Source organism: Roseibium sp. (assembly GCF_965216085.1).
GTDB lineage: Bacteria > Pseudomonadota > Alphaproteobacteria > Rhizobiales > Stappiaceae > Roseibium.
Genome location: NZ_OZ244138.1, coordinates 1,780,198 through 2,231,786 on the forward strand (window position 1 = coordinate 1,780,198; position 451,589 = coordinate 2,231,786).

Annotated in this window: 438 protein-coding genes, 6 tRNA genes, 1 other RNA gene, 2 pseudogenes and 1 riboswitch (1 of these 448 running past the window's edge); of the genes and pseudogenes, 254 read left to right on the top strand and 193 right to left on the bottom strand. The window is 54.7% G+C overall.

Features of this window, described 5'->3' with window-relative positions:
• Positions 1-679, top strand: the final stretch of a protein-coding gene (gene cckA / locus ACOOFE_RS08105) for a cell cycle histidine kinase CckA (protein ID WP_420414489.1). Its footprint begins 1,874 nt before the window's first position; the window shows 679 of its 2,553 coding nt (coding positions 1,875-2,553); its start codon lies off the left edge, out of view; it ends in the stop codon at positions 677-679.
• A gap of 22 nt (positions 680-701) precedes the next feature.
• Here the strand turns inward: cckA and ACOOFE_RS08110 are convergent, their stop codons facing one another.
• Positions 702-1,295 (bottom strand): TetR/AcrR family transcriptional regulator, encoded by a 594-nt coding sequence (locus ACOOFE_RS08110; RefSeq protein WP_420414490.1) that lies wholly within the window; start codon positions 1,293-1,295, stop codon positions 702-704.
• 106 nt (positions 1,296-1,401) lie between these two features.
• On the opposite strand from ACOOFE_RS08110, the gene ACOOFE_RS08115 reads away from it, so the two are divergent.
• The 4 genes from ACOOFE_RS08115 (at position 1,402) to ACOOFE_RS08130 (ending at position 4,040) form a co-directional block, all read left to right on the top strand.
• Positions 1,402-2,100, top strand: a complete 699-nt coding sequence (locus tag ACOOFE_RS08115) for a PspA/IM30 family protein (RefSeq protein ID WP_420414491.1) — start codon at positions 1,402-1,404, stop codon at positions 2,098-2,100.
• Between the two features lie 78 nt (positions 2,101-2,178).
• Positions 2,179-2,460, top strand: a complete 282-nt coding sequence (locus ACOOFE_RS08120) for a YiaA/YiaB family inner membrane protein (protein ID WP_141185967.1) — start codon at positions 2,179-2,181, stop codon at positions 2,458-2,460.
• Positions 2,461-2,580: 120 nt separating this feature from the next.
• Complete coding sequence (locus ACOOFE_RS08125) at positions 2,581-3,564, top strand: DUF4105 domain-containing protein (RefSeq protein ID WP_420414492.1); 984 nt, start codon at positions 2,581-2,583, stop codon at positions 3,562-3,564.
• A 137-nt stretch (positions 3,565-3,701) separates the two neighbouring features.
• Positions 3,702-4,040 carry a cupin domain-containing protein gene (locus ACOOFE_RS08130; RefSeq protein WP_141185968.1) on the top strand — a complete coding sequence of 113 codons (339 nt, stop codon included), beginning with the start codon at positions 3,702-3,704 and terminating at the stop codon, positions 4,038-4,040.
• A 586-nt stretch (positions 4,041-4,626) separates the two neighbouring features.
• Here the strand turns inward: ACOOFE_RS08130 and ACOOFE_RS08135 are convergent.
• From ACOOFE_RS08135 to ACOOFE_RS08155, 5 genes are all read right to left on the bottom strand, one after another.
• Positions 4,627-5,256, bottom strand: a complete 630-nt coding sequence (locus ACOOFE_RS08135; RefSeq protein WP_420414493.1) for a lysophospholipid acyltransferase family protein — start codon at positions 5,254-5,256, stop codon at positions 4,627-4,629.
• 9 nt (positions 5,257-5,265) lie between these two features.
• Positions 5,266-6,192 carry a phosphatidate cytidylyltransferase gene (locus tag ACOOFE_RS08140; RefSeq protein WP_420414494.1) on the bottom strand — a complete coding sequence of 309 codons (927 nt, stop codon included), beginning with the start codon at positions 6,190-6,192 and terminating at the stop codon, positions 5,266-5,268.
• Complete coding sequence (locus ACOOFE_RS08145) at positions 6,189-6,800, bottom strand: CDP-alcohol phosphatidyltransferase family protein (protein ID WP_420414495.1); 612 nt, start codon at positions 6,798-6,800, stop codon at positions 6,189-6,191. Before ACOOFE_RS08145 ends, ACOOFE_RS08140 begins: the two co-directional genes overlap by 4 nt.
• Positions 6,801-6,885: 85 nt before the next feature.
• Complete coding sequence (locus tag ACOOFE_RS08150) at positions 6,886-7,671, bottom strand: TSUP family transporter (RefSeq protein ID WP_420414496.1); 786 nt, start codon at positions 7,669-7,671, stop codon at positions 6,886-6,888.
• Positions 7,672-7,782: 111 nt separating this feature from the next.
• Entirely contained in the window at positions 7,783-8,379 is a 597-nt protein-coding gene (locus tag ACOOFE_RS08155; RefSeq protein WP_420414497.1) for a TetR/AcrR family transcriptional regulator, read from the bottom strand.
• 117 nt (positions 8,380-8,496) lie between these two features.
• Between ACOOFE_RS08155 and ACOOFE_RS08160 the strand changes: the two genes are divergently transcribed.
• Complete coding sequence (locus tag ACOOFE_RS08160) at positions 8,497-8,925, top strand: VOC family protein (RefSeq protein ID WP_420414498.1); 429 nt, start codon at positions 8,497-8,499, stop codon at positions 8,923-8,925.
• 14 nt (positions 8,926-8,939) lie between these two features.
• On the opposite strand, the gene ACOOFE_RS08165 is transcribed toward ACOOFE_RS08160, so the two are convergent.
• From ACOOFE_RS08165 to ACOOFE_RS08200, 8 genes are all read right to left on the bottom strand, one after another.
• Positions 8,940-9,677 (bottom strand): SDR family NAD(P)-dependent oxidoreductase, encoded by a 738-nt coding sequence (locus ACOOFE_RS08165; RefSeq protein WP_420414499.1) that lies wholly within the window; start codon positions 9,675-9,677, stop codon positions 8,940-8,942.
• Positions 9,678-9,840: 163 nt separating this feature from the next.
• Entirely contained in the window at positions 9,841-10,335 is a 495-nt protein-coding gene (locus ACOOFE_RS08170) for a hypothetical protein (RefSeq protein ID WP_420414500.1), read from the bottom strand.
• Positions 10,336-10,661: 326 nt separating this feature from the next.
• Positions 10,662-11,573, bottom strand: coding sequence for an alpha/beta hydrolase family protein (locus ACOOFE_RS08175; RefSeq protein WP_420414501.1), 912 nt, complete (start codon positions 11,571-11,573; stop codon positions 10,662-10,664).
• A gap of 205 nt (positions 11,574-11,778) precedes the next feature.
• Entirely contained in the window at positions 11,779-13,257 is a 1,479-nt protein-coding gene (locus ACOOFE_RS08180) for a hypothetical protein (RefSeq protein ID WP_420414502.1), read from the bottom strand.
• Positions 13,258-13,294: 37 nt separating this feature from the next.
• A complete protein-coding gene (locus tag ACOOFE_RS08185) occupies positions 13,295-14,221 on the bottom strand; it encodes a DUF6384 family protein (RefSeq protein WP_420414503.1) in 927 nt (308 codons plus the stop codon).
• 66 nt (positions 14,222-14,287) lie between these two features.
• Positions 14,288-15,493: a cell surface protein gene (locus tag ACOOFE_RS08190; RefSeq protein ID WP_141185979.1), complete on the bottom strand. Its 1,206-nt coding sequence runs from the start codon at positions 15,491-15,493 to the stop codon at positions 14,288-14,290.
• A gap of 240 nt (positions 15,494-15,733) precedes the next feature.
• Positions 15,734-16,666: a pseudouridine-5'-phosphate glycosidase gene (locus ACOOFE_RS08195; protein WP_420414504.1), complete on the bottom strand. Its 933-nt coding sequence runs from the start codon at positions 16,664-16,666 to the stop codon at positions 15,734-15,736.
• Between the two features lie 116 nt (positions 16,667-16,782).
• Positions 16,783-17,796, bottom strand: coding sequence for a PfkB family carbohydrate kinase (locus ACOOFE_RS08200; RefSeq protein WP_420414505.1), 1,014 nt, complete (start codon positions 17,794-17,796; stop codon positions 16,783-16,785).
• Positions 17,797-18,025: 229 nt separating this feature from the next.
• Between ACOOFE_RS08200 and recA the strand changes: the two genes are divergently transcribed.
• The gene (gene recA, locus ACOOFE_RS08205) at positions 18,026-19,093 is read left to right on the top strand and encodes a recombinase RecA (RefSeq protein WP_420414506.1); all 1,068 of its coding nucleotides are present in this window, start codon (positions 18,026-18,028) and stop codon (positions 19,091-19,093) included.
• 308 nt (positions 19,094-19,401) lie between these two features.
• The gene (alaS, locus tag ACOOFE_RS08210) at positions 19,402-22,059 is read left to right on the top strand and encodes an alanine--tRNA ligase (protein WP_420414507.1); all 2,658 of its coding nucleotides are present in this window, start codon (positions 19,402-19,404) and stop codon (positions 22,057-22,059) included.
• A gap of 104 nt (positions 22,060-22,163) precedes the next feature.
• Here alaS and ACOOFE_RS08215 read toward each other — a convergent pair whose 3' ends face one another.
• Entirely contained in the window at positions 22,164-22,955 is a 792-nt protein-coding gene (locus ACOOFE_RS08215; RefSeq protein WP_420414508.1) for a substrate-binding periplasmic protein, read from the bottom strand.
• A gap of 235 nt (positions 22,956-23,190) precedes the next feature.
• Between ACOOFE_RS08215 and ACOOFE_RS08220 the strand changes: the two genes are divergently transcribed.
• Positions 23,191-24,471, top strand: coding sequence for a cyclic nucleotide-gated ion channel (locus ACOOFE_RS08220; RefSeq protein WP_420414509.1), 1,281 nt, complete (start codon positions 23,191-23,193; stop codon positions 24,469-24,471).
• On the opposite strand, the gene ACOOFE_RS08225 is transcribed toward ACOOFE_RS08220, so the two are convergent.
• Positions 24,462-25,106, bottom strand: coding sequence for a glutathione S-transferase family protein (locus ACOOFE_RS08225; RefSeq protein WP_420414510.1), 645 nt, complete (start codon positions 25,104-25,106; stop codon positions 24,462-24,464). The two genes, ACOOFE_RS08220 and ACOOFE_RS08225, sit on opposite strands and share 10 nt — an antisense overlap.
• Before the next feature lie 40 nt (positions 25,107-25,146).
• A complete protein-coding gene (locus ACOOFE_RS08230; protein WP_420414511.1) occupies positions 25,147-25,554 on the bottom strand; it encodes a hypothetical protein in 408 nt (135 codons plus the stop codon).
• A gap of 112 nt (positions 25,555-25,666) precedes the next feature.
• Between ACOOFE_RS08230 and ACOOFE_RS08235 the strand changes: the two genes are divergently transcribed.
• Positions 25,667-26,359, top strand: a complete 693-nt coding sequence (locus tag ACOOFE_RS08235; protein WP_420414512.1) for an aspartate/glutamate racemase family protein — start codon at positions 25,667-25,669, stop codon at positions 26,357-26,359.
• A 75-nt stretch (positions 26,360-26,434) separates the two neighbouring features.
• Here ACOOFE_RS08235 and ACOOFE_RS08240 read toward each other — a convergent pair whose 3' ends face one another.
• Positions 26,435-27,220 (bottom strand): sulfotransferase domain-containing protein, encoded by a 786-nt coding sequence (locus ACOOFE_RS08240; RefSeq protein WP_420414513.1) that lies wholly within the window; start codon positions 27,218-27,220, stop codon positions 26,435-26,437.
• 317 nt (positions 27,221-27,537) lie between these two features.
• Here ACOOFE_RS08240 and ACOOFE_RS08245 point away from each other — a divergent pair, with 317 nt between their 5' ends.
• Positions 27,538-28,311, top strand: a complete 774-nt coding sequence (locus ACOOFE_RS08245) for an SDR family NAD(P)-dependent oxidoreductase (protein WP_420414514.1) — start codon at positions 27,538-27,540, stop codon at positions 28,309-28,311.
• Between the two features lie 62 nt (positions 28,312-28,373).
• Here the strand turns inward: ACOOFE_RS08245 and ACOOFE_RS08250 are convergent, their stop codons facing one another.
• The 4 genes from ACOOFE_RS08250 to ACOOFE_RS08265 all read right to left on the bottom strand — a co-directional run bounded on the left by ACOOFE_RS08250 (position 28,374) and on the right by ACOOFE_RS08265 (position 32,776).
• Positions 28,374-29,591, bottom strand: a complete 1,218-nt coding sequence (locus ACOOFE_RS08250; RefSeq protein ID WP_420414515.1) for an NADP-dependent isocitrate dehydrogenase — start codon at positions 29,589-29,591, stop codon at positions 28,374-28,376.
• A gap of 218 nt (positions 29,592-29,809) precedes the next feature.
• Positions 29,810-30,418: an imm11 family protein gene (locus tag ACOOFE_RS08255; RefSeq protein ID WP_420414516.1), complete on the bottom strand. Its 609-nt coding sequence runs from the start codon at positions 30,416-30,418 to the stop codon at positions 29,810-29,812.
• Positions 30,419-30,499: 81 nt separating this feature from the next.
• Entirely contained in the window at positions 30,500-32,149 is a 1,650-nt protein-coding gene (locus ACOOFE_RS08260; RefSeq protein WP_420414517.1) for a chloride channel protein, read from the bottom strand.
• 132 nt (positions 32,150-32,281) lie between these two features.
• Entirely contained in the window at positions 32,282-32,776 is a 495-nt protein-coding gene (locus ACOOFE_RS08265; RefSeq protein ID WP_420414518.1) for a thioesterase family protein, read from the bottom strand.
• Positions 32,777-32,904: 128 nt separating this feature from the next.
• On the opposite strand from ACOOFE_RS08265, the gene ACOOFE_RS08270 reads away from it, so the two are divergent.
• Positions 32,905-34,305 carry an FAD-binding oxidoreductase gene (locus tag ACOOFE_RS08270; RefSeq protein ID WP_420414519.1) on the top strand — a complete coding sequence of 467 codons (1,401 nt, stop codon included), beginning with the start codon at positions 32,905-32,907 and terminating at the stop codon, positions 34,303-34,305.
• 297 nt (positions 34,306-34,602) lie between these two features.
• The gene (locus ACOOFE_RS08275; RefSeq protein WP_420414520.1) at positions 34,603-38,424 is read left to right on the top strand and encodes an AsmA-like C-terminal region-containing protein; all 3,822 of its coding nucleotides are present in this window, start codon (positions 34,603-34,605) and stop codon (positions 38,422-38,424) included.
• Positions 38,425-38,521: 97 nt separating this feature from the next.
• Here the strand turns inward: ACOOFE_RS08275 and ACOOFE_RS08280 are convergent, their stop codons facing one another.
• The 4 genes from ACOOFE_RS08280 to ssrA form a co-directional block, all read right to left on the bottom strand.
• Positions 38,522-38,740, bottom strand: coding sequence for a ribbon-helix-helix domain-containing protein (locus tag ACOOFE_RS08280; RefSeq protein ID WP_420414521.1), 219 nt, complete (start codon positions 38,738-38,740; stop codon positions 38,522-38,524).
• A 7-nt stretch (positions 38,741-38,747) separates the two neighbouring features.
• On the bottom strand, positions 38,748-38,957 hold the full coding sequence (locus ACOOFE_RS08285; RefSeq protein WP_420414522.1) for a DUF4169 family protein: 210 nt from the start codon (positions 38,955-38,957) through the stop codon (positions 38,748-38,750).
• Between the two features lie 16 nt (positions 38,958-38,973).
• Positions 38,974-39,546: an SspB family protein gene (locus ACOOFE_RS08290; RefSeq protein WP_420414523.1), complete on the bottom strand. Its 573-nt coding sequence runs from the start codon at positions 39,544-39,546 to the stop codon at positions 38,974-38,976.
• Positions 39,547-39,706: 160 nt separating this feature from the next.
• Positions 39,707-40,076, bottom strand: a transfer-messenger RNA (tmRNA) gene (gene ssrA / locus ACOOFE_RS08295).
• A gap of 157 nt (positions 40,077-40,233) precedes the next feature.
• Between ssrA and ACOOFE_RS08300 the strand changes: the two genes are divergently transcribed.
• Positions 40,234-41,040, top strand: a complete 807-nt coding sequence (locus tag ACOOFE_RS08300; protein WP_420414524.1) for a thymidylate synthase — start codon at positions 40,234-40,236, stop codon at positions 41,038-41,040.
• Between the two features lie 61 nt (positions 41,041-41,101).
• On the opposite strand, the gene ACOOFE_RS08305 is transcribed toward ACOOFE_RS08300, so the two are convergent.
• Together ACOOFE_RS08305 and ACOOFE_RS08310 are read right to left on the bottom strand one after the other, a co-directional pair.
• A complete protein-coding gene (locus ACOOFE_RS08305) occupies positions 41,102-41,635 on the bottom strand; it encodes a luciferase family protein (protein WP_420414525.1) in 534 nt (177 codons plus the stop codon).
• A gap of 140 nt (positions 41,636-41,775) precedes the next feature.
• Positions 41,776-42,246, bottom strand: coding sequence for a c-type cytochrome (locus tag ACOOFE_RS08310; RefSeq protein ID WP_420414526.1), 471 nt, complete (start codon positions 42,244-42,246; stop codon positions 41,776-41,778).
• A gap of 96 nt (positions 42,247-42,342) precedes the next feature.
• On the opposite strand from ACOOFE_RS08310, the gene ACOOFE_RS08315 reads away from it, so the two are divergent.
• A complete protein-coding gene (locus ACOOFE_RS08315; protein ID WP_420414527.1) occupies positions 42,343-43,221 on the top strand; it encodes a LysR family transcriptional regulator in 879 nt (292 codons plus the stop codon).
• 43 nt (positions 43,222-43,264) lie between these two features.
• Here ACOOFE_RS08315 and ACOOFE_RS08320 read toward each other — a convergent pair whose 3' ends face one another.
• Entirely contained in the window at positions 43,265-44,650 is a 1,386-nt protein-coding gene (locus tag ACOOFE_RS08320; RefSeq protein ID WP_420414528.1) for a multicopper oxidase family protein, read from the bottom strand.
• Positions 44,651-44,877: 227 nt separating this feature from the next.
• Between ACOOFE_RS08320 and ACOOFE_RS08325 the strand changes: the two genes are divergently transcribed.
• A complete protein-coding gene (locus ACOOFE_RS08325) occupies positions 44,878-45,951 on the top strand; it encodes a serine hydrolase domain-containing protein (RefSeq protein WP_420414529.1) in 1,074 nt (357 codons plus the stop codon).
• 20 nt (positions 45,952-45,971) lie between these two features.
• On the opposite strand, the gene ACOOFE_RS08330 is transcribed toward ACOOFE_RS08325, so the two are convergent.
• Genes ACOOFE_RS08330 through ACOOFE_RS08340 form a run of 3 tightly spaced genes read right to left on the bottom strand, consistent with a single transcriptional unit; the run spans position 45,972 to position 48,442 of the window.
• The gene (locus ACOOFE_RS08330) at positions 45,972-47,330 is read right to left on the bottom strand and encodes a GH1 family beta-glucosidase (protein ID WP_420414530.1); all 1,359 of its coding nucleotides are present in this window, start codon (positions 47,328-47,330) and stop codon (positions 45,972-45,974) included.
• 60 nt (positions 47,331-47,390) lie between these two features.
• A complete protein-coding gene (locus ACOOFE_RS08335; RefSeq protein WP_420414531.1) occupies positions 47,391-48,077 on the bottom strand; it encodes a TIGR02453 family protein in 687 nt (228 codons plus the stop codon).
• Positions 48,074-48,442: a TfoX/Sxy family protein gene (locus ACOOFE_RS08340; protein ID WP_420414532.1), complete on the bottom strand. Its 369-nt coding sequence runs from the start codon at positions 48,440-48,442 to the stop codon at positions 48,074-48,076. Before ACOOFE_RS08340 ends, ACOOFE_RS08335 begins: the two co-directional genes overlap by 4 nt.
• A gap of 164 nt (positions 48,443-48,606) precedes the next feature.
• Here ACOOFE_RS08340 and ACOOFE_RS08345 point away from each other — a divergent pair, with 164 nt between their 5' ends.
• The 6 genes from ACOOFE_RS08345 to ACOOFE_RS08370 all read left to right on the top strand — a co-directional run bounded on the left by ACOOFE_RS08345 (position 48,607) and on the right by ACOOFE_RS08370 (position 53,750).
• A complete protein-coding gene (locus tag ACOOFE_RS08345; protein WP_420414533.1) occupies positions 48,607-49,101 on the top strand; it encodes a dihydrofolate reductase in 495 nt (164 codons plus the stop codon).
• Between the two features lie 33 nt (positions 49,102-49,134).
• Positions 49,135-49,602 carry a GNAT family N-acetyltransferase gene (locus tag ACOOFE_RS08350; protein ID WP_420414534.1) on the top strand — a complete coding sequence of 156 codons (468 nt, stop codon included), beginning with the start codon at positions 49,135-49,137 and terminating at the stop codon, positions 49,600-49,602.
• Between the two features lie 215 nt (positions 49,603-49,817).
• Complete coding sequence (hflK, locus tag ACOOFE_RS08355) at positions 49,818-51,005, top strand: FtsH protease activity modulator HflK (RefSeq protein WP_141186010.1); 1,188 nt, start codon at positions 49,818-49,820, stop codon at positions 51,003-51,005.
• Between the two features lie 2 nt (positions 51,006-51,007).
• A complete protein-coding gene (gene hflC, locus ACOOFE_RS08360) occupies positions 51,008-51,940 on the top strand; it encodes a protease modulator HflC (RefSeq protein ID WP_141186011.1) in 933 nt (310 codons plus the stop codon).
• Entirely contained in the window at positions 51,937-52,122 is a 186-nt protein-coding gene (locus ACOOFE_RS08365) for a DUF2065 domain-containing protein (protein ID WP_141186012.1), read from the top strand. Before hflC ends, ACOOFE_RS08365 begins: the two co-directional genes overlap by 4 nt.
• Positions 52,123-52,253: 131 nt before the next feature.
• Positions 52,254-53,750 (top strand): Do family serine endopeptidase, encoded by a 1,497-nt coding sequence (locus ACOOFE_RS08370; RefSeq protein WP_420414535.1) that lies wholly within the window; start codon positions 52,254-52,256, stop codon positions 53,748-53,750.
• A 71-nt stretch (positions 53,751-53,821) separates the two neighbouring features.
• Here the strand turns inward: ACOOFE_RS08370 and serB are convergent, their stop codons facing one another.
• Positions 53,822-54,712, bottom strand: a complete 891-nt coding sequence (gene serB, locus ACOOFE_RS08375; RefSeq protein ID WP_420414536.1) for a phosphoserine phosphatase SerB — start codon at positions 54,710-54,712, stop codon at positions 53,822-53,824.
• On the opposite strand from serB, the gene miaA reads away from it, so the two are divergent.
• Positions 54,711-55,673, top strand: coding sequence for a tRNA (adenosine(37)-N6)-dimethylallyltransferase MiaA (gene miaA, locus ACOOFE_RS08380; RefSeq protein ID WP_420414537.1), 963 nt, complete (start codon positions 54,711-54,713; stop codon positions 55,671-55,673). The two genes, serB and miaA, sit on opposite strands and share 2 nt — an antisense overlap.
• 199 nt (positions 55,674-55,872) lie before the next feature.
• A complete protein-coding gene (locus ACOOFE_RS08385) occupies positions 55,873-56,409 on the top strand; it encodes a GNAT family N-acetyltransferase (RefSeq protein ID WP_420414538.1) in 537 nt (178 codons plus the stop codon).
• Between the two features lie 82 nt (positions 56,410-56,491).
• Here the strand turns inward: ACOOFE_RS08385 and ACOOFE_RS08390 are convergent, their stop codons facing one another.
• Positions 56,492-58,048, bottom strand: a complete 1,557-nt coding sequence (locus tag ACOOFE_RS08390; RefSeq protein WP_420414539.1) for a 2-isopropylmalate synthase — start codon at positions 58,046-58,048, stop codon at positions 56,492-56,494.
• 518 nt (positions 58,049-58,566) lie between these two features.
• On the opposite strand from ACOOFE_RS08390, the gene ACOOFE_RS08395 reads away from it, so the two are divergent.
• Both ACOOFE_RS08395 and ACOOFE_RS08400 read left to right on the top strand, forming a co-directional pair.
• A complete protein-coding gene (locus tag ACOOFE_RS08395) occupies positions 58,567-58,899 on the top strand; it encodes a hypothetical protein (RefSeq protein ID WP_420414540.1) in 333 nt (110 codons plus the stop codon).
• 244 nt (positions 58,900-59,143) lie between these two features.
• Positions 59,144-60,094: a DUF3616 domain-containing protein gene (locus ACOOFE_RS08400; RefSeq protein ID WP_420414541.1), complete on the top strand. Its 951-nt coding sequence runs from the start codon at positions 59,144-59,146 to the stop codon at positions 60,092-60,094.
• Between the two features lie 24 nt (positions 60,095-60,118).
• Here the strand turns inward: ACOOFE_RS08400 and ACOOFE_RS08405 are convergent, their stop codons facing one another.
• From ACOOFE_RS08405 to ACOOFE_RS08430, 6 genes are all read right to left on the bottom strand, one after another.
• Positions 60,119-60,817 carry a DUF899 domain-containing protein gene (locus ACOOFE_RS08405; protein ID WP_420414542.1) on the bottom strand — a complete coding sequence of 233 codons (699 nt, stop codon included), beginning with the start codon at positions 60,815-60,817 and terminating at the stop codon, positions 60,119-60,121.
• A gap of 21 nt (positions 60,818-60,838) precedes the next feature.
• Positions 60,839-61,327 carry an SRPBCC family protein gene (locus ACOOFE_RS08410; protein WP_420414543.1) on the bottom strand — a complete coding sequence of 163 codons (489 nt, stop codon included), beginning with the start codon at positions 61,325-61,327 and terminating at the stop codon, positions 60,839-60,841.
• On the bottom strand, positions 61,324-61,647 hold the full coding sequence (locus ACOOFE_RS08415) for an ArsR/SmtB family transcription factor (protein WP_420414544.1): 324 nt from the start codon (positions 61,645-61,647) through the stop codon (positions 61,324-61,326). Before ACOOFE_RS08415 ends, ACOOFE_RS08410 begins: the two co-directional genes overlap by 4 nt.
• Positions 61,648-61,860: 213 nt before the next feature.
• Positions 61,861-62,772, bottom strand: a complete 912-nt coding sequence (locus ACOOFE_RS08420) for a PhzF family phenazine biosynthesis protein (RefSeq protein WP_420414545.1) — start codon at positions 62,770-62,772, stop codon at positions 61,861-61,863.
• A 140-nt stretch (positions 62,773-62,912) separates the two neighbouring features.
• Entirely contained in the window at positions 62,913-64,064 is a 1,152-nt protein-coding gene (locus tag ACOOFE_RS08425) for a GNAT family N-acetyltransferase (RefSeq protein ID WP_420414546.1), read from the bottom strand.
• A gap of 69 nt (positions 64,065-64,133) precedes the next feature.
• Positions 64,134-65,036, bottom strand: a complete 903-nt coding sequence (locus ACOOFE_RS08430) for a pirin family protein (RefSeq protein WP_420414547.1) — start codon at positions 65,034-65,036, stop codon at positions 64,134-64,136.
• Between the two features lie 252 nt (positions 65,037-65,288).
• Between ACOOFE_RS08430 and ACOOFE_RS08435 the strand changes: the two genes are divergently transcribed.
• From ACOOFE_RS08435 to ACOOFE_RS08450, 4 genes are all read left to right on the top strand, one after another.
• A complete protein-coding gene (locus ACOOFE_RS08435; RefSeq protein ID WP_420414548.1) occupies positions 65,289-66,215 on the top strand; it encodes an ABC transporter ATP-binding protein in 927 nt (308 codons plus the stop codon).
• A 3-nt stretch (positions 66,216-66,218) separates the two neighbouring features.
• On the top strand, positions 66,219-66,716 hold the full coding sequence (locus ACOOFE_RS08440; protein WP_420414549.1) for a GNAT family N-acetyltransferase: 498 nt from the start codon (positions 66,219-66,221) through the stop codon (positions 66,714-66,716).
• Positions 66,713-67,474 carry an ABC transporter permease gene (locus ACOOFE_RS08445; RefSeq protein ID WP_420414550.1) on the top strand — a complete coding sequence of 254 codons (762 nt, stop codon included), beginning with the start codon at positions 66,713-66,715 and terminating at the stop codon, positions 67,472-67,474. The genes ACOOFE_RS08440 and ACOOFE_RS08445 overlap by 4 nt, the downstream gene beginning before the upstream one ends.
• A gap of 83 nt (positions 67,475-67,557) precedes the next feature.
• Entirely contained in the window at positions 67,558-68,406 is an 849-nt protein-coding gene (locus ACOOFE_RS08450; RefSeq protein WP_420414551.1) for a D-alanyl-D-alanine carboxypeptidase family protein, read from the top strand.
• A gap of 36 nt (positions 68,407-68,442) precedes the next feature.
• Here the strand turns inward: ACOOFE_RS08450 and ACOOFE_RS08455 are convergent, their stop codons facing one another.
• The gene (locus ACOOFE_RS08455) at positions 68,443-69,624 is read right to left on the bottom strand and encodes a GGDEF domain-containing protein (RefSeq protein ID WP_420414552.1); all 1,182 of its coding nucleotides are present in this window, start codon (positions 69,622-69,624) and stop codon (positions 68,443-68,445) included.
• A 242-nt stretch (positions 69,625-69,866) separates the two neighbouring features.
• On the opposite strand from ACOOFE_RS08455, the gene ACOOFE_RS08460 reads away from it, so the two are divergent.
• The 5 genes from ACOOFE_RS08460 to ACOOFE_RS08480 all read left to right on the top strand — a co-directional run bounded on the left by ACOOFE_RS08460 (position 69,867) and on the right by ACOOFE_RS08480 (position 73,221).
• Positions 69,867-70,505: a GntR family transcriptional regulator gene (locus tag ACOOFE_RS08460; protein ID WP_420414553.1), complete on the top strand. Its 639-nt coding sequence runs from the start codon at positions 69,867-69,869 to the stop codon at positions 70,503-70,505.
• Positions 70,496-71,392, top strand: coding sequence for a dienelactone hydrolase family protein (locus tag ACOOFE_RS08465; RefSeq protein WP_420414554.1), 897 nt, complete (start codon positions 70,496-70,498; stop codon positions 71,390-71,392). The genes ACOOFE_RS08460 and ACOOFE_RS08465 overlap by 10 nt, the downstream gene beginning before the upstream one ends.
• Positions 71,393-71,524: 132 nt before the next feature.
• Complete coding sequence (locus ACOOFE_RS08470; protein ID WP_420414555.1) at positions 71,525-72,142, top strand: class I SAM-dependent methyltransferase; 618 nt, start codon at positions 71,525-71,527, stop codon at positions 72,140-72,142.
• Between the two features lie 3 nt (positions 72,143-72,145).
• Complete coding sequence (locus ACOOFE_RS08475; RefSeq protein WP_420414556.1) at positions 72,146-72,448, top strand: putative quinol monooxygenase; 303 nt, start codon at positions 72,146-72,148, stop codon at positions 72,446-72,448.
• Between the two features lie 14 nt (positions 72,449-72,462).
• Entirely contained in the window at positions 72,463-73,221 is a 759-nt protein-coding gene (locus ACOOFE_RS08480) for a helix-turn-helix domain-containing protein (RefSeq protein WP_420414557.1), read from the top strand.
• A gap of 161 nt (positions 73,222-73,382) precedes the next feature.
• Here ACOOFE_RS08480 and ilvC read toward each other — a convergent pair whose 3' ends face one another.
• Both ilvC and ACOOFE_RS08490 read right to left on the bottom strand, forming a co-directional pair.
• Positions 73,383-74,402 carry a ketol-acid reductoisomerase gene (gene ilvC, locus ACOOFE_RS08485; protein ID WP_420414558.1) on the bottom strand — a complete coding sequence of 340 codons (1,020 nt, stop codon included), beginning with the start codon at positions 74,400-74,402 and terminating at the stop codon, positions 73,383-73,385.
• 80 nt (positions 74,403-74,482) lie between these two features.
• Complete coding sequence (locus ACOOFE_RS08490) at positions 74,483-75,133, bottom strand: TetR/AcrR family transcriptional regulator (RefSeq protein ID WP_420414559.1); 651 nt, start codon at positions 75,131-75,133, stop codon at positions 74,483-74,485.
• Between the two features lie 607 nt (positions 75,134-75,740).
• Here ACOOFE_RS08490 and ACOOFE_RS08495 point away from each other — a divergent pair.
• Complete coding sequence (locus ACOOFE_RS08495; protein ID WP_420414560.1) at positions 75,741-77,840, top strand: putative bifunctional diguanylate cyclase/phosphodiesterase; 2,100 nt, start codon at positions 75,741-75,743, stop codon at positions 77,838-77,840.
• A 36-nt stretch (positions 77,841-77,876) separates the two neighbouring features.
• Here the strand turns inward: ACOOFE_RS08495 and ACOOFE_RS08500 are convergent, their stop codons facing one another.
• Complete coding sequence (locus ACOOFE_RS08500; RefSeq protein WP_420414561.1) at positions 77,877-78,593, bottom strand: HAD family hydrolase; 717 nt, start codon at positions 78,591-78,593, stop codon at positions 77,877-77,879.
• A gap of 218 nt (positions 78,594-78,811) precedes the next feature.
• On the opposite strand from ACOOFE_RS08500, the gene ACOOFE_RS08505 reads away from it, so the two are divergent.
• Positions 78,812-79,492, top strand: a complete 681-nt coding sequence (locus ACOOFE_RS08505) for a hypothetical protein (protein ID WP_420414562.1) — start codon at positions 78,812-78,814, stop codon at positions 79,490-79,492.
• Positions 79,493-79,568: 76 nt separating this feature from the next.
• Here ACOOFE_RS08505 and ACOOFE_RS08510 read toward each other — a convergent pair whose 3' ends face one another.
• The 3 genes from ACOOFE_RS08510 to ACOOFE_RS08520 all read right to left on the bottom strand — a co-directional run bounded on the left by ACOOFE_RS08510 (position 79,569) and on the right by ACOOFE_RS08520 (position 83,306).
• Positions 79,569-81,794 carry an NADP-dependent isocitrate dehydrogenase gene (locus ACOOFE_RS08510; protein WP_420414563.1) on the bottom strand — a complete coding sequence of 742 codons (2,226 nt, stop codon included), beginning with the start codon at positions 81,792-81,794 and terminating at the stop codon, positions 79,569-79,571.
• 178 nt (positions 81,795-81,972) lie between these two features.
• Positions 81,973-82,413: a DUF2267 domain-containing protein gene (locus tag ACOOFE_RS08515; protein ID WP_420414564.1), complete on the bottom strand. Its 441-nt coding sequence runs from the start codon at positions 82,411-82,413 to the stop codon at positions 81,973-81,975.
• Positions 82,414-82,514: 101 nt separating this feature from the next.
• A complete protein-coding gene (locus ACOOFE_RS08520) occupies positions 82,515-83,306 on the bottom strand; it encodes a substrate-binding periplasmic protein (RefSeq protein ID WP_420414565.1) in 792 nt (263 codons plus the stop codon).
• 342 nt (positions 83,307-83,648) lie between these two features.
• Here ACOOFE_RS08520 and ACOOFE_RS08525 point away from each other — a divergent pair, with 342 nt between their 5' ends.
• On the top strand, positions 83,649-84,461 hold the full coding sequence (locus ACOOFE_RS08525; protein WP_420414566.1) for an RNA methyltransferase: 813 nt from the start codon (positions 83,649-83,651) through the stop codon (positions 84,459-84,461).
• Positions 84,462-84,471: 10 nt separating this feature from the next.
• Positions 84,472-85,269, top strand: coding sequence for a glutamate racemase (murI, locus tag ACOOFE_RS08530; RefSeq protein WP_420414567.1), 798 nt, complete (start codon positions 84,472-84,474; stop codon positions 85,267-85,269).
• A gap of 14 nt (positions 85,270-85,283) precedes the next feature.
• On the opposite strand, the gene ACOOFE_RS08535 is transcribed toward murI, so the two are convergent.
• A complete protein-coding gene (locus ACOOFE_RS08535) occupies positions 85,284-87,080 on the bottom strand; it encodes an EAL domain-containing protein (RefSeq protein WP_420414568.1) in 1,797 nt (598 codons plus the stop codon).
• A 485-nt stretch (positions 87,081-87,565) separates the two neighbouring features.
• Between ACOOFE_RS08535 and rpsD the strand changes: the two genes are divergently transcribed.
• Positions 87,566-88,183 (top strand): 30S ribosomal protein S4, encoded by a 618-nt coding sequence (gene rpsD / locus ACOOFE_RS08540; RefSeq protein WP_420414569.1) that lies wholly within the window; start codon positions 87,566-87,568, stop codon positions 88,181-88,183.
• 177 nt (positions 88,184-88,360) lie between these two features.
• Here rpsD and ACOOFE_RS08545 read toward each other — a convergent pair whose 3' ends face one another.
• The 7 genes from ACOOFE_RS08545 to ACOOFE_RS08575 all read right to left on the bottom strand — a co-directional run bounded on the left by ACOOFE_RS08545 (position 88,361) and on the right by ACOOFE_RS08575 (position 94,136).
• Positions 88,361-89,509 carry a methyl-accepting chemotaxis protein gene (locus ACOOFE_RS08545; protein WP_420414570.1) on the bottom strand — a complete coding sequence of 383 codons (1,149 nt, stop codon included), beginning with the start codon at positions 89,507-89,509 and terminating at the stop codon, positions 88,361-88,363.
• Between the two features lie 58 nt (positions 89,510-89,567).
• On the bottom strand, positions 89,568-90,092 hold the full coding sequence (locus ACOOFE_RS08550; protein ID WP_420414571.1) for a PAS domain-containing protein: 525 nt from the start codon (positions 90,090-90,092) through the stop codon (positions 89,568-89,570).
• 439 nt (positions 90,093-90,531) lie between these two features.
• Complete coding sequence (locus ACOOFE_RS08555; protein ID WP_420414572.1) at positions 90,532-90,918, bottom strand: MAPEG family protein; 387 nt, start codon at positions 90,916-90,918, stop codon at positions 90,532-90,534.
• 4 nt (positions 90,919-90,922) lie between these two features.
• On the bottom strand, positions 90,923-91,528 hold the full coding sequence (locus ACOOFE_RS08560) for a glutathione S-transferase family protein (protein ID WP_420414573.1): 606 nt from the start codon (positions 91,526-91,528) through the stop codon (positions 90,923-90,925).
• A gap of 1 nt (position 91,529) precedes the next feature.
• Entirely contained in the window at positions 91,530-92,009 is a 480-nt protein-coding gene (locus tag ACOOFE_RS08565; RefSeq protein WP_420414574.1) for an SRPBCC family protein, read from the bottom strand.
• Positions 92,006-92,356 carry an ArsR/SmtB family transcription factor gene (locus ACOOFE_RS08570; RefSeq protein ID WP_420414575.1) on the bottom strand — a complete coding sequence of 117 codons (351 nt, stop codon included), beginning with the start codon at positions 92,354-92,356 and terminating at the stop codon, positions 92,006-92,008. The genes ACOOFE_RS08565 and ACOOFE_RS08570 overlap by 4 nt, the downstream gene beginning before the upstream one ends.
• Before the next feature lie 130 nt (positions 92,357-92,486).
• Positions 92,487-94,136, bottom strand: coding sequence for a diguanylate cyclase (locus ACOOFE_RS08575; protein WP_420414576.1), 1,650 nt, complete (start codon positions 94,134-94,136; stop codon positions 92,487-92,489).
• A gap of 310 nt (positions 94,137-94,446) precedes the next feature.
• Here ACOOFE_RS08575 and ttcA point away from each other — a divergent pair, with 310 nt between their 5' ends.
• Together ttcA and ACOOFE_RS08585 are read left to right on the top strand one after the other, a co-directional pair.
• The gene (gene ttcA, locus ACOOFE_RS08580) at positions 94,447-95,388 is read left to right on the top strand and encodes a tRNA 2-thiocytidine(32) synthetase TtcA (protein ID WP_420414577.1); all 942 of its coding nucleotides are present in this window, start codon (positions 94,447-94,449) and stop codon (positions 95,386-95,388) included.
• 84 nt (positions 95,389-95,472) lie between these two features.
• Positions 95,473-97,020: a DUF427 domain-containing protein gene (locus tag ACOOFE_RS08585; protein ID WP_420414578.1), complete on the top strand. Its 1,548-nt coding sequence runs from the start codon at positions 95,473-95,475 to the stop codon at positions 97,018-97,020.
• A 21-nt stretch (positions 97,021-97,041) separates the two neighbouring features.
• Here ACOOFE_RS08585 and ACOOFE_RS08590 read toward each other — a convergent pair whose 3' ends face one another.
• The 3 genes from ACOOFE_RS08590 to ACOOFE_RS08600 form a co-directional block, all read right to left on the bottom strand.
• Entirely contained in the window at positions 97,042-97,323 is a 282-nt protein-coding gene (locus tag ACOOFE_RS08590; RefSeq protein WP_420414579.1) for an antitermination protein, read from the bottom strand.
• Positions 97,324-97,596: 273 nt separating this feature from the next.
• The gene (locus tag ACOOFE_RS08595) at positions 97,597-99,984 is read right to left on the bottom strand and encodes a 1-deoxy-D-xylulose-5-phosphate synthase N-terminal domain-containing protein (RefSeq protein ID WP_420414580.1); all 2,388 of its coding nucleotides are present in this window, start codon (positions 99,982-99,984) and stop codon (positions 97,597-97,599) included.
• 23 nt (positions 99,985-100,007) lie between these two features.
• Positions 100,008-101,213 (bottom strand): methionine gamma-lyase, encoded by a 1,206-nt coding sequence (locus ACOOFE_RS08600; protein ID WP_420414581.1) that lies wholly within the window; start codon positions 101,211-101,213, stop codon positions 100,008-100,010.
• A gap of 113 nt (positions 101,214-101,326) precedes the next feature.
• Here ACOOFE_RS08600 and ACOOFE_RS08605 point away from each other — a divergent pair, with 113 nt between their 5' ends.
• Entirely contained in the window at positions 101,327-101,785 is a 459-nt protein-coding gene (locus ACOOFE_RS08605) for an Lrp/AsnC family transcriptional regulator (RefSeq protein ID WP_420414582.1), read from the top strand.
• Positions 101,786-102,139: 354 nt separating this feature from the next.
• Here the strand turns inward: ACOOFE_RS08605 and ACOOFE_RS08610 are convergent, their stop codons facing one another.
• Positions 102,140-103,360 (bottom strand): 6-phosphofructokinase, encoded by a 1,221-nt coding sequence (locus ACOOFE_RS08610; RefSeq protein WP_420414583.1) that lies wholly within the window; start codon positions 103,358-103,360, stop codon positions 102,140-102,142.
• A 432-nt stretch (positions 103,361-103,792) separates the two neighbouring features.
• Here ACOOFE_RS08610 and ACOOFE_RS08615 point away from each other — a divergent pair, with 432 nt between their 5' ends.
• Both ACOOFE_RS08615 and ACOOFE_RS08620 read left to right on the top strand, forming a co-directional pair.
• Entirely contained in the window at positions 103,793-105,487 is a 1,695-nt protein-coding gene (locus ACOOFE_RS08615) for a tetratricopeptide repeat protein (RefSeq protein WP_420414584.1), read from the top strand.
• 15 nt (positions 105,488-105,502) lie between these two features.
• A complete protein-coding gene (locus tag ACOOFE_RS08620; RefSeq protein WP_420414585.1) occupies positions 105,503-106,243 on the top strand; it encodes a phosphate/phosphite/phosphonate ABC transporter substrate-binding protein in 741 nt (246 codons plus the stop codon).
• Between the two features lie 310 nt (positions 106,244-106,553).
• Here ACOOFE_RS08620 and ACOOFE_RS08625 read toward each other — a convergent pair whose 3' ends face one another.
• The 5 genes from ACOOFE_RS08625 to ACOOFE_RS08645 form a co-directional block, all read right to left on the bottom strand.
• Positions 106,554-107,987 (bottom strand): glyceraldehyde-3-phosphate dehydrogenase, encoded by a 1,434-nt coding sequence (locus ACOOFE_RS08625; RefSeq protein ID WP_420414586.1) that lies wholly within the window; start codon positions 107,985-107,987, stop codon positions 106,554-106,556.
• 228 nt (positions 107,988-108,215) lie between these two features.
• Complete coding sequence (gene grxD / locus ACOOFE_RS08630; RefSeq protein ID WP_141186055.1) at positions 108,216-108,548, bottom strand: Grx4 family monothiol glutaredoxin; 333 nt, start codon at positions 108,546-108,548, stop codon at positions 108,216-108,218.
• A 154-nt stretch (positions 108,549-108,702) separates the two neighbouring features.
• Positions 108,703-108,936, bottom strand: a complete 234-nt coding sequence (locus ACOOFE_RS08635) for a BolA family protein (RefSeq protein ID WP_141186056.1) — start codon at positions 108,934-108,936, stop codon at positions 108,703-108,705.
• Positions 108,937-108,979: 43 nt separating this feature from the next.
• Positions 108,980-111,178 (bottom strand): phosphoribosylformylglycinamidine synthase subunit PurL, encoded by a 2,199-nt coding sequence (gene purL, locus ACOOFE_RS08640; protein ID WP_420414587.1) that lies wholly within the window; start codon positions 111,176-111,178, stop codon positions 108,980-108,982.
• Between the two features lie 164 nt (positions 111,179-111,342).
• A complete protein-coding gene (locus ACOOFE_RS08645) occupies positions 111,343-112,863 on the bottom strand; it encodes a PLP-dependent aminotransferase family protein (protein WP_420414588.1) in 1,521 nt (506 codons plus the stop codon).
• A gap of 102 nt (positions 112,864-112,965) precedes the next feature.
• Here ACOOFE_RS08645 and ACOOFE_RS08650 point away from each other — a divergent pair, with 102 nt between their 5' ends.
• Positions 112,966-113,193, top strand: a complete 228-nt coding sequence (locus ACOOFE_RS08650; RefSeq protein WP_141186059.1) for a DUF1127 domain-containing protein — start codon at positions 112,966-112,968, stop codon at positions 113,191-113,193.
• 157 nt (positions 113,194-113,350) lie between these two features.
• Here the strand turns inward: ACOOFE_RS08650 and ACOOFE_RS08655 are convergent, their stop codons facing one another.
• Complete coding sequence (locus tag ACOOFE_RS08655) at positions 113,351-113,887, bottom strand: peroxiredoxin-like family protein (RefSeq protein WP_420414589.1); 537 nt, start codon at positions 113,885-113,887, stop codon at positions 113,351-113,353.
• Positions 113,888-113,994: 107 nt separating this feature from the next.
• Here ACOOFE_RS08655 and ACOOFE_RS08660 point away from each other — a divergent pair, with 107 nt between their 5' ends.
• The 3 genes from ACOOFE_RS08660 (at position 113,995) to ACOOFE_RS08670 (ending at position 117,960) form a co-directional block, all read left to right on the top strand.
• Positions 113,995-114,795 (top strand): helix-turn-helix domain-containing protein, encoded by an 801-nt coding sequence (locus ACOOFE_RS08660; protein WP_420414590.1) that lies wholly within the window; start codon positions 113,995-113,997, stop codon positions 114,793-114,795.
• Between the two features lie 134 nt (positions 114,796-114,929).
• Complete coding sequence (locus tag ACOOFE_RS08665) at positions 114,930-115,505, top strand: hypothetical protein (RefSeq protein ID WP_420414591.1); 576 nt, start codon at positions 114,930-114,932, stop codon at positions 115,503-115,505.
• Between the two features lie 61 nt (positions 115,506-115,566).
• Positions 115,567-117,960 (top strand): methyl-accepting chemotaxis protein, encoded by a 2,394-nt coding sequence (locus ACOOFE_RS08670; protein WP_420414592.1) that lies wholly within the window; start codon positions 115,567-115,569, stop codon positions 117,958-117,960.
• A 112-nt stretch (positions 117,961-118,072) separates the two neighbouring features.
• On the opposite strand, the gene ACOOFE_RS08675 is transcribed toward ACOOFE_RS08670, so the two are convergent.
• The 6 genes from ACOOFE_RS08675 to purC all read right to left on the bottom strand — a co-directional run bounded on the left by ACOOFE_RS08675 (position 118,073) and on the right by purC (position 122,448).
• A complete protein-coding gene (locus tag ACOOFE_RS08675; protein ID WP_420414593.1) occupies positions 118,073-120,082 on the bottom strand; it encodes a methyl-accepting chemotaxis protein in 2,010 nt (669 codons plus the stop codon).
• 141 nt (positions 120,083-120,223) lie between these two features.
• Positions 120,224-120,478, bottom strand: a complete 255-nt coding sequence (locus tag ACOOFE_RS08680; RefSeq protein ID WP_420414594.1) for a DUF2164 domain-containing protein — start codon at positions 120,476-120,478, stop codon at positions 120,224-120,226.
• 20 nt (positions 120,479-120,498) lie between these two features.
• Positions 120,499-121,167, bottom strand: a complete 669-nt coding sequence (purQ, locus tag ACOOFE_RS08685) for a phosphoribosylformylglycinamidine synthase subunit PurQ (RefSeq protein ID WP_420414595.1) — start codon at positions 121,165-121,167, stop codon at positions 120,499-120,501.
• Between the two features lie 18 nt (positions 121,168-121,185).
• On the bottom strand, positions 121,186-121,293 hold the full coding sequence (locus ACOOFE_RS08690) for a phosphoribosylformylglycinamidine synthase-associated small membrane protein (protein ID WP_420414596.1): 108 nt from the start codon (positions 121,291-121,293) through the stop codon (positions 121,186-121,188).
• 13 nt (positions 121,294-121,306) lie between these two features.
• Entirely contained in the window at positions 121,307-121,546 is a 240-nt protein-coding gene (purS, locus tag ACOOFE_RS08695) for a phosphoribosylformylglycinamidine synthase subunit PurS (protein ID WP_141186068.1), read from the bottom strand.
• A 137-nt stretch (positions 121,547-121,683) separates the two neighbouring features.
• Positions 121,684-122,448: a phosphoribosylaminoimidazolesuccinocarboxamide synthase gene (gene purC / locus ACOOFE_RS08700; protein ID WP_420414597.1), complete on the bottom strand. Its 765-nt coding sequence runs from the start codon at positions 122,446-122,448 to the stop codon at positions 121,684-121,686.
• A 310-nt stretch (positions 122,449-122,758) separates the two neighbouring features.
• Between purC and ACOOFE_RS08705 the strand changes: the two genes are divergently transcribed.
• Positions 122,759-123,082, top strand: a complete 324-nt coding sequence (locus ACOOFE_RS08705) for a DUF1476 domain-containing protein (protein WP_420414598.1) — start codon at positions 122,759-122,761, stop codon at positions 123,080-123,082.
• 158 nt (positions 123,083-123,240) lie between these two features.
• On the top strand, positions 123,241-124,047 hold the full coding sequence (locus ACOOFE_RS08710) for an HpcH/HpaI aldolase family protein (protein ID WP_420414599.1): 807 nt from the start codon (positions 123,241-123,243) through the stop codon (positions 124,045-124,047).
• On the opposite strand, the gene ACOOFE_RS08715 is transcribed toward ACOOFE_RS08710, so the two are convergent.
• A complete protein-coding gene (locus ACOOFE_RS08715; RefSeq protein WP_420414600.1) occupies positions 124,041-124,973 on the bottom strand; it encodes a LysR family transcriptional regulator in 933 nt (310 codons plus the stop codon). The two genes, ACOOFE_RS08710 and ACOOFE_RS08715, sit on opposite strands and share 7 nt — an antisense overlap.
• A gap of 113 nt (positions 124,974-125,086) precedes the next feature.
• On the opposite strand from ACOOFE_RS08715, the gene ACOOFE_RS08720 reads away from it, so the two are divergent.
• Positions 125,087-126,040, top strand: a complete 954-nt coding sequence (locus tag ACOOFE_RS08720; RefSeq protein WP_420414601.1) for a DMT family transporter — start codon at positions 125,087-125,089, stop codon at positions 126,038-126,040.
• A 35-nt stretch (positions 126,041-126,075) separates the two neighbouring features.
• Here the strand turns inward: ACOOFE_RS08720 and ACOOFE_RS08725 are convergent, their stop codons facing one another.
• A complete protein-coding gene (locus ACOOFE_RS08725) occupies positions 126,076-126,630 on the bottom strand; it encodes an RBBP9/YdeN family alpha/beta hydrolase (protein ID WP_420414602.1) in 555 nt (184 codons plus the stop codon).
• A gap of 262 nt (positions 126,631-126,892) precedes the next feature.
• Between ACOOFE_RS08725 and ACOOFE_RS08730 the strand changes: the two genes are divergently transcribed.
• Positions 126,893-127,867 carry an NAD-dependent epimerase/dehydratase family protein gene (locus ACOOFE_RS08730; RefSeq protein WP_420414603.1) on the top strand — a complete coding sequence of 325 codons (975 nt, stop codon included), beginning with the start codon at positions 126,893-126,895 and terminating at the stop codon, positions 127,865-127,867.
• A gap of 137 nt (positions 127,868-128,004) precedes the next feature.
• Here ACOOFE_RS08730 and ACOOFE_RS08735 read toward each other — a convergent pair whose 3' ends face one another.
• Complete coding sequence (locus ACOOFE_RS08735) at positions 128,005-128,706, bottom strand: helix-turn-helix domain-containing protein (RefSeq protein WP_141186075.1); 702 nt, start codon at positions 128,704-128,706, stop codon at positions 128,005-128,007.
• Between the two features lie 539 nt (positions 128,707-129,245).
• Between ACOOFE_RS08735 and ACOOFE_RS08740 the strand changes: the two genes are divergently transcribed.
• Both ACOOFE_RS08740 and scpA read left to right on the top strand, forming a co-directional pair.
• Positions 129,246-131,081, top strand: a complete 1,836-nt coding sequence (locus tag ACOOFE_RS08740; protein ID WP_420414604.1) for a methylmalonyl-CoA mutase family protein — start codon at positions 129,246-129,248, stop codon at positions 131,079-131,081.
• Positions 131,078-133,243: a methylmalonyl-CoA mutase gene (scpA, locus tag ACOOFE_RS08745; protein ID WP_420414605.1), complete on the top strand. Its 2,166-nt coding sequence runs from the start codon at positions 131,078-131,080 to the stop codon at positions 133,241-133,243. Before ACOOFE_RS08740 ends, scpA begins: the two co-directional genes overlap by 4 nt.
• Before the next feature lie 59 nt (positions 133,244-133,302).
• On the opposite strand, the gene ACOOFE_RS08750 is transcribed toward scpA, so the two are convergent.
• The 3 genes from ACOOFE_RS08750 to ACOOFE_RS08760 form a co-directional block, all read right to left on the bottom strand.
• Positions 133,303-133,617, bottom strand: a complete 315-nt coding sequence (locus ACOOFE_RS08750; RefSeq protein ID WP_420414606.1) for a hypothetical protein — start codon at positions 133,615-133,617, stop codon at positions 133,303-133,305.
• Positions 133,618-133,741: 124 nt separating this feature from the next.
• Positions 133,742-133,963: a helix-turn-helix domain-containing protein gene (locus tag ACOOFE_RS08755; protein WP_420414607.1), complete on the bottom strand. Its 222-nt coding sequence runs from the start codon at positions 133,961-133,963 to the stop codon at positions 133,742-133,744.
• A 26-nt stretch (positions 133,964-133,989) separates the two neighbouring features.
• Positions 133,990-134,616 carry a DUF2975 domain-containing protein gene (locus tag ACOOFE_RS08760; protein WP_420414608.1) on the bottom strand — a complete coding sequence of 209 codons (627 nt, stop codon included), beginning with the start codon at positions 134,614-134,616 and terminating at the stop codon, positions 133,990-133,992.
• A 183-nt stretch (positions 134,617-134,799) separates the two neighbouring features.
• Between ACOOFE_RS08760 and ACOOFE_RS08765 the strand changes: the two genes are divergently transcribed.
• Complete coding sequence (locus ACOOFE_RS08765) at positions 134,800-135,561, top strand: outer membrane protein (RefSeq protein ID WP_420414609.1); 762 nt, start codon at positions 134,800-134,802, stop codon at positions 135,559-135,561.
• Positions 135,562-135,640: 79 nt separating this feature from the next.
• Here ACOOFE_RS08765 and ACOOFE_RS08770 read toward each other — a convergent pair whose 3' ends face one another.
• The 5 genes from ACOOFE_RS08770 to ACOOFE_RS08790 form a co-directional block, all read right to left on the bottom strand.
• The gene (locus ACOOFE_RS08770; protein WP_420414610.1) at positions 135,641-136,996 is read right to left on the bottom strand and encodes a TRAP transporter large permease; all 1,356 of its coding nucleotides are present in this window, start codon (positions 136,994-136,996) and stop codon (positions 135,641-135,643) included.
• 3 nt (positions 136,997-136,999) lie between these two features.
• The gene (locus ACOOFE_RS08775) at positions 137,000-138,322 is read right to left on the bottom strand and encodes a TRAP transporter small permease subunit (protein ID WP_420414611.1); all 1,323 of its coding nucleotides are present in this window, start codon (positions 138,320-138,322) and stop codon (positions 137,000-137,002) included.
• Positions 138,323-138,417: 95 nt separating this feature from the next.
• On the bottom strand, positions 138,418-139,524 hold the full coding sequence (dctP, locus tag ACOOFE_RS08780; RefSeq protein WP_420414612.1) for a TRAP transporter substrate-binding protein DctP: 1,107 nt from the start codon (positions 139,522-139,524) through the stop codon (positions 138,418-138,420).
• Between the two features lie 353 nt (positions 139,525-139,877).
• Positions 139,878-140,540 carry a haloacid dehalogenase type II gene (locus ACOOFE_RS08785; RefSeq protein WP_141186083.1) on the bottom strand — a complete coding sequence of 221 codons (663 nt, stop codon included), beginning with the start codon at positions 140,538-140,540 and terminating at the stop codon, positions 139,878-139,880.
• A gap of 121 nt (positions 140,541-140,661) precedes the next feature.
• Complete coding sequence (locus tag ACOOFE_RS08790; RefSeq protein WP_420414613.1) at positions 140,662-141,093, bottom strand: VOC family protein; 432 nt, start codon at positions 141,091-141,093, stop codon at positions 140,662-140,664.
• A 357-nt stretch (positions 141,094-141,450) separates the two neighbouring features.
• On the opposite strand from ACOOFE_RS08790, the gene ACOOFE_RS08795 reads away from it, so the two are divergent.
• The gene (locus ACOOFE_RS08795) at positions 141,451-142,308 is read left to right on the top strand and encodes a branched-chain amino acid aminotransferase (protein WP_420414614.1); all 858 of its coding nucleotides are present in this window, start codon (positions 141,451-141,453) and stop codon (positions 142,306-142,308) included.
• Between the two features lie 21 nt (positions 142,309-142,329).
• Here the strand turns inward: ACOOFE_RS08795 and ACOOFE_RS08800 are convergent, their stop codons facing one another.
• Complete coding sequence (locus ACOOFE_RS08800) at positions 142,330-143,505, bottom strand: YbfB/YjiJ family MFS transporter (RefSeq protein ID WP_420414615.1); 1,176 nt, start codon at positions 143,503-143,505, stop codon at positions 142,330-142,332.
• Between the two features lie 288 nt (positions 143,506-143,793).
• On the opposite strand from ACOOFE_RS08800, the gene ACOOFE_RS08805 reads away from it, so the two are divergent.
• Both ACOOFE_RS08805 and ACOOFE_RS08810 read left to right on the top strand, forming a co-directional pair.
• Entirely contained in the window at positions 143,794-144,498 is a 705-nt protein-coding gene (locus tag ACOOFE_RS08805) for a substrate-binding periplasmic protein (RefSeq protein WP_420414616.1), read from the top strand.
• A 56-nt stretch (positions 144,499-144,554) separates the two neighbouring features.
• Positions 144,555-145,319 (top strand): substrate-binding periplasmic protein, encoded by a 765-nt coding sequence (locus ACOOFE_RS08810; RefSeq protein ID WP_420414617.1) that lies wholly within the window; start codon positions 144,555-144,557, stop codon positions 145,317-145,319.
• 30 nt (positions 145,320-145,349) lie between these two features.
• Here the strand turns inward: ACOOFE_RS08810 and ACOOFE_RS08815 are convergent, their stop codons facing one another.
• Complete coding sequence (locus ACOOFE_RS08815; protein ID WP_420414618.1) at positions 145,350-146,030, bottom strand: thermonuclease family protein; 681 nt, start codon at positions 146,028-146,030, stop codon at positions 145,350-145,352.
• Positions 146,031-146,237: 207 nt separating this feature from the next.
• Here ACOOFE_RS08815 and ACOOFE_RS08820 point away from each other — a divergent pair, with 207 nt between their 5' ends.
• The 5 genes from ACOOFE_RS08820 to ACOOFE_RS08840 all read left to right on the top strand — a co-directional run bounded on the left by ACOOFE_RS08820 (position 146,238) and on the right by ACOOFE_RS08840 (position 150,011).
• Entirely contained in the window at positions 146,238-147,101 is an 864-nt protein-coding gene (locus tag ACOOFE_RS08820; protein WP_209010663.1) for a DUF6159 family protein, read from the top strand.
• Between the two features lie 133 nt (positions 147,102-147,234).
• The gene (locus tag ACOOFE_RS08825; protein ID WP_141186090.1) at positions 147,235-147,837 is read left to right on the top strand and encodes a superoxide dismutase; all 603 of its coding nucleotides are present in this window, start codon (positions 147,235-147,237) and stop codon (positions 147,835-147,837) included.
• 233 nt (positions 147,838-148,070) lie between these two features.
• A complete protein-coding gene (locus tag ACOOFE_RS08830) occupies positions 148,071-148,529 on the top strand; it encodes a c-type cytochrome (RefSeq protein WP_420414619.1) in 459 nt (152 codons plus the stop codon).
• A 43-nt stretch (positions 148,530-148,572) separates the two neighbouring features.
• Positions 148,573-149,505 (top strand): c-type cytochrome, encoded by a 933-nt coding sequence (locus ACOOFE_RS08835; RefSeq protein ID WP_420414620.1) that lies wholly within the window; start codon positions 148,573-148,575, stop codon positions 149,503-149,505.
• Positions 149,506-149,534: 29 nt separating this feature from the next.
• Positions 149,535-150,011 (top strand): GNAT family N-acetyltransferase, encoded by a 477-nt coding sequence (locus ACOOFE_RS08840; RefSeq protein WP_420414621.1) that lies wholly within the window; start codon positions 149,535-149,537, stop codon positions 150,009-150,011.
• Between the two features lie 62 nt (positions 150,012-150,073).
• Here ACOOFE_RS08840 and ACOOFE_RS08845 read toward each other — a convergent pair whose 3' ends face one another.
• From ACOOFE_RS08845 to ACOOFE_RS08855, 3 genes are read right to left on the bottom strand one after another with little or no spacing between them, the layout of a single operon-like run.
• A complete protein-coding gene (locus ACOOFE_RS08845) occupies positions 150,074-150,472 on the bottom strand; it encodes a RidA family protein (protein WP_420414622.1) in 399 nt (132 codons plus the stop codon).
• A 26-nt stretch (positions 150,473-150,498) separates the two neighbouring features.
• Complete coding sequence (locus ACOOFE_RS08850; RefSeq protein ID WP_420414623.1) at positions 150,499-150,720, bottom strand: DUF2798 domain-containing protein; 222 nt, start codon at positions 150,718-150,720, stop codon at positions 150,499-150,501.
• Complete coding sequence (locus tag ACOOFE_RS08855) at positions 150,717-151,040, bottom strand: putative quinol monooxygenase (protein WP_420414624.1); 324 nt, start codon at positions 151,038-151,040, stop codon at positions 150,717-150,719. The genes ACOOFE_RS08850 and ACOOFE_RS08855 overlap by 4 nt, the downstream gene beginning before the upstream one ends.
• A gap of 102 nt (positions 151,041-151,142) precedes the next feature.
• On the opposite strand from ACOOFE_RS08855, the gene ACOOFE_RS08860 reads away from it, so the two are divergent.
• Entirely contained in the window at positions 151,143-152,054 is a 912-nt protein-coding gene (locus ACOOFE_RS08860; protein ID WP_420414625.1) for a LysR family transcriptional regulator, read from the top strand.
• Positions 152,055-152,105: 51 nt separating this feature from the next.
• Here ACOOFE_RS08860 and ACOOFE_RS08865 read toward each other — a convergent pair whose 3' ends face one another.
• From ACOOFE_RS08865 to ACOOFE_RS08900, 8 genes are all read right to left on the bottom strand, one after another.
• Positions 152,106-152,462 carry a hypothetical protein gene (locus ACOOFE_RS08865; RefSeq protein ID WP_420414626.1) on the bottom strand — a complete coding sequence of 119 codons (357 nt, stop codon included), beginning with the start codon at positions 152,460-152,462 and terminating at the stop codon, positions 152,106-152,108.
• 279 nt (positions 152,463-152,741) lie between these two features.
• Positions 152,742-153,806 (bottom strand): hypothetical protein, encoded by a 1,065-nt coding sequence (locus ACOOFE_RS08870; protein ID WP_420414627.1) that lies wholly within the window; start codon positions 153,804-153,806, stop codon positions 152,742-152,744.
• A gap of 264 nt (positions 153,807-154,070) precedes the next feature.
• A complete protein-coding gene (locus ACOOFE_RS08875; protein ID WP_420414628.1) occupies positions 154,071-155,663 on the bottom strand; it encodes an ABC transporter substrate-binding protein in 1,593 nt (530 codons plus the stop codon).
• Between the two features lie 129 nt (positions 155,664-155,792).
• Entirely contained in the window at positions 155,793-157,877 is a 2,085-nt protein-coding gene (locus ACOOFE_RS08880) for a S9 family peptidase (RefSeq protein WP_420414629.1), read from the bottom strand.
• Between the two features lie 88 nt (positions 157,878-157,965).
• Entirely contained in the window at positions 157,966-158,835 is an 870-nt protein-coding gene (locus tag ACOOFE_RS08885) for an ABC transporter substrate binding protein (RefSeq protein WP_420414630.1), read from the bottom strand.
• Positions 158,836-159,093: 258 nt separating this feature from the next.
• Entirely contained in the window at positions 159,094-160,332 is a 1,239-nt protein-coding gene (locus ACOOFE_RS08890; protein WP_420414631.1) for an MFS transporter, read from the bottom strand.
• Between the two features lie 130 nt (positions 160,333-160,462).
• Positions 160,463-161,323, bottom strand: coding sequence for a hypothetical protein (locus ACOOFE_RS08895; RefSeq protein ID WP_420414632.1), 861 nt, complete (start codon positions 161,321-161,323; stop codon positions 160,463-160,465).
• A gap of 30 nt (positions 161,324-161,353) precedes the next feature.
• Complete coding sequence (locus tag ACOOFE_RS08900) at positions 161,354-162,160, bottom strand: helix-turn-helix domain-containing protein (RefSeq protein ID WP_420414633.1); 807 nt, start codon at positions 162,158-162,160, stop codon at positions 161,354-161,356.
• A 117-nt stretch (positions 162,161-162,277) separates the two neighbouring features.
• On the opposite strand from ACOOFE_RS08900, the gene ACOOFE_RS08905 reads away from it, so the two are divergent.
• Positions 162,278-162,661, top strand: coding sequence for an MAPEG family protein (locus ACOOFE_RS08905; protein ID WP_420414634.1), 384 nt, complete (start codon positions 162,278-162,280; stop codon positions 162,659-162,661).
• A 44-nt stretch (positions 162,662-162,705) separates the two neighbouring features.
• Here ACOOFE_RS08905 and ACOOFE_RS08910 read toward each other — a convergent pair whose 3' ends face one another.
• The 3 genes from ACOOFE_RS08910 to ACOOFE_RS08920 all read right to left on the bottom strand — a co-directional run bounded on the left by ACOOFE_RS08910 (position 162,706) and on the right by ACOOFE_RS08920 (position 165,072).
• Positions 162,706-163,440, bottom strand: a complete 735-nt coding sequence (locus tag ACOOFE_RS08910; RefSeq protein WP_420414635.1) for a substrate-binding periplasmic protein — start codon at positions 163,438-163,440, stop codon at positions 162,706-162,708.
• Positions 163,441-163,603: 163 nt separating this feature from the next.
• Positions 163,604-164,020 (bottom strand): peptide-methionine (R)-S-oxide reductase MsrB, encoded by a 417-nt coding sequence (gene msrB, locus ACOOFE_RS08915; protein ID WP_420414636.1) that lies wholly within the window; start codon positions 164,018-164,020, stop codon positions 163,604-163,606.
• A 74-nt stretch (positions 164,021-164,094) separates the two neighbouring features.
• Entirely contained in the window at positions 164,095-165,072 is a 978-nt protein-coding gene (locus ACOOFE_RS08920) for a GGDEF domain-containing protein (protein WP_420414637.1), read from the bottom strand.
• Between the two features lie 416 nt (positions 165,073-165,488).
• Between ACOOFE_RS08920 and ACOOFE_RS08925 the strand changes: the two genes are divergently transcribed.
• From ACOOFE_RS08925 to ACOOFE_RS08970, 10 genes are all read left to right on the top strand, one after another.
• Complete coding sequence (locus tag ACOOFE_RS08925) at positions 165,489-167,861, top strand: putative monovalent cation/H+ antiporter subunit A (protein WP_420414638.1); 2,373 nt, start codon at positions 165,489-165,491, stop codon at positions 167,859-167,861.
• On the top strand, positions 167,861-168,280 hold the full coding sequence (locus tag ACOOFE_RS08930) for a Na+/H+ antiporter subunit B (protein ID WP_141186110.1): 420 nt from the start codon (positions 167,861-167,863) through the stop codon (positions 168,278-168,280). Before ACOOFE_RS08925 ends, ACOOFE_RS08930 begins: the two co-directional genes overlap by 1 nt.
• Positions 168,280-168,657 carry a Na+/H+ antiporter subunit C gene (locus ACOOFE_RS08935; RefSeq protein WP_420414639.1) on the top strand — a complete coding sequence of 126 codons (378 nt, stop codon included), beginning with the start codon at positions 168,280-168,282 and terminating at the stop codon, positions 168,655-168,657. The genes ACOOFE_RS08930 and ACOOFE_RS08935 overlap by 1 nt, the downstream gene beginning before the upstream one ends.
• Positions 168,658-168,662: 5 nt before the next feature.
• Positions 168,663-170,255, top strand: coding sequence for a Na+/H+ antiporter subunit D (locus ACOOFE_RS08940; RefSeq protein WP_420414640.1), 1,593 nt, complete (start codon positions 168,663-168,665; stop codon positions 170,253-170,255).
• Positions 170,255-170,731, top strand: a complete 477-nt coding sequence (locus ACOOFE_RS08945) for a Na+/H+ antiporter subunit E (RefSeq protein ID WP_141186113.1) — start codon at positions 170,255-170,257, stop codon at positions 170,729-170,731. The genes ACOOFE_RS08940 and ACOOFE_RS08945 overlap by 1 nt, the downstream gene beginning before the upstream one ends.
• Positions 170,728-171,084: a cation:proton antiporter gene (locus ACOOFE_RS08950; RefSeq protein ID WP_141186114.1), complete on the top strand. Its 357-nt coding sequence runs from the start codon at positions 170,728-170,730 to the stop codon at positions 171,082-171,084. Before ACOOFE_RS08945 ends, ACOOFE_RS08950 begins: the two co-directional genes overlap by 4 nt.
• Positions 171,081-171,428 carry a monovalent cation/H(+) antiporter subunit G gene (gene mnhG / locus ACOOFE_RS08955; RefSeq protein ID WP_141186115.1) on the top strand — a complete coding sequence of 116 codons (348 nt, stop codon included), beginning with the start codon at positions 171,081-171,083 and terminating at the stop codon, positions 171,426-171,428. The genes ACOOFE_RS08950 and mnhG overlap by 4 nt, the downstream gene beginning before the upstream one ends.
• A 318-nt stretch (positions 171,429-171,746) precedes the next feature.
• Positions 171,747-172,163 (top strand): MucR family transcriptional regulator, encoded by a 417-nt coding sequence (locus ACOOFE_RS08960; protein ID WP_141186116.1) that lies wholly within the window; start codon positions 171,747-171,749, stop codon positions 172,161-172,163.
• A gap of 327 nt (positions 172,164-172,490) precedes the next feature.
• A complete protein-coding gene (locus ACOOFE_RS08965; protein ID WP_420414641.1) occupies positions 172,491-172,904 on the top strand; it encodes a helix-turn-helix domain-containing protein in 414 nt (137 codons plus the stop codon).
• The gene (locus ACOOFE_RS08970; RefSeq protein WP_420414642.1) at positions 172,901-173,728 is read left to right on the top strand and encodes a DUF6456 domain-containing protein; all 828 of its coding nucleotides are present in this window, start codon (positions 172,901-172,903) and stop codon (positions 173,726-173,728) included. Before ACOOFE_RS08965 ends, ACOOFE_RS08970 begins: the two co-directional genes overlap by 4 nt.
• A 23-nt stretch (positions 173,729-173,751) precedes the next feature.
• Here the strand turns inward: ACOOFE_RS08970 and ACOOFE_RS08975 are convergent, their stop codons facing one another.
• Both ACOOFE_RS08975 and ACOOFE_RS08980 read right to left on the bottom strand, forming a co-directional pair.
• Positions 173,752-174,183 carry a SufE family protein gene (locus ACOOFE_RS08975; RefSeq protein ID WP_420414643.1) on the bottom strand — a complete coding sequence of 144 codons (432 nt, stop codon included), beginning with the start codon at positions 174,181-174,183 and terminating at the stop codon, positions 173,752-173,754.
• Between the two features lie 277 nt (positions 174,184-174,460).
• A complete protein-coding gene (locus ACOOFE_RS08980; protein ID WP_420414644.1) occupies positions 174,461-174,904 on the bottom strand; it encodes a DUF5330 domain-containing protein in 444 nt (147 codons plus the stop codon).
• 391 nt (positions 174,905-175,295) lie between these two features.
• Between ACOOFE_RS08980 and ACOOFE_RS08985 the strand changes: the two genes are divergently transcribed.
• From ACOOFE_RS08985 to ACOOFE_RS08995, 3 genes are read left to right on the top strand one after another with little or no spacing between them, the layout of a single operon-like run.
• Entirely contained in the window at positions 175,296-176,348 is a 1,053-nt protein-coding gene (locus ACOOFE_RS08985) for a hypothetical protein (protein WP_420414645.1), read from the top strand.
• A gap of 7 nt (positions 176,349-176,355) precedes the next feature.
• Positions 176,356-177,108, top strand: a complete 753-nt coding sequence (locus ACOOFE_RS08990; RefSeq protein ID WP_420414646.1) for a peptidoglycan-binding domain-containing protein — start codon at positions 176,356-176,358, stop codon at positions 177,106-177,108.
• A gap of 47 nt (positions 177,109-177,155) precedes the next feature.
• Positions 177,156-177,533, top strand: a complete 378-nt coding sequence (locus ACOOFE_RS08995; protein ID WP_420414647.1) for a DUF1491 family protein — start codon at positions 177,156-177,158, stop codon at positions 177,531-177,533.
• An 11-nt stretch (positions 177,534-177,544) separates the two neighbouring features.
• On the opposite strand, the gene ACOOFE_RS09000 is transcribed toward ACOOFE_RS08995, so the two are convergent.
• Positions 177,545-178,492 carry a DUF2336 domain-containing protein gene (locus tag ACOOFE_RS09000; RefSeq protein ID WP_420414648.1) on the bottom strand — a complete coding sequence of 316 codons (948 nt, stop codon included), beginning with the start codon at positions 178,490-178,492 and terminating at the stop codon, positions 177,545-177,547.
• 407 nt (positions 178,493-178,899) lie between these two features.
• On the opposite strand from ACOOFE_RS09000, the gene ACOOFE_RS09005 reads away from it, so the two are divergent.
• Both ACOOFE_RS09005 and ACOOFE_RS09010 read left to right on the top strand, forming a co-directional pair.
• Complete coding sequence (locus ACOOFE_RS09005; RefSeq protein WP_420414649.1) at positions 178,900-179,109, top strand: hypothetical protein; 210 nt, start codon at positions 178,900-178,902, stop codon at positions 179,107-179,109.
• Positions 179,110-179,169: 60 nt separating this feature from the next.
• Complete coding sequence (locus ACOOFE_RS09010) at positions 179,170-180,039, top strand: hypothetical protein (protein WP_420414650.1); 870 nt, start codon at positions 179,170-179,172, stop codon at positions 180,037-180,039.
• 26 nt (positions 180,040-180,065) lie between these two features.
• Here the strand turns inward: ACOOFE_RS09010 and ACOOFE_RS09015 are convergent, their stop codons facing one another.
• The 3 genes from ACOOFE_RS09015 to ACOOFE_RS09025 are packed head-to-tail and all read right to left on the bottom strand — an operon-like array spanning position 180,066 to position 183,498.
• A complete protein-coding gene (locus ACOOFE_RS09015; RefSeq protein WP_420414651.1) occupies positions 180,066-180,626 on the bottom strand; it encodes a hypothetical protein in 561 nt (186 codons plus the stop codon).
• Entirely contained in the window at positions 180,623-181,309 is a 687-nt protein-coding gene (locus ACOOFE_RS09020) for a DUF1214 domain-containing protein (protein ID WP_420414652.1), read from the bottom strand. Before ACOOFE_RS09020 ends, ACOOFE_RS09015 begins: the two co-directional genes overlap by 4 nt.
• Positions 181,306-183,498, bottom strand: coding sequence for a transglycosylase domain-containing protein (locus ACOOFE_RS09025; RefSeq protein ID WP_420414653.1), 2,193 nt, complete (start codon positions 183,496-183,498; stop codon positions 181,306-181,308). The genes ACOOFE_RS09020 and ACOOFE_RS09025 overlap by 4 nt, the downstream gene beginning before the upstream one ends.
• 217 nt (positions 183,499-183,715) lie before the next feature.
• Between ACOOFE_RS09025 and ACOOFE_RS09030 the strand changes: the two genes are divergently transcribed.
• Positions 183,716-184,201 (top strand): YcgN family cysteine cluster protein, encoded by a 486-nt coding sequence (locus ACOOFE_RS09030; RefSeq protein WP_420414654.1) that lies wholly within the window; start codon positions 183,716-183,718, stop codon positions 184,199-184,201.
• A 10-nt stretch (positions 184,202-184,211) separates the two neighbouring features.
• Here ACOOFE_RS09030 and ACOOFE_RS09035 read toward each other — a convergent pair whose 3' ends face one another.
• On the bottom strand, positions 184,212-184,856 hold the full coding sequence (locus ACOOFE_RS09035) for a TetR/AcrR family transcriptional regulator (RefSeq protein ID WP_420414655.1): 645 nt from the start codon (positions 184,854-184,856) through the stop codon (positions 184,212-184,214).
• A gap of 135 nt (positions 184,857-184,991) precedes the next feature.
• Between ACOOFE_RS09035 and ACOOFE_RS09040 the strand changes: the two genes are divergently transcribed.
• Entirely contained in the window at positions 184,992-185,573 is a 582-nt protein-coding gene (locus ACOOFE_RS09040; RefSeq protein ID WP_420414656.1) for an NAD(P)H-dependent oxidoreductase, read from the top strand.
• A gap of 104 nt (positions 185,574-185,677) precedes the next feature.
• Here the strand turns inward: ACOOFE_RS09040 and ACOOFE_RS09045 are convergent, their stop codons facing one another.
• The 3 genes from ACOOFE_RS09045 to ACOOFE_RS09055 form a co-directional block, all read right to left on the bottom strand.
• Complete coding sequence (locus tag ACOOFE_RS09045; protein WP_420414657.1) at positions 185,678-187,048, bottom strand: transglycosylase SLT domain-containing protein; 1,371 nt, start codon at positions 187,046-187,048, stop codon at positions 185,678-185,680.
• A 307-nt stretch (positions 187,049-187,355) separates the two neighbouring features.
• Positions 187,356-188,360, bottom strand: coding sequence for a P1 family peptidase (locus tag ACOOFE_RS09050; protein ID WP_420414658.1), 1,005 nt, complete (start codon positions 188,358-188,360; stop codon positions 187,356-187,358).
• Between the two features lie 58 nt (positions 188,361-188,418).
• Entirely contained in the window at positions 188,419-188,946 is a 528-nt protein-coding gene (locus ACOOFE_RS09055; protein WP_420414659.1) for a flavin reductase, read from the bottom strand.
• A 168-nt stretch (positions 188,947-189,114) separates the two neighbouring features.
• Here ACOOFE_RS09055 and ACOOFE_RS09060 point away from each other — a divergent pair, with 168 nt between their 5' ends.
• Entirely contained in the window at positions 189,115-190,218 is a 1,104-nt protein-coding gene (locus ACOOFE_RS09060; RefSeq protein WP_420414660.1) for a branched-chain amino acid ABC transporter substrate-binding protein, read from the top strand.
• 98 nt (positions 190,219-190,316) lie between these two features.
• On the opposite strand, the gene ACOOFE_RS09065 is transcribed toward ACOOFE_RS09060, so the two are convergent.
• Positions 190,317-190,949, bottom strand: coding sequence for a YceI family protein (locus ACOOFE_RS09065; RefSeq protein WP_420414661.1), 633 nt, complete (start codon positions 190,947-190,949; stop codon positions 190,317-190,319).
• A gap of 163 nt (positions 190,950-191,112) precedes the next feature.
• Between ACOOFE_RS09065 and ACOOFE_RS09070 the strand changes: the two genes are divergently transcribed.
• Positions 191,113-191,625, top strand: coding sequence for a L,D-transpeptidase (locus ACOOFE_RS09070; RefSeq protein WP_420414662.1), 513 nt, complete (start codon positions 191,113-191,115; stop codon positions 191,623-191,625).
• A gap of 151 nt (positions 191,626-191,776) precedes the next feature.
• Here ACOOFE_RS09070 and ACOOFE_RS09075 read toward each other — a convergent pair whose 3' ends face one another.
• The 3 genes from ACOOFE_RS09075 to ftrA are packed head-to-tail and all read right to left on the bottom strand — an operon-like array spanning position 191,777 to position 195,009.
• Positions 191,777-192,982 (bottom strand): vWA domain-containing protein, encoded by a 1,206-nt coding sequence (locus ACOOFE_RS09075; RefSeq protein WP_420414663.1) that lies wholly within the window; start codon positions 192,980-192,982, stop codon positions 191,777-191,779.
• Positions 192,983-192,999: 17 nt separating this feature from the next.
• Positions 193,000-193,938 (bottom strand): AAA family ATPase, encoded by a 939-nt coding sequence (locus ACOOFE_RS09080; RefSeq protein ID WP_141186138.1) that lies wholly within the window; start codon positions 193,936-193,938, stop codon positions 193,000-193,002.
• 60 nt (positions 193,939-193,998) lie between these two features.
• Entirely contained in the window at positions 193,999-195,009 is a 1,011-nt protein-coding gene (ftrA, locus tag ACOOFE_RS09085) for a transcriptional regulator FtrA (protein ID WP_420415554.1), read from the bottom strand.
• 89 nt (positions 195,010-195,098) lie between these two features.
• Between ftrA and ACOOFE_RS09090 the strand changes: the two genes are divergently transcribed.
• The 3 genes from ACOOFE_RS09090 to ACOOFE_RS09100 all read left to right on the top strand — a co-directional run bounded on the left by ACOOFE_RS09090 (position 195,099) and on the right by ACOOFE_RS09100 (position 196,350).
• Positions 195,099-195,515: a rhodanese-like domain-containing protein gene (locus tag ACOOFE_RS09090; RefSeq protein ID WP_420414664.1), complete on the top strand. Its 417-nt coding sequence runs from the start codon at positions 195,099-195,101 to the stop codon at positions 195,513-195,515.
• Positions 195,516-195,590: 75 nt separating this feature from the next.
• Entirely contained in the window at positions 195,591-195,929 is a 339-nt protein-coding gene (locus tag ACOOFE_RS09095; protein ID WP_420415555.1) for a c-type cytochrome, read from the top strand.
• 148 nt (positions 195,930-196,077) lie between these two features.
• A complete protein-coding gene (locus ACOOFE_RS09100) occupies positions 196,078-196,350 on the top strand; it encodes an usg protein (protein ID WP_420414665.1) in 273 nt (90 codons plus the stop codon).
• Positions 196,351-196,359: 9 nt separating this feature from the next.
• Here ACOOFE_RS09100 and ACOOFE_RS09105 read toward each other — a convergent pair whose 3' ends face one another.
• Complete coding sequence (locus ACOOFE_RS09105; protein WP_420414666.1) at positions 196,360-197,175, bottom strand: tRNA1(Val) (adenine(37)-N6)-methyltransferase; 816 nt, start codon at positions 197,173-197,175, stop codon at positions 196,360-196,362.
• Position 197,176: 1 nt separating this feature from the next.
• Positions 197,177-197,413 (bottom strand): DUF2007 domain-containing protein, encoded by a 237-nt coding sequence (locus ACOOFE_RS09110; protein WP_420415556.1) that lies wholly within the window; start codon positions 197,411-197,413, stop codon positions 197,177-197,179.
• 178 nt (positions 197,414-197,591) lie between these two features.
• Between ACOOFE_RS09110 and ACOOFE_RS09115 the strand changes: the two genes are divergently transcribed.
• Positions 197,592-198,608, top strand: coding sequence for a polyprenyl synthetase family protein (locus ACOOFE_RS09115; protein ID WP_420414667.1), 1,017 nt, complete (start codon positions 197,592-197,594; stop codon positions 198,606-198,608).
• A gap of 70 nt (positions 198,609-198,678) precedes the next feature.
• Here ACOOFE_RS09115 and ACOOFE_RS09120 read toward each other — a convergent pair whose 3' ends face one another.
• Both ACOOFE_RS09120 and ACOOFE_RS09125 read right to left on the bottom strand, forming a co-directional pair.
• Positions 198,679-199,560 (bottom strand): 4-(cytidine 5'-diphospho)-2-C-methyl-D-erythritol kinase, encoded by an 882-nt coding sequence (locus ACOOFE_RS09120; RefSeq protein ID WP_420414668.1) that lies wholly within the window; start codon positions 199,558-199,560, stop codon positions 198,679-198,681.
• Positions 199,561-199,569: 9 nt separating this feature from the next.
• A complete protein-coding gene (locus ACOOFE_RS09125) occupies positions 199,570-201,363 on the bottom strand; it encodes a tetratricopeptide repeat protein (protein WP_420414669.1) in 1,794 nt (597 codons plus the stop codon).
• 281 nt (positions 201,364-201,644) lie between these two features.
• On the opposite strand from ACOOFE_RS09125, the gene ppdK reads away from it, so the two are divergent.
• The gene (gene ppdK, locus ACOOFE_RS09130; RefSeq protein ID WP_420414670.1) at positions 201,645-204,317 is read left to right on the top strand and encodes a pyruvate, phosphate dikinase; all 2,673 of its coding nucleotides are present in this window, start codon (positions 201,645-201,647) and stop codon (positions 204,315-204,317) included.
• Between the two features lie 40 nt (positions 204,318-204,357).
• On the top strand, positions 204,358-205,326 hold the full coding sequence (locus tag ACOOFE_RS09135; protein WP_420414671.1) for an ArgK/MeaB family GTPase: 969 nt from the start codon (positions 204,358-204,360) through the stop codon (positions 205,324-205,326).
• Here ACOOFE_RS09135 and ACOOFE_RS09140 read toward each other — a convergent pair.
• The 3 genes from ACOOFE_RS09140 to map form a co-directional block, all read right to left on the bottom strand.
• A complete protein-coding gene (locus ACOOFE_RS09140) occupies positions 205,307-207,586 on the bottom strand; it encodes a putative bifunctional diguanylate cyclase/phosphodiesterase (protein WP_420414672.1) in 2,280 nt (759 codons plus the stop codon). The genes ACOOFE_RS09135 and ACOOFE_RS09140 overlap by 20 nt on opposite strands.
• 153 nt (positions 207,587-207,739) lie before the next feature.
• On the bottom strand, positions 207,740-208,453 hold the full coding sequence (radC, locus tag ACOOFE_RS09145; protein ID WP_141186149.1) for a RadC family protein: 714 nt from the start codon (positions 208,451-208,453) through the stop codon (positions 207,740-207,742).
• Positions 208,454-208,460: 7 nt separating this feature from the next.
• Entirely contained in the window at positions 208,461-209,291 is an 831-nt protein-coding gene (gene map, locus ACOOFE_RS09150) for a type I methionyl aminopeptidase (protein WP_420414673.1), read from the bottom strand.
• 220 nt (positions 209,292-209,511) lie between these two features.
• Between map and ACOOFE_RS09155 the strand changes: the two genes are divergently transcribed.
• Together ACOOFE_RS09155 and ACOOFE_RS09160 are read left to right on the top strand one after the other, a co-directional pair.
• Positions 209,512-209,597 (top strand) — tRNA-Leu (locus tag ACOOFE_RS09155).
• A gap of 320 nt (positions 209,598-209,917) precedes the next feature.
• Positions 209,918-211,501: an ABC transporter substrate-binding protein gene (locus tag ACOOFE_RS09160; RefSeq protein ID WP_420414674.1), complete on the top strand. Its 1,584-nt coding sequence runs from the start codon at positions 209,918-209,920 to the stop codon at positions 211,499-211,501.
• 197 nt (positions 211,502-211,698) lie between these two features.
• Here the strand turns inward: ACOOFE_RS09160 and ACOOFE_RS09165 are convergent, their stop codons facing one another.
• On the bottom strand, positions 211,699-213,834 hold the full coding sequence (locus tag ACOOFE_RS09165) for an EAL domain-containing protein (RefSeq protein ID WP_420414675.1): 2,136 nt from the start codon (positions 213,832-213,834) through the stop codon (positions 211,699-211,701).
• A 358-nt stretch (positions 213,835-214,192) separates the two neighbouring features.
• Between ACOOFE_RS09165 and ACOOFE_RS09170 the strand changes: the two genes are divergently transcribed.
• Both ACOOFE_RS09170 and sfsA read left to right on the top strand, forming a co-directional pair.
• A complete protein-coding gene (locus tag ACOOFE_RS09170; protein ID WP_141188745.1) occupies positions 214,193-215,617 on the top strand; it encodes a TrkH family potassium uptake protein in 1,425 nt (474 codons plus the stop codon).
• Positions 215,618-215,657: 40 nt separating this feature from the next.
• Entirely contained in the window at positions 215,658-216,365 is a 708-nt protein-coding gene (gene sfsA / locus ACOOFE_RS09175) for a DNA/RNA nuclease SfsA (protein ID WP_420414676.1), read from the top strand.
• Positions 216,366-216,446: 81 nt separating this feature from the next.
• On the opposite strand, the gene gpt is transcribed toward sfsA, so the two are convergent.
• The 4 genes from gpt to ACOOFE_RS09195 form a co-directional block, all read right to left on the bottom strand.
• Positions 216,447-216,956 carry a xanthine phosphoribosyltransferase gene (gene gpt / locus ACOOFE_RS09180; RefSeq protein WP_141186153.1) on the bottom strand — a complete coding sequence of 170 codons (510 nt, stop codon included), beginning with the start codon at positions 216,954-216,956 and terminating at the stop codon, positions 216,447-216,449.
• Positions 216,957-216,971: 15 nt separating this feature from the next.
• On the bottom strand, positions 216,972-217,715 hold the full coding sequence (locus tag ACOOFE_RS09185) for a competence/damage-inducible protein A (RefSeq protein ID WP_420414677.1): 744 nt from the start codon (positions 217,713-217,715) through the stop codon (positions 216,972-216,974).
• Between the two features lie 87 nt (positions 217,716-217,802).
• Positions 217,803-219,002 carry an FAD-dependent monooxygenase gene (locus tag ACOOFE_RS09190; RefSeq protein WP_420414678.1) on the bottom strand — a complete coding sequence of 400 codons (1,200 nt, stop codon included), beginning with the start codon at positions 219,000-219,002 and terminating at the stop codon, positions 217,803-217,805.
• Between the two features lie 15 nt (positions 219,003-219,017).
• Entirely contained in the window at positions 219,018-219,263 is a 246-nt protein-coding gene (locus ACOOFE_RS09195) for a zinc-finger domain-containing protein (protein WP_420414679.1), read from the bottom strand.
• Positions 219,264-219,475: 212 nt separating this feature from the next.
• Between ACOOFE_RS09195 and ACOOFE_RS09200 the strand changes: the two genes are divergently transcribed.
• Entirely contained in the window at positions 219,476-220,231 is a 756-nt protein-coding gene (locus ACOOFE_RS09200; RefSeq protein ID WP_420414680.1) for an alpha/beta fold hydrolase, read from the top strand.
• A gap of 48 nt (positions 220,232-220,279) precedes the next feature.
• A complete protein-coding gene (locus ACOOFE_RS09205) occupies positions 220,280-221,164 on the top strand; it encodes an alpha/beta fold hydrolase (RefSeq protein ID WP_420414681.1) in 885 nt (294 codons plus the stop codon).
• A gap of 129 nt (positions 221,165-221,293) precedes the next feature.
• Here the strand turns inward: ACOOFE_RS09205 and ACOOFE_RS09210 are convergent, their stop codons facing one another.
• Positions 221,294-222,109 (bottom strand): enoyl-CoA hydratase, encoded by an 816-nt coding sequence (locus ACOOFE_RS09210; protein ID WP_420414682.1) that lies wholly within the window; start codon positions 222,107-222,109, stop codon positions 221,294-221,296.
• Between the two features lie 165 nt (positions 222,110-222,274).
• Here ACOOFE_RS09210 and cysE point away from each other — a divergent pair, with 165 nt between their 5' ends.
• Both cysE and ACOOFE_RS09220 read left to right on the top strand, forming a co-directional pair.
• Complete coding sequence (gene cysE, locus ACOOFE_RS09215) at positions 222,275-223,129, top strand: serine O-acetyltransferase (protein WP_420414683.1); 855 nt, start codon at positions 222,275-222,277, stop codon at positions 223,127-223,129.
• An 83-nt stretch (positions 223,130-223,212) separates the two neighbouring features.
• The gene (locus ACOOFE_RS09220) at positions 223,213-223,428 is read left to right on the top strand and encodes a DUF3126 family protein (RefSeq protein WP_141186161.1); all 216 of its coding nucleotides are present in this window, start codon (positions 223,213-223,215) and stop codon (positions 223,426-223,428) included.
• A 73-nt stretch (positions 223,429-223,501) separates the two neighbouring features.
• On the opposite strand, the gene ACOOFE_RS09225 is transcribed toward ACOOFE_RS09220, so the two are convergent.
• A complete protein-coding gene (locus ACOOFE_RS09225; RefSeq protein ID WP_420414684.1) occupies positions 223,502-224,212 on the bottom strand; it encodes a hypothetical protein in 711 nt (236 codons plus the stop codon).
• A 216-nt stretch (positions 224,213-224,428) separates the two neighbouring features.
• Here ACOOFE_RS09225 and ACOOFE_RS09230 point away from each other — a divergent pair, with 216 nt between their 5' ends.
• The gene (locus ACOOFE_RS09230) at positions 224,429-224,752 is read left to right on the top strand and encodes a DUF6949 family protein (RefSeq protein WP_420414685.1); all 324 of its coding nucleotides are present in this window, start codon (positions 224,429-224,431) and stop codon (positions 224,750-224,752) included.
• 6 nt (positions 224,753-224,758) lie between these two features.
• Positions 224,759-225,286: a gamma carbonic anhydrase family protein gene (locus ACOOFE_RS09235; protein WP_420414686.1), complete on the top strand. Its 528-nt coding sequence runs from the start codon at positions 224,759-224,761 to the stop codon at positions 225,284-225,286.
• Between the two features lie 182 nt (positions 225,287-225,468).
• Here the strand turns inward: ACOOFE_RS09235 and ACOOFE_RS09240 are convergent, their stop codons facing one another.
• From ACOOFE_RS09240 to ACOOFE_RS09250, 3 genes are all read right to left on the bottom strand, one after another.
• Positions 225,469-226,083: a transglutaminase-like cysteine peptidase gene (locus ACOOFE_RS09240; protein WP_420414687.1), complete on the bottom strand. Its 615-nt coding sequence runs from the start codon at positions 226,081-226,083 to the stop codon at positions 225,469-225,471.
• Positions 226,084-226,587: 504 nt separating this feature from the next.
• Positions 226,588-227,223 carry a PilZ domain-containing protein gene (locus ACOOFE_RS09245; RefSeq protein WP_141186166.1) on the bottom strand — a complete coding sequence of 212 codons (636 nt, stop codon included), beginning with the start codon at positions 227,221-227,223 and terminating at the stop codon, positions 226,588-226,590.
• A 161-nt stretch (positions 227,224-227,384) separates the two neighbouring features.
• Positions 227,385-228,041, bottom strand: a complete 657-nt coding sequence (locus ACOOFE_RS09250; protein WP_209010671.1) for a PAS domain-containing protein — start codon at positions 228,039-228,041, stop codon at positions 227,385-227,387.
• Between the two features lie 575 nt (positions 228,042-228,616).
• Here ACOOFE_RS09250 and ACOOFE_RS09255 point away from each other — a divergent pair.
• Both ACOOFE_RS09255 and ACOOFE_RS09260 read left to right on the top strand, forming a co-directional pair.
• Entirely contained in the window at positions 228,617-229,396 is a 780-nt protein-coding gene (locus tag ACOOFE_RS09255; protein WP_420414688.1) for a rhomboid family intramembrane serine protease, read from the top strand.
• Positions 229,397-229,535: 139 nt separating this feature from the next.
• On the top strand, positions 229,536-229,970 hold the full coding sequence (locus ACOOFE_RS09260) for a CBS domain-containing protein (RefSeq protein WP_420414689.1): 435 nt from the start codon (positions 229,536-229,538) through the stop codon (positions 229,968-229,970).
• A 46-nt stretch (positions 229,971-230,016) separates the two neighbouring features.
• Here ACOOFE_RS09260 and hisI read toward each other — a convergent pair whose 3' ends face one another.
• Complete coding sequence (hisI, locus tag ACOOFE_RS09265; RefSeq protein ID WP_420414690.1) at positions 230,017-230,472, bottom strand: phosphoribosyl-AMP cyclohydrolase; 456 nt, start codon at positions 230,470-230,472, stop codon at positions 230,017-230,019.
• Between the two features lie 56 nt (positions 230,473-230,528).
• On the bottom strand, positions 230,529-231,155 hold the full coding sequence (folE, locus tag ACOOFE_RS09270) for a GTP cyclohydrolase I FolE (RefSeq protein ID WP_141186170.1): 627 nt from the start codon (positions 231,153-231,155) through the stop codon (positions 230,529-230,531).
• A 288-nt stretch (positions 231,156-231,443) separates the two neighbouring features.
• On the opposite strand from folE, the gene ACOOFE_RS09275 reads away from it, so the two are divergent.
• The 3 genes from ACOOFE_RS09275 to ACOOFE_RS09285 all read left to right on the top strand — a co-directional run bounded on the left by ACOOFE_RS09275 (position 231,444) and on the right by ACOOFE_RS09285 (position 234,149).
• Entirely contained in the window at positions 231,444-231,890 is a 447-nt protein-coding gene (locus ACOOFE_RS09275) for an iron-sulfur cluster assembly scaffold protein (protein WP_420414691.1), read from the top strand.
• Positions 231,891-231,920: 30 nt separating this feature from the next.
• Positions 231,921-232,271, top strand: a complete 351-nt coding sequence (yidD, locus tag ACOOFE_RS09280) for a membrane protein insertion efficiency factor YidD (protein ID WP_420414692.1) — start codon at positions 231,921-231,923, stop codon at positions 232,269-232,271.
• 96 nt (positions 232,272-232,367) lie between these two features.
• Positions 232,368-234,149, top strand: a complete 1,782-nt coding sequence (locus ACOOFE_RS09285) for a B12-binding domain-containing radical SAM protein (RefSeq protein ID WP_420414693.1) — start codon at positions 232,368-232,370, stop codon at positions 234,147-234,149.
• Between the two features lie 95 nt (positions 234,150-234,244).
• On the opposite strand, the gene ACOOFE_RS09290 is transcribed toward ACOOFE_RS09285, so the two are convergent.
• Positions 234,245-235,150 carry a DMT family transporter gene (locus ACOOFE_RS09290; protein ID WP_420414694.1) on the bottom strand — a complete coding sequence of 302 codons (906 nt, stop codon included), beginning with the start codon at positions 235,148-235,150 and terminating at the stop codon, positions 234,245-234,247.
• A 164-nt stretch (positions 235,151-235,314) separates the two neighbouring features.
• On the opposite strand from ACOOFE_RS09290, the gene ACOOFE_RS09295 reads away from it, so the two are divergent.
• The 4 genes from ACOOFE_RS09295 to ACOOFE_RS09310 all read left to right on the top strand — a co-directional run bounded on the left by ACOOFE_RS09295 (position 235,315) and on the right by ACOOFE_RS09310 (position 239,961).
• Entirely contained in the window at positions 235,315-235,737 is a 423-nt protein-coding gene (locus tag ACOOFE_RS09295) for an Lrp/AsnC family transcriptional regulator (RefSeq protein ID WP_420415557.1), read from the top strand.
• Between the two features lie 345 nt (positions 235,738-236,082).
• A complete protein-coding gene (locus ACOOFE_RS09300) occupies positions 236,083-236,829 on the top strand; it encodes a substrate-binding periplasmic protein (protein WP_420414695.1) in 747 nt (248 codons plus the stop codon).
• A gap of 139 nt (positions 236,830-236,968) precedes the next feature.
• On the top strand, positions 236,969-238,951 hold the full coding sequence (gene thrS / locus ACOOFE_RS09305) for a threonine--tRNA ligase (RefSeq protein WP_420414696.1): 1,983 nt from the start codon (positions 236,969-236,971) through the stop codon (positions 238,949-238,951).
• A 164-nt stretch (positions 238,952-239,115) separates the two neighbouring features.
• Positions 239,116-239,961, top strand: a complete 846-nt coding sequence (locus ACOOFE_RS09310) for a lysophospholipid acyltransferase family protein (protein WP_420414697.1) — start codon at positions 239,116-239,118, stop codon at positions 239,959-239,961.
• 41 nt (positions 239,962-240,002) lie between these two features.
• Here ACOOFE_RS09310 and ACOOFE_RS09315 read toward each other — a convergent pair whose 3' ends face one another.
• Positions 240,003-241,097, bottom strand: a complete 1,095-nt coding sequence (locus ACOOFE_RS09315; protein ID WP_420414698.1) for a hypothetical protein — start codon at positions 241,095-241,097, stop codon at positions 240,003-240,005.
• Positions 241,098-241,532: 435 nt separating this feature from the next.
• Here ACOOFE_RS09315 and ACOOFE_RS09320 point away from each other — a divergent pair, with 435 nt between their 5' ends.
• The 4 genes from ACOOFE_RS09320 (at position 241,533) to ACOOFE_RS09335 (ending at position 245,755) form a co-directional block, all read left to right on the top strand.
• On the top strand, positions 241,533-242,129 hold the full coding sequence (locus tag ACOOFE_RS09320; RefSeq protein WP_420414699.1) for a nitroreductase family protein: 597 nt from the start codon (positions 241,533-241,535) through the stop codon (positions 242,127-242,129).
• 2 nt (positions 242,130-242,131) lie between these two features.
• Positions 242,132-242,734 (top strand): flavin reductase family protein, encoded by a 603-nt coding sequence (locus ACOOFE_RS09325; RefSeq protein ID WP_420414700.1) that lies wholly within the window; start codon positions 242,132-242,134, stop codon positions 242,732-242,734.
• Between the two features lie 320 nt (positions 242,735-243,054).
• Entirely contained in the window at positions 243,055-244,488 is a 1,434-nt protein-coding gene (locus ACOOFE_RS09330) for a transglycosylase SLT domain-containing protein (RefSeq protein WP_420414701.1), read from the top strand.
• A gap of 106 nt (positions 244,489-244,594) precedes the next feature.
• Positions 244,595-245,755 carry a DUF2336 domain-containing protein gene (locus tag ACOOFE_RS09335; protein WP_420414702.1) on the top strand — a complete coding sequence of 387 codons (1,161 nt, stop codon included), beginning with the start codon at positions 244,595-244,597 and terminating at the stop codon, positions 245,753-245,755.
• Positions 245,756-245,839: 84 nt separating this feature from the next.
• On the opposite strand, the gene ACOOFE_RS09340 is transcribed toward ACOOFE_RS09335, so the two are convergent.
• The 8 genes from ACOOFE_RS09340 to ACOOFE_RS09375 all read right to left on the bottom strand — a co-directional run bounded on the left by ACOOFE_RS09340 (position 245,840) and on the right by ACOOFE_RS09375 (position 253,807).
• Positions 245,840-246,370, bottom strand: coding sequence for an Hpt domain-containing protein (locus ACOOFE_RS09340; protein ID WP_420414703.1), 531 nt, complete (start codon positions 246,368-246,370; stop codon positions 245,840-245,842).
• A 182-nt stretch (positions 246,371-246,552) separates the two neighbouring features.
• Positions 246,553-247,359 carry an NAD kinase gene (locus tag ACOOFE_RS09345; protein WP_141186184.1) on the bottom strand — a complete coding sequence of 269 codons (807 nt, stop codon included), beginning with the start codon at positions 247,357-247,359 and terminating at the stop codon, positions 246,553-246,555.
• Between the two features lie 254 nt (positions 247,360-247,613).
• Positions 247,614-248,426, bottom strand: coding sequence for a trypsin-like serine peptidase (locus ACOOFE_RS09350; protein WP_420414704.1), 813 nt, complete (start codon positions 248,424-248,426; stop codon positions 247,614-247,616).
• Between the two features lie 81 nt (positions 248,427-248,507).
• The gene (locus ACOOFE_RS09355; RefSeq protein ID WP_420414705.1) at positions 248,508-250,010 is read right to left on the bottom strand and encodes a sulfatase-like hydrolase/transferase; all 1,503 of its coding nucleotides are present in this window, start codon (positions 250,008-250,010) and stop codon (positions 248,508-248,510) included.
• The gene (phnX, locus tag ACOOFE_RS09360; protein ID WP_420414706.1) at positions 250,007-250,789 is read right to left on the bottom strand and encodes a phosphonoacetaldehyde hydrolase; all 783 of its coding nucleotides are present in this window, start codon (positions 250,787-250,789) and stop codon (positions 250,007-250,009) included. Before phnX ends, ACOOFE_RS09355 begins: the two co-directional genes overlap by 4 nt.
• Before the next feature lie 24 nt (positions 250,790-250,813).
• Positions 250,814-252,001 carry a 2-aminoethylphosphonate--pyruvate transaminase gene (locus ACOOFE_RS09365; RefSeq protein WP_420414707.1) on the bottom strand — a complete coding sequence of 396 codons (1,188 nt, stop codon included), beginning with the start codon at positions 251,999-252,001 and terminating at the stop codon, positions 250,814-250,816.
• A gap of 148 nt (positions 252,002-252,149) precedes the next feature.
• Positions 252,150-252,989: a LysR family transcriptional regulator gene (locus ACOOFE_RS09370; RefSeq protein WP_420414708.1), complete on the bottom strand. Its 840-nt coding sequence runs from the start codon at positions 252,987-252,989 to the stop codon at positions 252,150-252,152.
• Between the two features lie 188 nt (positions 252,990-253,177).
• The gene (locus ACOOFE_RS09375; RefSeq protein WP_420414709.1) at positions 253,178-253,807 is read right to left on the bottom strand and encodes a glutathione S-transferase family protein; all 630 of its coding nucleotides are present in this window, start codon (positions 253,805-253,807) and stop codon (positions 253,178-253,180) included.
• A 277-nt stretch (positions 253,808-254,084) separates the two neighbouring features.
• On the opposite strand from ACOOFE_RS09375, the gene ACOOFE_RS09380 reads away from it, so the two are divergent.
• Complete coding sequence (locus ACOOFE_RS09380) at positions 254,085-254,747, top strand: L,D-transpeptidase (protein WP_420414710.1); 663 nt, start codon at positions 254,085-254,087, stop codon at positions 254,745-254,747.
• 36 nt (positions 254,748-254,783) lie between these two features.
• Here ACOOFE_RS09380 and ACOOFE_RS09385 read toward each other — a convergent pair whose 3' ends face one another.
• The 3 genes from ACOOFE_RS09385 to ACOOFE_RS09395 form a co-directional block, all read right to left on the bottom strand.
• A complete protein-coding gene (locus ACOOFE_RS09385) occupies positions 254,784-255,344 on the bottom strand; it encodes a class I SAM-dependent methyltransferase (RefSeq protein ID WP_420414711.1) in 561 nt (186 codons plus the stop codon).
• Positions 255,345-255,594: 250 nt separating this feature from the next.
• Positions 255,595-255,670: transfer RNA gene (locus tag ACOOFE_RS09390), tRNA-Thr, on the bottom strand.
• A 655-nt stretch (positions 255,671-256,325) separates the two neighbouring features.
• A complete protein-coding gene (locus tag ACOOFE_RS09395) occupies positions 256,326-256,616 on the bottom strand; it encodes a putative quinol monooxygenase (protein ID WP_420414712.1) in 291 nt (96 codons plus the stop codon).
• A gap of 172 nt (positions 256,617-256,788) precedes the next feature.
• Here ACOOFE_RS09395 and ACOOFE_RS09400 point away from each other — a divergent pair, with 172 nt between their 5' ends.
• Positions 256,789-257,688, top strand: coding sequence for a helix-turn-helix domain-containing protein (locus ACOOFE_RS09400; protein ID WP_420414713.1), 900 nt, complete (start codon positions 256,789-256,791; stop codon positions 257,686-257,688).
• Between the two features lie 24 nt (positions 257,689-257,712).
• On the opposite strand, the gene ACOOFE_RS09405 is transcribed toward ACOOFE_RS09400, so the two are convergent.
• Genes ACOOFE_RS09405 through ACOOFE_RS09415 form a run of 3 tightly spaced genes read right to left on the bottom strand, consistent with a single transcriptional unit; the run spans position 257,713 to position 259,653 of the window.
• Positions 257,713-258,540 carry a TrmH family RNA methyltransferase gene (locus tag ACOOFE_RS09405; protein WP_420414714.1) on the bottom strand — a complete coding sequence of 276 codons (828 nt, stop codon included), beginning with the start codon at positions 258,538-258,540 and terminating at the stop codon, positions 257,713-257,715.
• Between the two features lie 20 nt (positions 258,541-258,560).
• Positions 258,561-259,085: a PaaI family thioesterase gene (locus tag ACOOFE_RS09410; protein WP_420414715.1), complete on the bottom strand. Its 525-nt coding sequence runs from the start codon at positions 259,083-259,085 to the stop codon at positions 258,561-258,563.
• Positions 259,086-259,137: 52 nt separating this feature from the next.
• Positions 259,138-259,653, bottom strand: coding sequence for a MarR family winged helix-turn-helix transcriptional regulator (locus tag ACOOFE_RS09415; RefSeq protein WP_420414716.1), 516 nt, complete (start codon positions 259,651-259,653; stop codon positions 259,138-259,140).
• 188 nt (positions 259,654-259,841) lie between these two features.
• On the opposite strand from ACOOFE_RS09415, the gene ACOOFE_RS09420 reads away from it, so the two are divergent.
• From ACOOFE_RS09420 to ACOOFE_RS09670, 51 genes are all read left to right on the top strand, one after another.
• Complete coding sequence (locus ACOOFE_RS09420; protein ID WP_420414717.1) at positions 259,842-260,708, top strand: bile acid:sodium symporter family protein; 867 nt, start codon at positions 259,842-259,844, stop codon at positions 260,706-260,708.
• A gap of 461 nt (positions 260,709-261,169) precedes the next feature.
• A tRNA-Tyr gene (locus ACOOFE_RS09425) sits at positions 261,170-261,254 on the top strand.
• Positions 261,255-261,276: 22 nt separating this feature from the next.
• Positions 261,277-261,350, top strand: a tRNA-Gly gene (locus tag ACOOFE_RS09430).
• Between the two features lie 168 nt (positions 261,351-261,518).
• Positions 261,519-262,709 carry an elongation factor Tu gene (tuf, locus tag ACOOFE_RS09435; protein ID WP_141186199.1) on the top strand — a complete coding sequence of 397 codons (1,191 nt, stop codon included), beginning with the start codon at positions 261,519-261,521 and terminating at the stop codon, positions 262,707-262,709.
• A gap of 110 nt (positions 262,710-262,819) precedes the next feature.
• A tRNA-Trp gene (locus ACOOFE_RS09440) sits at positions 262,820-262,895 on the top strand.
• Positions 262,896-262,999: 104 nt separating this feature from the next.
• Positions 263,000-263,197 carry a preprotein translocase subunit SecE gene (gene secE, locus ACOOFE_RS09445; protein ID WP_141186200.1) on the top strand — a complete coding sequence of 66 codons (198 nt, stop codon included), beginning with the start codon at positions 263,000-263,002 and terminating at the stop codon, positions 263,195-263,197.
• Positions 263,198-263,248: 51 nt separating this feature from the next.
• Positions 263,249-263,779: a transcription termination/antitermination protein NusG gene (gene nusG, locus ACOOFE_RS09450; protein ID WP_141186201.1), complete on the top strand. Its 531-nt coding sequence runs from the start codon at positions 263,249-263,251 to the stop codon at positions 263,777-263,779.
• Between the two features lie 165 nt (positions 263,780-263,944).
• Complete coding sequence (rplK, locus tag ACOOFE_RS09455; protein WP_141186202.1) at positions 263,945-264,373, top strand: 50S ribosomal protein L11; 429 nt, start codon at positions 263,945-263,947, stop codon at positions 264,371-264,373.
• A gap of 4 nt (positions 264,374-264,377) precedes the next feature.
• Positions 264,378-265,076, top strand: a complete 699-nt coding sequence (gene rplA, locus ACOOFE_RS09460; protein WP_141186203.1) for a 50S ribosomal protein L1 — start codon at positions 264,378-264,380, stop codon at positions 265,074-265,076.
• Between the two features lie 321 nt (positions 265,077-265,397).
• Positions 265,398-265,916 carry a 50S ribosomal protein L10 gene (rplJ, locus tag ACOOFE_RS09465; protein WP_420414718.1) on the top strand — a complete coding sequence of 173 codons (519 nt, stop codon included), beginning with the start codon at positions 265,398-265,400 and terminating at the stop codon, positions 265,914-265,916.
• Positions 265,917-265,976: 60 nt separating this feature from the next.
• Positions 265,977-266,351, top strand: a complete 375-nt coding sequence (gene rplL, locus ACOOFE_RS09470) for a 50S ribosomal protein L7/L12 (protein WP_141186205.1) — start codon at positions 265,977-265,979, stop codon at positions 266,349-266,351.
• 276 nt (positions 266,352-266,627) lie between these two features.
• Positions 266,628-270,767: a DNA-directed RNA polymerase subunit beta gene (gene rpoB / locus ACOOFE_RS09475; RefSeq protein WP_141186206.1), complete on the top strand. Its 4,140-nt coding sequence runs from the start codon at positions 266,628-266,630 to the stop codon at positions 270,765-270,767.
• Between the two features lie 93 nt (positions 270,768-270,860).
• A complete protein-coding gene (gene rpoC / locus ACOOFE_RS09480; RefSeq protein WP_420414719.1) occupies positions 270,861-275,060 on the top strand; it encodes a DNA-directed RNA polymerase subunit beta' in 4,200 nt (1,399 codons plus the stop codon).
• An 82-nt stretch (positions 275,061-275,142) separates the two neighbouring features.
• Positions 275,143-275,436, top strand: coding sequence for a regulator (locus ACOOFE_RS09485; RefSeq protein ID WP_420414720.1), 294 nt, complete (start codon positions 275,143-275,145; stop codon positions 275,434-275,436).
• A gap of 705 nt (positions 275,437-276,141) precedes the next feature.
• Positions 276,142-276,513, top strand: coding sequence for a 30S ribosomal protein S12 (gene rpsL, locus ACOOFE_RS09490; RefSeq protein ID WP_006936459.1), 372 nt, complete (start codon positions 276,142-276,144; stop codon positions 276,511-276,513).
• Positions 276,514-276,525: 12 nt separating this feature from the next.
• Positions 276,526-276,996 (top strand): 30S ribosomal protein S7, encoded by a 471-nt coding sequence (gene rpsG / locus ACOOFE_RS09495; RefSeq protein WP_141186209.1) that lies wholly within the window; start codon positions 276,526-276,528, stop codon positions 276,994-276,996.
• 25 nt (positions 276,997-277,021) lie between these two features.
• Complete coding sequence (gene fusA, locus ACOOFE_RS09500) at positions 277,022-279,097, top strand: elongation factor G (protein WP_141186210.1); 2,076 nt, start codon at positions 277,022-277,024, stop codon at positions 279,095-279,097.
• A 47-nt stretch (positions 279,098-279,144) separates the two neighbouring features.
• Positions 279,145-280,335 (top strand): elongation factor Tu, encoded by a 1,191-nt coding sequence (gene tuf / locus ACOOFE_RS09505; RefSeq protein ID WP_141186199.1) that lies wholly within the window; start codon positions 279,145-279,147, stop codon positions 280,333-280,335.
• Between the two features lie 72 nt (positions 280,336-280,407).
• A complete protein-coding gene (gene rpsJ, locus ACOOFE_RS09510; protein ID WP_006936455.1) occupies positions 280,408-280,716 on the top strand; it encodes a 30S ribosomal protein S10 in 309 nt (102 codons plus the stop codon).
• Between the two features lie 23 nt (positions 280,717-280,739).
• Positions 280,740-281,450, top strand: coding sequence for a 50S ribosomal protein L3 (gene rplC / locus ACOOFE_RS09515; protein ID WP_141186211.1), 711 nt, complete (start codon positions 280,740-280,742; stop codon positions 281,448-281,450).
• Positions 281,450-282,070 (top strand): 50S ribosomal protein L4, encoded by a 621-nt coding sequence (rplD, locus tag ACOOFE_RS09520; protein WP_420414721.1) that lies wholly within the window; start codon positions 281,450-281,452, stop codon positions 282,068-282,070. Before rplC ends, rplD begins: the two co-directional genes overlap by 1 nt.
• Positions 282,067-282,360, top strand: coding sequence for a 50S ribosomal protein L23 (locus ACOOFE_RS09525; protein WP_008196252.1), 294 nt, complete (start codon positions 282,067-282,069; stop codon positions 282,358-282,360). Before rplD ends, ACOOFE_RS09525 begins: the two co-directional genes overlap by 4 nt.
• Positions 282,361-282,378: 18 nt before the next feature.
• Positions 282,379-283,212, top strand: a complete 834-nt coding sequence (rplB, locus tag ACOOFE_RS09530) for a 50S ribosomal protein L2 (RefSeq protein ID WP_141186213.1) — start codon at positions 282,379-282,381, stop codon at positions 283,210-283,212.
• An 11-nt stretch (positions 283,213-283,223) separates the two neighbouring features.
• Positions 283,224-283,502 carry a 30S ribosomal protein S19 gene (rpsS, locus tag ACOOFE_RS09535; protein ID WP_022998243.1) on the top strand — a complete coding sequence of 93 codons (279 nt, stop codon included), beginning with the start codon at positions 283,224-283,226 and terminating at the stop codon, positions 283,500-283,502.
• A gap of 2 nt (positions 283,503-283,504) precedes the next feature.
• On the top strand, positions 283,505-283,885 hold the full coding sequence (gene rplV / locus ACOOFE_RS09540) for a 50S ribosomal protein L22 (protein ID WP_141186214.1): 381 nt from the start codon (positions 283,505-283,507) through the stop codon (positions 283,883-283,885).
• Entirely contained in the window at positions 283,885-284,616 is a 732-nt protein-coding gene (gene rpsC, locus ACOOFE_RS09545; protein ID WP_141186215.1) for a 30S ribosomal protein S3, read from the top strand. Before rplV ends, rpsC begins: the two co-directional genes overlap by 1 nt.
• A 47-nt stretch (positions 284,617-284,663) precedes the next feature.
• Positions 284,664-285,077, top strand: coding sequence for a 50S ribosomal protein L16 (rplP, locus tag ACOOFE_RS09550; protein ID WP_141186216.1), 414 nt, complete (start codon positions 284,664-284,666; stop codon positions 285,075-285,077).
• A gap of 21 nt (positions 285,078-285,098) precedes the next feature.
• Positions 285,099-285,299, top strand: coding sequence for a 50S ribosomal protein L29 (rpmC, locus tag ACOOFE_RS09555; RefSeq protein ID WP_133946861.1), 201 nt, complete (start codon positions 285,099-285,101; stop codon positions 285,297-285,299).
• 12 nt (positions 285,300-285,311) lie between these two features.
• A complete protein-coding gene (rpsQ, locus tag ACOOFE_RS09560) occupies positions 285,312-285,542 on the top strand; it encodes a 30S ribosomal protein S17 (protein WP_141186217.1) in 231 nt (76 codons plus the stop codon).
• 68 nt (positions 285,543-285,610) lie between these two features.
• The gene (rplN, locus tag ACOOFE_RS09565) at positions 285,611-285,979 is read left to right on the top strand and encodes a 50S ribosomal protein L14 (protein WP_116699622.1); all 369 of its coding nucleotides are present in this window, start codon (positions 285,611-285,613) and stop codon (positions 285,977-285,979) included.
• A complete protein-coding gene (gene rplX, locus ACOOFE_RS09570; protein WP_420414722.1) occupies positions 285,979-286,296 on the top strand; it encodes a 50S ribosomal protein L24 in 318 nt (105 codons plus the stop codon). Before rplN ends, rplX begins: the two co-directional genes overlap by 1 nt.
• Positions 286,289-286,846 (top strand): 50S ribosomal protein L5, encoded by a 558-nt coding sequence (gene rplE / locus ACOOFE_RS09575; protein WP_141186219.1) that lies wholly within the window; start codon positions 286,289-286,291, stop codon positions 286,844-286,846. Before rplX ends, rplE begins: the two co-directional genes overlap by 8 nt.
• Positions 286,847-286,867: 21 nt before the next feature.
• Positions 286,868-287,173 carry a 30S ribosomal protein S14 gene (gene rpsN, locus ACOOFE_RS09580; RefSeq protein WP_141186220.1) on the top strand — a complete coding sequence of 102 codons (306 nt, stop codon included), beginning with the start codon at positions 286,868-286,870 and terminating at the stop codon, positions 287,171-287,173.
• Positions 287,174-287,185: 12 nt separating this feature from the next.
• Positions 287,186-287,584 (top strand): 30S ribosomal protein S8, encoded by a 399-nt coding sequence (gene rpsH / locus ACOOFE_RS09585; protein ID WP_006936438.1) that lies wholly within the window; start codon positions 287,186-287,188, stop codon positions 287,582-287,584.
• 41 nt (positions 287,585-287,625) lie between these two features.
• Complete coding sequence (gene rplF, locus ACOOFE_RS09590) at positions 287,626-288,159, top strand: 50S ribosomal protein L6 (protein WP_420414723.1); 534 nt, start codon at positions 287,626-287,628, stop codon at positions 288,157-288,159.
• 12 nt (positions 288,160-288,171) lie between these two features.
• On the top strand, positions 288,172-288,534 hold the full coding sequence (gene rplR / locus ACOOFE_RS09595) for a 50S ribosomal protein L18 (protein ID WP_420414724.1): 363 nt from the start codon (positions 288,172-288,174) through the stop codon (positions 288,532-288,534).
• Between the two features lie 41 nt (positions 288,535-288,575).
• Positions 288,576-289,142, top strand: a complete 567-nt coding sequence (rpsE, locus tag ACOOFE_RS09600; protein ID WP_420414725.1) for a 30S ribosomal protein S5 — start codon at positions 288,576-288,578, stop codon at positions 289,140-289,142.
• 41 nt (positions 289,143-289,183) lie between these two features.
• The gene (rpmD, locus tag ACOOFE_RS09605) at positions 289,184-289,381 is read left to right on the top strand and encodes a 50S ribosomal protein L30 (protein ID WP_006936433.1); all 198 of its coding nucleotides are present in this window, start codon (positions 289,184-289,186) and stop codon (positions 289,379-289,381) included.
• A gap of 19 nt (positions 289,382-289,400) precedes the next feature.
• Entirely contained in the window at positions 289,401-289,868 is a 468-nt protein-coding gene (gene rplO, locus ACOOFE_RS09610; protein WP_141186224.1) for a 50S ribosomal protein L15, read from the top strand.
• Positions 289,869-289,917: 49 nt separating this feature from the next.
• Entirely contained in the window at positions 289,918-291,249 is a 1,332-nt protein-coding gene (gene secY / locus ACOOFE_RS09615) for a preprotein translocase subunit SecY (protein ID WP_141186225.1), read from the top strand.
• Complete coding sequence (locus tag ACOOFE_RS09620; protein WP_420414726.1) at positions 291,246-291,842, top strand: adenylate kinase; 597 nt, start codon at positions 291,246-291,248, stop codon at positions 291,840-291,842. The genes secY and ACOOFE_RS09620 overlap by 4 nt, the downstream gene beginning before the upstream one ends.
• Positions 291,843-292,023: 181 nt before the next feature.
• On the top strand, positions 292,024-292,392 hold the full coding sequence (gene rpsM / locus ACOOFE_RS09625) for a 30S ribosomal protein S13 (RefSeq protein WP_141186227.1): 369 nt from the start codon (positions 292,024-292,026) through the stop codon (positions 292,390-292,392).
• Between the two features lie 69 nt (positions 292,393-292,461).
• Positions 292,462-292,851, top strand: a complete 390-nt coding sequence (gene rpsK, locus ACOOFE_RS09630; RefSeq protein WP_006936427.1) for a 30S ribosomal protein S11 — start codon at positions 292,462-292,464, stop codon at positions 292,849-292,851.
• Positions 292,852-292,943: 92 nt separating this feature from the next.
• A complete protein-coding gene (locus ACOOFE_RS09635; protein ID WP_141186228.1) occupies positions 292,944-293,966 on the top strand; it encodes a DNA-directed RNA polymerase subunit alpha in 1,023 nt (340 codons plus the stop codon).
• Positions 293,967-294,046: 80 nt separating this feature from the next.
• Positions 294,047-294,472 carry a 50S ribosomal protein L17 gene (gene rplQ, locus ACOOFE_RS09640; protein ID WP_141186229.1) on the top strand — a complete coding sequence of 142 codons (426 nt, stop codon included), beginning with the start codon at positions 294,047-294,049 and terminating at the stop codon, positions 294,470-294,472.
• Between the two features lie 168 nt (positions 294,473-294,640).
• Complete coding sequence (locus tag ACOOFE_RS09645) at positions 294,641-296,821, top strand: methyl-accepting chemotaxis protein (protein WP_420414727.1); 2,181 nt, start codon at positions 294,641-294,643, stop codon at positions 296,819-296,821.
• Between the two features lie 130 nt (positions 296,822-296,951).
• Positions 296,952-298,409 (top strand): DegQ family serine endoprotease, encoded by a 1,458-nt coding sequence (locus tag ACOOFE_RS09650; protein WP_420414728.1) that lies wholly within the window; start codon positions 296,952-296,954, stop codon positions 298,407-298,409.
• 13 nt (positions 298,410-298,422) lie between these two features.
• On the top strand, positions 298,423-299,730 hold the full coding sequence (locus ACOOFE_RS09655) for a replication-associated recombination protein A (RefSeq protein WP_420414729.1): 1,308 nt from the start codon (positions 298,423-298,425) through the stop codon (positions 299,728-299,730).
• A 217-nt stretch (positions 299,731-299,947) separates the two neighbouring features.
• Entirely contained in the window at positions 299,948-302,338 is a 2,391-nt protein-coding gene (locus tag ACOOFE_RS09660; protein ID WP_420414730.1) for a patatin-like protein, read from the top strand.
• A 118-nt stretch (positions 302,339-302,456) separates the two neighbouring features.
• A complete protein-coding gene (crcB, locus tag ACOOFE_RS09665; RefSeq protein WP_420414731.1) occupies positions 302,457-302,840 on the top strand; it encodes a fluoride efflux transporter CrcB in 384 nt (127 codons plus the stop codon).
• A 148-nt stretch (positions 302,841-302,988) separates the two neighbouring features.
• On the top strand, positions 302,989-304,011 hold the full coding sequence (locus ACOOFE_RS09670) for an RluA family pseudouridine synthase (RefSeq protein WP_420414732.1): 1,023 nt from the start codon (positions 302,989-302,991) through the stop codon (positions 304,009-304,011).
• A 46-nt stretch (positions 304,012-304,057) separates the two neighbouring features.
• Here the strand turns inward: ACOOFE_RS09670 and ACOOFE_RS09675 are convergent, their stop codons facing one another.
• On the bottom strand, positions 304,058-304,270 hold the full coding sequence (locus ACOOFE_RS09675; protein ID WP_420414733.1) for a hypothetical protein: 213 nt from the start codon (positions 304,268-304,270) through the stop codon (positions 304,058-304,060).
• Positions 304,271-304,299: 29 nt separating this feature from the next.
• Positions 304,300-306,399, bottom strand: a complete 2,100-nt coding sequence (locus ACOOFE_RS09680) for a tlde1 domain-containing protein (RefSeq protein ID WP_420414734.1) — start codon at positions 306,397-306,399, stop codon at positions 304,300-304,302.
• A gap of 389 nt (positions 306,400-306,788) precedes the next feature.
• On the opposite strand from ACOOFE_RS09680, the gene ACOOFE_RS09685 reads away from it, so the two are divergent.
• Entirely contained in the window at positions 306,789-307,469 is a 681-nt protein-coding gene (locus ACOOFE_RS09685) for an HAD-IA family hydrolase (protein ID WP_420414735.1), read from the top strand.
• A complete protein-coding gene (locus ACOOFE_RS09690; protein ID WP_420414736.1) occupies positions 307,469-308,242 on the top strand; it encodes an ATP12 family chaperone protein in 774 nt (257 codons plus the stop codon). Before ACOOFE_RS09685 ends, ACOOFE_RS09690 begins: the two co-directional genes overlap by 1 nt.
• Before the next feature lie 64 nt (positions 308,243-308,306).
• Here ACOOFE_RS09690 and ACOOFE_RS09695 read toward each other — a convergent pair whose 3' ends face one another.
• The 6 genes from ACOOFE_RS09695 to ACOOFE_RS09720 form a co-directional block, all read right to left on the bottom strand.
• Positions 308,307-308,609 (bottom strand): GIY-YIG nuclease family protein, encoded by a 303-nt coding sequence (locus ACOOFE_RS09695; protein WP_420414737.1) that lies wholly within the window; start codon positions 308,607-308,609, stop codon positions 308,307-308,309.
• A 160-nt stretch (positions 308,610-308,769) separates the two neighbouring features.
• On the bottom strand, positions 308,770-310,197 hold the full coding sequence (mgtE, locus tag ACOOFE_RS09700) for a magnesium transporter (protein WP_420414738.1): 1,428 nt from the start codon (positions 310,195-310,197) through the stop codon (positions 308,770-308,772).
• 93 nt (positions 310,198-310,290) lie between these two features.
• Positions 310,291-311,022: a proteasome-type protease gene (locus tag ACOOFE_RS09705; RefSeq protein ID WP_141186238.1), complete on the bottom strand. Its 732-nt coding sequence runs from the start codon at positions 311,020-311,022 to the stop codon at positions 310,291-310,293.
• Positions 311,023-311,105: 83 nt separating this feature from the next.
• Entirely contained in the window at positions 311,106-311,924 is an 819-nt protein-coding gene (locus tag ACOOFE_RS09710; protein WP_420414739.1) for a transglutaminase family protein, read from the bottom strand.
• Between the two features lie 27 nt (positions 311,925-311,951).
• The gene (locus ACOOFE_RS09715) at positions 311,952-312,902 is read right to left on the bottom strand and encodes an alpha-E domain-containing protein (protein ID WP_420414740.1); all 951 of its coding nucleotides are present in this window, start codon (positions 312,900-312,902) and stop codon (positions 311,952-311,954) included.
• 6 nt (positions 312,903-312,908) lie between these two features.
• On the bottom strand, positions 312,909-314,333 hold the full coding sequence (locus tag ACOOFE_RS09720; protein WP_141186241.1) for a circularly permuted type 2 ATP-grasp protein: 1,425 nt from the start codon (positions 314,331-314,333) through the stop codon (positions 312,909-312,911).
• A 269-nt stretch (positions 314,334-314,602) separates the two neighbouring features.
• On the opposite strand from ACOOFE_RS09720, the gene ACOOFE_RS09725 reads away from it, so the two are divergent.
• On the top strand, positions 314,603-316,135 hold the full coding sequence (locus ACOOFE_RS09725) for an acyl-CoA carboxylase subunit beta (RefSeq protein WP_420414741.1): 1,533 nt from the start codon (positions 314,603-314,605) through the stop codon (positions 316,133-316,135).
• A 104-nt stretch (positions 316,136-316,239) separates the two neighbouring features.
• On the opposite strand, the gene ACOOFE_RS09730 is transcribed toward ACOOFE_RS09725, so the two are convergent.
• From ACOOFE_RS09730 to ACOOFE_RS09740, 3 genes are all read right to left on the bottom strand, one after another.
• Positions 316,240-316,548, bottom strand: coding sequence for a hypothetical protein (locus ACOOFE_RS09730; RefSeq protein WP_420414742.1), 309 nt, complete (start codon positions 316,546-316,548; stop codon positions 316,240-316,242).
• 124 nt (positions 316,549-316,672) lie between these two features.
• Complete coding sequence (locus tag ACOOFE_RS09735; RefSeq protein WP_420414743.1) at positions 316,673-317,152, bottom strand: hypothetical protein; 480 nt, start codon at positions 317,150-317,152, stop codon at positions 316,673-316,675.
• Between the two features lie 111 nt (positions 317,153-317,263).
• On the bottom strand, positions 317,264-317,737 hold the full coding sequence (locus tag ACOOFE_RS09740; protein WP_420414744.1) for a hypothetical protein: 474 nt from the start codon (positions 317,735-317,737) through the stop codon (positions 317,264-317,266).
• Positions 317,738-317,961: 224 nt separating this feature from the next.
• Here ACOOFE_RS09740 and ACOOFE_RS09745 point away from each other — a divergent pair, with 224 nt between their 5' ends.
• A complete protein-coding gene (locus ACOOFE_RS09745; protein ID WP_420414745.1) occupies positions 317,962-319,974 on the top strand; it encodes an acetyl-CoA carboxylase biotin carboxylase subunit in 2,013 nt (670 codons plus the stop codon).
• A 70-nt stretch (positions 319,975-320,044) separates the two neighbouring features.
• On the opposite strand, the gene ACOOFE_RS09750 is transcribed toward ACOOFE_RS09745, so the two are convergent.
• A complete protein-coding gene (locus tag ACOOFE_RS09750) occupies positions 320,045-321,637 on the bottom strand; it encodes a putative bifunctional diguanylate cyclase/phosphodiesterase (protein ID WP_420414746.1) in 1,593 nt (530 codons plus the stop codon).
• Between the two features lie 297 nt (positions 321,638-321,934).
• Between ACOOFE_RS09750 and ACOOFE_RS09755 the strand changes: the two genes are divergently transcribed.
• From ACOOFE_RS09755 to ACOOFE_RS09770, 4 genes are all read left to right on the top strand, one after another.
• Complete coding sequence (locus tag ACOOFE_RS09755; RefSeq protein WP_420414747.1) at positions 321,935-322,591, top strand: HAD family hydrolase; 657 nt, start codon at positions 321,935-321,937, stop codon at positions 322,589-322,591.
• A gap of 128 nt (positions 322,592-322,719) precedes the next feature.
• Positions 322,720-322,868: riboswitch (FMN riboswitch) on the top strand.
• A gap of 81 nt (positions 322,869-322,949) precedes the next feature.
• Positions 322,950-323,855: a DMT family transporter gene (locus tag ACOOFE_RS09760; RefSeq protein ID WP_420414748.1), complete on the top strand. Its 906-nt coding sequence runs from the start codon at positions 322,950-322,952 to the stop codon at positions 323,853-323,855.
• A 92-nt stretch (positions 323,856-323,947) separates the two neighbouring features.
• Positions 323,948-324,487 (top strand): RNA polymerase sigma factor, encoded by a 540-nt coding sequence (locus ACOOFE_RS09765; RefSeq protein WP_420414749.1) that lies wholly within the window; start codon positions 323,948-323,950, stop codon positions 324,485-324,487.
• Positions 324,488-324,702: 215 nt separating this feature from the next.
• On the top strand, positions 324,703-326,568 hold the full coding sequence (locus tag ACOOFE_RS09770; RefSeq protein ID WP_420414750.1) for a vWA domain-containing protein: 1,866 nt from the start codon (positions 324,703-324,705) through the stop codon (positions 326,566-326,568).
• A 47-nt stretch (positions 326,569-326,615) separates the two neighbouring features.
• Here the strand turns inward: ACOOFE_RS09770 and ACOOFE_RS09775 are convergent, their stop codons facing one another.
• Positions 326,616-326,870 carry a hypothetical protein gene (locus ACOOFE_RS09775; protein ID WP_141186252.1) on the bottom strand — a complete coding sequence of 85 codons (255 nt, stop codon included), beginning with the start codon at positions 326,868-326,870 and terminating at the stop codon, positions 326,616-326,618.
• Positions 326,871-326,959: 89 nt separating this feature from the next.
• Here ACOOFE_RS09775 and ACOOFE_RS09780 point away from each other — a divergent pair, with 89 nt between their 5' ends.
• From ACOOFE_RS09780 to ACOOFE_RS09805, 6 genes are all read left to right on the top strand, one after another.
• The gene (locus ACOOFE_RS09780; RefSeq protein ID WP_420414751.1) at positions 326,960-327,247 is read left to right on the top strand and encodes an acylphosphatase; all 288 of its coding nucleotides are present in this window, start codon (positions 326,960-326,962) and stop codon (positions 327,245-327,247) included.
• A gap of 153 nt (positions 327,248-327,400) precedes the next feature.
• A complete protein-coding gene (locus tag ACOOFE_RS09785; protein ID WP_420414752.1) occupies positions 327,401-328,621 on the top strand; it encodes an NAD-dependent epimerase/dehydratase family protein in 1,221 nt (406 codons plus the stop codon).
• Between the two features lie 10 nt (positions 328,622-328,631).
• On the top strand, positions 328,632-329,483 hold the full coding sequence (locus ACOOFE_RS09790; protein ID WP_420414753.1) for a glycosyltransferase: 852 nt from the start codon (positions 328,632-328,634) through the stop codon (positions 329,481-329,483).
• A 12-nt stretch (positions 329,484-329,495) separates the two neighbouring features.
• Positions 329,496-330,413 carry an NAD-dependent epimerase/dehydratase family protein gene (locus ACOOFE_RS09795; RefSeq protein WP_420414754.1) on the top strand — a complete coding sequence of 306 codons (918 nt, stop codon included), beginning with the start codon at positions 329,496-329,498 and terminating at the stop codon, positions 330,411-330,413.
• 124 nt (positions 330,414-330,537) lie between these two features.
• The gene (locus ACOOFE_RS09800; protein ID WP_420414755.1) at positions 330,538-331,173 is read left to right on the top strand and encodes an HAD family hydrolase; all 636 of its coding nucleotides are present in this window, start codon (positions 330,538-330,540) and stop codon (positions 331,171-331,173) included.
• The gene (locus tag ACOOFE_RS09805) at positions 331,170-331,976 is read left to right on the top strand and encodes a metallophosphoesterase (RefSeq protein ID WP_420414756.1); all 807 of its coding nucleotides are present in this window, start codon (positions 331,170-331,172) and stop codon (positions 331,974-331,976) included. Before ACOOFE_RS09800 ends, ACOOFE_RS09805 begins: the two co-directional genes overlap by 4 nt.
• Before the next feature lie 55 nt (positions 331,977-332,031).
• Here ACOOFE_RS09805 and lipB read toward each other — a convergent pair whose 3' ends face one another.
• Entirely contained in the window at positions 332,032-332,739 is a 708-nt protein-coding gene (lipB, locus tag ACOOFE_RS09810) for a lipoyl(octanoyl) transferase LipB (RefSeq protein WP_420414757.1), read from the bottom strand.
• A gap of 97 nt (positions 332,740-332,836) precedes the next feature.
• Here lipB and ACOOFE_RS09815 point away from each other — a divergent pair, with 97 nt between their 5' ends.
• Together ACOOFE_RS09815 and ACOOFE_RS09820 are read left to right on the top strand one after the other, a co-directional pair.
• A complete protein-coding gene (locus ACOOFE_RS09815; protein ID WP_141186260.1) occupies positions 332,837-333,103 on the top strand; it encodes a FliM/FliN family flagellar motor switch protein in 267 nt (88 codons plus the stop codon).
• Positions 333,104-333,226: 123 nt separating this feature from the next.
• Positions 333,227-333,313 (top strand) — tRNA-Leu (locus tag ACOOFE_RS09820).
• Between the two features lie 104 nt (positions 333,314-333,417).
• On the opposite strand, the gene ACOOFE_RS09825 is transcribed toward ACOOFE_RS09820, so the two are convergent.
• Entirely contained in the window at positions 333,418-334,152 is a 735-nt protein-coding gene (locus tag ACOOFE_RS09825; RefSeq protein WP_420414758.1) for an MOSC domain-containing protein, read from the bottom strand.
• Positions 334,153-334,812: 660 nt separating this feature from the next.
• Between ACOOFE_RS09825 and ACOOFE_RS09830 the strand changes: the two genes are divergently transcribed.
• From ACOOFE_RS09830 to mgtE (ACOOFE_RS09860), 7 genes are all read left to right on the top strand, one after another.
• Entirely contained in the window at positions 334,813-336,996 is a 2,184-nt protein-coding gene (locus tag ACOOFE_RS09830; protein ID WP_420414759.1) for a LamG-like jellyroll fold domain-containing protein, read from the top strand.
• A 241-nt stretch (positions 336,997-337,237) separates the two neighbouring features.
• On the top strand, positions 337,238-338,887 hold the full coding sequence (locus ACOOFE_RS09835) for a U32 family peptidase (RefSeq protein ID WP_420414760.1): 1,650 nt from the start codon (positions 337,238-337,240) through the stop codon (positions 338,885-338,887).
• Between the two features lie 205 nt (positions 338,888-339,092).
• Positions 339,093-339,635: a VOC family protein gene (locus tag ACOOFE_RS09840; protein ID WP_420414761.1), complete on the top strand. Its 543-nt coding sequence runs from the start codon at positions 339,093-339,095 to the stop codon at positions 339,633-339,635.
• 74 nt (positions 339,636-339,709) lie between these two features.
• A complete protein-coding gene (locus ACOOFE_RS09845) occupies positions 339,710-341,320 on the top strand; it encodes an FAD-dependent oxidoreductase (protein ID WP_420414762.1) in 1,611 nt (536 codons plus the stop codon).
• A gap of 3 nt (positions 341,321-341,323) precedes the next feature.
• Positions 341,324-341,539, top strand: coding sequence for a DUF2783 domain-containing protein (locus ACOOFE_RS09850; protein ID WP_420414763.1), 216 nt, complete (start codon positions 341,324-341,326; stop codon positions 341,537-341,539).
• 186 nt (positions 341,540-341,725) lie between these two features.
• Positions 341,726-342,076, top strand: a complete 351-nt coding sequence (locus ACOOFE_RS09855; protein ID WP_420414764.1) for a hypothetical protein — start codon at positions 341,726-341,728, stop codon at positions 342,074-342,076.
• A gap of 138 nt (positions 342,077-342,214) precedes the next feature.
• Positions 342,215-343,630, top strand: a complete 1,416-nt coding sequence (gene mgtE, locus ACOOFE_RS09860) for a magnesium transporter (RefSeq protein WP_420414765.1) — start codon at positions 342,215-342,217, stop codon at positions 343,628-343,630.
• A gap of 17 nt (positions 343,631-343,647) precedes the next feature.
• On the opposite strand, the gene ACOOFE_RS09865 is transcribed toward mgtE (ACOOFE_RS09860), so the two are convergent.
• Entirely contained in the window at positions 343,648-344,439 is a 792-nt protein-coding gene (locus ACOOFE_RS09865; protein ID WP_420414766.1) for a MarR family winged helix-turn-helix transcriptional regulator, read from the bottom strand.
• Positions 344,440-344,591: 152 nt separating this feature from the next.
• Here ACOOFE_RS09865 and ACOOFE_RS09870 point away from each other — a divergent pair, with 152 nt between their 5' ends.
• The 12 genes from ACOOFE_RS09870 to ACOOFE_RS09925 all read left to right on the top strand — a co-directional run bounded on the left by ACOOFE_RS09870 (position 344,592) and on the right by ACOOFE_RS09925 (position 354,822).
• The gene (locus tag ACOOFE_RS09870) at positions 344,592-345,017 is read left to right on the top strand and encodes an organic hydroperoxide resistance protein (protein WP_420414767.1); all 426 of its coding nucleotides are present in this window, start codon (positions 344,592-344,594) and stop codon (positions 345,015-345,017) included.
• Between the two features lie 61 nt (positions 345,018-345,078).
• Positions 345,079-345,369, top strand: a complete 291-nt coding sequence (locus tag ACOOFE_RS09875; protein WP_420414768.1) for a YciI family protein — start codon at positions 345,079-345,081, stop codon at positions 345,367-345,369.
• 86 nt (positions 345,370-345,455) lie between these two features.
• Positions 345,456-345,884, top strand: coding sequence for a VOC family protein (locus ACOOFE_RS09880; protein ID WP_420414769.1), 429 nt, complete (start codon positions 345,456-345,458; stop codon positions 345,882-345,884).
• Positions 345,885-345,943: 59 nt separating this feature from the next.
• A complete protein-coding gene (locus ACOOFE_RS09885) occupies positions 345,944-346,654 on the top strand; it encodes a GH25 family lysozyme (protein ID WP_420414770.1) in 711 nt (236 codons plus the stop codon).
• Between the two features lie 80 nt (positions 346,655-346,734).
• On the top strand, positions 346,735-347,136 hold the full coding sequence (locus ACOOFE_RS09890; protein WP_420414771.1) for a MerR family transcriptional regulator: 402 nt from the start codon (positions 346,735-346,737) through the stop codon (positions 347,134-347,136).
• Complete coding sequence (locus ACOOFE_RS09895) at positions 347,136-347,579, top strand: PaaI family thioesterase (protein ID WP_420414772.1); 444 nt, start codon at positions 347,136-347,138, stop codon at positions 347,577-347,579. Before ACOOFE_RS09890 ends, ACOOFE_RS09895 begins: the two co-directional genes overlap by 1 nt.
• Positions 347,580-347,581: 2 nt before the next feature.
• Entirely contained in the window at positions 347,582-348,040 is a 459-nt protein-coding gene (locus ACOOFE_RS09900) for a GNAT family N-acetyltransferase (protein WP_420414773.1), read from the top strand.
• A complete protein-coding gene (locus ACOOFE_RS09905; RefSeq protein WP_420414774.1) occupies positions 348,037-349,209 on the top strand; it encodes an isovaleryl-CoA dehydrogenase in 1,173 nt (390 codons plus the stop codon). The genes ACOOFE_RS09900 and ACOOFE_RS09905 overlap by 4 nt, the downstream gene beginning before the upstream one ends.
• Before the next feature lie 174 nt (positions 349,210-349,383).
• Positions 349,384-351,201, top strand: a complete 1,818-nt coding sequence (locus tag ACOOFE_RS09910) for an SLC13 family permease (protein WP_420414775.1) — start codon at positions 349,384-349,386, stop codon at positions 351,199-351,201.
• 308 nt (positions 351,202-351,509) lie between these two features.
• Positions 351,510-352,574 (top strand): patatin-like phospholipase family protein, encoded by a 1,065-nt coding sequence (locus ACOOFE_RS09915; protein ID WP_420414776.1) that lies wholly within the window; start codon positions 351,510-351,512, stop codon positions 352,572-352,574.
• Complete coding sequence (locus ACOOFE_RS09920) at positions 352,574-354,037, top strand: GntP family permease (RefSeq protein WP_420414777.1); 1,464 nt, start codon at positions 352,574-352,576, stop codon at positions 354,035-354,037. Before ACOOFE_RS09915 ends, ACOOFE_RS09920 begins: the two co-directional genes overlap by 1 nt.
• Before the next feature lie 92 nt (positions 354,038-354,129).
• Complete coding sequence (locus tag ACOOFE_RS09925) at positions 354,130-354,822, top strand: SDR family NAD(P)-dependent oxidoreductase (protein ID WP_420414778.1); 693 nt, start codon at positions 354,130-354,132, stop codon at positions 354,820-354,822.
• Between the two features lie 110 nt (positions 354,823-354,932).
• Here the strand turns inward: ACOOFE_RS09925 and ACOOFE_RS09930 are convergent, their stop codons facing one another.
• Entirely contained in the window at positions 354,933-355,838 is a 906-nt protein-coding gene (locus ACOOFE_RS09930; RefSeq protein WP_420414779.1) for a hypothetical protein, read from the bottom strand.
• Positions 355,839-356,152: 314 nt separating this feature from the next.
• Positions 356,153-356,248, bottom strand: coding sequence for a hypothetical protein (locus tag ACOOFE_RS09935; protein WP_420414780.1), 96 nt, complete (start codon positions 356,246-356,248; stop codon positions 356,153-356,155).
• 254 nt (positions 356,249-356,502) lie between these two features.
• On the opposite strand from ACOOFE_RS09935, the gene speB reads away from it, so the two are divergent.
• From speB to ACOOFE_RS09975, 8 genes are all read left to right on the top strand, one after another.
• Positions 356,503-357,471: an agmatinase gene (gene speB / locus ACOOFE_RS09940; protein WP_420414781.1), complete on the top strand. Its 969-nt coding sequence runs from the start codon at positions 356,503-356,505 to the stop codon at positions 357,469-357,471.
• A 14-nt stretch (positions 357,472-357,485) separates the two neighbouring features.
• Positions 357,486-357,872, top strand: a complete 387-nt coding sequence (locus ACOOFE_RS09945; RefSeq protein ID WP_420414782.1) for a cupin domain-containing protein — start codon at positions 357,486-357,488, stop codon at positions 357,870-357,872.
• A gap of 200 nt (positions 357,873-358,072) precedes the next feature.
• Positions 358,073-359,029 (top strand): TAXI family TRAP transporter solute-binding subunit, encoded by a 957-nt coding sequence (locus ACOOFE_RS09950; protein ID WP_420414783.1) that lies wholly within the window; start codon positions 358,073-358,075, stop codon positions 359,027-359,029.
• 106 nt (positions 359,030-359,135) lie between these two features.
• Entirely contained in the window at positions 359,136-360,878 is a 1,743-nt protein-coding gene (locus tag ACOOFE_RS09955) for a TRAP transporter permease (RefSeq protein WP_420414784.1), read from the top strand.
• 76 nt (positions 360,879-360,954) lie between these two features.
• The gene (locus ACOOFE_RS09960) at positions 360,955-361,371 is read left to right on the top strand and encodes a hypothetical protein (protein ID WP_420414785.1); all 417 of its coding nucleotides are present in this window, start codon (positions 360,955-360,957) and stop codon (positions 361,369-361,371) included.
• A 39-nt stretch (positions 361,372-361,410) separates the two neighbouring features.
• Positions 361,411-361,815: an ACT domain-containing protein gene (locus ACOOFE_RS09965; RefSeq protein WP_420414786.1), complete on the top strand. Its 405-nt coding sequence runs from the start codon at positions 361,411-361,413 to the stop codon at positions 361,813-361,815.
• Positions 361,816-361,931: 116 nt separating this feature from the next.
• Entirely contained in the window at positions 361,932-362,789 is an 858-nt protein-coding gene (locus ACOOFE_RS09970; RefSeq protein ID WP_420414787.1) for an adenylate/guanylate cyclase domain-containing protein, read from the top strand.
• A gap of 189 nt (positions 362,790-362,978) precedes the next feature.
• Positions 362,979-363,593 (top strand): ATP-dependent Clp protease proteolytic subunit, encoded by a 615-nt coding sequence (locus ACOOFE_RS09975; RefSeq protein ID WP_420414788.1) that lies wholly within the window; start codon positions 362,979-362,981, stop codon positions 363,591-363,593.
• 78 nt (positions 363,594-363,671) lie between these two features.
• Here ACOOFE_RS09975 and ACOOFE_RS09980 read toward each other — a convergent pair whose 3' ends face one another.
• Positions 363,672-364,046, bottom strand: a complete 375-nt coding sequence (locus ACOOFE_RS09980; RefSeq protein WP_420414789.1) for a Clp protease ClpP — start codon at positions 364,044-364,046, stop codon at positions 363,672-363,674.
• A 138-nt stretch (positions 364,047-364,184) separates the two neighbouring features.
• On the opposite strand from ACOOFE_RS09980, the gene ACOOFE_RS09985 reads away from it, so the two are divergent.
• From ACOOFE_RS09985 to ACOOFE_RS09995, 3 genes are all read left to right on the top strand, one after another.
• Positions 364,185-365,012: an aldo/keto reductase gene (locus tag ACOOFE_RS09985; protein WP_420414790.1), complete on the top strand. Its 828-nt coding sequence runs from the start codon at positions 364,185-364,187 to the stop codon at positions 365,010-365,012.
• 106 nt (positions 365,013-365,118) lie between these two features.
• Complete coding sequence (locus ACOOFE_RS09990) at positions 365,119-365,928, top strand: YdcF family protein (RefSeq protein ID WP_420414791.1); 810 nt, start codon at positions 365,119-365,121, stop codon at positions 365,926-365,928.
• A gap of 101 nt (positions 365,929-366,029) precedes the next feature.
• Positions 366,030-367,277 carry an adenylate/guanylate cyclase domain-containing protein gene (locus ACOOFE_RS09995; RefSeq protein ID WP_420414792.1) on the top strand — a complete coding sequence of 416 codons (1,248 nt, stop codon included), beginning with the start codon at positions 366,030-366,032 and terminating at the stop codon, positions 367,275-367,277.
• On the opposite strand, the gene ACOOFE_RS10000 is transcribed toward ACOOFE_RS09995, so the two are convergent.
• On the bottom strand, positions 367,163-367,918 hold the full coding sequence (locus tag ACOOFE_RS10000; protein ID WP_420414793.1) for a DUF599 domain-containing protein: 756 nt from the start codon (positions 367,916-367,918) through the stop codon (positions 367,163-367,165). The genes ACOOFE_RS09995 and ACOOFE_RS10000 overlap by 115 nt on opposite strands.
• Before the next feature lie 436 nt (positions 367,919-368,354).
• Here ACOOFE_RS10000 and ACOOFE_RS10005 point away from each other — a divergent pair, with 436 nt between their 5' ends.
• A complete protein-coding gene (locus ACOOFE_RS10005) occupies positions 368,355-368,477 on the top strand; it encodes a hypothetical protein (protein WP_256370124.1) in 123 nt (40 codons plus the stop codon).
• A gap of 67 nt (positions 368,478-368,544) precedes the next feature.
• On the opposite strand, the gene ACOOFE_RS10010 is transcribed toward ACOOFE_RS10005, so the two are convergent.
• Together ACOOFE_RS10010 and ACOOFE_RS10015 are read right to left on the bottom strand one after the other, a co-directional pair.
• Positions 368,545-369,090 (bottom strand): hypothetical protein, encoded by a 546-nt coding sequence (locus tag ACOOFE_RS10010; protein WP_420414794.1) that lies wholly within the window; start codon positions 369,088-369,090, stop codon positions 368,545-368,547.
• Positions 369,091-369,163: 73 nt separating this feature from the next.
• Complete coding sequence (locus ACOOFE_RS10015; protein ID WP_420414795.1) at positions 369,164-370,051, bottom strand: SDR family oxidoreductase; 888 nt, start codon at positions 370,049-370,051, stop codon at positions 369,164-369,166.
• Positions 370,052-370,172: 121 nt separating this feature from the next.
• On the opposite strand from ACOOFE_RS10015, the gene ACOOFE_RS10020 reads away from it, so the two are divergent.
• On the top strand, positions 370,173-370,607 hold the full coding sequence (locus tag ACOOFE_RS10020) for a DUF1489 family protein (protein ID WP_420414796.1): 435 nt from the start codon (positions 370,173-370,175) through the stop codon (positions 370,605-370,607).
• A gap of 5 nt (positions 370,608-370,612) precedes the next feature.
• Here ACOOFE_RS10020 and ACOOFE_RS10025 read toward each other — a convergent pair whose 3' ends face one another.
• The gene (locus ACOOFE_RS10025) at positions 370,613-371,248 is read right to left on the bottom strand and encodes a TetR/AcrR family transcriptional regulator (RefSeq protein WP_420414797.1); all 636 of its coding nucleotides are present in this window, start codon (positions 371,246-371,248) and stop codon (positions 370,613-370,615) included.
• Positions 371,249-371,328: 80 nt separating this feature from the next.
• On the opposite strand from ACOOFE_RS10025, the gene ACOOFE_RS10030 reads away from it, so the two are divergent.
• The 3 genes from ACOOFE_RS10030 to ACOOFE_RS10040 all read left to right on the top strand — a co-directional run bounded on the left by ACOOFE_RS10030 (position 371,329) and on the right by ACOOFE_RS10040 (position 373,510).
• Positions 371,329-371,979, top strand: coding sequence for a DUF2306 domain-containing protein (locus ACOOFE_RS10030; RefSeq protein WP_420414798.1), 651 nt, complete (start codon positions 371,329-371,331; stop codon positions 371,977-371,979).
• Between the two features lie 92 nt (positions 371,980-372,071).
• Complete coding sequence (locus ACOOFE_RS10035) at positions 372,072-372,809, top strand: VWA domain-containing protein (RefSeq protein ID WP_420414799.1); 738 nt, start codon at positions 372,072-372,074, stop codon at positions 372,807-372,809.
• Positions 372,806-373,510: a DnaJ domain-containing protein gene (locus ACOOFE_RS10040; protein ID WP_420414800.1), complete on the top strand. Its 705-nt coding sequence runs from the start codon at positions 372,806-372,808 to the stop codon at positions 373,508-373,510. Before ACOOFE_RS10035 ends, ACOOFE_RS10040 begins: the two co-directional genes overlap by 4 nt.
• 17 nt (positions 373,511-373,527) lie before the next feature.
• Here ACOOFE_RS10040 and ACOOFE_RS10045 read toward each other — a convergent pair whose 3' ends face one another.
• Positions 373,528-375,216: a serine hydrolase gene (locus tag ACOOFE_RS10045; protein ID WP_420414801.1), complete on the bottom strand. Its 1,689-nt coding sequence runs from the start codon at positions 375,214-375,216 to the stop codon at positions 373,528-373,530.
• Positions 375,217-375,996: 780 nt separating this feature from the next.
• Here ACOOFE_RS10045 and ACOOFE_RS10050 point away from each other — a divergent pair.
• From ACOOFE_RS10050 to ACOOFE_RS10070, 5 genes are all read left to right on the top strand, one after another.
• Entirely contained in the window at positions 375,997-376,329 is a 333-nt protein-coding gene (locus tag ACOOFE_RS10050) for a phasin family protein (protein ID WP_420414802.1), read from the top strand.
• Between the two features lie 403 nt (positions 376,330-376,732).
• Positions 376,733-377,065: an ATP-dependent Clp protease adapter ClpS gene (gene clpS / locus ACOOFE_RS10055; protein ID WP_420414803.1), complete on the top strand. Its 333-nt coding sequence runs from the start codon at positions 376,733-376,735 to the stop codon at positions 377,063-377,065.
• A gap of 12 nt (positions 377,066-377,077) precedes the next feature.
• A complete protein-coding gene (clpA, locus tag ACOOFE_RS10060) occupies positions 377,078-379,522 on the top strand; it encodes an ATP-dependent Clp protease ATP-binding subunit ClpA (RefSeq protein ID WP_420414804.1) in 2,445 nt (814 codons plus the stop codon).
• A 455-nt stretch (positions 379,523-379,977) separates the two neighbouring features.
• Positions 379,978-382,014, top strand: coding sequence for a putative bifunctional diguanylate cyclase/phosphodiesterase (locus ACOOFE_RS10065; protein WP_420415558.1), 2,037 nt, complete (start codon positions 379,978-379,980; stop codon positions 382,012-382,014).
• Positions 382,015-382,733: 719 nt separating this feature from the next.
• Positions 382,734-383,663 carry a LysR family transcriptional regulator gene (locus tag ACOOFE_RS10070; protein ID WP_420414805.1) on the top strand — a complete coding sequence of 310 codons (930 nt, stop codon included), beginning with the start codon at positions 382,734-382,736 and terminating at the stop codon, positions 383,661-383,663.
• 18 nt (positions 383,664-383,681) lie between these two features.
• On the opposite strand, the gene ACOOFE_RS10075 is transcribed toward ACOOFE_RS10070, so the two are convergent.
• Positions 383,682-384,554 (bottom strand): LysR substrate-binding domain-containing protein, encoded by an 873-nt coding sequence (locus ACOOFE_RS10075; RefSeq protein WP_420414806.1) that lies wholly within the window; start codon positions 384,552-384,554, stop codon positions 383,682-383,684.
• 113 nt (positions 384,555-384,667) lie between these two features.
• Between ACOOFE_RS10075 and ACOOFE_RS10080 the strand changes: the two genes are divergently transcribed.
• The 3 genes from ACOOFE_RS10080 (at position 384,668) to ACOOFE_RS10090 (ending at position 386,648) form a co-directional block, all read left to right on the top strand.
• A complete protein-coding gene (locus ACOOFE_RS10080; protein ID WP_420414807.1) occupies positions 384,668-385,372 on the top strand; it encodes an SDR family oxidoreductase in 705 nt (234 codons plus the stop codon).
• 155 nt (positions 385,373-385,527) lie between these two features.
• The gene (locus ACOOFE_RS10085; protein WP_420414808.1) at positions 385,528-386,289 is read left to right on the top strand and encodes an AzlC family ABC transporter permease; all 762 of its coding nucleotides are present in this window, start codon (positions 385,528-385,530) and stop codon (positions 386,287-386,289) included.
• The gene (locus ACOOFE_RS10090) at positions 386,286-386,648 is read left to right on the top strand and encodes an AzlD domain-containing protein (protein ID WP_420414809.1); all 363 of its coding nucleotides are present in this window, start codon (positions 386,286-386,288) and stop codon (positions 386,646-386,648) included. The genes ACOOFE_RS10085 and ACOOFE_RS10090 overlap by 4 nt, the downstream gene beginning before the upstream one ends.
• Before the next feature lie 75 nt (positions 386,649-386,723).
• Here ACOOFE_RS10090 and bktB read toward each other — a convergent pair whose 3' ends face one another.
• Positions 386,724-387,905, bottom strand: coding sequence for a beta-ketothiolase BktB (gene bktB / locus ACOOFE_RS10095; RefSeq protein ID WP_420414810.1), 1,182 nt, complete (start codon positions 387,903-387,905; stop codon positions 386,724-386,726).
• Between the two features lie 162 nt (positions 387,906-388,067).
• On the opposite strand from bktB, the gene ACOOFE_RS10100 reads away from it, so the two are divergent.
• Positions 388,068-388,454: a VOC family protein gene (locus ACOOFE_RS10100; RefSeq protein WP_420414811.1), complete on the top strand. Its 387-nt coding sequence runs from the start codon at positions 388,068-388,070 to the stop codon at positions 388,452-388,454.
• Between the two features lie 46 nt (positions 388,455-388,500).
• Here the strand turns inward: ACOOFE_RS10100 and ACOOFE_RS10105 are convergent, their stop codons facing one another.
• Positions 388,501-389,613, bottom strand: a complete 1,113-nt coding sequence (locus tag ACOOFE_RS10105; RefSeq protein WP_420414812.1) for a tRNA-dihydrouridine synthase — start codon at positions 389,611-389,613, stop codon at positions 388,501-388,503.
• Positions 389,614-389,722: 109 nt separating this feature from the next.
• Between ACOOFE_RS10105 and ACOOFE_RS10110 the strand changes: the two genes are divergently transcribed.
• Positions 389,723-390,064 (top strand): winged helix-turn-helix transcriptional regulator, encoded by a 342-nt coding sequence (locus ACOOFE_RS10110; protein ID WP_420414813.1) that lies wholly within the window; start codon positions 389,723-389,725, stop codon positions 390,062-390,064.
• Between the two features lie 16 nt (positions 390,065-390,080).
• Here the strand turns inward: ACOOFE_RS10110 and ACOOFE_RS10115 are convergent, their stop codons facing one another.
• Positions 390,081-391,178: a D-alanyl-D-alanine carboxypeptidase family protein gene (locus tag ACOOFE_RS10115; protein ID WP_420414814.1), complete on the bottom strand. Its 1,098-nt coding sequence runs from the start codon at positions 391,176-391,178 to the stop codon at positions 390,081-390,083.
• Positions 391,179-391,430: 252 nt separating this feature from the next.
• Here ACOOFE_RS10115 and ACOOFE_RS10120 point away from each other — a divergent pair, with 252 nt between their 5' ends.
• The gene (locus ACOOFE_RS10120; RefSeq protein WP_420414815.1) at positions 391,431-392,234 is read left to right on the top strand and encodes a hypothetical protein; all 804 of its coding nucleotides are present in this window, start codon (positions 391,431-391,433) and stop codon (positions 392,232-392,234) included.
• 112 nt (positions 392,235-392,346) lie between these two features.
• Here ACOOFE_RS10120 and ACOOFE_RS10125 read toward each other — a convergent pair whose 3' ends face one another.
• On the bottom strand, positions 392,347-393,204 hold the full coding sequence (locus ACOOFE_RS10125; protein ID WP_420414816.1) for a hypothetical protein: 858 nt from the start codon (positions 393,202-393,204) through the stop codon (positions 392,347-392,349).
• 796 nt (positions 393,205-394,000) lie between these two features.
• Between ACOOFE_RS10125 and aspS the strand changes: the two genes are divergently transcribed.
• A complete protein-coding gene (gene aspS / locus ACOOFE_RS10130; RefSeq protein WP_141186315.1) occupies positions 394,001-395,785 on the top strand; it encodes an aspartate--tRNA ligase in 1,785 nt (594 codons plus the stop codon).
• 207 nt (positions 395,786-395,992) lie between these two features.
• Entirely contained in the window at positions 395,993-397,780 is a 1,788-nt protein-coding gene (locus ACOOFE_RS10135) for an ABC transporter ATP-binding protein (protein ID WP_420414817.1), read from the top strand.
• A gap of 104 nt (positions 397,781-397,884) precedes the next feature.
• On the opposite strand, the gene ACOOFE_RS10140 is transcribed toward ACOOFE_RS10135, so the two are convergent.
• Together ACOOFE_RS10140 and ACOOFE_RS10145 are read right to left on the bottom strand one after the other, a co-directional pair.
• Positions 397,885-398,154 carry an alanine:cation symporter family protein gene (locus tag ACOOFE_RS10140; protein ID WP_420415559.1) on the bottom strand — a complete coding sequence of 90 codons (270 nt, stop codon included), beginning with the start codon at positions 398,152-398,154 and terminating at the stop codon, positions 397,885-397,887.
• An 81-nt stretch (positions 398,155-398,235) separates the two neighbouring features.
• Positions 398,236-399,408, bottom strand: coding sequence for a hypothetical protein (locus ACOOFE_RS10145; RefSeq protein WP_420414818.1), 1,173 nt, complete (start codon positions 399,406-399,408; stop codon positions 398,236-398,238).
• A 426-nt stretch (positions 399,409-399,834) separates the two neighbouring features.
• On the opposite strand from ACOOFE_RS10145, the gene ACOOFE_RS10150 reads away from it, so the two are divergent.
• Positions 399,835-401,478, top strand: coding sequence for an EAL domain-containing protein (locus tag ACOOFE_RS10150; RefSeq protein ID WP_420414819.1), 1,644 nt, complete (start codon positions 399,835-399,837; stop codon positions 401,476-401,478).
• 117 nt (positions 401,479-401,595) lie between these two features.
• On the opposite strand, the gene ACOOFE_RS10155 is transcribed toward ACOOFE_RS10150, so the two are convergent.
• Positions 401,596-402,369: a substrate-binding periplasmic protein gene (locus ACOOFE_RS10155; protein WP_420414820.1), complete on the bottom strand. Its 774-nt coding sequence runs from the start codon at positions 402,367-402,369 to the stop codon at positions 401,596-401,598.
• 267 nt (positions 402,370-402,636) lie between these two features.
• Between ACOOFE_RS10155 and ACOOFE_RS10160 the strand changes: the two genes are divergently transcribed.
• The 3 genes from ACOOFE_RS10160 to ACOOFE_RS10170 are packed head-to-tail and all read left to right on the top strand — an operon-like array spanning position 402,637 to position 407,434.
• The gene (locus tag ACOOFE_RS10160; protein ID WP_420414821.1) at positions 402,637-403,188 is read left to right on the top strand and encodes a TetR/AcrR family transcriptional regulator; all 552 of its coding nucleotides are present in this window, start codon (positions 402,637-402,639) and stop codon (positions 403,186-403,188) included.
• Positions 403,189-403,199: 11 nt separating this feature from the next.
• Positions 403,200-404,294, top strand: coding sequence for an efflux RND transporter periplasmic adaptor subunit (locus ACOOFE_RS10165; protein WP_420414822.1), 1,095 nt, complete (start codon positions 403,200-403,202; stop codon positions 404,292-404,294).
• Positions 404,295-404,326: 32 nt separating this feature from the next.
• Positions 404,327-407,434, top strand: coding sequence for an efflux RND transporter permease subunit (locus ACOOFE_RS10170; protein ID WP_420414823.1), 3,108 nt, complete (start codon positions 404,327-404,329; stop codon positions 407,432-407,434).
• A gap of 126 nt (positions 407,435-407,560) precedes the next feature.
• On the opposite strand, the gene ACOOFE_RS10175 is transcribed toward ACOOFE_RS10170, so the two are convergent.
• Positions 407,561-407,764 (bottom strand): hypothetical protein, encoded by a 204-nt coding sequence (locus ACOOFE_RS10175; RefSeq protein ID WP_141186322.1) that lies wholly within the window; start codon positions 407,762-407,764, stop codon positions 407,561-407,563.
• Positions 407,765-407,790: 26 nt separating this feature from the next.
• The gene (locus ACOOFE_RS10180; RefSeq protein ID WP_141186323.1) at positions 407,791-407,976 is read right to left on the bottom strand and encodes a YdcH family protein; all 186 of its coding nucleotides are present in this window, start codon (positions 407,974-407,976) and stop codon (positions 407,791-407,793) included.
• Positions 407,977-408,108: 132 nt separating this feature from the next.
• On the opposite strand from ACOOFE_RS10180, the pseudogene ACOOFE_RS10185 reads away from it, so the two are divergent.
• From ACOOFE_RS10185 to ACOOFE_RS10200, 4 genes and pseudogenes are all read left to right on the top strand, one after another.
• Positions 408,109-408,246 (top strand): annotated as a pseudogene (locus tag ACOOFE_RS10185) (LysR family transcriptional regulator); the annotation flags it as partial.
• A 108-nt stretch (positions 408,247-408,354) separates the two neighbouring features.
• The gene (locus ACOOFE_RS10190) at positions 408,355-409,047 is read left to right on the top strand and encodes a LysR substrate-binding domain-containing protein (protein WP_420415560.1); all 693 of its coding nucleotides are present in this window, start codon (positions 408,355-408,357) and stop codon (positions 409,045-409,047) included.
• Positions 409,048-409,121: 74 nt separating this feature from the next.
• Positions 409,122-409,442 carry an antibiotic biosynthesis monooxygenase family protein gene (locus ACOOFE_RS10195; protein ID WP_141186325.1) on the top strand — a complete coding sequence of 107 codons (321 nt, stop codon included), beginning with the start codon at positions 409,122-409,124 and terminating at the stop codon, positions 409,440-409,442.
• A 326-nt stretch (positions 409,443-409,768) separates the two neighbouring features.
• Positions 409,769-410,539, top strand: coding sequence for a substrate-binding periplasmic protein (locus ACOOFE_RS10200; RefSeq protein ID WP_420414824.1), 771 nt, complete (start codon positions 409,769-409,771; stop codon positions 410,537-410,539).
• A 184-nt stretch (positions 410,540-410,723) separates the two neighbouring features.
• Here the strand turns inward: ACOOFE_RS10200 and ACOOFE_RS10205 are convergent, their stop codons facing one another.
• Complete coding sequence (locus ACOOFE_RS10205) at positions 410,724-411,434, bottom strand: substrate-binding periplasmic protein (protein ID WP_420414825.1); 711 nt, start codon at positions 411,432-411,434, stop codon at positions 410,724-410,726.
• 234 nt (positions 411,435-411,668) lie between these two features.
• On the opposite strand from ACOOFE_RS10205, the gene ACOOFE_RS10210 reads away from it, so the two are divergent.
• A complete protein-coding gene (locus ACOOFE_RS10210) occupies positions 411,669-412,526 on the top strand; it encodes a GNAT family N-acetyltransferase (RefSeq protein WP_420414826.1) in 858 nt (285 codons plus the stop codon).
• Positions 412,527-412,550: 24 nt separating this feature from the next.
• Here ACOOFE_RS10210 and ACOOFE_RS10215 read toward each other — a convergent pair whose 3' ends face one another.
• Complete coding sequence (locus ACOOFE_RS10215) at positions 412,551-414,032, bottom strand: protein adenylyltransferase SelO (RefSeq protein WP_420414827.1); 1,482 nt, start codon at positions 414,030-414,032, stop codon at positions 412,551-412,553.
• Positions 414,033-414,343: 311 nt separating this feature from the next.
• Between ACOOFE_RS10215 and ACOOFE_RS10220 the strand changes: the two genes are divergently transcribed.
• The 5 genes from ACOOFE_RS10220 (at position 414,344) to ACOOFE_RS10240 (ending at position 421,623) form a co-directional block, all read left to right on the top strand.
• Positions 414,344-415,333 carry a fatty acid desaturase gene (locus ACOOFE_RS10220; RefSeq protein ID WP_420414828.1) on the top strand — a complete coding sequence of 330 codons (990 nt, stop codon included), beginning with the start codon at positions 414,344-414,346 and terminating at the stop codon, positions 415,331-415,333.
• Positions 415,334-415,736: 403 nt separating this feature from the next.
• Entirely contained in the window at positions 415,737-416,384 is a 648-nt protein-coding gene (locus ACOOFE_RS10225; protein ID WP_420414829.1) for a substrate-binding periplasmic protein, read from the top strand.
• A 460-nt stretch (positions 416,385-416,844) separates the two neighbouring features.
• Positions 416,845-418,779: a PrkA family serine protein kinase gene (locus tag ACOOFE_RS10230; RefSeq protein ID WP_420414830.1), complete on the top strand. Its 1,935-nt coding sequence runs from the start codon at positions 416,845-416,847 to the stop codon at positions 418,777-418,779.
• 23 nt (positions 418,780-418,802) lie between these two features.
• Positions 418,803-420,125, top strand: a complete 1,323-nt coding sequence (locus ACOOFE_RS10235; protein ID WP_420414831.1) for a YeaH/YhbH family protein — start codon at positions 418,803-418,805, stop codon at positions 420,123-420,125.
• A complete protein-coding gene (locus ACOOFE_RS10240; RefSeq protein ID WP_420414832.1) occupies positions 420,118-421,623 on the top strand; it encodes a SpoVR family protein in 1,506 nt (501 codons plus the stop codon). Before ACOOFE_RS10235 ends, ACOOFE_RS10240 begins: the two co-directional genes overlap by 8 nt.
• A gap of 188 nt (positions 421,624-421,811) precedes the next feature.
• Here the strand turns inward: ACOOFE_RS10240 and ACOOFE_RS10245 are convergent.
• From ACOOFE_RS10245 to ACOOFE_RS10255, 3 genes and pseudogenes are all read right to left on the bottom strand, one after another.
• Positions 421,812-423,635: pseudogene (locus ACOOFE_RS10245) on the bottom strand (amidohydrolase).
• A gap of 272 nt (positions 423,636-423,907) precedes the next feature.
• Positions 423,908-424,699: a substrate-binding periplasmic protein gene (locus tag ACOOFE_RS10250; protein WP_420414833.1), complete on the bottom strand. Its 792-nt coding sequence runs from the start codon at positions 424,697-424,699 to the stop codon at positions 423,908-423,910.
• Positions 424,700-425,368: 669 nt separating this feature from the next.
• Complete coding sequence (locus ACOOFE_RS10255) at positions 425,369-429,037, bottom strand: vitamin B12-dependent ribonucleotide reductase (protein ID WP_420414834.1); 3,669 nt, start codon at positions 429,035-429,037, stop codon at positions 425,369-425,371.
• A 644-nt stretch (positions 429,038-429,681) separates the two neighbouring features.
• Here ACOOFE_RS10255 and ACOOFE_RS10260 point away from each other — a divergent pair.
• The 3 genes from ACOOFE_RS10260 (at position 429,682) to ACOOFE_RS10270 (ending at position 432,856) form a co-directional block, all read left to right on the top strand.
• A complete protein-coding gene (locus ACOOFE_RS10260) occupies positions 429,682-430,371 on the top strand; it encodes a response regulator (protein ID WP_420414835.1) in 690 nt (229 codons plus the stop codon).
• Between the two features lie 244 nt (positions 430,372-430,615).
• Positions 430,616-431,002 (top strand): NADH:ubiquinone oxidoreductase subunit NDUFA12, encoded by a 387-nt coding sequence (locus tag ACOOFE_RS10265; protein WP_420414836.1) that lies wholly within the window; start codon positions 430,616-430,618, stop codon positions 431,000-431,002.
• A gap of 168 nt (positions 431,003-431,170) precedes the next feature.
• The gene (locus ACOOFE_RS10270; RefSeq protein WP_420414837.1) at positions 431,171-432,856 is read left to right on the top strand and encodes a hypothetical protein; all 1,686 of its coding nucleotides are present in this window, start codon (positions 431,171-431,173) and stop codon (positions 432,854-432,856) included.
• A 29-nt stretch (positions 432,857-432,885) separates the two neighbouring features.
• Here the strand turns inward: ACOOFE_RS10270 and aat are convergent, their stop codons facing one another.
• Positions 432,886-433,569, bottom strand: coding sequence for a leucyl/phenylalanyl-tRNA--protein transferase (gene aat / locus ACOOFE_RS10275; protein WP_420414838.1), 684 nt, complete (start codon positions 433,567-433,569; stop codon positions 432,886-432,888).
• Between the two features lie 305 nt (positions 433,570-433,874).
• Between aat and ACOOFE_RS10280 the strand changes: the two genes are divergently transcribed.
• Positions 433,875-435,119, top strand: coding sequence for a hypothetical protein (locus ACOOFE_RS10280; protein WP_420414839.1), 1,245 nt, complete (start codon positions 433,875-433,877; stop codon positions 435,117-435,119).
• A gap of 43 nt (positions 435,120-435,162) precedes the next feature.
• On the opposite strand, the gene accC is transcribed toward ACOOFE_RS10280, so the two are convergent.
• The 4 genes from accC to ACOOFE_RS10300 all read right to left on the bottom strand — a co-directional run bounded on the left by accC (position 435,163) and on the right by ACOOFE_RS10300 (position 439,595).
• Positions 435,163-436,509 carry an acetyl-CoA carboxylase biotin carboxylase subunit gene (accC, locus tag ACOOFE_RS10285; RefSeq protein ID WP_141186342.1) on the bottom strand — a complete coding sequence of 449 codons (1,347 nt, stop codon included), beginning with the start codon at positions 436,507-436,509 and terminating at the stop codon, positions 435,163-435,165.
• 15 nt (positions 436,510-436,524) lie between these two features.
• Complete coding sequence (gene accB, locus ACOOFE_RS10290; protein WP_420414840.1) at positions 436,525-437,010, bottom strand: acetyl-CoA carboxylase biotin carboxyl carrier protein; 486 nt, start codon at positions 437,008-437,010, stop codon at positions 436,525-436,527.
• A gap of 290 nt (positions 437,011-437,300) precedes the next feature.
• Positions 437,301-438,077: a DsbA family protein gene (locus ACOOFE_RS10295; protein ID WP_420414841.1), complete on the bottom strand. Its 777-nt coding sequence runs from the start codon at positions 438,075-438,077 to the stop codon at positions 437,301-437,303.
• A 57-nt stretch (positions 438,078-438,134) separates the two neighbouring features.
• Complete coding sequence (locus ACOOFE_RS10300) at positions 438,135-439,595, bottom strand: M48 family metalloprotease (RefSeq protein WP_420414842.1); 1,461 nt, start codon at positions 439,593-439,595, stop codon at positions 438,135-438,137.
• A 217-nt stretch (positions 439,596-439,812) separates the two neighbouring features.
• On the opposite strand from ACOOFE_RS10300, the gene ACOOFE_RS10305 reads away from it, so the two are divergent.
• Complete coding sequence (locus ACOOFE_RS10305) at positions 439,813-440,973, top strand: pyridoxal phosphate-dependent aminotransferase (RefSeq protein ID WP_420414843.1); 1,161 nt, start codon at positions 439,813-439,815, stop codon at positions 440,971-440,973.
• 62 nt (positions 440,974-441,035) lie between these two features.
• On the opposite strand, the gene ACOOFE_RS10310 is transcribed toward ACOOFE_RS10305, so the two are convergent.
• Positions 441,036-443,882: an Rne/Rng family ribonuclease gene (locus ACOOFE_RS10310; RefSeq protein ID WP_420414844.1), complete on the bottom strand. Its 2,847-nt coding sequence runs from the start codon at positions 443,880-443,882 to the stop codon at positions 441,036-441,038.
• Between the two features lie 735 nt (positions 443,883-444,617).
• Here ACOOFE_RS10310 and ACOOFE_RS10315 point away from each other — a divergent pair.
• From ACOOFE_RS10315 to ACOOFE_RS10330, 4 genes are all read left to right on the top strand, one after another.
• Positions 444,618-445,856 (top strand): N-acetylmuramoyl-L-alanine amidase, encoded by a 1,239-nt coding sequence (locus tag ACOOFE_RS10315; protein ID WP_420414845.1) that lies wholly within the window; start codon positions 444,618-444,620, stop codon positions 445,854-445,856.
• A gap of 191 nt (positions 445,857-446,047) precedes the next feature.
• Complete coding sequence (locus tag ACOOFE_RS10320; protein ID WP_420415561.1) at positions 446,048-448,492, top strand: penicillin-binding protein 1A; 2,445 nt, start codon at positions 446,048-446,050, stop codon at positions 448,490-448,492.
• 132 nt (positions 448,493-448,624) lie between these two features.
• Positions 448,625-449,756 (top strand): peptide chain release factor 2 gene (gene prfB / locus ACOOFE_RS10325; protein ID WP_141186349.1). Its coding sequence is split into 2 segments (ribosomal slippage): positions 448,625-448,693 and positions 448,695-449,756, totalling 1,131 coding nucleotides; the frame shifts between segments, so codons are not numbered across the junction.
• Positions 449,757-449,908: 152 nt separating this feature from the next.
• Entirely contained in the window at positions 449,909-450,214 is a 306-nt protein-coding gene (locus tag ACOOFE_RS10330) for a hypothetical protein (RefSeq protein WP_420414846.1), read from the top strand.
• A gap of 16 nt (positions 450,215-450,230) precedes the next feature.
• Here the strand turns inward: ACOOFE_RS10330 and ACOOFE_RS10335 are convergent, their stop codons facing one another.
• On the bottom strand, positions 450,231-451,496 hold the full coding sequence (locus ACOOFE_RS10335) for a M23 family metallopeptidase (RefSeq protein WP_420414847.1): 1,266 nt from the start codon (positions 451,494-451,496) through the stop codon (positions 450,231-450,233).
• Between the last annotated feature and the right edge of the window lie 93 nt (positions 451,497-451,589).

Here is a 451,589-nt window from a genome sequence, read left to right on the forward strand (position 1 = left end):
CCGCGGTATGCCGCCAGGCGAATATATGCTGGTTGAGGTTGAGGATACCGGTCACGGCATTCCGCCGGATGTTATGGAGAAGATTTTCGATCCGTTCTTCTCCACCAAAGAAGTGGGCAAGGGCACAGGGCTTGGCCTGTCGACCGTCTACGGCATCGTCAAACAGACCGGTGGTTTCATTTTCTGCACCTCTGAAGTAGGCGGTGGAACAACGTTCCGCCTGTTCCTGCCGCGCTACATTCCAGCCGTTGTTGAAGAGCCGCAGCCGGATCCAAAAGAGCCTGAGAAGGAGAAGGTCGCCGATCTGACCGGAACCGCCTCCATACTTTTGGTGGAAGACGAAGAAGCTGTGCGGGCCTTTGCCGCCAGGGCGCTAGCTTCGCGCGGCTATACCGTTCATGAAGCGGGAACCGGCGCTGAGGCGCTTGAGGTAATGGAAGAAGTTGACGGCGATGTCGATCTGGTGGTTTCCGATGTCGTCATGCCGGAAATGGACGGTCCGTCGCTCCTGGTGGAACTGCGCAAAACCCGGCCGGACCTTAAAATCATTTTCGTCTCCGGCTACGCCGAAGATGCCTTTGAGGAGAACCTGCCGGCAGAAGAAAAGTTCTTCTTCCTGCCAAAGCCCTTCACGCTGAAGCAGCTGGCCACAACGGTGAAGGACGTTTTAGACGGATAGGAGAGGTTGTTTAAATCTCTGCCTATTCCGGTCCTCTGGCCAGAATTCTGACGAGGGCGGAGACCTCTGACCTGAGGTTTTTCAAGGGAACGCCGACAAACTGCTTTTGCAACGATAAAAGCACAACACCATGAACGGCAGCAAAAGTCGTTCGGGCCCGCAATGCTATCTCCTCTTCCGAAAGCTCCGGCCATAATTCGGTGAGTGACGGAATAAGTGCATCGATCAGCACCGTTTGGCCGAGCCGGTATTTGTCCGGTTTCTCTTTCCCTTCTGGCAGGCGGTGCTCAAAAAGCGCCATCCATCGCCGTTGATGCTCAACCGCAAATTCAATGTAAGCCGCCGCGAGCGCCTGCAACACCGTATCTGTTGGTGCGTTATCAGGAATGGCGGCTGATAAGGCCTTGCCCAAATCCGCGAGCGTCCGCGAATTGAGTTCCAGAACCAACGTGTCCAGGTCGTCGACTGCATTATAAAGCGCGCCGAGCGCGCATCCCGCGCGGGTGGTGATGTCGCGGGCTTTCAGGCCGGATAGTCCTTTTTCAACGAGCTCTGCCTCAGCTGCGGTGATGATCCTGTCCCGGAGTTCAGCGCGTTTCGTTTCCCGTGTTGTCATGTCCAATTAACCATATGAGTGAACATTGTTCAGAAATTTCTTGAACGTTGTTCATGATGTTGCTAAAACCAATTCGTGAACAGCGTTCATAGCAATGGAGAGACAGATGTTCAAGATGATGAGTACGTTAATTCGAGGAAGAACGTTCGACGTCGCTGAAGCGTTTGCGGACACCAACACGATTTCCATTCTGCGCCAGCAGCTGCGCGATGCCGCCGATGGTTTGAGTTCCGCAAAGAGGTCTGTTGCAGTTGTCATGGCCTATGCAGCCCGCGAGAAGAAACTGGCTGAGAAACAAGCGGTCCAGTTGGCTGATCTGGAGGCAAGGGCGTTGGAGGCGATCCGGCTCGGTCATGATGCGCTGGCGAGCGATGCTGCTGCGGCAATCGCGGAGCTGGAAAAGGAACATGCTGCAACCACCAAAGCCCACACCCATTACACCGCCGAAATTGCGAAACTTCGGGATCAAGTGGCTTTGTCCGAACAGCGGCTGCGGACACTTCAGCGCGGCAAACAAATCGCCGATGCAGTTCAACACACCCACAAGCTTCGCGGATCGATCCCGAACGGTGTCCTGGCGAGCCTGAGGGATGCCGAAGCGACACTGGAGCGGCTGCGGGAGCGCCAGTCCCACGCAGAAGAGGTGGAGATCGCAATGGTGGAAATGACCGCAAGTTCTTCTGCGGAGCAGGTCGTTGAACGGCTGGCGGAAGCTGGATGCGGGGCGTCTGTGACCACGGATGCAGACAAGGTTTTGAAGCGCCTTCAGGCCAAAGCCGCAGGGGCTTCTGACTCGGTTTCCTAATTTCCTAGAGCAATACGGGCGGGGAATTCCCGCATCTTCCCATCATTCGCCGGACACCGGCAAACACGGAGAAATCGAATGTCCACCTACACCACAAAAGCATCCAACGCTTGGAACTTGTTCACCTATTTTAACTTCGGCGTTGCCGCCCTGATGATGGCCGGCGGGATCTGGTCACTGGAAGCAAGTTTCTCGGCCAAGGGCTACTACGCGATGGCCGCCTTGATGCTGGTCTATTCAACGGCTTCGATCACAAAGGCCGTCCGCGACCAGGAAGAAAACAACCGCATCTACAACAAGATCGAAGATGCCAAGACGGAACGGTTGCTGGCCGAAGTTTCGGCTCAGGATCCTGCCTGACCGGCTGATCTCTGACCGGCGGTCACCTACGAAATCAGGCAAATAGAGATTTCATCAATCAAGGGGCAGCTTTCTGAGGTTGCCCTTGCCGGACCACCGCTATGAGTTTTTGGGGAATGCATGATGTTTAGACCATTCAAAATACTCAAACATGCCGCATTTGGCGGGCTTGTGTTTGCGGGCGGTTTTTGGACTATGACCGCCTTCCGGTTTCATCTCGCCGAAGAGATATTGGCTGCCGGAGTTACCCTTACCGGTCTTCTATCGATCGGAATCCTTGCACTGCGGGCGCGCTCAAAACGCGCGGCCTGGGTGGCCCTTGTCATGTGTGGCCTTGCCGTTGCTGGTTGGTATCAGACGATCACACCGCAGGAAAACTTGAACTGGGCGGCCGATGTATCGCGAGGGGTCATAGCGCATGTGGATGGTGACCTTGTAGAGCTGAAAGATGTCCGGGACTTTCGCTGGCAGACCCCGGACCGTGCCGCACAGCGCTGGACCGACGGAACTTATGATCTGTCGAAGCTGATCGGCGTCGATGTCATCACGTCAGTTTGGGACAGCCCGGATTTTGCTCACCTTCTAGTCAGTTTTGGGTTTGAAGACCGCGAGAACATCGTATTTTCAGTTGAGATCCGCCGAGAGGCTGGTGAGGCATTTAACGAAGTTGGTGGTTTTTTCCGCCAGTTTGAATTGGTACTCATTGCAGCAACAGAGCAGGACATCATCAAGTTGCGAACAGATGTCCGCAAAGAAACGGTCAGTTTGTTTCCTGTGAACCTGACAATGGAACAGAAGCAGGACTTGTTTTTGTCCTATGTGGCGCTCGCACAGGATCTGGCTGCAAAGCCAGCCTTCTACAATACGCTGACAGCCAATTGCACCACCGTTGTCTTTCAGTTGGCCAACACTTTGTGGCCGAAGATGCCATTGGATTGGCGGCTGGTGCTGTCCGGACATGTGCCGGACTATCTGCAGCGCCTGGGGGTCTTGGTTGGCATTCAGTCGATGGAGGAACGCTGGCAATCGGCCTTGCTACCCGACACATCCGGGCTTCTGATGGCCGGACAGACCTTTTCGGAGATCATCCGAACCGGCAAGTGAGACCGATTTCCATCAACCCAGGGCATGATAGGGGCTGAGAGTTTTGGAAATCTGTGCCAAAATCGGCAGACTCAACAATAACTAAAGGCATTGGGGGCGGGGCTACTTATTATCCGAACCCTTAGGAGGATGTTTTTATGAAATTTCCTGAGTTCATCAAATCGTTTCCGGCGTTGGATATTCCATTTCCCGACGATGTTGTGACGACCCACGCGATCCGGTCGGACCGAGGCATGGTTGTTTTTTTCGAGTTTTTGAAAGACATGATCCTGCCGCCGCACTCGCATCTGGCGCAGTGGGGCACGGTTCTGGACGGAGAAATCGAGTTCACCATTGGCGGCGAAACCCGCAAGATGGGACCAGGCGCCATTTATGACATTCCGGCCGGCGTTGAGCATGGCGCGGTTATCAAGGCCGGCACCAAGGCAATCGATGTGTTTGAAGAACCGGACCGCTATCCGTTCAAGCCGGAATGATTGCTCACGCTCTATTCCCAAGGGGTAAAGGTTTTTCCTGGGAAGAGCGGCGAAGCTGTGACTTATTGCAAATGGGATTTTCTCTCAGTAATAGATCTCAAGCGAAATGAATAAAAATCTAGAAAATAGCGTAAGAGCAAATAGAGTAATCGGGGTCCGGAGGAGAGTATTATCGCCTTTATAAGTTGCAATATGAAATATAAGAAAAATGAAAAACCTGTAAGGTGAATGTCGCGTATCTAAAAATTTCAATCATATTATTCAATTTGAATGCTAATGCCTCACATTTATTATCAAAACTGCAGTTAATATAATTAATCCAAATATAGAATACATTATCCTTGTGGTGCGTTTGTTTGCTACTATCATTTCTTTTGGAGCAGCCGGGTTCCACGGATTGAAAGAGGAATGACCTTGCCAATTAACTCGGTGATATTTCCTCTCTGGATCTATTTTATCAAATAAGTGAGTCCGATATAACCTGGCGGCAAATCCGGAAAAAACGAGGGCAATAAACGTGATTACCAAGAAATTTTCTAATGAGTACATGAGGTCTGCTGCTTATTAGTTTTTGCTATTTAGTTCTCTATTCCCATGGTGCAAAGGTTTTTTCCGAGGAGAGCTTGCTAAACCTCTCTTGCAGCCCATTCATGAACTCTGCCCGGTCGCCCGCCCAAGTGATTGGCTCACCTACAAAAATATCGCAGAAAAACGGCACCAGAAGAAACGAGCCCTTTGGCAGAGCCTTGCCGAGGCCGTGCGTGAAGACTGGCACAACAGGGGCGGTGGGCGCCCGTTCGGCGAGGTAGGAAATCCCTTTTTTAAGATCCGTCATTTCCTCTGGTGTGCCGCGGGAGCCTTCGGGAAACAGGATTAGCACCTGGTTGTTTTCGAGCGCCTGGTAACAGCCCTCCAGCGGATCGGCAGTGCGGTCGGCGCCTTTGCGCTCCACTGGAATAATGCCGAGCACATGTTCGGATGCCCAAGCTTTCCAGGGCGAGGAAAAGAAATAGTCGGCTGCGGCGACCGGCTTGATGTCTTTCAGTTTTGACAGTGGCATCAGGGCCATCAACACCATGGTGTCGAGATGGCTGTTGTGGTTGGCAACAATGATCGCCGGACCGTCCGAGGGCAGCAATTCTTTCCGCCGGACGTTCAGCCCGAGTAGGAACAAGACCGCGATTTTGATGAAGATATAAAAGGCCTTTTGCAACATGGTCCCGGCCTAATAATAAAAATAACGGGTGAAGTGAAAGAACAGAGGGGCTGTAAACGTCAGGCTATCGATCCTGTCGAGAATACCGCCGTGGCCAGGAATGAGGCTGCCGGTGTCTTTGACGCCAAGGTCCCGCTTCAGCGCCGAAACAGTCACGTCACCGATAAATCCGGCGATCGGGATCAAAAGACCAGCGGCGGCGGCGTGAGTGATGCTGAAGGGGGTGACCAGCGGCGCGGTGGAAATCGCCAAAACAAAAGTGGTGCCGACCCCGCCCAAAAACCCTTCCCAGGTTTTATTTGGGCTGACACCTGGAATGATTTTCCGGCGGCCGAACATCTTGCCCCAGGTGTATTGGGCAACATCGTTGAACTGGGTCAGAAACACCAGGAACAGCAGCAATCCGGCTCCGCCGGCCGAACTGCCTTCAGTCGGCGGCAGGATTAAAAGGAAGGCTGCGTGGGAGATCGAAAAGACGCAGAGCATCAGCCCCCAGTTCAGCGTGCCGACAGACTTCAAAAAGCCGTCAGTCTGCTGGGAGAGCAGGCTGGCAAAGGGCAGGAACAAAAACATGTAAACGGGGATGAACACGGCAAACATGCCGTAGTAGCTGTCATAGACCCAGAAATACTGAACGGGGATCGACAGATAGGCCCAAAACAGCACTCGCCGGTCGGCCCGCCGGGTCGGGATCATCGAAAAATACTCTTTTAGCGCCAGGAAACTGATGAGTCCAAAGACAATAATCGAGATTGTGTTTGAGACCAGGAAGGCAAGGGTGAAGATCGCCACCATCACCCACCAGCTCTGGGTCCGCTGAACCAGTTCTGTCAGATCCTTATCCGAACGTTTGGAGAGGCCGTAGACGATCAGGCTGGCCGCGGCGAGAAGGCCCCAGATGCCGATCAAGGCCCAATGAATGGCTTGAAATGTCATTGGCTTTCCAGCTCCTTAAGAGCGTTTTTCGCCCGGTTCCAGATGGTGACGGCGGATAAGATCACCCCGATACCCATAAGGATGTTAAAGAAAACGTCTGCAGTCAGGCCAAAAGCGATTAGAACGCCGCAAATGCCAAAGAGGGCAGCCCGGTCGCTTTTGCCAAACGGCCCATCGTAGCGGCGGCTGGCGCCAATCTGAACGCCGATGACACCGGTCATCTCGCCGATGATGGCGAGTGTGACAAGTCCGACAACCAGCTCGCAAGACATGAACGGCAGGGCGGCAAAGGGCAGGTAAAGGGCGGCATCGGAAATGACGTCACCAAGCTCGTTCAAGATCGCGCCGAGATCAGATTTCTGATCGTGTTCGCGGGCCAGCATGCCGTCGATGGCATTGAGCCCCATCCGGACGAACAGCACAACCGGCAGCAGGATCAGAGGCAGAAACGCCCCGGGGAAGATCCAGAGTGCAGCGCCTTCCAGAAGGGACAGTCCGAGTGCTGACAAGGTGATTTGGTTTGCCGTCACTCCAACCTTCGCCAGTTTCTGGCACAACGGGCGCAGAAGGTCCTGAAAGCGGGATTTGAGCTGGTAAATCGTAGGCATGAAAATCTGCGCGTGTGACAAAAGATGACAGTACTATAACGGCTGATTTCGGCAGCGGTACCCCGTCGGCCCGGTGGAGCGACGATCAGAACGCCAGCATGATGCGCACAGGATGGGCTGGGTCGAGCAGCAGTTTGACGGCCATGGCAATGCAGGCGCAAACAAGCAGTGGTCGAATGATTGTTGCTCCGTTTTTCATGGCGAGCTTGGAACCAGCTTGTGCCCCGAGAAATTGGCCGAGCCCCATCAGCAAACCGATTTTCCAAAACACGACGCCACTTACCATGAAGACCAGAAATCCGGCCAGATTTGATGCAAAGTTCAAAACCTTGGTGTGGGCAGTGGCTTTCAAAAGACCTGCACCCATGAGCGCGACAAAGGCGAGCATGAAGAAAGATCCGGTGCCTGGACCGAAAATGCCATCGTAAAAGCCAATGATGGGGACGATCGTTGCGCCGAAAGCAAAGCTGGTCAGTCTCGGGACACTTTCGACCGCACCGGCATTGGGTTTCAGCGCGAAATAGATGGCAATCAGGATGAGGATGACCGGAAGGGCCGTCTGCAGAACATCTGTTGGTAAAACGGTTGCCACCAGAGCGCCGAAGATGGCCCCCGCAGCAGACATGCCTGCCATGGGCAGAATGATCTTATAGTCGACCAGGCCGCGGCGCGAATAGGCAAGGGTGGCGGACCCGGACCCGAACAAGGCCTGCAGTTTGGCTGTTCCAAGAGTTTCCAGCGGCGGAAGTCCGGCCATCAGCAAGGCAGGAATGGCAATCAGTCCGCCACCACCTGCAATGGAATCAATGAACCCGGCGACAAAGGCAGCTGCGAACAACAGCAGCAAAATATCAGAAATAAATTCCGCCAAGCCAAACTCTTTTGCCGGAAAACACTGCCAGAGCATCAGTGCCGAGACGGCAACCTGGCAGATTATGTGAGGACGGGCACCTCATAGTCCGGTTTGGGTTCGATTGCCACTTTAATCCGTCTTTAAAACGCCGGCCAAAAGCGCCTTGGTTGCCGTCTCGTAGCTGGAGCGGTCAGCGCCATTGGCGATTTCGAGGGCGGCCCGGTCGAAGGCGGCCGAGAGCAGATCTGCCAATGGTTCCAAGGGGATGTTTTGCACAAAGCCGTTTTGGGCGCTGTGCCTTAAACCCTCCAGAAGCGTTGCGCCGCCGGTTATTCGGTCAACTTCCGTCATTTCTTGAAGTCCAAGCACTGTTGGACCTTCTAAGAGAAGGATCTTGGCTCGGCCCGGTACAGAAAGGGCTGAGAAGTAAGCTTGCGCGCCGGCCATAAACGCCTCAAGCGGCGTTTGACTGGTGTTTGTGTCCGCATCGATGTCTGCGGCAACAGCTTCGGCTTCCTGGTGCACCAAGGCCCGCATCAGGTCGGTTTTATCTTCAAAATGATGATAGAGCGCCCCGCGGGTCACATTGGCTTGTTTGACGATCTCCGGTGTACCGGTTTCCGCATATCCCTTTTCAACAAAGAGTTCCCGAGCGGCCTTTATCAGCGCGCTTTTGGTTTCTGCCCGGCGTTCGGCTTGAGAGCGGCGCGGTTTTTCATCTTGCATACATGCAGCCTGTATGTTAGTTGATATTTACATACAGATAGTATGTTTGTTTTTGTGGCTTGAAAAGCCTCTAAGCCCAAAAACGTCAACCGATCACGAGACTGCAGGAGAAGTGCGATGAAATGCTCTCAATATTATCCCGTCCTTGTGACCAAGGACGTCGCCAAGTGTGCCCAGTTCTATCAGCAGCACTTTAAGTTTAAGGCTGTCTTTGAAGCCGATTGGTATGTGCATCTGCAGTCGGTCGAAGACGAGACAGTGAACCTTGCCATTCTCGATCAGGATCATGAAACCATTCCAGAAGTCCGCCGGGGGCAGGGGACGGGTTCCATGCTGCTGAACTTTGAAGTTGAAGATGTCGACCGGATCTATGGCGAAGCTGAGAAGGCTGGCCTGCCCATTCTTTTGGCCCTGAAAGACGAGCCCTTTGGCCAGCGGCATTTCATTACCGAAGACCCTAATGGAGTGATGATCGATGTGATCAAACCGATCCCGCCGAGCCCGGAGTTCTTGAAGCAATTTGCTCCGGAGGCAGTGCCTGCTTGACCTCTCTTCATAGGTTATCGAGGACCTGAATTACCCAGAACAAGCGTTTCAATCGTACAAATGCGGTCCTGTTGAAGGACAAACAGGATCGCCTCGACCACATGCCGCGCGGTCATTGTTGCACCGGTCCCGGGCGCAACATCTTTGAACCAGTCTGGGCTTTTGAATTCCAGATCGCTTTCGAAGTCGGGCGGAAATACGGACATTACCCGCATGTGGGGCTGAGTTTGCCGAAGCCGGTTCATAAAGGCGGTTTGGGCGCTCTTTGCTGCATGATACGCAGCATTCGGTGCGGCATCGCCTTGTAGTGCCAATCCGGATTGGGAGATCAGCGTCAGAATATCTGGATTGTCAGAGTTCTCCAGCAACGGCAGAAAATGCTTGGTGACAAGAATTGTTCCAGAGACAGTGGAATTGACCGTCGCAAGCAAATCTTCATCGACCGCTGTCTCAAACGCGCCGGATAACCAAGTCGCCGCGTTGTTGATCAGGATGTCGATTGTTCCGGTTTTTTCTCCGACGTTCGCTGCAAAGGCCCGGATGCTTTCCGGGTCTGCAATATCGCAGCCGTAAGGTGTTGCGGCCTGTCCGGTGATGTCTTGAATGAACCGGCACGTGTTTTCAGCAGCTGACAAATCTCTGGCCGACACATGAAGCTCGGCCCCCCGGTCTGCCAAGGCCGCGGCCAAGGCACGGCCCGTTGACCGTCCTGCGCCGGTAATGGCGACTTTCTTGCCCGCGAGACTGTTCATCCGTTCACATCCCCTATTTTGAATGCCGCTGCCGACCGAGCAACAGATCTCTTTTTAAGGTGGGGATACAAACTTATTTAGCAAGAAAATCTTGTTTTTTAGGGCGCGAATCTAATGTTTGCAGCCTGGTCAACGAGTGTGCCCAATCCGCATGAAAGGGGATTTAGGAAACAATCGGCGGACAGGAGCTGTTTTGCTCGGCGCGGTTTTTCAAGCCTTGCAGGCTCTGCAATGTGTTCGGGTTACCCGGCAGAACGAAGCTTTGCTCTAAAGCGGTGCGAACATTGTTGATCACAGCCAGATCCTGAACTACCAGCGTTTCGCACGGCGCCCCGGTGAAGCGAACGCGGATCCGGATGACGCGATTGCCATTGTCAGATGGGCCAAATTGTTTGTCCAAGGCCGGATTTTCGCCGGTCAACTGCCGTTCCATGACAACCATGTTCGGCTGATCCTGAATGACAATCGTTCCGCGTTCTGTGGCGCTGGCAACCAGAGCAGACCGGACGGTCATCGGATCGGCAGCAACACGTACGCTTTGCGCGCCTTCCGGCACGGACAGCTGCGGCTGATCGCCAAGAGAGGCCTGCTTCGATGATCCGGACTGACACGCTGCCAGGGTGAGCGCACAAAAACCTGCTAAAATGAGATGCCGCATCTGATCGCCTGATTCCAATAAACCGGGATAGTCAGACCGGTCTAAATCAGCTCTCCTGCAAGCGCAAGAAAACAGCCTGTGACAAGTGTCGTGTTTTCTGAGCCTGTTGCCAAATTGTACCGGAAACCCTTGCGTCAGTTTCCTCGATACCGACCGCACAGCACATCTGCTGTGTTTGAAGAGGCTCAGAGTTTCTTTGGCAAGACCCGTCAGGTGGCTGCGATTTTGACTAGCAAATTTATCGACACGTCAATGCTGTTTCAAAGTGAGGTACACGCTCAACGATAGCGTGAACGGGGCTGGCCAATGGTGGCCAGCCCAACTGATCAAAAGGCAGTTTCAAAAAAGTTCACCGAAATGTCTGCGGTGCTATCGGGAAAGTCGTGATTGCTTTCGATCCAAGTCACTTGTGTGTCGCTTCTCATTGCGGCCGCAAGAGAATCTATTCCTTCTCTGGTGTAGAGCTGATCCTCGGTTCCGGCGAGAAGCCCCATAACCCGGCCATCAAACCCTTCGGCATAAGCAAACGGGGAAGTAAATGAAGCGGCCTCTCCTTTTGTGACCGGAAGGAGCGGCAAGGCCATGAAGAAGCCCGCATCAATTCGGGTGTCTACCGCGGTTGCAAGGTACCCGATAAATGCGCCAAGTGAGAACCCGGTGACCCCTATGTTAGAGGTGTCAACACCATCAATATGATCGAGCGCGTTAATTGCACTGCGAACATCAATGGCGGTCTCAGCTGCGAATTTGCGGGCGGCATCGAAGTAACCATTTTGCAAATAGATCCCAGGGTCAGCAAAGTCAGCTGGACCCCGCCGGTCTCCATGTTTGCGAGCGTCGAAGGCGAAGACTGCAAAGCCTGCATCAACCAAAGCTTTGCGGTGCCGGGATGGAAAGGAATAGGGGCCTTTGTCGGTTCTCCACCACTGTGCGCGTGATTGCGTCAATCCGTGTAAAAGGATTATCACTGGTGGGTTCTCTGCATCTTGGAGAACTTCGAGCCGGGCCGGTACATTTTCATTGTCGTAGGCCGTAAACTTTAGCTCGACACTACGAACGCCCTCAGACGTTTCGTCTGACAAGACGTCAACCGATTGTGGCAAGTGTGCGTCTAATGTGTAAAGCGAACGCAGTGAATCAAAAGGTTCTCCGGCTATCGCGGGCAATGCCGATAAAGACAAGCCAACCGAACTCATCGTTGAAATCATTAGTTTTAGGAATTTCAGTCTTTTCATCATGATTTTCTCCGTAGGATCCATATTTGGGTCGGATAAATCAGTGACGATTGATGCTCCAATATTGTGACATTGGCGGGCAACAGAGTTGATGCCTCAATGCAGAATCTGAGTTATGGGGTCACTTAAGAAACGCTGGTGATTATTGTTTTCGGCGGCCGATAGAGCAATCAACCGCATGCCAGCCAACTCGCTTCTGATCGCAGATCTAGAATGTGTCTCCGGTTTTAAAACCGCCACCGCCGAAACCGCCGCCGGTTTTGAAATCACCACCGCCAAAACTGTCTCCGCCACCCGGCATGCCGCCAGGACCACCAAAACCGCCTGGGCTGTTCATGCCGCCAAAACCACCCATGGAGCGAGGCAGCCCGTTGCCTTTTGGAAAGGCCACCCGGCGCCCTTTGGGCCGCCGCCGTTTGTGGCTCCGCTCGGCCCGAGACCAATACTCCGCCCCGGTGATTGCACCCTTGACCAATTCGCCAAGCAGGACCGTGGTCAGCCGGTCATCGGAAAAGGTTGTTTCCCAGCTGCCGTAGCCCTTGGACCGGAAGCGTTTGACAACATCCGCCAATTCGGCCCGGCGGCGGCCGATATCGCGCTGGAGTTCCCGGTCCTGGCGGACTTCGCGGCCAACCTGTTCGATCCGCTCCCGGAAGTCTTCAATCCTCTGGACGATTTTTTCGTCCTCAGGAGACGGAGTCTCTAGAGCAGCGCGCCACAGATCGTTGAGCGCGTCTGTCTTCAGAGACGTTGCCAAATGTTCTTCGGCTTTTTGAAAATCATTGTCTTCGCCAATGGCAAACTCTGCCAGTGCACCGGACAATGTTTCAATTCGCCGGTCCAAATTGTCTAATTCGGTGTCGATCGTGTCGATCTCATCACTGAGAGCCTCGATGCTGCCAACCAGGTCACTCCCAGCTGCCTCGGTCATCGCAGTGCGGCTGAGCTCTGCGAGTTTCACCTGTTCTTCCTGAAGCAGTTCCGCACAGCGGGCGGCATGCTTGGCCATGCGCTCCGGAATGCCGGTCAACATGGCATAATTGGCCCGGGCATCGGTAAAACCAATCAGTCCTGCGACCCACCTGTCAAGCGAGCGGGTCAGGCCACGCTTGTCATAGGCCGGTGTGGCGAAATTCCGGTTCCAAAGGTAGAGGAACAAAGGATCGGCTTCATAAGCCTTCCCCTTCTCCACACGGTCTTTTTCAGAGGTTTGCGCTTTGGCTCCGGCTGCCGCCGCGGTCTGTTCCGCCTGTTCGACAGCGTCGCGTTGGCGCTGAAACCCGGTGTCCGTTTCAAGACGGCTGTCCACGGCTTCCAGAAGATCATCCATCTGGTTTTCGGCCGAGTCCCGGTCTGTATCCAGCTTCTGGCGGCGGCTGTTAAGTTCACTCCGCTCGCTTTCGCACTGGCGCAACTGGTCTGAGAGAACCTTGTAATCAGCAGTCCGTTTTTCCAAAAGACGGCGCGCCTCTCGGGCTGCGCTGTCAAGACGCGTGTTGAGTGCGCCAGCCGCATCCGTATCCAAATGAAAACGGGCGAGATCGCGATAGGCTTCACTCTGGCGTTCTTGTAGATCCGTCAATCCACGGGTCGCACGTTCGATACGTTTGCTCAGTTCCGCTTCTTCACGGCGCAAGTCGCCAAGGGCTTGTTCGATGGTGCCAAGGGTTTGCCTGCCTGTCAGCATTGGATTTCCCTTGAGCTAGAACAACGTTTCACCGGACTTACCATTCCGTGATCGCTCCTTCCTGGACGCCGCTGCGCCAGGTGATATCCAATTCGCCACGCAATTTTTGCCCCAACATGCCTTTCTGGACGATCCCGTCGTCGACCTTGTCGCGCCGCACTGCATTATAGATGGTGTCCGAAACGCGCTGGCCCCATTTGTCGACACGAACGGTTTTGCCGTTTTCTTCCGAAACAATGTCGCGCTCCAGAACATTCCCGTCCGGATCAATGGCTTCAACGACAATGTAATGGTTTTCCGCATCCTGATTGGCATCGGGGATGCGGGTGATCCCTGTTGGAACACCTTCCCGGGAAATGATCTGTACTTCGAACACTTCCGCCAGTTTTCCGGCTAGGTCACGCAATCCGTTTTCGGCTTTGAAAGCAGCTTCGTTCTTGCCATCCGTCAGGGCAATCTTGCCATCATCTGCCAGGCGCTGGGCTTCCGCCTCAATCTCAGTGTTTTCCGTCAAGGTATCAATGCGGTCCACCAGATCCGCATAGGTTTGTGGCAACGCTTCCAGACGGGCGGCTAAAGCAGCTTCCGCGCGCTGCTGTGGCAAGGCGACGAGCATGTACCAAGCCGTTATGGCAACCACCAGAACGGCTGCAAGGCCCGCGAGCCATTTGGACCAGGTCGACCGGGAGATGTAGATCATCGCCAGCGTACGCTGGAACCCGGCAGCTGGCGGTGCATAGACAAAGCGGTCGCGTTTCAGGTCTTCGACACCGGCCTTCAAGATGTGGTCCGGAACCTCGATGCCTTGTGCGGCATAGACCTTGCGCAGCCGCTCCACCATAGCAGCATCGCGCTCGTCGGCTTTGAGTTCGCGGGCAACTTGGCCTTCCTCATGGCGGAGTGTATCCACCACATCCATCGCCATCATCAGATCATCGAGCGGCGTGTCGGGCTGTGCAGCCATACGGTCGGGTCTTCCCAAACTGGCGGAGCCGGGTGGGCCCGGCTCCAAGATGTTTCTGAGGTGAAATTAGAGGCCTTGCCCCTCGGCCGTCAACTTGGCCAGGCGGCGTTTGCCGTCTTCAACCGCGTTGCGGATTTCTTCAGAGTTTTTCGTCGACATATCCCGCATTTCGGAAATGATTTCACGGGACTGGACCTGGAAGTTCACAACGGAATCAACCAGTTTCTTCACTGATGCTGCTGCCACTGTCGGGCCGTAACCGGCTTTCAGGGCTTCTTTTTGAACAGCATCACCGATCTCGGCAAGGGTCTCCAGGCTCTTGTTGATGCCATCCTTCATCGCATTCAGCGTTTCGGTGGATTCGTGAAGGCCCTGTAGACCTGTGAAGGACGCATTGAGCGCCGTCAGCACCGACTCGTTGGTGGAGAAGAAACTCACCGATTGAGCGTAAACCCGTTCCTTGGCATTGGTTGTCTGAACCAAACGGGCCATGATCACTTCAGAGGTGTTGTAACCGACCGTCAGATTGTCAGAGAGATCCTTGGCAATCTGATAGCGCTTTTCTTCGTCCTGCATTTCCCGCAAGCGTTCGTCACGGGCAAGCTCCAGCCGCGCCTTCTGCGCTGCGTCGTCACCGGCATAACTTTCCACTTCCGCGGATGCACCTTCCAGCGCAGCCTTAGCTGCATCCAGTTTGGAGGTGGCGACGTTCAGCAGCTCAAGCGCTGTGACTTCAGCCTGCTTCAACGCCCCACGAAAATCGCGATAGGCTTCCAGGATCGTCTGTTCCCGCTCGATCTGGTCTTTTGTGGCTCTGGCGACTTCCTTGTAGGTGCCGCGAATATCAGTGAACCGGTCGGAGATCGTCCCGCGGCGCATGTCACGCCATTTGTTGGAAAGGTTCTCGGTGAAAGAAATCTTGCCGTCCGCCAGCTGATCGACCAGGGTTTTGGCGTCATCGCGGATGGAATTGAACGCGTCGGTGATCTCCTCATACCGTTCGCCAATGTCCATTTGCTGGACCTGGTTTCGGACAACTTCATTGAAGTTGGAGGCTTGGCCGAGCGTGCGGGAGATAATCAGAACCTTGTCCGGGGACAGGTCTGAAATCTGTTCCAGAAGCGCGTTGATCGGAGCATCTTTTTCCGTTTCAGGCGTGATACCGATATCCCGCAAGGTGGATAATGCGCGGTCCAGGTATTGAAGCGGTGAAAAGCTGCCGGCCGGAGCAGGCGTTGTTCCCGGGGCTGCTGGTTCTGCCGCATCTGTCATCTGAGAGTACCTCCTGAAACCGTTCGGCATTCCCGGTCTTGTTGGTGGCCGGCTGCCGTATCAAAACATCCTTAAGTGCCGCAAGTAAGGTCAGGCTTACGTCGCATTGTCAACGGCTTAGGCAGGAGTTCCTGCCTTTGGCCGCTTGCGTTTTCGCCGGAGAAACTTGCACATCTTAAGAGATGTTGTCCTTAAGCTGAAATTACAACAAGGATATTGCAGAAGGAACCGCCCGGCGCTCTAGACCAGCGCTGCCGCAATTTTTGCAGCAAGACGGGCGTTGTTGCGCACCAGGGCAATGTTGGTATCGAGGCTTCGGCCGGACGTGAGCTCCAAAATGTTGCCGAGAACAAACGGCGTGACGTCCTTGCCGGTGACATTCTGATCTGATGCTGTTTTGATGGCTGCGTCGATATAGCCCGCCATTTCTTCGCGTGGAATTTCATCCGCTTCCGGCACCGGATTGGCGACCAGAACGCCACCATGATCGGCAAAGTTCTCGCGCATTTTCAAGAGCACACCAAATTCTGCTGGTGTGTTCAAGCGGTAAGGCGCCGGCAAACCGCTCTTTCGGGACCAGAATGCGGGCAGTTCATCGGTGTCATAGGCAATGACCGGCACACCTTTTGTTTCCAAAACTTCGAGCGTTTTGGGAATGTCGAGCAGTGCTTTGGCGCCGGCAGAAACAACGCAAACCGGTGTGCGCCCCAACTCATCAAGGTCTGCCGACACGTCGAAACTTTCCTCAGCCCCCTTATGGACGCCGCCAATACCGCCGGTTGCAAAAACTTTGATGCCCGCAGCATGCGCGGCCATCATGGTGGCAGCCACCGTGGTGGCGCCGAACCGGCCAGTCGCCAGAGCAAAAGTCAGATCCGCACGGGAGCATTTCATGACATCTTCAGCCTGCGCGAGTCGGTCGAGGTCTGCATCTGACAGCCCAATATGAATTTTGCCATCCATGATCGCGATGGTCGCAGGCACCGCACCGTTTTCCCGGATGTCGGCCTCGACCTGGCGGGCCGTTTCGACGTTTTTCGGAAACGGCATGCCATGGGTAATGATGGTTGATTCAAGCGTAACGAGCGGGCGGTTGGCGACAAGCGCGTCACGGACTTCATCGTTATAGACAATTATGTCCTTTAGGGCGGCTGCAGGGGCGTAAGATGTCACGGAGGGCCTTTCTTTTGAGGCATGCCGGCCGTAGCCGGAGGGGTTTTGCTTTTTATAAGCCTGTGAAGGACCATCGCCAAGACATGAATTTGTCCAGATGGTCAAAATTTGCTTATCTAAGCTTCAGCGCCTGAGGATTGGGACAGGGCAGTCCAGCTCATGTTTTCGGAAAGTGCGCCGGGGCTTTGCAACGTTAGGGCCGCCGCCTTCAATCCGAAGGGAACAGCGTCAACCAAAGCGATGCCGCGGCTGAGAGAGGCGATTATACCGGCTGTCAGAGCGTCACCTGCGCCGGTGACATCGACGATTTTCGTCGCAAGCGTTGGGTGCGATGTGATCCGTCCGCCCTCAAAGGCCAATACATCTGCTTTGCCGTTGGTCAGAACGATCCGTTGAGCTCCAAGCTTTTGAAGCCGGCTGATCAAGTCCTCATTGGACGTGTCCGGCGCTGCTCCGGTCAAAGAAAGGGCTTCTCCGCGGTTGAGCATCAGGCACGACAGCTTTGGTAAAACCGGTTTGAGACGCGCGGCCTTGGCATTGGAAACCGCATTTGCGATCAGGCCGTCTTTGGGAGCGCTGCACACCACGGCTTCCAAAAGGCCAGCTGGCAGATTGGCATCGATAAACCAAAGCCCGTTGATAAACGCCGGGTCTACAGCCTCCCAAAGTGTATCAAACAGATCAGCCGGGGCGGTACTCAAGACCCTGTCGTCAACACTGGCCGCAGCAAGTGATCCATCCGGATTGTGAAAGGCTATATATTGACCCGTCACAAAACCCGGACGTTTGCAGGTGAGAACTTGGAGGCCTTCTTGTGCCAAACGTTTGGTGAGAGCGTCTCCGGCATCATCTCGACCAATCGCGCCCAAGAGGGCCGTGGGTGTTGCAAGCCGGTTCAAGGACCGGGCTATGTTGGTGGCAACGCCGCCCGGCTTATGTGTCAACCTGGCCGGAGTGGAGGTTTCCGGCCGGTAGGTTTCAGCAGCGTGTGCCAACGTATCGGAATGGATCGCACCGATGCACAATACAGGTCGGGGAGAGGGAAGGATCACGCTGACATCAAACCTTGTTGCTGGGCTAGGGTCTGTTGAAGAAGAAGATTGGCGGGCTAACAGATTGCCAACAGGCATGCAACTCCAGAGCGGGAGTGATTCTGTTCTGACGCCTGATCTTGAAATGTTCCAAAACTAGCTGACCTAGCGTTAATTGCGGCCGCTTCTATGCGGAACATATTGGAAACAAATGATAAAAACTAATTAAATACCAATCGGTTTCGAGGACTTGAAAAAAGAGAACAAAATGAGTACAAAGGTCTAGATTGAAACAGCGCGTCCATCATGGAATAAGGAGCGTTCAGCCATGTCGCAAAGTACACTTCGTCTCGTAGAAAGCAGCCAGATGGACAAGACAAAAGCGCTCGATGCAGCGCTCAGCCAGATCGAACGGGCCTTTGGTAAGGGCTCCATCATGCGGATGGGCCAGGGTCAGGCCGTGGAGGTGCAAGCCGTCTCAACCGGATCTCTCGGACTTGATATCGCACTTGGAATTGGTGGCCTGCCGAAGGGCCGCATTGTCGAAATCTACGGACCGGAGTCCTCCGGTAAAACCACACTGGCGTTGCACACGGTGGCCGAAGCCCAGAAGACCGGCGGCATCTGTGCGTTTGTTGACGCCGAACATGCGTTGGACCCGATTTACGCCCGCAAGCTCGGTGTTGATATCGACAATCTTCTGATCTCCCAGCCCGATGCTGGGGAGCAGGCGCTTGAAATTGCCGACACGCTTGTCCGGTCCGGCGCGATCGATGTTCTGGTGATTGACTCCGTTGCTGCGCTGACGCCAAAAGCCGAGCTGGAAGGCGAAATGGGGGACAGCCTGCCGGGCATGCAGGCGCGTCTGATGAGCCAGGCCTTGCGCAAGCTGACAGCCTCGATTTCCAAGTCGAACTGCATGGTGATCTTCATCAACCAGATCCGCATGAAGATCGGAGTGATGTTCGGCTCACCGGAAACAACCACCGGCGGCAACGCACTGAAATTCTATGCCTCTGTCCGTCTCGACATTCGCCGTATTGGGGCGATCAAAGATCGGGACGAGGTGGTCGGCAACCAGACCCGCGTTAAAGTCGTTAAAAACAAACTCGCACCGCCGTTCCGTCAGGTCGAATTCGACATCATTTACGGGGAAGGTGTCTCGAAGATGGGCGAGCTCATCGATCTTGGTGTCAAAGGCGGCATTGTCGAGAAATCCGGCGCCTGGTTTTCCTATAACAGCCAGCGGCTTGGTCAGGGGCGTGAGAACGCAAAGCAGTTCCTGAAGGACAACCCGGAAGTGGCCGAAGAGATCGAATTGGCTGTCCGTCAGAACGCTGGCCTCATTGCCGATGCGATCATTGACCCTTCTGGCGGTGCTGAAGACGACGAATAAGGTATCAACATCGCCAGTCTGCCGGCATATTGCAGGCGGACCGGTGCTGACCTGATGCTATCCAGCTGCATAACAGTAACATGGCCCTTCCCGAGCATTTGGGGGAGGGCTTTTTGTTGTTCAGATAGAGTTTGGCCCGAAATTGTTAGCGCTTCGCTCAAAACCGCAGAAACAAGGGAAAGCAACCGCTGGACACACATGGCGGCGAAAGTTAAAAGGCTGTTCCGGTGCGCTGGGCTTGCCCAGTCCGCACTATTGTCAAAGTTTTAGGGCCTGGAAGACAGGGCCCGGATCTAAGCGAGACGTGAATGACCGGCGTAAACGAAATCCGCTCCGCCTTTCTGGATTATTTTAAGGCCAACGATCACGAGGTGGTTGATTCCGGCCCGCTGGTTCCACGCAACGATCCGACCTTGATGTTTGCCAATGCCGGTATGAACCAGTTCAAGAACGTTTTTACCGGTCTTGAAACTCGGCCTTACAACAAAGCGGTGACCTCGCAGAAATGCGTGCGCGCTGGCGGCAAGCACAACGACCTCGACAACGTTGGTTATACGGCCCGCCACCACACGTTCTTTGAGATGCTCGGCAACTTCTCCTTCGGCGACTATTTCAAGGACCGGGCGATCGAATTGGCTTGGAACCTGATCACCAAGGAATTCGGTCTGCCCAAGGATCGCCTGCTGGTTACCGTCTATGCCGAAGATGATGATGCAGCGACTTATTGGAAGAAGATCGCCGGTCTTTCCGACGACAAGATCATCCGTATCCCAACTTCGGATAATTTCTGGTCCATGGGCGATACTGGCCCGTGTGGTCCGTGTTCTGAGATTTTTTACGACCACGGCGAACACATCTGGGGCGGCCCTCCAGGAACGCCGGAAGAAGATGGCGATCGTTTTGTCGAGATCTGGAACCTCGTCTTCATGCAGTACGAGCAAACGGTCGAGGAGCGGCTAAATCTTCCGCGCCCGTCCATCGATACGGGCATGGGCATTGAGCGTCTTGCAACAGTTTTGCAGGGCGTTCACAACAACTACGACATTGATCTGTTCCGCGCATTGATCGCCGCATCCGAGCATGAGACCGGTGTCGATGCAGCGGACAAGGCTCTCTCCAGCCACCGGGTGATCGCCGATCACCTGCGCTCGTCCAGCTTCTTGATCGCTGATGGTGTTCTGCCGTCCAATGAAGGCCGGGGTTATGTTCTGCGCCGGATTATGCGCCGCGGCATGCGTCATGCGCATCTGCTCGGCGCGCGGGATCCGTTGATGCACAAGCTGGTGCCGTCGCTCATTCGCGAGATGGGCCGGGCTTATCCGGAATTGACCCGCGCTGAAGCCTTGATCACCGAAACGTTGAAGCTCGAAGAAACACGCTTCCGCAAGACGCTGGAGCGGGGTCTCGGTCTGCTCGACAGCGCCACCGGTGATTTGACTGCTGGCGGCCAGCTCGATGGCGAAACCGCCTTCAAGCTCTATGACACCTATGGTTTCCCGCTTGACCTGACCCAGGACGCACTGCGCGCCCGCGATATTTCGGTCGATACAGACGGGTTTGGGGCTGCAATGGAGCGGCAGAAGGCGGAAGCTCGAGCAGCTTGGTCCGGCTCTGGCGGGGCGGCGACCGAAGCTGTCTGGTTTGCGATGAAGGAAAAATATGGCGCGACCGATTTCCTTGGGTATGAGACCGAGGTCGCTGAAGGTGTTGTGGCCGGTCTTGCTGCCGACGAGGCAGAAACCAACGAGTTGAAAGCTGGTGACAGCGGGTTTGTGGTGCTCAACCAGACCCCATTCTATGGCGAAAGCGGAGGTCAGGTTGGCGATACCGGCGAAATGACTGCGCCGGGCGTCAAGATCAAGGTGACGGACACTCAGAAGAAGGCCGATGGTCTCTTTGTGCATGTCGTGACCGTTGAAGAAGGGTCTGTTACTCCAGGCTTGGCGCTTGAGCTGAAGGTCGATCATGACCGGCGCTCCGCTGTACGGTCCAACCACACGGCGACCCACCTCGTGCATGAAGCCTTGCGCGAAGTGCTGGGCACCCATGTTGCCCAGAAGGGATCGCTTGTTTCACCGGACCGGTTGCGCTTCGACTTTTCTCATCCCAAGCCAATGAGTGATGATGAGCTGGCGGTGGTGGAAACCTACGCAAATGAGATCGTCCTGCAAAACGCGCCGGTGGAAACACGCCTGATGGCGGTTGATGATGCGATTGAAGCTGGCGCCATGGCGCTCTTTGGCGAGAAATACGGTGAGGAAGTCCGTGTTGTCTCCATGGGAACGGCGTTGCATGGCGAGAAGGAAGGAAAACCTTATTCGCTGGAGCTTTGCGGCGGAACCCATGTTAACCGGACCGGCGATATTGGCCTGGTGACAGTTGTCTCTGAAGGCGCGGTAGCTGCGGGCGTGCGCCGGATCGAAGCACTGACCGGCTCGGAAGCCCGCGCCTATTTGGATGCTCAGGACAAGCGCATGCGCGAAGTCGCTGGCATCTTGAAAGTTGGTGCTGGCGATGTCCCAGCCCGCGTTACTCAGCTTGTCGAAGAGCGCCGAAAGCTGGAGAAAGAACTGGCGGACGCGCGTAAAAAACTCGCCATGGGTGGCGGTGCGGGCGGCGGCACGCCGGTCAAGGACGCTGGCGGTTTCAAATTGATGGCCCGCACGGTTGAAGGCATCAACCCTAAGGATTTGAAAGGCATGGCCGATGAGGCCAAGACCCAACTTGGGTCTGGTGTCGTGGTGCTGATCAATGTTGCCGATGATGGCAAAGCTGCGATCGTTACGGGCGTGACCAAGGATCTTACAGAAAAGGTCAGCGCGGTCGATCTGGTGCGGATTGGCTCAGAAGCCCTTGGCGGGCGTGGCGGCGGCGGACGCCCGGATATGGCCCAGGCTGGCGGTCCGGACGGCGCCAAAGCCGATGGCGCTATCTCGGCAATCGAGGCCCATTTGGCTGGCCTCTAAGCGGCAACTAGAACCGCAAAGATGGTGCTTCATACAGGCGTCCTAACGGGCGCCTGTTTGCGTAGTGGTGTCCGGTTCGTTCCTTTCCGAAGTGGTAGGAAGATTCAGTTTGAGAATATTTGGGAATAGCTTTCTGTTTTCAACTGTTTGCCGTGCATCAGCAGTTTCTCGTTGAGTTGATCCAGGATCGCCGTGCAGAGTGATTTTTTTGACATTGCCATGTATAGGGGAATCCGAACAACAGAGGGCTCCAAGACGCTGAAATCACTCCAGGCATAGTCTTCCGGCATCAACTTTTTGAACGTCAGTGGAGATGTAATTATGTAATCGGCCCGGCCAAGCCGCAGCATTTTGTAAAGAGACGGAATATCTGGAAGTTCGAGAAGATCATAATCTTCTGTTTGTGCCTTGCGTAACGGGGTCGGCAGGTTGATGCCGTGATACACAACGCCACGCCTGGTTTTCAGATCTTCAATGCGATTGTAGGGGAACTCCTTCCCCTTGTAGGTCACAACCGCGTAGTAATCGTCGAGCCAAGATTCGGTGAAAATAAATTTCTCGCGGCGGGATGGGGAACTCAGCAACGCAAAGACGATATCGATTTCGCCGTTTTCGAGGTCGGAGACGACCCTTGCCCAAGGTTTGGCGTCATCGATTTCACGAGGAATTCCAAGTTCGGAAAACACCCGGTCGACAAGTTCGATCGCAACGCCGCTTCGCTCACTGCCAATTTCTTCGCCATTAACGTAAGGCGGCCACACTGGAGGTCCTGATAAGCGGACCTTGGTGCATTCGGCTGCAACGCTTTGAGTTACTCCGATGAGCAAAAGGCATAGCCCGATGAAATGATACAAGGCTAGTCGCATCAGAGTGCCGGAATTAGGAGTATCAAGCATTTCGTAGCCTTCGGAACTTCGAACGATATAATCGTGCCGCGCCACACAGGTTTGTCTTGTACAAACCATAGGGGGGCTGGAAAACCATGTTGGGCAAATTATGCGACCTGAATTGCATCGGGTCTATTCTGCAATTTTGCCAATTCCCACTGGAGTATCGATGGTCAAGGTTTTGCCTTGAAGCAAAGTTCGGCTATTCCTTATTGTATTCAGCCCCTTGCGAACGGGACTAACAGTGCTCGGACACAACTTTAAACGTACGCTTTATGAAGTGTTGGAAGACACTGGCAAACGGCGCCTTGCCGCTCAGACACTGCGCAATGTTCTGATTATTCTTATTATTGCGAATGTTGTCTTTGCGGTTTTGGAAACGGTTCCTGAAATCCGGCGGACACTGGGACCACATTTGCGGTTCCTTCAGCTTGGCTCAGGTGTTGTGTTCGTCGTCGAATACATGTTGCGGCTTTATGTGGCCGATCTTCATCCGCCATTGCGCCGATATGGCCCGATTGGGGCGCGGCTGCGCTATGCGATTCACCCTGATGCTCTGGTAGATCTCATTGGTGCTTTGCCGCTGGTTCTTGTTTTGTTGCTGCCCAATCAGGCGGTCACCATGGTGGTGATTTTGAGATTGCTGCGCTTCTTGAAGCTTGCCCGGTATTCTCCAGCTCTACGCTCTTTGATCTCTGCTGTTGCGGCGGAGCGTCATGCCCTGCTTGGCTCCAGCATGATCATCTTTGGTGTGATCTTGATGGCTGCAACGGTCATGTACCTGATTGAGCACGACCAGCAGCCGGAAAAATTCCGCAGTATATTGCACGGCATCTATTGGGCGATCACCACAGTGACGACCGTTGGATATGGGGACGTTGTGCCGATCAGCAATCCAGGCAAGATGGTCGGGGCAGTGGTGATGTTGATGGGATACGGTCTGATAGCCTTACCTGTCGGGATTATTGCCTCTGCTTTTGCTCGTGAGATCCACAGCCGCGATTTTGTCGTGACCTGGTCCATGGTTGCGCGGGTTCCTCTGTTTGAGGATCTCAGCGCGACAGAAGTTGCTTCTGTCGCCAAACAGTTGCAGGCGTTCAATGTCCGCAAGGGTGTCACAATTGCCGAAGAAGGCGATATTGCCGACAGAATGTTCTTCATCAACGACGGTGAAGTGGAAATCCGGATGGAACACGGCACCGTCTATCTGGGAGAGGGCAATTTCTTCGGTGAGCTGGCTCTTCTCAATCAAACCCAGCGGACAACGACCGTTGTTGCCTATAGGGATTGCCAGCTGCTGGTGCTGGAGGCGAAAGCGCTTCACCAGTTGATGGACAGCGATGCCGCCTTGGCGAAAAAAATCATGGATGAGGCGCGGGAACGGGCCGAGGCTGGCAAGAAAATTCTTGGCGAACTTGCCGAAGAGGAGCTGGAACAGGCTGGCTATGTCGGAGCTGATGAGGACCAGGAAGCACAGCAGGAACTGTTTGAGAACGGTGATCCCGCGAAACAGGATCAAACCTGACGGGTTTGCGGGTGTGTCTCTAAAAAGCTGGTCCGGGCTGATACATCTCTCCACCAGGTTCGCAGCCGCGGGGCTGGCTCCACCAGAGCCAAAGCTTCGGGTGTTTTCAGAAAAAGATCGAACATCGGTGCAGCCAAACAGTCGGCCAACGTTATCTGCGAACCCAGCAGAAACGGGCCATCATTATCTGCCAGTTTTTCGAGCGCATTCAATATTGATTTTGCGGCAGGCAATGCGGCTGTGATTTTGGTTTCGTCTGTTTGCTTGCCATCCTCCGGCTTGGCGATGCGCTCGACATAGATGTCCCAAACCAGTGTTCGATATGCGTAGCTATTTAGGATAGATAGGATTTGCGTCATCCGTGCTCGTGGCCGCGGCAAAGATGGCTGCAGATCCGGACCGTCAAATGCTTCATCGATGTATTGCAGGATCGCTATGGTTTCAAAAAGCTCAAAATCAACATGACGCAATGCAGGGATTTTGCCGAATGGCTGCAAGTCTAAATAGCTGTCTGGCGTGGCGGCCTTGTTGAAAATATCAATCGGCGTTTGGTGATAAGGGACACCTTTTTCGGCAAGCGCGATCCGGACTGCACGGACGTAGACAGAATATTCCGCTCCATAGAGATGCAGCATGGCAGACGTCTATTCCTCGTATTTGATAGGCAAGTCGTGATTAGTGCGGAGTTAGGCCGGCAGGTATCTGGCTATAGAGCGGATCGCCTTGCCAGAAGACGTCGGTCGGACCAACAACAAAATCGATGATATTCCAGCGGTCATATTGATAGCGCAAAAGTGCATAGGTGTGGAGGCCGTCCATATAGTCGCCTTGTCCGGCATAGACAGTGTTTTGAAGGTTTATGCGACCACCGCCGGGGCGCTGAGGGTCCAATCCGGCAAAGGCCCAGTCGCCGCCTGACCGCATCCAGAAAACAACAAATTCGACCGGAGCACCGAGCCGGGCCTCCATCAACGGGCGGATTGTGTTGAGGATCGCCTTGCGCTCTATGGTTCCGCGGGCAGGTTCGTGAACCGGTTGGGCGCTGGTGGTTGCGGCGGAAACGGTCAGGAAGAAAACGCACAAGAAGACGCTGACAAGCCTTTGAAAGAAATCTAAAAAACGAACGGGTTGAGACTTTGATTCAAGTAGCTTCCGTTGAGTCGTTTTGGAAATGGCGCGGGAGGATTGGGAAAACATGAAAACCATTGGACTGCTCGGCGGTATGAGCTGGGAAAGTACAGTTACTTATTATCAGCTTTTGAACCGGATGACACGGGAGCGTTTGGGCGGTCTTCATTCCGCGAAATGCCTGCTCTGGTCTTTTGATTTTGACGACATCGCCAAGGCTCAAGCAGATGGAGATTGGCAGAAGGCGACCGACTTGATGATTGACGCTGCGCGCAATCTGGAGCGCGGCGGGGCCGAGTGTCTGGTGATCTGCACCAATACGATGCACAAGATGGCTGCAGATGTTCAAGCCGCGATTGGCATCCCGCTCATCCACATCGCCGACACGACCGCACCTGCGATCAAGGCCGCTGGAAGCAAGGCGCCGCTGTTGCTGGCCACGGCCTACACGATGGAACAGGATTTTTATAAGGGACACCTTTCCGATCACCATGGGATTGCTGTCCGGATTCCGGAGGCAGGAGACCGGAAAGAAGTGCACCGGATCATCTATGACGAACTGTGCCAAGGCGACATCAAAGAAAGCTCAAAAAAAGCCTATCTCGATGTTGTTGACCGGGCGGTAACAAGCGGTGCTGACGGGGTGATATTCGGCTGTACGGAAATCGGCCTTTTGGTGTCAGAGGCCGATTTCGAAATCCCATGTTTCAACACCACAGCGCTCCACGCCGAAGCGGCGTTGGATTTCGCGCTCAGCTGAATGCGTGATTGGTGGAAGGCGCTAGAGAGGTTTTAAGAAGGGCTGGGGCAGCATATTCTTTGTCCGGCCAAGTGCTCAAGATAGATATCCCAGGTCTACCATTGTCGGAGCGAGCGCCCGGGTCAGGCGCTGGATTTCCGCTTGCGACAGTTCATCCTTGTAGCTGCCGCGTTTCCCCTGGCGCATGTGGCGGATTTTGTCGTCCTCGCCGTTGGACACATAACGGGCCTTGGCGTTTGCAAAAGATTGGTTTTCGATGGCTGCAGAAACACGGGCAGGATCGAATGAAAGGCCTGCCTTGGTGAGCAGCTCAGTCACGGTTGCTTCTGGCGCCCACAGCAAATCCTCATAACGGGCGGTTGGGAAACCGGCGGCACGGAATTCGTCCACATAAGACGACCAGCTGCGATACTTCCAATAATGCCCTTTTTGATCTTCCATCATTGTCGCCAGCATTTGGCTCGACGCATCGATGTGGCCTTCAAAACAATAGTGCATGCCCGAGACCGCCACATCGCGGGGGTCGCGAACGACGCACAAGATTTTCAGGTTGGGGTGGGACAGACGGTCCAAGGTCGGCAAGACATGGTGCGATTTGAGAACGTATTGGCGGGATTTGCGCTCCTCACCCTCAATTGCGATCTCATTTGGATCGGGAAGCCCGGCATAACCACCAACAGGACAATCAAGAATTTCCGCAACGAGACGGCAAAGCCAGGTATTTCCGGATTTTGGATACCCGGCAACGACAATTGGATCTGTCCAGCCGTTGTCCCTCAAATCATTCATATGCTGCGTGATTTGCCGCGTTTTATTCCGAATTTTCCGGGCGGTTTGCAGCCGTGTGTAGAAGGTATGCATCAACCGAGTCCTCAATCGTTTGAGACTTCGTTTTGATCAGCAATACAGGCTGTAGTTCGGCGGTTTTGTTTCTGCATGATTGCCAAATTCGCGATTTTGTTTCTGATTGTTTCTCCTGAGGCTTCTTGAGGCCCGGACGTTTTCGTGACCTCGTGTGGGTCGTGAAACGTCTGTTTCTGAGTGGGATGAGATTGCGAAACAGACTGAGGCTAGGAGAAACTTGCGGCCTGACCCTTGAAAATGGCTTGTTGGGACCGCATTTGCGCAGAAGTAAACTGTTGAGTGTAGTTTTGTGCGGGTGCTGAAAGGAAAGAGATATGACTGCGACGGCTCTGATTACGGGTGCATCAGCTGGGATTGGTGCGGCTTTTGCCCGCTATCATGCGTCTAAGGGCGGTAACCTGGTTCTGGTTGCGCGGCGCAAGGAAGCCTTGGAGCAGCTTAAATCTGACCTTGAAGCTCAACACGGCATCAATGTGCATGTTTTTGCCCGCGATGTCGGCACAGGCGCAGCGGCTCAAGCGCTCTATGACGATGTAAAAGCCGCCGGGCTCGAGATCGGCATCCTGATCAACAACGCCGGGTTCGGTGGACGCGGCAATCACATTGAGCGAGATCTCGCCAGTGAACAGGCCATGATTGATCTCAATGTCATGTCCTTGATGACGCTGACCCGCTTGTTCGCGCATGATATGGCCGCTCGTGGTCAAGGCTATGTGTTGAATGTCGGCTCGACCGCCGGCTTCATGCCCGGTCCGTCACAGGCGGTCTATTTCGCAACCAAAGCCTTTGTGAATTCCTATTCCCAGGCGCTGAATGAGGAACTGCGGTCCAAAGGCGTGAAGGTAACGGTTCTGGCGCCGGGGTATGTCGAGACTGAATTTGCGAAAGTTGCCGATTTGGAAGGCACCAAACTAACACGTTCCGGTGCGACGGCGGAGAGCGTCGCTAAGATCGGCTATGATGCCATGCTTAAAGGCAAGCTGATTGCGATCAACGAAAAAGCACTCGATTTTGCGATGAATTGGGTGATACCGGCACTGCCGCGCCGGACGGTCTTGAAAATGATTTCAAAAATGCAGGCGAAATAGTCCTGCTCAATTTGAAGAGAGGACCCGGCAGGCTGAAGGAGCTGTGCCGGGCCCGGCGAAACTCAAAGATCCGCCATCGCTTTCTGCAGGTTCTCGTCAATCTTGTCGAGGAAGCCTGTGGTGGTCAGCCAGCCCTGGTCCGGGCCGACAAGCAGAGCCAGATCCTTGGTCATGTAGCCGCTCTCGACGGTCTTGATACAGACCGTTTCCAGTGTCTTGGCAAAGCGGGCCAGTTTGTCGTTGCCGTCAAGTTTCGCCCGGTGGGCCAAGCCGCGCGTCCAGGCAAAAATGGACGCAATCGAGTTGGTCGATGTGCTTTCGCCCTTCTGATGCTGGCGGTAGTGACGTGTCACCGTGCCGTGGGCTGCTTCCGCTTCCACTGTCTTGCCGTCCGGGCTCATCAGGACCGAGGTCATCAGGCCAAGAGAGCCGAAACCTTGGGCAACCGTGTCGGACTGCACATCGCCGTCATAGTTTTTACAGGCCCAGACGTAGCCACCGGACCATTTCAGCGCACTGGCAACCATGTCGTCGATCAGGCGGTGTTCGTACCAGATGCCGGCGTCGGCGAATTTTTCTTTGAATTCAGTCTCATAGATCTCCTCAAAGAGATCCTTGAAGCGGCCGTCGTAGGCTTTTAGGATGGTGTTCTTGGTCGACAGGTAACACGGCACCTTGCGGCCCAGCGCATAGTTCATCGAAGCGCGGGCAAAGTCGCGGATGGAATCGTCGAGATTGTACATGGCCATGGCAACACCGGAGGAGGGGGCGTCGAACACGTCCCGCTCGATCTCGGTGCCGTCTTCACCGACAAACTTGAGGGTCAGTTTGCCTTTGCCCGGGAAGGTGAAATCGGTGGCCCGGTATTGGTCACCAAAAGCATGCCGGCCAACGATGATCGGCTGGGTCCAGCCTGGCACCAGGCGCGGCACGTTCTGCATGATGATCGGCTCGCGGAAGATCACGCCACCGAGGATGTTGCGGATAGTGCCGTTCGGCGAGCGGTACATGCGCTTCAAGCCGAATTCTTCAACCCGGGCTTCATCCGGAGTGATCGTGGCGCATTTGATGCCGACACCGTGTTCCTTGATGGCGTTGGCGGCATCCACTGTGATCTGATCGTCGGTTTCATCGCGCTTTTGAACCGAGAGGTCATAATAGTGGAGGTCAATGTCGAGGTAGGGGTGGATCAGCTTGTCCTTGATAAAGGCCCAGATGATCCGGGTCATCTCATCGCCATCGAGTTCAACAACCGGATTGTCGACTTTGATCTTTGCCATGGAATGGTCCGCCTTACGATGGTTGGGTGGATAAAAAATTCGGATTTTCCTGGTGCTGTTGTACCGGAAAATTATTGTGTGCGCTCGTATACAATAATTTCGAAATAAGCAAGTGGGGGAAATGCGGAGAAAGATAGCTGGGGCATAACGGCTGCTCTAAAGTGAGCGTGGCTGAAGCCAAACTGAGCGGCAGGAAACAGCGGCGGTGCCCAAAAAAATCAATAAACGGGAAAGCTGTGAAAAGTGATGCCGCTCACCCTGGCTTTTTCCATTGCAGTTTTGGCGGCATCAGACAAAAACGTTCCATGGTGGACGTGCTTATCTCTCCAGGCGTGACGCGCGCCGATCGCGGCCTTGCTGAAGGCAAAATCACCGGTCTCAGGCTTCCAATATATTTGTTCAAATGTCGCCGTCGTGCTCTCCCGGTCCATTGTGTCCAGGCGGTTACAGATGTTGAAGAAATACATCTGCCGGGCAGGAGAGTCGTCCTTGTAGACGACCTCAATCGGAAAGAACTGATGCACTTCCGGCTCCAACCCTTCGATAATGTCCTTGAATGTGTCTGACACCACGATCAAACCTTGCAGAATAAACACATCATAAGGGGGATGTTTTTTGCTACACCATTCAATGCGCGTCGGCACGTGATCGGCTTTGACGGCCCGGCCGGAATACAAGCGCCCCGGCTTGAACTGGGGATTGTGCCCTTTCTCGGGCGTAGTATCGACATATTGTATTTTGCTTGAATCGCCATCCAAGATATGGCGCTCCACGATAAAACCCGCGACTTCTTTAAAGCCGAAGCTCCACACAACATCGTTTGTCATTGTCTTGTCCTCATGCTGTTTTGCCCCGGCTTGAGCCGGGCCTTTCAGCATCTCTGGCGCGATTTGGTTGGAGGCAGAGGCTCACACATGTTCTTCTTTGGTCGCCTTGATCAAAGCGGCGTTGAAATACCGCAAGCCCCGTACATGCCGGGCGGTGCCGATGATCTTTGTGGCATTGCCCTTGCGCACCACCGGCAGAGATGACTTTCCGCAGGCGTCAAAACTCTTTAATGCGCTTTCGAGACTATCAGTGTCGTGCAAATAGGGCCCGTCGGTGCCGGGATTGAATTTAAGCGCGTCCGGGTCTTCCTCTTCCGGCGGTGGATCCATGAAGTCGCGCACTTTGACGGTTTCGCTGAGGAGACGGTGTGCACCTTCATTGACGAAACACCCGCGCATGCCGAGCTGCCAATGGAAATAGGATTTACCGTGCACCGCCTGGGTCAGGCCAGTGGCGATTGATACTGCCAGCAGCAGGGCAATCGACAGCGCATACCCACCGGTCAACTCGAAGACGATCATTGTGGTTGAGACCGGCGCCCCAAGAACTGCGGCAGCCACGGCGCCCATCCCCAAAATGGCATATAAGCCGTGGCTAGAGGCCATTTCCGGAAAAACGGATGCTGCGATCAAGCCGAAGGCGCCGCCCGTCATCGCTCCGAGGTAAAGGGCTGGCGAGAATATTCCACCGCCAAATCTTGACGCCAGAGTGATCGCCGTTGCCGCCGTCTTGACCACCAGAAGCGAGAGAAGCGTAAAAAGCGGAAGTTCATGTTTGAGTGCCAGGTCTGTCGCTTCGTAGCCAACTCCAAGAATGCCCGGAAAGAAGATCCCAAGGGTGCCAACAGCCAGCCCGCCGAGGACCGGGCGCAACCACAAGGGCATGGTGATGTTGCGCGCAGTCCAGTCAGTGCCGATCAAGGCAAACTGGAAGATAATGGCCACGGCAGCACAGGTCAGCCCCAGAAGGGCGAAGGCCGGGATTTCCAAATAAGAGGTGATCTCATATTGCGGGATCACAAAGGCGGCCACATCGCCGAACCACCAGCGCACCAGCAGCGTGCCCATCACCGAGGCGAGCACGATTGGGACAAAGGCGGACACCGCATAGTGCCCAAGGATCACTTCATGCGCGAACAACACGCCGGCGATGGGGGCATTGAACGAGGCAGACACGGCGCTTGCAACCGCACACCCGAGCAGTACACGCCGGGCGGAGTCGGGAAGGGATAATTTTTCACAGACTGCGGCGCCCACAGTGGCCCCGAGATGCACAACGGGACCCTCACGGCCGGCACTTGCGCCGCAGCCAAGGGAAATCGTGGTGACAAGACCGGACCAAAGGCCAGCCCGAAGCGGCAAACCCCGGCCGCCATACGCGCGGGCCTCAATAACATCGGCGACACCGCCAGCCCGTTGATAGGGGTGAAACTTGTGCAGGATCCAGCCAACCGCCAGACCGCCCAAAGCCGGGGCCAACAGGATGACCCACCAGGGTTGGGCTGCCGCAGCCTGCATGGTCAGTTCCGTGGTTGTCCTGAGCCAAGGCCATTGGAACAGACCGATCATGGTCCGGAAGATGATGGCGGCAGCTGCAACCAAAACACCGATGATGATGGCGAGCAGCCAAACAATGTGAAGACGATTGGACCGGTACTGGCGCACGTTGGGCGTGATCCAGCTGATCAGGATGTCAGGCAGTTGCCAGGCGGTCTCAATGATTTTGCGCATTCGTTCGGCCCGCTGCGAAACGGCACGTTTCTTAGTTTCTGTGCCAGTTTCACCCGAGTCGCGCGCAATGAATAGGCCTTCTACGCCGGTAAATGGCCTAAATCACTGTAATTTGCGCTGAAATCTTGTTCGTTAGGCCTTCTTTTTGATCTCAATGTGCCGGCCCGCCCGTTCCGGACGGGGCAGGGAACTTTGAGCATCGGCAAGTGATTGAATGTTTGCCAGAATGTCTTCTGGCCATGGGGCGACTTTTCGGGCGCCCATATCCACATGAAGGCACAGCTGTTCGGACGTCGCCGACAGCCAGCCTTCCTCCGCGTGGTACAATTCTTCATAAAAATGGGCACGCTTTTCGTCAAAATCGACCAGCTGCAACCCGACTTTAACCGGCATTCCAGCGCTGAGCTCTCGCACGTAGCAAACATGCGCTTCGGCGGTAAAAAAGGACGCGTTGCGTTCTTTAACGTAGTTGGGACCTAAACCCAGCATTCCGAACACATGATCACATGCCTGATCCAAAAGGACATTGTAATAGGCCATATTGAGATGGCCGTTATAATCAATCCATTCGTCCTTGACGGTCATGATATCGCTCATAACCGGCTCCGGTTTCCACGAAATTGGCATGAAGTACTCCCGCAATTGCGCCCAATTCTCGGTATAAATACCGTTGGCCAATGATCATTATCTGTATACCACCGCTAACATAAGTGCAGATTGTGGGTGAGGAAAAGCTGCACAAAGGGGGGAATGCAATGGCTGAAGTGGCCCGAACAACTGAATCTAATAACAATGTGGACGCCGTTGTTGAGACGCTGAAAACGCGCTTCGGCGATCGATGCGCCACGTCCGCTGCACTGAGAGAGCAGCACGGCCACACGACCACTTGGATTAAAACCCAGCCGCCTGATGCCGTTGTGTTCGCACAGACCACCGAAGAAGTTTCTGAAATCGTCAAACTCTGCGCTGAAGCCAAAGTGCCGGTGATTGCCTATGGCACCGGAACCTCGCTGGAGGGCCATGTGAATGCGCCTGAGGGCGGTATCTCCATTGATGTCAGCGATATGAACCGGATTCTGGAAGTGCATCCGGAAGATCTTGATTGTGTTGTGGAAGCTGGTGTGACCCGCAAACAGCTCAACAGCTATATCCGTGACACCGGCCTGTTTTTCCCGATCGATCCGGGCGCTGATGCCAGCATTGGTGGCATGGTGGCCACCCGGGCGTCCGGCACCAATGCGGTCCGTTACGGCACCATGAAAGACGCCGTTGTCGCGCTGACCGTGGTGATGGCGGATGGATCCATCGTACGGACTGGCGGGCGGGCAAAAAAATCTTCGGCAGGCTATGACCTCACCCGGTTGATGGTCGGCTCAGAAGGCACGCTTGGCATCATCACAGAGATCACCTTGCGTCTGCATGGCCAGCCGGAAGCGATTTCCGGGGGTGTTTGTCCGTTCCCGGATGTTCAATCGGCCTGCAATGCGGTCATCACGACCATTCAGATGGGGCTTCCTGTTGCCCGGATCGAGCTGCTCGACAGCCTGCAGGTTCGCGCCTGCAACCAGTATTCCAAGCTGGACCTGCCCGAAACGCCGACCTTGTTCCTGGAGTTTCATGGCTCGGAGGCAGGTGTAAAAGAACAGTCGGAGATGTTTTCTGCGATCGCCGAAGAGCTCGGCGGTGGACAGTTTCAGTGGGCAACGGTTGCGGAAGACAGGACAAAACTCTGGGCCGCGCGGCATGATGCCTATTGGGCTGGAAAGTCGCTAAAGCCAGATGCTGATATCATGGTGACCGACGTCTGCGTGCCGATTTCAAGGTTGGCTGATTGCGTTCTTGCGACCGCGGAAGACATTGCGGCCGAAGGACTGCTGGCGCCGATCGTCGGTCATGTCGGTGATGGCAATTTCCATGTCCAAATCCTGGTGGATCTTGAAGACCCGGGACAAGTAAAGAAGGCGAAAGGTTTTATTGAACGATTGTCTTTGCGAGCGATTGATATGGGCGGCACATGCACTGGCGAACATGGCGTTGGGCAGGGCAAGCGGAAATACATGCAGCGGGAACACGGCAATGCGCTTGAACCGATGCGAGCCATCAAACGGGCCCTCGATCCGGACAACATCATGAATCCTGGTAAAATTCTTCCGTAAAATTTTGAAAATAATGAATTTTTCGATCTGAGCGGTATTCTGAAATTGTCCGGTAGTCGGTTTTTGGACTAAGACACCGGACAATTTGCCCGATTCTTACAGCGCCGGATGCGCATCAGTCATGATATTGTAGCGAATCGGATCAATAACCGCTGATGTCGCGCCGCTATTCAGCATTTGGTTTGCGTATCGCCTGCCATGCGTTAAATCAGGGGGAGATACATCTATTTCGGCTGAACCTTAAGGAGATACAGCCTGAACTCGGTTTACATTACTTTTGGGATTGCAGTGGTTCTGGTGCTGATCACAGCACTGGTCGGCCCATTTTTCATTGATTGGACCATTTACCGGTCGACCTTTGAAACATACGCAAGCCGGGTGCTGGGGCACCGCGTGACCGTGCTCGGAGAGGCGGATCTCCGGTTGCTGCCTGCGCCTTATATCCGGTTTTCCGATGTCCGGGTTGGCGAAGCGGAAGACCCTCTGCTGGTGGTCTCCCGTTTCGATATGCGGTTGGAGCTTCCACCTCTGTTGAAGGGCGAATTCCGGGTCATAGATATGGCGCTGGAGCGGCCTCATCTCACATTGTCTCTTGACGAGGCGGGGCGTCTTGATTGGCTGACAGCCGTTACGGCAGATGGCGCGCTTGCAAAACTGCCGCCGGAGGATGTTGCCCTTGAGAAGGTGACGATCCGTGATGGGGCGGTTTCCGTGATCGATGCCCGGACTGGAGAAACTCACCAACTCGATAACGGCAATCTGTCTGTCAGTGCGCGGTCTTTGGCCGGGCCGTTCCGGGCAGATGGCAGCCTGACATTGAACGACAAGGCCTACACGGTCAGTTTTGCTTCTGGCCGCATCCGCAATAATGAAAGCCTGCGTCTTAAGGGCGAAATCACGCCGACAGATTGGCCGGTCAACTTTAGCTTTGACGGTGCCCTCAGTGAAACCGATGCGGCGCCGAAATTCGAAGGCACATTTGATATCGCGTCAGTTCTTCTGGACGAGGCCAGTTTGAACACGTGGTCAGTCGAAGGAAGTTTTGCCGCAGACATTGCCGAAGTCTCTGTGCCTGAGTTCGAGTTCCGCTTTGGGCCGGAAGAAAAACGGCTCAGCATGGCCGGCAAGGCTGGCCTGATTTATTCCGGCGACAAACGGTTTGAAGTCCGGGCCAAATCCAAACAGATTGATCTCGACCGGCTGCTGGGCGGCGGGCCGCAAGCGCCGGTGGAAATCAACGATGCCGGCAAGCAGCTTGTGGCCGCACTGAAAGCAGTCCCCTTGCCTACCATTGAGGGGGCGTTGTCGTTTGATGTGCCAGCCTTGGTCGCCGGTGGTGGCATCGTTCAGAACGTGCGCCTGGATCTGGAAACCATGCTCGGCGGCTGGCGGATTGCCCGCCTTGCCGGACGGTTGCCCGGGCGCACCACAGTTGCGACACAAGGCGATCTGGGTCTTACGCCCGCGATGACCTACCGGGGCGCCGTCTCCGTCAAATCCGATCAACCGGCCTCTTTTTTTAGCTGGTGGCAGCGCCAAGAGACAGGGTCCTCCATTTTGGAACCGGTTTCGGTCGAAGGACGGTTGAACCTGGTTCCGGAAGGCGCGGCTCTCGACAACTTGAGGCTCACCGTGGCTGGGGCCGAAGCCCGCGGTGGACTGGCTTACCGGCGGCCGCGGACCGGAAATCCGGAGTTCTCCTTGTCGCTGGATGCAGACGTGCTCGATCTCGATCAGATTGACACCATGACCGCACTGGTCCGGCCTTTGACGGCGGGCAGATCTGCCAACAATGGCGGGGCCGAGGCGGGGCAGGATTTGAATGTTTCCGTCCGCTTGCAGGCCCGTGAAGTTCGTGGACGCGGTGTTGAAGGCGAAGGCCTTGCCTTTGAAGCGGAATACTCAGACGGCAATGTCCGGATTGACCGGCTCTTTGCGGCCGATCTGGCTGGCGCCCGTATTGATGTCAAAGGGGACGTGAAGGATCTGCTATCGGCGCCCAAGGGGGCAGTGTCCGGCACATTGGATGCGCGCGATCTCTCGGGCCTGGTGGCACTCACCAAAGGCGTGTTCCCAGAAGCTGGGTTCGCCGATAGGCTGGAGCGGGCTGCAGGTGTTTTGGTTCCCGCGAAATTTGATGCGTCCTTGCAGGCAGCCGAATTCGCTGACGGTACGGATCTGTCCATTGACCTGAAGGGCACCGCCGGCGGTACCGACGTTGTGACCATTGCCAGCCTGAAAGGCCGGGTGGATCAATGGCGGGATGCGAATGTGGGCCTGTCCATCTCTATGAACGGACCTGAGGGCGGGGCAGTTCTGCAGCAACTCGGCTTCGATGTTTTGCCGGTTGACGCCATCGGGACTGCCAGGATCACTGGCAAACTCGAGGGTGTTCCGAGTGAAGGCATGACGGTTTCGAGCTCCGTTGCCCTGGGCGAGACCTCTCTGCAAGCAAATGGAACTGTGACCCTCAAGAAGGGCGAAGAAGCCAGTTACGCATTGACCGGAGAATTGAAAACAGCCGATCTGACACCTCTTGCGTTGCTCACTGGACGGGTGTTGCCGGTAATGGCGGGCGATTTGCCGGCCACAATCAGTGGAACGCTTGAAGGGGTTGGAACCAGCTTGGCCGTGCCGTCATTGACAGGCACGTTCCGGAATGTGCGGTTTGATGGCCGTCTTGAAGGCGATTTGAAGCCTGTGCCAGGCGAACGGAACCGCCGCTTCTCTGGCGAGCTGCAGGTTAGTCAGCTGGACGTTCGGGCCTTGAGCGAATTGGTGCTCGGTCCCGATCAATGGTACTCCCTCGGCGATGGCAGCAGCATTTGGCCGGTGGCCTTTTTTGGTGCTCCGCTTCTGGATGATCTGGATCTGACGCTGGATCTGCGCGCAGGCGAAATGTTGGTCGATGACGATACCGCAATCCAATCGGCGCGTGCCGAACTGCGTCTCACACCCGTTCTCATGCGCCTTGATGGTCTCAATGGAACGTATTCCGGCGGTAATCTGGAGGGGAATCTCTCAATCCGCCGGTCAGATGCGGAAGGCGCGGCGTCTGGGCGGGTTAAGCTGACAGGCGCGGATTTGCGGCAGCTGGCCTGGCGTCCGGAGGGGCGTGCTGTTGTCTCAGGGACCGGAGATCTGTATCTGGAATTTGAAGGTATTGGCCGGTCGATTTCTGCGATTGTGTCTGGCCTCAATGGTGGCGGCACCTTCACCCTAAAAGAAGGTGATGTCCGCGGACTAAACCCTCAGGCCTTCATGCAAGTCACCCGGGCTGTTGATGCCGGACTTGATCTTCAAGACGACAAGATTGCTGAGGTTTTTGTCAACCACATGGCGGCTGGCAACCTGCCTTTCGAGAAGGTGGAGGGCACGCTGACGCTGGTGGGCGGACGATTAAGTGCACGCAATGTAGTGGTTGATGCAGAAAAGGCCGAGGTTTTCGGGTCTGCCCAGCTCGATCTCAACACCTATGATCTGGATGCCGATTTCTCTCTGAAGGTGGATCCCGGTGAAAATGCTGTCACGGGCGCGGAACCGCAGATCGGGCTCCTTTTCAAAGGACCTGTGGAAGCGCCGGAGCGCAGTGTCGATATCACACCGTTTACCGCTTACCTGACCCTGCGCGCATTTGAACAGGAAGTGGAGCGAGTGGAGCGTCTGCAGGCAGAAATCCTGGAGCGGGACCGGCTGACCCGGGAACTCAAACGCCAGGCTGACGCTAAAGCCCGGCGCGAACAGGAAGCGATTGAAGCAGCTGCCGCTGCGGAAGCTGCAGCCCAGGCAGCAGAAGAAGAACGCTTGCGCTTGGAGCAGGAACAGCTTGAGCGTCAGCAGCGGGAACAAACACAAAGCCAGGAGCGGACACGCGCCACCCCGGATGATGCACCTGTTGAAGAAGCCACCGTCAGTCCGGCCCGCGCGCCCGCCGAACCCCAGGTGCCGCTGACGGACCGGATCCGGGCGGTTCTGGATGCCTCAAACGGCGATTTGAATGTCTCGGGGAATGTGTCACCACCCGGCACCAAACCCGGATCAGACCTGCCGCCACTGGATGGGCCAATCACCATCGATGATCTTTTGAGTGGCCAGTTCAGCATTCCCGCCGGGCAGTGATTATTCTCGTCAGGCACAAGCCTATTTCGACAGGGACAGCTGCAGTGTATGAAGTGATGCCGAACCTTCTCAGGCTGCATCATAACTTCCAATTTTTTTAGTGATGAGATGATTGCGCTCGCTTTAACACCCATACCCGAATGGCAGACGACAGCGGCTCGTCCGGATCTCTGGTGTCGTCGATCTCGGCGATCAGGCTGGCGAGGGAGCGCTTTTCGGCGTTAACGGCACTGTCGATGACTTCCCAGAATTCCGGTTCCAGGGCCACGCTGGTGCGGTGGCCGTGCAGGGAGACGGATCTTTTGTGAAGCGCCATTTTTTAGTCAGTCGTCGCCGGGATCGCGGCTGGTTTCAGCCTTGTCTAGAAGATGACCGTCGACTTGCTTTTCCAACGTCTCCCGGCGCCGACGGGCGGCGTCCCGCTCGGCTTTGCTGCGGCCGTATTTCTGGCGGTTGTCAGCAGCAGTCTTTTCCTTGTCCTGCCGCTGTTTTTGTTTGCGCGCCTGGCGCAGATTGACGATCTCGGCGCTCATGTTGGCTTCCTGAAACTCAGGTCTTTTTGCGGAATGCGTCCAGGGAGACAACCTCGCCGCCGCCATCTCCGTCTTCGGAGCTGGTCTCTGACTTTTCTGATTTGTCCTCGGCAGCAGCAGCGTCGTCGTCCTGCTTGTTGTCTGCCTTGATGACTTTTTCCGCGGTTTCCTGCTCGGCCTTGGCAAGTTCTTCAACGGCTTCCAGAAGATCTTCCGGCAGCTCTTCCGCTGTTTTGCCCGGATCGAACTCCAGGGCGAACTGAACGGACGGGTCAAAGAAGCCTTTGATGGCGGAGAAGGGCACGAGAAGCTTTTCTGGAACACCGCCAAAGGACAGGCCGACTTCAAAGGCGTGTTCGCCAATGGCCAGATCCCAGAACTGGTGCTGCAGGACGATAGTCATCTCCTGCGGATAACGTTCTTTCAGCCGCTGCGAGATTTTCACGCCCGGGGCTGTGGTCTCAAAGGCGATGTAAAAATGGTGATCGCCGGGAAGCCCGGTGCGGCCGACCTCCGCAAGGATTTTCTTGACGGCACCACGCAGGGCGTCCTGGATCAGAATATCGTATCGCAACAGGTCTTCAGACATCGTGTTCAGTCGAATCTCGCTTGGAATCTCATCTCAGAAAAGCACATCAGCGGGTCAGGTTCAAAGCCGAAAGGCCCTTATCCAAGGATAGCGGATTTTGGCAGCCGCCGCGACGTTCTAACTTGGCTAACTTTCTGAGAAACGGCCGGAGGGTGAATTCAGTGAAGGCTTCTGTTGCCAGGTGCCTCCGAACCCCGCCTGAAGGGGCTAACCAACAGGACTTAGTGGACTACCGGAACCGCATTACGCAGCTACAGCGTTGTCCATAGCAGTGTTGTCATTTGCAACTACTGAATTAGCCCGATAACGGTGGTACAATGCCGAGCAAAAGCACAGTCTTTACGCCCTCGTCGATCCTATTTCGCCCCCGCCGAAACCCATGAGATTTCAAGAGCTAAGCCTCATGAGCTTGGGTGGAGGCGCCGGGTACCGCCCCCGGGTCCGATAGGTTTATTACACTGACAGTTTATTGCCATAGCTGGCGAACCAGCCCTGGAGATATAGGCACTTTTGGTCTGAATTGAAAGGGCTTTCAAAGTTCGAGGCGCCTTGGCGGGCTAAGATCATCCACAGGCGCATGGCCGGTTCTGTGGCCGGAGCTGGGGAAAGTCCGGGGGAGGGGATGCGTTTTTGCCAGAATCTGCCAAGTTAGAACAACGTGACTGACAGCGGAAAAGGGCGCACATCGTGCAGCAGTATCTGGATCTCTTGGCAAAAATCCTTGATGAGGGCGTTGACCGTGGCGACCGGACTGGAACCGGCACCCGCTCGATCTTCGGCCACCAGATGCGATTTGATCTATCCGAAGGCTTTCCGCTGGTCACCACCAAGAAACTGCATCTGCGCTCCATCATCCATGAGCTCTTGTGGTTTATCGCCGGCGACACGAACATCGCCTATTTGAAGGAAAACGGCGTCAAGATCTGGGATGACTGGGCGGATGAGAATGGCGATCTCGGCCCGGTCTACGGCTATCAATGGCGGTCCTGGCCTGCGCCCTCCAAAGACGGAAGCGGCGAGTCGATTGATCAGATCGCAAAAGTGCTGGAGATGATCCGCAATAGCCCTGAAAGCCGGCGGTTGATCGTCTCGGCGTGGAATCCGGCCTTGGTCGATGAAATGGCGTTGCCACCCTGCCACGCGCTGTTCCAGTTTTATGTCGCTGACGGCAAGCTCTCTTGCCAGCTCTACCAGCGCTCTGCCGATGTCTTTTTGGGTGTGCCTTTTAACATCGCGTCTTATGCGCTGCTCACCATGATGATCGCGCAGGTGACGAGCCTGAAGCCCGGCGATTTTGTGCATACGCTCGGCGACGCCCATCTTTATGCCAATCATTTCGACCAGGCCCGCGAGCAGCTGACCCGGACCCCGCGCGCTCTGCCGCAGATGAAGATGAACCCGGCCGTCACCGACCTCTTTGCCTTCAAATACGAAGATTTTGAGCTGACCGGTTATGATCCACACCCGCACATCTCTGCGCCGATTGCGGTTTAAATCGGGAAATCCATTGGAACCTGGTACCTGATAGCGTTTGATCGCCTCGGCTGAAGCAGACTTAGAGTTTTCTGCCGGTCACATATTCATAGCCATCGAAAATGAGTTGCAGCACCACATCGGCTTCCTCAGAAGAGCGCGGTGTATAGAGCAGGACAAATCCAGCCCATCCTGGACGGTGAGACCATGGGTGGAAATCGGCCCAACCTGCTTCGACCGCTTCTTTAGCCCGGTCCGGCGAAAGAGAAATATGCAAGCTTCCATCCGGATGTATGTGCGCAAATTCCCGGCCACCGACAATGGCTTCCGGATGCGCAAGTTCGATTTGCTCTGATATCCAAAACCCCTTTGCACCGGGAAGGGAAATCACTGTTTTGCGAATTTCCACCCCGGGGAGTGTGGCTGTTTGGCGCACAAGTTGGTCTGAGAGCTCCGGGACCAATTCTGCACCGATTTGAATATGTGGGACTTTGTTCGTTGTTCTGGCGCCGGGGCCATCGCGTTGGGGCAAGTCAGCTGCAAAAGCCCGGGTGGTGCTGGCGGCAATTGCCAGCGCCACCATGATACTTGCAATTCGTTGTCTTCGGATCGCCATGTGCCCTCAATCATGAGACTGGAATAAAACGTTCCGCCGATCAGCCTGCTGATTGAACTGCGACTGATCGACGGTAAAGCCACAAAGTTTCGAAGAGCACCTGCACGTAAGAGGTCGGATGGGGCCGTGTGCGGTTGTTGTTATTCGGTCTCGCGAAACTTCTTGTGGCAAGCGCTGCAGGCTCCACCGACTGCGCCGATGTTGGCGCGGACCTGATCCAAGCCAGACCCGGCAACGTCTGCCATCGTGGTCGCGGCAGTCACAAGGGATTTGTGAATGTTGGCGCTTTCAGGATACGTCGTCCAAGCTTCTGCCTTTGCCCTGGTGGCGCCAGGGAGCGCTGTGCTGTCAGAGCCTTGAGGCCAAGCCGAGCCGAGGTTTAAGGTCGCCAGGCTTAGGATGTTATCGGCCGCAGTTTTTGCAGCCTCCGGATTGTATTCGGCGTCTCCTTTTGCCATGGCACCGAGTTGCCCAAGGTTCCAGGCATATAAGGACATAAGTGCCTTGCGGGCCTTGATGGCGTTGTCGAATTTTCCGTCTGCGAATGCGGAGCCTAGTCCGATCACAGCCATGATCGCGAGAGAACATGTTAGCTTAAAAATGTATTTCATTGAGCACTCCAAGCTGTGCAGTATTGAACACCTGAAATCTGTCATGATTATATTTTCCGGTAAATTTGGAAAAATCGGCCAGGAGGCTGTGCGCTGATGCACAAGGTTCATTGGGATGATCTTCAGTATGTCCATGCAGTCATCGAGCATGGATCATTGTCAGCTGCCTCACGCGCGCTCGGCGTGAATCATGCAACTGTGTTACGGCGGATCGCTCTGCTGGAGGCTGCTTATGACATCAAACTTTTTGAGCGCAGAAATGACGGCTACCGACTGCTGCCGGAGGGCCGGGCGCTTCTGGCTTCACTCAAGTTAATGGACCAGGCATCTGCCCGGATAATGAGAAGTCTGGCGCTCACGTCCAAAGGCATTGAAGGGAGCTTTCGTCTGGCCACAACGGACTCCATCGCGTGTCTGCAAATTCCGGGTTATCTGGAGCAGCTCCGCGCCGTTCATTCCAGCATCAATATTGAAGTCGTGGTTTCAAACAATCCAATCGACATGTCCTTATCCGGCGCCGAAATATTGATCAGGCCAGGAGGAGAAATGCCGCCGGATCTCAGCGGCATCCGCGCCGGTTCCATTGAGTTCTGCGTTTATGGGGCGCCCGATTATCTGAAAGAGGCCGCAGGTCTTCCAGCTAGGGATTTGAAGTGGTTAGGGGTCGCGCCACATTTTGCCCGATCGACCGCTGGCGAATGGCTATTCGCAAATGCGCAGACGAGTTTTGAGTTTTCTGCCGACAGCTTTCTGGCGTTGGCCAGCATGGCGGCCCGGGGACTTGGGGTGACAATGCTCCCCGATTTTATCGGCCGGCAGACTGAAGGACTTGTCGCGGTGGACAGAATGCCAACCGGACCGGAAACCGGTCTTTGGGTGGCAACCCATAAGGATTTCAGACGGCAATCCAACATCGAAACGCTTCTGAACTTCTTTGCCGAGGCGATCAAGGCGGATGATCAATTGGGTAGCTAGAAGACCCTGGTTTCAAATCCGACGTTTTTCCTTATGGGAGTCTTCAATTCACTTCAAACCAGTCCATCATGCCGGAGGCTGCGTGGCCGAGCATGTGGCAGTGGAGGAGCCATTTGCCCGGATTGTCGGCGACAAAGGCGATTTTGACCGTTTCGCCGCGCTGGGTGGTGAACGTGTCGCGCCAGTCTGGATGTTGCAGCTTTTCGCCGTTGCGCTCCAGAACCCGGAAATGGTGGCCGTGCAGATGGATCGCATGCGGGAAGGCTGTGTCGTTGGTGCTTTCTAGGATGATGGTTTCACCGCGTTTGGCTGAAAAGAACGGTTTCTCGCCCATGCCCGCCTGGCCGTTGAAGGCCCAGAAATCTCCGGCCTGGGCCAGCTCGCGCATGGAGAGCTCCTGACCGTTTTTTGTCGCTGATTGCATGCGGCCCATGGCGCCACCTGCCATCACCAGCGGCAAACTGCGCGCTTTGTTGAGATCGGGTTCCGGCAAGGCGTTGGCATTGGGTAGGCGCAGCGGATCGTCGTTTTTAGGCTCATTAGAAATTGTGAAATTGGCGAAGGTGTAGGGCTGTCCGGTCATCGTTTCAAACGGGACCGGGCCATCCCCGTCTGGCCGCATGACGAGATCCATGCGCTGAGCCGGGGCGAGTTGAATGGTGCCATCCACCTCTCTTGGGGAATCAAAGATCTGCCCGTCAAGGCCGATCAGCTGAGCGCCAAACCGAGACGGTGCCAAATCCAAGATGCGGGACGCCGACATGTTGATTAGGCGCAGCCGGTGCCAGCGGCCTTTTTGTACCGGGATATCCGGCATGTTCTGGCCATTAATGGTGAGCCAGTTGCCGAGCCGGCCGGCATGGGAAAAATCATGCATAGCCCCGAAACTTGCCGTATCAAGCACGCCGTTGTCATCAAGACGCCAGTCCGACAGGGCAAGGGTGATGTCCGTATCCGGTTCGAAAGTTGGTTCGTCTTCTTCAACGATTAGAGGTCCGGCTAGGCCACGCGGAACCTGGTTCCAGCTCATATGATGGGCATGGTACCAATAGGTCCCGGCATCCGGCACGACGAATTCATAATCAAACGTTTCGCCGGGCTGAACGGCGGATTGCGTCAGCCCAGAAACACCATCCATGGCATTGTCGATGCGGATGCCGTGCCAATGAACGGAGGTTGGCTCCTCCAGGCTGTTTTTAAACCGGACCTTCACCCACTCGCCGCGTTTGACGCGGATTTCCGGACCGGGCAGCTGGCCATTGTAAAGCCAGAGATCAGAAAGCCCGCCTTCGTTGCCGTAGAGCCGGCCCTTGCCTTTGACCGCTTCCAGCTGGAAGGCACCGCCTCCAGTTTTTGCCATTGCAAATCGCGGCAAACTTGTGGAGGCTAAGCTGGCAACCGCTGTCTTGAGGAAATGTCTTCGGTTCATACAGTCTCCCGGTACTTAGGACGGCGATGTTCTACAGCAATGAAAACCATACATTCTGAGTGTATCAGATCATGGTCCACTTATCTGAGACAAGACACACACAACTTGAGCCTTCCGGCTGCTGGAAGGTCAAGACTGGTTTCCTCCCGGGTCATACATCTCTGCCTTCTGTTGGATGGTTTCTTGCTGTTCTATTGGCGCCCATAATCCTGATTGGTTCTTTGAATATGTCGTTTTCTCAATCTGCGGTATCGCTTTCACCGCACAGTTCTGCCGCCAAAAAACAAGGGTTTGATCCCAGAGTTGGTGAAAAACTTCAGGCCGGTGTCGAAGCTGGGCTGTTGCGGCATTTGCATGTGGTTCTTGCCGAGCGAGGTGGGGATGTCGTTCTGGAGAGCTATGGCGACGGCGAGGACGAAAACTGGGGCAGGCCGCTTGGAACAGTTTCCTTCAGCCCGGACACTTTGCACGATCTGAGATCGGTCACAAAAAGCATTGTCGGCCTTCTCTACGGGATCGCATTGGACAAGGAGCTGGTTCCATCGCTAGATACGCCAATCCTGGCGCAATTTCCCGAATACGAAGACCTTGCCGAAGACCCGGACCGGCAAAAACGCACGATAGAACATGCGTTGACCATGACGCTTGGCATGGAATGGGATGAAACGATTCCATACACCAGCACGAAAAACAGCGAATTGGCGATGGAATTTGCAGAAGACCGATTCCGTTTTGTCTTGGACCGGCCGCTCATCGAGGAGCCTGGAAAACGTTGGATTTACAGCGGCGGAGCTGTCGCTCTCATAGGTGAGATCCTTCAACGGGGGACAGGAAAAACCTTGCCTGAGTTTGCGCGCGACGTGTTGTTTGATCCCTTGGATATTGAAAAATTTGAATGGTCCGCTGGCCGGGACGGGGTTGCCTCCGCTGCGTCTGGTTTGCGGCTCAAGGCCTCTGATCTTTTGAAAATCGGCCGGTTGGTCCTCAACAAGGGGGAGTGGAACGGAACACGGATTGTCTCATCCAGTTGGATTGAGGCCTCGCTTTCCGTCAAGGCTGCAACCGATCAGGGCGTCAATTACGGATATCTGTGGTGGCTGGGCAAAGTGCCGGTTCAAACAATGAGCGGACCGGTTTCTTGGGCTGCCGGGTTCGGCAATGGGGGCCAGCGTTTGTTTGTCAGCCCGGAGGCCGATGTGACCGCGGTAATCTATTCGGGTCACTACAACAATTGGGACGCTTGGATCACACCGGCACGCGTTTGGAGCGAGATTATTTTGGCCAATCTCAAACTACGGTAAGGCCGCCGCGCTCGCATCTCTCATTTGGTTTTGTGGCTTTCGGCCAAGTCTCGGTACCAATGGGCGCTGTCTTTCAGAGTGCGGACCTGGCTGTCATAGTCGACATGAACGATCCCGAACCGCATGCGGTAGCCTTCAGCCCACTCGAAATTGTCCATCAGGCTCCACAAGAAGTAACCTTTGATCGGGATCCCATCGTTGATCGCGTTTGCTGTCGCCGATAGGTGCTTTTCCAGATAATCAATGCGCCGGTCATCTTTAACTTCACCGGCCACAGGTCCGTCGTTGTAACAGGCTCCGTTTTCCGTAATGTAGCAGGGCGGCAGAGCATAACGGCTGTAGAGATCTTTCAAAAGATCGGAAAGACCGTTCTCATCAACCTCCCAGCCGATATCGGTTTTTTCCGTGTTGCCATTGGGCGGGATTTGAATGGCCTGCGGGTAATCGGCCGACATGTCTGGATCGGCTGCGATCCGCCAGGGCGTGTAGTAATTCAGGCCCCACCAATCGAGCGGCTGGTTGATGATCTCAAGATCACCGTCTTCAATCGGCATCTTATCGCCAATCGCATCCAGAATGTCGGAGTGGTAGCGGCCGTTGAAGACTGGCGACATGTAAATGTCGTTGTGAAACAGGAACGCCCGTTCTGCGGCGGCGTTATCTTCGTCCGTCCCGGATGCTGGGTAGATGGAATAGGAATTGAGGACGAGCCCCATAGGTAAGTCCGGCCGCACAGACCGGGCGGCCTGCACCGCCTTGCCATGCGCCAGATTGAGCACATGCACGCTGGCGGCAAAGGCTTCCAGGCTTTTCTCGCCCGGGGCGTGAACGCCATACAGATGGCTCAAATGGCCGGCGCACCAAGGCTCGTTGATGGTTGCAAGCGCATCCATCCGGTCACCAAGCCGTTTGACGACGATCTCTGCATAGTCCGCTAAGGCATCTGCCGTGGACCGGGCCGTCCAGCCGCCATCGCCCATCAGCGCCAAAGGCAGATCCCAATGATAGAGTGTTGGATAGACCTTAAGGCCGCGTTTAATGAGACTATCAATCAGCCGGTCATAAAAATCGAGACCTTTTTCATTCACCAAACCGCGGCCTTCGGGCAAAATACGTGGCCAGGCGATTGAAAAGCGGTATGCATCAACGCCAAGGGATTTGATCAGATCCAGGTCGTCTTCCCAGCGGTGATAATGGTCGCAGGCGATATCACCAGATTGACCTTGGTAGACCCGGCCCGGCATTTTGGAAAACGCATCCCATATGCTGGGCTTGCGTCCTTCGTCACTGGCGGCACCTTCAATCTGATAGGCAGCCGTTGCCACACCAAATTGAAAATCCTTAGGAAAGCGCGCGGACAAAGCCTTGGGGGAGGTCATAAGGGTCTCGTTTTAAACCGGTGTGGAGTCCCTAGGCTATAGTATTCAAAGCGCTTTGAATCAAGGAATTCCGTGAATCTCTGATAATCGTATCCAAAGCGGTAATGCCGGTCTTATGCGGTCAGCGAGGCGGCCGGCAGCGCCGGTGCCGATGACAAGTCCGGTCTCAGAAATTGTTGTCCAGGCGGTAAGGCCTTTGTGCCGGGACAGGTCCGCATAATCGCTGTCTTTCGGAAATCCGCGTGGTGGTTTGACGAGATCCGGCCCGGGCACCTCAAACCCATCGCTTGAAAGTGCGGTGAGGATGCCGTTCAGTTCCTTGCCAAGGCCGGTGTCCAACTCTGACAGATACCGCTCAAGCACCGGCTTTGCGAACCGCATCGATCCGGCGCCAAGGCGGAGTTCTTTTGTTTCTATGGACAGGAAAAAACTGGGCGGCTGCGCCTGTTTACCTTCGAAGGCGGCATCCCTTGGCCAGAACGCCATACGCACATGGGTGTTATAGGGAATTTTGTCTTTCGAGAAGCGGAGATCCCGATTAATCCGGAACAGCTTTGAGCTGAACGTCTGGCCGGTTAGGTCAGTGAAGTGTTGCTCTAGGTCGTCTTGCAGAGCCAAGGATGGCCTTTTCAGGACGCTTTCATAGACCGTTTTGTTGCCGGCAAACCAATCCTTGGTGTTGTTTGCTTCGAGGTTTGCGAGAAAGTCGAAGCTCTCAGCAGAAAAGAACGCGGGTTCACGGTTCATGATGCGGTTGCCTTGCTCTTTTTGGCCTTAGCCACTTTAACTGGCAGAGTGCAGACGTAAGTACGGGCCATATCGATCCAGCCTTTAAGATCTTCATCCGATTGGACACCTTCAAAGGCAATTTCAATAAAACCGGGCATGGGCTGCCCAGTGGGCCGGCAAAGAGACGCGTAGGGTTTGGCGAGTGCGTCGGCTTCTTGGTCTTTTCCCACCCGGGCCATCAGTCCGTTTTTGGAAGCGCAGACCAGCATGTTGCCGTTGACCATAAAGCACGTGGCGCCGAACATGCGTTTGCGTTCCACATTCTGTTCCGGGATCAGATCTCCGATCCGTTCGATTAAAACTTCTTCCATCAACTCGGGCATAGTGCTGTTCCTTAAATTGAGTGTCCCGGTAAAGACGGAGCTGGGCGCACCGGTCCGACAGAAAGAAACCAAAAAATCTCACTCGTTTTTCTGGTCAGTCTCATGCTAGGAGCCGATGAGACAAAAGAAAATGGAACGGAGAGCCTGCATTGCCGGAAATCTTCATGATCGCCGCCGTTGCCAAAAACGGGATCATCGGTGCAGACAATGATATGCCCTGGCGCTTGTCATCCGACCTGAAGCGGTTCAAGGCTTTGACACTCGGCAAACCGGTTATCATGGGCCGCAAAACCTTCCTGTCCTTTGGTGGAAAACCGCTGCCTGGACGCCCGCATATCGTGATCTCGAGGGATCCGGAGTTTGCGCCGGAAGGCGCGGAGGCTGCACAATCTCTGGAAAGTGCGATAGAGCGCGCAAAGGAAATCGCGGCGGAAACATCTGCTGCGGAAATTGCCATCATTGGCGGCGGCCAGATTTATGCGCAGGCAATGCCGCTGGCCGACCGGCTGGAAATCACAGAAGTCGATGCAAATCCTTTGGGCGACACAAAATTTCCAGAAATTAACAGCGATATCTGGCAGGAAACGGAACGGGTTGCCGGTCAACAGACTGAAAAGGACACGGCTGGCTTTGCCTATGTCACGTATCGGCGGACATAAGCCTTGATGAGGCCAGACTTTATGGAGTGATGTGTGAGCAGCAAGCTTATTGGTGAGTGGAACAGTTTCGACGGCCTTAGCGCTCGGGACGTGCATGATCTGCTCAAACTGCGCCAGGATGTTTTTATGCTGGAGCAAGATTGCCTATTTCCAGAAATAGACGGCAAGGATCCCGAAACGGAGCATTTTTTCTTACGGGATACCGAGACCGGGGCACTCGCCGGTGCAATCCGTTTGTTTTCCGCGAGCGATAAAGAAATCCGCATCGGACGGGTCGTTGTGGCGCAAACTCATCGTGGTTTGGGTCTTGGCCGGGACCTGATGCTGGCAGGGATGGACCGGGCACGGCATTTGGCGCCGGCAGCAGATATTCATCTATCCGCACAGGCGCATTTGGAGAAATTCTATAAATCCTTGGGGTTCTCAACGATTTCTGAGGTTTACCTGGAAGACGACATTCCCCATATCGATATGGTCGCAACGCCTGGGGGGAGCCAATAGGTATGAGCGCAGATGCAGTTAAAGGCTGTGCTGAGCGAGGTTGACCTTTATACACATTGCGCCGCGGAAAAATGAATTAATCAAAGGGAGTGGAACCTTAGGCCGTGCGTTGAAAGCGGGCGGTAACCTCCCTATAACCTACAATGAGTCAGAACGGGCAAAAGCCCATATCCAGCCCCATTTGCCGGGACTGGAGTTCACAGAAGGAAAACTTGATGCCTTGGAGCAATCAGTCAGGTGGCGGTGGCCCCTGGAAGGGTGGCGGAAATAACGGCGGCGGTCCATGGGGCGGCGGCGGAGGAAACAACAACGGTCCTTGGGGCGGTGGCCCCAACAGGGGCGGTGGTGGCAATCCGCCTGACCTGGAAGAACTCCTGAAACGCACCCAAGACCGTATGAAAACCGTCCTGCCCGGCGGCGGCGGTGGCGGCCTTGGCATCCTCGGCATTTTGATTGTCATCGGCCTTGGTGTTCTGGGCTGGCTTGCAACCGGGGTCTACATCGTCGACGAAGGCCGCGGTGAAGTTGGCGTTGAGCTTGTTCTTGGTAAGGTCACCGACCAGACCGGTACCGGCTTTCATTACAATTGGCCGTATCCAATCGGCGAAGTTTACAAGCCGCAGGTCGAGCAACAGCGCGAAACCACTGTTGGGGTTGAAGAACTCTTCACCAACTCCGGTGCGGTGCGCTCACGAGATGTTCCTGAAGAAAGCCTGATGCTGACCGGCGATGAAAACATTGTCGATGTCGGTTTCAAGGTCCAGTGGCGGATCAAGAACACTAAAGAAGGTATCACCAATTACCTGTTCAACATCCAGAACCCGGAAGGCACAGTGAAAGCCGTTTCGGAAAGCGCCATGCGCGAGGTTGTCGGCGAATCCAACATCGATTCCATTCTGACGCAGAACCGTGTGACCATTCAGAATGATGTGGCAAGTCTGATGCAGACAACGCTAGATTCTTACCGGGCCGGGATTGAGATCACCGAAGTGCAGATGCAGAAGGTGGATCCGCCCGCGCAGGTCATCGACGCGTTCCGTGATGTTCAGGCTGCGCGCGCCGACCAGGTGCGTATCGAAAACGAAGCGCAAGCCTATGCCAACCGGATGGTTCCGGAAGCCCGCGGTGAAGCCGCCCGCATCTTGGAACGGGCAAACGCCTACCAGGAACAGGCGATTGCTGAAGCAACTGGTCAATCACAGCGTTTCACAAAAATCTATGAAGAGTACAAAAACGCACCGGACGTGACCCGCGAGCGTCTGTACCTGGAAACCCTGGAGAAAGTCTTGGGTGACAACAATAAAATTATCATCGACAGCGAATCTTCGGGCTCCGGCGTACTGCCGTTCCTGCCGCTCAATGACCTCAACGGACGCCAGTCCACACGGACGGGAGGAAACTGATCATGCGTAGCGGAATTTTGGGTTTCCTGATCGTTGCCTTGGCATTCCTGGCCTACACGTCGATCTACATTGTAAATCCGACCCAGCAAGCCCTGATCTTGCAGCTTGGCCGTGTCGACCGTGTCATTCAAGACCCGGGCCCTTATCTGAAGTATCCGTTCGTTCAGAATGTCGTTTATCTCGATAAGCGTATTTTGGATCTGAACATGAGCCCGCAGGAAATTATTGCGGCGGATAAGAAACGTCTCGTCGTGGACGCATTTGCCCGCTACCGGATTTCCAACCCGGTGCTGTTCTATCAGCGTGTGAACAACGTGCGTGTCGCCAACCAGCGTTTGTCCACGTTCTTGCAGTCGTCGCTCCGTTCTGAGCTTGCTAAGGCCTCCTTTGTGGCTGTTGTTCGCGATGACCGCTCCGGTCTGATGGAAAACATCCGCCGGGACGTCAGTGCCAATGCGGCTGAACTTGGCATTGAAGTGATCGACGTGAAGATCCGCCGTGCGGATTTGCCGGCGGCCAACTCGCAGGCGATTTATGCCCGTATGCAGACGGAACGTCAGCGTGAAGCAACGGAAATCCGGGCCCAGGGCGAGGAGCAATCCCGCAGGATTCGGTCCCGTGCCGACCGTGATGTGACGGTTCTGGTGGCGGAAGCCAACCGGGACGCGGAAATTATCCGCGGTGATGGTGATGCGGAGCGGAACAAGATCTTCGCCGAGGCATTTGGCGCCGATCCGGAGTTCTTTGCCTTCTACCGGTCGATGCAGGCCTACGAAGCTGGATTGCAAGCTGGTGACACGAGCCTGGTCTTGTCCCCTGATTCAAGCTTCTTCCGCTTCTTCAAGGATCCGATGGGTGTAAACGCTCCGGCAGGCGGAAACGGTGCTGGCGGATCCGGAGGTGCAACAGGGTCGCCTTCGCTCGCCGCACAATGAGTGAATTGCTGACGGCCCTTGGATTGGTCCTGGTGTTGGAAGGGGTGCTTTATGCAATTGCACCCGGTGGCATGAAAAATGTCATGCGCAGTGCCCTTGAAACACCAGACCAGATCTTACGGGCCGTTGGGCTCGGAGCGGCCGCATTAGGCGTATTTCTTGTGTGGATCATCCGCGGATAGCGAAAAGTTTAGGGGCGGGAGGCGCAAAAACCTCCCGCCCGTTCTATATTGTATGGCAAGCCCTGGGTTCCGCCCAGTCTAGTTTGCGCTCTCACGACAGTCGATACGACTGGTATGGAGGAGAAAGCCCTATGGCTCTGAAGTTATTTAGCCGAGGCATGCCAAGAATTGCGTCCGCCACAGCTGTTTTGATGCTGGGCGGCATGATTGCACTTCAGCCGGTGCAGCCTGGCTACGCCCACGATGGCAAAGGACCTGAAACCGTAGCAGATCTTGCTGAAGAGCTGGCTGATGCGGTGGTCAATATTTCGACCGCACAAACGGTTCAGGGGCAACGCTCAGTGCCGATGCCGCAAGTTCCGGAAGGCTCGCCATTTCAAGAGTTCTTCGAAGAATTCTTCAACCGGCAAAACCGGGATGACGATCAGCAACCACGCCGGGTGCAGTCCTTGGGGTCTGGTTTCGTCCTGGACGGCAAAGCCGGCATTATTGTTACCAACAACCACGTCATTGAAGGCGCAGATGAAGTCACTGCCAACTTCAACGATGGCACCAAATTGCGTGCGGAAGTGATTGGTACCGATGAGAAAACTGATATCGCCGTTCTCAAGGTGACACCGGAAACGCCCCTGCAGGATGTAAGTTTTGGCGATTCCGATGGCATTCGTGTTGGTGATTGGGTGATGGCGATCGGTAATCCGTTCGGGCTTGGCGGCACAGTCACCGTCGGGATCGTCTCAGCGCGCAACCGCGACATCAACGCAGGGCCATACGACAACTTCATTCAGACCGATGCGTCCATCAACCGCGGCAACTCCGGTGGCCCGCTGTTCGATATGGACGGCAATGTGATCGGGATCAACACTGCGATCATCTCACCGTCTGGTGGGTCGATCGGGATTGGTTTTGCAATTCCGGCGAAGACTGCAATCCGCGTGATCGATCAGTTGCGTGAATTTGGGGAAACCCGCCGCGGCTGGCTCGGTGTGCGCATTCAGGAGGTCACCGACGAAATCGCCGAGAGCCTCGGCATGGATGAGGCCCTTGGCGCACTTGTTGCCGGCGTGACAGAAGATGGTCCGGCCGCGAAAGGCGAGATCGAAGCGGGCGACGTTATCGTCAAATTCGACGGCAAAACGGTCGAAGCAATGCGCGAGCTGCCGCGCATGGTCGCCGAAACCGCCATCGGCAAGGAAGTCGATGTCGTTGTTTTGCGCAAGGGTAAGGAAGTTACCATCCGTGTGACCCTGGAGCGTCTGGAAGAAAAGCAGGTGACTGAAGCCAGTGCACCGGTCGAGAAAAAGGAAGACGAGCCGGCTGAAACCAGCAAAGTGCTTGGTATGACTTTGGCTGAACTCGATGATGAGCTGCGCAAGCAGTTCTCGATCGAGGACGATGTCACAGGTGTTGTTGTGACTGAGGTGGAAGCTGGTTCATCCGCTGAAGAAAAGCGGGTAACAGCCGGTGATGTCATCAAGGAAGTCGCCCAGGAAGCAGTATCGACCCCTGCGGATGTGGAAGCGGAAATCAAGAAGTTGAAAGAAGACGGCAGGCGGTCAGCGCTTCTGCTTCTGTCCAATCCGACGGGCGATGTCCGTTTTGTCCCGGTTCGGATCGAAGACAACTAGCTCCGATCTTCAACATACCTATAGAAAGGGCGCCTCGTGGCGCCCTTTTTTGTCTATCCAGAGTATGAAAATCAGCTCAATATGAAGTCTGTTTCTGCGTACCCTTGGAAATAGAGCAGGGCGGTGAGGTCGCCGTGGTCGATGCGGAAGTCAGCGGCTTCTGCAACAGCGGGTTTTGCCCGATAGGCCATCCCCGCACCGGAGCGCTCGATCATGGCAAGATCATTGGCGCCATCCCCAACGGCAATCGTTTCGTCGAACCCAAGGCCCTTTTCGGCGACCAGAGCCTCTAAACGCACGCGCTTGGCGTCTCGTCCCAAAATGGGTTCGGCAACCTTGCCGGAGAGTTTGCCGTCGTCTTCTAGAAGAATATTAGCCTGGTTTTCGTCAAAGCCAATCATGGCCGCGACCGTTCCGGTGAAATGGGTGAAGCCGCCCGAGACAAGAGCACAGTACGCACCATTTGCCTTCATGGTCTGTACCAAGGTGCGGCCGCCGGGCATCAGGGTAATGCGATTGCTCAAGACGCTGTCGATAGCTGACAGGGGAAGACCCTTCAATAGGCCAACACGCTCGCGCAAGGCGGGTTCGAAGTCGATTTCGCCCCGCATTGCCCGTTCCGTGATTTCCGAGATTTTATCCTTGAGCCCGAGTTCAGCCGCCAGTTCATCAATACATTCTTGCCGGATCATGGTGGAATCCATGTCGGCAATAAGAAGCTTTTTCCGCCGGTTTTCTTGAGACTGGACGAACACATCCACTGGGGCAGAGCCGATAAGCTCCCGCAGCTTTGTATCCGCGGCACTTGCATTTTCCCCCTGGAAGAGGATATCGGCAGCAATGCCGGGATTGAGTATTGTTGGCGGACTATCGGAGCCGAGGGCCTCTGCCGCCCGTTGAGCCAGATCCTCTCCAACGGCAGGGGCGGTCGGAGTAGATACTAGAGTAGCAACGAGGGACATGGGCATTTCCTTTGAAACAGGGCCGAACAGTGGTCACGGCAAACGCGCCATTCTGATAGCGGGCCCAACGGCAAGCGGCAAGTCGGCCTTGGCAATTGAATTGGCAAAACGGGTCGATGGTGTGGTCGTTAATGCCGATTCCATGCAGCTTTATGAAGATCTGCGCCTTGTCAGCGCCCGCCCGTCTATTGAGGACGAAGCCGAAGTACCACACCGGCTTTATGGTGTGCTGCCCTCATCAGAAGCCTTTTCGACGGGGGCATGGCTGCGCCGGATGTCGGCGGAGTTGGAAACGATCTGGTCTGCAGGTCAGGTGCCGGTGCTCGTTGGCGGAACGGGGCTTTATTTCAAAGCGCTAACCGAAGGGTTTGCGGAACTCCCTGAAATTCCAGAGATTGTCCGGGAAAAAGCCCGTTTGCTTGCTGAAACAGATGGCGTGCCCGCTTTGAAAAAAGCACTGGCTGCTGCAGGGGATGAACAGGCCGCAAAAACGCTGAATGATCCGCAGCGCCTTGCCCGTGCCCTGGAGGTCATTCTGGCGACCGGTCAGCCTTTGACTCATTGGCAGAAAGAGCAGCAGTCATCCCCGGTATTACAGGCTGCGGATTGCATGTGTTTGGTTCTCGCACCGCCGCGGAACTGGCTTCATGAACGGATTGCCAAACGGTCAAAACTGATGCTTAGTGAAGAAGGCATCCGGGAAGTTAAAGTATTACTCGCGCAAAAGTTGTCGTATAAACTTCCGGCAATGCGCGCGATAGGGGTTAAGGAAATCGGAGCCTTTTTAACAGGCAAACAGGATATTGTGGAAACCGAATACCGCTTAATTGTTGCAACGCGGCAGTATGCGAAGCGCCAGGAAACCTGGTTTCGTAATCAAATGCCAGACTGGCAACGAATTGACCCGTCACGGGAAATCGATGCGGATGCAGTCGCAGCGGATTTCTTGGCCGGAAGATGAAACCAGAAGTTTGTGCGATGCAATGAATGTTTCAAATTAACCTGTTGTAAATACGAATATTTTCAATGGTAATTTGTTATTATACTTTCGGCTGCCATCTCATTGGCACAATTCAGGGTTACAACGTCCGCAGCAGAACGAACGGAGCCCGAGAACCATTGTATTTGGATGTGAAGAGGCTGGCGTCGGGGAGGATAGAGTGCAGACGATATTTCTCGAAAACGATTCCGTGAGGCTGGTTCCCTTGTCCTTGTCAGACATCGGACCGGTGAGAACCCTTCATGCGGATGCTTATGGTAATCGCTGTTCGGATGGCGACTGCGCCTGTCAATCAGATGAAGCCGAGAAGCTCGTTCATACTGCACTTAAAAACCAGGAAGATCTTGGCGTATCCCGATGGAAAGTTGAGGCTGAAGACGGAAAGTTCTTAGGCTGGGCGGGATTTGCGCCGCTGGCGGAAACGTCTGAGATCAGCCTGAGCTATTGCCTTTCCAAGGCTGGAGGCGACAACGCTGATCTGCCACGGCGCCTTTGCAAAGCTCTAACGGAATGGTTCTTCAAAAAAACCTACTTTTCCCATTTGGTTGCGGCCGTCCGTGTCGATAACCGCGATATGCGGGAAGTCGTGCTGGAGACCGGGTTCTATCACCGGGAAAGCAAATTGATTGGCGGGATGCAGGCTGATGTGTTCCAGATGTTGAGCCCGTCGATGCAGACCTATTTGATGAGTGCCTGACCCACCCACCTTCAGGCGCATCAACGAAAAGAGCGGCACCCAAGGCGCCGCTCTTTTTGTCTGGTTGGAAACCGCTAGCGCTCTAAACCGCTTGCAAGGCTCCCGGGTTTGCCGCCTGGCGCCGCTGAGCCAGTTTGTTCATTGCCGACACATAAGCCCGTGCTGAGGCGACCAGCGTGTCTGTGTCTGCGCCCTTACCGGTAGCAATGCGGCCGTCGGCCTCCAAACGGACAGAGACTTCAGCTTGCGCGTCTGTGCCTTCGGTCACCGCATGGACTTGGTAGAGAGACAGGGTGGCTTCGTGCGGCACAATGCCCTTGATCGCATTGAAGGTCGCATCGACCGGGCCGTCGCCGGTCGCTTCCTTGGTAATATGCTGGCCGTCCACATCCATGGTCAGGATTGCTTTCTGCGGACCGCCGGTGCCGGCAATCACGGTCAAGGCAATGACCTTGGTGCTTTCACCCAGGATGTTGATTTCATCCTCGACCAAAGCTTCGATGTCTTCGTCATAAACATGCTTTTTGCGGTCAGCCAGATCCTTGAACCGGCGGAACGCATCCTGCAAGGCGTTGTCACCCAGTTCAAAGCCCAACTCGCGCAGCTTGTCGCGGAAGGCATGACGGCCAGAGTGCTTGCCCATTACCAGAGACGTTGCTTTGACGCCAACATCTTCCGGACGCATAATTTCGTAGGTTTCGGCGTTCTTCAGCATGCCGTCCTGGTGAATGCCGCTCTCATGGGCAAAGGCGTTCTTGCCGACGATGGCCTTGTTGTATTGAACGGCGAACCCTGAGGCGCCTGCCACCAGTTTGGATGCGCGCACCAAGTATTGCGGATCAATCTGCGTTTCATATGGCAGGATGTCGCCGCGGGTACGGATCGCCATGACAATCTCTTCCAGGGAGGCATTGCCGGCGCGTTCGCCCAGGCCATTGATGGTGCACTCAACCTGACGCGCGCCGCCAGCCACACCGGCCAGGGAGTTGGCAACCGCTAAGCCTAAGTCGTCGTGGCAGTGAACAGAGAAGATGGCCTGATCGGAGTTCGGCACACGCTCGATGATCTGCTCGAACATCGCCTTGTATTCATCCGGTGTCGCATAGCCGACGGTGTCCGGCAGGTTGATCGTGGTCGCTCCGCATTTGATGGCAGCTTCCACACAGCGGCACAGATAGTCGATCGGGGTGCGGGTGGCGTCCATTGCCGACCATTCCACATCATCAATCAGATTGCGGGAGCGGGTCACCGTATCGGTGATGATCTCCAGAACCTGTTCCTGGTTCTTGTTCATTTGAAACTGCAGGTGGATGGGAGACGTGGAGACAAATGTATGGATCCGGCCTTTGCCGGCGTATTTGACGGCTTCGCCGCAACGGTCGATGTCTGCGTGAATGGCGCGGGCCAGACCGGCGATGACCGAGTTTTTCGAACGCTTGGCGATTTCCTTGACGGCTTCGAAGTCACCATTGGAGGCGATCGGAAAGCCTGCCTCAATGATGTCGACGCCCATATCATCCAGGATCTCGGCGATCTGCAGTTTTTCTTCCAAGGTCATGGACGCGCCTGGAGATTGTTCGCCATCACGCAAGGTGGTGTCGAAGATCCGGATCTGGTCCTTCTCAGAGGTGGCAGTCATGATGTTTTGTCCCTTAACTGGATCGGGCCGTATTTAGGTCACTTGAGGCGCGCGCGATCCGATTGTTCTGATGCGGTTCTAAGAATTCTCCCCTAAGTGCCCGTTCGCTTCAAACATGCGAACAGCCGACGCTCAGGGGCATCTAAGAAGGAGGAGATCGCCAAGTAGGAGGAGGCCGCCGCGCTGCAGTGTCTGCGCGTCGATAGAAGAAACGGCAATGTCGCGATCCGCGATCATGGGTCTTCTTACGGCCTTTGGTCGTTCCAACACGGTGCGCCATAGTCTGCTAGCAAAGCGTGACCGAGGCGTTAACGGATGTCGTTCATAAGACAGGATTCTTTTTGATGCAACTGGCTTTTGTGGAGCTTGTGCGATTTGTTGGCTGTGTCAGTCAGTTGTCAGCTGCGTGCAAAAGGCCTCAAACGCTCAATCTGGTTTAGAGGTGTCAACCGGTTTGATTGGAAGGTTTCCGCTAATTTTGATAGTCTGACGATGCGGAATGTCTGAGGTGTTTTTCAATGACAATAAGTTACGCCCGACAGCAGACCCTTCAAGGTCTCGATTCCTCCGTTACCCCGAATTGGCAAATGGTGCCGGTTGGCGCACAGCGGACACTGGCAGTCTCGGGGCATGGTTCCCTGGTGCCACGCGTGAATCCCAGCAACATCGCAAATGTAGCTCTCAACAACTCGGGCGGCAGTGCACGGCCTGTGATTACCGACGTGCCGCCGGAAAAGGGCACATCGAGTGGGTGCCTAATCTGGACCATACCGGCACGGTTGCAGCGGCCAACAAGCTTGAAACATCAGTCAAAGCTGAACGGCGTATTCAGATCGCATGTCATTATGTAAAGGAGGATGCGGGGCATACTACGAATCGCAATCGATCGGATCTGAATACCTTGATTGGCGGGGTGAATGCGATTTTGACCACCCAGGCCAATGTGACAATGGTGCACAAGAGCGCCAGATATTGTTGTTAGAATGTATTTTTTAAACAATAGCTAAGGAGGGCGTGGCAATGCGCATGGCCTGGAACTGCCGAAATTTTCTAGAAAAATTTTTGGCCGGCATATTGGTGGCCGTATGCCTTCCGATGCTAAATCTGCCAGCAGCCGGGCAGGAGAACGGCAACGCCTGGCCGGTTCAGCCGAAATTTGATGGTAAAAAGAAACTGCGCAAAAGCATCAGCGGCGCCGCCTGTGCTCCGGTGTCTCCGCCTGTTTGCCTGGTAGCGCTGGATGAAAAACAGCACACACAGTTTTTTACGATCCAGGACAAAACTATCGTTCCCGGCGCGGTCATGCGGCTGTTGCCGAAGAAGATTGACGGCGAAAAGACCGGTGAGATTGATGCCGAAGGTGCAGCCTATGGCGACGGGTATTTCTATCTTAGCGGGTCGCACGGGCTCAGCCGGAAAAAAGCGAAGTACGACCCGTCAAGTTTTTTCTTGTTCCGGTTTCCGGTCGATCCAGAAACTGGATATCCGGCCTTTGAATTTTCAAAGAAATCCGTGGCGGGCGAAATTAAGCGCACCAACGCTTTGCAGGCGGTTTTGAAAGGAGCTCCGGATCCGATTGGTAAATATGCAGAACAGCCGCTCGGTGAAGGGGCAGGGGGCGTCAATATCGAAGGCCTTGCGTATCGGGACGGAAGGATCTTCATTGGCCTCCGAGGTCCATCCGTTGATGGCACTGCGTTTATCCGAAGTGTCAATGCCGGCGCGCTCTTTTCGGATAAGAAACCAGACCTTGAGACAATTGAGTTGGCACTTGGACCTGGCACAGGTGTGCGGGATCTTGCGACTGTATCAGATGGTCTTCTTGTACTGGCGGGGCCGGTGCAATCGAAGGGAGAGTATTCGATCCATCATCTGGCGCTTCCCAGCGGCGCGCTGAAGAAACTGGCTGATTTGGAGATGCCGGAGAAAGACCAGAAAGCCGAAACCGTTCTGGTCCTGAAGGAGGGGGCGGAAACCGTCAATATTTTGATCATGTATGACGGCGCCAAAGATGGTGGTCCGAGGGAGTATCTGCTGACCAAGTAAAACTTCCCTGGTCAGAAGATGTTTTTATTGACCGTACTGATCCCGCCGCCGGACCCAGGACATGGGGTAGGGCAAATCGTCTTCATGTCGTCCCATTGGGGTCAGGTCCAAGAGATTGTAGGCCATGTTGAGGATGTCCAGGCCTCGGCCATAAGTTGAGTAGCTATGGCCGATGCGGCCATCGTCCAATTTCAAGAACGCGCTGACGCCCGGCAATTCTTCCCCGAAAGTCGTTTCCTTGTAGTTGTAACCCTTCCCATTTGAGACTTCTTTACCTGGAAAGGTCACTCCGAAGTCCCGGCTGAAGGAGTTGCCGGCGGTGGAGGCCCAGGTGAAGGACCAGCCAAAGCGTTTTTGGTATTCCAGGAGCTTGTTATTGGGCGCGTTGGATGTGGAAATCAATGCCGTGTCGCGAGCGGCCAAGTGGACATCCAATCGCTCATAATTGTCCGCCCAGAAGGAGCAACTCGGGCAGCCTTCCTCCCAGGTTTCGCCAAACATGAAGTGGTAGACCAGCAATTGCGGGTGCGGTCCAAACAGCTCTGACAAGGTTTTCTTTCCATCAGCTGTCTCAAAGACATAGTCTTCAGTCACCTCGACCATCGGCAAGGCGCGCCGGGTTTCCGACAATTTGTCCCGTTCTTTGGTAAAAGCTTTTTCCTGTTCCAAAAGAGCCTTGCGGGCGTCCAGCCAGGTGGCCCGGTCGACGAAATTCACTTCCATGGCGCAATCCTCCTAATTCTATTATTTGGCAAGAAATCCGGTCATCCGGTGGAGGCAATCCGCCCAGCCGGTGCCGACACCAAGACGTGCGTCTTCAGTTTTGATGGCTTCGTGCCGCAGCCGCACTTGTGTGGCACTTCCAGCCGCTTTGAACGAAATGGATACGAAAGAGCGATCAGTCTCCTGCCGTGTGCCATCTGCCAGCTCGACAACGTGACGCCAACTGAATTTCAGGAGGTTTGGGACCGCAATCTCCAGATATTCACCTTCCAGACGCTCCTGCCTTTCGTGGTCATCTTGCAGGACAAACCGCCATGATCCGCCGACCTTGAGGTCGATCTCAACGTCAGCCAGGCGGCCTGCTGGCAGGAACCAGCCATTGATTTCTTCCGGCACCGTAAATGCCTGGAAAACCCGGGCAGGTGTTGCGCGGAAAAGGCCTTCAACCAGGATAGGCTCCTGTCCAGGCGCGGATTTTAGGAAGTCACTTTCAAGCGGTTGAGCTGTCATTTTTGAGTGTCCTCGTTGGCAAGGTGAAGGGCCAGAGCGTCAAATCGGTCAAGCCAGAAGGCTTCGTATTTACTGAGCCAGTCGACGGCTTCCTTGATCGGGGCGCCTTTCAGCCGGCAGTGTTTGGTCCTGCCGCGCTTTTCGATATCAACCAATCCAGCCTCTGAAAGAACGCGCATGTGTTTGGAAACTGCGGTCAAAGACATGTCGAAGGGGGCGGCCAAATCGGACAGGGTTGCTTCGCCATTCGCAAGCCGGGCGACAATGGCGCGGCGGGTGCCGTCGCTGAGTGCGGAGAAAGTGGCGTTAAGTTGCTGCATATCGCTCATGTGCTTTAGTGAACTTATTGGTTGAGTATCATGGCGATCAAATTTAGTCAACCAATTGGTTAAGTGTTTTCTCGAAAATTGGTTTTGCCCAGTTCGGCAGACCTTTTTTGTGAGAATTGGGTTATTCCGGCTGGCGCGCACCAATGCAGTGCCGGCGCCTGAGACAGGCGGTCGGCGTGTTTCTGGCGGACAGAATGTTAGCTGTTAGAGGAAGAGCTCACCGCGAGCGATCAGGGTCGCTTGGCCACCAATGCGGACGGCATGCATCTCGCCGTTCACCATATCGATCTCCAAATCGATCAGGGAGGGGCGGCCCATTTCAAAACCCTGTTCAATGCGAATGTGGTGAGTGCCCGCGGTTAGGCCATCATAATGTTTGATGACGCCAGCAAAAGCAGCGGCGGCCGAGCCTGTAGCCGGATCTTCGGTAATGCCCATATCGGGGGCAAACAAGCGGGCATGAAACGCGCTGTCATGGGAACGTGTTTCGCGGCAGTAGACATAAGCGTCGTTGTGCTCTTCGTTACCAAAACCCTTTTTCCACATGGCGGGCACTGGTTTGGCGCGCGCGAGCGCGTCCAGATCGCGGACCGGGACAAAAGTGAACGCAGGGCCCACTTTGAAGCGGGATGGAGCGTGATTTTCAAAGCCGATGTCGGACGGTTCCAAATCCAGAGCAGCAGCAATCAGTTCAAGGTTTTGAGTTGGGCCAGCTGATTCCGGCAATACGGGCACATCAAACTCGGCAAAGGCAGCGGCATTTTCCCGCAAGATCACCGCACAGCGCACCGTGCCGATCTTTTGTTTCAAAACAACCACAGCATCCTGTTCACCGGAGATGTCACCAAAACGCTCCACGGCCATCAGAATCGCGGTTCCAACAGTCGGATGGCCGGCAAAGGGAAGTTCCACTTTTGGGGTGAAGATCCGCATGGATGCGGATTGTCCAGGATTTTCCGGCGGAAACACAAACACGGTTTCGGATAGATTGAACTCGCCCGCGATCTTTTGCATTTGCTCGTCGCTCAGGCCGTCACTGTCCAGAACAACTGCGAGCGGATTGCCCGCAAGTGCTGTGTTGGTGAAGACGTCCAAAATCGCGTAGCGACGGCTCATGCGGTATTCTCCTTAGAGTTCGAACTCCTTAGCGGTTCGAATGTGAGCGGACTTTTGCATGTCTTCGCAAGTCCCGCCAGACCCTTGCGGCGTTTGTTGGTGAACAAACTCTTGCCGGGACGGAAATTCGGGCAGTTCTTTCATGCCAAAAGATAGTGACCGAGGTCCCTGGCATAGGGCACAATTGCCGGGTCTTTCAGATCATCAACGGTTCGAATGATCCTGACATCTGCCAATTCTTGTTCCGCTGACGCCTTTGAGTGAGCATTGATTGCCGCCCTCAGGTCTTCTGCCGGACGATCGCAATCAAAGACTTGTGAAACGCTGATGCGCGCACCGTCAAAAATGATCAGCAGCTCTTCGTGTTTCAATTGGCGAGTTGACAGGCCGGTTTCTTCTTCCAGCTCCCGCGCGATTGAGGCTTGCATATCTATCGATCCGCTGTCGTTAACATCAGACGGATCAAGATTGCCGCCCATCGGGTAGATCAGGCCAGCAGTAGCGGTGTGCGGAGACATGACCCCGTAGAGCAAAGCGCCTTCGGAAGACCTGAGGACAGCAGACCCGAACAGATTGAAGGTCGTAAGGTCCGGGGCACCCCAATCGCGCCAGGTCAGAAAAGCCGCATAAGAGCATTCAGTGCAGGTCCCGCTTAAAACGCCATCTTCAAACCTGTGGTCCGTCAGTTTTAACGTTCTACCGTTCCAAAGCTCCGGGATCTGCCGTTGCTTTTCCGCGAAATACTCTGAAATGGCGGCCTTGTTGGCAGCTTCAAAAGCCCAAGGTTGGCCGGAGATTCTTAAATCTATTTTTGAAATCGGATAAACGGCCGGCTGGAGATGCTTTTCCATGAGCGGCATGAAACGGCCGGGTGCCATCTGGCTCGGTTCCTGTCCGGTGGTTTCATAACCGCATCGTTCGTAAAAGCCGCCGGCGTTGACCTCGCTGCGAAGAGCAATCTTTGTGTAGCCTTGTTGCCGCGCGCGGTCTTCGCTGCGCATTAGGAGCAAGGCGCCGATACCGGATTTCTGTACTTCCGGGGTGACATACAGATAATCGAGATCGACCCTGCCATTAGTGTCGTGTTTGGCTCCAGAAAAGGCGACTAGGACCCCATTTTCTTCGGCGACGATCCCATCCAACTCCAGAAGGAGATCTGGTGTGATTTGCCAGTGCTCGCGCCATTCCCGCATAAGCTCTTCCGTGTACCCCCAGGAAGCTTTTGCGAGATGCATGATGGTGGTGAGGGCCGGGGCATCCTCTGGGCGGGCAGGGCGGAGTTTTAAAGACATGGCTGGCCAATCAGGAAAGGTTCGAAAGGCCTAGCCGTTGAATGTGAAAGTTGCAAGCCGGTTAGATGCCTACTTGATGAATGTGCCGTTCTGCAGTTCGGTGACCGCCTGAACCAGCTCTTCGCGGGTGTTCATCACAATGGGGCCATGCCAAGCGACGGGCTCTTTTATTGGCGCGCCAGAAACCAGTAGGAAACGGATGCCGTGTTCTCCGGCATGGACAACGATTTCATCGCCTGTACCGAAGATAACCAACGTTCTGTCTCCGGTCTCGTCTCGGATCTTTAGCTCTTCTCCGCCAAATTCCTTTTCGGTTAAAACCCCGAACGGATCGGAAGCTCCTTCAAATTTTCCTGACCCTTCAAAGATATAGGCGAAGGTTTGTTTGTAAGTGTCGACCTTGAAGCGTTTTTTGCGGCCAGCCGGCACATGAATGTCCAGATACTGCGGCTCCGCGGCGATACCGTCAACAGGGCCTCTTTTACCCCAGAATTCACCGCAGATGATCCGGGCGGATGTGCCGTCATCGTCTGTAACCACAGGAATGTCCCTGGCTTCGACATCCTGGTAGCGCGGGTCTGTCATTTTGTGCGCGGATGGTAAGTTCGCCCAAAGCTGGAAGCCGTGCATACGGCCTTGTGTGTCGCCCTTTGGCATTTCCTGGTGCATGATCCCGCGTCCAGCTGTCATCCATTGCACGTCTCCTGCGCCGAGATTGCCTTTGTTGCCCAGACTGTCGCCGTGTTCGACCGTACCGGCCAAAACATAGGTGATGGTTTCTATGCCGCGATGGGGATGCCAGGGAAAACCAGCCAGATAGTCTTCCGGCTGGTCATTGCGGAAATCGTCCAGCAGCAGGAACGGATCTACCAGCGCCGGATCTTGAAATCCGAACACGCGCTCCAGTTTGACACCGGCGCCTTCCAAGGCTGATTGGGTTGTGCCGATATGGGTTATAGGGCGGATTGACATGATCGTTTCCCTGAAATCTACAATTGTCTCGAAAATAGTGGGTTTGCATGCGAAACCCAGAGGCGGGCTGCTGGACGCAGTGTTTCGCTTTGAGAAACAATAGCCTCTGGTTTCAGCTGACAAGATGTGTCAGGAAACCTGAGACCTTGCATCTTGCGGACCGTTCAACCACATGCAACCTTGCGCGCCCTAACAGGTGCCTGCTCACGGCCGTCCGGTCTTATTCTAATATTCTCAAATGGTTGGAACTTTATGCCGCCGATCCTCTCCGTTGAAAATCTGGAAAAAACTTATGACGGCGGCTTTCAGGCGCTGAAATCCGTCTCGCTGGAAATTCAGAAGGGTGAGGTGTTTGCGCTTCTTGGACCGAACGGGGCGGGCAAGACCACTTTGATCAGCACCATTTGCGGCTTGGTGCGCCCGACAGCCGGTGCGATCACTGTTGGCGGCCACAATGCTTTGAAGGACTACCGGGCGGCGCGGCGGATGATTGGTCTGGTGCCGCAAGAAATGCCGACCGCACCGTTTGAGATTGTCGGCGATACGGTTGCGTTCAGCCGGGGGCTGTTTGGATTGAAGCCCAAGCCGGAACTCATTGAGAAAATCCTGAAAGATCTGACGCTTTGGGAAAAGCGGAAAAACCCGATCATGGCGCTGTCCGGCGGTATGAAGCGGCGTCTGCTGGTGGCCAAAGCACTGGCGCATGAGCCAGAAGTTCTGTTTTTGGATGAGCCAACAGCCGGGGTCGATGTGGAGCTGCGCCACGACATGTGGCGGATCGTCGGTGAGCTGAAAGACAAGGGTGTCACGATCATCCTGACGACCCATTACATCGAAGAAGCCGAGGAAATGGCCGACCGGGTCGGCGTGATCAACAAGGGCGAGATTATCCTTGTTGAAGACAAAAAAGAGCTGATGCAGAAGCTTGGCCGCAAGGTTTTGACGCTTTCGCTCAATGCCGCAATCCAAACGCTTCCACCAACTCTTGAGAAATACGATCTGATCCTGTCAGAGGACGGTGGCAGCCTGACCTACACCTATGACACCCAGAGGGAGCGAACAGGAATCACGGCGCTGCTGACGGACCTTTCGGAGGCGGGCGTTCATTTTCATGATTTGCAGACGGATCAATCCTCGCTGGAGGATATCTTTGTCGATCTGGTTAAGAACGGGGAGTAGGGCATGACGTCTGAGTTTGAATGCCGCAAGGCACGTCTTGACGAGATCGAGGCCCTGACGGACCTGTGTATGCGATCCAAACAGTCGAACGGTTATGGCGATGCGTTTATGGCCGCCTGTGAAGACGAGCTTCGGGTTCAGGAAAGCTGGATTTTGGAGAACGACTTCTGGGTGCTGGAAACTGCGGATGGCGTGTTGGCAGGCTGTATTAGGCTAGAAACGAACCAAATGGAGCGCACCGGCGAACTTGCCACCTGTTTTGTCGATCCGGACTTTCAGGGCAAAGGCGCAGGGCGGAAGCTTTTTGAGAGTTTCATTGCCAGAGCCAAAGACCTTGATCTGAAACATATCTGGTTGGACGCTGATCCAAGCGCGGAACCGTTTTATGCGCGGATGGGATTTTTCACCACCGGCCGTGCACCGTCCGGTTCCATTCCAGGCAGAACCTTGCCGCGGATGGAAATGAAATTAAAGACCGCTGATCTGGAGCAAACCTCATGAATTTCGAAGCGGTTAAAGCAATCTATCTGACGGAGATGGCACGGACACGGCGGACCATCATGCAGTCGATCATTTCTCCGGTGATTTCCACGGTGCTCTATTTCGTGGTTTTTGGGGCTGCCATTGGATCGCGGATCACGGAAGTTGATGGAGTGTCTTATGGCGCCTTCATCGTTCCGGGACTGATCATGCTGTCCCTGATGACCCAGAGCCTTTCCAATGCCTCGTTCGGGATTTATTTCCCGCAGTTTACCGGCTCGATTTACGAAATCCTGTCAGCACCGGTGTCGTTCCTAGAAATTACGGTCGCCTTTGTTGGGGCTGCGGCGACCAAATCGATCCTGGTCGGCCTGATTATCCTGATCACTGCTCATTTCTTCGTCGACATCGAAATCCAGCATCCGTTTTGGATGGCGGCGTTTTTCCTACTGACGGCGGTCACCTTTGCGCTGCTCGGCTTCATCATTGGCATTTGGGCCGATAACTTTGAAAAACTTCAGTTTGTTCCGCTGCTGATCGTCACCCCCTTGGCGTTTCTGGGGGGAAGTTTTTACTCCATCACCATGCTGCCGGAGATCTGGCAGAAAGTGACCCTGATCAATCCGGTGGTCTATTTGATATCCGGTTTCCGCTGGAGTTTTTATGGTCAGGCGGATGTGTCGCTTTGGCTTTCGCTTTTGATGACCATGGTTTTCTTAGGCGGATCTCTTGCAGTCGTGCACTGGATCTTTAAAACCGGGTACCGATTGAAGCCGTAGGGCGTCAAATCGGAACCTCGGGATCAATGGTGAGTGGCAAGATGGTGACCTCGCAGCTCCTCCGCAAACTAGCCGTGATTAGCATGGCTGCGTCTCTGGCAGCCTGTCAAACCGTTGCCGCACCATCGCCTAGTGGTGCTCCGGTCGCGCAAGGCACCGCCGCGCAGGCGACACCGGTTCCCACCATCGGCTATGCACCTGCAACCGCTCAGGAGCGGGGTTACTCGGCTTTGGTCCTGGATGCAGTGACCGGCGAAGAGCTTTATGCCGACAACGCCGATGCGCCGCGGTATCCTGCATCGCTTACCAAGATGATGACGCTCTATTTGCTGTTTGAAAGTGTCAGTTCTGGTAAAAACAGATTATCGACGCCCCTGAAAGTGTCCGGCACTGCAGCGTCTCAGCCGCCGGCCAAGATTGGCTTGAAGGCCGGCAGCACACTCACTGTGGAACAAGCGGCACGAGCGCTGGCAGTGAAATCCGCCAACGACGTTGGCGTCGCTGTTGCTGAAAATCTGGCTGGCAGCGAAGCAGCCTTTGCCCGCAAGATGACCCAGAAGGCCCGCGCGCTGGGCCTTAGCCGTACTCGGTTTGTCAATGCCACCGGTTTACCCGATCCGGCCCAAGTGACCACGGCGCGGGATATGGCCAAACTCGGCATCGCCTTGAAACGTCAATTTCCGCAGTATGCCAGCTACTACAGGGCGAAATCATTCACCTACAATGGCCGTACCTTCCGTGCGACGAACAATCTGCTTGGCAAGGTCCGGGGCGTTGATGGGCTTAAAACCGGCTATGTGCGCATGTCAGGTTACAATCTGGTGGCCACCGCCCGGCGAGGCGGCAAACAGCTGATTGTTGTTGTTATGGGCGGTACGTCAGAACAGGCGCGTGATAAGGAAGTTGCCCGGTTGATCGAAGCGCATTTCTGATAAGGCTGTATGCCTATGACACCGCCGGAGCGGTGATCAAAGAGGAACCTTGCGGTCGCGCCATCTTTGTTCCCTGGGCTCAAAGCAGATCCTGTTTCTGCCGCCATGTTTTGCTTTGTACAAAGCCTTGTCGGCCGTTCGCATGAGTTCCGCAAGTGTGCGTCCCGACGGCAATTCACAATACGTAAATCCAGTGGACACCGTCATTGAACAGGCCCCTTCAGGGAGCAGAAGCGGTGTTTTTGCGACGTCTGTCCGAATGTTGTCGAGCAACTGCGACACTTCCTGCTGCGACCGGTTCAAGAAAACCAGAACGAACTCTTCTCCGCCGATCCTGGCAAAAAGATCATTGGGGCCAGGATGTTGCTTCACCAGTTTTACAAAGTGAATCAAGGCCTGGTCGCCGCCATTGTGGCCAAAGGTGTCGTTGATGGATTTAAAATGATCCAGGTCCGCATGCGCGAGCGCCATTGAGTGATTGGTGTCATTGGTCAGCAATTGGTCGATCGCGCTTTCGAGCGCCCGCCGGTTCATCGTTCCGGTTAGATGATCGCGATGCGCAGCTTCCTGCTGTTCTTTCATGGTTTTTTCAAACGCAATGGCAAGACAAAGGGCTGCCGATGCACAGCTGCCAATCAATAGGGTCAATTGGTGTGTTGCCTGGGCTTCATCCAATGGAAGGCCGAACTCACCCAAGACCGGCGGTTCAAAAAGGCCAAGGAACGCCCGGTGAGTAAAAGCTAAGGTGACGATCCCGTAACAAGCAATCAAACTGTAGCGGGAAATGAGACCATCCTTGATGTCCCTTAGGTATTCCCAGGTCGCCAAAACACCGATGATCCCATAAGCGAAATAGGCCACCGTTGTCGCTGAGCTGTGATCGCCTTCCGCCAGGAACGGGGCTGCGACCAGACCGGTCAAAAGGCACGGGATGGCCAGCTGCAGATAAGATGCCGGTCTTCCGCCAAAGTCTCTGGCCGCCATATACCGCAGACACAGGCCCGACAAAAGAAACAGTGTGCTGCCGGTATAAAGGAGTGTTGGCGGGATCTTATCTGCATTGACGTAGTAGAGCCCGTTCGCCGCAAGAATGGCGGTGCTGATCCCCCACAGCAGGATGTACTTCAGATGACGAAGGTGGAAGTAGGTGATGAAATAAACCACGGCAAAAACGGCGTTGATCACGCCAACGGCCACTATAAGCGTATATAAGTCCATGCGCCTGCTGCACCTTTTGCCGGATAACCGCCAGACAATAAGACGGTGAAGAACGTAAAATCTGAATTAAGATTTTGGGCGTCGCTCAATTAACGTAAAGAAAGTTCTGCTGTTTCTAGACAGCTAGAGCGGTGGTGGAAGCTGAATTTCTCCCCTCACGTCATGGATATATTGAACCACACCTAAATCTATTGTATGCAAATTGCATGCAAAATAATTTCACATTGTCATGCAGGGAGCCAGTGTTTGAAAAGTTGCTGGCTGATCTGATTTCCTGTGCCATTGAACCCGGGTCTCAAATTCAGGAAGTGCAGGCGGCGGCCCGCTATGGCACCAGCCGAACCAAATTGCGGGAAGCTTTTGTTGATTTGGCCGCCCGCGATTTTGTTCACTTGCAGAAAAACAAAGGTGCCGTAGCCGCTCCAATGGATGCCGCGACGGTGTATTCTGTTTTCGAGGCTCGAATTGCAGCCGAAAAGGCAGCAGCTGCGCTGGCCGCGGTTCGTGTGACGGCAGAGGAAAAGGCGGCGTTGAAAGCCTTTGCCATGGAGCTTGAGCAGGCACGCAATGCGGATGATCTCGATGCTTTTTTTGCGATCGATCGGGCAATCCACGATGCACTTGCCACCTTTTCCCGAAACTCCTTGATTGCGGCGCAAGTTCAGCTGATGCGGGCACACACTGCCCGATGCTGGCATTTCTACAAGGACAGGGGCCTGCGGGAGAGCGCAGATTTCGCCGGTGTCACGGCGATTCTGGATGCTGTTTCCGGAGGGCAGCCCAAGGAGGCGGCTGAGGCAATGCACGCGCATCTGTCCACGTATCTCGCCGCTTTCAATGAGATGTTGACCAACCAGTTTGAGGCATTGAAATGGGTCTGAAGGTTTTGTTGGCGGCAGCCACGCTCACGTTTTCAAATACGGTCTTCGCCTGGGGTGTGGAGCTTTCAGAGAACAAGCTGGTTGCCTTTGAATTGCCGGTGGCGCCGGCCACCTCGCTTCAGCAACTGCGCCAGGACACGTCCGTAAGAAATCTGCCACAGGGGACACTGTCCGGCCGGTTGCGTGTGCCAGCGGCAGATCGAAAGTTGCCAGCAGTTGTCGTTGTGCATACATGCCACGGGGAAAAGGCGTATGAACCCTGGCTGGACCGGTTGAACACCTGGGGGTATGCAACGCTCAGCTTTTCAAGATGTCAGCCGCCGGATCACAGCCCTGATGATGCGCACTATCCTTCACTGGACTGGAAAAGGGGAGCCTTGGCTGCCTTAGGTGCGTTACGGCATCTTGCTGAGCGGGATGATATCGATGCGGCTTCGATCGCAATCATGGGATGGTCACGCCTTGGTATGATCCCGCTGAGTGTCCTCAATCCTGAAGGTTTTTATCAGTTCTTTCCGGAGAAATTCGCTGCGGCTGTCGCACTCTACCCGTTTTGTTCATTTGCGCGCGGACCGCATGCAGGTCCCATTCTCGTCATTTCTGCAGCACAGGATGATTATGTCGACGCGGCAGTTTGCGAAAGGATGGCAGGAGAAACCAGCCGGGATGATTTCCCCATTCGCTCAGCCCTTATCAGCAACGCTTATCATGGGTTTGACTTAGAACTATTTGGCGCTGTTCATGACGCAAGCCGGGATGAAATTAATCCGGATGGGTTTGCAGCCGGTGGCGGCTCGCTCGGATATGACGAAGCGGGACAGCAAACCGCAATTGCGCTTGTTCGGGCATTTCTTCAGGAACATGTTCCGTCCCAAAAGGCTGATTGAAAGGGACCACTAGCAGCCGTTTCGCTCATTCAGCTGCCCAAGCGATTGTCCATTCACAGCGCATCCTTGTCTTTCTGCCGGGAGTGTTCAGATCCGGCTTATGGCAGTTTCAGGCGTCTTCCGGAGGTCGCCATGTCCCTTGCTGCACAATATGACAAGTTCTCAAATACTTGGGCTTCGATGTTAGAGCGGCACGGCTTTTCCCGAGCTTACCTGGGACTGTTTGACCGGGTGAGGTTCAATGTGCGCAACAAATCCGTGTGTGACGTCGGAACTGGAAGCGGTGACTTCGCACTAGCTCTGGCAAACAGCCGGGGGCGGCTGCAGTCCTTGACGCTTGTTGATCCTTCCCTGTCCATGCTGGATGTCGCAGTCAACCGGCTGTCGCCAATGTGCGACGATCTATCGGCATATCCCTGCCGGTTGGAAGACTTGCCGGAGCATCAGACCTTCGATGTTGTGCTTGCCGCGCACGTTCTGGAGCATTGTCTTGATCCGCAGGACGGACTGGCCAGCCTGTTTCGATTGCTAAAACCCGGCGGCATCTTGGTGTTGTCGGTCAGCAAACCGCACATCTGCCAATGGTTGATTTGGTTGCGTTGGCGTCATCAATGGTTTGGTGATGCCCAAATGAAGGCCATGTTGTCCAGCGCAGGGTTCGCGGTTTCTTGCTGTTACGCCTATCCGGAAGGCATCCCCGAACGTGTCAGCCGCGCCTATGTGGTCCAGCGGCCAATTGAAAGCTTATAGTCCATGTTTGTTGTTCTCGTTGATTTCAATGTAGAGGCCTTGCACCAGCAACAGGCCTTAATTCGCCTTCTTCAAGATGCTGACGCAATTCGAGCCATGGCGGGGTGCCATACATTCCGTCCTTACTGCGATCCAGGAAACGACACGCATGTTGGAGTGGTTCATGAGTGGGACAGCGAAGCTGCCTTCAACACATATCTGGCGTCAAAGTCATTTGCTGAGCTCGGCTTGTCCCTTCGACCGCTGATGACGTCTGCGCCGTCCAGCCGCCGGTATGATGCAACTTTGCTGACTGCCGATGCGTGAGATAGGCTTTGCGGATGTCTGAGCCTCCAGCTTACTCTGTTGCCCAAGAGTTTGGGCCCGCACCAAAAAGCCAGTTTCAAACCGGCCGGCACTATCTTCTGTATGCATCTGAAGGAACCATGCGCCTGGAGGCAAAGGGACGGACCTGGACGCTGCCGCCAGCAAGAGCGGCACTGATCGCCGCTGGTGAGCCGATAGAAGTGACCCTTCCTGTCCGCATCACCTGCCGGTCCGTGCTCTATTCAGTCGATTTTGTCGATCCCCCGGAGCAGGTGTTGAGCGTGTTTGACGTATCGCCATTGGCCCGGGAACTGATCCTGGAAGTTGCCCCGTGGGGAGCCGATGATGCTTCCTTGTCTAATTATGCAAGGGAGCTTTTCAAGACACTGGCAGCTGTTGCCTGGCGGTTGTCACTATCACCCAGCAATCTCTTCATGCCAGCGGGCCGGAGCGATGCAGTGAAAAAGGTCCTGGCGCTCACAGAAGAGAGCCTTGGGAAAACCTTGGAGTTTGACCATCTGGCAGATGCCGTTGCCTTGTCTCCGCGGTCTCTTGCACGCCGGATTTCTTCAGAACTGGGCATGAACTGGCGCCAAGCGCTGCAAAGGTTGCGCGTGATCAAGGCGGTTGAAGCGCTCTCGTTGTCCGACCTGCCGGTTACAGAGATTGCGTTTGAGCAGGGGTACCAGAGTTTATCGGCCTTCAATTCCGCTTTCCGTGAACTGACCGGAAAGACGCCATCGGAATATCGAGCGAGTTTTCGGGTGCCGTAAGGCAAAAAAGCCCGGCATGAACCGGGCTTTTCAAACCAGATTTATTCTGGCCTTAGTTCTTGGTTTTGTCGACCAGTGCGTTGGACTTGATCCCCCGCGTTTCGCCATTGGCGAACGCTTAGGGTTATCCAGTCATGGACAAGTCCAACGCGGGCAAGGCCTTAGTTTTTGGTCTTGTCGACGAGTGCGTTGGACTTGATCCAGGGCATCATGCCACGCAGCTTTTCGCCAACTTCTTCGATCTGGTGTGCATCGTTCAGGCGGCGGGTTGCCTTGAATTTGGCAGCGCCGGCCCGGTATTCCTGCATCCAATCGGAGGTGAATTTGCCGTTCTGGATGTCTTCCAGAACACGCTTCATTTCAGCCTTGGTTTCGGACGTTACGATGCGCGGACCGGTAACATACTCGCCCCACTCAGCGGTGTTGGAGATGGAGTAGTTCATGTTGGCGATGCCGCCTTCGTAGATCAGGTCGACGATCAATTTCACTTCGTGCAAGCACTCGAAGTAGGCCATTTCCGGAGCATACCCGCCTTCAACGAGGGTCTCGAAGCCGGCACGGATCAGCTCAACCAGACCGCCGCAGAGAACGGCCTGTTCACCAAAGAGGTCAGTTTCGCACTCTTCCTTGAAGGTGGTTTCGATGATGCCAGAGCGGCCGCCGCCGACGCCACATGCGTAGGACAGGCCCAGGTCTTGTGCATTGCCAGTCGCGTCTTGGTGAACAGCGATCAGGCATGGTACGCCGCCACCCTTCATGTATTCGCCGCGAACCGTGTGGCCGGGGCCTTTCGGGGCAACCATCAGAACGTCGATGGTGTCTTTCGGCTCGATCAGGCCGAAATGAACGTTGAGGCCGTGAGCAAAAGCAATCGCAGCGCCATCACGGATGTTGCCTGCGATATGATCCTTGTAGATGTCGGCCTGCAGCTCATCCGGCGTGGCCATCATCATCAGGTCTGCCCAGGCAGCAGCTTCTGCAACAGTCATGACCTTGAAGCCATCCGCTTCGGCTTTCAGAGCGGTGGTGGAGCCTTCACGCAGAGCAACGGCGATGTCTTTCTGGCCACTGTCTTTCAAGTTCATGGCATGGGCGCGGCCCTGTGAACCGTAACCGATGATGGCAACTTTTTTGGATTTGATCAGATTGATATCTGCATCACGATCGTAATAGACACGCATGGGTTTTCCCTTTTTTCCAGTATATTAGAGGCGCGGCCAGCGGCCGGACCAATCTTCTGCAGCTTCCCCTGTCCGGAGCTTTAAGCGCCGAACAGCCGGTAAAACCGGTCAGTGGCCGATATGGCCTGGGTTTTCAGATCTTTCTCGGCAGGGCTTGATGCCTCACCCAGAAGAAGGCGGATATGAACGTCACGGATCGCCAGGCCGTAGAGCACCTGATAGGCATCTTCCGCATCGTCGAATTTCAAAAGACCGTGGCGGCGGCCCGTTTCCAGCATGTTTCGGGCGCGGGCCGAAATCATGTGTTTGCCACGGACCAGCAGAAGCTGACCCAAACGGTTGGAATTGGTGTTGGATTGGCCGATGGACAGCCGGTTCAGCGCCAGTGAACTTTCGGAAAACAAAACGCCGAGCAGCGCTTCGACGAAGGCGGCAACATGGGCGCGGAACGTGTCAGCATCGGCCGTTGCGCCGCTTTCGGATGGAAATTGCACCTGACTTGCCTGATAGGCAACAACGGCCGCTAACAACCCGTCACGATCTCCAAACCACTTATAAAGGCTTTCCTTGGAGCAGCTGGCGGTGCGGGCGAGCCCTGCCGTTGTCAAAGCCTTTTCGCCGCCCTCGACCAGAAGCGTCAGCGCGTGCTGCAAGACCACCTGCTGGCGCGGCGAAAACTCGGGCGCGGCGTCCGGGCGGGAAGTGGCGATGTCAAAACTTGCGGCTGGCATTTTTTTGGTTTCGGGTCTGAGAGTTGCAGCGGTGTTGTGAATTTTTGTGCGAACCGTACCGTACGGTTCGGGTGATGTTATGTCAAAACGAGCCGGGGAGGTCAAGGGGAAATTTTAGCTAATAATCGATACCTGTTGGCTTGCCTACCAACAGCCTGACCCATCAGGCAAATCAATGAGTGACACTATAGGTGCGCTGATTGACCAACTTTGTAAGGTCGTCACAATGATTGGTTCGTTGCACATATGTCTGCGTAGTTTTTGTCTGGGGTAGCCAAGGCTTGCAATTGATGTTTCCGCGTCAACGGCCCCAACGCCCGGTATAGACCTCCATGTCATGAGTGTCGTGTATTTGAAGGGAGGTCTTACCGAAAGATCTGCAGATTTTATTATTTATGGAGTGTTTATCCAACTAGATTATAGAAATAGCTGTCAATGTCAAAAATAATTAAGATGTAATATTTATTATTTTTATTTCTGCAGAATCGAGTTGTTTGCTGATTGTTCCGCTTTTTGTTTAGTTTTTATTGATTTGCCTCGGGGGACACTGGCGTTCTCTATGTGGCTGCGGCATGTGCGGGCTACAGGTGCGTACGGGAGCCCGTGAATGCTGACGAGTTTACGAGACACTGGCCGATGCCTTTGGAAGCGTGTCTTTGTCCGTGCAACGCTTTTTGCAGTCGGCGGGATCCTCGTTTTTTCCTTCGTGGTCATCGGCATCAAGTATCATATCCAAATCTCAGAGACCGAAGCGCGGCTGGAACGGGATGCACGCCAGAAAGCGCAGTTTGTCGCTAATATTTCCGCCCGTGAAATCGAAAACAAAAACTACGGTGAGATGGAACGGCTTCTAAATGCGGTGGCCGGAGACCGGTCTGTCATTGCCGCCAAGGCTTTCAGCCGGTTCGGTCAGGAGTTTGCCAGTGACTTCGCGTCAGCCAAACCCGTGAGCGAAACCTTGTTCAGTGAGACAGCCTTGAACGCTGCCCAAGAGGGCCAGGATTACACAATCGAAACGTCTGGAACGATCGAGTACATCCTTCCGGTGTTTCGAAATGGCACCGCCGTTGGCAGCGTGCTGGTGCGCATGTCTAAAGACGAGATGGCCGGAATTTTTCAAGAAGCGCTCTGGCAAGCGGCCCTGACCGTTGCGGTCCTGTTCCTAGCGTTTCTTCCGGTGATCGCATGGCTGATGTACCGGGCGACCGCCGGCATCAGTGAGGTGACGGAAGCGGCAAATGGCGCTGCAGAAGGGTTTTTGGACTGCGATTTGAAAACAGAGGCACCTGGTGAAGTTGGTGAACTTCAATCAGCGTTTTTGGAGATGATGCGTAAGCTGCGCTCAAACATTGTCGACATTGAACGGCTCGCCTACACCGACCGCATCACCGGACTGCCAAATCGGGCACAGCTTGATAAATTGGTTGTCAAAATGATCGATCAGAAGGCTGGATCAACTGGATCTGTTCTCCATATTGGGTTTGACCGTTTTAAGCTGAACAACGATATGCATGGCCACCAGACCGGTGACATATTGTTGCGCCAGTTGGCCGAGCGCCTGGTTCGGCTTGTTGACAAAGTTGCACATCCTCATACCGAGAGTACGCCAGCTGTTGCCCGGTTCGCCGGGGATGAGTTTGTATGTATCCTACCCGGGTTGGCGGATGTCACACAGCTGGAAGAGCTGTCCGAGACAATTCTAAAACTCTTGAGCAAACCTGTGAGGATTGGATCATTGTCTCTGTCCGTCCAAGCTAGTGCAGGCATCGTGGTCTTTCCAGAGCACGGCAATACAGCCGAAGAGGTGATGAAAAACGCAAACCTTGCCATGTATCAAGCCAAGGCTGCGCACCGTGGCAAAGCCGTTTCGTATAGTCAGGGCTTGAGGACGCAGATCAATGAACGTGAAACCATCGCCGAGCGTCTGAGGCTCGCAGTAGAAAACGAAAAACTTGACGTTTTTTACCAGCCCAAGGTCAATCCATCTACGGGTGTGATTGTAGGGTCGGAAGCATTGTTGCGCTGGAAGGATGAGGTTCTGGGCCAGGTTCGGCCTGATATATTCATTCCTGTGGCCGAAGAACGCGGGTTGATCTCTCCGATCGGCAAGTTTGTGCTGAAAAAAGCGCTGGAGGAAACCAAGCAACTGCATCTGGAAGACATGCCTATGTCGGTGGCGGTAAATGTATCTCCGGCCCAGTTGCAGGATCCGAGTTTTTCCGATCACACACTCGGTATTATCGGAGAAAGTGGTTTTGCGCCGGATAATTTGGAGCTGGAAATCACCGAATCAAGCTTGATGGACTATTCTGGAACAGTACTAGATCAGATTCTGCCAATTCGGTCTGAAGGGGTGAACTTTGCTATCGACGATTTTGGCACCGGTTATTCCTGTCTGAGCAGTTTGGCGAATATGCCGTTCGATACACTTAAGATCGACCGCTCTTTCATCATGGACATCGCCAATTGTGAGGACCGGCGGACGATTGTCGAACTGATCTTGATGATGGCCAATCAACTCAATCTGAATACCGTGGCTGAAGGCATTGAGACGCCCTTACAGAAAGATTACCTGAAACTATGGGGTGGCACGCTGGGGCAGGGGTATTTGTGGAGCCCTGCCGTGTCCTTTCCAGAGTATTCGGCAATGGTGCGGGCGCAAAATGGCAATAACTTTCAGTCAAGCAACATGGCAGTTTTGCATTGATAGTTTTGGGGCATGTTTTGCCGACAAAAAGCCTATTTAGCCGGTGAAGTGAATATCCACGTTAAGGTCGGCAGCACTTGCCAGAATGAGGTCGGCCAGCGGATCAAGGTCAGCTCGTGTTCCCGTACCGGAAAGTACGCCGATTTTCAGGCCTGCGCCAGCGGCTGCAGCCATCTCCAGATCATGGGTGTTGTCGCCGATGACGGCAATTTCATGTTCCGGTATTCCGGTTGCCTGGGCGAAGCCGTTGACCATGCCCGGTCCGGGTTTGTGGCCATAGCCGCTGTCATAGCCGGAAATGAAGGAGAAACAGTCTGAAACGCCGGTCGTTTTCAAGAACGCGGCAATGGATGCTTCACAGTCGCTGCTGGCCACACCTAGAACATACCCGGCACTCTTTAAGCGGGGCAGGGCTTCGGAAAGTCCGGGAAGAAGTGCGGCCACGTCCATGCCATCCAAAAAGATCCGGTCGAGTTTCTCTGTCAAAACTTCGATCGCGATCTGAGATCCATTCTCAACAAAACCTTCTGCAATCTCGAGGGCATTTCCGGCTGCAAAAAGACTTCCTGCCGCGGTTTTTCGCGTCACCGGATCCATGCCACCCGCGATAAGCAAACGTGTTGCTAAGGCCGTGTCGCCGCCAGCGGCAAACTCCGCCACCTTTTCTTGAGGTGTGGCCCAAGTGGAATCGAAATCCAGCAAGGTGCCGTCTTTATCGAAAAGCAGGGCTTTGATGGGGGCATGTGATTGCAAAGTAAGATGTCCTCGCTGGTCAGAGAAACAGATCAGTAAAAGCAGATGGGTCGGTCCGTCAATGCAATGTGGATGAACCAATGGCTGTTTGTCGGCAAAGTTTCGGCCAATATCAGGTCAATGATTCATGGGCGCCATTGAGCGCGAGCCTCGTTGACGTGCTGCAGGCCTCAGGTGCACTCTTTGAGTGTGCTTGTTTGGCGTTGGAGGAATGACACATGGGGCAAACTGTTGAACTGAAAAATCCAACTCCCGAAATCGATGATCCAGAGTATTTAAAGTCTGGCCGGAATTTCCCAACTCTCACATTTCTGGTAGCCGGACTGTTGTTTCTATTGGTTGCGATCTCTTTATTCGGCTTGGGAGGGTTTTCTCTTTATCAGCTGATAAACCGGGGTCCAATCATTGAAATTCAAGTTTCTGACGGTCTCTCGCCCGCAGTTACGAGCCATGGCGATGTCACTCAACTGCAAATATACAATTTCTATGGACGGATTATCGGCTTCTTTACCGGGCCTGTATTGCTGGTCTTATCAGGGATCTTGTGTTCGTTCATTGGGATCCGGCTGTTGAAATCGGCTGGAGCTATTACAGAGGAAGTCATTCCGGAGCGTGATTACAAACTGCTGGCGCCCGCCATTCGTGAGGGCGACCAAAAAGCAATTACCGAATACATCCGCTTGCGCAGCCTGTCCGGCGTCACCGGAGCCTTCACCAAAATCGGCCTGACCGGATTACCCTTGGCAACCATCTTTCTAACCATCGTACTGGCGGGAATTGGGATATTTCATGATAAGTTTTTTGATCTTGCTCAGCTGACCCTTGGTGCCTTCATTGGTTCCTATGTCCAAAAACAGGGAGAGATCAAAGGAACAGAAAAAGGCGATGGCAATCCCTAGTTATCCATTTTTTCAATAAAAAGAAGCTCTCAAGGTCAACCTTGAGAGCTTCTTCAACACTTGTCGATTAGTCCGCTTAGCCGATGATGCCGTTGAGTGTGGCACTCGGGCGCATCACCGTGTCGACCTTGGCTTGCGGGGCATGGTAGTAGCCGCCGGTGTCGGCCGCAGCGCCCTGAACGCCATTGAGTTCACCAACGATCTTGTCTTCGTTGGAAGACAGCGCTTCGGCGATCGGTGCAAACTGGGCTTTCAGATCCACATCGTCGTCCTGGGCGGCCAACGCCTTAGCCCAGTAAAGTGCGATGTAGAAGTGGCTGCCGCGGTTATCCAGGCCGCCGACCTTCCGGGCCGGGGACTTGTCGTTGTCCAAAAGACCTTCGATCGCCTTGTCCAGCGCATCAGCCAGAACTTGGGCCTTGGCGTTGCCCTTGACGTTGGCGAGGTGCTCAAGGGACGCGCCAAGTGCGCAGAACTCACCAAGGGAATCCCAGCGCAGGTAGTTTTCTTCCTGCAGCTGTTGAACGTGTTTTGGAGCCGAACCACCTGCGCCGGTCTCAAACAGGCCGCCGCCATTCATCAGCGGGACGATGGACAGCATCTTGGCAGATGTGCCGACTTCCAGGATCGGGTAGAGATCGGTCAGGTAGTCGCGCAGCACGTTGCCGGTGATGGAAATCGTGTCTTCACCCCGGGCAATACGTTCAGTGGAGTATTTCGCCGCCTCGGTCGGCGCCAGGATGCGGTAGTCCAGACCGGAGGTGTCGTGGTCCGGCAGATAGGCTTCCACCTTTCTGATGAGCTCCGCGTCATGAGCGCGCTCGGAATTCAGCCAGAAGACACCCGGCATGCCGGACAGGCGCATGCGGTTGACGCCGAGCTTGACCCAGTCGCGGATCGGCGCGTCTTTGGTCCGGCACGCGCGCCAGATGTCACCACCTTCAACCGCATGTTCGATCAAGGTTTCGCCTGATTCGCTAACCACCTTGATTGTGCCGTCGTTTGGTGCCTTGAAGGTTTGCGGGTGAGAGCCGTACTCCTCGGCCTTTTGGGCCATCAGGCCGACGTTCGGCACCGTGCCCATCTTGGCCGGGTCGAGAGCGCCGTTTTCTTTACAGAAATCGATAACGGCGGAATAGACGCCCGCGTAAGACGAGTCCGGGATGACGCATTTGGCGTCACCCTCGTTGCCGTCCGGGCCCCAGCCCTTGCCGCCTGCGCGGATCAGAGCCGGCATGGAGGCGTCGATGATGACGTCGGAAGAAACATGCAGATTAGTGATGCCCTTGTCGGAGTTCACCATGTACATGGCCGGACCGTTGTCGAGGGCAGCTTTGATGTCTGCCTGAACTTCAGCGGCCTTGTCTGCTGGCAAGGAAGCAACCTTGGCCTCCAGATCGCCGATACCGAGGTCCGGGTTGACGCCGAGCTCTGCGAAAGTGGCCGCATGCTTGTCAAAAACATCCTTCAGGAACGCTTTGACGCAGACACCAAAGATGATCGGGTCTGAGACCTTCATCATCGTGGCTTTCATGTGCAGCGAGAACAGGATGCCTTGATCCTTGGCGTCTTGGATTTCCTTTTCCAGGAATGCCGACAGTGCCTTGACGTTCATGTATGTGGCGTCGATGACGTCGCCATCTTCCAGCGGCCAGTCGCCCTTCAGAACGGTCTCGGAACCGTCTTTTCCGGCAAAAACGATCTTGGCAGTGCCAGCCTGAGCGGTAGAAACGGTGATCGACTTTTCATTGGAGCGGAAGTCGTTCTCGCCCATGGTGGCAACATGGGTCTTGGACGAAGACGCCCAAGCGCCCATCCGGTGCGGGTTCTTCTTGGCGTATTCCTTGACAGCCTTTGGTGCGCGGCGGTCGGAGTTGCCCTCGCGCAGCACCGGGTTCACGGCGGAACCTTTGATGGCGTCGTATTTCGCCTTGATGGATTTTTCTTCGTCGGTTTTTGCATCCGCCGGGTAGTCGGGCAGCTTGTAGCCCTGATCCTGCAATTCCTTGATCGCTGCGTTCAGCTGCGGCTGAGATGCAGAAATGTTCGGCAGCTTAATCACATTGGCATCCGGGGTTTTCACCATTTCTCCGAGAAGTGCCAGGTCATCGGACTGCTTTTGATCATCCGTAAGGTATTCCGGGAACGCCGCCAGGACACGGCCGGCCAGGGAAATGTCCTTGGTACCGATGGTGAGGCCCGCAGCCTTGGTGAAGGAGCGGATGATCGGAAGGAAGGACGCAGATGCCAGTTCCGGTGCTTCGTCGACCTTGGTGTAGATGATATCGGCCATATTGCTCACGTTTCCTGATGTTCCAACGGGATCGGACGGAGGCAGGGAGGTCGCCTCCGGACGGACTTTGAAAAGCGTATACAATTGTACGCAATCAAATGCCAGCCCTCATAAAGGCGAAGGCTGCAAAAGCCGTGGGAGTTCTAGCAAACGGGGCGGAAAAGGCAATTACGGGAGGGCCCTAATGTCAGGTACGGACAGTGTCTCCGGTATTCCAAAAATCCACCGCGCCTTGCGGCAAACCTGTAAGCACCCGGTCCAGTTCCGCTTCATCAATTGAAGAGCGCCTCAGCGCTGCCGCAACATCGTCAATGGCGTTTTCTGGCGCGAGATTGTGATCCTTGCGCACCGACTTCATCTCACGGATAAGCGTTGCCCGGTCCGGAAAGGGGGGAGGGGTGTCATTCGGTTTCCAGTCTTCGACAAAGATGGCCCGTGTGACGGCAGGAAGGATATTGGCAAATTGCAGGGCTTGTTCTGTTGTCAGGTGGGAGCGGAAGGTGTGCAGGACGGCTCTAAGCGTATGATACGCCTGATGATGGGTTTGCAATAAGCAGGTGTCGCGAACATCCTGAATGAACGCATCGAAATCGCGCGACGCAAGAAAATAGGTTTGTGGCATAGGCATTGTAACAGCCAGGACGCTGATTTTGGAAAGCTTTCTAACATTGCGGAATGTTTCAAGATCTGCAATTAAAATTCAAAATGAGATGTCACATAGAATTCGGATCAGTTGACCATGTCTTGCGAATTCCGGTAGCGGGCGGTTATCTGATCAAACTCACCATTTTCCTGCATCATCTGTAGTTCCCGGGAGAATGCGGCTACAAAATCTTCGCTGACGCTAATCTTGCTGAACATGATGTAATTCGACTCTGAAGCCACTATCACATTGGATGGTATAACTTTTCTCGACAGACCAAGCCTCTGGATGACTGATGAAACCACGTAAGTTTCGCCCAAAATTGCATCGACTCGCCCAAGGTCCAACTGTTTGAGATTGAGATCCTGGCTGTCGGTCTGTTCAATTTGGTCAGCATAGGTTTTTGCCAGTTCCGGGTAGACGCCGCCATAGGCATAGTCGCGGATGACACCAAGGCGTTTCCCTTGCTGGAAAAACTCGGCAAGGTCTTTGTAAGCGCTTTGGTCTTTCTTCCGGACAAACAGGATTTCATTGGCTTGGATGTAGGGAATGGAGAAGTGCGCAAACTCCTCCCGGTCCGGTGTGATCGTAACGGGTGTTGCGATGTCCACTGTTCCATTGCGCATAGCGTTCAGATGCCGTGTCCAGGGGAGCGGGATCTTCGTCAATTCGCAGTCCATTTTATTCAAGATCGTTTCAATGACCTCGAAGTCCATGCCTGTGACAGTATCACCTTCAACAATATTGTAAGGACGATAGTCGCCAGCCCCAGCAATCAGAGTACCGCCGCGCGGACAGTCTTGTGCCTGCGCTGCCAATGGCAAACTTCCTAAAATACCAGCGATAAGAAGAGCCGGCAGTTTTCCTGTTCGTGCCATGAAGGCTTGTCCACTTGCGGAAGATTTTCGCCGATATCTTAACTTGAAAACATAAGGGAATGTTTAGTGAAAGCAATAAACAGGCTCGTGTGTGTATTAAATCTAACTCAATCTTCAATGTGGGAGCATAAAAGTAGACTGTATTCAATTATTGCGCGATTTTGTGAACATGGTACATCTTTTAATTTGTAGGTATGTCGTGCACCTCTTTGCGGTCTGACAATTGTCGCCATAAAACCCAGTTCGAAGATCTTGTCCTTTATCTAAGGAATTTGGGATGGGCCTGCCAACATACGCGGCCAGGGCTTTTCAATTCCGCAGCCTTCCGCTAAATCCCGCGTCATGAGCAAAAATGCAAAAATCAGAGATGAGGCGCGGGCGATTACCGCACGGCCTCCGGCGGTGATCCTGTGTGAACCGCAGCTTGGCGAGAACATCGGCACAGCCGCCCGGGCCATGGCGAATTTTGGTCTTGTGGACCTGAGGATTGTCAATCCGCGGGATGGCTGGCCGAGCGAAAAGGCGCGCGCTGCTGCCAGCCGGGCAGATCATGTGATCGACAAGGTGCAGGTCTTTGACAGTGTTGAAGCGGCGATCGCGGATCTCAACTTCGTCTTTGCAACAACGGCCCGGTCCCGCGAAGTGCCGAAACCCGTCCGTGGGCCAGATGAAGCTGCCAAAAAAGCTGTCGAGCTTGGCGAAAAGGGGCATGGTGTCGGCTATCTATTCGGCCGTGAACGCTGGGGCCTCAACAACGAAGAAGTGGCACTGGCCGACGAAATCGTCACCTTGCCGGTTGATCCAGATTTTGCATCGCTGAACATTGCTCAGGCGGTTCTTGTGTGCGCCTACGAGTGGCGCAAGACGGCAAGTCAGGGGGAGTTGCCTTTCCTGCTGTCAGAAGAAGAACATCCCCCGGCGTCGAAAGAGGACATCTTGAGGATGTTTGAGCATTTGGAACGCTCGCTGGATGAGGTCAGCTTCTTCCGCCCGCCCGAGCGGCGTCCGCATATGGTGCGGAACTTGCGGAATATCTTCCAGAAGGCGGAACTCAGCGCGCAGGAAGTCCGTACTTTGCGCGGTGTGATCGCGGCCTTGGAAAAGCGCGAAACACGTCCCCGGAAAACCCGGGGTGAGGGGGAAAACGAAGAGTGAGGTTGAACTCGTGAGCGATGTCCGTCCGGTTCTCATATTTGATTCAGGTTTGGGCGGGCTTACGGTTCTGCGCGAGGCGCGCTATTTGCTGCCTTATGAAAGGCTGCACTATGTGGCCGATGATGCAGCTTTTCCGATTGGCCGGTGGCCGGAACAGGACCTTCATGACCGGCTTATGAAGTTGTTCGACGGGCTAATTCGAGAGCACGATCCCAAAGCTATTGTAATTGCCTGTAACACCGCGTTCACCCTTGCCGGTGAAGCCCTGCGTGACGCTAATCCGCTAGTCCCGTTTGTCGGTACGGTGCCAGCGATCAAACCGGCAGCCGAGCGCACGTCCTCCGGCTTGATTTCCGTCTTGGCCACACCTGGCACGGTTCGACGTGCCTATACCCGCTCACTGATCGAAAGCTTTGCTTCGAAATGCCATGTCCGCCTGGTCGGCTCCGACAATCTGGCGGAATTGGCGGAAATGCACTTACGCGGCGAAGAGGTGTCTGATGCCGCGCTTTCGACTGAAATCTCTGGCTGTTTCCTGGATCAGGATGGCAAGCGAACGGATATCGTTGTTCTTGCCTGTACCCATTATCCGTTTCTGACCAACCGTTTCCGCAAGATCGCGCCCTGGCCTGTCGACTGGCTGGACCCGGCTGAAGCGATTGCTCGGCAGCTCGTCCGCGTTCTCGAGCAATCGGCGGCTAGCGAGCCATCACTTGAACCGGACGAGGCATACTTTACATCGAGCCCGCAAAATCCATCCTTGAAACGGCTTCTAGCGGGCTTCGGTTTGACGCTTGTCACGCGATAGGGAAATACAGGACATCAAGCGGAATAGGTTTTCATCACCAATCCGTTGTCATTGGATTTGGCGGCCCCCTTCAAGAGCATCATTTCTTCGGTCACCAAATTTGAATTCGCGCTGACACCACGCGGGATTGTCAGGATAGAAACCGAGCACTGCAGAAGCGGAAATTCCCGCATGGTGCCAAACCGGTCCTGTGCTTTGATGAAGCCTTGAGTGCGGTGCTCAGGGTCATAGAAGCTCTCAACATCATTGCGGAAAGCCCGCTTGAGCGCATGCATGCGGGTTGCAACCTCGGCCTGGTCACCGGCCAAGAAACCTGCGAGGAAATCATCTCCGCCGATATGACCATGGAAGGTGTTAGCACCGGATACATGCCGCTGCAGCAACTCGCTGAACAAGATGATGGCACGGTCGCCCTGACGGTAACCGTAGGTGTCGTTGAACGGTTTGAAATTGTCGAAATCCATGTAGCAGATATGCCGGTCGCCAGACTTGTTGGCGACGGCTTCTGTAACAAAACGGTTGACGGCACCGTTTCCTGGCAGACCAGTCAGCGGGTTTTGATCCTGCGCCTCCTGCAAGCGTTTCTCATGGATGATTTTTAGCAGTGACGTGGCCGACAGGAACCCGGCATAGCGAAAATTCTGGGTAATGATGATGCCGTCGGAATTGATCGAAGAGGCAAAAGTCACCAAAAGCATGTCCGCATTGGAATCAATGTCGGCAATCGGACAGGCGCGAACGAAGGACCGTAGAGGGAAATTGAGCGCTGCTTTGGCGTCTTCATCGTCCGGGCCGCCCGCATAAAGATAGGCCTTCAAATCCCGCTCATGAATGATGCCGCGCGGTTCATGGTTGGCATCCAGAACCGGAATGATACTGGCATCCTGATTGTGCACGAACAGATCAAGAAGATCGCTCATGGACGAATCGTATTGGACAGTAGGCAGGTCCAGCAACTCGTTGCGGATACGCGACTGCTCTTCCTTGCGTTTCCCGCCTGGCGATTCTGCACGAATGTGATCGTAAAACAGCTTTGCCGTAGCCGAAGATGCAGACGGTTTGGCGACATAATAACCCTGGATCAAATCACAGCCTGCATCCCGACACGCTTTGAATTCCCTTTCCGTTTCAACGCATTCAGCGATGACACGAGCCCCCAGAACATGGGCAAGATTGGCGACGGTCGTCACAAACAGTTTCCGGCGCGGATCGCTGTCGATGCCGTTTAAGAAAAACCGGTCGATCCGCACATAATTGGGTGACATGTCATGTAGGAGCCGCAATTCGGAAGATCCACGGCCGAAATCATCCAGAGCGATCATGAAGCCGGATTGCCTCAAATCGTTCATTGCATGATGGGCCACATCATCATGTGCTTCATAATGACGGTCGGACAATTCCAAGCAAATCTGACTCTTCTGCAGACCGTATTCGACCAGAATGGCGCCCATATCCATCCGTGGGTCGTTTTCAGTGCCGAGGTCCCGCCCGTCGAGTTTGAAGAACAGTTTTGTGCCGTTAGCGGTTCGCAGCGCTTTGAATTTTGTTGCCGCTTTGCGAAGCAACGCAATTTCGAGCTCTGCCAGGAAACCTTCTGCGTAAGCCTGGTTTAACAAAGCGTCGGGCGTTTCCGCACCAGCCTGAGCGCAGTTTCGAATTTGCGCCTCATACCCATAAACAACACCCGTACCCACATCCACAATTGGCTGCAAGGCATAGTCGAGGCTTTTTAGGATGTATTTCAGCGGAGGCTGGCTGGAAACCGCCTGTGGGCTGTCATCCTCTTGGTCTAAGTTCGCGGGCGAGAACATTTTTACCTACTAACGTCTTGTAAAGGCGAAATAAATTCGATTTGATTCCAGGGTGCGAGGTTGCAAAATGCCCTCGCATTTATTCTTATGGTTGTGCGTTGATTGCATAGTGAAAAATTGCAATTAAAATTTCCTAAATGTATCCATTATTTTCAGCGGTAATCTTACGTATAGTCACAATTAACGGTGCCGGGGCGCGAGGCAGTGTTGTCTTCCCAGAGTTTGGTTCACTGCCAAGCAGGGCGAAATCCGGCAACAAAAGTCCGCAAAACAAGGCTGCAAGCATTGACATTTCGCAATCTGGCGGGTACTTCCGCGCGGTCTGGCCAGGTTTGACTTGGCCGGGTCTACGCACCCGTGGGTTTTCAGCCGGCGCCGTCTGTTGAAACCCTGTCGATCTGGAGCAGGTTTTAGAACCCGGCAAAGGAAGAAGGAGGGCGCGTTTCCTTGATAGAAAAACAACGCGAATTTTAAAGGAAACCGCGATGTCAAAGCGCCATAGCGTTAAATACAAAATCGACCGCCGGATGGGCGAAAACATCTGGGGCCGTCCGAAGAGCCCGGTTAACCGCCGCGAATATGGCCCAGGCCAGCATGGTCAGCGCCGCAAAGGCAAACTGTCCGACTTCGGTGTTCAGCTGCGCGCTAAGCAGAAGCTGAAAGGCTACTATGGAAACATCTCCGAGAAGCAGTTCCGCAAGGTTTATGCAGAAGCGTCCCGTCTGAAAGGCGATACCTCTGAAAACCTGATCGGTCTTCTGGAGCGCCGTCTCGACGCTGTCATCTACCGTGCCAAATTTGTACCGACCGTGTTTGCTGCTCGTCAGTTCATCAACCACGGCCACATCAAGGTCAACGGCAAGCGCGTCAACATTCCGAGCTACCAGCTGCGTCCGGGCGACGTTGTTGAAATTCGTGAAAAGTCCAAGCAGCTCGCAATCGTTCTGGAAGCTGTCCAGTCCGCTGAGCGTGATGTGCCGGACTACGTTGATGTTGATCACAGCAAGCTGACTGCGACTTACTCCCGCATTCCAGCGTTCTCTGATGTACCATACCCGGTACAGATGGAACCGAACCTGGTGGTCGAGTTCTATTCGCGCTAATTCAGCGCCGAATACACTTTTACAAGGGGCTGCCCATCGGGCGGCCCTTTTTTTGTTGTGAGGGGGAGGCGTCATTCGTACCAGTGTTGGCAAAAAAATCCCGCCATTTGGGCGGGATTTACTTTTATCTGCGAAAATTTGGTTCGGCGGCCAATATGTTGCGGTATCGCCCTGGGCCTAAACGATTTTGCGAACTTCATGCAGGAAAGACGCAACACCAGCACGTAAGGTTTCACCTTGTTGTGCCAGTTCGCCGGACGCCATCATGACATCGGTTGTCGCTGCTGCTGTTTCACCGGACAGTTCACTGATCTCAGTCACATGGGAGCTTACTTCGCCTGTGCCGGTTGATGCCAAGTTGATGTTCCGGGCAATCTCGGAAGTGGCGGCCCCTTGTTGTTCGACTGCGGCTGAAATTGCAGAAGTTATCTCGTTGATTTTGGAGATGGTCGACCCGATCGACTGAATGGAGTCGACAGCCTGAGTACTCGCGGTCTGAATTTCACCGATCTGGCTGCTGATTTCTTCAGTGGCCTTTGCGGTTTGCCCGGCCAGTTCCTTGACTTCGGAGGCCACAACGGCAAATCCCTTGCCCATTTCCCCCGCGCGGGCAGCCTCAATTGTGGCGTTGAGCGCCAAAAGATTGGTTTGACTGGCGATATCGCTGATCAGGGAGATAACTTCTCCTATCCTTTCAGAAGCCTGTGAGAGGCCAGAGATATCCTTGTTGGTTTTTTCTGCCTGGCGGACGGCTTCCGTTGTTACGGTTGCCGAGTTGTTTACTTGTCCGGTGATTTCATTGACAGATTGGCTGAGTTCTTCGGTTGCGGAGGCGACGGAAGACACGTTCACCGATGCTTCTTCGGCGGCACCTGCAACCGCTGCAGCACGCTCATTCGCAAGCTTCGATGATGCATTCATCGTCTGTGCCGAAGCATCTAGTTCCGTTGCCGCAGATGCAACGGATTCGACCACTTCTTCCATCGAGTTTTCAAAGCCGGAAACAACTTCCTGAAAGGATTGAACCCTTTCTTCCATGGTCTGCATGGCATTATTGATGCTTCTGCTGGCCTCTCCAAAGGAGCCGCACATTCCTCTTTCAGAAATCCGCCGGAAATACTTGTTTTTGGCGACATAGTCCAAGGACGCTTTTGTCTCACGGACATAGGCATCGGATCTGTCGATCAAGCGGTTAATGGCGTGTAATAGCCGGGCGGCGTCGCCTGTTTCTGTTATGTCAGTGATACGGGCTTCGAAATTTCCGTCTGCAACCGCTTCACAAACATTTATGGCTCTTTGTATTGTCGCCTTGTTATTGCTGAACATTCTGGTGGCTCCTCCAGCACGGGAAATTAATTGGGGCCTATTGGCCAAATAGGGGTGGTCAAAGTCTTGCTATGAATTCATCGTATTGAACGCTTGAATTGGCTAGCATGTCAGCGACCATGCCTTGTGAGGCAGCGAGTCCGTCTTTGCGGCTGCCAAAGCGCTGTTCTTCCGAAACAAGCTCTTTGTAGAGGGGGATGATCTTCTTCTCGAGAATGTCACGGTCTGGTGTCCGGCGATTGGAGTGATATCCTAGAACAGTCCCGCCGGGGCCGATGCTCGGAGTAACATGTGCATTGACCCAGTAATGGTCTCCGTTTTTGCACCGGTTGACCACATAGGCAAATATCTCCTCACCGCTTTGGATAGTTTCCCAAAGCAGAGCGAAAATACATCGCGGCATATCGGGGTGCCGGATCATTGAATGGGGTTGGCCAAGGCATTCCTTTTCCGAGTAGCCGGAGATCGCAGTGAAGACGTCATTTACGTAAGTTATACGTCCCTTGAGATCGGTCTTGCTGACGATCAATTCGTTGTCGTCGAATCGCTTTTCGACCCCGGTTACAAAGGTGTATTTCGCCATATCTATATCCTGAAATGCCCAACAGTTAGGGAGCTGTTGGGAGGGGTGGGTGTTTGAGATTTGAAAGTAAAATTTTGATTTTGATTTGATGAATTTGTACTCATATAAAAATTAACTATAACTTAAGCTCAAAATCTTCAGTGCCTGCATGAAAAGTTGCGATGATTTCATTTATAATTTTTAATTGTAGAGGTTTTTTGGAGTTTTATCTTAAAACACTAAGAAATATGCCGAAATCGCGCTCGTTGAATTCAAGTTGTTTTGCGCGTTTTGGTTTACTTGAAAGGCGCTTAGGTACTTAAGTACAAATGCCCATATAATTTTATTTTACTGCCGAGTGGAAATCAGATGTCTTAGCGGAAATCGATGTGAGGACTATCAATCTGACTTTGGTTCGATTTTGGATAGAGTTTCGGACCCGGCGCTTGTGTTTGTGAGGCTAAAAAAGAAAATGATCGAGCAGCCAGAAAGCCGCCCAGAGGCAAATCACGTGCTGCGAGATTATTGAAAAGAGGCCGATAAACGGATTGCCGATGTACATGCGGGCAGCATGGAGCAACCTGCCGGCCAGAAAAATGCCTGCAAAGCTCCAAAGGAGCGGGGAGGGCGCTCCGGCCAGCTCCATAAGGCCAAGGCCGATCAGGATCATCGGTGCGATCTCGATCAGATTGGCATGAGCCCGGATCCGTGCCCTGAGTGAAGCATCTTCCGCATCCCCAAACTGGATGCCGCCAAGCCGGGCACGGCGTTCGGTGACCAAAGCGCTCAAAGTGACCAGAAGAATGAGCAAGGCAGCGGTGAGGCAGGAAGTGACGAGGAGGGCCATCTTATCAAGCCTGCCAGCTCGGCCGGGTGCGCATGGCATTCGCCCACGCATGCACATGACGGCACGCCTCCGGAATGCCAAGGTCGAGGGCATCGGCTATCATCATAGTGGTCATGCCTTCGATGTCGGCAAAGCTGAAAGTCTTACCTGCGATAAACGGGCGCCCATCTGACATCTCGCTGTCCAGCCAGGTCCATTTTTCAGGGATCGCCTTGAGCATCGTGCGGGCGAACTCAGGCACTTGATCCACAACGCCATCAAACAGATCCAGCGTATGGCGGACATAAAGGCCGTAGGTCATGAACAAATGCCCGTGGATGCGGTCACTCCACATGGCAATCTTGCCTTCCTCTGCTGGGGTTCGTCCCATCAAAGGGTGTTCCGGAAACTGCCTTTCCAAATAGCGGCAAATCGCCCGGCTTTCCGTGATGACTTCTCCATCGTCGAGTTCTAGTGCGGGCACTTCGCCGAGGGAGTTGATTTTCCGGTATTCAGCCGTTCGCGTGTCGCGGCCAAGTTCCAGGTCGATCCGAGGAATGTCGATGTCTTTCTCGGCAAGAAATATCCGGACGCGTTTGGTGTTACCTGACATGGCGTTGTAAAACTTCATGCTAAGCATCCTCGTTTGAACCGGTTCGCTGGCTTTTTGGAAACAGAGCCGTTTCGAGATGATCGAAGGTTGCTTCCCATCCAGCGGCATGGCGATCGGCGATGGCTTCTGATGGAATTTGTGCGTGGGTTAAAACAATTTCCGTTGTTCCCTCCCGAGCCAGAAACTCGATAGAAACGATCGTTGGGATGTCCGCGTGTGGATCCGGTGCTTCCCAGGTCCAGGTAAAGGCCAGCTTCTGATGCGGTTTGATGCGTTCAAACCGTCCGCCTAGCACCGGCGTGCTGCCATCGCGCATGGAGTAGCGGAACCTGTAGGTGCCGCCTTCCCAGAACTGGAATTCCAAGACTTCAAGGGTGATTTCCGGATGGGGCGAGAACCACTTCTGCAGCGCTTCTGCTTTGCTGAAGGCTTCAAAAACAGTTTCCGGATCTGCCTTTATGATCCGCCGGACGGTTGTTGAATGTAGAACAGCAGTCATATGTCCTGCTCCGGGTTATCCAGGTCTTGGACAAAGGCATCGAGGCGGTCCAATGTTCCCATCCAGAAGGCTTTGTGCCGCTCGATCCAGCTGTTTGCCTCATCCAGCTGTTTCGTTTCCAGCCGGAAGCGATGAACGCGTCCATCGATTTCGCGGGAGATCAGGCCCGCTTGCTCTAGGACTTTGAGGTGCTTCGATATGGTGGGTTGGGCAACGTTGAACGGTGCCCGGAGTTCATTTGCCGAGCAAGTCCCTTGTTTTGCCAGGATCCCAAGTATTTGCCGCCGGGTGCCATCACCCAGGGCATGAAACGTCCGGTCAAGGGGTTCAAGATAAATAATAGCCATATGGCTATATTTCATGGTGTGGTGCGTTTGTCAATGGACGTGTTGTGTGCCGGGGTGCAACTATTCGGTTTGTTCGTTTTCGGGAGTCGGCTTGGCTGTCACCCGGGGGCTGAGTGGGTGCCCAAAAAAGCTACGCGGAAGCGGGGGAGTGCACAAACACTTGGTTGCGGCCGTTTTTCTTCGCGTTGTAGAGCGCCTTATCTGCGTTTTGAAGGAATTGTGTCTCGTTCTTACTGTCGCTGCTCAGATGCGCGACACCAAAACTGCAGGTGATCGTGAAGGAGCCGTCTTCGGTTTCAAAATCCATTTCCGCAATTTCCCCGCGGATCCGGTCTAGGATTTTCCCGATATCTTCTGGATCGCTTTCCGGAATAATGAGGCAGAATTCCTCTCCGCCGATACGGGCAACAATGTCGGAGTTTCGCATCCTATCGACCAGCAGCCGGCCGACCTCCTTAAGCACCACATCGCCTGCTGGATGACCGTAGGTGTCGTTGATCTGCTTGAAATAATCTAGGTCGGCGATCACAATTGAAAGCGCGTGTTTGTACCGTATTGCGCGCTGAAATTCTTCCGAAAAACGGATGTCGAAATACCGGCGGTTATACAGATTTGTTAGCGGGTCTCGAATCGAAATTTCCTGAAGTTTTTGATTGGCTTCTGCCAGTTCTTTCGTTCGCTGCTGAACAGTGTCGTTGAGGGTTTTATTCATATTTTTAAGAGCGCCGGCCATCGCGCTGAAGTGCAAGGTGAGCTCCTTTACTTCTTGCCAGCCGCGCGGGACCAAAGGATTTGAGAAATCTCCTTGGGCAATCTTTGAGGTTTGTGTTTTAAGCCGCTCCACCGGCCGTGCGATATATATCGACAGGCCAATGCCAATGGCAGTTGCGAGCCCAAGTAAAGCAATGCCGGAAGCTAAAATCAGATAGAGATTTTGAAAGGTGTACTGATTGACTTCACTTTCGTTGATTTTGGCAACCAGTCCCCAATCGAGTTCCGGAATGTAGCGGGTCGACGCAAAAACCAAATTGCCAGCATAATCAGTGGCGTGCCGTAAGACGACTTCCTCGCCCATGAGGGCTTTGGTGATTGGGACATCTTGCCGGGTTTTGGCAATGGTATGGGAAAAGGCAGCATCCGGATCATACTTTAGCGGAAACGCAAAAACAGCATCGCCATTTTCGTTTCTCAAACCTAAGAGCCATTCGCCGGTCTCTCCAAGCCCTGTTCTATCCTGGGACAGGTCATTGATGAAATCGGCAAAAAAAGTCAACTGCAGATAACCCACATGGTCACGACCGAGGTGTAAGGCTGTTTCGCTGGCGACGATGGTTTCGCCGTCCTGGAACTGCAGTGTGATTTTGATGGTTGAATCTGTTTTTGGCTGTAAGTGGCGAACCTCCACTGAGGGGAAAGTGGAAATCGTCAACTGACCGGTTGGATCAAACAGGTTGACACTTTTCAGGTTTGTAAGGCCGTCTTGTGCGTCTTCCAGAATGCGGAGAATTGTCATTCTGTGCAGGTCTTTGCCCGTTCTCGTCCATTCCTTCAGGCTTATGCGCATCTGCGTACGGCTGGCAATAAGAGCTGTGTTGTCTTCAATTCGTTCAATCGAGGCGAGGAGCCGCTCCTTGGCAATTTGCGACAATGCCATCAGGTTGGCTTCGACATCCAATGCGTGCTGGTCGGCCATGCGATGGTTTAAAAAGTGCAAGCCAATGAATTGCGGTACGGCCGCAACGAAAACAAAAGCAGAAATGAGAATGTGCTTGAGTTTCATGTCATTGGCACCTCAGTGCGCCTTCACTGGACCTCGTCTTTTTTACGTATCCAGTGAATTATAAATAATCTTCAAAATTAAAGAAGTTAAGAAATTGATAATCTTCTGTAATGGTTAAATTAACGGTTGCTGTGTCCTGATTTATAACTAAAGATATATTTGTAGATTGCTGAGTATGATGGTGGGTTCAATTATCTTTTTACAAGTGGGATGCGTGCCGGTTGGAAAGGCCCGCCTTTGCCCTTGGCCTTCTGGCGGCAATCCGGTATGTCAGCTCCCAATTCAACAACGCTGAAATTAAGCTCGAAATATGAACGACATTGCTGCCAGTTCGGACACAGATGTTCCTGCGCTTTTGAAAAACGCACCGTCGAGTGTCGAGTTCAAGAAATTGCGTAAACGGCTTTTGCGCCAGGCACGGGAAGCGATCAGCGACTTTGGAATGCTGCCGGAGGGCTCGTCTGAGACGAACCGTCCCAAATGGTTGGTTTGCCTGTCGGGCGGCAAGGACAGCTACACGCTGCTGGCCGTTTTGATCGAACTGAAATGGCGCGGTCTTCTCCCTGTGGATCTGGTCGCCTGTAATCTCGATCAGGCGCAGCCGGGCTTTCCACCAGAGATCTTGCCGAAGTTCTTTGACGACAACGGCATCGAGCACATCATTGTGCGCGAAGATACCTATTCGATTGTCACGGACAAAATCCCGGAAAACCGGACATATTGTTCGCTTTGCTCACGCCTGCGCCGGGGTATCCTTTACCGGGTGGCACGCGAGCAGGGGTGTGAAGCGATTGTACTTGGCCATCACCGCGACGATATCCTTGAAACCTTCTTCATGAACCTCTTTCACGGCGGTCGGCTGGCGTCCATGCCGCCAAAGTTGATCAATGATGAAGGCGATCTTCTGGTGCTGCGCCCGCTTGCTTATGCATCTGAGCGCGATATCCAGAAGTTCTCAGATGGCATGGAGTTTCCGATTATTCCGTGCAATCTCTGTGGCTCTCAGGACGGTCTTCAGCGCGAGGAAGTTAAACGCATGCTGCAGGGTTGGGAAAAGGAAACACCAGGCCGGCTTGGTGTGATGGCCCGTGCGCTCGGCCACGCCCGTCCATCCCATCTGCTCGACCGCAAGCTCTATGATTTTGTCAATTTGCGTCCGCAAGATGCCAATGCAGACGAAGAGGCCAGTGAAGCAGAAGAGCCCTGTGCTGCAAGCATGGCCATGACCGCAAAGCTTTTTGCGGCCGAATAGAGCCTCATAGAATAAAATACCTTTTGGTAATTAAGTCCGGCATGTCCGCTGGACAGGACTCATCCATGTGCCTATCTCTTGGGTATGATCACATCTGCGCAAACAACAGCCAATGACTACCAGATCGTGGTGGAGCCCCTGACTGGGGAGGTGACCGCCTGGCATGGGGATGTCCTGCTTGCCCGCTCAGAACGGGCGCGGGTGATGCATGAGACCCGGCTGCCGCCAACGGTTTATTTCCCGAAGGAAGATGTCGTCGCCGAGCTGGACGCCGAGCCGGATTTCAAGACCTTCTGTCCGTTCAAAGGGACAGCGTCATATAAGCATGTCTCAATCGGCGGTGAGATCTACAATCGGGGCGCGTGGAGTTATCCTTACGCTCTGCCTGAGGGCAAGGACGTGGAGGGCTATCTCGCGTTCCGCCAAGATGTTGCAACACGGGTTGAGCACAATGGCGGTCCAATCGAGCCCGTTATAAGCGGCAATATCTCAGGCCCTATGGTGGATTGGCTTTTGCGTGAAGCCTGGCTTGCCAAAACGCCGGAAGCTTTGATCGCCGCGCTCGGGCAAAAACTGGTCGAAGAGGGGATTGCCGTCTCCCGGATCAGCATTCTGATCTGGTCACTCCATCCGATGATTGCCGGGCGGTTGTTCGTCTGGAAACGGGACGGCAATGAGGTCAAAAGCCACGCGCCGTCTTATGACAATCTGGAAAGTCCGCAGTTCAAGAACAGCCCGTTCCAGCATGTAGCTGATGGGCTCGGCGGCATCCGGCAGAAGCTGGACACCAATCCGGACGAATTCAATTTTCCGATCATGGAAGATCTGAAGGAAGAAGGTGTAACCGATTATGTCGCCATGCCTTTGCCGTTCTCTGATGGCCGGATCAATGTGCTGACATTGGCTTCCGATCATCCAAATGGTTTTACAACGGCCAACCTCGGACTGGTGTTTGAATGTTCGGCCCTGATCAGCCGGTTGTTTGAAGTCTTTGCCCTGACCTCCAATGCCACATCGTTGTTGGAGACGTATCTGGGCAAACGCACAGGCGCCCGCGTGCTCGGCGGCAAGATCCGGCGCGGCGATGGTGATGTCATCGATGCCGCGATTCTCTTTTGTGATCTCAGGCATTCCACCCGCCTGGAAACAGAACTCGGTCGGGACGTTTATCTGGAAGAGCTGAACCGGTTCTTTGAGGTGACGACGGACATCATCAACGATCATGATGGTGAAGTGCTGAAGTTCATTGGGGACGCGGTCCTGGCGATCTTCCCGGCCAACAAGGGACGCCAAGAAGCTTGCCGGCAAGCGCTGGAAAGCGCCAAGGTGATTTCGGAAGAGCTGGCGAGCCGATCAACCGATCAGGTTGCGTTGGCGTGTGCGACAGGTATTGCTTATGGCGATGTCACCTACGGCAATGTGGGATCAAGGGAGCGTCTTGATTTCACTGTCATTGGCAGCGCGGCGAATATCGCGGCCCGGCTCGGCGATTATGGTAAGAAATCCGGCCACAGTGTTGTTGTTGCTGGAGATGTTGCGTCCGAAATGAATTTCCGGTTTGACGCGCTGGGCGCGCTGGAGCTTCACAATGTTAGTGAAACGGTAGAGGCTTACGGCATCGCCACATCTTGAGTGTCGATCCGTTTTGGCAGGTTACTGCAGCTTCGGATTGCCTTCAAAGCCCCCGACAGGCTGGTTGCGAACGAGGATAACGAGTCCTTCCTTGCTCGGAGCTGCGTTGTTTAAGGCGACACCACCATAGTTTTCGCAGAGCTCCTCGGCGCTCTTGCCACGCGAAGGGGTGAACATGGTTAAGGCCTGACATTCGACCCGGCGCAGCTCGCTATCCGTCGTTGACGGGCCTGACAGGGCAAAAGTCAGTCCAGCGCCAATCAATACGGCTGTCGATATGGTTGCAAAAGCAAACTTGGTCATGGTCCCCGTTTCCATCTCCTGGCCCGGAATCATTCCAAGCGCTGCGGTATGGACGGAGAATGGCGGAACGCACCTATACTCACCCTGAATCCGGCATTCACCTTCTGTTCAGATTAGATGATTCGGCAATTTTTGCCGAATTCCGGCAGCGTTTCAGGGGATATCTTGGACGCTAAACGTGGGATAAACGGGATTTTAAGAAGCAGAAACTGGCGGCAATCTGAAAACACTGTCTGGTTTTCAGGAAATGCCGCCAGGTCTAGTGCTTTCTATTTACTCTGCTGCCAATCCGAATGCGGGTGCAGGTTTTCCCTTGGTTAGACCGTGCACCTTTTCGACAATCGCGGCGGCATCCAGCCCATGGTGGTGGTAAAGATCGCCGATGGTTCCGGTCTGGCCAAAATGTTCAACGCCCAGCGGAATGGTCTGGTGTCCGCCAACAGACCCAATCCAGGACAAAGTCGCGGGATGGCCGTCGATGACGGTGATCACCTTGCAATGCCGGGGAAGGTCCGCCATCAGCGTTTCAATGTGCGAGACGGCTGCGCTGTTGCCACGCGAGCGGGCGCGCTGGGCCGCGGTCCAGCCGGCATTCAGCCTGTCTGCCGATGTCACTGCAAGTACACCGATATCGCGCCGGGCTTCACCAATCATGCCGGCGGCCTTGATGGCTTCCGGCGCGACAGCGCCCTGATAGGCGATGACGATGTCGCAGTTGGGGCCCGGTTTGCGAAGCCAATAGGCCCCATCAATGGCACCTTGCCGGAAATCTTCGTCGACGCGTTTGCCAGGCTGCTCGATCGGATTGGTAGTCAAGCGCAGATAGACCGAGCCACCGGTTTCATCACGCAGCCAGGTGCGTTCGTCCGGCTGGCCTTCACCGTCGCGCTGAACATATTCAAAGGCCCATTGCATGATCACGGCGAGTTCGTCGGCAAACGCCGGTTCAAAGGCTGCCAGCCCGTCCTGGCTCATCCCGATGAGCGGTGTGCCGACTGATTGGTGCGCGCCGCCTTCCGGCGCCAGCGTCACGCCGGACGGGGTGCCGACCAGGATGAAGCGGGCATCTTGATAACATGCGTAGTTCAGCGCATCGAGGCCACGGCTCACGAAGGGATCATAGACCGTGCCAATCGGAATGAGGCGTTTGCCGAACAGGGAATGCGACAGGCCGGCGGCGCCCAAGAGCAGCATCAGGTTCATTTCCGCAATGCCAAGCTCGATGTGCTGGCCGTCCGGTGTAAACTCCCATTTGGCGGTGGATGGAATGCGGTGCTCGATGAAGGCATCGGCCTGTTTGGTGCGGGCAAATAGTTTGCGCCGGTTGACCCAGGCGCCAAGGCTGGTGGTGCCGGTGACATCCGGTGATGTGGTAACGATCCGCTTTGCCAGCGCGCTGTCGCCTTTGGAAAGATCATCCAGGATCTTGCCGAAAGCAGCCTGGGTCGAGGTTGACTTGGCACTGTCCAACTCGATTGCAGGAACGCCCAGCTTTTCATCTGAATAGCGGCGCAGACCGCGTGCAAAGAAGGGAACCTCCTTCAGGAAGGCTGAAAGTTCGTCCGGATCACCGACCGTTGCCAACGGCTCCCATTCTTGTCCCTCGGCCACGCCCATATGCGCCTGCCAGTCGGCAAACTGGGTTTTGTTCATCAGGCCGCCGTGGTTGTCCTTGTGTCCGGCGATCGGTGTGCCCCAGCCCTTGACCGTATAAGCAAGGAAACACGTCGGCCGGTCGTGGGAGATGGCGTCGAACGTCTCGGCCATGGTCTCAACGCAGTTGCCGCCGAGGTTTTCCATGAGTGCGGCAAGGTCTTTGTCGCTGCGCCGCTCAATCAAGGCAGTGACATCACCTTGATCCCCCAAATCATCCAGCAAGCGAGTTCGCCAGACAGCGCCGCCCATGAAGGTGAGCGCTGAATACTCCTGGTTCGGACAAGCATCGATCCAGGCTTTCAATTTATCGCCGCCGGGCTCTTGGAACGCTGCTTTCTGAAGTGCGCCGTATTTCACCCGAACCACGTCCCAGCCGAAGGCATCAAAGATCTTCTCAATCCGTTCAAACAGACCTTCACGGACAATTCCGTCGAGCGACTGGCGATTGTAGTCGATCACCCACCAAGTGTTGCGCAAGTCGTTTTTCCAGCCTTCCTGAAGGGCTTCATAGACGTTGCCCTCATCCAATTCGGCATCGCCGACAAGCGCCACCATCCGGCCCATAGGAGCTGCGTCGCTCCAGTCCTTGGCCTTTATGTAGTCCTGAACGAGCGAAGCAAAGGAGGTGATGGCGACACCCAAACCAACGGAGCCGGTGGAGAAATCGACGTCATCAATGTCCTTGGTACGGGAGGGGTAACTTTGAACACCGCCGAACCCACGGAAATTCTCCATTTTGTCGCGGGTCTGGTTGCCCATCAGATACTGGATGGCATGAAAGACCGGAGACGCGTGCGGTTTGACCGCCACCCGGTCCTCCGGCTTCAGGGCAGAGAAATAGAGCGCGGTCATGATCGACACCATCGATGCGGACGAGGCCTGATGCCCGCCGATCTTGATACCATCGACCTTGGGCCGCAGGTGATTGGCATGATGGATCATCCAATGCGACAGCCACAGCAAACGCTGTTCGATGGTCTTCAGATGGGTCAGCTTGGCGGTCATGACCGGCTCCTTTCGGTATGGTCTTAAGCGGCGGCAGTCATTTCAGTTGCCGGCAAGGCTTGGTCAAGGTCGGCCAAGATGTCATCCAGGTCCTCCAGGCCAACCGACAGCCGGATCAGACCATCGGTGATGCCGTGCTCTGCCCGCTCTTCCGGTGTGTAGGTCGAGTGGGTCATGGTCGCCGGATGCTGGATCAAGGTTTCCGCATCTCCAAGGGAAACCGCACGGCCAATCATTTGCAAGCGGTTCATCATAGTCCGGCCAGCTTCAAGACCGCCTTTCAGCTCAAAGGCGATCATGGCGCCAGGTTTGGCCATCTGGCGCTTGGCAAGATCGTGCTGGGCGAAGCTTTCAAGCCCCGGGAAATAGACCTCGCCGACAGCAGGGTGCGCTTCCAGCCATTCGGCCACCGGCTGGGCAGAGGCGCAGTGCCGGTCCATGCGTAGCGCAAGTGTTTTCAGGCCGCGCAGGATCAGCATGGCGTTGAATGGTGCCATGACAGCGCCAGTCATGTCCTTCATGCCGACAAGGCGGATTTCCTGAACCATTTCCGCCGGGCCTGCAATCAGACCGGCAACCACATCGCCGTGCCCGCCGAGATATTTTGTCGCCGAATGCAGAACCAGATCCGCGCCATGTTCAATCGGACGGGTGAGGTAAGGCGTTGCATAGGTGTTGTCGACGACGACGGTGGCATCGGCGGTCTTTGCGATTTTGGAAACAGCCGCGATGTCCACCAGCCGCATGTTCGGATTGGCCGGGGTTTCGAAATAGACCACGCGGGTCTTTTCACTGATGGCTGCCGTCAGGTTCTCCGGTTCGGTGAGATCCACATGGGTGACGGTGATGCCGAACTTGGTCAGCCCATGGCGCATATAGGCGAAAGTGCAGCCATAAAGGGTCTCGTCGACAATGATCTCATCGCCAGGAGACAGCAGGGTCCACAGGGCTGCGGTGATTGCGCCCATGCCCGATGACATTGCCAGACCAGCCTCAGCGCCTTCCAGAAGAGCAATGCGGCGCTCCAGAAGGTCAAGGGTCGGATTGGAAATGCGCGAATAGATGTGGCCTTCACGTTCGCCGGCAAACATTTCACCGCCGGCCTCTGCCGTCTCAAAGGCAAAGGTAGAGGTCAAATGCAGGGGCGGGGTGAGGGCACCCTCGTTCTTCAACGGGTCATAGGCGTGGTGGATGGCGCGGGTCGCAAAGCCCTTCAGATGAGTGTCCATGTCGAACCTTTCTTTGAGTTGCGAACATGGTGCGCCTTTATGGCTGGCAATTGATTTCAAATAATGCCATTTAGTGTCCGGAATTTGGCATAATCTGCTAACTGAGGCGGCGAATGGACGAAAAAGACCGGCAAATCATTCGTGCACTGCAACAAAACGGCCGCATGACCAATCAGGAACTGGCCGCCAAGGTCAACCTGTCGCCGTCGCCCTGCCTGCGCCGGCTGAAAATGCTGGAAGCGAGTGGAGCGATCAGCGGCTACACCGCCGAGGTGGATGCCAAGGCCTACGGTCTGCCGGTCACGGTCTTTGTCCGCATCCGCCTGGAGCGGCACAATGAAGAAGACGTCCAGCGTTTTGAAAGCCGGGTGATGGCGATGGACGAAGTCTTGGAATGTGTGGTGATGACCGGGGCGACGGACTATCAGCTCCGGGTGGTCGTTTCCGGCCTAGATGCTTACGAGGATTTCATCCGCCAGCGGATCCATCCCATCGGCTGCATCGCCTCCATCGACACCAGTTTTGTCTATGGCTTTGTCAAAAAGACAGGCGTCTTCCCGCGGGTGGATTGAATACCACTGAATTGGGAAAAGGACCGTCTCTGCGCGACGGGTTCTTCGGAGATAAGTTTTACCCCGCCCTACGGCGGTCATCCCCGGCGCAGCGCAGCGAAGGCCGGGGAACCACTCGTTTGCAGAGCCTAAGCGGAAAGTTCTCTCTACCGTCCGCATGCGGAGAGCAAGAGTGGATCCCCGCACATTTCCGTTTCACGGGGCGGGGATGACCGCTGTGAAAAGGTCCGGTCACCGAAGTCCCTTTGACGTTCTCGGTCTGGGTACGCTGGTTCCTGGAATTGCCCCTCAATCTCCTGACGGAGACATCTCCCCCGCAAGGGGGGAGAGGAGTGAAAAGTGCTCAACCGGTTCCTAGGACCCGGCCGCCAAAATCTTCGGCACCTTGTTTGGGCGCAGGCGATGAGCGTCCGGCATACCGGAGCCCAGAAGCGGGCGCAGGTACATCCGGAATTCATCGGTGACATCGTTGCCGGAGGCGGAGATGAATGCATCGGGCATGGTCCGGGTTTTTCCGGCAACCACCTCCAGCGGCACCAGTTCGTAGTCGACCGAATAGTGGCCGGTGCGTTTGATTGTTACCGATCCGTCGCGGTCGCCGAACATGCCGTATTGCACCGCCTTTTCGCCGACTTCGCGGGCTTCATTCTGGTCAACATCGGAGACACAGCCAACAAAACTGCGCTGGATATAGCCGAGCGTATCGCCCCGGACCCGGGTGACATTCAGCGCCTCCTTGACCTTTTGGGTCAGCAAATCGGCCAGCGCGCCGCTTCCCGACAGTTGCACATTGCCATGGGCGTCCGTTTCGACCTCCTTGCTCAGTTTGGAGATGATCGGCTCGCCCGAGGCATCATGAATGCCTTCACTGACCGCAATAACGCACCGGCCAAGGCGGTTGTACACCTCGCGGACGTCCTTGATGAATTGATCAATGTCGAAGGTGCGTTCAGGCATGTAGATGAGATGCGGTCCGTCATCTGAAAACTTCTTGCCCAAGGCGGCAGCGGCAGTGAGAAAACCTGCATGGCGGCCCATGACAACCCCGATATAGATGCCAGGGAGCGCCGCATTGTCGAGATTGACGCCCATAAACGCTTGCGCCACATAGCGCGCCGCGGACGGGAAGCCGGGCGTATGGTCATTTTCAACCAGATCATTATCGATCGTTTTGGGAATGTGGATGCAGCGCAGATCATAATTGGCCTTGCGCGCCTCATCGTTGACAATGCGAACGGTGTCGGAGGAATCATTGCCGCCGGTATAAAAGAAATAGCCGATCTCATGGGCCCGGAGCACTTTGAAGATCTCCTGGCAGTATTTCAGGTCCGGCTTGTCACGTGTTGACCCAAGCGCGGAAGAGGGCGTGTTGGCGACCATCTCCAGATTGTGGGTGGTTTCCTGGGTCAGATCGTAAAAATCCTCGTCCAGAATCCCGCGCACGCCGTGGACTGCGCCGTAGATCAGCTCCACGCTGCGGAATTTACGGCTTTCCAAGACCGCCCCGACCATGGACTGATTGATAACCGCCGTCGGCCCGCCCCCTTGGGCGACCAATACCTTGCCGTGAAACATCGAGATTTCCTTTTTATATTTTGAGAGACCAAATTGGCACTGTTGGTGGGCGCTGGACAAGGGGTTTGTAGAGGGAGATCAGCTTGGGGGCGGTGTATTAGGAACAGCCGAGTGAGGGCATGCGATGGGGAGACGATTTGAAGGACCGTTTTGCATCTCCGTTTTGGACGCGCACTGCTGTTAAGTTTGGACCCAAAGCTGTCGTTTGTTGCTAAGAGGATGAATGCCTGAGATGCGGACTTTCGCCGCGAGTTCTCCAATGTTTGCTAATGAAAACCATACGATGCTGCACAACCCTTTGTTTTATTGAGATTTATACACTCAGACATTTACTTGTGCAGGCGCCAATCCGTTTGCTTGTCCAATTACTGCAATTCATCCACTGTGACGGGAAAACGAAAGAGTCTAAAACCGAGGCCCTAGAGAGGTTTAATGGATAGATTTGATCTTGGCGCCCACACAAAACAGATTTCCACTCAGAACGACGAGGCGCAGCGCTGGTTTAACATTGGATTGAACTGGTGTTACGGGTTTAATCACGAAGAAGGTGTGAAGTGCTTTCAAAAGGCGCTTGAACATGATCCGGACTGCGTCATGGCGCATTGGGGCGTGGCCTATGGATCGGGGCCGTTTTACAACAATGTCTGGCGCCAATTCAGCGAAACAGAAGCAAATGCTGCAACGCGGCTGTGTTGCGATCATATCCAGTTGGCACGCAAATCTGCCGACCGGGCGAGTGCCCTTGAAAATCAACTTGTGGAGGCATTGGCGCAGCGGTTCCAAAAACCGCATGCGGTATCGGGTGAAGAATTTGATCGCTGGGATGACGACTATGCCAGTGCGATGCGGCGGGTCTATTATGCCAATCGCGATGATCATGATGTCATGGCAATTTTTGCCGAAGCCCTCATAACCCGCACCCCCTGGCAATTGTGGAACGTGAAAAAGGGTATCCCAGCACAGAATGCGGACACACTGGAAGCAATGGATGTGATCGAGCGTTCCATCGCCATGCACGATGCCGCAGGAACGCCTCAGCATCCGGCCATTTTGCATCTACACATTCACGCAACTGAAATGTCGGATGAACCAGAACGCGCCATGCGGTCCGCGGATATTCTGGGCACACTTTGCCCGGATGCAGGCCATATGAATCACATGCCGGGGCACACTTATGTGCTGTGTGGTGAGTATGAGAAAGCAAAGATCGCCAGCGAAAAGGCGATCCGGGCCGACAACATGTATGTTGACTACGCAGGGCCGTTTAATTTCTACACCACGGCACGATGCCATGACCTGCATCTGATGATGTACACCTGCATGTATCTTGGCCAATTCAAACCCGCTATCGCCGCCGCTGAACAGATGTGCGCTACCTTGTCCAAAGAGGTTTTAAGCGCGCCGGATCGCCCGCAAATGGCGATCACGATGGAGGGATATTTCTCCATGAAGATGCATGTGCTGGTTCGCTTTGGCCGATGGCAGGATATCGTTGACGCCCCCATGCCAGACGACCAGGTGCTCTATTGTGTTTCAACCGCGATGCACCATTATGCCAAGGGTGTTGCACATGCCGCACTGAATAATTTTGAAGCCGCAGAGGAAGAGCAACGACAATTCTTTCAGGCTGTTGATCGTATCCCCCCGGATCGTAAGTTCTTTAACAATACCGCTCGTTCAACGTTGGCCGTGGGCGAAAAGATGCTTGAGGGAGAGCTCGAGTATCACAAGGGCAACTATGAAGTGGCCTTTGCAGCGTTGCGCGAAAGCGTGCAGCGTGATGACAACCTTGAATATACCGAGCCATGGGCCTGGATGCACCCGCCGCGCCACGCGCTTGCGGCGCTGTTGTCCGAACAGGGACACTTTGAAGAGGCCGAGCAGGTGTACCGGGCTGATCTGGGCCTGAACAATGAACTGCAACGATGCGCGCAACACCCGGACAATGTCTGGGCCTTGCATGGGTTCGTCGAATGTCTGCGTCAGCGTGGCGACATCGATGAATTGCCGGTCTTTGAAGAAAAGCTCGCCCAGGCATTGGCCAAAACCGACGTTCCAATCACATCCTCCTGCCTGTGCCGTAAACAGGTTGAAGATTTTTCAAAATCAAACTGTTGTTCCGGCTGAAGGGGCCTGCCTGAAATGATCGCAAATCTCATGATGTATCAGCGCCCTCAGTTGGTCGGTGCGCATAACCGGTTTTGGGCCTTGATCCGCACGGCCTTACGCGAACGTGGCATCGACAGCCCTGAAACCCTATCTCAGGACGCCGAAGAATTTTCTGTCTGGCGAGACCCGGAATTGGTGCTCAGCCAGACTTGCGGTATGCCGTTTCGGACATGGCTGCATGAAGATGTAGCGCTCGTAGGAACGCCGGACTACGGGCTTGAAGGATGTCCGCCGGGATATTACCGCAGCGCGCTGGTGGTCCGTGACGATGATCCCCGTGACACGTTGGATGCCTATCGAGATGCGTCCTTTGCTTACAATCAGCATTTCTCCCAATCCGGTTACGCAGCGCCTTATTGGCACCTGAAACCCCGTGGCTTCTGGTTTGAGAACAGACTGCACACCGAACAACACTTGAATTCCGCGCGCGCTGTGGCCGAGGGCCGGGCAGATATTGCGTCCCTGGATGCCCAGTCCTGGAGGTTGATGGAACGATATGAGCCGTTTGCGAAACAACTGCGTGTACTTGATTGGACCGAACCGACCCCCGGACTGCCCCTGATCACAGCATTAAAGGATCAGAGCGCGGCGATTTACGGAGCGGTTGAACAGGCGATAAAGTCATTGGGAGACGAAGATAGGTCACTGCTGGGTGTGAAAGGGATTGCGATGATTGCCAAGGAAAACTACCTGGCAATTCCAAACCCACCATAGAAATTAGCGGTCATCGAATACTCGCATTGCGACCCTTTGTGGCGAATGCAGCATTCGTTTCTTTGGGCTCAAAGCGGTGTTGCATTGCACCGAGTCCGAAAGTCAGCTTTTGACCGCGAGAAACAGTCGGCCTGATTTGTGCGAACGTCCGCTTTGTTAGAAGCCTGTTCCAAAAACAGCCGGTCGCCTCCCGGCTAAAAAAGGCTGCGTTTGGCCGACACCCTTTCTGCTGACCGACCAAACAAAACAAAAAGGGGCGGAAGACCGCCCCTTGAGCGTTCGTTTTGAAACCCTCCGGTAAAAGTACCCTTTACTCCGGGACGGACGGGTATTTCATGCCGGCGACTTCCTGCATCAGGCGGATGACCTGGGTGCAGTAGCCGGCTTCATTGTCGTACCAGACATAGAGAACAAGGCGGTCGCCGTCGACGATAGTCGCCTGGCTGTCGACCACACCGGCATGGGTGGAGCCGACCAGATCGGAGGACACCAGCTCGGTTGACGCGGTGTAGTCGATCTGGTCCTGCAACGGCGACTGGATGGAGATCTTGCGCAGGTAGTCGTTCATTTCCTCAGCCGTCGTCTCGCGCTTGAGATTGAGGTTGAGGATGGCCATGGAGACATTCGGGATCGGTACGCGGACCGCGTTGCCGGTCAGTTTGCCCTTCATTTCCGGCAGGCATTTTGCGACGGCACTTGCCGCGCCCGTGCTGGTCAATACCATGTTGAGCGGCGCGGAGCGGCCCCGGCGGTCGCCCTTGTGGTAGTTGTCGATCAGGTTCTGGTCGTTGGTGAAGGCGTGGATGGTTTCCACGTGGCCGTTCTCGACACCGAACTCGTCGTTGATCACCTTGAGGACCGGCGTGATCGCGTTGGTGGTGCAGGAGGCGGCGCTCAGGATGTCGTCGTCTGCGGTGATGTCGCCATTGTTCACGCCATAAACGACATTCTTGATGGAGCCTTTGCCCGGCGCGGTCAGAATGACCTTTGAGGCGCCCGGACATTTCAAGTGCTGGCCGAGGCCGTCTTCGTCACGCCAGATCCCGGTGTTGTCGACCACCAGCGCATTGTTGATGCCGTATTTGGTGTAATCCACCTCGGCCGGGGAGTTGGCGTAAATCACCTGAATGTAATTGCCGTTGGCGATGATGGCGTTCTGCTCTTCATCCACGGTGATCGATCCGCTGAACGCACCGTGGACGGAATCGCGGCGAAGCAAACTGGAGCGTTTTTTCAGATCGCCGTCCTTGCCGCCGCGAACGACAATGGCGCGTAGGCGCATTTTGTTGCCCGCACCCACACGTTCCACCAGCATGCGGGCCAGAAGGCGGCCAATGCGGCCAAAGCCATAAAGAACGACGTCCTGCGGTTCCTGCAGGATGGAAGTCTTGCCGGTGTTGATGCTGGCGAGCTGCTGCTCCAGGAAAGTCTTGGCATCGCCGCCTTCCGCCATGAAGCGGTGGCAGAGCTTGCCAAGATCAACGCGGGCCGCGGCAAGATCCATCTCCAGCATGGCCTTGACGATTTCAAGGCTTTTTGAGACGTCCAGCTCCTGACCGGTGATCTGCAGGGCGTAGCGGTGAGCCTTGATGATCTCGATGGCGGAGTTGTTGAGGAGGCGGCGTCCGAAAATCCGGATGTTGATGCCGTAGTCCCGGTAGAGGTGGCCAACCAGCGGGATCATCTGCTCAGCGGCGGATTGTTGTTCCTTCCAGTTATCGAAGTGATTATCCATAGCCGCCATGCCGACGAACTCCCTTTGGGTAATTAACGCACAATGATTGGCAGGTTTTCCCGCCTGCGCGCGGTTTAGCGCCAGTCCAAACGCAATGTCCAGACCCACTTTTTGTTTAATCGATTAGATGGAGTGGCAGCGTTGCCAGCAAAGCTTCGGCGCCCTTCGCAATGACAGAGGCGACAAAAAAAGGGGCGGAAAACCGCCCCTTGAATGCGTGATGCTGAAAGCTGCCGGTTAGGCGCTTTTGGCAACCTCGATGCCTTTTTGAGACATCAGGCCCTGAAGTTCCTGGTTCTGGAACATTTCGCGGATGATGTCGCAGCCGCCGACAAACTCACCCTTCACATAGAGCTGCGGGATGGTTGGCCAGTTGGTGTATTCCTTGATGCCTTGGCGCAGGTCATCGTCTTCCAGAACGTTGATGCCTTTATACGGGGCGCCGACATAGTCGAGGATCTGAACGACCTGACCGGAAAATCCGCACTGCGGAAAATTCGGTGTGCCTTTCATGAAAAGCACAACATCGTTGGTATCGACTTCGTTTTTAATCCAGTCCTGGATGCTCATTTCTGCACGTCCTTGCGTTTCGCCGGCGCGGTAAGCCTTTAGCCGGTGCGGTAAATCAATCTGGATACGGCTTTCCAAATCCGGACTTCCATGATCAGCAAGATCACAAGTACTGGGATGAGGAAAAGCCAAACCATTTTATTTCTCCATGGGTTTATTCCGGCGCTTGGGTCTGAAGGGCCAGGGCATGAAGTTCCCCTCCCATATTTCCTTTCAGCGCTTCATAAACCATCTGGTGCTGCTGTACGCGGCTTTTGCCCCGGAAGGCTTCCGAAATCACATTGGCCGCGTAGTGGTCACCATCACCAGCCAAATCCCGGATCTCGACCTGAGCATCGGGCAGGGCCTCCTTGATCAGGGTTTCGATCTCATTTGCGTTCATTGGCATAGTAGGTGCGTCCTTATTCCATAAATCCAAGCCGATAATTGACTTAAGCGATTGCCATGTATGTTGGGAACCAATCTTCGTGCGCTTTTTTCAAGTTTGCAACGGATATGGTGAGAACACCTTCAACTGTCAAATCACCGCCACCTGTGGTGCCGATTTTTTGAACTTCAATGCCGGCATCTATGATGTCTTCCAGCACCGCGTCGAGCTTGTCTTGCGCGACCGTGACCACATAACGGCCCTGGTCTTCGCCAAAAAGCGCCGCGTGGGCCGGGCCGTCGATCTCGACAGTCGCACCGATGCCGCCGGACATGGCCATTTCGGCAAGCGCGACCCCAAGACCACCTGAGGAAATGTCGTGCACGCCGGTGACCCGGGCCGCGCCGATCAGCTGACGGACGATGGTACCGCGGCGCTTTTCCGCGGCCAGATCGACCGGCGGCGGAGCGCCTTCCTCGCGGCCGAGAATGTCAGCCATATATTGGGTAGCACCCAGATGAGTGCCGAGGCCGCCAATCACGAGGATTGTGTCGCCGTCATTGGCAAAGCTTGCCGCTGCCCGCACGGTCACATCCGGCAGAAGACCAACACCGCCAATTGCCGGGGTCGGTAGAATCGCTTCGCCGTGGGTCTCGTTGTAGAGCGACACATTGCCGGAAACGATCGGGAAATCGAGTTCGCGGCAGGCTTCACCGATGCCTTTGATGCAGCCGACAAATTGCCCCATGATGTCCGGCTTTTCCGGATTGCCGAAGTTGAGGTTGTCGGTGGCAGCCAGAGGCTCGGAGCCAACGGCGGTCAGGTTGCGCCAGACCTCAGCGACGGCCTGCTTGCCGCCTTCATAAGGGTCGGCTTCGCAGTAGCGCGGAGTGACATCAACGGAGAACGACAGGCCTTTGCGGCCGCCATCAACGCGGATAACACCGGCATCGCCGCCCGGAGAGGCGGCTGTGTTGCCCTGGATCAGCGTGTCGTATTGCTCGTAGACCCAGCGGCGGGAGGCACCATTTGCGTTGCCAACGAGGGTTTTCAGTGCGTCCGCGTAGTCTTCCGGTTCGGCTACGTCGGAAGCTGCCAGAACGGGGCGTTTGGTTGGTTCAACCCACGGACGGTCGTATTCCGGAGCCTCGTCGCCGAGTTCCTTGATCGGCAGGTCGGCAACGACTTCGCCCTGATGTTTGACGACAAAACGCAGCGTGTCGGTGGTTTTGCCGACAATGGCAAAGTCCAGCCCCCATTTTTTGAAGATGGCTTCTGCTTCTGCTTCCTTTTCAGGGCGCAGAACCATGAGCATGCGCTCCTGGCTTTCCGAGAGCATCATTTCATAGGCACTCATACGCTCTTCGCGGACGGGCACCTGATCCAGGTTCAGTTCAATGCCGAGATCGCCAGAGGCGCCCATTTCAACTGCGGAACAGGTGAGGCCAGCCGCGCCCATGTCCTGAATCGCGATCACCGCGCCGGTCTCCATCAGTTCCAGGCAGGCTTCCAGCAGGCATTTTTCGGTGAATGGGTCGCCGACTTGAACAGTGGGGCGCTTTTCTTCGATGGTGTCGTCGAATTCCGCCGATGCCATGGTCGCACCGCCAACGCCGTCACGGCCGGTCTTGGCGCCGAGGTAAACCACCGGCAAGCCAACACCTTCAGCCTTTGCCAGGAAGATCTTGTCGCTGTCTGCAAGGCCGGCTGCAAAGGCATTGACCAGGCAGTTGCCGTTGTAGCGGGCATGGAACTCAACTTCGCCGCCGACGGTTGGAACGCCGAAGGAGTTGCCGTATCCGCCAACACCAGACACAACGCCCGACACCAGGTGTTTGGTGCGCGGATGGTCCGGCTCGCCGAATCTCAGCGCATTCATGGCCGCAACCGGCCGCGCTCCCATGGTGAAGACATCGCGCAAGATGCCGCCAACACCGGTCGCAGCGCCCTGATAAGGTTCGATGTAGGACGGGTGGTTGTGGCTTTCCATCTTGAAAACCACGGCCTGGCCGTCGCCGATATCGACAACTCCGGCGTTTTCACCTGGTCCCTGCAAGACCCGTGGACCTTCGGTCGGCAGGGTTTTCAGCCACTTCTTGGAAGACTTGTAGGAGCAGTGCTCGTTCCACATGGCTGAGAAAATGCCGAGTTCGGTGAAGGTCGGCTCGCGGCCGATCAATTCAAGAATGCGGTCATATTCATCTGGCTTGAGGCCGTGGGAAGCGATGAGTTCGGGCGTGATCTTGATGTCGTTCGGGATCATGTCGGTCCGGAAATCTGCGGCGTTGAGAGCGTTTCGCAAAACGCTTTAAAGCGCCTGGGCCAGTTTCGCGCCGGTTTAGCAGACAAAATCGCAGATGGGGAGAGGCCAGTTTCGATTCATTTGACTGTTAAGGCCTATTCGCAAGCTTTTCAGAAGATATCGGCCTATTCGAAGCTGTCGTAACAGGCGCAACTGTCTTGAAGCAGATCACCGACGGCTACCAGCCCGTCGATCGTGTCTTCCCGGGTGAGCGGATTGCTGAAGCCGATCCGAATGCTGTGATAGACCTTGCCCGTGCGCCCGGGTTTGAACTCGTCTTCATCGTCCACCAGCACATTGTTTGCTGCGGCGGCTGCCTTGAATGTTCCAGGATTCCAAGGTTCGGGAACTTTCAGCCAAAGGAACGGGCAGTCCGGTGCGGAACGGTACTCGAAGGAACCGAGATGCTGTTCGACAAGTGCGTGCCGGGCTGTAATTTCGGCGCGGACCTTTTCACGGAAGTTGTCCGCTGCACCGGACAGAACCAGACGCGTAGAAAGCTCAGACAAGAGAAAGGAAATGCCGCCGGTCAGCATTTTGTGGGCGGTATATATCCGTTGGGCATAGGCATGCGGGCTGGAAATCCACCCACCTCGGACACCGGCAGTTACCGATTTTGACAGAGATCCGACATGAAATGTCCGCTCCGGCGCCAAGGCAACAATCGGTGGGACGGATGTCTCCCGCAAGGAGCCGTAGACTTCATCCTCGATAATCCAGAGATTATGCTGGCGGGCAACGGCGACAATGTCCTGCCGCCGGGTTTCACTCATGAAGCCGAGAGTGGGATTGTGCATCGTCGGCATGAGGAACAAGATGCGCGGATGGGTTTGTGCGCAGACCCGCGAGAGATCCTCGGGCAGGGGGCCTTCCTCATCCCGTTCCACCACAACTGGCCGCCGACCGGATAACGCTGCCCCCCGGGCAATGGAGCTGTACGTCAAATCCTCAAAGGCGATCCGGTCTCCGGGTGCGGTCGTGGCCGCGATGATCGACATGATCGCCGCCTGCGCTCCGGTTGTTGGGACGATGCTGCCTTCGTCCGGTTCCCAGCCGCTTCTTGAGAGCCAGCGTTTGCCGGCCGTTCGCCAATCTGGCGGCACGGCGCGCGTGTAACTGGCAATCTCGTAAGGCCGGTCCCGGGTGATCTGTAACGTCAGATCCCCGATGACTTCGGCCTGACCAATTTCTGGAGCTGATGTGCTGTCAAAGCGGATCGCCGTGTCATGGGGAACGGGAATCCGTGTTCCAGCAAATGCGCGGTCTTTGGGTGGCTGCGTCGCATCTTGAACCCATGACCGGCCTTCCAGTGGTTCATTACGGACATTTGCATAAGCAGGCGGTCCGCGGTGTTCAGCGCTCAAAGATGGCTTTGTGTTTTCCTCAAGCGGCAAGGGGCCCTTGCTGCCCAGGACGTAGGTTCCTCGGCCCACCTCTCCGGTGACAAGCCCACGTTGGCGGATGGTCGCGTATGCCCGGCCAATTGTACCAACCGTTACGCCCAGATCATACGCAAGGTCGCGTTGCGGCGGTAGTTTGGTGCCAGCCGCAAGTGAACCAGAGGCAATGTCCGCGGAAATCTGATCCGCGAGGCGCAAGTAGATCGGGCCATGCCCGTCCGGGATATCAGGAAGCCAATTTGTCATGGTGACAATTTTGTATATTGCCACCGTGAAGGAGTCAATTCATATGATTGTCACCGCACAATTTTGATAATTGTGTTGATTGTGCCCTAAGGAGTTTTGAAAATGAGTGCAATAGAGTCAATCTCCGCCGTCCATTGCCCCGCACCTGCTGGCAAGGCCGCGCCGCGATCAACATTCGTGCAAAAGGTCTTGGGCTGGATGCTGACAGCGAGAAGCCGCGGACATCTGGCAGAGCTCACCGATGCGCAACTGAAGGACATTGGTCTGACGCCGGCTGAAGTTCGTAAAGAGGTGGAAAAGCCGTTCTGGCAAGGGCCGCGGTTTCGCTAGGAGAAATGCCCTTGTATCGGATGGAATGAAGCTCAGACCCGTCTTCGGAAGGTTTCCGGAAGTTTTCCTCATGCCAATTAGGTGTGGCAGCCTAAGTACCTGACTGGCACACTTCCGGATTGGCAGGCGCCCGTTTCCCCCGGGCGCCTGCAATCAGTCAGACTGCGCCGGTGTATTCACCGCGGGCCGGGTAATCGTTTTTCTTCACGAAATCCAACGCCCCGAGCATTTCCTGGAAATGCGGGCGGACGAACGGCATGGTCTGGACGGACGCAAAGTAGAGGCTTCCGTCCGACTTGATCAGGAACACACCTGGCTCGGAGAACAATTCCGGCTCCTCGATGCCGATGGACGTCTTACCGCGTCCTGTCGAAATATAGAGGCCCCAGTCCTTTGCCACGTTAAGCGGCAAATCATATCCAAAGCGAAGATCCTCATGACCGACCTTCTCGGCCATTTGTTGCGCGCGGTCTTCCGTGTCGGACGAAATCGCGATTGCCTCAACGCCCCGTTCCTTCAGTTGGGGCAGGAGACGGCCGAGTTCTTTCAGATACGTGGCGCAGATCGGGCAATGAAGGCCGCGGTAAAACACGACGAGTGTTGCAAATTCCGCGGTGCTTGCGGTCAAATCAAAGGTGCCGGAGGACAGCGTTTCAACCGTTAGTGCTGGGACTTTTTGTCTTGGAGTGAGCATGCCATTTCCTTTTTCAGCGCATCTGCGCAGTTCTTGACGAAAGATTTGGCTAGCATATCGAACGATATCGGCGTAAATGTACAAAAATAATAACATTGAGTACGGAAATGCAGAGCCCTTACCGCACGAATTTCAACGGCCGGCTGGATCGACTGTCTTCTCTGATTGACCGCTTGCGGGTCCATGTCAGCGACAACGGCTCAAGTGGTCCGGATGTAGAGTGCGCGACTTTATGGATTTGCAAGGACCCGGCTCAGGATCTCCGGCTGATTTTGAACCCAGCTAACAAGAGAGTTTCGAGTGGACTGGACAAGGTGCGGCCACGAGCCGACGAAAGTGTGCTGGTTTCCACCCAAATTGAAATCTCTGGTGTAGGCAAACGGCTTTTCACAGCCCTTCCTGTGTGCCTGTCTATCGATCTTGCCGAAGACCCGAGCCTGTCTTCTGTTGTCATGCCGCTGATCGAAGAAGTCATGCGACCGCGCTGTGGCGGGCAAGCAGTCTTTCAACGTCTCTGCGAAGTTGTGGTCATACGGCTGCTTCGCCATGCCCTCGAAGGCGAAAGAGTCGACACCGGATTGTTGAACGGACTGTCCGATTCGCGGGTTGCGCAGGCACTGGTCGCAATTCATGAGGCGCCGGGTGAAAATTGGACCTTGGAAAGGTTGGCAGAGGTTGCTGGGATGTCCAGGACCCAATTCGCGGTGACGTTCAAGGATCTGATCGGCTCTACGCCGATGATGTATTTGTCGAATTGGCGTTTAGACATTGCGCGGGACGAACTTGCGGCCGGCCGGCAGGTCAAATCTGTAGCCAATATGTGCGGATTTTCCAGTGCCGCGTCATTTTCTCGCGCCTTCGCAAAACGTTATGGTGCGCCGCCGAGGCGTGTCCGGCAAATCAGCTGAATTTTGCGTGTTATTTCAATGTGATTATTCTTCATAAGTATTAATTGCATTGTAATAAGTTATGCAATTACAGATTGTATTCATGTTAACGAATTTACTGCAACCTCCAGTCCGTCCTAACTGGAGAAGCAATCATGACGTTACGTAGTCTTGCAGTCGCTGGTGCAGTTTTTGTTGCGGCGGCGATCCCGGCATCCGCCAATCAATTTGAATCGGAGCTCAAAGCCCTGTCGGTTGGCAAAATAGCCGATATTTCTAGTTCTCAAGAAGTGATCGCTGCGATCAAAAGTCAAAATGAGCGCACTGCCACATATGATCAATCCAAAATCGATGAACTGGATAAAACCTGGCGTGCTGAGGCCGAATCCAACGACCAGCCCATGATCGATGATGTGCTTGGCAATGACTTGTCTGGATACCTGATGGATATCCAGGACGGCAGCGGCGGGTTGTTTACCGAGATCTTTGTGATGGATGCAAAGGGTCTCAATGTTGGTCAAAGCGATGTCACCTCGGACTATTGGCAAGGAGACGAAGCCAAATGGAAAGAGACCTTTGGCAAGGGTCCCAACTCCGTCCTAATCGGCGAGCTGGAACAAGATGACTCAACTCAACAGTTGCAAAGCCAAGTCAGTGTCACGGTCGCAGACCCCGACACCGGTGAACCGATTGGGGCAGTGACCTTCGGTGTCAACATCGAACAGCTCTAAGCCAGAACAGCGCTCAGACATTTAACACACACTTTGCCGACCGGAACAAAAGAGGCAAACCATGAAAATTTCCAAGACATTGCCGGCTATCATTGTTGGACTTGGGCTCATTTGCTCTGTTGCGGTCGGCTTTGCCAGTTTCTTATCAGGCAGCAGCCTTATCGGAACATTGACTGAAGACCGCCTGACTGCTCTTGCGCAAAGCCATCGGGCAGCGCTGCAAAGTCAGATTGAGACCTATGCAGGGTCCTTACGCTCCATGGTGGAAAGTCAGCTGGTTCGAGCATCTCTCGCCGATTTTCAATCGGGTTGGAAAAAGGCTGGCGATGGTGCCGCTGATAGGATGCGGAAAATTTATGTGACAGACAATCCGCACCCAGCGGATCAAAGGGACGAGCTGGTGCGCGCGGGCCGCAAACCTTATGATCGCTCGCACAAAAGCTTTCATCCGCTTCTGCGCCGCTATGCCAGCGAAAATGGGTATGGAGATCTTTTGCTGATTTCACCCGATGGCAAAGTGGTTTATTCGCTGAAGAAACGAGCTGATTTTGCAGCGGATCTCAAGTCGCCAAAGTGGTCGAGTACGGTTCTGGCCCGTGCCTTTGAAAAGGCTATGGCGGGAGAAGCAGGGTCGGTCCACATGCTGGATCTAGAAGCCTACGCGCCAAATGACGGCGAACCTGCCGGGATATTGGCCGTTCCCGTCTCAATTGGCCGGAAAACCATTGGCGTTCTGGCCGTACACGCGCCCACTGGGAAACTTTCAGATACGCTGGCGACCTATGCCGGATTGGGCAAAACGGGAAATGTCCACTGGGTGAATGCCGACGGTGTCAGTCAGAATGATAGTGCACGTACGCCGCAAAAAAGCGAACTCCTGGACACTTCTTTTAGCCGGTCCGATGTCACGCGGCATATGGCAGCCGATAGCAAGTATCTGGGATTAGATGATGTAAACGGTAGATCCGTTTCAGCCGCCATTGCGCCGTTTGAATCCCTTGGCAATGCCTATGCTGTGATCGTGACCCAGGACACAGATGAGGTTCAAGCGCCTCTGCGGGCTCTGCAACGAAACCTGGTTCTGATTGCTGCACTCATTGCATTGTTTGCCGGGCTTGTTGGATTCTTTTACTCCAAAAGCCTCACCCGCCGGATCAACCGCCTCGCGGATGCAATGCAGCGGCTCGCAGATGGCGCGATAGATGTTGTCCTGCCAAAGGATAATGGCAAGGATGAAATCGATGACATGACCCGCACGGTTGAGTACTTCCGTGAAAGTGTGAAGCGGCGCGAAGAGTTGGAGGAAGAAGAGGTTCAAGAGCGGTCCCGCGAGCGGATGCGCCAGAGCATCGTTGCAAAATCGATCACCGAATTCAGAGACCTGATCGAAGGCGTGGTGGCCAAAGTGACTATCAAAACGGACGCTATGATCAAAAGCGCCAGCAAGATGAACACAATTGCCGAAGGTGCCTTTGATCGTGCCAATGAAGCCAATCAGGCAACGGAACAATCGTCTCAGAGCGTCCAGACCGTCGCGTCGGCGGCCCAAGAGCTGACAGCGTCTATCAGCGAGATTCTTGAGCAAACAACGCGTGCTGGCGATGTGATCGGGGAAGCGACAGACGTTGCTACCCAAACAGATACACAAGTGACAGGCCTGGCGAGCGCTGCGGAAAAAATTGGGGCTGTCGTTGGAATGATCCGCGAAATTGCCGCGCAAACCAATCTCCTGGCCCTGAATGCCACAATTGAGGCTGCAAGGGCCGGAGAAGCCGGACGCGGGTTTGCGGTTGTGGCCTCTGAAGTCAAGGCGCTGTCTGAGCAGACAGCAAATGCAACTGAGGAGATTGAAGCGCAGATTTCCGGTGTTCAAAACCTGACCAACGATACACTGGAATCCATCCGCCAGATCGTTTCGTCGATTTCCAATGTGCAGACCATGGCCGACTCCATCACACAGTCGGTTGGTGACCAGCGCCAGGCGACCGAAGAAATCACCAAAAGCATCACTGTCGCTGCCAACGGAACACAGAAGGCAATGGAAAATGTCGAACTGACCTCCGGAGCGATTTCTTCCACAGTCGAAGAGGCTGGATCCGTGAATGCCACAAGTGGTGAGGTTAAAAACATCTCAAGCGATCTGTTCGAAGCTGTCGAAGATTTCCTTCAAGCCATGAACCAGGATGTTCGTGACAGGCGGACGGCCTTGCGGAAGAAGGTTGCCGGTGAGGCGATCGACCTCATTGCAAACGGGCAAACGTTCCAGGTGTCTTTACGGGACGAAACTGACGGCGGTTTGGGCGTCGAGTCGGTTGATGGCTTAGCTCAAGGAATGGAAGTGTTTGTTTGCCGCCGGGGTATGGCGGAAACACGCGGCCGGGTGGCATGGGTTTCTGAAAAGGGCGCCGGTATCGAATTGCTGGCAGCTGAGAAGAGTTTGCCCATCGCAAGTTGACAAACTCATAGGCCCCGACCGCTTGGTGGTCGGGACCGGTGAAGTAGTGCTTGGAAATCTAAAGCACAAAACAGCTATAAAGCCGCATAACGCTGTCCCATTGCAGCGAAATCTAAGCGGCGCTGACTTCGTTGAGAAAGGCGTCGATCCGGTCATTGACCTGCTTGTTGATCGTGCTGATTTCGCGGGACGCGTCTCGGATTTTTCCCGCTGATTGCATGGTGTCGGAGGCTGTTTCCCGCAAACTGGATACATTGGCCGCCATTTGCTGTGTCCGCTCTGCGGCGGACCCGACATTCTGGCTGATTTCATTGGTTGCGGCCGTTTGTTCCTCAATGGCCCCGACGATCGCAACGGTGCTTTCCTGAACGTCGGTGATTATGCCGGTAATCTGCGACATGGCTGCGACGGTTGTTTGGCTGGACGACTGAATGGCCTTGATCTGGCTGGAGATTTCGTCGGTCGCTTTTGCGGTCTGATTGGCGAGCGATTTGACCTCGCTGGCGACAACCGAGAAGCCGCGGCCATGTTCGCCGGCCCGGGCAGCTTCGATTGTTGCGTTAAGGGCGAGCAAATTAGTCTGCTCAGCGATCGCCTGGATCAGAACGATGATCTCGTCGATCTTGGTTGCCGCGTCAGCGAGCTGGTCGACATCTTCGTTTGTCGCACTGGCGCTGATGCTGACTTTTTCGATCTGAAGTGAGGTCTGGGTTACTTGCTCAGAGATTTCTCCAATAGCGCCACTCAGCTGCTGGGTCGCTCCAGCGACCGCTTGAACATTTTCCGATGCAAGCTCTGAAGCTTCGTTGGCATTACTGGCCTCATGTGAATTCCGTTCGCTGGTGTCGACCAGACCTCCGGCCAGCACATGAGCGTCGTCGATCGTTTTTTCAGCCGATGAAAGCATCGCTACGATATCGTGTTTGAAAGCTGCAATCGTCTGATCGATTTCGCTCTGGCGGGTGGCCTTGGCCTCGTTTTCCTTCTCTGCGTCGTTTTCCAAGCGCCGGCGATCCAGCGCATTGTCCCGGAATACAACGAGCGCACGTGCCAACTCACCAATTTCTGTATTGGTTTCGGTCTGCGGGATCTCATGGTCCAAATTGCCAGCCGCCAGCTGTCCTGTCGCACCGGTAATGTCAGAGAGGTTCCTGGACACGCTTAAAACAATCAGAAATCCGGCTCCGATTTGAGTCAACAATGTCAGGATGACTGCGCCAAAAATGAGAGTAGCTGCCGAGTCGCGAGTGTCATTAAGAGCAGCTTGAATATCTGTTGCCGATTTCTGGGTTGTCTTCAACTGGGCCAATAAAGCGTTGTCGAGACCGGAGTACGAGCTGTTCAATGTCTCCTGGGCTACCGCCAACTTACCTTCTGCCGTTCCCAGGTTATCCAGGCGGGTGGACAGCTCCTGGAGCAAGCTCGTCATACTGTCAGTGAAATCACTATCCAGATCCGGTTCTTCCAGAAGGGATTGGAGATCACCGATCCGTCTCTCTGCAACTTGAAGATGGCTGTTGTCTTCGCCGGAGATGATTTTGACGATATCCCGTTGAAGGGTTTCAAACGATAATGCGACCTGGAACACGGCAGGCTGATCGTCAAACTCCAGCTCTTCATAAATCCGCGCTGCGATCTTTGCAGAAGTGTTGCTGGCATCAACTGTATAGCCCGTTGGCGTATTGATTCCTTGCTGCCCACCTTCGGCAACGACAACAGATTGCCGGTCACGATATCCAAGAAGCGCGAGGGTTTCTCTGTATTGATCCAAGGCGCCGCTATAGCTGGCAAAAGATTGGGTCAGAACTGCATCGGTTTTTTGGCTTGAAAGAAAATCCGTGACTGCCGTAAGTGTTGCTTCTACTGCGGGAAGTGCAGCCGCTTTGCGTTCGGCCCGCAGGTTTTGTTCAGCTACCTTGAGAGCAAGGATTTTGCGATTAAGGACGGAGAGTTTCTCGTAGTCCTCTTGCGCAACTTCAAAGTCTTCAGATGCCTTTGTGATTGAACTGTCCGAAACATATTGGGCAACCCCAATGACGGACAAACCAAAGACGGCACTAAAAGCCAGAGCGGCGACCCGGTTGCGAAGGGAAATCCGGTCGAAGAAAGTCAGATTGCTCATGTTTCTGGCCTCAAAATACGAGGGAACTAGAGAATTCTGACAATATCTAAGCGGCGTTATCCTGAAGAAAGGCTTAACACATAGAAAAAATTATATATTTGCATGAATTCGAAAGTGTTTGAAATCAGCCGATTACATCACTTACTTGCGATCACCGAGCGTCTTTTCCAGCGCATAGAATTCGTCATTGATGTCATCGACTTTGCGCGCCAGAAGGGCCTGAGCGTCTTTCAAGCCGAGATTGTAAAAAGCCGCGCCGAGGTTTGTAGACAGATAATCGATCAGGAACTCAGTGTCCATATTGCCGATTTCAAGTTCCAGCTCATCATCGAAGTAACGTTGGATTTGCGCGACAAGGCGGGTCCGGGTTTCTTTGTCGAGAGATTGATCTGCCATACCCGCCTCCAATGTCCGGTTTAGGCCGCTTGATCCAAGAGACTCTCAAACAGCAGACGGCCATCCAGGCCACCGTGCAGCGGTTCAACCAGATTTTCCGGATGTGGCATCATACCGAGCACATTGCCCTTCGCGTTCATGACGCCGGCAATGTCGTTGATTGAACCGTTCGGATTGGTGCCCTCAGCATAGCGGAAGATCACCTGGCCATTATCTTCAACCGACTTCAGAGTTTCAGCGTCGGCGAAATAGTTTCCGTCGTGGTGGGCCACCGGGCAGCGCCAGACCTGACCTTTTTCAAACTTGCCCGAGAAGCGGGTCGCGCTGTTGACGGTTTCCAGCATGACTTCCTTGCAGACAAAATGCAGGTCGGCATTGCGCATCAATGCACCCGGCAAAAGGCCAGCTTCGGTCAGGATCTGAAATCCGTTGCACACGCCTAGAACGGACACGCCGCTCTCGGCCTTGGCGACCAGATCCTTCAGAATCGGTGAGCGGGCGGCAATCGCACCGGAGCGCAGATAGTCGCCGTAAGAAAAGCCGCCTGGAACCACAACAAGATCAGCATCTGGGAGCGTGGTTTCGGTGTGCCAAACGCCAACAGGGCGGGTGCCGGTGATGAGTTCCAGGGCATGGAACATGTCACGGTCGCGGTTGGAGCCTGGGAAAACGATGACGGCGGTTTTCATGGGGCAAAATCCGATGGTTCAGAGCAAGACAAAAACGGCAATGAGAGCGGCAAGGGCTGGAACAAGGATGAAGACCGCTACCTTGAGGCCCAGAAAGACAATAGCTTTCTTTGCGTCGTCATCCATGGGGTGTCCCGCTTCAGGCGATCTCGATTGCGTAGTTTTCGATGACGGTGTTGGCGAGCAGTTTTTCGCACATCTGCTCAAGTTCGGCTTTGGCCGCATCCGTGTCGGAGCCGGTCAATTCAACATCGAAGACCTTGCCCTGGCGGACCGAGTCAACGTCACCGAAACCGAGACCTCCAAGAGCGCCTTCAATGGCTTTTCCCTGAGGATCGAGAACACCGTTTTTCAAGGTGACGATCACACGCGCTTTCATGATTTTTGTTCTCCATCGGCATCTGGCAGGGGCTGTTGCGCGCTCCATACACCAGCTGAACCGGTTCGCAAAGGCAAAGACGGCATAAGACTAAGAAAAACCCCCGCCGATTTTCAAAGGGCAGGGGCGTTTCGTCTTTATTTTACCAAGGTGGGGCCGGATCCGACCGGCCGTTCGTTTTGGGTCATCAGACCTAGACGCTTGGCGACTTCCTGGTAAGCTTCCAGCATTCCGCCCATTTCACGGCGGAAGCGGTCTTTGTCCATTTTTTCGTTGGTTTCAATATCCCACAAACGGCAGCTGTCCGGGGAAATCTCGTCGGCAACAACGATGCGCATCAGGTCGCCTTCAAACAGACGGCCGCATTCGATCTTGAAGTCAACGAGGCGGATGCCGACGCCCAGGAACAGGCCGGACAAGAAGTCGTTGACGCGGATGGCCAGCGCCATCATGTCGTCAAGTTCCTGCGGTGTAGCCCAGCCAAAAGCGGTGATATGCTCTTCCGAAACCATCGGATCGTCGAGTTCGTCGTTCTTATAGTAGAACTCGATGATCGAGCGGGGCAGCTGCGTACCTTCTTCCAGGCCGAGCCGTTTGGCGATGGAACCTGCGGCCACATTGCGCACAACAACTTCCAGCGGAATGATTTCCACTTCCCGGATCAGCTGTTCCCGCATGTTCATCCGGCGGATGAAGTGAGTCGGGATCCCGATCGCGTTCAGATGGTTGAAGATGTATTCGGAAATACGGTTGTTGAGCACGCCCTTGCCGTCAACAATCTCGTGTTTCTTGTTGTTGAAGGCGGTCGCGTCGTCCTTGAAGTGCTGAACCAGAGTTCCCGGTTCAGGGCCTTCATAAAGAATCTTCGCTTTACCTTCATAAATGCGCCGGCGGCGGTTCATGGGCTTTTCCGTCTCGTTTTTGAGAGAAACCTTACGATGGAGACCTGCGCCTATATGTCTCGTTCTGCCAGGAAATTAAGCTTCGACCGGCAGTCGGTCAAAAGGCAGCAATTCCTCGATTGCGGCGCGGAACTTACCCGAACCAAGCCAAAAGCACAATCTTATGTTTTGCGTGTTTTTTAGGGGAATGTCATGCTTTTGGCCAATCGGTGACGCTAGTGCGTTGATTTGCGTCCCGCTGGGGGATATTGAAGGAGCCAAATGATCCCCATATAGGGGATGTGCAGCGCAGTTCAGGAGACGTAAAAGCATGAGCACATTCGACAAGCGCGAGCAGGGATTTGAAAGCAAATTCGCGCATGACGAGGAGCTGCGGTTCAAAGCGACCGCACGGCGCAACAAGCTGCTGGGGCTGTGGGCTGCAGAGCTGTTGGGACATGAAGGCGACAAGGCAGAAGAATATGCCAAGGAAGTTGTCCGTGCCGATTTCGAAGAGCCGGGCGACGAAGATGTCTTCCGCAAGATCCGTGAAGACTTCGATACCAACAACATTGATCAATCCGACCATCAGATTCGACGCACCATGGACGAATTGATGGCAACGGCCGTGGACCAGCTCCAGGAAGAAGGCTGATCCACAGTCAGCCTTATACGAGCGAACAAGCCAAGCGCCCGCCGGATCCGGCGGGCGTTTTTGTTTTATCGGCCTATGCGAACACATCTGCCGCAAATACGTCTTGCGGCCATAAGTGCGAGCCGCTTTGATGCCATCGGAATCGGAGGAGGTCGAACGTGACTGAAAATGCAGTGCTTGCCGACAAATTGCGGTCGGGAAAACCCGTCATCACGGGATGGTCCATGCTTGCGGCGCCGGTGATTGCGGAACTGATGGCCCGCAGCGGCTATGAAGCGGTGACACTCGATCTGCAGCACGGCATGCATGATTTTCAATCGGCGTGCGATGGCTTTTCGGCACTTGCGCTGGGTGGAGCTCATAGGATTGCCCGAATCCCGGTAGGTGACAACGCATTGGCGAGCCGGTTGGCAGATGTGGGCGCAGAATGTTTGATTGCGCCGATGATCAACTCCAGGAAAGATGCGGAAGCCTTTGTCGGAGCAGTCAAATATCCACCTGTTGGCGAACGTAGCTGGGCACCGTACCGGGCCATTGCTTTAAACAAGCAGACGACGGATGAGTATCTTACGACCGCAAACACCCGTACACTTGCGTTTGCGATGATCGAGACGCGAGAGGCTGTAGAGAACCTGGCAGAGATATTGTCGGTGCCAGGTTTGGATGGCGTTTTTGTGGGTCCGAGCGATTTGTCACTGGCCTTATCGAACGGAGCCAAGCTCGATCCCAATGGAGATGAGACCGCCCGAGTATGTGGTGGGATCGCCGCAAAAACCCGAGCCGCAGGCAAAATCGCAGGGATCTTTTGTCTTGGTGCTGCCAAGGTAGAAGAGGCCGTTGGTCAAGGGTACCGCCTGATGTCTCATGGAACGGATATCACATTGTTTGATCACGCGGCCCGATTGGCTTTGAGGGAAGTGTCACCGATTTCACAGAGGCCGTCGGGTCCAGCTGCAGGTTACTGACCGGAGTCGATAAAGTCCGTTGTTATCTCCCAATAAGGACGTCTGGGCCCATAAACCTCTGTAAAAAAGTCAATAAACACCCGCACTTTCTTGGGCGTTAGAGTCCGGCTGCCGTGGACCGCATAAACCGCTTTTTCCGGCATTTCATATCCTTTCAGGACTTGAACCAGTGTGCCATTGGCAAGGTAAGGCGCTGCCACGAAGGTGGCCACGCGGGCAACGCCGAGCCCAAGGGCGGCTGCCTCGCATATCGCTTCACCATTGTTGATCTGGTAGTTGCCAGAAACTCCAATTTCCTCGCTACCGAGCTCAGATTTAAAATACCATTTGTCCCGGTTGTCCGAATAGGAATAGAGCAGGCAGTTATGGTCCAGGAGATCGGCCGGTACCTTTATATTAGGATGATTTTTTAGATAGTCTGGTGCTGCGCAGATCATACCGGAAAGCGGTGCCAATTTACGGCAGATCAGGCTTGAATCCGGTAAATCCCCAGCTTGAAAAGCCAGGTCACAACCCAGATCGTGTGGATTAACCTTGCGGTCATCCAGGATGAGATCGATGGTCAGTTCTGGATAGAGCTTAAACAGGCCCGGCAAATGCTTTGCCACATGCAACCGGCCGAAGGCCATTGGCACCAGAACCTTCAAATGGCCGCGAACCACAGAGCTGTGGCGCTGGGCAAGTGTTTCGGCTTCTTGAAGCTCGGCAAGGGCAGGGATGATTTTGGCTAGGTAATTCTGGCCGGCCTCCGTTAATCGCAGGTGCCGGGTGGTGCGCTCTATGAGACGGACGGATAGGCGGGCTTCAAGACCGCTGATCCGGCGGCTGATTGCCGATTTTGAAAGCCCGAGTACAACAGCGGCCTTTGAGAAACTGCCAGCTTCCGCAACCGCAGCAAACACTTCGGCATCGATGTAGCGATCCATTTTTGTTGATCCAAATGCAACAATTAGTTTCTGGTAGCCGATATTGTTGCGCTTGTCTGCAGGAAATATGTGATGAGAGACACGCATTTCGTTTTCAATCGGGATACCTCTCCATGACAATCATCAGCGCCACACCATTGCCGCATCGGGCCAACCGCCGAGGGCTTGCCATGGCGCTCACGATCCTGGTTGGCGGGATCGTTGGCGGTAACTTCGCTCTCGCCAAATATGCGGTTCTTATGGGAGCTTCGCCATTTGCCCTGTTCTTTTGGCAGGTGTCCGGAGCCGCGGTGCTATTGCTTGGCGTGGTTCTGGTGCGCGGTCTGAACCAGTTCAATGGCCAGATGAGCCTTGCGCATTTGCGCTACTATTTTTTTGGTGGCCTGCTTGGGATCAGTATTCCCCAAGTGCTGGGATATATGGCGTTACGGGAAGTTCCGGCGGGACTGTTCACGATGGCCGTGACCGTGTCGCCGTTGTTCACATTTCTTGCCGCATCTGCCTATGAGCGCAGGTTTTTGCCACTTTACCGGGTCTGTGGTCTTCTGATCGGTTTGTCAGGTGTTCTCATTGCGACCTATTCAGGACTTGAAACCAATAGAATATCCGGCATGTCGCTGTTGCTGCTCGGGTTGGTCCCCGTGTTTTTGGCGCTGACGAACGTTTTCCGGGATAAAGCCTTTCCAGATGGCGGTGACCCTACGATTCTTGCAACGGGAACCCTTGTGTCGCAGGTGCTGTTGCTGTGGCCGTTTGCTCTTGGAATGGATGATTTTCGACAATCTATGCCAGTGATCGTGGAATTGTGGCCACATGTGATGGGACTGATGATGATCACGGCTCTTAGTTATATTCTGACATTTGAGCTCTACCGGCACACAGACGGCGTCGGTTTCAGCCAGGTTGGATACTTTGTAATCCTGTCAGGTGTGGCGGCCGGCGCATTGGTTTTTGGCGAAGAAATCTCAATCTTTTTTGCGATCTCAATCCTGTTGCTTTTTTTGGGTGTAGCAATCGGGAATGGTTCGCTCAGGACGACAAACAAAGTGAGAAAGTCCGCCGGTTGATTACCGGCGGACTTCAAATTCGCAAAAGAGCCGGATTATCCGAGTTTTTTCATAAAGTGGGCAAAGGACATCAGACCTTCCGGCCAGGGGCCATGTCCGCTCTCCAGATTAATATGGCCGGCTTCACCGGCGTCTTGGAAGGTTGTCCCCCAAGCTTTGGCGAAACCTTGAGCGCGCTCGTAATCACAGTAAGGATCGTTCCGGCTGGCGACCACATGGGCTGTGAACGGCAGCGGATGGGCCGGGATCGGCTTGAAGTCACCGCCATCAAACTCTTTCACGAGGCCTTCGCGGTCCCAATCGGACGGTGCGACCAAATAGGCTCCTTGGATTTTACCCTTTAGCGCATGTGCTGCGTGAGCAACCAGAATGCAGCCCAGGGAATGGGCAACGAGGACGACCGGACGTTTGCAAGCCTCGACGTCCTTGACCAGAGTTTCGAGCCATTCCTTTTTTGTGGGTTGGTGAAGCTCGTTTTGTTTGACCACGCGTGCTGTCGCCATTTTATCTTGCCAACGCAAAAGCCAATGTCCGGGTAACGTTTTGCCGTGACCCGGGATGAGCAGGATATCGGTTTCCGAGATTTTCAAAATAGGGTCCTCAAGCGCATGGCTGCCGTTTTTCGCTGCGTGTAATCATACTTCTGGCATAAGGTCCAGCCGAAACGCAGGCTGGCGTTCGGGTATGTAACGTTAGACTTCTTTACCTGTAGTCCAGTCGAGGAAACGAGGTATTCAGATCACATTCACTTGAGATTGCGGCATCTTTGTCGAGTTTGTTTTCCATTGTGAGTAATTTATTCAGCTCTTTCGTGCCTTTTTACCCTGTTGAATTTCGGGATGAGGAAAGACCATGACAGGGGCTGTCGTTTTCGGGGGGGCGGGATTTATCGGGTCTCACTTGCTTCGTACTCTGAAAGGGTCCGGCCAATATGATGAGCTGGTGTGTGTTGATCTGGTTTCGCCTGCAGATCCGATTGACGGAGTCGATTATAAGATTGCCGACGTCCGTCAGCCGCTGTCTGCGGATTTGTGCCAATCTCCCGATGAAATCTACAATTTGGCGGCTGTGCACCGTACACCGGGTCATGAGACACACGAGTATTATGAGACCAACATTGCCGGTGCCACGCATATTTGCGAATTTGCTCGGGCAAAACAGGCGAAGAAAATCATCTTCACCAGTTCGATAGCCGTTTACGGTCCGGACGAGGCACCTAAAGAAGAAACGACAGCGCCCGCGCCACAATCGGCCTACGGATGGTCAAAACTGCTTGCCGAACAAATCCAGCAGAGCTGGCAGCAGGAGGGCCCTGACCGAAAGCTGGTGATTGTCCGTCCAGCGGTCGTCTTCGGGGCAGGGGAGAAAGGCAATTTTACAAGGCTTGCGGGTGCCCTGAAAAAGGGCTTCTTCCTTTATCCTGGCCGCAAGGACACGATCAAGGCTTGCGGCTATGTCGGTGAATTGATCCGCACCATGAAATTCATGCTGGAGCAAGACGAGGGCCAGTCACTCTATAATTTTTGTTATGCCAAACCCTACACCATCGAAGAGATTTGCCAGAGCTTTGGGCGCGTTGGTGGCCTTTCCCAGCCAAAAGGCGTTGTTCCACTTCCGCTGATGAAGCTTGCCAGCCTGCCGTTTGAGGTTCTTAATGCGCTGGGCTTCAAGAATGGGATCAATCGAGCCCGGATCCAGAAGCTGGTCGTCTCCACCAATATTGTGCCGGCCAAGCTGGTCGCGTCCGGTTATGCCTATGAGACCGATCTGGACAGTGCTCTTGAGGATTGGAGTAAAACTTCATTGATTTCCGGCAGATTTGCCTGACCGGACTAATCATGCTCTCTGTCACGTCGGGTGGAGGAGCCTAATTAACTCAAAAAAGAACCCCGCCTCAAACGAGCGGGGTATTTAGAACGGCAAGGCGCCCTAGGCAGACACCTTGCGTAGACCGGTGCCTGTGGTCAGACGTTAATCTGACCGTACCGAAGAGCCTCGACTACCGTGTGAGTTTTGTTCGAGGCGTTCAGCTTGACGCTGGCATTCTGCAGGTGCGCGTGGACAGTCCTTTGGGAAATGTCCAAAACGTCTGCAATTTCACCAGCAGTTTTGCCATATGCAGTCAACTCTAGAACCTTGCGCTCGCGGGTCGACAAAGCCCCGGGGCGTTGCCCGGACACGACACCAAGTTCACGCAGGCGGGAGAATGCAGAGGCAGAAAGAGCTTCCAGATTGGCAAGATCATATTTGCTGACTTGAAGCGACGGGCCGCTTGCAAAGACAAAAGCCTGGAACGGATAAAGTTCAGTTACCGGCACCACAACTATCTGGCTGCCTTCGCCAGCAGATGCCATGAGATCGGAATGCTCCATGTCCCCAGCTGTGATTGTCCAGATCCGTGCTCGGTTTGATCCAAGGCCCAGCATCAATGCGCTGTCGTTTGCCGACAACGACGTGCTTTCAATTCCATCATTGCGTTGATCAGGCCACCGGAAGCGCTGGACCAAATTGTCGATCGGACGATTTGGCATCGGCAACCCGGTAATAAGAATATGCGTTGCTCCCATGCGGCGGAGATTGGATTCCAAAATATCCAATACATGGTGAGCGGCATTGGCCTCTGAGATTGCTCTCAGTTTGTTCTTCAATTCGGTTTGATCAAGCATTGTGCACATCCTTCACGGCATTTATGCCGTATTTTGGGACTGCCACAGACACACTGTAGGCAATCCTTGATGGGTTAACTCGCGTTTGGTGTGGGTATTCAGTCACCCCAGCCAAACCCGACTTGCTGCGCATTTATTTGCGGGATCGTTTGTTGTTCTTCCGTGGGCAGAACTTCCCATGCGTCAGCAACTTCAAGCTACAATACAATTGATGAACGTACCAATAGGTAAAATGCCCTTAGTTGACTTTTTGTGCCATTTTGTTTGCTTTTCCCCCAGGTAATCAGGTGTGTTTACGAAAAGGGGAGTAAGGTAAGGTTGTGTTTCTATTTTATATATATTGTTAAATTTAACAATAAACTGTCCAATTAACCTCTAATTAATAATGCCAGGGAATCGGCGTTTCTGTCGAACTTGATACTTGATGAAAATGACAGTGCCCGCGAATGGCAGGCGACCAAACGTTGGCTTACCCTTTGTGCTGAGTTGCTTTCGCCTTTCCGCGCGGACTAAAAGAGCGAGCAAGGGAGACTGTATCCATGGCACTTAGTTTTTCTGGACCTGAGAGTTTTTTTGCTGCTGACGAAGAGGCCTGGTGGTCTGCTGTCGACAAGGCTCTGAAAGGAGCAGCGCGCGAAAAACTCACGTCGAAAACAGACGACGGTCTGGCGATCGCCCCACTTTATTCAAATAGAACAGACGTTTCAGCCCGGTCCTTACGCCCGCAGCGCGGCGATTGGATTGTTTCGCAGCGCATCGATTTGGCTGACCTGGCCGAAGCGAATGCTCAAATTCTTGAAGACCTAAATGGTGGTGCCAGCGGCCTTGACCTTGTTTTGGATGGCACGGGTACCGCAGCTGGTCGCGGCATCCGGGTTAGCAGTGCAGATGACTTTGCCGCGCTTTACAAAGGTGTCCAGCCGGACTTGATCGAAACGCGGCTGGATGCAGGCGCGCAATCTTTTCAAGTTTTGAACTTGTTCTTCGATTACCTGAAAGCTCAGAAAGTCGATCCGGCAAACGTTCATGTAACCGTGTCGTTCGATCCGAATGTGGATAAAGACAATGGTGACGTTCTTATCGCTGTTAAGGAGATCGCCGCTCGATGTATTGCCGAAGGCAGTCCGGCCCGGTTCCTGCCTGCTGATGGGCCGATCTGGCACAATGCCGGTGCAAGCCAAGCTCAAGAGCTGGCGTTGGTTCTTGCCTCCGCTGTAGCCCATCTCCGTTCCCTGGAAACCACTGACCTGGATCCAGAATCCTGGACCGACCGGATTTCCCTGACCCTGGTTGCGGATGCCGATCAGTTCGGCACCATCGCTAAAGCGCGGGCGATGCGTAAGTTGTGGGCTTCCGTTCTCAAAGGGGCTGGTTTGCCGCAAAGGCCAGCGAACCTTCATATGACGACATCGCGGCGTATGCTGACCCGCCGGGATCCATGGGTGAACCTATTGCGCAACACGGTAGCGTCCTTTGCGGCCGGGATTGGTGGAGCAGATGGCGTCTGTGTTCTACCGCATACCTTTGCCGTTGGGGTGCCGGATGCCTTTGCCCGGCGACTTGCCCGCAACACTCAAGCGATGCTTTTGGAAGAAAGCAACTTGGCCAAAGTCATGGATCCTGCTGCCGGGTCCGGCGCCATTGAAGCACGAACAGAACAACTGTGCGCAGCGGCTTGGACGCTGTTTCAGGAAATCGAAGCCGTTGGAGGATTGCAGACAGCTTCGCAAAACGGTCTGATTGATCAGCGGATTTCCGAGACAAAAGCAAAGCTGGAAAAAGACATCGCCCGCCGCAAGCGTCCGGTGACCGGTGTAAGCGAGTTCCCCGATTTAGGCGAGAAACCGGTGTCGGTTCTTTCTGCTGCAGTGGATACGGATGGTGCATGGCGCTATGCGGAGTCCTTTGAAGCTCTTCGCAATGCTGCGGATGCCCATGAGAATGCGACAGGCGCTGCGCCGTCCATCTTCCTTGCAAGTCTCGGCTCTCTGGCCCAGTTCACTGCGCGGGCGACTTGGATTGCCAATGCTTTTGCTGCCGGCGGTTTGAAAGCCACAGACGCGGCTGTTTATGGTTCTGTTGAGGAGATGACCGCCGCGTTCAAGGACAGCGGCGCGGCATTGGCCTGTATCGTTTCATCAGATGCTGTCTATGAGGCAGAGGCCGAAGCTGTTGCAAAGGCGTTGACCGCTGCCGGAGCAAAACATCTCTATCTTGCCGGGAAACCGGGTGGCCAGGAAGAAGCCTACCGGGCGGCCGGCGTCGGCACATTCGTATATGCCGGCTGTGATATATTGGAGCTTCTGAGGGATGCGCACGGCCAACTGGGGCTGGCCAGCGTAGAGGCGGCAAGTGATCAGGAGGGCCGGGCATGAGCAAGGTTCCAAACTATTCAAACATTCCGTTTGACGATGCCCTCGAGGCCGCCAACGCGGGAGATGAAACCAAATGGACAACGCCGGAAGGCATTGATGTTGCCCCGGTTTATGGTGCGGACGATGTTGCTGACCTGAAGCACATTGGCACTTGGCCGGGCCTACCGCCGTTCATGCGCGGACCTTACCCGACCATGTATGTCCAGCAGCCCTGGACGGTCCGTCAATATGCGGGTTTCTCAACGGCTGAGGATTCCAATGCCTTTTACCGCCGTAACCTTGCAGCCGGTCAGAAAGGCCTTTCGGTCGCTTTCGACCTCGCCACGCACCGGGGCTATGACAGCGATCACCCGCGCGTTTCCGGTGACGTCGGCATGGCCGGTGTGGCCATCGATTCCATCTATGACATGCGCACGCTCTTTTCCGGCATTCCGCTGGACAAAATGAGTGTGTCCATGACCATGAACGGCGCGGTTTTGCCGGTGCTGGCGCTTTACATTGTGGCTGCGGAAGAGCAGGGCGTTGCGCAGAAGGATCTGTCTGGAACCATTCAGAATGACATTCTGAAGGAGTTCATGGTCCGCAACACCTACATCTACCCGCCGAAGTCGTCGATGAAGATCATCTCCGATATCTTCGCCTACACTTCGCAGAACATGCCGCGGTTTAACTCGATCTCGATTTCCGGCTATCACATGCAGGAAGCAGGTGCGACCGCAGACCTGGAACTGGCCTACACCATTGCCGACGGCATTGAATACGCGCGCGCTGGTGTCGCTGCGGGCATGGACATCGACCAATTCGCGCCGCGCCTGTCGTTCTTCTGGGCGATTGGCATGAACTTCTTCATGGAGGTCGCCAAGCTGCGGGCAGCGCGCCTGATTTGGGCGACTTTGATGGAAGAAAACTTCCAGCCGAAGAACCCGAAATCTTTGTCCCTCAGAACACACTCCCAGACTTCCGGCTGGTCCCTGACGGCGCAGGATGTTTTCAACAATGTGATCCGGACATGTGTTGAAGCCATGGCGGCAACGCAGGGCCATACACAGTCGCTGCACACCAACGCGCTCGATGAAGCGCTGGCGCTGCCGACGGACTTTTCCGCACGCATTGCCCGCAACACCCAGCTATTCCTGCAGCAGGAAAGCGGCACCACCCAAGTGATTGATCCTTGGGGAGGCTCTTACTACGTCGAGAAGCTCACCGCAGACCTTGCTGAGAAGGCCATGGCGCATATCCGTGAAGTGGAAGAGCTCGGCGGTATGGCCAAGGCCATTGAAAAGGGCATACCGAAACTTCGCATCGAAGAAGCGGCGGCAAAGACCCAGGCACGCATCGACAGCGGGGCGCAGACGGTGGTTGGCGTCAACAAGTATAAGCCGGAGAGCGAAAAGGCGATCGACGTTCTGAAGGTCGACAACGCGACGGTGCGCGCGGCTCAGATCGACAAATTGAAGCGCTTGCGCGAAGAGCGCAACGAAGCGGACACGCAGGCAGCCCTCGATGCGCTCACCAAATGCGCTGAAACCGGCGACGGCAATCTGCTCGATCTCTCCGTCAAGGCAGCGCGTGCCATGGCAACGGTCGGTGAAATCTCCTTTGCGATGGAAAAGGTCTTTGACCGCCACAAGGCGGAGATCAAGTCGATTTCCGGTGTTTACAAGCGGGAGGCTGGTACCATGTCCGGCACCATGGAAAAGGTTCAAGGTCTCGTTGAAGGCTTTGAAGACAATGACGGCCGCCGTCCACGGATCTTGGTGGCCAAGATGGGCCAGGATGGTCATGACCGCGGCCAGAAGGTGATTGCCTCCGCCTTTGCCGATCTTGGTTTTGACGTTGATATCGGCCCGCTGTTCCAGACACCGGAAGAGGCGGCCCGTCAGGCCGTGGAAAACGACGTTCATGTCGTTGGCGTGTCGTCGCTGGCAGCCGGCCATTTGACCTTGGTTCCAGCCCTCAAAAAAGCGCTTGCCGATGAGGGCCGGGAAGACATTATGATCGTGGTGGGCGGTGTCGTACCGCCGCAGGATTATGATGAGCTCTATAAGTCCGGTGCCGCTGCCATCTTCCCACCAGGAACCGTAATTGCGGAAGCAGCTGTCGGGTTGATTGAAAAGCTGAATACGCAGCTTGGCTACGGACCAGCCCAAGCGGCGGAATAAACAATAGAAATTCGATGAAATTGGTAGCCGGCTGCGGGAAACCGTTGCCGGTTTTTCTTTTATGGGCCTGCTTGCCGCAGACTTAAGCGGACCGGTTTTTCCAGATAAGCAATGCTCAGATTCGCACCAGACCGCCAGCGGACTTTGGCAAGGCTGACAGTTGCCTGTTTGGTGTCCGCAACATAGAGCGTTGCGGGCAAATCCGCGTCAGCGTCTGGGATGACGATACCCACACCGCCGTTTTTGAGGTCGTAGAGCGTGCAGTCGCAAATGTCGGTTTTATCGACGGATATCAGGCGGCCATGCCGGAGACGTGTGCGGGTGGCTGGCGCCAAACGGTCGGCGTCGTAGTCCAAGAATGATGCCGCATACATAATAAGGGGGCTCCAGAAAGACCTTTGCACAGGAATGCTGGAGCATGTGTATTGCGTAAAAATTACGATGGTATTTCACGCATATTTCAAAGTTTCGAATAAATTGATGAAAATTGATTCTTGGTCAGCCTTCATTGCTGTCAGATGGCTGATAAATCAGAATATCGCCTGGTTGGCAGTCCAGGACTTCACAGATCTTTTCGAGCGTTTCGAAGCGCACACCCTTCACCTTGCCTGATTTGAGCAAGGATACATTCTGTTCGGTAATTCCAATTCGTTCGGCCAACTCCTTTGACCGCATCTTCCGGCGGGCCAGCATGACATCGAGTTCAATGATTATTGGCATCTGGTTTCGCTTATGACGGTCTGACGTCAGACAAATTGTTTGTTTTCTTCGGCGATGTTGGCCGCCTCGCGCATGATCCATCCGAACAGAATCATGATCACTCCGAAGATAATAAAGAACAATTCGGCGCCTTCGATCTCAATTGCTATTTGTCGTTCACCTACCGGGTAATCGAGGGTCAAAAGAACAGAGCCAATCATGTCGCTGACGATGTCGTAGATCGCAAAGGCAACCAGCCACCAGCCGAGTGACAACATGCGCGACAGGGCGATCGGCGAAAAGAAGTCGGACTGAGAAAAGCTAACAAACAGCTGACGGATTTGCCAAAGCGCAACCATAAGCGTGGCGATGGCCACCGATATCATCACGGAAAGTCCAAGCCGCTGCCAGAACGGGATATCCGTAATTGGTCTCTCGACCTCTCCAAAGTCGACGGTTTCAGCGCCAATTTCCTGCATTGTCTGGCTGAATTCACTCCCGTCATTGTTCGTCATTCCGGCAAATTCCGGGGCAAAAAACATGCCTCCGACCAAGACAGCGATGATGACAAGCAGGCCGATAAGGACGGTAATAAACCATTTCATAACACCGGAAACCCGCCGGATACGGTTCAGTCTTTTCTGGCGTTCCATGTTGTCTGCACCGCTGTGCATATCAGCATCTCCGTCTCGTAGCTTGAGTGACGCTAGCTACATACGGGCTAACTTTCAAAAACACAAATCCAAAATAATGCTATTGACAAAATAATTATTGCAGGCATTTTTTAAATTATCGTATTACAATAATTTTTGATTGTTGTGATGTGGATTCAGTTTGATAATGAAGAGAGACCTCCGATGGTAAGTTCCTTTACCAATTGCGATTTTTCGATTGTGGCGGATGACGGCCCCAAAACGTTGTTGTTCCGCCGGTCCCGGACTTCAAGGGCTCTTAGTGGCCATTGGCTGCTCCGGCCATTTGTCTTGTGTGCGGTTCTTTTGTTCTTGATTGCAGGGGCACGGGCGGCCGATATGCCGTCAATGGATGACACAGGTTTTGTCCCGGTTTTAGAGACCGGGTCGCTGTGGGCCGGGCCTTATCTCGGCTTTGAAGCTGGTGGGTCACAAACCGTGACCGAGGTGAAAGCCGGCGGGCAAAAGAAAGACTATTCCCGTTTCGATGCCGCATTTGGCGTGTTTGGTGGCTACAACTGGGAAGTCTCACGTGTGATCTTGGGTGTTGAAGGCGCTGCCACCTACATCGGCGACCGGAAAAAGGGCCACCATCCGGTTCTTGGAACCATCGAGACGGGATCGAAATGGGCAGTTAGCACCAAGGCGCGGGTCGGTTTGCCGATCAACAACTTCATGCCGTATCTGAGCGTGGGATTGGCGGCCACAGATCATAGTTTGAAGGCCAATGGCCAGACGAAGAACTCAGTCAACATCGCTCCGGTCTTTGGTGCAGGCCTTGAGGTTGCATTGCGTGACAAGTGGCGGCTACGCGCTGACTATACGCTCAGTGGGATCACCGACAGCAAAGATCGGTATAACGGTGTGGAAGCCAGGCGAACCGCCGCCAACCACCGTTTGATGCTCGGCATTTCGCGGGGTTTTTAGATCCATTGATAGCGGTTTGAAAAGGACGGCACTCCTTGTCGAGTGCCGTCCTTTCTTTTGAGTTATGGGAGATAGCCTTCTATCCATATACCAGGTTCGGCAACCACGTGATGATGCCTGGAAACAGCATACATAGAACCAGGCCAACGATTTGCAGCGCTAGAAAAGGCAGCGCGGATTTGAAAATATCCGTCATCGGGATTTCGGGTGGGGCGACGCCGCGCAGATAAAAGAGCGCATAGCCAAAGGGCGGCGACAGAAAGCTCATCTGCATGTTGACCAGGTAAAGCACGCCGAACCACAGAACGAGATCGTCCGGGTTGTCGAGCCCAAAAGCGGCAGCGCCAAGTGCCTTGATGATCGGAACGAAGATCGGCACGCACAGCAGCAGGATTCCGACCCAGTCCAGGAACATGCCAAGGACCACTAGTACCACCTGCATGATGATCAAGATGCCCCACGGACCAAGCCCTGTTGCTTCCAATGCGCCTTGCACGAACTGTTGGCCGCCTTCCAGGACGTATAGCCCCACAAAAATCGTTGCGCCAAACATGATCCAGATGACCATGGCCGAGGCCTTGAGTGTGGTCAGGGAGGCTTCGCGCAGTGTTTGCCAATCCAGGTTCCGGTGAATAGCCGCCACGATGATGGCGCCGAAGGTGCCAATGCCGGCCGCTTCCACAGGGGTTGCGACACCGGTGAAGATCACGCCGAGGACGATCACGATCAGAGCAATCGGCGCGGACATGTTGGACAGAAGGCGTACCTTTTCCTGAAACGGAATGCGTTCGTCTTCGGGGATCGGAGGACCTTTCTGCGGGCTGACCGTGCAAGATACCACCACATAGAGAATATACATGCCGGACAGCAGCAGCCCCGGGATGACGGCGCCAATAAAGAGTTCCCCGACCGATTGTTCGGCAACAACAGCGTATATGATTGCCAGAATAGATGGCGGGATCAGGATGCCGAGTGTGCCCCCGGCCATGATCGAGCCCATGGCAATCTTCGGGTCGTAGTGGCGTTTCAGCATGGCAGGCAGGGCGATAATGCCCATGGTAACAACAGCTGCGCCAATGACGCCGACCATGGCTGCCAGCACTGTCGACGCAATAATCGTAGCTGCTGCCAATCCGCCGCGCACACCGCCGAGCACCTTGTAGATGACATCAAACATGTCGTTGATAATGCCGGCCCGTTCCAGCATTGACGCCATGAAGATGAACAGTGGAATGGCCGAGAGCTGGTAGTTGGTCATCAAGGGAAAGATGCGGGATGGCACAATGTTGAGCGCCCGCTCATCGCCAAGGACGAATAGAAAAACACAAGCCAGGCCACCCGTTACAAACGCGAGCGGCAAGCCGGCCATGAGAAGGACCAGCAAGGATCCGAACATAATGAGTGTGAGCCACTCGATACCGATTTCAAGTCCCATCGATCAAGCTCCACGCACCAGAACGCGGATATCCCGCGCGAATTTCGATATCCCCTGCAGCACCAGAAGCAGGCCGCCAATCACCATGACCCACTTCATCGGCCATAGAGGCACTTCCCACTCGTTGAAGCTGATTTCACCCCAGCGGATGTTTGTGTCCGTCCATTGCAGGAGATCCCAATTGGTCAGCATCTCGCCAGTTGTGATTTGACCGCGTGCCCAATCGGACAGGAGGCCGTTGCCAGAAGGCACCGCGATCGCATCAAAGGCAAAAATCCAGGAGGTGACCAGCAATGTGCCGGCAAAAATGAAGAAGAAAACGGAGGTCAGAAGGTCGACGAGTGCCTTGCGGCGCGGCGACAGCGGGGCATAAAAAATATCAACCCGGACATGGGATTCCGTCAGCATCGCATAGGAGCCGGCAATCAGATATTGCATGCCGAACATCAGGTACATGGCTTCGTGGGCCCAGTTGGTCGGGCTGCCGAAGACATAGCGGCTCATGACCTCGAAATAATAAACGATGACGGCAATCACGGCCCAATAGCTGACGAACTCGCCGCAAAAGAGTGATAGGCGGTCAATCCGGCCGGTCCAACCGCGCGATACATAACTGGAATCGTCCTTGCGTTCGGCGTCTTCCAATTCTTTCAGTTTTAGCTCGGTTTCGCTGAGCGGCCGTTCCGGTGGCAGGTTTGCGTTGGCCTTGCGCACCAGGCCGGGCAGTAGGACCGCGTCGACCGCCATCGCGGCAAGGATCAGCCAGAAGGCGTATTTGGCAAAGTTCCGCCAGAATGTCAGATCAGATTCGGCAGTTTCCATCGCCGGTCGGGCGGTTTGGAGGTCTGCTTTTGCCTCTTCGATGCGCTCACGGCCTTGTTCTATCCGTTTTTGGGCTCGTTTCACGTCCCGGTCGGCGCGGCGTTTGTCCAAGCTTCCCGCTTCCGCGTCTGCCTGTTTCTGGAGTAGGCCGGGAAGGTCAGCTTCGGCTGTTTCGACCCTTGGTGTTTCGCGATCCAATGTGCGTTCGGCCTGCCGGACTGCATTTGACATATCCGAAACCGCTGAACGGGCTGTCTGTCCTTCAGAATTCGCATAAAGAATGCAGATGAAAATTGGGATGTAGATCAGGCCAACCAAGCTTTTCAGATAGAGCCGATGCAGGCCCAAAATCCCACCAGTTATCAGGATGAAATAGCCAAGAAACAGCGAATAGGTGCGCTCTGTGGGTTTGGGCCGTTTGGCGAGTGCTGCGGCGACCAGCGGAAACAGGATCAAACCAAGCCAATAGGCCCAGTGCGGCAACGTAAAGTCTATTTGAGGCATGCCTCTACCTTCCCGTGGGCAGGTCGCCCAAGAACAATCGGCGCGGGCCCGCACAGAAACCTGGGCAGGCCCGGTCTATTTGCAGTGGCGAAGCTCTAAAGCTTGAGTTCCATGCCTTCGATGAGGTCGGGCGTGACATAACCAAGCGATCCGGACATCATGTAATCGAGCTGGATCTTAAAGATCCGGGCGCTGTCCTTGTCACGGTTGGCGTAGCTGAACCAGATCGGCACGGCGATCTCAGTCATCAATTCCACATCGTCCTGGCTGAGGCGGGTGATTTCGGTGCCATCGGCTTCGAATTTCGCCCATGCGTCCTGGTCAGCTTTCTGGATCGATGCATGGTGCAGGTCGGAATAGACGTGGGTTTCCATTTCGACAAACTGCTGCATTTGCGGGCTGAGTTTGTCCCAGGATTCCATGCCGACCGTGATGTCCATTAGGTCAACTGGCTGATACAGCGACATGAAGCCAGGAGGGCCCATGGAGATATAGTCAGTGACCTGGCTGAAGCCGAGGGCGTAATTGACGGCTGGTCCAACATAGTCGGCTACGTCGATGGTGCCTTTTTCCAAAGCCGGGAAGATTTCGGAGCCTGGGAGCACCGTTGTTTCCGCACCAATCTCTGTGAAGACTTCTGCGACCATGCCTCCAGGAAGGCGCATTTTCCGGCCACGGAAATCATCTATGGAGCGGATCGGAACCTTGGAGTGGATGATGTTTGGGCCATGGTGCACGGGACCGACGAATTTCATGCCCTGTGCCGCATAAAGCTCGCGGGCAATATCCAGGCCGCCAAGGGTGTAATAGAACACATCCCATTCATGCGGATTGCGAAGACCTAGCGGATAACTGGTCAGGAATGTTGCGGCGGGGATGATACCCTGCGCGTAAATGGTGAAGGGGTTCACCGCGTCCAGAACGCCGTTTTTCACGGCGTCATAGAGCTGGAAATCCCCAACAACGTCATTGGCGCCGAACGGCTGGAAGGCCAATTCTCCGCCTGTTTTTTCAACGATGGTACCGCACCAGTCCTTGAAGATCTGAAGGCCGGCACCGCCGGGCCAAGAAGTCTGGATCTTCCAGGTGGTGGTATTTCCCTGCGCGGTGGCAATGTGCGGAGCGGCAAGTGTCGCTGCTCCAGCAGCACCTGCGCCTGCGAGACCTTTCAGGGCCTGTCTGCGTGTTGTAAGCTGAGTCATCATTTCCTCCCAATCGCATCAGGAGACCTTTGACCGTGCCAAAACCAGACCCCAGTCTGGTGTACTTGCTTCTGCCGTCAACAGCGGAGTGTGTTTTTGTGTTTATTTGCCCGATACTTGAGGGTTGGAGAAGTGGTTGCGGTCCAATTCCGTCTCCCTGCGGACAAAATGATAATTCACTTTTTACCTATGGCAAAATTTCAGGGTATAGAAACATTTGTTCCGAAATGGAAAAAATATCGATAAATCTGGAGATCTCTTCAGATCTATCGATAGAAAGTCGGTGAAATCAGCAATCAGTGCGTGAGCTTCTTTTGTCGACTCACTGATAACGTGTTGAGTGTATCAATCTCCTAAACCAGCGCAGACAGGCCAGTCAGATCCGCAAGTACCGCTTTAGGAGAGAGATCTTTATACTCATCCGGCTGCCCGGTCCTGTTCATCCACACAGTCCGGAACCCGAACGCCGTTGCGCCGGCAACGTCCCAGCGGTTGGACGATTGAAACGAGACTTCTTCCGGGTAGATCCGGAAATGTGTGGTCACCATTTCATAGGTTTGCGGATCGGTCTTGAAAGTCCTAAGGCTATCAACCGAGAATATCTCGTCGAAGAGATCCGTCAGGCCTGACGCTTTGGCAGCCGCCTCCAGCATGTCCGGAGAGCCGTTGGAGAGAATTGCGATTTTGGCACCCGTGGCTTTCAGATCGGTCAGCACCTGCGGGACTTCCGGGTAACAATCCAGCGTCCAATAGGCATTTAACAAGTCGTCTTTCAGTGACTTGTCGGCTGACGGCACGAGTTCGAAAGCTGTGTCCAGACCTTGTTGTGTTAGTTCCCAAAAGTCCTTGTATTGACCCATCAAGGCCCGGACCCAGGAGTACTCCAGTTGTTTCTCGCGCCAAAGCGATGACAACCGCTGTGCATCAGGACCAAGTTTGGCGGCATGCTTGCGCACGGCTGCATGAACATCAAACAAGGTACCGTAAGCATCGAAGACATAAGCGGCATACGCCATGACGGATCTTTCTGCGTAGATTTATCAGGAACGGCGCAGAGAACCGCGAGTCCAGCAGAAGGTCAAGTCAAAGCAGCTGCGACATAAGTCCAACTGCTTACAAAATGTCATCACATCGAGGTCATGCTGCCGGCAGTGTCACCGAACCGTCATCTTCAATCGTCCAAAACGGATTGTGCGCAATTTCCAGAAGATGGCCGCCTGGAACCTCGACGTAGGAGGAATAACCGCCCCAAAAAGCCCGTTCCGGTTGTTTAACTGGTTTTGCCCCGGCCGCAACGGCCTGCGCAAACATCGTGTCGACCTCTTCTTTTTCACGCGCATTCCAAGCAAGTGTTGTGGCCCCGAAGGGTGTGTCACTCACCGGATGGGCAATTTCTTCTTCCAGCGCGTTGCGGTCATAGAGCGCAAACACACCGCCCGGAAGTTGAAAAAACACAACTGCTGGGGAGGGAGCAGCATTAACGGTCCAGCCAAGTCCAGTTTCGAAAAATGTCCGTGCGGCCGCAACATCCGGTACAATTAATGTGATCATAGAAATACGTTGTTCCATTTTTTTTCCTGCGAATTTCATTTGAACAAAACAAGAACATGTTAGCTGGTGTTCTCTAGTTTGACAAGGCCGGAGAGCGACGTGAACGGCTGGTTCCTGGAATGCAGGGCGGCTCATTACAAATTGGCGCGGGAGATGGAGCGTGCGCGGTTACGAGAAGGAACACGTACTGTGCCTGAGTGGAAAATAACTCCACATTCTTCCTGCAAGCGGAAAATTTCCGCCTACCTGTAGCAAAATATAGAATAATAAAACTCGTATTCCGGAATTTATTGGTATGCTATTGACCCGCGGTTGGAGGCGGTGTTCTGTCCGTGGGAAATACCTTCAAATAGTTACGGCCAAAAGGGGAAAAACATGAGCGGTTGGAGCGACACCTGGACCTGGATAGACGGGACTTGGCATGAGGGCAATCCACCGATCATGGGCCCGCGCACGCATGCTTCCTGGCTGGGATCAAGCGTGTTCGATGGCGCTCGCTTCTTCGATGGTGTCATGCCGGATATTGATCTGCATTGCCAACGTGTCAACGATTCCGCAGAAGCACTTGCGATGAAGCCAACCATGAAGGTTGGCGAGATGGTCGAACTCACGCGCGAAGGGTGTGCGAAGTTCGGCAGCGACCGGCAGATCTATGTGAAGCCGATGTATTGGACGGAAGGCGATGGCCCAGGCGTGATCGTGGGTGATCCCAACAGCACACGGTTTTGCCTGTGTCTGTTTGATGCCCCAATGTCTCCCAAAGACGCTGCCGCCAGCATCACCTTGTCGCCCTTCCGCCGTCCGACTATGGAATGTATGCCGGTGAATGCCAAGGCAGGTTGCCTTTATCCCAACAATGCCCGCGCCATGCTGGAGGCCAAGGGCAGGGGATTCGACAATGCAGTTGTCCGGGATATGCTTGGAAATGTTGCTGAACTGACGTCCGCCAATATCTTTATGGCCAAAGACGGCAAAGTTCACACGCCAGTGCCGAACGGAACATTTCTGAACGGCATCACACGCCAGCGGGTGATTCAGTTGCTTCGCTCTGCCGGTTATGACGTGTTTGAGCGCACTCTTGGGTATGACGAGTTCCTGGAAGCCGATGAGATTTTCTCGACCGGCAACTACAACAAGGTATCTCCGGTCAACCGCATTGAAGAACGCGACCTTCAGCCAGGGCCGATCGCTGCGCGCGCCCGCGAGCTTTACTGGGATTTCTCCCACGCATAAGCATGCCCCAGCCGGAAAGGCTCAAACGGATGCCAATGCGGCTGCAATTACGAGAGCGATAGCAGCCGCAATCGATGGAGCTTGAAACGAGCCAGTTATGCCATGAAGGTGCCCGGCGATCCACGGACCGGCAGCCTGCCCCAAACCAAAGCTGGCCGTTAGGATTGCCAGCATACGGCGCACCGCTTCTGATCCATCATCTACGCTTAGGCGCCGGCCTTCCGCCAGCCCGAGCGCGGTAATACCCATAAACGTTCCGCCCAGGAGGGCAGTGCCGGTGAGGAATATGACCGGTGCTGTGCTGAGTGCAGTCATGCCGACACCCGCTGCTTCGACCAGGCAGGCGATCGCAAAGACCCGTCGGACACCCAACACTGCTGCAAACCGGTTCCAAACATATATCGACGGAACCGCGAACAATCCCACAATAAGCCAGACAAAGGTTTCAACAGCGGCGAGCGCTGGGGTGGTGCGGGCTATAACTGACACGAAGGTTGCCGTAATCACGTACCCGAAACCAAACAGGCCATAGGCTGCAATGAGGCGAAACACCGGGGCTGAGAACCAGTTTGTGGATCTGATCTCCGGTTCTTCGCTCAGCGCAAATGCCCGCTCTTGGGTCTTAGGTGCAGCCGGGATCAAAACTGTGGCCACGGCCATAAGGCCGGCTGTGACCAGGGCGCTGCTCAGCCACAACGTCTGCCAATTCATGCCAATGTGGTTGAGAGAGGCGATCAACACGGCGGAAAGAGAGATCCCGGTACCAACGCCGGCGAAATGGACCGCAGAGAGGCTACCCCGGCCCGCGTTAGTCAAGCGGTCCAGAACCAGTGTTGTGGAGAAAACCAGGACAACGGCGCTCGCCATGCCGCTGACAAACCGGATGAACAAGAAAAGCCACAAATCGGTTGTCATAGCCATGGCAGCGCTGGTGAGTGCGCTTGTGACCAATCCTAGCAGGAACCATGTTCGGGCGCTTCCGCGTAGAAGACTTGTGGCTCCTGCCAGTGCACCTATCAGGTATCCAATGAAGTTGGCTGCTGCAATCAAACCGGCTTCGCTGGCGTCAAGGGGCAGGTTTTCTGCCATCGATGGAAGGATGGGCGTATAGACAAACCGGCCGATGCCCATGGCTGCTGCCAGAGCAAGCAGCCCTCCAATTGCCAACCGTAAGGAGTTATTCGGGGGCTGACTCATCAGTATTCTTCGGATTCAGATCAAGGAATCAAAGCTTCGCTAGCAGGAGGGGCTTTGTGCCACTGTCCTATCAACAAGTCACGCGTAATCGCAGTGTGCGCAAATGTGTCTTTTGAAGATTTGGATTAGATTAGTGTAAATGACAATGTTTTTAAGTATTCGCGACGTATAACATATGTAAAAGCGACATCTGTATAGGGTGGGAAATATCTTGTTTATTGTTCTTCCGTAGGTTCGCACTAGCGCCTTCCAGGCGTAATTTTTGTTGGACTTAGACAGGACGAACACATGCGTCTTCTTTTAGCTGCCGCGACTGCAGCATTTTCACTGATTCCGATGGTTTCGCAGGCTGAATCCGTCAAACTCACAACACTGGAGTGGCCACCCTACGTTATGGCTGATGGAAGCGGAACCAGCACCGATGCTGTCAAATCGGCTTTCTCGAAGGTTGGTGTCTCCGCCGAAGTTAAAGTGTTTCCCTGGCAACGAGCGATCAATCTGGCGCAAAAGAAACCTGAATGGATTGGCGTTTATCCGGAATATTACGCTGAAGGCAGCGATGCGGAAAAAGGCGGCGACCGCTGCTTGTTCTCCAAATCCTTTGGCGTCAGCCCCGTTGGTTTTGTTCAGCGCAAAGACTCCGATTTTTCCTGGTCCTCTCATGACGATCTGAAAAAACACAAAATCGGTGTTGTCCGCGGCTACAGCAACGAAGAACAGTTCGATGCGATGGTTGCGGCCGGTGACATCAAATCTGAAGAAGCAGATGACGACGCCCAAAACATCTTGAAAGTAGCTGGTGGCCGTGCAGCAGCCGGTGTTGTCGACAAACTTGTGTTTGAACACCTGACCAAGAACGATCCGGCTGTTGCCAAGGTTGCAGGCGATCTTGTGCTTAACGACAACCTGTTGGTTGAACACGGTTTGTTTGTCTGTTTCGAGAACTCCGATGCTGGCCGGGCTGCTCGCGAGAAGTTTAACTCGGCTCTTTAAGGGCTCGTTCCAGCCGGAGCAGCGCTTGGGGTGGGGCTCCGGTTGCGGAACTTGAAATGAAGAAGGGTGGTTGCCCGCTACACGTTATGCGCACAGAGATGCTGATCATTGCGATTGTTCTTTGGGCAACCAGTCCGCTGGCGGCAGCCGAGCGGTTGAAGCTGACCACTTTGCATTGGCCTCCTTATGTCGAGCAGACAGGTGAGGGGCCGAATACCGATACAGTTCGGTCCACGTTTGCAAAGGCCGGAATGGATGTTCAGGTTCAAGTCTTTCCATGGAACCGGGCAATCAAACTCGCTGCGGACGATCCTCAATGGGTCGGCGTCTATCCGGAGTATTACTCCGCCGAGATTGATGCGGAACGTGGCGGCGACCGGTGCCTTTTCTCCAAGTCATTTGGCAACAGTCCAGTCGGCTTTTTGACGCCTAAAGGTAGTTCCTTCGATTGGAAGACCCATGACGACTTGAAGTCTTTCGTGATTGGCGTTGTCCGTGGATATGTCAATGAGGCGAAGTTGGATGAGATGATCGCAAAAGGCGAGATTGTTGCGGAACTCGCCGAAGACGATACTCAGAACATCCTGAAAATCGCTGCTCGCCGGGCTGAGGCAATTGTTATCGACAAACACGTATTTGAGTATCTAAAAGCGAAAGATCCTGGCGTTGCCTTTGTCGCTGATAGTCTGAAATTTCACGAAAAACTGCTTGTTAATCACGGTCTGTACGTGTGCTTTGAGAACTCTGCAGCGGGCCGGTCTGCCAGAGACCTCTTCAATCAAAACCTTGCAGACACTTCGGAAGCGGTTGCGACGGATTAGCAGGGGACCGGTAACTTCTTGGCCGGCTAGCTAGCTGAGTGGCGGGCGCCAACCAGCAGCCTCGGCCTCGTCTTCTGAACAAAACCAGCGCTCGCCGGCGGCTTCATTGATCCTTGTCCGTGCATAATGCGGAGACCAGGGCGTGTGGTAAATCCGGCCGTTTGCAGAAATGTTTCCTTTGATCGGACAGCCTTCCGGGGCTCTGGTTCCTGCAATCTGCCATTTTTGCTGCCTGAAGTCCCAAGGGGCTACTGCAATGCCCGCCCAAAGGCCGTTGCCGTTCAATCGTGCCATTTCCTGCTCAGTCCGATAGGCATCGGAATATCTCAAGAATGCATACGCCTGACCGTCCGCGACCATAGCTTTGTTCAGGTTCTGTCCTGCTGAAAAACACGTGGCAAGCCTTCGGTCATAGGCGTCCGTTTCCGCTCCTGTACATGTGACTTCGCCGGCTCTGGTCAGGGCTTGTAGGTGCTCTTTTGCAGCCACGCCACACCGATAGGTATTGCCCGAAGACGTGAGGCAGGTTTGGGCCAGCTCAGGTGCATCAATCCCTTCAAGGCGTACCCGCTCTCCGTTCAAGACGAGCGTGTCTCCGTCAACAACCCGAACGTCAGCCGCCCGGACCTGTTGGGGGGGCGACGCAGCGATAATCGTAAAAGCAAACAGCCACAGGGCTGGCTTCAGCGTGCCATGAAAAACACTGCTCATCTTGGAAAAACTCAACGAATCAAATGGTGTAACAGTCGTAATCTTGCCTTGGTCACATCGCTAGAACAACAGACTCGACCGTCGGAGCGGCCTTTGCCTGTGGATGGACGAAGACTGATCTGAAGTGTGAAGGGCCTGTTTTCGGGCTTCCTTAACGGAAATTGTGGTTACGTACGTTGTCGGTTTGAACGGTGAACGGAACCACGCATGATTGAGAAACTGGAACGGGCCCTGGCACTTGGAGCGGCTTGCTGGAAAGTGCTGCTCCTGGATAAGGAGATGCTGTTGTTTCCGATCATGAGCGCTTTGGCACTTGCTCTTGTGATTGGCTCTGGAGGTTGGGTGATTTACACAACGCCCGAACTTCAGGCTTTCTTCCAAAGCATCTTCGACAACGAACAACCGGATCAGGATCCAAGGTTTTGGGCGCTGATTTTCGTTTTCCTTTTCGTCAACTACTTCATCATGATCTTTTTCAACGCGGCACTTCTTTGTTGTGCTTTGATCCGATTTGCCGGTGGCGATCCGACGGTCATGGATGGCCTCAGCCTGTCCGTACGCAGACTTCCACAGATCCTGCTCTGGGCGTTGGTGACCGCATTTGTCGGTTGGATTCTGCAGCTTCTTGAAAGCCGGTTGAAGGGCCTGATGCGCTTCTTCATTAAGCTGATCGGGGCCGGTTGGGCTGTTGCCACCTATTTCGCCGTTCCGATTTTGGTGGTGGACGGTGTCGGTCCGGTGACCGCAATAAAGCGGTCAGTCCAAGCCGTTCGAAAAACCTGGGGTGAGGCGCTGGTTGGGCACATTGGTCTGGGAGCTCTGAATTTACTGGTCTCCATTGTGGCGATACCTATCCTCATGATGGGGATATTTTCGTTTGAGCAAAACCCGGCCCTGGGTAGCGGGTTGGCCACCGTTGGCGTGACTTTGATCCTGGCCGGGGCTGTTGTCGTGACCACACTCAGTGCGATCTTGCGCGCTGCGCTTTACATCTACGCAGTCGAGGGGGAGATGCCGCTCAACTTTGATTCCCGTTTGATCCGGAATGCGTTCCAGCCGGACAAGAGATAAAACAAACAAAAATTTTCTTTATTTTCAAAACGTGCCTTGCCGAGCGCAGATGACGATCCTATTTTGCGGCTCAACACGGTAAGCGGCCATCTCGGTCTGCGCCGTTGTTCATAGAACACTTGAGGAGTTTGCTATGTCTTTCGAATTGCCCGATCTGCCGTACGCATATGACGCGCTGGCCCCGTATATGTCTTCTGAAACTCTCGAGTTTCACCATGACAAACACCACCAGGCTTATGTTACCAAAGGCAACGAACTGCTCGCCGGAAGTGGCTTGGAAGGCAAGTCTCTGGAAGACATCGTCAAAGAGAGCTACGGCAAGAACGCTCCGCTGTTCAACAACGCTGGCCAGCACTACAACCACATTCATTTTTGGAAATGGATGAAAAAAGACGGTGGCGGCACCGCCCTTCCGGGTGCGCTAGCATCTGCCATTGATAGCGATCTTGGCGGTTTTGATAAGTTCCGTGCGGACTTCATTGCAGCTGGCGTTGGCCAGTTCGGTTCTGGTTGGGCATGGCTCGCAGTCAAGGACGGCAAACTTGAAATCATGAAGACCCCGAACGGCGAAAACCCGCTGGTTCACGGCGCAAGCCCGATCCTGGGCTGTGACGTTTGGGAGCATTCCTACTACATCGACTACCGCAACGCGCGTCCGAAGTACCTGGAAGCCTTCATCGACAACATGATCAATTGGGACTACGTCCTGGAAATGTACGAAGCCGCAACCAAGTAATCTTGGATTTTGGTTGACGATTAGCCCCTGGCTTCCTCTGAAGCCAGGGGCTTTTTCGTTTTAAGGTCAGAGGCCCTACGCACCAATTCTTGATAAGAATTGTTACACTTGTGTGCTTGCAACAGGTGCAACTTTCCGTTCAGCTAGCTCCGCGGCACAGATCAGGTTTGGATTGACGCATCTAAACCCTATGCCGCTGAGGTGACCTGATATGTGTCAGTAGGGAGAGGACTATGCGGACCATTTCGAAGTGCTTGTCTGTTGTATCGATTGCAATCGTAGCTGGACTTGGCGTGGCGCAAGCCGCGGATGATCCGATCAAGACCCGGCAAGCGGTGATGTCCTCAGTGGGCGCAGCGGCAGGTCTTGGCGGCGGAATGATGAAAGGCGAACTGGATTACACACCAGCGGCCGGCAAGGCAGCGATTGCAACCATGAGAGCTGCTGCCATGACTTTCGGCAGCTACTTTCCGGATGGCTCCACCACCGGTGACACAGAGGCTGCACCGGCAATCTGGAGTGACCGTGCCGGATTTGACGCCGAATTGGCGAAGTTTGCCATGGCCACAGAAAAGGCTGTTGCCGCGTCCGGTAAAGCAGGACCGGCGGATATTGATGCGTTCAAAGCAGCTTTTGGTCCGGTTCTCGGCACCTGTAAGGCGTGCCATGAGGGCTACAGGGTCAAGAAATAGGCTCTGAACTTTCTGCTATTGCGGGGACCGGGAGAGAGGTGTCATGAAAAAGCTGATTGTTGCCGTGATCGGTCTTGGTCTGATCGCGGGGGCGGCTGGATGGTTTCTCTCTGCACCGACCCGTCTTAGCCAGATGGATATTGCGCAACTCAAGGGTGGCGATCCGGCTAAAGGCGAGTCCATATTCTGGGCTTCCGGCTGCGGCTCTTGCCATGCGGCCAAAGGCGCCAAGGGAGATGAAAAACTCAATCTTGGCGGCGGCCTGCGCCTCGAAACGCCATTTGGCGTCTTTGTCGCGCCGAATATCTCACAAGATCCTGAGGACGGGATCGGCAGCTGGTCATTGGCGGATCTTGCAAATGCCATGACACACGGAACATCGCCCGATGGCCGGAATTATTATCCGGCCTTTCCCTATGCCTCTTACGCAAGGATGGATCTTGCGGATATCAGCGATCTGTTTGCGTTTATGAAAACGCTGCCTGCGATCTCAGGTAAAGCCGGGCCGAATGAACTGGCTTTCCCGTTTAATGTCAGGCGCGGGGTTGGGCTCTGGAAACGGCTGTTTTTGGATCCGGCACCGGTGATTGCCAGTCCGGTTGGCGACGGGGACATCGATCGGGCGCTATGGGATCGTGGCCGCTATCTGGTTGAAGGGCCAGGGCATTGCGGCGAATGCCATACACCGAGGGATCTGGCCGGCGGTTTGAAGCTCGCGGATTGGCTCGGCGGAGCACCGGCTGCGACCGGCGATGGAAAGGTTCCAAATATCACACCGGTTGCGGGCGGCTTTGGATCCTGGAGCGCCAACGATATCGCCTATTATCTGGAAAGCGGTTTTACGCCGGATTATGATTCCGTCGGCGGTGAGATGGTGTCGGTTCAGGAAAATATGGCGCATTTATCTGCGGACGACCGGACAGCCATTGCCGCTTACCTGAAAGCCATTCCGACAGTTTCAGCGGCCTCAGAATAAAACTCCAAGAGAAAAAGAGCACAGCGGGAATGACCGGATACTCCATTTTCAGTGTTGATACCGATCAGGATCTTGAGGAGATAAAAGGTCTGTTCCGCGCCTATGTCGAATGGCTTGGCATTGATCTGTCTTATCAAGGGTTTGAAGAAGAACTCGCAAGCCTTCCGGGTAAATATGCGCCGCCGAACGGCGCATTGCTCCTGGCCAAAAACGATAAGGGAGAGAGCTTAGGCTGCGTGGGTTTGCGCCCGTTTGGTGAGGCTGGCAGCTGTGAGATGAAACGGCTTTATGTTGTGCCGGAAGCGAGAGGTCTTGGGGTTGGCGCTGGTCTCGTTCAACGCATCATGAAGCTTGCCGGAAACGCCGGGTACACAGATATGAAGCTCGATACGTTGCCGACCATGACAGGCGCCATCAAGCTCTACGAACAATCCGGTTTTGAAGAAATCCCAGCCTATTACGAGACGCCGATCAGAGAGACCGTGTTCTTTCAATGTGCCCTCTGATCAACGCTTTTGGTATGCGGTGCGGCGGAACCGCCGCACCTGACTTGATTTTGAGGGTGTTGTTAGGCCGTCGGATGTGAAGAGACTTCCAGCGCGAAAATCGCCTCAATCTCCAGTCGCAGATCTGGTGAAAACAATCCGCTGACCAAGACCAACGAACTGGCCGGAACGGCATCCCCATAGCGTTGTGTCAGTACATCCCGAACATCGGGAATGTCCGCGGGATCAACGGCAAACACGGTGACTTTCACCAAGTGTTTCATCGAAGAGCCGCAGCTTTCGGCCAGAACCGCCAGCTGGTCGAGAATGGCACTAGCCTGTGCGCCAGCGGCCTTGGCTTGGCTATCCGTACCAAAGGCGGTGAGGCCGGAAGTATAAAGTGTGTTTCCATGGACAACTGCGTGCGTATAAGGACCGATAACCGGTCCAAGTTCGGGGATATTATTGCGAAGAGGGATCATTGGTTCTTTAACCTTTTTTGAGGGCACTAACCTGGGAGGCGTCGCACGATGTAGTTGGTTGCGTTCTGAACCAGTGGAGCCATGAAAAAAGCGATGACCGCAGCTGCGGGCCACGCGAGCTGGAAGGCAGCCATCCATTGGCTGAAAAACACATCGCTCCAGCCCAAGTTGATAAACGTCACCCAGCACGACATCAGAAAAGACAGTCCGAATGACATGAAGAATGTTGCAATCAGCCTTTGGATCATGCGTGTTCCAATTGGCTTTTCGCAAACGTCAGGTCGCCGATTTCGCCAAGTTCCTCAATGTAACGAACTTCGGTGAGGTTCTTTGCCAGATAGGCTTTGGTGTGCTCAGCCTTAAAATGTGCAGCCAGCGCCTCTGGATTTGTCCAGCATTCCCAAAGTGTGAATTTTGTCCGGTCCTTCAGGTTCTGCCGGATTTCAAACAAGATACAACCGGGCTCTTCCTGGGTTTTGGTGACCAGGTCCCGCAATTCTTTTTCCGCCTGTTGAAGGTTTGCGCCCTGGCTCAACTCAATTCCGGCGCTGATAAAATACTGACCCATAAAAATCTCCTGCGTGGGGTTGCGTCACAGGAGGAGATATATAAATTCCGATAATTATGGTAAGTCCTGAATATCGATAGTATAAATTCCATAAATGAAATCATGTTAGACGATATTGCGCTCTTTGTTCATGTTGCCCAAGCCAAGAGCCTTGCGGGCGCTGGGGCGGTCCTTGATTTACCGGCCGCGACCGTGACGCGCCGGCTGAAGCGGTTGGAGGAACGCCTCGGGCTGCAGTTGATGCATCGGTCAGCCCGGAAATTTGCTCTGACAGCTGAAGGGGAGGCCTACTACCGGGCCTTTGCGGAGTTGGTGCAGCAAGCCGAACTTACAGCGCGCAACTTGAGTTCAGACCTTCATCAATTGAGCGGGCCTCTGGTCGTTGCTGCACCCACCAATATTTCAGTTGGTCCTATCCAACCGATGTGGTCGAATTTCATGCGCGCGTATCCTGGCATTCGGCTGGATTTACGCTTGAGCAATTTCAACATCGATCTGTGGGAACAACGGATCGATCTGGCCTTGCGGATCGGACCTCAAAACGACGAACGACTCTTTCAAAAGAAAATTGGAACAATTTCTACTCTGCTGATGGCCGCTCCGTCCTATCTTGAACGCCGAGGACAGCCATCTACGCCAGACGAACTCGACCAGCATGACATCATTGCAATCCGCACCATCCCATCCTGGCGTTTGAGTCATTTGCTATCCGGCGCAGCGGCAGAGTTGCATTTGGCCGGGGACGTCATTGTTGATGACATTAGTTTGGTACGGCAATTTGCCGAAGACGGGTTCGGCATTTGTTTGTTGGGTGTCACGGAGGCTGCCAAATCGCTGAAAGCTGGCCGTCTTGTCCCGGTCATGCCAGATTGGCGCGGCCAGCAACGGGATATTTATGCAGTCTGGCCAACCGGGCGTTTGTTAAATGCGCGCGCCAAGTGCCTGCGGGATTTCATGCAGCAGCACTTGCTTGAGCAGCCGATTTTTCAGGGTGAAATTCCTGAAGCTGAATAAAGCACAATCCATCAAAACTAAAAGATGACTTAATTTATCTCAGGCCAAACGTCATGCAGTGTGTGGATTGCAGCGCATATATTCTTGAAAGTAGAGGTAGCTGCTCATAAGCGCCAGGAAGGCCTGACACTCATCCAGAGTATGAAAACAACCTGCTACAGAAACCGACATTCCCTGGTCCAAATCGTTGGACCGGCCGCCGGCGATTCCTTTCCAGCCAGAACCCTGGAACGTCCGGCAGTCGTATTGGGTGCCGTAGGTGTTGGGGATATTTGCGCGGCTCGTGTCCCAAGTTGAGCCAAACAAGAGATCAGACGGCGATTGGATCTGACAAGCCGACAGGCCGAACGCCAGCGCGCAGACCGTAACCAGCCCAGATCTTTTTCCGGCTTTTTGTGTTTTGCTCATAAAATACGGCATTAAGACCTCAGGCAATCGTGGGCTTCATCTCTGTCAGCGAGATGAGTTTAAAAACGGAATCCCGTCGTACAAAGATCTGATCAAAACGTCAAAAGCTATTGTGCAGCCTCGATCTCGTTTGACTCAATAGGAAGTCATTTAACAAAAGAACGGACCGGTGCCAGAAACAGCGGTCCGAAAAAGGTAAGAATAAGTAAGGCGGACAGAGTCACTTGTTGTTTGAGAAAGCTGTTTAAAGACTTGTCCGAAGAATGTGGCGCCCGCCTTTTATGTCAGCCAGTCTGACGGTGGCACATTGAAGTCGAACGGGTTGTCCAATCCCTGATCGACATCGTCCCAGGATTGGTAATGCCCGTCTTCTTTCAACTGTAGGAAAATTGCTTCCAACTGAGCGTTCAGGATCTCCATCCCACCCCAAGCATCGCCCATGCCGGCAGCAAAGCGGTCTATCTCATTGTATAACCCGGCAGGAATCTGGTTGAAGTCGATTTGCTCCTGGTCGGAGAACATGAAAAACAGCTCGTCTGCAAATTCATAGATCCGCTCCGCGCCGTTCATGTAAGCGATCTCGCCTTCGAACACGACGGACAGGGTCATTTCGTACATGCCGAAGTCGTTCAGCTGCAGCTCGATACCGAGTTCGAAGATCATTTCGAAGTTTTGAATGCCGTAATCAATGGCTTCCCCGTAAACCTCGAGCATTTGTTCGTATCCGAATGCGGTCATGATCGGATTGCCACTTGCATCGAAGGCTTCTGCCTGGATTGCCATCCCGGTCTCGAAAGCCATCTCAACATAAAGCTCTCTAAACTGCTGGTCGTAGAAGCTGCCTCCAAATTCTTGGGCAATGCCGGATTGATACTCGACCGCGACCTCTTGGCCATTGAAATTGATGGTCTTGACCTCTGTTGTCCGCTCCTCGGCAAGCGTCAGTATGTCGATCTGTCCGTATTCCGTCCGGTAGGTGTAATTCTCCATCTCAAGGCCGAAATTCACCTGCTGCTCACCGTGCCCGTTCTGGACATCAACCTGCGCAGAAATACTCCCGTGAGGGCCTTTGGTAAGATCGCCCGTCGGCAGGTTGTCCTTGCCTTCGAGATTGTAAGGATCGAGGTTTAGGAACGGCAGATCATTGAATTCAATAGGGTTGGTCGAGACTTCTAGCCCCTCGGGCGCCGTCCAGCTGAACTCATCGAGGTCGGTCAGGAAGGGCGACGTGTTTCTATTTGCCCCTTGATCTCCCGGCGGCCCAGGCGGGACATAGAACTCCAGCGGCATAACAGGTGCAGTGTTTATTGCTAAGGGCAACGGGGTTGTTGGCTGATATGACAAGCTATTTCTCCTCCGCAAAATCCATCGGACTGGACGTCTTGGTCCGGTATTGACAGTTCTGACTTGGGGAGGAGGTCGAGCGAGTTCAAATTAAACTGTCGTAATGAAAAATTTGTAATCTTATTGTTTCTAAGAGTTCTTCGAAAACCATAAGTAGTCTTGAGATTAAATGAAATTTACCAAGGATGGGAAGGGGTCGTTCTACTTTAGGGAGAAGCCGGCGCAAGGTGCGCCGGTTCATGATTGTTTCGATTTCGGAAGCGTTTAGTTGACGGTAATCCATCGTAGCATCAGGAAATTGTCGGCCCGCTGGGTGAGGTCGATAGTGTTCTTTGACCCCCATAAAAGTGGTTGGACATGGAGAGGCACATAAACCACATCGTCGCGGACAGTGAGGGCGACTTCATCAAGCATCGATTGGCGTTTAGACGGGTCGATTTCCTTCTGGATCTGCGGCAGGAGTTCATCAACGCGCGCATTCGAATAGCCGCCGAAATTCCAGCTGCCGAGTTTCTTTTCTTTGTTTGGCGTGGTGACCAGGAACCGGATCGGGTGCTCGGCATCAAAAGTGCCTGGAGACCAGCCCAAAAGATACATATCGAAGTTGCCAGCTCTGAGCTCCGGCCAATAGTTGCGCACAGGCATGGCGTTCAGATCAGCCCGCATGCCAACCTGCGTCAGCATTGCGGCCATCGCCTTACACAGTGCTTCATCGTTGATGTAGCGGTCGTTCGGGCATTTGAGCCCAAAGGAAAATCCATCCGGATAACCTGCCTCGGCTAGAAGCGCCTTTGCCGCTTTCGGGTCATATCCGAAACGATCCGCCGCACTCTTGCTATAGCCTTTCATCTGTGGGCTAACCAGTTGGCTGGCCAGCTCTGCATTTCCGCGCATGATCTTTGAGACCAATGCCTCAGCGTTGATGGCCTTGTGTGCCGCCATGCGCACCCGGGCGTCCTGGAACGGATTTTGGCCGCTGGTTTCCTCTGAGTATTTTAAGGTGCTGTGGTTATGACCAAAACCGAGCATGATCACCCGGGCTTCAATGCCCTGATGGAGTTTCAGGTTTGAATCACCCGAAATCCGGTCAACGTCCTGAACCGGAACCGGATTAATCAAATCCACCTGGCCGGAGAGGAGGCCCGACACGGCTGTCGCAGGATTGGCGATCGGCAGGAAGGTTGCCTTGGTCAGATTATGCTCTTGGGTGTCCCACCAGCCGTCGAATGGTTCCAGAACCGTCTGAACACCTGGTTCCCGGCTTGTTATTTTAAATGGACCGGTGCCGTTGGTGTTCAAGGTCGCATAAGTTTCACTGTCCTTGGCTGGGCGGACGGTATTGTTGGCCTCGGCCCAGCCTTTGTCCAGGATCATGAAGTTGGCGATGGAATCTGGAAAAATGGGGTTCGGCGCGTGTGTCAGGATATCAACCGTATAGTCATCGACGACCTCGACACTTTTGACCGGAGAGAACCAGGAACTGGTGTCGGCTTCTTCTGAGGAGGCGCGCTGGTAGGAGAACAGCACATCCTCTGCAGTGAATTCCGCACCATCATGGAACTTGACGCCTTTGCGGAGTTTGAACCGCCAGCCGTCTGTTCCGATCGGTTCCCAGCTTTCGGCCAGAGATCCCTCGATCTCCATGGATTTGCCGCGTCGGACAAGGCCTTCATACACATTGTTCAAAAAACCAAGCACGGGCGCAGAGTTGACTGCATGCGGGTCCATGGTCTGCGGATCGGTCGGGGACGACCAGCGCAGCTCGGCACTATGAGCCGTGGATGCATAAGTGAGAAAGATGGATGTGAGTGTGAAGCTGGCCGCGCGCCGCAGCCTCCCGGACGATGTGTGTGTCATGACACCCCTGCATGATAGCCGTTATGTATTATATGCAACCAGCCTAAGCCACTTGCAGATAAAAGAAATACCGGATCTGTTTCCAGACCCGGCATTCGTTTCACAAGCGTGTGATGAACGGGAGTGCAGCTAGACTTTGCCGGCAATCTTCAAGGCAAACGCCTGCACAAGTGCCACTTCCTTCAATCGGTCGAAACGTCCTGAGGCGCCGCCGTGGCCGGCATCCATATTGGTCTTCAGCATCAAGAGGCTGTCACCGGTTTTGGTCGCCCGCAATTTTGCGATCCATTTGGCCGGTTCCCAGTAGGTGACGCGCGGATCTGTCAGGCCTGCCAGCGCCAGAATTGCCGGATACTCCTTGGCTTCCACGTTGTCGTAGGGCGAATAAGAGGCAATGTATTCATATGCTGTTTTGTCGGCGATCGGGTTGCCCCATTCCGGCCATTCCGGCGGAGTGAGCGGCAAGGTGTCATCCAGCATCGTTGCCAGCACATCGACAAATGGCACTTCGGCAATGATGCCGCCGAATTTTTCCGGTGCCAAATTGGCTATTGCCCCCATCAGCATGCCGCCAGCAGATCCGCCTTGCGCAATGATCTTGTCATAGCCTGTGAAGTTTTCGGCAACCAGATGATCGGCAGCTGCAATGAAATCGGTGAAGGTGTTCTTTTTGTTTTCACGCCGTCCAGCCTTGTACCAGCCGAATCCCTTTTCTTTGCCGCCGCGGATGTGAGCAATCGCATAGACAAATCCCCGGTCGACGAGGGAGAGGCAATTGGTGTTGAAGCTGGCTGGGATAGATATGCCATAAGAGCCATAGCCATAAAGCAGCAGCGGCGCCGAGCCATCCAGCGGTGTGTCTTTGCGGTACAAGATTGAAACCGGAACAGTTTCACCATCTGCCGCCGGTGCCATCACACGCCGGGTCACATAATCGCCTGCATCGTGGCCGGAGGGCACTTCCTGTTCCTTGCGCAGCATCCGCTTGCCCGTTTTGACATTGTAGTCAAAGGTTTGCGCCGGTGTCGTCATGGACGAATAGGAGAACCGGATCGTGTCGGTGTCGTATTCATATCCACCGGAGAGGCCGAGAGAATAGGCTTCCTCGTCAAAGGCAACGGAGTGTTCACTGCCGTCTTTCAGATTGCGGATGACAATCCGCGGCAGACCATCTTCCCGTTCCAAGCGGGTCATGAAGGACTTGTAGACGCAATGGGACAGGATCAGGCAGCCGGCATTGTGCGGCACCAGATCGTGCCAATTGTCCCGGCCCGGATTGGCTTTGGGGGCGGTGACAATCTTGAAGTCCTCAGCCTCATCCGCATTGGTGAGGATGTAGAGCTGATCACCATGATCATCGATGGAGTATTCGATGCCGGTCTGGCGCGGCGCAATCAGAACCGGATCAGCAGTCGGCTGATCTGACGGGATCATCCAGACTTCGGACGTTTCGTGATCATGAATGTCGATGACGAGCGTATCGCCGGATTGGGTTTTGCCGACGCCCATGAAGAACCCGGCGTCTTTTTCCTCATATACCAGAACATCGTTTGCGGGGTCTGTGCCGATTTCGTGACGAAACAATTTTGACGGCCGGTGATTGGCATCCAAGCGGACATAGAAGACGAATTTGCTGTCCGCGGAAAACACACCGCCGCTGCCGGTATCCTCAATCGAGTAGGCCAGATCCTTGCCGCTTTCTAGATCGCGGAATTGGAGCGAATAATACTCAGACCCCTTGTCGTCATAAGCCCAAGCAAGCAGCTTGTGATCAGGAGAATGGCTGGCTCCGGCGATTTTGAAATAGGCCTTGCCATCCGCTTCCTGATCGCCATTGACCATGATGGTCTCTTGCCCGCCATCGCGCGGGGTGCGGTAGAAAATCGGGTGCTGGCCGCCGGTTTCATATTTTAGGCTGTAGGCATAGGGGCCGTCGGGGGAGGGAACAGCACTGTCGTCTTCCTTGATGCGGCCACGCATCTCGGAAAACAGCGTTTCCTGAAGCGGCTTTGTCTCAGACATCTGCGCATCTTGATAAGCGTTTTCCGCTTCCAGATAGGCACGAATATCGCCGTCGAGGACAGTTGGGTCTTTCATGACCTCCTGCCAATTGTCGGCGCGCAGCCAGGCGTAATCGTCCTGGCGCGTGATTCCGTGGGTTTCAATTTGGGTGGCACGCGCTTGGGCGCGGGGAGGGCGCATATCGTTTTTCATAAAACCGGAGGTAAGGTGTTTGGATAGGCAAGGCAAGTATGGGATTGAGTGGGAGCTAAGGCTTGCAAACCCATTCTGCCAGCAGTTGCTATTTTTCTTGGATTTTGTTGGGCAGGTTTTTCAAATTCAGTTTTTCACCGGCTGGGGTGCTGCGATTGACGAAGATTGTCGCCTCATCGGGTGCGATCTCGTTTATTGGCACTTGGCTTGGAAGTTTGCCGTTGCGCAAAATCTTGGCTGCGACTTCTGCAGCCGCCTCGCCACGGTTCCAGTAGTTTTCTCCAAATGACAATGAAATACCGCGGTCGACCATAGCAGGAGACGAACCGACGCTCACAGCGTCGTTTGGTATGATCCGGCGCAACAGTTCGCCTTGGGTCATGAAAGACGAGGTTGACGCGACATAGACGACATCGACAATTTCGATCTGTGGCTTCAAAGCCGCGATCTGAGTTTCCAGATCTGCATTGTCCGGTATGAGGCGGAGCAGGGTTGCCTGTTTTTCCATAGCTTCCGCGGCCATCAAGACTTTGTCCGCTTCGTGCGTGGCGTTGACTTCGCGAGGATCAAAAAGGACTGCAATCGTCTTGAAGGGATAAATTTTTTCAACGAGTTGCAGGATCGCGTCTGCCGATAAGGAAAGTTTTGCGCCGGTAGCCCCGTTGGTCGGCGTCTCAATTGAGAAGGTGATCCCGTTGCCGACCGGATCCGTAACAATATTGAAGACCTGAGGGATATTCCCGATGTCGAAGTTCTGCACCGTGACTGTGGTTGTTGTCCCGAATGTGTAGATAAGGTCCTTCTGGGCAATTCTTTTTCGGTTCTCCCGCAAAAATCCGGCAAGATTGGTCACATCTCTCTCTGAGTCAAAGTGTTCGTATTCCACCTCAAATCCCAGTTCGGCCAATTTCGACTTGAAGCCTTGTTCTGCCGGGGTGATGCCGCGCCACGTAAGCATCAAAATGGATTTGGTCTCATCCGCCCAAGCGCTAGAGACCAGCAAAAATGAGAATACTGTCAAAATTCTGAATAGAATTTTCAAGTATGGACCTTCACGATATGTTGCTACTTCAGCGTGTTGTCAGTTTTTCCTCTTGTAAGATATATTATATAACTTAAGCCCTTCTTTCTTTGGAAGGGGCTCTTGAGTGTATTGTTGGCTTGAATATCGGTGATATTATCAAGGTTTTCAGCTTTTCTTGCTGCTCTTGTATTATTACAGCGCGCGAGGCAGGAGTGTTTTGGGACGTCCCTTGATCAAAATTGCAATTATGATGGCCATATTCAGGACGTTCCAGGCAATGCCATTGAGGAACGCAGCGTTATAGGAGCCGGTCAGATCATAGATCCATCCTGAGAGCCAGCCGCCAAGCGCCATGCCGAGAATCGTCGCCATGATGACAAGCCCGACCCGTTGTCCAGCTTCGCGTGCCGGTAGATATTCCCGTACAATCACCGCGTAGCTGGGCACAATCCCACCCTGGCTCAAGCCGAAGATCAACGAAATCAGGTATAGCGATGCCAGCCCATTGAATGGAATAAATAAAAACAAGGCAGCGCATTGCAAGACTGAACCTAGGAGCAATGTTTTTACACCGCCGATCTTGTCTGCGAGCACCCCGGAGACCAGACGGCTGATAACACCAGCAGCCGTCATGATGGCAATCATGTCTGCACCAGGCGCTACGCCATACCCAAGGTCGACACAATAAGCAACGATATGAACTTGGGGCATCGACATGGCAACGCAGCACCCAATTGCGGCAATCACCAGAAGCGCTTGCAGGGCTTGCGGTGACAGGCCAGTCGAGATTTGGCTAAAAGGCGTGGTTTCAGGAGCGGTGCTGAAGGCTGTTTCTGGCGGAGGGCGGCGCAAAAACAGAGCGAGCGGGATCATGCTGAGGAGGCAGATTACCGCGATCAGCAGATAGGTTTCACGCCAGTCATTGGTGGCAAGATTCCATTGGATCAGGGACGGCCAAACAACACCCGCGAGGTAATTGCCACAAGCCGCACAGGCGACCGCAAGGCCGCGGCGCTTGACAAACCAGTGGGAAACATCCGCGACCAGCGGGCCAAAGGTCGCTGAAGTCCCCAGACCAATCAGGACCCCTTGAGCAAGCGAAAAGCTCCAAATGTCCGTTGAGAGTGCAGCGAGCGCAAAGCCTGCGCTCAAGAAAAGAGCCGAGGCGATAACCGGGGGAACAATCCCGTACCGATCGACAAACCGGCCAAGCAGATAGTTGCCAAGGCCGAACCCAATCATCGTCAATGTGTAGGGAAGGGCGGCGCCGGCGCGGTCGATACCGAAATCAACCTGGACAGCAGGCATCACGATCACCACGGCCCACATGCCTGCACCGCCAAGCGTGCTCAACAGTATCGAGATGGCCAGCCTGAACCAGGCATAGGAACCATCGGGCATATAGGGATCAGTGGCGGTAGCGACGGACATTAGCGGTTCTCAAGGACAGGGACGTCAACCTGCCTATCAGGTCCGCTCACAAGCGGCCAATCAATATCTGTGCGGTGATCGACAAGCGTTGTGAATGAGAGGGAATCTGCCGGGAATGCCGATAGGCCTGTTACTGTGCTGATCCTGCATGACCACAGATGGTGACGAGCTCGCGGTTCTCCAGCTCAAAGACGGCGCAGTTTTTTCTGAGTTGCTTGCTATCTACGACGTGTCGGGCAACCGGCGAAGGGAGCTTTTTTCGGTCGAATTCCTTCAAGACGCCTTCGTCAAATCCTACTATCCGTAAAATCCTGCGGGTGTTTGAGGGGACGACGAGGTCCGGCAAATCATCGCTGTTGTAATTGATAATCGCGCTGAGATTTTGCTCCCGCGCGCCAATTTTGTGATTGGAAAAGCCGCCAAGCGAGGCTTTTAGCTTCAGCTCTGTGCCATGCCACTCAGCAAAATAGAGTGTTCCTCCGATATGCGGCGTTTCCACAAAAGCAATCTGGGATTGACCGGTTCCTGCAAAATCTCCAATTCCAGCTATGTTCAGCCACCGGTTTGTTTTGCCAATGGCACGAGAGCTCGCCAGTTCCGTCAAGACACCATCCCAAATGCCGTAAACAGCAACACTTCCGCCAGAATTTAGAAAAGAGCGAATTGTGATGACTTCGGGTTGGCGGTCGTTGTCTAAATCCGAAAGCCTGGGTGTTCGATCTTCAAAAACCTGATCCTCGGGTAAGAAAACTGAGTAGGTCTGATCGTTTGTTTTGAAGTGAAGAGATGCTGCCTCAACAGCATCGCCCAAAATTCCGTGCCGATAGCGGGTTGTTGGAGACCCGTACCAGGCAGAATAGGATTTGTTCTCCAAGTCGAGGCGCGTGATCTCGCCATCCGGTAACCGTTCGTCCGCCCAGCTCGGGCGCAAAAGAGAAAACGTCAAGAGCGACACTCTGAAGAGTACCGCCAAAATAGTTTGGATAGTCACGGTCGCAGTGTCTCTTGTTTGTCCAGGCATTTACTTTGCCGTCTGAATGTTTTCAGCTTGCTGCCCGGTCTTCAAAAGGCAAGCTTCTGTGGCTGTATCCATAGGCACCATCAACTCAACTGTCATACCTTCGATGACCGCATCCTGAACAGATGCGAGCTGGCCAAGAAGAGAGGTTAATCGAAGGGGAGTGCCATCGGGGCCGGAGAACTCGACAGGGACAAACACCGGAACTTCTGTCCAATCGTTATTCTCAAGGCCGTCAAGAAGTCCATCCAGGCGTGCTTTTTCCAACAACTCTGCCAACTCGGGGTCTACAGCTGCCTCCCTATAAAGACGGGCAGCAAAAATGGGAGCGGCCTCTTGCCAATTAAGAACCCGTTCGCGAAAGACCGGCGAGAGGAAAATCTGGAACAGATTTGGCGGTTTGTTCTGCGATTTAACAAACTCGGTCAAAAATAGCGTGCCAGGTAGGTTTGAGCGTAGAATTGTCCATCGTTTGTCGAGCACAAATGCAGGAAATGGCCAATTGGCGAGTAGGCGTTTCTCGATCAAATCGAGTGCGTCCAAAACATCCGGAGAATCTTCAGCGCGGCTTTTGTAAGGGCTCGTAAATCCTGCAGCTTCATAAAGCACATGGCCGCGTGCAACGGATAGAACCAATTCGCGTTCAATCCTCTTCACCATGAAGGGACTTGGGCGCGCGCGGCCAGTTTCAAGAAACGAGATGTGGCGCTGGGTTGAACCCAATTTGTCCGCCAGCACTGCTTGGCTCAATCCACGTTCGCGACGGAGCGATTTTAAGGTGCTGCCAAACGCGTTTGTTTGAGTGTTCATCAACTACGACCCGAGTCTTGCACGAATTTTCTATTCCCTGTGAAGGAATTGAATGCGGATACCGGAACCGTAAGCTCCGGTACAGCAGCCAACAATTCACTTTAGCTGGAGATATAGATGACCACTTGGATCTTTGCCGTTCTTGCCCTTCATCTGGCACAAATCTATTTAAGCGCGGCGATGTATCTGCCGACTGAAGGGCTGATGAGACATGCGGGCGGGCGGGATGAGATGCCCGAGAAGGGGTTGATCACCGGCCGGGCCGATCGAGCGCTGAACAATATGAAAGAGAACCTGCCGTTCTTCCTTGTTCCTGCACTTCTTTCCTATGTTGTTCCCAAAACAAACACCGAACTTGCCGTTCTCGGTGCGCAGGTTTTCTTTTGGGCACGACTGGTGTTTGTCCCTGCGTATCTCAGCGGCATTCCTGGCCCCAGGTCGATCGCATACTCAATTGCGCTGATCGGCAATCTTATGATGTTCTGGGCACTGATTGCCTGAGGACCCAGGATCGCAATTCGACAGGCCTGCTTACAGGGAGCCGTTCACTGTGCGTAGCTGTCGACAATTTGCCAGAAACGCGGGTCCCGCCAGACTTTTGAAACGGCTTCGGAAATCCGGCCTTTGAGCACGGGATGAATGTCCCGATTTGCCGCAAGCCATTGCACACCATGAGACATGGGGGCGCCGATGATCAATTGGTGCGGATCGCGGCCCCTCTTCTTAGCCATGTAACTGGCGCGCATGGACATCGTGTACCAGGCATCGATGCGGCCGGCATGCAGCATGTCTGACATTTGTTCCGCGCTTGCAATTTCAGTCAGGTTGGTGAGACCGTTTCTCTTCAGAATCTTCGCACGGTAGCTGCCGAGGTGGACGCCGATGGTTTTACCTTCTTCAACAGCCGTCTCGAAACTGTCGATCCGCTTGTCCAGGGTAACGAAGGCACTTTCGGTGTAGAGAAGTGGCGCGATATAGGCGAACTTTTCGCTGCGTTTTCTGGAATAGGCGAGGGAAAACAACAGAGAGCCCGGTGTGTTTTCCGCCAGAATTTGGGCCCGTTTCCAAGGAGCAAACCGGATATCAAGTTCAAGTCCCGCTTCTTCTGCCACAAGCTGCATAATTTCGACCGCAATTCCTTGTTCTTGCTTGTTTATGGAAAGCGGCGGGAGGTAGCCCGTATAGGCAATGATCTTGTTATGACTGTGAGCAAGCGCAGACCAGCTCAGAAACACACAAATTCCCGCCAGAACGGGACCTAGGATCCGAAGAATAGGCAAGTGAAATCCCCTGATTGTGCTCATTCCAATCAGGATATTTAACAGTGTCTCTGTAACGGAAACCTAAACAACTGGCCGAAAGTTCTAAGATTTACTAGAGCTTGGCGTTTGGTTGGTAAATCATGAGGTTGAGTAATTGTAAGATTTTCAACTAAAAGATGTGTTACGCTTTGCCGTCTGGCTCGAACTGCATCGCGTGACCATTCATGCAATAGCGCAATCCGGTCGGTGCGGGGCCATCAGGAAAAACATGGCCTAAATGCGCGTCGCACCGGTTGCAGCGGATCTCAGTGCGGATCATCCCGTGAGAATGATCTTCGATTTCCCGGATTGCATCAGGAGTTACGGCTTGGAAAAAGCTGGGCCAGCCACATCCGGCGTCAAATTTCGTGTCTGAGAGAAACAATGGCGCGTTACAGCACACGCAGTCGTACCGCCCGGTTTCGAAACTGTTCCAATAGGGACCGGTATAGGGACGCTCTGTGCCCGATTGCCGGGTGACGTAGAATTGCTCGGGCGACAGCTGAGCCATCCATTCTGCGGTTGGTTTCCTGACTTTATTGCCTTCGTCCTGGCTCATTTTTGTTTCCTCAGCAATAGTTTTGAAAGCACATAAGTAAATGGTTGTGTGCTGACAAGAGCGCAATTACTCGGCTATAGGCCAAGAACACTCATGGCTGATTTGACCCGGTTGCCGCCTTCCTGACGGGCTTGAAAGACACAAGTTTCAGCTGTCGCCAGAAGAAATTCGGAGCTTTCTGAAATGCCTTTATGATCGGCGACAGCACAAGCGGAGCCGACTGAAGCAGTTACTACGCCATCACCTGCAGCGTTGTCTGGGTTAGGGATACCTAAATCCTGCACAGCTACCTGGATATAGGCACTGATCGTTTCAGCGCCCAACTCATGCGTTCGCGGTAGAAGCAGGGCGAATTCGGACATCGCAGTCCGGGCGGCAACATCGGCGGGGCGCCGTGCGGTGTCTTTCAACATATTCGCGACTTTGGATAAGCAGTCTTCGGCAGCGCTTGGCCCGTATTGTTCGGAAAGCGCATCAAATTTATCGAGCGATACCTTAATCAGTGTCGTGTGGGTTTTTTCACGCAGGGCGACAGCCCATTCCCGTTTTAAGGAATCCTCAAAAGCCCTCCGGTTGAAAAGACCGGTCAGCGGATCAGTTTGTGTTGCCGCTTCTAAAAGCCCTTCCAGCTCCTTCCGCCGGGCAATATTTCGGAAAAAGACTGCAAATGCTGTCGGCTGTCCGGTGTCGTCTTCCAAAAGGTGTGCCGTCACCTCTGCCCAGACCAGTGTCCCAAAGGCTGAACGAAGTTGGATTTCTGCATGTGGAAGCTGGGTTTCAAAGTCTGCGCTTCCGGCCAAGATCTTATGAACAACATCAGCATCCGGATTGGGTGGACCAAGATACACAAGGTCACTTAGATGCTCTTGTAGCTTGTCTTTTCCCCAGCCGAATAGACGTTCTGCAGCCGGCGAAACGAACATGATTTCGCCTTCGAGTGTCAATTGAAGAACCGCTTCGCTGCTCAGGCTAATCAATCGTTCAAAATCAATGCCCGGTCGCTGAGAGGACGCTGCTCCGGATGTGTTGTCTCCGTTGTGGTCCAAAGCCATGCTTAGCCTCGCTCATATCCCGCTGACAACGCTACGACAGTAATGAAAGTGAACGTTATTCAAGGCGTTAAATCAAGAGGGCTTTGTGGTCCGATTGCTACTGGTCAATTCCTCTCCGAAGAACATATAGGGCTCTACAGCCAGTGCTTAACCGAGCTTTGGCGGCTTTTTCTGCCGTCGGAGACAAAGTGAGTCAAATTTTAAATACTTTTGTAGAATGGTCCGAAAACACTAGGGAAAACAGTTCTTTTGCACTTACTAAACATAGGAACAAAGGGGCAAAATGTCTTGAAGGGCACACTCAAAATACCTAAGACATGTGCGCATCTCTTTGGCTCGCTATTATCAATGGTATGGGTGTTGATTCGCCAATGTCCATTCTGGCTGTCCCATCGTAAAACTAACGAAAGACCAGCATGACGCCTGCAGTAACCGACGAGACCACGCTTCTGGCTGTGTTAGCGCCGTTCGCGGCCGCTGCCGTTGCTCCTATCCTGACCAAGTGGCTCAAGCACAATGCCGCCTGGCCTTTGGCTGTAATTCCTGCGCTGGTCTTTCTGCATTTTTGCGGATTTGTCGGGCCGGTGTCTAAAGGGGAAACCTTTGTCGCCGCCGTTGCCTGGGCGCCGAGCTATGGTGTGAACTTCTCCGTCTATGTGGATGGATTGTCGGCGCTTTTTGCGCTTCTGATATCGGGTATCGGAACCTTTATTATCCTTTATGCAGGCGGATATTTGAAAGGTCACCCGCAGCAAGGGCGGTTCTTCTCGTTTCTGTTCCTATTTATGGGCGCTATGCTTGGCCTGGTGCTCGGCAACAATCTGATCTCGCTGTTCATCTTCTGGGAGCTGACGTCCATAACGTCGTTCCTGCTGATTGGATTCGATCACTTGAGAGCGGCATCGCGCCGGGCGGCAATCCAGGCATTAGTGGTGACCGGCGGCGGCGGATTGCTGCTGCTGGCGGGCTTCATCTTTATCATCTCGGCGACCGGCGAGATCGAAATGTCGGTTCTTCTGTCGTCACCGGATATTGTCAAGGAGACAGGCCTTTATCTGCCGATCTTCCTTCTGGTGCTTGGTGGAGCATTCACAAAATCCGCACAGTTTCCGTTCCATTTCTGGCTGCCGAACGCGATGGAAGCGCCAACTCCGGTTTCAGCATTCTTGCACTCTGCCACCATGGTGAAGGCGGGTGTCTATTTGCTGATGCGCATGCATCCGCTGCTAGGAGACACAGCGCTTTGGACGACAGTTTTGCCGCTCTTTGGGGGAGTCACCTTGCTTGTCGGCACAATTCTGGCTGTTCGCCAGACAGACCTGAAGTTGATGCTCGCCTATACGACCGTTGCCTCGCTTGGCCTCTTGGTTATGCTGACCGGGACCAGCTACGAAAAGGCCCTGGAAGGGGCGGCTCTTTATTTGCTGGCGCACTCGCTCTTTAAAGGAGCGCTCTTTATGGTTGCCGGCACCATCGATCATGAAGCCGGCACAAGGGACATTACCAAATTGGGCGGATTGCGCTCAGCAATGCCTGTGACCTTTGCTGCCGCGTGCCTTGCTGGTTTGTCGATGGCCGGATTGCCACCATTCATTGGCTTCATTGCCAAGGAAGTCCTCTACTACGGTACTTGGGGCTGGCCGGAGTTCGGTCTTCTGATCACAATCACTGCGGTTCTGGGCAATGCCTTGATGCTGGTGATCGCTGCAGCCGTTGCGATCAAACCCTTCTTTGGACCGAAGATTGAAACACCAAAACATGCCCATGAAGGTCCCGTTCTGCTGTTCGCCGGTCCTGTTGTCCTGTCGGTCACAGGTCTTGTACTGGCTTTCATGGCTCACACGACCGGGATCTTGTTTGTCGGGCCGACCTTGTCGTCTCTTGTGGGAACATTCACGCAAGTTGATCTGCATTTGTGGCCGACCAAGATAAATGCACCGTTGATCCTGTCGTTGATCACGGTTGTCACCGGTGCTGTACTGTTTACTCAACTCGACAAACTGAGAGCGCTGGTCGCGGGTGTACTGACATCCATTGGCTGGGGCCCCGACAAGGGCTTTGACCAAGTCATCGCAAGCATCGTTTCCTTCTCGGGATGGCTGACCCGCCGTCTTCAGAACGGCAAAATGCAGACTTACATGTTCATGACATTTGTCTTTGCCGGTTTTGCAGTTTTGCTGCCTGGTTACCTGACAAACAGTTTCCCAGACATGCCCAAGATTCCGGACTACCGGTTCTATGAGTGGGGCATTTTTGCGATTGCCGTGATGGGCCTGATTGCGGTCTTGATTGCCAAAACACGTCTGACGGCGATCGTGTCGCTCGGAATTCAGGGGTTTGCGGTTGCCGTCATCTTCATGATGTTCGGTGCGCCGGACCTGTCGTTCACCCAGTTCATGGTGGAAACGCTCTCGGTGGTGATCCTTGCTCTTGTAATGACCCGGTTGAACCTTTCTCCCAAGGATCCGCGAACACGCCTATCTGCGCTGGTGACCGGCGTGATTGCCGCCTCGGTTGGCCTTGGTCTGACCCTGACATTGCTGGCCATCACCCAGCAGCCGTTCGACAGCCGTTTGTCTGACTTCTTTACTGAATACAGCCGTGCCATCGCCCATGGCCGGAACATCGTCAACGTGATCCTGGTTGACTTCCGCGGTTTCGATACGCTTGGCGAAATCGCAGTGGTTGCGCTTGCAGGTCTCTGTGTTCTGGCCTTGATCCGAGTGCGCACAAAGCCGGACAAGCCACAACAGGCAGCTGTCCAGCCTAATCCCGGGGAGGCTCGCTGATGCGTACGGTCATTTTCCGCACCTTTGCGCCGTATCTCGCTGCTTTGATGGTGTTGTTTTCCATTTTCGTTCTGTTGCGCGGGCACAATGAACCGGGGGGAGGGTTTATTGGCGGCCTCATTGCAGCTTCCGCTCTGGCGATTTTTGGTATCGCCTGCGGTGTAGCCTCCGTGAGGCGGGCGATTGTGTTTCACCCGATGAGCATTTCCGCTTTTGGCCTTTTCATTGGAGCGCTGGCCGGTCTGCCGTCGCTTGTGTTCGGCCAGGCCTATATGACCAGTCAGTGGCTCATCTTCCATCTGGCGGATGTCGAAATCGCCCTGTCGACACCGCTTGTCTTTGATATCGGCGTCTATCTTGTGGTGGTTGGAGCAATTGGGTCAATTGCCCTTTCCCTGGAAGAAAGGGAGGCGGATTGATGGAAACCATCGTTGTCTACCTGATCGGATTGTTCTTCGCTGTTGCTGTGTATTTGATGATGTCCCGGCAGATTGTCCGGATGCTGCTGGGCGTCGCGATCCTCGGCAATGCGGTCAATATGCTGATCTTCACCAATGGCCGGTTGATCCGTGAAGTTCCGCCTTTGATCCCGAGCCATCTTTACACACCCGAAGTTGCCACCGCGAACCCGTTGCCGCAGGCGTTGGTGCTGACGGCGATCGTGATTTCCTTTTCGTTCTTCGCGTTTCTTTTGGTTCTGGCTTTCCGCGCCTATCAGGAGCTAGGCACCGATGAGGTGGATGAAATGCGCCTGGCCGAACCCGAAAACGACCAATCCCCGCCGCAAGGATACTAAGCTTTATGGCCGGTTCATCCGTTTCCGTTGACTACGCTCTGGCAATGGCCACCGAACCTGTGGCCGCCGGTGATTTCTTTGTGGTCGCACCGTCTTTGATCACGCTCCTTGGCGGCTCTTTGTGTTTGATGCTGCGCAAGCACACCGACTGGCAGGCCCGGCTCGGTATTGGTTTTCTGGCGCTGCTTGTGCTGGCAAATGCCGGGTTGTTGATACGGGTGCTCGATCATGGAGTGATCACCATGGTCATGGGCAGCTGGTTGCCGCCCTTTGGCATTGCGTTTTCGGTCGATGCGCTGAGCGCGACCATGTCCTTTGTCGGGTCCGTCGTTGCATTTTGTGCCGGTCTCTACGGGGCTGCATCGGTCGACAGCACCGGTCGGCGCTATGGGTTTTATCCGTTCCTGTTGTTGCTGATGACAGGGGTCAGCGGCGCGTTTCTGACCGGGGACATATTCAACCTTTATGTCTGGTTCGAAGTGTTGCTGATCGCCTCTTATGGCCTGCTCATCCTGGGCAATGACCGGATGCAGTTGGACGGCGCGGTGAAATATGGCGTGCTCAATCTGATCGGTACCAACTTCTTCCTGATCGCGACCGGTCTTCTTTATGGGATCTTCGGTACCCTCAACATGGCCGATATTGCCATAAAGGTCGCCGCATTGAATGAACCGGCATCCGGGACATTGGCTACGGTCGCAGCTCTCTATTTCCTGGCATTTGCCATGAAAGCAGCGGCCTTTCCGGTCAATTTCTGGCTTCCGGCGTCCTATCATACGCCGAATATTGTCGTTTCAGCGGTTTTTGCAGGCCTTCTGACCAAGGTCGGCGTTTATGCGCTGATCCGTGTGTTCGTGATGATCCTGCCGGCTTCACGCGGGTACATGTCCGATCTGATTGCGCTTGTCGCCATTTTGACCCTGCTAACCGGGGCCTTTGGCGCTTTGGCGCAATCGGAACTCCGCCGGATGCTGGGATACCTTGTTATCGCTGGGATCGGGTCAATGCTGGCCGGAGTTGCTGTTGGCTCCACATTGTCCATTTCTGGCGCCATCTTCTACGCCGTTCATTCCATCATCGTCATGACGGCCCTCTATATGGCGTCCGGGATTATTAACTTGATGGGCGGATCCTATGATTTGCGCGCTCTTGGGGGGCTCTACCAAAAGAGTGCAGCATTTGCCGCGGTATTTTTGGTGCTCGGATTTGCAGTGTCCGGCTTGCCGCCATTTTCCGGATTCTGGCCCAAGGTGATCCTGGTCGACGCAGCTTTTTCCGATGGCCGGTCTTGGCTGGGAGCGGCGATTTTGTTCAGCGGTTTTCTAACCACCTTGGCTATGGGGCGGGTCTGGATCTTTGCCTTTTGGCGCGGCGGACCGGAAGGAACCGCGGACGGGCAGGCGGTCGCGGTGAGGGGGGCGCCGGATAGCGGAACCGCGCTGGCCAGCAGCGCGCTTTGGCTTCCCCTTGGAATTCTGACAGCACTAATCGTCTATTTTGGCCTGCAGCCGGAATGGATGCTTGAACTTTCAACACGCGGTGCCAGCGGGGTCGTTGAACCCTTCGGCTACTTGCGGTCGGTCTTTGGAGATCAGTGATGACAGGTCTCTTTCTCATCAACATTCTTCTCGCGCTTGCCTGGGCAGCCGTGACTGGCAGCTTTGCTGAGATCAACCTTGCCTTCGGCTTTTTGCTAGGCAGCGCTGCGCTTTACCTGATCCGGGAGCAGGTGGGAACGGATGCCTATTTCCGCCGGTTCACGAAATCGATTGGCCTAGCTTTCATGTTTGTGCGGGAACTGGTCAAATCCGCGTGGCGGGTGGCAGTCATCGTGCTGCGCCCTAAAATCGATTTGCAGCCTGGCATTATCGCTGTTCCGCTGACGGTTGATCGGGATTTTGAGATTGCCATGCTCGCGAACCTGATCACCCTGACCCCGGGCACGCTGTCGGTGGATGTGTCCGACGATCGTGGCACCCTTTATGTCCACTGCATCGATGTTCCAGATCCGCAGGAAACGATTGACGACATCAAGAACGGCTTTGAGCGCAAGATTCTGGAGGCGTTCCGATGACCCAGTATGAAGAGTTCTCTGCCAGCTTTCTCGATTGGTCGGTTAATGCCTCGCTTGCGATTCTGACCGTCGCATTTCTCATCATCGTCTATCGGACGGTAAAGGGTCCCAGTTTGCCGGATCGGGTTGTTGCGCTCGACATGCTGGTCGCCGTTGGGATCGGTTTTATCGCTGCGATTGGTGTCCTGACCGACTACCATCTTTATATCGACATAGCCATCACGCTTGGTCTTGTCGGCTTTCTGGCAACAGTTGCCTTTGCCCGTTTTATTTTGCACCGGGGGCTGGCAGGTGACGAAACCATCGCGCAGGAAGTCAAAGAAAGTATTGAACGCCGGGAGGCAGGCCAATGACCGCCCTGATTGAGATTCTAACCGGCATAATGCTTGTCATCGGAGCTTCATTTGCCCTGGTGGCTTCTATCGGCCTCATACGCTTAAAGGACGTCTATATGCGCATGCATGCGGCGTCAAAGGCGGGAACTTTGGGCTCAGGTCTGATGCTCATTGCGCTGGCTATTTATGCAACTGACCTTGCGATTGCTACGCGGGCTCTTGCAGGTGTAGTGTTTTTTCTGCTGACGGCTCCGATATCGGCGCATCTCTTGGCAAAAGCGTCCTATGCCGCAGGTTACCGGGCCTGCGCAGACACCAAAGAGGATGCGTTGGCAGAGGTCATACGGCCTAATGACACTTAAATGAGACGGAAAGTATGGTCTCGTAGGCATAGAATGACCTTGCGGTAATACTTTTTATCGAATGCGGATACAATGACTGGGAAATGATCATTATTTCCCATGTCTCATTTTTTATTGCATCCATTGTTGTTTTATTTGGAATTTGGGCTTGTCTGTACGCGTTACCATCTATATAAGGCTGTCACAGGCACCTGCAAAGTAGAGTCTTTGCCGATTCTCGCGCTCGTAAGTATCCTTATTCTTGTGTTCACTTACGGTGTTTGGAGTTGCAGGTAATCATCGCCACAGATTCGAATTTCAGTAGAGAACAGGTGTGAAATGACTGATAATCTGGTCGAAGCAAATTTGATTGACCTTACTGCCGACATTGTTTCCGCATATGTGAGCAACAATACCGTTGCGTCAACAGATCTTCCAGGTCTTATCAACGAAGTATATGGTGCTCTGCATAAAACGGCGGCCGCTTCGAATGAGCCGGAGCCGGAGCCGCTGAAACCAGCAGTGCCGGTCAAGAAGTCTGTCATGCCGGATTACATCATCTGCTTGGAAGACGGTAAGAAGTTCAAGTCGCTCAAGCGCCATCTGCGCACGCACTACAACATGACACCGGAAGAATACCGCGATAAGTGGGATCTGGCTGCCGATTATCCGATGGTTGCGCCTAACTATGCCGCTGCTCGGTCCGAGTTGGCAAAGAAAATGGGTCTGGGCCAGCAGCGTAAGCGCGCCAAGTAATCTGTCAATAGATTATAGTAAAACAAAAAAAGCCGCCCAAATTGGGCGGCTTTTTTCGTTTTTTGGTTCGTTTCTATCTTATTGCGAAAATAGCAATTCAATCCAATGTTTGTTCAAAACAGGCTCCCTATGCGCTTCTGAATATTAAGGTTGTGAAATAACTTATCCACCTCTATGAATTGCAGCGCTAGAATGTAGGAAAATAAGCCTAGCGGCCGTGGGTAGGGAGAACACCGGTTTCCATATTGAAGCTTCTATTGAGAGAAAGCCCGGAGCCGGAGTTCCAGATCTTTGACAGTCTTTGTGTTCACAACAGGGAGTGACAACATGATTGGGAACCGGGGAGGGAATTTTCTAATAGTGTCGGCGGATGTGGAGAAAGAGCCGCACCGCCTGCTTGCTGCGAATAGGCTGGCCGCCCATTTGCATTTGGCCGAAGGTTATGTCTCGCGCGCTTTCTGTATTAAACCGCACGACTTCTATATTGTTACCCGTGGCCCAAAGCATGTTGCAGAAGCGCGTCAATTGATCATGTATCTTGCGCATGTGGAGTTTGGGTTGCCTTTGGCTGTTGTCGGTCGAAAGTACCAGCGTGACCGCTCGACTGCGTCCTATGCCTGCAGAACCATAGAGCACAGGCGGGAAGATCCGTTTTTTGACCAGCTTGTCAGTGAGATCGAAGAACTGATCACGTTAAGAAAAGACCCTTTGTTTGGTTCGTTTGTGTGGAGGGCAAAGTGAGTTTTGTCGAAACCTCCACATCTGAAAGCCGGCAAAATCGGGTTCGCCTATTGCGTAACTTATCGGCGCCAGGCGCAAAACTAATGCGCAGGCAGATGAAGGACCAGATTTCATGGGTTCTCATCCGCTCTGGTGGCGGGGTTCGTACGGCTTGGTGTGACAACCTTATCAAGCAAGCGCTTGCCTCAGGTGTTGTTGATCTCAACACAAAGGAAGAATGCAGAATAACTAAGGCGGGACGGGCGGCGCTTCGAAGGGCTTTGAGCGGAGCTGAGGCTTATTCGGATCAGCATCGGACCATTAGCTACCAGCAGAAAACGGAAGATTCTGCTTCGAAACGCCGGCCTGCTCCAATACGTACCAAAACAAATCTCGATGAGAGTCCATTGGCCCGGCTTGCCGTGCGGAAAGGTAAGAATGGCAAAGCGCTGCTCGAACCCGAACAAGTCCGGGCCGGAGAACGTTTGCGCGCCGATTACACCTTTGCGGCCATGATGCCGGCGATTGGTCAGGGGTGGCGGACGGAACGGATCGATTCCGGTCCGGCGCGATCGGGGCTCAGGGACTTAAGCGATGATGTTCTGTCAGCGCGCCAGCGGGTTGAGCGGATTTTGGCTAGTATGGAACCAGTTCTAGCCGGTGTGCTTGTCGACGTTTGTTGCCACCTGAAAGGTCTTGAGAAAGTCGAAGAAGAGCGCGGCTGGCCGGCGCGCTGCGCCAAGATCGTCCTGCAGATTGGGCTGTCAGCACTCGTGGAGCGTTATGGCGAAAAAACCCAGGCTGCCGCCGGGCGGGGCCACATTCACACTTGGCAGGCAAAATAGGCTGAGATCAATTGACGGACAGCTTAGGCGGCTGCCAAAGCAGCCTCTGCATCTGCCCGGATTCGCCCAACCATTGAACGTAGGCCGTTGGAGCGTTGCGGGGTGAGGTGTTCTTGTAAGCCCAGCTTTTTAAAAATCGCTTCCACATCGATGCTCAATATGTCAGCGGCTGTCTTGCCGTTAAAGATCGCGGTCACAATAGCGACAAGACCTTGTACGATCAGAGCATCACTGTCGCCGCGGAATATGAGCACCGGCACACCGTCGGTGTTTTTTTCTATACTTGTGATCAACCACACTTGTGAGACGCAGCCACGAACCTTGTGGTCTTCACTGCGTTCCGCATCTGAAAGCGGGGGCAGCTCCTTGCCCAAGTCGATCAGATATTTGTAACGGTCTTCCCAGTCGTCCAGGAACTCGAAACTTTCCAGGATGTCATCAAGTGTTGTTTTCATGATCCGGGTCTTAAATGCTGTCTATGCGCTTCATATAGCCCGCTCATGACATCCTGCCTATCCTGGCAGCGACGATTTTCTCAGTGAAATGGCAAAAAATATCAGGCGAAAGACAAAGAAACGCCGCAGACGAAATGGGCAGCTGTCCGTCTGCGGCGTAGCGGAAAACGTCCGCTGAAGTGAAGCCGTCCTTTGCGATGCGGTTGCACCGCACGAGCGGGGCGCAATCAACCACTCGTAACGTTCTGGAGGTCGTCGGAACGCCTAGTGGTTTTACTCAGGTTTTTGGCCCTGAGCGGGGTTTGGGCCGCGGTGTTGGCCCAATTTCGGTAGTCTTGTCTTGAGCGTCCGCTGCCACAGTCTCAAATGCCGGATATTCAATCTGTACAGATTGATCCGATGTCGGCTGAACGTTTGTCGAGCCTGTGATCATCGTGTCGCGGGAGGTGTCCTCGGCAACCTGTGTGTCCAGATACTCGTATACAATCCGGGCACCATCGCGGGCGCGGCTGCCGATAGCGGTCAGCGCGTTTCCACCTGTCTCGCATGCCACGGGATTGCGATCACAAAATCCGCCGATGTCCGATACTGTCGCTTGCGCAGCAAGGTACGCTGAGACAGGGTTGACGGATTCAACGGGTGTACTCTCCTCTTCCGACCCAATCGGAATAAGGACCAGCACAAGTGTTAGCCAAAAGGCCGTTCTCAAAAGAAAGAACATTGCTGCTACCCATAGTTCTTTTCACATTAGGTGTGCCTTGTTGAGCTGTTGGCACACTCGTTATGAAACAGACACTAGCAGCGACATCAGAACGTCCGGTTGAACCGGAAATGCCAATTTTCATAAAATAAAACATGCATTTAAGACAAGTTTTCTGAGAATTTGATTCAAATTTGAATGAATTTCAGTCAAGCCCCTGAAAAAAATGAAAATAATGCAATTTTTGGACGAATGGGACTTATCCTTTATCGTTCCTTAAGCGGTGCGGGCGAAAATGCCGATAACAGTTTTGCGGGCCCGATTCCCGCGTGTGTATCGGTAGTATGTTTTGAGTAACTATCTGAAGTTTTTGGGAAATGCCTGGGAGGTCTGGGCGAGCCGGGTTGATGGAATGATTCACCCGGAGGCTGTGACGGATCCGTATTGCGGGCCGCTTCATAGATCCTTCCTTTTAGGATGTTTTTTTTCCGGTGCCATTGCACTTCTTGTTTTGCCGCTTCATTTGGCATTGGCCGGTGCGCCTCCAGCAGCCGCCGTGCTCATGATTACCTGGATGCTCAGCCAGTGGCCTTTGGCGCTGTATCTTTCCCGATCCGGCAACTTGGAGCGGGCGATTACACTGTCAGCCGGACTGTTTGCCGTGTTCACGGCTGCCATTTGTGCATTGACGGGCGGGGCCAGCTCCTTTGCTGTGATTTGGTTGTTGATTCCGTGTTTGGAAGCCGCGTTTGCGTCTCGGCGCAGGACTGCGATGGTGGTGACTGGTTTCTGTGGCGTTCTCTATCTGTCTTTGCTGGCGTTTTCCGGCAGCTTTTCTTCGATGATGGGTGTTCTATCCAGTGTTGAACCTGTCGCGGTTCTGGGCGCTTTGATCTATGCGGGGACACTTGTCGTTCGTTTGATCGGTGACCGGCAACGGAGCCGGATTTTGCACAGAGTGTCTCTGGATGACTTTCAAACATTGAACCAAACTTTGTCCGGGATTGTCTGCAAGGTTCAAACCTCGGGCGAGGTGCGGCTTCTTGCTGGTCCCGCGAGGCAGTTGTTTGGTGCTGCTTTTGCCTCAGCTGGGCCGGATTGGATCTTTGCGCGTTTGCATGTCACCGACCGTCCGCTTTATTTGACCCGGCTATCCGAAGCCCGCCACAAAGGGCTGGTATCCAATTTGGAAGTTTTAATCCGCACTTGTCCGGAAGACGGAGAAGAACCAAACGGTATTCAATATTCCAAAATGGCGGTCCGATTGGCGCCGCTTGGTGATCTTGGGAGGGGCTCCCAATGCAAAGCCGAAGGCAGGTCTGTGCTGATTGCTTTGGACCCGATCAAAGACGCGGATCAGATTCTGCCGACAAATGCGGCGGATGTTGCGCGTATTTCGGCTGGGAATGAGCTGCAGCCAGCAGAAGATGCCTGGCAGCCTGAAACACTTATGAAATCGGCATAGGTGGTTCATGGCGAAGCAGGGGAAACGATCGAAAAAGCAAGAGCCACCGGAAACCATGATGAGCCGGGCCGGCCATGTCGCCCGGGATAATCCAGTTGCGGCCGGCGGGACGGTTGTCATGGGGTTGACGGCGTGCCTGATCATAGCGAATGCGGTTGGCCTGCAGCCCGGGCGTCATCCGGCACCCTATTATTCCACACGCGCGTGGCCCGATACAGTTCAAGTGCCAGAACCCGATGGGCGCCGTGGCCTTGTACCCGTGCAGGAGATTTCCACCCTCGTTCTGGACCTTCAAATATCTTTGCGCAAGCTGGGTCTTTATGTTGGGCCGCTTGATGGCGTCAACGGCCCGGCGACGGAACGGGCGATCCGTGCATTTGAACGTAGAGCCGGGAGAGTTGAAACCGGTCAGGCGAACGAAGGCCTCCTGGCACTGGTGCTTTTGCATGGCGATGATCCGGTCGCCTTGGATGCACCGCCGGTTCCGCGTACAAAGCCGCGTGCGTCTGGAACAACGTCTGTCGCTGTTGATCAAGAGGTTGCTGGCAGTGTTGATGCAGATCCCAAGCTTAAAAAAATCCAATACGCGCTTTCCCAACTTGGGTACGGTCCTCTGATTGCCGATGGCGTGATGGGGGGCAACACATCTGCCGCGCTTCGGCGGTTTGAGCTGGACAGGGGATTGCCGGAGACAGGTGAACCCAACCCGGAAACGCTTGAACGGCTGGAAATGGTCAGCGGTCAGCGCTTTGACCGGTAATATGCAGGAGGGCGGGCGCCGGGACGCGTCGCAATCCGGAGGTGGTCATGCGGGTTATTTCTGAACTATTTGTCAGTGCACTGGTTCGTCAAACGTTTTCTGACAATGGCTTTGCCGCGGTTACCCGCAAAGGCGCAGCTGAAGCTGGCGCGATACTCGTGATCATTGATCTCCGAAACGGCCGGTACGATCTCTACGCGCCCGCTCCTCAAGCCTTTTTTGACGATGGCGATCAAGGTCGTCTGTTTGAACAAGTGCTATCTTCCGTTGAACGTGCCGACATTGAAACCCGCCTGGAGCGGGAGGCGCGGATGGATCCGGACTTCTGGGTCGTCGAGATCGAAGCGGCCGATGGCAAAGTGGATCTGCCTTTGGCGAAAGATCAAGATACCCCAAACCCGGCAGATGCCTTCTTCCGTCTATAAGTATTGGTGCGCTAGCCCGTGCTTTGCCGCGTGCGTGCAGAAGACTGCGTTCCTGTCCCCGAACGATGGGGTCTGGTGTCGCGGGCGAGCCGGTCCTGGTCTTGGTACTGAGCTGCATGCCGGGTTGTCTTTTTCTGGTCAGACGGCGGTTGTTCCCCAAGCAAGGTCCAGGAGGCAACCAGAGCTTCAGCCGCCGCCAAACTTAGGTTCCGGTGCAGGAAAAGCAGTTTTCGAATGTCCTGTATCGGGAGGCGCTCGCCAAGAAGACGGATCAAGACAGTCGCGGTATTAGCCCGGGACATGCCAAGTGCCTTTAGAGCAATCACCAAGGCCTCGCCTTGATCCTCTTGCGGCATCATATGGCTGATCGAACTGGGAAGACCGAGCCCTTGCCCGAGACAGTCGGCAAACCGGGTCCGTTTTTGAAGGTTAGCAGCCTTCAAAAGCGCACCGTGCAGACGTAAGCGAGCCGTGTCGATGGCAGGGATTTTTGCCTGCAAAGGTAATTGCGCCTGCTTGATCAGGCCCATGGTTTCGGCTGTTGCTATGGCCTTGGCCCGCAAAGAGGCAGGCAGGTAGAGAAACTGGCTCATCAAGCTTTCAGCGTTCAAAGCCTGGCGGCTGGACAATTCTTGTCCGAGGTCTGCGATAAGATCGCTGCGCCGGCCAAGCTGCTCCATATGACTCTGGTTCAGAGTGAGATCGTTCCGGTCCAAAAGAAAGCGAATGGTATCTGTACTGCCATGATCACAGAGTTTAACCAGAATCACTGGTTCCAATGCGTTGCGGCCAGCAATCGCCTTACGGGCCGTCTCCGGACCGGCTTTGACTATTTTTTTTAACAGATCCACAGAAAGCGAAGAACTGTGCCGAAGAACTGGATAAGCCGTGAGGGCGTCATCGTCACCGGCAAGCAACTCTAAGAGTTCTCCTGGTGTGTCCGGATGGGATGCCAGCATATTGGCAATCTGGCGCCGGTCCCTAAGAGAAGCCGTTGGCAGTAGGTTTTTCGAAAGTTCCAGAAAAACTTTTATTTCCTGCGTGTTATGGCCGTTTCGTCCCGCGAAAAGTTCTGCGGCAGAAAGCAGAATTCCATCGTCTGCTGACTGTGTGGAAGGCGTTTCGGGAGTTTGTATTGAGGTCTGCACAGTACGTTGGAACCGTTCTCTGGCGGCGTATGACACCTGAAAAAACACAAATTAACGGCGGATAAGTCCGTCTCCATTCCTTCAATTTGGACCAAAACCGTTAGCATGTTGTTAACCTGAACGGCAGCTTAATGAGGCCACAGGTAGTATCGCGTCACCCAATTGACCGTTTCCGCTGCCCATCGCTCCAGCGGAAGCTGGAACCGAAGGAGGAGACGATGGGCACATTGTTAGATTTTGCTTCAGCACCACGGCCGACGGCCAGAGTTGGTTGCCGTCCAGCAGGGCGCCGCGTACAGGACCGGGATGGTTTTGGACAAGTTATCCTCTTCCCAGGTGTCCGCTATGAGCACCATGACCTTGATCTTGGCGCACGAATCAACACCATCGGAAAGGCTGCTGGACCTGCTGCGTCCGACAAGGACTGACGTTCGAGCCTCTCTAGCTGCACTGAACAAGCACTCGCATGCGGTCTGGAGATACGCCCCATGGGCAATGTCAACGCGGTTGGAACACATTGTGCGCACAGTAAACTGCGCAGCCGCAATCCATCTTCGGCTTTTGTAGCCCCTGGATTGCTGATTTCCGTTCTTGCGTTGATCTTGGCCGGATGTGTCCGGCCCACAGGTGATTTCGACCGGGCAAAACCATCTGTGATGCATGATACGATCATGCCCGCAATCGGTGAAGCGTCAGCGCGGATGCGCGAAGACCCGGTATCAAAATTCAATTACACTGATGATGAGAAGCTCTTGCGCGACCGTGCTTGGGCGTTGATCCGGCCGCCTTGGACGAAGGACTGGATTGGTGGATCTATGGCTGAACTCGCCCGCACACGAATTCTTCCGGAAACTGAAGGCCGGATTCCGCCGGATCTTTATTACCAGTATCTCCGGTCTGATAAATTCAAATCCTCCAACGCCAGGTTCGATAGAATTGCCTCCGACGCAACAGGAGACGCAGGTCTTGTCATGCCTTTCTGTGAAGTCGCCGTGCGCGTCAGGAAGGCTGACGACGAGCGCCTCAGGGTCCTTCAGAACAAACAACTGACCACCGAAGAGATGTATACCGGGGCCAAGGCACGGGTGTGGGAAAACCGTGTTGCGATAAAATGGTCAGGGCAGGCTCTGCGCTTCCGCATAAAAGCCTATAAGGGCGCGCTAGACGCGCTGGAAATAGAAACTCCTAGCAGAGACCGGCAATGGAAGGTCAATACGGCAATCCGGGAGTTGGAGGGCCAGGTGCTGCTGGCCGAATCTGAGTGCCAGACGGAAAACCGGTATGGCGCGGATGCCCCGGTACGGCGGTCCCGCATTTACAAAGGCTGGGGCAACGAGCGTCCCCCAGTTCAGAAATAGAGCCTGATAATTTCCGGAACTTGGTTTTACCCAAGGATGTCGCAAGTTGCCTGGCTCATGGCTGCTTCGATGGCGTTAGCTCTTGTGGGATGCGGAATGTAGGCTCTGAGCAGGGCAATGCCGCTGGTTTCCTTGGTCTCAATGACGATCAGATCTTCCAGGTTCTCCGGCGGGTTCTCGCGTAAGATCGATAGTTGCTCGGGAGTGATCAGCAGCATGGAGAGACGATCCGCACCGGCAGTGCGGTTGTTCAGGCTGTAGACGGCCTCACCGGCTTCATTGAAGATCCCAATCGACCAGAATGGAACGGGAAGTTCTGCGTCGAAGAAAACCGTACCATTGGCGAGCTGAAACCTGCAGATAGCGTGTTTCATGGCTGGGTCGAGGCCGGGCAAGGGTTCGGCACCCGGTTTGACATCCGGCAACACGTTAAATTGGCGATCCGGCCCATAACGCTGGACCTCATCATACGCGCCATGCTGGACGTTGTGTGGAATGGTCAGCACAACAAGAATATGGATGATTGCGGCAAGACAGAAGACTGCAAGCGTGCCGGCAATAAAGCTGAAGCGGGCAGAGAGGGTCATGAGCAACCGGTCCTTTCGATCACCGGCACACTGACCCCGTCAAGCGCGGCACCTGTTGTGACGGGCGCATCATAAAGCCTGAGGACAAAGCGGAGGCCATCACTGGACTGGGCTTTCGGCGGCAGCGGCAGCCAGTTGCCTGCCTGAATGTGTTTGCTGACCAAGATCTCAAACGTGCCGTCTGGTTTGCGCAAAAGGCTTTGGCTTGAGATATGGCTGCGCCCTGGCAATGTCTCCACAAGACGGCCGTGCCCGTTTACCGATGTCAGGGTCCACAGACGGGCTGTCGGGGTGCGACCGCTGATCTTGTAGCTGCAGGCCGGATCAAGAAACTGGTCTGCGCTGTCAAAACGGGCCGTCAGTGCCAAGCCTTCACCGGAGGCCAGCGGAATGTAACCACCGCGGGTGTAAATTGCCACGGAATAGGGGTCGGCTTCCGTTGTTCCCGCCTTAGGGTAGGCTTTCCAAGGGCCGACAATAATTGCGTCGAGTGGTTCTTCGCGTTCGATGAGGAGATAGGCGGAACTGATCCCAAGTAGCGCGCCGAGACCGACGATCAGTGCCGCTAAACTTAGGGTCCGGACCGGGTGTGCTCTTGCGGGCCGTATTGCACGCGGCAGGGTTTCTTTTTGCCAGCCGGCTTCACTGTGGACGGGGTGGTTTCGCATGAAAGCATCGCTCATTGGGCCGCTGCGAGATCTGTACTGGTCGTGTCCGGCAAGTTGGCGGTGTCCTGTTGCCCAGAAAGCTCCCGCAGTTCTGCGCCAATCTCCAGAAGGAGCGCCTGCGTGCGCCGGTTTAAAACACGTGGTTGAATGGCGACCACATTAGTTGTTGCCAATGGTTGACGTGCCGGGCTCGCAAGGCGAGGCAGGTTCTCTGCGTCAACACCAGGCATAGACACCAACTCAATTCCATTGTGCGCATAGGCCATGAACCGTTGCCAGGCCATTGCAGGCAAACTGCCACCGGTAACGCGGCGTGTTGAGGTGAAGTCATCATTGCCGAACCAGACAGCGCCGGTGAAATTGCCGGTGTAGCCAACAAACCAGGCGTCGCGGTACGCGTTGGTTGTCCCAGTCTTTCCGCCTGCAACAACCCCGTCGATCCGGGCGCGCCGTCCGGTGCCGGCTTCCACCACGTTGACGAGAATGTCATTCATCTCAAAGACCTTGTCTTCTGGCAGGACGCGTTTTGCAGGCGGTTCGTCCTTTTCGCGTTGATAAAGGACTTCTCCGTTGCTGTTGACCACATCCAGGATCGCATAGGACTTGGCTTTGTATCCGCCGTTGGCAAACGTTGAATAAGACGAGGCCATATCGATGACTGAGACTTCTGAGGAACCAATCGGCAGAGATACAGAGTTTTCCAGCTCATGGGTCAATCCCATGGCATAGGCGGTTTCGATGATTTTTTCCCGGCCGAAAGCTTGGGCAAGGCGGACCGGGATCGTGTTGATGGATTTTGTCAGGGCGAGTTTTAATGTGACTGCCCCGCGGTAGCTGCGGGTGTAGTTGCGCGGGCACCAGTTGCCAAGGCAGAACGGCCGGTCAGGGACGATGCTGTCGGCCGAATAGCCGTTCATGAATGCGGTCATATAGACAAAAGGCTTGAACGAGGAACCCGGCTGGCGCAGGGCATTGACCGCGCGGTTGAACTGGCTTTCGCCGTAGTTGCTGCCCCCGACCATAGCGACCACCGCTCCATCTGGGATCATTGCGACCATGGCGGCGGAATTGGCGTCGCGCAGTTTACCGTTTTCGCGCAAAACGGAAGCGACTGCCTGATCTGCTTGACGCTGCAAGGCCGGGTCCAAGGTGGTGCGTACGGTGACGATCCGGTCGCGCGCCAGCGCAGGATTGCGGCGGGCGAGTTTCTTCACCTCATCCAGTGCCCAATCGAGGAAGTATTCAGGAAGCTGCTCCTGCGACCGGTCGACCGCAAGGGCGGGATTGCGCCGGGCGCCAATCACTTGGCCTTCTGTCAGGAGATCAGCTTGCACCATGTTGGTCAGAACCTCATTGGCCCGGGCACGGGCTGCTGGGAGGTTGATATGCGGCGCGTATTTGGTCGGGGCTTTGTAAAGCCCGGCAAGCATGGCGCTTTCGGCAAGGGTCAGCTCGCGGACGTTTTTGTTGAAATAGAACTCTGCGGCGGCTGTTACCCCAAAAACCCCGCCGCCCATATAGGCGCGGTCGAGGTAGAGTTTTAGGATTTCTTGTTTGGAGAGGTTGGCTTCCAGCCAGAGTGCCAGATAGGCCTCCTTGATCTTCCGGCTGAGGCTGCGTTCGTTGGTCAAGAACAGGTTCTTGGCAAGCTGCTGGGTCAGCGTGGAGCCGCCCTGAACCACACCGCCGGCACGGGCGTTTTCGACCATGGCGCGGAATGTGCCGACAAAATCAATGCCGAAATGCAGGAAGAACCGCCGGTCCTCGGTGGCGAGCGTTGCTTTGACCAGGGAATCGGGAATTTCTTCCAGCGGAACGCTGTCGTTTAGGACGATGCCCCGGCGGCCGATTTCCTTGCCGAACCGGTCGAGAAACGTCACGGCAAAGTCGTCCGTCGTTTTCCAATCGGCATAGCGGGTGGCTTCAAAGGCCGGTTGGGCGAAAGCGAGCACGATTACTATGCCTATGGCGCCATAGGTCAGAGCATCAGAGGACAGTTCGGCGAGTGCCCGCCAAATGCCTTTGGCTCGGAATCTGCGGAGAAATCCGTCATATATCTCCCAACTGCGGCGGATGACCGACCACGCACGCCAAAGGCCTGTATCGACTAAGGCGTCAATAGACAGGAAAAACCGGCGGATCCGGTAGCGCTGTTTGGGGCGCGGCTTTGCACCGTCTTCTTCTGAGTGTGGATCGCTTGCCACGTTTGCAGAATCTCCGCACACGATTGAGACTTTAAAACTAACCCGTTTTTACAAGAGTGGAAACCGCAGGCAATGCCAGAGGTGATACCGTAACGGAATTATTCAGCAATCATTGTCGTGGATGCTGACATGCAGAACCTGTCAGTATTGCCGGAGCGCTATAGCCATGGTAGGCGCTGCCGGTTCCAAAAACTGGCGCGCCAGGAGATCGCTTCACATGTCTTCCAGCAGTTCAAACACTTCAAGCGGGGGTCTTCCATTTTGGAAGACGAAATCCCTTGAGGAAATGACAACTGGGGAATGGGAATCCTTATGCGATGGGTGCGCCCGTTGCTGCCTCAATAAATTGGAGGATTGGGATACGGGCGAGATCGTCTGGACAGACGTCGGATGTACTCTTCTGGATGGCGCAAGTTGCCGCTGTAAGGATTATGACAACCGGGCTGCGACGGTACCGGACTGCATTCAGTTGACGCCCGCCGAAGTGCGGACCTTGACGTGGCTACCGCCGACCTGCGCCTATCGCCTGGTCCGCGAGGGAGCGGACCTTTATTGGTGGCACCCGCTGGTGTCGGGGGATCCTCATACGGTCCATCAAGCCGGTGTCTCCGTCAGCGGGCGGACTGTCACCGAGGACGGCATGGAGCTGGAAGACTATGAGAACCACGTCGTCACTTGGCCCGGAGAAATGCCGGAGGCCTGAGGCGGCCTGATCAGCTGATGGGCGCCGTCACCAAAAATGCTTCGGTGTGTTTGTAAAGCCGGTCATAAATGATGTTGAGGTCTTGGATTTGGTGAGACCGATAGAGAATTGCACTGTGGATTAGGAAGGCGATCAGGCCGTCGAGCAGCTCTTCCAATGATCGGTCATCCCGCAAAGCTGGACGGATGTCCGGCGAACCGCGCCACATTTCCATGAACGCCAGAAGCTTCTGATCAAGGACATCGAGCTGCTCGATAAACTCGGGTGCACAATGGCCTTTGGTTGCTCCGATATTTTCCAAAAACACCCGCAACATGGTCTGGCTTTCGGTGATCACCGCAATCAGCGCCATCATGCGTTTGACAAGCGCGCCAACAGGATCGGCCAGATCGTCCTTTGACGTCATGTCATCAAGGTCGGCCGCTTCGCGCAGTTGCCGTAAATGATCAAGCAACAGATAGGAAAGAAGCCCGTCCATATCGCCGAAATGGGCAAACAATGTGCCCTTTGCGACACCGGCTTCCTTGGCGATCGCCTCGGCGGTGATGTCTTCCAGGGCCTTTGTTCTGGAAAGGGTGGCCGCGGCCGTCAAGATACGCGCCCGGGTGAGGGCGGTTCGAGCCTGCGGCTTGCGTGTTTTGGTGTCACTTGGCATGGCAACTTCGATTAAAAATGACCGCGGTCAAAATAACTGTTGACCTCGTACCATAATTGCGTCAAAAAATGACCGTGGTCAATTATTGATCCTTTGTGCTGGGTCTGAGCCCCGCCACTCAACGGAGTTATAAACATGACGAAGAAGATACTTGTGCTGGATGGCCATCCGGCAAGGGAGAGCTTTTGCGGTGCGCTGGCAAGTGCTTACGCTGAGGCGGCAAAGAAAAAAGGCCATGATGTCCGAGTCCTGCGGCTGGCTGACCTGACCTTCGATCCTGATTTTGGGACCGGATCCTTTAAGTCCATCAAACCGCTTGAAGCGGATTTGGAAACTTTTTGGTCCGACCTGGAATGGTGCAATCATTTTGTCGTTGCCCATCCACTGTGGTGGGGCGGATTGCCGGCCAAACTGAAGGGTTTGATCGACCGGGTGCTGCTACCGGGCAAAGCCTTCAAATATGTGCCGGGGAAGGCGGTGCCGGCGAAGTTGATGACCGGCCGGACGTCGGAAGTCCTGGTCACGGCCGACACGCCGGGATGGATTTTCCGTTTCATCTACGGCCTGGCCATCAAAAAGCAGATGAAATTGCAAATCCTAGAATTCTGCGGACTTAAGATGAAGAACTATGCCTGGTTCGCGCCGATCCATCAGTCGACAGATACGGCCCGGGCCAAAATGCTCGGCAAAGCCGCCCGGCTAGGAGCGGCGGTTTAAGCGAACATTTGGGCTGGTTCTTTTGGCCCGAACACAAGATGAGACCGAGAGTGTTTTGAAACACGCCGGTCTCACTCTTCAAGCCACCGGGGCAATCCTTCAGCTCATTTACTATCTGTCGCTGCCCCGTTCTTTTGATCGTAGCGCTGCAGTTCCTTTGCGAAGACAACGTAGTACTTGTAAATGTTGCCGACATAGCGAACCGGTTCGCGGCTGATCCGCTTTGCAACGATCCATTCGACATTCCCAAACCATTTGTTCGGATCATACCCGCTTTTCTCCGCTTCTGCCCGGAGCTTTTTGAAGCGGCTGGGACCTGCGTTGTAGGCGGCTAGGGCGAAAAAAGTCTGATTGGGTCGGTCATGTTCCAGATCAGCGAAATACTGGTCGGCAAGATATCGCAGATACTTCACGCCAGCATGAACATTGTTGTCAGCATCTGCGGCTACGCCTTTGATATTGATCGGATTTCCGGCTGCAGTTGACGGTTTGATCTGCATGAGGCCGACCGCACCGGCATGGCTGCGTACCTCCTGCTTGAATTGGCTTTCCTGATAGGATTGAGCAGCGATCAGCAACCAGTCGATATTGTATTCCTGGCCATATTTTTTGAACAAGGCTTCAATCTTCAGGAGTTGTTCCTGCCGGTTGCCGTCATTCAATTTTTCCAGGAATTTTGTGTCCTGAAAATACCGTTTCAGAATGATGTTCCCGAGCAATGTACCTTTCTCAACTGTTTTAACGAAGCCGTTGATCTCTTTAAGTAAGTCGGGTGCATTCTTGCGGACCGCGATTGCGATATCACCATCGGTACGGACAGCGGCGTCCGGGTGCGTCTTAAGGCCGTCAATCACCTGCATCCAGAAGTCCGCCTTATGTTCATCGATGATGATCATGGGGATGCTGCCGGCCTTGACCAGTTCAATCAGATCTTCGTCTTCCAGGTTTTCATCCGCTGGCACAATGTCGACCAGTGGTTTGCCATCAGCTTCCAGTCTTTCGTTCAGGACGAGCAGGCTATTGAAATAGCTTGAAGATCGCCGGACATGGACACTTAGACCTGACAGCGCTTCCGGTGATGCGAGGTCTTTGGCGCCCTCTGCTGTCAGAGGCACTTCCTTTGCGCCTTTAAAGAGCGGCGTTGAAAAATCAACAAGCTGCAAGCGTTCCGGTGTAACGGTGAGATTTCCCAAGGCAATGTCGCCTTGCCCGTCTTCAAGATCGGAAAACAAATCTGCGCGCGGTGTTGGGATCATGACCAATTGGCCGTCGCGCACTTTCTTTCCGTGTTTCTTGTCAAGATATTTGCCCAGCTCTGTCATCAGATCGACGGCCGTACCGCGCTGGACACCGCCATCGATGAAATAGGCAGTTTTTGAAAACGGCACGAGCACCCGCAAAATGCCATCTTCTACAATCTGGTCAAAATCCCCTTTAAAAGGCTCTCGAAGCCGTTTTTCAAATTCGTCCGACAATCCGGGCTCCATAGTTTTGGCAGGAGCTGCGGAAAAAAGAAATGCGAGCAAAAATGTGGTGATTAGAAACCGGAAAGTTCTTGAAAATGAACAGTTGGGCATAACCATTCCCCCAAAACAATAACGTTGGGGAAGTCAAGCAAACTCAGGTGCGGCTTTCAAGCTGACAAAACAGGAAGATTGAAGTTCGTTTGATGACCGCAGTACGAAAAATCTGACCTCGGGACAGGTTTCCCAGCAAGGCCTTTGGATGTTGTTAAGGACCGCTTCTTGTAAGCGCTCTCCACTGTAACAGGTCTTTGGTATTTCACGCCCCGAACCGATCCTGCCACGTTTGCATGGTGTCTCCTGCGGCCGGCGTTGCATGATAAACGCCCCGGGCGATGGCACGGGCAAGACAGGACGCAGCAGCAGCGCCCATCTGCACCATATCTTCCAGGCCGTTTTCGAGCTTTCTCTGCCCGGTCGACAAGGCAAACACAAGGTCACCGTCGAGTGGCGTATGGGCTGGCCAGAGCGCACGAGCCAGCCCGTCATGGGCCATCACAGAAAGGCGTTTGGCTTCACCCTTGGTGAGAATCGCATCGGTCGCAACCGCAGCAATCGTGGTGTTTGCGCCAGGTTCCAGCGCATCCAGCTTGGTTCTGACAGTCGTGCAGTCTTCAGGCAGCGTTGGCGCCATGCCGCGGCCGCCGAATTCGGAGCCGATCTCAAAAGGCGCTGCCCAAAAATGCGGCGTCTCGCCCATGGTTGCCCGGCCAAGGGCATTCACGGCGACGATGGCGCCAATCGTGACACCGTTTTCCAAAACCACGGACGCCGACCCGAGCCCGCCTTTTAAGTTAGCGGTGGTTGCGCCCATGCCCGCACCGACGGAACCCAGGGCAAAGTCGTGCCCAATGGCATCGAGAGCAGCCCGGCCCAAATCCCGGTAGGGTGTCATTTGGCCCCAGCTCTTGTTGCCGCCGTTTAGAAGGTCAAACAGGATCGCGGTCGGGACAATCGGCACCCGAACCGGTCCAACCTGATAGCCGTAGCCGAGCTCGGCAAGACGGCCCTGCACACCGGCGCCGGCATCCAAGCCAAAGGCAGACCCACCCGCCAGAACGATGGCATCGATCTTTTCTACCGTCTGTTCCGGCTCCAGAAGCGCAATTTCCCGGGTGCCCGGGGCTCCGCCCTGAATTGCAACAGAAGCGACCGCTGGCTCATCGGGAACCAGCACTGTTGCCCCGGATTTCAAATCAGAATCGGACGCATTGCCGACTTTGAGGCCAGGAACGTCGGTGATCAGGTTTCTAGGACCGGTCATCAAAAAACTTTCAGTGGAATCGAGATGAGGAAAGGGCGCAAGTCTGCGCCGCTTCAACCTATGTGTCGAGGCTTTTGTAGCCCCTGCGGACGTAGATGAGAGATTTGCCCGGATCAGTCATGCGCAAATCGACGACGGTCCCTACGATGATCGAATGGGTGCCGACTTCCGACACGGAAAAGACTTCACAATCAACGCTCAATCGGGCTCTATCAAGGGCCGGACACCCGGTGGCCAAGTCCGTCCAGGACCCATGAGCGAAGCGGTCGCTCATGTCCGCACTCTCTTTGCCGGCGAACACTTCGGAGATTGCCTGATGATCATCTGCCAGTGTGTTGAGACAGAAGCATCGGTTTTTTAAAACGGCAGCATGGATTCGCGATTGCCGGTTAAGGCAGATGAGAATGCTTGCCGGGTCGTCGCTGACAGAACAGGCGGCAGACACCGTGCCGCCGGCCCGCCCGCCTGCGCCATCGGTAGAAACAATATGAACAGCGGCCGCAATGCGGCTCATGGCTTCCCGGAATGATTGGGAATCCAGCAGCAAGCTGTTTGAGGTGGGGCCGGTCTCGGAAGATGACGCCATACGTATTATACTCCCTGGCCCGGATCGCTCATCCGGTACAGCTATTAAGTTCGTTGTTGCCAGTGCCTATCAAACCCAAACAAGCCTTGCAATTTCTGTAACTTTCGATTGACTGCACCAGCGCAAGTTTTCTACGGGAATGCGCATGTGATGGATCTGGAGAGCGCGATGAGGTTTTACCGTGTTTTGGCAGGCATGCTGGCGGCAGGCTCTATTTTGCTGCCCCAGATTGCTTCTGCCGAAATCCATGTGGCGGTTGCAGGGCCGATGAAAGGCCAGTTTGCGGATATTGGAGATCAGATTCGTGCGGGCGCAGAACAAGCCGTCGTTGACATCAACATGGCGGGCGGCGTGCTCGGCGAACCTTTGGTTCTCGATGTGGTCGATGACGGTTGCGAAGAAGCCAAGGCAAAAGCGGTGGCCAATCAGCTGATCGGACGCGGTGTTTCCATCGTCATTGGGCATGTGTGTTTTGGGGCGTCAATTCCGGCGAGCGAGGTTTACTCCGAAGCCGGCATTATCCAGATTTCCCCGGCAACGACCTTGCCGAAATTCACCGATGACCGGCCCGGGCCAGGGATTTACCGGCTGGCGCCACGGGATGATGCGCAAGCCAAAGTTATTGGGAAGCTTTTGGCCCAAGAGTTTGCGGACAAGGATGTTGCATTCCTTCATGACAAGACCGCTTACGGCAAGGGCCTGACGGATGCAGTCCGGGCTGAGATGAACGCAAGCGGCAAAATCGAAACCCTCTATCAAGGCTTTGATGCGGGATTAAATGACTATCGGATCCTGGTTTCCCGCCTGGCTTTGGAAGGTGCGGACGTCATTTTCTTGGGCGGATATCATCCGGAAGCCGGACTGATCAAACTCGAGATGAAACGGCTCGGGCTTGAGGCTGTTCTGGTCGGTGGTGATGCTTTGATGGCGCAGGCCTACTGGGATGTTGCTGGCGAGGCAGGCGAGGGTACGGTGTTTGCCTATCCGATGGATCCGCATGCCCTTGAGACGGCAGCAAAGGTAATTGGGGACTTGGAAAGCCGGGAAGAAAGCGCCGAGCGGTATGCCTTGTCAGCTTATGCGGCAATAGAGGCCTGGGCAAAGGCGGTTGACGTGGCAGGAAAGACAGAGTCTGAAGCGGTCATCGCCGCCCTCAATCAAGAGACTTTTGCGACCATTCTTGGCGATGTTTCCTTTGACGAAAAAGGCGATGGCAGCGTGCCTGCATTTGTCTTGTATGAATGGCGAGGCGGCAAACCGGTCCTGCGTTAGAGCAAATCGCGCTTATTCGGGATCACTTTTCACTTTCTGAAATCAAAGATTTCAACGCCAAAAGTGATACTTCTCTTTTCAGGTAAAAGCGACACGCTCTAATACCGTTTGCCGGTTCCATTGATTTGCAGACGGACTTTGTCTGCATAGAGCGGCAAGCCAGCATCCATTCCATAAAGGCTGCGGAAAAATCCGCCCTCTGCCTGGATTGCGATGTTACGTGTATTCCCCGTATTTTGGAGATGGACGTCCAGCGATGTTCGCTGGCGCGCTCCCCGCATTGTCAAATAGCCCTCTACTTTTGCGGTTTTTTTGCCGGTAAGCCGGACCGAATAGCTTTCAAATCTCGCAGTCGGATACTTCGAAACATTGAACATGGCCGCGCTTTTCAAGAACCCAGTAACCCTGTCGTTGCCCGTTTCGACGCTTCGCAAATCGACGGTCACGTTGACACGGCTGGCTTCTGGTCTTTTCGCATTCAGAACCATCTCGCCGTTGACCTTCTCAAACCGTCCTTTGATCTGTTTGCCGCCGAGAACACCGACAGAAAACAGCGTTTCCAAGGCTTGGGCTGGCAAGACGTAGCGGCCGGATAAAACATCGGCCATTCCCCCGGTAGAGCTGGCAATAACGGAGGTTGCGAATACCAGTGCTCCTGTTACGGCTGGTCGAACCGTTCGTTTAGAGGCCGGATCCGGCACGGCAGGCGCCTTGCTCTCCATTTTGGTCATAATGCTCCTCCCACATGCACAGGTACATCGCAGTGTTGCGCGGGTTAGCAGATCCGGGCGCCTGAGGGGCGTATTCACCATTATTGTAACTTTTTGCTGCCGGGGCTTGCCGCCTCCACCCGCACGCCTACAATCTTAACACACGTTAAGGATTGTCTGTATCATGCGTCTTCATTCCTTTTGGGCGGCATCTGTTTTTGCCGTTTTCTGCCTGTTTGGGTCCGCAACAGCGCAAGCTGCGGAAGTGGTTGGGTTTTCCGGACATGGCTACAGGCCGGGCACAATTGTCATCAAAAACTCCGAGCGCCGTTTGTATCTGGTTTTGAACCGCCGCCAAGCGATCCGCTACAAGGTTGCGGTTGGAAAACGGCAAAAATCCTGGACTGGCCGGGCGCAGATAACGGCCAAATACGTCAAACCGGACTGGTCACCGTCTGCGGAAGTGCGCCGGGACTTCCCGCATCTGCCCCGGGTGATCAGGGGCGGAGCGCCAAACAATCCGATGGGGGTGGCAGCGATGACACTTTCAAACGGCAATTATGCCATTCACGGCACCAACCGTCCGGGATCGATCGGCCGGGCCGTGTCCTACGGCTGCATCCGAATGGCCAATCACGACATCACGGATCTTTTCCGCCGGGTTCAAGTACGCACGCCAGTAATCGCGCTTCCGTGAATACTCTTGGTCAAGCGGGAAAATGCGCCACCGGGACAGCTTGCCGCATTTATTTTCGAATATGTGAAAGTATTGTGCGTTCGGGATCGTAATGATCCTTCCAAGACGCCGCTGGCTTCGTGTGTCCCAACATGGAGCTGGCGGTTTTTGTCTATGCCTTGAGCCAGGCTCTTGGGTTGGACGCTGCCTGATCGGATTGTTTTCCGGACAGTGCGCTGACCAGATCGGCGACCGCATCCAGACTGTGCACGGCGCGAAACTCATCGACATGGGGCAACATGGCCCGGATCCCCTTGGCTTTTGCTTGAAACCCTTCGAAGCGGAGCAGGGGATTAAGCCAAATCAGACGCCGGCAGGAGCGGTGCAACCGGTCCATTTCCCGGGCGAGATCTTCATCAGAATCCCGCTCCAGACCGTCGGTGATCAAAAGAACGGTCGGTTTACCGGAGAGCACACGGCGGGACCAATGGCGGTTGAAGTCATGAAGGGCTGACGCGATCCGCGTGCCGCCGGACCAATCCTCAACACCTTCAGAACAAGCCTCCAGCGCTTCGTCCGGATCCTTCATGCGCAGCTGCCGGGTGACATTGCTGAGGCGTGTGCCGAACAGGAACGTGTGCACATCCCGGCGTTCTGCGGTCATCGCATGCAGAAAATGCAGCAAGAGCCGCGAATACTGGCTCATGGAGCCAGAGATATCGCAGACTGCGACCAATGGCGGACGCTTTTCGGCCGGTTGGCGGAACTTCAGATCAATGATGTCTCCACCGGCGCGCATGGAAGCACGTAAGGTGCGGCGCGGATCGACCTTGCCATTATGAGCCGGTACAAGTCGGCGGAGCCGGATCTTGTCCATCGAGAGCGCCATGCCAGCAAGCGCTTTTTTCGCTTCAACAATCTCTTCAGCCGTCATCTGGGCAAAATCTTTAGACTGCAGAAGTTCCTTGCCAGAGACCGTGAATTTGGCGTCGACTTCAATTTCCGGGCGGGTTTCTTCCGAGACCCGCTCCTTGTTGGCCTGAAACGCTTGTGCCACGCGCGTTTGGCCAGCCTTCGGTTTTTCTGGTGCGCCGCGCGGTGGGGCAACAGGGGACAGGATTGCCAGCATTTTTTCGATTAAGCCGCGGCTTTGCCAGTAGATCCGAAAGGCCTCGTCAAAAAGGATCCGGTGTTCGCGCTTGCGGACAAAAACCGCATGCAGCGTCCAGTAGAGGTCGTCCCGGTTTGTGATACCGGAGACTTCAACCGCTTGAACAGCATCAACGACAGAGGCCGGGCCAACCGGCACACCAGCCTTTCGCAGCGTGCGTGCGAAATAGACGATGTTGTCTGTGATGCGGGATCGGATCGCGGTCATGTCGGTAAGGCGCGCGGTCAGAGCGCTGGCATGGATTGCGGACGCGGCTCGTCCTTGCGAATCTCGTCGATCATCTGGCGCACCTTGGAGCCACGCACCCGTTCAATGTCGTCCTGATATTTCAACAGTACACCGAGCGTGTCGGACGCCATATCCGGATCGAGCGCGATTTCATTGAGCTCCGACAGAGCGGTGGCCCAGTCGAGGGTTTCGGCAACCCCTGGCTGCTTGAAGAGGTCTTCTTCCGCACGCAGCTTCTGGACGAAGTCCACCACTTCTCCGGCCAGCCGTTCAGAGGCGCCCGGCACTTTGCGGCGGACAATTTCAAGTTCGCGCTCCGCATCTGGATAGTCCACCCAGTGATAGAGACAACGGCGCTTCAGAGCATCGTGGATTTCGCGGGTGCGGTTGGTGGTGATGATGACGATCGGCGGTTCGTCCGCTTTCACTGTCCCCAGCTCTGGAATGGACACCTGATTGTCGGCCAAGACTTCCAGCAAAAACGCTTCAAAGGCTTCATCGGCCCGGTCGAGTTCATCGATCAGGAAAACTGGTGCGCCGCCTGCAGAAGATTCCAGGGCTTGCAGAACCGGCCGTTTGATCAGGAATTTCTCATCAAAGATCGATTTGGAGAGTTCGGAATGATCCGTGTCGCCGGATGCTTCCGCAACACGGATTTCCACCATCTGTGCCGGATAATTCCACTCGTAAACGGCGGAGGCGATGTCGAGGCCTTCGTAACACTGCAGACGGATCAGGTCTCGGCCCAAAGTGGACGACAAAACTTTTGCGATCTCGGTTTTGCCGACGCCGGCTTCGCCTTCCAGAAACAGAGGACGTTTCATTTTCAGTGCAAGATGCAGGACGGTGGCCAGCGAGCGGTCGGCCACATAGCCAGCCTCATCCATCAACTTGAGCGTCTCATCGATGGTCGCTGGAAGGGCGGTTTGTGGCATGGAGGGCTCCAAACATCAAAGAGGTTTTCAAAACATATATAAACGAACCAGTTCCTGAGCCTAGGCCTGAAAGCTGGTACTTTGGAACAGGCGCCGGTAAGTGGTGGGCGCTGTGCCCAGTATTTCGCGGAAATGGTGGCGGAGGGTGGCCGCTGTGCCGAAGCCGGTTTGTTCTGCGATCTGATCGATGGACAAAAGGCTTTCTTCCAAAAGATCCTTTGCCTTTTGTACCCGCAGACCTGTCAGCCAGCGGGCTGGCGTCGTGCCGGTGGCGCTTTCAAACCGGCGTAAAAAGGTGCGTTCGCTCATACCGGCTTTTGCGGCCAGAGATTTGATCGTGTGAGTGTCAGCCAGATTGGTTCGGATTTGCTCAAACAGCGGGCTGAGGCGGCTGGCCTCTGATGGTGGGGGCACGCTGTGATCAACAAATTGCGCTTGCCCGCCTTCCCGGTGGGGCGGCACCACGAGGCGTTTGGCGACGGAATTGGCAGCAGCAGGCCCAAAATCGCGGCGGATCAAATGCAGGCAAAGGTCAATTCCGGCCGCGCTGCCAGCAGACGTCAGGATCTGGCCATTGTCTGTGTAAAGCACATTTGGAACAGTTATTAGATCGGGATACTGGTCCGATAGGGCGTCGAAATAACGCCAGTGGGTGGTGACTTTGTGGCCGTTCAGCAATCCGCAAGCTGCCAGCACAAAGACGCCGGAGCAAATGGTCAAAAGGCGGGCGCCCTTTTCATGAGCGCGGCGGAGGACCTCGACGAGGTCTTCCGGTACTGGATCCGACACACCGGACCAACCCGGAATGAGAATCGTTCCGGCGTTCTCCAGAAGATCAATCCCTCCGTCGACAGCAACCGTCACGCCATTTGAGGCACGGTAAGGCCTTCCAGGTTCCAGGCAGGCGACAGCAAAGGAATACCAGTCGCCCCCCATCTCCGGACGTTTGAGGCCGAAAATCTCGCAACACACACCGAATTCGAACAAGCAAAGACCGTCATAGGCCAGCACTGCGACACTGCGGTTCTGAATTTGGTGAGCGGATGAATTGGCTGAAGATGCATTTGGCATGATTTTTACGATAAGTGTCAAGTACGCCAAACGCCAGAGGAAATTTCCGCGAGTATGGTCCGGTCAACCACTGAAACAGGAGACCGATCATGAGTTTTGTCACCGATATCCCGCCTGCGGTGTCTAATGCGGCTATTCAGCATTTTTCCGGCCGTCTTAGCTTCGAAACGGATTGTGCCGATGTTGCTGATGCCTTTGAGACTGGTGCCGCCGACTTTGTGCTGCTGCATGTGGTTGGCTCCGCACAAACCTTCGCGAAGCGCCATGTTCCTGGCGCCATTCACCTGCCGCACCGGGAGATCTCTGAAGAACGGATGCGGGAGTGGCCGAAGGAGACGGTGTTTGTCGCCTATTGCGCCGGCCCGCATTGCAATGGGGCAGATCGCGCGGCCTTAAAGCTGGCAAATCTAGGCCGTCCGGTGAAAATCATGATTGGCGGGATAACGGGCTGGGAAGATGAGGGCTTCGCGTTTGCTTGCAAGGCGGAAACTGTGGCTGCCGAGTAAAGCCCCTTATAGCGAAGAGCTGGTGAGCGTCGTATAAGAAGCGCGAAAAGGGTAGGGAGACTCGTTTTGCGCTTCATGGCACTCATCTTGGCCGGCGTGTGTGCGTCTGGCATCTGTACACCGGTTTTGGCGGCCGATGGCACTTATCCAAGTGATCCGGCCAGCCTGGCAAGCGGCCTGGAATTGGCCGAAATCCACTGTGCCACATGCCATGCCGTGACAAAGACAGACACTAGCGCAAAAGCCGATGCTCCTGCATTCCGGGACCTCTCAAGCCGTTATCCCCTGGAAAACCTGGAAGAGAGTCTGGCTGAAGGAATCGTGACAGCCCACGAAAATATGCCCGAAGTCGCGTTTGAACCGGGTGACATTGATGCGTTTTTGGGGTATCTCACCTCAATCCAAGCAAACTGACAGACTTTCTTGTTGAAATCTTGACGACTGTTAGCACTCAATTTTGAGAGCTGCCAGAATTCAAGAAATCGTGAGGTTGTCTACAATTCAAAGAATTGGTTAACCTGAGTGCTGCGACACTTTTCTTTTAAAGGAAGGAGTGGACAGCATGACAGTCAGTTCAGACTTTGAAAAGCGGTTGCTCGGCTATGGGCTACTTACTGCAGAAATACTCTACCGTTTGCCAGATCATCCGATCTTGCTACAGAGCTTTCTGTGGCAGACCGAAGACCTAGCGCCGAAATTTCCCGAACTCAACCGGTTCCTAACCTTCTGGGAACGGGAGATTGACGGGCAGATACATACGGTCCGTGTGGCTCATCAGAACCTGATTGAACCCGCCGAATTCCGCTATGCTGATGGTGAAATCGTAATGCACTGACAAAAGGTCTTACCGGCGGAGCCGGTGACCTAGCCCCTTACCGTCGCGCAACACAGACTTCGCCAGATTTGTGAAGTCATGACCCTCGTCTTCATGAAGGATGAGGCCAGGCAAGAGCTGCAACGGAGCCTTGCTGGCGCGCACGGCGCGGACCAGAATCCTTGTAGCAGCGGTATCCGGCCTCGGGTGAAGCGGGATCACATCGATTGCGCCGAAACGCCCTGAAAAAACACTGAGCAACTCATTCAAGCCATCGGCGCGGAAGATAATGGTCAGGGTGCCGCCGTCTCTGACGATGTCTGATGCGGTTTTTGCCCAGGGTTCAAGTCCCCGTTCATCAAGCATATGAGCGCCAGCTCTTGCAGCTTTTGGAGAGGCGCGGAACCGGTCCGCTTCATAATAGGGCGGGTTCATGATCACATGATCAGCAAAATTGGATGTCAGACCGGCGCTGTGGCGCACGCTGCCCTTGGCGGTGATGTCTGCTTCCAGAATAGTTACCCGGTTGGCAAAAGCGGCATTGGCCGGGTCTTTTAAGCCGTCGCGGGCAAGGTCGAGAACCGCGTGGTCCAGCTCCACCAACGTCACGGAAATGCCGGGAAGGCGGGCGGCGGCACAAAATCCGGCGGTGCCAACCCCGGCGCCAAGATCAACAACATGTCCATCAAGCCCATCCGGGAGGGCTGCTGCCAGATAGACCGCATCCAGTCCGGCCCGATGGCGCCCACGTTTGGGCTGGTGGACATAGACCTGACCGCCAATGAACGCATCGCGTGTGGGTTCGGGGTTGTTGCCGGCCAGGGGACGGGGGGAGGCTTCAGACATATCAGAATTGTCCGCCATCGAGGCGCAGTTCATGGGCAAGGCCAGCGTCGCGGACCAGCATGCGGGCTTTCTCGACTTGATCGCTGTCCACCAGCACACGGCGCGGAATCATAGCGAGCGACCCTTCCAAAATGCTCATATTGCCATCTGCGACAAAATGCTTGATGCCGGCGTCCTTCAACAGCGATTCCAGAAAGGAAATCAGGACCGGATCATTTGTTCTAACAAGTTCTTCCATCAGTTTCCTGTAGTTGGCGGATTTCATGGGAACCGCTGCCAGTTTTGCGGCATGTAGGAGACATTTACAGCAAATTTCGCTGTTTGGAGCATTTCAACAGTTTGTCAATCGTCTGGCGTCTTGCCTCGGAGACTTTCGCGCCATATTGTCCGCACCAATTGTAACAGGAGTGCCGTCAGTGGCCGTGGTCGCAACCTTGTCTGACAGTCAAACGCCTAGAGCGAGTATCCAGCCCCTTGTGGACCTGGTGGCGCCCGGTATGGCGGACGTGAATGAACTGATCCTTTCCAAGGCCGGATCCAATGTGGATCTTATTCCGGAAATTGCCAAACATCTTATTTCCTCTGGCGGCAAACGCTTGCGGCCGATGCTGACGCTCGCATGCGCCGATATGTTTGGCTACCAGGGCAAAGGCCATGTGATTCTGGCGGCCAGTGTGGAATTCATGCATACGGCAACGCTCCTTCATGACGATGTCGTTGATGAAAGCGACATGCGCCGGGGCAAACTGGCTGCCCGCAAGCTTTGGGGCAATCAGGCGAGCGTTTTGGTCGGTGACTATCTGCTCGGCCAAGCCTTCAAGATGATGGTTGATACCGGATCGCTCGAGGCGCTGCGTATCCTGTCGGAAGCGTCTGCGATCATTGCTGAAGGCGAAGTTTTGCAGCTCGGTGCTGCCAAGAATATTGAGACCAGCGAAGCAGATTACCTGCGGGTGATTGAGGCCAAGACGGCAGCGCTGTTTGCAGCAGCTGCCGAAGTTGGGCCGGAAATCGCCGGGCAGGGTGAGACCATGAAGAAGGCAGCAAGGACTTACGGTCTCGAACTCGGATATGCCTTCCAGATGGTGGATGACGCGCTCGATTACGGCGGATCGTCGGTGGATCTTGGCAAGGATGTTGGCGACGACTTCCGCGAAGGCAAGATCACTTTGCCGGTTGTTCTGGCAGTGTCGCGCGGTTCAGACGAAGACCGGGCCTTCTGGAAGCGCTGCATGGAAGGTGACGATGTCACCGACGGTGATCTCGCACAGGCCATCGAACTTCTGAAGAAATACGATGCGATTGCCGACACCGTTCAGCGGGCGCGGACTTATGGCGACAACGCTCTAAAGGCCTTGGAAGTCCTGCCGTCAGGAGCGCTCACAGACGCGCTGGCCGATGCGGTGGCTTTCTGTATCTCGCGTGTCAGCTGATCCACATTAGGTATTGTTTTCATTAAAATAAATACGGCGCCAAAGTGGCGCCGTGTTTGTTTTGGGGATTTTATCTCAAAGGGCCAGATGCAACCCACCAATTTGGATGTGCGGAGCGCAGATCCATCTCAATAGCGCGCGTGTCCGCATTTTCACAAAGCCCAAAACACGTTGCGCCTGAACCGGACATGCGGGCGAAGACCACACGGCTGTCTGCGTCCAAAGCGGTCAGAACATCCGCAATTTCTGGACACACGGACAAGGCTGGCACTTGCAGATCGTTCCGGCTGCTTACCAGATAACCGGTCAAAGCGGCTAGATCGTCGAATTCGGCAGGCGCTTTGGGCAATGGAGGGTTTTTCCGGTGTTCAAGCGCTTTAAACACTGCCGGCGTTTCGACGCCGATTTTGGGATTGACCAGAACAATGCCGCAGGCCGGAAGACCTGGCCCCGGTGAAAGATCTTCACCAATTCCGCGCATGAATTGCGGTTCGGGTTCCAAGCAGACCGGCACATCCGCCCCAAGTGATGTGGCCAGCTTGTGGAGTTCATCCTCGGCCAGATAGTGGCCGGTGATATCTTCCAGAAGACGCAGGGTCGTTGCGGCATCGCTCGAACCACCACCAATTCCGGAGGCGACCGGCAAGCGTTTTGTCAGCGTTATTTTCACCTTCGGGACGACGATGCCCGCTGATTCCGCAAATCCATTCAGGGATTTGAGGACCAAGTTGTTTTCGGTGCCGCCCTCAAGATCACGCGCGAAGGGGCCGTCGACGATGAGCTTCAATGTGTCAGAGGGCTCGATCGCAATGCGGTCGCCGATTTGGGGGAAAACCGCAAGCGAATCTAAGAGATGAAAACCATCACTTCTCTGCCCGGTGATATGGAGGGCGAGATTGACTTTGGCCCGGGCAAGTTCTGCCCGGACAGCTGATTGCGGTGTATACGCCATTGAGTGTGATTAACCGCCGTTTTGGTCGGTCGCGGCTTTGGCCGCATCCGTGCCGGACGGTTCCGTCAAACCATTGGCGATCTTGTCTAGAATCTTCGGAAGTTCTTTATCTTCCGGGCCTAAGTCGCGGGCGTGATTCCATTGGAACCGCGCTTCATTTTTACGGCCAACCATCCAGTACGCGTCGCCAAGGTGGTCGTTGATCACTGGGTCTGCGGGGCGCAGTTCAATGGCGCGTTCCAGTTCAACAACCGCCTCTTCATACCGTCCGAGCCGGTAATAGACCCAACCGAGACTGTCGACGATATAGCCGTCTGTTGGGCGTAATTCGACAGCGGTTTTGATCATGTTCAGCGCTTCGTCGAGTTTGAGCCCCTGATCTACCAGAGAATAGCCGAGGTAATTGAGCACCAGTGGCTGATCTTTTTCCAACTCCAGCGCTTTGCGGAAATCGGCCTCTGCCAGGTCCCATTTGTTCAGCCGCTCGCGGCTGATGCCGCGGAAATAGAGCAGCAGCCAGTGCTGTTGCTCCAGCTTATCGATCGTATCCAGTGAACTGGTGTAGATCTCTTCAGCGTCATCGTAGATCTCGTGGGCCCGCAAAATATTGCCGAGCGCGATCCCAGCTTCCAGGTCGGAAGGGTCGTCCTTGATGAGGGCGGAAAGGTGAGAACGCGCTTCATCCAGCTTGTCCAAGGCGTTGAAATTCAGTCCAACTTGAATTTCTGCTTCCCGTTTTAAGACACCGTCATCCGGTACCATCATCAAAGCTGAGATCGCGCGCTCGGGCTGTTCCATGCGTTCAAACACATTGCCGAGCGCGACGGCTGCAAATTCTGCCGTCGGGTCGAGGTATAGCGCGAGCTGCAGATAGGAGGTCGACAGTTCTTCACCGCCATCCCGGCCGATTACGGCCCCTAATCCGTAGAGAATTTCAGCCATGCCAACTGCCGGATCGCTGACCATCGGCGGAATGACTGCACCGCTTTCAATCACTTCGCGGGTCCGGTCCAGCTGTGGATGGCCGCGGAATTGATGATCAAATTGATCGATGGCTTTGATGGCATCTTTTTGGCGTCCATTTGCAGCCAGAAGCCGGGCATGGGCATCAACCACGCGGATCGCGCCTTGATCCATCTTGTAAGCTTCTTCGATTGCGGCGAGCGCTTCTTTGTTTTGACCGGCGGCAAACAGCAAATGTGCTTTATGGGTTTCTTTGAAAACGTCGAACCATTCCGGGCCTTTCAAGCCGTCGATGGCGGCCTTGGCTTCATCGATTTTGCCAGCCCCGTAAAAGGCCCAAGCGCGGGCAATTCCGACCGACAATTGTGCGAGCGGACCGTTTCTTGCCTCAGCCAGCAATGCGGCAGCGGCATCATAATTGCCATCACGGACTTCCTTGGCGCCTAGAACCAGTTGTGCCAGGAAATTCCGTTGAACCGCCTGATCCAGGTCGCTGGCATAGCGGATCGCATCTTCTACATCGCCGTTGGCCAGTTTTAGAAGGAATGTCCGTTCCAGCAACATGGCGTTTGAGGGATCAGCTGTGAGCGTTTCTTCATAAAAAGCAGCAGCTTGTGCGAAGTCTTTTTGAAATCCGGCGAGGCGGCCGGCCAAATAGCTTCCAGAGAGTGTGAACGGCAGATCTGGCGGGGTTCCAAAGGTCGCGGCAGTGCTGTCTTGTGCATTTGTCTCTGCAGAAACGGCAGCTGGTAGGAGCAAGGCGGCGCCCGCAAGAGCCAGAAGTTTCAATTTGAACGGCTTGCGGCCTGTTTTGGAAACGGCGCCGGTCAACTGTGTCATTGGTCCTCGCAGATCTGTTTGCCACCTGAACGGTAAGCACGTCTATATGGTCTTTGACAATGGCGCCAATAAGGCTGTCCGGCAAGGTGAGGGGGGAAACTTTCTGAGGGTTTAAATCCTTTCGTATTTGCCAGCCGTCGGATTTTTTAGACTAAGGACGTAAAATGGCCTGTTTCCGGTAAAAAAGGCTTGAAGCATTTATGACACCGTAGCAGGTATGTGCGGTGCAATATCAGGCGGGGGCCGATAGGCTCCCGGCACCATGTCGGAGGAATGAGAATATGGCCAAGTGGGTCTACGGGTTTGGCAACGGTTCTGCAGAAGGCGCAGCGGACATGCGAAATCTGCTCGGCGGAAAAGGCGCGAACCTTGCTGAAATGAGCAGCCTCGGCCTGCCGGTTCCTCCCGGCTTTACCATCACCACTGAAGTGTGCACCTGGTATTATGCTCACGAGAAATCCTATCCATCAGAATTGACCGCAGAAGTGGCAGCCGCCATGGATAAGGTCGGGGAGGCGACCGGCCGCAAATTCGGCGACCCGGAGCACCCGCTTCTTGTGTCTGTGCGCTCTGGCGCCCGCGCGTCGATGCCCGGCATGATGGATACCGTCCTTAATCTCGGTTTGAGCGACTCGACGGTTGAGGCGATTGCCCGCGAATCCGGCGATGCCCGCTTTGCCTACGACAGTTACCGCCGGTTCATTCAGATGTATTCCGATGTTGTCCTTGGCGTGGACAACCACGAGTTCGAGGACATTCTGGAAGAATACAAAGAGCGTAATGACCTGACGCTTGATACAGAAATTACCGCCGAAGCGTGGCGGGGAATTATCGAGAAATTCAAGGCGCTGGTGGAAGAAGAGCTCGGCAAGCCTTTCCCGCAAGATCCGCAGGAGCAATTGTGGGGCGCGATTGGTGCCGTGTTCAGTTCCTGGATGACGCCGCGCGCGGTCACCTACCGGCGCCTGCATGACTTGCCAGCTTCCTGGGGAACCGCTGTCAACGTTCAGGCCATGGTCTTCGGCAATATGGGCGAGAATTCCGCAACCGGTGTTGCATTTACCCGCAATCCATCAACCGGCGAAAACAGCCTTTATGGCGAGTTCCTGGTCAATGCGCAGGGTGAAGATGTTGTGGCGGGTATCCGTACACCGCAGGACATTACGGAAAAGGCCCGGATTGAGGCTGGATCCAGCAATCCATCCTTGGAAGCCTTGATGCCGGAAGCCTTCGCCGAGTTCCAGTCCTACTGCACGAAGCTTGAGCGCCACTACAAGGATATGCAGGATCTGGAGTTCACCATTGAGCAGGGTAAGCTCTGGATGCTTCAGACCCGAGCCGGAAAGCGCACCGCGAAAGCTGCTTTGAAAATTGCGGTCGATATGGTCGCTGAAGGCATGCTTGGGGAAGAAGAAGCGGTTCTGCGTGTCGAGCCTGCGGCACTCGATCAGCTGTTACATCCGACCATCGATCCGAAAGCCGAGCGCGATATCTTGTCAACGGGATTGCCCGCGTCACCCGGGGCAGCCTCAGGGGCGATCGTCTTCACATCGGATGCAGCTGAAGAAGCCAAAGGTGAAAACCGGAAGGTCATTCTAGTCCGGGTCGAAACCAGTCCGGAAGACATTCACGGTATGCATGCTGCGGAAGGGATTCTAACCAGCCGTGGCGGCATGACCAGTCATGCGGCCGTGGTTGCCCGCGGAATGGGCAAGCCCTGTGTTGCCGGTGCTGGCGGTTTGCGGATCGATTACCGCAACAAGATCATCAATGTCGGTGGACGCCAGCTCAAAGAAGGCGACATCATTACGATTGACGGCGCCACTGGGCAAATCCTATCCGGTGAAGTAGCTATGCTGCAGCCGACATTGTCCGGTGATTTCGGGGTGTTGATGGGCTGGGCCGATCGGGGGCGGCGGATGACCGTACGCACCAACGCGGAGACACCGCAGGACGCAAAAGTCGCCCGGGAGTTTGGTGCAGAGGGCATCGGACTGTGCCGGACAGAGCATATGTTCTTTGAAGGAGAGCGGATCCTGGCTGTCCGCGAAATGATCCTTGCAGACACCGAAGACGGCCGACGGTCGGCGCTTGCGAAGCTCCTGCCGATGCAAAGGCAAGATTTCACCGAGATTTTCGAAATCATGCATGGCCTGCCGGTTACCATTCGCTTGCTGGATCCGCCGCTCCACGAATTCCTGCCGAAAACCGATGAAGAGCTGAAGGACGTCGCCGAAGCAATGGGTGCCGATCCTGAGCGCCTGCGCGACCGGGCACTGTCGCTGGAAGAGTTCAACCCGATGCTCGGCCACCGGGGCTGCCGCTTGCTGGTGTCCTATCCGGAAATCGCCGAAATGCAGGCGCGGGCGATTTTTGAAGCGGCGGTTGCTGCTGCGAAGGCCACAGGCGCACCGGTCGTTCCGGAAGTCATGGTTCCGCTGGTTGGCCTCAAGGGCGAACTGGATCTGGTGCGTGCCCGCATTGAAGCCATGGCCAAGGCCGTGATGGAAGAAACCGGGTCGGAGCTGACTTATCAGGTTGGTACCATGGTGGAGCTGCCGCGGGCCGCCTTGAAAGCCGCGGAAATTGCTGAAACGGCAGAATTCTTCTCCTTTGGCACCAATGACCTTACGCAGACGACCTTCGGTATTTCTCGGGACGATGCGGCATCTTTCTTGGGTACTTATCAAACCAAAGGCATTTTGGAACAGGATCCATTTGTCTCCCTCGATCCTGATGGTGTCGGGGAATTGATCAAGATCGGCGTGGAGCGGGGTCGCTCGACACGCCCTGACATTAAACTGGGCATCTGCGGTGAACACGGCGGTGACCCGGCCTCAATCACCTTCTGTGAAGGCGTTGGACTCGATTACGTGTCGTGTTCTCCTTACCGTGTGCCGATTGCCCGATTGGCAGCTGCCCAGGCCGCCTTGCGCAAGCGCACGGCAGGTTAAATGCCGCAACTGGTTGAAGTGAGGGGAGCGGATCAGGCTGTTGGGTGACGCATTTCCCGATATTGCTGAACTGAAATCCGGGGGGAAACGCGTGCTCTCACGCGTTCTCACCCGGATCGAAACGCATGCCAATGATGCAGAAACGGCTGCGTTTCTTGATCAGGTTGCAGTTGAAGCAGGCGGGCATGTGCTTGGTTTGACCGGGCCTCCAGGTGTCGGCAAATCCACTCTCACAGATGCATTAATCCGAGCGTTTCGGGCCGACGGGGACAGCGTTGCGGTTCTAGCCGTCGATCCGTCATCCTCGATCACCGGTGGAGCCTTGCTGGGGGACCGGACACGTTTAAAAACCGATCCGACTGATGATCAGGTTTTTGTCCGCTCTATGGCAGCGCGGGATCGGCTGGGGGGATTGTCGGATCATGCGGTTGCAGCAATTGTTGTCCTTCGCGCTGCCTTTGATCATGTCATCGTGGAAACTGTTGGCATCGGGCAGTCCGAGGGTGACCTCAAACAAGCAGCGGACACGGTTCTTTTGTGTATCCAACCTGGATCTGGCGACAGTCTGCAATTCATGAAAGCCGGTATCATGGAATTGCCTGACATTGTTGCAGTCACAAAAGCGGATATGGGGGCGCCGGCCCGGCGCGCCGCAGCAGATGTCAAAGGGGCGTTGACCCTCTCGCCTTCCACAGCGGCTGGTTGGACAGTCCCGGTCGGTCTGGTGTCGTCCCAGACCGGTGATGGTCTGGAAGATCTGATCGCTGATGTCTACAAACACCGGGCGCATCTGTCGCAACACGACCGGTTGGGCCGGCTGCGCTCAGAACAGCATTGTGCTTGGTTTCGTGACCGGGTGCTATCGGAGTATGGCCAAGCCGGCCTGCGTATGTGCGCGAAGATGTGTGATACGCGAGAGGCGGCCGCGCGGACGGCGCCATTCTCAAGCTTCGCCAGATTTGCCGAGCAAATGGACGATCTTCTGAACCCTAGGCTTCCGCGGCTCTGAGCGTGTAGCTCAGGCCCGGACCAACGTTGCCAGCATTTTCCGCTTTGAAATCGTCGAGGAACCGCGCCAGTTCTTTTTCGCCGAGCGGTTTAGAGATGAAGTAGCCTTGCATTCTGTGACATCCATGGGCCTGCAAGAAGCGGATTTGTTCGATCGTCTCGATGCCCTCGGCAACAATGGTCATTCCCAATGCCTTGCCCAACTGGATGATCGAGACAACAATTGCTTCGGCTTCCGGATTGCCGTTCATGTCGGATAGAAAATCCCGATCGACCTTAAGCGTGTCAAACGGGAAGCGGCGCAGATAACTCAAACTCGAATAACCAGAGCCGAAATCGTCCAGGGCAACCTTGATACCAAGGTTCTTTAAGCGCCGTAAGGCTTTTAAGACTGTATCGTTGCGCCCGGCAAAGACGCTCTCGGTCACTTCAATTTCAAGCCGTTGCGGCGGCAAATTGTTGGCCGCAAGGATTGCCATTATCTTTTCCACGAACCGCGGGTGCTTGAACTGGTTCGGGGACACATTCACCGACATGATGATATCTGGCCAGTCATGGGCTTTGGCGCAGGCCTTGTTTAAAACCCAAAGGCCGATGTCGTTGATCAAGCCGGTTTCTTCTGCAACCGGAATGAATTGGGCCGGGGATACAACCGTTCCGTCTTCCTTGGTCCAGCGGGCAAGGGCTTCAACGGACACAATGCGTTGGGCCGCGGTATCGGACTGTGGCTGATAAGCAAGGCTTAATTCATCGTTTTTAAGCGCCAGGCGAAGCTCCCGCGACAGCTTGTCCTTCGACTGCACCTGGTCTTCCATATTGGGTTCGAAGAACGAACGGCGATTGCGACCGTTGGCCTTGGCATCATAAAGCGCAATATCAGCTTTGCGCAGCAAGTCGTCTGGATCGAGACCATCGCGCGGGGCGATGGCAGCGCCGATCGACAGAGTGGCATGAAGTTCGCGCGCGCCTATCTTGATCGGCTGGGCGATCTCGTCCTGGATCTGATCAAGGATGTAGTCGAGCCACTCGTCGCTCTTGCAGTTCGGTACCACCATGGCGAACTCATCGCCGCTGATCCGGGCGACGATGCCGTTGTCCATCAGAACGTGCTTTAACCGCTTGGCAATCGCAATGATAACCTGGTCGCCCGCGGAATGGCCGAGCGTGTCATTGATGTCTTTAAAATGATCAAGATCGATGTAGACGATAGCGGTGTTTGAGCCATCTTCTTTGCTTTTTTCAAGTTCATCGCTCAACAACCGATGAAAATGCGTTCTATTCGGAAGCTCTGATAGAGCGTCGTGCCGCGAAGTGTGAACAGCTCGCGATTCGCTGATCGCCAGCCGCTTGGTCATATGCCGCGTGGCAATTGCGACCACAATGACCACAGCTGCGATCATGAACGCCGCAACACTCAGGAACGGATTGATCCGCTTCAGCATCTGTGTGCCAGGACGGCCGACCGGCCAGGCAATGACGCCGACAGCCTTGCCGGTGGGGGCTCTCAAAAGGTACTGGCCGATGCCTTCCCGGCTGTTTTGATTGTTCGCGAGCACAAAGCCGTCCAGCCGGGTCATATGTGTAATTTCAGCCATCTTCTCACCACGCAGGGGAGTGAGGCTTATTAGAACTGCGGGTGGAACACGCAGAGCTATGACGGACTGGAGTTGGCGCGCGATTGCAGCTGCCGAGAACAGGTGCGGTTCGCCGTTCAGGGTTAAAATACCTGTCTCATAGATTGAGTATCGCTTATCCCGTTGGCTGGGTTCGAAGCTATAGAGACCGGAAGGCGTTTTTTTAAAGGATGTAATGTAGCGCGCTCGCGCTTTCGCGATCGCAGGCGTCAATTGAGCCAGAATGTCTGGGGTCAACCAACTGTTGTTTTGATCATGAGAGTAAACAGAGCGGATTTCATGATCAGTGCCGACAATCGCAGATTTGGTGAACCCGTGATTGGCATATAGCCAATGGGTAATGTTGTCGAACACCCATTCCTTATCCAAGTGTCTGGCATTTGCGATATAGAAAGCTGCATCCCATGTCACGACACCCGACTGCTGTTTGGCAATGTCGTCGGCAACCAGCTGCAGAGCGCCCGAAATCAACTGCAATTGCGATTGTTTGGCGCTGCCATCTGAAATGCGGGCAGACCAGTGCATTAGAACAAAGATGCTTACGACAGATAAGAAAACCAGCGTCACCAGAGGAATTATGATGACATTGGCGATCCGTCCGCCAGATTTATTCGGCTTAGTCTGCATAAAGTGGCCCTGTTTACCAGGCGCATTATTGATGCAGACAGTTAAGGATTGACCGACAATATTGGTAAAAAAACCATTTAGGCTAAATTTTGTTAGAACTGAATTCAATTGAAGGAGAAGGTATTGGAGCTTCTCGTTGTCCGTCCGCACGGCCTAGATCAGCTGTAATCCCTTAAAACTGACGTGGGACCTAAGACCAACAATAATATGGTCGTGAATTTCAATGCCGAGAGGCTTGGCGATGTCGACCAGCTGCCGGGTCATTTGAATATCTGCGCGCGACGGAGTTGGATCGCCTGAGGGATGATTGTGCACCAATATTACCGCTGTGGAGCCGTGATCCAGTGCTCTGCGTACGACTTCGCGGGGATAGACGGGTGTGTGGTCGACGGTGCCTGTCTGTTGAACCTCATCGGCGATCAGTCCGTTTTTCTTGTCGAGATAAAGGACGCGGAATTGTTCAATATCAGACCGTTCCATGGTGGCCTGAAGATAATCCATAACCTTGGACCAGGAATCGAGCAGCTTTCGTTCATCTACGGTTCCCAAGTGGAAGCGCCCAATCGCTGCATGCACAGCATGTAGCGTGTCAATGCTCACGTCCGAAATGCCTTTGATCTCCTTGAGCCGCACACGGGAGGCTGACAGCACCGCTGGGAAAGATCCAAAGCGTTTCAATAGTGCCTTGGCAATGGCTTTCGTGTCCTGACGGGGCAGGGCGGAGAATAAAAGAAATTCCAGAAGCTCATAGTCGGCGAGGCTTTGCGCGCCGTTTTTACGGAACCGTTCCCGCAATCTTTGGCGGTGACCTTTGGTGTCGGTATCTCCAGCTGGTTTGTCGGAGAAACCGGCGTCCGGTTCTTTCATGAGCCTCCTAGTTGTTTCGCAGTCCTGGTTTGTGGATCCCTTTGGGAGACGTGGTGAAACTCTGGCAGCCGTCCGGTGTGATGCCAATGGAATGTTCGAATTGGGCTGAAAGCGACCGGTCTCGGGTGACCGCGGTCCAGCCGTCGCTCAGAACTTTGACATGCGGGCGGCCCAGGTTGACCATCGGTTCGATGGTGAAAATCATTCCTGGTTTCAATTCAACGCCTTCCCCAGGCCTGCCATAATGCAGGATATTGGGTGTGTCATGAAACAGCCGGCCTAAACCATGGCCGCAGAAATCACGGACGACCGAGCAGCGCTGGGCTTCGACATAAGTTTGGATTGCCGCGCCGATGTCACCGGTGGTGTTGCCGGGTTTGGCCGCTTCAATACCGCGCATGAGCGATTCATACGTCACATCAATCAAGCGTTCTGCGGCGCGTTTGAGTTTTCCGACCGGATACATCCGGCTGGAATCGCCATGCCAGCCGTCCAGAATAAATGTCACATCGATGTTGACGATGTCGCCTTCGCGCAGGGCCTTGGAATTTGGAATGCCGTGGCACACAACATGATTGATCGACGTACAGGAAGATTTTGTATACCCGCGATAATTCAACGTTGCCGGAATCGCGTTGTGATCCATGCCGTATTGATAGACGAAGTCGTCGATTTCCTGGGTGGTTGTGCCCGGTTTGACCATGTCCGCCAATTCGTCGAGGCAAGCCGCCGTCAATTGGCCGGCCTTCATCATGCCGTCAAAATCTTCTGGTCCGTAAAGGCGCACCTGACCCGTGTTTTTCATCGGGGCATCGGCAGCATCGATGTAAGTGACCATAGATTTGCTATCTCGCTGTTGGGCTCGTTTGCAACGCCGGTGGCGCCGGCACCTTGAACCATAATGACCTGACCGATCACATACAGTCCAGATGTGTTAATTTCCAGTCCTTGTTAAATTTCAGCGGTTATGGGAGAGGCGTAGAGAAACAGATCTTGAAAACTGGTTGTACCGCTTGCCTAATTGCTTCAAAGCCTCTAGGGGATTGGCAATAGATATTGCGGGCGTGGTGGAACTGGTAGACACAAGGGACTTAAAATCCCTCGGCCCTAGGCTGTACGGGTTCGAGTCCCGTCGCCCGCACCAATTACCTGACTATTTGTCTCTGCTATCGTTTTCCCAATTTGCTCTGAGTGTTTCGCAAGCGGCTGGGACACCGAAATCTGCGATACATTTCGATCTTACCCATAAGCTGATTCAAGGCCGCAATTGGGCCAAGTGTAGCCTGCAAAAAATATCATCTTAGGTTGACATGACGCTGTCGACAGATGAGAAATAGCTTGTCTGAATTGAATAATTTGTAAGGTGCTGAAAATTGTTCGCACTTCGTCGGTGTTTCTATCGCCGATGTTTTAATACGTTGACCAGCTGTAGTTTTGCTGCGGCTCGACCGGAAATCGAAGCAAATGATAACTGTGAAAACGGCCCTGACAGGCGCCATATTGTCAATGGCATTGTCGAGTGCAACGCAAGCTGAAACCGTAAATGTCGCGTTTCAGGGGTCACTCAACTCGTTGGATCCTTACAGCCTCAACGAGACCTTCACTCTGGGTATGCTGGGGAACGTCTATGAAGGGCTCATCCGGCGGGATGAAACCTTGAAAATCGAGCCCGCGCTTGCTGAAAGTTGGGAGGTAATCTCTCCAAAACATTGGCGCTTTCATCTGCGGAAAAATGTGAAATTCCACAACGGAAACGATTTCACCGCTGAAGACGTCGTGTACTCCATGGACCGGGCAAGATCGGAGGGGTCAAATCTGGGGTATCGTATCCCCGAGGGAGCCGAAGTTGTTGCTGTTGACGACTATACAGTCGATTTCCTTTTGAAAGCACCCAGCCCGATCATGCACTCCGGTTGGGAAACACTCTACATAATGGATAAGGAGTGGACGGTCGAAAATGAGGCTGAAACCGTCGCGTCCGCTTCAGATAACACCGTCAACTACGCAACGCTGAATGCCAACGGAACTGGGCCGTTTCGAGTAGTTCTCCATGAACCTGACATTAGAACCTCCTTTGAGAATTTTGAGAATTGGTGGGACACGGCAAAACACAATTTGACCGCGGTCGAGTTCAAACCGATCAAATCCGATGCAACCCGCGTGGCTGCGTTGCTGACAGGTGAAATGGACCTTGTTTTTCCTGTTCCCGTGCAGGATCTGAAACGGATCAGAGAAACAAGGACAACGAAGGCGCTCACCGGATCGGAGCTAAGAACGGTTTTCTTGGGGTTGGATCAGAAACGTGACGAACTCTTGTATTCCGATGTCAAAGGCAAGAACCCTTTTAAGGATGTTCGGGTCCGTAAAGCCTTCAATCATGCCGTCAATATCGAGGCGATCCGCTTGAAAATCATGCGGGAACTCTCATCACCAACAGCGCTGATGATTTCTCCGCTCTTGTTTTCCAAATCAGATCAATTTGAGCGGCACCCTTACGATATTGAAGCCGCTAAGAAACTTATGAGCGAAGCGGGCTATCCAGATGGTTTTTCAGTGGTGTTGGACTGTCCGAACGACCGCTATGTAAATGATGAGGCGATCTGTCAGGCGGTCGCCGCTATGCTGGCGCGCATTGGCGTCAAGGTTGATCTGAACGCAATGCCCAAAGCACTATACTTTGCCAAAATTCTGTCTTCAGGCGGATTTGACACATCCTTCTATATGCTTGGCTGGACCCCGAGCACGTTGGAAAGCTCAGTTGTTCTAAAAAACCTGATGAATTGCCGCGACGATGAAGGGCAGGGGGCTTCTTACAATATCGGTGGCTGGTGCGATCCGGAAATTGATGCGCTCACCTCGAAACTCACCCTTGAACCGGACCTCACAAAGCGGGACGAATTGATCGAAAAGGCATTCCGCATCGCGCACGACAAAGCCTATTATCTGCCGCTGCATCAACAAGCTTTGGCCTGGGGGACGGCAAACAATATCGTGGTATCACAACGGGCAGATAATCAATTGCTTTTCAGATTCATGACAAAGAACTGAACTGAAACGCGGACATCCGTTCCCACCCTTGGGTTTTGGGCGAGGTTGAAAGATGAATTGGACGTTCAAGCGATGTCCATCCACCGTTACGCTGTCGTGCTCTTGAGGTGTCCAGTTTCTGCTTTGCCGAAGCCCAAACTGGCGAGACAGATGCTTGGATACTAATGTGACTGAAAAGCCAGAAATTTGGAGAGGCTTTATGCGCGCTTTCTGATCGATTGAACGTGATCAGAGGCCATGGTGCGGCTGATGGCCAGGCAACGGTCCATAATTTCAGCTGCAGGCAAGGGAGGTGAACAGAAATAGCCCTGTAGACCATCGCAGCCCAGTTTGACGGTCAACGAGTATTCGCCTTCGGTTTCCGCGCCTTCAGCAACCACACGCAGACCCAAGCTTTTGCCAAGGCCAACAATGGCCTCGTAGAGCTGTTTCTTTTGCGGATATTTGTCTGCGTCAGTCAAGAACGTGCGGTCGATCTTAAGTTCCTGGAAAGGTAGTTGGTGGAGATAACTCAGCGAGGAATACCCTGCACCAAAATCATCCAGTGACAGCAACACACCGATCGATTGCAGCTCAAACAGGATGTCCAAAACCATCTGTTCGCTGGTGTCGACAAAGACATTTTCCGTCACTTCCAGACACAACTTTTCGGGCGGTAACTGATACTTCTCTAAAACGTCTTTGACATTGCTGGCAAAAGTCGATTGCCGGAATTCGATCGGCGAAACATTCACCGAAATCTGGCCATAGTCGAATCCCTTCGCCAGCCACTCGGCAGCCTGCCGGCACGCTTCTTCGAGAACATAGTGGCCCAAATCAATTATCAGGCCGGTCTTTTCGGCCAAAGGAATGAACTCACTCGGCGGCACGGAGTTCTGGGAGCCGTTCGGCCAGCGGATCAAGGCTTCCAGGCCAATAAGGGTGCCGTCGGACGGACAAACTTGAGGCTGGTAAAAAAGGTGCATTTGCCGGGTGGCCAGCGCGGCCCGCAGCCGTGTTTCCAGCAACATTTCGCTCTGGATCCGTTCGTTCAGCGGCGCAGAAAAGAACATGTGCCGTTTATTTGAACTTTCCTTTGCAACCCTTAGAGCGAGTCCCGCGACCCGGTGTGCAGTTTCTACGTCGCCTGCATCTTGCGGCACCAAAGCAATGCCCAGGCGTGGATCTACCTGGATTTCACCCTCATCGAGCCGGAAGGGGACCGATAAGGCTTCAATGATCCGGGCTGCATATTTTTCTGCAATAGGCCCGCCTCCTTGAACTGGCACCAAAATGCAGAAATCATCTGCGGATATGCGGGAGATCCTGGCAGTATGCCCGAGGAGACAACTCAAGCGGGCGTAAGTTTGCATCAACACCCGGTTGCCAACATGCTGGCCAAAGGCATCGTTTATCTTAGAAAATCCAATGAAATCGAGATGGAACAGTGCCGACATCTTATTGTCAGCGGTCGCCGATTCCAGAGCGGCTTTCAGATCCGCAAAATAGCGTGTTCTGTTTCCTGCGGTTGTGACAGGGTCGACATAAGCAAGCTTCTGGAGTTTCTCCTGGAGGTCGGTTACCCGGGCCAGGCCATGGGCCAAATCTCCAATTTCGTCGGGCCGTTCTGCATAAGGTACACTGCCTTGAGGCACGCCGGATGCCAGACGGTGCGCGGCGGAAGCCAGCCGGCGTAATGGGGTGAGCTGGTTCTGCAGCAAAAGGCCGCCAGCGAGAACGATTACGGCAAGGATCAAAACTGCTGCTGTAAATACGCGGGACTGCAAACGCTGTTCAGCCAATGTCAAATCATCTGCCCAACCCACATCCACCGCTGCTGCGCCGAGGATACCTCCGGATGCATTCAGGATCGGCATCAAATAGGCGAGCCGCAATCGACCCTGCACTGGGACATTCCCGCTGAAGGGCTGGCCTGATGCCAGATTCTCATACGCCGGATGTCCCGGCCGGATGGCAAAAGCTGGCGGCATGCTGCCATCGGGCTTCCGGAAGGTGGTTGCTATGCGATCAAATTCGCCGGTTTCTTCAGAAAAACTAAAAATATTGGCCGCGCCCTGATTGGTGTTGCCGATCGCCAAAACAAGTTCATCAAACCGTGGATTGGCGCGAATAACCGGGGGCGCGCTTTGGGCGGAGGAGTAGCGCAAGGCTAGCGGACGCTTATCCTTTCCGATGACCGGTTCAATCGCGGTATCTGTGCCATAACAGAGGATGGCCGCTGCGGCCCTGGCAGCGCGATCAATTCGAATATTTGCGCTTTCTTCGGCTGATCTGGCAATTTCGATATAACTAATACCCGATACGAGACCGATGCCGAATAGAACGGCCACCACCAGAATTAGGCTGATACGGACGACCAGCGAGTGGATTCCGAACCGGTAAATGGGAAAAGTCCTTATAAATCTCGCGTGGAGCGGGTTGACTCTAACGTGACACGCAAGGGTAAGGGCATTTCGCTACAAAAATCTGAATCAATTCCGCCAAATTGGAACAAACGCTGCAAAATATTGTAAAAAATGACGGTTTTTGTCATTCAGCGGCTTCGCGGATGGCGACAATGGGGGAAGTCGGGCGTAAAGCATTGGAAAATGTCTGGAAAAGCGCTAGGACGTTGACACGCGCGTTTCTGCGGAGCGCGTTCAACTGCAAGGGCTTTGGGATGCGTTCCGCTTGATTTCACTCAGACCAGTTTTGAATGTCCTCGGGTTTTTATATGTCGGTCTAGCGACCGCCATGCTGGTGCCTGCAATCATTGATGTGGCGCAGAAAAACGCCGATTGGCAGGCGTTTGTCTTTTCAGCCCTGCTGACCGGCATGTTCGGCATGCTGCTGTCACTGTCCATGGGCGGGGCTCTTAAAGAGGGCTTGGACACCCGGCAAACCTTCATTTTGACCACGCTGGCTTGGGCGACTCTGCCGGTGTTTGGCGCACTGCCGTTTTTATGGCTCGGCATCGGCTATGCGGATGCCGTTTTTGAGGCGGTGTCAGGTTTTACTACGACCGGTTCCACGGTATTGACCGGATTGGACGGTCTGCCGCCGGGTCTTTTGGTCTGGCGTTCGATTATGCAATGGATGGGCGGTGTCGGCATCATCGTTATGGCTATCGTTTTGCTGCCCTTTCTGCGGATCGGCGGAATGCAGCTGTTTCAAAGCGAAAGCTCGGACCGGTCGGAGAAAATCGTTAGCCGTTCGGTTGAACTAATCCGTTTGCTGGGCTTGGCTTATCTGTTTTTGACCGTTTTGTGCATTGCCGCCTATTTGGCAACCGGTATGGAGCTTTTTGATGCCTTCAACCACGCGCTGACGACGATAGCGACTGGCGGCTACTCCACGCATGATCTGTCGTTCGGTTACTTCCAGAACCCAGCTTCCTCCTGGGTGGCCATTACCTTTATGATAATCGGCGCCTTGCCGTTTGTTCTGATTATTCAAGCCTTGCGCGGACATCCGCTGCTCTTGTGGAAGGATCCACAGGTCCGGGCTCTTTTGGGTTTTCTGGCCATTGTTTCCTTGACCCTGACTGTTCATCTCGGCGTCAACATGGACTTCGATTTTGATGATGCTTTGGTCCGGGCGACATTCACGGTGGTTTCGATTGTCACCGGAACCGGTTATGCGTTGGGCGATTTCGGCCAATGGGGCGCGCCTGTCGTCGGGATTTGTCTGCTCTTGATGTTCGTTGGAGGCTGTACTGGCTCGACCACAGGCGGCATCAAAGTGTTCCGTTTCCTGGTTTTCTTCGGCACGGTGCGTGCGCATTTGCGCCGAATGGTGCGGCCGAACCGGATTATGTCGGAAGAATATGCCGGCACGCGCCTGACACCGGAATTGTCGTTTTCCGTCTTGGCCTTCCTCGTCGTCTACCTTGGATCGGTCGGGATCATCACGGTGGCGCTGTCGTTCTTCGACTTGGATCTGGTGACGGCCATTTCCGCGGCTGCCACTTCCGTTGGCAACGTCGGGCCTGGGCTCGGTCCTATGATCGGACCGGCCGGTCATTTTGCTCCGTTGCCCGACGGCGCCAAATGGTTGTTGTCCTTTGCCATGCTTGTCGGTCGCCTGGAACTGTTCACCGTTCTGGTGCTGCTCGATCCGGATTTCTGGTCGAAGTGACTGTCTCCCGTTTTCTCGGGACCTAATGAGGAACCTATCGATGAAGTTTCCCGCACCACTGGTCAGCGGACGGCTGGTCAAACGTTACAAGCGGTTCCTGGCGGATGTTGTGCTTGATGAGAGTGGGGAAGAAATAACGGTCCATTGCGCCAATCCTGGTTCGATGCTGGGTTTGAAAGAGCCGGGATCCCGGGTCTGGCTGTCGCAGTCGGACAACCCCAAGCGCAAGCTGAAATACTCTTGGGAAGTGATAGAAGCGGATGGGGCGCTGGTTGGCATTAATACCGCCCATCCGAACAAGCTGGTCGAAGAAGCGCTGGTCGATGGACGCATTCCAGAACTCGCCGAATTTGAAATCCTGAAGCGCGAAGTCAAATACGGCAAAAACTCCCGGATCGATATCCTTCTGGAGCAAGCTGATGGTTCAAAGACCTATGTTGAGGTCAAAAACGTACATCTAATGCGCGAGCCAGGGTTGGCGGAGTTTCCGGACAGCGTCACAGCCCGTGGGGCCAAGCATTTGGGTGAGCTGGCCGATATGGTTCGCGAAGGCCACCGCGCGGCGATGGTATTTCTGGTTCAGCGGCCCGATTGTGCCAAGCTTTCTTTGGCCGCCGATATAGATCCGAATTACGCAGCGGCCTTTAAAGAGGCAGCCGAGGCTGGTGTAGAAACCTATGCCATTGGCTGCGACGTCCGCCTGGACGGGATTGATGCGGGCAAGGCCGTCGCGCTTGCCATCAGCTGAGACGTTTCATGAACCATCCAGCACAATAACAAACGGCCGGAAGACTACCGGCCGTTTTTGGGTCAATTCTGCATTTCCAGTTTAACCGGCTGTGTCTTTTGACAGCGGCGGCTGGAACTGCCAGCCCATGTCCCACGGGAAATAGATCCAGGTGTCTTGGGACACTTCAGTGATGAATGTGTCGACCATCGGAACACCGACAGGCTTGGCATAAACGGTGGCAAAATGGGCCTTGGGCAACATTTCACGCACGACTTTCATGGTCTTCCCGGTGTCGACCAGGTCATCAATCACCAAAACGCCGCTGCCTTCACCATCTTCCAGGTCGATGACCTTGGGGTCGACCGGCTTGATGACATCCAAGCGTCCCTGACTGTCGTAGTCATGGTAGGAGGCGATACAAACGGTTTCGATTGTCCGGATCCCGAGTTCACGGGCGACAATCCCGGCGGGAACCAGGCCGCCGCGGGTGATGCAGACTATAGCCTTCCATTCACCTTCACTCGATAGGCGCCAGGCGAGGGCGCGGGAGTCCCGGTGAAACATGTCCCAGGACACTGGAAAGGCTTTGTTTTGAGCAGGATTTTCCATGTTTATTCCTTCAGATCATCCGGAGAGTTCATCAACGGCTCGCGCCACATCTTGTACAGCGGCTGCGAGAACGATCTCATCTCTGGAGCGGATTACAATTTGTGTGGTGAATTTTCCATCAATGGCTTTTGGATAGGAACCAATGAGGGTTTGAGGATGCGTGTCCTGGATTGTCGCCAGCTGTTCAGCGATCCGGCTTTCCGGCATTTGGGCATCAACGGTCTCTGACAGCATTTTTTTTCCGGTTTTCAGCGACGGCGCAATCGCATCCATCATGGCTTGCATGATCGCCGGTACTCCTGCCATCACATGGACATTGCCGATCCTGAAACCTGGAGCTTTTGAGACTTTGTTCTCAATCAGATCTGCGCCTTCCGGAATTCGGGCCATGCGCTGACGGGCTGCAGTGAACTGTCCAGGAGGATAGTGCTTTTCCATAATCGCGACGGCGCGCGGATCTAGGTTGAGAGGCACATCGAATGCTGCGGCGACGCTGTCGGCTGTTATGTCGTCATGGGTCGGGCCAATACCGCCAGAGGTGAATACATAGGTGTATTTGGCTCGCAGCGCATTTAAGGCATCAACAATCTCGGATTTGATATCCGGCACGATGCGCACTTCATTGAGGTCAATTCCAAGGGCTGTCAGGTAATCGGCAAGAAATCCAATGTTCTTGTCTTTGGTCCGTCCTGACAGGATTTCATCGCCGATGACAAGAAATGCAGCGGTTACAACGTCATCTGCCGTATCTGCAGTCATGTCAGCACTCCCTGAATCCAGAAGAATGGCTTTAGCGCAGCTTGCCGCCAGGCTCAACCTTTTGAGTCACCAATTCGCAAAGGCAGTCTAGGCTGGGGACCAACTGTAGATATAGTCAAAGCGCGCGGTCAGATTTTCCGGCTTAGACGATTTTAGAACCATATCGCGGGCCGCAGCGAAAACGCCGGACATATGAAAAATCTTTGCGTTTCGGAAACCGGTGTTTTGGATCCGCACAACTCGGGGCTTGCGGATGCGTTCATAGGCGCGCAGGGCGGCGGGAATGTTGTCCACGTCGGCCGGAAGGTGTGCGGCAAGAACCGCAGCATCTTCAATCGCCATGGCCGCGCCCTGGGCCATATACGGCAACATGGCGTGGGCTGCATCACCTAAAAGGGCAATGTTGCCATGGGTCCACGGGCCCGATGCATCAACTGCGCAAAGCGCCCATTTCAACCAAGAATCCGGAGTATGCAGGACATTTCGGCTTTCTGTTGGCCAGTCATGAAACCGGCGTAACAGCAACTCCACGCTCACGGGAGCGGACCAGGTTTCATCCTGCCAGTCTTCTGTGGCCAGAGCGACGATGTTTAGTTCCTTGCCGCTTTTGACCGGGTAATGGACCAGGTGGCTGTCCTTGTGCAGCCAAAGACCCGAATCCTGCTGCCAGCGCTTTGGGGCTTTTTCAATCGGAATTGTGGACCGGTAGGCGACGTGACCGCTGAATTGCGCGTTCTTGTGGTTCGGGATGAGCCGCCGGGTCTTTGACCAAACGCCATCGGCGCCTATGAGCGCTTTGCAGGTGAGTGTGCCGATCTGATCCAGAGACTGATACGTGCAGACAAGGTTTCCGGACTGGCCGGTTTTGGCGTTTGTCAGTTCAGTTCCGAGCTGGAGGGAAATCCCGGGTGTGTCTTTAACCTTCTTCAAAAGTGCTTGTTGAAGATCGGCCCTGTGAATGACCACGAAGGGCGCCCCATGTCGGCCGCGGACAAAATCCCCAAGCCGGACCTGGCCTATTTGTTTGCCCGATTTTCCGGACCAGATCCGCAGATTACCCGGCGCATAACCGAGCTCGACCACATCGTCCAACAAGCCGAGCTGATTGAGGACAGTGCAGGCGTTCGGAGACAGCTGCAAACCCGCGCCAACTTCGGCAAGTTCGCGCGCCTTGTCCATCAGAACAACGTCGTGCCCTGCCTGGCGCAGGGTCAAGGCTGCCGTCAGGCCGCCAATGCCTGCGCCGGCAATGACAATAGGAGAGGGGGCAGGTCCGCTGTCGTTCATGGAAACTCTATCGGGTCAGGCGGCTTCCGGTGTCCAGGTGCAATCGGACGGAGAGGATTCTTTGGCGCCAAGCGTTGTATCGAATTTGTAAAGTGTTGAGCAATACGGGCAGACAACTTCATTTTCGCGGCCCATATCCAAAAACACATGCGGATGGTCGAACGGCGGATTGGCGCCAATGCACATGAATTCCCGGGCACCAATTGCGATGGAATCATGACCGCTAGTGTTTTGAAAGTGCGGGACAACCTGATCTGCCATGATCAATTCCTCAAAAGTCTGGGCGCTAAGGCCGAACGATTTTGGCGCGAACATACTCATTTGCCGCCCGGTTGAATAGGGGAAACCTTGTCACGTCCACCGGCGGTTCCTGAGGCGGGATTTTCAAATGACAAATCGGACTTTGCCAAGTGCGATTATTCTAAGTACAGTGTGCGACAAAAGTGTTTTACGTTTACGTAAGAGGAAGTTTTATGCCGCTCTTTGAGCAGGATGGGATTCAAATCTCCTATTTGGATGAAGGCGAGGGAGACCCGATCCTTCTGATCCACGGATTTGCCTCAAACAAGTCGGTCAACTGGCAGTATCCGGGCTGGGTCGATCTTTTGGTGAAAGATGGGTGCAGGGTGATAGCACTCGACAACCGGGGACATGGTGACAGCCAGAAATTCCATGATCCGGACGCTTACGGCGCACCGATCATGGCTGAGGACGCCCGCCGCTTGCTGGATTTTCTCAAAATCGAGCGTACGGATGTCATGGGCTACTCTATGGGCGCCCGGATTTCCGCTTTTTTGACCCTCAATCATCCGGAACGTGTCAAACGCGCGGTCTTTAGCGGCCTTGGCTATGGCATGATCGAAGGTGTGGGTGATCCTGAGCCGATCGCAGCTGCCCTTGAGGCTGAGCGGCTACAGGACGTGAAAGACAGGACGGGGCGCGCGTTCCGGGCCTTTGCCGAGCAGACAGGCTCCGACCGTCATGCACTTGCAGCCTGCATGCGGTCTTCACGCCAGAAAATCAGCGAAGAAGATATTGCGCGGATCGAACGGCCGGTTCTGGTCGCGGTCGGAACCAGAGACGACATTGCCGGATCGCCACACAAACTGGCGGCCTTGATGCAGCATGCGGAGGTTCTGGAAATTCCAGGCCGCGATCACATGGTTGCTGTCGGGGACAAAGTCCACAAGCAGGGCGTTCTGGCTTTTTTGAACAATGTCGATGCCTGACAGGCATGGATTGAGAACTGGCGGTTTAGTGCGGAGACGGGAGGTCGCATGAGCGGGAAACGGGTGGAGTTTGCAGGGGCAGAAAACAACAGCCTTGTAGCGGATCAATATGGCAACAGGGGGCAGCCTGTGATCCTTTTGCATGGCGGCGGTCAAACCCGCCATTCCTGGGATGCCGCGGCTGAGCGGATCGCAGCTCTTGGGCATGTGGTCTACTCTGTCGACCAGCGTGGCCACGGCGAAAGCGCTTGGGTTCCGTCCGGAAACTACACGTTCAATGACTTTGCCAAGGATCTGGTTGCTGTTTGCAAGGCTGTGATCGCCAAACACGGTGCCAAACCGGTTGTCGTCGGAGCGTCATTGGGCGGTTTTGCCGGTATGCTGGGGGAAGGGGCTGAAGCACCGGGTTGCCAGGCAGCTCTGGTTCTTGTCGATATCACACCGCGGGTCGATATGGGCGGGGTTTATAAGATCCTCGGCTTTATGGGCGACAAGGTTGATGAAGGCTTTGGGACGGTTGAAGAAGCTGCGGATGCGATCGCCCGCTATCTTCCGAACCGCAGCCGGCCGAAGGACCTGTCAGGCCTCTCCAAAAACCTTCGCCTGCATGATGACGGCCGCTACCGCTGGCACTGGGATCCGGCCTTCTTGAAAATGCGGGAACATTCCGATCCGCATCAGTCTGAAACCGTTCAGACCAGCATGATCACCGCCGCGGAAAATCTTAAGTTGCCGGTTCTGCTGCTGCGGGGCCGCAATTCCGAGCTGGTGTCGATGGAGCATGTCCAAGAATTCATGGAGTGTGTGCCGCATGCCAAGTTCACCGACATCCAGGACGCGGGCCATATGGTCGCCGGCGACAAGAACGACATTTTTGCCCAGGCCGTAGAAGAGTTTCTCACCGACCTGAAGGCCGAAGCGCTGATAGCCTGAGGATTTACTCGTGTTTTGAATCGCTTAGCGAGAATATCTCGCAGTTCGATTCAAGTGTCGGCGTGCTTAATGTTTTGATTCAAGTAGGCTGCCTAACTCTGAGTCCAATCAGCGATTAGGCTGAAGGGGCTATTGCCCCTGAAACACCGGTTTGCGCTTTTCCAAGAAGGCGCGGCAACCTTCGGCGTAATCAGCGCTGTCTACACAGACACGCGCCATGGCGTAGGCCTGTGTGAGGTTGGCCTTGGCTTCGGCAGAGGTCAACAGATTGATGGTCTTCTTCGCTGCTTTTAAAGACAGCGGGGCGTTCTGTTCAAACACAGCGCAAAGCTGAGCAACCCGGCTGTCCAAGGTGTCTGGTTCATGGACCTCGTTAATCAAGCCGATCTGTAAGGCCTCTGCAGCAGAGAGGCGGTCTGCGGTGAACAACAGCCTTTTGGCATTGGAGGGCGAGACGGCTTCAACGAGATCGCCAACGGCATCGGGCGGATAGGCGAGCCCCAAGCGGGCGGCCGGAATGGAATAGAAAGATGTCGAAGACGCAATCCTGAGATCACACGCCAATGCCAGCCCGAGACCACCGCCAAGGCAGGGGCCTTCGATAACCGCAACGACGGGCACCGGCAGTGTCTTGAGTGCTTGAAAGGCGGCAACATTGATCTGGTCGTAATGCGCCGCGGCATCTGGTGTCGCGCGGACCGCTTCGAATTCGGCGATGTCGGCACCCGCACAAAACGCTTTGCCGCCAGCTCCGCGCACGATCAGTGCGCGAATATCGCTGTCATTTTTAAGCTGGCTGAGTAGTTCTGGAATACGGCGCCATCCGGACAAGGGCAGAGCGTTCTTGCGCTCTGGCGCGTTCAAGATTAATTCGGCAATCTGGCCTGACGTAGTGAGAGACGGGTTGCCGTCTAGCGGCGTTTGCACAGATTGCTCGGATGTCATATGGGCCTCGGGTGCTCGCGAAAATGAGGGTTGGCGTAAAATTGATCGTAAAAAAACGATTCATAAGGACTGTTCATATCTGATATGAGCAAGTTTTGTTTGGAATATCATGTGTAGGGCCTATTTTAGTAGGCGAGTGCAGTGGGCTTGAAAAGGAGACAGGCCATGTCGACCCAGGTACGCCAGTCCAGTCCAGAACCGGTGATGAAACATGATCCCGTCTGGCGGCAGTTGCGTGAAGAAGCCCAGGCGATGGTGGCCGCCGAACCGGCCCTGTCATCCTTTGTCTATGAAACAGTGCTCAACCACGACAGCCTCGAAGAAGCCGTGGTCCACCGTCTTGGCGACCGTCTCGGCCGGGACATTGTCTCCGCCTCTTTGATCCGTCAGACCTACCTTGAAGCTCTGGCCGATGAACCAGAACTTGCTGAGATTTTCCGGGTCGACATTGTCGCTGTGTTCGACCGTGATCCGGCCTGCTTCCGCTATCTGGAGCCGGTGCTTTATTTCAAGGGGTTCCATGGCTTGCAGACCCACCGCCTGGCCAATTGGCTCTGGCGCAAGGGGCGGCAGGACTTTGCACTTTATTTGCAAAGCCGCGCTTCTGAAGTGTTCCAGATTGACATTCATCCGGCGGTTCCTGTCGGACGCGGCATCTTCATCGATCACGGCACGGGAATCGTCGTCGGCGGCACGGCCGTAATTGGCGATGATGTCTCCATATTACAGGGCGTTACCCTTGGCGGTACCGGCAAGGAAAGCGGCGACCGTCACCCAAAGATCCGCAATGGTGTTTTGATTGGGGCAGGGGCAAAGGTTCTCGGCAACCTGGAAATTGGACATTGCAGCCGGATTGCATCAGGCTCTGTCGTGCTGGCGGATGTCCCGGCCAATACGACGGTTGCCGGAGTTCCGGCAAAGATCGTTGGCAAAGCTGGATGTGCAGAACCGGCCCGCAGCATGAACCAGCTTCTGGGCGAGCCAGATGCGGCTGGACTGCAGGAAGCCGGGGAAAGCTGATCGAAATTGTTTGGTATTTTCCCGCTCTCTTGTAGGGTCCGCACCAGAACAACGCATTTGGCGAAGAACAAGGAGAGAGCCACGTGAACCCCGAAGAAGTCCGCAAACTTGAAGCCTATCTGCAAAAAAAGTTCGAATTGCCGAGCTTGCAGGTCAGGGCCCGTCCGAAAAAGGACGATTCCGCGGAGGTCTATATCGGTGATGAGTTCATCGGTGTGATCTTCCGCGATGACGAAGACGAGGACCTGAGCTGGAACTTCCAGATGGCGATCCTCGAAATCGACTTGGATGAAGCCTAAGATTTTGAAATATATGGTGAATTGAGAAACGGCCCGTTGGGGCCGTTTTTTGTGAGAGCATTGAGACGTGGTTTCAGGAGGCGTTAAAGGTGCCCAACTTGGCTTGCACGGCGCGGTCTAGGCGGCGCCAGTCGGGCAGAAGCGTCTGATCGAACTGGTAGCGGATCAGTAATCCGCCGCCTGGCGTAATTGAGCGGTGGCAAACCGCCTTGTCCGTAATGCGTTTTCTTACACATCTGGCGATGAAGCCGTCATCAGCTTCCGGGTCATAGACAATGATGTCCCGGTTTTTGGCATTCTGTCCCGACAGCGTGAGCATGTTCAATCCGGCTTCAGCCGTTCTCTCGCCGCCACGGGCCAGCCGTTTATAGACTGGGTCCAGTTGGGTTCTTAAGGATTCCCGGTGTGGATCGTTTTCGAGATTGACCTGAATAAGCGGAAGCGGTTCTCCAAAACGGGCTGGCGCATCCTCATCGCCTGGCATCTTGAGGTCCGGCCAGGTCATTAGCAGGCTGACCTGTTGATGACGCGGAACTTCACCGTCGGCCGCGATGCGGTGTTGCGCTGACCTGAAATACCCTGCGGGGATTTCAAAGGGATGCGGCCCGATCGACAGGCTCACAAGGGTTTGGCGGTGGTTTTGGAACAAAGGCGCAACTACGCCGGACCAGTAGACCGCACGGTCGGCAACATAGGCGGACGTCAGCACACACAAAGCTGCGGCCAGCATCGTGAAATGAAGCGGCTTTGCATTCGTAGCTGCTGGCAGGGTCGGCCTGACCAATTGCCTTGCCTTTCATGAGCTTGTGACCTGCACTGGCACACTGTGTCTCTGAATGGGACATGTGTCTCAGTGAAGGATCGATGCCAACCGGTAAAAGCTAAGGAAAACCAAAGGTTTTCGTTCCTTAGAAAAACCGGCACGGCGTTTGCTCTTGACCGTTAAAGAATTCTTCATCACTTTCTCTGTGAAGAGGTTAACAGAAGGTTAACGGTCGTTATGCTGGACCTACTTATCGTTGGATACATCGCATGTGCGGGATTCGTCGCTGCCGGATTTCTTGGCAGTCTCTATCAGCTGGTGACCAGTCAGCCGCCGAAATTCAACTTCGCGGGTGAAACAGTAACGGGTTTTGTTACTGGCGTATTGATGTGTGTTTTCGCCGGTCCCTTCATCATCATGCGCAACGCAATTCGGGGGCGCCGGATTGAGAACAGGCCAGTAGGCTGGCTTGTTGCCTCGTCAACAATCGCGGGCATGTGGAGTATGTGTTCCGGGCTGGTGGTGATGAATATTGCATTGATCGTCGCTGGCTACGCGTGAGGGGTTATGCCGAATTTTTCTTTGGGTGATATCTGCCCGCAATTTCCTGAAAGTGGCCGTTTTTGGGTCGCGCCGACAGCTACGCTGATCGGAGATGTCCATTTGGAAGATGAGGCGAGTGTCTGGTTTCAGGCTGTGCTTCGCGGTGACCGGGAGCCGATCAAGATCGGGCGCCGGTCGAATGTGCAAGATGGCTGTGTTTTTCATACCGATCCGGGAATGCCGCTCACTGTCGGCGCCAATTGCACCATCGGCCACAATGTGATCCTGCATGGCTGTACCATTCAGGACAATTCCCTGATTGGAATGGGATCGACGATCTTGAACGGTGCGGTGATTGGTTCGAATTGCATCATCGGCGCCAATGCGCTTGTTGCTGAAGGTAAGGTTATTCCGGACAACTCGTTGGTTGTCGGTGTGCCGGGTAAAGTCGCCCGGGTCCTGCCTGACAGCATTGCCGGCGACATTTTGAAATCGGCCGATAACTATGTTGCCAATTGGCAGAGGTATGCCGAAGGTCTGAACCAAGTCTAGATCTATGGGATCGAACTCCATCCGATCATTCTGAAAGAAACTCTCAGTTCCTGCGCATGCGAACGTGCAGGAACCGGCCTGCGGGGGCGGGCCGGTTCCCTGGATCCGGTCGTGGTAGGGATGGGGAGGGTGGGGACGCGACCGGATCGTCCTGAAGGCCTGTTTCCAAGCCAATTCCCAAATTAATTCGAGATACTGCTGACTGTGGTCACCCGCGTATCTGAGATCCCGGTCCACTTGACCGGAGAGCTTGCTGATTGGCGTTTGATGTAGCGGTACGGCGTTGAGTACCAGGGCAGAACCGCTTCGATCTGATTGTCGAGGATCATGTCGCCATGATCGGTGCGTACGGTTAGAACAGCGTGCCCTGAATTTTGCACATCCTTGGCGACAGTGATGAGAAGGGCACTCTTCGGCCAGCCGGCTGCGAGAAGCACGCGCTGCTTTTCGAGGACGTACTCTTCGCAATCGCCATATCCGTCGACCGGATAGGTCCAGTATTCTTCTCGTCCAAAGAGATCCGCGTCGGTCATCGGATGGACTTGCCGGTTAACCTCTGCATTGACCGCGATGAGCTCGTTCCAGCGGGCTTCCGTTAGTTTGACGACTACTGGCTCATATCGTTCGTTTGGGCAGGCCCAGCCGTTGTCGCGGCAAAACTGGCGATGGCCGATGGGAGCTTTCACCGCGGATTTCATGTCCATGAACCGGCCAGGATCGGCCTGTGCTATTGGCGCGAATACATTCAGGCCAAATAGAACTGCTGTAGTCGAAAGAATTTTTCCAAGAAGTTTCATCGTAATGCCCTCCCCAAGGCTGGCGTTACGATGCGGTATTGCTTTTTATTTCACGGAAATTGACGTAATAAAACTATATTATTATTTTAGTAAAGCTTGAGGTTAATTTTAATATTACTTTATGATAACTTTAGTCTATTTGTACTAGAATTTGAGTCGAATTTTATCGATCTGCTGTAACCCGCAGATTTTGAATTGGTTTTCAAAGTGGCCGGCGGTTTAGGCTTTCAGGGTCAGTCACGCATTGGGGGCGCTTAGTCGCCGGATATTTGCAACTTCTCTGTAGTTTGAGCGGAGAAAAAAAATGAAAAAAAGTTCTAGATAGATGTGAAGCACCCCGCACACGGGGGCAGAGGCAGTCAATCCCGTAAGTGGAATTGGGATCACATCACCGTAGACGCGCAGTCTGCAGGCGGCGGGCATTTGAGAAAGATTGTAAGGCTATGCGCGAAGAGCAGCTGGGTTCCTCATTGGAACCGGTCGCGCTGGAGCCGTTGGACCAGACTAGCTGGTTTCTGGAGTGGTGATGTGGTGCTCAAGCAGCTCGCGGCTTTGGACCGCGGCGAATTCGACCGCAATGCCGCCTTCGATCTGGCGGACCACACGAGCATGCATTTTGCCTAGTGTGACCTCATCACCCATTTCCGGCAGTATATCTGTGGCAATGGCTGCGCCAGACAACGACACATCGAAAATACGGACAACGTGATCCGAACCGTCCGGAAGGATCATCTTGGTCATCTGGTTTTTCGGGACAAAGCGATCATGGCGACGATCTTCCGGGAGATTGAGTTCTTCCCGGTTCGCCAGCCACGTAAGAATATTGGCGATCTTGTCCCGTTTTCGGACTGTGTTGCGTAACTCGACAGCAAAACCACCATCAATTAGACGGGATATCCGGCCTTCGACACGGCTGATGTGATCGAGATAAGCAACGATCCGTTCGCCAACCTGCCCAGGAACCGGTGTTATCATCGCCATGCCACCTGGTGACATGTCGATTACCTGGCAAGGATACTCGCGGCGGTTTTCAAGCATGAAGCGGCCCAGAATGTTCACCTGGACCCGTTGATGCCGCCTACGGTCGGTGACCTGGAGCGACTTGCTTCCTTCTGGTGCTGTTGCCAATCCGGCGTTCATGCCTGCTATGCCTAAAAACGTGCGGAGCCCGCACTTCCCCCGGTGGTGATGAGAATCGGAACAACTCTCATATGCACTCTAGAGGAAATGAGGTTAACGATGTGTAAGAATGTACCTTACACAAGGCTCTAGTTTAAGGTTTTTGCAGAAATTCCGGCAGATTAGGATTTTCCGCCGGAATATACGGTTAAATGACCGACCTGACGCTCTGCGCCTTGAGGCAATATTGGGGCACCTTGCGGGAGAACCGGAGCACGCATCGGCATATCTTCAGCTTTAAACCGCGGCAGCACCGGATTCAGGTTTGAATGATTTGCTTCTGCAAAGTAGGGGCGCTCATCCGGCCAGACCAAACGCAGGCTGCTGATCGATTGTTTCAAAATCGGATGCAGACCAATCCAATAAGGCTTGTCCATCGGTGTGGCACTGCCAAGAATGCGGATGCGGCCTTCTCCGGGAACGTTGAGCGGAACCAGCAGCATTTCCATCTGCAAAACTTGGTCGCGCTCTGTATGGCCATTGACGCCAATGACAGCTGCCGCTGCATCTTCGGTGATGGCCGCAATCAAGCTTTCAAGGGCTTCCCGGTCCTTGGTGTCCCAGCCACGCAGAAAGTTGCGGCCTTTGAGTTCGCGGCAATGTGCAGAACACAAGCGGGTGCCGGCCAGACGATAACGGACATCCTGAGGCCCGTTGGTTTCCAGGATAAAGGTGTCGCCCAAAAGACCGCGAATTTCACCCGGATCGATTTCGCTGCGGTTTGGGGCCGGACGGGCGCCGCGCAGAGAGTCCCAATATGAATATAATGTCTGGGTCACGCCGTGTTTCATCTGAACTTGCCTTTCTTCCCAATCCGGAGCGTTGTGTCGTCTCAAGACAGTCTCTGTTTCAAAACGGGACGTCCGGGCATCCATGTTTCTGTTTGCCGTGAACTAAGCAGGGGGCGTGCCAAGATGCTGAAACAACGAAAAAATCAGCAGGTAACACCTCGTTAAGGTTAACGCATGGTAAAGCTTGTCAGCTCGGATACCGGCTGGCACATTCAGGCCGTCTTCAGGACAAACGGGTGGGAGGAACCTGTTGGTCCATGTGAGCGCTCAAAAAGCGGGAAGAGGCCGAAAATGGCCCAAAACCCGGATCAGCGATCGCAGTAGGACACCTCAATTTGGCGCGTGGGGACGCGACCTTTGTGGGGGGGCTCAACAAGCGCCGGTTATCTTAGAGATAGCCGGCGTTTTGTTTTTGTTGCCGTCACAAGGCCGTGTGGATGAATTGGCTGGATCTATGGCAGCTGTTCACCATATTTATTCTGGCTGGTTTGAATCGTGCCCACCGCCCTTGTTTTGTCCGCATGCCGGGCTACAAGATTTGCGTCAGAAAGATGCGAGGCCCCATGAACGTCTATCAATTCGATCAGGAGCGGAAACGCCGCGACGAAGAGCGTAAACAGCGCGAACGTGAGCAGAGACCGTCACAGCCGCCGGCGTTCAATCTTCCTTCTGCAATTGTTTGGCTGAGTGCCGGTTTGATTGCGATCCACGTGGTCCGCGAATTTCTGATTCCGGCAGGCTGGAACAACATGATGATCTATTTCCTGGCGTTTTGGCCGGTGAAATACACAGCTCTTGCGAGCCTTCAAGCGCTGGATCTGGCTTCCAGTCTCTGGGCTTTTGTCAGCTATAGCTTCCTTCATGGCGGCGCCATGCATCTGACATTCAATCTGCTTTGGATGGCGATATTCGGCAGCGCTGTTGTCCGGCGATTTGGCCTTGGCCGGTTTTTGGTTTTCTCCGCTTTGTGTTCGGTTGGCGGGGCGTTCGCTCACTTGGCCACTCATTGGGGCGAGTCGGCACCGATGATCGGCGCGTCAGCTGCCATATCCGGACATATGGCTGCAGCGATTCGGTTTGTCTTTGAACTCGGCGGCCCGCTTGGTGTCTTTCGCAGCTCCGACCGGAGCGCCTATTTCGTTCAAGCTCAACCGCTTGCCGAGTGTTTCCGCAATCAGCAGGTTCTGGTGTTCGTTGGAGTGTGGTTCGGTCTGAACTTGTTTTTCGGCCTGATGAGCGGCGGCCAGACCGGCAGCATTGCCTGGCAGGCGCATATTGGCGGATTTATCGCGGGCTTAGCCTTATTCCCCGTTTTCGATCCGGTGCCGCAACGGCGGCATTAAGCCGCGGTTGGGGGCAGAACCTTTAGGAACCGGGTGTCAAGGCTTTGCGCTGGTAGTTTTTTTTGCCATGATGCCTCATGTTCGACCGTGAAAACGAAATGTTCTTCAAGGTCGCTAATGCCGAGGGAGGTTTGCCTATATGAGCAGTGTTGCCGCGATCTTGAAAGGGAAGGGCCACGAAACCATAACCGCACGCGACGATGCGTCGTTGAGCGAGCTTTGTGAGACACTCGCGAAGCATAAGATTGGCGCAATTGTGGTTTGTGATGGGGACATGGGCATCAAGGGAATTATCTCGGAACGGGACATTGTCCGCGTAATCGGAACGCAAGGCGTGGGCGCCCTAGATCAGCCAGTGTCTGGTGTGATGACCAAAGACGTCATCACATGTTCCGAAGAAAACAGCATCAACGAAGTGATGGCTCGGATGACACAGGGCCGCTTCCGTCACATGCCAGTTGTCAAAGACGGCAAGCTGACGGGTGTGATTTCCATCGGCGATGTGGTTAAGCAAAAGATTGCTCAAGTGGAACAGGAAGCTGAGCAGATGCGCAGCTACATTTCCATGACGTGATTTTCAGGCGGCTGGCTTTCCGTCAGCCGCCACTTCCTGCGCCCTCTCAGGATTTACCGTAGACCTCCTCAGGGTCGTAGACTTTTTCCGTCTCAACCCATTTCAGGCGGACTGCGCCGTTTTCAGTTTTTGTAATCTTCCTGAAAAAACACGACCGGTAACCGACGTGACAGGTCGCACCATTGCCCTCGACCGTGACTTTCACCACAAGAGCGTCCTGATCACAGTCGGTAAGGATCTCTTGCACCTTTTGCACTTGGCCGGAGGTTTCGCCCTTCTTCCAGAACCCCTTGCGGGAGCGGCTCCAATACCAGGCTTCCCCGGTTTCAATGGTGCGCTTGAGGGCTTCTTCGTTCATGTAGCCAACCATCAGAACTTCTGACGTTGCTGCATCGGTGACAACGGCGGCAATGAGGCCGTCCTGGTCGTATTTCGGCATCAAAAGATCGCCGTCTTCGACCGTTTTTTTGTCGGCACGTTCGGAAAAAACTAGATCAGACATGAAACTCATTCAGGCCTTGCACGTCTTGTGACGGTGCAAGGCGCCATTTTGGAACGTTAACTGCGAACCAGGGTCATGAATTTGGCCTGTTCGGCCGGGTCGTCCTGGAAAACGCCAGTAAACTGAGTGGTGAGCGTTGAGACGCCCGGTTTCTGTACACCGCGCATGGTCATGCACTGGTGTTCAGCTTCCAGCATCACTGCCAAACCGCGCGGCGCCAAGGCGTCGTCGATGGTCGAAGCAATCTGCGCTGTCAGGTTTTCCTGTGTCTGCAGGCGCTTTGCGAAGATGTCGACAACACGAGCCAGTTTAGACAGGCCGACGACGCCTTCCGCCGGATAATAGGCGATATGAGCTTCGCCGATAAACGGCAGCATATGGTGTTCACAGTGCGAATGGAACGGAATGCCGCGCACCAAAACGATGTCTTGATAGCCGCCAACGTCTTCGAACGTGCGCTCAAGGTGTTCGGCCGGGTCTTCGAAATAACCCGAATAAAGCTGCGTAATGGCCTTCACCACCCGCTGCGGGGTATCGATCAAACCTTCGCGGTCCGGATCGTCGCCGGTCCAGGCAAGAATAGTCCGCACGGCCGCCTCAGCCTCTTCCCGGCTGGGGCGTTGCAACTGGTCCGGTGCTTTGCGCTCGAACGTTTTTTCGATCGGCTTCAGGACAGCGTCCATAGGGATCCTCGCAAATTTACCCTTATCACTCGTCATACGGCGTCCGCTCTTGCTCAGATCAAGTGCTCTTAATCTTAAGGGCGCGGAGATGTAACATACTCCACTCAAAAAGCGAACGCACAGTTTCAAAGCGGGTGAAGCCAGCGTCAAGCGCCAATGCGGCATGATTTAATACCGGCTGCGACCCCTCTGCCCCTTGCGAATTTGCTGTGGCGTCTGATCTATATATATGAAAGAAGCGTGCCGGCAATGAGGCACGTGTTCACCGGTTGTCACGAAGAGGCGAGAATGCTCGACGACATCTATAATGCCAAGATCCTGGAATTCGCGGGCAATATCCCCCGTGTTGGCCGTCTTGAGCATCCAGACGGCACCGCCAAGGCGCATTCTAAACTGTGCGGCTCGACCGTTGTTGTTGATCTGTGCGTTAAAGATGGTGTGGTGACCGATTTTGCCCATGACGTGAAAGCCTGCGCCTTGGGCCAGGCATCGTCGTCGATTATGGCGCAACATGTAGTTGGGGCTGGCACTGACGAGCTTCGGGCGCTGCAAAAAACCATGCACGCCATGTTAAAAGAGGGTGGAGACCCACCGGAAGGCCGGTTTGAAGATCTGAGATTTCTTGAGCCGGTCCGTGAGTACAAAGCCCGGCACACGTCGACACTTCTAACTTTTGACGCGGTTGTCAGCGCACTTGATCAGATCGAAGGCAAGGCGGACGGCGCGGCGGCATAAGCTGGCCGCTCTTCAGCTTTTAAACAGCAGATGTGTCCTCCGACCGACAGACAACCTGATCCAGAAAAGCGGCTGTCGCCCGCCAGCTATGTCGTGATCGGGCTGATCTGGGTCTACCGGCATTCCCTCTCGCTCTTCATGGGGCGCGGCTGCCGGTATGCGCCGACCTGTTCCGATTACACCGAACAAGCGATCCGCCGCTTTGGCTTTTGGGCCGGTGGTTGGCTGGGCCTATCCCGTATCCTCAGATGTAATCCCTGGGGGGCATCCGGCTTTGATCCGTTGCCAGAAGATTTGCCAGCCGATGCCCGCTGGTTTTTGCCATGGCGCTACGGGCGCTGGAATGGCCAGCACATTCCACCGGAACACCGGATGGATTGATTTCAAACGCGAATTTACCTTCTGTTAAGAAAGGGTTGAACTTACCTATGGTGAGTGCAACTCTCCGGCTGTGGGCAGTGTGGCCGGAGAGGGTGAATGGACGCAAAAGACTTCCACTTTGTGATGATCAAGCCGACGCATTACGATGACAACGGCTATCCCATTCAATGGCTCCGATCTGCCATCCCCTCCAACACATTGGCCAGCTTAAATGGCCTTGCCGAAGCCGCCCGGGAAAGAAACGCGCTCGGCGAGGATGTCCGCATTCATCTTCACACCTATGATGAGACCAATAAGCGGGTTCGTCCGGAAAAGATCGCCAGAGAGATCCGGCGCAGCGGTGGCAAGGCGCTGATCGCCCTGGTTGGGGTGCAATCCAATCAGTTTCCGCGGGCAACCGATCTGGCTCGCAAATTCATGAAGGAAGGCCTGGCGACTGCAATTGGCGGGTTTCATGTTTCTGGCTGTATTTCCATGCTGGATGAGATGCCGGAGGAAATGGTCACCTTACAAAATGAAGGTGTTGCCTATTTTGCGGGAGAGGCCGAAGACCGGCGGCTCGATCAAGTGTTCCGCGACGCCTGGGCTGGCGATTTGAAGCCGCTCTACAACTTTATGACCGATTTGCCGTCGCTCGAAGGGGAGCCGACACCGATCCTGCCGACCAAACACATCCAATTTACCGCTGGATCCCATTCCAGCTTCGATCTCGGCCGCGGCTGTCCGTATCAATGTTCGTTCTGCACCATCATCAATGTTCAGGGCCGCAAAAGCCGGTTCCGCTCCGCCGATGACCTGGAACAGATTATCCGGGACAATTACGCACAAGGCATCGACCGGTTTTTCATCACAGACGACAATTTCGCCCGGAACCGGGAATGGGAGCCACTGTTCGACCGGCTGATCCACCTGCGAGAGAGCGAAAACTTCGACATTAAGTTCATCATCCAGGTGGATACGCTTTGCCACAAGATTGAGAACTTTATTGAAAAGGCGACGCGGGCTGGGGTGAACCGGGTGTTTATCGGGCTTGAAAACATCAACCCTGACAATCTTTTGGCTGCTAAAAAACGGCAGAACAAAATCACCGAATACCGGGAGATGCTGCAGAAGTGGCGTGATCACGGCGCAACCACCTATGCCGGTTACATTATTGGTTTCCCGGGCGATACCAAAGAAGCCGTGCTCCGCGACATTGAGATCATCAAGAACGAATTGCCACTCGATCTCCTGGAATTCTTCTATCTGACACCGCTGCCGGGATCGGAAGACCATAAGGTTCTTTTGAGCAAAGGCACCTGGATGGATCCGGATCTGAACAAATACGATCTCAATCACCGGGTAAGCCATCATCCAAAAATGTCGGATCAAGAGTGGGAAGAGGCTTACCGCGAAGCTTGGTCTACCTATTATTCGGATGATCATATCGCGACAGTTCTCAGGCGGGCAGCCGCCCACAAGAAGGGCCGGCCGGGCAACAAGCTGTTCTTGATGATGTGGTTCAAGCTGATGATAGAATATGAGGGCGTGCATCCGCTGGAAGGCGGCTATTTCCGCCTGAAATTTAGAAGGGACCGGCGCAGCGGTTTGCCGGTCGAGAACCCGCTGGTGTTTTACCCGCGCTACGCTTGGGAAGTGTTTACCAAACACTTGGCCTGCGTTGGCGTGGTTTGGCGGGCGTACAGGATCTATAAGAAGGTCAAGGCGTCTCCAGACCGCAAGGCTTACTCTGACCTGGCCATCGCGCCGATGGATGCAGCATCTGAAGCCGATTTGGCGATGATTAAGGAAACCCGGGGCGGTACGGATGCCGCCGCCAAGTCCGCTCGGGATGCCTCCATCGTCAAGGCGGCCAAGGAGAAGGCGTTGGCGTCCTAAACAATCGCGCCAAAAATATGCGTTTACTGTCCCGGCCTTGCGCCGGGACCAGGTTTTTATGACCCCGGTTTCAAGACCGGGGAGGCTGCGGTAGGCTAGACTTTTCCGTGAGAAAAAGGGCTGGGTCTTCTGAAAAACGGCAAGCGCCATCCAAGGGTCATGCCTGCGGCCGCCAGCATGATGACTGCAATTCCCAGAATTTGTATGGGTCCAAATTTTTGCCCCAAAACAAGATAATCGGTGGCGTAGGCCACGGATGGATAGAGGAAGGTGAGCGCTCCTTGAAGGTGGGTCGGCAGTTTCTGAACAGCGCTGTACAAGATTGTGTACATCATCGCCGTATGAACAAAGCCCAAGGTCAGAAGGGAAGCCCAGGCGGATGTTTCCGTTGGAAGGTCTGAAAAACTAGCTAGCGGGGTCAGCATCAAGGCGCCGGTTGAGACCTGGATTAGTGCGATCAAATGCGGTGGGACATCGTTCAGTTTTTTGGTGGCGACAACAGCGACGGCCCAGAGAAATGCAGCGCCGATGGACAGTGCGACACCAACGGCAAAGCTGCCTTCAGCATAGGCCAGCTCCGGTTTTGATTGGGCAATCAGAACAACACCGCAAAAAGCAATAGCCAGCCAGCAGAGTTTTCTAAGCGTGAGCTGTTCTCCGAAAAAGAGCGCGCCAAAACAGACAAGCATGAACGGCTGGGTGTTGTAGATGGCAGTCGTCAGTGAAATTGATGCATGGCCAATCGCGTAGAACAGCATGACCCAATTGGTGGTTAAGGCTATGCCGCCCAGCATTGCCAGCAGAAACTGGTTCAACGAGATCTTGTATGCGAAGGCGCCTTTAAAGGCACAGATGGCCGTAAGGCCGATCGCGCCGAACAAGCATCGCCAAAAGGCAACATTGATTGGGCTTTCACCGCTGAACACGACGAAAATGCCTAAAGTGCCAATCAGGCTCATGGCGAAAGTCATTTCCAATATGCCGCTGGTTCTTTCTGACATTCGAGCAACTCCTTTGAATCTGCATTCAAGGATCTGCCTTTCGGTGTAAGGGTTCTATGTTTGAAGTTAGGTGTTGGGGTGTGATACCCTATAAATGTAAGGCAAATTTATCTCGGAGATTAATATTGAAAGATATTGATAGTCAGGATCATGAGATCCTGAAGATGCTGATCGAGGATGGCCGGTGTTCGATCAAGGAGATCGCTGCGAAGGTCGGGCTGTCGTCTCCGAGTGTGTCTGAGCGGCTGCGGCGTTTGCAAGAGCGGGGGATAATCCGCAGTTTTACTGCAGACATTGACCCACGTGCTCTCGGGTACTCACTTCAGGCTATTACCCGCGTCCGACCGCTTCCGGGAAAACTTCATATTGTCCGGGAGCTATTACGGGAAATTCCCGAAGTGATCGAATGCGATAAAGTTACGGGCGACGATTGTTTTGTCGTGCGGCTGGTGATCCGGGAAATCGAGGAGCTGGATGGAATACTGGAGCGGATCACTGATAAGGCGGAAACCAGTACCTCGATTGTTAAATCGCAGCCGATCTCCCGACGTCCCCCGCCGTTGTGCGCCAGCAGTGCTGAAAGTTGAATCGGACTGGGGCAGGTACATTTCTGGCGATCAGCTTAGCGTAAGTTTATCTCGCTATACTTTTTCAGGCTTGAGGTGACTATGTCAGGTTCGATCAAACGGTTCAGAAAATCAGACAGAGTCAACTTGTAGTTCTATCCAGGGTGGTTGGTCGGTTGTGCTGACGAGTTGCCGGACTTCTGTCGGTTCAAAAAAGGAAAAACAGATTAAATCTGCAGATTGTTACTGTTTTTATACCTGGTCTGGTGTAGGTGTTTTAACTGAAGTGTGGGCAACAATTGAAGCAGAAGCTGATTCTTGCGCCGGATTTGGGTTCGGCTGGATGGGTTTGGAGCATTTGCAAAAATGAAAATTGATATGCCCCTGCGATTGGCTGCCATCATGATGATGGCCGTGATGCTGCCCAGCCCGTCCCACGCCGATGCGAACTGCGGTCCGATGAAAGTTGCTGCAGCCGAAATCCCATATTTTGTTGAAAGTCCGGAGAAGGGGCAGTTTGTCGAATTGCTCCGCGCTGCCGCCGAACGCGCTGAAATTGACCTTGAGATCAAGCTCTATCCCAAGAAACGGGCTCTGGGCTTGTTTCAGATTAGTGTCGTTGATGTGTTGATGCCGCATTCCAGTGCAGGTGTCGACGTTCCGTCCCTAAAATCGGTTCCAATCTTGAACAAGCGGGATTTTGTTTTTGTGCGTAAAGGCACGCCAATTCCAACGACCGTTAAAGAGCTTGAAGGCCGCCGGATTGGACTGACGTCACAATATGCCTATCCCCAGTCATTGACTGAGAATGAAAATATTGAGTTCAGCCGGGCACCGAACTCGGATCTTGAGAGCGTCAAAATGCTGTCTATCGGTCGTTTTGACGGTTCGATTATCGAAGAACGTTCCGGTTTGAAGGCGATCTCCGAAGCCGGGGTCAGCAACATTGTTTATGATCAGAAGCATCCGATCAACGAGCTTAACGTTTGGATTTTATTCAGTAAAACGCCGTGCGGCTTAGTCTATCAGGAAAAGATCAACGCTGCTTTCCAAGCGATGATCGCCGACGGCGAGTGGGATACCATCAAGAAGCTTACGGCACCGAACGGATAATCCTTACCGTATAGAGGCTTTGAGGCGGGTAGCTCGGCAGAATGGGTTGCTGTTTTGCTTTGAATCCCCTATCAGCACACATCTCAAAACCAATGAAACGCTTACCTGCCTTGTCTGCAGGAGTGAGCAGGAGATTAAAATGATTCAACTGACTTTCCCCGACAATTCCGTGCGTGAGTATGAAGCTGGAACTTCCGGCTTTGATGTTGCCTCCGGCATCTCCAAATCGCTGGCCAAAAAAGCGGTAGCGATGGCTCTTAACGGGGAGCTCAAGGACCTTACCGATCCAATTGACGCCGACGCCAACATCGAAATCGTCACTCGGGACGATCCGCGGGCGCTGGAACTGATCCGCCACGACGCGGCCCATGTGATGGCTGAGGCTGTGCAGGAATTGTGGCCGGGCACTCAGGTCACCATTGGCCCGGTAATCGAAAACGGGTTTTACTACGACTTCAAACGTGTTCATCCGGAAGGCGCCGCAAATGCTGGCGACGACTGGCCGTTCACGCCGGAAGAGCTGCCGGTCATCGAAAAGAAGATGCGCGAGATCATTGGCCGCGCTGCGCAGTTCACCAAGGAAATCTGGACACGCGACGAAGCCAAAACCTATTTTGCCGCCAAGGGTGAGCACTACAAGGTTGAGCTGGTCGACGCGATCCCGGAAGACCAGGAAATCAAGATCTACAAGCAGGGCCAATGGCTGGACCTGTGCCGTGGACCGCATATGGTTTCCACCAAGCACATTGGCGACGCTTTCAAGCTGATGAAGGTGGCAGGAGCCTATTGGCGCGGCGACAGCAACAACGAAATGCTGACCCGCATTTACGCCACCGCGTGGCATGATCAGAAAGAGCTGAAGAACTACCTTCACATGCTGGAGGAGGCAGAGAAGCGCGACCACCGCAAACTCGGGCGCGAAATGGATCTGTTCCACTTCCAGGAAGAAGGTCCTGGTGTTGTCTTCTGGCACCCGAAGGGTTGGGACATGTTCCAGAACCTGATCGCCTACAAACGGCGTGTTCTCAAGGAAGACTACAGCGAAGTGAATGCTCCGCAGGTGTTGCACACCTCGCTTTGGGAAACCTCCGGCCATTGGGGCTGGTACAAGGAGAATATGTTTGCCGTTCAGAGCGCCGATCCGGAAAGTGAAGACGATCGCGTTTATGCCTTGAAGCCGATGAACTGCCCGGGCCATGTGCAGATCTTCAAACACGGTTTGAAGAGCTACCGCGACCTGCCAATGCGTTTGTCGGAGTTTGGCGTTGTGCACCGCTATGAGCCGTCCGGTGCGCTGCACGGCCTGATGCGGGTGCGCGGCTTCACGCAGGATGATGCCCACGTCTTCTGTACTGAAGAGCAGATGGCGGACGAATGCCTCAAGATCAACGATTTGATCCTGTCCGTTTACAAGGACTTCGGCTTTGACGAGATTGTTGTCAAACTCTCGACACGGCCGGAAAAACGCGTTGGCTCGGATGAAAACTGGGATCATGCGGAAGGCATCATGTCGGATGTTCTGAAGCGGATCGAAGAACAGTCAGATGGCCGCGTAAAGACGGACATCCTGCCAGGTGAGGGCGCATTCTACGGTCCGAAGTTCGAGTATACCTTGCGTGATGCTATCGGCCGGGAATGGCAGTGCGGCACGACCCAGGTCGACTTCAACCTACCGGAGCGCTTTGGGGCCTTCTACGTTGACAACAATGGCGAGAAGAAGGTTCCGGTGATGATCCACCGGGCGATCTGCGGTTCCATGGAACGGTTCCTGGGCATTCTGATTGAGAACTACGCAGGACATTTCCCGCTGTGGTTCGCGCCTTTGCAGATCGTTGTTGCAACGATCACATCGGAAGCTGACAGCTATGGCCAGGAAGTGGCTGATCTTCTGAAATCCAAGGGCCTCAAGGTCGAGACGGATTTCCGCAATGAGAAGATCAACTACAAGGTCCGTGAGCACTCTCTGGCGAAAGTTCCGGTGATCCTGGTGTGCGGGATGCGGGAAGCTGAAGAGCGGACTGTCAATATCCGCCGGCTCGGGTCCAAGAACCAAACGCCTATGGGGCTGGATGAAGCGCTTGCAGCGTTTGTCGAAGAGGCAACAGCGCCTGACTTGAAATAACAGGCTCCGTATTATCAACGGAAAAACTGCCAGCTTGCACACTGCCCTACCTTAAGGGCAGTGTGCCGTCATCAGACTGCAATAGAAATTCTGTTAGAGCGTCACATTGTGGGAGGCTCTGATGGGCCGCGCCCAGACAGTTCAATGTTAAAAGTCGGCTTGCCGTGGACTACGCAGAATTCAGTTATGCCAATCCTGATCACCATCCGCTGAAGCGCTGGGTGATCCGCACGATTGAAGGTCTCTCCGGACGCCGGAAGATTCTCGATCTTTATGAGATCTGGAAACATTCGATCATCGGGACCTCCGACTATATCTGGAGTGATCTGCTTGGCCTCATCAATATTGATGTCGAAATGGAAGCCGGGGAGTGGCCGCCAAAGAATTTACCGGACGGTCCGCTGGTTCTGATCGCGAACCATCCATATGGAATCGGCGATGGACTGGCCATCCTCTCGCTTGCAGAACAACTTGGACGGCCTTTCAAGATCCTCATCAACAACGAGCTTTTGAAAGTCCCGGAGGTTCGTCCGTTTTCTCTGCCGGTCGATTTTGAGGAAACCAAAGAAGCCCTCAAAACAAACATGGAGACCCGCAAGAAGGCGTTGCAGCTCTTAAAGGAAGGCACGACAATCGTTGTCTTTCCGGGCGGTGGCGTTGCGACAGCACAAAAGCCCTTCGGCCGTGCGGAAGAATTCCCGTGGAAGACATTCACTGCCAAGATGATCCGCTCGTCAAAAGCGACGGTATTGCCACTTTATTTTGATGGCCAGAACTCCTGGCTGTTTCATCTGGTCAGCAAGTTCTCGCTGACGCTGCGGCTTTCATTGTTGGTCCGGGAGTTCCGCAAGATCCTAGGATCGGTCATTCCGGCCCGCTCAGGCGCGCCAATTCCGTATGAGACATTGTCCGGTTTTAGTGACCAGAAGGAAATCATGGATTTCCTGCAGTCGAAAGTCATGGAAATGGCTCCTGCGGAGCGCAAGCGCCGCTTGCTCGGCCGCAGGTAAGCGGCCGTTCTAAAACCTTTCTGCAGAAATCTGACAGTCGCCTAGTTTGCTCTTGGAGCTCTGGTGACTAGCTCGCTGGTCGCTGCGACCACTTCCACTTCCCGGTCTTCGCCCGGCGAAACGGTGAACGTGTGCAAGTAGGTGCGGCCGTTGTTTCGGGCGATTGCCTCATATTCCCCGGCTGCCAGGACAAAATCCGGAAATGCGCCGGTCGCTTCAACAACAACGTCACCGCCCGGACTCAGAACTGACCAGGTGGTGTTGGCGATGGCCTCCCCGCCGCGTTCGTTGACAAGTTTCAAAGTGATGTCGGCAGCTTTGTGGAAGATCGTTGCTTCGGTGAGCTTGCCCGGCAGAACCTGGATGTCGGCTCGGATCTCGGCATTGGCCGCGCCATAGCGGCTGACAATATGATAGGTGTTCGCGTTCAGGCGAATAATCGCTCCAGGCTGGACTTGGCTGGCGATGAGATCGCGTTCGCCGCGCTCGTCAAATTCCTGGCTGTAAACATCAAAGGTGACGGGAGCGCTTTCCAGCGGCGCGCCATCCGGCAAGCTGGCATCGAATTTGACCCCACCCGCGTTCAGCGTCACCATTTTTGACAAGACTTCCTTGCCGATCACAATCCGATTGGTCGCTTGGGCGTAGCCGTACGCGGTATGGATGAGATAGGTGCCCGGATCCAAGCGGAATTCGGCGTCTCCACCTTTGGAGGTCGCAATCAGCTGTAGGCGTCCGTCGGCATTTGTTGTTTCCGAATAGATCCGCCAGATCAGGTCGTCATTAAGAGGATCGCTGTCCCGGGTCAGTTTGGCCATCAGATACAATGCGCCCCGGGTCAAACCTTCCGACGTTCCTTGTGCACTTGAAAAGGCGGGGGCATAGGGAACGAGAGTGTTGTCGGAAAACAACGGTTCCGGTTCCCGGTCCAAAAGGTTCTCGATCGGCACTGATGGCGCCGCGACAGGCGCATCCGGATCCGGTTTGAATGCGGGTGGCATCGGTAAGTTGGATTGTGCGCTAGCAGCCATAGGCTGCGCCGCGATTACCGTGCAGCACAGCGCGGCGCCCAATATACGGCGCGCAATTGTGTGCTTGGTCTTGATCCGGTTCCACAAAGTCGTTGGATTCTGCATGCCCACTTATTATCGTTTTGGCCAAGCGCTGTCATCTGGTCAGCGGTGCCTTCCAGCTTGTTTCTGCCATTGGACCTGAAATTTTGGCGAATTCAAGACCTTAAGCCACGCACACGCAAATGAGATGAAATTGGTGGGGATGACTCTATTAGGGTACAAGACGTGAGCCCTCAGGAAACCGTTCGGTTTTCAAGGGATTGCTACGCTGCAACCGGGCAAATTCACGCCGTCGAGAAGCGACGCCAAAATAGCTTTGATCTGCAGCGTCAAATCGCTCAACCGGGCGCTAAGTTCGGTTCATGCGCTTTTCCGTCCATTTCGTTGCCTTTCCATTTTATTTGCGAGGGCGTTGCCTGTAGACCGGAGTTGACAAATTCCATCAATCAATTACGAAGATAGTTGCAAATGAAACTATCTCAGTTAGAGGCAGTTAAAATGTCAGAAATGGTCAAGGGGTCACCAGAGGCTCTTGAGTTTTTGCGAAAGCGCCGATCACACCCGTCGGTGACCATGTCAGGGCCGGGTCCCGACGAAGGACAGCTTTCGGACCTTTTGACCATCGCAGCCAGGGTTCCTGACCATGGCAAATTAGCGCCTTGGCGCTTCATTGTTTATAGGGCGCCGGATGGTGAAAAAATCGGCCGGTTCCTGGCAGGCCTCTATGAAAAGAAAAATGGTTCGCTGGATGCGGCCCAAATGGAAAAAGAACTGACCCGGTTCACACGCGCGCCCATTGTGGTTGGCGTTGTCAGCCGGGCGGCGGATCACCCCAAGATCCCCTTGTGGGAACAGCAGCTTTCCGCAGGTGCTGTGTGCATGACACTGGTGTCAGCCGCGGCGGCTGCCGGATTTGCTTCACAATGGCTGACAGAATGGTGCGCCTTTGACGAGGATGCCGGTGCCTATCTTGGCCTTGAAAACGGTGAGCGGTTTGCCGGTTTCATCCATATTGGAACACCGACCCAGCCGCCGGTCGAGCGTGCCCGCCCCAATCTCTCCGACATCACTTCCAACTGGACGGAAACTCAATAAAGATGTTCTACGAAACGGAAAAAAACGACCACGGATTGCCTCATAATCCGTTCAAAGCAATTATTGCACCCCGGCCGATTGGCTGGATCTCCAGCTTGGACAAAGACGGCAGGACCAACCTGGCGCCCTACAGTTTTTTCAACTGTGTCTGCGACCGCCCGCCGATCGTGATGTTCTCCTCATCCAACTATAAGGACAGCGCGGCCAACATCGACGCCACGGGTGAATTCGTTTGCAACATGGCAAGCTATGACCTGAAGGACGAGATGAACTTGTCGTCAGCTGCGGTTCCTCATGAAACGTCCGAATTCGATTTGACTGGTTTGGAAATGGCTGAGAGTAACCTGGTTAAGGTGCCGCGGGTCGCGAAAGCGCCAACGGCGCTGGAGTGCAAACATCTGCAAACCATTCGGATGAAAGGTCTGGATGGTGAAGATACAGACAGCTGGGTGATCTTTGGCCAGGTTGTCGGCGTTCATATCTCCGATGATGTGATTGTAAACGGCATGGTCGATGTTACCCGCTACAAGCCGCTTTCCCGCCTTGGCTACATGGACTACGCGGTGGTCACCGAGGTCTTCCAAATGGGCCGCCCGAAGGTCTGAAGGTTAACTCCGAGAATCGAAACAGGCGCTCAAAAACGGGGCGCCTGTCCCATAATGGGACATCCGAATCACGTATTTATCCGCCGGTGAACGGCAAAATCTTCCTAGCGGCTAGGTAAATTTTTCCCAAGAAAAATCGCAGAAATCCGCCAAAGTCCACATTTGCGTTTGATTGCATTGACATAGTTACGTAGGGAGCGATTGGTTTTTAAGAGATCAATAAAGGAATTTCGCCTGGCTGTGGGCTGTTAAGGATTTGTTAACCTTTTGGGCGCGAAAGTTAACAAAGTAATAAATAGTTTCGTCGAGGAGGTCCAGTCATGCGGGTTGGTGAAAATGCCTCGGTCGCGTCTAAGATCGAGCTTGCGTTTCAGTCTGCGAGTACATCAACAGGAACGTCGTTTGACTATCTTGTTAAGACAGCTGCACGGGAATCTTCATTCAATCCGTCGGCCAAAGCCAAAACCTCGAGCGCAACGGGGTTGTTCCAATTCATTGAGTCCACCTGGCTTGAAACCATGAAACAAGCTGGGCCGGAGCATGGGTTGGACAAATACTCCGATCAAATCAAGCGCTCTAAGAGTGGCAAATACTACGTCAGCGATCCCCAGATGCGCCGGGAAATTCTTGATTTACGCAAGGATCCGGAAATCTCTTCGATCATGGCCGGTGCTTATACGCAGAAGAATGCCGCCTACCTGGAACGCAGGATTGGTCGCGAACCGACCGATGGCGAACTTTATATGGCGCATTTCCTCGGCGCCAATGGTGCCAGCCGCTTGATTGAAAACACAGCGTCCAACCCGGACCAGCGCGCTGACAGGATCTTTTCAACTCAGGCGAGGGCCAACAAACCGATCTTCTATCATCGCAATGGCACAGCCCGGTCGATGGAAGAAGTTTATCAGGTGATTGTCTCCAAACACGACGCGGTTTCGATGATCGCGGAAGCTGGTGGACGGAAGAACCTGCGGACGTCGGGCGAACTGTTGAACGTGGCGACTTTGCCAAATGCCAAGCCCGGGTCTCAAACGCCAGCCCCGTCTGTGCCGTTTGATGATTTGGCCGGAGATCCGGCAGCGGCCTTTGCGATGCGCTCCAAACCGCCGGCACCAGTGAGAACGGTTGAAGCAACACCTGAGAATTTCGATCATCTCGCAGGCGATCCGGCGGCCCAGTTTGCAATGCGTTCGAAGCCGCAGGCACCGGTTCAGGTCGCGGCAGTCGCAGAGCCTGTTCAGCAGGAACTGCCGTTTGATAAACCGCTGGTCGTGGCGAAGGCGCCTGTTCCGGAAAGCCGGCCAAGCAACCCGGTCACCGCCAGCGCGAACGCTGTAGACCCGGCAGAGCAGCAGGTGCAACCGCAACCGCAGCCACAAGCTCCGGTGCAGCAGGTCGCAGCAAGCATGCCGCAGCCAGTTCCTGATGACCCAAGGGATTCGTCGATCAATCAGGCCGCAGATGCAGCCTCACACCGCGTGTTGTCGGCCTTCCAGGCGGCACAGACCGCAAACCCGTTTGAGGCTTTGTTCCGCAATGATCCGGGGTCAGATCAGGCAGGCGTCAATCCGCGGTTTGCATCTGCATTTGCGGCGGTAGAAGAAGCTGCCCTTTTCAGTGCTCTTTCCGGTGCTTCGAATCAGGTCGCAGCGCAAGAGCTGGCACTTGCCAATCAGGGCGGTCCATTGGACCTCAGCCGTTTTCTGAGACTGAAAGCTCAGGAAGAACAGAAAGACTTGTTGCCTCCGGCCTAATCCGAGGCCGGATACATGTGGGGGCATGTCAAAATTATAGTGAACTGATCGTTAAGTCTTTGATGCCAGGATAGGTGCGAAGCTTATTCTAGACAGCATTAAGATCATGACCGTTCACGATATTCTGCACCTCACCGACAGCGATCAAGGTAGTCTCGATATTGAGGCTGCACGAACTTACGCAGAACGTTATTTGGCTGCCGAAGAGGGCAGCTCGGAACGGACGACCATGGCTGCAGCACTGACAGTACTCCTCGACGACCCGAGCCGGCCGGTGCGCAAGACCATCGCCAAGGTTCTGGCTGCAAGCGCGCATGCGCCTGGTCATATTATCCGCTGCCTTGCTCACGATGTGGACGATATTGCCGTTCTGGTACTCAAATCCTCGCCATTGCTTACTGAAACCGAACTTGTTGATCTTCTGGCCGAAGGCAGTCCTGCTGTTCAATGCGCGATCGCAGAGAGGGATCATGTTCCTGCCAGTGTGAGTGCAGCACTTTGTGAGGTGGCTGACGAGTCCGCTTGCATGAGGCTCCTGCAGAACCCGAGCGCAGCTGTTTTGAAATCCTCTCTTATACGGTTGGCGGAGCGCTTTGAGCGGCACCCCGACCTTTGCGATCAACTTCTTAAGCTCGGTGATTTGCCGATTCCTGTGCGCTATGAACTGTTGATGGGGCTGGCGCAGAACCTGGAAAATCATCCGGTTGTTCTTGAGCGGGTGCCAGAGCACCAGCGTGATGTCTTTTTGAGTGACGCTGTCGACAAGGTTGTTCTGCGGCTGGCGCTTGAGGCCAAAGATGAAGACCTACCTGAATTTGTTGAACATCTGCGCGCCGCTGGACAGCTGAATACACGGCTTCTGCTGCGGGCCGTTTGTTGTGGCCGTTTGCGGTTCTTCGCTGCCGCGCTAGCAAATCTCGGAAACATGCCGTTGGCGCGCATGTGCAAGGTGTTGCTGTCAGTCCGGCGGGCTGCGCTGCAGGCGATCTTGCGCAAGGCCGGTCTGCCATACCGGTCGCATCAGGCGTTTTTACTGGCCATTGATATCGCGCGTAAAGCCGATGCCGACTTTAGCTATGATCTGGCATTGGAAGAGGCGCGGGCGCTCACTGAGGCCTTGCTTGCCGGGATGCAGGATGGGGCATTTGGATCGGACGAAGACGTCAATGCGTTCTTGCGCCGTTTCGCTATTGATGTCGCGCGCCTGGAAGCACGTTCAGTGATGAAAAAGAACGCTAAAGATCTGCGTGCGGTGCACGCAGCCTAATCTAATTCAGTTTTTCGAGATTCAAAAATTAACATCGGCTCCGAATTCGGAGCCGAACTGCTTTTAAAACTTGTGTCCAAGTCTCTAAGCTTCGCCGTCCCGGTCTTTCGGTGGAAACTGAGCGAGGTAAGTGTCGGTTGCCGTACGAAGAGTATCCAGTAGTTCCACACCGGTCTTATTGGCCGTGTCCTTGGCGCCTTCTGTAACCATCGCGCGGATCGCTTCCACAAAACCTTCAGCCAGCCCGACCGGCAGATCTTCCGGTGCCGGGAGGTTTTCAATTAAATGGCAAAAACTAGCAGCGACATCCCCGACCAAAGGAAATCCCAAGGTCAAACCTTGACCTTTGATATTGTGAACAGATTGGTAGAGCGTATCCACGCTTTCTTTGGAGACGCCGTCGGACTTGACGATGTCCCAGGCACTCACGAGCCCCTTGGCTTCATTATCCATCCAGTTGCCAAAATGGGGGGCGATACGCTCAAGGGCTGCTTCAGCTGCTTTAACAGGATCGAATTTCCGTGCTTCGCGCGGTGACAGCTCGCGGACCTTCTTTCGCAAGTCCGTTGGCGGAGACACGATTTCGTAATCCTGATCCTGGGGCATGCTGGTCATTGCGGCAAAGTCCTCATCTGGGGATGAGCTCTCGCTCACGCTGTCAGTATGGGTCCACAAATTTAACAGGGGGTTGCCACGGGGAAACTTATTGGATTTCGAAAGCTCTTCGAACTTGCAGCCACCCTCATTAATTACGACCGGAAGTGGACAAAAACTCCGGCTTGATCAAAACGGAAACTCTAGTACCGGAACATTTCCGTGAGAATACGCTCATCCCAGCCGTGATCATCATCAAACATGATCCGGCCCTCTTCCTCAGTGGACTCGCGCACGGACACACGGGCAACGCGCCGGATCTCGGTATGATCGGCGGATGCACTGACGGGGCGCTTTTCCGGATCCAGGATCTCTATATCGACACTGGCCCAATCGGGAAGAAGCGCGCCACGCCAGCGCCGCGGACGAAAGGCGCTGATCGGAGTGAGTGCGAGAAGTTGCGCAGAAATTGGGAGAATAGGGCCATGGGCAGACAAGTTATAAGCCGTGCTGCCTGCCGGTGTTGCCACTAGAATTCCGTCACAGATCAACTCTTCAAGCCGGGTCCGGCCGTCGACGGAAATCTTCAGTCGAGCAGCTTGAGACGTCTGCCTCAGCAAAGAGACTTCATTGATGGCGAGTGCCGTGTGCTCTTTGCCATCTTCATCCGTCGCAACCATTTCCAGCGGATAGATCGCGGTGGTGTCTGCTTTCGCCAGGCGCTCCATGAGCCCATCTTCGCGATATTCATTCATCAGGAAACCGACAGATCCCCGATTCATGCCATAGATCGGCTTGCCGCTGCCCATATGAGCATGAAGGGTTTCCAGCATTAGACCATCGCCGCCGAGGGCAACGATTATGTCAGCATCATCTGCAGGGACTTCGCCATATTGTTCGACGAGAGAGTCGCGAGCCTGTTTTGCCTCGTCCGTCTCGCTGGCCACAAATGCTAGTTTTTTTTCAGGCACTTGGTTTGCCGTTTCAGGAGAAGACACAATACGATTCATTGTTCAACAGGTGTCCGGACAAGGTGATCCATCCGCCTTCACGGCCAAATGGGGGCTGCTTTCAGCTTTGTATTGGGACTAGGCCATGCCCTCGGAATTTTGGCAAGGGCTGCTCAATGAAAAGTATAGATAAGGTGGGGTAATGGTCTGAAAGGAAACGCCTTTTAAGGAACTTAATACTCGAACATCTGATTGCTGGCCGTAACTGCCGCCGGTGTTCAAATTGAAGCGTAGCGGCAAAAAGCATAAGAAAATCAATCGAGGGAAGAGCGAAGAGCGGCTTTCGAAACTGGTGCGCCAGTGTTGCAAGCTGGGGCATCCAACAATTCCTGCCATTCATAAAAGGGGACAATGGCAGAGCGGACATCGTCGATCTTGGCTGACATGATCCCGGCCACCCGCAGGCCATCTGCGGTCTCGACCAGAAGCGGGCCGCCGGAGGCACCGCTTTCAGAGGAGCAATTGGTGACCCAGCTGTCTTTCACCGTTCCCGTGACCTTGCAGGCCGACACCACGGTCGGCAAATACCGCCGGCTTCGCCGGTAGCCAGCGGAGTCGAAACGTGTGGCCCTGGTCAAGACAGAAGCTTCCTCCGGTGCGAGGGTCGGGACGGGTGGTAGGCTGGAGGTTTCCTTCAAAACCAGAATGCCGACGTCATTGTGCACATCCGAAAGCTTTGGCTGTTTTTTGGGCTCATACCCGGCGGCGGGCAGTGCGCAGGCAACTTCCAGCCGCGCCGAATACTCATCGCGCCGGACACCGGCCACAAAGAACATGTCTTTCTCAGGAAACTTCTTCAGTGAGGCTTTGTTGTAAAGGCAATGGGCGGCCGTCAGCACGATGTTTGGCGCGATCAAGGTCCCGGTGCACATGGAAGTCGTCCGGTAACCCGCCACATTTACCCGGCCGATGGATGGCCAAGGGGCGTCCGTGCTGTCGATGACTTTCAGGATAGGGTCTGAGGCGGCGGCCGGTTCGAAGGAGGCAAGGCTCAAAAGAGCGAAGGTTGCCAGCTTCAAGCATTGGGTAGGTCCATATTCAGATTTGGTCTTTCGAAAGACCGGCATGGCAGTCGCCCCGTTGATCACGGCGACAATAGTCACCCAAGGGGTTTAACGGGGCCTAAAACCCCGCACTTAAACCCGTTCCTAGTTTGAATAATATTCCCAGACCATGGACCGGGCGAGGGTGTCATCGTTGTGGCGCATCCGTGTGGAGAGCAGTGCTTCAAGGTATTCAAGGTGCGCTTTAGGGGCTTCCTCCAAACGGTTGTCCAAAGTGCAAGGTGACGCGTTCGGCTCCAAAAGCAGGTTTGGCAGGCCGCCGAAGTGAACATATTGCCAATCTTCCGTCAGCCGGGTGAGGGCACAGCTCTGACCGTTCTGGCAGGCCTTTCGGAGTGGCTCAGGGAAAAACTGCAGCAGGCGGCGGAAATCAAACTCATAAAGGGCTGCATCCCGCCAGGAAAGCGGCGTGCCGCCGATCAAGTAAGGCAGCAAGCTGGCGCCGTCCGGCTTGTGGTTCGGGGTCAGATTCAAAAGGTCCAGAAGGGTCGGAAAGATATCGGCTGCGGATGTGAAGGCCGAAACCCTGTTGGCTTTGGCCATGCCCGGTCCCCGGATCATGAGCGGGATGTGATAACTTTCCTTGTAAAATCCGCCTTTGCCGAGCATCCAGTGGTCACCCATCATCTCTCCATGGTCGGAGGTGAAGATGATCAGTGTGTTGTCGGCGATCTCTTCGAGTTTGTCGAAGATCAGGCCGAGTTGCGTATCGACCTCTGTGATCATGCCGAAGTAGAGCGCGCGGATGCGCTTGAAATCTTCGCGGCTCAGGTCCCGCACATGTCCGCTGGACCCTGGAATGTGGCTGGTCAAGTGCTGAGAAGCCTGCAGTGCAGCGATCAACGGGTGAAAGGCGGCTTCATTCCCTGCTGTGGCAGCACCTTTGAATTCCGGCCCGTCGTCTGGGTCGTACATTGAATTGTAAGGCTCGGGCACAGCCATGGGCGGATGCGGGCGCAGGAAAGAGATATGCGCCATCCAAGGGCTGCCGGTATCCTGTTCGCTCAGCCAGCTAAAAAAGCGGTCCGTCAGAAAGGCCGTTTGCGTTTCGTCCTTGGAATAGCTCGGCGCTTTCCGTGAAATGCGATGTCCGGGTTCAGGCTCCAACTGGTGGATCGTATCAAATGTCGCAGGATCATGGCCTCTGGCTGCCAGCCAGGAAAACCATTCTTTTTCATGCCCTGGCAAAGCCTGGCGGACCTCGAATCCCGGCAGGACCCCTTCATAAGTCGAAAGTTCCGGATCTTCCGGATGGTGTTGGCGCGGGTCCGGTGAGGTGTCGGTGTAGCCGAAGAGTGTCGGTGTATATCCAGCGCGCCGGGCGGCCCGGGCAATATTGTCAAAGCGATTGTCGAGTGGAGCCCCATTCCAGACGACGCGGTGGTTCATCTGGTAAAGGCCGGTATAGAGCGAAGCGCGCGCCGGAGAGCAGGGAGCCGTTGTTGCATAATGCTGTTCAAAGACCGTCGCTTTTGCGGCAAAGGCATCCAGATTGGGGGTCTTGACCACCGGATGCCCCACTGTACCCAGGCAATCACCTCGCCACTGGTCGGCAGTGATCAAAAGGATGTTCGGACGGGCGGTCATGCGGCTTCCATTTGATCCATCAGCGCAGGAAGATCAGCCACTGTGTCGATAACATAATCTGCCCCGGCTTCTTTCAGCTTTGTTGTCGCTTCCTGGCGGATGGCATCTACTGCCGCTTCCGATAAGCGCGCCAATTCGTCTGGGGTCTTGCCAGCAAAGTTTCCAGAAAGCGCAAGGCCAACTGTAATGCAGCCGGCGGCAACACCTTCTGCAATGCCGGGTTCAGTATCATCGACCTTGATCACGGCGCGCGGCGGATAAGCGACCAGATCGACAAAACACTGGTACATTCCCAGAGGTCCCGGGCGGCCTTCCGGCAGATCGTCGGAGCACACAAGGTTGTCCGGTTCATATCCCTGTTCAGCGGCTTTCGGCAAAACCCGTTCCATGATCGAACGTGTGTAGCCGGTGGTGGAGCCAATTTTGATACCTTTGCTGCGCAGGTACTTAATCGTATCGAGCGCGCCTGGAACGAGGTCGGCATAATCGGTAACGACTTCCTCGTTCATCGGCACAAAGAATTTGTAGACCTTGTCGACATCTGCATCGGTGGGAGCTGTGCCGTGTTTGGCCTGCCACTGTGCTGCAATATCCGGGTCGTCCATCATGGCGCGGATGTGATCCCATTTCGGGCTGCCCATGGGCGCACGGGCCTGATCAATGCTGGCGGTGATGCCGAATTTTTCGAATGCCTTGACGAAGACGACCATCGGCGCGAAGGAGCCGAAGTCGATCATGGTTCCGGCCCAGTCGAAGACCACTGCTTTAAATTTGCTCATGTTTTTATCCTGGTTGGTTTGCAGTTAGGCCGCAAGGCGGGCGCGTTCTTTAAGGGCCTCGGCCGGCGGGGCGGCGCTTGTGACGCCCATTTCTTTCAAGACATCATTGGCGGCGGCGACAACAGCGCGCATGACTTGTTCATCCATCTGACCAATGCATCCGACCCTGAAACTCTCCACAACAGTCAGCTTGCCGGGATATAGAATGAACCCCCGTTCTTTCATCAAGTCATAGAATTTCGGGAAGCTGAAGGCCGGATCCGCCGGGCAAAAGAATGTGACGATGATTGGCGACAGCCATTCCGCGTCCAAGAGTGTTTCGAAGCCAAGGGATCGCATCCCGGAGACCATCACATCCCGATTGTTGGAGTAACGTGCGCCACGCGCAGCAATGCCGCCTTCCGTCTTATGTGCCCTCAAAGCCTCTAGGAACGCGGCCACCACATGGGTCGGCGGGGTAAAGCGCCATTGACCTGTCTTTTCCATATGCGCCCATTGGGCATGTACATCGAGGCTCAGCGAGTGGCTGTTTCCTTCGGCGGCTTCTAGGGCGGTTTTTTTGGCAATGACAAAACCGAAACCCGGAACACCCTCGATGCATTTGTTGGCCGAGGAGACCAGTGCCTCGAATTTCAGGCTTGAAGGCTCTACCGGAATGGCGCCAAACGCTGACATGGAATCGATCAGCAACGTGCGGCCTTCTGCGGCAACGGCATCAGAGATCTCTTTCAAGGGATTGAGAATACCGGAGCTTGTTTCGCAGTGGACGATCAGGACGTGGCTGATTACCGGATCAGCTTGCAGCAACGCAGCAACTTCCGGACCGCGCGGCGGCAGGTAATCGCCCTTGTCCAGGACTTCTGTCGGGCGGCCAAGATAAGCCATGGTCTCAGCTGCTCGTTTGCCATAGGCGCCGTTGGACAGGATCAACGTTTTTTTGTCCTTGGGGGTGAAGCTCGCCAGCATCGCCTCGACCGCAAACGTGCCGCTGCCCTGGATCGGAACACAGTCATAGGCTTCGGAGCCGGTGCCCAGAAGATCCACGAGCCCGTGGCGCAGATCTGCGGTCATTGCCCTGAAATCACCGTCCCAGCTTCCCCAGTCCCGCAGCATGGCTTCCTTGACTTCGATGGACGTTGTGAGCGGCCCTGGGGTTAAAAGGTAAGGTTCACCGCATTTCGGTTTCGGCAACACTGCCGGAGATTGGCTCATGGATTATCCGCGTTCAAATGATCAGGATTTTGCGCAGCCGAGTGGCCGGACATGATTGCGGATTTCGTTACAGGGATTTTTGCTTTTGTGTTATTGGAAATCAAAGTTTATAGCTTTTTCTTATAGACTTGATACTGGCAAATAACCGTCAATCTTGAAGCGGTTCCGTGACCTTGAGGCTTTGGCGAAAGGCCTCGATTGCGGCAACACCAGCCATGTGTTTTGGCCAAACCACAAAGTGGTTGGCGATCAGGGCGGGGTCATCGATCGGCACGGCAACGCAGCCGTCCCGGTCCGTGATTTCTGCCTCCATGGCAATGCCGATCCCGACCCCAGAGCGGATCAGAGTTGCAATCGATCCCCAGGAGCCGAGCGCCAGGATCGTCCTTGGCCTTACACTGGCAACAGTCGCAGCAGCTTCGAACATTCTGCGTGTTCCTGAGCCGCTTTCTCGCTGCAAAAGGGGGAGGGCATCGATGTCCTTCCAAGATAGCGTTTCTTTTGACGCGAGAGGATGGTGTGGGGCGACCACGGCGGCGATTGGAGACCGGATCAGAAGTTCCCCATCAAGCTCTGCCGGAATTTCCGGCGCGGTGATGAAACCGACATCAATCTCACCGTTGTCGAACAAATCCAGGATATTGCTCGTCGCAAGCGCTCGCGCTTCGATGGTGATATCTGGATGTTGAGCCATAAAACTGGAGATTTTGGGGATCGCCAGCTGATACGTGGAATAGCCAATCCGCAATTCGCCAGATCCAAGCGCCTTCTGGTCCAGTAGTTCTGTTTCCAGATCTTCTGTGAGTGCCAAAACCGCCCGGATCTTAGGTAGCAGTTTTTCGAGCGCCGGAGTTGCGGACACCGAGTAGCCGGATTTTATCAAGAGTTTTGTCTTGAAGCGGTTTTCAAGGCCATGAACATGATTGGAAATCGACGGCTGCGAGACGCCGATTTCTTTGGCGGCAGCTGAAAAGCTTCCCTTTCGCACGACCGCCTCCAGGGCCCGCAACTGGCCCAGGCTCAGGGTACTTTTGCTCCGCTCGGTTTGGTTCATGGAATGCCCGGTCAATTACCTTAAATGAAGCTGGTTTGGCGGGCACTTAAACCGGATTGGTGCAAGAAGTCGAGGCGCACCGTCCGAGAGGTCAGTCTGTGCGTGGCAGCAAGGTGCCAATTTCACCCGGCAGGGATAGGTCCCATATCCTTTGGAACCTGATAACCACGCTGAACTCCGGGGCGATCGAGTATTCGGCGATACCAATTTCTGACATTCGGGAACTCAGAAAGGTCGATATTCTGCCATTCGTAGCGGGAGATCCATGGCCAACACGCCATGTCGGCTATGGAATAGTCGTCCACGATGAAATCGCGCCCGGTCAGGCGCTGGTCGAGCACCGCGTAAAGCCGTTTGGCCTCGGCGCCATAGCGCTCCTTGGCGTAGGCGGATTTGTCCGGATTGAAATGCACAAAATGATGGGCTTGGCCAAGCATAGGGCCAAGTCCGCCCATCTGCCACATCAACCATTCAAGGGTCTTGGTGCGCTGATCGCCGTCCTTTGCAAGGAACTGGCCATATTTATCGGCGAGGTAAATGAGGATGGCACCCGATTCCATCAGCTTCAGACCTGTCTCTTGATCCACAATCGCCGGGATCTTGTTATTGGGGCTGATATCTAGAAACTCGGGAGCCATCTGATCACCCTTGGTGATGTCGATCGCGTGGGCGGTGTAGGCGGCGCCGAGCTCCTCTAATAGGATCGAGACTTTGCGGCCATTTGGGGTTGACCATGTGTAGAGATCAATCATGCGGAGCTCCGGTGAAGTGAAAGCTTTGAATTTCAAAAAGGGCGCGTGCGGCAGGAGTTCAAGGCGTGTGATCAATTTTGAAGTGCGTTTCACTGGATAACGCCCCGTGAACGCATCAAATTAATCGTCTGTTTACCATAATGATGTTGCCATCAGCACAGTGGTCTTGGGTGTTTATTTTAGTGCCCAGCGTTCGGAATTCTTGGTGAGCTAACAAGCCTTCAGAGCTTCCTGAAGAGAGGGCACCTCATAAAAGTGCCGGTGAAAGGACACGAGCATGGCGCATCGATTTAGCCGCCGCAGCTTTGTAATTGGTCTTCCTCTGGTTCTGGCGGCATGCCAGAGCAAAAAACAAGCTTCGATCGAAGCCGGACTGAGACCTTTGGCAGACGGGACGCCGGATTACGCGTCGGCTTATGCGCCCGTGCGGGACGGCGGATTCTCGCTTCCGGCCATCGACTATCAGAGCTTTGATCCCAAATATCTGCGTCAGACGGTCTATTATTCAGGCCGCTATCCGGCTGGAACGATCGTGGTCGATCCCAAGAACAAGTTTCTCTATCTGGTGCAACAGGGCGGCTGGGCGATCCGCTATGGCATCGGTGTCGGCCGGGCTGGATTTGCCTGGAACGGCGATGCCGTGATCCGCTTTAAACGTGAGTGGCCGAAATGGTTCCCGCCGGATGAAATGATAGAGCGGGATCCAAGCCTGGAGAAATACCGGGACGGACAGGAGGGCGGACCGCGCAATCCGATTGGCGCCCGTGGGCTCTACCTTTGGCAGGGCAACAAAGATACGCTCTATCGCATTCACAGCACCAATCAGCCCTCCAGCATTGGCACCAACGCCTCCAGCGGCTGTATCCGCATGTGGCATCAGGACATCATCGATCTTTATGACCGGGTCGACCTTGGCACCAAGGTGATCGTGCTGGGCTGAGTGATCTCGGCTTTTGTCTTTTGGCTCAGCGCGGCGTCAGCGCCGTACCGGTTCAAATACATATGTCCGGTTTTTCCGGGAGACTTGAGAAAAGAACCCGGATCGGGTGATGGCGCCGGGCACAAAACCGGCAACTGGAAACAGCCAAACGCTCATTTTTCCGGTGGGTTTCAGCACACGGTGCATTTCCGGCAGAAGTTTGTTGAGTGGCAGTGTGGGGTAGGGCAGGACCCCGAGCAGCAGCGCCAGATCAACACTGTTCTCGTCCAGGCCTGTGTGAAGTGCATCCCGCCGTATCACCTCGACATGGGACAGATTGGCCGCCGTGGCTTTCTCGCGCACCCGTTCGACAAAACTCACCATCGGGTCCATCGCGATGAGCCGGCCCTGAGTGCCAATCATCTTCGCCGCAGGAACGGTAAAAAAACCCGTGCCACAGCCGACTTCCAAAACGGTCAGACCCGGTGCCACACCCGCATCGCGCAGTGTTTTCTCGGCATCAAAAATCAGGTGGCGCAACCGGCTTTCCATCGCCTTGCCGCCAATCCAAAAGAGCGCGTTGATCAGGCGGGATTGTCCAAGATCTTCGGTGTTCATGGGACTGCCGGAACTCTTTTCTGAGCAAAGCCAGATTGAAGTTTAGCACAATTGCGACTGTGAAAAGTCCGTATTGGTAAGCCCGCTAATTTAATTCTGAGGCATCCAGCTGAGATCGCAGACAGCGCACAATTTGCGCAGCTTGGTCAGCAGAGCCGGTGATCCGCTAAATTAAGCGGATATAGGCCCGTCCCTGCAAACAGCAGGAGCTGTGGCAAAAGACCAAAAAAACCAATTTACTGGGGAGGAGTGGTGCCGGCAGCAGGATTCGAACCCGCGACCCCGAGATTACAAATCACGTGCTCTACCAACTGAGCTATACCGGCGCTGGGGGTGGCTTCTATCAGATTAGACGGGCTTGTCTATACCCGATTTGAAATTTTCCGCAGTGAACGCATTTTTTTTGTGTAAGGGCTTGAGAAACCAATCAAAAGCTATTCCCGCCTGTGGAAAAGTTCGTGTGGTTTTCACGACATCGGTTTTGGTATTTGTACGATACTTTCCTGTAGCCTTTGCAGATGATGTTGCGGTTGGAATGGATGTCCTGTTGCGACAAGCAGGCTGACGTTCCTTGCAAGGGCAATCCAGCCACACGCGCCGATCAGAAACGAAGCGTGTGTGGCTGGATGGCTGATTAAATTGGTAGTTTCGAGAAATTACTCACTGTCGCCGACACCAAAAAGCCCGGCACAGGCTGCTTAGGCAGCCACTCCTCCAACACCGTTAGATGGTTGTCGCTATGCAAGAGGCGCTGGGCGAGGAGGCCCGGTGTTTGGCGACGGCGGATGGCTTCAGGCAAAACCGACTGAGTGGATGATTTTGGAAACCGCCACATCCAGGTGAAAGAGTTTTCCATTATCAGCAGATCTGTGTCGGACGCTGCAGCATTTCCAAACCGAAGCATGGGGAGGCTTGCGGCTATAATGGCTCCGCCGGCCAGAACCTTTCTGCGGGTGAATTTCATTGTGGGAAGACCGGGCATCACATCACCAGCCGGTCGTGATAGGTCACAGTTGGCTGGCCTTCCATAAAGGAGAGCAAGTCTCCCATAACACCGTTGTCCATGATCGACTTGATATAGGCCTGATGGTGGTCTTTTGAGACCCATTCTTCCAGGATTAGAAAATCCCGTGTCTCCGCATTATAGAAAAGCGAAACTGACAGCGCGCCGTCAAAGCCGCGCACGGTCGGAAGTTTGTCCGTCAGAAAAGTTTCTAGTCGCGGATAGACGTTTTCAGAAACCTTCATTTGCAGAATGACCCAAGTGCTCATTTTGATCTCCCATTTTGAAACAACGGGAGCGATTTACGGCGCCTTTTGATTTGAAACTGTCGGCTAAACATCAAAAGTGCCGGTTTTCGGTCATAAGCCGCGACCTGAGACATTCTGTCCATCTCGCCGGCAAGGTCGGTTTGAAGATGTTCGAAATCAGGTATGGTTGGGCATGATTCAAAACAGAAGTTTTCTTTCCCATCCGCCTGATGACGTTTTGACCCTGCCGGAAGACTTGCATGCGTTTCGGGAGGCGTCGGTTGTGATGGCCCATGGGGACGCCGGGATTTTTCACAAGCTGATTGAAAAAACCATGCTGGCGGTCGAATTCCGCACCGCTGCGCCGTGCCTGTGCATGACCCTGCGCGGCCGCGAGACTTTTTGGACGTCCGATGGCCAGGAAATCTCATTGCAGGGCGGCGAGATGATCCTGATGCCGGCTAACACCTACATGATTTCGGATTTTTCGGCGAAGGAAGGCCCGCTCGAAGCCTATATCCTGTCGTTCGACACAGCGGCCATCCGGGCTTTTCTGGCACTCCGCCCGCCGTCTGGAGAAAGCCGGGATCCAGGAGCTTATAAAATTCAGGCGCATGCCGCCTTGGCCGGTTTTTTCGATAGTGCAAAGACTATCTATGGGCAGATGACAGGTTCGCCGTCACTGTTGCAGACAAAACTTCTGGAGTGTCTGCATCTGATTGCGGAAGTTGATGATGCCAAGCGCCTGACAGGATATTTGACTGCCTGTCATACCGGTCAGGCGCCTCGAAACATTCTCCATGTGATGCACGAAAATGCGGGGCGGAACCTGTCGGTCGCCGATTTGGCCCGGATCTCCGGCCGTTCGGTGACGTCCTTTACCCGTGACTTCAAACGCCAGTTCGGCGTGCCGCCCCGGCAATGGCTGGCGGACTATAAACTGCAAAAGGCCCAGGAGCTGGTTTTGAACTCCCGGCAATCGGTGACGGAGATCGGGGCGGAGCTTGGTTATTCCAGCACGTCCCACTTCATCGAAAAATTCCGCAAGCAGTTTGGCACGACACCCAAGGCGATGCGGTTGAGGAGCTTATAGGGAGTGATGAGGGGCTCAACCGCCTCAAAGCCCCATCTTCTGCCGCGCTACATAAAGTGACAGAACCGCCGCATTGGAAACATTGAGCGAGCGGATTTCTCCGGGCATGTCGAGACGGGCGAGCAGGCCGCAGGCTTCTCTGACACCTTGGCGCACACCTTTGCCTTCTGAGCCGAGCACCAGCACGGTCTTCTCCGTAAACTCGGTGTCTTCCAGGCTGGCCGGGCCGTCACTGTCCAGCGCGATGCAGCCAAAAGACTGTTCTTTCATCTCAGCAATAAAGCGAGCCATGTTTTTGACGCGCACATGTTTGATCATGTCGAGCGCGCCGGATGCCGATTTGGCAAGAACCGAGCCTTCTTCCGGGGCGTGCCGTTCAGTGGTGACGACAGCATCGGCATCCAGAGCAACGGCTGAACGCAGGATCGCACCAACATTGTGCGGATCGGTCACCTGGTCGAGTGCAAGGATCAGCCGCGCGCCTTTCAGATGCTCCGCGCCGTAAGCCGGCAGGGGATCCGCTTCCAGGATCATGCCCTGGTGAACCGCGTCCTTGGTCACCATCCGGTCCAGTTCCTTGGGGCGCTTGTCCTCTATCGGAACGTCAATGGTGACGCCGCGCTCCTTGAGCCGGTTCTGAGCGTTTTCGGTCGCATAAAGTTTCAGGCGTTTGCGGTCTTTGTTGGCAAAAGCCGCTTCCACTGTGTGAAGGCCATATAAAAGCACCGGGCCTTCCGGCGGCAATCCAGGGCGGCGCGGTCCCGGTTTGCCGGAGTTTTTTGAAAAGCGGCCCTGGCCCTTGTTGGGGCCTGGACGCGATTTTTTCCATGCAGGTCTTTTGTCGTCAGTCATGCTGCCTGCTGTAGCCCCAATTATCCGTTAGGGGAAGAGGCTGCCGGGTTCGGGAAGATCATGCAACTGACGGAGCCGTGGGCAATCAGCTTGCCGTTGGCATCTTTCAATTCGCCTTCAGACGTCGCCAGGCGCGAGCCGCGATGGACAATCCGGCCTTCACAGGTGACTTCGCCGCTGCCCGGTTTCAGCGGGCGGACCATATTCACGGTGAGGGATGTTGTTGTGTAAAACTCACCGGGTTCCAGGCACGTATGAACCGCGCAGCTGAGCGCTGTGTCGATGAGCGTGGAAATCCAGCCACCGTGAACCGTGCCGAGCGGATTTAAGAACTGCTTTTCAGGAACGCCGGTAAACACAGCGCGGCCATGCTCAAATTCTTTAATCCGGATATTGGAATGGATCATCATTGGTGGGGCCGGCAATTTGCCGTCTTTCATCAATTCAAAAATCTGCAGGCCTGAGATGCCGGCTACCTGCTGTTTCGGCAGGGCATCTATTATATGGGTCTTACCGTTTTCGGTAATCGAGTCTGGAAGGCTCATAGGTCTTTTCCTTCAAAATGTCTGTGACGGTTCTGTCGTGTGTTCTGGATGCTCAGGAGGAGGTGGAGCGGAGAGCTGTGTTCCCCGGCGGCGCATTTTTGTCTGGGTCCGTCTTTTCCAGACGCCTGACGGTTTTTCTGAGAGCCGACAGATGGCCCCGGATCGCTTCGGCGGTTTCTTCGCCCAATTCCTGTGTCAGATCCCGCTGAGCCTTTTCCCATGCCGCGTGCAGCTCGGCTGTGAGCTCAACACCTTTTTCCGTCAAGACAGGCACGACCTTGCGGCCGCCGCTTTTGCGGCGCGCGATCAAGCCGGCTGATTCAAGCGGTTTGAGATTGCGGGCGAGGGTGGACCGGTCGATCCCGATGTAGCGGGCAATGTCAGAGGATGAGAGAGAATCGCCACTGGCAATTACCGCCAGCAACTGCGCCTGAGTAATCTCCAGCCCATAGGGCGCCAGATAGCGGTTGAAATGGCGGGTAAGCAGGTTCGCTGTTCGCCGGACAGTGTGTCCCAAACAGATCTGGCCCATCTGATAAAAATCGATGCCGTCCAAGGAATGTGTCATTTGTTGTAGCTACAACATAGAGAGATGTTCGGCAAGCGAATTCTATTCTGCCAATAAAACCGTCGTTTCCAGAGACTGCGTGAAATGCAGATACAAGATCTGAAATTCGGAGGATTGTTTCCGTTTAAATGTCAGTGTTTGTTCGAAGGTGTTGAAGATTCGACATTTTGGAGCCGGGGAGGGGTGCAATGATAGGTCTTGTGGAGCAGGTCGGGCTGGCACTGATGCTTTTCATCATCATGTTGGGAATGGGGGCAACGATCCATGTCAATCACTTGCGGGTGGTGCTCGCCAGGCCTCTGCCGCTTCTAATTGGATTGACCAGTCAGTATGGGTTGATGCCAATCATCGCACTTGGGCTTGCGATCTTTTTCGAGTTGCCTACCGCGATTGCGTTCAGCTTGATTATGGTTGGTGCGACGCCAGGCGGTACGACCTCAAATCTCTTTACCTATTATGCAAAAGGTGATGTTGCGCTGAGTGTCAGCATGACAGTTGCCTCGACGCTTGCGGCCGTTGTCCTTATGCCGCTGGCAATTTGGATTTATGCAGGTGGTTACACATCTGCCGACTTGCAGGTGCCGTTTTCCAGTATCATAGCGACATTGCTCTTTGTGATGGTGCCGGTCGCTATCGGGATGATAGTCCTATCAAAAAGTGTTGCCGCCGCCCGCCGTTTGGAAAGGGTGAGCAGCGTTTTCGGGGTTCTGCTGATTGCCGGACTGATCATCAAGTTTCTCATTCAGAACCGCGAGATGTTTCTTGGAACACCCTATGAGGTCATTCTGTCGGCTATTCTGTTGGGCCTAATCGGGTTCTTTTTTGGATATATGGTCGCCTGGATCACGGGTTTGTCCCCGGTAATTCGCAGAACCATTTCGATGGAAACTGGGATTCAGAACACGCCCCTAACTGTGGCTCTCATCTCCTTGAGCTTTCCGACGGGCGCTCAGCAGGATGAGATGCTTCTTCTGCCGGCGTTTTATGCTTTCTTTATTGTTATGACCGCGATGGTCGTTGCCATGGGCTATAGGACGTTTGCAAAAGGTGTTTGATCGAAGGGAGTGGCTCTCGCTGTTGCGCTTTCTTTTATAGCGGTCTGTATCAATTGGAATCTCAGCGCCATTTTTTTGGAGCTGTCTCCCCGTTTGACGACAAATCACGTTGAAGGCGCAGGGCGCGAACGGTTCTTTATATAAATGAAGTCCGAGGGGCCTGCGCCTTCCGAGTTGTCCACAGGGAGTGGTTGGTTCCGGAAAGTGATTGCAAAGACTGAGGCTTTTGGCCGTTTTTTCGGTCGCGTGCTTTGCGCTAAAGCGCTGGAAATGGCCGGTGCGTGGCAGGTTCTGCGGCCGGGTTTTTGGTGCGATGCGGATTTTGTTCGTTTCTTTTCAAAAACGTCGTTGACAGGTCAGGTCCCTATCTGCATAACACGCGCCACGGGATTGCTCGCCCCTCGCGGACGGGCTTTCCGGTCAAGCCATCCTGATCGCTTCGGCGTGAAGCAGGACGAGATGGAGGAGTGCCCGAGTGGCTAAAGGGGACGGACTGTAAATCCGTTGGCTATGCCTACGTTGGTTCGAATCCAACCTCCTCCACCATCGTCTGGTTTCGCAATTAAGTGCGGGTGTAGCTCAATGGTAGAGCAGCAGCCTTCCAAGCTGACGACGAGGGTTCGATTCCCTTCACCCGCTCCATCATGGGTGCTGATCGGAGTGTCCGGGACGGAAGGTATTTCGCACCGGAAATCCTGAAAGAATATATAGGGAAGTTGTTCGTCGCTCGCGGCTCTGTCCAAGGCGCCGGATTGCGGCCCAAATCGAGCCTTTATCGACCGAACGACTATTGGACAGAGAGCGACGCCGATGGCGAAGGAAAAGTTTGAGCGCAATAAGCCGCACGTTAACATTGGCACGATCGGCCACGTTGACCACGGCAAGACGACGCTGACCGCTGCAATCACCATGACGCTTGCAGAAGCTGGTGGTGCAGAAGCAAAAGCCTATGATGAGATTGACGGTGCGCCTGAAGAAAAGGCACGCGGCATCACCATCTCCACGGCGCACGTTGAGTATGAGACGGAAAACCGTCACTACGCTCACGTTGACTGCCCGGGCCACGCCGACTACGTGAAGAACATGATCACCGGTGCTGCGCAGATGGACGGCGCGATCCTGGTGTGTTCAGCAGCAGACGGCCCGATGCCGCAGACCCGTGAGCACATCCTGCTTGCGCGTCAGGTTGGCGTTCCGGCTCTGGTTGTTTTCATGAACAAGGTTGACCAGGTCGACGACGAAGAGCTTCTTGAGCTCGTCGAAATGGAAATCCGTGAGCTGCTGTCTTCTTACGAATTCCCGGGCGACGACATTCCGATCGTCAAGGGTTCTGCGCTGGCAGCTGTTGAGAACCGTGATGCGGCGATTGGCCGTGACGCGATCCGTGAGCTGATGGCTCAGGTTGATGAGTACATTCCGACCCCGGAACGTCCGAAGGATCAGCCGTTCCTGATGCCGATCGAAGACGTGTTCTCGATCTCCGGCCGCGGTACTGTTGTGACCGGTCGTGTTGAGCGCGGTGTGATCAACGTGGGTGAAGAAGTCGAGATCGTCGGCATCAAGGACACCCAGAAGACCACGGTTACCGGCGTTGAAATGTTCCGCAAGCTGCTGGACAGCGGTGAAGCAGGCGACAACATCGGTGCTCTGATCCGCGGCGTTGGCCGTGAAGAGGTTGAGCGCGGCCAAGTTCTGTGTAAGCCGGGTTCTGTTAACCCGCACACGAAGTTCAAGGCTGAGGCTTACATCCTCACCAAGGAAGAGGGTGGCCGTCACACGCCGTTCTTCACCAACTACCGCCCGCAGTTCTACTTCCGCACGACCGACGTGACGGGTGTGGTTCACCTGCCGGAAGGTACGGAAATGGTGATGCCGGGTGACAACGTCTCCGTCGACGTTGAGCTGATCGTGCCGATCGCCATGGAAGACGGCCTGCGCTTCGCGATCCGCGAAGGTGGCCGCACCGTCGGCGCCGGCGTCGTAGCATCCATCATCGAATAGTATGATCTATTTGGGTTGCCGGGCTCCGGCCCGGCGATCTTGTCTTCAAAGGCCTTGCAGACGATGTCTTTGAAGCGTATCAGGAGCAGATCCCAGATAGGGATCTCTGAAGGGGTATAGCTCAGCTGGTAGAGCGACGGTCTCCAAAACCGTAGGTCGCGGGTTCGAACCCTGCTGCCCCTGCCACTTTTGCTCTTGATTAATTGGCCTCGAGGGCTTAAAGAGTTTCCTCGGGTGAGGCGCGCGGAGATTTTCGCGCGCCCACTCGTATTTAACGGACCGGAGCCGGAATGGCAAAGACCAATCCCTTTAAATTCATCCAGGAAGTGCGCTCTGAAACCGCGAAGGTCACTTGGCCGACGCGCAGAGAGACGGCCGTGACCACTGTTATGGTGTTCATCATGGTTTTGATCGCCTCGATTTTCTTCCTCGTGGCGGATCAGTTGATGGGCCTTGGGGTCGGATACCTTCTCGGTGTTGGCGGTTAAGCCGCCTACCGGACTGCTTAAAGACAAGAACAACAAACGGAACTGAGAAACATGGCCAAGCGCTGGTACATTGTGCACGCCTATTCGAATTTCGAGAAAAAGGTCGCCGAGTCCATTCGCGAAAAGGCCGAGCAGAAAGGTTTGTCCGATCTGTTTGAGGAAATTCTCGTTCCGATGGAAAAGGTCGTTGAAGTTCGCCGTGGCCGCAAGGTCGATGCGGAGCGCAAGTTCTTCCCAGGCTATGTCCTGGTGAAGATGGATATGACCAATGAGGCGTTCCACCTGATTAAGGACACGCCGAAAGTAACCGGGTTCTTGGGCGCGGATCAAAAGCCGATGCCGATCCCGGAAAAAGAAGCCATGCGCATCATCAATCAGGTTCAAGAGGGCGTTGACCGGCCGAAGCCGTCCGTCAGCTTTGAGGTTGGTGAGCAGGTCCGGGTGTCCGATGGTCCGTTTGCGTCCTTCTCCGGCCTGGTCGAAGAAGTTGATGACGAGCGCGCGCGCCTCAAGGTGGCAGTGTCCATCTTTGGCCGGGCGACACCGGTAGAATTGGAATTCGGTCAGGTCGATAAGCTCTGACTGGTTGCCGCTCTTTCGTGAGCGGTTGAGTGCCAGGCAGCGGTGCTGTCTGGAATGAAGTCGGTGGCAGGTTCTAGCGCTCATCGCCGGGTGCTGACAAAGGGCCATACCACCAACTCCCAAATGGTCAAATTGCCGTTTGGCCATGAATGATTGGAGAGAAACATGGCGAAGAAGATCGAAGGCTTCCTGAAGCTTCAGGTGCCGGCAGGCTCTGCGACCCCGTCCCCGCCCATCGGGCCGGCACTTGGTCAGCGTGGTCTGAACATCATGGAATTCTGTAAAGCGTTCAACGCGCAGACCCAGGATGTTGAAAAGGGCGCTCCGTGCCCGACCGTGATCACTTACTACACCGATAAGTCTTTCACGTTTGAAGTGAAGACGGCTCCGGTCAGCTTCTTCTTGAAGAAAGCTGCCAAGCTCCAGAAGGGTTCTTCCACTCCGGGCCGCGGCACCGTTGGTTCCGTGAGCAAGGCTCAGGTGAAAGAAATCGCCGAAGCCAAAATGAAGGACCTGAATGCCAACGACATCGATGCTGCAATGCTGATGGTTGAAGGCTCCGCCCGTTCCATGGGCTTCGAGGTAACGGAGTAAGATCATGGCGAAGGTTGGAAAACGTATTTCTGCAGCGCGTGAAGGTATCGACCGCAACAAGCTGTACTCGCTGAACGAAGCCATCGGCCTCGTCAAAGACCGCTCCAAGACCAAATTCGACGAAACCGTCGAAGTTGCGATCAATCTTGGTGTTGATCCGCGTCACGCAGACCAGATGGTCCGTGGTGTGTGCGTGCTGCCGAACGGCACAGGCAAAAACGTCAAGGTTGCCGTGTTCGCACGTGGCGACAAGGCGGAAGAAGCTAAAGCTGCTGGTGCTGACATCGTTGGTGCAGAAGAGCTGGTTCAGGAAGTCCAGGGCGGCAAGATCGATTTCGATACGGTCATCGCAACTCCGGACATGATGCCGCTCGTCGGCCGCCTCGGTAAGGTTCTCGGCCCGCGCGGCATGATGCCGAACCCGAAAGTCGGCACCGTGACCCCGGACGTCTCCAAGGCTGTCAACGACGCCAAGGGCGGTGCGGTTCAGTTCCGTGTTGAAAAAGCAGGTATCGTTCACGCCGGCGTTGGCAAGGTGTCTTTCTCTGAAGAGAAGATCTCCGAAAACGTCAAGGCTTTGATCGACGCCGTTCAAAAAGCCAAGCCGACTGGCGCCAAAGGAACCTACATGAAGCGCATTGCCGTGTCTTCCACAATGGGCCCGGGCGTAAAAGTTGATCTGGCGAGCGTCGCTGGCGAATAATCCGGGTTTTCCGGATTGAAAAAGAATTTCAGCCTTCGGGCTGAATAGATCCGGCGGTTCGCCGCCGGATTGCCCTGTCCGAGACTGCAGGTGCCGGGAAACCGGCTTAAGCCGTAAAGGCCTGCATAGATGGGTGAGAACCGAATTTCCCGCGAATTGCGGATAACCGGTTCGAACCAGACCTTGCCGGGCGCTTTTTGAAGCGAAAGGTGAGGGGACAGGACCCTGAGCGTCGTTTTTGAGGCGGTTCCGGGTTCGGAACCTCCGCGAAAGCGGCAAGGTAAACCGGTGGCGATTTTCGCCATCAAATGGAGAAGGCAAGTGGAAAGAGCGGAAAAGCAAGAGTTCGTGACATCCTTCAACGCCGAGCTGGGAAACACCGGCGTCGTTGTCGTCGCGCACTATGCAGGTCTTTCGGTTGCACAGATGACGGCCCTGCGGTCGTCCGTACGTGACGCCGGCGGTTCTGTAAAAGTCGCAAAAAACCGCCTTGTGAAACTCGCCCTCAAAGGCACTGACCTTGAGCACATCTCCGACCTGCTTCAGGGCCCGACCGTACTCGTCTACTCCGACGATCCGGTTGCAGCTCCTAAAGCAGCTGTCGATTTCGCCAAGGCCAACGACAAGTTGGAAATCCTTGGTGGTGCTCTTGGTACGACAAACCTGAGCCCGGAAGGGGTCAAGTCACTGGCAACAATGCCGTCGCTCGACGAGCTGCGTGCAAAGCTGGTTGGCATGATCCAGACACCGGCATCGCGCATCGCGCAGGTTGTCAACGCACCGGCCGGGCAGGTTGCCCGCGTCTTCGGCGCGTACGCCAAGAAGGACGAGGCCGCATAAGGCGCCCCCAAACACTGTCTAATGAACCCAACTACTGGTTCGAACTTAAGGTACTGAAAAATGGCTGATCTTGAAAAGCTCGTAGAAGAACTGTCCGCACTGACTGTTATGGAAGCTGCTGAACTGTCCAAGCTTCTGGAAGAGAAGTGGGGCGTTTCTGCTGCTGCTCCGGTTGCTGTTGCAGCTGTTGCTGGTGGCGGCGAAGCTGCTGCTGCTGAAGAAAAGACTGAATTTGATGTTGTTCTGGCATCTGCTGGCGACAAGAAAATCAACGTCATCAAAGAAGTCCGTGCAATCACCGGTCTTGGCCTGAAAGAAGCTAAAGAGCTCGTCGAAGGTGCTCCGAAAGCCGTCAAGGAAGCTGTTTCCAAGGACGAAGCTGAAGAGCTGAAGAAGAAGCTGGAAGAAGCTGGCGCTTCTGTCGAGCTGAAGTAATAAAGGCATTTATGCCTTATTGCGGTCCCGGGTTTCCGGGACCGTATTTCGCCCCGGCGGGTCCAACCCGTTTCCGGGGCATACGTCCCACTAGGGCCCTGTTTGTCTGAGCACTGTGCAGGCAATGGGTTCTAGATCCACAGTCTGGTCAATTCTTCTCATGAACACAGAAGGTTGATCTCATTGGTGGACGGTTTTCCGAAGCGCCCGGGCAGCGGCCCGATTGGACAAGGGGCGTTTCGGGAAGCCGTTTTCCGGCCGATACGAGGAGCGACAATGACCCAAACGTTCAACGGTCGCAAAAAGGTCCGTAAATATTTCGGATCGATCCGCGATGTCGCGGCAATGCCCAATCTCATTGAGGTTCAAAAGGCCTCCTACGACCAGTTCCTGCAGGTCGATGAGATGCCTGGGGGCGGCCGCAAAGATGAAGGCCTTGAAGCGGTCTTCCAGTCCGTATTTCCAATTTCTGATTTTGCGGGCACTTCCCTTCTGGAATTTGTTTCCTACGAATTTGAAGCTCCAAAATACGACGTTGATGAGTGCCGCCAGCGCGACATGACCTTCGCAGCACCGCTGAAGGTTACCCTGCGCCTCATCGTATTCGACGTCGATGAAGACACCGGTGCCAAGTCCGTTAAAGACATCAAAGAACAAGATGTCTACATGGGCGACATGCCGTTCATGACCGACAACGGTACGTTCATCGTCAATGGCACCGAGCGTGTGATCGTCTCCCAGATGCACCGCTCTCCGGGCGTGTTCTTCGATCACGATAAAGGCAAGACCCACTCTTCGGGCAAGCTGCTGTTTGCAGCCCGCGTTATTCCGTACCGCGGTTCCTGGTTGGACATTGAGTTCGACGCCAAGGACATCGTCCATGCGCGTATCGACCGCCGCCGCAAAATACCGGTGACGTCACTGCTGATGGCACTTGGTTTGGACGGCGAAGAAATCCTCAACACGTTCTACAAGCAGATCGATTATGGCCGTCAGAAAGACGGTTCCTGGCGCATGCCGTTTGACGGCGCACGTCTGAAAGGCACCAAAGCCTCCTACGATCTGATTGATGCCGACAGCGGTGAAGTGGTTGTCGAAGGTGGCCGTAAGATCACTGCACGCACCATCAAGCAGCTCGGCGAAAAAGGCGTTACCGCGCTGAAAGTGACCGACGAAGATCTACACGGCCAGTATCTGGCTGAGGACATCGTCGACATGCAGTCCGGTGAAATCTATGCCGAAGCTGGCGATGAGATCACCGGCAAACTGCTGGAAGAGCTGGTTGAGCGTGGCTACCACGATCTGACTGTGCTCGACATCGACCATGTCAACACCGGTCCTTACATTCGCAACACGCTGAACGTGGATAAGAACGAATCCCGCGAAGATGCGCTGTTCGACATCTACCGTGTGATGCGTCCGGGTGAACCGCCCACCATTGACACCGCAGAAGCGATGTTCCAGTCGTTGTTCTTCGACGCTGAGCGGTATGATCTGTCCGCGGTTGGCCGTGTGAAGATGAACATGCGTCTGGATGTTGATGCGGAAGACACGGTCCGTGTTTTGCGCAAGGAAGACATTCTGGAAGTTATTCGGGTTCTTCTGGAGCTGCGTGACGGCAAAGGCGACATCGACGACATTGACAACCTGGGCAACCGCCGTGTTCGCTCTGTCGGCGAATTGATGGAAAACCAGTACCGCGTCGGCCTGCTGCGCATGGAACGTGCGATCAAAGAGCGGATGAGCTCCGTTGAGATCGATACGGTGATGCCGCAGGATCTTATCAACGCGAAACCGGCGGCCGCAGCTGTCCGTGAATTCTTTGGCTCCTCACAGCTGTCGCAGTTCATGGACCAGACCAACCCGCTGTCGGAAGTCACCCACAAGCGCCGTCTATCGGCCCTTGGCCCGGGCGGCTTGACCCGTGAGCGCGCAGGCTTCGAAGTCCGCGACGTTCACCCGACGCACTACGGCCGTATCTGCCCGATTGAGACCCCGGAAGGTCCAAACATCGGTCTGATCAACTCGCTTGCAACGTTTGCCCGTGTCAACAAGTACGGCTTCATCGAAAGCCCGTACCGCAAGGTGAAAGACGGTGTTGTCACCAACGACGTCGTATACTTGTCGGCTATGGAAGAAGCGAAACACTATGTTGCGCAGTCCAACGCTGAGTATGACGCTGATGGCCGGTTCACTACAGAGCTGATCACCTGCCGCCACGCTGGCGAAAACATGATGGTTCCGTCCGACAAGGTCGACCTCATGGACGTGTCGCCGAAGCAGCTGGTATCTGTCGCTGCATCACTCATTCCGTTCCTGGAAAACGATGATGCGAACCGGGCTCTGATGGGCTCGAACATGATGCGTCAGGCTGTGCCGCTCGTTAAGGCGGAAGCACCGTTTGTCGGCACTGGTATGGAAGCGGTTGTGGCCCGGGATTCCGGTGCTGCGATTGGCGCCCGCCGGGCAGGTGTTGTTGACCAGGTGGATGCGACCCGTATCGTTATCCGGGCAACTGAAGAACTCGATCCGGGCAAGTCCGGTGTTGATATCTACAGCCTGCAGAAGTTCCAGCGGTCCAACCAGAACACCTGTATCAACCAGCGCCCGCTGGTTCGGGTTGGGGATCGGGTCCATAAGGGCGATATCATCGCCGATGGTCCGTCCACCGATCTTGGTGATCTGGCTCTTGGCCGGAACGTGCTCGTCGCGTTCATGCCGTGGAACGGCTACAACTTCGAGGATTCCATCCTCTTGTCCGAGCGCATCGTGTCTGACGATGTCTTCACCTCCATTCACCTTGAAGAATTTGAGGTGATGGCGCGGGATACCAAGCTTGGACCAGAAGAAATCACCCGCGATATTCCGAACGTTTCTGAAGAAGCGCTGAAGAATCTCGATGAAGCCGGTATCGTTTACATCGGTGCAGAGCTTCAGCCGGGCGATATCCTTTGCGGTAAGATCACGCCGAAGGGCGAAAGCCCGATGACACCAGAAGAAAAACTTCTACGTGCCATCTTCGGTGAAAAAGCCTCTGATGTTCGCGACACCTCTCTGCGCTTGCCGCCGGGAGTTGGGGGTACTGTTGTCGAAGTTCGTGTTTTCAACCGCCACGGCGTTGAAAAAGACGAACGCGCGATGGCCATCGAGCGTGAAGAAATCGAACGCCTTGCAAAAGACCGTGACGATGAGCAGGCAATTCTTGACCGCAACGTCTATGGCCGCCTGGCCGAGATGCTGATGGACAAGTCTGCTGTGGCTGGTCCGAAGGGCTTCAAGAAGGACACGACACTGACCGGGGACGTCCTGAACGACTTCCCGCGCTCGCAGTGGTGGCAGTTTGCGACCGACGACGAGAAGTTCATGTCCGAGATCGAAGCTCTGCGCGGTCAGTATGACGAAAGCCGCAAGCGCCTCGAGCAGCGTTTCATCGACAAGGTCGAGAAACTGCAGCGCGGTGACGAACTGCCGCCAGGCGTCATGAAAATGGTCAAAGTCTTCGTTGCTGTGAAGCGCAAGCTGCAGCCGGGCGACAAAATGGCCGGCCGTCACGGCAACAAGGGTGTGGTTTCCAAAATCAACCCGTGTGAAGACATGCCGTTCCTGGAAGATGGCACGCACGTCGACATCGTGTTGAACCCGCTCGGCGTTCCGTCGCGCATGAACGTTGGTCAGATCCTTGAAACCCACATGGGTTGGGCTTGCCGCGGCATGGGCTTGCGCATCGGCGAAATGTACGATGAGTACCGCAAGACCGGTGAGATTGAGAACCTTCGTGGCAAGGTGATCGAGATCTACGGCGACAACATGAAGGGCGATCCGGTCAAGGAATTTGACGATGAAGGTGTCGTCAAGCTCGCCGAACAGCTGAAGAAGGGTGTGTCCATCGCGACCCCAGTCTTTGACGGTGCACGTGAGCCGGATGTTGTTGATGCGCTGAACATCGCCGATTTCGATCCGAGCGGTCAGTCAACACTGTTTGACGGGCGGACCGGTGAGGAATTCGACCGGAAGGTGACTGTGGGCTATATTTATATGCTCAAGCTTCACCACTTGGTCGATGACAAGATCCACGCCCGTTCGATTGGCCCGTACTCGCTTGTCACCCAGCAGCCGCTGGGTGGTAAGGCGCAGTTCGGTGGCCAGCGCTTCGGGGAAATGGAGGTCTGGGCGCTTGAAGCTTACGGTGCAGCCTATACGCTGCAGGAAATGCTTACCGTTAAGTCGGATGACGTTGCTGGCCGGACAAAGGTTTATGAAGCCATTGTTCGCGGTGATGACACCTTCGAAGCCGGTATCCCGGAAAGCTTCAACGTGCTTGTGAAGGAAATGCGGTCCCTGGGTCTCAACGTTGAACTTCAACGTACCGATGCCCCAGAGATTGGCGCGGAAGAAACTGCGGACGCCGCAGAATAAACCCCGGCAACGGACCCCTTTAGACTGAAATGCCGGTCGTAAGAGGGGAGAGGCAAAAGTCTTTCCCCCACCGCGCATCGAAGGAGACGGATCATGAATCATGAGGTCATGAACCTGTTCAATCAGCAGGCTCCCACACAGACCTTCGACAATATCAAGATCTCTCTGGCAAGCCCGGAGAAGATCCTGTCTTGGTCGTTCGGTGAGATCAAAAAGCCGGAAACCATCAACTACCGGACATTCAAGCCGGAGCGTGATGGCCTTTTCTGCGCGCGCATCTTTGGCCCGATCAAAGACTACGAATGTCTTTGCGGCAAATATAAGCGCATGAAATACAAAGGCGTTATCTGTGAAAAATGTGGCGTTGAAGTCACTCTTTCCCGCGTGCGCCGTGAACGTATGGGCCACATCGAGCTCGCAGCTCCGGTTGCCCACATCTGGTTCCTGAAGTCCCTGCCGAGCCGCATTGGTTTGCTACTCGACATGACGCTGAAGGATCTTGAGCGCGTTCTTTACTTCGAAAACTACGTTGTCCTGGAGCCGGGCCTGACCCCGCTCAAGCAGCATCAGCTTCTGTCTGAAGAAGATTATGTCGCTGCTCAGGACGAGTACGGCGAAGACGCCTTCACCGCAATGATCGGTGCAGAAGCGATCCGCGAGATCCTGATGTCGATGGATCTTGAGCGCGAAAGCGAAAAGCTGCGCCAGGAAATCGCCGAAGCAACCACTGAGCTGAAGCCGAAGAAACTGGCCAAGCGCCTTAAGGTCATCGAAGCGTTCATGGAATCGGGCAACCGCCCGGAATGGATGATCATGACCGTTGTTCCGGTCATCCCGCCGGATCTGCGGCCGCTGGTTCCGCTCGACGGTGGCCGGTTCGCAACGTCAGATCTGAACGACCTGTACCGCCGCGTGATCAACCGGAACAACCGTCTGCGCCGCCTGATGGAACTGCGTGCTCCGGACATTATCATCCGGAACGAGAAGCGTATGCTTCAGGAATCCGTTGACGCTCTGTTCGACAACGGCCGCCGTGGCCGCGTCATCACCGGCGCCAACAAGCGTCCGCTGAAGTCGCTGTCCGACATGCTGAAAGGTAAGCAGGGCCGCTTCCGTCAGAACCTTCTTGGTAAGCGCGTCGACTATTCCGGCCGTTCGGTTATTACCGTGGGTCCGGAACTGAAGCTGCACCAGTGCGGTTTGCCGAAGAAAATGGCGCTTGAGCTGTTCAAGCCGTTCATCTATTCGCGCCTCGACGCCAAGGGCTTCTCTTCAACTGTCAAACAGGCGAAGAAGCTGGTTGAAAAAGAGCGTCCGGAAGTCTGGGATATCCTCGATGAGGTCATCCGCGAGCACCCGGTTCTCTTGAACCGTGCACCGACGCTTCACCGTCTTGGCATTCAGGCGTTCGAACCGACCCTGATTGAAGGCAAGGCCATCCAGCTGCACCCGCTCGTCTGTTCCGCGTTTAACGCTGACTTCGACGGTGACCAAATGGCTGTTCACGTCCCGCTGTCGCTGGAAGCCCAGCTGGAAGCGCGGACGCTGATGATGTCCACCAACAACATTCTGCACCCGGCAAACGGTGGCCCGATCATCGTGCCGTCGCAGGATATTGTTCTTGGTCTCTACTATCTGTCGATCATGGCAGAGAACGAGCCGGGCGAGGGCATGGCCTTCTCCGATATCGGTGAGATCCACCATGCGCTGGCCAACAAGGTCATCACGCTGCACACGAAGATCAAAGGCCGGTTCCGCTCTGTGGATGCAGAGGGCAATCCGACCTCCGAGATCTTCGAGACCACACCTGGCCGGATGCTGATTGCAGAACTTCTGCCGAAGCATCATGAAGTGCCGTTTGATGTGGCCAACAAGCTGATGACCAAGAAGGACATCTCCAAGATGATCGACACGGTGTACCGTGCTTGCGGTCAGAAGGAGACGGTTATCTTCTGTGACCGGATCATGCAGCTTGGCTTCACCAACGCATGTAACGCCGGCATCTCCTTCGGCATGGACGACATGGTTATCCCGGACACCAAGCAGAAGCTTGTTGGGGAAACCGCGTCGCTCGCAACCGAATACGAGCAGCAGTACAACGACGGTCTGATCACCCAAGGCGAGAAGTACAACAAGGTTGTCGACGCCTGGGCGAAATGTACCGACAAGATCGCTGACGAGATGATGGCCCGCATTAAGGCGGTCCAGGTCGACGAGGAAACCGGACGTCAAAAACCGATGAACTCGGTTTACATGATGTCTCACTCCGGTGCCCGTGGTTCGCCTCAGCAGATGAAGCAGCTGGCCGGTATGCGTGGTCTGATGGCCAAGCCGGACGGATCCATCATCGAGAACCCGATCATCTCGAACTTTAAAGAAGGTCTCTCGGTTCTCGAGTACTTCAACTCCACCCACGGTGCCCGTAAGGGTCTTGCCGATACGGCGTTGAAGACTGCGAACTCCGGTTACCTGACCCGCCGTCTCGTGGACGTTGCGCAGGATTCCATCATCCTTGAACCGGATTGTGGTTCTGAGCGCGGCATCACCGTAGCGCCGATCGTTGACGCCGGTAACGTCATTGCCTCCTTGGGCATGCGTGTTCTCGGCCGGACAACGGCGGAAGACGTCATCAACAATCAGACCGGCGAAGTCATCGTTCCGAAGGGGACTTTGATCGACGAGAAGGATGTTGATGCGATCGAAGCGGCGAAAGTTCAGCAGATCAAGATCCGTTCGGTTCTGACCTGTGAAACGGAAACCGGCGTGTGCGCGACCTGTTACGGCCGTGACCTTGCACGTGGTACTCCGGTGAACATGGGTGAAGCTGTCGGTGTTATCGCTGCGCAGTCGATCGGTGAGCCGGGCACTCAGCTGACCATGCGTACCTTCCACATCGGTGGTACGGCGCAGGTTGTTGATTCATCGTTCATCGAATCCAACGTCGATGGCACGGTCAAAATCCGTAACCGCTCGGTCAACCGCGACAGTGAAGGCAACCTGGTTGCAATGGTTCGCAACATGTCCATCGTTGTCATCGACAGCGACGGTAATGAGCGTGCTGTTCACCGTGTCGCTTACGGCTCCAAGCTGCATGTCGACGAAGGCGATTCAGTCAAGCGCGGCCAGCGGATTGCCGAATGGGATCCGTACACCCGTCCGATGCTCGCCGAAGTTGATGGTGTCGTGGACTTTGAAGACCTGGTTGACGGGGCTTCTGTTCAGGAAACCGCCGATGAGGCGACCGGTATCACCAAGCGTGTTGTCATCGATTGGCGCTCGTCTCAGCGTGGTGCGGACCTCAAACCGGCGATTGTCATCAAGGACGCAAAAGGGTCTGTTGCCAAAAACCAGCGCGGATCCGATGCGCGCCTGATGCTGTCTGTGGATGCGGTTCTGTCCGTTCAGCCGGGCAACTCCATCAAGGCTGGTGACGTTCTTGCGCGTATTCCGCTGGAAAGCGCAAAGACCAAGGACATCACCGGTGGTCTGCCGCGGGTTGCGGAACTGTTCGAAGCCCGCCGTCCGAAGGATCACGCGATCATCGCTGAAATCGATGGTACGATCCGCTTCGGCCGCGACTACAAGAACAAGCGCCGCATCATCATCGATCCTGCTGAGGACGGTGCGGAACCGGTCGAATATCTCATCCCGAAAGGCAAACACTTCCACCTTCAGGAAGGCGATGCCATTGAGAAGGGTGAATATATCCTCGACGGTAATCCGGCACCGCACGACATTCTGGCCGTTAAAGGCGTTGAGGCCCTGGCTGCCTACCTCGTCAACGAAATCCAGGAAGTCTACCGTCTGCAGGGTGTGACCATCAACGACAAGCACATCGAAGTGATTGTCCGCCAGATGCTTCAGAAAATCGAGATTACCGATCCGGGCGAAACGGAGTTCTTCTCCGGCGAACAGATCGACAAACTCGACTTTGAAGAAGCCAATCGCAAGGCAGTCGATAATGCACGTGATCCGGCGAAGGGCGTTCCGGTCCTGCTCGGTATCACCAAAGCATCGCTTCAAACCCGCTCGTTCTTCTCTGCCGCGTCCTTCCAGGAAACGACCCGCGTTCTTACCGACGCAGCGGTCAACGGCAAGACCGACCCGCTGGTCGGCCTCAAAGAGAACGTTATCGTGGGCCGCTTGATCCCAGCCGGTACCGGCGGGGTGATGAAGCGAATCCGCAAGATTGCAACGCACCGCGACGACCTCATCCAGGAAGCGCAGCGCCAGCAATCTTCGGATAGTGCCGCGGAAGGCCTTTTGGAAGATATGACTGGGGCGGCCGAATAGACTTCTGCCAAGCCAAGGAAATCGAAAGGCCGCCTCCGGGCGGCCTTTCTTGTCTCAAGACCAAATCAAATGGTGATCGACAATGAACGACAACGATATGGAAATGGAGCCGGTGGTCTACATTGTGATCGGCCGGGTTTGGCAGGACGAAAATACGTCGCCGGATGCAGCAATCACGATCCATGCTCTGCTGACAGCGCCAGATGATGACGATGCCGTCCGCAAGACACTCGAAGCATTGTCGTCTCAAGGGTTCGCCGAAGCTGAACTGGATCAGATCGGTGTGATCGATGGTGAACCTGATGAACCGATCTATGAAGGGGCGTATCAGGACGCATTGTCCGGGAACGTTGCTATAGTAACCCTATCCGAATGAGGGCAGGGGCTGGTTCGCCAGCTTGCCAGCATGAATATGCATGAGATTAAAGGCGTGCTCCCATCGGACGCGCCTTTGTTTTTGGGCAATACCGAATAGCCGGATGATCGGTTATTACAGAGACAATCTTGAAAAACTGCATGTCAGCCATGCATGTGGGAATCAATCGCGAGAACGGGCCTGTCGAACCGCTGTACTGAGCGATTCCGGTGCATTTGTTGGAATTTGAATCATCTGGTTAAGGTTTGATTAATTGTTCGAAATTGGTCTGGATTAGGTGTAAATAACAAAAGAACCGAATTGGGTTTGCCTTGGAAATAATCTTGCGTTTGGTGCTGTTTTGACGGTCATTTATGAGGCGGCATTTCCCGAAGTCGCGGAAATGCGGAATTTCCAACAAATCACTTGACGCAAAGGGTGCATCTGAGTAGGTTCCGCGCATCCCAAGGGCAGGCGGTAAGAGCGAACCCTCCAGCGCTTCTGAAGAGCGCAGGACACAGTCCTCTTAAACGCTGCCGGGTCACATAGGCGAATACGCGTCGATTGCATGACCGCGAGGTAACTCGTGGTCCTCTGGTTTTTCGCAGCGCCGGCCGCTCTTTTCGGAGCGTGCGGGCGCGATTCTGCATGTTTGAACACATGTGGCATCAGCGGGGGACTGCAGTTGCACAAAGAATTTTGGATGGACAAGGTAAAGGGCACAGAATGCCGACCATCAACCAGTTGATCCGCAAGCCGCGGAAAGATCCGCCGAAGCGGAACAAAGTGCCGGCCATGGAGGCCTGCCCGCAGAAGCGTGGTGTTTGCACCCGCGTCTACACGACCACTCCGAAGAAGCCGAACTCGGCTCTGCGTAAAGTGGCGAAAATCCGTCTGACCAACGGCTTTGAAGTCATTGGATACATCCCGGGTGAAGGCCACAACCTTCAGGAACACTCCGTTGTGATGATCCGCGGCGGCCGTGTGAAGGATTTGCCGGGTGTCCGTTATCACATCATCCGTGGTGTGCTGGATACCCAAGGCGTTAAAGATCGTAAGCAGCGCCGTTCGAAGTACGGCGCCAAGCGGCCGAAGTAAGGAGCACGTTAGATGTCCCGTCGTCACCGCGCAGAAAAACGCGAAATCAACCCGGATCCGAAATTCGGGGATATGGTCGTCACCAAGTTCATGAACTCCATCATGTACGACGGCAAAAAATCCACCGCCGAGCGCATTGTTTACGGTGCTTTCGACGTTGTTGAGAACAAGACCCGTGAGAACCCGATCGAAGTGTTCCACGCTGCTCTTGAGAACGTTATGCCGCAAGTGGAAGTTCGTTCCCGCCGTGTTGGTGGTGCGACCTACCAGGTCCCGGTTGAAGTTCGTTCTGACCGCCGTCAGGCGCTTGCGATCCGTTGGTTGATCGCAGCAGCTCGTAACCGCAACGAAACCACAATGGTTGATCGCCTCTCCGGTGAACTGCTCGATGCAGCAAACAACCGTGGTACCGCAGTTAAGAAGCGCGAAGACACGCACCGGATGGCCGACGCCAACCGCGCATTCTCGCACTATCGCTGGTAATAAGTTACTTCGAAGGGCTGACGCTATGTCGCGCACGCATAATATCGAGGACTACCGTAACTTCGGCATCATGGCTCACATCGATGCTGGTAAGACGACCACCACCGAGCGGATCCTCTACTACACCGGTAAGAGCCATAAGATCGGTGAAGTTCATGATGGCGCTGCCACCATGGACTGGATGGAGCAGGAGCAGGAGCGTGGTATCACGATCACCTCTGCTGCAACCACCGCTCACTGGAATGACAAACGCCTGAACATCATCGACACCCCAGGCCACGTTGACTTCACCATTGAAGTTGAGCGGTCCCTGCGTGTTCTTGATGGCGCGGTTGCTCTTCTGGATGCCAACGCTGGCGTTGAGCCGCAGACCGAGACTGTTTGGCGTCAGGCCGACAAGTACAACGTCCCGCGGATGATCTTCGTCAACAAGATGGACAAACTCGGCGCCGATTTCGATCGCTGCTGCGAGATGATCAAGTCCCGTCTTGGTGCTACTCCGCTGGTCATGCAGCTGAACATCGGCGCTGAAAGCGAATTCGCTGGCGTTGTTGATCTGCTGAAAATGAAAGCTCTGATCTGGCAGTCCGAAAACCTCGGCGCTGCTTGGGACGTTCTGGACATCCCGGCTGAGCTTGCTGACCGTGCGCAGGAAATGCGCGACGCTCTGATCGAGACTGCTGTTGAGATCGACGAAGAAGCAATGGAAGCTTACCTGGAAGGCGAAGAGCCGTCTTTCGAGAAGCTTCAAGAGCTGATCCGTAAAGGCACCATCGCTGGTGACTTCGTTCCGGTCTTCTGTGGTTCTGCGTTCAAGAACAAAGGCGTACAGCCGCTTCTTGATGCAGTGGTTGATTACCTGCCGAGCCCGGTTGAAGTTCCGGCTATTAAAGGTATCGATCCGAAGAACGAAGAAGAAGTTGAGCGTCAGTCTTCCGACGAAGAGCCGCTTGGTCTGCTTGCGTTCAAGATCGCAAACGACCCGTTCGTTGGCTCTTTGACCTTCTGCCGCATCTACTCCGGTGTTCTGAACAAGGGTGTCTCCCTTCTGAACACTGTTAAAGACAAGCGTGAGCGCGTTGGCCGGATGATGCAGATGCACTCCAACTCCCGTGAAGACATTGATGTGGCCTACGCAGGTGACATCGTGGCGATCGCAGGTCTCAAAGACACCACCACAGGTGACACGCTTTGTGATCCGCTGAAGCCGGTCATTCTGGAGCGGATGGAATTCCCTGAGCCGGTCATCGAGATCGCTGTTGAGCCGAAAACCAAAGCCGACCAGGAAAAAATGGGCCTCGCCCTGAACCGCCTGGCTGCTGAGGATCCGTCCTTCCGCGTGAAGACCGACGAAGAGTCCGGTCAGACCATCATCGCCGGTATGGGTGAATTGCACCTCGACATCATCGTCGACCGCATGAAGCGTGAGTTCAAGGTTGAGGCGAACATTGGTGCGCCGCAGGTTGCTTACCGCGAAACAATCACCAAGGTTGCAGATGTGGATTACACCCACAAGAAGCAGTCTGGTGGTTCTGGTCAGTTCGCTCGCATCAAGCTCACCATCGAGCCGTCCGAGCCGAATGAAGGTTACGTCTTCGAGAGCAAGATCGTTGGCGGTAACGTTCCGAAGGAATACATCCCGGGTGTTACCAAGGGTATCGAAAGCGTCATGTCGTCCGGTCCGCTGGCTGGCTTCCCGATGCTCGACATCAAGGCAACACTCACCGATGGTGCCTACCACGACGTTGACTCCTCTGTTCTGGCCTTCGAAATCGCCGGCCGTGCCGGTTTCCGCGAAGCCATTCAGAAAGCTGGCCCGAAACTTCTCGAGCCGGTCATGAAGGTCGAGGTTGTTACCCCGGAAGATTACATGGGTGATGTGATTGGTGACCTGAACTCCCGCCGCGGCCAGATCGCGGGTACGGAGAACCGGGGCATCGTGACCGTCATCACAGCAATGGTACCGCTGGCCAACATGTTTGGTTACGTGAACAACCTGCGTTCCATGTCTCAAGGCCGCGCCCAGTATTCGATGGTGTTCGATCACTACGATCAGGTGCCGCAGGCTGTCGCCGAAGAGGTTCAGGCGAAATACGCCTGATCCCAACCTCTTGAATTAATTAAGAATTAGAGAAACGGAGTACTCCGATGGCGAAGGAAAAGTTTGAGCGCAATAAGCCGCACGTTAACATTGGCACGATTGGCCACGTTGACCACGGCAAGACGACGCTGACCGCTGCAATCACCATGACGCTTGCAGAAGCTGGTGGTGCAGAAGCAAAAGCCTATGATGAGATTGACGGTGCGCCTGAAGAAAAGGCACGCGGCATCACCATCTCCACGGCGCACGTTGAGTATGAGACGGAAAACCGTCACTACGCTCACGTTGACTGCCCGGGCCACGCCGACTACGTGAAGAACATGATCACCGGTGCCGCGCAGATGGACGGCGCGATCCTGGTGTGTTCCGCAGCAGACGGCCCGATGCCGCAGACCCGTGAGCACATCCTGCTTGCGCGTCAGGTTGGCGTTCCGGCTCTGGTTGTTTTCATGAACAAGGTTGACCAGGTCGACGACGAAGAGCTTCTCGAGCTCGTCGAAATGGAAATCCGTGAGCTGCTGTCTTCTTACGAATTCCCGGGCGACGACATTCCGATCGTCAAGGGTTCTGCGCTGGCAGCTGTTGAGAACCGTGATGCGGCGATTGGCCGTGACGCGATCCGTGAGCTGATGGCTCAGGTTGATGAGTACATTCCGACCCCGGAGCGTCCGAAGGATCAGCCGTTCCTGATGCCGATCGAAGACGTGTTCTCGATCTCCGGCCGCGGTACTGTTGTGACCGGCCGTGTTGAGCGCGGTGTGATCAACGTGGGTGAAGAAGTCGAGATCGTCGGCATCAAGGATACCCAGAAGACCACGGTTACCGGCGTTGAAATGTTCCGCAAGCTGCTGGACAGCGGTGAAGCCGGCGACAACATCGGTGCTCTGATCCGCGGCGTTGGCCGTGAAGAGGTTGAGCGCGGCCAGGTTCTGTGTAAGCCGGGTTCTGTTAACCCGCACACGAAGTTCAAGGCTGAGGCTTACATCCTCACCAAGGAAGAAGGTGGCCGTCACACGCCGTTCTTCACCAACTACCGTCCGCAGTTCTACTTCCGCACGACCGACGTGACGGGTGTGGTTCACCTGCCGGAAGGTACGGAAATGGTGATGCCGGGTGACAACGTCTCCGTCGACGTTGAGCTGATCGTGCCGATCGCCATGGAAGATGGCCTGCGCTTCGCGATCCGCGAAGGTGGCCGCACCGTCGGCGCCGGCGTCGTAGCATCCATCATCGAATAATCGACAGCCGGGCCTGCCGGCGCAATTCAAGTTTGAGCGGGCAGGCCCGCAGTCAATTTGGGAACAATAACAATGAACGGTCAGAATATCCGGATCCGCCTGAAGGCTTTTGACCACCGTATTCTCGATGCTTCCACCAAGGAAATCGTGAACACGGCAAAGCGGACCGGTGCACAGGTACGGGGTCCCGTGCCGCTGCCGACGCGGATCGAGAAGTACACCGTGCTTCGTGGCCCGCATATCGATAAGAAAAGCCGCGATCAGTTCGAGATGCGTACGCATAAGCGTCTGCTCGACATCGTTGACCCGACACCGCAGACCGTGGACGCGCTGATGAAGCTCGACCTGGCCGCTGGTGTCGACGTCGAGATCAAGCTCTGAGGCGAGGCGAAGGGGACACATCCATGCGTTCTGGAGTGATCGCTCAGAAAGTGGGCATGACCCGCATCTATAACGATGCAGGCGAGCATGTTCCGGTCACGGTTTTGCGGCTGGAAAATTGCCAGGTGGTAGCCCACCGGACTGACGAAAAGAACGGTTACAACGCACTGCAGCTCGGTGCCGGTACCCGTAAAGTAAAGAATACGCCGAAGGCACTGCGCGGCCACTTTGCTGTTGCAAAGGTTGAGCCGAAGCGGACTGTGGTCGAGTTTCGCGTTTCCGCGGACAACATGATCGACGTGGGCGCAGAAATCACTGCCGACCACTACGTCGAAGGCCAGTTCGTCGACGTGACCGGCACTTCCATCGGTAAAGGTTTTGCCGGTGTTATGAAGCGTCACAACTTCGGTGGTGGCCGTGCATCGCACGGTAACTCGATCTCGCACCGCTCACACGGTTCTACCGGTCAATGTCAAGACCCGGGCCGCGTGTTCAAGGGCAAGAAGATGGCCGGTCATATGGGCGATGCCCGCGTGACCACGCAGAACCTGAAGGTTGTGCGCACTGATGTTGAGCGTGGCCTGATCATGGTCGAAGGCTCTGTACCGGGCGCCAAAGGCGGCTGGATCCAGGTCCGCGACGCGATCAAAAAGGCGCTGCCGGAAAACGTTCCGGTCCCGGGTGCTTTCAAAGCGTCCGCAGCGGCTGAGGCTGCCGGGAAGGAGAGCGAGTGATGGAACTCCAGGTCAAAACCCTCGAAGGTGGGGCGGCCGGTTCGATCACGGTGTCTGACGAGATTTTTGGTCTCGAGCCGCGCACCGATTTGATCCACCGTGTTGTGCGCTGGCAGCTTGCCAAGCGCCAAGCGGGCACCCACAAGACGCTGCAGCGTTCGGAAGTTACTGGCTCGACGAAGAAATTCGTCCGTCAGAAAGGTTCCGGCGGCGCACGTCACGGCAACAAGAAGGCTCCGCAGTTCCGCGGCGGTGGTAAGGCATTTGGTCCGGTCGTTCGCGATCATGGCCATGACCTGCCGAAGAAAGTCCGCGCACTGGGCCTGAAGCACGCTCTGTCGGCGAAAGCCAAGACAGACAGCATCGTTGTTGTTGAAGATGCAAAAGCTGCTGAAGCAAAAACCAAGGCTCTGAAGTCCCAGCTGAACAAGCTCGGCCTGACCAGCGCTCTGGTGATTGACGGCACTGAAGTTGACAACAACTTCGCACTGGCTTCCCGCAACATTCCGCACCTGGATGTGTTGCCGGTTCAGGGCATCAATGTTTACGACATTCTGCGCGCCAACACGCTTGTGTTGACAAAAGCTGCGGTGTCCGCACTTGAGGAGCGCTTTAAATGAGCAATCTTCCTCACTACGACAAAATCGTCGGTCCGGTAATCACCGAAAAATCGACGATGGCTTCTGAAGAGAACAAGGTTGTCTTCAAGGTTGCCAACGATGCAACCAAGCCGGAAATCAAGGCCGCTGTCGAAGCTCTGTTCGGCGTCAAGGTCACGGCAGTCAACACTCTGGTCCGCAAGGGCAAAGTGAAGCGCTTCCGCGGACGTCTTGGCCGCCAGTCTGACTTCAAAAAGGCCGTCGTTACGCTGCAGGAAGGTCACGCAATTGACGTGGCTACCGGGCTCTAAGACGGGGACTTAAGAAAAATGGCACTTAAGACATTCAATCCGACGTCCCCAGGCCGCCGTCAGCTGGTTCAAGTTGACCGCTCCGGTCTGTGGAAGGGCAAGCCGGTCAAGACTTTGACCGAAGGCCTGTCCAAGTCCGGTGGTCGTAACAACACCGGCCGCATGACGTCTCCGAACCGCGGTGGCGGTCACAAGCGGACTTACCGTCTTGTCGACTTCAAACGCCGTAAATGGGACGTACCGGCAACGGTTGAGCGCCTGGAATACGATCCGAACCGGACCGCATTCATCGCTCTGATCCGTTACGAAGACGGTGAGCTGAGCTACATCTTGGCACCGCAGCGTTTGGCTGAAGGCGATACTGTCGTTGCTGGCGAAAACGTCGACGTGAAGCCGGGCAATGCAGCTCCGCTGTCCAAAATTCCGGTCGGTACGATCGTGCACAACATCGAACTGAAGCCTGGTAAAGGTGCTCAGATCGCTCGTTCTGCCGGTGCGTTCGTTCAGATCGTTGGCCGTGACCAAGGTTACACAACGCTGCGCCTGATGTCTGGTGAGCAGCGCCGTGTTCTCGGCACTTGCATGGCCACCATTGGCGCTGTGTCCAACCCGGACCATGCCAACATCAACCTCGGTAAGGCAGGCCGTTCCCGCTGGCTCGGCATCAAACCGCATGTTCGCGGTGTTGCTATGAACCCGATCGACCACCCGCACGGTGGTGGTGAAGGCCGGACATCTGGCGGACGTCATCCGGTTACTCCTTGGGGTAAACCGACCAAAGGTAAGCGCACGCGGAAGAACAAGCAGACTGATAAGTATATCGTCCGCTCCCGCCACGCGCGTAAGAAGTAAGGGACAGGATCGTGGCACGTTCGATCTGGAAAGGTCCGTTTGTCGACGGGTATCTGCTGAAGAAAGCGGACAAGGTACGCGAGTCCGGCCGGAACGAGGTCATCAAGACCTGGAGCCGCCGCTCGACGATCCTGCCGCAGTTCGTTGGTCTTACCTTCGGCGTCTACAACGGTCAGAAGCACGTTCCGGTGCTGGTGTCTGAAGAGATGATTGGTCACAAGTTCGGTGAGTTCTCACCGTCCCGGACCTATTACGGGCACGGCGCCGACAAGAAGGCGAAGAGGAAGTAACGATGGGCAAGCCGAAGCGTGAGCGGACGCTCGCTGACAACGAAGCTCGGGCAATGACACGGATGATCCGTGTTTCTCCCCGCAAGCTGAATCTCGTTGCTGCTGCTATCCGTGGTAAAAAAGTCGGTTCCGCCATTGCGGACCTGACATTCTCCCGCAAGCGCATCGCGCAAGACGTCAAGAAAACTCTGATGTCTGCCGTTGCCAACGCGGAAAACAATCACGACCTGGACATCGACAACCTGGTGGTTGCCGAAGCACATGTTGGCAAAGCTTTTGTCATCAAGCGGTTCCAGCCCCGTGCACGTGGACGTGTTGGCCGGATCGAGAAGCCTTTCTCGAACCTGACGATCGTCGTACGTGAAGTTGAGGAGAGTGCCTGATGGGACATAAAGTTAACCCGATCGGCATGCGCCTCGGGATCAACCGCACCTGGGATTCTCGCTGGTACGCCAACAAAAACGAATATGGCGATCTTCTGCATGAAGACTTCCGCATTCGTGAGTACCTGATGAAGGAACTCAAGCAGGCTGCGGTTTCCAAGGTGGTTATCGAGCGTCCGCACAAAAAGTGCCGCGTGTCCATTCACTCCGGTCGTCCGGGTGTGGTCATCGGTAAAAAAGGTGCAGACATCGAGCGTCTTCGCAAGAAGATTGCTGACATCACCAATTCCGAAGTGCATCTCAACATTGTTGAAGTGCGCAAGCCGGAAATCGACGCGACTTTGGTAGCCGCCTCGATCGCTCAGCAGCTGGAGCGCCGTGTTGCATTCCGCCGCGCCATGAAGCGGGCTGTTCAGTCAGCCATGCGTCTGGGCGCACAGGGCATCCGGATCAACTGCGGCGGCCGTCTCGGCGGTGCGGAAATCGCGCGGATCGAATGGTACCGTGAAGGACGGGTGCCGCTTCACACTCTGCGGGCTGACATCGATTACGGTGTTGCCAGCGCTCACACAGCCTACGGTGTGTGTGGTGTGAAGGTCTGGATCTTCAAAGGCGAAATCCTCGAGCATGATCCGATGGCGTCTGAAAAACGCGCCACAGCGGGCAACGAGGGTGGAAACCAGGGTGATCGCGGCGGACGCCGGGATCGGGGCCGCGAGCGCGCAGCATAATTTAAGCTGCCTGCCGCTCGTAAGAATAGAAAGACGAGAGAAGAACGATGCTGCAACCGAAGCGCACTAAGTTCCGCAAGCAGCACAAAGGCCGCATCCACGGCTTGTCGAAGGGGGGGACTGACCTCAACTTCGGCGCATTCGGTCTGAAGGCTCTGGAGCCCGAGCGGGTTACCGCTCGTCAGATCGAAGCGGCCCGTCGTGCTATGACCCGTCACATGAAACGTGCGGGTCGTGTTTGGATCCGTATCTTCCCGGATCTGCCGGTTTCTTCGAAACCTGCTGAAGTCCGCATGGGTAAGGGTAAGGGTTCTCCGGATTACTGGGCTTGCCGTGTCAAGCCGGGCCGGATCATGTTCGAAATTGACGGTGTGCCGGAAGACATTGCACGTGAAGCAATGCGTCTTGCCGCTGCCAAGCTGCCGATCAAATGCCGTTTCGTTCAGCGTATCGGCGAATAAGGCAGGCCAGGAGAGACAGCCATGAAGGCGACCGATGTACGGGCTAAGACCCTCGACGAGCTCCGCACAGAGCTTGAGGGCCTGAAGAAAGAGCAGTTCAACCTGCGCTTCCAGAAGGCTACGGGTCAGCTTGAAAACACCGCACGAGTCCGGCAGATCCGCCGTGATATCGCGCGTATCCAGACGATCATGCGCGAAAAGCGCGTGTCGGCGACCGCATAAGGAGACGGATCTATGCCAAAGCGTATCCTGCAGGGCACCGTTGTCAGCGACGCCAATGACAAAACGGTGACGGTAAATGTGGAGCGCCGCTTCACACACCCGCTGCTGAAAAAGACTGTGCGCCGGACCAAGAAGTACCGCGCACACGATGAAAGCAACCAATACAAGGTTGGCGATTCTGTTCAGATTGAAGAGTGCGCGCCGATCTCGAAAAACAAACGTTGGACAGTGGTTACTCAGTAACCACACTCCATGTGTGAGCATCAGGCGCCCGCAAACGGTGCGCCGATAGAAGAACAAGGCAGCCAGTCATGATTCAGATGCAAACAAACCTCGACGTCGCGGATAACTCCGGCGCACGTCGTGTCATGTGCATCAAAGTGCTCGGTGGCTCCAAGCGGAAATATGCCTCTGTTGGCGACATCATCGTTGTGTCGGTCAAAGAAGCTATTCCACGGGGCCGCGTTAAAAAGGGCGACGTGATGAAGGCTGTCGTCGTGCGCACGGCAAAGGATATCCGCCGTCCCGATGGCAGCGTGATCCGGTTCGACCGCAATGCGGCCGTGCTGGTCAATAACAACAAGGAGCCAGTCGGCACCCGTATTTTCGGACCAGTGCCGCGTGAGCTCCGCGCTAAGAACCATATGAAAATCATTTCGCTGGCGCCGGAGGTGCTCTGATGGCTGCGAAAATCAAAAAAGGCGATACGGTGGTCGTACTGACCGGCCGTGATAAGGGCAAGTCTGGTGAAGTGATCCAGATGTTGCCGGCCGACAACAAAGCACTGGTACGCGGCATCAATTTGGTCCGCCGTCACCAGAAGCAGACCCAGACCCAGGAAGCTGGCATCGTTTCTAAAGAAGCGCCGATCCATCTTTCCAACATCGCTCTTGCCGATCCGAAGGACGGTAAGGCGACGCGCGTCGGCTTCAAAGTGCAGGACGATGGTGCCAAGGTCCGTGTGGCCAAGCGTTCGGGAGACCTGATCGATGGCTGAGACCTCTTACGTGCCGCGTCTTAAGACGCATTACGACGAAGTCGTGCGCAAGCAGCTTCAGGAAAAATTCGAGTATGCGAACGTTATGCAGGTTCCGCAGCTTGAAAAAATCGTCCTGAACATTGGTGTTGGTGAAGCAGTGGGCGATTCCAAGAAAGCCCGTATCGCTGCTGAAGATCTGGCTGCAATTGCTGGTCAGAAGCCGGTCATCACCAAGGCTAAAAAATCCATCGCGACCTTTAAGGTCCGCGAAGGCATGCCGCTTGGTTCGAAGGTGACACTGCGCCGTCAGCAGATGTTCGAATTTCTCGACCGTCTGATCACCATCGCGCTGCCGCGTGTTCGTGACTTCCGTGGCCTGAACCCGAAAAGCTTCGACGGCCGTGGCAACTACGCCATGGGCATCAAAGAGCACATCGTGTTCCCGGAAATCGAGTACGACAAGGTCGATCAGATCTGGGGTATGGACATTATCGTCTGCACCACGGCGCCGACCGATGACGAGGCGCGCGAGCTTCTGCGTGCTTTCAACTTCCCGTTCACGAAATAACGGGCAAGGAAGGAAAACACGATGGCGAAGAAAAGCGCAGTCGAGAAGAACAAGCGTCGCGAGAAGCTTGTCAAGAAATACGCCGAGAAGCGTGCCGCTCTGAAAGCTATGGCCAAGGACGCAACCTTGAGCCCTGAAGAGCAGTTCAATGCCCGCCTGAAGCTGGCCAAATTGCCGCGGAACTCCGCGCCGAACCGCGTTCGCAACCGTTGCGAAGTGTCCGGCCGTCCGCGCGGTTATTACCGCAAGCTGAAGATGTCGCGTATTGCGCTTCGTGAACTGGGCTCCCTGGGTAAGATCCCGGGCCTGGTCAAGTCGAGCTGGTAAGGAGAAACTCCGATGGCAATTTCTGATCCGTTGGGGGATATGCTGACCCGGATTCGCAACGCGCAAATGCGTCGCAAGAACAAGGTCAGTTCACCAAATTCCAAATTGCGCGCACACGTACTTGATGTGCTTGCAAAAGAAGGGTACATCCGTGGCTACACCACGGTTGAATACGAGGGCGGTAAGTCCGAGTTGGAAATCGAACTGAAGTATTTCGATGGTGAACCGGTGATTCGCACGATTGAGCGCGTTTCAAAGCCGGGCCGCCGCGTGTACTCGTCGGTGAAAAACATCCCGCATGTCTCTAATGGCCTGGGCGTGTCGATCATTTCGACTCCGCGCGGCGTCATGAGCGACCATCAGGCGCGGGACGAAAACGTAGGTGGCGAGGTACTGTGTCGCGTCTTCTGATGCGGCATTCTCGCTGTTAAAACAACGACAAGGTTGGTCAAATGTCTCGTATTGGCAAAAAGCCAGTCCCCGTCCCAAGCGGGGTAACGGCATCGATCGACGGTCAGACAGTCTCGATCAAGGGCCCGAAAGGCGAAAAGACTTTCGTGCTCAATGATCTTGTTCTGGCCGAAATGACTGATGACGGGATCAAAATCGATCCGCGTAACAACTCCAAGCCGGCTCGCTCCATGTGGGGCATGAGCCGCACCATGGTTCTGAACTTGATCACCGGCGTGACCGAAGGCTTCCAAAAAGACCTCGCGATCACTGGTGTTGGTTACCGTGCTCAGGTTCAAGGTCAAAACCTTCAGCTGGCGCTTGGTTTCTCGCATGACGTTGTCTATCCGATCCCGGAAGGCATCGAAATCAAGTGTGCGAAACCGACGGAAATCAGCGTTTCTGGTACCGACAAACAACGTGTCGGCCAGGTCGCAGCTGAAATCCGCGAATTCCGCCCGCCGGAGCCGTACAAAGGCAAAGGCGTTCGTTATGCAGACGAGTTCATCGTCCGCAAAGAAGGCAAGAAGAAGTAACGGACCAGGATCATGGCGAACAGCAAACAAGCTTTCGAACGCCGCCGCGATCGCGTGCGCCGTTCAGTCAAGAAAGCCGCGAACGGTCGTCCGCGCCTTTCTATCTTCCGCTCGTCGAAGCAGATCTACGCCCAGATCATCGACGACGCGCAGGGACATACAATTGTCTCCGCTTCCACGATCGAGAAAGATCTCAAGGGCAGCCTGAAAACGGGCGCCGATGTGTCTGCAGCAGCAGCCGTTGGCAAGCTTGTTGCCGAGCGTGCAGCCGCCGCCGGTGTCAAGCAGGTCGTGTTCGACCGTGGCGGGTACCAGTATCATGGGCGTGTTAAAGCGCTTGCCGATGCCGCCCGCGAAGGTGGACTTGAATTCTGACCAGCGCCCGTTGGCGCTCCTAAGTACGGAAGACGTATAAAATGGCGAGACAGGATAATCGCGAGCGCGAAGAGCGCGACAGCGAATTCGTCGACAAGCTCGTACACATCAACCGCGTGGCCAAAGTGGTCAAGGGTGGCCGTCGCTTCGGCTTCGCAGCCCTCGTTGTTGTTGGTGACCAAAAGGGCCGTGTCGGCTTCGGTCATGGTAAAGCACGTGAAGTGCCGGAAGCCATCCGGAAAGCAACTGAAGCTGCAAAGCGTACAATGATTCGTGTGCCGCTGCGCGAAGGCCGGACCCTCCACCACGATGTGGAAGGCCGTCACGGCGCTGGTAAGGTTCTGCTGCGTGCAGCACCGGCCGGTACCGGTATCATCGCAGGTGGTCCGATGCGTGCGGTTTTTGAAACACTTGGCGTTCAGGACGTTGTGGCAAAGTCTTTGGGGACCTCCAATCCCTACAATATGGTTCGTGCGACATTTAACGCGCTGACCAAAGAAGACAGCCCGCGCTCCGTTGCTGCCCGCCGTGGCCTTAAGGTCTCTGTGTTGCAGTCCCGGCGTCGTGACAACAACGAAGAGGCGGCTCCGGCTGCCGCTGAGGGTTGACCTTAGCGGCGCGAGCCACCAGCTGAATGAGGGTTAGTTCCATGGCGAACACCGAAAAGACTGTTACGGTCGAACAGATCGGCAGCCCGCTGCGCCGTCCGAAGGACCAGCGCGCGACGCTCGTCGGTCTCGGCCTGAACAAGATGCACCGCCGTTCCACACTGAAGGACACTCCTGAAGTGCGCGGCATGATCAATAAGGTCCAGCATCTCGTTCGCGTCGTCGAAGACAACGCGTAAGGGGTGAGGAGATAAAGACATGAAGCTCAACGAACTTCGTGACAACGAAGGTGCCTCTCCGGAGCGCACACGCGTTGGCCGCGGTATCGGCTCTGGCAAAGGCAAGACCGGTGGACGTGGTGTTAAAGGTCAAAAGTCCCGCTCTGGTGTAGCGATCAAGGGCTTTGAAGGCGGTCAAATGCCGCTTCACCGCCGTCTGCCGAAGCGCGGCTTTACGAACATTTTCGCCAAGGACTACAGCACTGTGTCCGTTGGTCGTGTTCAAAAGGCAATCGACGCTGGCAAGCTGAACGCTTCTGAGACGGTGACCGTCGAAGCGCTGAAGGCTGCAGGTGTGGTCAAGCGGGTCCGTGATGGCGTCCGCATCGTTGCCAACGGTGAACTCACCGCGGCAGTGACCTTTGAAGTTGCCGGTGCCTCCAAAGGCGCTGTAGCAGCGATTGAAAAAGCAGGCGGCAAAGTCGCCGTTCTGGGAGCTCAGGCTTAACAGCCTGGGCTTTTCCCATTTGGCAGCAAGCATCCGACCGGAGTAGGGCATGGCATCGGCCGCCGAGCAACTGGCGTCAAATCTAAATTTCTCAGCTTTCGCCAAGGCTGAAGAACTCAAAAAGCGCATCTGGTTCACGCTAGGGGCGCTTTTGGTTTATCGACTGGGCACTTACATTCCGATGCCCGGGATCAATCCTGAAGCGTTTGCGCAGGCCTTTAGTCAGGCCCAATCTGGCATTATCGGCATGTTCAACATGTTTGCCGGTGGTGCGGTTGAGCGCATGGCGATTTTCGCCCTCGGCATCATGCCGTATATCTCCGCCTCCATTATCATGCAGCTTATGACGACCGTCGTTCCGACGCTCGAGCAGCTGAAGAAGGAAGGCGAGCAGGGCCGGAAAGTCATCAACCAGTACACCCGCTACGGCACCGTTATTCTGGCTGCGTTCCAGGCTTATGGCATTGCGGTTGGCCTGGAAGGCGCGACGAATGTTGTCACCGATCCAGGCTGGTTCTTCCGTGCGTCGACTGTAATCACGCTGGTTGGCGGCACCATGTTCCTGATGTGGCTGGGTGAGCAAATTACTGCCCGCGGCATTGGTAACGGTATTTCGCTGATCATTTTTGCCGGCATCGTCGCAGGCCTTCCGTCTGCGATCGTACAGACATTGGAACTCGGCCGTCAGGGGTCCCTGGCGACTGGTATCATTCTGGCCGTTATTCTGCTGGCAGTTGTCGTGATTGCGCTGATCGTGTTCATGGAACGGGCGCAGCGCCGTCTCTTGATCCAGTATCCGAAGCGTCAGATGGGCAATCGGATGTTCGAGGGTAACACTTCGTTCCTGCCGCTGAAGCTTAACACCGCTGGTGTTATTCCGCCGATCTTCGCTTCATCACTTCTGTTGGTTCCGGCAACGATTTCCGGGTTTAATGCCGGCGGAGGTAACGATGTGTTGACCACCATTACAGCGCTTCTTGGCCACGGCCAGCCGTTGTTCATGGTGTTCTATGCGGCCATGATCATCTTCTTCTGCTTCTTCTACACAGCGATTGTTTTCAATCCGAGCGATACGGCTGACAATCTGAAGAAGCATGGCGGCTTCATTCCGGGCATCCGTCCGGGTGAGCGGACAGCGCAATACATTGACCATGTGTTGACCCGGATTACTGTCGTTGGTGCCATTTACATCACCATCGTTTGTCTATTACCCGAATTCCTCATTTCGGCGACCGGCGTTCCGTTCTATTTCGGGGGGACATCCTTGTTGATTGTCGTGAGCGTGACAATGGATACCGTATCTCAGATCCAGGGTCATTTGCTGGCGCATCAATATGAAGGGCTGGTGAAGAAAGCGAAACTTAGGGGGAGACGCCGATGAGGCTCATTCTGGTTGGACCGCCAGGTGCGGGGAAGGGGACACAGGCTGCGCGGCTTGTTGAGAAATATGGAATTCCTCAACTGTCGACAGGCGACATGCTGCGCGCAGCTGTTGCAGCCGAAACCCCGGTTGGTCTGAAGGCTAAAGCGGTAATGGATGCTGGCGGACTGGTGTCGGATGACATCGTTGTCGGCATCATCCGGGACCGTATCGCCGAAGACGACGCCAAAAAGGGGTTCATCCTGGATGGTTTCCCGCGGACACTGGCCCAAGCAGAAGCGCTTGATCAGATGCTCACCGAAAACAGCTTGAAGCTGAACAGCGTTGTTGAGCTGCGCGTTGACCAAACCAAACTGGTCGACCGGATCATCAACCGGGCTGAAGAAGCAAAGGCTGCCGGTCAGCCGGTCCGCAAGGACGACGACCCGGAAGTCTTTAAACAGCGTCTTGAGGCGTATAACCGCGATACAGCAGTTGTGGTGCCTTACTACGAGAAAACAGGCCTCCTGTCGGTCATCGATGGCATGCAGTCAATCGATGACGTAACGGCTTCGGTTAATTCCGTTCTTCAGGGACTTGACGAGAACGTTTAGAGTCGGTAAACGACCCGCTCTAGCTTACAGTTCAGCCGGTTCCATACCCATGGGACCGGCATTGTCTGTGCCGGGTCTGACCCGGCATTTTCGTACCCTGCAAGGGCCGGCCTCCACCGGACGCGGGGCTTTTTGAAACGCGATCTGGTTTCGGCTGGACCGCAAAAACATGGAGACCAACGTGGCACGTATTGCTGGCGTTAACATCCCGACGAACAAGCGCGTTGTCATCGCGCTTCAGTACATTCACGGCATTGGTGCGAAATTCGCCCAGGAAATCATCGAAAAGAACAACATCGATGCTGCCCGTCGTGTAAACGAGCTTTCTGACGCAGAAGTCCTGCAGATCCGCGAAACCATCGACCGTGATTACATGGTTGAGGGCGATCTGCGCCGTGACACTGCAATGAACATCAAACGTTTGATGGACCTTGGCTGCTACCGCGGCCTGCGTCACCGCCGCGGCCTTCCGGTTCGTGGTCAGCGGACGCACACAAACGCACGTACCCGTAAGGGTCCGGCGAAGCCGATCGCTGGTAAGAAAAAATAATCATAACCTCGATTGGTGGTGGAGCTGCCGGAACTACGGCAGTGACGAGATCAAAACAAGGATACAAGAATGGCTAAAGATACGACGCGCGTGCGTCGCCGCGAGCGCAAGAATATCTCTTCTGGCGTTGCGCATGTGAACTCTACGTTCAACAACACCATGATCACGATCACGGACGCTCAGGGAAATGCGATTTCCTGGTCTTCTGCCGGTGCACTAGGTTTCAAAGGCTCCCGTAAGTCTACACCGTATGCTGCGCAGGTTGCTGCTGAAGATGCTGCGAAAAAAGCAGCTGAACACGGCATGCGTACTCTGGAAGTTGAAGTCCGTGGCCCAGGTTCTGGTCGTGAATCTGCTCTGCGCGCGTTGCAGGCTGCTGGTTTCCTCATCACGTCCATCCGTGACGTGACGCCGATTCCGCACAATGGCTGCCGTCCGCGCAAGCGCCGCCGCGTCTAAGGCTTTCCAGCTTTAGGTACCTGTTTCTCCAAATGGCAAAGAATTGCCCGGCATTGAATTGAACCGGGCGGGATAGCCGAAGGGACGAAAACGTGACCATTCAAAAAAACTGGCAAGAACTGATCAAGCCGACCAAGCTCGAGATCAAGCCGGGTGAAGATCCGCGCTTCTTGGCAACTGTTGTTGCCGAGCCGCTTGAGCGTGGCTATGGCCTGACCTTGGGCAACGCTCTGCGCCGGATTCTGCTGTCTTCCCTTCAAGGTGCAGCGGTAACTGCGGTTCAGATCGACGGCGTTCTGCACGAGTTTTCCTCAATCCCAGGCGTTCGTGAAGATGTCACCGACATCGTTCTCAACATCAAGGAAATCGCCATCCGCATGGAAGGTGAAGGCCCGAAGCGCATGGTTGTGCGCAAGCAGGGACCTGGTGTTGTGACTGCAGGCGACATCCAGACCGTTGGCGATGTGGAAGTGCTCAATCCAGAGCTGGTGCTGTGCACCCTGGATGAAGGTTCAGAAATCCGCATGGAGTTCACTGTCAACACAGGCAAGGGCTATCATTCGTCCGACCGGAACCGTCCGGAAGACGCACCGATTGGCTTGATCCCTGTCGACAGCCTCTATTCTCCGGTCAAGAAGGTCTCTTACAAGGTGGAAAACACCCGTGAAGGCCAGGTTCTTGATTATGACAAGCTGACCCTGACTGTCGAAACCGATGGTTCCGTCAAGCCGGATGATGCCGTGGCTTTCGCCGCACGCATTCTGCAGGATCAGCTCTCCATCTTCGTCAACTTCGAAGAGCCGCAGCGTGAAGTTGCAGAGGACACTGTCCCGGAACTGGCGTTCAATCCGGCACTTTTGAAGAAGGTCGACGAACTGGAATTGTCTGTCCGGTCTGCAAACTGCCTGAAGAACGACAATATCGTGTATATTGGCGATCTCATTCAGAAGACCGAAGCGGAAATGCTGCGGACACCGAATTTCGGCCGCAAGTCGCTCAACGAGATCAAGGAAGTTCTCGCCCAGATGGGTCTCCATCTCGGTATGGAAGTTGCCAACTGGCCGCCAGAGAACATCGACGATCTCGCCAAGCGTTACGAAGATCATCAGTATTAAGGGCGTACGCGTCCTAACGGAGCAACCGGGCAAGTGCTTTAAACAAAGAGCAGACTGCCTGAAAGACAAAGGAGAGGGCCATGCGCCACGGTAAATCCGGCCGCAAGCTCAACCGGACCGCTAGCCACCGCAAGGCTATGTTCGCGAACATGGCAGCGTCGCTGATCAAGCACGAACAGATCGTTACGACCCTGCCGAAGGCTAAAGAAATGAAGCCGATCATCGACAAGCTCATCACTTTGGGCAAGCGCGGTGATCTTCATGCACGCCGCCAGGCAATTTCGCAGATTCGCGACGTTGCTATGGTCAAGAAGCTGTTTGACACGCTGGGTGAGCGCTACAAGGACCGTCAGGGCGGTTACTCGCGCGTTCTCAAAGCTGGTTTCCGCTATGGCGATAACGCTCCGATGGCAGTCATCGAGCTGATCGACCGCGATCCGGAAGCACGTGGCGCAGAAGACCGCGCACGTGTTGAAGCTGAAGAAGCGGCTGAAAACGCAGCGTAAGTCGTACGACTTTCGTTTCAGGAAAGGCGGGCTATCAGGCCCGCCTTTTTTGTTGCGATTTTTTTCGGATGGTCGCGATCTAGCGATTGCAATCGCCACATTATCAATACTTTAACGGTCACTGGGTAGTTTTCTCCCATGTCTCGCGGGGGGACCAGGAGAATCCAATTGACCCAAGCATCTACCTCACCCAAGGCCAGCAAATGGCCAGCCATTCGTTTGTCATTTTTGATTCCGGCTCTCATGGTCTTCTTGACCATCGGTGCCTGTACTGCGGTCGGAGTAATCGGCTACATCAATGGTCGGGATGGATTGCGGGAAGCTGCTGAAGCTGAACTGGGCATGGTCGTCAATGCCAAGTCCGCGCTGCTGGAAGCCAAGCTGGCTTCTATCGAAAATGAAGTCGTCAATGTGGCGACCGGTGCCGGGATCGGTGAAGCACTCGTCAACATGACGAATGCGACCATGAACCTCAGCAAACAACGCCCGGAGATCCTGGAATACTACCAGTCACCGGCGACACCTGAGGAACGCGCCGAAAAACTCGGTGACGATCACAAATCCATGTACTCCTGGCGCCATTCAGAAATCCACGGATCTTTCGTGTCGATTTGGAAGAACGGCGGTTACGGCGATGTCTATCTGATGGACCCCGAGGGCCTGGTGATTTATTCCGTCGCCAAAGGTGATGAATTCCTTACACCTGTTGGTGAAATTGCTGGCGGGGAAAGTGGTTTGAAAACTGCTTTTGAGCGGGCAAAGGAATCTGAAGAAGGTCAGATCGCAACCAGCCAATTTGAAGTTTATGGGCCGGGCGGCAATTCTGCTTCGATGTTTGTTGCAGCGCCAGTATATGTGAATTCCTTTGGTGATATCTCTTTCGGCGGCGTTGTTGCCATTAGAGTAGACGCCGGTGTCCTGGACGGTGTTGTCTCCAATCGGGCTGATCTTGGTCAAACTGGACAAGCTTATGTGGTGAATGGGGAAGGATACTCCCTATCCAATAAGCCGCTGTCTGCAGATGTCACTGCTCTGACGGAACTTAATGAAGGTACTGTCGTGCAATCTGCCTTGGGCGGGTCTGCGGGCGCAGGAATTGAGACTGGGCCAGATGGAGTGGACCGGTTGATGGTTGCCAAACCTCTGACTTTCCAAAACCATCAGTGGGCAGTCGTTGCGGAAAAAACGGTTGAAGAAACCTTTGCCAGCGTGACCTCCATGCGCAACTCCATGGTCATGTGGTCCATGATTGCAATTGCGATTGCCGCTGCCATCGCCATTGTCTTCTCGCGGAACATTACAAAACCGCTGAGCACCCTGGTCGGCGCGCTAACCGCGATTGCAGAAGGTGATCTCAACGCGGAAATCACCGCTGCTCGCCGTAAGGATGAGATCGGAGACATCGGACGTGCTGTTCTGCAAATTCGCCAGAATGCAGCTGAGGAAAACGAACAGCGGGCGGCCGAACAGGCTCAAACCGCCGAGCGTCAAGCTGCGCAGCGCCAGGAAATGCTGGCAAGCCTGGCTGGCGACTTTGAAGCGACTGTAGGTACAGTTGTCGACAAAGTTGCCCAGTCCGCCGCATCCTTGCGCGAATCGGCTGGCAATATGCGGAATATGACCGAGACCGCCGGCGAAACCTCCGCCAAGGCCGCCGGCATGTCGCAGGAAGCTCTGGCAGAGGTCGAATCGATCGCTGCCGCGTCTGATCAGCTGTCCAGCTCCATTCAGGAAATCTCGACCTTGATCGAGCGGTCCTCCAGTGTTGCAGCCGATGCGACCCGCCGCGCGCAAACAACCAACGAAACGGTCAAGTCGCTGGCTGAAGCGGCCAACCGGATCGGTGAAGTTGTTACGCTTATCAGTGACATTGCCGATCAGACCAACTTGCTGGCCCTGAACGCCACCATTGAGGCGGCGCGTGCAGGCGAAGCGGGCAAAGGTTTTGCGGTTGTTGCGTCCGAGGTGAAGGATCTTGCGGCTCAAACCGGTAAGGCGACTGGTGAGATCCAGCAGCAGATTGATGCGATCCGCGGTGCAACCGACGATGCTGTTGGCGCTATTGGCGACATTCAGAAAACCATCGACGAGATCACTCAGTCGGTCAGTGAAGTGGCTGCTGCAGTGACAGAGCAGAGCTACGCAACGCAAGGCATTGCTGAAAACACGCAGCGTGCGGCTGGCGGAACGTCTCAGGTCACTCAGGATGTCCAGAACGTGTCGTCCTTGTCTGAACAAACGAACAGCGCAGCACAGTCCTTCTCCGAAGAAGCGTCCGCAATGGCAAGCCAGGCAGACCATCTGGACGAAGAGGTTCGGAACTTCCTGAGCCAAGTCCGCTCTGCCTAAGTGCAGTCCATAATGCTTTTAGAAAGCCGCGGGTCACTCCCGCGGCTTTTCTCTTTGTATTTGCCTCTCTTCTGACCTATCTGCCATGTAATCAAACTGGAATGACAGATTCGAATAGAGGGGAGCCTTCATGCGTCTGATTAGAACCCGTTCAGCAGGCTATGCGAAAACCGTTGTAGCCGGGCTGATGGCGGTGTGTTGGTTCGGATCAGCCGCTGCCCAATCGCCGCAGCCAACACCTGCAGACCTGCGACTCGTTCCGGAAAGTGCAGCCCAGGTCAAATTGTCCTTCGCGCCGCTGGTCAAGGAAGTAGCACCGGCTGTGGTCAATGTCTATGCCAGCCGGAAGGTCGTCCAGCGCCAGCGGACGTCGCCGTTTTTTGACGATCCCTTCTTTCGCCGATTTTTTGGTCAGCCAAACGGTGGCGGTGACCGGCCGCGTGAACGGGTGGAGTCGTCGCTCGGTTCCGGTGTGATCATCTCGGCCGATGGCACGGTTATCACCAACCATCACGTCATCAAAGGCGCCGATGAGGTGCGCGTCGCTCTCAACGACCGCCGCGAGTTTGATGCAGACATTGTGCTGTTGGACGAGCGCACTGATCTGGCGGTCCTGAAAATCAGGGAAGGGGCCCCGTTTGACCATGTCGAATTCGCCAGTACGGACAGTCTCGAAGTTGGCGATCTGGTCCTCGCCATCGGCAACCCGTTTGGTGTTGGCCAGACTGTGACTCAAGGGATCGTGTCCGCTTTGGCCCGCACACAGGTCGGTGTGACGGATTTCCAGTTTTTCATTCAGACCGACGCGGCAATTAACCCGGGCAACTCGGGCGGCGCTTTGGTCGATATGACCGGCAAGCTGGTTGGCATCAACACGGCGATCTTCTCCAGATCAGGCGGATCCAACGGGATCGGCTTTGCAATTCCTGCCCATATGGCCCGCTATGTTGCCAGGGCCGCTGATCAGGGCGGCAAAGTACAGCGGCCTTGGCTCGGAGCAACAGTGCAGCTTGTGAGCGCCGAAATTGCAGAAGCTCTGTCCTTAGACCGGCCACGCGGTGTACTGGTCACCGCCGTTTTTAACGGCACACCTGCCCATGAGGCGGGTCTTCGGGTCAGTGACTTGGTCGTTGCGGTTGATGGCAAGGAAGTAATAGATCCAAATGCCTTTGGATACCGGTTCGCCACCAAAATGATTGGGGAGAGTTCTGAATTTACGGTTCTACGCTCCGGTAAAGAACAGGTCGTAACCGTCGCCTTGAAACCGGCTCCGGAAACTGTTCCGCGCGATACCCGGGAGTTGATGGAGTTTTCACCTTTTGAAGGCGCAACTGTTATGAACTTATCTCCCGCGGTCTCCCAGGAATTTGGTCTCGCCGGATTGCCGGAGGGGGTCATCATCACAGAAGTAAAAAGGGGGGGCCAAGCGGATAAGGTTGGCATGCGCCCTGGCGATATTGTTCGTGCGGTGAATGATCAGAATGTGAACAGCACCCGCATGCTGGAAACCATAACCAAAACCCCGCCGCGCGTTTGGCGTCTGGAAATCGAGCGCGATGGTATCGTGAACCAACTGGTTCTGCGCTAACAAAGGCTAGGTTTTGAGCGATCTCTTCGAAGCATCTGGATTGGCGGCCTCGGCACCTCGCCCACTGGCTGACCGGATGCGCCCGGCTCAGCTTGACGATGTGGTTGGGCAGGATCATCTGCTTGGTCCTGAGGGCACGTTGTCGCGTATGCTCAAGACCCGGACCCTGGGCTCCCTGATCTTCTGGGGTCCACCAGGGACCGGCAAGACAACGATTGCCCGCCTTCTTGCCAATGAAACGGATCTGGCGTTTGAGCAGATTTCCGCGATCTTCTCAGGCGTTGCGGATCTGAAAAAGGTGTTTGAAGCGGCACGGGCTCGGCGTATGGGCGGACGGGCAACTTTGTTGTTCGTCGATGAGATCCACCGGTTCAATCGGGCGCAACAGGACAGTTTTCTTCCCGTGATGGAAGACGGCACGATTACCCTGGTCGGGGCCTCCACGGAAAATCCGTCGTTTGAGCTGAATGCAGCGTTGTTGTCGCGCTCCCACGTGATGACGTTTCATTCGCTACACCAGCAAGCCCTGGAGCAGCTGCTGGCGCGTGCGGAAGAAACCGAAGAGAAAAAACTGCCGCTGGATGAAGAGGCACGTGCGGTTCTGATCCGCATGGCCGATGGCGACGGACGGTCGGCTCTGACCCTTGCTGAAGATGTTTGGCGCGCGTCCTCTGAGGACGAGGTGTTTGACGCCGAACGTCTTCAGGAAATCGTCCAGCGTCGGGCGCCGATCTACGACAAGAACGCGGACGGCCACTACAATCTCATTTCGGCGCTTCATAAATCGGTGCGCGGCTCCGATCCCGACGCCTCTCTTTATTGGTTTTGCCGGATGCTGGATGGCGGAGAAGATCCGATGTATCTGGCCCGGCGCCTTATTCGCATGGCCGTTGAAGACATCGGCCTGGCCGATCCCAATGCTCTGGTCCAGGCCAATGCCGCCCGCGATGCCTATCAGATGCTTGGGTCTCCGGAGGGCGAGCTGGCGCTCGCCCAATGCGTGATTTACCTGGCAACGGCGCCAAAATCGAATGGGGCGTATGTCGCCTATAAAGCGGCTATGCGCTCGGCCAAAACAAGCGGCTCTCTGTTGCCGCCAAAACATATCTTGAACGCGCCGACCAAACTGATGAAACAGGAAGGCTACGGCGACGGCTACCAATATGACCATGATGCGCCAGACGGTTTTTCCGGTCAGGACTATTTCCCGGAAGATCTTGGCCGCCAGACCTACTACGATCCGCCGGAGCGGGGGTTCGAACGCGACTTGCGCAAACGCCTTGAATATTGGGATAAGCTGCGCAAGGACCGCAGGAGCTGAATTGCCCGGGCTTGCTTGATGTGTTCACACAGCGTCAAGTAAGGCAATCCCTCTATCAAGTAGCCCGATCAACAAAAGACGATTACCCGGCTGTGACCAAGTGTGACCGTTGTTGTTCAGTGTTGCCGCTTTCAACGGGTCAGATCTGATCCCAAATACACCAAACCAAAACTTCCCTGTGTTACGGTAAAGGTATGAGGAATCAGGTGTTCGTAGAATGAAGGAAGTCGAACTCAGATTGGGGCTTGTTCTTTATGGCGGGGTGTCGCTCGCCATTTATATGCATGGCGTTAGCCGGGAAATTCTCAATCTGGTCCGGGCCTCCAGCTACCGTTTGGAACGAAAGAGCAATTCCAATTCCAGAAACAAGCCACCCGAGGAGTTGGGGCCAACCCAAACAGCGTACCAAGATCTACTGGATCTGTTGGCCCCTGTCGCAGATGTTCGTGTCGTGGTCGATGCGATCGCCGGGGCGTCTGCCGGCGGGGTCAACGGCATTATGCTCGGCCGGGCGCTGGCCCATGATCTGCCGCTCGACAGTCACAGTGAGATGTGGCTGGAAAATGCCGATGTGACCCGGTTGGCGCGGCCACAGTCGGGACTGTCGCGCTATTTCAAGATGTCTGTTTCTCCTGTGCTGGACCGTCTGGTGTCGGCGCGATTGTCCCGCCGGATTGAAAGCCCGGAAACCCAGGACAAACTGCGCCAGTTTATGCAGTCCCGCTGGTTTTCGCCGCCATTTTCCGGCGAGCGGTTTATCGGCTGGATGCTGGATGCCAGTTTGAAGATGGAAGTTCAGCGCGACGCGGAACGCACATTGATCCCGCGTGGTCAGACGCTCGATCTTTTTGTCACGATCACGGATTACAACGGCGTTAAGCGGCGGATCTTGCTAGATGATCCTGATTTTGTTGAAGAGTGGGATCACCGCCGGATCTTGAATTTTCACGCCGCACACCGGTCACCGCATTATGTCGACAGCCAGTTCGATGCCCGCTGTATACCTGAATTGGTGTTTGCGGCCAGGGCAACGTCTTCGTTTCCAGGGGCGTTTCCGCCGGCAACGGTCGCTGAAATGGAACGGGTTCTGGCCCGGCGTGATGAGAAATGGCTGAATAAGGATCAATTCCTGGCAAAATGTCTGCGCCTCAGCGATGAAACAATGGCGCGTCATTGTTTTGTTGATGGCAGCGTGGTGATGAACAAGCCTTTCGCACCCGTGATCGATGTCATCAAGGATCGGCCAGCGGCGCGTGAAGTTGCCCGGCGTCTGATCTATGTTGACCCAACCCCGCTTGAGCAGGCCCCGGACGACCAGCGGTCAACAGAGTTGCCCGGCTTTTTCCGTGTGATTCTAGCGTCGCTTGCGCATATTCCGCGCAACGAACCAATTGGCGATGATCTGAAGGAACTGGAACAGAACAACCGCCGCAGCCGCTGGCTGTCGCAACTGGTCGATACTGCCGCGCCTATGGTTCAGGAGGCCGTGTCTGGTTTCCTCCCGAAGCGGCGTGCGATTACCGCCGAAATTGTTGCCAATTGCCGCCGGCAGGCAACGGCCACGGCGTTCGAGCAAGCCGGGTTTGCCTTTCTCAACTATCAATCCCTAAAGCTGCATGCTTTGGCTGAGCGGCTGGCGAAATTGGTGTCCGGCCTTGGCGGAACCGATGAAGCGTCCCGGCAGGAAGAGGGGCTGCTCACGTTGTTCTACGAGCGCTTTAGCGGGATCGCTGCTGCCAGCGCGGATCAGCTGGGACGGACAGATCCAGCCGTGATTGCGCTTCTAAGAGGCCTGGATGTTGATTATCGGATCCGGCGTTTGCGCTTTGTCATCCGCAAGCTCAATGGGTTCTACAATTACGATCCATCGTCCGATTTGCCGCCGCCGGATACCGAAGAACTCGACCGGCTAAAGGGGCTCTTATATGACCAGGTCGATCATTTGACATGGCGATGGCAGGACCGGTTTTATGGCGGCCGCAGCCAGGAACTTGCAGAAGAGCTTTGCGCAGGCGGGCTCACCACGGACAGCCGGGAGGCTGCTGTCCGGCGGTTTCTTGACGGAATGACCCAAATGATGGGGCTGGCCGATCTCGACCGGCTTCAGGACGAGTTGTTTGCCGAAGCTGCTGCCGGTTCGCTCGACAAGGAGCGGCATACAGCTTTGCTCGAGGCCTATATTGGTTTTGGCTTTTACGACCTGATCACCTTTCCGGTGCTCCAGAGAAACGACTTTTCTGAAGTGACGGAAATCCTGGTCGACCGGATCAGCCCGAGAGATGCCGAAAGCCTCTATACGGAAGGCTTTGAGCTCAAGGGTAAGCAACTCAACACGTTTGGTGCGTTTTTTAACCGCTCCTGGCGCGAACACGATTACCTGTGGGGGCGGCTCAATGCGGCTGACCGCCTAGTCAGCGTGGTTTTGTCCTCCATCGGCGATGCTCCGTTACCGCAGCCGGAAGTCAATCAAGCGCGGGCCCGCATTTTCTTGGCGATTCTAGAGGAGGAGCGGGAAAAGCTGCCCGAGATTCAGGAAGAAATCGAACGGATTGATGCCTTGATCCGATCCATTTATCCCGACTTTGCGCACGTGGCGGAAGAAGTTTAGAGCCTGCCGGCAGGCCTACCAAGTTCGTCGTTAGAAATTTTGAATCGGTGGTTCGGCCTTGATTCTCTTCGCTAGTCCGGCGATCACTGGCGTGAACGAAAATTTTGGGGCTGCATAATTGTATCATCTGTTTCTGGTTGTCATTGGCGGCGGGCTTGGGGCTGGCGGCCGCCATCTGGTCTCTTTGGCAACCTTGCGCCTGTTCGGACCGGGCTTTCCGGTCGGAACCATGACCGTCAATGTGGCCGGCTCGTTTATCATGGGGCTTTTCATCGGCTGGCTGGTGAAGCATGAGGCTGCGCATCTGCAGCCATTGCGGTATTTTTTGGCGACGGGCGTCTTGGGTGGGTTCACGACGTTTTCCGCGTTTTCCCTCGACACCGCCGTTCTGTGGGAGCGGGGGGATGTGCAGCTCGCCCTGATCTATGTTCTCGGGTCCGTCGTCTTGTCCATTCTGGCCGTGTTTACCGGCTTAATGCTCATGCGGCTGGGCGGGGCTTGATGCCGTGTTGAGCCGCAAGGCGAACGTTTTCCTTTCCTTTCAGGGCAAATCCGCCTATATGCGGCGCAATGATTTCTTGTCCGTTTGCCGCTGAGCCGACGGCGCAAATGCGCGCACTGCTGAAAGCGTGCTGCCAAACGAGACCAAAATGTCCGCGATTGAACAGAAAAAAGTGACCGCCGATGAGGCGGGCATGCGCCTCGACCGTTGGTTCAAAGCTCATTATCCGGGGCTCGGCTTCGGCCGCCTACAGAAACTCCTGCGGACCGGCCAGGTTCGGGTTGATGGCAAACGCGCTGAAAGCAACACACGCATTGCCAAGGGACAGATGATCCGTATCCCGCCGCTCGGTGTGGATCTGCCGGCAGATGATAAGAAGAACGCCAAGCCCAAATCCACCAAATTGATTGCCGATGACAAAAAAGCAGTCGAAGACATGCTGCTTTATGAAGACAATCAAGTGATGGTCCTCAACAAACCGGCGGGACTGGCTGTACAAGGCGGTTCTGGCTTGAAGCGCCATCTGGATGGCATGCTTGAGGCTTTCACGGACCGCAAGGGCAACAAACCACGTCTGGTGCACCGGCTCGACCGAGAAACCTCTGGTATCATCCTGGTTGCACGCACCCGTCAGGCGGCCCAGGAGCTCACCAAAGCCTTCCGCCACCGCAACACCCAAAAAGTCTACTGGACAATCCTTGCAGGCGTTCCCAAGCCGTTTCAGGGCCGGATCTCAACCTTCATTGCCCGCAATGAAGAGGAAGAGCGGATGCAAATTGTCCGCCAGGGTGGAGCCGACGACGCCCAGCATGCAGTGTCGCTCTATTCGGTCTTTGAAAAATCCGGACAGAAGCTGTCTTGGGTGACCATGAAACCTGTCACCGGCCGGACCCACCAGTTGCGTGCCCATGCGGCCCATATCGGCCATCCGATCATTGGCGACGACAAATACTTCAACATCGAGAACTGGGAACTGCCGGGCGGCATTCAGAACCGCTTGCATCTGCTCGCGCGCCGGATCGTCATTCCCCATCCGTCCGGCCACGGCAAGATCGACGTTTCTGCACCGCTGCCGCCGCATATGCAGCAGACCTGGAACCTTCTTGGATTTGATGTCACCGATTATGATCCGGAAGCCGATGATCCGGATGAGAGTGTGATCAAACGCTGATCGGCTGTTCTTTTATGGTTCGCCGGAACATCGTTGCTGCCATGGCCTAAAACCCTTGAAACAGGGCAGTCAGGATGACAGAGGCAAAGGTGACGACAACAACACCGGCGACCAGTTTCCAGGCGTCTGCGCGTCTTTTCAAGCCCGGCCAGCCAAGCGGTTTGATGACCTGAATCGCTGCAATCAGCAGCAAGAAGACGCCTAGGATTTTTGTCACAAACAGCTCCGGAAGGATCGGGTTGGAGGTGAGCCAACCCATACCCAATCAACCGTTTGATCACAAGCGTGCTACTTGGATGCGTAGTGACGTTCCTTATAAAGGGCCATGTATTTCGGCAGTTGACTCATGTTCGGGACCACGATCATCGTCTTGACCTTGCCCTTTTTGAAAGCTCTTAGGAACTTGTTGTAGTGGGTGAAGGCGACGCAGCCATGAGATCCCTTGCTTTTGCGTAGCAGCGGTGAATGCGCCAGCATGCCGTCCCGGCCGCGCATGGCCGCGACATCATACGGCAGCATACGGATAGCCTCGACACCATGGAACCGCCGCTCGCGCATACGCAGCTTGTAGACATTCGGCGGGGTTGGGCCGAGGTTTTTGACATAGGCATATTTGGGCTTGTTCATCCGGTGGCCGATACCGGAATTGGCCTTGAGCTTGCTGCCGTCCGGCATATGAACGACGGCGGCGCTGATGTCGTAGACCGCAATCTTACTGCTCCGGCCCGGTAAACCGGCTTTGCCGCCATTAAAGAGTTTGCCAATTCCATCAAAGGGCGGGCGTTCCGTTTTCGGCTCCTGCGGGGCTGCGTAGGCCAGCACCGGTGCTGATTTGGTTTGCCGCGGCTTATCCTTGGTTTTGGCTTTTGTTTTTGCCTTGACTGGTTTGCGCGGTTTGTTGATAGCGCCGGGTTTGGATTCCGCGACGGGATTTGAGCGCACCAGCGGCCGCGGGCGCTGACTTGGCGCCGGCAAGACATTGGCAGGGGACAGGCTGGCGACCTGAACTGGCACGTCGGCATCAATCGGCGGCAGCTCCTCGTCGATCATAGGCAGCCGCGCCGCATTACGGGCGCCATACAGGACCGCGGCGATTGTCATGGTTTCAGAAGAAGCTGGAGCAGAATTTGAGGCCGGCAGTTCGGTTTGGTTTTTAAGATCTATCTTCGAAGCAGCACCAGGGTTGGAAGTCTCTGCTGGTGCTGAAACCTGTGTCAGGCTCGCGACTTGAACCGGTACCTCTGCATCAATCGGCGGCAGCTCCTCGTCGATCATTGGAAGCCGCGAAACATCTCGCGCGCCATACAGAACCGAGGCGATTGTCATTGCTTCCGAAGATGATGGAGCAGCACTTGAGGCCGGCAGTTCTGGTTGGTTTCTAAGAGCTCTCTTCGAAGCAGCGGCAGGGTTGGACGTCTCCACTGGTGTTGCATCTTGTGCAAGGCTTGCGACTTGAACCGGCACATCCGCATCGATCGGCAGCAGGTCTTCATCGATCATCGGCATCCGTGATGCGTTCAGTGAGGCTGATACAAGCGGATTAGGTGCTGAGGCGTCGGAAGTGGATGGTGCCGCTATAGCCTTGGACAGCTCCTTGCTGGTTTCAGCTACAGGCTCTTTGTCAGCAAACAGTTTTGCAGCTTCAGCAGGGGGCGTCGATGGCGCAAGGCCTGCGGTATGAAGAGAAGGGGAAGGATTTTTGTCGCTCGTCTGCCGATTATCTCCATCCTTTGAGGCTGAGACAATCGATGTGGCTGCAATAGTTCCGGACAAAGATGGAGCAGCCGCATTTGTTTCAACTGCCGCGACCGTTGCCGGGGCTAGGGCAGAGGCGGTCTCAGCCACTACAGCGCCTTCAGACGGAGAAATCTCAATCGCCTTATTCTTTTTCTCCGCCTGCGCGGCCAAAAGCGCGCGCCTCAGTTTTAATTTGGCGAGGCGCTGGTTGAGGAAATCTTTTGCGCTGGCTTTTTCGCGCGTAGAGGGAAGAGCCTTAGTGGTTTTAGGGGCAACACGTGCGGCATCAGAAGGACCTGCGGCCTGGCCTTTGGTTGGAATTTGCACGGCTGCGACCACACGGGCTGTGTGTATAGGATCCGTTGCGGCCTCCACACGGACCGAAGCTGTGATCTCGACCGGTATTTCCTTAAAGGCGGCTGGTGCAGCTGTGTCTAAAGTCCGATCTGCCGTTTGTTGAATGCTCAGCGAAGACACATTCAGCGGTATAGTTGCCTGTGGTTCAGATTGAAACGACGGCAAGGCAGCCTTGACTGCAAGAGCTGCTGCCACTACTGCAACGGCACCAAGCGTCAGAAGGGGCTTCCCAAGCGGGACCGGTTTGGTTTCTGGACTGTTATTCTTAGATTCAGACTGCGGTGTTCTTGGCATGAAACACGAAAATCCCGTTGGCCGCGACTGACATCGAGCGGCGTTGGTTCCCTATTTTCTGGCGGCAAGCTTGCCTCAGCCTTTGCTATCGCGTTGCAAAGGGATCTGCCGTTGCCGTCCTGGCGGGGGAGAAGCTTGTTCCAAACTCAAGCCACCTTACGCAGGTGTTTGTTCTCTGCGCGGTCGAAATCGGCGATATCCAAAGAAGGCATGCAAGCGGGCTCTGGCCTGTGGAGCAACCGGCACTTTTTGCTCGGGCTGATCGACGCCATATCCAGCAGGCGCCGTTTTAACGGAAATCCCGGCCAAATTATGACCAGCTCGCTTGACCCGTCGACCAAAAACCGGCACATGCGGCGGCAAAGATCTGCCCACATAAACGAGCCCAAATGTATCTGATCATTTTCGATGTCGATGGCACGTTGCTCGACAGTCAGAACACCATTGTTCATGGTTTTGAAGCTGGCTTTGCCGCTGTTGGCCTGCCTGTGCCGGGCCGCAAGACGATCCTGTCCATCGTCGGGCGGTCGCTTGATATGGCCTTTGCCGATCTTGTGGGGCCGGAGCATCAGGACAAGGTGCCGGAAATGGCAGCCGTTTACCGGGCTGAAAAGATCGCGCGACGCAAGGCGGGACTGGATCAAGATCCGCTTTATCCAGGCGCCCGGGAAGCGATCGACCGCTTGCATGCACGTGAGGACGTCCTTCTGGGGATTGCGACCGGCAAAGCACTGCGTGGTGTGCACCACATGATGGATGTGCATGACCTTCACGGCCGTTTCATCACCATCCAGACAGCCGATACATCCCCGTCCAAACCGCATCCGGACATGATTGAGCGGGCGCTGAGTGAGACCGGCGCAGATCCTGAACGGACCGTGATGATTGGCGACACGGGGTTTGACATGGCCATGGCCCGCGCCGGCGGTGTGCATGCCATTGGGGTGACATGGGGCTATCATGATCATTCGCAGCTGACGGCCGATGGCGCCGAGCGGATCATTCACAGGTTTGACGAATTGGATCAGGCGCTCATTGAGTTGCTTAAAATGGAAAAGGAAACAATGTAATGCGCGATTATCTTGAAGCATTGCATGAAGATGCGGCGAAAGATCCGGAGCAGCGGGCCCGCGAGTTATCGCGCCGCGAGTTGCCAAAGAGATTCTATGAATGCGCCGAACATGTTGAAACCGAAGACGGATTTGCCATTCATCTGGATGGCCGGCCGGTCAAGACCCCAGGCAAATCCACGCTGTTGCTGCCGACCGAGCCGATGGGGGTAGCCGTTGCTGCTGAATGGGCCGCGCAAGAAAAGGAAATCAATCCGGCTGTGATGCCGCTCACCCGGATTGCCAATTCGGCCCAGGATGCGGTTGCCAGCCGGTTTGACGAAGTGGCGGACGAAGTCACCGCCTTTGCTGGCAATGATTCCTTATGTTACCGGGCGGATGATCCGCAGAGCCTGTGTGACACACAGCGTCAGGTGTGGGACCCGGTCGTGGATTGGGCAGGTGAGTTGCTCGGCGGCCGGTTTTCACTGATTGAAGGCATCATTCATGCACCGCAAGATCAAAAGCTCTTGTCTGCTTACCGCGAGAGGATTGGCGGTGAAACCCCGCTGCGGCTTGCAGCCCTCCATACAGTCACAACTTTGACCGGCTCAGCGCTCTTGGCGCTGGCGGTGCGCGAAGGAAAGCTTACGGCTGATGATGCCTGGCAGGCCGCGCATGTTGAAGAAGATTTCAACATCGAACGCTGGGGCGCAGATGCAGAAGCCACGCAAATCCGCGCCTACAAGCGCTCTGAATTCGACGCGGCGGTGCTGATCTTGAAGGAAGGGTGAATAAACCCGGTCTTGGGGATACTGGGCCCCTGCCTTCGCAGGGGCGGCAGCTTTCTACTAAGACCTAAGTGAGACCAAAATAGAGGTCCAGCCAATCCGGATTCCGCTCTTCGATAAGGCGAACTTTCCAAGCGCGTTTCCAACGTTTGATGTTTCGTTCGCGCTGGAATGCGGGTTCAGGGGCGTCGAATATTTCGAAGTAGATTAGTTTTGCAATGTTGTGTTGCTTTGTGAATGAACTCCCTACGCCGTTTTTGTGCTCCCAAACTCGGCGGATAAGGTTATTCGTCATGCCAACATAAAGAGTGCCGCCAATCTTGTTGGCCATAATATAGACGTAAAATTCCCGCTCCCAAGGCATTGGCATCCAGCCCCGTAACACTGATTTGAGTTTGCCACAGGTTGCCGCCCCTGCGAAGGCAGGGGCCCAGTAACCAGTTTTGGGCCGGGTAAACACAAAGCGTAAATCGGAACGGAGCGCCGGTGCCGAAATTTGCTATAGTATATTGGCTGATAGAGTGGGCTTGTCACCCCAGATAAAACGTCGTCGCCATCAGGAAGAAAATCAGGACCCCCAAGACGTCGTTAGAGGATGTGATGAAGACACCGATGGCCATGGCCGGGTCGATGCCAATTTTGTCGAGCACAATGGGCACGGTCGCGCCCACCATGGCGGCGATCGTGGTCACGCATAGTAGCGACAGCGATGTGGCAAGCGCCAGCTGAAGCGGAGCTTCGAGCGGCACAACAAACGATGCAGCCAGAACCAAGGCACCGAGGAGCGCGCCGGCGACAACCCCGTTGAACAGTGCTGCCAGAAGTTCTTTGAAAAGCCGGAAAAAAATATCGCCGGACCAAAGTGCGCCGGTCGCAATACCTTGAACAGCAACTGCGGAGGCTTGCAGTCCGGCATTTCCGGCCATGGACATGGTCACAGGGATGAACGCGGCCAAAATGGCAGCTTCCGCAAGCTGGTCTTCATATGACCCGACAACGGTTGCGGCGATGCTGGCTCCAATGAGTCCGGCAAGCAGCCAGGGCAGGCGGCCGCGCACGATCCTGAAGACCGTGTCGTCGGAACGGGCCTCGGCGGAAACACCGCTCATGAGAAGCATGTCCTCTTTGGCTTCATCCGAGGCGATACGGGTCAGTTGTTTTGGTGTTACCCGGCCGATCAGGTGACCATCACTGCCAACGACCGGGACGCTGCGCATGTCTCGTTTGCGGGCGACACGCAACACCTCCTCCTGGTCGGTATCTGCGGAAACGGTGATGAAATCCCGGTTCATGATTTCGGAGAGAGGCGTTTCGGCTGGCGCCAGAAGCAGTTTCCCCACTTCGACAGTCCCAGTCAGCTTGCCAGCAGTGTCTGTCACATAGACGGTGAAAATCCTGCGGATCCGGGCCGCTTGTGCACGCATCTGGGTGACGGCATCCCCAGCCGTGCAGGTTTCCGGCAGCGCGACGAATTTCTGCGCCATGACGCGGCCTGCGGTGTCGTCGGCATAAGACCCCCGCGTGGCCAAATCCTCGACATCGGGTAAGCGGGCGATCAGCTCTTCGGCCACATCTTCTGGAAATTCATTCAAGATCTCGATGGCGTCTTCAGGATCGAGGCCGGCGAGAATGTCCCGGAATTGATCCAGCGTCGATTCTTCCATCAGGATCGATCGGAACTCGGGCCTAAGTTCGGCAACAACCTTGATCGACGGGTTGGCGGGCAGCCATCTGAACAGTTTGCGCGCCTGTTTCAGCCGCAGCCTGGTCAGAAGCTGCATCACGTCCACCGGATCCCATCGTTTGAGGAGATCGGTGAGCTCCTGGCGCTGCCCGGTCTTGAGCATGTCCCGGATTGTTTTGAGCGTTGCGTTGTTTTCGGCCAGAGGTTCTTGCGCCGGTTCCCGTATCCAAAGGACAGATTTGGCGCCGTCTGTAGGGATATCAGTCTGACTCATCGTGGCGGATCTCCGGCTCTATCCGGCCGCTTGTAGCGGCTCTCTGTGACGGGACCCTAACAGGCCGCGCCATAGCGCGGGAGAGGGGAGTTATTAGACGTCGAATTCGTCCAGGTCGGCAAATCCTTCGCGCAATTTGTCCGACCAGCCGCGCGACAGCCTTTGAAAATAGGGATCGTCCTGCTCGATCCGGACCTGCCGGTCGGTGGAGAAACTGTCCGTGTTGTAAAGCAGCATATCGATCGGCATGCCGACGGACAGGTTCGAGCGCAATGTGGAATCAAAGGACAGCAGCACCATCTTGGCCGCTTCCCCAAGACGCATGTCCTTGCGGGTTACCCGGTCCAGGATCGGTTTGCCGTATTTGTGTTCGCCAATTTGCAGGAATGGGGTGTCGTCGGAGACTTCAATGAAATTGCCAGCGGCATAGACTTGGAACAGGCGCGGCTCTTCGCCCTTGATTTGGCCGCCAAGGATGAAGCTGACAAAAAAATTGTCGGCATTGGCTGCCAGGGCTTCGCCATCGATTGTTTTGACTTCCCGGACCGCGCTGCCAACCAGCCGGGCGACTTGGAACATGGTCTTGGCGTTCATGACCGTGGTGCGGTCTTTGTCGGCAGTCTCAATATGTTCACTAAGCAGGGAAACCACTGCCTGCGTGACCGCCAGGTTGCCGGAGGAAAGAAGTGTCACAACACGCTCGCCGGATTTTTCCCAGACGTGCAGTTTCTTGAAAGAGGCAATGTTATCGAGACCTGCGTTGGTGCGGGTATCGGCGGCCAGCACCAGTCCGCGATCCAGTTTCAGTCCAACGCAATAGGTCATGCAGCTCTTCTTGTTCCACTTTTTTCGGCCGGTGCCGTTTAGATGCTGTTCCGGGGCTTGGCAAGAGGCGTCAGACCATTGGATTACTGCTGCTGCTGGATGGCGGCCTGAACGACATCCACTTCAACATGCAGATTTTCCTCCTGGCCGCCAAAACGGATACCCCGGATTGGAGCAGCGGAACGCGAGTCGAGCCCGGCCGTCAAGCGGATATAGTGGTCAGTGGGGCAGATACCATTGGATACGTCGAAACCGACCCAGCCGAGGCCCTCAATACGCACTTCTGCCCAGGCATGATGAGCTTCCGAGGCTTGTTCTTCTTCCAAGAGCAGATATCCGGACACATAGCGGGCGGGAATGCCGGCCGACCTGGCCGCAGCGATGAAAATATGGGCATGGTCCTGGCAAACCCCTTCACCGGCAGCCAGCGCGGAGATGGCGCTCGCATGTGTTTCGGTGACACCAACCTTGTAGTCGACCTTGTCCCGGATGGCATGCATCAAGGTATGGAAGCCGGAAATCTTGTCGGGAGATTCAATTAGAGTGGCGAGTTTGGAAATTGCCTGGTTGGCTTCAGTCAGCGGTGTGACGCGGGTATAGATCGAGGATGGTGCACTGGCCCCCCGTTCGTTGCCAATGATGCCATTGGTCTCAACGGTCTCAACTGTTCCGGTCGCTGTAATTTCGACATCCTCCACCGGACCGGCTCTGGAAATCATGTGTACCGCATTGTCGAAGGCGTCGGTGTAGGTGGTTGCCCGCTCGATACCGGGAGCCTCTATAGTCCACGTCAGGACCTTCTGCGCGGGATTGTCCGCCGGGGTGAGGCGAAGCTGCTGCATCGCATTGGCAAGTGGCTGGTCGTACTTGTAACGGGTGGTGTGTCGGACAAATAGGCGCATGAGTCTCAATGGCTTTCCGGTGTTGGATCAGGCGAAGTTGTAGTCCTCGCAAAGCTGGTGAGCGAACTGGTTGTTCTTGCCGATGAAGTCGGTCAGGAACTCGTGAAGGCCTTCCTGGTAGATATCCCGCATCTGTTTTTCCTTCAGCTCCTTGCTGAGGTCGGTGGCCAGATCGAGGCTTGGCTCGCGGGAGCCATAAAAATGACCGAGGTCTTCAGCTGTGTCCGCCAGCCAATCATAACAATAGGCAAGAGAGCGCGGCATTTCCCGCCGCAGGATTAGGAATTCGGCGATATTGAAGGCTTTCAACCGTGCGTTGGGATAGGCAAAGCGGTAACTGCGGCGGCCGGAAAGGGCTCTGAGAATAGCAGACCATTGATAGCGTTCGGAGCTGCCGTCTTCGATGATGTCGTTGTCGGCCAACAGCACCCAATACTGATTGTCTAGGATCCGGGCGGTGTTGTCGGCCCGTTCGACGAAATTGCCCATTTGGCTGAAGTAATATCCGTCATCGCGCAAGACCGTGTTCAGCAACGCTCCGCGGAAAAGGTGGGCGCGCTGGGTGATCCAGGCTAGAAAATCCGGCAGCTTTTCTTGAGTTATTGACTGCGGATTGACGTCGCAGAACTCGATCCAGGTGGTGTTGATCGCTTCCCAGAGATCTGCAGTGATGCCGGTTCGAACCGCGCGGGCGTTGTTGCGCGTCTGCTCCAGGCAATTGCGCACGCTGGTGTGGTTGTCTTTGGAAAACACCATGTGGGCGGTGATGTGCCGAGCAATTAGCTCATCATACTTCTCGCTGTAGCCGTGGTGGCAGCCGGCGCAAGACAGGGCAAATTGCCAGTGACTGCCCTCTGCCTGGCCTGCGTGGGCCATGATGGAGCCGCGATAGCCGACTTCCAATAGACGGGTGACGTTCTGCGCACGTTCCTGGTAACGGGACATCCAGAACAAGGAGGAGGCTGTTCTACCAAGCATCTGTGATCAATCCTCCAGAACCCAAGTGTCTTTGGTGCCGCCGCCTTGGCTTGAATTGACCACCAGCGAGCCCTTTTTAAGTGCAACCCGTGTCAAGCCTCCCGGTGTAATGCGCACCTGATCGCCGATCAGTACAAACGGGCGCAGATCGACATGGCGTGGTGCGACACCTGAAGCGACATGCGTTGGACAGGCTGACAGCGCCAAGGTCGGCTGTGCAATATAGTTGGATGGGTTGCTCTGAAGCACCTTGCGGAATTCAGCGATTTCCCGCTTGGAGGCGGTCGGGCCGATCAGCATGCCGTAGCCGCCAGACCCATGGACTTCCTTGACAACGATGTCGGCCAGATTGTCGAGCACGTAAGCAAGATCATCTTCTCTGGAGCAATTCCAGGTCGGTACGTTGTTCAAGATTGGCTTTTGTCCGGTGTAAAATTCAATGATATCAGGTACATAGGCGTAGATCGCCTTGTCGTCGGCAATGCCGGTACCAGGCGCATTGCAGATGGTGACATTGCCTGCCCGGTAGGCGTCAAAGAGCCCTGGCACACCGAGCATGCTGCCCGGATTGAAGGTGAGGGGATCGAGGAACGCATCATCAATCCGGCGGTAGATGACATCCACCTGTTTCGGAGCGCGGGTCGTGCGCATGAAAACCTTGCCCGCATCAACAAACAGGTCCCGGCCTTCGACCAGCTCTACCCCCATTGAATCGGCCAAGAAGGCGTGTTCGAAATAGGCGGAATTATAAATTCCAGGGGTCAGGACAACGATAGTTTGTTCTGATTTCGCCGGATCCGGCGCGACGCTCTCCAATGTCTGGCGCAGGAATTCCGGATAACGTTCAACCGCGGCAACGCTATGGCTTTGAAACAACTCCGGGAAAAGCCGCATCATAGTTTCCCGATTTTCCATCATGTAGGACACGCCGGAGGGCGTCCTGGTGTTGTCTTCCAGAACGTAGAACTCGTTTTCAGACACGCGGACCAAATCTGTCCCGATAATATGGGCATAGACCTTCCGGGCAGGCGTGAAACCGGCCATCTCGGGCAAAAAGGCTTCGTTTTGCAGGATCAGGTTCGCTGGGATCCGGCCAGCGCGCAGGATCTCCTGGCGGTGATAGATGTCATGGAGAAATGCATTGAGTGCGCGGACCCGCTGATCGATGCCGGCGGACAAGCGGCGCCATTCTGATGCAGAGATGATCCTGGGTATCGGGTCGAAGGGGATCAGGCGCTCGGTCGCATCTTCTGCGCCGTAAACCGCAAATGTGATCCCGAGGCGCCGGAAAATGGTTTCTGCGTCCCGGCTCTTTTTAGTGAGGAAATTGTTCGGCTTGTCTTCAAGCCAATTCGCCAATCTTGAATAGGGCGCGCGCGGTGAGCCATCCTCTTCAAGCATTTCATTGAAAAAAGCCCGGCTGTCTGACATCGCCCCCCCAACTTCTTTGTTTGTTACTTGTGAAGATGGCAGGCATTTGAAAACAACCCAAGGTTAATCTATTGGCGATTGGTGCCTAAATTTTGGGCGATTGGGCAAATTGGCCGTGTGATCCCCTCGGAAGGGCTACCAGTTTGCTGCAAGCAGATGCGGGTGCTGTCTATTCAAGGTGTATGGCGGCTCATTCACCCTTGTGCTGACTTTGCCGGGTGAGGACGGCGTGTTAGGACCACTGCAGACAGAGAAATTGGGAGAACCAGATGAGAGACGTTCTGGCGGAGTTGGAACAGCGCCGGGAAACTGCCCGGATGGGGGGCGGACAGCGGCGTATCGATTCCCAGCATTCCAAAGGCAAGCTGACCGCGCGTGAGCGGATCGAGATCCTGCTGGACGAAGGTTCGTTCGAAGAGTTCGACATGTTCAAGCAGCACCGCTGCACCGAATTTGGCATGGAAGAACAGCACATCCCTGGTGATGGCGTTGTCACTGGCTGGGGAACCGTCAACGGCCGGACAATCTATGTGTTCTCCAAGGACTTCACTGTTTTTGGCGGCTCGCTCTCCGAGACCCATGCTGAAAAGATCACCAAGCTTCAGGATATGGCTCTGCAGAACAGGGCGCCAATCATCGGATTGTTTGACGCTGGCGGCGCGCGTATCCAGGAAGGCGTGGCAGCGCTGGGCGGCTATGGCGAAGTGTTTCAACGCAATGTGCAGGCCTCTGGCGTTATTCCGCAGATCTCTCTGATCATGGGGCCCTGTGCGGGCGGCGATGTTTATTCTCCGGCCATGACCGACTTTATCTTCATGGTGCGGGACACGTCCTACATGTTCGTGACTGGGCCTGACGTCGTGAAGACGGTGACCAATGAGACCGTGACGGCAGAGGAACTGGGCGGAGCTTCCATTCACACGACCAAATCGTCGATCGCCGATGGTGGTTTTGACAATGATGTCGAAGCCTTGCTGGAAATGCGCCGGTTGATCGACTTCCTGCCGATGAACAATCAGGCCGAGTTGCCGGAGCTGACGAATTATGACGATCCGGACCGGATCGACATGAGCCTGGATTCTTTCATTCCCGACAATCCGAACAAGCCTTACGACATGAAGGAACTTGTTCTGAAGACACTGGATGAAGGCGACTTCTACGAGATCCAGGAAAGTTTTGCTGGCAACATCATCACCGGCTTCGGCCGTATGGAAGGCAGGACGGTCGGCGTAATCGCCAACCAGCCAATGGTTCTCGCCGGTGTCCTGGATTCCGACGCCAGCCGCAAAGCGGCGCGCTTTGTCCGATTCTGCGACTGTTTCAATATTCCGATCGTCACTTTTGTTGACGTTCCTGGCTTTCTGCCGGGCACTTCACAGGAGTATGGCGGACTGATCAAACACGGCGCGAAACTGCTGTTTGCCTATTCCGAAGCTACCGTTCCAAAGGTGACCGTCATTACCCGGAAAGCCTATGGCGGTGCTTATGACGTGATGAGCTCCAAGCACATCAGCGGTGATATCAACTATGCCTGGCCGACGGCTGAAATCGCGGTGATGGGCGCCAAAGGTGCGGTTGAGATCCTTTACCGCTCTGAACTGGATGACCCGGAGAAAATCCAACAGCGCACCAAGGATTACGAAGACCGGTTTGCCAACCCGTTCGTGGCCGCTGAACGCGGATACATTGATGATGTGATCCGGCCGCATTCGACCCGCCGGCGGGTATCCAAGGCTTTGGCCTTGCTGCGCGCCAAAAAAGTCGAAATGCCTTGGAAAAAGCACGACAACATTCCGCTCTAAGCGGTCATGGATTGAAATGATAAAACCCGCCAGATGTAGGTCTGGCGGGTTTTTTTATGGCGACCGACGGGATCAGAGTGCCTTGGTTCTCTGATCAGTGCTGATCAATCGTCAAAAGAAAACGGTCGGAACAACGGTTCTCTGCATTCAAAGGCCACATGGCATTTGGGATTGTCCCGTGTTGGACCGTATTGGGGAAAGAGCTGTTGCCCCCAGTCACACCAACTGCGGTTGGATACATACATGGAGTAAGTATGCCGTCCGGTGGTGAAAACAACCGCGCCATGCTGAAGAACCAAGTGTTGGGCCTGCGCACAGGTCATTTTGCGTAAATCAGGACGGGCTTCGGCAGGAGTTGCAATCGCAAATGCAGAGGCAATTGCAGCCGGGATCAGCAGTACGTGTGGTTTCATGGGGCTCTCCAGCGGTCATAGGCCTATTGGAATAGTCGACCTCAAACTGGGGTGCAGTATACCTTGGTTTCGTTAGGTTAAGTGTGATGTGGCACACATATCTGCGGACAGGCCGGGCTTCGGATTACTGGTGCTTGGCCTGCAAACCGGTGTTTGGGGCGCAGACATTGGCTGGGATAATGTCTGCTGCGCCTTTGGTCGAAAATCCTGCATACCGGCGGTCCTCATCGAACAGGACGGCAAACCGAGCCGCATTGCGCAGCAATTGCCAGAAGTATTTCAGGTTATCTGCATATGCAGGGCTGTCGGGCCGGATGTAACCATCCTCGCTGGCGGTAAATTTGATCAGCCGATGGTCAAGCTCAACCCGGATCAATGTTTCTGGCATAGGCAATCGGCCCTTGATGTCGATGCCGATGAGAGGAAGGGTGGCTTTTTTGCTGTCCGGGCACCAAATCGTGAACCGGGAGCCGCGTTGGTTTTTGGTCCAATAACTGTGATAACCATCGACTTTTTCGCTGTGCCAGCTGCCAATGGTTTCAGAGTTCGCGGGAGCGATCATAAGGCCCCACATGAAAACAAAAGCTGTTAGACGAAAAAACATTGTTAGCCCCAATGAACGCATTGCTGAAAATACCGGGGGTTGTCTTAAATTTTAACTAATCCCAATCCGTTTAATTGACGGCTTCGCACGAAATTTTAAAGGAAAATATTGTCAGGAAGCCTGTTTCTTGTGCCAGTCTGTCGGGCAGGCCTTTGCAGGCAAGAGTTCTTTGGCGCCTTTGAGCGAAAAACCGGCATACCTGTTGTCAGAAAATTTGACTGCGATGGCTGTTGCCGACCGTAACTGATGCCAAACATATTCAAAACTGTCTGCACAAGTGGCACATCCAGTGTCTGTATACCCTTCGCCGTTGACCGGCAGTTGGATAATATCTTTGTCGATTACCAGTTTGATGCGAGAATTTGGCTGCGGTGTTGCGCCGTCGATGACCACATGAAGAAGCGTGCCGTTGGTTTTTCGTTCCGGGTGGCACCAGACAACGAAACTGGCTCCGACATTATTTGTCGTCCAATACCGCGTGAAACCGTCAACTTCGCCGCGATTCCATTTTTCAATGGTTTGTGCTTCCGCAGTACCGAAAAGGAAAAAACCGGCAAGAAGTGTTTTTATAGCTGTTTTTGACACCAAAACTTACTCCCGTTCCTTGTCAACACTATCAAGGTCTTAGTTAAAAAAGCGGAAACCAGAAATTTGGCCGGAACGACTTGTTTAAAGATTAGTTTGTTTTGACTTTGCACTGAAACTTCAATTGTGTGGATTGGGGGTGTCTGACCACCCTTTGGATAAGTTGCGTAAGAGGGGAGGACCGGCCTACAACTCAGAAAACGGATCCAGCTGGGTGGAAATGCATGTTTTCGAAAATTCTGATCGCAAACCGGGGTGAGATCGCGTGCCGGGTCATTAAGACAGCCCGCAAGATGGGCATTAAAACCGTCGCTGTCTATTCTGACGCTGATCGTGATGCAGTCCATGTCGAGATGGCCGATGAAGCAGTTCATATCGGTCCGGCCGCGGCGGCAGAATCCTATCTCATTGCCGACAAGATTATCGCTGCTTGTAAAGAGACAGGCGCTGAAGCCGTCCATCCAGGTTACGGTTTCTTGTCTGAGCGCGCGAGTTTCCCGGAAGCACTTAAAAAAGAAGGTATTGTCTGGATCGGTCCCAACCCGCGCGCTATTGAAGCGATGGGCGACAAGATTGAATCCAAGAAATTCGCCAACGACGCCAAAGTCAGCACTGTGCCGGGTCACATTGGGGTCATCGATACGCCTGAGGAGGCGGTCGAAATCGCCAAGGATATTGGTTATCCGGTGATGATCAAAGCGTCGGCAGGCGGTGGCGGCAAGGGCATGCGGATCGCCTGGAATGATGAGGAAGCCTACGACGGTTACGTACGTTCCAAGTCAGAGGCCGCGTCTTCCTTTGGTGATGACCGCGTCTTCATTGAAAAATTCATCGAAAATCCGCGCCACATAGAAATTCAGGTTCTGGGCGACAAGCACGGTAACGCCATTTATCTCGGCGAACGGGAGTGTTCGATCCAACGCCGGAATCAGAAGGTGATCGAAGAAGCTCCGTCACCCTTGCTGGATGAAGAAACCCGGAGGCTGATGGGCGAACAGGCGGTCGCGCTGGCCAAGGCGGTTGATTATGACAGTGCCGGTACGGTGGAGTTTGTCGCTGGTCAGGACAAAAGCTTCTTCTTCCTTGAAATGAACACCCGCCTGCAGGTGGAGCATCCGGTGACCGAGCTGATCACCGGGGTTGATCTGGTCGAACAGATGATCAGAGTTGCTGCGGGCGAAAAACTTGAGATTGCGCAGGACGACGTCAAGCTGAACGGCTGGTCTGTCGAAAGCCGAATTTACGCAGAAGATCCGTACCGTAATTTCCTGCCGTCCATCGGCCGTCTGGTGCGCTACTTGCCGCCGGAAGAACTTGAGAGTGATGAGCTGACCATCCGCAATGACACCGGCGTGGTTGAAGGCTCTGAGATCTCAATGTTCTACGATCCGATGATCTCCAAGTTGATCACGCATGCGCCGACACGTGAACAGGCGATTGATGCGATGAGTCAGGCGCTTGATGGTTATTACGTCGATGGCATTCAACATAATGTGCCGTTCCTGACAGCTTTGATGAACCATCCGCGCTGGCGGTCAGGAGAGTTGGCAACGAGTTTCATTGCCGATGAATATCCAGATGGCTTCTTCCCAGCGGAACCGGACGATGAGGCAAACGGTGTTCTGGCGGCGGTTGCTCTGTCCATGGGCGCGATCGAACGCGAGCGTCTGGACCATCTCCCGGGACGTTTGCGCCCGCACTCCGGCGCCGTGCGCGAAGACTGGGTGGTGAAGCTCGGCAAAACCTATGTGCCAATTCGGCTCGCGGCCGGTTATCCGGGCACACCGATTGAGCTGGACGTTGCTATTGGCGACGGGCCGGTTGTCAGCGTGGAATCGGACTGGGCGCCGGGCTCCTCACTGTGGAGCGGAGCCGTTGGTGGCAAAGATGTTACGGTTCAGGTGCGGCCGGTAACCGGTGGCTACCGTCTTGATTGGCAAGGCTATTCCCTCGTTGCCAAGGTGATGACACCGCGCATTGCAGAACTAGACGAATTGATGCCGGAAAAACTGCCGCCAGATACTTCGAAGATGCTGCTGTGTCCGATGCCGGGGTTGGTGGTGTCCATTTCCGTCAACGAAGGCCAGGAAGTCAAAGCTGGTGAACAGCTGGCCATTGTCGAAGCCATGAAGATGGAAAACGTGCTGCGCGCCGAACGTGACTGTGTCGTTACAGCTATCAAGGCTGAGCCGGGCGACAGCCTGGCCGTTGACGCCGTGATCATGGAGTTTTCTTGATTAGACAGCATCGCTGAACTGGAATTTGAAAACCCGCCGCATTGCCGGCGGGTTCTTCTTTGGTGCCGGGTCAGGCGATCAGTTCTGCCGCGGTCGCTTGTTCGGCCGAATGGCAATCCAGATAACGAGTGAATTCCGCTTCAGGCATCGGTTTCGCGAAATAATACCCTTGGAGCAGATGACAGCCCTGGTCGGCTAGAATTTCAGCATGTTCCAGGGTTTCAACGCCTTCTGCAACGACCTCAATGCCCAGAGCCGTTGCCATATCAACAACACTCTTGATCAGCTTGCGGGAGCCTTCTGAAGTGACGATCGGCGCCGTCAGGTTCCTGTCGATTTTCAACCGCTTGGGCCGCATTTCCAAAAGGCTGAGAATTGATGCGCGACCAGATCCGAAATCATCTATTTCCACCTCAAATCCCTGATCGGCGAGGGCCTCAAGATTGAAGCGCGACATGTCATCCAGGTTTTCGAATGTGACCGCTTCGCTGATTTCGAAAACCAGAGCTTCGGGCTCAACGTTGATGTTGCGGATGGTGTGCAGGAATAACGGCGACTTGAGGCGGTCTGCGGAGATATTGACCGAGATTCGTGGCGTGATTGATCCGGCATTTTTCAATTTGTTCCGGATCCGCAAAGCTTCATCGAACATGAATTGGTCGATGTCACTGATGATGCCCAAAGACTCCGCAGCTTCAATAAAGGCTACAGGCGCAAGGATGCCTTTTTCCGGATGGCGCCACCGTACCAACGCCTCGGCGCCGACGACTTCAAAGGTCTGTGCATCCATAAGTGGTTGAAAATACGCTTCAAATTCTCGCCGCTCTACAGCTTTCAAAAGCTCTTCGGCCAGGATGGTGCGCGTCTCAAACTCCTGGCGCATAGACGGATGATAAATCTCAAAACGATTTCGGCCATTTGATTTGGCGGCGAACATCGCAATGTCAGCGCTGGTCATAAGGCGTTCGAAATTGAGGTACCGGTTCGGTGCGAAATCATCGTTTAATGCGATGCCGATCGAAGTCGTGACGGCATGCTCAACTCCCCGGAACGCAATAGAACGGTTGAGGAGTTTTACCAGATAATGGCCAAGGTCGGAGATTTCGGACCGGTTTTTGTAGGACTTCAAAAGCAGGAACTCGTCACTGCTGATCCGGGCAAGCATAGCATCATCGTCCAGCCGGCTCTCCAAAAGCTCCGAAACTTGTTTCAACACACCGTCGCCAACGACCGGACCATAACGGTCGTTGATTTGTTTGAACCGGTCCAGATCAATGTGAAAAAGAGCGTACCTGGTTTTTTTGATTTGGCCTGTTTTCAGGCGTGTTTTGATATCTGAGAAAAACTGGACCCGGTTGGCTAAACCGGTCAGCGGGTCCATTGAAGCCAATTCTTGCACTTTGCCTTGGGCCTGCTCGCGCAATCCCATTTCCTTCTTCAAATCCCGCAAGCGGCGGAACAAGAAAACCATCAACACAGCTGGAAGAGCAAATATCGCTGCAAAGATATCGTCGAGCTCATAATTCTCATGAGTTCGGGAGAAGTCGTAAAGCGCTTCAAACAAGTCGACTGATGCAAAGAGTGCAGCAAGACCTGCAAAAACAACGAGTGTAAAGCCGGCTTCCCAAAGAAGGGTTTTTCTTTGTGTAAGTTTTACGATCATATAGCGAATCTGCCGGAGGGTCCGATTTCGATTCTCAACAGTGAGTACTGTAAAAGTTACCAATCCCTTCATTTTTTAGTGATCGTGTAAAAAGAGTTGGAAAAATTGCAATAAAATTCAGTATTCGATCCGGATACACCGCAATGTATTCATTGTTTGGCGGATTTATTTTGATTTCGCTGTTTACAGTGAATTAATTTCTTGGCCTTTCTTGCGCTGCACACTAGTCCATCAAAGACCTCCTTTCGCCGGTTCGATATCAAAGTGAAGCGGTCCAACAAGACAAAGGTTTGCCCCTTGGAATTCAGCACAATTCTGTTTGATCTCGATGGCACATTGACCGACCCTTTTGAGGGGATCACCAAGTCGATCCAATATGCACTTCAAAAAATGGGGGGAATTGTCCCTGATGCGGAGGACCTCAAGTGGTGTATCGGACCGCCGCTGTGGGACAGCTTTGAGGTGCTGCTGGATACGGACAATCAGACTGAACTCGACCAAGCGGTAGAGTTTTACCGGGAACGCTACACCGTGACCGGACTTTACGAAAACACTCTCATTCAAGGAATTCCAGAGCTACTGGAGGTATTGGCGAGAGAAGGCCGAAGTCTTCACGTGTGCACCTCTAAACCGCATTCTTATGCAGGCAAGATCGTTGAACATTTTGGTCTTCGGGATTTTTTCGGGACAGTTTTTGGGTCCGAACTCGATGGGACACGCTCTGCAAAGACCGATTTGATTGCTCATGTCCTGAAAGCCGAAGAGCTGGATGCGTCTGAAGCCGTCATGATAGGCGACCGCAAACATGATTTGATCGGAGCACATGCAAATAATGTGGCATCAATCGGCGTTCTTTGGGGGTATGGAGATAGGGTGGAGCTGCAATCTCAAAAACCGCTCGCCATTGCTGAGCAACCTGCGCAGATCGCCGATATTGTTCGGAGGCGTTCTTAGCGCAATTGCTGAAGCAACAAAAATGTTGCGGCGGATTCATCAGTGATCTTGCGCCTTTCAGTCACACTGAAAAATCCTTCTCAAGACTATTGCGTGGTCCAATAGGGCCCGCTAAAGAGGATCTGAAGAACAGTTCTCGGGGCGGGGTGAAATTCCCCACCGGCGGTATCAGGGAAACCTGGAGCCCGCGAGCGCTTTGGCAGGATGATGCCAAGGGTCAGCAGATCCGGTGAGAGGCCGGAGCCGACGGTTATAGTCCGGATGGTAGAGAACTTGGCCGCGCAGCTTCTCTTGGAGCTGCGGGGTGTTTAGGTCTTTAGAGACTGTTCTGGGCTGAAACTAGAACGGACTTAAGACCATGACCTCACCAACTTCCGCATTGAAACCGCAGCCGTTACTTGCCGCCTTGGCGATGATTGGGGCAGGAGCCTCTTTCGCGCTGGTCAATGGGGCATTACAAGCGTCCACCATGCAGCTCGGTGTGCCGTCTACCTCGGCCGCTTTTTGGCAATACGCCTTGGGGCTAGCCTTTGCACTGCCCTGGGTGTTGCGCCGCGGCCGGGCGGCCTTGAAAACGCAGCAGCTGGGTTTGCATCTTTTGCGCGGCGCTCTTGCAGTGGTCGGCATTCAGCTTTGGGTCGCAGGTTTGGCGCGGGTGGAAATCTGGCAAGCAATTGCGCTTGTTATGACATCACCATTTTTTGTCATTCTCGGCGCTCGGATTTTTCTGGGCGAACAGGTTGGTCTGGTGCGCTGGCTGGCCACTGTCGCCGGGTTTGCCGGCGGCATGGTGATCCTGGAGCCATGGTCGCAGGCGTTCCATTGGGGCGCAGTTCTGCCCGTGGGCGCAGCTGCCTTTTGGGCTGGCACCTCGTTGGTCACCAAAAAACTGACTGAGCGTGAAGCGGCCGATTCCATCACGCTGTATCTCTTGCTGCTGTTGACCCCGGTGAATGCGCTTTTAGCGTTTAGCGATGGCGGCATCGTCCCGAGTGGCCCTGCGCTCTATCTGCTGATTGGCGCTGGCCTCTTAACGGTTCTTGCCAATTATCTCCTGACGCTTGCTTACCAAAAGGCTGATGCCGCGTTCGTGCAACCGTTTGATCATCTTAAACTGCCGCTCAACATTGCCGTTGGTTTCTTTGCGTTCGGTTTTGCACCTGCAGGGACTTTCTGGCCCGGCGCGCTGGTTATCGTTGGTGCATCATTGCTGGTTATGATGAATGAACAGCGGCGCAGTGTTGCGGCGGCTGAAGCCCGTTAGTGTTTGCTGCCAGATAGGCTATGGCAACAAAGTTCAAAAAAAGTTCGAGCCCTGCCAAGGAATGGCCATCGGGCTGCGTCTAATCTTTCAAGATGGATAGTCAGCTGAGTGACGAAGAATTGGTGGAAGCGGCAGCCGCTGGCAATGCGGGCGCCTTCGGCTGGCTGCTGGAACGCCATTACGATACGATTTTCAGGTTTTCTTATCGGCTTCTCGGCCACCGGGAAGACGCTGAGGATTTGGCGCAGGATGTGTGCTCTGCTTTGGCGGTGAAGCTGTCCAGTTTCAAGCGGCGTTCATCCTTTACCACCTGGCTCTACCGGATTGTCTTGAATGCGGCCCGTGACCGGCATCGGCGCCGGGTGTCTTTCGACAAAGCTGCAGCTGGTTTTGGCGAGGTGGATGCCCTGCGGCGGGCTGAATGGGCGGAAGCTGGAGACCAAATCGCTTGGCTTTACGAAACGCTTGAGGCCATCGGTGGGGATTTTCGAGAAACCGCGGTCCTTGTGCTCGGTGAAGAGATGACCCACGCCCAGGCGGCGGAAGTTTTATCTGTGCGGGAATCGACCATTTCCTGGCGCATGTCCAAACTGAAGGATACTCTCAAAACACTTGCGAAAGCAGAAGCATGACGGACGATCTGGACAAATTGCGCAGTGCCTTCCGGCAAGAAAGCCCCGTTACCGCTCGCCCGGATGCGCGGAAAGCGGCAATTGATGCTGCGCTCTCCCGCTTTGAAGACCAAAAGGCAGAAAAAAATTCACATCGTCACCAAGGATCGGAACCCGGCGCACGTCTCATGACCAGAGCTGCAGCATTTGCAGCCAGCGTTTTGAGGAGAGTTTTCATGATCGGTTCTTATCAGAAATTGTCTTATGCCATGGCAGGCGGCGTCAGCCTTTTGGCGCTTGCGCTTGTGTTTAACCTGAACAATCTCAACGAGTTTAAAGACGTGCGCGGACCGGTGCCGCAACAAGCTCAAGAGGGTGCTGGGACGAGCTCCCCCATGCCGAAATCCGAACACCCCACCAATCAACCGCTTGGGCTCATTGCGCCATCTGAGCCCGAACCAATGCTGGAACGCGTTGAAGCCGATGCAGAGACGGGAGCAGCAGCGGGAACCCGGGCCCGTGAAGTGTTGGCTCCGGCAAAACTGAAACGGATGCAACAGCAGGTCAGCGCACCGCTGGCGGCGGCACCGGCTGGAGGAGCTGTGCCTTCGACTGCTTTGGCGCCGACAGATGATGCTGCCAACACGGCCGTTTATGAAGAGCAGGGCCGGGACAAGTTCGCCGATCACGACGACAATCCGGTCAAACGGGCCGCTGAAGAGCCGGTGTCGACCTTTTCAGCGGACGTGGATACGGCTTCTTATGCCTTTGTCCGCAAGGCCTTGAACAACGGGGCATTGCCGCCGAAGGATGCGGTGCGCATCGAGGAGATGATCAACTATTTCAATTATGATTATCCGCTGCCGGACAGCCGAGACATCCCATTCCGGGCTGATGTGGAGATCTTACCGTCGCCCTGGAATGGCGAAACCAAACTGATGCGCATTGGCATCAAGGGGTATGAGTTGGAGCGCGCCAGCGCACCGGCGGCCAATCTGGTGTTTCTGCTCGACACGTCCGGATCGATGAATGCGCCGGACAAGCTGCCGCTTCTTCAGAATGCGTTTCAGATGTTGGTGTCCAACCTGCAGCCGGACGATACAGTGTCCATCGTTGCTTATGCCGGAAGCGCCGGGACAGTCCTGGAGCCGACACCAGCTTCTGATACCGCAAAAATCCAGGCGGCCTTGCAGAACTTGTCGGCTGGCGGGTCTACAGCGGGCGGCGAGGGGATCCGGCAAGCCTATCAACTGGCCGAGCAGAGTTTCAAGAAAGATGGTGTCAATCGGGTCATTCTGGCGACAGACGGGGACTTTAATGTCGGCATCCAGAACCCGGAAGAGCTGAAGGATTTTGTCGAGCGCAAGAGGGGTACCGGCATCAACTTGTCCGTGCTTGGATTTGGCCGGGGCAATTACAATGACCTTCTGATGCAGGAGCTTGCCCAAAATGGCAACGGCAATGCGTCCTATATCGATACCTTGAGCGAAGCCCGCAAGGTTCTCGTTGATGAAGCCAGCTCAACGCTCTTTCCGATTGCCAAGGATGTGAAATTCCAGATCGAATTTAATCCGTCTGCTGTGAGCGAGTACCGATTGATTGGCTATGAAAGCCGTTTGCTCAAACGCGAGGATTTCAACAACGACAAAGTTGATGCAGGCGACATTGGCGCTGGCCACACAGTGACCGCACTTTATGAGTACCGCCCAGTGGCAGCCACCGGCGCCCTGATCGAACCGCTGCGCTATCAGACAACGGCAAAACGGGCAACAGGTGCGAGTGCTGACGAAATCGCTTTTCTGAAAATCCGTTACAAACTGCCGGAGGAAGATCAGAGCAAGCTGATCGAGGTTCCCGTTCAAACGGATAGAGTCAGGTCAGAATTGGCAAGTGCGTCCAACGACAGCCGGTTTGCCGCGGCTGTGGCTGCCTTCGGACAAATACTCAAAGGCGGCAAACACACTGGTGATTACTCTTTTGAGGATGTGCAAGTGTTGGCCGCCGGTGCCCGCAGCAAAGATCCGTTCAACTACCGTGGATCCTTCCTTGAACTTGTCCGACTGGCCCAAAGTGCCCAGGCAATGGAGCCGCTGAAGAAATAAGGTTTGGCTGAGATTTCCGGTCGCCGTGTCAAAGCGGTGGCTGGAGATCATTCAGCCGTTTCAAATATCGTCTCAATTGCCTCGAACATGATTTTGTAGACCTCTAGTTCGTCTTTCGCGAAGTCGCCATGCGGCACAGTCTTTTTCGCTTCAGTGATCAGATCTGCTTTGATGGCATCCAGATCAATGCTTGTTTTTCCAGCAACATTGGACAGTTCCACGTGCAGTCGCTTGGCAATGCCGGCGTAAGCCACGATCGCCGCCGCAGCGAGGGTTTGTTTTTCCGGAACTTGGATCTTCATTCTGTCGCTTTCATTTTTATATAGTGTCGACTGGACGTCGCCGAGTGTGTCAGATGTAGTTCATTACGGACCAATTGGAAGGAACACCGATGACTCAGGATCCGTTGACCGTTCATGTGCTGATTGAGGGCCGGGTGCAAGGGGTTGGCTACCGGGCCTGGTGTGCGGATGAAGCGATTGCCCGGGATCTCTCCGGCTGGGCGCGGAACCTGAAAAGCGGCGCGGTGGAGGCCGTTTTCTCCGGTCCTTCCGATACAGTAGTCGACATGATGGATGCCTTATGGCGGGGCCCATCCCTTGCCCGGGTGACCTCTGTGAGTGATCTTGATCCGGTGGATCCTGCTACCGGACGTTTTGAGGTTCGCACGACCGTGTAAAGCCTTGAGCTACCTCTGAATCGCAAAATACCTATATCAATTCCAACAAACTCCGTTGAACTGTCACAGAAATTTCGCAATCATCTGTTCTCACGTGTGAAACAATCGCGGCGAGCGATCTTGTTCGCTGGATCGGGAGCAGGGAGCGGACTTGTGAAAATCGCAATTTTGGGTGGTGATGGGTTTGTTGGTTGGCCGACGTCTTTGCATTTGTCCGACAAGGGCCATGAAGTTCACATTATCGACAATTTGAGCCGCCGCTGGATTGATGCCGAGCTTGGTGTGCAATCTTTGACCCCGATGGATTCCATCCAAGAACGCACCCGGATCTGGAAACAGGAAACCGGCAATACCATTCATTTTCATCTGATCGATATTGCTGAAACTTATGAGATTTTCAAAGCTTGGCTTGCAGACGAGCGGCCAGACGTGATCATCCATTTTGCCGAACAGCGCGCCGCGCCCTATTCGATGAAATCGGATCAGCACAAAAACTACACGGTCAACAACAACGTCAATGCCACCCATCATCTGCTTAACGCCATGGTGGAGCTGGATTTGGATGCTCATCTGATCCATCTGGGTACCATGGGGGTCTATGGCTATTCCAATGTCGGTGCGGCGATCCCGGAAGGCTATCTCAATGTGGATGTGGAGACGCTCTCCGGCGCTACCGCCAGCCAGGAGATCCTCTACCCGGCCAATCCGGGCTCGATCTATCACATGACCAAGTGCCTCGATCAGCTGCTTTTCCAGTTCTACGCCAAGAACGATGGTCTCAGAATCACCGATCTGCATCAGGGGATCGTCTGGGGCACCCACACCGAGCAAACGCTGAAACACAAACAGCTGATCAACCGGTTCGATTATGATGGAGACTACGGCACCGTTTTGAACCGCTTCTTGATCCAGGCGGCGATCGATTATCCGCTGACGGTTCATGGCACTGGTGGACAAACCCGAGCCTTCATCCATATTCAGGATTCTGTGCGCTGTATCGAACTTGCGCTTAAAAATCCGCCGGACCGCGGTGACCGGGTGATGGTGTTCAATCAAATGACGGAAACCCACCGGGTGCGCGATTTAGCAGACCTGATTTCCAGGATAACGGGCGCGAAAATCGCCTATTTGCCGAACCCCAGAAAGGAAGCGCCGGAAAACGAGCTGGTGGTCAAAAATGATCAGTTCCTGGAGCTCGGACTTGATCCGATCACGCTGGAGAATGGGCTTCTCAGCGAAGTGGTTGATGTTGCGAAAGCCTATGCTTATCGGATCGACCGCAGCCGGGTGCCGGCCGTTTCCGCCTGGACGAAAGAAATTGCCGTCGACATCGAGCATGATCCGGAGCACCCGCGCTTGAAGTCTGTTTCCTGAAGGATCTGATATGACGGACCGTCCGGCCTTTGAGTCAGAAGCGACCAGCGCAAACGCCTATGTCACGCTGGTGACCAATGCTGATTACGTGCGTGGTGCAACCGCCCTGTTGCGCTCCTTGCGTCTCAGTGAAACGGTCGCGGATTTGGTCGTGCTTTATACGCCCGGTGTTGCGCCGGAGGAGCTGGAAGTCCTGCGCGAATTCTCGCCGCGGCTGGGTCAATGCGATCGTCTGCCAACCTCGGAAGCTTTCAACGAGCGGCATGAGCGCGGGCGGTTGCACAAGACGGCCCCTTTCACAAAGGGCGGTAAGCCGCAGTTTCACACACCGCTCGACAATTTCGTCAAGCTGCGCCTCTGGCAATTGCGGGACTATGACAGCGTCGTCTTCATTGATGCTGATGCGCTGGTAATAAAAAATTGCGACAAGCTGTTTGGCTATCCGGAGTTTTGCGCTGCGCCCAATGTCTATGAAGCGCTGGGCGATTTTCACCGTTTGAACAGCGGTGTGTTTACCGCCCATCCGAATGCAGCGACCTTCGCTGATATGCTCGCCCGCCTTGATGCACCGGACGCTTTCTGGCGGCGGACAGACCAGACCTTTTTGGAAAGCTATTTCCCGGACTGGCACGGCCTGCCTGTCTTCTACAACATGTTGCAATACGTCTGGTTCAACCTGCCAGAGCTGTGGGATTGGGATCAGATACACATTCTGCACTATCAATATGAAAAGCCGTGGCAAACCGGACACGCGCGCTCTGAAAGCTTGCGCCCTCTGATTGATCTGTGGCAGGCCTATTATGAGGGGCGGGATGTTGGCGAAACGCTTGCCAACATGCCGTCACCGCCCGCACAGAAGTAGAAAAGTCGATCCATGCATATTCTTATGTCCGGGGCCACAGGGCAGCTTGGCCGGTTCATTGCGGCGCGTCTGCGCCAGGACGGTCACCAAATCACCTGTCTAGGCCGTATGCCATCAGACGTCCCGGAAGATGAGTTCATCAAATGGGATTTGGAAGATCGTGAATTCACTCTGCCGTCAGCGGACGCTCTGGTCCACTGTGCCTTGTCGCATGTGCCCGGCAAATACCGGGATGGGGAGGGCGACGATCCGCACGGTTTCATCACACTGAATGTAGAAGGAACACAGGCGCTCTATCAGGCAGCCAAAGCGGCCGGCGTCGATCAGTGCGTGTTTCTCTCCAGCCGCGCAGTTTACGCTGGCGCGTCCGATTGGGGCGTGTTGACCGAAGAGGCTCCAGTTGAAGCGGATTCGTTTTATGGTCAGGTCAAATATGCTGGAGAGTTGGCCCTCCATGTGTTGTGCGACGATACATTCAAGGGAACGGTTTTACGTGCGACAGGGATTTATGGAGTCCCGCCGGGCCTAGACGCCCACAAGTGGTCCAAACTTTTTTCCGATTTTTCCAAGGGGGAGGCGGTTGTTCCCCGGGTTGGCACAGAAGTGCATGGCGAGGACCTGGCCGAAGCTGTGGTGCTGCTGCTGGAAAAACGGTTGGCCAGCAGCGACGTCTTTGATGTGTACAACGTGTCCGACATCCTGCTCGATCTTCAGGACCTTTTGAAACTCTATGCAGAAGTTTTCCCGGTGGAGGCCGTACTGCCTATCCGCTCTCCAGGTGCCGTGGGCGTGATGGATGTCGCCAAACTTGTCAAACTTGGCTGGGCACCCGGTGGCAAAGCCAAGCTCGTAGAGTTTGTCCAGTCTTTGCCTGCTTCCAAAAACCTCCAAGAAACCGCTGAACCCAATACCGCTTCTCAAAGCGTGTAACGGTGGGAGGCAAGGGCGGTTTTGAAATTGAAAATGGCGCTAACTCCTCCGCACGTGTCATGAGCCAGGTGGATAAATTTCTTAAGACAAATCGGTACTGCGTCCTCACACAGGAAAACAACTCATGATCATGTTTGATTTTGACGGTGTGATCTCTGATTCAAAAGAGGTCTGCCTAGAGGCTTGCCGTGCGGCGGCCCGGGAACAGGATGAACGGGTCGCGATTGCTGATGATGCTTTCTCAGACCTCGACCCGCTGACATTCGAAGCGCTGGCCATCAGGCACGATCTCAAACCGGACGCCTTCGCTGCGTCTGTCGCTAATCATGTTTCACAGCGGGCAGACCTTTGCCAGCCATTCGGCGGCATCCCGGAAATGATCGCAGAGATCTCCGGGCAGCATGAATTGGCGGTTATGAGCGCAAGTCATAGCCGTGTAATCCGGTCTTTTCTGGTCAGGCATGGACTGATCGAAAAGTTTCTTCACGTGATCGGTGGAGATACTCCCGGCAACAAGGCTGAAAAGATCGCAAATCTCAAGAAGACAGCCGGCGGATCAAGCCACGCGTTTGTTGGTGATGCTGTTAGCGATATGCAGGCCGCGCAAGCCTGTGAGTTGCCGGTGATTGCAGTAACCTGGGGATGGCAACCGCGGGGGCGTCTTGAGGCGGAAAACCCGGATCATATTGTGACCAGCCCTCAGGAGCTGAGTGAAGTCATCCGGGGAATTTCTGTGTCGACGGAAGGAGCATCCTTATGAAACTCATCCATCTAACAGATCTCCATATTGCACCTGATGACAAAGGTACCGCGTACGAAGGGGCAGCGGAGCGCGCGGCACGGGCGGTTGATATCATCAATGCGGATCACGCTGACGCAGAACTCTGTGTTGTCACCGGCGATATCGTTTATGACCCCGATCCAATAGCCTACGAATTGGCCGAACAGATCCTCTCTAAGCTTCAGGTGCCGGTGGTCAGCCTGGTGGGCAACCACGATGACCGTGACATGGCGGTCAATACCTTGTCGTCCCTAACTTTGGATCGGGATGGTTTTGCGCAATGTGTCGTAAAGACCTCCGGCGCCACTTGCATCCTGCTGGACACCAAAGCCGAAGGGACACATGCGGGTGCGTTTTGCAAAATACGTCAGGATTGGTTGAAAGCGGCTCTGAATGAGATCAACGGCTCAGAACCAGTCTGGATTTTCCTGCATCATGCGCCGTTCCCAACCGGTTTGCCGGCCATGGACACCATCGGTTTGAACCTTGAAGACGCTACTGCGCTGGGCGATTTGCTTGCCGCGCATGGTGGTGCCGAACATCTTTTCTTTGGGCACTATCACCGGCCCATGTCCGGCCGCTGGCGGAACATTGCCTTTTCAGCGCACCGCTCCTTGATGCTTCAATGTGCGCTAGATCTTAAGACCCAGGAACATGTCCCGGCGGTTCCGGAAGAACCGCAATTTGGCATCGTCCTGGCGCAACCGGATTTGACCGTGGTTCACTATCATGATTTTGACAGGGATCCGCCGGACTTGACTTTGGGCGCTGCCGATAGCTGATTTTCAATCAGAAAACTGACGGGGCAGGAAATTGGAGTTGGGAAAGGGAGTTTTGCTAGGCTGACACGGTCTGACCAAAAATCTTCTCAAATTCGGCCCGCAACACACTGTCGTTTTCGGCCATTGTGACCGGAATGCCGAGGTCGACCAAGCTGGTCACGCCATGTTCGCTGACGCCGCAAGGAACGATTCCCGAGAAATGATCCAAATCCGGCTCCACATTAAAGCTGATGCCATGAAAGGTGGTCCATTTGCGCAGGCGAATGCCGATAGCAGCGATTTTGTCTTCGGTATTGGCGCCGCGGTCCGGCCGTGGGACCCAGACGCCAACCCGGTCTTCGCGCCGTTCACCGCGGATGTGATAGTGCCACAGGGTGTTGATCAGCCAGGCTTCGAGCGCTGAAACAAACACACGAATGTCCTGCCTGCGGCGTTTGAGATCCAGCATGACATAGGCAACCCGCTGTCCGGGTCCGTGATACGTGTGCTGACCGCCCCGGCCTGTGCGGTAGACCGGAAAGCGGTCAGGGGTGATCAGGTCCTTGTCGTCGGCTCTCGGTCCGGCTGTATAAAGCGGTGGGTGTTCCAACAGCCAGACCCGCTCATTTGCGGTGCCATTGATGATTCGCTGCACATGAGCATCCATTTCCCGTGTGGCGTCCTCATAGTCGATGAGATTATCTGAAATCCGCCATTCAACCGGCGCAGAGCCTGGAAGTGGCAGAAAATCAATGTTTAGGGCGTCGCGGTCGTCGGGTGACATGTGGATGACACTTCTTTGTTTTTTGAGCAGGCTGCCCATCCCGTGGTAAGATCGGGCGCTGGCGGATGTCCGCCCTATGTAAGGACTAAGGCGTGTTATGGCCACCTTTGATGAAATCAATGTCGATATCTCAGTCGTACTTGGCGAGAACCTCATGCCTGTGCACCAGCTCTTGCGCATGGGCCGTGGCGCGGTGATTGATCTCGACGTCGATGAAGACGACGATGTCAAGATTTACGCCAATAGCACGCTGGTTGCCAAAGGTCAGGTGGTTCTGCTTGGCGAGCGGATCGGCATTTCCATCACGGAAGTCCTGATGAGGCCGCCGGAAATCCGGCCAATGCGGACCGACGGACCTCTTTGAAAAAACTCTTCAAAAGAAAATTCAGGTGCCTGTGAATTATTGCAGGCTTCGCTCTTGCGCCTCCAAAAACCTTTTGCTACATGGGGCGCCTCGACGCGATCAGCGCCGGGAAAAACTGAATATGCGGTCGTGGCGGAATTGGTAGACGCGCAGCGTTGAGGTCGCTGTGGGCTAACCCCCGTGGAAGTTCGAGTCTTCTCGACCGCACCATTCATCAATCACACTACCAGGTGATTGAAAACAAAGGCGCTCTTCGGAGCGCCTTTTTTGTTTTCGCGCTTTTTGCTTGATGTTCTCCTTCATGGGTTCAAGAGTTAAAAACCGAGATCTGTGTTGCGTCGATGGGCTGGGTCCTTGGCCGGGTAAGAAATGCCGACGGCCTGTCGCGTTTCGATTGTTCCGGGCCGTAGAACCGACGCATAGACACCGAAATTCAAGTCGAATGACCGTGAGATTGTCTTCAAGATTTGCGGATCTTTGGGGAGGGTGTCTTGTCCGGCCGTGACCATGACACAGCGTTCGGTCTTGTGGGTGACCTTCAGGCGGGCATTGCCGATTGAAAGGACACTTCCAAGAAGGTCTTCAGATGTCATGTGGTCCGGGACATCCAGAACGATATTGGCGCGGAAACGGCGCGTGTCGATTTCGGCTTCCGGAAGAAGGGTCTGCAACTTTGTCAATTCGGACGACAGAATGAGGTGGACGGCGGCATCATCAAAATGCGGACTATCCTGCTCGCGGACGATTTCGACTGGCTGATCCATAACCTTTGCCAAGCGTTGGTCAAGACCGTCCGATTGAATGTGCTCCAATTGATCTTCGCGCGCCCCGATATACACATTTCCATCCTGTGTTACGGCGCGCAGAGCGAGGAGATTGTCGATTCTTTGGAACCTGTTTGTCGATTTGCCACTGCCGAGTTTTCCGCGTTGATCGGCCAACGCAAAAAGCCTGTCGCCTTGGAAACCTCTTTCCTCGACATAAGCCAGATCCACCTGTTCGCCCTGCAGGGATTTCACCGGATATCGCCACAGGGATCGAATTCTCATGTTGGTGTTCCTGGCAGATGAAAGACCGTGTTTCAAAACATATGCGCCAGAGATTGCAGGGCTGCTGCGCTGTGGTCTGGCCATCAGTAGTTTTCATCGTTTTGGACGTTTGTCCATATTTACTGTTTTTCGGCGGAGACCAGCTAAATCGATCAACTATAAACAGGGATTTCTTGCAGAGGTCCGTTTCGATAAGTGCGTAATGCCGCCTGTTCTGATCGGAAATTGAATTCCTTTGCGGAATTCGTTTGGAACAACTCACTGTATCCGCTGATTTTCTTACCCCGGTGAAAATAGTTTCAAAAATGTGAAGTCGAACGTTCTGATTATGTATATTTTGAACTAATTTAAAATAAAATTTTAGTAAAAGTCTAGTTGGAAAGCCTTCTTTCGAATTTTTAATTTGTATATATAAAACAGTAATTTAATAAATTTCGAATTTAGTAAATATTTGTTCAATTTGTATATTTGTCTCGATGTCCAAATTCTATCAATAAATGAATATATTTTCGACATATTTTGCTATTTTTTTCGTCAAAATTTCAGAATTACATTAACTCCGACGAAGCAAAATCCAGAAATTAATCTTTTGGGCGCCATGCGTTTATGCAGCAGGTCGGGGGGCTCGTTGTATTCATTTTTCATGGGGAGGGCAGGACCATGCAATCAACAAGTATTTCTCTTCATAATTCCGCTGTTTATACAATCGCCGGTCCGACGGATTTTTCTGGCGAGCGTGGGGATTATTTGCAAGCGGCGCATTCGGAAGCATTGGCCCTAGCCAATGGCACGATCTCGCTGACGTTTGCAGCCGATACGGTTGAGGGCAGCCGGACGCTGTTTTCCAAGGATGGCCGGGGCTATGACAGCGGCGGTCACCTGACGGTCTATCTGAAGGACGGTTTTTTGTATGTCCGCCAGCAGTCGGACAGCAAGAGCGAATATCTGAAGGTGAAGGACGTGGTGATTGCTGCCGGCCAGACCTATCACTTGGCCGTCTCCTTTGGCGCCGACGGGCTGAACTTTTATCTCAACGGCCAGCTGGCAGCGTCCGAGCCGGAATTCCAGCAGGGGCTGGAAGCCAACAGCCGGGCCTTTGTGGTCGGTGCGTCCGGGGCCTGGCGCTCCGATGACAGCCAGCGGGCGTCCTCCCAGTTCGACGGCACGATCTCCGACGTGATGGTGTTTGGCAGTCAATTGGGTCAGACCGATGTGGCAGCACTTGCTGGAGCCGTCGATGCCAATTTTGAGAGCGCGGCGCTGAATGCCATTGCGCAGAACAATCTGATCCCGGCGTTCCAGCAGCTGCATCACGGCTCGGATGAAGCCAAGGCGCTGGCCATGGCCTATGGCATCACCCATGACGGCGATCTGACCACGGGGGCGGCGATCCAGTCCGGAACCGATGGGGCCGACACGCTGTCGGGAACCGGTGAGGCCGATGCCATTGATGGCGGGCTTGGCAACGACACGATTGATGGCGAGGGCGGCAATGATGTCCTGCAGGGCGGCTATGGCAATGACGATCTGAGCGGCGGCGAGGGCAATGATGTTCTGGATGGCGGCCACGGCGAGGATGTGCTCGATGGCGGTGCGGGCGATGACCTTCTGATCTCGCGTTCCGATGGCCGGGAAGGGGCCATTGCCTATGTGGAAGGGCGCGACGAGGGCGATCCCTACAATGAACTGACCAATGGCAAACTCTATCCGAACCAGCCGATCCCGGCGGACGATGTTCTGACCGGCGGCGCGGGCGCGGATACCTTCTACTTCCAGACCCTGATCAACGCCAAACAGCGGTACATCGAAGAGCACACCCAGGATGACGGCACGATCCGCTGGCATGGGGTGGCCGGTGAAAACGACAAGCTGCACGACCATTGGGTCGACATGATCGGCAATGACGTGATCACCGACTTCAACCGGGGTGAGGGCGACCGGATCATCATTGAAGGCCACACCACCAAGATCCGCTCGATCAGCTATGGCGATGCCAATTCCGACGGGGTGATGGATCATTCGGTGATCCAGCTTTACTCCGACCAGGGCCGGGGCGGCGGTGCGCACCATATGGATGAGCTGGGCACGATCACGGTCTATGGCGACCTGGTGCGCCTCACCGACATCTCCACCACCTCCCGGCCGGCTTACGGCATCGTGGAGTCCATCGCCGACCTCAACGAGGCCATCCAGCCCATCCAGATCTCTGAAGACAGAGGACCAATCACGCCACCGGACAATTTGCCGGGGCTGAGCGGTCTCACTCCTCCGGCTGGTGTCAATGCCGTGTTCTCTGTCCCTGGTCAGCTTGAGTTTGAAGACGTGCGCAACGGCCAATTTGCCATTCCGCATCAAGGAGCGATGCAGGTTGATCAAGGGACCATCGCCTTCTCATTTAGAGCAGACACGATCTCTTCGTATGATGCGCTGTTTTCAAAGGACGCAAGCGGCAATGGGGCAGGCGGGCACGTGACCGCCTTCATCAAGGATGACGGAACCTTGAAGGTCCGGTTTCAAAGCTCAACCGATGAAACTTGGCTCTACGCAAGGGAGGCGGTTGTTGCCGGGCAGGACTATGATTTTGCGCTAACGTTTGGCGATGACGGGGTGGTTGTTTATCTGAATGGGCAAGCGGTTGCCTCGGATGCGGAATTTGATGCCAGCCTCCTCGGCAATCAGGAGTATCTGATTTTGGGTGGCAATGGTTGGGGCAGTGATGCCGGTGCAATCGGCTGGATCGGCAACCGGTTTGATGGCACGATCTCCGACTTCACAATCCTTGATCAGCAACTCGGTGCGTCCCAAATCACCCCGCTGTTCACGGACGACACTGCTTTTTATTGACGGCGCCTCAACAACTCTGGAAAGCGGATCAGGGCATTCTTTAGGGCAGCGTTCCGCTTTCCAGCTTTTTCAAACAGTGGAGACCGTCAGTGCACACACGTAATCATGACCACGGTTTGCTCTATCAGCCATGGAGCTTTCGGCATCGAATGCTGTTTCGATGGGGTACGGGTTTTTACAGATCTCAGATCCGCCAATTTCCCTTATGAGGCGGGCGTTTCAGACTGTTTAGGCAAACCCCATGATCGAGAAGCGTTCCGAACTCCTGATGCCGGCTGGCAACCTGCGCAAATTGAAGATGGCCATCCTTTATGGCGCGGATGCCGTCTACCTTGGAACGCCGGACATGTCCTTGCGCACAAAATCAGAGTTTTCGCTGGAGGACGTGGTTGAAGGTGTCGAGTTTTGTCACAAGCACGGCCGGCGCGCTTATCTCACGCTCAATCTTTTTTCACACAACAAGGACATCCCGAAGCTCGACGAATACATCGAGACCGTGCGCAAGGTGAAGCCGGACGGTTTGATCGTCGCCGATCCCGGTGTCTTTGCCTATGTGCGCGATAAGGCGCCGGATCTCCCTTTGCATGTCTCCACCCAGAGCAACATCTGCTCCTGGCTGTCGGTGAAATTCTGGCAAGACCAAGGCGCTGACCTATGTGTTTTGGCGCGTGAGGTGTCTTTTGCTGAGCTCACCGAAATTCGTGAAAAATGCCCTGATATCAAACTGGAAGCCTTTGTGCACGGCGCCATGTGCATGACCTATTCCGGCCGCTGTCTGTTGTCGAATTTCATGGCCGAACGCGGTGCCAACCAGGGTAATTGCGCCAACTCCTGCCGCTGGAATTATAAACTCCACGTGCGGTTGAAGGACGGCACGGTCGAAGAACTGAACATCACCGAGGACAATGCGCATCTGTTTGAGTTTCTGCTTGAAGAAGGCTGCCGTCCGGGCCAGCTGATGCCGATTGAGGAGGACGAGCGCGGCTCTTACATCCTTAATTCCAAAGATCTGTGCATCATGCCGAAGCTGAATGAGTACCTGCAGATCGGTGTCGACAGCCTGAAGGTCGAGGGGCGTGGAAAATCCGAATACTACTGCGCCATCGTTGCAAGAGCCTACCGCATGGCCATCGACGACTATTATGCTGACCCGGACAACTGGGATCCAAAACCTTACATGCGCGAATTGGAGGCGGTTGGAAACCGGGGCTACACGCTTGCCTTCCACGAAGGCCGGCTGACCAATTACGCCCACGATTATGAGCACACAGCCTCGCTCGCCCAATGGGAATATGCCGGTGTTGTCACAGAGGTGACCGAGGACGCCTTTCTGGTCGAGGTAAAAAACAAGCTGGTCGCCGGCGAAGTGCTGGAGTTTGTCTCACCAATCGCCCGTGAAACAGTTCTGCTGCGCGTTTATGACTTTGAAAAGGCGGCCAATGGTGAGCGTGTGCCGGAAGTGCATGGCAGCAACCGGACCGTGATCCGGCTGCCGTTCGAACTCTTCGATCACGAGAACCTGGACGACCTCAAAGCCCGCTTTCCGGCCTTTACGGTTTTGCGCAAAGAGCGGGCGCTGACGGACGAGCAGTGGAACCGGGTGCGGTTCGACAAACTGGTGCAAGGGCTGGAGGTCACGGGCAAGGACAATCCAAAAGCCTATGAGCGCCGCCGCGATGCGCTGGTAGAAAGCATTGGCGAGGGCGCAGAAGAGCGACGCTTTAAAACCAACCGGGTCGGCACGGAAGGCTGCTGCGGCAAGGGCTGCAACGGCTGCCTGATGTTCTGGCAGGACCCGCAATATGAACGCGCCCGCGACGTTCTCCTAAAACGCAAACAAGGCGAACAGCTCACTCGCGCGGAGGCGACTGAGTTGAAGCAGGCGGGATAAACGGGCTGCATTGTTTTCCTGCAGTCGTTGAGAACTGAGGCTATATCCGCCCCTTGTTCAGTCCGCTAATCACTAGCGTGAAACACTTATCGTGCACCTTGTGACTTGCAGTTAGTTACAGATGTAACTAATTTGATCTAAATCAAGGAAGCTGATTGGTGGCTGTATATAGTTGCATATGTAACTAATTAGGAGGATTGGGTTGATGAAAATTGAGCAGATGCATCACGTTGCCTACCGGTGCAAAGACGCCAAGGAAACCGTCGAATGGTACGGCAAGATGCTGAACATGGATTTCATCCTGGCAATTGCCGAGGACCATGTGCCGTCCACTCATGAGCCTGATCCTTACATGCACATCTTCCTGGATGCCGGGAACAACAATGTTCTCGCCTTCTTTGAATTGCCGACCAAGCCGGAAATGGGTTTTGACCCGAACACGCCGCGCTGGGTCCAGCACATCGCATTCAAGGTCAAGGACCGGGACGAGCTGATTGCCTTTAAAGACCATCTGGAAGCAAACGGAGTTGAAGTTCTGGGCGTGACCGATCACTCGATCTTCCACTCCATCTATTTCTTCGATCCGAATGGTCACCGCGTAGAGCTGGCCTGCCCGGATCCGGATGAAGAAAAGCTTTTGGCCAAGCTGGATGATGTGAAATGGCAAATGCTGGAAGAGTGGTCGAAGACCAAAAAAGCTCCGAAACACGCTGAATGGCTGCACGCCAAAGAGCTGTCCGATGTGTGAGAAAACCGAATGCGACCGCTGCGGTAAATGCGGGGCGTTCGACACGATTTCAGCGGGATTGGGAGGAGAGCCCGATGTTTCAAACCTATCAGTATCCGGAATTCGACTACCAGCAATCGGAAGAGCAGCGCACAGGCAGGGTCAAACGGCATCCGATGGTGGTGATCGGGGCCGGACCCATAGGCTTGACGGCCGCGCTTGATTTTGCCCAGCGCGGCATTCCAACGATTGTCCTGGACGACAACAATACGGTTTCCATTGGATCGCGGGCCGTCTGTTACGCCAAACGCCCACTGGAAATCTGGGACCGGCTCGGCTGTGGTGATCGCATGGTCGACAAAGGCATCAAGTGGAAGATCGGCAAGGTGTTCTTCCGCGATGATCTGACCTACACCTTCGATCTGTTGCCCGAAGACGGGCACAAAAATCCGGCCTTTATCAACCTCCAGCAGTATTATCTGGAGGAATATATGGTCGAGGAATGCGCCAAGTCGAACCTCATTGATCTGCGCTGGAAGCACAAGCTGATCAACCTGACGCAGCTCGATGACGGCGTGTCGCTGACCATCGAGACCCCCGATGGCGTCTTCACGATGGAAGCGGATTGGGTTCTGGCCTGTGATGGTGCCAATTCCGACACCCGCAAGATGGTTGGGGCCGGGTTCTCCGGGCAGTTTTTCCAGGACCGGTTCCTGATTGCCGACATCATCATGAAGGCCGATTTTCCGACCGAACGCTGGTTTTGGTTCGATCCGCCGTTCCATAGGGGGCAGTCGGCTCTGCTGCACAAGCAGTGCGATGATGTCTGGCGGCTCGATTTCCAGCTCGGCTGGGAGTCTGATCCAGAAGAAGAAAAGAAACCGGAAAACATCATTCCGCGCGTCAAAGCCATGCTCGGCGAAGACACCGAATTTGAGCTGGAATGGGCCTCGGTCTACCAGTTCGCTTGCCGCCGGATCGATCAATTCCGCTATGGCCGGGTGCTGTTTGCCGGTGATGCGGCCCATCAGGTCTCACCCTTCGGCGCCCGCGGAGCGAATACTGGCGTTCAGGACATCGACAATTTGGCCTGGAAGTTGAAGCTGGTCATGGACGGCGATGCGCCGGAAAGCCTGATCGACAGCTACCATGAAGAACGGGCGTTTGCAGCCGACGACAATCTGTTGAACTCGACCCGGTCCACCGACTTCATCACACCGAAGAGCGAAGCCTCACGACGCTTCCGCGATGCGGTTTTGGACCTGTCGGAAGTCACTGATTTTGCCAAGCCTCTGGTCAATTCCGGACGGCTTTCAGCGCCAACACCTTATGTGGAAAGCTCGCTGAATACGGCGGATGAATCCAGTTTTTCAGGCTCCATGACACCGGGCACCTGCTGCCTGGATGCACCGGTCAAGGTGGGCGGCGAGGACGCCTGGTTTCTCAATCAAATCGGTGGCGGCTTTACCCTTCTGGTGTTTGGCGATGAGGAAGCCGAGACTGTTGCAGTCGGCAGTGTCACAGCCAATGTCCTGCGTGTTGGCAGTGATGTGGAAGACCCGGAGGGCAAGCTGGCAGAGCGCTACAATGCGGCGCCCGGGACGGTCTATCTGATCCGCCCGGATCAGCATGTTGCCGCGCGCTGGCGTTATTTCAACGACAACAAGGTGGCATCAGCTTTGAAAACCGCGATTGGAGGCGCGTGATCCATGGCCCTTGAACTCACACGCAACATCGCCGACCCGGACGGGTTTTATGAGCATCTCGTCTCCAGCCAGCGTCACATGAGCGACGAAGAGGCCAACCAGATGAATGCAAGGTTGATCCTGATCCTGGCCAATCAGGTTGGCGATATGGAGACACTCAAAGCGGCCATTGATTTTGCGGTGGACCCGAAGGCGGGCCGCAAACAAGCCGCTGCCTGACATGTGAGGGCGGCTGCAGTCGCCCAAATTTGCCCAATACCAGAATAGCGTCCCGTAGGGGCGCTTTTTTGTATTTGAAGGCCGACAGACTGCCGCCTTTTGGTCTAACCTTTTATGGTAGCTCTTCTGGGAGGTTGTGTGCTCTAGCCATGCGCCTAAGCAGATGTAAGGGGACAGACAAATTTCATGGCGAGTAGTGGTGGCGAAACAGGAATAAAACAGCTGTGTGTGCGGGGCGCTGGAATGGCCGCTTGTCTCGGGCTTCTCTTGCAAAACTTTACTCCAGGTGCCTTTGCCCAAGAATTTTCGCCAAATGTCTCCTCGCTCGGTTCTTTAACCTGCCAGCAGCTCTGGTATTTGGAGCATGAGGTTCTGGCCGAAGGCAGGATATGCCTGAAATCCGCGCGGGCGCGGCATGCCTTTAAACGGGCAAAGCCCTGTATTTCTTCAGAAGAGCGGATCTTACCGGAAAATGTCCGGAATTATCTCACTGAGGTCCGCAAAGCAGCGCGTGCGAAGACCTGCTCAAAACAGTGATGCCGATCAGATAACCCTGTGGACCTTCTGCGCTTTTGCTGTGGCACTTTTTTGCTTCAGCCGTTAGTTCTGAAACTCACAGTCCCGGTTCCGCTGCGTTCCGGGCCCTGAACTGCCAGCAATCAAGGGGAGGGCGAGATGAGCGAAGCTGCTGAGCTTGACGTAAACCCTTCACCAGATCTGCAGATCCCTGTCCGTGATGAAGAGGAACGGCTCAATCCGGACTTCATTGCCGCCGTTGAAGCGGCGCTTCACGTTGAAAATCGTGCGGAACTGCATGTGCTGGCCGCCGATCTGCACGAGGCCGATACCGGCGACCTTCTGGAAACCTTAAGCGCCGATGACCGTGCCGATTTCATTCGCCTGCTCGGTGATGAATTTGATTACGCGGCGCTGACGGAGACAGATGAAGCGGTCCGTCTGCAGGTTCTGGAAGACCTGCCGAATGAAGTCATCGCCGAGGGCCTTGGCGAACTCGATTCCGATGACGCGGTCTACATCCTGGAAGACCTCGACGAGGACGACCAGGCGGCCATTCTCGAAGAGCTGCCCTACGCCGACCGGGCGCAGCTCAAAAAGGCGCTGGATTACCCGGAAGAGAGCGCCGGAAGGCGGATGCAGAGCGAATTTATTGCTGTTGCACCATTTTGGACCGTCGGCCAGACCATCGATTACATGCGCGAGGCGCGCGATCTCCCAGACAGTTTTTATGAGATCTATGTGGTTGATGCCTCTTTCAAGCTTCTCGGTTCTGTGCATCTCGACAAGGTGTTGCGGGCCAAGCGGGAAGAAAAAGTCACCTCGATCATGGCCGAGCGGCTGGATGCCGTGGAGGCGACGGAAGATCAGGAAGAAGTGGCCCGCCGGTTCGAGCGCTACAATCTCGTCTCCTCGGCAGTCGTTGATGAGAACGGCCGCCTGGTTGGGGTTCTCACCGTTGATGACATCGTCGACGTGATCCAGGAAGAGGCGGAAGAAGACCTGCGCGCACTGGCCGGTGTTGGTGATGAAGAAATCTCCGACAGCGTGATGACCATTGCACGCTCGCGTTTGACCTGGCTGGTGGTCAATCTCGGCACAGCTGTTCTGGCATCCGTCGTGATCGCCATGTTCGACGAAACCATCGAAGCGATGGTAGCGTTGGCGGTTTTGATGCCGATTGTTGCCTCCATGGGCGGCAATGCCGGGACGCAGACCATGACCGTTGCCGTGCGCGGTATCGCAACTCAGGAGCTGGGCGCGCGCAACATGGTCCGGGTTCTCAACCGCGAGATCCTGGTCAGCGCGCTCAATGGTGTTGCCCTCGCGGTGCTCATCGGCATCACCGCCTGGCTGTGGTTTGCCAGTCCCGGGCTCGGCCTGGTAATCGGCAGTGCGATTATCATCAATATGTTGTTTGCCGGCCTATCTGGGTTGCTCATCCCGCTGGTTCTGGACCGGTTCCATATTGACCCGGCCATCGCTTCCAGCGTGTTTGTCACAACGGTCACCGATGTGGTTGGCTTTTTCGCCTTTCTCGGTATTGCAGCGCTCTGGTTCGGCCTGCCGTTTTGAGAGTCTCGATCCCGCCCTTAGGCGAGGTCAGCATGGCGCAGATTGTCCCGAAGCATCATGATCTTGTTTTGAAGATCAACCACCTCTTCCAGGCTCATTCCGGTTGACGTGAAAACGCAGTTGCCGAAGTGCTCTGTCTTTTTCTGCAAGTTCCGGCCTTTGCGGGTGAGCTTCAGGATTACCTGGCGTTCGTCCTTGGTAGAGCGGGTCCGGGTGAGAAGTCCCATGGCCTCCAGGCGTTTTAGGAGTGGGGTCAGCGTGTTGGTGTCGAGCTGCAGTTTCTGGGTGATCGCGCCGACCGGCACATTGTTCTTGTCCCACAGAACCGTCATGGCGAGGAACTGCGGATAGGTGAGGCCAACTTCCTTCAAAAGCGTTTTGTAGACACTGTGCATGGCGTGGTTTGCAGAGTATAGCGCAAAACACAGATATTTATCCAGCGGCAATGGACCGTCTGGCTGGATCTCCAAAGTGCCAATCGCTGGTTCTGCAGTGGCAGTCTCCTGAAGCGCCGGATCAGACACGTAAGCGGGATCAGCCGGGCCCAAACTGTCAGTCGCCTTTGTCGGCTGGGCGTCTTCCGCACCAACACCTGTTGCATCAGCCTCAGCAACTTGACCTGCGTCCGTGTCGTCTGCGGCTGCTGCAACATCCCCTGCCGGCTCAGCCTTCTTTTTGGCTTTGCGTTTTTTCGGCGAAGCCTTGGCGCTCTTTGGTTCGTTGGCGCCTTCTTTTTTGGTTCTTTTCTCTTCCGGCTCGCTGAATCCGATCGCGTCCAGGAGAGACATCTGATTGGTCGTGTCACTCATAATCCGCCTTATAAATCGCGCGCGATATGATCGCAACCTGTTGACCTTCCTGCGATGTCATCCTATGTGGGTAAAATATATCGTGCGCGATATAAAAATCTGCCTTCAAGTGGATTTGTTTAAGTCTTTGAAACGGTAAAGGAAATGACGAAATGAGCGTTGACGTGCTTTATGAAGCAAAAGCCAAGGCAACCGGCGGCCGCGATGGTACCGTTGAAACTTCAAATGGCTCCTTCCAAGCGAAGCTGACAACACCGAAAGAACTCGGTGGGCCAAGAGGGGACGGCAACAATCCGGAAGAGCTGTTTGCCGCTGGCTATGCGGCCTGCTTTATCGGTGCGCTGAAATTTGTCGGCGGGCAGGAGAAGATCGCAGTTCCTGCTGACACCGCCATCAATTCCACGGTCGGGATCGGGCCACGTTCAGAAGGCGGGTTCGGTCTGGAAGTCGCGTTGGAAGTCTCAATTCCAGGCATGGATAAGTCAGAGGCGGAAGCGCTGGTCGCCAAGGCGCATGAGGTTTGCCCTTATTCCAACGCCACTCGGGGCAACATCGATGTGAAGTTGTCTGTCGTCTGATCACTATGACCGGTCCAGCAAAACCGCAGGGCCGGTTTCTATTACCGGAGCTTTTTCATCAATGGCCCAAAACCTGTTTGTCGTTGATCTCACCTATGTTGTCCCGCTGGATCACGTTGATCCTTACCTCGAACCTCACCGTGCTTTCTTGCAAACAAACTATGAGGCCGGCCTGTTTGTCGCGTCAGGCCCCAAGGAACCACGCACTGGCGGCATCATCCTGGCGCGGGCAGAAAGCCGGGACGTGATCGAAGCGGTCCTTCAGCAAGACCCGTTCAAACGGGAAGGTCTCGCGGAGTATGTTGTGACGGAGTTCAATCCGGTTATGATCGCAGACGGTGTTACCTTTTAATCCGAACGGCGATTGTGTTTGTTCGCCAAAGACCGGGTCTGGTAGCGGATTTGATGCGGTCTAATGGGTCTGAATAGGAAATGGCGGTGGCCGAGCGTCCAGAGATCAACGGTATTTTAGAAACCTCGGTTTATGTCGACGACATGGACAAGGCTCATGATTTTTACGGTGGGATCCTGGGGCTTAAACGCATGGTCGCAGGCGAAAGGCTCTTTGCATATGACGCTGGACCGGAACAGACCTTGTTGGTGTTTTATCGCGGACACACGGGCGAGGATGTTCCAACCCCTGGCGGTGTTGTGCCGGGACATGATACCAGCGGATCTGGCCATTTTGCCTTCAAAATCAAACCGGAAACGCTTGATCCGTGGCGGGTATATCTCGGTGCAAACCAGGTAGACATTATCAGCGAAGTGGTTTGGCCCGCCGGTGGCACAAGCCTTTATTTCAAGGATCCGGATGGCAATATTCTGGAGCTGGCCGCAGCACCACTCTGGCCGAATTATCTATCCTGATTTTTAAAGATTCTTCGGGCATGGTGTGACTGCTATTGGGGCCGTTGAAGAGGGGCGGAATGAAATTCTTGCAAGCAGTCTTGCGGACCTTGTTCTACATTGCCGTGGGCGGTGTGATTTCTATTGCGGGAGCAGCTTTCTTTTTCATGAACTGGGAACCGGACCGGGACGATTACATTCTGCGCGGGGTTGACGTCTCCCACCATCAAAAGGACATCGACTGGCAAGCGGTCGCCGGCAACGACGTTTCCTTTGCTTACATCAAAGCGAGTGAGGGAGGGGACTTCAAGGATAGTGCTTTCAAACGCAACTGGGAGGGGGCTAAATCTGCTGGACTGGCAAGAGGGGCTTACCATTATTTCAGCCTGTGCAAGGACGGAGCTGCTCAAGCGCGTAACTTCCTCTCGGTTCTGCCAGATGATCCTGACATGCTCGCGCCGATGCTCGATCTGGAGTTTGAGGGCAATTGTGCCCGCCGTCCAACCGTTGGTGAGATGCTCAAGGAAATCAGCGATTTTGTGGCGGCCGTGGAGCCGGCAACCGGCAAACGCGTAATCTTTTATGCGCCGGAAGAGTTCTATAAAACTTACCTGAAAGACCGGGGATTGAACCGGCGGCTGTGGGTCCGCTCGATTTGGCATGCACCGTCCTATGCCAAGGAATGGGTGCTGTGGCAGTATCATCAGCGCGGGACGGTCAGCGGAATCTCAGGGAATGCTGATTTGAATGTTTTGCAAAAGGGGCTGGAACTCAACGATCTGAAAAGATAAATTATTGAATAATATAATTAAAAACTGTTCTATTGACTTTAACGTAAAAAGAAGAAAGTCTGCGCCCCAAAGGATCGGGCATGCAGCGTTATTTTACCATTACCCAACTTACGCAGGAGTTTGACATCACCACCAGGACGCTTCGGTTTTACGAGGCGCAAGGCTTGGTGACACCCCAGCGGCGTGGGCGTCAACGGCTCTATACGCCGGGCGACCGGACCCGCATCAAATTGATTCTGCGCGGCAAACGGCTTGGCTTTTCTTTGGCCGAGGTCAAGGAATTGATCGGCATGTACGGCAGCGCGCCAGGGGAGGCCGGGCAGCTGCGCTTGCTGATGGAAAAGATCTCTGCGCGCCGGGATGAGCTTTTGGAAAAACAGCGGGACATTGAATTGACCTTGCTTGAACTGGAAGAAGTGGAAGCTGGTGCATTGGCCCGTATGGAAGAGTTGAGCCCTGTGTCCAGTGAGGAGGGCCATTGATGGATTTGACACCGAGATCTGAGGATTGGGAACAGCGGGTCCGCAAGAGTTTCAAGGCTCAGGGGTTCATGACCTATCTAGGGGCGGAGATATCCCATCTTGCGCCGGGTGCGGTTGATCTGGAGCTCAACCTGAAACCGGAACTTACCCAGCAGCATGGCTTTTTCCATGCCGGTGCGACGTCGGCCATTGCCGACAGTGCGGCGGGCTATGCCGCGCTCAGCCTGTTTGCCGACGGTGTTGGCGTTCTGACGACCGAATACAAGGTCAACCTGCTCAATCCAGCCGCGCAGGGAATTCTTGTGGCCCGTGGGCGCGTGGTCAAACCCGGACGGACCCTGACCATTGCCCGCGCAGATGTTTATGGGCTCGGAGACACCGAGCAGGTGCATGTCGCAACGGGCCTGTTCACGTTAATGAGCGTTTCCGGGGTGAAGGATTAACAATGAGTGACGTGAAAATCCGGCCGATCACACGAGATGATAAGGCCGCCTGGTGGGGCCTTTGGCAGGCCTATCTTTCTTTTTATGAGCAGACCCTCACGGACGAGATTTCAAACGTCCTGTTTGAGCGGCTTCTTGGAGAGGGGTACCACGATGGTTTTGTCGCCGAACAGGACGGCAAGCTTGTCGGTTTCGTGCATTACCTGTTTCACGCCAGCACCTGGTCGCTGGAACCCACCTGTTATCTGGAAGACCTCTTTGTCGATGGCCAGATACGCGGCGGCGGGGTTGGCCGGAAACTGATCGAAGCTGTTTATGCAGCAGCTGATGCAAACGGCTGCAGCAATGTTTATTGGCACACACATGATCACAACACGACGGCCCGCAAGCTTTATGACCGCGTGGGCATGTTGAGCAACTTTGTGCGCTACGAAAAGCGCAAATGGGAGGATACGATATGATCCGCAACGATTTTCCGAGCTTCAACTTCAACCTCGGCGAAACCGCCGACATGCTGCGGGACACCGTCCGCTCCTATTCTCAGGACCGGATTGCGCCGCTGGCGGAAAAGATCGACAGGGACGACTGGTTCCCGCGTGAACTTTGGCCAGAAATGGGCGAACTTGGCCTGCACGGCATTACGGTGGAAGAAGAGTGGGGCGGCTCCGGCCTCGGCTATCTGGAACACTGCATTGCCATGGAAGAGGTCAGCCGGGCGTCGGCTTCTATCGGTCTGTCCTATGGTGCGCACTCCAACCTTTGCGTCAATCAGCTGCGCCGCTGGGGCAATGACGACCAGAAAAAGCGCTACCTTGGTAAGCTGATTTCCGGTGAACATCTGGGCGCGCTCGCCATGTCCGAGCCGGGCGCCGGATCCGATGTTGTCTCCATGAAGCTGAAGGCTGAGAAAAAGGGCGACAAATACATCCTCAACGGTTCCAAGATGTGGATCACCAACGGCCCGACCGCTGAGACCATGATCATCTACGCCAAGACCGATCCGGACGCCGGTGCGAAGGGCATCACAGCGTTCTTGGTGGAAAAGGATTTCCCTGGGTTTTCCGTTGCCCAGAAACTCGACAAACTTGGCATGCGCGGGTCGGAAACTGGTGAGCTGGTGTTCCAGAACTGTGAGGTTCCGGAAGAAAACGTGCTTGGCGAAGTCGGCAAGGGCGTCAATGTCCTGATGTCCGGCCTCGATTATGAGCGGACGGTTCTGGCCGCCGGCTGCATCGGTATCATGCAGGCCGCCATGGACATCGTTATCCCTTATGTCCATGAGCGCGAACAGTTCGGCAAGCCGATCGGCACCTTCCAGCTGGTTCAGGGCAAGGTTGCGGACATGTATGTCTCCATGAACGCTTCAAAATCTTACGTCTATGCGGTGGCCCAAGCCTGTGACCGCGGCGAAACCACCCGCGAAGATGCCGCGGGCGCAATCCTCTATGCCGCGGAAAACGCCACTAAAATGGCGCTGGATGCGATCCAGCTGCTCGGTGGAAACGGTTATATCAACGAATATCCGACCGGCCGCCTGCTGCGCGATGCCAAGCTTTATGAAATCGGTGCCGGCACCTCCGAAATCCGCCGCATGCTCATCGGCCGCGAGATCTTTTCGAAGACGGGCTAAGGCCGGTTCTCACTGAGCGAACGAGTGGAAGGCCCCGGTGTTTGCTGGGGCCTTTTTGTTTGTGCGAAATATAGTCAACTCCGCCACTTTTGCGCCAAATGTTAGCAGTACGGGCGATGTTCGGTCTTAATGCGCAGTAGTTGCGATTGACCCCGTTTCTTGGAAAATACCGGCTTGTCTCCTGATATTTCATTTGTTTTCGCGTTGATTGGTATTGCTGCGGTCCTGATGGCCAGCAACCGAGTGCGGTATGACCTTGTCGCCCTGATTGTCGTTCTGGCGTTGATCATGGGCAACATCCTGACAATCGGTGAGGCCCTTTCTGGGTTCGGCAGCTCCGTGGTCATCCTGGTGGCTGGTCTTCTTGTGGTTGGCGAAATGCTGCAACGTACCGGTGTTGCACGCTCCGTCGGAGACATGATCCTCAAGCACGGCGGGGGCAATGAGACCCAGCTGCTGATCCTCCTTATGGTCAGTGCTGGTTTCCTCGGAAGTGTGATGAGCTCAACGGCTGTGGTTGCGATTTTCATCCCCATTGTGTTGAGGATCGCTGCGGAAACCGGCCTCGACAAATCGCGGCTCCTGTTGCCGATGTCCTATGCGGCTTTGATCAGCGGCATGCTAACTCTGATCGCAACCACACCGAACCTTGTTGTCAGTGATGAACTGGTTGCGCAGGGATATCAGGCTCTTGGGTTCTTTTCCTTTTTTCCGATCGGCTTGCTGATCCTTGCCGTGACAATCATCTACATGCTTGTCTGGGGCCGGGGTCTGCTCGGGGTGCGCAAGGCGGCCGAACCTGCGAAACACAAACGCAAACGCCGTGCGGCAGCCGAGTTATGGACTGCCTATCAGATCCAGGGCGAGGTTTATGATTTCTGGATTGGTGGGCCTGTGCCTCTGGAAGAGATTCGCGCCCTGAAGGCCAAGGGCGCCGTCATTGCCGCCCGGCGGCGGCGCGCCAGCAACAGGGAGCGCGAGACTGTCCTGTTCCGGGATGGCATGGAGCTTCAACGCGATGATCTTGTTCTGGTCCGCGGTCCGAAGGACGTTCTCGATCAAATAGCGGCAAGGGCTGACTTTACCCGCAGATCGGCGATTGGTGCCAGAACGGAAGACTGGCAAGACAGCCTGGGGATTGCCGATGTGATGGTCCATCCTGAGGCATCTATCCTCGGTCAGACAGCTTCAAAAGCTTTGACCCGCGAAACGCCGGAACTTGAGTGCCTGGGAATTTTACGCAACGGCGACCCGGTGCCGATAGAAGCAGACACGATTGTTAAGGCCGGAGATCGCATGCTTGTCCTAGGGCCTTGGGATGAATTGGATCAGCTGGTGGAGATGCCGGATGACTTTGTTCTTCTGACCTATCCCAAAGAACGGGAAAATGTGGTTCCGATGTTGTCCAAGTTCAGCATTGCGATCGGTATTCTGGCGGGCATGGTGGTTTTGAGTGCCTTGAACATTGTCCCGGTGACGGTTGCTGTCCTTCTGGCGGCACTTGCGGCTGTTTTGTTCAAAACCATGAGCGCGGATCAAGCATATGCATCCATTAGCTTGCCTACACTGGTGCTTATTGCCGGGATGTTGCCACTGGCCAATGCACTTGAGACGACAGGCGGGTCTGCACTGATTGTAGAGCATCTTTTGGATGTGGTCGGTGAGGCCAATCCTCGGGTCATGATGGCGGCCCTGTTCCTGCTGACGGCAACGCTCGGACTTGTCCTCTCCAACACAGCGTCTGCGGTTTTGGTGGCACCAATCTCGATCACAGCGGCTGAAGCTATGGGCGTGTCGCCTTATCCGATGGCTATATCGGTGCTGATTGCCGCTTCGGCTGCCTTCTCGACTCCCGTTTCAACGCCGGTTGTCACGCTGGTGGTGACGCCGGGTGGCTATTCCTTTGGTGATTTTCTGAAACTCGGCGTGCCTTTGACATTAATTGTTGGTCTGGTCACGATCTTGGTGACACCGCTGGTTTTTCCGTATTGATATCCGCTGTAGATTGATTGGCCGCTAAGTATTTTTGACGACGGGCTTAGGCCGGTTCTCACTAGGCGGTAGACCGGAAGGCTCCTAAATTTTCCGAGACCTTTTTCATAGATTGAATTCCGCATGGATTAGTCAGTGCAGCCAAAAAGCTGAAATCTTTAGATTTGTGCATTGCAAAAAGACTGGATTGGCAGTTTCATAAGACCGGTAGCAGGACAGCTTCAAAAACCCGTACCCTTTAACAGAGGTAACTGACAAAAGCGGTCGTTTTTACCTGATCGGTTCTTAGAAGTTGGTGGGCTGATATCATGAAGAAACAAATCGACATCGCATTGCAAGGCGGTGGTGCGCATGGGGCCTTCACTTGGGGTGTGCTTGACCGTTTGCTGGAGGAGCCGGATCTTGAAATCGCCGGGATATCCGGCACAAGCGCTGGGGCTATGAATGCCGTCGCATTGGCGCAAGGGCTGTGTGAGGGCAGTGCGGAGAGAGCTCGGGAACTTCTCAGCGACTACTGGCTGGCGATAAGTGATGCAGCGCGTTACAGCCCGATACAGCGGACTGTTCTTGATCGCTTGTGGGGGCGCTGGAGCCTTGAATACTCGCCAAGTTTCATCCTGTCACAACATTTCAGCCGCAGTTTTTCGCCTTACCAGTACAATCCGATGGATATCAATCCGCTCAAGGATATCGTCGAAGATATTTTCGATTTTGATCTGATTAATCGGTCTGAAACTCCGCGTTTGTTTTTGTCGGCGACCAATGTGAGGACCGGCCGGCCAAAGGTATTCCGTCAGCCGTATCTATCTGCCGAAGCTGTGATGGCGTCTGCGTGCCTGCCTTTCATGTTCCAGGCTGTCGAGATCGACGGCGAGGCTTATTGGGACGGCGGCTATATGGGGAACCCGCCGCTGTTTCCCTTGATTGACGAGACCAGCGCCAGGGATGTGGTTCTCATTCAGATCAATCCATTTTACCGCGAAGAGGTTCCAAAAACTGCCTATGAGATCGAAAACCGGCTGAATGAAATCACCTTCAACGGCAGTTTGATCAAAGAGTTGCGGTCGATTGGTTTTCTTTACGAACTGATCCAGCACGAAGGCCTGGAGCGGGAGGCGTATCGCGATGCTCGGCTGCATATGATTGGTGCTGAGGCGGAAATGCGCGATCTGAGCGTTTCCAGCAAATTGAACGCAGAACGCCAGTTCCTGCATCATCTTCACAAGCTTGGGCGTACCACGGCTGAAACCTGGATTGATCAGCATTGGGAGGATGTTGGCAAACGAACAACCTGGAGCCCCAGGTTTGTGTTTGAGGAAAGCTTGAAACCGGCCCATTTGCCGGAGGAAGAGGAACGGGAGCTCGACAGCTGATGGACCTTCTTGCCATTCTCATCGCCCTTGGGCTGTTGATGTTTCTAGCCTTCAAAGGTGTGACGATTTTAATAGTTGCGCCACTGATGGCGCTTTTGGCGGCGATCATTTCAGGGGCATTGCCGCCGCTTGCTGCCTATACTCAGATATTCATGAGCAACACGGGCGATTTCATTATCGACTTCTTCCCATTGTTTCTGCTTGGGGCTGTTTTCGGCAAATTGATGGATGACAGTGGGTGCGCTGAATCCATCGCAAAGGGTGTGATCGCTTGGCTTGGGCCGGAGAGGGCAATCCTCGCCGTGGTTCTGTGCTGCGCTGTACTGACTTTTGGTGGCGTTTCCCTGTTCGTCGTGGCCTTCGCGGTTTATCCGATCGCCGCCTCGCTTTACCGGGATGCCGATATTCCCAAGCGGCTTATCCCGGGAACCATCGCGCTTGGGGCTTTTACCTTCACAATGTCCGCGCTTCCCGGCAGCCCTGCTATTCAGAACGCAATTCCAATGCCGTTTTTCGGGACGACATCGTTCGCTGCGCCAGGACTGGGTGTCATCACCGCTGCACTGATGTTTGGATTAGGGATGGTTTGGCTAAACCGCCGCCACGCCCAGGCTATCGCAACTGGGGAGGGATACGGCACTCATGAAGACAGCATTGTCAAACCAACCGTCGTGATGCGGGAGCAAGCCCAGGCGGAAGGGTTTGATATTGCTGAGATTGATGTCAAAGATCAGGTGGAAGATACTGCCCCGTCTGGCTTGCCTTCGTTTGCCCTCGCCATCGCGCCGGTGGTGGTCGTGGTGGCCGTCAATATGGCGTTTATTCAGTTCATTGTTCCTTTGCTCCAGGTCGATTTCCTATCGCTGCCCTTGTTTGGAGAAACCAATCTAGAGGCTGTTCGCGGGCTTTGGGCGGTTATCATCGCTTTGACGTTGGCGAGCCTCTTTGTCATTGGCACCAATTGGGGACGGCTGAGTGATTTAAAAGCAAGCCTGAACAAAGGCGCGGACGCGTCTGTCTTGCCGATTTTTGCAACGGCGAGCCTTGTTGGATTTGGTGCGGTTGTCGCAGCCTTGCCAGGGTTTCAAACCGTCACGGAAGCTCTCATTGGGCTCGGTTCTACCGACCCGCTCATTGCAGTGGCCGTGTCAGTAGCAATCCTGTCCGGATTGACCGGGTCTGCGTCCGGCGGCATGAGCATTGCACTCGATGCGCTGGGCGGAACCTTTGTCGACATGGCCAAAGCGACAGGGACGTCGCTGGAAGCGATGCACCGGATCACATCAGTTGCTTCAGGGGCGATGGACGCGTTGCCCCACAACGGAGCGGTGATAACCGTCCTCGGGATTTGCCAGCTTGGGCATAAAGAAGCTTATTTTGATGTCTTCATGGTTGCGGTGGTCATCCCGATGATTTCCTTGATAGCCCTGATCGTATTGGCAAGTGTTTTCGGCAGTTTTTGACCGCCCTGAACAGCTATCTGTCAGCGGCGGATTAGATCTGCGCAGTGCGTGGGTGCGTACTGATTCCCAAGGCATAACGCATTGGGAAAAACATGAATGAGACGGCGGCACTCGTGATCGGTGCGACGGGTGGAATTGGAAAAGCGATCGTGGCGGAGTTGGAGGCCGATGGTCATTATGACCAGATCATCGCTTTGAGCCGGCGATCTAACCCGAGAATAGATCTGCTGGACGAAGCTACGATCGCTGAGACGGCTGATTGGGTCGAGAAACAGGACCTTCGGATTGAACTGGTGCTCGATGCGACAGGTGCGTTGACGCTTGGTGACAAAAAACCAGAGAAAAGCCTGCGGGAGCTGGAGCCACAGGCTCTGGCAAAGTCCTATGCCATCAACGCAATTGGTCCGGCGCTTTTGATGAAGCATTTTCTGCCGCTGTTGCCCAGGGACGGCAAGAGTGTCTTTGCGACCTTGTCAGCCCGGGTCGGGTCCATTTCGGACAACAAATTGGGTGGCTGGTACAGCTACAGGGCGTCAAAGGCAGCACTCAATCAACTGGTCAAAACCGCTGCAACTGAACTGGCGCGCCGCAAACCGGACGCCATCTGCGTGGCGCTTCATCCAGGCACGGTCCGCACGCCGCTGACCGAAGGTTTTGCAAAGTCTGGACTGGAAGTACAACAGGCGGAGCTTGCGGCTTTGCGGTTGTTGTCGGTCGTTGACAGCCTGACACCAAAGCACTCAGGCGGATTTTTCGATCATCTGGGTAAACCGGTCGGCTGGTAGGCTTTTAGGAGATCGGTCCGGGCATATGAGTCATTCTCAAGGGCGCGGTTTCGGGCAAGGATGCAAAATTTTTAAACTCAGTAATCGCATTTGCAATGAGGGCGTTCAGTTTAGGAAGTTCCCCTCCGTCCAAATCCATTGTTCCGGCCACGCGGGCGCAGTCGTTGCGCTGTTTCGGTGGTCAAGTTATTGTTTGAATTAGGTTGTGTCAGTGCGCCGAGGCGGCTGGTCGGGACGTTCTTATTCGGCATGAAATTCGCCAAAAGGCCACAAACGGCAACATAAAGCATTCCCAATCGCCAGATATAAGACCAAAGGTATCCGCTGATGCTGGGAACCGAGCGGGCCGAGTAAATCTTGTCCGTTCGTCCCGGGACATAAGCGATTTCTATGTCCGGATGCCGTCGTAGGTTATCTGCGAAAGGGACTGATGTTTTTAAATCCGCTTTTGCTCTGCGGCCGTTCAAGTCGGTGAATTCAATTTGGACAATAGAGGTGCCACGGCTGCCGTTTCCAAAAGGTTCTATTTCAGTGACCTTTACTGCAATGCCGGGGGTCTCAACGGAATGAAACACCACAGGTACATATTCGGGGGCTCCAACCACACCCATGAAAATGGCCGGTGCGGTAAGGAAAACACCGAAGCCATAAATTGCGGTGCTGCCCCAGAGTTCGGCTTCACTTTCCGGTTTTTTGGCCGCCTCTGGTAAACCTTGACTAATTTTCCGCACCATAAGTTTGATGCCAAATCCGAACAGCAACAACCCTGGAATAATTAGAATGAGTGGAAGGAAACCAATAAGAAAGAAGACTTTTTCTGCAATCTCGACGTAATTAACGCCGTCGTTTTTAAGTGCGCTAACCAGTTCGAAGACGGCCTTCTTTTCAGCAAAATCCTGATAATCTTGGTAGGCGTTATACATCTGAATTACAGAGTAGCCGGTTAGGGCAAAGCCAAGAATTGCCACAAACCCGCTGAGTGATAGTCCGATTAGAAACCTGAAAAATCGCTCCATGGAAATCTCTTCAAAATGTCAACTTATTGATAGAGATCATTAAAAATAAAACTTTGAGTAGAAGTTAATTTTGGCGATAAACTTGTGCGGTTCAGTCTGGATATTTACCGATCCAAATCGATGGAATAGCTGGAGGTATTGGTAATTTGCGAAAGCGTTTGCTTTCAGGTGCTGCGTCATTTTCCAGGTGAATGGTGTCCCTCAGGACAGCTTCATGGTCACCCTACCGGCCACAATCAAGACGACAGCAATCGTCCGCTGTGGTGTCAGTGTTTCGCCTCGCAGCCAGACCCGGGCGCAAAAGCGCCAATAACTCAGATCCCGGTCCAGACCATATAGGCCGTGCCGGGCGGGAGGGGGCGCATGGCCAGTGTGAGCATTCCGAAAGTCCCGGCCATGGCAATACCCATGATTATTGTTGGAAGGGGCGTGTGAAATCATCTGATTGCTACATCGCAAAGGCCCAGGCAACTTCAAGAAACCCAGCGGCAAACAAGAGAGCCCAGGCCATATTTCCTTTATGCCCGGGCCGTCTCGGCCTAATTAGCCACTATTGTGAGACCGTCCCCGCATGCTGAAGATGGAAGACCCTTGACTGTTTCAATGGTGGTTATGTCTTATCCAAGGCAGCCAATGCGCCAGCGTACTAGACTGGGAGTTTCTCGTGTCAGATCCGTTTTTTCAGCCCGTTTCCGGTTTCGATTTACCGCGCTTTGCCGGCGTGCCGACATTTATGCGCTTGCCGCATGTTGGATTGGAGGACCCAAGGCTGGCGGAGGTTCAGATCGGATTGATCGGCGCGCCTTGGGACGGCGGCACCACCAACCGGCCAGGCCCGCGCCACGGACCTCGGCAGCTGCGCGATATGTCCACCATGATCCGTGCCCAAAATGGGGCAACAGGCGTGCGCCCGTTCGAGCTGGCCAACTGCGCCGATCTTGGGGATGTCGGCCCCAATCCGGCAAGTGTCGAGGATAGCCTGCAGCGCATGACTTCTTTTTATAATCAGGTGCTTGAGGCGGGTATTGTGCCGCTCACTGCCGGCGGGGATCATCTGTGTTCACTGCCGATCCTGCGGTCGATCGCCAAGAAACATGGGGCCGTCGGGATGATCCATTTCGACAGCCACACGGATCTTTTCGACAGTTATTTTGGTGGCACACAATACACCCATGGCACGCCATTCCGCCGCGCTGTGGAGGAGGGGCTCCTGGACCCCAAACGGGTGGTTCAGATCGGCATTCGGGGAACAGCCTACGATTTTGAGGACCGGGACTTTGCTGAAAGCGTAGGCATCCGGGTGATTGCCATTGAAGAATTCCATCAGCGCGGCGTTACCGATGTCATGGCCGAAGCGAAGGAAGTCGCCGGGGCGGGACCGACTTACGTCTCCTATGACATCGATTTTGTCGATCCGGCTTATGCGCCAGGAACCGGCACACCGGAAGTCGGCGGGCCAAACTCCTTTCAAGCCTTGCAAGTTGCAAGGATGCTGGATCGAGTAAACATCGTTGGGGCGGACCTTGTTGAGGTGTCGCCACCGTTTGATCAAAGTGGTGGAACTGCGTTTCTAGGTGTATCGATCCTATTTGAAATGCTGTGCAATATGGCGCTCGCCTTTAGGCAATCGTGAGAATGGGCACAGCAATGAAACACACGAGACTGCCGGAAAAACCGGATGCCAAATCCCCAGCCGGTGCGGAAATCCGGTTCATTATGGACGGCGATACCGGCAACATGATCCACAGCACGGTTGCGCCTGGACAGGTCAACAGAGCCACCCGCCACAAGACGGTGAGCGAGTTCTGGCATGTCCTTGAGGGGCAGGGCCGGATTTGGCGTGAGAAAGACGGTGTTGAAGAAACAGTTGTCCTGGAGGCAGGCGTCTCCATCGACATATCCGTTGGAACAGCCTTTCAATACCGCTGCGATGGCGACCAACCGCTAAAATTCATCTGCATCTCGATGCCTCCCTGGCCGGGGGACGATGAGGCCGACTATGTCGAGGGGCCTTGGAGCCCCAGCGTTTCTTAGGTGCATTTGCCCTTGTTGATCAAAGAGCCCGGGTAATGGTTAAACCTGGACTTGTATTCTGCAGATTGCACATCAGCGCAATTCTGCACTGCGGTTAATACGTCTGCGCATTATTGGAAAAACCGTACCATTTTTCCTAAGAACATCATTGCGCCGGATCGGTGCTCTTTCTAACCTTTCAAAAAATCAGGGAGAAACAGATGAAAATCGGTCTTTTAAAACTGGCCCTTGGCCTGTCGTTGTCGCTTGCGGCCGTTCAGGCGCAGGCGGAAACGCGCATCACCTACAAGTCTGCGAAATCAACTTCGTCCTACTATCAGATGGGCGTGCAGATTTCCGAAGCGGTCAAGGAAGGCAGTGGCGGCGATATCATCGTGACCGTCGAAGAAAGCCAGGGCTCTGTTCAAAACGTCATGGAAGCCCGTGCCCGTGGCGGCGACTATGTGTTCACGACTCCGCCGGTGCTGGTGAAGCTCGCCCAGGGCGGCAAGGCCATGTTTGAAGGCAAGGGTTCGCCGAAATTTGATGAAATCCGGGCGCTCTTCCCGATTCCCTCACTGACCATGCATTTTGTCATGTCGGACAAGAGCGGCGTCACCGATTTTGCCGGTATGGAAGGCAAGACAATCCTGCTCGGCAAAGGCTCCTTTGGTGCGCGTGAAGGCGAAAAATACCTGAAGCTCTTTGGTCTGGAAGGCAAGGTCAACCTGGCCGAAGTCGAGCTCTCCAATGCGGTTGCAGCTTTAAAGAACGGACAGATCGACGGCTTTGTCACCGCAGGCTCCTGGCCGGCTCCAAACGTCATTGAGGCTGCAGCGTCCACGGGCGTGACCGTGATTACGCTTTCCGATGAGCAGATCAAGAAATCCAAGCGGGCCAAGCTCGTCATTCCAGCGGGCACCTATGCCGGACAGGATGCCGACATCACCACAACGTCTTTGCCGGTCGCAGCCTTTACCACCACCGCCATGGGGGACGATGCGGCCTATGCCCTGACCAAAACCTTCTGGGAGCAGAAGGCAAAAATGGGTGAGGGCGCTGCTTGGTGGAACGGTGTGGACCAAGGCTTGATGGAAAACATCACCGGTAAGATCCATCCGGGCGCCATCCGCTACTATAAAGAAGCCGGTTTTGAACTGACCGACGCTCAGCAGTAAGTCCCACGCACTTTGCTCCGGAGCTGTTTGCGCCGGAGCTTTGCCAAACAAAAATCATTACATGATCAGCAGCGACACAAAACAGCCGCCCATCCGGCGAACCCTCATGTTTTGCCTGGCTTTGGCCCTGGTGGTGTTTCATCTGGGTCTGATTTTTTCAGGCCTTGTGCCCAATCTGATCAGCCGCCCGGTCCACTTGGCGCTGGCCTTGCCCTGGATTTTCCTGTTTGCCGAAGGTGGGTTTTTCAAGCGCATCAGTGGCACCATCTTGTGTCTCGCCGGGGTCGCAGCCAGCCTTTGGATAGCAATCAATCAGAACATGCTGTCCGACCAATACGGCTTTTTGGAAGGCGATCTGCAGTTTGCAATCGCTGCCGTGCTGCTGGTTGTTGTGCTGGAAGGCGCAAGGCGGGCGATCGGCTGGCCCTTGCCCATCGTTGCCGGCTTGGCGCTTCTCTATGGCCTCTTCGGTCAGCATATTCCCGGTGAATTTGGTCACTCCGGCACGCCTTTGGCGAGTTTCTTGGGAACTTTGACGATTGCCGAAGGCGGGATCTGGGGCAGCCTGACCGGTGTGTCGGTCAATGTCGTGGCGATCTTTGTGATTTTCGGAGCAGTGCTCAATGCCGGGGAAGCAGGACAGGGGTTCATGAACCTGGCGGCGGCGGCCGCCGGGCGGCTCAAGGGGGGAGCTGCGAAAGTCTCGGTGCTGTCGTCGGCTCTGTTTGGCTCAATCTCCGGCTCGGCATCGGCCAACGTTGCGTCCACCGGCGCGATCACGCTCCCTGCCATGACACGGCTTGGTTATCCCAAACGACTGGCTGCCGCGGTTGAAGCGGTGGCATCCTCAGGCGGACAGATCATGCCGCCGTTGATGGGGGCAGGGGCCTTTGTCATGGTGGAACTCACACGCGTTCCTTATACCCAGATCATGATGGCGGCCTTGTTGCCCGCCGTCCTCTATTTTCTGGCGGTCTGGATCGGCATCAACGCTTACGCCCGGCACTACGATCTGAAAGCTGTTGCCAAGGAAGACCGGCCCGCAAGGCGGCAAGTCGCGATCACATCGGCGTTTTTCATGGTGCCCTTTGTGGTGTTGCTTTATGGGATGTTCATTGCTGAATATACTCCGCAGTACGCGGCCTGCATGGCGATCCTGGCCGGATTTGCGCTGCTGTTTTTCAATTCTCAAGGTCTTGCCAGTCTCCCGGAAATCCTGTCGCGGCTCGAAAAGGCGCTGTTGAGCGCAGCCCGTCAAGTGTCGGTCATCGCTTCGATCATCATCTGCGCGTCAATCGTCATCGGCGTTTTGTCGATCACCGGCCTTGGGGTCAAAATCACGTCGCTGATCCTGTCCGGATCCGGCGGATATCTGTGGCCGTCCTTGTTCCTGACAGCTCTGGCCTGTTTGATCCTTGGAATGGAAGTGCCAACGACAGCGGCTTATGTAATTTGCGTTTCTGTCGCCGGGCCTGCGCTCATTCAACAAGGCCTGGATCCCTTGCAGGCGCATTTGTTTGTTTTCTGGTTTGCGCTGATTTCGACCATCACACCACCGGTCTGCGGGGCAGTGTTCATAGCCGCCGGGATGATTGAAGAAAACTGGCTGAAAGTGGCGTTCACGGCGATGGCCCTGGGCATTGGGCTTTACATCATTCCCCTGGCAATGATTGCTAATCCTTCAGTTATTTCATTGACCGAGACACCGCTCCTTGCACTGCTTGCGGCGGCCAAGATCGGAGTTGGGCTCGGCCTGTTATCCTTTGGCGTGATTGGCTTCACAAAACCGCTGCAGAAGGTGGTGGCCATCGGAGTTGGTTTGTTGGTTGTTTTTATCGGCGGGCTTTAGCTTAATACTTGGAAGCGTTGGTCTTACGATATTGATTCCGGAAAGCAGAACAAGTCATTGAAAACCGGAGGCGTTCTTGGCGCTTGAGCGGATACTTAGGGGATATGTGTGCGCGTGTCTCGTGGCTGCTGCTACAGTCGTGTTGGGCGTCGTAATCCAGTTTTTTGACCTCCCAGAAATCATCGATATTTCAATAAATTACATAGCAGCTCGTCTGGTGGCCTACCTACTCCTGTTTTTGATAACTCTTATTGTGGCAGTTTTGCCAGCTTCGCTCATCATCATTGCTGGTGAAGTCTTCTCTATTCGGAAGGTTTGGTATTACATGGCACCTGCGGCAGCGGTTGGATTTTGGGTGACATGGGTTATCGATGGCGTTCAGTATTCTGCTTTTGATACCGGTGTTTTTGTCGCCGCCGGTGTATTGGCAGGATTGATGTATTGGTACGTTGCAGGACGGGATGCTGGGCGCGGTTCCTGGCCAAGATTTTAATTCCAGGCTGGGTTGCGCGGCAAGTTGACGGAAAAAACAATGACCGGTGAAAAAGATCTTCAGAACCTGATTGCGCATATGCGGCCAATGCTGGATCCGGAACCGTATGTGTTTTGTACGTTTGCCAAAAAGGGCCTGATGGAACTGGCCGATTACGAGCCAATCGGCCTGTTTTGTGAAACAGAGGGCGTCACCGCCATCTTGCCGCTCGAGCGGGCACGCGAACTTGGGCTTGCAGATGCTGAGTGGTTTCGCCGGATCACGCTTACGGTGCATTCTTCTCTGGAAGCTGTTGGGTTGACCGCGGCTGTTTCCAAAGCACTTGCGCAAAAGGGCATTCCGGCCAACGTGGTCGCGGCTTACTTTCATGATCATGTGTTTGTGCCCGAAGAAAGGGCTGAAGATGCAGTAGAGGCTTTGCGCGCCTTGGCAAGTGATGTGTGACGATCGTTTGACCGCATTGGGGAAAGTGGGCTTCTGCGGCAATATCGCGTTTGTTTTCCCTTGCAATTGGCGCTGCAGCTTCCCATTCCTAAGGTTAGGCAATCAGGGGTAGGTTTATGGAACGGGCCAAGCGCCGTTTAGCAGCAATCATGTGTGCGGATGTCGCGCATTATTCCCGGCTCATGGAGCAGGATGAAGACGGCACATTGAGCCGGTTGAAAACTTACCGCAGCATCATGTCGTCTCTGACCAGCCGCCATAATGGCCGGATCGTCAACACCTGGGGCGATTCAGTGATTGTTGAGTTCACATCCGTGATCGAGGCTGTCCAATGTGCGGTCGAAATCCAGAACGAGCTCTCGCACAAAAATGCAGAACTGCCCGACGCTACCAAGATGGAATTCCGGATCGGACTTAATCTTGGTGACATCATGATTGAGGGTGATGACATCTATGGTGATGGTGTCAATGTCGCCGCACGGTTGCAGGAATTGGCGCCCAAGGGCGGGATCATGCTGTCCCAGTCCGTATATGACCAGGTACGGACCAAACTTGCGCTGGGCTTTGATCCGCTCGGGCCAAAACAGGTCAAGAATGTTACGGAACCGGTCGAAACCTATTCCGTGCGATTGGGCGGCCGAAATGAACCGGAAGAGATCTCTGGTCCGGAGCCGTCAAAACGCAGCGAGCAAGCGGGGGCAACAACTGACCGAACGCACGATTGGGAAAAAGACACACAAGCAGTTGCCAACGGGTTTGAACAAGCGCGCCGCTGGCTCCGCTCGCAGCCAAAGCGTGTGCGTTCTTGTGTGTTTATGATCGGCTTTTTCTTTGTATTGAACTTGTTGACCTCGGGCCTGTCGACACTTTGGTTTGTGTGGCCATCCCTGCCATTCGCTGTGATGCTCGCCTGGCATCTCATAGTCGGCCGGAAGGGCGGGAAAATGCCAGTTCATCCACACCGGACTGATTGATTTCCCTGATTGCCGGACTCCGTTGGCGGTCTGATAACTCTTTTCGGATTAAGAAGGCCAACATGATTTGCGAGAATGGGCCTCTTCGCTTACACATGAAACAAACCGGATCAGGTCGGCATGTCGACTTTGCCGGAAAAAACCGCCGGATCCGACCGGCACAACAGCCAAGGGAGCTAAATCCTGCGCATGAAAAACTATTCGACCACGGTGCCTGCAAGCCTCGACGATGACGACGAGGATAAGTCCAAAGCCCAACAGTCGATCCAGGTCGACAAGCATCTGTTCGAAGCGCGCACGGTACTGATCACCGGTCCGGTGACCCAGGACATGGCCCGCGACGTGTGTTCCCGCCTGCTTGCGTTGGCACAGGTTTCGAACGATCCAATCACTGTCATCGTGTCGTCCCCAGGCGGCCACGTTGAATCCGGTGACATGATTCACGACACAATCAAGTTCATTTCTCCAGAAGTGCGTATTCTCGGCATGGGCTGGGTCGCAAGTGCTGGGGCCTTGATCTACGTGTCCGTACCGAAGGAAATGCGTTTCTGCACGCCCAACACACGTTTCCTTTTGCACCAACCATCCGGTGGTGCTGGCGGCATGGCAACCGACATCGAGATCCAGGCCAAGGAAATCATCAAGATGCGTGACCGTCTGAACCAGATCTTTGCAGATGCAACTGGTCAGCCGATCGATCGCATCGAGAAAGACACCGACCGCGACTATTGGATGAGCCCGGAAGAGGGCATTGACTATGGTCTCGTTGGAAAGGTCGTCACCAGCGTTGATGAGCTGGGCTGAGTGCTAGCTGACAGCGATCTGCGAAGTTTTTGGAGCGCCGGTGAAGATTCACCGGCGTTTTTCTTTAGGAGCTGATCTTCAGGCGTGCACGAGTTCGTTTTCGATCGAATATACCAGGACCGGGGGGACCGGTTTGGGGGCAAGAACTCGCGGACGGAGACGGCTCATCGTCGTTCGCAGGCCCTCTTCGCCTTCGAAATTCCCAGATGGGCCGAAAAAGACAGAGACCAAGTGATCGACGAACCGCTCATAAGCATCTTCGCAATTGCATAAGGGGGATAAAAGGTCGGCCGCTGGTTTGCCGTCATAAAATGGCGAGCCACCGAACAGAAACACCAGAAACTCGCATAGATCTCCGGATTGTTCGAATTCACCACGCGATGAAGGCAGATCAAAGCATGGGTCAGCTTCAAGCGCTTCCCTCAAGGCTGGAAGGGCATTTTCAATCGCCATTCTGCCTCCGATTTTCATGTACAATGTCATCTCACTGACTCCGAATATCCGTCTGAATCTGTTTGACAGTTTGCGGCAGTTCCCGGTCAGTCGCTGTGATGCTGATCACAGCGATTATGTCCTTGGAAAAAAACAACAATGATTTTTGGATCCTTACATGATGTTTCAATTCCAGCCATTGGTTTGGGGACCTGGGATCTGCACGAAGAAGATTGCGTGCGGACTGTGTCATTCGCTTTACAGAACGGGTACCGGCATGTGGATACGGCGGTTTACTACGGCAACGAAAAGGACGTTGGTGAGGGAATCCGGGCCTCGGGGGTTGATCGCACGGAGGTCTTCTTAACCACTAAAGTCTGGTGGGATCAGCTGTCTGCTGAGGCCTTGTTGCGGTCTGCTGAAGACAGCGTGAAACGGCTCGGGACCGGGTATGTTGACCTTCTTCTGGTGCATTGGCCCAATCCGGATATTTCTTTGAAGGAAACTATAGGTGGTTTGTTGGAGGCCAAATCCCGCGGATTGACTAAATCAATCGGAGTTTCGAATTTCCCTTCGGTGCTTTTGTGGGAAGCGCAAGAGCTTGCGGATGGCCATTTGATTACCAACCAGGTCGAATACCATCCGTTTTTGAGCCAAAACACCTTGCTGCAGACCTGTGCGGATCTCGGTATGACGTTGACCGCCTATTGTCCGATCATCAAAGGGCGCGTTGCGGATGAACCGGTTCTTGCTGAAATTGCGGAAAAACACGGCAAGTCCCCGGTTCAAGTGACCTTGCGTTGGCACATGCAGCAAGACAATGTCATTGCCATTCCAAAAAGCAGCAATCCGGACCGGCTCAAAGCCAATCTGGACATTTTTGATTTTGAACTCAGCCGCGATGATATGCGCCGAATATCCGCACTTGGCAGCCCCGCCGGACGGACAATTCATGCCGATTTTGCACCTGACTGGGATGTCGACTGATTTGTCATCCGAGCTAGAACCAAGCGGTGGTCGGTGTTATCCGCCGATTTTCGGTCGTTGTTGCTTTTCCCCGCCAATTTATAAATAGCTTCCTGGAGCCGCAAACGTGTTTTTCTACCTATCCAAGATCGCCTATTTTTTTATCCAGCCGTCCAATGTTCTGGTTGCCTTGGTCGTTCTGGGCGGGGTTATGTCCTTGCGTCCGCGTTTTCGGGTGTGGGGGCGCCGTCTGGCATTACTAGGGGCGTTTGGGTTTTTGGTCTGCGGGTTTTCACCGGCCGCCAATTTTTTGATGCTGCCGCTAGAGGAGCGGTTCTCCCGTCCGGAACGGCTTGGATCTTATGATGGTGTTATAATTTTAGGCGGGGCAGTGGACACGGTCATTACGGGCGCACGCGGGGATACGGCGCTGACCTTGTCGGGAGAGCGGCTTACCATCGCGGCGCGGCTCGCCCGCGCGCTTCCAGGTGCAAGTATCATCCATACCGGCGGGCAGGGCGTCATCATCTCCGGCCAGACAACCGAATCTGAAGGTGCCGCGCGCCTGTTTGCTGATTTCGGGATCGATGAAAACCGGATCATTTTAGAAGATGAGTCGCGCAACACCTGGGAAAATGCGGTTTTGACCAAGAAGATTGTGGATCCGCAGCCGGGGCAAACCTGGCTTCTGGTCACGTCCGCCTATCATATGCCGCGCTCCATGGGCGTGTTTGAAGCGGCTGGCTGGACCGGCGTCACGCCTTATCCTGTGGACTATCGCACCCGTGGCGCCATTGACCGGACCCTTGGTTTCAATGGGGCCTCGAAAGGATTGCGAAGATTTGATCTGGCATTCAAGGAGTGGGTGGGGATGACGGTCTATTGGATGACAGGCCGCAGCAGCGCTTGGTTTCCTGGTCCGGATACGGCCGGCTGATCATTATCCTGAATGCATATTTCCACATTTTCCCACTTTCAATGCCAATGACTTGCACCCATATAACCGGTGTCTCATTGGTATGATAAGGACGTGGGCAGATGGTCCTGGAAGCGCCGCTTGTTGCGGCAGACGTCGTGCAATGGCTCTACAGCGATGCGGCATATTTGGACGGCACATTGGAAATTGTATGTGAACTGGCCACGCGGCTGCAGGGCGGGGGGGTGCCAGTTGACAGGGTAACGACCGGAATTTGGATCGTTCATCCGAATGTCCGGGCGGAAGGTTCGATTTGGACAAGCGATGGCTCGCGCGAGCTGCGCCGCTATGTTCCCGGTCCGGATTCAGAAGCCGACTACGAGAACAGTCCGATCAAACAGGTGCATGAAACAAAGCGCTCCGTTCGGGTCCGCATTACGTCCAGCGAAAACACCGAAGATGATTTTCCGGTCATCCAGGAGCTGCGCGACGAAGGATATACTGACTATCTCGCGCTGCCGATGCCGTTCTCCGATGGATCCGTCAAAGTCGCGACCTTTGCGACCAAGGCACCGGGCGGCTTTTCTGTTTCCCATTTGAGTGTATTTGACTCTCTCATGCGGCCGCTGGCGCTGGTGTGTGAGCTCAAGACCTTGCAACGCACGGCCGCAACGGTTCTCGACACCTATGTCGGGCCACGTGCAGGGTCGAAAGTGCTGGATGGCACCACCCGGCGGGGAGACGGTGAATGGATCAAGGCTGTGGTCAGCTTTGCGGATATTCGTGGCTTCACACGACTGTCCAACACTCTGCCGGCAGACAAGATTGTCCTGTTCTTGAACAAGTATTTCGGCGCGATGACAGAAGCCGTGGAGGCGCATGGCGGCGAGGTGCTTAAGTTCATCGGCGATGAGGTGATGGCGATCTTCCCCTATGAAACGGACGAAGAAGCCAGGGAAGCGGCCTTCCAAGCGCTGCTTGCCGCCCGTGACACTTTTGAAAAGATAGGTGAAATCAACCAACAGAGGACCTGTGTGCAAACACCGGACATGAGTGTTGGGATCGCCTTACATGCAGGCGACGTCTTCTATGGCAATGTCGGCAGCGAAACCCGTCTGGATTTCACGGTGGTTGGGCCTGCAGTCAACCTTGCGTCACGGATTGCGGAACTTGCAAAAGACCTCGGACGGGACGTCCTGGTGTCTGACGCGATTGCCGGCATCATGGGATGTCGGCACGGTTTGTTCGGCGAGTATCATGTGAAGGGATTTGACGATCCTGTTGAGGTGTATTCTCCGGACTTAACCGCCGGAGACAAACTTGGGTATTGTCCGGACACGACCGCCGAACGGGCTTTGGAAGCAAATTGACGGCGCAGCAGGACCAAAAGCACAGCGAGTGTCAGCACCGCAAAGGCGATTGGTCCTGCGAACCAGCCTAAAAAACCGATGGCGAAGAACAGTGCTCGCTGACCTCGGTTGAAATGCCGCCCGCCAAGAACGTTTAATTCTCCGGCCTTTTTGGCAATTTCGTGAATGATCTCAGCATCGCGCTCGTTGCGTTCCGGAACCGAGCCCATGACGATACTGGCATAGTTGAAGAGCCGGTAAGCCCAGCCGAATTTGAAAAAGCTGTAGGCAAAAATCAGCATCAAGCCAAGCACCTTGACTTCCCATAAGGCCCGGCTGGTCGAGACGGGAACGGACAGATCGCCAGCGACTTGCAAGATCATGTCCGTGGCATCCAGAAGCGCAAAGCAGCCACCAATGGCCAGCAGTGCTGTGGATGCAAAAAAGGCCGTGCCTTGCTGAAGGCCGGACAGAATGGCCGTGTCCATAATCCGGACCTCCCGGCCGGCCATAGTCAACATCCAGCCACGGCGGTGAACGTCCATCGCGTGAGACAGGGTTTTCTTGCGCAAAGGGCTGATGTCAATCAGGAGGTTGAAGCCGAACCAGGCCAGGAGAAACCAAAGGGCGGCGGCAAAATCAAGCGGGGAAAGGGCGTGCATGAGCTCCACAGGCAGTTGGATGCCCTGACGTAGGGCTGGTGCCGCATACTATCCGCAAACCCTTGCAAATGAGAACTGCTGCTGGACAAATTCCAAAACCGGGCCGGTCCAAATCGACATCGGCCTAGGAATTCTGATTTGGCCGGATTTCAAATGTGATTAAGTTCTCCTGCAGCTTGCAATTCCTTCTGGGGTTGAGGGCCGAAATAAGGCAAATCACTGCGGCCGTCCTAAATTATTTGTCGAACAAATTTATTTATAAGTATCAGAAATAATTAGCTAAATGGAGCCGTGCGTTTTTTGCAAAACTGATGCCGCTTTTTTGCACTTGCGAACGGGTAAGGGATCGTTTACCTCCTCGCCTCAATGGCGCCACATTTGCGGCCGCAACCGGCCGGCAACGCCAAAACCATATAGGGATTTTATGGACGAACACGTGCAGAAATCTTGTTGGAGCGTCACGCTTTGGACAGTCGCAGCTGTTGGCCTTGCATTGACCATGGTCCTGCTGTTCAACGACGTTGAAAACGCGCAACAAGCCGTCGCCATCGCCCAATAGGGCTGGGACGTATCCATTTTCAAAAGCCGTAGCGAGAGCTGCGGCTTTTTGCGTTTGTACCTTCCTATTAGTTGAGCGTCGGTGCTGACGGCTTAAGTCTGGGATCAGGCCGGTTCAGGGGTCCAAAGACCTTCCGGAATTCCATTTGGCGCACCACGGTGGTTTGGCCGGGATGGCTGATCAAAAAACCTGTATAGGCGTTCTGGCGCAGGGGCAGCAGCACCAGGTGAACGGTGCCGAGCGTCGGCCAGTCAACGTTCGCTCCCCAGGCAGGAACATCTTTGGCTGACTTAAGCGTGCTGAGATCCAGAATATCTGCACTGCCCAGAACCGAGGAATTGCCAGAATTCCATGTCAGTGCAGCCAGGCCGTTTTCGATCTTATAGAGCACAATTTCTGAGCCATTGATGGTCAAGAGGAGAGATCCGGCTTCCGAACTGCGGAGAGTGACGTCTGCTGTCTGCAGATCGACACCGAGCGGATGCCTTTTTCCGCCGCGCTCCACAAATCCCGCCGAATTGATGACTTTGAATTTGCCCAAAGGCAGGACTTCTCCCGCCTGGAGCGAAACCGTCAGAGCCAGAAGAGCAAACAAATGGAGGAGTATGCGCACGCTTGGTCATCCAGCCGGTTTGGGAGGAGGCAGTATAGCCTGACGAATCTTGAGAAAGTCTTCGACAGAAGAGCTATTTGGACAGTGTGACGACCAGATCCTCAATCGTGGCATGCTCAGGTGTCCACCCAAGGATGCGCCGGGCGTGGGTATTGTTCACGGATTGCGACAAGGCGTAACCGGCAGCCCAGTCCAAGTCCGGATTTTGCCCATCCGGCGCCTGTTGTGGGATGATGTCCAGAGGCTTTCCATGGCGGGCGGAAATATGCGCAGCCAAATGATCAACCGAAATTTCTGAAATGCCACTGCCGATGACTGACATTCGGAACCGGTTCTGTTTCAGCACGAGGCCGTAGAGCCTCGCCAAGTCGGTCACCTCCACCAACGGCCAAAGCGTCTGGCCATTTGCCCGGGTTTCGAATTTGCCGCCAGATTTCAAGGCGGCTGTCATCTCAGCAATCGGTCCAAAGTCCGGTCCGCACACCAGCGCGGGGTGAATGACCGAGAGAGAAACATCCGTACCAGCCGACAGGGTTTTGATGGTTTCCGTCATGAAACGGAATGCGGGCAGGGGCGCGAATGGAGTCTTTTCGCTCAAAAGGTCGCCGCTGTCACTGGTTTGCGGAAAGAGCCAGATGCCGCCGGTGTAGATGATCTTTAGCGGTTGTTTGCGGTGCCGGGCTGCCTTTTTCAGGTCCAGCATAGCTATCCGGTCGACCTTGCCCATATCGTCGGAAAAGGTCGCGCCGGTATGGATCACCGCGTCACAGGTCGCAGCCCGGTCCACCCAGGTTTCCGGTTGGCGTAAATCTCCTGGATAGGCTGATGCGCCCAAAGCCCGAAGTTTTTCGGATGAAGAGCCAGAGCGCGCAAGTCCGATGACCTGGCAGCCGTCTTCAATGAGATGACGCACCACTGCCGACCCGATGCCGCCGGTTCCACCTGTTACAAAAACGTCCATCGGTCGAGACAACCGGTTTGAAGCTCGGTGCGCAAGAGGGCTGATCCGAGTTATAGACACAATCCACCGCTTGCGCGGGCAGGTCTCTTGACCTTGACCGCTGTGCTGTTAGGTCAGGAACATGACCTTGCATCTGGTAAAACTGTGTGTGGGCGCTGACAGCGTCGAAAGCTTGCAAGCCTGGATCGATTTCCGGATCGAGCAGGCGCGGGCTGCTGGCCTTGGTGAATTCACCACCCACACCACACGGATGGTGCCGACCCGGCGGGATGAGCTGCTGGATGGCGGGTCACTCTATTGGGTGATTAAAGGCAAGATCCAGGCACGCCAGCATCTGATGGATATCCGGCCGTTTACCGATGATGCTGGGATCAAACGCTGTGACCTGATTCTAGAGCCGCGGCTGATTCTAACACAGTACCAGCCAAAGCGACCGTTTCAGGGGTGGCGTTATCTCAAAGCGGGAGATGCTCCTGCGGATATTCGCGCAGGGGCCGATGTTCAGAATATGTCGGACAGCATGCGCCGGGATCTCACCGAACTCTGTTTGATCTGAATTCGTTATTCAGCTGTTTTGGAGCCCGTGTGCGCATCGCCTGCCGGTTCGAACAAGGTCAGCACATGTTTGATCACGGGTTCAAAGCCCGGCCAGGCCCGCTCCAGGTTAGGATTATCCAGTTTCCGGGTCATGGCCAGATGGGCATAGCCGTGGACCAGTGACCAGACCAAGATTTCAATTTCCTCAGGATGCGCGGTTGGTGGAATCAATGGCGCACAGGCCGCGCGCAAGATCCCGTAGGCATGACTAGCGTTTGTTGAATAATCGGGGTCATCAGATCCGAACTTCTGACCTGAGAAAATAAACAGGAACAGGTCCGGGTGTTCCTGCGCGAAATCCAGATAGCCATAACAAATGGCAGCAAGCCGGTCTTTCGGATCATCGCCTGCATTGCCTAACCGGTTTTCCATGGCTTTTGCGAACACGGCAAAGCCCTTTGCAGCAATCGCTGTTGAGAGGCCCATCAGGTTTTTAAAGTGGTATCCGGGCGCTGCGTGAGAGACACCGGCTTTGGCCGCGCATTCACGCAAGGACAGACCGTCTGGACCGCGGTCCCGCAACAGTTCAATTCCCGCATCGATGAGCGAGGCCCGCAAAGTTCCATCCCGCTTGCGCGGTGTTGACGATGATTTTGTCATGCGAGTTTCATGAAAGAGCAACTTGACGATGTCAAGTTTGCGCCTATCTTGACAGTGTCAAGTTATGAGGAGGTAAGGACATGCTGGTCGCAAATAGGGCTATCGGACAGACGGGTTACTGGATTGCTGCTGTGTTTTCGGTTCTAGTCGCGCTGGCGTCTTTTCGTTTTCTCGTCTGGGGCGTTCCGGCAACCATGGAGATCGTGGCGCACAATTTGGACGGCAACCGGCTGGCGCTTTACGGCCATATCGGATTTGCCCCTGTTGCCCTGGCCGTGATGCCCTTTCAATTCCTCAAAGGTCTTAGGGCCCGCAAACCGCACATTCATCGCTGGCTCGGCCGGATCTACGTTGCTGCAATCGCTATCTCCGGTATTTCTGGGCTCATTCTAGCATTCACAACAATTGCCGGAACCTTTGCCGGGTTTGGTTTTGGTATTCTGGCGGTCATCTGGCTTGGAACGACCGGTGCAGCTCTTGTGTTTGCCTTGAAACGTGACTTTGCCAGGCACCGGGTCTGGATGATCCGGTCTGCCGCGTTGACTTTTGCGGCGGTCACCCTGCGGCTGCAGCTTCCAATCGGCTTTGCATCAGGGGCTGAGTTCAGCAGTTTCTATCCAATTGTTGCCTGGTCCAGTTGGGTTCCAAATGCGATCCTTGCGGAAATCTACCTCTTCTGGATGCGTCAATTGTGGCAGCGGCCACCGGCGGAAGCTCAGGTCCGGGCTTGATTGTCTTTACACAGCTGAAAGTCCGTCAAAACTTGTCAAATTCCATGGAGCAACCCAAGTTGATGAAAGAGATCAGTTTGGGAGCTGCTTGAATGGCAAAGACGGATGATAAGCGGACATCGGCCTTGACCCAGAAAGGGGAAACAGCGCCGTCCGCGTCTTCCGATATTGCAGCCTTTCTGGACAAGGTTCAGAACACGCCGCCGCAAACCGATCGCGGCGGACGGCTGATCTTTGCGCTCGATGCCACAATGAGCCGCCAGCCGACCTGGGATACGGCCTGCCAGTTGCAGGCGGAAATGTTTCAGGAAGCGGCGTCCATTGGTGGCCTGAAAATTAAACTTGTCTATTTCCGCGGCTTTGGCGAGTGCAAAGCCTCACGCTGGTTCGAAACCGGCCGTGATCTTGCCGGCGTGATGGGGCGGATCACGTGTCAGGGTGGCCACACCCAGATCCGCAAAGTTTTGGCGGCCGCATTAAGTGCGGCGGAAAAGGAAAAGATCGCGGCTGTTGTCTATGTCGGCGACTGTATGGAAGAAGACGTCGACACGCTGTGCGACAAGGCCGGTCAGTTGGGGCTGTTGGGTGTCCCGATGTTTCTATTTCAGGAAGGTCGCGATGCGGTCGCTGAGCGGGCCTTCCGGGAAATCGCGCGTCTGACAAATGGGGCCTATTGCCCCTTTGATGCAGGCGCTGCCCGCCAGCTGGCGGAGCTCTTGAAGGCTGTAGCCGTCTATGCCAGCGGCGGGCGCATGGCCTTGGCAGCTTTTGAACGGAAAGGCGGGCAGGGTGCCCGTTTGCTATTGGAGCAACTCAAACCGACATCATGATTTATTTTCTTCTCGGCCTCGTGCTGCTTGTTGTGTTCGTGGCCTTGGCACGGCAATTCGTCCAGGCCAATCCGGCGGCACTGGCGCAATCGATCCGCACCTATGGCGGTATCCTATTGATCTTATTGTCGGCGGTGTTTGTTTTTACCGGCCGGATTGCGCTTGCCATCCCAGCGTTCGGTTTCGGCGTGTCTTTGCTTGGATTGGCAGGCCTACGCAATTTATCCGGCTACAATCCGCAAAAGAGTTCCGGGCAGCAGTCCCGGGTGCGGTCAGCCATGGTCGAAATGGAGCTGGACCATGATACCGGCGGACTGTCTGGAACAGCCCTGGCCGGCGGCTTTCAGGGCCGCAGGCTGGATGACTTGGCAGAAGATGAGCTCAGGTCCTTCTGGCAGGAAGCGCATCAGGACGAGCAGAGCTTGAAACTAGTCGAAGCTTATCTCGACCGCAGGCTTGCCGGATGGCGTGAACACTTCGAGGCGGATGCCGCAGATCGGCAAGGAAGCGCGTCGAGCGCGGGCCCCATGACAGATGAGGAGGCCTACCAGATCCTGGGGCTTTCTCCCGATGCCGGGGACGCGGAAATTAGAGCTGCGCACCGCAGGCTTATGATGCGGGTCCACCCCGACCAGGGTGGCTCCAGTTTCCTCGCGGCGAAAATCAACGAGGCGAAAGACACGCTTCTCAGAAGACATTGACGACATCCATTACTCAATTACTGATAGATGGCGAAGCAGGCGAATTTCGCCTTTTTCAAGGTTCTGCAAGCCCTGCGGGCTGCGGTTTTATTGTCAAACCCGGCAAAGCGGGCGCGGTAAAGGGTCTTGCCATTGGCTTCGACCGGTTCGGTATAAGGATCACTGCCGCGCAGCGCCTGTTTGGCTTTGGCGCCAGCTTTCATTAAAAGCGCCTGCGCCTGGGCTTCTGTCTCTGCCGCTGCGATCTGGATCTGCCAGCTTGGAATAACCTCCGGCTTGGCGTCACTATCGGCCAGGTCTGCTTCATCTGCATCGCCCTGCGCCATTTCTTCCGGTGCATTTGTGGACGGCGTTACAGCGGCGACGGCAATGCTCGGTGCGTTTTCAACATCTGCTGCCGGGATCACCTCAATGGCTTCGGTCTTTACCGTACGGATCGGGAGCGGTGCCGTTGGTGCCAGTTCGTCAGTGCGGACTGGTAGATCTTGACCTGCACGCGCTCGTGCGGCCTGAAGCAAAGCGGCTTTCGTAATCGAATTTGTGGTCAGCGATGCATCCGGGCTTTGGCGCGGTACTGGCGGTAAGGCGCTTGCTACGGCAAAGGTGTCGTTGAAGCGGGATTTCACAGCCTTTGGCGGCAGCGGTATCTGGTTTCCAAAGCCTGGGACCGGTGCTGGAGCTGGGGCAACAGCCGCAGCTCTTAGGGCAGCCGGAGCTTTGACCGGAGCAGCACTGCTTGCCAAGACAATTGGCGCACCTGTTGCTGGTTCAATTCTCCGGCCTGGTTTTTGGATCGGCCGCGGCGGGTTCTTCAAAGAGGCAGCATCAAAGGACCGAGGCGCAGTTTTGGCAGCGATGAGCGGCGCTGTCCGCTTGCCTTTGCTGGCCTTCGGCAAATACCGGCGGATCAGATCCGTCATATGGGCATTGCGGCGGGCGCCGGTTTTCCCGCCCATGACAACAGCAACGATGTGGCGGCCATTGCGTTTGACCGAAGACGTCAGGTTGAAACCAGAGGCGCGGGTGTACCCAGTCTTGATGCCGTCCACGCCCTTCACACGGCCCAAAAGCCGGTTGTGGTTACCGAACCTGCGGCCCTTGTATTTAAATGACCGGGTCTTGAAGTAACCGTAATACTGCGGGAACCGCTCCTGAATGGCCCGGCCAAGGGTTGCCATGTCGCGCGCGGTGGTGCGCTGAGCTGAATTCGGCAAACCGTGCGGGTTTTTGAATGTCGTCTTTGACATGCCCAGTTGGCGGGCAGTCCGGGTCATACGGACAGCAAAGTTCTTTTCAGAACCGCTAATGTTTTCGGCAATCACCGTGGACGCGTCGTTTGCCGATTTGGTGATTAGGCCAAGAATGGCGTCTTTGACCTTGATCGTGCCGCCTCTCTTCAGGCCGAGCTTGGTCGGCGGGCGGCTGGCGGCATATTTAGAAACTTTCAGCCGCGAGTTCAGCGACAGGCGCCCGGCTTCCATTTCCTCGAACAAGACATAGAGCGTCATGATCTTGGTCAGAGAAGCAGGATAGCGGTAGGCATCGGCGTTCGATGCATAGAGGGTCTTGCCGGTTTTGGCATCAACCACGATACCGGCGTACTTCGAGTTGGCGTTTGCCGCCGCTGGGGCACATAAAATGAGCGTGCCGGCAACAATGAGCTTGTTCAAACCGGCAAACATTCGCGCAGAGCGTGAAAGACGCATACCAAACACTGTTATTTTCCCAATCCGGGTCACGCATTTCTTGTGTGAACAGGTTGCTGTTCAGCCAGCCCCAGGCTGGACAGCCGGCCTGTCCGTGAATCATTAAGCGTATTTGATGGAAACACGGTTACGAATGTGTAAAGGAGATGCTCGAAAACCACTTAATAAATATAAATTTTGTTATCGTTAATTAAGTGTAAACTCAGTCAGAGCTTCGAATTTCTTATTTGAATTGTGAGTGAACTTGAAAAATTTTAGTATTTTGGGTGATTAATCTTTCTAATATTCTGTGTTGCTTAAGGTCACTTTCGCTTTCCAGAATACAGTCTGGCTAATTTCATGGTTTAGTATGAAGCCTAGTGACCGCAAATCTGATTGCCAAACTAAGCGCAAAATCCTTTGGAAAAAGGAATGTGTGCATTGCGGTGAGGCAGGTGATTTTCAGATCAGGTATTCACCGCCTGGTTTCGACGATAGCCAAACCTAAATTACGGATTGGCCAAGCTTGCGAAACACTGATATTGTGGAGTGCCCTCGCGGTATCCGGCATTTACAGCAATCTTGTCGAAGAGACTGCCCATTCTCGGCGTCCTCTCTATTTCCGGGATAAGATTGTTAATTTCTCGTAAGGGTTGTTTTTGCAATGCAAAATCACCTTGACACCTATTGTGCAGTGCATTATCTAATTGGCGTTAGGTAAAGCGACAGGCGCGCCGGACACTCCAGACAGGCCTCGCATAAAGGGTCTGGCAGCCGGTCCGCCGGAGAAGGGCAAACGACATGATGAACAACTTCGATGAAATCCAGAAGATGAGCAAAGACAACATGGACATGGCCATGGAAACTTTCGGTTCCATGAGCAAGGGCTTCCAGGCGATCGCAGCTGAGGTTGCTGACTACCAGAAAAAGTCTTTCGAAGAAGGCACTGCAGCCGTTGAAAAGCTGGTAGCGTCCAAGTCTCTGGATAAAGCATTCGAAGCTCAGGCGGACTATGTAAAGACTTCCTACGAAGGTTTTGTCGGTGAAATGACCAAACTCGGTGAGATGGTTACCGACATGTCCAAAGACGCTTATAAGCCGTACGAAGGCGTTCTTGGCAAATTTGCCAAGTAAGCTGAGGACTTCTGGCGCTCGCTAGAATGTGATTTTTTGAAAACCCGGTCGCAGGCGGCCGGGTTTTTTCTATTTAGCAGATTTACCCAACTATTCTTTTTTTGAATTCTATTTTTATCTGCCAGCCAAAATTCGCCCAAAACCTCATCTTTTAATCGGTTTTTAGAGACCTACATCCCCTAATGGAACAATGCTCGAGCATCTGGCCGGGAAATCGGATGGATGTTGATGAAATCGACCATTGCGCAAGTGCCGCTGGCGCGGCAGGATTATATCAATCGGGCGAAGAACGTGCCCGGATGTAACCTGCGTTAAGAACAGGTCCGGACCAGCTAGCGATGCTAGTCGGACCATAAGAAAGTAGATGGTTAGGGCTGGAGTGACACAGACGAGTGTAACTGAAATGTCTGCGGGATCTGATTATGACAAGGACGGTGGTGACGCCGGAACGGTTGTTGTCACCCGGACGAAAACTGTCACCAAGCGGCCAAACCTCTACCGTGTGCTGCTTTTGAATGATGACTACACGCCCATGGAATTTGTGATCCATGTGGTGGAGAGTTTCTTTCAAAAGAACCGTGAAGAAGCCACGCGCATCATGCTGCATGTGCATCATCACGGCGTTGGGGAATGTGGAATCTTTACCTATGAAGTCGCCGAAACCAAGGTGACACAGGTGATGGATTTCGCACGCCGCCATCAGCACCCCCTGCAATGCGTCATGGAAAAAAAGTGAGGACCCACACACGTGCCTTCCTTCTCGCGCAGTTTAGAAAAAGCCCTTCACCAGGCTCTGGCGCTCGCCAACGAGCGGCAGCAGGAATATGCGACACTTGAGCACCTGTTGCTGGCGCTCCTGGACGATCAGGACGCGGCCGCGGTGATGCGTGCCTGCAATGTTGATCTGGAGACGATCCGGCGCAACTTGGTGGAATATATCGAGACCGAGCTCGACAATTTGGTCACCGACAGTGATGAGGATGCCAAGCCGACAGCTGGGTTCCAAAGGGTGATCCAACGTGCCGTCATTCACGTGCAGTCCTCCGGACGTGAGGAAGTGACCGGAGCAAATGTTCTGGTTGCCATTTTTGCCGAACGTGAAAGCCATGCGGCCTATTTCCTGCAAGATCAGGACATGACCCGCTACGATGCGGTCAATTACATTTCCCATGGGATCGCAAAACGGCCTGGAATGTCCGAGGCCCGCCCGGTGGAGGGCGCTGAAGAAGAGGATGTTCTGTCCGGCAACGAGGCAGAAAAGAAACCGGCCCAGAAGACCGACGCCTTGGAAGCCTATTGCGTCAACCTCAATGAAAAGGCCGAAAAGGGTAAGATTGACCCGCTGATTGGCCGGGACAGCGAAATTCAGCGGACGATCCAGATCCTGTGCCGCCGGTCCAAGAACAATCCCTTGTTCGTTGGGGATCCGGGAGTAGGTAAAACCGCGATTGCCGAAGGCCTGGCCCACCGCATTGTCAATGCCGACGTTCCGGAAGTCCTTCTGGATGCGACCATCTTTTCCCTTGATATGGGATCGCTTCTTGCCGGTACGCGCTACCGCGGCGATTTCGAAGAACGTCTGAAGCAGGTGGTCAAGGAAATCGAAGACTATCCTGGCGCTGTGATGTTCATCGACGAGATCCATACGGTTATTGGTGCCGGTGCGACCTCTGGCGGGGCAATGGATGCCTCCAACCTCTTGAAACCGGCGCTGGCATCTGGGGCGATCCGCTGCATCGGGTCGACGACCTACAAGGAATACCGCCAGTTCTTTGAAAAGGACCGGGCGCTGGTGCGCCGGTTCCAGAAGATCGATATCAACGAGCCGACGATTCCGGACGCGATCGATATTCTGAAGGGCCTGAAACCTTATTTCGAAGATTTCCATAAGGTTCGCTATACGCAAGACGCCATTAAAACAGCGGTGGAGCTGTCGGCCAAATATATTGCCGACCGGAAACTGCCGGATAAGGCGATTGATGTTCTGGATGAAACCGGGGCCAGCCAGATGCTGGTGCCGGAAAACCGCCGCCGCAAGACCATAGGCGTCAAGGAAATCGAGAACACCATCGCCACCATGGCGCGGATCCCGCCGAAATCCGTTTCCAAGGACGATGCGGAGGTTCTTGAAAACCTCGGCAAGGATCTGAAGCGGGTTGTTTACGGCCAAGATTCAGCGATCGAAACACTGGCGTCGGCCATCAAACTGGCGCGCGCTGGCCTGCGGGAACCGGACAAGCCGATCGGGTCTTATCTCTTCTCCGGTCCGACGGGTGTTGGTAAGACGGAAGTGGCCCGCCAGCTGGCGTCTTCCCTTGGTGTGGAGCTGATCCGTTTCGACATGTCGGAATACATGGAACGGCACACGGTCTCACGTCTGATCGGCGCACCTCCTGGTTATGTTGGCTTCGATCAGGGCGGCCTGTTGACTGATGGTGTCGACCAGCATCCCCATTGTGTTCTGCTGCTGGATGAAATTGAAAAGGCCCATCCGGATCTCTTCAACATCCTGTTGCAGGTGATGGATCACGGCAAGCTGACCGATCACAACGGCAAGCAGGTCGACTTCCGCAATGTCATCTTCATCATGACCACCAATGCGGGCGCGGCCGATATGGCCAAAATGCCGGTGGGCTTCAACCGCATCAAGCGGGAAGGGGATGATCAGGAGGCGATCAACAAGCTGTTTACGCCGGAATTCCGCAACCGTCTCGATGCGATCATTCCGTTCGGCAATCTGCCGATGGAAGTCGTCTACAAGGTGGTCGAGAAGTTCGTCATGCAGCTGGAAGTTCAGCTGGCGGATCGCAATGTCACCTTTGAACTCAGCGAAGACGCCATCAAATGGCTGGCTGACAAGGGGTATGACAGCCAGATGGGCGCCCGTCCGCTTGGCCGGGTGATCCAGGAACACATCAAACGGCCATTGGCCGATGAAGTGCTGTTCGGCAAATTGAAAAAAGGCGGCATGGTCAAGGTGTCGGTCTCTGAAGACGCCAAGGGCCTTCTTCTGGAAAGTGTCGAGGAGCGGGTGGCGCCGCAGAAACCTAAAGCAAAAGCTGAGGCCAAACCTAAGCCGAAGCGCAAACGCAAACCGGCGGCCAAAACTGCCGCTGCCAAGACATCCAAACCGAGCGGCAAAGGCGGCACAGCCAAGAAGAGCCTGGTTCCAAAAGTACCGCTGGCGGACTGAGGACGGTCGAAATTATTTAAGATTGAAACGGGCGCCATTTGGCGCCCGTTTTTTGTTGGCAGGCAATGGCTGCAAGTAGGTATCTTTTCAAAACACAGTACAGTTTTCTTGATAACCGAATTCAATTGGAAATTTTAGAAATATGATATGCGATGAATACATGTAGTATCTCCGCAAATTTACTGATGATGTTACGCTAAATTTTCCTTTTTGACAGAAAACAATGCGGCTTCAATTAAGGTTCTCCTATGGTTTGATCTCTTGTTGTTTCTTTTTGTGGGCATTGGTGGCGAAATACTTCAATGGGCAATCAAAAGAGCAAAATTGAAGGTTTGAATTTGCTTCGTCGCCCGGATGAGCTGTTCGAAGAAGTCGAAGCTATGGCGGGTATCGGCTATTGGGAATGGGATGAGCTGGAAGACAATTGCACCTATTGTTCTGAGCAGCTCGCCCGCATGCACGGCGTCAGCGTCGAGGAATTTCTGTCTAGGGCCACTTCGATGGATGCAGACCTTGAATGGGTCCATCCGGAAGACCGGGAGCACTACCGCTATACAACGCGCCAGCTTCAGAAAACCAAGGGCATCGTTGAACTGGAATACCGTATCATTCCAACCGGAGGCGGTGAAATCCATGTGCGTGAACGCGGTGTAGCGGTGGTCAATAGCGCCGGTGTTCACCTCCGCTCCTATGGGTTTATTCAAGACATCACCAATCTCAAAGCCGCCGAAAACGCTCTACTAGACCTCCATCACCGCCAAGAAGAACTGCTGGAACAACGGACCGAAGAGCTACGGCGTAGCGAGCAACGCTACGCCTTTGCAATATCGGGTTCAGAGCAAGGGGTGTGGGAGTGGGACATCCAGACCAGCGGCAACTATTTGTCGGGGCAGTGGAAGAGAATCTTGGGTTACGCGGATAATGAACTCCCCAATGAGCCCGGCACCTTTGTGCGGATAATACATCCCGACGATCTCCAAAACGTCGAAACAGCCGTGCGTGCCCATCTCAAAAACCGTGAGCGGTATGACATCGATCATCGAGTGTTGCGTAAGGACGGTACGCCGATATGGGTTCGCGCGCGGGGGCATGCGATATGGGACGCTGAAAATCACCCTCTAAAGATGGGCGGAACAATCAGTGATATCACCGAGTACCGGAGACTATTGGAAAACGCTCGCTACTATGCTGAACGGGACCAACTAACAGGCCTTTACAACCGGCATTATTTTACACGTTCCGCCGATCAGTTCTTGAAAGACCGGGGTCCTGACTGCGTATTCTGCGGCGTCGCTATATTGGACTTGGACGAGTTTAAAGAAATCAATGATTGTCATGGTCACCCAGCAGGTGACAGCACTCTGGTGACCATTGCTGAGCGGCTGGTTCGAGAGGTTGGGAATAGGGGAATTGTAATCCGATTGGGTGGTGATGAATTTGCTATCGTCTTTTGTCTCAAAGTGGAAAGGCAATCACCCGAGACTTTTTTCCATCAGCTTCTTGAGGCGCTTTCGAAGCCTATTTCTTGGCATGGATTTGTTTTTGAATGTACGGCTTCGGCCGGGCTTGCCATCAAAAATCCCAATAAGCCGTCTAACGCTACAGAACTCTTGCAGCATGCTGACTTAGCCGTTTACGACGCCAAAGCGAGTGGCGGAAATTGCGTTCGGTCTTTCACCGAAGATTTGCTTACTTCTGCACTAGATCGGACAAAAACACTCTCAACGGCCCGCAGTGCACTCGCCGAAGACAGGTTCGTGGTGTGTTATCAGCCGAAGATAGATCTCAAAACACTCAAGCTTGCTGGTTTTGAAGCGCTTCTTCGCCGGACCAATGATGACGGTTCTTTGGTGTCTCCGGCCGACTATATCGAAGTGTTTGAAGACAGTGTTTTGTCCTGCCGCATCGGTAACATGGTTCGCCGGCAGTTGTTCGAACAAGCTGCTGTCTGGAAAAACGACGGTTTTGATTTTGGGCATATTGCTTTCAACATCTCGCCTCCGGAATTTCAGGCCAATCAACGTGATTTTCGCTTTGTCGATGATTTGGTGAGGTCAATCACAGACACGGGATTAGAACCTGAAAACATCCATGTAGAGGTGACGGAAGATGTCCTTTTCACCGAGAAACGGCAGAGTGTAGCCGGCTTCCTCGGGCGTTTGCGCGAAAGCGGGATAAAAGTAGCCCTTGACGATTTTGGAACTGGACATGCGTCCCTGATCCACTTGAAAGAGGCCGAGTTTGATCTCATCAAACTCGACATTTCCTTTGTGCGCTCGATGCTGACGTCCCAAGCGGACATGGCGATCGTGGAAACGGTCTGCAGTTTGGCAGACAAATTGGAAAAACAGATTGTTGCCGAAGGGATTGAAACAAAACAGCAATTGATGGCATTGCAGAAGTTGGGTGTTTCCTTTGGGCAGGGGTATTTGATTGGCCACCCTTTGCCAGCGGAAGCTGCGCAAGAAGTGGCACAGAACCTATCGATTTGAAGACAGCGGGCAGTTCTCAGATATGGGAAATGCCACCTTAATAAATCCGCCCACTCTTTTTTGCGCCGCCTACTGAACCATTGAGTGCATCAGCAACAAAGAATTGCGCGGGTTTTCGCCGATGCGGCGGGCCGCGTGCGGCCACCAATCCTGTCCGAAAGGCACATAGAGCTGGACCCGTTCATCTTGGTTGGCCAGCGTTTTGACCGCGTCTTCCCGCGCATCCGACCAAGATAGGTCAGCGGACCGTTGATGATCAGCCTAAAGCTGCGCAGCCTGCCTTTGAAGCGAATTTAGAAGATGCCAGTGGGAGGTTTTCTAGAAAAAATTATGCCCGGCGCGGCTTTGCCGTTCGCCGGGCCATAGGGCCGATGGGTTACCGGACCGGGTGGCATTGTCGCCTTTCTCCGGTCTCCGGCGTTCCGCTTGCATTGTCTTGCAAGCCCGGACGCTGCAACGGCCACTGCACATATGTCCGTTGCTTTCAGTCTTGCCTGGCCACCTTCAGTGGATGGCTCAGACAGTAGGTCTTTCATTTTTCCGGCTTATTCAGCGTGATTTGCGGCGTGCCGCAATGCCGGTTTCTAGCTGTAGGATTAGCAAAAAATATATAGCCGTCAAATTATGTTATGTTATTTAGATATAACATAATCGATATAATTAGATAAGTGGTTGTAATGACGCTCAATCTTATCCAAAAAGGGCTGAAATTCCCTCACATGAGGCTCTTAGTGGAGCTGGGCCGACAGAAGAAAGTCACGTCTGCCGCCTCATCTTTGGGAATCGCCCAACCGGCGGCATCGCGGCTCATTGCGGAAATAGAAGACATTGTCGACGCCGAGATTTGTGTCCGAACCGGACGCGGCGTTGAGCTGACGGAAATTGGTACTTTTTTGGCGGACCGCTGTATTCGGATCTTGCAGGAAGTGTCCGATACCGGATTGGCGATCGATCAGCAAAAGAAGGGCGTTAGCGGACATGTCCGGATCGGGTCGGTCACTGGGCCTGCTGTTGAAAATGTTATCCCAGCGCTCAACTCGATCCGGGAGAAGTACCCGGACATCTCCATCTTTGTTGAAGTCGGTCCCAGCACCAATTTGGCTGGAATGCTGGCAGCAGGCAGTTTGGATTTTGCACTAAGCCGTTTGCCGGCGAAGCTGGCTTCAGCGACGTTTGATGAGCAACCAATCGGCCGAGAACCAGTTTGTATCATTGCGCGCTCCGGCCATCCGGATTTTAAAAACGCTGGAGACACCGCGCTCCAGGCCCTCTTGAAGCAGGATTGGTTGCTGCCGCCTGAGGGCGCGCCGTTGCGTGCTTCCTTGGAAGATGCATTTCGTGAACATGGACTAACCCCGCCTGCAGCGTCTGTCACCGTGTCCTCGTTTTTGTTCACGCTGATCATGGTGCAGAGTTCAAATGCTCTGGCCCCAATTGCCAAATCGGTTGCAGACAGTTTTGCCGGCGGCAAAAAGGGGGCAAATGGGCCGATCAAAATCTTGAATACGGATCTGAAGGTTCACCTGCATACATATTCGCTGCTCACTCGGACCGGCCAGAAACTGACGCCAGCCGCGCAACTGGTCGCTGATGAAGTGGTCCGCTGGGCAAGTGACAGCTCCGGCTTGAGGGGGCAGAACCTTTTTTGAGCCCAGGTTTTTGTGTGATTATCGGGCCGGTTTCTGCTGGTTCAACCAGGACAGCACCGTGTCTCGGGCCGTGGACCTCGTTTTCGTAGCCGTTGGATAGACAATGTAATAGCCTGTGTCTTGAGGGGTTGGATCTAACCAGACAACCACCAGCCGGCCATCCGCCAATTCCCGGTCCAGCATGATGTCAGGCACCAGCGCGATCCCTTGTCCGGCTAAGGCCGCTTCGATTGCAAGAGCTGTGTGACTAAAACTGGCGATCTTTGCTGACTTACCAAGGCTACCGTTGTCGCGCATTTTTTCCCAGTACTTGTGGCCATCTCCAATGAGTGTGCAACCGGTCAGGTCTTTTGGAAAATCTGAGAGCTGGATTTGGTTCGCATAATCTGGAGTGCAAACCGCGCACAGCTGAAGATCGGCCAGGTGATCGTGTCTTACGTTGCCGGGAAATGGCGGCTTGCCGTGGCGGATGGCAATGTCGATGCCGTCCGTCTTAAAGTCTGACAGTTGCTCGCTGGCTGTGGTGACCAATTCGATGTCCGTATAGCGCTCTCTAAAATCCGCCAGCTTTGAAACGAACCATTTGGACGCAAGGGACGGGGGCAGGCTCAGGGTGACCTGGGTGCTGGAAGGTGACAAGGCATCGGTCGCCTCATCAATGATTACCAGCGCGGGCCGGATTCGGGTGTGATAGGTGCGTCCAGCCTGAGTGAGGTCCAGACCGCGGGCCTTGCGGTCGAAGAGTTTTAATCCGAGCTCTTCCTCCAAGGCCCGGACCTGCTGTGCCACGGCGCCTTGAGTCAGGTTCAGTTCGCTGGCAGCTAACCGGAAATTGAGATGCCGGGCGGCGGCATCGAACATGACCAGCCGGTTGAGATTAAGTCGGGGCATCTGGAATTCTTTGAGCCTGTAGTTTTTCTGCAGCCTTGCGCGATGAGACATGATTGGTCAAGTCAGGTGCAGGCAATTACTTTGACCGCGACATCAATTCACGGGAAGAAGATATGAGCGATCAAAAGATAGCCCTGATAACTGCCGGTGGGTCCGGCATGGGAGCAGATGCGGCGCGGAAATTGGCGGCTGACGGTTTCAAGGTTGCGATCTTATCGTCGTCTGGGAAAGGCGAAAAACTAGCTGAAGAGCTGGGCGTTATCGGCTTTACCGGGTCCAATCTGGTCGAGGCCGACTTGAAGGCCTTTGTTGACAAGGTTATGGACACTTATGGACGGATTGATGTTCTCGTCAATTCAGCCGGGCATGGTCCTAAAGGCGATATCTTAGAGATCTCAGATGACGATTGGCATCTGGGCATGGACTATTACCTGATGAATGTCATCCGCCCAAGCCGGCTGGTGGCTCCTATCATGGCGAAACAAGGGGGAGGGACCGTCATAAACATCTCCACCTTTGCTGTCTTTGAACCGGATCCAATGTTCCCGACATCCGGTGTGTTCCGGGCGGGGCTGGCTGCTTTCAGCAAACTCTTTTCCGATAAGTTCGCAGCAAGCAACGTGCGCATGAACAACGTGTTGCCCGGCTTCATCGACAGCCTGCCGGAAAAAGAAGACCGCCGCGAGCGTATCCCGATGGGCCGCTATGGCAAGGCGGACGAAGTGTCGGCGCTGATTTCCTATCTCGCCAGCGATGCAGCCGCTTATGTCACCGGTCAGAACATTCGTATTGATGGTGGTCTAACCCGAGCGGTTTAGTTTCTTCGAAAGGCCGGCAAAGTGGTCTTTGCAGGACACGTTGCCGGCCGGTATTCGTCGAAACAAAGGAACACCCACGCAGGGGTGTGGGCTGGACAGGTTTTTTGGATAAAGATAAGGACACCTTACTAACTGAAACATTCCAGCAGTGAGTCATGACTGTTTCTGAAGGTCAAAATCACCCGCAGACACCTTTGGAACCGCCGGTTTCCGGTGGCGGCTGGATGCTGCGCGGTGCCCGGGCTTCGATCTCCATTCCAGCGTTGATCCTGACATCGGCCTTTGTCGGTTTTGCCGGCATGGCGCGGGAAACCGGTCTGAGCCTTGCCGAAACGCTTTTGATGACCGGAGCTGTCTGGGCGCTGCCGTCGATCGTGGTTTTGACCGGGGCTTTGTCCTCCGGAATGGGATTGATCCCCGCCGCTGTTGCTGTCGCATTGGCTTCGGTCCGCTTGATGCCCATGACAATGGCTCTGATGCCTTTCCTCAAAGTGCCGGGCAAGACGAAAACATGGCACCTGCTGATCGCCTCACACTTCGTGGCTGTGACCGCCTGGGTCTTTGCCATGAAAAACCTACCGGATTTGCCCAAGGAAGGACGGCTGCCGTTTTTTGTCGGTTTTGGCGGGTGTGTGACTGGCTTTGTTTTCACCATGACCGGCATTGCCTACATGCTGGTCGATCAGATGCCGCCGATGGCTGCCGGAGCGCTGGTTCTAGTCACGCCAGTCTATTTCCTGTGTTCGCTCTGGGGGGCGGCGCGGATGAATGCCGACAAGGCAGCGATGGTGGCTGGCTTGATCCTGGGACCTATGTTCTTCCTCAGCGCACCTGGTCTTGATCTTCTTTGGACCGGACTGGTCGGCGGTACTTTGGCTTATCTGGTGACACGGGTAATGAGGCGGGGGCTGTCATGAATGACGTGATGGCAAACGCCTGGTGGTGGCCCTTCGTTATGATCTTGGTGGCCGGGTGGCTGGCAACAGATGTCTGGCGCTGGCTCGGTGTCTTTGCGGGCGGCAAGTTGCGCGAAGACAGCGAGCTGTTTATTTGGGTGCGCTGTGTCGCGACCGCTTTGGTCGCTGGCGTTATTTCCAAGCTGATCCTGTTTCCGCAAGGCATTCTTGCAGAAACGCCCATTTGGCTCCGCCTCGCGGCAGCGGCATTTGGGTTTTTGTGTTTTCAGCTTTCTCGTCAAAGGGTGATCGTCGGGGTTTTGTCGGCCGTTGGTTTTTTGATCACCGGTTGGCTGATGCTCGATAAGTTCGGCTTGTAAGGGCACAAAAACAATCTGCAAAAAATAAGTACGGGCGGCCACCACAAGTTGGCCGCCCTTTCTTGTATTTGCGAATTAGGATGCGTTTTCAACGATGATCGCGATGCCCTGACCGCCGCCAATGCACATGGTGGCTGCGCCCAGCGATCCACCGGTCCGCTGCAATTCATACAACAGCTTGGTCATGATGATGGCGCCGGTCGCACCGATCGGATGGCCAAGGGCTATTGCACCACCATTCGGGTTGACCTTTTCACCGGGCAAGCCGAGCAGATCATTGACGGCACAGGCCTGGGCGGCGAAGGCTTCGTTGGATTCAACCACATCCAAATCACTTGCCGTGATCCCAGCGCGTTTCATCGCGATCTGCATAGCTGGAACGGGTCCGATTCCCATCACAGCTGGGTCAACCCCAGCCACGCCATACGCGCGGATTTTGGCAAGCGGTTTGGCGCCAAGTTCTGAGGCTTTTTCGCTGGTCATCAGCGTGATCGCCGCAGCCCCATCATTCAGCCCTGATGCGTTGCCGGCGGTCACCCGGCCGTCTTTTTTGAAAACGGCCCGCAATTTGGCCATGTCTTCGATCTTGGCGTCGTGACGGACATGTTCATCGGTATCAAAGACCTTTTCCTTGCCTCTGCGACCGACGGTCAGCGGGATGATCTGGTCCTTGAAGTGACCCGCGTTGATCGCTGCGCTGGCGCGGCGATGGCTTTCCAGCGCGAATTCATCCTGGCGCTCGCGGGAAATGTCGTTTTGTTCGGCCACATTCTCAGCGGTAATGCCCATGTGGCCGATGCCGAAGGGATCGTGCAGGGCACCGGTCATCATATCGTGAGCGACTGTATCGCCCATCTTTTGCCCCCAGCGGGCGGCCGGCATCAGGTAGCCAGACCGGCTCATGCTTTCCGCACCGCCAGCAAGGGTGACATCGCCATCGCCCATGGAAATGGCTTGAACGGCCGAGACAATGGCCTGAAGTCCAGAGCCGCATAGGCGGTTCATGGTGAGCGCCGGCGCATGATCCGGCACGCCCGCCTGACGGGAGGCAACACGCGAGATATACATGTCCCGTGGCTCTGTGTGGATGACATTGCCGAAGAAGGCCTGCTCCACCTGATCTGCCTGAATTCCGGCGCGTTCAATCGCTGCTTTGGCTATCGTGGTACCGAGATCCACAGGGGCCAAGTCTTTCAAGGCGCCACCGAAGCTTCCGACCGCTGTGCGCGCGGCACTGGTAATGACAATGTCTTTCATGTGAGGTCCGTCCTGTTTGGGCTGGTGTATCTAATTTGGCAGGAAACACCATCGCGCATCAATCCCGCGTTCCCATTAGGGAACTTGTCTAAAAGGCTAATGTCTGTAAAGAGCCTTCCCTGAACCCATCAGCGCCACGATGGAAACCGTAGGGATCAGAATATGCTGTCAGGTGTTTGTATTGGAACCAACGATATGGCCGCAGCCAGTGAATTCTACGATGCTGTCTTGGCAACGATCGGAATGAAACCAGTGTTTTTTGAAACCCACGAAAGAGGCTATGCTGGCCCGGATGGCCGCGTAACGGTTTTTGTCGTAACGCCATACAATGGGCAAGAAGCAACCTTCGGCAACGGGACGCAATTTATGTTTAATGCACCCGATAAGGACGGTGTGCAGGCGTTTCATGAAGCAGCCCTCAGATGCGGAGGGACGGATGAGGGCGCTCCAGGACCGCGCGATTATCATCCGGACTATTTTGGTGCCTATGCCCGTGACCTGGACGGCAACAAATTGAACGTGTCTGTCAGTTTGGAAGGCAAAAGGTGAAGTGCGATGACTGGTGAGCCAGTCATCGACGAGAGTGCTTTATGCCTTAAGCTGCCTTTTCCATTTCCCAGCGCTGTTGAGCTTCGATCGTTACCCCGTATTGGAACATTTCGAAGGTGAAGTCTCTGATCGGCAAATTCGCCTGAAGTCTTTTCGGCAGGTCCGGATTAAGCAAGGCAGCTTTGCCGATTGAGATGAAATCTGCCTGTTCGTTTGAAATGATTTCGTTCGCCAAATTCATATCTTGTAGACCGCCGTTCGCGATCACCGGCAGCCCCGTGATTGTCTTAGCAAAGGCCGTCAGATTGTCTCCGTCTCTTGTTAAGCTGTGATAAGCGTATCCGTTTTTTTCGCTGGCAAGATGGATGTAATCCGCCCCCGCCTTGGCAACACCTGTGAAAATCTCGCGGGCATCGTCCAGGCCGTTTTCCCAAAAATAGTCCTGATCTGTCGCTTTGGCTTGAGACAGGCGGACACCAACAAGAAATGGCTTTGATGTGGCCGTTTGAGCTCTTTCAATGATGTTTGTTGTGATCCGAAGCCTGTTGGTCAGCGATCCGCCATAGTGATCAGCGCGGAGATTGGTTTCCGGTGTCAAAAACTGATCCAAAAGATATCCGTTGGCGCAGTGGATTTCGACGCCATCAAATCCGAGCCGGTCGGCCGCCCGGGCTGTTTCGACAAAGGCTGTTTCGATGTCCTCTATGTCTTTGAGTGTTAGTTCACCCGGTACCTCGTACGCTCCTTGTTTGTAGCCATAGCCTTGCAGCATTTCGCCCTTGGGGCGGACAGGCGAGGGGGCGAAGGCTTTTGGCACATGCTGGGAGACCGCCCCTGCATGGATCAGTTGAAGGATGATCTTTCCATCGTCTCGACGAACTGCGTCCAAGACCGTCTCCCAGCCTTTTTCGTGCGTGTGGGTGGTTAGGCCAGGTTGGTTTGAGTAGCACTGCGAATAAAGATCATCGACAAAAGCGCCTTCAGTGATCAGCAGGCCATAACCGCCTTCCGCAAACTCAGCGTAATAGTCAGCCATGTTTTGTGTCGGCGTTCCGTCGTCCAATGCGCTTGCACGGGACATCGGCGCAAGCACCAGGCGGTTCTGTAACGTGTGTGTGCCAATGGTGCAGGGCGTCAAGATTGGTTTTGTGTCGGTCATCGGTCAGTTCCTTGTTGTGGGTGACCGAGATTTATTGAGCACATGTCAAATTGCCAAGTACGCAACATTTTGGCATATACATACAAAAAGGTAACTAATGGAGAGCCCGGTGGCGGACCCGCATGACCCAATGTTCTGCCCAACTGAGACGGCGCTTGGCATTATCGGTGGCAAGTGGAAGGGTATGATCCTCTGGTGTATTTGCCGAAAAATCATGCGTTTCAACGAGTTGCACAGAATGGTGCCAGATATCTCCCAGCGGATGTTGACCAAACAACTTCGGGAATTGGAGGAGCACGGCATAATTGTTCGCAAAGTCTATGCGCAAGTGCCGCCGAAAGTTGAATACAGCCTCAGCTCTCATGGGGAACGCTTGAAGCCGATCCTGGATCAACTGGAAGATTGGTCGCGTGATTACCTGACAGAGCGTTTGGATCAACCGGATTCTTGATTTCTTACAAACCCGCTCAGTTGAGCTTCAGGTTCGGCTTAGGCGGTGGGCTGACTTTACTCCAGGCGCTGGTGACAAGCATGCGGTCGGGCTTTGCTCTGGGCTTCGGTACGAACTCCGGTTGGGGCACAAACCATGTCTTGATGATGTGGCGCTGGGCCGGGACCGGATCGGCCAGATAGCTTTTTTGGCCCGGCAGTCCCCACGGATAGAGCTTGTCTTGTTTGGCTTCATAGATCGCTGTCTGATCGCTGCACAGGCGCAGGCGCATGTCTTCCGGCGGGACATCCGGGACGTTGGCAAGATCCTTTAACAATGTCTCTTTCGGCTTCAAGGTGCCGTCAAAGGCCTCGGTGAAGAGCTTGGCTGTCCGCTCAGAGCGTTCCCGCCCCGTGGTGGCGCCCAGAACAACTGTCAGTATCCGTCGCCCGTCTCTTTCTGCTACGGCCGCGATGTTGCGCCCTGCAGGGCAGACGAAACCGGTTTTCAGGCCCAACGCACCGGGAAACCGGGTCAAAAGCTCGTTGTAGGACTTCAGATCCTGGCCATCGATCTGGACCGCCGCCGTTGTGTAGATCGCGTGATACTGCGGATATTTCTGATAGAGCTCGATGGACAGCAGGGCAAGATCGCGGGCCGACACGGTTTGTTTGCGGTCGAACAAGCCGTTGGGATTGGTGAAATGGCTGGCAGTCAACCCAAGACGTTCAGCTGCCGCATTCATCCGTGCGACAAAAGCGTCCTCCGATCCGGCAACCGTTTCAGCCAATGCTACGGCGACGTTGTTCGCTGAGCTGACAAGAACTGCGTAAAGCGCATCTTCCAAGCTCATAGCGCTTCCGACTTTGAGGCTGGTTTTCACCCATCTCTGCCGCATGGCCTTATGCGATAAGATCACGGGAGTTTTGAGATCAACTTCGTTGTTTGCGAGGGCCTCAAACGTCACCAACGCGGTCATCAGTTTGGTGGTTGAGGCCGGATACCAGCGGTGTCCTACATCCTCAGAATGAAGCACTGCGCCAGTCTCGAGATCGACCACGAGCGACGGGGTCGCCATGAGCGCGCGCGGGCTCATAGAAAGGATCAGGATCGCAATTGCGAAGAGACAACGCATCAGAAAACCCGGACATTTATGAAAGGCTGCACCAATGAGACCCCGCTCGCAGTGGTTACCTTACGTCATGAAACAGTGGATAGCCGGACAGTGTGGCTAAATTGAAACTTTACAAACTCTATCCCCAAAGATCATGTCGTTTCACTCCTAATGCCCTTGAGTTACCCCGTTGCAAATTTTTTGGTTCAAATGCAGGCGAAACTGGTTCCATCGTATCTTGTCAGGCTTTCCAATGGGCGCCAAACTCTCGCCATGGTATTTGGCAAGCTCACATTTCCTGCGTTCTTGAGTGTATGCATTGCTGCCTGCATCGTCTTTTCTTTGAGTGCAAAGGCAGGTCAATTCGATCAAACGACGCTCTACCTAAATTATTTGCCGCACAGACTGACCGAAACCAGCGGCCAGCAGTATGACCGGCTTCTTGAGGAGCTGATCGGCGACGATGACAGGGCGGTTTTCCGCCAAGCCGTTCCGCTGGCTCGCGGCAAAGCTCTGTTTCTGCCCAATCCTGATGCTTGTTTGTTTCCAACGAACATTTTGGCGCTCCGGATTGACCAAAATGCCTACAAATTGTTGGTGTCCGAGACCGTCGATATTGTGTCTTTGCGGCTCTACACAGCGAGATCTTCAACCTCATTTGCATCAGTGACGGACTTCGATCCCCGCCGGGTTGGGTTTATCAGTGGATCCGGTGCCATCCAGAGCCTGCCCAATTCGGACCAGTTTGTCGCGATCCCGTCGGAGAAACAATTGATAGCGATGCTTGAGCTTGGCCGGCTTGATGCCTTCCTTGGGCATCATCCGGACACAGCTCTGGCGCTTGACCATCTTGGCAAACCGGATGCCTTGCATGTCAGCCCGATCACCATCAAGAATCTGCGCTTTCCGGTTACATTCATCTGCCACGACACAGCAGTGGGCCGGACGTTTATCTCAGAAATCAACAAGCGTATTGCTGCGGTTCATAAGTCCGGACGCTTGCGGGACATTCTCGGACCCCATGCCGATCTGCCAGAGCTTAAGACGGCAGAAAACACTGAAGACATGACCCGGTAGGGCAGGTCGCCAAGACAACTGTTTTTACATACCCAATCGTTATTGTGTTCTCTTCTGGAAAGCAGAGATGATCCGCTTCTATGTTTAGCCAACAACGTCGGACCGACATTCCTTACGGGTTAGATTGCACGTACGGTCGCATGACGTTGTTGACATGGTTGAGCAGCGCATTGAACGCGTCCTTGCGTTTTTTGATTTCCTGTTTTCCAGCCTGAGGATTGTTGGTCAGGTCGCCAAGGTCGGTGATCAGGTTGATGTTGATGTAGACCATGACGCCTTCAAGGAAGTCCTGAACGTGTTTCTTCATCGTGGCGTCTTTGATGGAAAAGGCGGCCTGTGAGAAAATGTAAGCATCGTCAAACAGGCATTTGCTGTTTTTCAGTTTGTCGCAATCGACATGCTTGGTGATTGTGCCGCCTTTGCCGTCATCAAACTTGTCCGGACATTGGTTTGGCCGTGTTCCGGCGTTGATGGCTGCGATCAGAAAAGCCTCCTGGCCATCGATGTATTTGGTGTATGCCGACACGGCGTTCATCACGCGGACCATCTTGTTGTGCACGTCCCTATTGCCGTTGCTGAGATCGTAGAATTTCTTGGCCGACGCATCCGTTTGGTTTTCAGCCTTGAAATGGCAGCTCGCAGAGTTGCGGTATTTGACCGGGGACGGCGCTTTCCGGCACACACGGGGAGCGGGCATGCAGGCGCGGGCACACAGTCCCTTGGTGCCATCTGGTTTCTTGGAGCAGCTCCAGTCGCCGCAGGTCTGTCCGCCCTTTGTTGCACATTGCCGGCATTCGACAAATCCGCTTGCGGCAAGAGTGCATTGTGTAACATCAAAGCAGGGTTCGCCGGGTTTCAGTTTGGAGGCATCGCATAACGCCTGCCCGGATGACCCGAGACCCGGTGCGAGCTTTTGGCCAAGCTTCTCGAGGCGCTGGGCAAGGCCAATCGTGAAAGATGAAGGTTGCAACCGGGGTTGGCGTTCCTCGGACAAGGGGACGCGGCAGATTCCGGCTTCTACGTTAACGAGCACATTCACATTGCACAATGCTCGTGAACAACTTGATTTCGGCCCCCATGTTCCTTCTGTTCCCGGTCCGTCATCATCCAGACAACAACAGTCGAAAGGCTTCGCTCTGCAGAGCTCGTCGCTCACAATGAGGTGGCTTGCGCATTCGTTCGCAGATTTGAAATTGTAGTATGGCAGCCCGTCATCTAACTGGCAGCAAACCGGGTTTGGTGCTGTTTCGCTGAGTTCAAGAATGCGATTGAACTTCTCAGCGTCAAACAGGCCGTGATCTATGATGGGTGACTGAAGAAGGGGCGCGGTTTCTCGAAAGCCCGGAATACTGTCCAAAGAGAGCGATTGAGCATACCCAGGCTGATACGAAACAGCTGCAACTCCGCAACAGATCAATAAAATGCGAGCAAGGATCGTTCTAACAAAACTCATAATGTAGTTCCCTTATTCATAGGGAGTGCCCAAAAGCAGGCGGATGCAACAAAATCGAGTAACTTTTAAATCTGCCAGTGATGGTATCACGCATTGGGCTCAGGCCAAAACAAATGTCTGTTGTGGACTCCCGTTAGATAAAACGCGTCTCTTTCCGGTGCATGCCAGCCGTCCCTTGACTTTTGCCGCCCTTCATGGCTTGTGCAGCGCGCACGGCCTGCGTTCTGCGGGCCGTAATGATTTTCTGTGCCGTGACGCCTTGGACGCGTTATCAGACGCGCAGCGTTGAGAAGTGAAGAATCGAGGAACGAGAATGCATCCCTACCGTAGCCATACTTGCGGTGATCTGCGTCTGTCCGACGAAGGCCAGACCATCCGTCTTTCCGGCTGGGTCCACCGGGTCCGAGATCATGGCGGGGTGCTGTTCATCGATCTGCGCGACCACTACGGCATGACACAGTGTGTGGTCGATCCGGATTCTTCAGCCTTTGGCCTGGCTGAAACCGTGCGCTCCGAATGGTGTATCCGCATCGATGCGACCGTGAAGAAGCGGACCGATGAGACCATCAATCCGGATCTGCCGACAGGCGAGATTGAAGTCTTCATCCGCGACATGGAAATCCTGGGATCTGCCAAGGAACTGCCGCTGCCGGTCTTCGGTGAGCAGGAGTACCCGGAAGAGGTGCGCCTGAAGTACCGCTTCTTGGATCTGCGCCGCGAAAAGCTGCACAACAACATGATCCTGCGCTCCAATGTGGTGCGCGATCTGCGTGACCGCATGTGGGATATCGGTTTCAACGAATTCCAGACCCCGATCATCACGGCCTCGTCTCCGGAAGGCGCGCGTGACTTCCTGGTGCCGTCCCGTCTGCATCCGGGGAAATTCTATGCGCTGCCGCAGGCGCCGCAGCAGTTCAAGCAGCTGCTGATGGTCTCCGGCTTCGACAAGTACTTCCAGATTGCGCCGTGTTTCCGCGATGAAGACCCGCGTGCTGACCGGTCACCGACCGACTTCTATCAGCTGGACATGGAGATGTCCTTCGTCACCCAGCAGGAAGTCTTCGACACAATCGAGCCGGTGATGGCAGGCTGTTTCGAGCGGTTCGGCAACGGCCGTCCGGTGAACCGCAACTGGCCGCAGATTTCCTATAAGGATTCAGCGCTGTGGTACGGCACCGACAAGCCGGATCTTCGCAACCCGATCAAGATGCAGATCGTGTCTGAACATTTTGCCGGATCCGGGTTTGCGATCTTCGCAAACCTTCTGGAGCAGCCGGGCACGGAAATCCGCGCCATACCGGCTCCGAAAGGCGGCAGCCGCAAGTTCTGTGACCGCATGAACAAGTTCGCGCAAGGCGAAGGCCTGCCGGGCATGGGCTACATCTTCTGGCGGGAAGCGCAAGACGGCAGCGGCATGGAAGCGGCTGGTCCGCTGGCCAAGAACATTGGTCCGGAGCGCACCGAAGCGATCCGCCAGCAGCTTGGCCTTGACGTCGGCGATGCGGCCTTCTTCCTGGGCGGCAAGCCGAAGCAGTTCCAGGCGGTCGCCGCCAAGGCGCGTGTCATCATCGGTGAGGAACTCGGCCACACTGATATGGACCGGTTCGAATTTGCCTGGATCGTCGATTTCCCGATCTACGAGCAGGACGAAGAAACCGGCGAGATCGATTTTGAGCACAACCCGTTCTCCATGCCGCAGGGCGGAATGGAAGCCCTGGAAGGCGACCCGCTTGAAGTCCTCGGCTGGCAGTACGACCTGTCCTGTAACGGTCACGAGCTGGTGTCCGGGGCGATCCGGAACCATAAGCCGGAAATCATGTACAAGGCCTTTGAAATCGCCGGTTATCCGCCGGAAGAGGTCAACAAGCGCTTTGGCGGCATGGTCAACGCATTCCAGTATGGCGCACCGCCACACGGTGGCTGTGCGGCCGGGATTGACCGGATGGTGATGCTCTTGGCTGATGAAGCTAACATTCGCGAAGTCATGCTGTTCCCGATGAACCAGAAGGCGGAAGACCTGATGATGGGCGCGCCGAATGAAGCGGAAACGGCTCAGCTACGTGAGCTGCATTTGCGGCTGAATCTGCCGGAAGAGTAAGAATTCCGGGTGTTCGGAAATTTCTGATAAAAGGCTCCGGTCTGCCGGAGCAAAAGAGGCCGGCTTTGCTGGCCTCTGTCATGTTTGGCGGTGTCTTCCGGTTCGTCAGTCCTCACTGACTTATCGAATCGCGCTAAACACGACGGACAAGGTGGTGGCGCTTTTACCGGAAGAGGTTCCGGCGGCGTTTAGGAAAGGCGAGTTTGCGTGCTCAATTTTAAAAAATTGAACGCTGGGACTGACCCGGATGGAACGGTGCCGCTCATCCGGCGCCTCTTCGGGGAGAACCTGAAGACCTATGTTCCGCAATACGCGCTGGCCTTCCTGTTCATGGGGCTGGTTGCGGCCACGACCGCGGCCAGCGCCTGGATCATGCGCGATGTGGTCAACGAGGTCTTTGTCGAACGCGACAAGCAGATGGTCTATGTGATCGCCAGCGTCGTGATGGTGATCTTTGCAGTCAAAGGCGTTGCCACCTACGGTCAGCTTGTTGTTTTGGCCCGGGTCGGCAATGGGATCATTGCCAGCCTGCAAAAGCGGCTGTTCGACCACATCCTGAAGCAGGATCAGGCTTACTTCGATCGCAAGTCGCTGGCGGAAATCAACGTTATCGTCACCCAGGGTGTCACGTCCGCGCGCATGACGATGGACATGGTGGTCGTCTCTTTGGGGCGTGATCTTTTGACGCTCATCGGTCTTGTGATCGTGATGGTGGTTCAAAATCCGCTTCTGAGTTTCTTCGCGTTTGTCATCATGCCGCCGGCCGTCATCGGGGTTGCCGTATTGATCCGGCGGGTGAAGAAACACATGAACCGCCAGGTGGTGTCCACCGCGAAAATCACGGCAGCCCTGCAGGAGACGGTGCTGGGTGTTCGGGTGGTCAAGGCCTTTGGCATGGAAGAGGCGATGCGCGGGCGCATGGGCTATTCCGTTGAGGACGTGCAGTCGCAGGCCAACAAGATTGCTGCGCTCAGCGCCCGAACCTCGCCGATGATGGACACTCTCGGCGGTTTCGCGATCGCAGGTGTGATTTTCTACGGCGGCTACTCTGTGGTGGAGCTGGGCCAGGATCCAGGAGCGCTCTTCTCCTTCATCACCGCGCTGCTGCTGGCCTATGATCCGGCCCGCCGGCTGGCCCGGCTGAATGTCAATCTCGGCCGCGAGATGGTCGGCCTCAAGCTGATGTACGAGTTGCTCGATGAAACACCGGATTTGACCAACAAGCCGGACGCTAAGGCGCTTGAAGTGACGGCAGGTGAAATTGTCTTCGAGGATGTCCGGTTTTCCTACGGCGAGGGCACGGCACTGAATGGGGCATCCTTCACCGCTGAGCCGGGCAAGATGACCGCACTGGTTGGCGCGTCTGGCGCGGGCAAGTCGACGGTCTTTTCGCTGATTGAGCGGTTTTATGACCCGCAAGGCGGCGACATCCGCATTGACGGGCGATCGGTTCGGGATGTTCAGATTGCCTCATTGAGAGGCAGCATCGCCTATGTCGGCCAGGAAGCGTATCTCTTCAACATGAGCCTGCGCGATAACATTGCTGTCGGCGTTCCGGACGTGACACAGGCGCAGATTGAGGCAGCGGCGAAAGCGGCCAACGCTCATGAGTTCATTACCGAGCTGCCGGATGGTTATGAAACCAGTGCCGGGGAGGGGGGCAGCAATCTCTCAGGCGGCCAGCGTCAGCGGATCGCCATTGCCCGGGCCATGTTGCGCGACGCGCCGATCCTTCTTCTGGACGAGGCGACCTCTGCACTTGATGCGGAATCTGAAGCCAAGATCCAATCGGCTCTGGACACATTAATGGAAGGCCGGACCACTCTGGTGATTGCCCACCGGCTGTCGACGGTGCGCCACGCCCACCAAATCCACGTTATGGACCAGGGCAAGGTTGTTGAGAGCGGGACACATGACAAGCTCTATGATCACGACGGCATCTACCGCCGTCTGTGCGATCTGCAGTTTCAGGACAAGACGGAAGCTGCGGAATAGGCGGCTTGCTCAAGCGCGTTAGCTGAAGCGTGGACCTTTGTGTTTCAGAACTAATTCACACGAACCATGGACAAAGGAGCTGTGCCTGAGTCGACTGTTCTAGTTCAGTTGGCTGATTGAAATTGGGTGCTCTTCGAACGGCTCATGTAGGTTTCCAGCTCCCGCTTAACCACCGGCAACAAGACATAGAGCTCGACGATGTTGACCACTCCCATGGAAAAGATTGCCGTGTCTGAGAATTCAATGACCAGGCCGAGATTTGCAGCAGCTCCTATGACAACTTGGGTAGATGTCGCTCGGACAAGGGTGAAATAGGATGCCGAGCAGGCATCTGGAGACTTGATATCTCCGAAACAATAAAAAGGCTGGCCAATGTGGTCAGCCTTTTTTGTTGTTCCTTAAGCTGCAGTAGTATCCGAAGCAGATCAGGTTCTCTAGATCACTTAGGTCGCTGTTTATTGGTTCGCCTGGATCGATACCCCGAGCAGTTGCGGGATCATTTGTGGAGCCATCATGGCCGCGCCCATAACCTGCGCAAAAGGTACGGGGCTATCCGGGGAGGCGCTGATTTCCAGTGAGCCTGGATCGTTCAGATACTGCGTGATGGCTGCGGCCACTTGGCCTTCCAGTTCCTTATTCTGCAGCATGCCGAGCATCAGCGGGAGCGAGCCCGTCAGTCCGGCGACATATTGTGGTGTTTCAATGCCAGCCTTCTTGGCTTCTTGGTCCAGGATCCGCCCCGTGAGCGACGCATCGTCCAGCCGGATCTTAACGTTGGACACGGAGATGTTCTGCATGAGAGCCATGGATTCATCCGGATTGTCGGAAGACGTATTTAGCTTTTCGATGACTTCCCGGGTGACACCGCCAAGCGATACGGACAAAGACAAGGCAGCAGCGTTTTCGCCATCTATCTTCAGGTCTGGAATGTTGATGGTCGCCGCATCCGGATCCCACTTGCCGGAGCCTGAGACATTCATGGAAAGGGTCTCATACCCAAGCTCCTGAAGGGTCTTGGCTTCGTCAGCCTGGATTTGCTTCACATCAATAACGATACCGGTTACCGCGAAACGGCCGCTGGTCGGTTGATCCCCGTCCATGCTGTCGATGGTAGACGTGATCTTGTCGATATTGGCAATTTTGCCATTCTCGTCATTGATCTGAATCGTGGAGGCTTCCACGGTCTTGTAGCTCGGGTCGACGTTCGGAGTGCCATCCTTGATTTCTTCTGGCGCGGGCAGGACGACGTCAGTGGCCGACATGGTGGCCATTGTCATTCCGCCATCGTCTGCAACCAGCTCCAGATTGTCCAGCTGCAGTCCGCCGAGTTTCAACCGGCCATTATCAAGCACCATGCCATCGCTCAAAGTCGTTGTCGCAACGGTGACTTTTTCGTCATCATCACCATCACTCTTGAGGACCAGATCGGATATAGTGATCACACCGCCGTTTTCGGCGACCGCTCCGTAGCTCTCGACATCCCCTTCTTCAGAGTCGAGCAGTTTCAGAAAGGCATCTGCGACCGGTACACCGGTGGCATCAAACGCCAGAACCGGGCCTGCTTGAGCGAGAAAAAGGCCGATCGCGGTTGAAAGGCCAAGGCTAATCCGGGATTTTTGGGCAAACATTTTTGAATACTCCACCAAGCAGTGTCAGAGGCCGATGCCAAAGTAGGCCATAGTTTATACCAGCCACGCCAATTAGATGCCTATTATTTGCGACCGGTGTCAGAAGCGATCAAGGTCTGATGCCTCATGTGAAAAGTCTTGTCACCCAGTTGTTAAGGCAAGATTGTGACGGATGTCACACTACGATCCATTATCCTCAATTTCATTCGTAATCCGTTGTTTGGACTAGGCGCTGGATAGCCCTGTTTCGAATGGTGCAGAAAATGGATTTCAGATTGTCAATTTGAATTCACCAAACAGATGCCAGAGCCTTGCTGTGTATCTTAAAATTCGGCTTTCAGGATTAAGAATTCATCACATATTCAGCGCTTGTTTACCCATTTTACGGCATGGTTGGCAGGACTGTGTTCACGATAGGTCTGTGCGTTGCCCTTTCGCTATTTCGGATTTGCAAAAACGGTTCTGGTTGCCCTTGTTCTGGCGACCACACCGCTATTTGTCATCAACATTATCCTGAACCAGTTTGCAGAAAGCCGTGCGCTTGAAGAAATGCAGTCGATGGGACAGGTGTCGGTCCACAGGGCTGAAGAAGCCATAACCACGACGGTGTCACTTCTGCAGCGCCTTGACCGGGATAACGTCCAGACATGTGCGGCAGAAGACCGGGCGATCTATGAACAGCTGATTATCGAATACGGTATGATCGATGCTATCGGCATGGTTGATGCATCGGGCCAGCGCATGTGCATCATTCCAGACAGGGAGCTTACGGCCGAGGTGGTATTGCCACCGTTGCGAACCGATGGTCCGTTGGTCGGCATTGGCATGTTGGAGCGCCAATACCTTGGTGCACGGGCCGCGGTTGTCAGCTGGGATCTGAAAAACGAAAACAGATTGTTTGCAGAGGTTACACCCTCCGTGATCGCAATGGATCCTGGACCGGAGTATTTGCGGTCCTATCGCCGGACTGAACTCCGGCTTGGCGATAATCTACTGTGGTACAGTGTTGGCGGTTATACTTCTGAAGAGTCTGATCCGAGTAAAATGCTCAGCGTGGACGTGGCGTCCGAGCTTTATCCATTGATTGCTACGGTCAAGGCACCGGTATCCGCTGCAATTCAAGTGGTTCAGCAACTCAAAGTGATTGCAGCAGCTGCTTGTGCAGGGATTGCGCTTTTGTTTGTTGCGATCGGTGTCTGGTATTCTTGGCGGCCGGAAAGCGAAGCAAACGACGAATTTGTTGCTGCGATCCGCAATGGCGAGTTCATTCCGTATTATCAACCTGTTATGGATATTGAAACCAAGCGGGTGCGTGGGTGCGAAGTGTTGATGCGCTGGCGGCGGCCGAATGGCATGATCGTCTCACCAGGACAATTCATGGCCTACGCGGAAGCCAATGGGCATATCTTTGACATGACCCGACACATGATGCGGGTGTCGAGCGAAGAAGTCGGCAAACTCTACGGTGAAAACCCGGACTTCAAACTGTCGATAAACCTGTTTGCGGGTCATTTCCTTGATCGCGAAATTGTTGCTGACATTAAGTCGATCTTTGAAAACTCTGAGATCTCCTACCAGCAAATCGTGGTTGAGGTTACGGAGCGCTATCCGCTCGAAGACATGGACCTTGCCCGCAAGATCATGGCGGAAATGCAGGCTCTCGGTGTTCGTGTCGCACTCGATGACGTTGGAACCGGCCATGGCGGCATGGCCTATCTGCAGAAACTCGGTGTCGATATCATCAAAATCGATAAGATGTTTATCGACAGCATCAGCTCCGATGACAATTCGACCACCATCGTCGATTCTATGGTCGAGCTGGCCGATAACCTTGGCATGGGCATTATCGCTGAGGGTGTTGAGGAAGAAGAGCAGATTGACCGCTTGATGGAACTTGGTGTGACTGCGGCCCAGGGCTATTATTTTGCGCAGCCAATGCCTGCTAAAGAGTTCATCGAGTTTGCCGAGCGGATCGAAGATGAAGCCCGTGAACGGGCGCGGATCGCTGCGGAAGCTGCAGCTGCGGAACAGGCTGCTGCGGAAGCTGCCATGTCGGAAGCTGCTGCTTAGCGCGTCCCCAAAAGCGGTATGCGGTTTTCTCAGCAACGATTGTTGGCCGGTGCAGTTTCGAACTATGCCTTTGTGCACCCATGCGACCAAGCTGGAATGGGTGGCTATTGGAAAAACTTAGTTAGGGGCCAAGGACAGCTGACTAACATAAGTTCGGAAGTCGTCAATGTTATTAAACGGCAAGAGTGTTTGCATCATTCCGTTTGACCACATTCCCCGGATTGTACCGTTCAAGTCAGGTAAGATTTCGAAGGCCTTTGGTGTTGCTGCGACGAGAGCTGCTCCATAAACAAACATTGGCCGTTCGGGATTGTGGATCAGAGTATCGATCCCGGCTTTCTTCATGGCCTGAAGGACGACGAACTCATCGGAGATATAAGCGTCTGCATGTCCAAGATCGACCATCTGAACCGCAGATAAATCAGAGTCCGTGTAGCTGATCTTTATGTCTGGATCTTGCAGGATCGCCGGGTCCAGGCCGTAACCCAGTGTTGCTGCAAGGGTTTTTCCGCGCAGGTTTTTTGCGGTCTTTGGGATTGCATTTCCTTTTCGGACAAACACGAAATCCCGGCGGAATATCATCGGCACGGACCTTTCGGTCGAGAACGTCTCATACTCCGACATTTCTATCTCGAGGATAGGCATTCCAAAATCGACTTTGCCTGTTTTGAGCAGGACGGGAACCCGTCTGCTTGGGACCACGGAAATCTCGACTGAATGCCCAGTGCGTTCGAATATCTCGGTAACAGCGCGGACTAACATTCCGGACTGGCCGTCTTTGCTCACAAGCCCTTCCAGATGTGGAGAAGCGACACGAAAGGTGTCCGCCATAGCAATTGGAACGCTGAGCAACAGACTTATGGTCAGGCAAATTGAGAACAGAAAATTCATGGAGCCTCTCTTCCGTAAGGTTAGCATGAGGCGCTTGGCAAAAGGAAACAGATCGGCGGGGAATTACCCGACTTCATAGGTGGTGTTTCGGGAAAGGCAATCGGCCAACGGTATGTCGCAACGGCCTTTCGACAGGTTGCAGGCACTTCTGGTTGCCCGACAAAGACCAAATGATGCATTGGAGAAAAGCCTCATCTTTACTGTACCGGCTGGACGGTTTATATGAAGACTTACTGTACCGGCTGGACGGTTTGGAAAATGTGAGCCATGTCAAAAAACACCAAGGATACCAAGGGCCAGATCCTGCTGGCTGCGCTGGAAGTTGTCTCCCAGTCCGGGACGGCTGCTCTGACGCTTGAAGCTGTCGCCGAAGAAGCGGGCTTTTCCAAGGGAGGCTTGCTTTATAATTTCCCAACCAAAGACGCGCTTATCCGGGGGATGGTGGAATTTCTAGCCGGTAAGTTCGAAGCGGAAATCGCAACTGCGCGAGACGTGAACAGGGCGTCCAAATCGCCAACTCTGGCGGCAATGGTCGATGTTACGGAAGGTTGGCTCCGTCAGCAAAGGGACGTGGCTCGTGCTATATTACCGGCGACGGCCGACAAACCAGACTTAAGACAGCCCTTCATTGATGTGAAGCTTCGATTGCGCGCTGCGATTTTGGAAGAGACCGGGGATCTTGGCGCAGCTTTCGCAATATGGACAAGCCTTGAAGGGCTGCATTTTTCTGAAGCGCATTGCGTTTCCACTTTGACAGACGACGATCGTGCCGCGGTATTCAGCGAATTACGCGCCCGGCTGGCAGAATTGAACAAATAGGACGGATATCAATGTTGGCATTGTTGAGGGCGCCGGCTGCCAAGGCGGCGGTTATTGTGCTATCGGCGGCGTTTTTAGGCGCGTGTCAGGAAGATGTGGTGGACCCAATTGCGGAGGCGGAAGCGAAATTGCACGCCGCACCACGCCCGGCGAAATTGTTCACAGTCACGGATCAGATTGGTCTGATCGAGCGGCGTTTTGCCGGCCGTGTCGCAGCTGTTCAGACCGTGGATTTGTCATTCCAAGTTAAGGGCCGGCTGGTGGAGTTGCCGGTTTTGGAAAGTCAGCAGGTCTCCAAGGGAGATCTGATCGGCAAACTGGAAACGGCTGATTATGACCGGGCTCTACGTGAGGCGACCATCAATGTTGAACAGGCCAAGAGGGAATTGGATCGGTTGGAAACGCTGCGCGACCGGTCAGTCATCTCTGTTTCGGCTTTTGACGCCCAGAAAGACAAATACGATCTGGCGGTCGAGCGCTTGAAGGAAGCCAAGCAGGATCTGGAATACACCGATTTGCGCGCTCCTTTTGACGGGATCGTATCGCTGCGCCTGATCGACAATTTCACAACAGTGAGCGTCGGAACACCTGTGGTGCGGTTGCATGACATCTCTGAAGTTCAGGTGGATATTAACGTCGCTGAAGCTCTGTTCGGCCGGGTCACGGAAACGGAAGTGGTTTCTATGGAAGCCAGGTTCCCAGCATATAAAGATGTCTGGTTTCCTCTGATCTATCGGGAGCATTCGTCGCAAGTGGATGATGTGACCCAGACGTACCGGGTCACGCTGGCCATGCCGCGTAAAGATGCCGACCAGCTGTTCCCGGGTATGACCGCTTCGGTTCGGGTCAAATTTCTACCGGAAGGGCTGGAGCTCGGAGAAATGTTCCTGATCCCAACGGGGGCAGTCGCGATCGATGGGGATGGCAAGTCCTTCGTCTGGATCTTTGATGACAAAAGCGGCGCTGTCGCCAAGCGAGGTGTGGAAGTCGGCACCATTATGGGCGACTACATTCCCGTCAGCGCCGGACTTGGTGCTGGTGAAGAGATCGTATCCGCTGGAGCCGCCTTCTTGAGCGAAGGCCAGGTCGTGCGCCCGCTGCGCTGATCCCACGACATTAGGAACAAGGATTAGATCCCTTGGATATTGCACGTTATTCCATCCAAAAACCGGTCAATACGTGGATGATCGTTGTCATGGCGCTGCTTGGCGGCCTGTGGGGACTGAGCACCGTCGGCCGCCTGGAAGACCCGGCTTTCACCATCAAGGAAGCCCAAGTCATCACCGGTTATGCAGGTGCGACTGCAGCAGAGGTTGAGAACGAAGTCACCGAAATTCTGGAAACTGCCATTCAGCAGATGCCGCAGCTCAAGAAAATCACTTCGGTCTCCGAACCTGGCCTGTCGCGTATCCGGGTCGAGATCAAAGACACTTATGACGGCACGGAGCTGCCGCAGGTCTGGGACGAGTTGCGCCGCAAGGTCAGCGACGAACAGCGCCAATTGCCCGCAGGGGCAGGAACGCCCTTGGTCTATGATGACTTCGGCGATGTCTATGGCCTGTTTTATGCTTTTACAGCAGACGGCTATACCAACCGGGACATTCGCCAAACGGTCAAGCGCATTCGCCGCGAATTGCTGACGGTGACCGGGGTCGGCAAAGTGGATATTTCCGGTGAACCGGAAGATGTCATCTACCTCAATGTTGATCACGACAAGATTGCCGGCCTTGGCATATCGATGACCGACATTATCGGCGTTTTGGACGCTGAAAACCGGATACAAACCAACGGTTCGGGCATCTCTGGAAACAAACGGATCCGTCTGATGACGGCCTCGGCCTTTGATGATTTTCGGGGGATCCAGGATCTTGTGATCGGCCGTCCGGGCTCCACCGCGATGATCCGCTTGTCTGACATCGCAACGCTCGAACTGGGCGAACCGGAGCGGCCATCGCGCTTGATCCGCCATGATGGTCAGGAGGCCGTTACCATCGGGGTGTCCCAAGTCGACGGCACCAACATCGTGGAAGTCGGGGCCCGGGTCATTCAAAAACTCGCTGAAATTGAAGGGCTACTCCCGGTCGGGATGCAGATCCATCCGATCTATGAACAAAACATCGTGGTCGATGAATCGGTGAACGGATTTATCATCAATTTGGCCGCTTCCGTGGTCATTGTGATCGGTGTTTTGGCGTTGTTCATGGGGTGGCGTGCTGCGCTGGTCGTCGGAACAGTTTTGTTGTTGACCGTGATGGCAACAGTTCTGTTCATGCGTCTGTTTGCTATTGAAATGGAACGGATTTCACTCGGCGCGCTGATCATTGCCATGGGGATGCTTGTTGACAACGCCATCGTTGTTGCCGAGGGCATGATGATCAACATGCAGCGCGGCATGCGAGCGATTGAAGCTGCGAGCAAAGTGGTCAAGCAGACCATGTGGCCGCTGCTGGGGGCCACCGTTATCGGGATCATGGCGTTTTCCGGGATTGGTCTGTCGCCGGATGCGACGGGCGAATTCTTGTTCTCCCTGTTTGCTGTGATCGGGATTTCACTGCTGTTGTCCTGGGTATTTGCAATCACCGTAACACCCTTGTTCGGCAAGTATTTTTTCCGTACGGCAGAAGATGTTGATGGTGACCACGATCCTTACAAAGGCATTCTTTACACGATCTACCGGAAGTTCCTGATTGGCACCTTGCATGTCCGTCTTCTGACGATTGCCGTTCTGATCGGGATCACGGTTGCCTGTGTCATGGCTTTCGGCAACGTCAAACAGGCGTTTTTTCCAGACAGCAACACGCCGCTTTTTTATGTCCACTATTGGACGCCTCAGGGCACTGATATCCGGGCAACGGAAGCGAATTTGAAGGAAATGGAAGCCATCGTTCTGGCCGATGATCGGGTCAGCACAGTCACCAGTTTTGCCGGTGGCGGTGCCACGCGGTTCATGCTGACCTATGGTCCGGAGGATGACAATCCAGCCTATGGCCATATGATCATCCGGACCACAAGCCGGGAGGTGATCGACGGGCTCGCGTTGGATCTCCGAGAACAGTTTTCGGAGAAATTTCCCTCAGCTCAGGTCATCACCAAACGGTTGGTTTTTGGGCCTGGCGGCGGCGCGAAGATCGAAGCACGTTTTTCCGGACCGGATGCGAATACACTCAAACGCCTAGGTGATGAGGCTAAGGCCATCTTCTCTCTGCCGGATAACAAGCTCGCCGACATCAACACTGACTGGCGTCAGCGCGAACTCGTCGTCCGGCCGGTTTTTGATGAAGACCGGGCTCGCATATCCGGGATTACCCGAGAGGAGTTATCTCTGGCCCTGCAGTTTGCCACCGAAGGTGTGCAGGTTGGCGCGTATCGCGACTTTGATGAGAGCATTCCGATAGTCGCGAGAAAAGCGGGCACAGACGGCATTTCGGTCAATGAAAGCGTGTCTGACTCCGTTGTCTGGAGCGCCAGCCAACGCAGGTATGTACCGGTCGATCAGGTCGTGCGCGAATTTGTCATGGAGCCGCAGGATACCTTGATCCAGCGTCGCAACCGTGTGCGCACGATTACAGTCCAGGCGGAGACGACGGGCGGTGAAACAGCAACAGCGGCCCTGGCCCGTGTCCGGCCTCAAATCGAAGCCATTGTCCTGCCCGCTGGGTATGCATTGGAGTGGGGCGGCGAATACGAGAGTACCAACGATGCCCAGGCATCCCTTGGGGCACAGCTGCCGCTTGGTTTTCTGGTGATGTTGATCATCTCAATCCTGCTGTTTGGATCGATCCGCCAGCCGCTGATTATCTGGCTGATGGTCCCGATGTCGATCAACGGTGTCGCGATTGCGCTTTTGGCGACCGACACCCCGTTCGGTTTCATGTCTTTGCTCGGCTTCCTGTCGCTATCAGGCATGCTGATCAAAAACGCGATCGTGTTGCTTGAGGAAATCGATCTGATGATCGGTGAGGGCAAAGAGAAGTATCAGGCTATTGTCGAGGCGAGTGTCTCACGTATGCGGCCGGTAATGCTGGCTGCGATTACTACGATCCTGGGTATGGCGCCGTTGTTGTCGGATGCATTCTTCCGGGGAATGGCGGTGACCATCATGGGCGGGTTGGCCTTTGCGACAGTGCTGACGCTGATTGCTGCCCCGGTGTTATACGCGCTGTTTTTCCGGGTTCGCCCGACAAAGGCAGATCAATCTAAATCACCGGCAATGCCGACGGACGCTCAGCCTGCCGCCGGAGAATAGTCAAAAACAAACCGCCTGCCAGCAAAGCCTTCTTTCTTGAAAGCTCTGAGTGGCAGGCGGCAATGCCCGGCTGGTGGGCCGCCCCTGGCGGAAACGAGAGGCCGGATGGGACCGGGCAGTGTGGATCTACTTCAAGTGTGCCAACTCGCCGCGCAGGCGGGATTTGCACTCTTTGACGTTACCCAGAACTCTGGTGCAGACGCCGTGTGAGTTTTCCTTTTCGACCAGGAAGGAGTCCATCCGGGCCTCCAAATCCCGCAAGCGGGAGCGCCGGGATGCGGACCCGGACGGCAATGCGTTGATCCCGTAATAAGGCCAGAACAAAGTCATCGGTTAGTTCCTTTCGAAATTTGGGGTCAGGCTGCAGACTGAGTGCAATTCATCGACAGTTCGATGCGCTGAATTTCATCACGCATACGCAGTTTGAACTTCTTGAGTGCCCGGATGTGCTCACGGTCTGGATAAGCGTGCAGCTCCTCACGCCGGATCAGGCTGTCCAGTGTACCGTGCTGTTTGCGCAAGGAAGTCAGGCGTGCGTGCATTATCGGGCTCCTCAAAAAGTGTTGCTTTGACACCTCCTCATATGGAAATGAAATCTCGATAGTTGAAATACATTGTTTCAATCATATCGATAGATTATCTCTATGTCTGGTAAGTGTTGGAGGTAAACTGATATGGGATATCGGCCATCTGCCAGGCAGCTTGAGTATTTCATAGCACTCGCAGAGTGCGCGCATTTCGGAAACGCAGCGAAAAATTGCTATGTCTCTCAGCCAACATTATCTCATCAATTCAAAATATTAGAGGAAGGTCTTGAGACGCCACTTTTGGAAAGGGGCGCTGCCGGGATCAGTTTGACTGCTGCAGGCGAACGATTGCTGCCCTTGGCCCGGCGCGCCTTGGAGGCATTGGACGATTTTGTGACCGCGGCTGAGGCAGGACGGGAAAATTTGGGCGGATTGATACGCCTGGGTGTTCCATCCACCTTCGGGCCGTATTTCATGCCGTATTTGCTGCCGATTCTAAAATCGAGCTACCCTGGCTTGGAGCTTTACATCCGCGAAGACCGGCCTGCGGTTCTAGAACAACAGATCCTTGACGGCAGTCTGGATTGCATCATTTCGCCGGACCTGACCGGCACTGAGCGTCTACAGGCTCTTCAACTGTGCCGGGAAGAGTTGTCGCTTGCCGTGCCCCAATCTCATCCGCTTGCCGGCTTGGACGTTATTCCGGTGGAGATGTTACGCGGAGAGCGGCTTCTGACGCTCAGCCAGGGATTTCGATTACACGATGATGTGCAGGCCCTGGCCCACGCGGCAGGGGCGGAGTTCCGGCAAGATTATGAAGGCACAAGTCTCGATGCTTTGCGCCAGATGGTTTCCATCGGCATGGGACTGTGTCTATTTCCAGCCGCATACATTGCGTCTGAATTCGGGAAAGAGCCGGATGTCCTATTGAAAAATGTAGCAGACGCAAACCTAAGCCGAACTATCTGTATTGCTTGGCGCCGGGAAAGTGCCCGTTCGGAACACTTCGAAGAGCTGTTCGAAGTGTCGTATAGAGCCGTTGAAACCATGCAGGTTCCAGGAATCGTTGCAATCCGGTCGTCATGAAAAGGAATATGGCGATCAAGTTGCCCCTTCGGGAAAATCATGTCAGCCTTGAAGAAACTCAACGGAGATGTGCCATGCCCCAGATTTCCGCCGGTACCGATTGCCAGACCGTCATCACCACGTTCGAAATGACCCCGGGGACTTGTTTAGACCTCCTGGAAGAACTCAAAGACGCCTATGACAGTTTCATCCAGCATCAGCCAGGGTTTATAGGCGCCGGTCTGCATGTGAACGACGCTCAGACCCGGATTGCCAACTATTCTCAATGGCGCAAGCGCGATGATTTTCTGGCCATGCTGCGCTCGCCAGAAATGCGCGAGCGCAATCGCCGGATCTCGGCGCTGTGCAAGAGTTTCGAGCCGGTGATGTACGACGTCGCGGAGAGCTTCGCATAAATTGAGTGGATTTAGCGCAGGCAAATCGTAGATAGTCGCCTTTGCAGCATGCCTTAGATGTCAGTCTTAGAGATAAACTGGTTTTGTCCAAGGTTCTGCGTGTCTGCAAAATTTTTTTGCTTAGGTGTATGCATTGTCCCGCATGTATAGTCTGGAAGTGGATAGTAATTTAGTTGGGCTGGCAAATATAATATTTGGCTGCCTTTACGGTCGGCGCGCGAAGAGGAATTAATCCTGATTAGATAAAATAAAAAACTTACTTGGGAAAACTATAAAGGCATGGCACTATTGGGTTATCGCAAAAATCCCAGCCGGGGGATTTCGTTTTGTTTAGACTTCTGCTTATCCAACTCCTCGCTCTGTGTATGTCCGTCAGCGTTGCTGCTGCCGGCAAACCCACCAAGATACGCCTAACCAACGGCGAATGGGCGCCATATCAATCCGAAAACTTGCCCGAATATGGGGCCGCTTCGGAGTTGGTGACAAAAGCTTTTGAAGCTGTCGGCATTGAAGTTGAGTATGGGTTCTTCCCTTGGAACCGGGCGATGATGCTTGTGGAACGCGGGGCATGGGACGGCACGTTCATGTGGGTGCTGACACCAGAGCGCGAGCGCCTGTATCTGCCGAGCGATCCTCTATTTACTTTGCGGGAAGTCGTGTTCTTCTCTCACGACAATCCGGTTGCGGCCCAAAAAGCGGAAGATCTAACCGGCAAGGTTATGGGGGCTTTGGATTCAAGTGCATTTGGCCGGCAGTTTACCCCGTTGGTCGAGAATGATTCAATCATTGTAGCTCGTGTTCCGAACAACCAGCAACTCTTCCAGATGCTCGCAATGGGGCGGGTGGATTTTGTGCCAGAATTGGAAACCAGCGGCTATGATGCTGTTCGCGAATATCTGACGGAAGACCAACGGAACCGGATCAGTCATCTTGAGAGTTTGACCTATCCCTGGTCTTACCATCTGCTGATTTCCCGGCAGACTGAAGACGGCCCTTATTTCGTCGACGCCTTCAACCGCGGTATGGCCATCATACGGGCAAACGGCGAGTTTGAGCGCATCATCGGGTCCTATATCCGGCCGAAACCGATTAATTGACTTACGGATGAACCTCTCGACCGCGTTTGTTTCCTTTGGGCGAGAAAAGATCGACCAAGGTGTTGTGCGGTATAAGGTTGTTAGCTCGGCCGGGTATCTCGATCAGCCGAATACAATAACGGCCCCGGCACTCGTGTGCGTAGGGGCCGTTTACATTTTCAGTCAGCGAAAACGTCTGTCTAGCTCATTGGTAGTTGGCTAGGATTTTAGCCTGTGTTCCGTCGTCGATCATCGATTTCAGGGCATCTTGCATCTTCTTGACATTTCCGGCGTTTGTGCCCGGGTTACAAGCCATGGACAGCACGGTTTCAGACAGAACGACCGCGATATCGACGTCTTTACCGTCCTTTTTCAAACTGTTGTAGAACGCCTCGGAGACTGCAACCAGGTCAATCCGGCCTGCATCTAGCTTCTTCAAGGTTGTTTCCATGTTCTTTGCAGCGTCGATTTTTGGAAACCCCTGATCCTTGAGAAGGGACTCTGTGTAGTCTTGTGACTGAGTGCCAACCGTGAAGGCTTTCGCGTCTTCAATTGTCGACGGGTTCACATCCGAACCGGATTTTTTCATCAGAAGCGTCCGGTCGACGTTAAGGGGCTCTACCCAAACAAACTTGGGATCGCGTTCAGCCGTATGGGAGGCTGTGAAGACACAATAATCCGCTTTCTTCTCTGCAAGGCCAATGGCGCGTGACCACTGAGCCATCTCTACATCATAGGAAAGACCAGCGCGGTTCATGACTTCAAACACCTGGTCTGCGCCAAATCCGACAATCTTGTCACCATCCGTGTAGTTGAACGGCTTGTATTCTTCCGTTGTCAGGTTGATATCCGCCGCCATAGCTGGTGACATCACTGTAGCTGCAGCAAGCGCGATAAGTCCGGTAGCGAATTTCATAATTGTTCCTTTCTGGAGCGACCTTGTCCGGTCTTTTTTGGCCTGCCTGATTAGAGGGGAAAGGTCACTACAATAGGTTACGCGGTGTGTTGAAAATTCCGGAAAAACATGAACTAGGTTATTGAAATATTGACGGAAATCGAGATTGTGACTATTGCTGATCGGACAACTGACAATGCGATTTTCGTCTGACCATTGCAGTTTTGATCATCTAATCCACCTGTGGACTGTTCCATGCCAATTGAAGTGACAAATTGCAGTGATATCGCAGCCGAAGATCTGTGTGCTGCGCTCAATCTTGCGTTCTCCGACTATGTGGTTCCGTTGCAAATGGACGTTTCGGCTTTCAAGGATTTTCAAGTTCAGCGCGGTTTTTCAGCCGAGCATTCCTTTGTCGCCCGGTCTGGAAATGAAATAGCCGCATTCTGGTTGGCCAGCGCACCGCTGAAAGACTACGGAAACCGCTGCTACACACTGTCGACAGGAACAGTGCCCGCCTACAGGCGCAAGGGGTTAATCAAAACACTTTTTCATATGGTCTCTAACGCCTGCCAAGCGGACGGCGCATCGGGCCTGCAACACGAAGTGATTACCACAAACAGCGGGGCTGTTGCCGTCTATGAAGCCATGGGATTCCGGCGGGCCCGCGAACTGCTGGTCTATAAGGTACCTGCTGAACTCCATTCGGTTTCAGTGGCAGATGGTTTCGAAATCCGGCCTTTGCCAGTTTATGATCTGCCTGCGCACATTGAGGTTTTCGAAGACGTGCAAGCCACCCCGCAAAACAGCCGGGCGGCGATTGGCAGCCAGCCAGAGACCACCAAAATCATGGGCGCGTTTCAACAGGATGGTGCGCTGATTGGGTGGGGCGCCATCTATCAAGGCGGTGCGGTAGCCCAGATCGCGGTTCGCAAGGATGTTCGCAAGCAGGGTGTTGGCACGGCGCTTGTTGGTGGTCTGGCAAGGGCCGTCGATACGGAGCTGCTGTCCTTTATGAATGTTGATGCGGAAGCAACAACACTTACAGCCTTTTTGACTGCGTTAGGCGGTGAAGAAGTTCTGCGCCAATATGAAATGCGATTGCAGTTCTAAATCGGCCTTACAAGCTTGTCCCGATTAGGTGCCGCAAAAGGTCTGGTAGGGGCCGAAATCTGTAGGAGCGGGTTCGGCAAAGGCCTCTAATCCGGGGCGCTCGTCAAACGGATTTTGCAGCATCGCAAGCAGCGCTTTAACCGGAGCATAGTCAGCCCTTTCTGCCGCCGACAAAACCTCTTCCACCTTATGATTGCGCGGTATGTAGATCGGATTGGTCCGGTTCATGGAAGCGATGATCTCACCCGATGGTCTTGCTTCTTTAGCAAGCCGTTGCATCCACCGGTCCAACCACGTGCTGACGCGGGTGGGGTCCGCAAAATGCGTTTTGACGCTTTTGTCATTTCCATTGACGGCCTCAGAGAGCCTCCGGAATACCTGCGTGTAATCCGCCTTTTGCTCTGTCATCGTGCTGAGAAGCTCTTCGAACAATTGAACGTCGTCATCCTGTAAGGTTTCAAGGCCGAGTTTTTGGCCCATACCTTTTGTCCAGGCTGCTTTATAGAGCTCTGGATACCGATCGAGTTCTGCGGAAGCGAGCCCGACAGCCCGGTCTAAATCTTCCGCATCGAACAAAGGAAGCAGCGCTTCGGCCAGTCGAGCCAGGTTCCATTGCAGGATTGTCGGCTGGCGGCCAAAAGCGTATCGTCCGCCATGATCGATGGAACTGAAGACGGCTGCGGGGTCGTAGGCATCGATAAAGGCACAGGGGCCATAGTCGATGGTTTCGCCGGAAATTGTGGTGTTGTCGGTGTTCATCACGCCATGCACAAACCCGATCAGCATCCATTTGGAGACGAGGGCCGCTTGCCGTTCGATCACATTCCTGAAAAACTTTAGATAGCGATCATCTTCGCCGGTCAGATCAGGATCGTGCCGGGCGATCGCATAATCGGCAAGCTGACGGACTTTGTCTGTTTCGCTTCTTGCCGCGAAAAATTGAAATGTGCCGACCCGCAAATGGCTGGAAGCCACTCGGGCTAGAACGGCGCCCGGTTTTGAGCCCTCGCGCTGGATCATCTCGCCTGTGGTGACTGCGGCAAGGGCCCGGGTGGTGGGTACGCCGAGCGCATGCATGGCTTCGCCGAGGATATACTCCCTGAGCACCGGTCCAATCACAGCTTTGCCATCGCCACCGCGCGAAAACGGTGTACGGCCAGAGCCTTTTAGATGAATGTCCTGGCGTTGACCTTGGCGGTCGATGATTTCACCGATCAAGAGCGCCCGCCCATCGCCGAGCTGCGGAGAAAACCCGCCGAATTGGTGACCCGCATAGACCTGGGCGAGGGGAGATGCTCCCTCAGGCCGGGACACACCGGCAAAGATCGCAGCCCCGTCTTTCCCGCTTAAAGACGCCGCATCCAGGTCGAGGGCGTCGGCAAGGTCGTCGTTGAACAACACCATCTTGGGGTCAGGCACAGCTGCCCCTTGCCAATCGACATAGAAACCCGGCAGGTCCCGGGCATAGGTATTATCGAACTGAAAGAGCGGTGGCTGGCTGGTCATATCCGGTCTTGGAAAACTTGTTAAAGACGCTGGCAGAATATAGTCGCCAGCGCATCTGCTTTCGAGCCTTTGATACGAAAAAACACGTAAAGAAAAGCTCTTGCCAGATTCGGCGGTATCTCCAAAAAATCACTGATTGATCGGTGGCGACGCAGGTCAGTGCAATCTATTGATGAAAAGACCAGCAAAAATGGCCGAAATAGGGAACTTTATGGGGAGTGCGACGGAAGGCGCGTTGACCAGTCACCGCGGGTCTGTCACCACGTGTCCCAAGGGAATAGTCCCGATCTTTAAAATGCCGGGATGTTCCATTGCAGCCTAATCAGATTAAGGACCTTGCCGCGCATTGCGAGCAGTTCCGCACGCCCAACACTGGAATTGCGATTGGGCAGATTGTAACCACCGTCATTCCATTTATAGCGCTGATCGGCGCAATGTATTTCAGTTTGGATTACAGCTACTGGATTACACTTGCCTTGTCGCTGCCTGCAGCCGGAATGATCATCCGCTTCTTTATCATTCAGCATGATTGCGGCCACGGATCGTTTTTTGCGTCCAAAACGGCGAATGACCTGACGGGGCGGCTCATCAGCATCGTAACCTTGACGCCTTACGCCTATTGGCAACGGGCCCATGCGCTTCACCATGCGACCTCGTCCAACCTCGATCGGCGTGGTTTTGGTGACATCGATACGCTGACGGTAGCGGAATACAAAGCGCTACCATTGATGAAACGGATCAATTACCGGATTTACCGCAATCCGTTCATCATGACGTTCGTGGGCGGTGTTGTGCATTTTCTGATCATTCAGCGGCTGCCATTCACCGTGCAAAGACCTTCACGGAAAATGACCAGCAGCGTTCTTATGCTGAACGTAGCAATTGTCGTTGTCTACGGCGCAATCGGCGCACTGTTTGGCTGGGTGAACTTTGTCTTGATCTTTGCCCCGATCGTGGTGTTCTCAGGTGCGGCGGGTGTTTGGTTGTTCTATGTCCAGCATCAGTTTGAAGAAACACATTGGTCTAGGGACGGGGAGTGGGATCGCAAGACCGCTGCAGTGCTCGGTTCATCTTACTACCAGCTGCCGGGTATCCTGAATTGGTTCACCGGCAACATTGGACTGCATCATATTCACCACCTGTGCAGTCACATTCCCAATTACCGTTTGCAGGAGTGCATGGCCGCGAAGCCTGAATTGGCATCCATCAACCGGCTGACGTTTTGGGAAAGCTTGAAGTGCGCGCATCTGGCGCTTTGGGATGAAGACAGCAGACGCCTGGTATCATTTGCACAGGCGTAAAATCGCGTCGTCTTGAGTGGGGACGGCGCGGAAAGTCTTTTTCCGATTCTGAGTATCTGTGACAATCTACAAACTATACGGCTATCTGGCGTATAGTTGACTGCTCATAACCGTTTTTTTGCCGGATGACGCATAATTGGGCCGACAACGGAACTTCAAAAAGTGGCTTCACGCCTTAGGGAGGCACTTGCAGATGACAAAGGTATCTGTTTGCAGCAGCACTCCAGAGGTCTGCGACCAAGCCGCGTATAGAGGGGTTCGGCAAGTTTTTGTTAGAAAGGCAATGCACATCTCGGGCGCAACAGCGTTCTTCAGTAGATGGGCTGCTGTTGTTTCAGCTTTGTTTCTGTTTTGCACTCCCTCAGTCATTGCTGAGGAGCCGCGCTTAGAACGCCCTGTTCTTGTGACCGGGCAAGCGGAAGATGGGTATCGGCCCTTCCTATTTCCGGTAGGAGCGCCGCGGCGCGGTATCTATTACGACATTGCCGAACGGATCACCGCCATCACTGGCATCGAAATCAAATGGGAAGTAATGCCGGCAACCCGTGGCCGGTATCTGTTTGAAAGCTGTCAGGTACAGCTCGAATTTGGGGTCTCACCGACGTGGTATTCCGATAAAGAGCTGGCGAACTCGCACTTTTCAGAACCGTTTATGAAACACATCGACGCCCTTGCATATGCAGGGCCGGACCAGGGCGTGGACCAAATCTCTGTGAAGGACGAGCCCGTTTTAGCGATTCTAGGGTATCGATACCCCACTTTTGAGTTTGATGAGCGGTTTGACGTCAAGTCCGAACGGACAATGATTATGATGCTTCATCAAGGCAGAGCAAAGGCCGGTATCCTTGAAAAAACGGTCGGTCAATATCTCGCAAATGACATGGGTGTGGAGATAAACTTTGCGCAAACGGTAGAAACCACGGAGCTGTCCCTCCGCGTTCATCCCTGCGCTGCAGCCCATCTACCGGCCTTGAACCAAGCCATTGCCGAACTGAAAAACAGCGGTGAAATCGGCCGGATCATGGAAAGCTATCTTAAACCGGTGCAGTGATGTATACGAGCTTTCGCTGCATGGCATCGCGCAAATCGCAAATTATCGGCCGCTGGAAATTGAATTGAGGCTCTGTCGTTAAGAAGCGCGACGCGTGTCTGAGCTGGCTGTAATGTGATTCACATTTATCTTTTGCGCTCGTCATTTATCTCGATGAGAGTTTGCGAAGTCTGGCAATCTTCATCCGTTACGGGGCTTCGCAATCCTCGTTTTTTTGCCTTATTTTCATAATTTCGCATGTTGATTGTGGATGTTTCCGCCAAATGCGTCACAACACCCTGCCTGCATATTATCCTATTTTAGATGGCAAAGGCTGCTGGCCCAGCCGGGAAATCAGAACAAATCATTTTGAGTCGATTTGAGCGGTGAAACGCCAGCTTTTTCATTGCCTTCGAGAGTAGAAGCCCCATCTACAATAGAGGGGGTGACGCTATCAAATCGCCTGAAATGGAAGCCCAAAATGGAGATTTATACACGTTTCGCTGAAGACTATAGAAACAAGAGCCTGGAAGAACTGACGATCCAGGACTACCTGCTTGGCTGCAGGGACAATGCTCTGATGCGCGCAACCGCAGCTGAACGAATGATGGCTGCGATTGGTGAGCCGGAAATCGTCGATACCAGCCAGGACCAGCTCCTTGGCCGGATCTTCATGAACCGGACGATCAAACGCTATAAACCCTTTGAAAAACTCTATGGCATGGAAGCGACGATCGAGCGGATCGTCGGTTACTTCCGTCATGCCAGCCAAGGCCTAGAAGAACGCAAGCAGGTCCTTTATCTGCTCGGCCCTGTCGGCGGCGGCAAGTCCAGTATTGCAGAGATCTTAAAAAAGCTGATGGAGCAAGAACCCATCTATGCTTTAAAAGCTGGAGATCAAATCAGTCCGGTTTTTGAATCTCCCTTAGGACTGTTTGATCCAGACCAGATGGGTGATCTGCTTGCGGACAAATACAATATCCCGCGCCGGCTTCTGAAAGGCCTGATTTCGCCATGGGCGGCGAAGCGGCTGCAGGAATTCGACGGCGATATCTCAAAATTTTCGATCGTTAAACTCTATCCCTCTCGTCTGCATCAGATCGGTGTCACCAAGACCGAGCCGGGGGACGAGAACAATCAAGATGTCTCGGCGCTTGTCGGCAAGCTGGATATCCGGAAACTTGAAGAATTCAGCCAAAACGATCCGGACGCCTATAGCTATTCAGGGGCGCTCAACCGGACGACACAAGGGCTGATGGAGTTTGTCGAGATGTTCAAGGCGCCGATCAAGGTGCTCCATCCACTGCTGACAGCGACCCAAGAAGGGTCCTATGTCGGCACGGAAAACATCGGCGCGTTGCCATTCCAAGGCCTTATTCTGGCGCATTCAAACGAATCTGAATGGCATCAATTCAAAAACAACAAAAACAATGAGGCGTTCCTCGACCGGATCAGTGTGGTCAAGGTGCCATATTGTCTGCGTGCAACGGCTGAAGCCCAGATTTACGACAAACTCTTGCATGAAAGTGCGCTGGCTGAAGCGCCCTGTGCGCCGGAAACCCTGCCGCTGCTTGCAAGGTTTAGTGTTTTAACCCGGCTTCACGAGCACGAGAATTCGACTCTTTATTCCAAGCTCCGGGTCTACGACGGCGAAATGCTGAAAGATGCTGACCCCAAAGCCAAGTCAATGCAGGAATACCGGGATGCAGCCGGTGTCGACGAGGGTATGAACGGGATTTCTACCCGGTTCGCTTTTAAGGTTCTATCCGAGACGTTCAACCACGACACGGAAGAAATCTCGGCCGATCCCGTCCATCTTATGTATGTGCTGGAACAGGCGGTCCGGCGGGAGCAGTTCGATCATGAAACCGAAAGCAAATACCTTGATTTTCTGAAGACCGAGCTTGCAACGCATTACGCTGACTTCATCGGCAATGAAATCCAGAAAGCTTATCTGGAATCTTACACGGACTATGGTCAGAACCTGTTCGACCGCTACATCGCCTACGCCGATGCCTGGATTGAGGAGCAAGATTACAAAGATCCTGATACCGGCCAGATCTTTGACCGCGAAATCTTGGAAAAAGAACTGGAGAAAATCGAAAAACCAGCTGGTGTTGCCAATCCAAAAGACTTCCGCAATGAGGTGGTCAAATTTGTCCTTAGGGCTCGGGCGGAGAACCAGGGCCGGAATCCGGATTGGCGGCGGTATGAGAAACTGCGGCAGGTGATCGAAAAACGGATGTTCGGCAAGGTCGAGGAACTGCTTCCGGTGATCAGCTTTGGTGCCAAACGCGACAAGAAGACCGACGCCAAGCACCACGAATTTGTCGAGCGCATGACCAGCCATGGATACACAAAACGCCAAGTCCGGCGGCTTGTCGAATGGTACATGCGTGTCAACAAGGCCGGATAACCCGGCTGGAGGCCGACTGAAGCATGACGCATTTTATTGACCGCCGGCTAAATCCTAAAGACAAGAGCCTCAACAATCGTCGCAGGTTTTTGAAGCGGGTGCGATCGCAGATCAAAAAAGCGGTCAAAGACGCCGTCCGGGAGCGGGGCATTGCCGATGTCGACCGTGGCAAGAACGTTAGCGTGCCTACGGACGGCATTTCGGAGCCGAGTTTCCGCAATGGGACAGGCACCGGGCGCCATGAGCGCATTTATACCGGCAACAAAACGTTCCAATCTGGTGACCGGATCAAGAAACCGCCGAGCGGTGACGGCGGCGCCGGCGGCAAACAAGGCTCGGCGGACGGCGAAGGGGAAGATGAATTTCTCTTTGCCCTGTCACGGGAGGAATTCCTCGATTTCTTCTTCGACGACCTGGAACTGCCGGATTTGATCAAACACAGTTTGAAGGAGATCACGAAAACCAAGCCGCAACGTGCGGGTTTCTCGGTATCCGGATCACCGGCCAACATCAACATCGGCCGGACGATGCGTAATGCCTATGGCCGCAGGATTGGTTTAAAGCGTCCCAAAACAAAGGACCTGAAGGCGCTTGAGGAAAGGATTGCGGTTCTTGAAGATGTCGCTGTTCCGACAGAGAAACAGCAGTCCGAGCTGGCGGAACTGCGCGCGCAATATGCCAAGGCTATGCGCCGGCGGCGGCTGATCTCCTACATCGACCCTCTGGACGTGCGCTACAACTACTTCGTCCAGCAACCGCAGCCCAACACCAATGCGGTCATGTTCTGCCTGATGGATGTCTCGGCATCGATGGGCGAGCGGGAGAAGGATCTCGCGAAGCGGTTCTTTATGCTGCTGCACCTGTTCTTGAACAAGCGCTACGACAAAACAGAGATCGTTTTTATCCGTCATACGCACGATGCGTCTGAAGTTGACGAAGAAACTTTCTTCTATTCCCGTCAGACCGGCGGAACCGTGGTCAGCACGGCCTTGGTCAAAATGCAGGAAGTCATAGCCGACCGCTATCCACCATCAGAGTGGAACATCTATGCAGCTCAGGCATCTGACGGCGAAAACTACAGCGGGGACTCGTTGAAATGCGCCAAGCTCCTCAGCGAAGACATCATGCACATGTGCCAGTACTTTGCTTATGTTGAAATCGTTGAAGAAAACGAAGCCCAGCTGATCCGCAGCGAACTTAGCGGCATGGAACTTTGGGATTCCTATCGCCTGGTGGCGCAAAGCTGGCCGAATTTCGCCCAAAAACGTGTCGCGACAGCCACGGATATCTATCCGGTGTTCCGCGAGTTGTTCGCACGGGATGATGCGGGGAAAAAACATGGCTAAGCGGTCACCAAAGTCCAAGAGCCAGCCTCTGTTTACCGAGGTTGATTGGGACTTCGATACTTTGAACCGGACCTATGACGCTCTTGAGGACGTCGCTTTGAAGGATCTGGAACTGGATTTTTATCCAAACCAGATCGAGATCATCTCATCTGAACAGATGCTGGATGCCTATTCCTCCATTGGCATGCCGCTGATGTATCATCACTGGTCTTTCGGCAAACACTTTGTTGGTCATCAGCATCTCTACCGCAAAGGCGCGCGCGGCCTCGCGTATGAGATCGTGATCAATTCCAATCCCTGCATCAGCTACTGCCTGGAAGAAAACACCATGGCCTTGCAGGCCTTGGTGATGGCCCATGCCGCCTTCGGCCACAACCATTTCTTCAAGAACAATCATTTGTTCGAACAATGGACCGATGCGGAAGGAATTCTCGACTACCTGGAGTATGCCCGCAAGTTCATTGCCGACTGTGAAGAAAGCCATGGCATCGAAGAGGTTGAACTCATTTTGGATGCGGCGCATGCGTTGATGTCCTTTGGGGTGTTCCGGCACCGCCGGCCGCGCCAACTCTCGTTGAAGGAGGCAGAAGAACAACGTCTTGAGCGGCTCAAGGCCTCCGAGCAGAACGTTTATTATCTTTGGAACACAATCCCGGACCAGGACACGGATCAGCAAGGCGACGCAGCCCTGGCCAAACGCAAACAGAATATGCAGCTGCCGGAAGAAAACATTTTGTATTTCCTGGAGCAGTACAGCCCGGTTCTAAGATCCTGGCAGCGGGAAATTCTTCGGATCGTCCGCAATGTGGCGCAATATTTCTACCCGCAGAAACAGACAAAGATCATGAATGAGGGGTGTGCCTGTTTCGTGCATTACCACATCCTCAACACGCTCTATGAACAAGGCCGCATTACAGACGGTGCGATGCTGGAAATCCTGCACAGCCACACCAATGTCGTCACCCAGCCGGAGTTTGATGATCCACGCTACTCGGGGATCAATCCGTATGCCCTTGGGTTCGCGATGATGCAGGACATCAAGCGGATCTGCACCGAGCCGAAGGACGAAGACCGGGAGTGGTTTCCTGATATTGCCGGCAGTGGCGACTGGCGTGGTGTTCTGAAACACGCTTGGGCCAACTACCGGGATGAAAGTTTTATCCAGCAGTTCCTATCGCCGACCGTCATGCGCCACTTCCGCATGTTTGCGCTCGCCGACGAGGCCAAAAACTCGTTTTGCACCGTCACCGGCATCCATGATACCCAAGGCTACCGCCACTTAAGGGATGTGCTGGCGCTCAATCACGACATGTCGTTCCTGGAACCAGACATTCAGATTGTCGATGCCGACCTTTTGGGCGACCGCTGCCTGCATTTGCAAGCGGTCAAACGCAACGGCGTCGAGCTCGACCCAGCCAGCAAAAACAAGACGATCAATCACATCGAACGTCTATGGGGCTACAAGGTCGAGCTGAAAGAGGTCGAAAATACCGTATAAGCTGGTCTCCCAGCAAGCGGAGGGAAGACAAGGCTCGCTGTCGGCTCTTTTACTGCGGGCCTTTATTAGCGGCTTTTAGCCGAACAGGTGCCTCCGGATGGTTGCTGCCGTTCGATACTGCGCAGTCAAACGGCAACTTTAAGACTAACGGTGCACATCATATCGCGTCATCCGTCATACTCCCAAAGTCAGCCGTTGTTAGCACCTGTCAAAATCGCCATCAATGCGCTCGGGACGCAGGCGTTGTTGTGACGACCCGCCATTAGGCCAGTGCGAACTAAAAAGTTGTCTTTCAAAGACGCTGGCAAGGACGCCAATTCATGCTGGGTAATCATACCTCGGAGCGCGCCGGCAAAGGATTGTTCTGCAATGCTGCCCGGTTGGATCCTGTTGCCACGGTCCAATGACCTGTCAAAGATCGTTTTTCCCTCTTTGATCGTTTGCACAACACGAAGTGTCTCAAGATCCTCCGGGTCAATGGCCAAGGGATTTCCGGACAAGATTGCAAAGTCCGCGAGTTTCCCGGGTTCGATGGATCCTTTATTGTCTTCCTCAAAATGTTGATAAGCCGCCCAGATCGTCATGGATTTCAGAGCGGTGATCACATCGATCCGCTGCGCTGGACCGATAATGTCGCCGCTCCGGGATCGCCGGGTTACGGTCGCGTCAAGTACGCGCATGGAATCCGGGAAAGCTACAGGTGCGTCATGATGGCTGCCAAACATCATGTCCCGCTGAACCATCCATCCTGTTGGTGAGATGTTATCGGCCCGGGCCGGGCCGACCGTATGATCGCGATGCCAATCGCCCCATTAAAAGGTATGCATGGGGAACAACGACGGAAAGACGTTCAGCCGCTTGTAGGCATCTACCTGATCTTCACGCAAGAACTGCCCGTGAATCAGAACAGGTCGCCTATCGCTCGCACCATGTTTTTTGGTAGCGGCTTCAATGGCCGCAATCAGCCTGTCAGACGCCCCTTCGCCATTTGCATGTGACAGCAGTTGGACATCGTTTTCAAAGGCCCAATCCACCATGTCGATCACGGTTTCCATGGGTTCATAGGCGATCCCCATATAGCCCGGTGGATAATCGCCAACCGGGTTATAGTAGGGTCTGTCTCTGAGCGCTGTGAACCCTTGCGGGGAACCGTCCAGTGTAAACTTTCCACCGGCAATCCTGACCCGGTTGGTGTAGGTGCGCGAATGGTTCGCAGTGACAAAGTCGCGATCAATCATTACGTCCGGATAGACGGCGACATCGATCTCTAGTTCGTTCAACTCGGCCAGTTCGTTGAGCGTATCGACCACAACAGGAACTGCGCGCCCTTCCTGCGCCGTCGTAAACCCGTAACTGGCCCAGAGCTTTGTACCTGCGCGGCCGAGCTCAAGCAGCCCTTCATTGCCAAGCGATGCGAAAAGCTTGCCCAAAGAACTGAAGTGGATGTTGCCTTCAAGCACCCCGTCGGGTTCGTTCCCGGTCATGCGCCGGATAACGCCCCCAGGGACCTCTTCTGAAGCAGCACTGATCCCCAAGACCTCAAGGCCCTTGGAGTTTGTCACGCCGATATGACCGGACTGATGAACAATATAGACCGGGTAGTCGGTCGAAACCTTATCGAGGTCCTCCCGGGTTGGATGGCGTTGCTCGGCGAGTTGCGCCGGATCATATCCAAATCCGACAATCAGATTGACAGCTGCAACGGTCGGCCGGTTTTCGTCGGTCCATTCTTGGAGTTGCGCCACAAGACTTGCAATGTCTTTTACCGTCCCGTCCGGAGGGGCCAATAGATTTGCCGACAGCGCCTGAATACCGCCCATCACAACATGGCCGTGGGAATCGATGAAACCGGGAACCATCGTCCGCCCACTGAGATCAATAACCTCAGTGCCGTCCCCTTTGTGTGCAAATACAGTAGCGCGTGATCCCGCGGCCAGAATGCGCCCATCCTTCTCGGCAACAGCTTCCGCGGTCATGGCTGCATCGTTCATGGTGTAAATAGGACCACCCATCCAGATGCGGTTTGCGATCTCCTGGGCACTCGATTGCGCGGAAACCCGCAGGTCAGCACACAAATTGCTAGCAAGCGGGTGATTGGCATGATGATCCTCTTCGATCGAGATGTGTTGGTGCGAATGTAAACGGTAGACCGTTTGACACGGTTCGTTAAGGTCTGATGGCGATGTAAATTGGAGCGGATTGAGGTCGCGTTTCAGGTTTTGATCTGACACGGTTTATAAGGTCGAAAAGGCTGCCACTATTGTTGTGTGGGCCAAACAAAAGCCTAGTTAACTTCGCGATTGGCTTTGTCGAATTGCTTTTCTTTTTCCCTTAAAACAATCAATTCATCAAGAGCCGTCTGAAACCGTTCAACGACCCAATTGGGCGTGTCGATGTTAAAAGCGAAGTTCAAGCTAACGGTATTTGCTAAAAATACCGGCTCATATTCAGTAGGGTCTACGCCTACTTCGTTCGCGAGCCGTTCAAAATTCTTCCATTGGATTGGTATGAAATCAATCCGGTCCGCTGCTAACATTCTGACATTGAAGAGACCCTGGGTGTTAAAAGTGATGTTTGCGTCTGGAATACCGTGTCGCTTGGCAAAGGCAGCACTTGCACCATCAATCACAACGCCGACCTTGTATTGATGGAGATCTTCAGACTTTTCAATTTTGTAGTTCTTCTCCTTTTTGCCGATAAAATAGGAGTCAAACTCTACGATTGGCCCCGCCCACTTAAAAAGCTTTTCCCTTTCGAGCGTGCGGCCGGTTGAGAAAAGCACTGTGTTTGGTCTGGTTTGGGATTCTCTGAAGGCCCGGGCCCATGGGAGAACCACGATATCTTTACGTCCCTGATGTGATCCGACTTTCTTCAATATATTCAGCAAAAGATCGACTGTTTGCCCCTTTACGGCGCCGTCTTCGACATAGTGGTAGGGCTTCCAGTCCTCTGTCAGAAGATTGAGTTTTGGGAAAGTGGTGTCCGCCTGAGCGGTCTGCAGATTAAAAATCGGAGAGGCGACCGTGAGCAGACAGAAGACCACGATTTTTTTCAACAGTCTGGTCAGTTCGTTCATAAATCCACTGCGGGATTTTGGTTCGGATATATTCAAATTCTCACCAACAGCGTTTAGGAAGCATCAATTCGCTGACAGGTGTAAAAATAGTGCGTTCGAGTTTAATAAGTAAATAATATCTGCGTCATCGGTGTGTTTTAACTTTGAAAAAATTATCGAATTTAAGGCCGTGTTTGGTGTGAATTTCTATTTTGTTACCTAAGGTAAGTATATCGTTGTTCATTGATAGAATTACGAGTGGAATTTAATGAAAATTCACTAGATGCCTCACACCGCGGCTCAAGCGTCGCAGTTTGCCTTTAGACAGGGTAGGGCAGAAGGGACGGGGCCGCCGGCTGTTTTGGTGCCTGCTGACCAGCTGAAGTTCGCACCAGTTTCTTGACCGGCTGTTTTCGAAGATCGATTAGATTTTTTATGGAAGTGATCGGGATAAATATCGCGTCGCGACAAATATCACTGTTTTCTATGTCTGGTATCCGGATCGCTTAATGGGGGCAGATTAAACCGGCTAAATGGCTTGGTGCGCGACGATCTTCCATCTGGAAGTAATCATCACTTCACGAACAGCCAAACCCGCCCATCGTTTCCGATGGGCGGGTTTGTTGTTGGGTGCCGGGAGGCGCGCTGTGACCGGGGGAAACCAGTCTGGGCGACCTCCCGGCAAGAGTCTTATGAGCAGCCGGAGGTCGAGCCGCAGGTGTCGCATTTCAGGCAGGTGCCGTTGCGCACCATGGTGAAGTTGCCGCATTCGGCGCAACTCTCACCTTCATAGCCTTTCATGCGAGCTTGGGCGATTTGCTGAGCCGCCGTGCTGACCTGCGGAGCAGGGGCAACTTCAACGGCAACAGCTGCTTCGCTGCCACGGGCAAAGGCTGTCGCCACAGCTGACGTTTGTGCTGCCGGGGAACCACCGAGCTCTGCTGTTACAGTTTGGGTGATCTCACCGGACGGTTCGTCGGAGACCAGGCGGAAACGCTCCGTCTGGCCACGGACCAAGCCGTGGGAAACCATGCCGGTGTCCTTCTTGTCCTTCATCGTGCCAGCAGACACTTTGTCACCGCTGAAGACTTCCGGTGGAACGTGCGCAAGTTCGTGACGACCGAGGTAAGAGACCGCGAGCTCCCGGAACACATAGTCGAGGATCGATGTTGCATTCTTGATCGCGTCGTTGCCCTGGACCATGCCAGCCGGTTCGAACTTTGTGAAGGTGAAAGCGTCGACATATTCTTCCAGCGGCACACCGTATTGGAGGCCGAGGGAGACGGAGATGGCGAAGTTGTTGATGAAGGCACGCAGCGCAGAACCTTCCTTGTTCATGTCGAGGAAGATCTCGCCAAGCCGGCCGTCATCATATTCACCAGTGCGCAAGAATACGGTGTGTCCGCCGATCTTGGCCTTCTGGGTGTAGCCCTTGCGGCGGGTCGGCAGTTTTTCCTGTTCACGCACAACCCGTTCGACGATCCGCTCGACAATGCGCTCGGCCACAACCTCGGCCTTGGCAGCCTGTGGCAAGGCTGCGACCTCTTCGGCTGCGTCTTCCGCATCATCGTCATCATCGGCGAGAAGCTGGGAGTTCAGAGGCTGGCTGAGCTTGGAGCCGTCGCGGTAGAGCGCGTTGGCCTTGAGCGCCAGGTTCCAGGAGAGCATGTACGCTTCTTTACAATCCTCAACGGTCGCATCGTTCGGCATGTTGATCGTCTTGGAGATCGCGCCGGAGATGAACGGCTGGGCTGCAGCCATCATGCGGATGTGGCTTTCGACGCTCAAGAAGCGCTTGCCGATACGGCCGCAGGGGTTGGCGCAGTCAAACACCGGATAATGCTCTTCCTTGAGGAAAGGCGAGCCTTCCAGGGTCATGGCACCGCAGACGTGGGTGTTGGCCGCTTCGATATCCGATTTGCTGAAGCCGAGGTGGCCGAGAAGATCGAATTCGCCATCTTCCAGCTGTTCGTCGGAAACGCCGAGAGCCTTCATCTGCTCATCGCCAAGAGTCCAGCGGTTGAAGACAAACTTGATGTCGAAGGCCGACTTCATGCCGTCCTTCAGCTTGGTCAGGCTTTCGTCGGTGAAGCCCTTTGTCTTCAGCGCTGACGGATTGATACCCGGTGCCTGATCGATGGAACCATGGCCAACCGCATAGGCTTCGATCTCGGCGATCTCGCTTTCCTTGTAGCCCAGCTTGGCAAGCGCTTCAGGAACCGCGCGGTTGATGATCTTGAAGTAACCGCCGCCGGCAAGCTTCTTGAACTTAACAAGTGCAAAGTCCGGCTCAATGCCTGTGGTGTCACAGTCCATGACGAGGCCAATAGTACCGGTCGGCGCAATGACGGTGGACTGGGCGTTGCGGTAGCCGTTCTTTTCGCCGAGTTCCAGCGCCCGGTCCCAGGCTTTCTTGGCGCGGTCGATCAGGATCGGCTCCGGGCAAGAGGCGTGGTCGAGAGCAACCGGGTTGGTGTTCAGGCCCTCATAACCGTCCGTCTCGCCATGGGCAGCGCGGCGGTGGTTGCGGATGACCCGCAGCATGTGCTTGGCGTTTTTCTTGTAGCCCGGGAAGGAGCCGAGTTCGCCGGCCATTTCTGCAGAGGTGGCGTAAGAGACACCGGTCATGACAGCGGTGATCGCGCCGCAGATCGCGCGGCCTTCATCGCTATCATACGGAATACCGGAGGTCATCAGCAATCCGCCGATGTTGGCGTAGCCGAGGCCAAGGGTGCGGAACTTGTAGGACAGTTCTGCAATTTCCTTGGACGGGAACTGCGCCATCAGAACCGAGATTTCCAGAACGATGGTCCACAGGCGTGTGGCATGTTCGAAATTGTCGATGGCAAAGGATGCATCTTCATTGCGGAACTGCATCAGGTTCAAGGACGCCAGGTTACAGGCGGTGTCGTCCAGGAACATGTATTCCGAACACGGGTTGGAGGCGCGGATCTCGCCGTCAGCAAGGCACGTGTGCCAGTCGTTGATGGTTGTGTGGTACTGAAGGCCCGGATCGGCAGAAGCCCAAGCGGCGTAACCAATCTGTTCCCAAAGCTCTTTGGCTTTGACGGTTTTCAAGACGGTGTTGGTCTTGCGGCCGGTCAGGTCCCACTCGCTGTCTTCAACAACTGCGTTCAGGAAGCCGTCGGTGACGCGCACAGAATTGTTGGAGTTTTGGCCTGCAACGGTCAAGTAAGCTTCTGAATCCCAATCCGTGTTGTAGGTCGGGAATTCGATTTTGGTGAAACCCTGCTTGGCGAACTGGATGACACGCTGGATGTAGTTCTCCGGCACCATCATCTTTTTGGCGGCGCGGATCTCACGCTTCAGGGCCGGGTTCTTGGACGGCTCGAAGCAATCGCCGTTGTCTGCCTCGCAGTTGACACAAGCGCGCATGATCGCGGAGAGGTGCTTTTGGCAGATCTTGGAGCCGGTGACGAGGGCGGCGACCTTCTGCTCTTCCTTGACCTTCCAGTTGATGTATTCCTCGATATCCGGATGGTCGGCATCAACGACAACCATTTTGGCCGCACGGCGGGTGGTGCCGCCGGACTTGATCGCGCCGGCTGCCCGGTCGCCGATCTTCAGGAAGCTCATCAAGCCGGAGGACTTACCGCCGCCGGAAAGCTTTTCACCTTCAGCACGGACATGAGAGAAGTTGGATCCGGTTCCGGAGCCATATTTGAACAGGCGGGCTTCGCGGACCCACAGATCCATGATGCCGCCGTCGTTGACGAGATCATCGCCAACAGACTGAATGAAGCAGGCGTGCGGCTGCGGATGCTCGTAGGCGGTCTTGGACTTGGTCAGCTTGCCAGTCTGGAAATCGACATAATAGTGACCCTGGCTCGGACCATCGATGCCATAGGCCCAGTGCAGGCCGGTGTTGAACCATTGCGGGGAGTTCGGTGCGACTTTCTGGGTGGCGAGCATGTAGCGCAGCTCGTCGTAAAAGGCGTGGGCATCGGCTTCGGTGTCGAAGTAGCCGCCTTTCCAGCCCCAGTAAGTCCAGGTGCCGGCCAGGCGGTCGAACACCTGACGGCCGTCAATTTCCGAGCCGTAGCGCTCGTCTTCCGGGAGTTTAGCAAGGGCTTTTTCGTCGGCTTCCTGACGCCAAAGCCAGGACGGCACAGTGTTTTCTTCCACCGGCTTCAATTTGGCGGGAACGCCGGCCTTGCGGAAATATTTTTGGGCAAGGATGTCGGAAGCGACCTGAGAGAATTGCGCCGGAACCTGAATGTCCTCCAAGCGGAAAACAATCGATCCATCCGGGTTGCGGATTTCACTGGTTGCCGTCCGGAAGTCTATGCTGGCGTAAGGCGATTGGCCTTCCTTGGTATAGCGCCGCTCGATCCGCATTTTCTCAAGTCCCCTTTAATTCCCCGACCGGTTCGCCCCGAACCGTTCAATGTGTCCACCTGGTCATCCGGCGGGGTGTTCCCACTGGCCTCTGCCGCCGAATGTCATGCCTGTATGTCACAGGTGTGAAGTCTGTATCTAGCGCCTCTTCGTTAATGATCCACTACATATAGTGTTCATCAACAGGTTTGTCACGATGTAGCTCCGAAAAACGGCACACAAAAACCCGCTTTCCGGTCTTTGGTTAAAAAGCCCCGGAATCGGTACTCGAATACTGGATTTTGGATGATCGGGAAGCCTGACAGGGCCGCCGACTACGCACATCGCTATGATGTCGAAATTAATGTAAATGCTTTCTTAAGGTCAAGACGCGAATGACAACAGCTAGTGCCTATGTTGAGGGCAAGCGCAAAATCTTGTGTGTCTATGTGGATAGCGGGGAGTGCAATAGAACTGCGGCCGGATGCCGGATGGAGCGCGCGGAAAACGGCGCTAAACGGCTGTCAAACTTGCCCAATAAAGGCTGTGGATGAGATTAGATAGAATTTTATGAAAATTTGAAGAAAATGGCATCGAGCGATTTCAACGCGGTTTAAGGCGGCTCTGCTTTAGTACACCGGTACTAGGGATAAGGGACCGTCTTAATGAAACATCATGCTGCCTTTGGCTTGGCAATGGATGATATCGACGTTGTTGTTGTTGAAGACAGCAAGCCGATGCAGACGATTCTCAGGTCAACGTTGCTGAGCTTCAAGGTTGCGCGGGTGCGTACATTTGATTCGGTCGATGACGCGCTGGAGGCTAGCCTGGCGGAACCACCGAATCTGATCATCACCGATTGGCGGATGGCTCCCACGACAGGTTACCAGCTGCTGCGGCTTGTGCGCCATAAGCACATGGAGCCCCTGTGTTTTGTTCCGATTCTCTTCATTACAGCCCATGGCACCCGGCCGCTGGTCGACAAAGCGCTTAGGGCAGGGGCTCATCATGTGCTGGTCAAGCCTTTGTCGCCGTCGACGCTTTACAAGCGAATCGAATGGGTTCTGAATGACGACCGTCCGATGGTTCTGGAACATTCCGGTTTCTACAATATCTTCGGCATTCAGAAGCTGATGGATGAACAAGCGGAAAAGGTTAAATCGCTTGCCAATGCCCGGATCAATCATCAAACCGCCGTCAAAAAACGGGCAGCTGTTGAAGGTGCTGTCGACAAGGCCTTTGAGAAGAAGCCTGAACCTGCGCCAGTTCCGACTGCAACCGGTGGATTTGCCCGCCGGGCGGAAGGGGCCAAAAAACGGCATTCGGCCGCTTCCCGCCATATCCGCAACGCCTGATCTTTATGCTGAACAACACGGTTCAGCTTGTACGGCAATCTAAAAGCAGCTGATTTGGCTTATCCGGGTCAGCAAATGGGACGTGATTCGTCTCCGCTCATGCAGATATGGTGCAATTTCGGGGCCTTGCGGCAATGCGGCACTGGACAGATACCGCGCTTAACGCCATAGTCCGCCAAAATTTCGGCGGTCTCTCGTTGCCGCCAAATCCTGCGATCCAAGACCAAGGGACCTTAAAAGGGCCATGAAAAAGCTTCTGCTTGAACTCTTCACCTGGTGGAATGGCTATACGATGGGCACGCGCTTCTTCACTTGGCGGAAGGGCGAGTTTGTCGGCGAAGACGAATTTGGCAACAAGTACTACAAAGAGCGGGACGGCAAGAAGCGTTGGGTTATTTATAATGGCCTCGCTGAAGCTTCGACCATCCCTCCAGGCTGGCATGGCTGGATGCACCACCGCGTTGATACGGCGCCGGTGGACGAAACGTACCATGCCAAGAGCTGGCAGAAACCGCATCATGCCAACCGCACCGGCACGCAGGATGCCTACCGTCCTCAAGGGTCCATCTTGACCCCGGAAAAACGTCCGGATGTCACTGGCGACTATCAAGCCTGGACACCGGGCCAGTAAGCAGCCATCACAATTCTGAGCTTCGAAAGGTCCGCAATCGCGGACCTTTTTTATTTTGGGCTGCGCGCCCAAAAAACGCGAATAACGCTGTCGGTGCGAGGTGATTTCTCACAAACTTGCATGCTGTGCGTCTTACCGGCATCCCTAGAGATGGCGAGGACCGTTTGCATGATTACCAATTACAAGCGAGTACCCGATCCGCAAGCCGGACAGCAACAGGTGGACGCCAATTTCAAGACTTTGCGGGACAAACTTAAAGCCGGTCTTGAAGACGCGGCCGCCTTGTCTGAAGACCGGGCATATGCGCAGAACCTGACGGCGCTTCTTGGAAAGCCTTGCCCGCGCATGATGGTGGTGCCCGAGTTGGCGACCGAGATAAAAACCATTGGGTTCGGCTTCAAGAAGGACGACGACCCTGCAAAAGTTTACCCGCTCCGTGCGATGGTGGCCAAGGGGGCCCAAAATACGGAATTCAAGATCGGATTGGAAACCAAAAGCAGTGATGTCGTCTTTGGCGCTACGTTGCTCGATTTGACCGAACTGATCGAGATAACGGAACTGCGAACCTATTACTGCACCATGCGCAAATCAGAGGGCAAGAAGCAGGACGAATACGGGGTGCGTCTGGTTGCGTTATTGTTTATTGGCCGGAACCAGCAAAATGAAGTGACCTATGTCTATGAGGCTTCATCATCGGGGCCTTTGTCAATCACATCCCTCAACCAGGCGGCCACCGGTCAAGATCCTTCCGCGATCATCACAGCGATAGAAACGGCGGTTGGGCAATATAACGACAACACCCGGCACAAGGACTATTACATCTTCTGGTCAATCAATGACTCCGGCTTGCAATTGGGCCCGACAGACGGAAATGGCAACAAGGTCATCAACATCCGATATTCAAGTTTTCTCGGATCGAGCCGGACTTACATAGGCAATTTCAGCCTGATATCCGCTGTGGACATCAAGGCCACGGTTTCGTCGATGTTTGAAAACCTGGAGACCCTCAATTTTCAGATCCCGTTCAAGAAGAACCCTTCCGGATTGGCTATGACCTGTACATTTGGTCACGGTGAATCCAAGAAAAACGGGTCAATTGACATCTTTCAAAAATCAACGTCCAGCACCTTCAGCATTCCGCAGGTCGGAATTGGCAAGATTTTCACTGTCGGTTCGATTTATTCGCGGACCAGCGCACAGACGATCACAAAACAAAGAGAAGCGTCGGTCACAATCGATCAGACAGACAGTGTGCAGCTCACCGTTCCGGTGGATTGTTACGTCTCAAACAGCTTTCCCGCGACGCCCTTGGACAATACGGCGGCGGTCGTCCAGTTTTCATATTTCACTGGGAATTACGGCATGCAGCTGGTCTGCCGGATGCAAGGCGGTCAGGCTGTCAGCACCACGAACATTCTAAGGAGGCAGGGGACCATTCTTGTCGAAATGCCTCAAACCCAAGGAAATCCGACAGTCTCGGTGGCGGGATTGGGAGTGATTTCAAACGGTGTTTACCCGGGTGGCGGCGATCAGACAGTGTTCCAGAACGTTGACCTTCCCTTTCGTGTTGCCAAGCGTACTGGGCCCCTTTTCACAATAAAACAGGAGAGCCAAGGGGGGAGCTGCGAGTGTGAGTATTCCTACAACATGGACGATGAGGCGATTACGAGCACCGTACCAATTGTCAATAATATGCAGGCGACAAGCCAGTACTACAACAGTACGGACTACGCGACTGCATCGAACTATTCCATCAGCATCCCGATGAATATTCCTGCGATTGTTTTTGACATGCAGGGGCAGCAGGCGGTCGTGGACTTGAACTTGACCACCGCGGTGATCGGTTTTGTCTAGGCCGTGTGGACGAATTCGCCAGACGGCATCTACGTCGCTGTTTGCTGACTATCCAGAATGTTCAATACGTCCTGACCATTCGCCCTTTGAGACAAGGCATAAAAATCGGTCTCTTTCTGCAAGGCATCGCTCAACAGCGTGTTGTAGGCGTCCCGGGCAACTTCAACGGTCCCGAATTTGCTGAGATGGTCGGTCACAAATTGTGTATCCAGAAGCGTGTACCCCCCGGCAATCAGCCGGGCGATCAGATGCGCCAAGCACACCTTGGAGGCATCCGTTTTGAAGGTGAACATGCTTTCGCCGAAGAATGCACCGTTCAAACTGACGCCATAAAGGCCGCCGACCAGCACTCCACCTTGCCAGGCCTCAACAGTTTGGCAGTAGCCCATCTCGAACAATTCGCCATAAAGACGCCGGATCTCCCGGTTGATCCAGGTTTTGCGGCGTCCGGGCATCGGCTCTGAGCATCCGTTGATCACACCTTGAAAATCCGTGCTGATCCGGATTTCAAAAACATCGCTGCGAATGGTGCGTTTCAAGCGGCGCGGAATGTGAACTGTATCAAGAGGCAGGATGCCGCGGCGTTCCGGTTCTAACCAGAATAGGCCCGGATCCTCGGCGGATTCAGCCATCGGAAACAATCCGCAGGCATAGGCCTTTAGAAGGACCTGCGGTGTTATCTCCAAGATGAAATCGTCCTTATATCCTGCCATCGAATGTCTGTTATCCGTTGTACCAATTCTGAGTGTGACGCCGGACCGGTTTACACTGCGTTAGGCTAGGGCGTTGCCTTTTACGTATTGTCTGCCGGCAGGTCCAGCCTCTTCAGGCTAAATGTTCCTGAAAAACGGCAAAAGAAAAACCGAAATGTTCAAGTCTTCAACCGGCGAGTTGCGGCTTGCCTCTTCTGCCTGTGCATGAAAGCCGCGTAACTAATCACATTTGTCTGCCTCAGCCGTCTTTCAAGACAAACCCGGGGCAAATCGCCCCTTATAAAAGAAAGGCTGGCCGGATGCGCGTGACCTTCAAGTCTACCGACCAACAATTTCAAGCCATAAGTGACCAGCTGCAAACCAACCTCTCGGTCCGGCTGCAAAATGCGGGGGATGTCGGCAATCCCGAGCCTTACGATTTGTTGAGCAGTCCGGGCTGCGCAGAATTGCTTGCGCTGGATTCTTATCCGCAGGATTTCACAGTCCTTGGATTTGCCTTTAAGGATTCGAAAGACCCGGCCGGTCAATACCCCTTGCGCCGGATCCAGGCCTGTACGGAAAGCAACGCCTGTATTTCCGCTGGATGTGATCTTAGTGCAGGGGATGTCGGACAACAGGTGGCTGTGGACCTCACCGCCATGTCGCAGATCGCGAAGATCACGACCTATTACTGCCAGACGGCGAGTATCGATTCAAAAGACGCTAAACGTTATGGCAAGCGGCTGGTCGCTTTTGTCATTTCTTATCTACCTGCGATCCAAGGAAATCCGCAAACAGACCTATTGGTTGCGGCTCCTGTTGGGCTGTTCGAAACAGCCAAGAACAACGTCACGCAGCAACTTCCATTGTTGGACAGCATCAAGCGGGAAGTTGACCTGTACAATCAGCGAAATGCGAACAGCTATCAGATCTTCTCCCAGGTCAATGATACTGGATTGAAGCTTCTGGTGACGGCTGGCCAGGACACCATCCGCCGGACCATCGTCAATCTTGCCTATAATCAGTTCACCGGTAAAAGCCGGACCTACATCAACAATGTGTCGATCATTTCCGCGATCCCGAAAACCCCAGAGGTTGCCAATCTATTTCAGGGACTGAAGGAAATCCGGTTTGATATACCGTTTGTGAAGAACCCGCTGACCTTTGACACAAACTTAAGCCTCGAGAGGTCGGCATCCGATACGGCCGGTAGTGTGACGATCTACCAGAACTCATCGATGCACAGCTTCAAGATCCCATCTTACAAAATCGCTGGCGTTGTCGATATCGGCAGCATGTATTCCTACAGCCGCGGAACCACAAATACGGATCAAAAACAGTCGAGTGAAACGGAAGGTTATAAGAATACGATCGGCTTTACGGTCCCGGCCAATTCGTATGTCGTACGCGGCTATCCGCAGACGCAGAAATATGACGTCGCCACGGTCATTGGGCTGATCTACACCGACAACGGTGATCCGAAATTCGAAATCTCCGTTCCGACCGGAACACCCTGTATTGTCTCCGCCAACGACAACGCTTTGGCAGCAGCGGTCCTGGGATTTATCTGACTTCTGATACCCCCAAAGAAAAAGGGGCGTTGCCGCCCCTTTGTTATTTCGATTTGTCTGCCAGGTATTTTTCCAGCCAGTGAATGTCGTACTGGCCGTTGGCGATATCCTGGTTTTCAACCAGATTGCGGAATAGCGGAATGGTCGACTTGATTTCGTCGACGACAAACTCGTCGAGGCACCGGCGCAGGCGCATCATGCATTCGACGCGGTTGCGACCGTGCACGATCAACTTGCCGATCAGGCTGTCGTAATAAGGCGGGATTTTGTAACCCTGATAAACACCAGAATCGACGCGCACGCCCAGACCACCCGGCGGGTGGTAATAGGTAATCGTGCCCGGTGACGGTGCGAAGGTGACCGGGTCTTCCGCGTTGATGCGGCACTCGATCGCATGACCGTCAAAGGAAATGTCATCCTGGCTCATGTCCAGGGTACCACCTGCCGCAATCCGGATCTGTTCATTGACAAGGTCGATGCCAGTGATCATTTCCGTGACCGGGTGTTCCACCTGCAGGCGGGTGTTCATTTCGATGAAATAGAACTCGCCGTTTTCGTAAAGAAACTCAACCGTACCGACGCCGCGGTATTTCAGCTTGCGCATGGCATTGGCAACGATTTCGCCAATCTCAGCGCGCTGTTCCGGATTGAGGCACGGGGAAGGGGCTTCTTCCAGAACTTTCTGGTGGCGGCGCTGCAAGGAACAGTCGCGCTCGCCCAAGTGAACTGCATTGCCTTGCCCGTCACCCAGAACCTGGATCTCGATGTGCCGCGGCTTGCCGAGATATTTTTCCATGTAGAGGGCATCGTCGCCGAAGGCGGCTTTTGCCTCGGAGCGGGCCGTCGACAGGGCCGTATCGAGATCGGCCTCGGTCAGCGCAACCTTCATGCCGCGACCACCGCCGCCACTGGCTGCTTTCACCAGAACCGGGAAGCCGATTTCCCGCGCAATCGCATGGGCATCGTCAGCCGCTGTCACTTCGCCATCAGATCCTGGAACCACCGGAATTCCAAGGTCTTTGGCGGTTTGTTTCGCCTGGATCTTGTCGCCCATGATCTTGATGTGATCGGAGGTCGGGCCAATGAAGACGATGTCGTGGGCCTCGAGGATTTCCGCAAACCGGGCGTTTTCCGATAGAAAACCGTAGCCCGGATGAACTGCATCTGCGCCGGTGATTTCACAGGCGGCGAGAAGTTGCGGAATGTTCAGATAGCTGTCGCGTGCGGCAGGCGGACCGATACAGACGCTTTCATCCGCCAGGCGAACATGCATGGCGTCGGCGTCCGCGGTGGAATGAACTGCGACCGTGGAAATGCCAAGCTCTTTACAAGCACGCAAGATGCGCAGGGCAATTTCGCCGCGGTTCGCGATAAGGATTTTGGAGAACATGGCCGGAACGGCTCCTTATTCGACGATAATGAGCGGTTCGCCGAATTCCACCGGCTGGGCGTCTTCCACGAGGATCTGCTTGACCGTGCCAGCTTTGGTCGCCGGGATATGGTTCATCGTTTTCATGGCTTCAATGATCAGGATCGACTGGCCTTCTGCGACTTTGTCGCCAACCTGGATGAACGGGGCAGCGCCCGGTTCTGCCGCCAGATAGGCAGTTCCAACCATCGGTGAGGTGATGGTGCCCGGATGGCTGGACGCGTCGGCAGCTGGGGCGGGAGCTGCGGCTGCAGCCGGTGCAGCAGCTGCAACTGGGGCAACCGGTGCTGGCGCTGCAGCAGGAGCTGCAACACTAACCGGGGCTGTAAACGAAATCTCACGGGCGACCCGGATACGGGTCTCGCCCTGTTCCAGTTCGATTTCGGTCAGATTGGTCTCATCAAGCAAAACGGCCAAATCGCGGATCAGCGCCGTGTCGAAACTCTTGTTATCTTTATTCATGTCTTCTGGCTCTCGTACTCGGGCCGCAAGAAGCGTTCGCTTGCAGGAAACTGATTGGCGATCTGTTCCAAGTCGCAATTTTGGCCGCGCCAACCAAAAAAGGTCAGTACGGCCAGATATTAGCTAAGCAGCAACACGCTTTTTGCTCCGCCGAACTGTAAAGCGGATCTAGATACTTTGTCTGATTTCCCTACGAAACCGGACCAAGCTTCTTATAGGCATTCAAAGGGGTCAGGAAAACCCCTGAAACCGGGTCAAAACTAAAGATTTCCGGTTTCAAAGCAGCTTGATTAACAGGTTGTTTGACCACAATTCTTCAAGTCGGTCAGTTTCGAGCTGAGTTGGTCGTAACCAACGGCTCCCATGATCACTTCCTCTCCAACAACATAGGACGGCGTTCCTGTCAGGCCGAGGCGGTTGGCGAGCGTGTAAACCTCTTCGATTGTCTGGCCTGCCACATCAGTGCTCATAGCCTCCAAAAGTGCTTCTTCGGAAATGCCGGCGTTGGTTGCGGCCTCTAGGGCGCTGGCCCGGTTGGCCTGGCCGCGGCGCATCATTAGCGCTTCATGGAAGGCGCCATATTTGTCCGGAGCGACCTCATTCACCGCAACAGCCACCTGAGCAGCTTCAACCGACGGCTGTCCCAAAACAGGGAATTCCTTCAATACCACGCGTAGGTCTGGATTTTCTTCCATCAGGCGGACCATGTCGCCATAGGCGCGTTTGCAGTAGCCACAGTTATAATCGAAGAATTCGACCAATGTGACCGATCCGGTCGGGTTCCCTAGAACAACCTGACGTGTGGAGTTGTAAAGGATATCGGAACTGCTGGTCAGGACTTCCCGGCGGGCGGCTTCTTCTGCTGCCTTTTCACGCCTGTCCAGCTCCGCGAGAGCTTCTGTAATGATCTCCGGATTCTTCAAAAGGTAGTCGCGAACGATATTCTCGATTTCGCCACGATCTAGGTCCTGAGCAACCACTGGCGTGCTCAAAATGGAAAAGAGCAGGGCTACCAGCGCAGCACATTGTGCCAATGGTAGGCGCCAGATAATTGAGTTACGGTTCATGTGTTGCTCCTGAAACTGCGGCGTCCAAGGCGGCAGCAGTTATTGGGTTCAAAAAAATCAGCGCCTTCTTTGACCAGGCACGCTGGGTGGTTTGAAGGCGACAATATCATCAGCTTGAAGCCATGCGGCTGAACCTCGCTTCAAACTTTTTTGAGCACGCGCAGCGTAGCGTTTTGCGGCACCAAAATCGCCGCGCACCATCAAGCCTTTTGCGGTTGCAAGATCAGCTTCGGCGCGTTCGCCCTGACGGCCATGGGCAATCGCCAGCTGAGCGTATGCAACACCCGAATTCGGGTCGCGCTGGATGGCTTTCTTCAAAACCCTTTCTGCCTCGGGCAGATAGGACGGATTGTTGGCACCGACAAGCGCATATCCAAGCCACACCATGAATTGAGTTTCATTCGGTTTGATGGCAAGCGCCTTGCGGAAAGAGGGAATTGCTCCTTTGGGATTACCACCCTCCAGCAGGGCCTGTCCCTTCAGCTCATGGAAATAGGCATTGGTTGGATGCTGGCGGATCAGCGGATCGATTTCCTTGACGGCTGCTTTTCCGCGCGCCTGCATGGCGGCGATGGCGCGGGCGTATTGAGCTGGCGGGCTTTTGTCCTTGCGCGGGTATTTTCTAAGAGTGGCCGAGGGATGACTGGTAAAGGCAAAGAGTTTTGCCTTCGCCATTTCATGCCGGTATTGCAACACGTAGTCATCTGGTTTGTCGAAATACTTAGATTTTTGCGCATCAGTCAAAAGGCCGTTGAAACGGTCTTGCGCCATCGGATGGCTGATTGCGTAAGGGTCTGCGAACCGTTTTGAGAACATTTGTTGTTCGGCCATTCGCTGGAAGTTTTTCAACAACCCGCGCGCGCTTTGCCCCGTTTTGTCCAAGTACCGAAGGGCTGCCCGGTCGGCCGCGGCTTCTTCTCCGCGCTGATAGGCCAAGAATGACCGCTGTCCGAGCGACCCAGCGCTGGCCGCTGCCGCCACACCGCCGCTGGTCGCCTGGCCAGCTCCAGATGCGGCACCAGCGGCCGCTGCCCCGGCACCAAGGATCATGCCGATGACGGACATGATCTGAGCGTTAGCTGCGGCCGCCCGCAAACGGACCAGATGGCGGCCGGCAATGTGACCGGATTCGTGAGCTATCACACCGATGACTTCGCCAGGAGTCTCGGCTTCCATGATAACGCCGATGTTGATGAACATACGCCGGGAATCGGGAACAAACGCGTTGAAGCTCTTATCGTTGACCAAAATGATCGACGGTTCGGAATTGCCCAGACCGGCCACCTTGAATATCGGTTTGGCATAGTCGCGCATCAGACCTTCAATCTCCGCATCCCGGACCAGCGGAAGTTTTCTTTGTGCAGAAGCGGGCGACACGGCGACGGGCAGGGCCAGAGCGCTGGCACAGGCAAACGCCATTGTCTTGCGGGCAGCTGCGCGCAAAACTTGTAGGGCAGGGGCTGCGGAAGGGGCAGGCTGGGCGAGCCTTGTCCGAAGGCCATTAACAACTTGGGTCAACAAGAGCATTCCAAAGCATTGAAACCTATTTGTGGCGAAGGTATGGGGGCAGACACCACCGGTCAAGGAACGCTGGTATCAAACCTGATAAAAAGCTGGCGAAATGGTTTTAGAAGAGCAGTTGATTGCGCCAGCCCTTGCGTATTGGCGCACGTGCATTTAGGGGCAGGGGGCAAATCCATGTCCGATCCACTTTTCGAATTTAAAGGACCAGCCCATGGCACATGGCCGTTTCCAGCCGTCGAACCGCAGTGAAGTCGCGCCGTTCATAGCCATGGACGTTTTAGCAGAGGCAGCCCAACTGGAGGCCGCCGGACGCAAAATCATCCATATGGAAGTTGGACAGCCATCTGCACCGGCTCCGAAACCGGCGCTTGCCGCTGCTTCCGAAGCGCTCAAACACGGCAAACTCGGATACACCGAAGCCCTGGGTATCAAGCCGCTGCGGGATGCCTTGTCCGGCCATTACCGCAAGACCTACGGCGTCGATGTGTCGGCCAGCCGGATCATGGCAACGACTGGATCGTCTGCCGGATTTAACCTGACTTTTCTTGCCGCCTTCGATCCAGGTGATCGGATTGTGCTGACGGCACCAGGGTATCCTGCTTACCGCAATATCTTAAAAGCGCTTGGGCTTGTTCCGGTTGAAGTGGAAGTGGGGGCCGATACCCGTTGGAGCTTGACGCCAGCGCATCTGGAGGCGGCCCAAATAGACGGGCCAGTGAAGGGCGTGCTAGTGGCAAGCCCGGCCAATCCGACCGGAACAATGATGACAGCCGAAGCGCTAGCAGAGCTGATCAGATATTGTGACGATGCCGGGATCTGGTTCATCTCAGATGAGATCTATCATGGTCTCGATTATGCCGGTGAGCAGAAGACCGCCCTGGAAACCTCGCAAAACGCGATCATCATCAACAGTTTCTCCAAATATTACTGCATGACTGGGTGGCGGATTGGCTGGATGGTGCTGCCGGAACAACTGGTCCGTCCAACGGAACGGATCGCGCAAAGCCTTTATATCTCACCGCCGGAACTGTCCCAAATTGCAGCAGGTGCCGCGCTGGACGCCGTTCAGGAACTGGAGGCGGTTAAGGCCGGATATGCGGCCAACCGGCAATTGCTCTTGGAAGGGTTGCCGCAAATCGGGTTCGACAAGCTTCTACCGGTGGACGGAGCGTTTTATGTTTACGCCGACATCAGCCGGTTCAGCGATGACAGCTTGGCTTTCGCCAAACGCATGCTGCACGAGGCAGGGGTTGCTGCCACGCCGGGCGTGGATTTCGACCCTGTCCATGGCAAGGAGTTTATTCGCTTTTCCTTTGCCGGTGCCCATGACGACATGAAATCCGCGTTGGGGCTCCTGAAAGACTGGATCTGAGCGGAAAAAAGAAAGGCGGCCACTCGGCCGCCTTTCTAAATTCCTCATTGACTGACAACTTTTCAGAAGAACGACCGTCCGCGCTGCCACCAGCCGCCGCGTTTCGGTTTGTCTTTCTTTTCGTCACCGGAGGTTTCGCTGGTCACCACCGGTTCAGCCGGTGCAGACGGCTTAACAGGCTCTTCTTCCGCTTCGGCAGCCACCGGCTGTTCTGACGTCGGGGTTTCGACGACAATGTCCTCATCGGCTGGGGCGGTTTTCTCTTCAGAGCTGTCTCCGTCGACCTCTGCCGTCACTTCCGCTTCTGCCGGTGCAGTCTCTTCTGTCGCCGCATCTGCTGCAGTTTCAGTGACACTTCCGTTCACAGCGTCATCAGAAACGGCGCTGGTTTCTGAAGGTTGATCGACAGGTGTTTCGCCGGATTGAGCTTCAACCGTGGCTTCACCGTCGTCGCTGTCAGTTGTTTCCGCATCCGCGCTTACTTCAGCAGATTCATCTGAGCGCGCCTCTGTCTCATCGTCCCGGCGGCCGCGGCGGCCACCCCGGCGGCCCCGGCGGCGTTTGCGGCGCGGTTCATCGTCGTCACTGTCATCCGAACCGCGGGCGTCCTGGGTTTCGCCTTGCTCGCTATCAGCATCGCTGCTGTCGGCTTGCGCTTCGGTTCCTTCTGAACCCTCTTGTTGGGCATCCGAGCCGCCCCGCCGACGCTTTCTGCGGCGGCGCTTGCGGCGGTCACCGCCATCTTCGTCCTGTGCCTGTTCTTCAATAACCGGCTGCTCGGTGTCTTCGTCGATGATCTCGATCATGTCCGGTTGAACGATCGGAGACGGAGCCGGAACACGGTCGCGGTCAATTGGTGCACCGCGCTCAAGCACATAGAGCTGGCCATTGACCATGTGGTCGGACTGCACCTCGATGCCAACGGCAAAGCGTGTTTCCAGGTCGAAAAGGTTGGACCGTTTCTGGTTCAGGATATAGAGCGCAACTTCCGCCGTAGTGCGGATGATCAGATCGTGGGTTGCGCCTTTGAGCAGGTTGTCCTCAATGGAGCGCAGGACGTGCAGCGCAACCGATTCCACGGAGCGGATCATGCCGGTGCCCTGACAATGCGGGCAAGGGGTGGTCGAGCTTTCCAGAACACCGGTGCGCAGGCGTTGGCGCGACATTTCCAGAAGACCGAAATGCGAGATCCGGCCAACCTGGATGCGGGCCCGGTCGCTCTTCAGGCACTCTTTCAGCTTGCGCTCAACCGCCCGGTTGTTCTTCGATTCCTCCATATCAATGAAGTCGATGACAACAAGACCGGCCAGATCGCGCAGGCGCAGCTGGCGGGTCACTTCTTCCGCCGCTTCCAGGTTTGTCTGAAGGGCGGTGTCCTCGATGTTGTGTTCACGGGTCGATTTGCCCGAGTTCACGTCGATGGAGACCAAAGCTTCGGTTTGGTTGATGACGATGTAGCCACCGGACTTCAGCGTCACCTGCGGCGAGAACATTGCATCGAGCTGCGGTTCCACACCATAGCGGATGAACAGCGGGGAGGGGTCGCGGTATGGCTGAACGTTCTTGGCATGGCTCGGCATGAGCATGCGCATAAAGTCCTTGGCCTCGCGGTAACCTTCGTCCCCGGCAACAAGGACCTCATTGATGTCCTTGTTATAAAGATCGCGTATCGAACGTTTGACCAGACTGCCTTCCTCATAGACGAGGCTTGGCGCACTGGATTTGAGGGTCAGCTCCCGGACATTCTCCCAAAGCCGCATCAAATACTCGAAATCGCGTTTGATTTCGGCCTTTGTGCGGCTGGCGCCTGCAGTCCGCAGGATAACGCCCATGCCCTCTGGCACATCCAGCTCAGACGCAATCTTCTTCAGGCGCTTGCGGTCGGTCGGCTGGGTGATCTTGCGGGAAATACCGCCACCACGGGCGGTGTTCGGCATCAGAACTGAATAGCGGCCGGCCAGCGACAGGTAAGTGGTCAGAGCCGCGCCTTTGTTGCCGCGTTCTTCTTTGACAACTTGCACCAAAATGATCTGGCGGCGCTTGATGACTTCTTGGATCTTGTACTGTTTGCGCAGCGGAACGGTCCGCTCTGGAACTTCTTCCATGGCGTCTTCAGCGCCAACGGATTCAACACCTTCGTCGTCACCGTTTTCGTCTTCTGTGGCAGCTTCAACGTCAGCTTTGCCGCGCCGGCGGCGGCGGCGGCGTGTCGGCTTTGCGTCTTCTTCAGTGCTGGCGTCGGCCGCAACTTCTTCGGATTCGGAAGTTTCGGACGGAGCTTCGTCCTCGGACGCTGCTTCAGCGGTCGTTTCGTCACCATCTGCAGCAACAACTTCGGTGTCGGCCGCGCTTTCAGATGCTGAAACCTCGTCTGCGTCCGCTGTTTTTTCCGCTTCAGCGCCTACAGTTTCAGTATCGTCTGCGGCGTTGTCAGCAGCAGCAGTTTCGGCGCCGTCTTCATCAGCATTTCCAGCTGCCTCAACCGATGCTTCGCCGTCTGTTTCTTCGGCGTTTTCGATTTTTTCGCTGGCAACAGTATCGGTGTCTGATTCATTGCGGGCTGCGCGCGAGCGGCGGCGGCGCTTTGGCTTTTCTTCCGTCTCAGTATCATCAGACTGGCGTTCTGCTGCCTCGGCAGCGAGAAGCGCTTCCCGGTCGGCGACCGGGATCTGATAATAATCCGGGTGAATTTCGCTGAAGGCTAGGAACCCGTGCCGGTTTCCGCCGTACTCCACAAAGGCTGCCTGAAGGGAGGGTTCAACCCGTGTCACCTTCGCCAGATAGATATTGCCACGCAGCTGTTTGCGATTCGCTGCTTCAAAATCGAATTCTTCAACCCGATTGCCGCGGACGACGACGACCCGGGTCTCTTCCGGGTGGCCCGCGTCGATCAGCATCTTGTTTGCCATTATTGAATTTCTCCACGGCAGCGTTCATGTGCGCCTGTCGAAACCGCGCATCGCCTGAAAGGTAGATGGCTGCCGTATTTGTTGTGCTGTTGTGAGCAAGAGCGTCCGAGCCCGGCGCGTTTGGCTGACCATGACAAGCGGCCGCTCCTTTGGCGGGGGCTTGTATGTTGGTTGTCAGCATTTGCATTACGCGGGTCCTTCGGGGCAACGTAAGCCCTTGAGTTAAAGTCTCTTAATCTGTGTCCGAAACCAGCCGGCCTGTTGCGGCCGCAGGTCTAGCTCCGGGTCGGATCAGCTTGTCCTGGGTGACCGCCTGGGCCCTGGTTGAAAATCTGCTCATGTGTAATTGGCAGCGTCACAGGGCGGGCGGTTTCAAGACGGGCCGAGAGACTGTCCTTCACGATCGGGCAATCCTGTGAAACGTTAGAACGGCCTCTGTTCTTTCGTTCAACTGGCCCGTAAACAGATGGCTTTGTGGATATGTGTATCCTTTTGCCACCTTGGACAGTATCGGTTTCTAACCTGAATCCGTAAGGTACTTTTACGTTCCGCGGAGATGGTTTGCAAGCAATGTGAACAGGATAAGCCATTTTCCCTATCGAAGGGGAGAACGATAGCGTAAAACACAGCGTGTTTGAGGCGACCGCATTTGGCGGCTTTTTGGTGACGATGAACGCACTTGGGAATTTAACAGCTAAATTGAACAAATCTGTTGCGCACGGCTGGATTGCGGCCGTGGCGGCCGTCAAGTTATGCCTCGTTGCGGTTGCGACTGCCGTTGCAATTCTTCAGCTGGCTTCGGCGGTAGCGAACGCTGCAGAAGACAAACCGCTTATCTCGGCTGCCCGTGTCGCTGGCGATCAGGATCGGACCCGAATCGTTCTTGAGGTAGACCAGCAACTGACACCAACCATTTCAGCTCTCGGCTCTCCTTACAGATTGATTCTGGATTTGCCTGAAGTCACATTTGGCTTTCAGAGCTCGTCCAATCCAGCCGGCAAGGGGTTGGTATCTGATTGGAGGTTTGGGCTGTTTGCAGTTGGAAAGTCGCGGGTCGTCGTTGATCTGGCTGCCCCAGCTCGGGTCGACAAAACCCTCTTTTTACCATCTGTGGATGATCAGCCCTCACGCCTTGTGATTGATCTTGTCAGGGCGAGCGAGCAAGAGTTTACGGAGTTTGTCACGGCGTCCAGACCTTCGCGCACAGCCGCAAAGAAAGCCGCGCCAAAAGCCGACAGGCTGTCGGCAGAGCGGGCGAAGGACAAACCGGTGATTGTTCTGGATCCGGGCCACGGCGGCATCGACAATGGGGCGATCGGCGTTGCGGGAACACTCGAAAAGGCCATTGTGCTCGAGTTCACAAAGCTGCTGCGGGATAAATTGGCGGAAGGCGACCGTTATGAAATTCATCTGACGCGCGAAGATGACACCTTCATTCCGCTCGGCGACCGGGTTCAGATCGGCCACGATCTGGCTGCTGATCTGTTTATTTCCATCCATGCTGATTCGGTGCGCCGCGGACAGAAATTCGCGCGCGGTGCCACGGTCTATACACTTTCCAACAAGGCATCAGACCGGTTGGCGGAAGAGCTGGCAACAACCGAAAACATGTCGGACGTCATTGCTGGCGTGGAACTGGATGAAGAACCGACGGAAGTGACGGACATCCTTTTGGATCTGGCGCGTCGGGAAACCCGGTCGTTTTCCGTCTACTTTGCCAAGACTTTGGTGGATGAGCTGCAAAGTGCGGTCCGCTTGATCAATAATCCGCACAGATCTGCGGGATTCCGTGTTCTCAAGGCCCATGATGTTCCGTCGGTTTTGGTTGAACTTGGCTATCTTTCCAACGCCCATGACGAGAAATTGCTGATCTCCGAAGAGTGGCGCGAGCGGATGGCCAGCGCGATGGCGGAAGCAATCCACGGTTTCTTCCGGCCGCGGCTGGCGGGCCGCAAAGCAGCTCCGTCCCAGTAAAAGCGAGGGCAGGATTGAAATGTTCGAAAATCTTTAGCTGGCATTTGCCTCAGCATCGCCATAATGGTGCACGAGTTAGGCTGTGACTGATTTTGTATGATGTGGCGCCTGAGTGTGCCAGGCCCTGAAAGCGTGGTACAACACGCAAGGGCACTCAAGACGGGGAAAGACGAGCCCGCAATATGAAGTTTTTGGTGAAATTCTTTGGTTACTTGTTCGGCATTGGAGCAGCGCTTGGCCTGCTGATTGCCGCAGGTCTGTGGATGTATCTGCAGCACCTCGACGAAGGCCTGCCGGACTACAGCGCTCTGAAGAACTATGAACCTGAGGTCATGACCCGGGTGCACGCGTCTGACGGCAGCCTGATGGCCGAATATGCCACCGAGCGCAGGTTGTTCCTGCCGATCCAGGCCATGCCGGACCGGTTGAAGCAGGCATTCATCTCCGCGGAAGATAAGAATTTCTATACGCACCTCGGGGTGGATCCGGAGGGCATTGCCCGTGCTGGTATCCGTTTCATCCAGAACTACGGTTCCGGACGCCGGCCGGAGGGCGCGTCGACGATAACGCAGCAGGTCGCGAAGAACTTCCTTCTAACCAACGAAATCAAGTTTGAGCGTAAGATCAAAGAAGCGATTCTCGCGCTCCGCATCGAGCAGGCCTATTCCAAGGACGAGATCCTCGAACTTTACCTCAATGAAATCTATTTCGGATTTGGCGCTTATGGCGTGGCCGCGGCTTCACTGATTTATTTCGACAAGTCGGTGCATGAACTTGCCCTGGAAGAGGCGGCCTACCTTGCCGCCCTGCCGAAGGGGCCGAGCAACTATCATCCTTACAAAAAGACAGAAGCGGCAATTGCCCGCCGGAACTATGTGATCGATCGCATGGTGGCCGATGGCCATGTGTCATTCGACGACGGCGAAGAAGCCAAGGCGAAGCCGATCACGGTGAAACTGCGCGGTCATGGCTCGAAGCTGTTTGCCGCAGAGTACTTCACAGAGGAAGTCCGCCGGGAGGTCGCCGAGATTTTCGGTACCAAACGCCTCTATGAAGGCGGCTTGTCTGTCCGATCGACGCTCGATCCGGAATTGCAGAAGATGGCCCGCAAGTCCCTCATGGACGGACTGATCAGCTTCGACCACAAACGTGGCAGCTGGAATGGTCCTGTCGACCGGATTTCCACCGGTACGGACTGGGGCGTTGAACTTGCGAAGATCGAAGCCTTAAGCGACTTGCCGGAATGGACCCTGGCGGTTGTTCTGGAAAGCGGCGAAACCGAAGCCAAGGTCGGTATTCAGCCAAAACGCCTGGAAAGCGGGCTTTTGTCGGAAGAGCGCAAATCCGGGCCATTGTTTCTGGAAACCATGAAATGGGCCCGTGTCAGCGGCCGGGCGCCCTCTGCTGTGTCCGATGTTCTGGCGCCTGGCGATGTTGTTTATGTTCAGGCAAGTCCGGTTGCGCCTGGCACATATGAGCTCAGGCAAATCCCGAAGGTGTCCGGTGCTCTTGTCGCCATGGATCCATACACCGGTCGTGTATTGGCTCTGGTTGGTGGTTTCAGCTTTGCGCAGAGTGAATTCAACCGGGCAACACAGGCCTATCGCCAACCGGGGTCGTCCTTCAAACCGTTCCTTTATGCGGCTGCTCTCGACAATGGCTACACCCCGTCTTCGGTGGTCATGGATGCACCGCTGGAAATCTCGCAAGGGCCGGGACTTGGCACTTGGCGGCCGCAAAACTATGGCGGCAAGTTCTACGGCCCATCGACCTTGCGCACCGGCATTGAGCGCTCGCGGAACGTGATGACCGTGCGCCTGGCTCAGGACATGGGCATGCCGCTGGTGGCTGAATATGCCAAACGCTTCGGCATCTACGACAATATGCTGCCGGTTCTCTCCATGTCGCTGGGCGCCGGTGAAACCACGGTCCTGCGCATGACCACGGCATATGCGACTGTAGCGAATGGTGGCCGTAAGGTGCGTCCGACCTTGATTGACCGGATCCAGGACCGCTATGGCCGGACAATCTACAAGCACGACAGCCGGATTTGTGATGGCTGTACCCAGGATGCTTGGGATGGCCAAAGCGAACCCCAATTGATCGATGACCGCCAGCAAGTGCTCGATCCGATGACCGCCTATCAGATCACTTCCATGATGGAAGGCGTGGTTCAACGCGGCACTGCGACTTCGGTTCGGGCGGTTGGCCGCCCAGTCGCCGGCAAAACCGGCACCACCAACGACGAAAAAGATGCTTGGTTTATGGGTTTCACATCGGAGCTTGCCGTTGGCGTCTTTGTTGGTTTCGACAATCCCAAACCGATGGGCCGTGGCGCGACCGGTGGTCAGGTGGCTGCACCGATCTTCACCGACTTTGTCAAAAAAGCTCTGGCTGACAAGCCGCCGGTGGAATTCCGCGTGCCGCGTGGACTTCAGCTGATCCCGATCAATCGCAACACGGGTCTTCGGACTGCTGCTGGCACTCCCGGTGTTATTCTGGAAGCCTTCAAACCAGGTATGGCCCCGCCGGACAGCTATTCCGTTATTGGGTTCCAGGACACCATGGGTGTTCCGACCTATGTGTCGCCGGAGGCAGGCCAAGCCGTGTTACAAGGAACCGGCGGCCTCTACTAAAGTGTTCTGACCGGATGCAGTCTGGCGGTGGTTTACAGGCCCCGCCCGGAAAGCTAATGTCCGGCTCCAAATTCCGGCCCGGATCCTGACACGAGGATCCGGGCCGTTTCACCAACTAAAGCGAGGTATCCGATGCGCGCCGAAATGGAAGCCATCGTCGATGAAATCAAGCAGGCCATAAGCCTGCTGAGGAGGCATCTTTGACTGGGATCAGGCCCTTGTAAGACTGGAAGAGCTGAACGCTCTTTCTGAAGATCCCGAGCTTTGGAATGACCCCACCAAAGCCCAGAAGCTGATGCGCGAACGCCAGCAGCTCGACGACGGAATCAATGGCGTCAAAGGCCTGGAGCAGGATCTGGCCGACAACATTGAGCTGATCGAGCTTGGTGAGATGGAAGACGACACGTCGGTCATCGAGGATGCGGAAGACGCGCTGCGCGGCCTGAAGGAAAAAGTCAACGAACTGCAGCTCAACTCGCTTCTGTCGGGTGAAGCCGACGGCAATGACACCTACATCGAGATCAATTCCGGGGCAGGGGGCACGGAGAGCCAGGACTGGGCGTCGATGCTCCTGCGGATGTACCGCCGCTGGGCGGAAAAGCGGGGCTTCAAGGTCGAGGTGCTTGAGTATCACGACGGAGAAGAGGCCGGGATCAAATCCGCGACACTGCTGATCAAGGGCGAGAATGCCTATGGCTGGCTGAAAACCGAATCCGGGGTGCACCGTCTGGTGCGGATTTCGCCTTACGACAGCAACGCGCGCCGTCACACCAGCTTCTCCAGTGCCTGGGTCTATCCTGTGATTGACGATTCGATCGAGATCGACGTCAACGAAAGCGACTGCCGGATTGATACCTACCGTGCGTCCGGTGCAGGCGGGCAGCACGTAAACACCACCGATTCGGCCGTGCGCATCACCCACCAGCCGACCGGGATTGTTGTTCAGTGCCAATCCGAACGCTCACAGCACAAGAACCGGGCGACCGCCTGGGGCATGCTGAAGGCACGTCTTTACGAGGCGGAGCTGAAGAAGCGCGAAGAAGCGGCCAACGCGGAAGCGGCCTCCAAGACCGACATCGGTTGGGGCCACCAGATCCGCTCCTACGTCTTGCAGCCGTATCAGATGGTCAAGGATCTTAGGACCGGCGTTCAAAGCACGGCGCCGGGCGATGTTCTGGACGGCGACCTCGACCAGTTTATGGAAGCCGCGCTGGCGCAACGTGTCTTTGGCGGCGATGAAGTCGAAGTCGAGGATATCGAGTAGTCGGACATCAATTTGTTTTGGAAAAACCAAACGGCGCTTCGGCGCCGTTTTTTGTGCCCAATCACATATATCCGCTTGGAACGTCGGAAGTGAGGAGGACGGCAAATAGGCTGCCAACTCACCTCAGCTACGGCAACTTACGGAGAGGCTATATGTCCAAGGTTACGAGCATAGACGTTCAAGGGTGCGACAATGAAATCATTATCATCGCCTCCCAGACCGCGGGAAGTTCAGTAATCTGCCATTTGAAATCCGGCTACAATGCACCGGTCAGCTATACCGTGAACCCAGCAAACATTCTGTCCAGCGGATCCTATAATCTCACCGTGATTGGAATTAACTGGGGTGGTTCAGGGAGCTTCAAAGTTGCTATAACTGGTGACAGTCCAGTTGTGCTTGAAGGCGGCGGCACAGAACCGGGTGTGGCCTACTCCAAGACGATTCCGATGATGGTCTAAGCCAAAAAAATTGCGATTAGAGCGACAGTTGCGTGAGCTTCTCGCCAGCGCGGAGGAAAGATGCCGGGTTGCTTGGCTTGTCGTGGCGGCGGACTTCATAATGAAGATGCGGGCCCGTGGAGCGCCCGGTAGAACCGATGTTGCCGATCACATCGCCAGCCAGCACGTGGCTGCCTTCGGAAATCCGCATTTTGCTCAAATGTGCATAGCGCGTCACGAATCCGTTGGCATGGCGGATTTCAACCATCTTGCCGTAGCCGCCTTTCCAGCCGGCATGGATCACCGTTCCGGGCGCTGATGCAAAAACGCGGGCGCCGTAGGGGGCTTTGAAATCGATGCCAGAATGCATGGCCAGGCGGTTGAGGAAGGGGTCCATGCGCGGGCCATAGCCGCTGGAGAGGGAGCCGTTGCGCACTGGCCGTTTGACCGGCAGGCGTAGAGCCGCGAACTTCACCCGTTTCAAGACCTTCAGGGCAGTGTTCGCCCGGTTTAGACGGCTCGCAAAACTCGTATGGTTGAGCGGCTCAAAAGGGCCTCCCAGACCTGACGTCGTTTTGACAGCCTTATTGAGATTGGGAAGAAGCGGGCCGGCGATGTTGAGGATATCTTCAATCCGGCTTTCGGTCGCAACTGTGATAGCATCGACGGCCGCCGTGCTTTCCGTTCCCATTTCGGAGATATCGGCTTTTACTGCGTCAAGCGCGGCTTGTTTTTCAGCGTTTTTTTTTACGTTGGTGTCAGCTACCGGGTCTGTGCGTTGAAGGACGCTCAGTGGATCAAAAGTTTTCGAGGATGCATCCCGCAAACCGAGAGCCTTGACCGGTTCTGATATGATTTCGCTTTCGCCGCCCATGGCAGTGCGGTCGTCGTGGCCGGCAGACGCAAGGTGTCCGGCGTCGATAGCCGGTTTTTGCGTGGGGACTGGTTGACCGGTGTTCAGATAAATCCCGACGCTTTCGGCGCGGGCCACTAAGTCAGCGACAATAGTATGGCGCTGATTGAGATCATGCTGGCGGCGCAGGACATCCATTACCTGGATTTCGACACTCTCGCGATCCACCAGCTGGCGGCTGTTGAGACGTTCAATCTCTGCACGCAGCCGGTCGATTCGATCTTGGTACTGAAGGGCAACTTCCGCGCGTCCAGCGTTGACTTCTGTATCTGTTCCATTGCGCATCACGTGATAGCCAATGATGCCGGAGATGGTCAGCGTGGCGGCGATGCAGGTTAAGGCGCCCGCAAGAAGATGCGCAGGGCGCAGAACGTAAGTAGTGGTTCTCAAATCGCCTTTTAAAGACTCCCGATGCGGTGCTGCCGACTTTGGCGCTTGGTATCTCCGCGTCGTTTCTGGGCGCTGCTGTATCATCACTCGTTC

Excerpts from the sequence above, each read along its gene's own strand:
- ACOOFE_RS10270 (WP_420414837.1), top strand. The coding sequence starts at position 431,171 with ATGATTACCAATTACAAGCGAGTACCCGATCCGCAAGCCGGACAGCAA.
- ACOOFE_RS10035 (WP_420414799.1), top strand. The coding sequence starts at position 372,072 with ATGGCAAAGACGGATGATAAGCGGACATCGGCCTTGACCCAGAAAGGG.
- ACOOFE_RS08830 (WP_420414619.1), top strand. The coding sequence starts at position 148,071 with ATGCGGACCATTTCGAAGTGCTTGTCTGTTGTATCGATTGCAATCGTA.
- ACOOFE_RS09090 (WP_420414664.1), top strand. The coding sequence starts at position 195,099 with ATGAGTTTTGTCACCGATATCCCGCCTGCGGTGTCTAATGCGGCTATT.
- ACOOFE_RS08545 (WP_420414570.1), bottom strand. The coding sequence starts at position 89,509 with ATGTTCAGCAATAACAAGGCGACAATACAAAGAGCCATAAATGTTTGT.
- ACOOFE_RS09385 (WP_420414711.1), bottom strand. The coding sequence starts at position 255,344 with ATGAACACCGAAGATCTTGGACAATCCCGCCTGATCAACGCGCTCTTT.
- ACOOFE_RS09685 (WP_420414735.1), top strand. The coding sequence starts at position 306,789 with ATGTATCTGATCATTTTCGATGTCGATGGCACGTTGCTCGACAGTCAG.
- ACOOFE_RS10050 (WP_420414802.1), top strand. The coding sequence starts at position 375,997 with ATGATGAACAACTTCGATGAAATCCAGAAGATGAGCAAAGACAACATG.
- ACOOFE_RS09695 (WP_420414737.1), bottom strand. The coding sequence starts at position 308,609 with ATGCCAATGCCTTGGGAGCGGGAATTTTACGTCTATATTATGGCCAAC.
- ACOOFE_RS09055 (WP_420414659.1), bottom strand. The coding sequence starts at position 188,946 with ATGGCGTCATCTTCCGAGACCGGCCCCACCTCAAACAGCTTGCTGCTG.
- ACOOFE_RS08430 (WP_420414547.1), bottom strand. The coding sequence starts at position 65,036 with ATGTCAATCCGCCCTATAACCCATATCGGCACAACCCAATCAGCCTTG.
- ACOOFE_RS08400 (WP_420414541.1), top strand. The coding sequence starts at position 59,144 with ATGCTAAATCTGCCAGCAGCCGGGCAGGAGAACGGCAACGCCTGGCCG.
- ACOOFE_RS09845 (WP_420414762.1), top strand. The coding sequence starts at position 339,710 with ATGTTTCAAACCTATCAGTATCCGGAATTCGACTACCAGCAATCGGAA.
- ACOOFE_RS10155 (WP_420414820.1), bottom strand. The coding sequence starts at position 402,369 with ATGAATTTTCTGTTCTCAATTTGCCTGACCATAAGTCTGTTGCTCAGC.
- ACOOFE_RS09660 (WP_420414730.1), top strand. The coding sequence starts at position 299,948 with ATGAAGGAAGTCGAACTCAGATTGGGGCTTGTTCTTTATGGCGGGGTG.
- ACOOFE_RS09375 (WP_420414709.1), bottom strand. The coding sequence starts at position 253,807 with ATGATTGATCTCTACACATGGTCAACCCCAAATGGCCGCAAAGTCTCG.
- ACOOFE_RS09955 (WP_420414784.1), top strand. The coding sequence starts at position 359,136 with ATGTTTTGCCTGGCTTTGGCCCTGGTGGTGTTTCATCTGGGTCTGATT.
- ACOOFE_RS09750 (WP_420414746.1), bottom strand. The coding sequence starts at position 321,637 with ATGATCGTAAAACTTACACAAAGAAAAACCCTTCTTTGGGAAGCCGGC.
- ACOOFE_RS08845 (WP_420414622.1), bottom strand. The coding sequence starts at position 150,472 with ATGATCCCTCTTCGCAATAATATCCCCGAACTTGGACCGGTTATCGGT.
- ACOOFE_RS08775 (WP_420414611.1), bottom strand. The coding sequence starts at position 138,322 with ATGCCTCAAATAGACTTTACGTTGCCGCACTGGGCCTATTGGCTTGGT.
- ACOOFE_RS08925 (WP_420414638.1), top strand. The coding sequence starts at position 165,489 with ATGACGCCTGCAGTAACCGACGAGACCACGCTTCTGGCTGTGTTAGCG.
- ACOOFE_RS08250 (WP_420414515.1), bottom strand. The coding sequence starts at position 29,591 with ATGGCAAAGATCAAAGTCGACAATCCGGTTGTTGAACTCGATGGCGAT.
- ACOOFE_RS10025 (WP_420414797.1), bottom strand. The coding sequence starts at position 371,248 with ATGACAAAATCATCGTCAACACCGCGCAAGCGGGATGGAACTTTGCGG.
- ACOOFE_RS10020 (WP_420414796.1), top strand. The coding sequence starts at position 370,173 with ATGACCTTGCATCTGGTAAAACTGTGTGTGGGCGCTGACAGCGTCGAA.
- ACOOFE_RS08825 (WP_141186090.1), top strand. The coding sequence starts at position 147,235 with ATGTCTTTCGAATTGCCCGATCTGCCGTACGCATATGACGCGCTGGCC.
- ttcA (WP_420414577.1), top strand. The coding sequence starts at position 94,447 with ATGAACGACATTGCTGCCAGTTCGGACACAGATGTTCCTGCGCTTTTG.
- ACOOFE_RS09400 (WP_420414713.1), top strand. The coding sequence starts at position 256,789 with ATGATTCAAAACAGAAGTTTTCTTTCCCATCCGCCTGATGACGTTTTG.
- ACOOFE_RS08785 (WP_141186083.1), bottom strand. The coding sequence starts at position 140,540 with ATGGCGTATGCCGCTTATGTCTTCGATGCTTACGGTACCTTGTTTGAT.
- rpsG (WP_141186209.1), top strand. The coding sequence starts at position 276,526 with ATGTCCCGTCGTCACCGCGCAGAAAAACGCGAAATCAACCCGGATCCG.
- ACOOFE_RS09485 (WP_420414720.1), top strand. The coding sequence starts at position 275,143 with ATGAACGACAACGATATGGAAATGGAGCCGGTGGTCTACATTGTGATC.
- ACOOFE_RS10215 (WP_420414827.1), bottom strand. The coding sequence starts at position 414,032 with ATGACCAGCCAGCCACCGCTCTTTCAGTTCGATAATACCTATGCCCGG.
- ACOOFE_RS08815 (WP_420414618.1), bottom strand. The coding sequence starts at position 146,030 with ATGAGCAGTGTTTTTCATGGCACGCTGAAGCCAGCCCTGTGGCTGTTT.
- ACOOFE_RS08235 (WP_420414512.1), top strand. The coding sequence starts at position 25,667 with ATGAAAACCATTGGACTGCTCGGCGGTATGAGCTGGGAAAGTACAGTT.
- ACOOFE_RS10260 (WP_420414835.1), top strand. The coding sequence starts at position 429,682 with ATGAAACATCATGCTGCCTTTGGCTTGGCAATGGATGATATCGACGTT.
- ACOOFE_RS09325 (WP_420414700.1), top strand. The coding sequence starts at position 242,132 with ATGTTCTACGAAACGGAAAAAAACGACCACGGATTGCCTCATAATCCG.
- ACOOFE_RS08285 (WP_420414522.1), bottom strand. The coding sequence starts at position 38,957 with ATGAGCGCCGAGATCGTCAATCTGCGCCAGGCGCGCAAACAAAAACAG.
- scpA (WP_420414605.1), top strand. The coding sequence starts at position 131,078 with ATGAGCAAGGTTCCAAACTATTCAAACATTCCGTTTGACGATGCCCTC.
- ACOOFE_RS09040 (WP_420414656.1), top strand. The coding sequence starts at position 184,992 with ATGACGAAGAAGATACTTGTGCTGGATGGCCATCCGGCAAGGGAGAGC.
- alaS (WP_420414507.1), top strand. The coding sequence starts at position 19,402 with ATGACCGGCGTAAACGAAATCCGCTCCGCCTTTCTGGATTATTTTAAG.
- miaA (WP_420414537.1), top strand. The coding sequence starts at position 54,711 with ATGGGCATTTCCTTTGAAACAGGGCCGAACAGTGGTCACGGCAAACGC.
- ACOOFE_RS10115 (WP_420414814.1), bottom strand. The coding sequence starts at position 391,178 with ATGCGTTGTCTCTTCGCAATTGCGATCCTGATCCTTTCTATGAGCCCG.
- ACOOFE_RS08535 (WP_420414568.1), bottom strand. The coding sequence starts at position 87,080 with ATGTTCTCGCCCGCGAACTTAGACCAAGAGGATGACAGCCCACAGGCG.
- ACOOFE_RS09020 (WP_420414652.1), bottom strand. The coding sequence starts at position 181,309 with ATGAGCGATGCTTTCATGCGAAACCACCCCGTCCACAGTGAAGCCGGC.
- ACOOFE_RS09710 (WP_420414739.1), bottom strand. The coding sequence starts at position 311,924 with ATGCGCCTATTTGTCCGACACACCACCCGTTACAAGTACGACCAGCCA.
- ACOOFE_RS09060 (WP_420414660.1), top strand. The coding sequence starts at position 189,115 with ATGAGGTTTTACCGTGTTTTGGCAGGCATGCTGGCGGCAGGCTCTATT.
- ACOOFE_RS09835 (WP_420414760.1), top strand. The coding sequence starts at position 337,238 with ATGATCGAGAAGCGTTCCGAACTCCTGATGCCGGCTGGCAACCTGCGC.
- ACOOFE_RS09160 (WP_420414674.1), top strand. The coding sequence starts at position 209,918 with ATGATAACTGTGAAAACGGCCCTGACAGGCGCCATATTGTCAATGGCA.
- ACOOFE_RS08705 (WP_420414598.1), top strand. The coding sequence starts at position 122,759 with ATGAGCACATTCGACAAGCGCGAGCAGGGATTTGAAAGCAAATTCGCG.
- ACOOFE_RS09795 (WP_420414754.1), top strand. The coding sequence starts at position 329,496 with ATGCATATTCTTATGTCCGGGGCCACAGGGCAGCTTGGCCGGTTCATT.
- ACOOFE_RS08340 (WP_420414532.1), bottom strand. The coding sequence starts at position 48,442 with ATGCCCGAGTTGATGGAAGAAGTTTTAATCGAACGGATCGGAGATCTG.
- ACOOFE_RS09945 (WP_420414782.1), top strand. The coding sequence starts at position 357,486 with ATGAAACACACGAGACTGCCGGAAAAACCGGATGCCAAATCCCCAGCC.
- ACOOFE_RS08565 (WP_420414574.1), bottom strand. The coding sequence starts at position 92,009 with ATGACTGCTGTTCTACATTCAACAACCGTCCGGCGGATCATAAAGGCA.
- ACOOFE_RS08985 (WP_420414645.1), top strand. The coding sequence starts at position 175,296 with ATGATTCACCCGGAGGCTGTGACGGATCCGTATTGCGGGCCGCTTCAT.
- ACOOFE_RS08900 (WP_420414633.1), bottom strand. The coding sequence starts at position 162,160 with ATGAACACTCAAACAAACGCGTTTGGCAGCACCTTAAAATCGCTCCGT.
- rpsD (WP_420414569.1), top strand. The coding sequence starts at position 87,566 with ATGTCAAAGCGCCATAGCGTTAAATACAAAATCGACCGCCGGATGGGC.
- ACOOFE_RS10045 (WP_420414801.1), bottom strand. The coding sequence starts at position 375,216 with ATGCGTCTTTCACGCTCTGCGCGAATGTTTGCCGGTTTGAACAAGCTC.
- ACOOFE_RS09295 (WP_420415557.1), top strand. The coding sequence starts at position 235,315 with ATGCTGATCGAGGATGGCCGGTGTTCGATCAAGGAGATCGCTGCGAAG.
- rplE (WP_141186219.1), top strand. The coding sequence starts at position 286,289 with ATGGCTGAGACCTCTTACGTGCCGCGTCTTAAGACGCATTACGACGAA.
- ACOOFE_RS10305 (WP_420414843.1), top strand. The coding sequence starts at position 439,813 with ATGGCACATGGCCGTTTCCAGCCGTCGAACCGCAGTGAAGTCGCGCCG.
- ACOOFE_RS08980 (WP_420414644.1), bottom strand. The coding sequence starts at position 174,904 with ATGTTCTTTCTTTTGAGAACGGCCTTTTGGCTAACACTTGTGCTGGTC.
- ACOOFE_RS08790 (WP_420414613.1), bottom strand. The coding sequence starts at position 141,093 with ATGGAACAACGTATTTCTATGATCACATTAATTGTACCGGATGTTGCG.
- ACOOFE_RS09315 (WP_420414698.1), bottom strand. The coding sequence starts at position 241,097 with ATGCAGAATCCAACGACTTTGTGGAACCGGATCAAGACCAAGCACACA.
- ACOOFE_RS08660 (WP_420414590.1), top strand. The coding sequence starts at position 113,995 with ATGCAGAGCCCTTACCGCACGAATTTCAACGGCCGGCTGGATCGACTG.
- ACOOFE_RS09235 (WP_420414686.1), top strand. The coding sequence starts at position 224,759 with ATGCCGAATTTTTCTTTGGGTGATATCTGCCCGCAATTTCCTGAAAGT.
- ACOOFE_RS08475 (WP_420414556.1), top strand. The coding sequence starts at position 72,146 with ATGTTTGTTGTTCTCGTTGATTTCAATGTAGAGGCCTTGCACCAGCAA.
- bktB (WP_420414810.1), bottom strand. The coding sequence starts at position 387,905 with ATGAAAGACATTGTCATTACCAGTGCCGCGCGCACAGCGGTCGGAAGC.
- ACOOFE_RS08200 (WP_420414505.1), bottom strand. The coding sequence starts at position 17,796 with ATGCCTGTTGGCAATCTGTTAGCCCGCCAATCTTCTTCTTCAACAGAC.
- ACOOFE_RS09260 (WP_420414689.1), top strand. The coding sequence starts at position 229,536 with ATGAGCAGTGTTGCCGCGATCTTGAAAGGGAAGGGCCACGAAACCATA.
- ACOOFE_RS09380 (WP_420414710.1), top strand. The coding sequence starts at position 254,085 with ATGGCGCATCGATTTAGCCGCCGCAGCTTTGTAATTGGTCTTCCTCTG.
- ACOOFE_RS08155 (WP_420414497.1), bottom strand. The coding sequence starts at position 8,379 with ATGCAAGATGAAAAACCGCGCCGCTCTCAAGCCGAACGCCGGGCAGAA.
- rplX (WP_420414722.1), top strand. The coding sequence starts at position 285,979 with ATGGCTGCGAAAATCAAAAAAGGCGATACGGTGGTCGTACTGACCGGC.
- nusG (WP_141186201.1), top strand. The coding sequence starts at position 263,249 with ATGGCCAAGCGCTGGTACATTGTGCACGCCTATTCGAATTTCGAGAAA.
- ACOOFE_RS08675 (WP_420414593.1), bottom strand. The coding sequence starts at position 120,082 with ATGAGCAATCTGACTTTCTTCGACCGGATTTCCCTTCGCAACCGGGTC.
- ACOOFE_RS09930 (WP_420414779.1), bottom strand. The coding sequence starts at position 355,838 with ATGGAGCGATTTTTCAGGTTTCTAATCGGACTATCACTCAGCGGGTTT.
- rplD (WP_420414721.1), top strand. The coding sequence starts at position 281,450 with ATGGAACTCCAGGTCAAAACCCTCGAAGGTGGGGCGGCCGGTTCGATC.
- ACOOFE_RS09980 (WP_420414789.1), bottom strand. The coding sequence starts at position 364,046 with ATGGCGATTGAAAATGCCCTTCCAGCCTTGAGGGAAGCGCTTGAAGCT.
- ACOOFE_RS10165 (WP_420414822.1), top strand. The coding sequence starts at position 403,200 with ATGTTGGCATTGTTGAGGGCGCCGGCTGCCAAGGCGGCGGTTATTGTG.
- ACOOFE_RS09195 (WP_420414679.1), bottom strand. The coding sequence starts at position 219,263 with ATGGCAGATCAGGTTGTCCCGCACTTTCAAAACACTAGCGGTCATGAT.
- ACOOFE_RS10195 (WP_141186325.1), top strand. The coding sequence starts at position 409,122 with ATGCCCCAGATTTCCGCCGGTACCGATTGCCAGACCGTCATCACCACG.
- ACOOFE_RS08335 (WP_420414531.1), bottom strand. The coding sequence starts at position 48,077 with ATGAACCGTGAACCCGCGTTCTTTTCTGCTGAGAGCTTCGACTTTCTC.
- mnhG (WP_141186115.1), top strand. The coding sequence starts at position 171,081 with ATGACCGCCCTGATTGAGATTCTAACCGGCATAATGCTTGTCATCGGA.
- fusA (WP_141186210.1), top strand. The coding sequence starts at position 277,022 with ATGTCGCGCACGCATAATATCGAGGACTACCGTAACTTCGGCATCATG.
- ACOOFE_RS09680 (WP_420414734.1), bottom strand. The coding sequence starts at position 306,399 with ATGCCAAGAACACCGCAGTCTGAATCTAAGAATAACAGTCCAGAAACC.
- rpsJ (WP_006936455.1), top strand. The coding sequence starts at position 280,408 with ATGAACGGTCAGAATATCCGGATCCGCCTGAAGGCTTTTGACCACCGT.
- ACOOFE_RS08940 (WP_420414640.1), top strand. The coding sequence starts at position 168,663 with ATGGCCGGTTCATCCGTTTCCGTTGACTACGCTCTGGCAATGGCCACC.
- ACOOFE_RS09240 (WP_420414687.1), bottom strand. The coding sequence starts at position 226,083 with ATGAAACTTCTTGGAAAAATTCTTTCGACTACAGCAGTTCTATTTGGC.
- ACOOFE_RS10120 (WP_420414815.1), top strand. The coding sequence starts at position 391,431 with ATGGTATTTGGCAAGCTCACATTTCCTGCGTTCTTGAGTGTATGCATT.
- ACOOFE_RS08860 (WP_420414625.1), top strand. The coding sequence starts at position 151,143 with ATGTTAGACGATATTGCGCTCTTTGTTCATGTTGCCCAAGCCAAGAGC.
- ACOOFE_RS08990 (WP_420414646.1), top strand. The coding sequence starts at position 176,356 with ATGGCGAAGCAGGGGAAACGATCGAAAAAGCAAGAGCCACCGGAAACC.
- ACOOFE_RS09065 (WP_420414661.1), bottom strand. The coding sequence starts at position 190,949 with ATGACCAAAATGGAGAGCAAGGCGCCTGCCGTGCCGGATCCGGCCTCT.
- secY (WP_141186225.1), top strand. The coding sequence starts at position 289,918 with ATGGCATCGGCCGCCGAGCAACTGGCGTCAAATCTAAATTTCTCAGCT.
- ACOOFE_RS08140 (WP_420414494.1), bottom strand. The coding sequence starts at position 6,192 with ATGACATTTCAAGCCATTCATTGGGCCTTGATCGGCATCTGGGGCCTT.
- ACOOFE_RS08945 (WP_141186113.1), top strand. The coding sequence starts at position 170,255 with ATGACAGGTCTCTTTCTCATCAACATTCTTCTCGCGCTTGCCTGGGCA.
- rpoB (WP_141186206.1), top strand. The coding sequence starts at position 266,628 with ATGACCCAAACGTTCAACGGTCGCAAAAAGGTCCGTAAATATTTCGGA.
- ACOOFE_RS09290 (WP_420414694.1), bottom strand. The coding sequence starts at position 235,150 with ATGTCAGAAAGAACCAGCGGCATATTGGAAATGACTTTCGCCATGAGC.
- ACOOFE_RS08305 (WP_420414525.1), bottom strand. The coding sequence starts at position 41,635 with ATGGCGATCCGAAGACAACGAATTGCAAGTATCATGGTGGCGCTGGCA.
- ACOOFE_RS09300 (WP_420414695.1), top strand. The coding sequence starts at position 236,083 with ATGAAAATTGATATGCCCCTGCGATTGGCTGCCATCATGATGATGGCC.
- ACOOFE_RS08880 (WP_420414629.1), bottom strand. The coding sequence starts at position 157,877 with ATGAAAAACGATATGCGCCCTCCCCGCGCCCAAGCGCGTGCCACCCAA.
- ACOOFE_RS09005 (WP_420414649.1), top strand. The coding sequence starts at position 178,900 with ATGGGCACATTGTTAGATTTTGCTTCAGCACCACGGCCGACGGCCAGA.
- ACOOFE_RS08115 (WP_420414491.1), top strand. The coding sequence starts at position 1,402 with ATGTTCAAGATGATGAGTACGTTAATTCGAGGAAGAACGTTCGACGTC.
- ACOOFE_RS08655 (WP_420414589.1), bottom strand. The coding sequence starts at position 113,887 with ATGCTCACTCCAAGACAAAAAGTCCCAGCACTAACGGTTGAAACGCTG.
- ACOOFE_RS10075 (WP_420414806.1), bottom strand. The coding sequence starts at position 384,554 with ATGCCCCGACTTAATCTCAACCGGCTGGTCATGTTCGATGCCGCCGCC.
- ACOOFE_RS09075 (WP_420414663.1), bottom strand. The coding sequence starts at position 192,982 with ATGACCGCGATCCGATCCCGCATCACAGACAACATCGTCTATTTCGCA.
- ACOOFE_RS08995 (WP_420414647.1), top strand. The coding sequence starts at position 177,156 with ATGCGGGTTATTTCTGAACTATTTGTCAGTGCACTGGTTCGTCAAACG.
- rplN (WP_116699622.1), top strand. The coding sequence starts at position 285,611 with ATGATTCAGATGCAAACAAACCTCGACGTCGCGGATAACTCCGGCGCA.
- dctP (WP_420414612.1), bottom strand. The coding sequence starts at position 139,524 with ATGACTCAGCTTACAACACGCAGACAGGCCCTGAAAGGTCTCGCAGGC.
- ACOOFE_RS08950 (WP_141186114.1), top strand. The coding sequence starts at position 170,728 with ATGACCCAGTATGAAGAGTTCTCTGCCAGCTTTCTCGATTGGTCGGTT.
- ACOOFE_RS10145 (WP_420414818.1), bottom strand. The coding sequence starts at position 399,408 with ATGTTTGCCCAAAAATCCCGGATTAGCCTTGGCCTTTCAACCGCGATC.
- ACOOFE_RS08165 (WP_420414499.1), bottom strand. The coding sequence starts at position 9,677 with ATGAACAGTCTCGCGGGCAAGAAAGTCGCCATTACCGGCGCAGGACGG.
- purL (WP_420414587.1), bottom strand. The coding sequence starts at position 111,178 with ATGATCCCGAACGACATCAAGATCACGCCCGAACTCATCGCTTCCCAC.
- rplO (WP_141186224.1), top strand. The coding sequence starts at position 289,401 with ATGAAGCTCAACGAACTTCGTGACAACGAAGGTGCCTCTCCGGAGCGC.
- ACOOFE_RS08740 (WP_420414604.1), top strand. The coding sequence starts at position 129,246 with ATGGCACTTAGTTTTTCTGGACCTGAGAGTTTTTTTGCTGCTGACGAA.
- ACOOFE_RS08425 (WP_420414546.1), bottom strand. The coding sequence starts at position 64,064 with ATGTCTTTAAAACTCCGCCCTGCCCGCCCAGAGGATGCCCCGGCCCTC.
- mgtE (WP_420414738.1), bottom strand. The coding sequence starts at position 310,197 with ATGAGTCAGACTGATATCCCTACAGACGGCGCCAAATCTGTCCTTTGG.
- ACOOFE_RS10295 (WP_420414841.1), bottom strand. The coding sequence starts at position 438,077 with ATGAACCGTAACTCAATTATCTGGCGCCTACCATTGGCACAATGTGCT.
- rplA (WP_141186203.1), top strand. The coding sequence starts at position 264,378 with ATGGCGAAGGTTGGAAAACGTATTTCTGCAGCGCGTGAAGGTATCGAC.
- ACOOFE_RS08905 (WP_420414634.1), top strand. The coding sequence starts at position 162,278 with ATGACCACTTGGATCTTTGCCGTTCTTGCCCTTCATCTGGCACAAATC.
- ACOOFE_RS08670 (WP_420414592.1), top strand. The coding sequence starts at position 115,567 with ATGAAAATTTCCAAGACATTGCCGGCTATCATTGTTGGACTTGGGCTC.
- ACOOFE_RS08325 (WP_420414529.1), top strand. The coding sequence starts at position 44,878 with ATGTCGTTTTCTCAATCTGCGGTATCGCTTTCACCGCACAGTTCTGCC.
- ACOOFE_RS09770 (WP_420414750.1), top strand. The coding sequence starts at position 324,703 with ATGATCGGTTCTTATCAGAAATTGTCTTATGCCATGGCAGGCGGCGTC.
- ACOOFE_RS09870 (WP_420414767.1), top strand. The coding sequence starts at position 344,592 with ATGAGCGTTGACGTGCTTTATGAAGCAAAAGCCAAGGCAACCGGCGGC.
- ACOOFE_RS10310 (WP_420414844.1), bottom strand. The coding sequence starts at position 443,882 with ATGGCAAACAAGATGCTGATCGACGCGGGCCACCCGGAAGAGACCCGG.
- ACOOFE_RS09015 (WP_420414651.1), bottom strand. The coding sequence starts at position 180,626 with ATGACCCTCTCTGCCCGCTTCAGCTTTATTGCCGGCACGCTTGCAGTC.
- ACOOFE_RS10210 (WP_420414826.1), top strand. The coding sequence starts at position 411,669 with ATGCCAATTGAAGTGACAAATTGCAGTGATATCGCAGCCGAAGATCTG.
- ACOOFE_RS09050 (WP_420414658.1), bottom strand. The coding sequence starts at position 188,360 with ATGACCGGTCCTAGAAACCTGATCACCGACGTTCCTGGCCTCAAAGTC.
- ACOOFE_RS10240 (WP_420414832.1), top strand. The coding sequence starts at position 420,118 with ATGGCTAAGCGGTCACCAAAGTCCAAGAGCCAGCCTCTGTTTACCGAG.
- ACOOFE_RS09935 (WP_420414780.1), bottom strand. The coding sequence starts at position 356,248 with ATGGGTATTGCCATGGCCGGGACTTTCGGAATGCTCACACTGGCCATG.
- ACOOFE_RS08835 (WP_420414620.1), top strand. The coding sequence starts at position 148,573 with ATGAAAAAGCTGATTGTTGCCGTGATCGGTCTTGGTCTGATCGCGGGG.
- ACOOFE_RS09185 (WP_420414677.1), bottom strand. The coding sequence starts at position 217,715 with ATGACTGCAGATACGGCAGATGACGTTGTAACCGCTGCATTTCTTGTC.
- ACOOFE_RS09825 (WP_420414758.1), bottom strand. The coding sequence starts at position 334,152 with ATGAGAATTCGATCCCTGTGGCGATATCCGGTGAAATCCCTGCAGGGC.
- thrS (WP_420414696.1), top strand. The coding sequence starts at position 236,969 with ATGATTCAACTGACTTTCCCCGACAATTCCGTGCGTGAGTATGAAGCT.
- hflC (WP_141186011.1), top strand. The coding sequence starts at position 51,008 with ATGCGTAGCGGAATTTTGGGTTTCCTGATCGTTGCCTTGGCATTCCTG.
- ACOOFE_RS10090 (WP_420414809.1), top strand. The coding sequence starts at position 386,286 with ATGAATGACGTGATGGCAAACGCCTGGTGGTGGCCCTTCGTTATGATC.
- ACOOFE_RS09895 (WP_420414772.1), top strand. The coding sequence starts at position 347,136 with ATGGATTTGACACCGAGATCTGAGGATTGGGAACAGCGGGTCCGCAAG.
- ACOOFE_RS08445 (WP_420414550.1), top strand. The coding sequence starts at position 66,713 with ATGAATTTCGAAGCGGTTAAAGCAATCTATCTGACGGAGATGGCACGG.
- clpS (WP_420414803.1), top strand. The coding sequence starts at position 376,733 with ATGTCTGCGGGATCTGATTATGACAAGGACGGTGGTGACGCCGGAACG.
- ACOOFE_RS08600 (WP_420414581.1), bottom strand. The coding sequence starts at position 101,213 with ATGGACACTCATCTGAAGGGCTTTGCGACCCGCGCCATCCACCACGCC.
- folE (WP_141186170.1), bottom strand. The coding sequence starts at position 231,155 with ATGGACGCTGTCCTGAAGCCGATCGAAAAAACGTTCGAGCGCAAAGCA.
- ACOOFE_RS10065 (WP_420415558.1), top strand. The coding sequence starts at position 379,978 with ATGCACGGCGTCAGCGTCGAGGAATTTCTGTCTAGGGCCACTTCGATG.
- ACOOFE_RS09925 (WP_420414778.1), top strand. The coding sequence starts at position 354,130 with ATGAATGAGACGGCGGCACTCGTGATCGGTGCGACGGGTGGAATTGGA.
- rplC (WP_141186211.1), top strand. The coding sequence starts at position 280,740 with ATGCGTTCTGGAGTGATCGCTCAGAAAGTGGGCATGACCCGCATCTAT.
- ACOOFE_RS09775 (WP_141186252.1), bottom strand. The coding sequence starts at position 326,870 with ATGAAGATCCAAGTTCCGGAAAAACAAACCCTCGCTGCGGCGGCGATC.
- ACOOFE_RS08765 (WP_420414609.1), top strand. The coding sequence starts at position 134,800 with ATGGTAAGTTCCTTTACCAATTGCGATTTTTCGATTGTGGCGGATGAC.
- ilvC (WP_420414558.1), bottom strand. The coding sequence starts at position 74,402 with ATGCGTGTCTATTACGATCGTGATGCAGATATCAATCTGATCAAATCC.
- ACOOFE_RS09405 (WP_420414714.1), bottom strand. The coding sequence starts at position 258,540 with ATGACTGACGACAAAAGACCTGCATGGAAAAAATCGCGTCCAGGCCCC.
- ACOOFE_RS08130 (WP_141185968.1), top strand. The coding sequence starts at position 3,702 with ATGAAATTTCCTGAGTTCATCAAATCGTTTCCGGCGTTGGATATTCCA.
- ACOOFE_RS10160 (WP_420414821.1), top strand. The coding sequence starts at position 402,637 with ATGTCAAAAAACACCAAGGATACCAAGGGCCAGATCCTGCTGGCTGCG.
- ACOOFE_RS08605 (WP_420414582.1), top strand. The coding sequence starts at position 101,327 with ATGGACGAAAAAGACCGGCAAATCATTCGTGCACTGCAACAAAACGGC.
- ACOOFE_RS10180 (WP_141186323.1), bottom strand. The coding sequence starts at position 407,976 with ATGCACGCACGCCTGACTTCCTTGCGCAAACAGCACGGTACACTGGAC.
- ACOOFE_RS08180 (WP_420414502.1), bottom strand. The coding sequence starts at position 13,257 with ATGCTGACAGGCAGGCAAACCCTTGGCACCATCGAACAAGCCCTTGGC.
- ACOOFE_RS09030 (WP_420414654.1), top strand. The coding sequence starts at position 183,716 with ATGTCTTCCAGCAGTTCAAACACTTCAAGCGGGGGTCTTCCATTTTGG.
- sfsA (WP_420414676.1), top strand. The coding sequence starts at position 215,658 with ATGAAGTTTCCCGCACCACTGGTCAGCGGACGGCTGGTCAAACGTTAC.
- ACOOFE_RS08170 (WP_420414500.1), bottom strand. The coding sequence starts at position 10,335 with ATGCGGCATCTCATTTTAGCAGGTTTTTGTGCGCTCACCCTGGCAGCG.
- ACOOFE_RS08665 (WP_420414591.1), top strand. The coding sequence starts at position 114,930 with ATGACGTTACGTAGTCTTGCAGTCGCTGGTGCAGTTTTTGTTGCGGCG.
- ACOOFE_RS09705 (WP_141186238.1), bottom strand. The coding sequence starts at position 311,022 with ATGACCTATTGCGTTGGACTGAAACTGGATCGCGGACTGGTGCTGGCC.
- rplB (WP_141186213.1), top strand. The coding sequence starts at position 282,379 with ATGGCACTTAAGACATTCAATCCGACGTCCCCAGGCCGCCGTCAGCTG.
- ACOOFE_RS08590 (WP_420414579.1), bottom strand. The coding sequence starts at position 97,323 with ATGACCAAGTTTGCTTTTGCAACCATATCGACAGCCGTATTGATTGGC.
- ACOOFE_RS10105 (WP_420414812.1), bottom strand. The coding sequence starts at position 389,613 with ATGACCGACACAAAACCAATCTTGACGCCCTGCACCATTGGCACACAC.
- ACOOFE_RS10255 (WP_420414834.1), bottom strand. The coding sequence starts at position 429,037 with ATGCGGATCGAGCGGCGCTATACCAAGGAAGGCCAATCGCCTTACGCC.
- ACOOFE_RS08520 (WP_420414565.1), bottom strand. The coding sequence starts at position 83,306 with ATGGCACGAACAGGAAAACTGCCGGCTCTTCTTATCGCTGGTATTTTA.
- ACOOFE_RS10330 (WP_420414846.1), top strand. The coding sequence starts at position 449,909 with ATGTCCAAGGTTACGAGCATAGACGTTCAAGGGTGCGACAATGAAATC.
- ACOOFE_RS08885 (WP_420414630.1), bottom strand. The coding sequence starts at position 158,835 with ATGCTTACGTGGCGCGGCATCACCCCGGCAGAACAAGGCTTCAAGTCG.
- ACOOFE_RS10175 (WP_141186322.1), bottom strand. The coding sequence starts at position 407,764 with ATGACTTTGTTCTGGCCTTATTACGGGATCAACGCATTGCCGTCCGGG.
- ACOOFE_RS09730 (WP_420414742.1), bottom strand. The coding sequence starts at position 316,548 with ATGAAACCACACGTACTGCTGATCCCGGCTGCAATTGCCTCTGCATTT.
- ACOOFE_RS08610 (WP_420414583.1), bottom strand. The coding sequence starts at position 103,360 with ATGTTTCACGGCAAGGTATTGGTCGCCCAAGGGGGCGGGCCGACGGCG.
- ACOOFE_RS09995 (WP_420414792.1), top strand. The coding sequence starts at position 366,030 with ATGGTCCTGGAAGCGCCGCTTGTTGCGGCAGACGTCGTGCAATGGCTC.
- yidD (WP_420414692.1), top strand. The coding sequence starts at position 231,921 with ATGTGTCCTCCGACCGACAGACAACCTGATCCAGAAAAGCGGCTGTCG.
- ACOOFE_RS08800 (WP_420414615.1), bottom strand. The coding sequence starts at position 143,505 with ATGAGTCAGCCCCCGAATAACTCCTTACGGTTGGCAATTGGAGGGCTG.
- ACOOFE_RS09525 (WP_008196252.1), top strand. The coding sequence starts at position 282,067 with ATGAGCAATCTTCCTCACTACGACAAAATCGTCGGTCCGGTAATCACC.
- ACOOFE_RS09920 (WP_420414777.1), top strand. The coding sequence starts at position 352,574 with ATGGACCTTCTTGCCATTCTCATCGCCCTTGGGCTGTTGATGTTTCTA.
- ACOOFE_RS08755 (WP_420414607.1), bottom strand. The coding sequence starts at position 133,963 with ATGCCAATAATCATTGAACTCGATGTCATGCTGGCCCGCCGGAAGATG.
- ACOOFE_RS08315 (WP_420414527.1), top strand. The coding sequence starts at position 42,343 with ATGCACAAGGTTCATTGGGATGATCTTCAGTATGTCCATGCAGTCATC.
- rpsQ (WP_141186217.1), top strand. The coding sequence starts at position 285,312 with ATGCCAAAGCGTATCCTGCAGGGCACCGTTGTCAGCGACGCCAATGAC.
- ACOOFE_RS09650 (WP_420414728.1), top strand. The coding sequence starts at position 296,952 with ATGCGTCTGATTAGAACCCGTTCAGCAGGCTATGCGAAAACCGTTGTA.
- ACOOFE_RS09805 (WP_420414756.1), top strand. The coding sequence starts at position 331,170 with ATGAAACTCATCCATCTAACAGATCTCCATATTGCACCTGATGACAAA.
- ACOOFE_RS08190 (WP_141185979.1), bottom strand. The coding sequence starts at position 15,493 with ATGACAGATGCGGCAGAACCAGCAGCCCCGGGAACAACGCCTGCTCCG.
- ACOOFE_RS09330 (WP_420414701.1), top strand. The coding sequence starts at position 243,055 with ATGCGGGTTGGTGAAAATGCCTCGGTCGCGTCTAAGATCGAGCTTGCG.
- ACOOFE_RS08110 (WP_420414490.1), bottom strand. The coding sequence starts at position 1,295 with ATGACAACACGGGAAACGAAACGCGCTGAACTCCGGGACAGGATCATC.
- ACOOFE_RS09140 (WP_420414672.1), bottom strand. The coding sequence starts at position 207,586 with ATGCAGACTAAGCCGAATAAATCTGGCGGACGGATCGCCAATGTCATC.
- recA (WP_420414506.1), top strand. The coding sequence starts at position 18,026 with ATGTCGCAAAGTACACTTCGTCTCGTAGAAAGCAGCCAGATGGACAAG.
- ACOOFE_RS09355 (WP_420414705.1), bottom strand. The coding sequence starts at position 250,010 with ATGACCGCCCGTCCGAACATCCTTTTGATCACTGCCGACCAGTGGCGA.
- ACOOFE_RS08795 (WP_420414614.1), top strand. The coding sequence starts at position 141,451 with ATGAGCGGTTGGAGCGACACCTGGACCTGGATAGACGGGACTTGGCAT.
- ACOOFE_RS08760 (WP_420414608.1), bottom strand. The coding sequence starts at position 134,616 with ATGCACAGCGGTGCAGACAACATGGAACGCCAGAAAAGACTGAACCGT.
- ACOOFE_RS08345 (WP_420414533.1), top strand. The coding sequence starts at position 48,607 with ATGATCGCCGCCGTTGCCAAAAACGGGATCATCGGTGCAGACAATGAT.
- ACOOFE_RS08750 (WP_420414606.1), bottom strand. The coding sequence starts at position 133,617 with ATGTATGCGGCATCATTCTTGGACTACGACGCCGACCGTTTGGCGCCA.
- ACOOFE_RS08410 (WP_420414543.1), bottom strand. The coding sequence starts at position 61,327 with ATGACAGCTCAACCGCTTGAAAGTGACTTCCTAAAATCCGCGCCTGGA.
- ACOOFE_RS09720 (WP_141186241.1), bottom strand. The coding sequence starts at position 314,333 with ATGTCAGACAGCCGGGCTTTTTTCAATGAAATGCTTGAAGAGGATGGC.
- ACOOFE_RS08120 (WP_141185967.1), top strand. The coding sequence starts at position 2,179 with ATGTCCACCTACACCACAAAAGCATCCAACGCTTGGAACTTGTTCACC.
- ACOOFE_RS08820 (WP_209010663.1), top strand. The coding sequence starts at position 146,238 with ATGATTGAGAAACTGGAACGGGCCCTGGCACTTGGAGCGGCTTGCTGG.
- ACOOFE_RS08525 (WP_420414566.1), top strand. The coding sequence starts at position 83,649 with ATGAGCAAAAATGCAAAAATCAGAGATGAGGCGCGGGCGATTACCGCA.
- rplF (WP_420414723.1), top strand. The coding sequence starts at position 287,626 with ATGTCTCGTATTGGCAAAAAGCCAGTCCCCGTCCCAAGCGGGGTAACG.
- ACOOFE_RS09985 (WP_420414790.1), top strand. The coding sequence starts at position 364,185 with ATGATTTTTGGATCCTTACATGATGTTTCAATTCCAGCCATTGGTTTG.
- ACOOFE_RS08595 (WP_420414580.1), bottom strand. The coding sequence starts at position 99,984 with ATGACCGCCAAGCTGACCCATCTGAAGACCATCGAACAGCGTTTGCTG.
- grxD (WP_141186055.1), bottom strand. The coding sequence starts at position 108,548 with ATGAGCATCCAGGACTGGATTAAAAACGAAGTCGATACCAACGATGTT.
- rplP (WP_141186216.1), top strand. The coding sequence starts at position 284,664 with ATGCTGCAACCGAAGCGCACTAAGTTCCGCAAGCAGCACAAAGGCCGC.
- ACOOFE_RS09780 (WP_420414751.1), top strand. The coding sequence starts at position 326,960 with ATGACTCAGGATCCGTTGACCGTTCATGTGCTGATTGAGGGCCGGGTG.
- ACOOFE_RS08865 (WP_420414626.1), bottom strand. The coding sequence starts at position 152,462 with ATGAGCAAAACACAAAAAGCCGGAAAAAGATCTGGGCTGGTTACGGTC.
- rplQ (WP_141186229.1), top strand. The coding sequence starts at position 294,047 with ATGCGCCACGGTAAATCCGGCCGCAAGCTCAACCGGACCGCTAGCCAC.
- ACOOFE_RS09855 (WP_420414764.1), top strand. The coding sequence starts at position 341,726 with ATGGCGAGTAGTGGTGGCGAAACAGGAATAAAACAGCTGTGTGTGCGG.
- ACOOFE_RS08505 (WP_420414562.1), top strand. The coding sequence starts at position 78,812 with ATGGGGCAAACTGTTGAACTGAAAAATCCAACTCCCGAAATCGATGAT.
- ACOOFE_RS09275 (WP_420414691.1), top strand. The coding sequence starts at position 231,444 with ATGCTCGACGACATCTATAATGCCAAGATCCTGGAATTCGCGGGCAAT.
- rpsL (WP_006936459.1), top strand. The coding sequence starts at position 276,142 with ATGCCGACCATCAACCAGTTGATCCGCAAGCCGCGGAAAGATCCGCCG.
- ACOOFE_RS08395 (WP_420414540.1), top strand. The coding sequence starts at position 58,567 with ATGACAATAAGTTACGCCCGACAGCAGACCCTTCAAGGTCTCGATTCC.
- ACOOFE_RS08280 (WP_420414521.1), bottom strand. The coding sequence starts at position 38,740 with ATGGCGCTTCACAAAAGATCCGTCTCCCTGCACGGCCACCGCACCAGC.
- ACOOFE_RS09670 (WP_420414732.1), top strand. The coding sequence starts at position 302,989 with ATGTCCGCGATTGAACAGAAAAAAGTGACCGCCGATGAGGCGGGCATG.
- ACOOFE_RS09210 (WP_420414682.1), bottom strand. The coding sequence starts at position 222,109 with ATGACATCCGAGCAATCTGTGCAAACGCCGCTAGACGGCAACCCGTCT.
- ACOOFE_RS08310 (WP_420414526.1), bottom strand. The coding sequence starts at position 42,246 with ATGAAATACATTTTTAAGCTAACATGTTCTCTCGCGATCATGGCTGTG.
- ACOOFE_RS09875 (WP_420414768.1), top strand. The coding sequence starts at position 345,079 with ATGGCCCAAAACCTGTTTGTCGTTGATCTCACCTATGTTGTCCCGCTG.
- ACOOFE_RS09905 (WP_420414774.1), top strand. The coding sequence starts at position 348,037 with ATGATCCGCAACGATTTTCCGAGCTTCAACTTCAACCTCGGCGAAACC.
- msrB (WP_420414636.1), bottom strand. The coding sequence starts at position 164,020 with ATGAGCCAGGACGAAGGCAATAAAGTCAGGAAACCAACCGCAGAATGG.
- rpsE (WP_420414725.1), top strand. The coding sequence starts at position 288,576 with ATGGCGAGACAGGATAATCGCGAGCGCGAAGAGCGCGACAGCGAATTC.
- ACOOFE_RS08490 (WP_420414559.1), bottom strand. The coding sequence starts at position 75,133 with ATGCCAGCCGCAAGTTTTGACATCGCCACTTCCCGCCCGGACGCCGCG.
- phnX (WP_420414706.1), bottom strand. The coding sequence starts at position 250,789 with ATGAGCAAATTTAAAGCAGTGGTCTTCGACTGGGCCGGAACCATGATC.
- ACOOFE_RS08405 (WP_420414542.1), bottom strand. The coding sequence starts at position 60,817 with ATGGAAGTGAATTTCGTCGACCGGGCCACCTGGCTGGACGCCCGCAAG.
- ACOOFE_RS09080 (WP_141186138.1), bottom strand. The coding sequence starts at position 193,938 with ATGCCACAAACCGCCCTTCCAGCGACCATCGATGAGACGCTCAAGTTG.
- ACOOFE_RS08645 (WP_420414588.1), bottom strand. The coding sequence starts at position 112,863 with ATGACAAATTGGCTTCCTGATATCCCGGACGGGCATGGCCCGATCTAC.
- ACOOFE_RS09675 (WP_420414733.1), bottom strand. The coding sequence starts at position 304,270 with ATGGGTTGGCTCACCTCCAACCCGATCCTTCCGGAGCTGTTTGTGACA.
- ACOOFE_RS10080 (WP_420414807.1), top strand. The coding sequence starts at position 384,668 with ATGAGCGATCAAAAGATAGCCCTGATAACTGCCGGTGGGTCCGGCATG.
- ACOOFE_RS08715 (WP_420414600.1), bottom strand. The coding sequence starts at position 124,973 with ATGGATCGCTACATCGATGCCGAAGTGTTTGCTGCGGTTGCGGAAGCT.
- gpt (WP_141186153.1), bottom strand. The coding sequence starts at position 216,956 with ATGGAAAATCCTGCTCAAAACAAAGCCTTTCCAGTGTCCTGGGACATG.
- ACOOFE_RS09760 (WP_420414748.1), top strand. The coding sequence starts at position 322,950 with ATGACCTCACCAACTTCCGCATTGAAACCGCAGCCGTTACTTGCCGCC.
- ACOOFE_RS08215 (WP_420414508.1), bottom strand. The coding sequence starts at position 22,955 with ATGCTTGATACTCCTAATTCCGGCACTCTGATGCGACTAGCCTTGTAT.
- ACOOFE_RS09350 (WP_420414704.1), bottom strand. The coding sequence starts at position 248,426 with ATGCCGGTCTTTCGAAAGACCAAATCTGAATATGGACCTACCCAATGC.
- ACOOFE_RS09790 (WP_420414753.1), top strand. The coding sequence starts at position 328,632 with ATGACGGACCGTCCGGCCTTTGAGTCAGAAGCGACCAGCGCAAACGCC.
- ACOOFE_RS08465 (WP_420414554.1), top strand. The coding sequence starts at position 70,496 with ATGGGTCTGAAGGTTTTGTTGGCGGCAGCCACGCTCACGTTTTCAAAT.
- ACOOFE_RS08255 (WP_420414516.1), bottom strand. The coding sequence starts at position 30,418 with ATGACAAACGATGTTGTGTGGAGCTTCGGCTTTAAAGAAGTCGCGGGT.
- ACOOFE_RS08270 (WP_420414519.1), top strand. The coding sequence starts at position 32,905 with ATGGCTGAAGTGGCCCGAACAACTGAATCTAATAACAATGTGGACGCC.
- accB (WP_420414840.1), bottom strand. The coding sequence starts at position 437,010 with ATGAATAAAGATAACAAGAGTTTCGACACGGCGCTGATCCGCGATTTG.
- radC (WP_141186149.1), bottom strand. The coding sequence starts at position 208,453 with ATGAAAGAACCGGACGCCGGTTTCTCCGACAAACCAGCTGGAGATACC.
- ACOOFE_RS09000 (WP_420414648.1), bottom strand. The coding sequence starts at position 178,492 with ATGCTGGCATCCCATCCGGACACACCAGGAGAACTCTTAGAGTTGCTT.
- ACOOFE_RS08265 (WP_420414518.1), bottom strand. The coding sequence starts at position 32,776 with ATGCCAATTTCGTGGAAACCGGAGCCGGTTATGAGCGATATCATGACC.
- ACOOFE_RS09335 (WP_420414702.1), top strand. The coding sequence starts at position 244,595 with ATGACCGTTCACGATATTCTGCACCTCACCGACAGCGATCAAGGTAGT.
- ACOOFE_RS09690 (WP_420414736.1), top strand. The coding sequence starts at position 307,469 with ATGCGCGATTATCTTGAAGCATTGCATGAAGATGCGGCGAAAGATCCG.
- ACOOFE_RS08690 (WP_420414596.1), bottom strand. The coding sequence starts at position 121,293 with ATGGATGACGACGCAAAGAAAGCTATTGTCTTTCTGGGCCTCAAGGTA.
- ACOOFE_RS09765 (WP_420414749.1), top strand. The coding sequence starts at position 323,948 with ATGGATAGTCAGCTGAGTGACGAAGAATTGGTGGAAGCGGCAGCCGCT.
- ftrA (WP_420415554.1), bottom strand. The coding sequence starts at position 195,009 with ATGCCAAATGCATCTTCAGCCAATTCATCCGCTCACCAAATTCAGAAC.
- ACOOFE_RS10100 (WP_420414811.1), top strand. The coding sequence starts at position 388,068 with ATGCTGTCAGGTGTTTGTATTGGAACCAACGATATGGCCGCAGCCAGT.
- ACOOFE_RS08720 (WP_420414601.1), top strand. The coding sequence starts at position 125,087 with ATGACAATCATCAGCGCCACACCATTGCCGCATCGGGCCAACCGCCGA.
- ACOOFE_RS09320 (WP_420414699.1), top strand. The coding sequence starts at position 241,533 with ATGTCAGAAATGGTCAAGGGGTCACCAGAGGCTCTTGAGTTTTTGCGA.
- ACOOFE_RS09245 (WP_141186166.1), bottom strand. The coding sequence starts at position 227,223 with ATGAACGCCGGATTGGCAACAGCACCAGAAGGAAGCAAGTCGCTCCAG.
- ACOOFE_RS08175 (WP_420414501.1), bottom strand. The coding sequence starts at position 11,573 with ATGATGAAAAGACTGAAATTCCTAAAACTAATGATTTCAACGATGAGT.
- rpsN (WP_141186220.1), top strand. The coding sequence starts at position 286,868 with ATGGCGAAGAAAAGCGCAGTCGAGAAGAACAAGCGTCGCGAGAAGCTT.
- ACOOFE_RS08495 (WP_420414560.1), top strand. The coding sequence starts at position 75,741 with ATGCTGACGAGTTTACGAGACACTGGCCGATGCCTTTGGAAGCGTGTC.
- ACOOFE_RS10230 (WP_420414830.1), top strand. The coding sequence starts at position 416,845 with ATGGAGATTTATACACGTTTCGCTGAAGACTATAGAAACAAGAGCCTG.
- ACOOFE_RS08840 (WP_420414621.1), top strand. The coding sequence starts at position 149,535 with ATGACCGGATACTCCATTTTCAGTGTTGATACCGATCAGGATCTTGAG.
- ACOOFE_RS08620 (WP_420414585.1), top strand. The coding sequence starts at position 105,503 with ATGATCGCAAATCTCATGATGTATCAGCGCCCTCAGTTGGTCGGTGCG.
- tuf (WP_141186199.1), top strand. The coding sequence starts at position 279,145 with ATGGCGAAGGAAAAGTTTGAGCGCAATAAGCCGCACGTTAACATTGGC.
- ACOOFE_RS08570 (WP_420414575.1), bottom strand. The coding sequence starts at position 92,356 with ATGGCTATTATTTATCTTGAACCCCTTGACCGGACGTTTCATGCCCTG.
- ACOOFE_RS08185 (WP_420414503.1), bottom strand. The coding sequence starts at position 14,221 with ATGGCTGCACAGCCCGACACGCCGCTCGATGATCTGATGATGGCGATG.
- cysE (WP_420414683.1), top strand. The coding sequence starts at position 222,275 with ATGTCGACCCAGGTACGCCAGTCCAGTCCAGAACCGGTGATGAAACAT.
- ACOOFE_RS08240 (WP_420414513.1), bottom strand. The coding sequence starts at position 27,220 with ATGCATACCTTCTACACACGGCTGCAAACCGCCCGGAAAATTCGGAAT.
- ACOOFE_RS08730 (WP_420414603.1), top strand. The coding sequence starts at position 126,893 with ATGACAGGGGCTGTCGTTTTCGGGGGGGCGGGATTTATCGGGTCTCAC.
- ACOOFE_RS08560 (WP_420414573.1), bottom strand. The coding sequence starts at position 91,528 with ATGAAGTTTTACAACGCCATGTCAGGTAACACCAAACGCGTCCGGATA.
- ACOOFE_RS08470 (WP_420414555.1), top strand. The coding sequence starts at position 71,525 with ATGTCCCTTGCTGCACAATATGACAAGTTCTCAAATACTTGGGCTTCG.
- ACOOFE_RS08440 (WP_420414549.1), top strand. The coding sequence starts at position 66,219 with ATGACGTCTGAGTTTGAATGCCGCAAGGCACGTCTTGACGAGATCGAG.
- tuf (WP_141186199.1), top strand. The coding sequence starts at position 261,519 with ATGGCGAAGGAAAAGTTTGAGCGCAATAAGCCGCACGTTAACATTGGC.
- rpsH (WP_006936438.1), top strand. The coding sequence starts at position 287,186 with ATGGCAATTTCTGATCCGTTGGGGGATATGCTGACCCGGATTCGCAAC.
- purQ (WP_420414595.1), bottom strand. The coding sequence starts at position 121,167 with ATGAAAACCGCCGTCATCGTTTTCCCAGGCTCCAACCGCGACCGTGAC.
- ACOOFE_RS09885 (WP_420414770.1), top strand. The coding sequence starts at position 345,944 with ATGAAATTCTTGCAAGCAGTCTTGCGGACCTTGTTCTACATTGCCGTG.
- ACOOFE_RS08390 (WP_420414539.1), bottom strand. The coding sequence starts at position 58,048 with ATGACTGCCACCTCTGAGAAGGACCAGATCCGGATCTTCGACACCACC.
- ACOOFE_RS08625 (WP_420414586.1), bottom strand. The coding sequence starts at position 107,987 with ATGGCGGCTATGGATAATCACTTCGATAACTGGAAGGAACAACAATCC.
- ACOOFE_RS10085 (WP_420414808.1), top strand. The coding sequence starts at position 385,528 with ATGACTGTTTCTGAAGGTCAAAATCACCCGCAGACACCTTTGGAACCG.
- ACOOFE_RS09100 (WP_420414665.1), top strand. The coding sequence starts at position 196,078 with ATGACAGTCAGTTCAGACTTTGAAAAGCGGTTGCTCGGCTATGGGCTA.
- ACOOFE_RS09105 (WP_420414666.1), bottom strand. The coding sequence starts at position 197,175 with ATGTCTGAAGCCTCCCCCCGTCCCCTGGCCGGCAACAACCCCGAACCC.
- aat (WP_420414838.1), bottom strand. The coding sequence starts at position 433,569 with ATGGCAGGATATAAGGACGATTTCATCTTGGAGATAACACCGCAGGTC.
- rpsC (WP_141186215.1), top strand. The coding sequence starts at position 283,885 with ATGGGACATAAAGTTAACCCGATCGGCATGCGCCTCGGGATCAACCGC.
- mgtE (WP_420414765.1), top strand. The coding sequence starts at position 342,215 with ATGAGCGAAGCTGCTGAGCTTGACGTAAACCCTTCACCAGATCTGCAG.
- ACOOFE_RS10030 (WP_420414798.1), top strand. The coding sequence starts at position 371,329 with ATGCTGGTCGCAAATAGGGCTATCGGACAGACGGGTTACTGGATTGCT.
- ACOOFE_RS10265 (WP_420414836.1), top strand. The coding sequence starts at position 430,616 with ATGAAAAAGCTTCTGCTTGAACTCTTCACCTGGTGGAATGGCTATACG.
- ACOOFE_RS09095 (WP_420415555.1), top strand. The coding sequence starts at position 195,591 with ATGGCACTCATCTTGGCCGGCGTGTGTGCGTCTGGCATCTGTACACCG.
- ACOOFE_RS09010 (WP_420414650.1), top strand. The coding sequence starts at position 179,170 with ATGGGCAATGTCAACGCGGTTGGAACACATTGTGCGCACAGTAAACTG.
- ACOOFE_RS09850 (WP_420414763.1), top strand. The coding sequence starts at position 341,324 with ATGGCCCTTGAACTCACACGCAACATCGCCGACCCGGACGGGTTTTAT.
- hflK (WP_141186010.1), top strand. The coding sequence starts at position 49,818 with ATGCCTTGGAGCAATCAGTCAGGTGGCGGTGGCCCCTGGAAGGGTGGC.
- hisI (WP_420414690.1), bottom strand. The coding sequence starts at position 230,472 with ATGTCTGATCTAGTTTTTTCCGAACGTGCCGACAAAAAAACGGTCGAA.
- ACOOFE_RS08245 (WP_420414514.1), top strand. The coding sequence starts at position 27,538 with ATGACTGCGACGGCTCTGATTACGGGTGCATCAGCTGGGATTGGTGCG.
- rplL (WP_141186205.1), top strand. The coding sequence starts at position 265,977 with ATGGCTGATCTTGAAAAGCTCGTAGAAGAACTGTCCGCACTGACTGTT.
- ACOOFE_RS08125 (WP_420414492.1), top strand. The coding sequence starts at position 2,581 with ATGATGTTTAGACCATTCAAAATACTCAAACATGCCGCATTTGGCGGG.
- ACOOFE_RS08145 (WP_420414495.1), bottom strand. The coding sequence starts at position 6,800 with ATGCCTACGATTTACCAGCTCAAATCCCGCTTTCAGGACCTTCTGCGC.
- ACOOFE_RS08855 (WP_420414624.1), bottom strand. The coding sequence starts at position 151,040 with ATGGGTCAGTATTTTATCAGCGCCGGAATTGAGTTGAGCCAGGGCGCA.
- ACOOFE_RS08770 (WP_420414610.1), bottom strand. The coding sequence starts at position 136,996 with ATGGGACTTGAAATCGGTATCGAGTGGCTCACACTCATTATGTTCGGA.
- ACOOFE_RS09125 (WP_420414669.1), bottom strand. The coding sequence starts at position 201,363 with ATGACACAGTTGACCGGCGCCGTTTCCAAAACAGGCCGCAAGCCGTTC.
- ACOOFE_RS09255 (WP_420414688.1), top strand. The coding sequence starts at position 228,617 with ATGAACGTCTATCAATTCGATCAGGAGCGGAAACGCCGCGACGAAGAG.
- ACOOFE_RS09800 (WP_420414755.1), top strand. The coding sequence starts at position 330,538 with ATGATCATGTTTGATTTTGACGGTGTGATCTCTGATTCAAAAGAGGTC.
- ACOOFE_RS08575 (WP_420414576.1), bottom strand. The coding sequence starts at position 94,136 with ATGAAACTCAAGCACATTCTCATTTCTGCTTTTGTTTTCGTTGCGGCC.
- secE (WP_141186200.1), top strand. The coding sequence starts at position 263,000 with ATGGCAAAGACCAATCCCTTTAAATTCATCCAGGAAGTGCGCTCTGAA.
- ACOOFE_RS08370 (WP_420414535.1), top strand. The coding sequence starts at position 52,254 with ATGGCTCTGAAGTTATTTAGCCGAGGCATGCCAAGAATTGCGTCCGCC.
- ACOOFE_RS08805 (WP_420414616.1), top strand. The coding sequence starts at position 143,794 with ATGCGTCTTCTTTTAGCTGCCGCGACTGCAGCATTTTCACTGATTCCG.
- ACOOFE_RS08450 (WP_420414551.1), top strand. The coding sequence starts at position 67,558 with ATGGCTGCGTCTCTGGCAGCCTGTCAAACCGTTGCCGCACCATCGCCT.
- purS (WP_141186068.1), bottom strand. The coding sequence starts at position 121,546 with ATGAAAGCGCGTGTGATCGTCACCTTGAAAAACGGTGTTCTCGATCCT.
- ACOOFE_RS09205 (WP_420414681.1), top strand. The coding sequence starts at position 220,280 with ATGAGCGGGAAACGGGTGGAGTTTGCAGGGGCAGAAAACAACAGCCTT.
- ACOOFE_RS08330 (WP_420414530.1), bottom strand. The coding sequence starts at position 47,330 with ATGACCTCCCCCAAGGCTTTGTCCGCGCGCTTTCCTAAGGATTTTCAA.
- ACOOFE_RS09340 (WP_420414703.1), bottom strand. The coding sequence starts at position 246,370 with ATGACCAGCATGCCCCAGGATCAGGATTACGAAATCGTGTCTCCGCCA.
- aspS (WP_141186315.1), top strand. The coding sequence starts at position 394,001 with ATGCATCCCTACCGTAGCCATACTTGCGGTGATCTGCGTCTGTCCGAC.
- ACOOFE_RS09890 (WP_420414771.1), top strand. The coding sequence starts at position 346,735 with ATGCAGCGTTATTTTACCATTACCCAACTTACGCAGGAGTTTGACATC.
- rplK (WP_141186202.1), top strand. The coding sequence starts at position 263,945 with ATGGCGAAGAAGATCGAAGGCTTCCTGAAGCTTCAGGTGCCGGCAGGC.
- ACOOFE_RS09345 (WP_141186184.1), bottom strand. The coding sequence starts at position 247,359 with ATGAATCGTATTGTGTCTTCTCCTGAAACGGCAAACCAAGTGCCTGAA.
- ACOOFE_RS08225 (WP_420414510.1), bottom strand. The coding sequence starts at position 25,106 with ATGCTGCATCTCTATGGAGCGGAATATTCTGTCTACGTCCGTGCAGTC.
- ACOOFE_RS09410 (WP_420414715.1), bottom strand. The coding sequence starts at position 259,085 with ATGAGCCTTCCAGACTCGATTACCGAAAACGGTAAGACCCATATAATA.
- ACOOFE_RS08930 (WP_141186110.1), top strand. The coding sequence starts at position 167,861 with ATGCGTACGGTCATTTTCCGCACCTTTGCGCCGTATCTCGCTGCTTTG.
- ACOOFE_RS08455 (WP_420414552.1), bottom strand. The coding sequence starts at position 69,624 with ATGGACTTATATACGCTTATAGTGGCCGTTGGCGTGATCAACGCCGTT.
- ACOOFE_RS09745 (WP_420414745.1), top strand. The coding sequence starts at position 317,962 with ATGTTTTCGAAAATTCTGATCGCAAACCGGGGTGAGATCGCGTGCCGG.
- ACOOFE_RS09970 (WP_420414787.1), top strand. The coding sequence starts at position 361,932 with ATGGAACGGGCCAAGCGCCGTTTAGCAGCAATCATGTGTGCGGATGTC.
- ACOOFE_RS08635 (WP_141186056.1), bottom strand. The coding sequence starts at position 108,936 with ATGCCAATGAACGCAAATGAGATCGAAACCCTGATCAAGGAGGCCCTG.
- rpoC (WP_420414719.1), top strand. The coding sequence starts at position 270,861 with ATGAATCATGAGGTCATGAACCTGTTCAATCAGCAGGCTCCCACACAG.
- ACOOFE_RS09035 (WP_420414655.1), bottom strand. The coding sequence starts at position 184,856 with ATGCCAAGTGACACCAAAACACGCAAGCCGCAGGCTCGAACCGCCCTC.
- purC (WP_420414597.1), bottom strand. The coding sequence starts at position 122,448 with ATGAACCGCCGCCGGCGCATTTATGAAGGTAAAGCGAAGATTCTTTAT.
- ACOOFE_RS08650 (WP_141186059.1), top strand. The coding sequence starts at position 112,966 with ATGAGTGCAATAGAGTCAATCTCCGCCGTCCATTGCCCCGCACCTGCT.
- ACOOFE_RS08850 (WP_420414623.1), bottom strand. The coding sequence starts at position 150,720 with ATGATCCAAAGGCTGATTGCAACATTCTTCATGTCATTCGGACTGTCT.
- ACOOFE_RS09715 (WP_420414740.1), bottom strand. The coding sequence starts at position 312,902 with ATGCTTGGTAGAACAGCCTCCTCCTTGTTCTGGATGTCCCGTTACCAG.
- ACOOFE_RS09365 (WP_420414707.1), bottom strand. The coding sequence starts at position 252,001 with ATGAGCCAATCTCCGGCAGTGTTGCCGAAACCGAAATGCGGTGAACCT.
- ACOOFE_RS09620 (WP_420414726.1), top strand. The coding sequence starts at position 291,246 with ATGAGGCTCATTCTGGTTGGACCGCCAGGTGCGGGGAAGGGGACACAG.
- ACOOFE_RS10205 (WP_420414825.1), bottom strand. The coding sequence starts at position 411,434 with ATGAAATTCGCTACCGGACTTATCGCGCTTGCTGCAGCTACAGTGATG.
- ACOOFE_RS08290 (WP_420414523.1), bottom strand. The coding sequence starts at position 39,546 with ATGTCTGAAGACCTGTTGCGATACGATATTCTGATCCAGGACGCCCTG.
- ACOOFE_RS09395 (WP_420414712.1), bottom strand. The coding sequence starts at position 256,616 with ATGAGCACTTGGGTCATTCTGCAAATGAAGGTTTCTGAAAACGTCTAT.
- ppdK (WP_420414670.1), top strand. The coding sequence starts at position 201,645 with ATGGCCAAGTGGGTCTACGGGTTTGGCAACGGTTCTGCAGAAGGCGCA.
- rpsK (WP_006936427.1), top strand. The coding sequence starts at position 292,462 with ATGGCTAAAGATACGACGCGCGTGCGTCGCCGCGAGCGCAAGAATATC.
- ACOOFE_RS08420 (WP_420414545.1), bottom strand. The coding sequence starts at position 62,772 with ATGAGCCGTCGCTACGCGATTTTGGACGTCTTCACCAACACAGCACTT.
- ACOOFE_RS09420 (WP_420414717.1), top strand. The coding sequence starts at position 259,842 with ATGATAGGTCTTGTGGAGCAGGTCGGGCTGGCACTGATGCTTTTCATC.
- ACOOFE_RS09415 (WP_420414716.1), bottom strand. The coding sequence starts at position 259,653 with ATGACACATTCCTTGGACGGCATCGATTTTTATCAGATGGGCCAGATC.
- rpmD (WP_006936433.1), top strand. The coding sequence starts at position 289,184 with ATGGCGAACACCGAAAAGACTGTTACGGTCGAACAGATCGGCAGCCCG.
- accC (WP_141186342.1), bottom strand. The coding sequence starts at position 436,509 with ATGTTCTCCAAAATCCTTATCGCGAACCGCGGCGAAATTGCCCTGCGC.
- ACOOFE_RS09190 (WP_420414678.1), bottom strand. The coding sequence starts at position 219,002 with ATGAACGACAGCGGACCTGCCCCCTCTCCTATTGTCATTGCCGGCGCA.
- ACOOFE_RS09915 (WP_420414776.1), top strand. The coding sequence starts at position 351,510 with ATGAAGAAACAAATCGACATCGCATTGCAAGGCGGTGGTGCGCATGGG.
- ACOOFE_RS08735 (WP_141186075.1), bottom strand. The coding sequence starts at position 128,706 with ATGCTTGATCAAACCGAATTGAAGAACAAACTGAGAGCAATCTCAGAG.
- ACOOFE_RS08890 (WP_420414631.1), bottom strand. The coding sequence starts at position 160,332 with ATGTCCGTCGCTACCGCCACTGATCCCTATATGCCCGATGGTTCCTAT.
- lipB (WP_420414757.1), bottom strand. The coding sequence starts at position 332,739 with ATGTCACCCGACGACCGCGACGCCCTAAACATTGATTTTCTGCCACTT.
- ACOOFE_RS08365 (WP_141186012.1), top strand. The coding sequence starts at position 51,937 with ATGAGTGAATTGCTGACGGCCCTTGGATTGGTCCTGGTGTTGGAAGGG.
- rplR (WP_420414724.1), top strand. The coding sequence starts at position 288,172 with ATGGCGAACAGCAAACAAGCTTTCGAACGCCGCCGCGATCGCGTGCGC.
- ACOOFE_RS08965 (WP_420414641.1), top strand. The coding sequence starts at position 172,491 with ATGATTGGGAACCGGGGAGGGAATTTTCTAATAGTGTCGGCGGATGTG.
- ACOOFE_RS09200 (WP_420414680.1), top strand. The coding sequence starts at position 219,476 with ATGCCGCTCTTTGAGCAGGATGGGATTCAAATCTCCTATTTGGATGAA.
- ACOOFE_RS08585 (WP_420414578.1), top strand. The coding sequence starts at position 95,473 with ATGATCACATCTGCGCAAACAACAGCCAATGACTACCAGATCGTGGTG.
- ACOOFE_RS08935 (WP_420414639.1), top strand. The coding sequence starts at position 168,280 with ATGGAAACCATCGTTGTCTACCTGATCGGATTGTTCTTCGCTGTTGCT.
- serB (WP_420414536.1), bottom strand. The coding sequence starts at position 54,712 with ATGTCCCTCGTTGCTACTCTAGTATCTACTCCGACCGCCCCTGCCGTT.
- ACOOFE_RS08550 (WP_420414571.1), bottom strand. The coding sequence starts at position 90,092 with ATGGCGAAATACACCTTTGTAACCGGGGTCGAAAAGCGATTCGACGAC.
- ACOOFE_RS09230 (WP_420414685.1), top strand. The coding sequence starts at position 224,429 with ATGCTGGACCTACTTATCGTTGGATACATCGCATGTGCGGGATTCGTC.
- ACOOFE_RS09950 (WP_420414783.1), top strand. The coding sequence starts at position 358,073 with ATGAAAATCGGTCTTTTAAAACTGGCCCTTGGCCTGTCGTTGTCGCTT.
- ACOOFE_RS08435 (WP_420414548.1), top strand. The coding sequence starts at position 65,289 with ATGCCGCCGATCCTCTCCGTTGAAAATCTGGAAAAAACTTATGACGGC.
- rplV (WP_141186214.1), top strand. The coding sequence starts at position 283,505 with ATGGGCAAGCCGAAGCGTGAGCGGACGCTCGCTGACAACGAAGCTCGG.
- ACOOFE_RS08615 (WP_420414584.1), top strand. The coding sequence starts at position 103,793 with ATGGATAGATTTGATCTTGGCGCCCACACAAAACAGATTTCCACTCAG.
- ACOOFE_RS09965 (WP_420414786.1), top strand. The coding sequence starts at position 361,411 with ATGACCGGTGAAAAAGATCTTCAGAACCTGATTGCGCATATGCGGCCA.
- ACOOFE_RS10040 (WP_420414800.1), top strand. The coding sequence starts at position 372,806 with ATGATTTATTTTCTTCTCGGCCTCGTGCTGCTTGTTGTGTTCGTGGCC.
- ACOOFE_RS10000 (WP_420414793.1), bottom strand. The coding sequence starts at position 367,918 with ATGCACGCCCTTTCCCCGCTTGATTTTGCCGCCGCCCTTTGGTTTCTC.
- ACOOFE_RS09735 (WP_420414743.1), bottom strand. The coding sequence starts at position 317,152 with ATGTTTTTTCGTCTAACAGCTTTTGTTTTCATGTGGGGCCTTATGATC.
- ACOOFE_RS09815 (WP_141186260.1), top strand. The coding sequence starts at position 332,837 with ATGGCCACCTTTGATGAAATCAATGTCGATATCTCAGTCGTACTTGGC.
- ACOOFE_RS10235 (WP_420414831.1), top strand. The coding sequence starts at position 418,803 with ATGACGCATTTTATTGACCGCCGGCTAAATCCTAAAGACAAGAGCCTC.
- ACOOFE_RS08960 (WP_141186116.1), top strand. The coding sequence starts at position 171,747 with ATGACTGATAATCTGGTCGAAGCAAATTTGATTGACCTTACTGCCGAC.
- ACOOFE_RS09285 (WP_420414693.1), top strand. The coding sequence starts at position 232,368 with ATGGACGCAAAAGACTTCCACTTTGTGATGATCAAGCCGACGCATTAC.
- ACOOFE_RS09840 (WP_420414761.1), top strand. The coding sequence starts at position 339,093 with ATGAAAATTGAGCAGATGCATCACGTTGCCTACCGGTGCAAAGACGCC.
- ACOOFE_RS08415 (WP_420414544.1), bottom strand. The coding sequence starts at position 61,647 with ATGCAGCAACTTAACGCCACTTTCTCCGCACTCAGCGACGGCACCCGC.
- ACOOFE_RS08515 (WP_420414564.1), bottom strand. The coding sequence starts at position 82,413 with ATGCCTATGCCACAAACCTATTTTCTTGCGTCGCGCGATTTCGATGCG.
- ACOOFE_RS09120 (WP_420414668.1), bottom strand. The coding sequence starts at position 199,560 with ATGGCGTATACACCGCAATCAGCTGTCCGGGCAGAACTTGCCCGGGCC.
- ACOOFE_RS09070 (WP_420414662.1), top strand. The coding sequence starts at position 191,113 with ATGCGTCTTCATTCCTTTTGGGCGGCATCTGTTTTTGCCGTTTTCTGC.
- ACOOFE_RS08920 (WP_420414637.1), bottom strand. The coding sequence starts at position 165,072 with ATGGCTTTGGACCACAACGGAGACAACACATCCGGAGCAGCGTCCTCT.
- ACOOFE_RS08480 (WP_420414557.1), top strand. The coding sequence starts at position 72,463 with ATGTCTGAGCCTCCAGCTTACTCTGTTGCCCAAGAGTTTGGGCCCGCA.
- ACOOFE_RS08680 (WP_420414594.1), bottom strand. The coding sequence starts at position 120,478 with ATGGCAGATCAATCTCTCGACAAAGAAACCCGGACCCGCCTTGTCGCG.
- ACOOFE_RS09975 (WP_420414788.1), top strand. The coding sequence starts at position 362,979 with ATGAAAAACTATTCGACCACGGTGCCTGCAAGCCTCGACGATGACGAC.
- ACOOFE_RS08975 (WP_420414643.1), bottom strand. The coding sequence starts at position 174,183 with ATGAAAACAACACTTGATGACATCCTGGAAAGTTTCGAGTTCCTGGAC.
- ACOOFE_RS08320 (WP_420414528.1), bottom strand. The coding sequence starts at position 44,650 with ATGAACCGAAGACATTTCCTCAAGACAGCGGTTGCCAGCTTAGCCTCC.
- ACOOFE_RS10250 (WP_420414833.1), bottom strand. The coding sequence starts at position 424,699 with ATGAACGAACTGACCAGACTGTTGAAAAAAATCGTGGTCTTCTGTCTG.
- rpmC (WP_133946861.1), top strand. The coding sequence starts at position 285,099 with ATGAAGGCGACCGATGTACGGGCTAAGACCCTCGACGAGCTCCGCACA.
- ACOOFE_RS08875 (WP_420414628.1), bottom strand. The coding sequence starts at position 155,663 with ATGACACACACATCGTCCGGGAGGCTGCGGCGCGCGGCCAGCTTCACA.
- ACOOFE_RS08160 (WP_420414498.1), top strand. The coding sequence starts at position 8,497 with ATGAAATGCTCTCAATATTATCCCGTCCTTGTGACCAAGGACGTCGCC.
- ACOOFE_RS10070 (WP_420414805.1), top strand. The coding sequence starts at position 382,734 with ATGAGGCTCTTAGTGGAGCTGGGCCGACAGAAGAAAGTCACGTCTGCC.
- map (WP_420414673.1), bottom strand. The coding sequence starts at position 209,291 with ATGGTCACTTACATCGATGCTGCCGATGCCCCGATGAAAAACACGGGT.
- ACOOFE_RS10015 (WP_420414795.1), bottom strand. The coding sequence starts at position 370,051 with ATGGACGTTTTTGTAACAGGTGGAACCGGCGGCATCGGGTCGGCAGTG.
- ACOOFE_RS09900 (WP_420414773.1), top strand. The coding sequence starts at position 347,582 with ATGAGTGACGTGAAAATCCGGCCGATCACACGAGATGATAAGGCCGCC.
- ACOOFE_RS09830 (WP_420414759.1), top strand. The coding sequence starts at position 334,813 with ATGCAATCAACAAGTATTTCTCTTCATAATTCCGCTGTTTATACAATC.
- ACOOFE_RS08135 (WP_420414493.1), bottom strand. The coding sequence starts at position 5,256 with ATGTTGCAAAAGGCCTTTTATATCTTCATCAAAATCGCGGTCTTGTTC.
- ACOOFE_RS08260 (WP_420414517.1), bottom strand. The coding sequence starts at position 32,149 with ATGCGCAAAATCATTGAGACCGCCTGGCAACTGCCTGACATCCTGATC.
- ACOOFE_RS08810 (WP_420414617.1), top strand. The coding sequence starts at position 144,555 with ATGAAGAAGGGTGGTTGCCCGCTACACGTTATGCGCACAGAGATGCTG.
- ACOOFE_RS09865 (WP_420414766.1), bottom strand. The coding sequence starts at position 344,439 with ATGAGTGACACGACCAATCAGATGTCTCTCCTGGACGCGATCGGATTC.
- ACOOFE_RS08555 (WP_420414572.1), bottom strand. The coding sequence starts at position 90,918 with ATGGCCCTCCTCGTCACTTCCTGCCTCACCGCTGCCTTGCTCATTCTT.
- ACOOFE_RS09725 (WP_420414741.1), top strand. The coding sequence starts at position 314,603 with ATGAGAGACGTTCTGGCGGAGTTGGAACAGCGCCGGGAAACTGCCCGG.
- ACOOFE_RS09110 (WP_420415556.1), bottom strand. The coding sequence starts at position 197,413 with ATGGAAGAACTTGTTAGAACAAATGATCCGGTCCTGATTTCCTTTCTG.